392 protein-coding genes, 13 tRNA genes, 3 rRNA genes, 1 other RNA gene, 12 pseudogenes and 1 riboswitch (1 of these 422 cut by a window edge) are annotated in these 453,022 nt (G+C 72.8%); of the genes and pseudogenes, 199 read left to right on the top strand and 222 right to left on the bottom strand.

The genetic code is table 11. From position 1 onward, the window contains the following. Nucleotides 1–33: 33 nt before the first annotated feature. The 12 genes and pseudogenes from rrf to OVA32_RS00060 form a co-directional block, all read right to left on the bottom strand. Nucleotides 34–150 (bottom strand): 5S ribosomal RNA (gene rrf, locus OVA32_RS00005). Nucleotides 151–343: 193 nt separating this feature from the next. Beyond that, nucleotides 344–3,435: ribosomal RNA gene (locus OVA32_RS00010) — 23S ribosomal RNA — on the bottom strand. 437 nt (nt 3,436–3,872) lie between these two features. Further along, nucleotides 3,873–5,395, bottom strand: a 16S ribosomal RNA gene (locus OVA32_RS00015). Together the 16S, 23S and 5S rRNA genes form the textbook arrangement of a ribosomal RNA operon. Before the next feature lie 742 nt (nt 5,396–6,137). Further along, nucleotides 6,138–8,468 carry a 1,4-alpha-glucan branching protein GlgB gene (glgB, locus tag OVA32_RS00020; protein ID WP_101967268.1) on the bottom strand — a complete coding sequence of 777 codons (2,331 nt, stop codon included), beginning with the start codon at nt 8,466–8,468 and terminating at the stop codon, nt 6,138–6,140. A gap of 40 nt (nt 8,469–8,508) precedes the next feature. After that, the gene (locus tag OVA32_RS00025) at nt 8,509–10,608 is read right to left on the bottom strand and encodes an alpha-1,4-glucan--maltose-1-phosphate maltosyltransferase (protein WP_101967267.1); all 2,100 of its coding nucleotides are present in this window, start codon (nt 10,606–10,608) and stop codon (nt 8,509–8,511) included. A gap of 101 nt (nt 10,609–10,709) precedes the next feature. Further along, nucleotides 10,710–11,501, bottom strand: a complete 792-nt coding sequence (locus OVA32_RS00030) for an ABC transporter ATP-binding protein (protein ID WP_036382449.1) — start codon at nt 11,499–11,501, stop codon at nt 10,710–10,712. Beyond that, nucleotides 11,502–12,482 (bottom strand): annotated as a pseudogene (locus OVA32_RS00035) (ABC transporter permease); the annotation flags it as partial. Nucleotides 12,483–12,612: 130 nt separating this feature from the next. Then, nucleotides 12,613–13,623 carry an ABC transporter substrate-binding protein gene (locus tag OVA32_RS00040; protein ID WP_101967266.1) on the bottom strand — a complete coding sequence of 337 codons (1,011 nt, stop codon included), beginning with the start codon at nt 13,621–13,623 and terminating at the stop codon, nt 12,613–12,615. 233 nt (nt 13,624–13,856) lie between these two features. Beyond that, entirely contained in the window at nt 13,857–14,846 is a 990-nt protein-coding gene (gene rlmB / locus OVA32_RS00045) for a 23S rRNA (guanosine(2251)-2'-O)-methyltransferase RlmB (RefSeq protein WP_115165402.1), read from the bottom strand. Between the two features lie 74 nt (nt 14,847–14,920). After that, a complete protein-coding gene (gene cysS, locus OVA32_RS00050) occupies nt 14,921–16,378 on the bottom strand; it encodes a cysteine--tRNA ligase (RefSeq protein WP_101967264.1) in 1,458 nt (485 codons plus the stop codon). Nucleotides 16,379–16,451: 73 nt separating this feature from the next. Next, the gene (gene ispF / locus OVA32_RS00055; protein ID WP_185194651.1) at nt 16,452–17,753 is read right to left on the bottom strand and encodes a 2-C-methyl-D-erythritol 2,4-cyclodiphosphate synthase; all 1,302 of its coding nucleotides are present in this window, start codon (nt 17,751–17,753) and stop codon (nt 16,452–16,454) included. A gap of 130 nt (nt 17,754–17,883) precedes the next feature. Then, nucleotides 17,884–18,366 carry a CarD family transcriptional regulator gene (locus OVA32_RS00060; RefSeq protein ID WP_002858073.1) on the bottom strand — a complete coding sequence of 161 codons (483 nt, stop codon included), beginning with the start codon at nt 18,364–18,366 and terminating at the stop codon, nt 17,884–17,886. A 201-nt stretch (nt 18,367–18,567) separates the two neighbouring features. Here OVA32_RS00060 and OVA32_RS00065 point away from each other — a divergent pair, with 201 nt between their 5' ends. Next, nucleotides 18,568–19,119, top strand: coding sequence for a hypothetical protein (locus OVA32_RS00065; RefSeq protein ID WP_036384688.1), 552 nt, complete (start codon nt 18,568–18,570; stop codon nt 19,117–19,119). A gap of 91 nt (nt 19,120–19,210) precedes the next feature. On the opposite strand, the gene OVA32_RS00070 is transcribed toward OVA32_RS00065, so the two are convergent. Further along, nucleotides 19,211–19,891 carry a response regulator transcription factor gene (locus OVA32_RS00070; protein WP_002858071.1) on the bottom strand — a complete coding sequence of 227 codons (681 nt, stop codon included), beginning with the start codon at nt 19,889–19,891 and terminating at the stop codon, nt 19,211–19,213. Further along, complete coding sequence (locus OVA32_RS00075) at nt 19,888–21,117, bottom strand: sensor histidine kinase (protein WP_073117225.1); 1,230 nt, start codon at nt 21,115–21,117, stop codon at nt 19,888–19,890. The genes OVA32_RS00070 and OVA32_RS00075 overlap by 4 nt, the downstream gene beginning before the upstream one ends. 163 nt (nt 21,118–21,280) lie before the next feature. On the opposite strand from OVA32_RS00075, the gene phoU reads away from it, so the two are divergent. Further along, on the top strand, nt 21,281–21,949 hold the full coding sequence (gene phoU / locus OVA32_RS00080) for a phosphate signaling complex protein PhoU (protein ID WP_036316039.1): 669 nt from the start codon (nt 21,281–21,283) through the stop codon (nt 21,947–21,949). A 62-nt stretch (nt 21,950–22,011) separates the two neighbouring features. Here the strand turns inward: phoU and OVA32_RS00085 are convergent, their stop codons facing one another. After that, nucleotides 22,012–22,770: a phosphoglyceromutase gene (locus OVA32_RS00085; protein WP_073117224.1), complete on the bottom strand. Its 759-nt coding sequence runs from the start codon at nt 22,768–22,770 to the stop codon at nt 22,012–22,014. A 49-nt stretch (nt 22,771–22,819) separates the two neighbouring features. Between OVA32_RS00085 and OVA32_RS00090 the strand changes: the two genes are divergently transcribed. Continuing rightward, on the top strand, nt 22,820–23,662 hold the full coding sequence (locus OVA32_RS00090) for a hypothetical protein (RefSeq protein WP_060974309.1): 843 nt from the start codon (nt 22,820–22,822) through the stop codon (nt 23,660–23,662). Nucleotides 23,663–23,687: 25 nt separating this feature from the next. On the opposite strand, the gene OVA32_RS00095 is transcribed toward OVA32_RS00090, so the two are convergent. Next, the gene (locus OVA32_RS00095; RefSeq protein WP_063189348.1) at nt 23,688–23,984 is read right to left on the bottom strand and encodes a DUF2516 family protein; all 297 of its coding nucleotides are present in this window, start codon (nt 23,982–23,984) and stop codon (nt 23,688–23,690) included. Between the two features lie 81 nt (nt 23,985–24,065). Between OVA32_RS00095 and tmk the strand changes: the two genes are divergently transcribed. After that, on the top strand, nt 24,066–24,725 hold the full coding sequence (gene tmk, locus OVA32_RS00100; protein WP_073117222.1) for a dTMP kinase: 660 nt from the start codon (nt 24,066–24,068) through the stop codon (nt 24,723–24,725). Next, a complete protein-coding gene (locus OVA32_RS00105; protein ID WP_063189346.1) occupies nt 24,722–25,912 on the top strand; it encodes a DNA polymerase III subunit delta' in 1,191 nt (396 codons plus the stop codon). Before tmk ends, OVA32_RS00105 begins: the two co-directional genes overlap by 4 nt. Nucleotides 25,913–25,941: 29 nt before the next feature. Here the strand turns inward: OVA32_RS00105 and OVA32_RS00110 are convergent, their stop codons facing one another. Next, a complete protein-coding gene (locus OVA32_RS00110; RefSeq protein WP_073117221.1) occupies nt 25,942–26,676 on the bottom strand; it encodes an HAD family hydrolase in 735 nt (244 codons plus the stop codon). Nucleotides 26,677–26,858: 182 nt separating this feature from the next. On the opposite strand from OVA32_RS00110, the gene OVA32_RS00115 reads away from it, so the two are divergent. Continuing rightward, nucleotides 26,859–26,932 (top strand) — tRNA-Thr (locus OVA32_RS00115). A 74-nt stretch (nt 26,933–27,006) separates the two neighbouring features. Here OVA32_RS00115 and OVA32_RS00120 read toward each other — a convergent pair. Continuing rightward, nucleotides 27,007–27,456: a hypothetical protein gene (locus tag OVA32_RS00120; protein WP_073117220.1), complete on the bottom strand. Its 450-nt coding sequence runs from the start codon at nt 27,454–27,456 to the stop codon at nt 27,007–27,009. Beyond that, complete coding sequence (locus OVA32_RS00125; RefSeq protein WP_081097720.1) at nt 27,453–28,514, bottom strand: NAD(P)H-quinone oxidoreductase; 1,062 nt, start codon at nt 28,512–28,514, stop codon at nt 27,453–27,455. Before OVA32_RS00125 ends, OVA32_RS00120 begins: the two co-directional genes overlap by 4 nt. Before the next feature lie 136 nt (nt 28,515–28,650). On the opposite strand from OVA32_RS00125, the gene OVA32_RS00130 reads away from it, so the two are divergent. The 3 genes from OVA32_RS00130 (at nt 28,651) to OVA32_RS00140 (ending at nt 33,917) form a co-directional block, all read left to right on the top strand. Further along, nucleotides 28,651–28,738 (top strand) — tRNA-Ser (locus tag OVA32_RS00130). 142 nt (nt 28,739–28,880) lie between these two features. Further along, entirely contained in the window at nt 28,881–31,145 is a 2,265-nt protein-coding gene (locus tag OVA32_RS00135; RefSeq protein ID WP_134376976.1) for a bifunctional metallophosphatase/5'-nucleotidase, read from the top strand. Nucleotides 31,146–31,172: 27 nt separating this feature from the next. After that, nucleotides 31,173–33,917 carry an ExeM/NucH family extracellular endonuclease gene (locus OVA32_RS00140; RefSeq protein ID WP_182496703.1) on the top strand — a complete coding sequence of 915 codons (2,745 nt, stop codon included), beginning with the start codon at nt 31,173–31,175 and terminating at the stop codon, nt 33,915–33,917. 84 nt (nt 33,918–34,001) lie between these two features. Here OVA32_RS00140 and OVA32_RS00145 read toward each other — a convergent pair whose 3' ends face one another. Continuing rightward, nucleotides 34,002–35,957 (bottom strand): FAD/NAD(P)-binding protein, encoded by a 1,956-nt coding sequence (locus tag OVA32_RS00145; RefSeq protein WP_060973962.1) that lies wholly within the window; start codon nt 35,955–35,957, stop codon nt 34,002–34,004. A gap of 291 nt (nt 35,958–36,248) precedes the next feature. Here OVA32_RS00145 and OVA32_RS00150 point away from each other — a divergent pair, with 291 nt between their 5' ends. Both OVA32_RS00150 and OVA32_RS00155 read left to right on the top strand, forming a co-directional pair. Continuing rightward, nucleotides 36,249–37,127: a PRC and DUF2382 domain-containing protein gene (locus OVA32_RS00150; protein ID WP_036383728.1), complete on the top strand. Its 879-nt coding sequence runs from the start codon at nt 36,249–36,251 to the stop codon at nt 37,125–37,127. 196 nt (nt 37,128–37,323) lie between these two features. Continuing rightward, nucleotides 37,324–37,412: transfer RNA gene (locus OVA32_RS00155), tRNA-Ser, on the top strand. 80 nt (nt 37,413–37,492) lie between these two features. Here OVA32_RS00155 and OVA32_RS00160 read toward each other — a convergent pair. Continuing rightward, nucleotides 37,493–38,344, bottom strand: a complete 852-nt coding sequence (locus tag OVA32_RS00160; RefSeq protein ID WP_060973961.1) for a hypothetical protein — start codon at nt 38,342–38,344, stop codon at nt 37,493–37,495. Between the two features lie 195 nt (nt 38,345–38,539). Here OVA32_RS00160 and OVA32_RS00165 point away from each other — a divergent pair, with 195 nt between their 5' ends. Beyond that, the gene (locus tag OVA32_RS00165) at nt 38,540–39,904 is read left to right on the top strand and encodes a hypothetical protein (protein ID WP_134376977.1); all 1,365 of its coding nucleotides are present in this window, start codon (nt 38,540–38,542) and stop codon (nt 39,902–39,904) included. A gap of 45 nt (nt 39,905–39,949) precedes the next feature. Here OVA32_RS00165 and OVA32_RS00170 read toward each other — a convergent pair whose 3' ends face one another. Beyond that, a complete protein-coding gene (locus OVA32_RS00170; RefSeq protein WP_260843503.1) occupies nt 39,950–41,101 on the bottom strand; it encodes an MFS transporter in 1,152 nt (383 codons plus the stop codon). A 141-nt stretch (nt 41,102–41,242) separates the two neighbouring features. Between OVA32_RS00170 and OVA32_RS00175 the strand changes: the two genes are divergently transcribed. Continuing rightward, nucleotides 41,243–42,718: a phosphomannomutase/phosphoglucomutase gene (locus OVA32_RS00175; RefSeq protein WP_060973572.1), complete on the top strand. Its 1,476-nt coding sequence runs from the start codon at nt 41,243–41,245 to the stop codon at nt 42,716–42,718. Nucleotides 42,719–42,728: 10 nt separating this feature from the next. On the opposite strand, the gene OVA32_RS00180 is transcribed toward OVA32_RS00175, so the two are convergent. Continuing rightward, a complete protein-coding gene (locus OVA32_RS00180) occupies nt 42,729–44,924 on the bottom strand; it encodes a RecQ family ATP-dependent DNA helicase (protein ID WP_060973571.1) in 2,196 nt (731 codons plus the stop codon). A gap of 71 nt (nt 44,925–44,995) precedes the next feature. Between OVA32_RS00180 and OVA32_RS00185 the strand changes: the two genes are divergently transcribed. Both OVA32_RS00185 and OVA32_RS00190 read left to right on the top strand, forming a co-directional pair. Then, a complete protein-coding gene (locus OVA32_RS00185; RefSeq protein WP_060973570.1) occupies nt 44,996–45,454 on the top strand; it encodes an RrF2 family transcriptional regulator in 459 nt (152 codons plus the stop codon). Between the two features lie 94 nt (nt 45,455–45,548). After that, nucleotides 45,549–46,739 carry a globin domain-containing protein gene (locus OVA32_RS00190; protein WP_060973569.1) on the top strand — a complete coding sequence of 397 codons (1,191 nt, stop codon included), beginning with the start codon at nt 45,549–45,551 and terminating at the stop codon, nt 46,737–46,739. Between the two features lie 68 nt (nt 46,740–46,807). On the opposite strand, the gene OVA32_RS00195 is transcribed toward OVA32_RS00190, so the two are convergent. Then, on the bottom strand, nt 46,808–48,652 hold the full coding sequence (locus OVA32_RS00195) for a phosphoenolpyruvate carboxykinase (GTP) (protein ID WP_134376978.1): 1,845 nt from the start codon (nt 48,650–48,652) through the stop codon (nt 46,808–46,810). 244 nt (nt 48,653–48,896) lie between these two features. Here OVA32_RS00195 and OVA32_RS00200 point away from each other — a divergent pair. Then, nucleotides 48,897–48,970 (top strand) — tRNA-Arg (locus OVA32_RS00200). A gap of 79 nt (nt 48,971–49,049) precedes the next feature. Here the strand turns inward: OVA32_RS00200 and OVA32_RS00205 are convergent. The 4 genes from OVA32_RS00205 to OVA32_RS00220 form a co-directional block, all read right to left on the bottom strand. Continuing rightward, nucleotides 49,050–49,574 carry a SixA phosphatase family protein gene (locus tag OVA32_RS00205; protein ID WP_002854135.1) on the bottom strand — a complete coding sequence of 175 codons (525 nt, stop codon included), beginning with the start codon at nt 49,572–49,574 and terminating at the stop codon, nt 49,050–49,052. Nucleotides 49,575–49,644: 70 nt separating this feature from the next. Further along, complete coding sequence (locus OVA32_RS00210) at nt 49,645–50,433, bottom strand: winged helix-turn-helix domain-containing protein (RefSeq protein WP_036316068.1); 789 nt, start codon at nt 50,431–50,433, stop codon at nt 49,645–49,647. Nucleotides 50,434–50,907: 474 nt separating this feature from the next. Next, the gene (upp, locus tag OVA32_RS00215) at nt 50,908–51,543 is read right to left on the bottom strand and encodes a uracil phosphoribosyltransferase (RefSeq protein WP_010079486.1); all 636 of its coding nucleotides are present in this window, start codon (nt 51,541–51,543) and stop codon (nt 50,908–50,910) included. A 70-nt stretch (nt 51,544–51,613) separates the two neighbouring features. Beyond that, entirely contained in the window at nt 51,614–52,621 is a 1,008-nt protein-coding gene (locus OVA32_RS00220; protein ID WP_135019828.1) for an IS481 family transposase, read from the bottom strand. A 126-nt stretch (nt 52,622–52,747) separates the two neighbouring features. Here OVA32_RS00220 and tadA point away from each other — a divergent pair, with 126 nt between their 5' ends. Both tadA and OVA32_RS00230 read left to right on the top strand, forming a co-directional pair. Beyond that, nucleotides 52,748–53,254, top strand: coding sequence for a tRNA adenosine(34) deaminase TadA (gene tadA, locus OVA32_RS00225; protein ID WP_063189914.1), 507 nt, complete (start codon nt 52,748–52,750; stop codon nt 53,252–53,254). Nucleotides 53,255–53,328: 74 nt separating this feature from the next. After that, nucleotides 53,329–53,419, top strand: a tRNA-Ser gene (locus tag OVA32_RS00230). Between the two features lie 66 nt (nt 53,420–53,485). Here OVA32_RS00230 and OVA32_RS00235 read toward each other — a convergent pair. Continuing rightward, nucleotides 53,486–54,574, bottom strand: a complete 1,089-nt coding sequence (locus OVA32_RS00235) for an alpha/beta hydrolase (protein ID WP_060973721.1) — start codon at nt 54,572–54,574, stop codon at nt 53,486–53,488. A gap of 105 nt (nt 54,575–54,679) precedes the next feature. On the opposite strand from OVA32_RS00235, the gene OVA32_RS00240 reads away from it, so the two are divergent. The 8 genes from OVA32_RS00240 (at nt 54,680) to OVA32_RS00275 (ending at nt 66,997) form a co-directional block, all read left to right on the top strand. Continuing rightward, the gene (locus tag OVA32_RS00240) at nt 54,680–55,138 is read left to right on the top strand and encodes a 23S rRNA (pseudouridine(1915)-N(3))-methyltransferase RlmH (RefSeq protein WP_174232859.1); all 459 of its coding nucleotides are present in this window, start codon (nt 54,680–54,682) and stop codon (nt 55,136–55,138) included. Continuing rightward, nucleotides 55,135–60,189, top strand: coding sequence for an ATP-dependent helicase (locus OVA32_RS00245; RefSeq protein WP_134376979.1), 5,055 nt, complete (start codon nt 55,135–55,137; stop codon nt 60,187–60,189). Before OVA32_RS00240 ends, OVA32_RS00245 begins: the two co-directional genes overlap by 4 nt. 137 nt (nt 60,190–60,326) lie before the next feature. After that, entirely contained in the window at nt 60,327–60,839 is a 513-nt protein-coding gene (locus OVA32_RS00250; protein ID WP_101967254.1) for a VOC family protein, read from the top strand. A 14-nt stretch (nt 60,840–60,853) separates the two neighbouring features. Further along, nucleotides 60,854–61,783 (top strand): DNA-formamidopyrimidine glycosylase family protein, encoded by a 930-nt coding sequence (locus tag OVA32_RS00255; protein ID WP_134376980.1) that lies wholly within the window; start codon nt 60,854–60,856, stop codon nt 61,781–61,783. A 76-nt stretch (nt 61,784–61,859) separates the two neighbouring features. Beyond that, nucleotides 61,860–63,110, top strand: coding sequence for a glucose-1-phosphate adenylyltransferase family protein (locus tag OVA32_RS00260; RefSeq protein WP_134376981.1), 1,251 nt, complete (start codon nt 61,860–61,862; stop codon nt 63,108–63,110). 46 nt (nt 63,111–63,156) lie between these two features. Then, complete coding sequence (locus tag OVA32_RS00265; protein WP_134376982.1) at nt 63,157–64,203, top strand: pseudouridine synthase; 1,047 nt, start codon at nt 63,157–63,159, stop codon at nt 64,201–64,203. Further along, nucleotides 64,200–64,805, top strand: coding sequence for a DedA family protein (locus tag OVA32_RS00270; RefSeq protein ID WP_134376983.1), 606 nt, complete (start codon nt 64,200–64,202; stop codon nt 64,803–64,805). The genes OVA32_RS00265 and OVA32_RS00270 overlap by 4 nt, the downstream gene beginning before the upstream one ends. Nucleotides 64,806–64,807: 2 nt before the next feature. After that, a complete protein-coding gene (locus OVA32_RS00275; RefSeq protein WP_267714627.1) occupies nt 64,808–66,997 on the top strand; it encodes a hypothetical protein in 2,190 nt (729 codons plus the stop codon). Between the two features lie 12 nt (nt 66,998–67,009). Here the strand turns inward: OVA32_RS00275 and OVA32_RS00280 are convergent, their stop codons facing one another. Next, nucleotides 67,010–67,333 carry a hypothetical protein gene (locus OVA32_RS00280; protein ID WP_036339857.1) on the bottom strand — a complete coding sequence of 108 codons (324 nt, stop codon included), beginning with the start codon at nt 67,331–67,333 and terminating at the stop codon, nt 67,010–67,012. A 125-nt stretch (nt 67,334–67,458) separates the two neighbouring features. Between OVA32_RS00280 and OVA32_RS00285 the strand changes: the two genes are divergently transcribed. The 8 genes from OVA32_RS00285 (at nt 67,459) to OVA32_RS00320 (ending at nt 75,140) form a co-directional block, all read left to right on the top strand. Beyond that, nucleotides 67,459–68,586 carry an NADH:flavin oxidoreductase/NADH oxidase gene (locus OVA32_RS00285; RefSeq protein ID WP_073117197.1) on the top strand — a complete coding sequence of 376 codons (1,128 nt, stop codon included), beginning with the start codon at nt 67,459–67,461 and terminating at the stop codon, nt 68,584–68,586. A 56-nt stretch (nt 68,587–68,642) separates the two neighbouring features. Then, nucleotides 68,643–69,182: an NUDIX hydrolase family protein gene (locus tag OVA32_RS00290; protein WP_036316089.1), complete on the top strand. Its 540-nt coding sequence runs from the start codon at nt 68,643–68,645 to the stop codon at nt 69,180–69,182. A gap of 2 nt (nt 69,183–69,184) precedes the next feature. After that, on the top strand, nt 69,185–70,084 hold the full coding sequence (locus tag OVA32_RS00295) for a DUF6707 family protein (protein WP_230297492.1): 900 nt from the start codon (nt 69,185–69,187) through the stop codon (nt 70,082–70,084). 70 nt (nt 70,085–70,154) lie between these two features. Then, nucleotides 70,155–70,727: a GNAT family N-acetyltransferase gene (locus OVA32_RS00300; RefSeq protein ID WP_063189932.1), complete on the top strand. Its 573-nt coding sequence runs from the start codon at nt 70,155–70,157 to the stop codon at nt 70,725–70,727. A gap of 74 nt (nt 70,728–70,801) precedes the next feature. Continuing rightward, nucleotides 70,802–71,596, top strand: a complete 795-nt coding sequence (locus OVA32_RS00305; protein WP_267714632.1) for a glutamine amidotransferase — start codon at nt 70,802–70,804, stop codon at nt 71,594–71,596. 31 nt (nt 71,597–71,627) lie between these two features. Next, complete coding sequence (locus OVA32_RS00310; protein ID WP_267714634.1) at nt 71,628–72,587, top strand: ornithine cyclodeaminase family protein; 960 nt, start codon at nt 71,628–71,630, stop codon at nt 72,585–72,587. Between the two features lie 41 nt (nt 72,588–72,628). Then, complete coding sequence (gene tgt, locus OVA32_RS00315; protein WP_061867531.1) at nt 72,629–73,972, top strand: tRNA guanosine(34) transglycosylase Tgt; 1,344 nt, start codon at nt 72,629–72,631, stop codon at nt 73,970–73,972. A gap of 226 nt (nt 73,973–74,198) precedes the next feature. Continuing rightward, nucleotides 74,199–75,140 carry an endonuclease domain-containing protein gene (locus tag OVA32_RS00320; protein WP_267714636.1) on the top strand — a complete coding sequence of 314 codons (942 nt, stop codon included), beginning with the start codon at nt 74,199–74,201 and terminating at the stop codon, nt 75,138–75,140. Nucleotides 75,141–75,240: 100 nt separating this feature from the next. Here the strand turns inward: OVA32_RS00320 and OVA32_RS00325 are convergent, their stop codons facing one another. Beyond that, nucleotides 75,241–76,455 carry an acyl-CoA dehydrogenase family protein gene (locus OVA32_RS00325; RefSeq protein ID WP_036341128.1) on the bottom strand — a complete coding sequence of 405 codons (1,215 nt, stop codon included), beginning with the start codon at nt 76,453–76,455 and terminating at the stop codon, nt 75,241–75,243. A 126-nt stretch (nt 76,456–76,581) separates the two neighbouring features. Here OVA32_RS00325 and OVA32_RS00330 point away from each other — a divergent pair, with 126 nt between their 5' ends. Further along, nucleotides 76,582–77,187, top strand: coding sequence for a TetR/AcrR family transcriptional regulator (locus OVA32_RS00330; RefSeq protein WP_036341145.1), 606 nt, complete (start codon nt 76,582–76,584; stop codon nt 77,185–77,187). A 10-nt stretch (nt 77,188–77,197) separates the two neighbouring features. Here OVA32_RS00330 and OVA32_RS00335 read toward each other — a convergent pair whose 3' ends face one another. The 3 genes from OVA32_RS00335 to OVA32_RS00345 form a co-directional block, all read right to left on the bottom strand. Further along, nucleotides 77,198–77,833, bottom strand: a complete 636-nt coding sequence (locus OVA32_RS00335) for a GNAT family N-acetyltransferase (protein WP_002856702.1) — start codon at nt 77,831–77,833, stop codon at nt 77,198–77,200. Nucleotides 77,834–77,932: 99 nt separating this feature from the next. After that, on the bottom strand, nt 77,933–78,256 hold the full coding sequence (locus OVA32_RS00340) for a putative quinol monooxygenase (protein ID WP_010079505.1): 324 nt from the start codon (nt 78,254–78,256) through the stop codon (nt 77,933–77,935). After that, complete coding sequence (locus tag OVA32_RS00345) at nt 78,253–78,717, bottom strand: DUF4126 domain-containing protein (protein ID WP_134376989.1); 465 nt, start codon at nt 78,715–78,717, stop codon at nt 78,253–78,255. Before OVA32_RS00345 ends, OVA32_RS00340 begins: the two co-directional genes overlap by 4 nt. Nucleotides 78,718–78,848: 131 nt before the next feature. Here OVA32_RS00345 and OVA32_RS00350 point away from each other — a divergent pair, with 131 nt between their 5' ends. The 3 genes from OVA32_RS00350 (at nt 78,849) to OVA32_RS00360 (ending at nt 81,382) form a co-directional block, all read left to right on the top strand. After that, entirely contained in the window at nt 78,849–79,694 is an 846-nt protein-coding gene (locus OVA32_RS00350) for a hydroxymethylpyrimidine/phosphomethylpyrimidine kinase (protein ID WP_119217559.1), read from the top strand. Nucleotides 79,695–79,750: 56 nt separating this feature from the next. Next, the gene (locus OVA32_RS00355; protein WP_134376990.1) at nt 79,751–80,806 is read left to right on the top strand and encodes a hypothetical protein; all 1,056 of its coding nucleotides are present in this window, start codon (nt 79,751–79,753) and stop codon (nt 80,804–80,806) included. Nucleotides 80,807–80,896: 90 nt separating this feature from the next. Then, on the top strand, nt 80,897–81,382 hold the full coding sequence (locus OVA32_RS00360) for a hypothetical protein (RefSeq protein WP_002856696.1): 486 nt from the start codon (nt 80,897–80,899) through the stop codon (nt 81,380–81,382). A gap of 250 nt (nt 81,383–81,632) precedes the next feature. Here the strand turns inward: OVA32_RS00360 and OVA32_RS00365 are convergent, their stop codons facing one another. Together OVA32_RS00365 and OVA32_RS00370 are read right to left on the bottom strand one after the other, a co-directional pair. Next, nucleotides 81,633–82,892, bottom strand: a complete 1,260-nt coding sequence (locus tag OVA32_RS00365) for a sensor histidine kinase (RefSeq protein ID WP_144825619.1) — start codon at nt 82,890–82,892, stop codon at nt 81,633–81,635. A 21-nt stretch (nt 82,893–82,913) separates the two neighbouring features. Then, on the bottom strand, nt 82,914–83,087 hold the full coding sequence (locus OVA32_RS00370) for a hypothetical protein (RefSeq protein ID WP_002856694.1): 174 nt from the start codon (nt 83,085–83,087) through the stop codon (nt 82,914–82,916). Between the two features lie 151 nt (nt 83,088–83,238). Here OVA32_RS00370 and OVA32_RS00375 point away from each other — a divergent pair, with 151 nt between their 5' ends. Next, a complete protein-coding gene (locus OVA32_RS00375) occupies nt 83,239–83,922 on the top strand; it encodes a response regulator (RefSeq protein WP_144825618.1) in 684 nt (227 codons plus the stop codon). An 11-nt stretch (nt 83,923–83,933) separates the two neighbouring features. Here the strand turns inward: OVA32_RS00375 and OVA32_RS00380 are convergent, their stop codons facing one another. The 3 genes from OVA32_RS00380 to gcvP form a co-directional block, all read right to left on the bottom strand. Next, complete coding sequence (locus OVA32_RS00380; RefSeq protein ID WP_144825617.1) at nt 83,934–84,767, bottom strand: thermonuclease family protein; 834 nt, start codon at nt 84,765–84,767, stop codon at nt 83,934–83,936. Nucleotides 84,768–84,884: 117 nt separating this feature from the next. Then, nucleotides 84,885–86,051: a glycine cleavage system aminomethyltransferase GcvT gene (gene gcvT, locus OVA32_RS00385; protein ID WP_044659070.1), complete on the bottom strand. Its 1,167-nt coding sequence runs from the start codon at nt 86,049–86,051 to the stop codon at nt 84,885–84,887. Nucleotides 86,052–86,064: 13 nt separating this feature from the next. Further along, nucleotides 86,065–89,001 carry an aminomethyl-transferring glycine dehydrogenase gene (gene gcvP, locus OVA32_RS00390; protein WP_144825616.1) on the bottom strand — a complete coding sequence of 979 codons (2,937 nt, stop codon included), beginning with the start codon at nt 88,999–89,001 and terminating at the stop codon, nt 86,065–86,067. A 161-nt stretch (nt 89,002–89,162) separates the two neighbouring features. Continuing rightward, a riboswitch (glycine riboswitch) is annotated at nt 89,163–89,279 on the bottom strand. Nucleotides 89,280–89,480: 201 nt separating this feature from the next. Between gcvP and OVA32_RS00395 the strand changes: the two genes are divergently transcribed. Together OVA32_RS00395 and OVA32_RS00400 are read left to right on the top strand one after the other, a co-directional pair. Continuing rightward, nucleotides 89,481–89,852, top strand: coding sequence for an ectoine synthase (locus OVA32_RS00395; RefSeq protein ID WP_020624813.1), 372 nt, complete (start codon nt 89,481–89,483; stop codon nt 89,850–89,852). Nucleotides 89,853–89,935: 83 nt separating this feature from the next. After that, nucleotides 89,936–90,676, top strand: coding sequence for a YoaK family protein (locus OVA32_RS00400; protein ID WP_036338795.1), 741 nt, complete (start codon nt 89,936–89,938; stop codon nt 90,674–90,676). Here the strand turns inward: OVA32_RS00400 and OVA32_RS00405 are convergent. Beyond that, nucleotides 90,651–91,859: an acyl-CoA dehydrogenase family protein gene (locus OVA32_RS00405; protein ID WP_144825615.1), complete on the bottom strand. Its 1,209-nt coding sequence runs from the start codon at nt 91,857–91,859 to the stop codon at nt 90,651–90,653. The two genes, OVA32_RS00400 and OVA32_RS00405, sit on opposite strands and share 26 nt — an antisense overlap. A 150-nt stretch (nt 91,860–92,009) precedes the next feature. Here OVA32_RS00405 and OVA32_RS00410 point away from each other — a divergent pair, with 150 nt between their 5' ends. Both OVA32_RS00410 and OVA32_RS00415 read left to right on the top strand, forming a co-directional pair. Continuing rightward, the gene (locus OVA32_RS00410; RefSeq protein WP_144825614.1) at nt 92,010–93,791 is read left to right on the top strand and encodes an AMP-binding protein; all 1,782 of its coding nucleotides are present in this window, start codon (nt 92,010–92,012) and stop codon (nt 93,789–93,791) included. A 77-nt stretch (nt 93,792–93,868) separates the two neighbouring features. Further along, nucleotides 93,869–94,393: a MarR family winged helix-turn-helix transcriptional regulator gene (locus OVA32_RS00415; RefSeq protein ID WP_020624809.1), complete on the top strand. Its 525-nt coding sequence runs from the start codon at nt 93,869–93,871 to the stop codon at nt 94,391–94,393. Nucleotides 94,394–94,453: 60 nt separating this feature from the next. On the opposite strand, the gene OVA32_RS00420 is transcribed toward OVA32_RS00415, so the two are convergent. Next, the gene (locus OVA32_RS00420) at nt 94,454–95,227 is read right to left on the bottom strand and encodes an SDR family NAD(P)-dependent oxidoreductase (RefSeq protein ID WP_095353575.1); all 774 of its coding nucleotides are present in this window, start codon (nt 95,225–95,227) and stop codon (nt 94,454–94,456) included. A 179-nt stretch (nt 95,228–95,406) separates the two neighbouring features. Here OVA32_RS00420 and OVA32_RS00425 point away from each other — a divergent pair, with 179 nt between their 5' ends. Genes OVA32_RS00425 through OVA32_RS00440 form a run of 4 tightly spaced genes read left to right on the top strand, consistent with a single transcriptional unit; the run spans nt 95,407 to nt 99,863 of the window. Then, nucleotides 95,407–96,933 carry a CoA-acylating methylmalonate-semialdehyde dehydrogenase gene (locus OVA32_RS00425; RefSeq protein ID WP_095353576.1) on the top strand — a complete coding sequence of 509 codons (1,527 nt, stop codon included), beginning with the start codon at nt 95,407–95,409 and terminating at the stop codon, nt 96,931–96,933. A 34-nt stretch (nt 96,934–96,967) separates the two neighbouring features. Next, on the top strand, nt 96,968–97,885 hold the full coding sequence (mmsB, locus tag OVA32_RS00430) for a 3-hydroxyisobutyrate dehydrogenase (RefSeq protein WP_041102792.1): 918 nt from the start codon (nt 96,968–96,970) through the stop codon (nt 97,883–97,885). Then, nucleotides 97,882–98,679: an enoyl-CoA hydratase gene (locus tag OVA32_RS00435; RefSeq protein ID WP_041102790.1), complete on the top strand. Its 798-nt coding sequence runs from the start codon at nt 97,882–97,884 to the stop codon at nt 98,677–98,679. The genes mmsB and OVA32_RS00435 overlap by 4 nt, the downstream gene beginning before the upstream one ends. Continuing rightward, on the top strand, nt 98,676–99,863 hold the full coding sequence (locus OVA32_RS00440; protein WP_041102788.1) for an enoyl-CoA hydratase/isomerase family protein: 1,188 nt from the start codon (nt 98,676–98,678) through the stop codon (nt 99,861–99,863). The genes OVA32_RS00435 and OVA32_RS00440 overlap by 4 nt, the downstream gene beginning before the upstream one ends. An 86-nt stretch (nt 99,864–99,949) precedes the next feature. On the opposite strand, the pseudogene OVA32_RS00445 reads toward OVA32_RS00440, so the two are convergent. Continuing rightward, nucleotides 99,950–101,083 (bottom strand): annotated as a pseudogene (locus OVA32_RS00445) (acyl-CoA dehydrogenase family protein). Nucleotides 101,084–101,248: 165 nt separating this feature from the next. Between OVA32_RS00445 and OVA32_RS00450 the strand changes: the two are divergent. Further along, a complete protein-coding gene (locus OVA32_RS00450; RefSeq protein WP_041102878.1) occupies nt 101,249–102,196 on the top strand; it encodes a PaaI family thioesterase in 948 nt (315 codons plus the stop codon). Between the two features lie 133 nt (nt 102,197–102,329). Here OVA32_RS00450 and OVA32_RS00455 read toward each other — a convergent pair whose 3' ends face one another. From OVA32_RS00455 to OVA32_RS00465, 3 genes are read right to left on the bottom strand one after another with little or no spacing between them, the layout of a single operon-like run. Then, nucleotides 102,330–104,063 (bottom strand): cytochrome b/b6 domain-containing protein, encoded by a 1,734-nt coding sequence (locus tag OVA32_RS00455; protein ID WP_041102786.1) that lies wholly within the window; start codon nt 104,061–104,063, stop codon nt 102,330–102,332. Between the two features lie 52 nt (nt 104,064–104,115). Beyond that, entirely contained in the window at nt 104,116–105,153 is a 1,038-nt protein-coding gene (locus OVA32_RS00460) for an electron transfer flavoprotein subunit alpha/FixB family protein (protein WP_041102785.1), read from the bottom strand. Then, nucleotides 105,150–105,932 (bottom strand): electron transfer flavoprotein subunit beta/FixA family protein, encoded by a 783-nt coding sequence (locus tag OVA32_RS00465; protein WP_041102784.1) that lies wholly within the window; start codon nt 105,930–105,932, stop codon nt 105,150–105,152. Before OVA32_RS00465 ends, OVA32_RS00460 begins: the two co-directional genes overlap by 4 nt. Before the next feature lie 180 nt (nt 105,933–106,112). Between OVA32_RS00465 and OVA32_RS00470 the strand changes: the two genes are divergently transcribed. From OVA32_RS00470 to OVA32_RS00480, 3 genes are all read left to right on the top strand, one after another. Beyond that, nucleotides 106,113–107,027, top strand: a complete 915-nt coding sequence (locus OVA32_RS00470; protein WP_041102782.1) for an NUDIX hydrolase — start codon at nt 106,113–106,115, stop codon at nt 107,025–107,027. Between the two features lie 184 nt (nt 107,028–107,211). Continuing rightward, the gene (locus tag OVA32_RS00475) at nt 107,212–108,630 is read left to right on the top strand and encodes an L-serine ammonia-lyase (RefSeq protein WP_041102779.1); all 1,419 of its coding nucleotides are present in this window, start codon (nt 107,212–107,214) and stop codon (nt 108,628–108,630) included. Nucleotides 108,631–108,737: 107 nt separating this feature from the next. Beyond that, on the top strand, nt 108,738–109,835 hold the full coding sequence (locus OVA32_RS00480; protein WP_225348892.1) for a YihY/virulence factor BrkB family protein: 1,098 nt from the start codon (nt 108,738–108,740) through the stop codon (nt 109,833–109,835). 93 nt (nt 109,836–109,928) lie between these two features. Here the strand turns inward: OVA32_RS00480 and OVA32_RS00485 are convergent, their stop codons facing one another. Both OVA32_RS00485 and OVA32_RS00490 read right to left on the bottom strand, forming a co-directional pair. Beyond that, nucleotides 109,929–110,927, bottom strand: a complete 999-nt coding sequence (locus OVA32_RS00485) for a thermonuclease family protein (RefSeq protein WP_041102775.1) — start codon at nt 110,925–110,927, stop codon at nt 109,929–109,931. A gap of 150 nt (nt 110,928–111,077) precedes the next feature. Then, nucleotides 111,078–112,010: a TspO/MBR family protein gene (locus OVA32_RS00490; RefSeq protein WP_041102773.1), complete on the bottom strand. Its 933-nt coding sequence runs from the start codon at nt 112,008–112,010 to the stop codon at nt 111,078–111,080. A 114-nt stretch (nt 112,011–112,124) separates the two neighbouring features. Between OVA32_RS00490 and OVA32_RS00495 the strand changes: the two genes are divergently transcribed. Together OVA32_RS00495 and poxB are read left to right on the top strand one after the other, a co-directional pair. Then, nucleotides 112,125–113,021 (top strand): haloacid dehalogenase, encoded by an 897-nt coding sequence (locus OVA32_RS00495; RefSeq protein ID WP_041102771.1) that lies wholly within the window; start codon nt 112,125–112,127, stop codon nt 113,019–113,021. 129 nt (nt 113,022–113,150) lie between these two features. Beyond that, a complete protein-coding gene (gene poxB / locus OVA32_RS00500) occupies nt 113,151–114,866 on the top strand; it encodes a ubiquinone-dependent pyruvate dehydrogenase (RefSeq protein WP_041102769.1) in 1,716 nt (571 codons plus the stop codon). 87 nt (nt 114,867–114,953) lie between these two features. Here poxB and OVA32_RS00505 read toward each other — a convergent pair whose 3' ends face one another. Next, nucleotides 114,954–116,516 (bottom strand): alanine/glycine:cation symporter family protein, encoded by a 1,563-nt coding sequence (locus tag OVA32_RS00505; protein WP_041102767.1) that lies wholly within the window; start codon nt 116,514–116,516, stop codon nt 114,954–114,956. A 217-nt stretch (nt 116,517–116,733) separates the two neighbouring features. Then, nucleotides 116,734–116,819: transfer RNA gene (locus OVA32_RS00510), tRNA-Ser, on the bottom strand. A gap of 155 nt (nt 116,820–116,974) precedes the next feature. Here OVA32_RS00510 and ffs point away from each other — a divergent pair. Together ffs and gluQRS are read left to right on the top strand one after the other, a co-directional pair. Further along, nucleotides 116,975–117,071, top strand: an RNA gene (ffs, locus tag OVA32_RS00515) — signal recognition particle sRNA small type. A gap of 17 nt (nt 117,072–117,088) precedes the next feature. Next, the gene (gene gluQRS / locus OVA32_RS00520; RefSeq protein WP_041102765.1) at nt 117,089–118,075 is read left to right on the top strand and encodes a tRNA glutamyl-Q(34) synthetase GluQRS; all 987 of its coding nucleotides are present in this window, start codon (nt 117,089–117,091) and stop codon (nt 118,073–118,075) included. Between the two features lie 39 nt (nt 118,076–118,114). Here the strand turns inward: gluQRS and OVA32_RS00525 are convergent, their stop codons facing one another. Then, nucleotides 118,115–118,780 (bottom strand): malonic semialdehyde reductase, encoded by a 666-nt coding sequence (locus tag OVA32_RS00525; RefSeq protein WP_041102763.1) that lies wholly within the window; start codon nt 118,778–118,780, stop codon nt 118,115–118,117. Between the two features lie 78 nt (nt 118,781–118,858). On the opposite strand from OVA32_RS00525, the gene OVA32_RS00530 reads away from it, so the two are divergent. Further along, nucleotides 118,859–122,344, top strand: a complete 3,486-nt coding sequence (locus OVA32_RS00530) for a DNA polymerase III subunit gamma and tau (RefSeq protein WP_101967239.1) — start codon at nt 118,859–118,861, stop codon at nt 122,342–122,344. Nucleotides 122,345–122,459: 115 nt separating this feature from the next. Next, nucleotides 122,460–123,059, top strand: a complete 600-nt coding sequence (gene recR, locus OVA32_RS00535) for a recombination mediator RecR (RefSeq protein ID WP_002856659.1) — start codon at nt 122,460–122,462, stop codon at nt 123,057–123,059. A 43-nt stretch (nt 123,060–123,102) separates the two neighbouring features. Here recR and OVA32_RS00540 read toward each other — a convergent pair whose 3' ends face one another. Both OVA32_RS00540 and OVA32_RS00545 read right to left on the bottom strand, forming a co-directional pair. After that, nucleotides 123,103–124,359 (bottom strand): ABC transporter permease, encoded by a 1,257-nt coding sequence (locus OVA32_RS00540; RefSeq protein WP_101967238.1) that lies wholly within the window; start codon nt 124,357–124,359, stop codon nt 123,103–123,105. Continuing rightward, a complete protein-coding gene (locus tag OVA32_RS00545) occupies nt 124,356–125,369 on the bottom strand; it encodes an ABC transporter ATP-binding protein (RefSeq protein ID WP_049147236.1) in 1,014 nt (337 codons plus the stop codon). The genes OVA32_RS00540 and OVA32_RS00545 overlap by 4 nt, the downstream gene beginning before the upstream one ends. A 228-nt stretch (nt 125,370–125,597) precedes the next feature. Between OVA32_RS00545 and OVA32_RS00550 the strand changes: the two genes are divergently transcribed. Beyond that, nucleotides 125,598–126,884, top strand: coding sequence for an aspartate kinase (locus tag OVA32_RS00550; protein WP_036384130.1), 1,287 nt, complete (start codon nt 125,598–125,600; stop codon nt 126,882–126,884). Nucleotides 126,885–127,010: 126 nt separating this feature from the next. Here the strand turns inward: OVA32_RS00550 and OVA32_RS00555 are convergent, their stop codons facing one another. Then, nucleotides 127,011–129,995 carry a S8 family serine peptidase gene (locus OVA32_RS00555; protein ID WP_101967237.1) on the bottom strand — a complete coding sequence of 995 codons (2,985 nt, stop codon included), beginning with the start codon at nt 129,993–129,995 and terminating at the stop codon, nt 127,011–127,013. Between the two features lie 268 nt (nt 129,996–130,263). Between OVA32_RS00555 and OVA32_RS00560 the strand changes: the two genes are divergently transcribed. The 6 genes from OVA32_RS00560 to OVA32_RS00585 all read left to right on the top strand — a co-directional run bounded on the left by OVA32_RS00560 (nt 130,264) and on the right by OVA32_RS00585 (nt 135,606). Next, nucleotides 130,264–131,334: a 3-methyladenine DNA glycosylase gene (locus OVA32_RS00560; protein ID WP_101967236.1), complete on the top strand. Its 1,071-nt coding sequence runs from the start codon at nt 130,264–130,266 to the stop codon at nt 131,332–131,334. 95 nt (nt 131,335–131,429) lie between these two features. After that, on the top strand, nt 131,430–133,301 hold the full coding sequence (locus tag OVA32_RS00565) for an alpha/beta fold hydrolase (RefSeq protein ID WP_101967235.1): 1,872 nt from the start codon (nt 131,430–131,432) through the stop codon (nt 133,299–133,301). A 203-nt stretch (nt 133,302–133,504) separates the two neighbouring features. Further along, nucleotides 133,505–134,497 (top strand): GNAT family N-acetyltransferase, encoded by a 993-nt coding sequence (locus OVA32_RS00570; protein ID WP_095353580.1) that lies wholly within the window; start codon nt 133,505–133,507, stop codon nt 134,495–134,497. 99 nt (nt 134,498–134,596) lie between these two features. Next, a complete protein-coding gene (locus OVA32_RS00575) occupies nt 134,597–135,157 on the top strand; it encodes a hypothetical protein (protein WP_267714687.1) in 561 nt (186 codons plus the stop codon). A 3-nt stretch (nt 135,158–135,160) separates the two neighbouring features. Further along, nucleotides 135,161–135,364, top strand: coding sequence for a helix-turn-helix transcriptional regulator (locus OVA32_RS00580; RefSeq protein ID WP_002856639.1), 204 nt, complete (start codon nt 135,161–135,163; stop codon nt 135,362–135,364). Between the two features lie 86 nt (nt 135,365–135,450). After that, nucleotides 135,451–135,606, top strand: a complete 156-nt coding sequence (locus OVA32_RS00585; RefSeq protein WP_179288533.1) for a hypothetical protein — start codon at nt 135,451–135,453, stop codon at nt 135,604–135,606. A 33-nt stretch (nt 135,607–135,639) separates the two neighbouring features. Here OVA32_RS00585 and OVA32_RS00590 read toward each other — a convergent pair whose 3' ends face one another. Both OVA32_RS00590 and OVA32_RS00595 read right to left on the bottom strand, forming a co-directional pair. Beyond that, nucleotides 135,640–136,086 carry a YchJ family protein gene (locus OVA32_RS00590; protein ID WP_041103641.1) on the bottom strand — a complete coding sequence of 149 codons (447 nt, stop codon included), beginning with the start codon at nt 136,084–136,086 and terminating at the stop codon, nt 135,640–135,642. Continuing rightward, nucleotides 136,083–136,247, bottom strand: coding sequence for a hypothetical protein (locus OVA32_RS00595; protein ID WP_155395521.1), 165 nt, complete (start codon nt 136,245–136,247; stop codon nt 136,083–136,085). The genes OVA32_RS00590 and OVA32_RS00595 overlap by 4 nt, the downstream gene beginning before the upstream one ends. A gap of 175 nt (nt 136,248–136,422) precedes the next feature. Here OVA32_RS00595 and purS point away from each other — a divergent pair, with 175 nt between their 5' ends. From purS to OVA32_RS00615, 4 genes are all read left to right on the top strand, one after another. Next, nucleotides 136,423–136,689 (top strand): phosphoribosylformylglycinamidine synthase subunit PurS, encoded by a 267-nt coding sequence (gene purS / locus OVA32_RS00600; protein WP_002856633.1) that lies wholly within the window; start codon nt 136,423–136,425, stop codon nt 136,687–136,689. Beyond that, nucleotides 136,686–137,480: a phosphoribosylformylglycinamidine synthase subunit PurQ gene (purQ, locus tag OVA32_RS00605; protein ID WP_020621441.1), complete on the top strand. Its 795-nt coding sequence runs from the start codon at nt 136,686–136,688 to the stop codon at nt 137,478–137,480. Before purS ends, purQ begins: the two co-directional genes overlap by 4 nt. Continuing rightward, complete coding sequence (gene purL / locus OVA32_RS00610) at nt 137,477–139,783, top strand: phosphoribosylformylglycinamidine synthase subunit PurL (protein ID WP_020621440.1); 2,307 nt, start codon at nt 137,477–137,479, stop codon at nt 139,781–139,783. The genes purQ and purL overlap by 4 nt, the downstream gene beginning before the upstream one ends. 237 nt (nt 139,784–140,020) lie before the next feature. Further along, on the top strand, nt 140,021–140,401 hold the full coding sequence (locus tag OVA32_RS00615) for a YtxH domain-containing protein (RefSeq protein WP_041105404.1): 381 nt from the start codon (nt 140,021–140,023) through the stop codon (nt 140,399–140,401). Nucleotides 140,402–140,464: 63 nt separating this feature from the next. Here OVA32_RS00615 and OVA32_RS00620 read toward each other — a convergent pair whose 3' ends face one another. The 3 genes from OVA32_RS00620 to OVA32_RS00630 are packed head-to-tail and all read right to left on the bottom strand — an operon-like array spanning nt 140,465 to nt 143,398. Further along, nucleotides 140,465–141,211, bottom strand: a complete 747-nt coding sequence (locus OVA32_RS00620; protein ID WP_020621438.1) for a hypothetical protein — start codon at nt 141,209–141,211, stop codon at nt 140,465–140,467. Continuing rightward, nucleotides 141,208–141,918, bottom strand: coding sequence for a Tat (twin-arginine translocation) pathway signal sequence (locus OVA32_RS00625; RefSeq protein WP_205805017.1), 711 nt, complete (start codon nt 141,916–141,918; stop codon nt 141,208–141,210). The genes OVA32_RS00620 and OVA32_RS00625 overlap by 4 nt, the downstream gene beginning before the upstream one ends. Before the next feature lie 58 nt (nt 141,919–141,976). Beyond that, the gene (locus OVA32_RS00630; protein ID WP_041104460.1) at nt 141,977–143,398 is read right to left on the bottom strand and encodes an LLM class flavin-dependent oxidoreductase; all 1,422 of its coding nucleotides are present in this window, start codon (nt 143,396–143,398) and stop codon (nt 141,977–141,979) included. A gap of 271 nt (nt 143,399–143,669) precedes the next feature. Here OVA32_RS00630 and OVA32_RS00635 point away from each other — a divergent pair, with 271 nt between their 5' ends. Beyond that, nucleotides 143,670–144,491 carry an ABC transporter permease gene (locus OVA32_RS00635; protein WP_230594499.1) on the top strand — a complete coding sequence of 274 codons (822 nt, stop codon included), beginning with the start codon at nt 143,670–143,672 and terminating at the stop codon, nt 144,489–144,491. A gap of 31 nt (nt 144,492–144,522) precedes the next feature. On the opposite strand, the gene OVA32_RS00640 is transcribed toward OVA32_RS00635, so the two are convergent. Then, nucleotides 144,523–145,761, bottom strand: coding sequence for an acyl-CoA dehydrogenase family protein (locus tag OVA32_RS00640; protein WP_041104458.1), 1,239 nt, complete (start codon nt 145,759–145,761; stop codon nt 144,523–144,525). Between the two features lie 210 nt (nt 145,762–145,971). Between OVA32_RS00640 and acs the strand changes: the two genes are divergently transcribed. Further along, a complete protein-coding gene (acs, locus tag OVA32_RS00645; protein WP_041104457.1) occupies nt 145,972–148,176 on the top strand; it encodes an acetate--CoA ligase in 2,205 nt (734 codons plus the stop codon). On the opposite strand, the gene OVA32_RS00650 is transcribed toward acs, so the two are convergent. Beyond that, on the bottom strand, nt 148,125–149,414 hold the full coding sequence (locus OVA32_RS00650) for a M20 metallopeptidase family protein (protein ID WP_041104455.1): 1,290 nt from the start codon (nt 149,412–149,414) through the stop codon (nt 148,125–148,127). The two genes, acs and OVA32_RS00650, sit on opposite strands and share 52 nt — an antisense overlap. Nucleotides 149,415–149,611: 197 nt before the next feature. Further along, nucleotides 149,612–150,490, bottom strand: a complete 879-nt coding sequence (locus OVA32_RS00655; protein WP_041104453.1) for a siderophore-interacting protein — start codon at nt 150,488–150,490, stop codon at nt 149,612–149,614. Between the two features lie 201 nt (nt 150,491–150,691). Between OVA32_RS00655 and OVA32_RS00660 the strand changes: the two genes are divergently transcribed. From OVA32_RS00660 to hutG, 7 genes are all read left to right on the top strand, one after another. After that, nucleotides 150,692–151,570 carry an EamA family transporter gene (locus OVA32_RS00660; RefSeq protein ID WP_041104451.1) on the top strand — a complete coding sequence of 293 codons (879 nt, stop codon included), beginning with the start codon at nt 150,692–150,694 and terminating at the stop codon, nt 151,568–151,570. Between the two features lie 15 nt (nt 151,571–151,585). Continuing rightward, nucleotides 151,586–152,392, top strand: a complete 807-nt coding sequence (locus OVA32_RS00665; RefSeq protein ID WP_267714700.1) for a DUF1648 domain-containing protein — start codon at nt 151,586–151,588, stop codon at nt 152,390–152,392. Between the two features lie 8 nt (nt 152,393–152,400). Continuing rightward, complete coding sequence (locus tag OVA32_RS00670; RefSeq protein ID WP_041104447.1) at nt 152,401–152,937, top strand: metallophosphoesterase family protein; 537 nt, start codon at nt 152,401–152,403, stop codon at nt 152,935–152,937. A gap of 209 nt (nt 152,938–153,146) precedes the next feature. Next, nucleotides 153,147–154,079, top strand: a complete 933-nt coding sequence (locus OVA32_RS00675; RefSeq protein ID WP_049147891.1) for a hypothetical protein — start codon at nt 153,147–153,149, stop codon at nt 154,077–154,079. A gap of 222 nt (nt 154,080–154,301) precedes the next feature. After that, nucleotides 154,302–155,672 (top strand): O-acetylhomoserine aminocarboxypropyltransferase/cysteine synthase family protein, encoded by a 1,371-nt coding sequence (locus OVA32_RS00680; protein ID WP_267714703.1) that lies wholly within the window; start codon nt 154,302–154,304, stop codon nt 155,670–155,672. 3 nt (nt 155,673–155,675) lie between these two features. Further along, entirely contained in the window at nt 155,676–156,191 is a 516-nt protein-coding gene (locus OVA32_RS00685; RefSeq protein ID WP_002857647.1) for a CoA-binding protein, read from the top strand. A 73-nt stretch (nt 156,192–156,264) separates the two neighbouring features. Continuing rightward, nucleotides 156,265–157,311, top strand: coding sequence for a formimidoylglutamase (hutG, locus tag OVA32_RS00690; protein WP_267714706.1), 1,047 nt, complete (start codon nt 156,265–156,267; stop codon nt 157,309–157,311). Between the two features lie 39 nt (nt 157,312–157,350). Here hutG and OVA32_RS00695 read toward each other — a convergent pair whose 3' ends face one another. Then, nucleotides 157,351–158,028, bottom strand: a complete 678-nt coding sequence (locus OVA32_RS00695; RefSeq protein WP_041104439.1) for a GntR family transcriptional regulator — start codon at nt 158,026–158,028, stop codon at nt 157,351–157,353. A 102-nt stretch (nt 158,029–158,130) separates the two neighbouring features. Between OVA32_RS00695 and OVA32_RS00700 the strand changes: the two genes are divergently transcribed. Together OVA32_RS00700 and OVA32_RS00705 are read left to right on the top strand one after the other, a co-directional pair. Beyond that, nucleotides 158,131–158,793, top strand: a complete 663-nt coding sequence (locus OVA32_RS00700) for a flavin reductase family protein (RefSeq protein WP_041104436.1) — start codon at nt 158,131–158,133, stop codon at nt 158,791–158,793. Next, complete coding sequence (locus OVA32_RS00705) at nt 158,790–160,100, top strand: MFS transporter (RefSeq protein WP_041104434.1); 1,311 nt, start codon at nt 158,790–158,792, stop codon at nt 160,098–160,100. Before OVA32_RS00700 ends, OVA32_RS00705 begins: the two co-directional genes overlap by 4 nt. A 126-nt stretch (nt 160,101–160,226) precedes the next feature. Here OVA32_RS00705 and hutH read toward each other — a convergent pair whose 3' ends face one another. The 4 genes from hutH to hutU form a co-directional block, all read right to left on the bottom strand. After that, nucleotides 160,227–161,840 (bottom strand): histidine ammonia-lyase, encoded by a 1,614-nt coding sequence (hutH, locus tag OVA32_RS00710; protein WP_041104432.1) that lies wholly within the window; start codon nt 161,838–161,840, stop codon nt 160,227–160,229. Between the two features lie 29 nt (nt 161,841–161,869). Next, nucleotides 161,870–163,075 carry an imidazolonepropionase gene (hutI, locus tag OVA32_RS00715; RefSeq protein WP_036384398.1) on the bottom strand — a complete coding sequence of 402 codons (1,206 nt, stop codon included), beginning with the start codon at nt 163,073–163,075 and terminating at the stop codon, nt 161,870–161,872. A gap of 47 nt (nt 163,076–163,122) precedes the next feature. Next, nucleotides 163,123–164,499 (bottom strand): YjiH family protein, encoded by a 1,377-nt coding sequence (locus tag OVA32_RS00720; RefSeq protein WP_095353585.1) that lies wholly within the window; start codon nt 164,497–164,499, stop codon nt 163,123–163,125. Nucleotides 164,500–164,616: 117 nt separating this feature from the next. Next, nucleotides 164,617–166,314, bottom strand: a complete 1,698-nt coding sequence (hutU, locus tag OVA32_RS00725; protein ID WP_049147830.1) for a urocanate hydratase — start codon at nt 166,312–166,314, stop codon at nt 164,617–164,619. A gap of 150 nt (nt 166,315–166,464) precedes the next feature. Here hutU and OVA32_RS00730 point away from each other — a divergent pair, with 150 nt between their 5' ends. Beyond that, on the top strand, nt 166,465–167,178 hold the full coding sequence (locus OVA32_RS00730) for an IclR family transcriptional regulator (RefSeq protein ID WP_041104426.1): 714 nt from the start codon (nt 166,465–166,467) through the stop codon (nt 167,176–167,178). Between the two features lie 114 nt (nt 167,179–167,292). On the opposite strand, the gene OVA32_RS00735 is transcribed toward OVA32_RS00730, so the two are convergent. Beyond that, nucleotides 167,293–167,832 (bottom strand): hypothetical protein, encoded by a 540-nt coding sequence (locus OVA32_RS00735; protein ID WP_036315779.1) that lies wholly within the window; start codon nt 167,830–167,832, stop codon nt 167,293–167,295. 137 nt (nt 167,833–167,969) lie between these two features. Further along, on the bottom strand, nt 167,970–168,755 hold the full coding sequence (locus tag OVA32_RS00740; RefSeq protein ID WP_036315777.1) for a carbon-nitrogen hydrolase family protein: 786 nt from the start codon (nt 168,753–168,755) through the stop codon (nt 167,970–167,972). A 170-nt stretch (nt 168,756–168,925) separates the two neighbouring features. On the opposite strand from OVA32_RS00740, the gene OVA32_RS00745 reads away from it, so the two are divergent. Further along, entirely contained in the window at nt 168,926–171,145 is a 2,220-nt protein-coding gene (locus tag OVA32_RS00745; protein WP_020624966.1) for a catalase, read from the top strand. Nucleotides 171,146–171,272: 127 nt separating this feature from the next. Here OVA32_RS00745 and OVA32_RS00750 read toward each other — a convergent pair whose 3' ends face one another. Further along, the gene (locus tag OVA32_RS00750; RefSeq protein WP_036315830.1) at nt 171,273–172,562 is read right to left on the bottom strand and encodes an adenylosuccinate synthase; all 1,290 of its coding nucleotides are present in this window, start codon (nt 172,560–172,562) and stop codon (nt 171,273–171,275) included. A gap of 136 nt (nt 172,563–172,698) precedes the next feature. On the opposite strand from OVA32_RS00750, the gene OVA32_RS00755 reads away from it, so the two are divergent. Then, nucleotides 172,699–173,250, top strand: a complete 552-nt coding sequence (locus OVA32_RS00755) for a hypothetical protein (RefSeq protein ID WP_036315775.1) — start codon at nt 172,699–172,701, stop codon at nt 173,248–173,250. Nucleotides 173,251–173,271: 21 nt separating this feature from the next. Here the strand turns inward: OVA32_RS00755 and bioD are convergent, their stop codons facing one another. From bioD to OVA32_RS00800, 10 genes and pseudogenes are all read right to left on the bottom strand, one after another. Continuing rightward, a complete protein-coding gene (gene bioD / locus OVA32_RS00760; protein ID WP_051995272.1) occupies nt 173,272–173,979 on the bottom strand; it encodes an ATP-dependent dethiobiotin synthetase BioD in 708 nt (235 codons plus the stop codon). Next, a complete protein-coding gene (locus OVA32_RS00765) occupies nt 173,961–176,432 on the bottom strand; it encodes an aminotransferase class I/II-fold pyridoxal phosphate-dependent enzyme (RefSeq protein WP_223247495.1) in 2,472 nt (823 codons plus the stop codon). The genes bioD and OVA32_RS00765 overlap by 19 nt, the downstream gene beginning before the upstream one ends. Continuing rightward, nucleotides 176,429–177,817, bottom strand: coding sequence for an adenosylmethionine--8-amino-7-oxononanoate transaminase (gene bioA / locus OVA32_RS00770; RefSeq protein ID WP_036315772.1), 1,389 nt, complete (start codon nt 177,815–177,817; stop codon nt 176,429–176,431). The genes OVA32_RS00765 and bioA overlap by 4 nt, the downstream gene beginning before the upstream one ends. 7 nt (nt 177,818–177,824) lie before the next feature. After that, nucleotides 177,825–179,060 (bottom strand): biotin synthase BioB, encoded by a 1,236-nt coding sequence (gene bioB, locus OVA32_RS00775; RefSeq protein ID WP_267714716.1) that lies wholly within the window; start codon nt 179,058–179,060, stop codon nt 177,825–177,827. A gap of 107 nt (nt 179,061–179,167) precedes the next feature. Further along, nucleotides 179,168–179,545, bottom strand: coding sequence for a hypothetical protein (locus tag OVA32_RS00780; protein ID WP_230260466.1), 378 nt, complete (start codon nt 179,543–179,545; stop codon nt 179,168–179,170). A gap of 125 nt (nt 179,546–179,670) precedes the next feature. Next, nucleotides 179,671–180,264, bottom strand: coding sequence for a GNAT family N-acetyltransferase (locus tag OVA32_RS00785; RefSeq protein WP_205810640.1), 594 nt, complete (start codon nt 180,262–180,264; stop codon nt 179,671–179,673). Between the two features lie 78 nt (nt 180,265–180,342). Continuing rightward, nucleotides 180,343–180,533, bottom strand: a pseudogene (locus OVA32_RS00790) (transposase); the annotation flags it as partial. Between the two features lie 115 nt (nt 180,534–180,648). Next, nucleotides 180,649–181,335, bottom strand: a complete 687-nt coding sequence (locus tag OVA32_RS00795; RefSeq protein ID WP_036317302.1) for a helix-turn-helix domain-containing protein — start codon at nt 181,333–181,335, stop codon at nt 180,649–180,651. Between the two features lie 166 nt (nt 181,336–181,501). After that, nucleotides 181,502–181,603 (bottom strand): annotated as a pseudogene (locus OVA32_RS11615) (recombinase family protein); the annotation flags it as partial. 25 nt (nt 181,604–181,628) lie between these two features. Further along, nucleotides 181,629–181,796: a hypothetical protein gene (locus OVA32_RS00800; protein ID WP_186315055.1), complete on the bottom strand. Its 168-nt coding sequence runs from the start codon at nt 181,794–181,796 to the stop codon at nt 181,629–181,631. 159 nt (nt 181,797–181,955) lie between these two features. Here OVA32_RS00800 and OVA32_RS00805 point away from each other — a divergent pair, with 159 nt between their 5' ends. Further along, on the top strand, nt 181,956–183,278 hold the full coding sequence (locus tag OVA32_RS00805) for a short-chain fatty acid transporter (protein ID WP_044658673.1): 1,323 nt from the start codon (nt 181,956–181,958) through the stop codon (nt 183,276–183,278). 178 nt (nt 183,279–183,456) lie between these two features. On the opposite strand, the gene OVA32_RS00810 is transcribed toward OVA32_RS00805, so the two are convergent. Together OVA32_RS00810 and OVA32_RS00815 are read right to left on the bottom strand one after the other, a co-directional pair. Next, a complete protein-coding gene (locus OVA32_RS00810) occupies nt 183,457–184,098 on the bottom strand; it encodes a thymidine kinase (protein WP_010079593.1) in 642 nt (213 codons plus the stop codon). A gap of 8 nt (nt 184,099–184,106) precedes the next feature. Further along, the gene (locus OVA32_RS00815) at nt 184,107–184,550 is read right to left on the bottom strand and encodes a DUF3151 domain-containing protein (RefSeq protein WP_049147824.1); all 444 of its coding nucleotides are present in this window, start codon (nt 184,548–184,550) and stop codon (nt 184,107–184,109) included. A 174-nt stretch (nt 184,551–184,724) separates the two neighbouring features. Between OVA32_RS00815 and OVA32_RS00820 the strand changes: the two genes are divergently transcribed. Further along, complete coding sequence (locus OVA32_RS00820) at nt 184,725–185,939, top strand: hypothetical protein (RefSeq protein ID WP_036341081.1); 1,215 nt, start codon at nt 184,725–184,727, stop codon at nt 185,937–185,939. 65 nt (nt 185,940–186,004) lie between these two features. On the opposite strand, the gene aceB is transcribed toward OVA32_RS00820, so the two are convergent. Next, nucleotides 186,005–187,768 carry a malate synthase A gene (gene aceB / locus OVA32_RS00825; RefSeq protein WP_082067554.1) on the bottom strand — a complete coding sequence of 588 codons (1,764 nt, stop codon included), beginning with the start codon at nt 187,766–187,768 and terminating at the stop codon, nt 186,005–186,007. 33 nt (nt 187,769–187,801) lie between these two features. Then, nucleotides 187,802–189,109, bottom strand: a complete 1,308-nt coding sequence (gene aceA, locus OVA32_RS00830; RefSeq protein WP_073116231.1) for an isocitrate lyase — start codon at nt 189,107–189,109, stop codon at nt 187,802–187,804. A gap of 268 nt (nt 189,110–189,377) precedes the next feature. On the opposite strand from aceA, the gene OVA32_RS00835 reads away from it, so the two are divergent. Beyond that, nucleotides 189,378–190,844 carry a helix-turn-helix domain-containing protein gene (locus OVA32_RS00835; protein ID WP_144818610.1) on the top strand — a complete coding sequence of 489 codons (1,467 nt, stop codon included), beginning with the start codon at nt 189,378–189,380 and terminating at the stop codon, nt 190,842–190,844. A gap of 59 nt (nt 190,845–190,903) precedes the next feature. Here the strand turns inward: OVA32_RS00835 and fbaA are convergent, their stop codons facing one another. Then, complete coding sequence (gene fbaA, locus OVA32_RS00840) at nt 190,904–191,926, bottom strand: class II fructose-bisphosphate aldolase (RefSeq protein WP_267714727.1); 1,023 nt, start codon at nt 191,924–191,926, stop codon at nt 190,904–190,906. Between the two features lie 196 nt (nt 191,927–192,122). On the opposite strand from fbaA, the gene OVA32_RS00845 reads away from it, so the two are divergent. Further along, nucleotides 192,123–193,478 (top strand): lipase family protein, encoded by a 1,356-nt coding sequence (locus OVA32_RS00845; protein WP_267714729.1) that lies wholly within the window; start codon nt 192,123–192,125, stop codon nt 193,476–193,478. A gap of 51 nt (nt 193,479–193,529) precedes the next feature. Next, nucleotides 193,530–194,426, top strand: a complete 897-nt coding sequence (locus OVA32_RS00850; RefSeq protein WP_020626752.1) for an SMP-30/gluconolactonase/LRE family protein — start codon at nt 193,530–193,532, stop codon at nt 194,424–194,426. A 93-nt stretch (nt 194,427–194,519) separates the two neighbouring features. Here OVA32_RS00850 and OVA32_RS00855 read toward each other — a convergent pair whose 3' ends face one another. Next, entirely contained in the window at nt 194,520–195,224 is a 705-nt protein-coding gene (locus tag OVA32_RS00855; protein ID WP_420709548.1) for a TrmH family RNA methyltransferase, read from the bottom strand. Beyond that, nucleotides 195,188–195,556, bottom strand: a complete 369-nt coding sequence (locus tag OVA32_RS00860) for a hypothetical protein (RefSeq protein ID WP_036316791.1) — start codon at nt 195,554–195,556, stop codon at nt 195,188–195,190. Before OVA32_RS00860 ends, OVA32_RS00855 begins: the two co-directional genes overlap by 37 nt. A 69-nt stretch (nt 195,557–195,625) precedes the next feature. Here OVA32_RS00860 and OVA32_RS00865 point away from each other — a divergent pair, with 69 nt between their 5' ends. Further along, nucleotides 195,626–196,711, top strand: coding sequence for a magnesium and cobalt transport protein CorA (locus OVA32_RS00865; RefSeq protein ID WP_036316798.1), 1,086 nt, complete (start codon nt 195,626–195,628; stop codon nt 196,709–196,711). Nucleotides 196,712–196,737: 26 nt separating this feature from the next. On the opposite strand, the gene pyrE is transcribed toward OVA32_RS00865, so the two are convergent. Then, nucleotides 196,738–197,334, bottom strand: coding sequence for an orotate phosphoribosyltransferase (pyrE, locus tag OVA32_RS00870; RefSeq protein WP_267714732.1), 597 nt, complete (start codon nt 197,332–197,334; stop codon nt 196,738–196,740). 58 nt (nt 197,335–197,392) lie between these two features. On the opposite strand from pyrE, the gene OVA32_RS00875 reads away from it, so the two are divergent. From OVA32_RS00875 to OVA32_RS00900, 6 genes are all read left to right on the top strand, one after another. Continuing rightward, entirely contained in the window at nt 197,393–197,839 is a 447-nt protein-coding gene (locus OVA32_RS00875) for a MarR family winged helix-turn-helix transcriptional regulator (protein WP_267714733.1), read from the top strand. Between the two features lie 58 nt (nt 197,840–197,897). Continuing rightward, complete coding sequence (gene nadE / locus OVA32_RS00880; protein ID WP_041103611.1) at nt 197,898–198,806, top strand: ammonia-dependent NAD(+) synthetase; 909 nt, start codon at nt 197,898–197,900, stop codon at nt 198,804–198,806. 44 nt (nt 198,807–198,850) lie between these two features. Next, entirely contained in the window at nt 198,851–199,678 is an 828-nt protein-coding gene (locus tag OVA32_RS00885) for an exodeoxyribonuclease III (protein WP_041103610.1), read from the top strand. Between the two features lie 18 nt (nt 199,679–199,696). After that, the gene (locus OVA32_RS00890; protein ID WP_041103609.1) at nt 199,697–200,599 is read left to right on the top strand and encodes a hypothetical protein; all 903 of its coding nucleotides are present in this window, start codon (nt 199,697–199,699) and stop codon (nt 200,597–200,599) included. Nucleotides 200,600–200,712: 113 nt separating this feature from the next. Continuing rightward, nucleotides 200,713–202,536, top strand: coding sequence for an alpha-amylase family glycosyl hydrolase (locus OVA32_RS00895; protein WP_036383521.1), 1,824 nt, complete (start codon nt 200,713–200,715; stop codon nt 202,534–202,536). Nucleotides 202,537–202,744: 208 nt separating this feature from the next. Continuing rightward, complete coding sequence (locus OVA32_RS00900; protein WP_041103608.1) at nt 202,745–204,211, top strand: amino acid permease; 1,467 nt, start codon at nt 202,745–202,747, stop codon at nt 204,209–204,211. 84 nt (nt 204,212–204,295) lie between these two features. Here OVA32_RS00900 and OVA32_RS00905 read toward each other — a convergent pair whose 3' ends face one another. After that, nucleotides 204,296–206,155, bottom strand: a complete 1,860-nt coding sequence (locus OVA32_RS00905) for a BCCT family transporter (RefSeq protein ID WP_267714740.1) — start codon at nt 206,153–206,155, stop codon at nt 204,296–204,298. Between the two features lie 201 nt (nt 206,156–206,356). Here OVA32_RS00905 and OVA32_RS00910 point away from each other — a divergent pair, with 201 nt between their 5' ends. Continuing rightward, nucleotides 206,357–206,623, top strand: coding sequence for a hypothetical protein (locus tag OVA32_RS00910; RefSeq protein ID WP_041103606.1), 267 nt, complete (start codon nt 206,357–206,359; stop codon nt 206,621–206,623). A gap of 7 nt (nt 206,624–206,630) precedes the next feature. On the opposite strand, the gene OVA32_RS00915 is transcribed toward OVA32_RS00910, so the two are convergent. The 4 genes from OVA32_RS00915 to OVA32_RS00930 all read right to left on the bottom strand — a co-directional run bounded on the left by OVA32_RS00915 (nt 206,631) and on the right by OVA32_RS00930 (nt 207,748). Then, nucleotides 206,631–207,245 carry a cysteine hydrolase family protein gene (locus OVA32_RS00915; RefSeq protein ID WP_095353589.1) on the bottom strand — a complete coding sequence of 205 codons (615 nt, stop codon included), beginning with the start codon at nt 207,243–207,245 and terminating at the stop codon, nt 206,631–206,633. A 92-nt stretch (nt 207,246–207,337) separates the two neighbouring features. Then, nucleotides 207,338–207,413: transfer RNA gene (locus OVA32_RS00920), tRNA-Phe, on the bottom strand. Nucleotides 207,414–207,485: 72 nt separating this feature from the next. After that, nucleotides 207,486–207,559: transfer RNA gene (locus OVA32_RS00925), tRNA-Asp, on the bottom strand. Between the two features lie 116 nt (nt 207,560–207,675). Further along, nucleotides 207,676–207,748, bottom strand: a tRNA-Glu gene (locus OVA32_RS00930). A gap of 125 nt (nt 207,749–207,873) precedes the next feature. Here OVA32_RS00930 and OVA32_RS00935 point away from each other — a divergent pair. After that, complete coding sequence (locus tag OVA32_RS00935; protein ID WP_095353590.1) at nt 207,874–208,269, top strand: metallopeptidase family protein; 396 nt, start codon at nt 207,874–207,876, stop codon at nt 208,267–208,269. 7 nt (nt 208,270–208,276) lie between these two features. Here OVA32_RS00935 and OVA32_RS00940 read toward each other — a convergent pair whose 3' ends face one another. The 10 genes from OVA32_RS00940 to OVA32_RS00985 form a co-directional block, all read right to left on the bottom strand. After that, the gene (locus tag OVA32_RS00940; protein WP_095353591.1) at nt 208,277–209,251 is read right to left on the bottom strand and encodes a universal stress protein; all 975 of its coding nucleotides are present in this window, start codon (nt 209,249–209,251) and stop codon (nt 208,277–208,279) included. 60 nt (nt 209,252–209,311) lie between these two features. Further along, the gene (locus tag OVA32_RS00945) at nt 209,312–210,241 is read right to left on the bottom strand and encodes a spermidine synthase (protein WP_095353592.1); all 930 of its coding nucleotides are present in this window, start codon (nt 210,239–210,241) and stop codon (nt 209,312–209,314) included. Then, nucleotides 210,238–210,801, bottom strand: a complete 564-nt coding sequence (locus OVA32_RS00950; RefSeq protein WP_095353593.1) for a GNAT family N-acetyltransferase — start codon at nt 210,799–210,801, stop codon at nt 210,238–210,240. Before OVA32_RS00950 ends, OVA32_RS00945 begins: the two co-directional genes overlap by 4 nt. Nucleotides 210,802–210,910: 109 nt before the next feature. Continuing rightward, nucleotides 210,911–211,288, bottom strand: a complete 378-nt coding sequence (locus tag OVA32_RS00955; RefSeq protein WP_036383533.1) for a thiamine-binding protein — start codon at nt 211,286–211,288, stop codon at nt 210,911–210,913. A 31-nt stretch (nt 211,289–211,319) separates the two neighbouring features. After that, a complete protein-coding gene (locus OVA32_RS00960) occupies nt 211,320–212,660 on the bottom strand; it encodes an Nramp family divalent metal transporter (RefSeq protein WP_095353594.1) in 1,341 nt (446 codons plus the stop codon). 83 nt (nt 212,661–212,743) lie between these two features. Further along, on the bottom strand, nt 212,744–214,498 hold the full coding sequence (locus OVA32_RS00965) for a dipeptide ABC transporter ATP-binding protein (protein ID WP_044658639.1): 1,755 nt from the start codon (nt 214,496–214,498) through the stop codon (nt 212,744–212,746). A gap of 2 nt (nt 214,499–214,500) precedes the next feature. Further along, nucleotides 214,501–215,493 carry an ABC transporter permease gene (locus tag OVA32_RS00970; protein ID WP_036341535.1) on the bottom strand — a complete coding sequence of 331 codons (993 nt, stop codon included), beginning with the start codon at nt 215,491–215,493 and terminating at the stop codon, nt 214,501–214,503. After that, a complete protein-coding gene (locus tag OVA32_RS00975) occupies nt 215,490–216,494 on the bottom strand; it encodes an ABC transporter permease (RefSeq protein WP_036341532.1) in 1,005 nt (334 codons plus the stop codon). Before OVA32_RS00975 ends, OVA32_RS00970 begins: the two co-directional genes overlap by 4 nt. Before the next feature lie 136 nt (nt 216,495–216,630). Then, the gene (locus tag OVA32_RS00980; protein WP_134377017.1) at nt 216,631–218,313 is read right to left on the bottom strand and encodes an ABC transporter substrate-binding protein; all 1,683 of its coding nucleotides are present in this window, start codon (nt 218,311–218,313) and stop codon (nt 216,631–216,633) included. 154 nt (nt 218,314–218,467) lie between these two features. Next, nucleotides 218,468–219,391 carry a glycerophosphodiester phosphodiesterase family protein gene (locus OVA32_RS00985; protein ID WP_036383537.1) on the bottom strand — a complete coding sequence of 308 codons (924 nt, stop codon included), beginning with the start codon at nt 219,389–219,391 and terminating at the stop codon, nt 218,468–218,470. 100 nt (nt 219,392–219,491) lie between these two features. On the opposite strand from OVA32_RS00985, the gene OVA32_RS00990 reads away from it, so the two are divergent. Beyond that, nucleotides 219,492–220,769, top strand: a complete 1,278-nt coding sequence (locus tag OVA32_RS00990) for a DUF445 domain-containing protein (protein WP_163721165.1) — start codon at nt 219,492–219,494, stop codon at nt 220,767–220,769. A 128-nt stretch (nt 220,770–220,897) separates the two neighbouring features. Here the strand turns inward: OVA32_RS00990 and OVA32_RS00995 are convergent, their stop codons facing one another. From OVA32_RS00995 to OVA32_RS01005, 3 genes are all read right to left on the bottom strand, one after another. Next, on the bottom strand, nt 220,898–221,785 hold the full coding sequence (locus OVA32_RS00995; protein WP_095695214.1) for a hypothetical protein: 888 nt from the start codon (nt 221,783–221,785) through the stop codon (nt 220,898–220,900). Nucleotides 221,786–221,818: 33 nt separating this feature from the next. Further along, a complete protein-coding gene (locus OVA32_RS01000; protein ID WP_267714747.1) occupies nt 221,819–222,544 on the bottom strand; it encodes an alpha/beta hydrolase in 726 nt (241 codons plus the stop codon). A gap of 366 nt (nt 222,545–222,910) precedes the next feature. Continuing rightward, nucleotides 222,911–223,246 (bottom strand): hypothetical protein, encoded by a 336-nt coding sequence (locus OVA32_RS01005; protein ID WP_203552842.1) that lies wholly within the window; start codon nt 223,244–223,246, stop codon nt 222,911–222,913. 171 nt (nt 223,247–223,417) lie between these two features. Here OVA32_RS01005 and OVA32_RS01010 point away from each other — a divergent pair, with 171 nt between their 5' ends. The 4 genes and pseudogenes from OVA32_RS01010 to OVA32_RS01020 all read left to right on the top strand — a co-directional run bounded on the left by OVA32_RS01010 (nt 223,418) and on the right by OVA32_RS01020 (nt 227,663). After that, nucleotides 223,418–224,425 (top strand): HNH endonuclease, encoded by a 1,008-nt coding sequence (locus tag OVA32_RS01010; protein WP_239074783.1) that lies wholly within the window; start codon nt 223,418–223,420, stop codon nt 224,423–224,425. A 106-nt stretch (nt 224,426–224,531) separates the two neighbouring features. Next, nucleotides 224,532–225,013, top strand: a pseudogene (locus OVA32_RS11675) (IS5/IS1182 family transposase); the annotation flags it as partial. Between the two features lie 911 nt (nt 225,014–225,924). Beyond that, entirely contained in the window at nt 225,925–227,070 is a 1,146-nt protein-coding gene (locus OVA32_RS01015) for a GAF domain-containing protein (protein WP_267714752.1), read from the top strand. 59 nt (nt 227,071–227,129) lie between these two features. Beyond that, nucleotides 227,130–227,663: a Panacea domain-containing protein gene (locus OVA32_RS01020; protein ID WP_203552862.1), complete on the top strand. Its 534-nt coding sequence runs from the start codon at nt 227,130–227,132 to the stop codon at nt 227,661–227,663. Nucleotides 227,664–227,719: 56 nt separating this feature from the next. Here the strand turns inward: OVA32_RS01020 and OVA32_RS01025 are convergent. Together OVA32_RS01025 and OVA32_RS01030 are read right to left on the bottom strand one after the other, a co-directional pair. Next, a pseudogene (locus tag OVA32_RS01025) lies at nt 227,720–228,615 on the bottom strand (IS5 family transposase). Nucleotides 228,616–228,752: 137 nt separating this feature from the next. After that, nucleotides 228,753–229,145: an SHOCT domain-containing protein gene (locus tag OVA32_RS01030; protein WP_250203034.1), complete on the bottom strand. Its 393-nt coding sequence runs from the start codon at nt 229,143–229,145 to the stop codon at nt 228,753–228,755. Nucleotides 229,146–229,901: 756 nt separating this feature from the next. Between OVA32_RS01030 and OVA32_RS01035 the strand changes: the two genes are divergently transcribed. Beyond that, a complete protein-coding gene (locus OVA32_RS01035) occupies nt 229,902–230,414 on the top strand; it encodes a hypothetical protein (protein ID WP_052833462.1) in 513 nt (170 codons plus the stop codon). Here the strand turns inward: OVA32_RS01035 and OVA32_RS11680 are convergent. Beyond that, nucleotides 230,400–230,992 (bottom strand): annotated as a pseudogene (locus OVA32_RS11680) (IS5 family transposase). The gene OVA32_RS01035 and the pseudogene OVA32_RS11680 sit on opposite strands and share 15 nt — an antisense overlap. A 181-nt stretch (nt 230,993–231,173) precedes the next feature. Further along, nucleotides 231,174–231,246 (bottom strand) — tRNA-Lys (locus OVA32_RS01055). A 158-nt stretch (nt 231,247–231,404) separates the two neighbouring features. Here OVA32_RS01055 and OVA32_RS01060 point away from each other — a divergent pair. The 3 genes from OVA32_RS01060 (at nt 231,405) to OVA32_RS01070 (ending at nt 233,886) form a co-directional block, all read left to right on the top strand. Further along, complete coding sequence (locus tag OVA32_RS01060; RefSeq protein ID WP_267714756.1) at nt 231,405–232,079, top strand: hypothetical protein; 675 nt, start codon at nt 231,405–231,407, stop codon at nt 232,077–232,079. Between the two features lie 139 nt (nt 232,080–232,218). Beyond that, nucleotides 232,219–232,845: a hypothetical protein gene (locus OVA32_RS01065; protein ID WP_036314859.1), complete on the top strand. Its 627-nt coding sequence runs from the start codon at nt 232,219–232,221 to the stop codon at nt 232,843–232,845. 15 nt (nt 232,846–232,860) lie between these two features. Next, nucleotides 232,861–233,886: an inorganic phosphate transporter gene (locus OVA32_RS01070; protein WP_044658635.1), complete on the top strand. Its 1,026-nt coding sequence runs from the start codon at nt 232,861–232,863 to the stop codon at nt 233,884–233,886. Nucleotides 233,887–233,978: 92 nt separating this feature from the next. Here the strand turns inward: OVA32_RS01070 and pstB are convergent, their stop codons facing one another. The 4 genes from pstB to pstS form a co-directional block, all read right to left on the bottom strand. Further along, nucleotides 233,979–234,758 (bottom strand): phosphate ABC transporter ATP-binding protein PstB, encoded by a 780-nt coding sequence (gene pstB, locus OVA32_RS01075; RefSeq protein WP_044658634.1) that lies wholly within the window; start codon nt 234,756–234,758, stop codon nt 233,979–233,981. An 87-nt stretch (nt 234,759–234,845) separates the two neighbouring features. Further along, the gene (gene pstA, locus OVA32_RS01080; RefSeq protein WP_036384203.1) at nt 234,846–236,027 is read right to left on the bottom strand and encodes a phosphate ABC transporter permease PstA; all 1,182 of its coding nucleotides are present in this window, start codon (nt 236,025–236,027) and stop codon (nt 234,846–234,848) included. 1 nt (nt 236,028) lies between these two features. Continuing rightward, on the bottom strand, nt 236,029–236,985 hold the full coding sequence (pstC, locus tag OVA32_RS01085) for a phosphate ABC transporter permease subunit PstC (RefSeq protein WP_044658633.1): 957 nt from the start codon (nt 236,983–236,985) through the stop codon (nt 236,029–236,031). A 134-nt stretch (nt 236,986–237,119) separates the two neighbouring features. Next, nucleotides 237,120–238,259, bottom strand: a complete 1,140-nt coding sequence (gene pstS / locus OVA32_RS01090; protein ID WP_020624566.1) for a phosphate ABC transporter substrate-binding protein PstS — start codon at nt 238,257–238,259, stop codon at nt 237,120–237,122. Between the two features lie 226 nt (nt 238,260–238,485). On the opposite strand from pstS, the gene OVA32_RS01095 reads away from it, so the two are divergent. Further along, nucleotides 238,486–239,655 carry an FUSC family protein gene (locus tag OVA32_RS01095; RefSeq protein WP_250203033.1) on the top strand — a complete coding sequence of 390 codons (1,170 nt, stop codon included), beginning with the start codon at nt 238,486–238,488 and terminating at the stop codon, nt 239,653–239,655. Nucleotides 239,656–239,744: 89 nt separating this feature from the next. Then, nucleotides 239,745–241,181 carry a DNA repair protein RadA gene (gene radA / locus OVA32_RS01100; protein ID WP_206452209.1) on the top strand — a complete coding sequence of 479 codons (1,437 nt, stop codon included), beginning with the start codon at nt 239,745–239,747 and terminating at the stop codon, nt 241,179–241,181. Nucleotides 241,182–241,194: 13 nt separating this feature from the next. Here the strand turns inward: radA and OVA32_RS01105 are convergent, their stop codons facing one another. Continuing rightward, nucleotides 241,195–242,058, bottom strand: coding sequence for a hypothetical protein (locus tag OVA32_RS01105; RefSeq protein WP_250203032.1), 864 nt, complete (start codon nt 242,056–242,058; stop codon nt 241,195–241,197). Between the two features lie 41 nt (nt 242,059–242,099). On the opposite strand from OVA32_RS01105, the gene OVA32_RS01110 reads away from it, so the two are divergent. Continuing rightward, a complete protein-coding gene (locus tag OVA32_RS01110; protein WP_169577770.1) occupies nt 242,100–243,032 on the top strand; it encodes an A/G-specific adenine glycosylase in 933 nt (310 codons plus the stop codon). Between the two features lie 37 nt (nt 243,033–243,069). Here the strand turns inward: OVA32_RS01110 and OVA32_RS01115 are convergent, their stop codons facing one another. The 7 genes from OVA32_RS01115 to OVA32_RS01145 all read right to left on the bottom strand — a co-directional run bounded on the left by OVA32_RS01115 (nt 243,070) and on the right by OVA32_RS01145 (nt 250,148). Next, nucleotides 243,070–243,585, bottom strand: a complete 516-nt coding sequence (locus tag OVA32_RS01115) for an amino-acid N-acetyltransferase (RefSeq protein ID WP_036314832.1) — start codon at nt 243,583–243,585, stop codon at nt 243,070–243,072. A 96-nt stretch (nt 243,586–243,681) separates the two neighbouring features. After that, on the bottom strand, nt 243,682–243,864 hold the full coding sequence (locus OVA32_RS01120; protein ID WP_036339128.1) for an Rv0909 family putative TA system antitoxin: 183 nt from the start codon (nt 243,862–243,864) through the stop codon (nt 243,682–243,684). 327 nt (nt 243,865–244,191) lie between these two features. Next, nucleotides 244,192–246,747 carry an ATP-dependent Clp protease ATP-binding subunit gene (locus OVA32_RS01125; protein WP_267714766.1) on the bottom strand — a complete coding sequence of 852 codons (2,556 nt, stop codon included), beginning with the start codon at nt 246,745–246,747 and terminating at the stop codon, nt 244,192–244,194. Nucleotides 246,748–246,903: 156 nt separating this feature from the next. Then, nucleotides 246,904–247,287, bottom strand: coding sequence for a histone-like nucleoid-structuring protein Lsr2 (locus OVA32_RS01130; protein ID WP_370446019.1), 384 nt, complete (start codon nt 247,285–247,287; stop codon nt 246,904–246,906). An 83-nt stretch (nt 247,288–247,370) separates the two neighbouring features. Next, complete coding sequence (locus tag OVA32_RS01135) at nt 247,371–247,610, bottom strand: hypothetical protein (RefSeq protein ID WP_041104642.1); 240 nt, start codon at nt 247,608–247,610, stop codon at nt 247,371–247,373. Nucleotide 247,611: 1 nt separating this feature from the next. Next, complete coding sequence (gene lysS, locus OVA32_RS01140; protein ID WP_036384191.1) at nt 247,612–249,126, bottom strand: lysine--tRNA ligase; 1,515 nt, start codon at nt 249,124–249,126, stop codon at nt 247,612–247,614. A 32-nt stretch (nt 249,127–249,158) separates the two neighbouring features. Further along, nucleotides 249,159–250,148, bottom strand: coding sequence for a 2-hydroxyacid dehydrogenase (locus OVA32_RS01145; protein WP_069941093.1), 990 nt, complete (start codon nt 250,146–250,148; stop codon nt 249,159–249,161). A 167-nt stretch (nt 250,149–250,315) separates the two neighbouring features. Between OVA32_RS01145 and OVA32_RS01150 the strand changes: the two genes are divergently transcribed. Together OVA32_RS01150 and OVA32_RS01155 are read left to right on the top strand one after the other, a co-directional pair. Beyond that, nucleotides 250,316–252,184: an MDR family MFS transporter gene (locus OVA32_RS01150; protein WP_069941094.1), complete on the top strand. Its 1,869-nt coding sequence runs from the start codon at nt 250,316–250,318 to the stop codon at nt 252,182–252,184. Beyond that, nucleotides 252,177–252,686 (top strand): MarR family winged helix-turn-helix transcriptional regulator, encoded by a 510-nt coding sequence (locus OVA32_RS01155; RefSeq protein ID WP_036380863.1) that lies wholly within the window; start codon nt 252,177–252,179, stop codon nt 252,684–252,686. Before OVA32_RS01150 ends, OVA32_RS01155 begins: the two co-directional genes overlap by 8 nt. 40 nt (nt 252,687–252,726) lie before the next feature. Here OVA32_RS01155 and OVA32_RS01160 read toward each other — a convergent pair whose 3' ends face one another. The 10 genes from OVA32_RS01160 to OVA32_RS01205 all read right to left on the bottom strand — a co-directional run bounded on the left by OVA32_RS01160 (nt 252,727) and on the right by OVA32_RS01205 (nt 263,577). Further along, a complete protein-coding gene (locus tag OVA32_RS01160; protein WP_144879682.1) occupies nt 252,727–254,778 on the bottom strand; it encodes a M13 family metallopeptidase in 2,052 nt (683 codons plus the stop codon). Between the two features lie 149 nt (nt 254,779–254,927). Then, entirely contained in the window at nt 254,928–255,410 is a 483-nt protein-coding gene (locus OVA32_RS01165) for an SRPBCC family protein (RefSeq protein WP_036380856.1), read from the bottom strand. Between the two features lie 47 nt (nt 255,411–255,457). Beyond that, nucleotides 255,458–256,156: a DNA-3-methyladenine glycosylase gene (locus tag OVA32_RS01170; protein ID WP_036380853.1), complete on the bottom strand. Its 699-nt coding sequence runs from the start codon at nt 256,154–256,156 to the stop codon at nt 255,458–255,460. Then, a complete protein-coding gene (panC, locus tag OVA32_RS01175) occupies nt 256,153–257,184 on the bottom strand; it encodes a pantoate--beta-alanine ligase (RefSeq protein WP_036380850.1) in 1,032 nt (343 codons plus the stop codon). The genes OVA32_RS01170 and panC overlap by 4 nt, the downstream gene beginning before the upstream one ends. A 154-nt stretch (nt 257,185–257,338) precedes the next feature. Next, entirely contained in the window at nt 257,339–258,037 is a 699-nt protein-coding gene (locus tag OVA32_RS01180) for a DUF3618 domain-containing protein (RefSeq protein WP_036380847.1), read from the bottom strand. After that, nucleotides 258,034–258,501, bottom strand: coding sequence for a phage holin family protein (locus tag OVA32_RS01185; RefSeq protein ID WP_036314802.1), 468 nt, complete (start codon nt 258,499–258,501; stop codon nt 258,034–258,036). The genes OVA32_RS01180 and OVA32_RS01185 overlap by 4 nt, the downstream gene beginning before the upstream one ends. Next, nucleotides 258,498–259,313 carry a hypothetical protein gene (locus tag OVA32_RS01190; RefSeq protein ID WP_060973555.1) on the bottom strand — a complete coding sequence of 272 codons (816 nt, stop codon included), beginning with the start codon at nt 259,311–259,313 and terminating at the stop codon, nt 258,498–258,500. The genes OVA32_RS01185 and OVA32_RS01190 overlap by 4 nt, the downstream gene beginning before the upstream one ends. Nucleotides 259,314–259,471: 158 nt before the next feature. Beyond that, complete coding sequence (locus OVA32_RS01195; RefSeq protein ID WP_061866857.1) at nt 259,472–260,698, bottom strand: glycerophosphodiester phosphodiesterase; 1,227 nt, start codon at nt 260,696–260,698, stop codon at nt 259,472–259,474. Nucleotides 260,699–260,869: 171 nt separating this feature from the next. Then, on the bottom strand, nt 260,870–263,032 hold the full coding sequence (locus OVA32_RS01200; RefSeq protein WP_267714779.1) for an alpha/beta fold hydrolase: 2,163 nt from the start codon (nt 263,030–263,032) through the stop codon (nt 260,870–260,872). A gap of 95 nt (nt 263,033–263,127) precedes the next feature. Continuing rightward, nucleotides 263,128–263,577: a DUF3806 domain-containing protein gene (locus OVA32_RS01205; protein WP_267714781.1), complete on the bottom strand. Its 450-nt coding sequence runs from the start codon at nt 263,575–263,577 to the stop codon at nt 263,128–263,130. 262 nt (nt 263,578–263,839) lie between these two features. Here OVA32_RS01205 and OVA32_RS01210 point away from each other — a divergent pair, with 262 nt between their 5' ends. Next, nucleotides 263,840–264,316, top strand: coding sequence for a low molecular weight protein-tyrosine-phosphatase (locus OVA32_RS01210; RefSeq protein WP_119217628.1), 477 nt, complete (start codon nt 263,840–263,842; stop codon nt 264,314–264,316). Between the two features lie 133 nt (nt 264,317–264,449). Here OVA32_RS01210 and OVA32_RS01215 read toward each other — a convergent pair whose 3' ends face one another. The 9 genes from OVA32_RS01215 to ftsH are packed head-to-tail and all read right to left on the bottom strand — an operon-like array spanning nt 264,450 to nt 272,777. Then, nucleotides 264,450–265,400, bottom strand: coding sequence for a Rossmann-like and DUF2520 domain-containing protein (locus tag OVA32_RS01215; protein ID WP_061866861.1), 951 nt, complete (start codon nt 265,398–265,400; stop codon nt 264,450–264,452). Further along, nucleotides 265,397–267,076: a PH domain-containing protein gene (locus OVA32_RS01220; protein WP_101967669.1), complete on the bottom strand. Its 1,680-nt coding sequence runs from the start codon at nt 267,074–267,076 to the stop codon at nt 265,397–265,399. Before OVA32_RS01220 ends, OVA32_RS01215 begins: the two co-directional genes overlap by 4 nt. Continuing rightward, the gene (locus tag OVA32_RS01225; protein WP_020625296.1) at nt 267,073–267,585 is read right to left on the bottom strand and encodes a PH domain-containing protein; all 513 of its coding nucleotides are present in this window, start codon (nt 267,583–267,585) and stop codon (nt 267,073–267,075) included. The genes OVA32_RS01220 and OVA32_RS01225 overlap by 4 nt, the downstream gene beginning before the upstream one ends. After that, nucleotides 267,566–268,093, bottom strand: coding sequence for a DUF3180 domain-containing protein (locus OVA32_RS01230; protein ID WP_020625295.1), 528 nt, complete (start codon nt 268,091–268,093; stop codon nt 267,566–267,568). The genes OVA32_RS01225 and OVA32_RS01230 overlap by 20 nt, the downstream gene beginning before the upstream one ends. Beyond that, entirely contained in the window at nt 268,090–268,734 is a 645-nt protein-coding gene (folK, locus tag OVA32_RS01235; protein WP_206496779.1) for a 2-amino-4-hydroxy-6-hydroxymethyldihydropteridine diphosphokinase, read from the bottom strand. Before folK ends, OVA32_RS01230 begins: the two co-directional genes overlap by 4 nt. Further along, nucleotides 268,731–269,111: a dihydroneopterin aldolase gene (folB, locus tag OVA32_RS01240; protein WP_044659875.1), complete on the bottom strand. Its 381-nt coding sequence runs from the start codon at nt 269,109–269,111 to the stop codon at nt 268,731–268,733. Before folB ends, folK begins: the two co-directional genes overlap by 4 nt. Further along, entirely contained in the window at nt 269,108–270,022 is a 915-nt protein-coding gene (gene folP, locus OVA32_RS01245) for a dihydropteroate synthase (RefSeq protein WP_267714788.1), read from the bottom strand. The genes folB and folP overlap by 4 nt, the downstream gene beginning before the upstream one ends. A gap of 26 nt (nt 270,023–270,048) precedes the next feature. Then, entirely contained in the window at nt 270,049–270,669 is a 621-nt protein-coding gene (gene folE, locus OVA32_RS01250; protein ID WP_010079671.1) for a GTP cyclohydrolase I FolE, read from the bottom strand. Nucleotides 270,670–270,686: 17 nt separating this feature from the next. Beyond that, nucleotides 270,687–272,777: an ATP-dependent zinc metalloprotease FtsH gene (gene ftsH / locus OVA32_RS01255; RefSeq protein WP_101965658.1), complete on the bottom strand. Its 2,091-nt coding sequence runs from the start codon at nt 272,775–272,777 to the stop codon at nt 270,687–270,689. Nucleotides 272,778–273,172: 395 nt separating this feature from the next. Here ftsH and OVA32_RS01260 point away from each other — a divergent pair, with 395 nt between their 5' ends. Next, nucleotides 273,173–274,237 carry a type IV toxin-antitoxin system AbiEi family antitoxin domain-containing protein gene (locus OVA32_RS01260; protein ID WP_267714792.1) on the top strand — a complete coding sequence of 355 codons (1,065 nt, stop codon included), beginning with the start codon at nt 273,173–273,175 and terminating at the stop codon, nt 274,235–274,237. Between the two features lie 41 nt (nt 274,238–274,278). Here the strand turns inward: OVA32_RS01260 and hpt are convergent, their stop codons facing one another. The 4 genes from hpt to OVA32_RS01280 are packed head-to-tail and all read right to left on the bottom strand — an operon-like array spanning nt 274,279 to nt 278,622. Further along, nucleotides 274,279–274,830, bottom strand: coding sequence for a hypoxanthine phosphoribosyltransferase (gene hpt, locus OVA32_RS01265; RefSeq protein WP_044659872.1), 552 nt, complete (start codon nt 274,828–274,830; stop codon nt 274,279–274,281). A gap of 49 nt (nt 274,831–274,879) precedes the next feature. Then, a complete protein-coding gene (tilS, locus tag OVA32_RS01270; protein ID WP_267714795.1) occupies nt 274,880–276,058 on the bottom strand; it encodes a tRNA lysidine(34) synthetase TilS in 1,179 nt (392 codons plus the stop codon). Beyond that, nucleotides 276,045–277,277, bottom strand: coding sequence for a zinc-dependent metalloprotease (locus OVA32_RS01275; RefSeq protein ID WP_267714797.1), 1,233 nt, complete (start codon nt 277,275–277,277; stop codon nt 276,045–276,047). Before OVA32_RS01275 ends, tilS begins: the two co-directional genes overlap by 14 nt. 34 nt (nt 277,278–277,311) lie before the next feature. Continuing rightward, entirely contained in the window at nt 277,312–278,622 is a 1,311-nt protein-coding gene (locus tag OVA32_RS01280; protein WP_267714799.1) for a D-alanyl-D-alanine carboxypeptidase/D-alanyl-D-alanine-endopeptidase, read from the bottom strand. A 220-nt stretch (nt 278,623–278,842) separates the two neighbouring features. Here OVA32_RS01280 and OVA32_RS01285 point away from each other — a divergent pair, with 220 nt between their 5' ends. Together OVA32_RS01285 and OVA32_RS01290 are read left to right on the top strand one after the other, a co-directional pair. Then, a complete protein-coding gene (locus tag OVA32_RS01285) occupies nt 278,843–279,430 on the top strand; it encodes an inorganic diphosphatase (RefSeq protein WP_044659868.1) in 588 nt (195 codons plus the stop codon). Nucleotides 279,431–279,518: 88 nt separating this feature from the next. Then, entirely contained in the window at nt 279,519–280,148 is a 630-nt protein-coding gene (locus tag OVA32_RS01290; RefSeq protein ID WP_036380803.1) for a hypothetical protein, read from the top strand. Nucleotides 280,149–280,175: 27 nt separating this feature from the next. On the opposite strand, the gene OVA32_RS01295 is transcribed toward OVA32_RS01290, so the two are convergent. From OVA32_RS01295 to OVA32_RS01305, 3 genes are all read right to left on the bottom strand, one after another. Then, a complete protein-coding gene (locus OVA32_RS01295; RefSeq protein WP_044659867.1) occupies nt 280,176–280,985 on the bottom strand; it encodes an HAD family hydrolase in 810 nt (269 codons plus the stop codon). Nucleotides 280,986–281,111: 126 nt separating this feature from the next. Next, nucleotides 281,112–282,395 carry a serine--tRNA ligase gene (gene serS, locus OVA32_RS01300; RefSeq protein ID WP_044659866.1) on the bottom strand — a complete coding sequence of 428 codons (1,284 nt, stop codon included), beginning with the start codon at nt 282,393–282,395 and terminating at the stop codon, nt 281,112–281,114. 10 nt (nt 282,396–282,405) lie between these two features. Continuing rightward, a complete protein-coding gene (locus OVA32_RS01305) occupies nt 282,406–283,413 on the bottom strand; it encodes an IS481 family transposase (RefSeq protein ID WP_267714803.1) in 1,008 nt (335 codons plus the stop codon). A gap of 147 nt (nt 283,414–283,560) precedes the next feature. Here OVA32_RS01305 and OVA32_RS01310 point away from each other — a divergent pair, with 147 nt between their 5' ends. Then, entirely contained in the window at nt 283,561–284,739 is a 1,179-nt protein-coding gene (locus OVA32_RS01310) for a diacylglycerol/lipid kinase family protein (protein WP_065572777.1), read from the top strand. A gap of 377 nt (nt 284,740–285,116) precedes the next feature. Here OVA32_RS01310 and pheA read toward each other — a convergent pair whose 3' ends face one another. Beyond that, nucleotides 285,117–286,067 carry a prephenate dehydratase gene (pheA, locus tag OVA32_RS01315; RefSeq protein ID WP_020625278.1) on the bottom strand — a complete coding sequence of 317 codons (951 nt, stop codon included), beginning with the start codon at nt 286,065–286,067 and terminating at the stop codon, nt 285,117–285,119. Continuing rightward, nucleotides 286,064–286,390 (bottom strand): rhodanese-like domain-containing protein, encoded by a 327-nt coding sequence (locus tag OVA32_RS01320; protein WP_010079684.1) that lies wholly within the window; start codon nt 286,388–286,390, stop codon nt 286,064–286,066. The genes pheA and OVA32_RS01320 overlap by 4 nt, the downstream gene beginning before the upstream one ends. Nucleotides 286,391–286,473: 83 nt before the next feature. Between OVA32_RS01320 and OVA32_RS01325 the strand changes: the two genes are divergently transcribed. Beyond that, complete coding sequence (locus OVA32_RS01325; RefSeq protein ID WP_267714809.1) at nt 286,474–287,982, top strand: amidase; 1,509 nt, start codon at nt 286,474–286,476, stop codon at nt 287,980–287,982. A 9-nt stretch (nt 287,983–287,991) separates the two neighbouring features. On the opposite strand, the gene OVA32_RS01330 is transcribed toward OVA32_RS01325, so the two are convergent. From OVA32_RS01330 to OVA32_RS01340, 3 genes are all read right to left on the bottom strand, one after another. After that, nucleotides 287,992–288,561, bottom strand: coding sequence for a DUF4190 domain-containing protein (locus OVA32_RS01330; protein ID WP_267714811.1), 570 nt, complete (start codon nt 288,559–288,561; stop codon nt 287,992–287,994). A gap of 97 nt (nt 288,562–288,658) precedes the next feature. Further along, nucleotides 288,659–290,782 carry a PIG-L family deacetylase gene (locus OVA32_RS01335; protein ID WP_159228266.1) on the bottom strand — a complete coding sequence of 708 codons (2,124 nt, stop codon included), beginning with the start codon at nt 290,780–290,782 and terminating at the stop codon, nt 288,659–288,661. Next, nucleotides 290,779–291,888 carry an acyl-CoA dehydrogenase family protein gene (locus OVA32_RS01340; protein WP_159228265.1) on the bottom strand — a complete coding sequence of 370 codons (1,110 nt, stop codon included), beginning with the start codon at nt 291,886–291,888 and terminating at the stop codon, nt 290,779–290,781. The genes OVA32_RS01335 and OVA32_RS01340 overlap by 4 nt, the downstream gene beginning before the upstream one ends. A 161-nt stretch (nt 291,889–292,049) precedes the next feature. Here OVA32_RS01340 and OVA32_RS01345 point away from each other — a divergent pair, with 161 nt between their 5' ends. The 3 genes from OVA32_RS01345 to OVA32_RS01355 all read left to right on the top strand — a co-directional run bounded on the left by OVA32_RS01345 (nt 292,050) and on the right by OVA32_RS01355 (nt 295,963). Continuing rightward, the gene (locus tag OVA32_RS01345) at nt 292,050–292,478 is read left to right on the top strand and encodes a Fur family transcriptional regulator (protein WP_002858246.1); all 429 of its coding nucleotides are present in this window, start codon (nt 292,050–292,052) and stop codon (nt 292,476–292,478) included. 67 nt (nt 292,479–292,545) lie between these two features. Continuing rightward, on the top strand, nt 292,546–294,264 hold the full coding sequence (gene pgm / locus OVA32_RS01350) for a phosphoglucomutase (alpha-D-glucose-1,6-bisphosphate-dependent) (protein WP_248086597.1): 1,719 nt from the start codon (nt 292,546–292,548) through the stop codon (nt 294,262–294,264). Between the two features lie 193 nt (nt 294,265–294,457). Further along, nucleotides 294,458–295,963: an aldehyde dehydrogenase family protein gene (locus OVA32_RS01355; protein WP_206450711.1), complete on the top strand. Its 1,506-nt coding sequence runs from the start codon at nt 294,458–294,460 to the stop codon at nt 295,961–295,963. A 10-nt stretch (nt 295,964–295,973) separates the two neighbouring features. Here OVA32_RS01355 and OVA32_RS01360 read toward each other — a convergent pair whose 3' ends face one another. Further along, entirely contained in the window at nt 295,974–296,813 is an 840-nt protein-coding gene (locus OVA32_RS01360) for a glycerophosphodiester phosphodiesterase (protein ID WP_267714822.1), read from the bottom strand. A gap of 131 nt (nt 296,814–296,944) precedes the next feature. Next, nucleotides 296,945–297,403 carry an Lrp/AsnC family transcriptional regulator gene (locus tag OVA32_RS01365; protein ID WP_036316550.1) on the bottom strand — a complete coding sequence of 153 codons (459 nt, stop codon included), beginning with the start codon at nt 297,401–297,403 and terminating at the stop codon, nt 296,945–296,947. Nucleotides 297,404–297,526: 123 nt separating this feature from the next. Here OVA32_RS01365 and OVA32_RS01370 point away from each other — a divergent pair, with 123 nt between their 5' ends. From OVA32_RS01370 to OVA32_RS01395, 6 genes are all read left to right on the top strand, one after another. Continuing rightward, on the top strand, nt 297,527–298,957 hold the full coding sequence (locus tag OVA32_RS01370; protein WP_267714824.1) for a DUF6421 family protein: 1,431 nt from the start codon (nt 297,527–297,529) through the stop codon (nt 298,955–298,957). 3 nt (nt 298,958–298,960) lie between these two features. Next, on the top strand, nt 298,961–299,638 hold the full coding sequence (locus tag OVA32_RS01375) for an SDR family NAD(P)-dependent oxidoreductase (protein ID WP_267714826.1): 678 nt from the start codon (nt 298,961–298,963) through the stop codon (nt 299,636–299,638). A 1-nt stretch (nt 299,639) separates the two neighbouring features. Beyond that, on the top strand, nt 299,640–300,713 hold the full coding sequence (locus OVA32_RS01380; RefSeq protein ID WP_248086600.1) for a threonine aldolase family protein: 1,074 nt from the start codon (nt 299,640–299,642) through the stop codon (nt 300,711–300,713). Nucleotides 300,714–300,813: 100 nt separating this feature from the next. Next, nucleotides 300,814–302,316: an amino acid permease gene (locus OVA32_RS01385; protein ID WP_119217642.1), complete on the top strand. Its 1,503-nt coding sequence runs from the start codon at nt 300,814–300,816 to the stop codon at nt 302,314–302,316. Nucleotides 302,317–302,338: 22 nt separating this feature from the next. Then, nucleotides 302,339–303,430, top strand: coding sequence for a hypothetical protein (locus OVA32_RS01390; protein WP_248086601.1), 1,092 nt, complete (start codon nt 302,339–302,341; stop codon nt 303,428–303,430). A 33-nt stretch (nt 303,431–303,463) separates the two neighbouring features. Continuing rightward, nucleotides 303,464–304,012, top strand: coding sequence for an NYN domain-containing protein (locus tag OVA32_RS01395; RefSeq protein ID WP_002858225.1), 549 nt, complete (start codon nt 303,464–303,466; stop codon nt 304,010–304,012). Between the two features lie 22 nt (nt 304,013–304,034). Here OVA32_RS01395 and OVA32_RS01400 read toward each other — a convergent pair whose 3' ends face one another. Continuing rightward, nucleotides 304,035–304,883 carry an HAD family hydrolase gene (locus OVA32_RS01400; RefSeq protein WP_036316534.1) on the bottom strand — a complete coding sequence of 283 codons (849 nt, stop codon included), beginning with the start codon at nt 304,881–304,883 and terminating at the stop codon, nt 304,035–304,037. Between the two features lie 73 nt (nt 304,884–304,956). On the opposite strand from OVA32_RS01400, the gene OVA32_RS01405 reads away from it, so the two are divergent. Further along, nucleotides 304,957–306,033, top strand: coding sequence for a malate dehydrogenase (locus OVA32_RS01405; RefSeq protein ID WP_036384991.1), 1,077 nt, complete (start codon nt 304,957–304,959; stop codon nt 306,031–306,033). Between the two features lie 103 nt (nt 306,034–306,136). Here OVA32_RS01405 and OVA32_RS01410 read toward each other — a convergent pair whose 3' ends face one another. Beyond that, entirely contained in the window at nt 306,137–307,057 is a 921-nt protein-coding gene (locus OVA32_RS01410) for a carbohydrate kinase family protein (RefSeq protein ID WP_036337149.1), read from the bottom strand. Between the two features lie 126 nt (nt 307,058–307,183). Between OVA32_RS01410 and OVA32_RS01415 the strand changes: the two genes are divergently transcribed. Further along, nucleotides 307,184–308,521 (top strand): uracil-xanthine permease family protein, encoded by a 1,338-nt coding sequence (locus tag OVA32_RS01415; protein WP_095353476.1) that lies wholly within the window; start codon nt 307,184–307,186, stop codon nt 308,519–308,521. A 139-nt stretch (nt 308,522–308,660) separates the two neighbouring features. On the opposite strand, the gene OVA32_RS01420 is transcribed toward OVA32_RS01415, so the two are convergent. The 5 genes from OVA32_RS01420 to OVA32_RS01440 all read right to left on the bottom strand — a co-directional run bounded on the left by OVA32_RS01420 (nt 308,661) and on the right by OVA32_RS01440 (nt 314,020). Then, on the bottom strand, nt 308,661–310,052 hold the full coding sequence (locus OVA32_RS01420) for an aspartate aminotransferase family protein (protein WP_257746730.1): 1,392 nt from the start codon (nt 310,050–310,052) through the stop codon (nt 308,661–308,663). 52 nt (nt 310,053–310,104) lie between these two features. Continuing rightward, a complete protein-coding gene (locus OVA32_RS01425; RefSeq protein ID WP_144859600.1) occupies nt 310,105–311,010 on the bottom strand; it encodes a hypothetical protein in 906 nt (301 codons plus the stop codon). 83 nt (nt 311,011–311,093) lie between these two features. Continuing rightward, complete coding sequence (locus tag OVA32_RS01430) at nt 311,094–311,819, bottom strand: dienelactone hydrolase family protein (RefSeq protein WP_063189180.1); 726 nt, start codon at nt 311,817–311,819, stop codon at nt 311,094–311,096. Between the two features lie 72 nt (nt 311,820–311,891). Further along, entirely contained in the window at nt 311,892–312,443 is a 552-nt protein-coding gene (locus tag OVA32_RS01435; protein ID WP_063189182.1) for a YceI family protein, read from the bottom strand. Between the two features lie 296 nt (nt 312,444–312,739). Then, nucleotides 312,740–314,020, bottom strand: coding sequence for a Glu/Leu/Phe/Val family dehydrogenase (locus tag OVA32_RS01440; RefSeq protein ID WP_063189184.1), 1,281 nt, complete (start codon nt 314,018–314,020; stop codon nt 312,740–312,742). 344 nt (nt 314,021–314,364) lie between these two features. Between OVA32_RS01440 and OVA32_RS01445 the strand changes: the two genes are divergently transcribed. Continuing rightward, a complete protein-coding gene (locus OVA32_RS01445; protein WP_044659844.1) occupies nt 314,365–315,330 on the top strand; it encodes an HpcH/HpaI aldolase/citrate lyase family protein in 966 nt (321 codons plus the stop codon). Nucleotides 315,331–315,441: 111 nt separating this feature from the next. On the opposite strand, the gene tctA is transcribed toward OVA32_RS01445, so the two are convergent. The 3 genes from tctA to OVA32_RS01460 are packed head-to-tail and all read right to left on the bottom strand — an operon-like array spanning nt 315,442 to nt 318,513. Beyond that, nucleotides 315,442–316,947, bottom strand: a complete 1,506-nt coding sequence (tctA, locus tag OVA32_RS01450) for a tripartite tricarboxylate transporter permease TctA (protein WP_002858211.1) — start codon at nt 316,945–316,947, stop codon at nt 315,442–315,444. 1 nt (nt 316,948) lies between these two features. Continuing rightward, on the bottom strand, nt 316,949–317,509 hold the full coding sequence (locus OVA32_RS01455; RefSeq protein ID WP_115165582.1) for a tripartite tricarboxylate transporter TctB family protein: 561 nt from the start codon (nt 317,507–317,509) through the stop codon (nt 316,949–316,951). Next, nucleotides 317,506–318,513: a tripartite tricarboxylate transporter substrate binding protein gene (locus OVA32_RS01460; protein WP_115165583.1), complete on the bottom strand. Its 1,008-nt coding sequence runs from the start codon at nt 318,511–318,513 to the stop codon at nt 317,506–317,508. Before OVA32_RS01460 ends, OVA32_RS01455 begins: the two co-directional genes overlap by 4 nt. Nucleotides 318,514–318,689: 176 nt before the next feature. Between OVA32_RS01460 and OVA32_RS01465 the strand changes: the two genes are divergently transcribed. Beyond that, nucleotides 318,690–319,040 (top strand): universal stress protein, encoded by a 351-nt coding sequence (locus OVA32_RS01465; protein ID WP_041103511.1) that lies wholly within the window; start codon nt 318,690–318,692, stop codon nt 319,038–319,040. A 175-nt stretch (nt 319,041–319,215) separates the two neighbouring features. On the opposite strand, the gene OVA32_RS01470 is transcribed toward OVA32_RS01465, so the two are convergent. After that, nucleotides 319,216–319,299, bottom strand: a tRNA-Leu gene (locus tag OVA32_RS01470). 249 nt (nt 319,300–319,548) lie between these two features. On the opposite strand from OVA32_RS01470, the gene OVA32_RS01475 reads away from it, so the two are divergent. The 7 genes from OVA32_RS01475 to pknB are packed head-to-tail and all read left to right on the top strand — an operon-like array spanning nt 319,549 to nt 330,001. Further along, nucleotides 319,549–320,466 carry an FhaA domain-containing protein gene (locus OVA32_RS01475; RefSeq protein WP_185194606.1) on the top strand — a complete coding sequence of 306 codons (918 nt, stop codon included), beginning with the start codon at nt 319,549–319,551 and terminating at the stop codon, nt 320,464–320,466. Then, the gene (locus OVA32_RS01480; RefSeq protein WP_041103487.1) at nt 320,463–321,023 is read left to right on the top strand and encodes an FHA domain-containing protein FhaB/FipA; all 561 of its coding nucleotides are present in this window, start codon (nt 320,463–320,465) and stop codon (nt 321,021–321,023) included. The genes OVA32_RS01475 and OVA32_RS01480 overlap by 4 nt, the downstream gene beginning before the upstream one ends. Nucleotides 321,024–321,026: 3 nt before the next feature. Further along, a complete protein-coding gene (locus OVA32_RS01485; protein ID WP_185194605.1) occupies nt 321,027–322,748 on the top strand; it encodes a PP2C family protein-serine/threonine phosphatase in 1,722 nt (573 codons plus the stop codon). Beyond that, nucleotides 322,745–324,169, top strand: coding sequence for an FtsW/RodA/SpoVE family cell cycle protein (locus OVA32_RS01490; protein ID WP_185194604.1), 1,425 nt, complete (start codon nt 322,745–322,747; stop codon nt 324,167–324,169). Before OVA32_RS01485 ends, OVA32_RS01490 begins: the two co-directional genes overlap by 4 nt. Further along, nucleotides 324,166–325,611, top strand: coding sequence for a peptidoglycan D,D-transpeptidase FtsI family protein (locus OVA32_RS01495; RefSeq protein ID WP_144918966.1), 1,446 nt, complete (start codon nt 324,166–324,168; stop codon nt 325,609–325,611). The genes OVA32_RS01490 and OVA32_RS01495 overlap by 4 nt, the downstream gene beginning before the upstream one ends. After that, the gene (locus OVA32_RS01500; protein ID WP_144918967.1) at nt 325,608–327,692 is read left to right on the top strand and encodes a protein kinase domain-containing protein; all 2,085 of its coding nucleotides are present in this window, start codon (nt 325,608–325,610) and stop codon (nt 327,690–327,692) included. Before OVA32_RS01495 ends, OVA32_RS01500 begins: the two co-directional genes overlap by 4 nt. 32 nt (nt 327,693–327,724) lie before the next feature. Further along, on the top strand, nt 327,725–330,001 hold the full coding sequence (gene pknB / locus OVA32_RS01505; RefSeq protein WP_267714849.1) for a Stk1 family PASTA domain-containing Ser/Thr kinase: 2,277 nt from the start codon (nt 327,725–327,727) through the stop codon (nt 329,999–330,001). A 45-nt stretch (nt 330,002–330,046) separates the two neighbouring features. Here the strand turns inward: pknB and OVA32_RS01510 are convergent, their stop codons facing one another. Further along, the gene (locus tag OVA32_RS01510; protein ID WP_036337278.1) at nt 330,047–330,700 is read right to left on the bottom strand and encodes an anthranilate synthase component II; all 654 of its coding nucleotides are present in this window, start codon (nt 330,698–330,700) and stop codon (nt 330,047–330,049) included. A 156-nt stretch (nt 330,701–330,856) separates the two neighbouring features. Here OVA32_RS01510 and OVA32_RS01515 point away from each other — a divergent pair, with 156 nt between their 5' ends. Then, nucleotides 330,857–331,162, top strand: coding sequence for a cell division protein CrgA (locus OVA32_RS01515; RefSeq protein ID WP_044659935.1), 306 nt, complete (start codon nt 330,857–330,859; stop codon nt 331,160–331,162). 167 nt (nt 331,163–331,329) lie between these two features. Here the strand turns inward: OVA32_RS01515 and OVA32_RS01520 are convergent, their stop codons facing one another. Further along, nucleotides 331,330–332,271, bottom strand: coding sequence for a rhomboid family intramembrane serine protease (locus tag OVA32_RS01520; RefSeq protein WP_260840325.1), 942 nt, complete (start codon nt 332,269–332,271; stop codon nt 331,330–331,332). An 11-nt stretch (nt 332,272–332,282) separates the two neighbouring features. Further along, a complete protein-coding gene (locus OVA32_RS01525) occupies nt 332,283–332,813 on the bottom strand; it encodes a peptidylprolyl isomerase (RefSeq protein ID WP_010079725.1) in 531 nt (176 codons plus the stop codon). 185 nt (nt 332,814–332,998) lie between these two features. Here OVA32_RS01525 and OVA32_RS01530 point away from each other — a divergent pair, with 185 nt between their 5' ends. Then, nucleotides 332,999–334,234 carry a hypothetical protein gene (locus tag OVA32_RS01530; RefSeq protein WP_267714855.1) on the top strand — a complete coding sequence of 412 codons (1,236 nt, stop codon included), beginning with the start codon at nt 332,999–333,001 and terminating at the stop codon, nt 334,232–334,234. 216 nt (nt 334,235–334,450) lie between these two features. After that, nucleotides 334,451–335,098: an MBL fold metallo-hydrolase gene (locus OVA32_RS01535; RefSeq protein WP_267714859.1), complete on the top strand. Its 648-nt coding sequence runs from the start codon at nt 334,451–334,453 to the stop codon at nt 335,096–335,098. Between the two features lie 36 nt (nt 335,099–335,134). Here OVA32_RS01535 and OVA32_RS01540 read toward each other — a convergent pair whose 3' ends face one another. From OVA32_RS01540 to dnaA, 12 genes are all read right to left on the bottom strand, one after another. Continuing rightward, a complete protein-coding gene (locus OVA32_RS01540) occupies nt 335,135–335,362 on the bottom strand; it encodes an amphi-Trp domain-containing protein (protein WP_049161426.1) in 228 nt (75 codons plus the stop codon). A gap of 77 nt (nt 335,363–335,439) precedes the next feature. Continuing rightward, nucleotides 335,440–336,228 carry a queuosine precursor transporter gene (locus OVA32_RS01545; RefSeq protein ID WP_144819914.1) on the bottom strand — a complete coding sequence of 263 codons (789 nt, stop codon included), beginning with the start codon at nt 336,226–336,228 and terminating at the stop codon, nt 335,440–335,442. A 252-nt stretch (nt 336,229–336,480) separates the two neighbouring features. Continuing rightward, nucleotides 336,481–336,553 (bottom strand) — tRNA-Ala (locus OVA32_RS01550). An 11-nt stretch (nt 336,554–336,564) separates the two neighbouring features. Continuing rightward, nucleotides 336,565–336,726 (bottom strand): hypothetical protein, encoded by a 162-nt coding sequence (locus OVA32_RS01555; RefSeq protein ID WP_020624432.1) that lies wholly within the window; start codon nt 336,724–336,726, stop codon nt 336,565–336,567. Nucleotides 336,727–336,784: 58 nt separating this feature from the next. Then, nucleotides 336,785–336,858, bottom strand: a tRNA-Ile gene (locus tag OVA32_RS01560). 100 nt (nt 336,859–336,958) lie between these two features. Then, nucleotides 336,959–337,459 (bottom strand): DUF3566 domain-containing protein, encoded by a 501-nt coding sequence (locus OVA32_RS01565; RefSeq protein ID WP_010079768.1) that lies wholly within the window; start codon nt 337,457–337,459, stop codon nt 336,959–336,961. After that, nucleotides 337,456–340,152, bottom strand: a complete 2,697-nt coding sequence (gene gyrA / locus OVA32_RS01570; protein ID WP_095353489.1) for a DNA gyrase subunit A — start codon at nt 340,150–340,152, stop codon at nt 337,456–337,458. The genes OVA32_RS01565 and gyrA overlap by 4 nt, the downstream gene beginning before the upstream one ends. A 68-nt stretch (nt 340,153–340,220) precedes the next feature. Next, nucleotides 340,221–342,371 (bottom strand): DNA topoisomerase (ATP-hydrolyzing) subunit B, encoded by a 2,151-nt coding sequence (gene gyrB / locus OVA32_RS01575; protein ID WP_179288527.1) that lies wholly within the window; start codon nt 342,369–342,371, stop codon nt 340,221–340,223. Between the two features lie 370 nt (nt 342,372–342,741). Beyond that, a complete protein-coding gene (locus tag OVA32_RS01580; RefSeq protein WP_010079771.1) occupies nt 342,742–343,305 on the bottom strand; it encodes a DUF721 domain-containing protein in 564 nt (187 codons plus the stop codon). Continuing rightward, complete coding sequence (recF, locus tag OVA32_RS01585; RefSeq protein WP_095353491.1) at nt 343,298–344,512, bottom strand: DNA replication/repair protein RecF; 1,215 nt, start codon at nt 344,510–344,512, stop codon at nt 343,298–343,300. Before recF ends, OVA32_RS01580 begins: the two co-directional genes overlap by 8 nt. Before the next feature lie 21 nt (nt 344,513–344,533). Then, a complete protein-coding gene (dnaN, locus tag OVA32_RS01590; RefSeq protein WP_002856446.1) occupies nt 344,534–345,649 on the bottom strand; it encodes a DNA polymerase III subunit beta in 1,116 nt (371 codons plus the stop codon). A gap of 750 nt (nt 345,650–346,399) precedes the next feature. Beyond that, nucleotides 346,400–347,947, bottom strand: a complete 1,548-nt coding sequence (gene dnaA, locus OVA32_RS01595; RefSeq protein WP_095353492.1) for a chromosomal replication initiator protein DnaA — start codon at nt 347,945–347,947, stop codon at nt 346,400–346,402. 342 nt (nt 347,948–348,289) lie between these two features. On the opposite strand from dnaA, the gene rpmH reads away from it, so the two are divergent. From rpmH to OVA32_RS01635, 8 genes are all read left to right on the top strand, one after another. After that, entirely contained in the window at nt 348,290–348,427 is a 138-nt protein-coding gene (gene rpmH, locus OVA32_RS01600; RefSeq protein WP_002856443.1) for a 50S ribosomal protein L34, read from the top strand. Between the two features lie 28 nt (nt 348,428–348,455). Further along, a complete protein-coding gene (rnpA, locus tag OVA32_RS01605; RefSeq protein WP_002856442.1) occupies nt 348,456–348,854 on the top strand; it encodes a ribonuclease P protein component in 399 nt (132 codons plus the stop codon). Then, nucleotides 348,855–349,223, top strand: a complete 369-nt coding sequence (gene yidD, locus OVA32_RS01610; protein WP_002856440.1) for a membrane protein insertion efficiency factor YidD — start codon at nt 348,855–348,857, stop codon at nt 349,221–349,223. Between the two features lie 5 nt (nt 349,224–349,228). Continuing rightward, nucleotides 349,229–350,227, top strand: a complete 999-nt coding sequence (yidC, locus tag OVA32_RS01615; protein WP_010079777.1) for a membrane protein insertase YidC — start codon at nt 349,229–349,231, stop codon at nt 350,225–350,227. A gap of 2 nt (nt 350,228–350,229) precedes the next feature. After that, nucleotides 350,230–350,814, top strand: coding sequence for a protein jag (locus OVA32_RS01620; protein ID WP_049145024.1), 585 nt, complete (start codon nt 350,230–350,232; stop codon nt 350,812–350,814). Next, nucleotides 350,807–351,532: a 16S rRNA (guanine(527)-N(7))-methyltransferase RsmG gene (gene rsmG / locus OVA32_RS01625; protein ID WP_095353493.1), complete on the top strand. Its 726-nt coding sequence runs from the start codon at nt 350,807–350,809 to the stop codon at nt 351,530–351,532. The genes OVA32_RS01620 and rsmG overlap by 8 nt, the downstream gene beginning before the upstream one ends. Before the next feature lie 74 nt (nt 351,533–351,606). Then, the gene (locus tag OVA32_RS01630; protein WP_036384450.1) at nt 351,607–352,551 is read left to right on the top strand and encodes a ParA family protein; all 945 of its coding nucleotides are present in this window, start codon (nt 351,607–351,609) and stop codon (nt 352,549–352,551) included. Between the two features lie 2,511 nt (nt 352,552–355,062). Next, complete coding sequence (locus OVA32_RS01635) at nt 355,063–356,436, top strand: ParB/RepB/Spo0J family partition protein (RefSeq protein WP_081097781.1); 1,374 nt, start codon at nt 355,063–355,065, stop codon at nt 356,434–356,436. A 117-nt stretch (nt 356,437–356,553) separates the two neighbouring features. Here the strand turns inward: OVA32_RS01635 and trxA are convergent, their stop codons facing one another. The 5 genes from trxA to OVA32_RS01660 all read right to left on the bottom strand — a co-directional run bounded on the left by trxA (nt 356,554) and on the right by OVA32_RS01660 (nt 362,891). Next, on the bottom strand, nt 356,554–356,943 hold the full coding sequence (trxA, locus tag OVA32_RS01640; protein ID WP_324287923.1) for a thioredoxin: 390 nt from the start codon (nt 356,941–356,943) through the stop codon (nt 356,554–356,556). Between the two features lie 31 nt (nt 356,944–356,974). Further along, nucleotides 356,975–357,976, bottom strand: coding sequence for a thioredoxin-disulfide reductase (trxB, locus tag OVA32_RS01645; protein WP_078025342.1), 1,002 nt, complete (start codon nt 357,974–357,976; stop codon nt 356,975–356,977). A 148-nt stretch (nt 357,977–358,124) separates the two neighbouring features. Continuing rightward, nucleotides 358,125–360,323: a hypothetical protein gene (locus OVA32_RS01650; RefSeq protein WP_206481300.1), complete on the bottom strand. Its 2,199-nt coding sequence runs from the start codon at nt 360,321–360,323 to the stop codon at nt 358,125–358,127. A 65-nt stretch (nt 360,324–360,388) separates the two neighbouring features. Next, a complete protein-coding gene (gene murJ / locus OVA32_RS01655) occupies nt 360,389–362,233 on the bottom strand; it encodes a murein biosynthesis integral membrane protein MurJ (RefSeq protein ID WP_020621895.1) in 1,845 nt (614 codons plus the stop codon). A gap of 46 nt (nt 362,234–362,279) precedes the next feature. Next, nucleotides 362,280–362,891 (bottom strand): NUDIX hydrolase, encoded by a 612-nt coding sequence (locus OVA32_RS01660; RefSeq protein ID WP_041102508.1) that lies wholly within the window; start codon nt 362,889–362,891, stop codon nt 362,280–362,282. Between the two features lie 65 nt (nt 362,892–362,956). Here OVA32_RS01660 and OVA32_RS01665 point away from each other — a divergent pair, with 65 nt between their 5' ends. From OVA32_RS01665 to OVA32_RS01675, 3 genes are all read left to right on the top strand, one after another. Continuing rightward, nucleotides 362,957–364,408 (top strand): CCA tRNA nucleotidyltransferase, encoded by a 1,452-nt coding sequence (locus OVA32_RS01665; protein WP_078025344.1) that lies wholly within the window; start codon nt 362,957–362,959, stop codon nt 364,406–364,408. A 52-nt stretch (nt 364,409–364,460) separates the two neighbouring features. After that, the gene (locus OVA32_RS01670; RefSeq protein WP_002857801.1) at nt 364,461–364,760 is read left to right on the top strand and encodes a DUF7218 family protein; all 300 of its coding nucleotides are present in this window, start codon (nt 364,461–364,463) and stop codon (nt 364,758–364,760) included. 143 nt (nt 364,761–364,903) lie between these two features. After that, nucleotides 364,904–367,042, top strand: a complete 2,139-nt coding sequence (locus OVA32_RS01675; protein WP_267714877.1) for an acyltransferase family protein — start codon at nt 364,904–364,906, stop codon at nt 367,040–367,042. A 106-nt stretch (nt 367,043–367,148) separates the two neighbouring features. On the opposite strand, the gene OVA32_RS01680 is transcribed toward OVA32_RS01675, so the two are convergent. Beyond that, nucleotides 367,149–368,234, bottom strand: coding sequence for an inositol-3-phosphate synthase (locus OVA32_RS01680; protein ID WP_044659951.1), 1,086 nt, complete (start codon nt 368,232–368,234; stop codon nt 367,149–367,151). Between the two features lie 169 nt (nt 368,235–368,403). Here OVA32_RS01680 and OVA32_RS01685 point away from each other — a divergent pair, with 169 nt between their 5' ends. Continuing rightward, on the top strand, nt 368,404–369,927 hold the full coding sequence (locus OVA32_RS01685; RefSeq protein WP_267714880.1) for a glycosyltransferase family 87 protein: 1,524 nt from the start codon (nt 368,404–368,406) through the stop codon (nt 369,925–369,927). Here OVA32_RS01685 and OVA32_RS01690 read toward each other — a convergent pair. Further along, nucleotides 369,918–370,250: a hypothetical protein gene (locus tag OVA32_RS01690; protein ID WP_230282499.1), complete on the bottom strand. Its 333-nt coding sequence runs from the start codon at nt 370,248–370,250 to the stop codon at nt 369,918–369,920. The two genes, OVA32_RS01685 and OVA32_RS01690, sit on opposite strands and share 10 nt — an antisense overlap. Nucleotides 370,251–370,356: 106 nt before the next feature. Between OVA32_RS01690 and OVA32_RS01695 the strand changes: the two genes are divergently transcribed. From OVA32_RS01695 to OVA32_RS01720, 6 genes are all read left to right on the top strand, one after another. Further along, entirely contained in the window at nt 370,357–371,844 is a 1,488-nt protein-coding gene (locus OVA32_RS01695) for a M18 family aminopeptidase (RefSeq protein ID WP_267714882.1), read from the top strand. A 305-nt stretch (nt 371,845–372,149) separates the two neighbouring features. Then, nucleotides 372,150–372,455, top strand: coding sequence for a 30S ribosomal protein S6 (gene rpsF / locus OVA32_RS01700; RefSeq protein WP_002857790.1), 306 nt, complete (start codon nt 372,150–372,152; stop codon nt 372,453–372,455). 132 nt (nt 372,456–372,587) lie between these two features. After that, complete coding sequence (locus OVA32_RS01705) at nt 372,588–373,187, top strand: single-stranded DNA-binding protein (protein ID WP_036338481.1); 600 nt, start codon at nt 372,588–372,590, stop codon at nt 373,185–373,187. 230 nt (nt 373,188–373,417) lie between these two features. Next, on the top strand, nt 373,418–373,657 hold the full coding sequence (rpsR, locus tag OVA32_RS01710; protein ID WP_002857788.1) for a 30S ribosomal protein S18: 240 nt from the start codon (nt 373,418–373,420) through the stop codon (nt 373,655–373,657). Nucleotides 373,658–373,685: 28 nt separating this feature from the next. After that, nucleotides 373,686–374,147, top strand: coding sequence for a 50S ribosomal protein L9 (gene rplI, locus OVA32_RS01715; protein ID WP_002857787.1), 462 nt, complete (start codon nt 373,686–373,688; stop codon nt 374,145–374,147). Nucleotides 374,148–374,250: 103 nt separating this feature from the next. Beyond that, a complete protein-coding gene (locus OVA32_RS01720) occupies nt 374,251–375,474 on the top strand; it encodes an MFS transporter (protein ID WP_257966174.1) in 1,224 nt (407 codons plus the stop codon). A 40-nt stretch (nt 375,475–375,514) separates the two neighbouring features. Here the strand turns inward: OVA32_RS01720 and OVA32_RS01725 are convergent, their stop codons facing one another. Both OVA32_RS01725 and OVA32_RS01730 read right to left on the bottom strand, forming a co-directional pair. Then, nucleotides 375,515–376,630, bottom strand: coding sequence for a succinylglutamate desuccinylase/aspartoacylase family protein (locus tag OVA32_RS01725; RefSeq protein ID WP_060974273.1), 1,116 nt, complete (start codon nt 376,628–376,630; stop codon nt 375,515–375,517). After that, entirely contained in the window at nt 376,627–377,157 is a 531-nt protein-coding gene (locus OVA32_RS01730; protein ID WP_060974274.1) for an ATP-dependent zinc protease, read from the bottom strand. The genes OVA32_RS01725 and OVA32_RS01730 overlap by 4 nt, the downstream gene beginning before the upstream one ends. 27 nt (nt 377,158–377,184) lie before the next feature. Between OVA32_RS01730 and rimK the strand changes: the two genes are divergently transcribed. After that, complete coding sequence (gene rimK / locus OVA32_RS01735; protein WP_036314384.1) at nt 377,185–378,420, top strand: 30S ribosomal protein S6--L-glutamate ligase; 1,236 nt, start codon at nt 377,185–377,187, stop codon at nt 378,418–378,420. 15 nt (nt 378,421–378,435) lie between these two features. Here the strand turns inward: rimK and OVA32_RS01740 are convergent, their stop codons facing one another. Together OVA32_RS01740 and OVA32_RS01745 are read right to left on the bottom strand one after the other, a co-directional pair. Continuing rightward, a complete protein-coding gene (locus tag OVA32_RS01740) occupies nt 378,436–379,662 on the bottom strand; it encodes an acyl-CoA dehydrogenase family protein (RefSeq protein ID WP_060974275.1) in 1,227 nt (408 codons plus the stop codon). Nucleotides 379,663–379,687: 25 nt separating this feature from the next. Then, on the bottom strand, nt 379,688–380,863 hold the full coding sequence (locus tag OVA32_RS01745; protein WP_267714892.1) for a CaiB/BaiF CoA transferase family protein: 1,176 nt from the start codon (nt 380,861–380,863) through the stop codon (nt 379,688–379,690). A gap of 731 nt (nt 380,864–381,594) precedes the next feature. Between OVA32_RS01745 and dnaB the strand changes: the two genes are divergently transcribed. Further along, complete coding sequence (dnaB, locus tag OVA32_RS01750) at nt 381,595–382,983, top strand: replicative DNA helicase (protein ID WP_069941712.1); 1,389 nt, start codon at nt 381,595–381,597, stop codon at nt 382,981–382,983. A gap of 41 nt (nt 382,984–383,024) precedes the next feature. Beyond that, nucleotides 383,025–384,566, top strand: a complete 1,542-nt coding sequence (locus OVA32_RS01755; RefSeq protein ID WP_170747967.1) for an ATP-binding protein — start codon at nt 383,025–383,027, stop codon at nt 384,564–384,566. Between the two features lies 1 nt (nt 384,567). Here OVA32_RS01755 and OVA32_RS01760 read toward each other — a convergent pair whose 3' ends face one another. The 5 genes from OVA32_RS01760 to OVA32_RS01780 all read right to left on the bottom strand — a co-directional run bounded on the left by OVA32_RS01760 (nt 384,568) and on the right by OVA32_RS01780 (nt 393,419). Then, nucleotides 384,568–385,125: a hypothetical protein gene (locus OVA32_RS01760; RefSeq protein WP_170747966.1), complete on the bottom strand. Its 558-nt coding sequence runs from the start codon at nt 385,123–385,125 to the stop codon at nt 384,568–384,570. A gap of 248 nt (nt 385,126–385,373) precedes the next feature. Next, nucleotides 385,374–388,568, bottom strand: a complete 3,195-nt coding sequence (locus OVA32_RS01765) for a type I restriction endonuclease subunit R (RefSeq protein ID WP_267714896.1) — start codon at nt 388,566–388,568, stop codon at nt 385,374–385,376. 2 nt (nt 388,569–388,570) lie between these two features. Continuing rightward, entirely contained in the window at nt 388,571–389,737 is a 1,167-nt protein-coding gene (locus OVA32_RS01770; RefSeq protein WP_100055427.1) for a restriction endonuclease subunit S, read from the bottom strand. After that, on the bottom strand, nt 389,734–391,356 hold the full coding sequence (locus OVA32_RS01775; RefSeq protein WP_267714901.1) for a type I restriction-modification system subunit M: 1,623 nt from the start codon (nt 391,354–391,356) through the stop codon (nt 389,734–389,736). Before OVA32_RS01775 ends, OVA32_RS01770 begins: the two co-directional genes overlap by 4 nt. A gap of 71 nt (nt 391,357–391,427) precedes the next feature. Then, nucleotides 391,428–393,419, bottom strand: a complete 1,992-nt coding sequence (locus OVA32_RS01780) for a hypothetical protein (RefSeq protein WP_267714903.1) — start codon at nt 393,417–393,419, stop codon at nt 391,428–391,430. A gap of 193 nt (nt 393,420–393,612) precedes the next feature. Here OVA32_RS01780 and OVA32_RS01785 point away from each other — a divergent pair, with 193 nt between their 5' ends. The 5 genes from OVA32_RS01785 (at nt 393,613) to OVA32_RS01805 (ending at nt 396,997) form a co-directional block, all read left to right on the top strand. Next, on the top strand, nt 393,613–394,047 hold the full coding sequence (locus OVA32_RS01785) for a hypothetical protein (protein ID WP_267714905.1): 435 nt from the start codon (nt 393,613–393,615) through the stop codon (nt 394,045–394,047). A gap of 25 nt (nt 394,048–394,072) precedes the next feature. Further along, nucleotides 394,073–394,636 carry a hypothetical protein gene (locus tag OVA32_RS01790; protein ID WP_267714907.1) on the top strand — a complete coding sequence of 188 codons (564 nt, stop codon included), beginning with the start codon at nt 394,073–394,075 and terminating at the stop codon, nt 394,634–394,636. A gap of 48 nt (nt 394,637–394,684) precedes the next feature. Continuing rightward, on the top strand, nt 394,685–395,113 hold the full coding sequence (locus tag OVA32_RS01795) for a hypothetical protein (protein ID WP_267714909.1): 429 nt from the start codon (nt 394,685–394,687) through the stop codon (nt 395,111–395,113). Nucleotides 395,114–395,192: 79 nt separating this feature from the next. Further along, nucleotides 395,193–396,536 carry an IS256-like element ISMlu11 family transposase gene (locus OVA32_RS01800; RefSeq protein WP_044658726.1) on the top strand — a complete coding sequence of 448 codons (1,344 nt, stop codon included), beginning with the start codon at nt 395,193–395,195 and terminating at the stop codon, nt 396,534–396,536. A gap of 92 nt (nt 396,537–396,628) precedes the next feature. Next, nucleotides 396,629–396,997, top strand: a complete 369-nt coding sequence (locus tag OVA32_RS01805) for a PH domain-containing protein (RefSeq protein ID WP_020624937.1) — start codon at nt 396,629–396,631, stop codon at nt 396,995–396,997. Between the two features lie 17 nt (nt 396,998–397,014). Here OVA32_RS01805 and OVA32_RS01810 read toward each other — a convergent pair whose 3' ends face one another. Continuing rightward, nucleotides 397,015–398,037: a GIY-YIG nuclease family protein gene (locus OVA32_RS01810; RefSeq protein ID WP_267714913.1), complete on the bottom strand. Its 1,023-nt coding sequence runs from the start codon at nt 398,035–398,037 to the stop codon at nt 397,015–397,017. A gap of 56 nt (nt 398,038–398,093) precedes the next feature. On the opposite strand from OVA32_RS01810, the pseudogene OVA32_RS01815 reads away from it, so the two are divergent. After that, a pseudogene (locus OVA32_RS01815) lies at nt 398,094–399,041 on the top strand (restriction endonuclease); the annotation flags it as partial. Between the two features lie 271 nt (nt 399,042–399,312). On the opposite strand, the pseudogene OVA32_RS01820 reads toward OVA32_RS01815, so the two are convergent. Next, nucleotides 399,313–399,420 (bottom strand): annotated as a pseudogene (locus OVA32_RS01820) (IS5/IS1182 family transposase); the annotation flags it as partial. Nucleotides 399,421–399,474: 54 nt separating this feature from the next. After that, nucleotides 399,475–399,963, bottom strand: a complete 489-nt coding sequence (locus OVA32_RS01825; RefSeq protein WP_267714915.1) for a DUF6308 family protein — start codon at nt 399,961–399,963, stop codon at nt 399,475–399,477. A 253-nt stretch (nt 399,964–400,216) separates the two neighbouring features. Here OVA32_RS01825 and OVA32_RS01830 point away from each other — a divergent pair, with 253 nt between their 5' ends. Continuing rightward, on the top strand, nt 400,217–401,740 hold the full coding sequence (locus OVA32_RS01830; RefSeq protein WP_031943827.1) for an IS21-like element ISMlu14 family transposase: 1,524 nt from the start codon (nt 400,217–400,219) through the stop codon (nt 401,738–401,740). Next, on the top strand, nt 401,737–402,522 hold the full coding sequence (gene istB / locus OVA32_RS01835) for an IS21-like element helper ATPase IstB (RefSeq protein WP_010078636.1): 786 nt from the start codon (nt 401,737–401,739) through the stop codon (nt 402,520–402,522). Before OVA32_RS01830 ends, istB begins: the two co-directional genes overlap by 4 nt. A gap of 111 nt (nt 402,523–402,633) precedes the next feature. Here the strand turns inward: istB and OVA32_RS01840 are convergent, their stop codons facing one another. After that, the gene (locus OVA32_RS01840) at nt 402,634–402,771 is read right to left on the bottom strand and encodes a hypothetical protein (RefSeq protein ID WP_267714917.1); all 138 of its coding nucleotides are present in this window, start codon (nt 402,769–402,771) and stop codon (nt 402,634–402,636) included. A 95-nt stretch (nt 402,772–402,866) separates the two neighbouring features. On the opposite strand from OVA32_RS01840, the gene OVA32_RS01845 reads away from it, so the two are divergent. After that, nucleotides 402,867–403,718: a GIY-YIG nuclease family protein gene (locus tag OVA32_RS01845; RefSeq protein WP_152744152.1), complete on the top strand. Its 852-nt coding sequence runs from the start codon at nt 402,867–402,869 to the stop codon at nt 403,716–403,718. Between the two features lie 50 nt (nt 403,719–403,768). Continuing rightward, nucleotides 403,769–404,410 (top strand): hypothetical protein, encoded by a 642-nt coding sequence (locus OVA32_RS01850; protein ID WP_267714920.1) that lies wholly within the window; start codon nt 403,769–403,771, stop codon nt 404,408–404,410. A gap of 90 nt (nt 404,411–404,500) precedes the next feature. Here the strand turns inward: OVA32_RS01850 and glpK are convergent, their stop codons facing one another. Genes glpK through OVA32_RS01865 form a run of 3 tightly spaced genes read right to left on the bottom strand, consistent with a single transcriptional unit; the run spans nt 404,501 to nt 408,562 of the window. Beyond that, nucleotides 404,501–406,033: a glycerol kinase GlpK gene (gene glpK, locus OVA32_RS01855; RefSeq protein WP_267714922.1), complete on the bottom strand. Its 1,533-nt coding sequence runs from the start codon at nt 406,031–406,033 to the stop codon at nt 404,501–404,503. Nucleotides 406,034–406,086: 53 nt separating this feature from the next. Continuing rightward, entirely contained in the window at nt 406,087–406,809 is a 723-nt protein-coding gene (locus tag OVA32_RS01860) for an MIP/aquaporin family protein (protein WP_267714924.1), read from the bottom strand. Between the two features lie 13 nt (nt 406,810–406,822). Further along, nucleotides 406,823–408,562, bottom strand: coding sequence for a glycerol-3-phosphate dehydrogenase/oxidase (locus OVA32_RS01865; protein WP_267714926.1), 1,740 nt, complete (start codon nt 408,560–408,562; stop codon nt 406,823–406,825). 200 nt (nt 408,563–408,762) lie between these two features. On the opposite strand from OVA32_RS01865, the gene OVA32_RS01870 reads away from it, so the two are divergent. From OVA32_RS01870 to OVA32_RS01895, 6 genes and pseudogenes are all read left to right on the top strand, one after another. Next, nucleotides 408,763–408,945: a hypothetical protein gene (locus OVA32_RS01870; RefSeq protein WP_217565359.1), complete on the top strand. Its 183-nt coding sequence runs from the start codon at nt 408,763–408,765 to the stop codon at nt 408,943–408,945. A 646-nt stretch (nt 408,946–409,591) separates the two neighbouring features. Next, entirely contained in the window at nt 409,592–410,194 is a 603-nt protein-coding gene (locus OVA32_RS01875) for a helix-turn-helix domain-containing protein (RefSeq protein ID WP_230282508.1), read from the top strand. A 360-nt stretch (nt 410,195–410,554) separates the two neighbouring features. After that, nucleotides 410,555–411,064, top strand: coding sequence for a hypothetical protein (locus OVA32_RS01880; protein WP_230282509.1), 510 nt, complete (start codon nt 410,555–410,557; stop codon nt 411,062–411,064). Between the two features lie 65 nt (nt 411,065–411,129). After that, on the top strand, nt 411,130–412,893 hold the full coding sequence (locus tag OVA32_RS01885) for an ATP-binding protein (RefSeq protein ID WP_180952469.1): 1,764 nt from the start codon (nt 411,130–411,132) through the stop codon (nt 412,891–412,893). 97 nt (nt 412,894–412,990) lie between these two features. Then, nucleotides 412,991–413,334 (top strand): annotated as a pseudogene (locus tag OVA32_RS01890) (DUF6176 family protein). 56 nt (nt 413,335–413,390) lie between these two features. Further along, complete coding sequence (locus tag OVA32_RS01895) at nt 413,391–413,915, top strand: RES family NAD+ phosphorylase (protein ID WP_230282510.1); 525 nt, start codon at nt 413,391–413,393, stop codon at nt 413,913–413,915. Here OVA32_RS01895 and OVA32_RS01900 read toward each other — a convergent pair. Continuing rightward, complete coding sequence (locus OVA32_RS01900; RefSeq protein ID WP_230282511.1) at nt 413,875–414,150, bottom strand: hypothetical protein; 276 nt, start codon at nt 414,148–414,150, stop codon at nt 413,875–413,877. The two genes, OVA32_RS01895 and OVA32_RS01900, sit on opposite strands and share 41 nt — an antisense overlap. A 135-nt stretch (nt 414,151–414,285) precedes the next feature. Between OVA32_RS01900 and OVA32_RS01905 the strand changes: the two genes are divergently transcribed. After that, nucleotides 414,286–414,735, top strand: coding sequence for a hypothetical protein (locus OVA32_RS01905; RefSeq protein WP_267714933.1), 450 nt, complete (start codon nt 414,286–414,288; stop codon nt 414,733–414,735). 65 nt (nt 414,736–414,800) lie between these two features. Here the strand turns inward: OVA32_RS01905 and OVA32_RS11620 are convergent, their stop codons facing one another. After that, nucleotides 414,801–415,943 (bottom strand): GNAT family N-acetyltransferase, encoded by a 1,143-nt coding sequence (locus OVA32_RS11620; protein ID WP_242934187.1) that lies wholly within the window; start codon nt 415,941–415,943, stop codon nt 414,801–414,803. Between the two features lie 110 nt (nt 415,944–416,053). Between OVA32_RS11620 and OVA32_RS01920 the strand changes: the two are divergent. The 6 genes and pseudogenes from OVA32_RS01920 to OVA32_RS01945 all read left to right on the top strand — a co-directional run. Continuing rightward, nucleotides 416,054–416,401: pseudogene (locus OVA32_RS01920) on the top strand (GNAT family N-acetyltransferase); the annotation flags it as partial. Next, complete coding sequence (locus OVA32_RS01925) at nt 416,398–417,618, top strand: Fic family protein (protein WP_242934188.1); 1,221 nt, start codon at nt 416,398–416,400, stop codon at nt 417,616–417,618. The pseudogene OVA32_RS01920 and the gene OVA32_RS01925, both read left to right, overlap by 4 nt. Nucleotides 417,619–418,025: 407 nt before the next feature. Further along, the gene (locus OVA32_RS01930) at nt 418,026–418,733 is read left to right on the top strand and encodes a GntR family transcriptional regulator (RefSeq protein ID WP_267714936.1); all 708 of its coding nucleotides are present in this window, start codon (nt 418,026–418,028) and stop codon (nt 418,731–418,733) included. After that, on the top strand, nt 418,730–419,092 hold the full coding sequence (locus tag OVA32_RS01935) for a CidA/LrgA family protein (protein WP_036315546.1): 363 nt from the start codon (nt 418,730–418,732) through the stop codon (nt 419,090–419,092). Before OVA32_RS01930 ends, OVA32_RS01935 begins: the two co-directional genes overlap by 4 nt. Continuing rightward, nucleotides 419,089–419,823: an LrgB family protein gene (locus OVA32_RS01940; protein ID WP_036315548.1), complete on the top strand. Its 735-nt coding sequence runs from the start codon at nt 419,089–419,091 to the stop codon at nt 419,821–419,823. Before OVA32_RS01935 ends, OVA32_RS01940 begins: the two co-directional genes overlap by 4 nt. Nucleotides 419,824–420,000: 177 nt before the next feature. Further along, nucleotides 420,001–420,753: a metal-dependent hydrolase gene (locus OVA32_RS01945; RefSeq protein WP_036315551.1), complete on the top strand. Its 753-nt coding sequence runs from the start codon at nt 420,001–420,003 to the stop codon at nt 420,751–420,753. A 182-nt stretch (nt 420,754–420,935) separates the two neighbouring features. Here the strand turns inward: OVA32_RS01945 and OVA32_RS01950 are convergent, their stop codons facing one another. Further along, entirely contained in the window at nt 420,936–422,438 is a 1,503-nt protein-coding gene (locus OVA32_RS01950) for a long-chain-fatty-acid--CoA ligase (protein WP_267714940.1), read from the bottom strand. Between the two features lie 265 nt (nt 422,439–422,703). Here OVA32_RS01950 and OVA32_RS01955 point away from each other — a divergent pair, with 265 nt between their 5' ends. Beyond that, nucleotides 422,704–423,765, top strand: coding sequence for a zinc-binding dehydrogenase (locus tag OVA32_RS01955; RefSeq protein ID WP_020625207.1), 1,062 nt, complete (start codon nt 422,704–422,706; stop codon nt 423,763–423,765). A gap of 90 nt (nt 423,766–423,855) precedes the next feature. Here OVA32_RS01955 and OVA32_RS01960 read toward each other — a convergent pair whose 3' ends face one another. From OVA32_RS01960 to otnK, 8 genes are all read right to left on the bottom strand, one after another. Further along, entirely contained in the window at nt 423,856–424,479 is a 624-nt protein-coding gene (locus OVA32_RS01960; protein WP_049147437.1) for an aldolase, read from the bottom strand. 10 nt (nt 424,480–424,489) lie between these two features. Continuing rightward, complete coding sequence (locus tag OVA32_RS01965; protein WP_049147435.1) at nt 424,490–425,887, bottom strand: GntP family permease; 1,398 nt, start codon at nt 425,885–425,887, stop codon at nt 424,490–424,492. A gap of 42 nt (nt 425,888–425,929) precedes the next feature. After that, the gene (gene denD / locus OVA32_RS01970; protein ID WP_020625806.1) at nt 425,930–426,889 is read right to left on the bottom strand and encodes a D-erythronate dehydrogenase; all 960 of its coding nucleotides are present in this window, start codon (nt 426,887–426,889) and stop codon (nt 425,930–425,932) included. After that, nucleotides 426,886–427,689, bottom strand: a complete 804-nt coding sequence (locus OVA32_RS01975) for a DeoR/GlpR family DNA-binding transcription regulator (protein WP_070708972.1) — start codon at nt 427,687–427,689, stop codon at nt 426,886–426,888. The genes denD and OVA32_RS01975 overlap by 4 nt, the downstream gene beginning before the upstream one ends. Further along, nucleotides 427,686–428,483, bottom strand: coding sequence for a 2-oxo-tetronate isomerase (gene otnI / locus OVA32_RS01980; protein WP_070708973.1), 798 nt, complete (start codon nt 428,481–428,483; stop codon nt 427,686–427,688). Before otnI ends, OVA32_RS01975 begins: the two co-directional genes overlap by 4 nt. A gap of 42 nt (nt 428,484–428,525) precedes the next feature. Continuing rightward, the gene (locus OVA32_RS01985) at nt 428,526–428,669 is read right to left on the bottom strand and encodes a nucleotide-binding domain containing protein (protein ID WP_324287924.1); all 144 of its coding nucleotides are present in this window, start codon (nt 428,667–428,669) and stop codon (nt 428,526–428,528) included. Nucleotides 428,670–428,712: 43 nt separating this feature from the next. Next, nucleotides 428,713–429,966, bottom strand: coding sequence for an IS256 family transposase (locus OVA32_RS01990; RefSeq protein ID WP_041103000.1), 1,254 nt, complete (start codon nt 429,964–429,966; stop codon nt 428,713–428,715). A 97-nt stretch (nt 429,967–430,063) separates the two neighbouring features. After that, nucleotides 430,064–431,236 carry a 3-oxo-tetronate kinase gene (gene otnK / locus OVA32_RS01995; RefSeq protein WP_267714946.1) on the bottom strand — a complete coding sequence of 391 codons (1,173 nt, stop codon included), beginning with the start codon at nt 431,234–431,236 and terminating at the stop codon, nt 430,064–430,066. Between the two features lie 124 nt (nt 431,237–431,360). Between otnK and OVA32_RS02000 the strand changes: the two genes are divergently transcribed. Both OVA32_RS02000 and OVA32_RS02005 read left to right on the top strand, forming a co-directional pair. Further along, nucleotides 431,361–432,236, top strand: coding sequence for an NAD(P)-dependent oxidoreductase (locus OVA32_RS02000; RefSeq protein WP_049147433.1), 876 nt, complete (start codon nt 431,361–431,363; stop codon nt 432,234–432,236). Between the two features lie 42 nt (nt 432,237–432,278). Then, a pseudogene (locus OVA32_RS02005) lies at nt 432,279–432,542 on the top strand (IMP dehydrogenase); the annotation flags it as partial. 44 nt (nt 432,543–432,586) lie between these two features. Here OVA32_RS02005 and OVA32_RS02010 read toward each other — a convergent pair. After that, nucleotides 432,587–432,814, bottom strand: a complete 228-nt coding sequence (locus OVA32_RS02010; protein WP_002855519.1) for a sulfurtransferase TusA family protein — start codon at nt 432,812–432,814, stop codon at nt 432,587–432,589. A 52-nt stretch (nt 432,815–432,866) separates the two neighbouring features. Continuing rightward, on the bottom strand, nt 432,867–433,994 hold the full coding sequence (locus OVA32_RS02015) for a YeeE/YedE family protein (protein WP_020627049.1): 1,128 nt from the start codon (nt 433,992–433,994) through the stop codon (nt 432,867–432,869). A gap of 167 nt (nt 433,995–434,161) precedes the next feature. On the opposite strand from OVA32_RS02015, the gene OVA32_RS02020 reads away from it, so the two are divergent. The 5 genes from OVA32_RS02020 to OVA32_RS02040 all read left to right on the top strand — a co-directional run bounded on the left by OVA32_RS02020 (nt 434,162) and on the right by OVA32_RS02040 (nt 438,797). After that, the gene (locus OVA32_RS02020) at nt 434,162–434,866 is read left to right on the top strand and encodes a hypothetical protein (RefSeq protein WP_043281415.1); all 705 of its coding nucleotides are present in this window, start codon (nt 434,162–434,164) and stop codon (nt 434,864–434,866) included. A gap of 139 nt (nt 434,867–435,005) precedes the next feature. Beyond that, complete coding sequence (locus OVA32_RS02025; protein ID WP_043281416.1) at nt 435,006–436,550, top strand: alanine/glycine:cation symporter family protein; 1,545 nt, start codon at nt 435,006–435,008, stop codon at nt 436,548–436,550. A 98-nt stretch (nt 436,551–436,648) separates the two neighbouring features. Further along, nucleotides 436,649–437,239, top strand: coding sequence for a DinB family protein (locus tag OVA32_RS02030; RefSeq protein WP_010079843.1), 591 nt, complete (start codon nt 436,649–436,651; stop codon nt 437,237–437,239). A gap of 11 nt (nt 437,240–437,250) precedes the next feature. Beyond that, the gene (locus OVA32_RS02035) at nt 437,251–437,778 is read left to right on the top strand and encodes a hypothetical protein (protein ID WP_020627046.1); all 528 of its coding nucleotides are present in this window, start codon (nt 437,251–437,253) and stop codon (nt 437,776–437,778) included. 188 nt (nt 437,779–437,966) lie between these two features. Further along, the gene (locus OVA32_RS02040; protein WP_020627045.1) at nt 437,967–438,797 is read left to right on the top strand and encodes an alpha/beta fold hydrolase; all 831 of its coding nucleotides are present in this window, start codon (nt 437,967–437,969) and stop codon (nt 438,795–438,797) included. Between the two features lie 7 nt (nt 438,798–438,804). Here OVA32_RS02040 and OVA32_RS02045 read toward each other — a convergent pair whose 3' ends face one another. Beyond that, a complete protein-coding gene (locus tag OVA32_RS02045; RefSeq protein WP_020627044.1) occupies nt 438,805–439,542 on the bottom strand; it encodes a Pr6Pr family membrane protein in 738 nt (245 codons plus the stop codon). A 104-nt stretch (nt 439,543–439,646) separates the two neighbouring features. Between OVA32_RS02045 and OVA32_RS02050 the strand changes: the two genes are divergently transcribed. Next, the gene (locus tag OVA32_RS02050; protein WP_020627043.1) at nt 439,647–440,096 is read left to right on the top strand and encodes an SRPBCC family protein; all 450 of its coding nucleotides are present in this window, start codon (nt 439,647–439,649) and stop codon (nt 440,094–440,096) included. A gap of 45 nt (nt 440,097–440,141) precedes the next feature. On the opposite strand, the gene OVA32_RS02055 is transcribed toward OVA32_RS02050, so the two are convergent. After that, nucleotides 440,142–441,890: an ABC-F family ATP-binding cassette domain-containing protein gene (locus tag OVA32_RS02055; protein ID WP_020627042.1), complete on the bottom strand. Its 1,749-nt coding sequence runs from the start codon at nt 441,888–441,890 to the stop codon at nt 440,142–440,144. A gap of 61 nt (nt 441,891–441,951) precedes the next feature. Between OVA32_RS02055 and OVA32_RS02060 the strand changes: the two genes are divergently transcribed. From OVA32_RS02060 to OVA32_RS02070, 3 genes are all read left to right on the top strand, one after another. After that, nucleotides 441,952–443,130, top strand: a complete 1,179-nt coding sequence (locus OVA32_RS02060) for a cystathionine gamma-lyase (protein ID WP_020627041.1) — start codon at nt 441,952–441,954, stop codon at nt 443,128–443,130. 189 nt (nt 443,131–443,319) lie between these two features. After that, entirely contained in the window at nt 443,320–444,951 is a 1,632-nt protein-coding gene (locus tag OVA32_RS02065; protein WP_267714956.1) for an amidohydrolase, read from the top strand. A gap of 222 nt (nt 444,952–445,173) precedes the next feature. Continuing rightward, a complete protein-coding gene (locus tag OVA32_RS02070) occupies nt 445,174–446,094 on the top strand; it encodes an SDR family oxidoreductase (protein ID WP_200969611.1) in 921 nt (306 codons plus the stop codon). Nucleotides 446,095–446,124: 30 nt separating this feature from the next. Here the strand turns inward: OVA32_RS02070 and OVA32_RS02075 are convergent, their stop codons facing one another. Together OVA32_RS02075 and trpB are read right to left on the bottom strand one after the other, a co-directional pair. After that, nucleotides 446,125–446,796 (bottom strand): ZIP family metal transporter, encoded by a 672-nt coding sequence (locus tag OVA32_RS02075; RefSeq protein WP_136939895.1) that lies wholly within the window; start codon nt 446,794–446,796, stop codon nt 446,125–446,127. Nucleotides 446,797–446,850: 54 nt separating this feature from the next. Continuing rightward, nucleotides 446,851–448,152 carry a tryptophan synthase subunit beta gene (trpB, locus tag OVA32_RS02080; protein WP_267714960.1) on the bottom strand — a complete coding sequence of 434 codons (1,302 nt, stop codon included), beginning with the start codon at nt 448,150–448,152 and terminating at the stop codon, nt 446,851–446,853. A gap of 246 nt (nt 448,153–448,398) precedes the next feature. Here trpB and OVA32_RS02085 point away from each other — a divergent pair, with 246 nt between their 5' ends. Both OVA32_RS02085 and OVA32_RS02090 read left to right on the top strand, forming a co-directional pair. After that, nucleotides 448,399–448,974 carry a hypothetical protein gene (locus OVA32_RS02085; protein ID WP_267714962.1) on the top strand — a complete coding sequence of 192 codons (576 nt, stop codon included), beginning with the start codon at nt 448,399–448,401 and terminating at the stop codon, nt 448,972–448,974. 245 nt (nt 448,975–449,219) lie between these two features. Beyond that, nucleotides 449,220–449,600 (top strand): hypothetical protein, encoded by a 381-nt coding sequence (locus OVA32_RS02090; protein WP_267714963.1) that lies wholly within the window; start codon nt 449,220–449,222, stop codon nt 449,598–449,600. 628 nt (nt 449,601–450,228) lie between these two features. Here the strand turns inward: OVA32_RS02090 and OVA32_RS02095 are convergent. Beyond that, nucleotides 450,229–450,426: a hypothetical protein gene (locus OVA32_RS02095; protein WP_420709549.1), complete on the bottom strand. Its 198-nt coding sequence runs from the start codon at nt 450,424–450,426 to the stop codon at nt 450,229–450,231. 20 nt (nt 450,427–450,446) lie between these two features. Between OVA32_RS02095 and OVA32_RS02100 the strand changes: the two genes are divergently transcribed. Further along, complete coding sequence (locus OVA32_RS02100) at nt 450,447–451,010, top strand: GNAT family N-acetyltransferase (RefSeq protein ID WP_049144899.1); 564 nt, start codon at nt 450,447–450,449, stop codon at nt 451,008–451,010. Between the two features lie 17 nt (nt 451,011–451,027). Then, nucleotides 451,028–452,059 carry a DMT family transporter gene (locus OVA32_RS02105; protein ID WP_078025643.1) on the top strand — a complete coding sequence of 344 codons (1,032 nt, stop codon included), beginning with the start codon at nt 451,028–451,030 and terminating at the stop codon, nt 452,057–452,059. Between the two features lie 39 nt (nt 452,060–452,098). Here the strand turns inward: OVA32_RS02105 and OVA32_RS02110 are convergent, their stop codons facing one another. Then, nucleotides 452,099–453,022, bottom strand: partial view of an MFS transporter gene (locus OVA32_RS02110; RefSeq protein WP_122054753.1) — the 3' portion only. 312 nt of this gene lie beyond the right edge of the window; the window shows 924 of its 1,236 coding nt (coding positions 313–1,236); its start codon lies beyond the right edge, outside the window; the stop codon is at nt 452,099–452,101.

Here is a 453,022-nt window from a genome sequence, read left to right on the forward strand (position 1 = left end):
CACCCAACGGTGCGAGGCCCTCCCTCAAAGAATGTCCGGCGGCGACCTACTCTCCCACAACCTCCCGGCTGCAGTACCATCGGCGCTGTGGGCCTTAGCTTCCGGGTTCGGAATGGAACCGGGCGTTTCCCCCACGCTATGACCGCCGTAACCCTAACCCCACACCACCACCCTCAACACGGGCAACAGCAGGGAAACCAAACGGGTCACACAACAGTGACACTATTCAACTGAAAACACATCAACCACCCACCAACAAGCAGACAGCCGGTTGCAATCAGACAACCGCACAGTGGACGCGAACACCAACCCATCACCTTGAAGCAAGCAATAGGATAAGAGTGTGTGTAAGTCATCGGCCTATTAGTACTGGTCAGCTTCACGAGTCTTCAGTCCTCGCTTCCACATCCAGCCTATCAACCCAGTGTTCTAGCTGGGGGCCTCACACCCTCAAAGGGGCAAGGAAATCTCATCTCGAAGCCGGCTTCCCGCTTAGATGCTTTCAGCGGTTATCCATCCCGAACGTAGCTAATCAGCCATGCACCTGGCGGTACAACTGACATACCAGAGGTTCGTCCGTCCCGGTCCTCTCGTACTAAGGACAGACCTTCTCAAATTTCCAACGCGCGCAGAGGATAGGGACCGAACTGTCTCACGACGTTCTGAACCCAGCTCGCGTACCGCTTTAATGGGCGAACAGCCCAACCCTTGGGACCTACTCCAGCCCCAGGATGCGACGAGCCGACATCGAGGTGCCAAACCATGCCGTCGATATGGACTCTTGGGCAAGATCAGCCTGTTATCCCCGAGGTACCTTTTATCCGTTGAGCGACGGCCGTTCCACAACGAGCCGCCGGATCACTAGTCCCGACTTTCGTCCCTGCTCGAGCTGCCACTCTCACAGTCAAGCTCCCTTGTGCACTTGCACTCGACACCTGATTGCCAACCAGGCTGAGGGAACCTTTGGGCGCCTCCGTTACATTTTGGGAGGCAACCGCCCCAGTTAAACTACCCATCAGGCACTGTCCCTGACCCGGATCACGGGCCGAAGTTAGATATCCAGAGTGACCAGAGTGGTATTTCAACGATGACTCCACGAACACTGGCGTGCCCGCTTCACAGTCTCCCACCTATCCTACACAAGCCACACCGAACACCAATACCAAACTATAGTAAAGGTCACGGGGTCTTTCCGTCCTTCTGCGCGTAACGAGCATCTTTACTCGTAATGCAATTTCGCCGAGTTCACGGTTGAGACAGCGGGGAAGTCGTTACTCCATTCGTGCAGGTCGGAACTTACCCGACAAGGAATTTCGCTACCTTAGGATGGTTATAGTTACCACCGCCGTTTACTGGGGCTTAAGTTCTCCGCTTCGCCGAAGCTAACAGGTCCCCTTAACCTTCCAGCACCGGGCAGGAGTCAGTCCATATACATCGTCTTACGACTTCGCATGGACCTGTGTTTTTGATAAACAGTCGCTTCCCCCTGGTCTCTGCGGCCCCGATCCCCTCACACCAGCACGTGGTGCTCAAGGTTGGGGCCCCCCTTCTCCCGAAGTTACGGGGGCATTTTGCCGAGTTCCTTAACCATGATTCTCTCGATCGCCTTAGTATTCTCTACCTGACCACCTGTGTCGGTTTAGGGTACGGGCAGTTTGAACCTCGCGCCGATGCTTTTCTAGGCAGCATAGGATCACCGGATCACCCACCAAGTGGGCGCCCATCAGGTCTCAGGCATACAGCCGGCGGATTTACCTACCGGCAGCCCTACACCCTTAGACCAGGTCATTTCCATTGCCCGGCCCGGCTACCTTCCTGCGTCACACCTGTTAATGCGCTTGCCTCCCCGGTTCAGGTCCCGCGCTCCCCACCACCGTCCCCGTCAAAGACGAGGATCGGGATGGTTCGGGCGGTTAGTATCACCGGCTCAGCATGGGCGGTTCTTCACTGGTACGGGAATATCAACCCGTTGTCCATCGACTACGCCTGTCGGCCTCGCCTTAGGTCCCGACTTACCCAGGGCAGATTAGCTTGACCCTGGAACCCTTAGTCATCCGGCGGACGGGTTTCTCACCCGTCTTTCGCTACTCATGCCTGCATTCTCACTCGTCCACAATCCACCAGAAGTTACCCGCTGGCTTCACCTCGTGAACGACGCTCCCCTACCCATCCAGCAAAACTGAATGCCACGGTTTCGGCGGTGTACTTGAGCCCCGCTACATTGTCGGCGCGGAATCACTTGACCAGTGAGCTATTACGCACTCTTTCAAGGGTGGCTGCTTCTAAGCCAACCTCCTGGTTGTCTCAGCAACTCCACATCCTTTCCCACTTAGCACACGCTTAGGGGCCTTAACCGGTGGTCTGGGCTGTTTCCCTCTCGACTATGAAGCTTATCCCCCACAGTCTCACTGCCACGCTCTCACTTCCCGGCATTCGGAGTTTGGCTGAAGTCAGTAACCTTGTAGGGCCCATCGTCCATCCAGTAGCTCTACCTCCGGGAAGAAACACGTGACGCTGCACCTAAATGCATTTCGGGGAGAACCAGCTATCACGGAGTTTGATTGGCCTTTCACCCCTACCCACAGCTCATCCCCTCCATTTTCAACTGAAGTGGGTTCGGTCCTCCACGCGCTCTTACACGCGCTTCAACCTGGCCATGGGTAGATCACTCCGCTTCGGGTCTAGGACACGCGACTCAATCGCCCTATTCAGACTCGCTTTCGCTACGGCTTCCCCACACGGGTTAACCTCGCCACGTATCACTAACTCGCAGGCTCATTCTTCAAAAGGCACGCTGTCACCCCACAAGGAGGCTCCAACGGTTTGTAGGCACATGGTTTCAGGTACTATTTCACTCCCCTCCCGGGGTACTTTTCACCATTCCCTCACGGTACTGATCCGCTATCGGTCAACAGGTAGTATTCAGGCTTACCAGGTGGTCCTGGCAGATTCACACGGGATTCCTCGGGCCCCGTGCTACTCGGGCAACCCCCCAACAGCGGCGGAACACATTTCGACTACGGGACTCTCACCCTCTACGGTCCAGCATCCACACTGGTTCGTCTATATGCCCGCACCTCACTGCGCCATGCCGGCAGACATGACAAGGAGGGGCCCACAACACCGCACATGCAACCCCTGCCGGGTATCACACACATACGGTTTAGCCCCATCCGCGTTCGCTCGCCACTACTAACGGAATCACTTTTGTTTTCTCTTCCTGTGGGTACTGAGATGTTTCACTTCCCCACGTTCCCTCCACCCGGTCTATGTGTTCAACCGGGGGTCACACGACACGTCGTGCGGGGTTTCCCCATTCGGAAATCCTGGTCTCAACGTCCGGTTATCGACTCCACCAGGCTTATCGCAGATTCCCACGTCCTTCTTCGGCTCCTGTTGCCAAGGCATCCACCATGCGCCCTTGGAAACTTTCACACACAATGAAAGTCCTCAAATGAGCAATATCTAACTAAGATGTCATTCTCGGCATCACCACACCTCACACACCACCCCAGGGGGAACAGTGCGATCAACGATGCAGCAACAAAAAATAAGATGCTCGCGTCCACTATGCAGTTCTCAAACAACAACCCACACCCCATCCACCAACCCTCAAGGCCAGCTTCACAAGGCACGGAGACCAGAAACAACAACCCCAACCCTCACAGGTCAGGGCACCTGCTGTTCCAGGACCCAACAGTGTGCCAACACCAGCCCGCAGCCACCAACACCACCCATTCCAACCACACCCTCACAGGCATGACGTACTCGAGCACTGCCGGCACCACCACTGGCACCATTCGTTGATGTTCCACCCATGAGCAACCCGCCATCACACACGCGGTGATGCAACGGGCACTGATGCTCCTTAGAAAGGAGGTGATCCAGCCGCACCTTCCGGTACGGCTACCTTGTTACGACTTAGTCCCAATCGCTGGTCCCACCTTCGACGGCTCCCCCCACAAGGGTTAGGCCACCGGCTTCGGGTGTTACCGACTTTCGTGACTTGACGGGCGGTGTGTACAAGGCCCGGGAACGTATTCACCGCAGCGTTGCTGATCTGCGATTACTAGCGACTCCGACTTCATGGGGTCGAGTTGCAGACCCCAATCCGAACTGAGACCGGCTTTTTGGGATTAGCTCCACCTCACAGTATCGCAACCCATTGTACCGGCCATTGTAGCATGCGTGAAGCCCAAGACATAAGGGGCATGATGATTTGACGTCGTCCTCACCTTCCTCCGAGTTGACCCCGGCAGTCTCCCATGAGTCCCCACCACGACGTGCTGGCAACATGGAACGAGGGTTGCGCTCGTTGCGGGACTTAACCCAACATCTCACGACACGAGCTGACGACAACCATGCACCACCTGTGAACCCGCCCCAAAGGGGAAACCGTATCTCTACGGCGATCGAGAACATGTCAAGCCTTGGTAAGGTTCTTCGCGTTGCATCGAATTAATCCGCATGCTCCGCCGCTTGTGCGGGCCCCCGTCAATTCCTTTGAGTTTTAGCCTTGCGGCCGTACTCCCCAGGCGGGGCACTTAATGCGTTAGCTGCGGCGCGGAAACCGTGGAATGGTCCCCACACCTAGTGCCCAACGTTTACGGCATGGACTACCAGGGTATCTAATCCTGTTCGCTCCCCATGCTTTCGCTCCTCAGCGTCAGTTACAGCCCAGAGACCTGCCTTCGCCATCGGTGTTCCTCCTGATATCTGCGCATTCCACCGCTACACCAGGAATTCCAGTCTCCCCTACTGCACTCTAGTCTGCCCGTACCCACCGCAGATCCGGGGTTAAGCCCCGGACTTTCACGACAGACGCGACAAACCGCCTACGAGCTCTTTACGCCCAATAATTCCGGATAACGCTCGCACCCTACGTATTACCGCGGCTGCTGGCACGTAGTTAGCCGGTGCTTCTTCTGCAGGTACCGTCACTTTCGCTTCTTCCCTACTGAAAGAGGTTTACAACCCGAAGGCCGTCATCCCTCACGCGGCGTCGCTGCATCAGGCTTGCGCCCATTGTGCAATATTCCCCACTGCTGCCTCCCGTAGGAGTCTGGGCCGTGTCTCAGTCCCAGTGTGGCCGGTCACCCTCTCAGGCCGGCTACCCGTCGTCGCCTTGGTGAGCCATTACCTCACCAACAAGCTGATAGGCCGCGAGTCCATCCAAAACCGATAAATCTTTCCAACACCCACCATGCGGTGGACGCTCCTATCCGGTATTAGACCCAGTTTCCCAGGCTTATCCCAGAGTTAAGGGCAGGTTACTCACGTGTTACTCACCCGTTCGCCACTAATCCACCCAGCAAGCTGGGCTTCATCGTTCGACTTGCATGTGTTAAGCACGCCGCCAGCGTTCATCCTGAGCCAGGATCAAACTCTCCGTAAAAAAATTACAGAACAACACCGTGGCAGCCGGAAATAACCACCACGACATCCATTCAATACCTGGCAGACCATCACCACACCACGGGGGTGGCAGGCGACGATCAACCAATATGTGTTAAAACAATTGGCATCAACAAACTTGGCACACTATTGAGTTCTCAAACAACAGGCGCTTCCAGCTTCAGCGACCCGCTCCGCGGGCCGTTTCGCTCTGGAGCAACTTCTCCATCCTAGACCATCCGTTTCGACCGTGTCAACTCCGTGTCCGAAGCATTCACCGTCCGTTCACATGGCCGGGCTAGAAAACCTTACCACGCGATCCGACAATGTCAACTCCGCTTCCGCGGGGCCAGACACTCACCGGACCATCCACGTGGAAGGCCTCGAAAACCTTACCACATGATCCCCGGCTGTCAAACCAGATCATCTTCTTCAGGAATCCCGACCCGCATCACTGCCGGCCGCGCACCCGGTGAGCACCACCCGCCCTGGACCTGCCATTCTCGGCATGAATCCGCGGATTCTGTGTTCTTCACCCCGCCTCCCGGTCACCCGGTCGGCGTCTTGAGCACGAGATGGAACTCTACACACGAACCCCACCGAACACAAAATCAAGGGTGACACCCGGCGTGCAGTCACGGGTGGGCGGCCGGTTTCCGCCTGTTCTCGCGGATTTCTTCGGCCTGGCCCGCCCCGTTCGACGCCCCCGCGCCGAGACCGTCGATCGTGACGTGCACCACGCCTCAGGGCGTGCTGGCCGTGTCCAGGGTCGGCTGGAGCCACAGGGTGGTCAGCGCCGGCACGTTCACCGTGACGTGGGCCGGCTGGCCCTGCCACTGGCCCTCGTGTGCCGCGATCACCTCGGACTGGCCGGTCTGCTCCCGCCAGCCGTCACCGTGGAAGTCGGTCGCGTCGGTGTCCAGCACCACCGTCCACTCCCCCGCGGACGGCACCCCCACGCGCAGCCCCTGACGCGGCGACCCCGAGAGGTTGGTGATGCACAGCAGCGGGGCGCCGCCCGGTTCAGCGGCCGGGACCGCGGCGCCGTCGTCGTCGATCCGCGGCTCCGGCACCACCTGTGCCGCGGGCATGCGTAGGAACACGAGCGTGTTGCCGTCGGCGTCGCCGCCGTCCACCCACGAGAATCCCTCCGGGCTGTGGTCCAGCGACCACAGCGCCGGCTTGCTGCGGTAGAGCGCGTTGAGCTCCCGGATCGTCAGCTGGACCCCGCGGTGCGCCTCATCCCACGAGACGGGCCAGTCCAGACCCTCGCCCTCGGACCACTCGCTCGGCTGCGCGTACTCCCCGCCCATGAACAGCAGCTGCTTGCCGGGGTGCGCCCACATGTACCCGTAGTAGGCGCGCAGGGTCGCCAGCTGCTGCCGACGGTCGCCCGGGATACGGCCCAGCAGGGAGCCCTTGCCGTGGACGACCTCGTCGTGGGACAGCGGCAGCACGTAGTTCTCCGAGTAGGCGTACGCCATGGAGAACGTCCACTGCCCGTGGTGCCACCGGCGGTTGACCGGGTCCTGGGACAGGTAGGCCAGGGTGTCGTGCATCCAGCCCATGTTCCACTTCTTCCCGAAGCCGAGACCGCCCGCGTCCACGGGAGCGCTCACCCCGGAGAAGGCCGTGGACTCCTCCGCGATCATGTGGACGCCGGGGTGCAGGCGGTACACGGTCGCGTTGACCTCGCGCAGGAAGTCGATGGCCTCGAGGTTGTGGTTGCCGCCGTGCACGTTGGGCTCCCACTGCCCGTCCTCGCGCGAGTAGTCCAGGTAGAGCATCGAGGCGACGGCGTCCACGCGCAGCCCGTCGATGTGGAACTCGCCGAGCCAGTAGAGCGCGTTGGCCACGAGGAAGTTGCGGACCTCGGTGCGGCCGAAGTCGAACACGAGGGTGCCCCAGTCCGGATGTTCGCCCCGCCGCGGGTCCGGGTGCTCGTACAGGGCGGTCCCGTCGAAGCGCGCGAGCGCCCACTCGTCCTTCGGGAAGTGCGCGGGCACCCAGTCCACGATGACGCCGATCCCCGCCCGGTGGAGCGCGTCCACCAGGTGCTTGAACTCGTCCGGGGAGCCGAACCGGGAGGTGGGGGCGTAGTAGCCGGTCACCTGGTAGCCCCAGGACCCGCCGAACGGATGCTCCGCGACCGGCAGGAACTCCACGTGCGTGAACCCCAGCCACTGCACGTACTCCACGAGCTGCTCCGCCAGCTCGCGGTAGTCCAACCCGGGCCGCCACGAGCCCAGGTGCACCTCGTAGATGCTCAGCGGGCGCTCGTGCGGGTCCGTGACGCGGCGGCGCTCCATCCAGGTGCGGTCCCCGAAGGCGTAGTCGGACTCCAGCACACGCGAGGCCGTGGCCGGCGGGACCTCCGTCCAACGGGCCATCGGGTCCGCCTTCTGCCGCCAGAGCCCGTCCCGACCGAGGATCTCGAACTTGTAGCGGTCGCCGTGGCCGACGCCGGGCGCCAGCAGCTCCCACACGCCGGAGGAGCCGAGGGACCGCATGGCGTGGGTCCGGCCGTCCCAGCCGTTGTGGTCGCCCACCACGCGCACGGCCCGCGCATTCGGCGCCCAGACCGCGAAGGCCGTGCCGACGGCCTCGTCGGCGGAGGTGCGGACCACGCGGGCGCCGAGCACCTCCCACAGCCGTTCGTGCCGGCCCTCCCCGATCAGGTGCAGGTCCAGCTCACCGAGCGTGGGCAGGTGCCGGTACGCGTCGTCCTGCTCCTGGACGGGACCGGTCGTGCCGTCCTCGGTCTCGTACGCCACCTCGACGCGGTAGTCGCCCGCGGCGGCCCCGGCCACGCGGGGCGTCGGGGCCACGCCCGCGAACACGCCGTCGTGCTCGTGCATCAGCTCCACCCGCTGCCCGTCGCCGGCGCGGACCACCGTGACCGTGCGCGCCAGCGGGCGCAGCACGCGGTAGGTGACCGCGGCGCCGTCGGGATGCGGGTGGGCGCCCAGCACGGTGTGCGGATCGTGGTGCCGGCCCTGCGCGACGGCGGCCAGCACCTCCGGGTCCACGGCGAGCGGGGCGACGGCGGGGCGGGGGGCGGCGGACGGGGTCATGGCGGTTCCTGTTCTGGGGACGGCGGGCGTCGGGAGCGGCTCAGCCGTTCCGGACGATCCGCAGGACGTGGGCGGGCTCGACGTGGGGGTCCAGGCGGACGTACGGGGTGCGGCCCCACTGCCAGCGCTGGCCGGTGAGCAGGTCCTCCACCTCGACGGCCCCGGACGCGTCGCGGTCCTCGGGGCGCAGACGCAGCGCCTCGAGGTCCAGGTCCAGGGTCGCCTCGACGACGTCGTGCGGGTTCGTGGTGACGACGACGATCAGGGTGTCCTCCGCGGGACCGGCGTCGGTGACCGCCTCGGCGTCCCGGTGCGCACCCTCGGGCCGGGCCGAGCGCGTCTTCGAGAACACGAGCAGGTCAGGGTGCGTCGAGGCGTGCAGGGTCAGGTTCTGCAGGTCGCCCAGCGCCGGGTGCGCCGCGCGGATCTCATTGAGCCGGGTGAGGTACGGGGCGAGCGAGGCGCCCGCGGCCTCCGCGCCCTCCCAGTCCCGGGGGCGGTACTCGTACTTCTCGTTGTCGATGTACTCCTCCGCGCCGGGCCGGGCCACGTGCTCGAACAGCTCGAACCCGGCGTAGACGCCCCACAGCGGGCTGGCCGTGGCGGCGACGACGGCGCGGATCCGGAACGCGCCCGGGCCGCCGTGCTGCAGGTACTCCGTGAGGATGTCCGGCGTGTTGACGAAGAGGTTGGGGCGATAGAACGCCGGCGTCTCGTGCGAGATCTCCTGGAGGTACTCCGCGAGCTCCTCGGCCGTGTTCCGCCAGGTGTAGTACCCGTAGGACTGCTGGAACCCGACCTTGCCCAGGGCGTGCATCATCGCGGGACGGGTGAAGGCCTCGGCGAGGAACACGACGCGCGGCTCCTCGGCGCGGACCTTCGCGATCAGCCACTCCCAGAACCACAGGGGCTTGGTGTGCGGGTTGTCCACGCGGAAGATGTGCACGCCGCGGGCCACCCAGCCCCGCACCACGTCCAGCACCGCCTGGGCGAGGCCGCCCGGGTCGTTGTCGAAGTTCAGCGGGTAGATGTCCTGGTACTTCTTCGGCGGGTTCTCCGCGTACGCGATGGTGCCGTCCACGCGGGTGGTGAACCACTCCGGGTGCGCGGTGACCCACGGGTGGTCCGGGGAGCACTGCAGGGCCAGGTCCAGGGCCACTTCGAGGCCCTCGTCCGCGGCCGCGGCCACGAACGCCTCGAAGTCCTCGACGGTGCCCAGGTCGGGGTGCACGGCGTCGTGCCCGCCCTCGGGCCCGCCGATCGCCCACGGCGAGCCCGGGTCCTGCGGCCCGGCCGTCAGCGTGTTGTTCGGACCCTTGCGGTGCGTGGTGCCGATCGGGTGGATCGGCGGCAGGTAGGCCACCTGGAAGCCCATCCGGGCGACCGCCGGGAGCCGGCCGGCCGCCGTCGCGAAGGTGCCGGAGGACCACGTGCCGGAGGCCTCGTCGAAGCGGGCGCCCTCGGAGCGGGGGAAGAACTCGTACCAGGCGCCGCGGCCGGCGAGCTCGCGCTGCACGTCCAGCGGGTAGAGCTCGGAGCTCGTGAGGTGCTCCCGCACGGGGCGGGCGTGGAGGACGGCGGACACCTCCGCCGACTCGGCGGAGGCCAGGCGCTGGGCAGGGATGAGCGACTCGTCCTCGAGGCCGCGAACGACCTCCTCGAACACGGCGCGGTCCTCGGCCGAGCGCTCCGCGTCCTCGGCGGCCCGGCGGAACAGGGCCGCGCCCTCGGCGAGCATCAGCTCCACGTCGACGCCGGCGGCGATCTTGACGGTGGCCGCGTGCTTCCACGTGCCCACCGGGTCGTCCCAGCCCTCGACCACGAACTGGTGCAGGCCCGGCTCGGCGGGCCGCAGCGTGGCCACGACCTCGTCCAGGCCGGGCCGGCCCGGACGCATCTGCACGCGCTGCACCTCGGCGCCGGCCGGGTCGAACAGGCGGACGGTGGCGCGCACGGAGTCGTGGCCCTCGCGGAACACGGTCGCGCGGACGGGGATGTCCTCGCCGACCACGGCCTTCGCCGGGAACCGGCCGTCCAGCACCACGGGCTGCACGTCCGTCACCGGGATACGCCCCGTGACGGTCTGGAGGCGGACATCGGCTGCGGTGGCGCTCTGGGTGTCGGGCTTCACGGTGCTCACGCCACGACGCTACCCCGCGGCCGCCCCGGTGAGAACGGCCGGCCCGCCCGCCCGCCGTGGGGCGGAGGGGCGGGCCGGGGACGGGGCGCCGGACGGGACGCTCAGGACAGCATGGTCTTGTCGTCCACGACGGCGCCCTTGATCTTGCCGAACTCGGCCAGCAGGTCCGCCGGGGTGCGCCCGGCCTTCTCCTGCTCGTCCAGCTCGAGGATGATCCGGCCGTCGTGCATCATGATCAGCCGGTTGCCGACCTCGAGGGCCTGGGACATGTTGTGCGTGACCATCAGCGTGGTGAGCCGGTGCTCGGCCACCACCTGCCGGGTCAGGCGGGTCACCAGCTCCGCCCGGGACGGGTCCAGGGCGGCGGTGTGCTCGTCCAGCAGCAGGATCTTCGGTCCGGAGAACGTGGCCATGAGCAGGCTGAGCGCCTGACGCTGGCCACCGGAGAGCAGCCCGACCTTGGCGGTGAGGCGGTTCTCCAGGCCGAGTTCGAGCTTCGTGAGCTCGTCGCGGAACATCGCGCGCCGGGCGCGGGAGACGCCCCGCGAGAGCCCGCGGGCGTGCCCGCGTCGCCAGGCCAGGGCCATGTTCTCCTCGATCGTGAGGTTCGGGGCCGTGCCCGCCGTCGGGTCCTGGAACACCCGGCCGATCGAGGCCGCGCGGCGGTGGTCCGGCATGCGGGTGACGTCCTTGCCGCCCACGGCCACGGTGCCGGTGTCCGGGAGCAGCTTGCCGGCGATCGTGTTCAGGATCGTGGACTTGCCGGCGCCGTTGGAGCCGATCACGGTGACGAAGTCGCCCTCGGCCAGGTGCAGGTCGATGCCCTGTAGGGCGCGCCGCTCGTTGACGGTGTTCGGGAAGAAGGTCTTGGAGACCTGCGAGATCTCAAGCACGGGGGCCTCCTCGGAGACGGATGCGGCGGGGGTGGCGCCGCCCGGCTCGCCGGTCAAAGGCATGCCGGCGGTGGCCGGAGCGGCGGCGGCCGGCGCCGGGGTCGCGGCCGTGCCCCGCGTGCGCAGGCTCAGGCGCCTGGCGAAGCCGAAGCGCGGCAGCAGCAGGGCCACGACGACGAGGGCCGCGGAGATCAGCTTCATGTCGTTCGGGCTCAGGCCCGCGTTGAGGGCGAACTGGATGATCAGGCGGTAGAGCACGGCACCGACGATCACGGCGAGCGTCGCCCAGAAGACCGTGCGCTGGCCGAACACGGCCTGGCCCACGATCACGGACGCCAGGCCCACGAGGATGAGGCCGATGCCCATGGAGATGTCCGCGAAGCCCTGGTACATGGCCAGCAGGGAACCGCCGAGGGCCACGAGGCCGTTGGAGATCATCAGGCCGAGGATCTTCATCCGGTCCGTGGAGACGCCGTACGAGCGGATCATCTCCTCGTTGTCACCGGTCGCCTGCAGGGCGAGGCCCAGGTCCGTGTGCAGGAACCAGTCGAGGATCAGCTTCACCACGAACACACCGAGGAAGAGGACGAGGATCGAGCCCCAGTTCCGGGCCAGGCCCAGGTCACCGAGCCACGTGAACAGGGTGTCCTGGCCGAGCAGGGGGATGTTGGCCTTGCCCATGATGCGCAGGTTGATCGAGTAGAGCGCGATCATCGTGAGGATGCCGGCGAGCAGGCCGTCGATCCGGCCCTTGGTGTGCAGCAGGCCGGTGACGAGGCCCGCGAGCGCGCCCGCCACGAACGCGGCGAGCATGGCCAGGGGCACCGGCGTGCCGCCCGTGATGAGCACGGCGGCCGTGGCGGCGCCGGTGGTGAACGAGCCGTCCACCGTGAGGTCGGGGAAGTCGAGGATGCGGAAGGTCAGGTACACGCCGAGCGCGACGACGGCGTAGATCAGACCCAGTTCCACTGCGGTCAGCATGGGGTGGGTGCCTTTCGGGCGGTGCGAGGGGGACGGACGACGGCGGGACGGGGTGGGTCGGCCGTCGACGTGCTCCGCGGCGGCCCGGACCCCGTGGTCCGGGCCGCCGCGGAGGCGGGCAGGCGCGGGATCAGCCCTCGACGAGCTGGTCGGCCCTGTCCGTGAGCTCGGCGGGGATCTCGACGCCGTAGGCCTCGGCGGCCTTCGGGTTCAGCACGAGCTGCAGGTTGGCCGGGTCGGCGTAGCCCACGGGCAGCTCGGCCGGCTTCGCGCCGTCCTTGAGGATCTTCACGGCCATCTCGCCGGCCTGCTTGCCGTGCGCCGTGTAGTCGATGCCGTACGTGCCCAGGGCGCCGCGCTCGACGGAGTCGATGTCCGCCGAGATGACGGGGACGCGCTGCTCCTTGCCGTAGCCCACCACGGTCTCCAGCGCCGAGACGACGGCGTTGTCCGTGGGCACGTAGATGCCGTCCACGCCGGACAGGGACTGCACGCCCTGCTGGACCTCGGACGAGTTGGTGATGGTGGCCTCCTTGACCTCGAGGCCCAGCTCCTTGCCGGCCTCCTTGGCCTGGTCCACCTGAACCTTGGAGTTGGCCTCGCCGGAGTTGTAGACGATGCCGACGGTCGTGGCGTCCGGCTTCACGTCCTTGAGCAGCTGCAGCTGCTCCTTGACCGGGTTGCGGTCCGAGACGCCGGTGACGTTGCCGCCCGGGGCCTCGTCCGAGGCCACGAGCTCGGCGCCCTTGGGGTCGGTGACCGCCATGAACACGACCGGCTTGTCCTTCACGGCCGAGGCGGTGCCCTGCGCGGCGGGGGTCGCGATCGCGGCCACGAGGTCCACGTCCGCGTCGTTGGCGAAGGTGGAGGCGATGGAGGTGACGGTGGCCTGCTCGCCCTGGGCGTTCTGCTCCTCGAACGTCACGTCCAGGCCGGCGTCCTCGAACGCCTCCTTGAAGCCCTCGGCCGCACCGTCGAGCGCCGGGTGGGAGACGAGCTGGTTGATGCCCACGGTGTAGGAGCCGTCGCCGCCGGCGGCGGAGGACGAGCCGGAACCGCCGGAGCCGGAGTCGCCGCACGCCGTGAGCCCGAGGGCGGCGACGGCGAGGGCGGCGGTGAGGGGGAGGGAGCGGTGCTTCATGAGACGGACCTCGTTCTGATGGTGCGGTGCGGGATGCGCTCGCCGACGGGGGCCCGTCGGACACAGTGCAGACACTGTGCGCGGTGACACGCATCACAGGCAAGACGTGCGCGTATCCACGCGACATCCTGCCATGTGATCGGCGTCACTGTAGACACTCTGCCCGCGTCGGCGCCGTGTGCGACACCCGCGTCCCCGCCTGGCCGTCATCCCGGGCGGGGGCGCCGTGGAGGTCAGCGCCCGCCGGCGCGCTGCACCGAGATCTCGTACAGGGAGATGCCCACCGCCATCGAGGCGTTGAGGGACTCCATCGTCGAGTCGATCGGGATGGACACGATCTGCTGGCAGTGCTCCCGCACCAGGCGGGACAGACCCTTGCCCTCGGCCCCCACCACGAGCACGAGCGGCTCCGTGGCCAGGGCGAGCCCGGGCAGGGAGACGTCCCCGCCGCCGTCGAGGCCCAGCACGAAGTAGCCGGCCTTGTGCAGGTCGACGAGGGTGGTGTTCAGGTTGCCGGCCTGGGCCACGGGCACCCGCGCGGCCGCGCCGGCCGAGGTGCGCCAGGCGGTGGCGGTCACGCCGACGGAGCGGCGCTCGGGCACGATCACGCCGTCCGCGTCGAACGCGGAGCCGGCCCGGATGATGGCGCCGAGGTTGCGGGGGTCGGTGATGCCGTCGAGCGCGATCAGCAGCGGCGGGGTCCGCAGGTGCCCCTTCTCGTGCTTCGCGAGCGCGTCGAGGGCCAGGGCCGTGGCGTCCGCGTACTCATAGGGCGGGATCTGCAGCACGATGCCCTGGTGCACGGCCTCACCGGAGAGGCGGTCCAGCTCCGGCTTGGTGTTCTCCAGGACCGGCACGCCCTGCTCGAGGCAGAGGCGCAGGGCCTCCTTGACGCGGTCGTCCATCTCGATGCGCACGGCCACGTGCAGCGCCTTGGCCGGGATGCCCGCGCGCAGCGCCTCGAGCACGGGGTTGCGACCGGAGACCGTCTCGTCCGTGAGCTTCACGCGGCCGCGGACCTGGTCCTTCACGGGGCCGCGCTTGGCGGCCGAGCGCTCGGCCAGCTGCTTGGCGCGGTGTGCCTTGTGGTAGACCCGGTCCTCGGCCTTGGGCGTGGGTCCGCGGCCCTCGAGCGCCTTGCGGCCGTGGCCGCCGGTGCCCTTCACGGGACCCTTCTTGCCCTTGGGCTTGCGGGATCCGCCGGAGCGGGGGGCGGTGGACATGGCGGGACTCCTGCGTGCCGGGGACGGGGGCGGCGGCACGCGGGGCGCCGCCGGATCGCTCTCCAGTCTAGGTGTCAGTCCGCCAGGCGCCATGTGGCGCCGTCGGCGCCGTCCTCCACCACGACGCCGGCCGCGGCCAGCGCGTCGCGGATGCGGTCCGCGGTGGCCCAGTCCTTGTCCGCGCGGGCCTGTGCCCGCGCCTCGATCTGCGACCGGACGAGCAAGTCGAGGGCGTCCGACACCGGGCCGGCCGCGGCGTCGTCGCCCTCGGGCACGTCGTCCAGGCCCAGCACGGCGGTCATGGCCTCCACCTCGGCCAGGCGGGCGGCCGCGGCGTCGAGGTCCTGCCCGGCCAGCGCCGAGTTGCCGGCGCGCACGGCCTCGTGCAGGGCCGCGAGCGCCTGGGGCACGTTGAGGTCGTCCTCCATGGCGGTGCGGAAGGCGGCGGGCACACGGTCCGCGAGCGCCCCGTCGGGGGCGGGCGGGACGGCGCCGGCGGCGCGGGCGCGGGCCGTGAAGCCCTCGATGCGCTCGACGGCGGCCTCGGCCTCGTCGAGGGCGCCGGGCCGGTAGTCGAGCTGGGAGCGGTAGTGGGCCTGCCCCAGGAAGTAGCGCACCGCCGTCGGGCGGGCCATGCCGAGCATCTCCTCGGGGGAGATCGTGTTGCCCACGGACTTGGACATCTTCTCGCCGCCGTAGGTGACGAGCCCGTTGTGCAGCCAGAAGCGGGCGAAGCCGTCCCCGGCGGCCGCCGACTGGGCCAGCTCGTTCTCGTGGTGCGGGAACCGCAGGTCCAGGCCGCCGCCGTGGATGTCGAACTCGGCGCCGAGGTACTTCGTGGACATGGCCGAGCACTCCAGGTGCCATCCGGGGCGGCCGGCTCCCCAGGGCGACTCCCACACGGCGGTGGCGGGCTCACCGGGCTTGGCGCCCTTCCACAGGGCGAAGTCGCGGGGGTCGCGCTTGCCGCGCGGGTCGGCGTCGGGCGCGTCCTGCATGTCCTCCACGCGCTGGCGGGTGAGCTCGCCGTAGCGCTCCCAGGACCGGACGTCGAAGTAGACGTCTCCCGAGCCGTCCTGCGCGGGGTAGGCGTGGCCGCGCTCGATCAGGCGCTCGATGAGCGCGAACATCTCGGGCACGTGGCCGGTGGCGCGCGGCTCGTAGGTGGGACGGCGGACGCCGAGGGCGAGGTAGGCGGCGTCGAACGCCCTCTCGAACCGGTAGGCCAGGGCCCACCACGGCTCGCGGGCCGGGTAGAGGTCCGAGGCCTCGAAGCCGGCCTCGTGGGAGGCGGCCGAGCGGTCGAGGATCTTGTCGTCGATGTCCGTCACGTTCCGCACCGAGGTGACGCGCAGCCCGGTGGCCTCGAGCCAGCGGATGAGGATGTCGAACACGATCGCGCTGCGCACGTGGCCCACGTGCGGCATGCCCTGCACCGTGGCCCCGCAGTAGTACACCGACGCCTCACCGGGCACGAGGGGCTCGAAGTCCCGGATCTGCGCGGTGCGGGTGTCGTAGAAGCGCTGGGCCATGGGGGGGCGGTCCTTCCGGAGGGGCGGGGTCCTGACGGGGCTCTGCCAGCCTAGTCGGTGCGTCGGCGCGGGCTCAGGCCGCGGGGACGACGAGCGCGGTCGCGATCCCGACCAGCCCCTCCCTGCGCCCGATGAACCCCAGCCGGTCCGTGGTGGCGGCGGAGACGGACACGGGGGCCCCGCCGAGGGCGGCGGAGAGGGCGGCCTCCATCTCCGCGCGGCGCGTGCCCACCTTGGGCCGGGGTGCGACCACCTGGACCGCCACGTTCCCGACGGCGACGCCCGCCTCCGTCAGCAGGCGCAGCACCTCGCGGAGCATGTCCGCGCCGGAGGCGTCCGCCATCTCGGGCCGGTCGACGCCGAACACGGCGCCGAGGTCGCCGAGGCCGGCGGCGGAGAGCAGGGCGTTGCACGCCGCGTGGGCGGCCACGTCCCCGTCCGAGGTCGCGGCCACCCCCCGCTCGCCGGGCCAGTGGATGCCACCGAGCCACAGGGGCCGGGGGGCGTCCTCGGGTGCCCACGCGTGCACGTCGGTGCCGATCCCCACGCGCGGCAGGGGGGCGGGCGCGGCGGCGGGGCGGGCGGGCTGGTCCATGGGTGCCTCCTCCCGGGGGGCGCGGCGGGCGAGCTCGAGGCGGGCGAGGTCGAGGTCGGCGGGGGCGGTGACCTTGAACGCGGCCGGGTCGCCGGTCACCACCACGACCTCGTGCCCCGCGGCCTCCATGACCATCGCGTCGTCGGTGAGCGCCGCGGCGTCGAGCGTGGGGTCCGTGCGCACGGCCTCGTGGGCCGCCAGCAGGGTGTCCAGGTCGAAGCCCTGCGGCGTCTGGATCGCGCGCAGGCCGGCGCGGGCCGGCGTGGCCGCGACGACGTCGACGCCGCCCCGGCCGGGAGTGACCTGCTTGACGGTGTCCGTCAGCGGCAGGCCCGGGACCGCGGCGACCACGCCGGTCTCGAGCGCCGCCGTCACGGCCCCGAACACGCTCGGCGGGGTCAGCGCGCGGGCCGCGTCGTGGACGAGGACGCGGCGGGGCGCCCCCGCCGGGGCGAGGTCGGCCAGAGCGTAGGAGGCCGCGGCGAGCCCGGCGCGGACCGAGTCCGCGCGCTCGGCGCCGCCGGACACGCAGTGCACGGGCACGTCCAGTCGCGGACCGGCGTCGACCTCGGCGGCCACGCGGCCGGCGTCGGCCTCCGCCGGCGGGGTGAGCACCACGACGGCGTCCAGGGCGAGCCCGGCCGCGCGCGCGGTGGCGACGGAGGCCAGGCAGTGGTGCAGGAGGGTGCGGCCGTCCGCGAGGGGGGCGAGGGCCTTGGGCAGCCCGGCACCGAGGCGGGTGCCGGCGCCGGCGGCGGCGATCACGAGGGCGGTGGGCATGGCCTCATCCTAGGGAGCGCGCCGGTGTCCGTGGCCCGGGACCCCCGGCGGCGACGGCCGTGGCCGGGGACGAGACAGGGGAGGGGCCCGCGTCGTGGACGCGGGCCCCTCCCCTGCCGTGTGCTGCTCGTCAGCCCTCGAGCACCTTGTCCAGGCGGCCCTCGGCCTCCTCCTCGGTGACCTTCTTGGCCAGTGCCAGCTCGGACACGAGCACCTGGCGGGCCTTCGAGAGCATGCGCTTCTCGCCGGCGGACAGGCCGCGGTCCTGGTCGCGGCGCCACAGGTCGCGGACGACCTCGGCCACCTTGTTGACGTCGCCGCTGGCGAGCTTCTCCAGGTTGGCCTTGTAGCGGCGGGACCAGTTGGTCGGCTCCTCCACGTGCTCGGCGCGCAGGACCTCCATGACGTGCTCGAGCCCCTCCGCATCCACGACGTCACGCACGCCGACGAGGTCGACGTTCTCCGCAGGGACCTCGATGGTCAGGTCTCCCTGCGCCACCTTGAGCTTGAGGTACATCTTCTCCTCCCCCTTGATGGTGCGCATCTTGATCTCCTCGATCCGCGCAGCACCGTGGTGGGGGTAGACGACGGTCTCTCCGACCTCAAAAACCATGTTGTTGTGCCCCTTTCAGTCGTCTCATTCTATCATGCGGCCCCGTCATGCCGCGCGTGCCGTCACATCTTCGGCCTCCGGATGTGATAGTGGACGACCCCGTACCACAGGCCTGCCGGCGTCCCTGGATGCGGTAGCCTGACCTGGCAGGGCCCCTGCCTCGGGGCTCCTGAGCACGTCATCGCACCTGAGGAGACCTCTGTGAAGAACGCATCCCGGCCCGCCCGGCGCCACCTCGCCGCAGGTGCGCTGGCCGCGGTCGCCCTGCTGGGCGCCACCGGCTGCTCCGCCGTGAGCCCGATCGCCACCGCCATCCAGTACTCCCCCTCGGACGGCATCAACGGCCAGGAGCAGGACTTCCTGAGCTACCGCAACCTCGCCCTCGTCGGCGACGGCGAGTCGGGCCCCGCCCGCCTGATCGGCACCGTGGAGAACACCTCCGGCCAGGATCAGACCTACACCTTCCAGGCCGAGGGCGGCGGCTCCGCGACCCTGAAGGTCCCCGCCGGCGAGAGCCGCAAGCTCGAGGACGAGGCGAACACGACCGTCCTGGAGCGCGAGGGCGTGTGGGTCGGCGAGAACCTGCCCGTGACCGTCTCCGGCAACGGCGGCACCGCCGACCTGGCCGTCCCGCTGCTGAGCGCCACCCAGGAGCAGTACCGTGACCTGCTCCCCGAGGGAGTCGAGCCCTCGGAGGAGGATCTCGTCGGGCACCTCCACGAGGAGACCCACCACTACGGCGAGGAGCACTGACCTCCGCCGGGCCTGCGCCCGGCACGCCACGGCCCCGGCCCCACCGTGAGGTGGAGCCGGGGCCGTCGTCGTCCCGGGCGGAGCGCCCCGGTCAGGCCTCGAACTTGTAGCCCAGGCCGCGCACCGTGACGAGGTAGCGGGGGCTCGAGGGATCGGGCTCGATCTTGGAGCGCAGGCGCTTCACGTGCACGTCGAGGGTCTTGGTGTCCCCCACGTAGTCGGAGCCCCACACGCGGTCGATCAGCTGGCCGCGGGTGAGCACGCGCCCGGCGTTGCGCAGCAGCATCTCCAGCAGCTCGAACTCCTTGAGCGGCAGGGACACCTGCTCGCCGTCCACGGAGACGACGTGCCGCTCGACGTCCATGCGCACGGGGCCGGCGCTGATGGTCGCCGACATCGGCTCCTCCTGCTCCCCCTGACGGCGCAGCACGGCGCGGACGCGGGCCACCAGCTCACGCGAGGAGTACGGCTTGGTCACGTAGTCGTCCGCCCCGAGCTCGAGGCCGACGACCTTGTCGATCTCCGAGTCCTTCGCGGTCAGCATGATCACGGGGACGTTGGAGCGCTGGCGCACCTGACGGCACACCTCGGTGCCGGACATCCCCGGGAGCATCAGGTCCAGGAGGATCAGGTCCGCGCTGTCGCGCTCGAAGACGCTCAGCGCCTCGTTGCCGTCGGCGGCGACGGTGACCTCGAACCCCTCCTTCTCCAGGAGGTAGGACAGGGGGTCGCTGAACGACTCCTCGTCCTCCACGATCAGAATGCGGCTCATGCGCTCGTCTCCTTCCGGGTCGGGGGTGCGGCCGAGGCGGTCACCCGGTGACCGCGCCGCTCGGTGACGTGGGCGGCGCCCGGCGCGCCGTCGACGGCGACACTGTCCCCCCACTCGGGCAGTCGGATGGTGAAGGTCGACCCGCGGCCCGGCTGGGACCAGAGGGTGACCTCCCCTCCGTGGTTGATGACGACGTGCTTGACGATGCTCAGCCCCAGGCCCGTGCCGCCCGTCTGACGCGACCGCGCCGCGTCCACGCGGTAGAAGCGTTCGAAGACCCGCTCCTGCTCCTCCGGGCTGATGCCGATGCCCTGGTCCGTGACGGTGACCTGGGCGAGCCCGTCCACGGAGCTCAGGCCGATGCCCACCGTGGTGCCCTCCGGGGAGTAGCGCACCGCGTTGTCCACCAGGTTGCGCACCGCGGTCATCAGCTGGTCCTGGTCCCCGTGCACCACCGCGTCCACGCGGCCGCCCACGCGCAGCGCGATGCCGCGGTCCTCGGCGGTCAGGCGCAGGCGGTCCACGGCGTCGGCGACGACGGCGTTGAGGTCCACGGGCCCCCCGTCCTGGACCACGTCCTTGGCCTGCAGCCGGGAAAACTCGATGATGTCCTGCACGAGGGCCGAGAGCCGGCGGGACTCGACGCCCAGGCGTGCGGCGAAGCGACGCACCGCCTCCTCGTCCTCCGCGGCGTCGCCGATGGCCTCGGAGAGCAGGGAGATGGCGCCCACCGGCGTCTTGAGCTCGTGCGAGACGTTGACGACGAAGTCGTGGCGCATGGCCTCGGTGCGGGTCACGTCCGTGCGGTCGTCGGCGAGGATCAGGATGTACTCCTCGTCCAGCGGGGCCACGCGCAGCTCGACGACGAGGCTCGACTGCCCGAGGGGTCCTCGGGGCAGCTCCATGCGGCGCTCGACGATGACGCCGTCGGCCCGCACGGTCCGCGTGAGCTCCCGCAGCTGGTCCTGGACGAGCGAGTGCCCCCGCACGAGGCCCAGGGCGTAGGCCGCGGGGTTCGCGCGCACCACGCCGTCGACGTCGTCCACCACCGCGTACGCGCGGCCGACCACGGAGAGGACCTCGGCGGCGCCCGGGGCGAGGGTGGGCTCGCCGACCGTCAGGTCCACCGTCCGCGAGCGCTCGGACGCCCGGAAGGCCAGCATGGAGGCCACTCCGGTGAACAGTCCGACCGCTCCGCACAGCAGGCCGATGATGACGGGATCCACGGCACCAGACTAGCCTCTGGCGGCCCGGAGACGGGCTGCCCCGGCCCCGCCAGACGCCGGACGATCGGCGTTCATGGGCCGTTCATCTTGCTCTGCCAGGGTGGACCGTTGCCCCGGGGAGTCGGGGTCGGCGGCGCACGGGCGTCGCCGGGGAGAGGAGACCATGCGCGAGCTCTACCGAGCCGACCTCGAACGGCTGGGCCGCGACCTGACCGAGATCGCCCGCCTCGTGCACCGCGCCATGATGGACGCGCAGGCCGCCCTCGAGGCGGCCGACGTGCACGGCGCCGAACGGGTCATCTCGGAGGACGCGCGGATCGACCAGCTGCAGGAGTCCCTCGACGAGCAGGCCGTGCGCATCCTGGCGCTGCAGGCGCCCGTGGCCACGGACCTGCGCACCGTCGTCGCCACGCTGCGGATGAGCTCCTCGCTCGAGCGCATGGGCGACCTCGCCCGCCACGTGGCCCAGCTGACCCGGCTGCGCTACCCCGAGCACGTCATCCCGGAACAGGTCCGGACCGTGATCACCGCGATGTGCGACGCCGCCGTGGAGGTGGCCGAGGAGGTCGTCCTGCTGCTCGAGACCCAGGACCTGGCGCACGGGGACCGGATCGACGCCCTCAACGAGGACGTCAACGCGTTGCACCTGTCCGTCTTCCGCGCGATCGCCGCCCCGGACTGGAGCGCGACGCCGGCCACCACCACGGACGTCACGCTGGCCTCGCGCTACCTCGAGCGGTTCACGGACCACGGCCTGTCCGTGGCCGCCAAGGTGCGCTACCTCGTCACGGGCGAGTGGGCGACCCACCGCCCGGACGCCACCGGCTCCTGACCGTCCCCGACGCCACGGGCCGGGCCCCCAGGCGGGGTCCCGGCCCGTCGTCGTCGGCCGCGTCAGTGCGCGGAGCCCTGCGCGGCCACGGCGGCGGCGCCGGCCGCGGCGGCCTCCGGGTCGAGGTAGCGGCCGTTCGCGGTGATCGGCTTGAAGTTCTGGTCCAGCTCGTAGACCAGCGGGATGCCCGTCGGGATGTTCAGGCCCGCGATGTCCTCGTCCGAGATGCCGTCCAGGTGCTTGACCAGGGCGCGCAGTGAGTTGCCGTGCGCGGCGATCAGCACGGTCTTGCCGGCCTTGAGGTCGGGCAGGACCTGCTCCTCCCAGTAGGGCAGCAGGCGGTCGATGACCTGCTTGAGGGCCTCGGTGCGGGGGGCGTCCTTGCCCAGATCCGCGTAGCGCTCGTCGCCGACCTGGGAGAACTCGGAGTCGTCGTCCAGGGCGGGCGGCGGGGTGTCGAAGGACCGGCGCCAGACCATGAACTGCTCCTCGCCGAACTCCTCCTTCACCTGGGCCTTGTCCTTGCCCTGGAGGGCGCCGTAGTGGCGCTCGTTCAGGCGCCAGCTGCGCTTGACCGGGATCCACTGGCGGTCCGCGGCCTCGAGGGCCAGGTTGGCCGTGGTGATGGCGCGCTTGAGCAGGGACGTGTGGACCACGTCCGGGCGGATGCCCTCCGCCGCCAGCAGCTCACCGCCGCGGGCGGCCTCGGCGCGCCCCTTCTCGGTCAGCGGGACGTCCACCCAGCCGGTGAACAGGTTCTTCTCGTTCCATTCGCTCTGACCGTGCCGCAGCAGGACCAGCGTGTACGTGGTGTTCGCCATGTCACCATCCTAGGCGGACCCGTCCCGCCGCTCCCCTACGCTGGAGCCCATGGTGGAGAAGGCCCGGCGGCTGCGCGCGCGCACGACGCCCGGCCCAGTCCCGGCACGGGGCCCGCAGGGCCACATCACCCGCGGCACGACGGCGGCGCAGCGGATGCGCCGGGTGGACCGCTGGCTCACGGACGTGCACGGCCCCCTGCTGCGGCGCACTCCCCGCCCGCTGGCCGTGGACCTGGGCTTCGGCGCGGAGCCGGTGACCGCCGTCGAGATGGCCCAGCGGCTGCGCGTGCAGAACCCGGCCCTCGAGCTGGTGGGCCTCGAGATCGACCCCGCTCGGGTGGCCCGGGCGCGGGAGCGGGCCGGCGGCCTGCCGGGGGTCACCTGGGCGGTCGGCGGCTTCGAGCTGCCCGTGCCGCGGCCGCCCACCGTGGTGCGCGCGTTCAACGTGCTGCGCCAGTACCGGGAGGAGGACGTGCCCGCGATCTGGTCCCTGCTGTGCGCGGGGCTCGCCGACGACGGCGTCCTCGTGGAGGGCACCTGCTCCGAGGACGGCCGGCGGGCGGCCTGGGTGGACCTGCGTCGGGACGGGCCCGCGAGCCTGACCGTGGCCCTCCGGCTGGGGTCCTTCGCCCGCCCCTCGGACGTGGCGGCGCGCCTGCCGAAGGTCCTCATCCACCGGCACGTACCCGGCGAGCCCGTCCATCGGCTCCTGGCGGAGGCCGACGCCGCGTGGGCCGCGCACGCCCCGCTCGCGGCCTACGGGACGCGGCAGCGGTGGCTGGCGACGGTCGGCACGCTCCGCGCGGCGGGCTGGCCCGTGCTGGGCGGCCCGCACCAGTGGCGGCGCGGGGAGCTGAGCGTGCGCTGGGCGGCGGTGGCGCCGTCGTCATGAGGGCGGCGCCGACGGCGCGGGACCCTCAGCGGCGCAGGGCCGGGCCCATGTCCTGGCGGGGGCCGGCGAGGTAGACGCACGCCACGCACGCGGCCACGAGGCCGAACATGCCCATCCCGCCGCCCGCGAGCACGCCGAGGAGCCCGACGACGGCGGCGACGCCGGTGAGGATCAGCCAGAAGCTCCTGTCCCGGCCCCCGATGCGGGCGAAGTCGTCGGGGCGGCGCCGGACGACGTCCACCAGCGCCCAGACCTCGAGCACGAGCGCGGCGATCGCCAGGACGCGGAACAGCCAGTGGTCGACGAGCAGGGCGAAGTGCATGGGGGCGCTCATGCCGGTCAGTCTAGGCGGTCGGCCCGGCCGGGTTCCCTCCCCGTCCGGGGCGGCGTCTAGGCTCGAGGCGTGAGCACCCAGACCGAACATCGCGGCCTGTTCGTCGCCGTCGAGGGACCAGACGGATCCGGCAAGTCCACCCAGGCCCGCGCCCTGACCGAGGCCCTGCGCGCCGCGGGCCACGAGGTGGTGCTCACGCGCGAGCCCGGCGGCTCGGACCTGGGCGAGACGCTGCGGGAGCTGCTGCTGGACCCCGGGCACGCCCCCGTGGACCCCCGCACCGAGGCGCTGCTGTTCGCCGCGGCCCGGTCCGCCCACGCCGTCCGCACGCTGCGCCCCGCGCTGGCCCGGGGCGCCGTCGTCGTCACGGACCGGTATGTGGACTCGTCCGTCGCCTACCAGGGCGCGGCGCGCGGGCTGGGCGAGGCGCGGATCGCCGCCCTGAACGAGTGGGCCACGGACGGCCTCGTCCCCGATCTGACGGTGCTGATCGACGTGGACGCGGCCACCGCCGCGGACCGGCGTGACCGCCGCGCGGCGGGGGGCGAGGGCAGCCCCGACCGCATGGAGCGGGAGACGGCGGACCGGCACGAGGCCCTGCGCGCCGCCTTCCTCGCGCGCGCGGCGGCCGCGCCCGAGCGGTACCTCGTGCTCGACGGCGCGCTGCCGCCGCAGGAGCTCACCGCCCGCGCGCTGGCCCGCGTCACCGCCCAGGCGGCCGACCGATGACGGCCCCCGCCCCCGCCGTGTTCGCGGACCTCGCGGGCCAGGAGGCCGCGGTGGCCCAGCTGCGCCGCGCCGCGGCCGAGGACCGTCCCACCCACGCCTGGATGTTCACGGGCCCGCCCGGCTCCGGCCGGTCGACGGCGGCGCGTGCGTTCGCCGCGGCCCTGCAGTGCGAGGTCGCAGACCCGGCGGCGCGCGGCTGCGGCGAGTGCCACGCGTGCCGCACCGTCCTCGGCGGCACCCACCCGGACGTGACCGTGTTGGCCACCGAGGCGGTGAGCTATCGGATCGAGGACGTCCGCGCCCTCGTGGAGGCCGGCCAGTCCACCCCCGCCACCGGGCGCTGGCGGATCTTCCTCATGGAGGACGCGGACCGCATGACGGAGCGCGCCACGAACGTGCTGCTCAAGGCCATCGAGGAGCCGCCGGCCCGCACGATCTGGATGCTGTGCGCCCCGTCCCCCGCGGACGTGCTCCCCACCGTCCGCTCCCGCTGCCGGCTGATCACGCTGAGCATCCCCGCCGTGGAGCAGGTGGCGGAGCTGCTGCACCGCCGCGACGGGCTGGACCGCGAGACGGCGCTCACCACCGCCCGGATCTCCCAGTCGCACGTGGGCATGGCCCGCCGCCTCGCGCGGGACCCGGAGGCCCTCGAACGCCGCGAGCGCATCCTCTCCCTGCCGCTCCAGGCCACCGCCGTCTCCGACGCGATGGCCCTGGCCGCCACGTTGGCCGAGGTGTCCAAGGCCGAGGCCGAGTCCGCCGCCGAAGCCCGGGACGCCGAGGAGCTCGAGGCACTGCGCCGCTCCCTGGGCCTCGAGCCCGGCGAGCCCGTCCCGCCCAAGCTCCGCCACCACGTCAAACGGCTCGAGGAGGACCAGACCCGCCGGCGGCGCCGCGCCGTCCGGGACTCGCTGGACCGGGCCATGATCGACGTCATGGGCCTGTTCCGGGACGTGCTGCGCGTGCAGCTGGGGGCCGACGGCGAGCTCATCAACGAGCACCGTCGGGACGAGATCGAGGCGTACGCCCGCGGCGCCGCCGGCGACTCGGCCGAGGTGCTCGCCCGGATCGACGCCGTCACCACGGCCCGCGAGCGCATCGCCGCCAACGTGCCGGAGCAGCTGGCCCTCGAAGCCATGATGCTGGCCCTGCTGCCCCGCCGGGTGCGCACCCCGCGACGTCGCTGAGCGGCCGCGCGGGGCGGGCCGGCGCCGGCTCAGCGGGTGCGGACCACCAGGTCCGGCACGTCGGCCAGGCCCGGCACCACCCGGTCCGCGCCCGCCGCCAGCAGGACGTCGTCCGCGTCGCGACCCGTGCGCACGCCGACCACGAGTCCGGCCCCCGCGCGGCGCCCGGCCGTCATGTCCTCCGCGGTGTCCCCGACCACGAGGACGCTGCGGACGTCGTCGAGGTCGAGACCGAGCAGGGCGGTGAGGATCATGTCCGGGTAGGGGACGCCGCGGCCGGCGTCGTCCGGGGAGAGGCTCAGATCCGCCAGGCCCATCCACCCCAGCGACTCGAGGATCATGTTCTGGGTGTGGCGGGCGTAGCCGGTGCAGAGGCACACGTGGAGGCCGAGGGCGCGCAGGCGGACGAGCGCCTCCTCCGCGCCCGGGACGGCCTGGACGCCGTGCTGGCCCAACAGCGCGTCGAAGGTCGCCTCGAACGTGCGGGTCGCCGCCGCGGCCACCGCCCGGTCGGCGAACACGCGGGGGAACACGGCCGTGCGCGAGGTGGGCCGGAGCGCGCGGAACCGCCGCGCGGCGTCGTCGTGCTCCGGCGTGCCCGCCGGGACGCCGTGCTGGTCCAACGTGCGGGCGAACGCCGTGTCCTGGAGCCCGTGCTCCACGATGGACGTGCCGGACATGTCCACCACGGCCAGGCGGAGGGGCACGGCTGACGAGGCCGCGGCAGGGGGTGCCGGGGTGCGAGGGGCGTGGGGCAGGCTCATGCGTCTCCCGTCGACGGTGTGTGCCCACCAGGGAACCGTCCCCGTCTGGCCGCGGCATGGCCTGGGGGTGAACGCCCGCAGAAGGGGCGGGCCACACTCGGTGGCCCGCGCGCCCAGCCGTGCGGTGGAATCGGGGCCGCGAAACCGGTATGCTCGTCAGCCGTGGCCGTTCACGGTCACGTGCCTCCTTAGCTCAGCTGGCCAGAGCAGCTCCCTCGTAAAGAGCAGGTCGCCGGTTCGAATCCGGCAGGGGGCTCCCCCGGGCCCCGCCGCGTGATCACGCGGCGGGGTCCTCTCGTCTCCGGGCCGGCCCTCCGGGGCGCGCCGCCGTCAGAGCCTGGCTCCCAGCTCCTCCGCCCGGTCCAGGTGGCCGAGGGTGCGTTCGGCGTGCCGGCCGACCGACTCCGCCGAACCCTGACCGAGCCGGTACAGGGCGAGGGCCTGGGCGGTCGCGGCCAGCTCGTGCGCGGCGCGGGAGAGCTCACGGTGGACGTCGGCGGCCTCGGCCGGGATGTGCTCGCCGTCGCCCTCGTGGTCCCGGTGCAGGCGGACGCACAGGGCGCGGACCGCGGGGAGCCGTTCCGTGAGGACGTTGCCGGCGTGGACCACGCCGTTGCGCTCCTCGGGGCTCAGCACGTCCGTGCCCCGCTGGCCCTCCAGCACCTGCCAGTAGCGGTCCAGGGCCCGGCCGAGTCGGTCGTGGGCACGGCGCCACAGCCCCGTGCCGAGCTCGCGGTCGTCGGCACGCTCCTGACGGAAGCGTGCGAAGGGCCCCCTCATGCGCGGTCGCCGGACGGCCGGCGCGCGTCGGCGGGGTCGGTGACGAGCACGACCTTGCCCGTGCGGGTGGCGGAGTCGAACCAGTCGAACGCCTCGGCGGCCTCGGCGAGCGGGAAGCACGCCCCGACGCTCGCGTCGATGCGGCCCGCCGCCACCAGGGGCCACACGGCACGTTCGGCCGCGGCCACGATCCCGGCCTTGTCCACGACCGAGCGGGAGCGGAGCGTCGCCCCCGTGAGCCAGCCGCGCTTGACCACCAGCTTCATGATGTTGAAGTCCTCCGGGACGGCGCCGCCCTGGACCGCGAGCGTCACGATGCGTCCCTCGGGGGCGAGCGCGGACACGTTGGGCGCCAGGTACGGGGCGCCGACGACGTCGAGGATGACGTCCGCGCCGTGGCCGTCCGTGACCTCCTTGACCCACGGGGCGAAGGCACCGGACTCGGCGGCGCGGTGGTCGAACATGTGCTCGGCGCCCAGCCGCCGACCGAGCGCCACCTTCTCCGGGCCGCCGGCGGTGCCCAGCACCCGTGCACCGAGCGCGGCGAGGAACTGGACGGCGAAGGAGCCGATGCCGCCGGTGGCGCCGTGCACGAGCACCCGGTCCCCGGCCTGCACGCCCGCACGGCCCACGAGCGCCGAGTGCACCGTGCAGGCGACCTCCGGCAGGGCCGCCGCCTCGACGAGGCCGACGCCGTCGGGGACGGCCATGAGCTGGCCCGCCGGCACGGCGACGTACTCGGCGAAGCCCCCGCCGGCCAGGAGAGCGCACACCCGGTCACCGACGGCGAAGCGCCCCTCCCCCGGCATCCCGGCCTCGGGTCCCAGCGCCGCCACGGTGCCGGAGACCTCGAGCCCGGGGATCTCGGAGGCGCCGCGCGGCGGCGGATAGCGGCCCTCGCGCTGCGCGATGTCCGCGCGGTTGAGACCCGCGGCGGCCACGTGCACCAGCACCTCGCCCGGGCCGGGGTCCGGCACGGGCTCGTGGCCCACGCGGACGACGCCGTTGTCGCCGGCACCGGTGAATCGCACGGCGCGCATCTGTGCGGGGACGTCCATGGGGGTCTCCTCCTCTGGTCGGGGGTCGAGGGTCCATCCTCGCGCGCGGGGGCCGGACTCGCCACCGGTCGCCCGCCGGGCCACGGGCTAGAGTGGGTCCTCGACGCGGCGGCCCACGCCGTCGCGGTCAGGCCCGGGATGGTTGTCCGAGCGGCCGAAGGAGCCGGTCTTGAAAACCGGTGCGCGGTGACCCCGTGCCGAGGGTTCGAATCCCTCACCATCCGCGTGCACACGACGAGAGGCGGCGGGCCGGACGGCCCGCCGCCTCTCGTTCACCTGGAGGCCACCTGGATGTGATGGACTCCGCGCGTCACCCCGCCGTCCACCGGCGGCGCACCTCTGTCATCACGCATCCCGGGGAGAGCCATGCCCAGCCTGTTCCGCCGCCGTGCCGTCACCACGGCCGCCTGCACCGTCCTCGTCCTCGCGCCCGCGAGTGCGGCGCCCGCCCTCGCCGTCGAGACGGCCGCCGCGGACGAGACCACCATCTCGATCCTGTCCTTCAACGACTTCCACGGCGCGCTGTCCGGGGACTACATCGGCACGCAGTTCGCGGACACCGTGGAGGACTACCGCACCGCGTTCGAGGCCGAGCACGGCGCCGGCTCCACGCTGCTGACCAGCGCCGGCGACCTGATCGGCGGCTCGAAGTCCGTGTCCAACGTGCAGCAGGACAACCCGACGATCGACGTGATGAACGCGCTCGGCCTGGCCTCGCTGACCGCCGGCAACCACGAGTTCGACAAGGGCCTGGACGACCTGCAGGGCCGCGTGGAGTCCCGGGCCCAGTTCCCGGTGCTCTCCGCCAACCTGGTGGACCCGACGAGCAAGGAGCCCGTCCTCACCTCGCACGCCGTCTTCGACGTCGACGGCGTGCGCGTCGCCGTCATCGGCGCCTCCCCCAACGAGCTGTACGCGACCACCACCGGCGCGGGTCTGAAGGGCAACGAGGTCCTCGACGAGGTCGCCGCCGTGAACGCGGTCGCCGACGAGCTGGCGGCCCAGGACGCCGCCGACGTGATCGTGGCCTCGTACCACGACGGTGCCGCCGGTGCGGGCGAGCTGGCCGCCGAGCGGGCGGCCCGGGCCGAGTTCGACCGGATCGTCGGCGAGACCTCCTCCGCCGTGGACGTCATCTTCAACGCCCACACCCACCAGCTCTACCAGTACGACACCACGGCCGGCGGCGCCCACCGCCCCGTGATCCAGGCGGGCGCCTCCGGCAGCCACCTGGCCGCCGTCGAGCTGACCGTGGGCGCCGACGGCGAGGTCACCGGGCTCACCCCGCGCCTGCTGACCCGGTCCACGCAGGCCCCCGCCGAGGCCGCCGCGGAATCCCCCGTCACCGCCCAGGTGTACGCGATCGAGCAGGAGGCCGTCGCGGTCTTCGAGGACCTGCAGGGCGAGGTCGTGGCCGACCTGTCCGCCTCCATCACCACCGACTACCAGAAGCTCATCGACGCCGGCGGCTCCTGGAAGGCCGGCGGCACGCGCGCCGCCGAGACCACCCTGGGCACCTGGGTGGGCGACGCCGTCAAGCACGCCGCCGAGCAGGCGAACCCCGAGGTGGACCTCGGCGTGACCAACCCCGGCGGCCTGCGCTCCGAGCTGCTGACGGACCGCTTCACCGACGGCGGCGCGTTCCCGGCCAAGCCGGCCGACCTCGTCGGTCGCCTCACCCTGGGCGAGCTGCTCGACATGGCGCCGTTCGGCAACACCATCACCTACTTCGACATCCCGGGCTCCTCCATCAAGCTGGCCCTCGAGGAGAACTGGCGGAACGACGTGCGCAAGTTCACCCTCGGCTGGTCCGAGGAGCTGACCTGGACCTACGACGAGTCCCGCCCGCAGGGGGACAAGGTGACCGGCGTGTGGATCGACGGCGAGCCGCTCCAGGCGGACCGCATGTACACGGTGGCCAGCCAGTCGTTCCTGGCCGACGACACCTGGACGACGCTCGGGGACCCGACCAAGGCCCCCGACGGCTACACCGCCTTCGCGACCGGCCGCCAGAACTTCGTGAACATGGGCCTGTTGGACTCCCAGGCGATCACGGACTACGCCCGCGCCCAGGACGCGGCCCACGGCGCCGTCGCCCCGGACTTCGGCAAGAACGGCGTGCCGGTCACCGACGCCCCCGCCTCGGTCGAGGCCGGGCAGGCCGTCGGCCTGACCCTCGGGGACCTCGTGGTGGACTCCGACGGCGCCCCCGCGGCGACCGCGGTCGACGTCGCCTTCCGCACGGCCGACGGCACCGAGACCGCCCTGGGCACCGTGGCCGTCCCCGCGGGCTCCGAGACCGTCACGCTCTCCGGGATCACCGCCCCCGCCGCGGCGGGCACGGGCGAGCTCGTGATGACCGTGCGCTACGCCGACGGCAGCACGACCGTGGTGCGCCATGCCCTCGAGGTCACCGCGGCCCCGTCCCCCACCGAGCCGGAGCAGCCCGCCCCGACCCACCCGGGCAAGGGTCATGGCAAGGGCCATGACAAGGGCGCCGACCACCCGGGCAAGGGCCGCGTGAAGGGCGAGGACCACCCGGGCAAGGGCCGCGGCGTGCAGCGCGGCGCCGCCACGCACCCCGTCTTCTCCGCCCATGCCTGGCTGACCGCCGCGGGCCTGCCGCGCTGACCCATCGAGAACGAGACCGAGGACGACATGACCCCCCTGCCCCGCTTCGCCGCGCGCACCGCGGTGACCACCGCCGCCCTGGCCCTGCTCGCCCCCGCCGTGGCCCTGCCCTCCCAGGCCAGCCCGGCCGGCGACTCCCTCGTCATCAACGAGGCATACACCAACGGCGGCTCCGCGAACGCCGTGTACACCCACAAGTTCGTGGAGCTCTACAACCCCACCGACCAGCCGATCAACCTCGACGGCTGGTCCCTGCAGTACCGCTCCGCCGCCGGCACGGCCGCGACCCAGGGCACGGTCGCGCTGTCCGGCACGGTGCCCGCGAAGGGCCACTTCCTGGTCTCTGGCGGCTCCAACGGCACCGCGGGCGCGGCCCTGCCGCAGGCAGACCTCGTGGCCGGCGGGGCGTTCAACCCCGCGGGCACCAAGGGCACGATCGTGCTCGCGCGCCAGGCGGGCACCGTGACGGACCTGCCGGTCGGCTCCGTGGTGACCGGCCAGGTGCCGGGCGTCGCGGACGTGCTCGGCTACGGAGCCACGAACACCTTCGAAACAGCGGCTGCCGGCGCCCCCTCGGCCAACTCGGACCCGAAGTCCCTCACCCGCACGAACGGCGTGGACACGGACGACAACAGCGCCGACTTCACCGTCACCGACCAGGTCACCCCGACCAACGCCGCCGCCACCGGCGGCGAGCCGACCCCGGAGCCCGAGCCGCAGCCGACCCCGGCCGAGCGGATCACCATCGCCCAGCTCCAGGGCACCGGCACGGCCACCCCGTACGCCGGGCGCCAGGTGACCACCACCGGCGTCGTCACCGCCGTGTACTCCACGGGCGGCTACGACGGCTACTACATCCAGACCGCCGGCACCGGCGGCGACACCCCCGACGCCACCCCGGGCGCCTCCGACGGCGTGTTCGTGTACTCGCCGGACACGGTCGGCTCCGTGACGCTCGGCGACCACGTCCAGGTCACGGGCGAAGCGGCCGAGCACTACGGCCTCACGCAGATCAAGGTCGCCGCCGGCGGCGTGCTGCCGGTCGCCGAGCCCGGCGCCGTGGCCCCCACGCCGGTGGAGTTCCCGCTGGAGGAGGCCGACCGTGAGGCGCTCGAGGGCATGGTCCTCGCCCCGCAGGGCGACTGGACGGTCACGGACAACTACTCCCTCAACCAGTACGGCTCCCTCGGCATCGTCCCCGGCACCACGCCGCTGGACAACCCGACGTCCGTGGCTCGGCCCGGCGCCGAGGCCCAGGCCGTCGCGGCCGCCAACGCGCAGCAGCTGATCGTGCTCGACGACGGGGCCACCACGAACTTCATGCGCTCGCCGGGCAACCAGAATCCGCTGCCGTACCTGGACGCGGACCAGCCGGTGCGCGTGGGCGCGGGCCTGGAGTTCACCACCGGAGTCATCCTCGACTGGCGCTTCGACGCGTGGTCCTTCCAGCCGCTGGGCCACCTCACCGATGCCACGGCGGCCGCCGTCCAGCCCGTGACGATCGAGGACACCCGCCCGGCCGAGGCCGCCCCCGAGGCGGTCGGCGGCAACGTCACCGTCGGCAGCTTCAACGTGCTCAACTACTTCACGACCCTGGGTCAGGACGTGGCCGGCTGCAGCGCCTACCGCGACCGCGCCGGCAACCCCGTCACCACGAACGGCTGCCTGCCGCGCGGCGCCTACACCTCCGAGGCGTTCGCCCGCCAGCAGGAGAAGATCGCGGCCGCGATCAACGGCCTCGGCACCTCGGTGGTCGCGCTCGAGGAGATCGAGAACTCCGAGAAGTTCGGCCTCGACCGGGACCACGCGCTGGCCCACCTCGTGGAGGCCCTCAACGCGCAGGCCGGCGAGCAGCGCTGGGCCTACGTGGCCTCCCCGGCCACCCGTCCCGCGCTCGCGGACGAGGACGTCATCCGCTCCGCGTTCATCTACCAGCCGGCCGAGGTCACCCCGGTGGGCGAGTCGGTGATCCTGGACGACCAGACGAACTTCGACAACGCCCGCGAGCCGATGGCCCAGCTGTTCCGCGCCGCCGACGGCACGTCCGAGGGGGCGGCCGGCACCGACTTCGTGGCGATCACCAACCACTTCAAGTCCAAGGGCGGCTCGGGTGCGACCGGGGACAACGTGGACGCGGGCGACGGCCAGGGCGCGTACAACGCGGACCGCGTGGGCCAGGCCGAGGCCCTCGTGGCCTTCGCCGAGCGCATGAAGGCCGAGACCGGCACCGACCGCGTCCTGCTGATGGGCGACTTCAACGCCTACGAGAAGGAGGACCCGATCCGCGTGCTCGAGGCGGCCGGGTACCTCTCGCAGGGCGCGCTCACGGGCGAGTACTCGTACGCGTTCGGCGGCGCCGTCGGCAGCCTGGACGGGATCTACGCCTCGCCGTCGGCGGCGACGGCGATCACCGGCCAGGACATCTGGATGATCAACGCGAACGAATCCGTGGCACTGGAGTACTCGCGCCACAACTACGTGGCCGAGGACCTGTACTCCGCGGACCAGTGGCGGTCCTCGGACCACAACCCGATCCTGGTGGGCCTCCAGCTCGACGCGCCCGTGACCGAGCCGACCCCGGAGCCGGAGCCCTCCCCGGGCGAGACCTGCGACGGCGTGACCGATCCGCGCGGCGTGCCGGGCAAGCCCGCGAACTCCGTGCGCGAGTGGCTGCGCTGCGTCGGCGCGACCCCGGGTCACGGCGGCGACCACCCGGGCAAGGGCCACGGCCCGGAGCACCCCGGCAAGGGCCGCGGGCCGGTCCGTCCCTGACGGGACGCGGGGCGCCGCACCCGGCATGACGACGGCGGGGCCGTCCGGGAGCAACCCGGACGGCCCCGCCGTCGTCGTGGGGGCTCAGCCGGCGAGCACGGCCGTCGCGGCGGCGTCGGCGTCGGCGAGGAAGAGGGCACGTCCGGCCGGATCGGCCCCGGCCTCGGCCGCGATCGCGGTGCCCCACTGCACGCCCGAGAGCTGCAGGCCCAGCACGAACACGTCCGCGTGGACCGTGCCGTCCGCGGCCCGCAGCCGGTACGGGCGGGCCGTGACGTCGAAGCCGGTGGCGGGCACGCGCACACCCTCCTCGTCCTCCCACGTCCCGGCCGCGGCGACGCCGTCCGCCAGCATCTGACGGACCAGCGGGGAGGCGGCGGCCTGCACGCGGTTGGGCGGCATCATCGCCTCCACCAGCCAGGCCCCCTCGACGACGGCGGGCCCCAGCGAGTCCTGCGCTCCCACCTGGGGGCTGTGGGCGGTGAATGCGTGTTCCTCGGCCTCGACCACGGGCGCGGGGCCGGCCCAGGTGAGCAGGCCGGCCCGGTGCACCGCGAGCATCTGCTCGACGCGCCACAGGGGCGGCCCGGAGGCGAGGCCCTCGACCAGCGGCTCGAACCAGCCCTGGACGTCCCGGATGCGGGAGGCCTCGGCGATCCGGCCCTCGGCGATCCACGCCTTGATCCGCAGTCGGCCGGCATGGAGCGCGCCGACGGCCATCATGAACGGGGACTCCTCCCCGAGGGCGGCCTCCACGCAGGCCTGCTCCATGAGGTCCGCGACGGCCCGCTGATAGTCCTCGTGGGAGGCGAACACGGCGTCCTCGAACGGGGACCCATAGGCCAGGATGTCGAGGAAGCGGCGGCCGGGGGCGTACCGCTGGAGGAGCTCCTCGGCGTGCGCGGAGGTCACGGGGGCGCCGCGGCCGGCCTCCTCGAGCTGGCCGACGAGCTCCCCGAGGAACCGGCGCGCCTCGACGGGCCCGCCGAGGATCTCGGGCTGGGCCCGGACGAGCGTGGCGTAGTAGTGCCGGACCACGTCGCGGTGCAGCAGCGGCCAGAGGTGCTCGGCGAGGTCCAGGGCCCCGTGCCGGGCGGCGAGGGCGTCCACGGCGGCGTCGGAGAGGTAGCTGAGGGTGACGCCGCGGGGCACGAAGGCGTCCACCTCCGCCTTGGGCAGGTACGGGATGCCGCGGCGGGACATCAGGTGCAGGCGCGGCTCGTCCCCCGACGGCTCGTACCGCAGGGCCCGGCCGGGTCCGTCGCCGGTGCGGCGGTACACCCCGCCCCGGCCCTGGGTGAGCTGGGCCAGCAGGTCGAACGCGTTCAGGCCCATGCCCCGCACGAGGACGTCCGCCCCGGCCTCCACGGTCTCCCAGTCCACGTCCGAGGGGATCTGCGGGCCCTGGTAGTGCAGCTCGTCCCGGCCCCGCGCGGCGGCGGCCATCCGGTTCTGGCCGGGGCTGAGCTCCGCCGGCTGATGGCCCAGGCAGAGCACGACGGCGTCCGCGTCGAGCGCGGAGACCGCACCGTCGGCGTCCCGCAGCTCCAGGCGGGCGCCGCCGTCGGGCCGGGGGTGCAGGGCGGTGGCCTCCGCGCGGTGCTCGACGACCTCGACGACCTCGGGGCGGGCGCGCAGCCCCGCGACGACGTCCTTGTACAGGTGCCGGAGGTAGCGCCCGTAGACCGCTCGGGCCGGGTACTGGTGGCGGCGCACGCCGAGGCTGGCCTCCGGGTGCACGCGACGCCACTGGTCGAAGGTCTGGGCGGCGGTGGAGGGGCGCAGACCGGGGTTGTCGGCGGCGCACGCGGTCGGGAAGAACGCGGGGGTGTTCATGAGGTACAGCTCGGACTGGTCCGTGCGCCACACCCGCCCTGGCCCGGGCGGATAGGGGTCCACGACGTCGATGCGCAGCCGCCGGGGGTGTGCGTCCGGGGCCGCGCCCTCGAGTCGGGCGAGGATCCGCTCCAGCAGCATGACGCCGCGGGGGCCGGCTCCCACCACTGCGAGGCGGCGCTCGGCCACCAGGGGCTCGGACATGGGGCCTCCACTCTCCTCGGGATCGTTTTCACGCCTGCGGCGCGCGTATTCCACACAATATCGGTGGCCGTCAAGGGTCGCGGACCGCATGCGCCACACTCCCACCGATCCCCCAGGATCCACAGCAGGCCCGGACGAAGAATCCGCGGAATCATGCGGATCACACCGAGATTCTGGGAGAAGTCTGGGAATTGGGAATCTGGGGGGCCGATGGTTGACGCCACTCGGGCCCATGGGGAATTGTGAATGAGCGTAAGGCAACAAAACACCAATTCAGAAGGAGAATTCCTCATGGACCGCAACGCTCTCGACCAGCTGCAGAACTCCACCGTCTTCGCCACCGACGGCGACAAGATCGGCTCCGTCGGTCAGGTCTACCTCGACGACGTCACCAACGAGCCCACCTTCGTCACGGTGAAGACCGGCCTGTTCGGCGCCCGCGAGACCTTCGTGCCGCTGCAGCAGGCCCAGACCACCGCCGACGGCATCACGGTGCCCTTCGAGAAGTCCTTCGTGAAGGACGCCCCGAACGTGGACGCGGACGGCTCGCTGACCCCCGAGGAGGAGCAGCGCATCTACGAGTACTACTCCATGGAGTACTCCGCCGCGGATCACGACGGCGACGTGCGTCGTGACGACGTGCGCACCGACGCCGGCGCCGCCGGCGTGGCCGGCACCGCGGGTGTGGCCGGCGTGGCCGACCGCCGCGACGAGGCCGTCGTGGACGGCGACCGCCGCGACGTGGCCGATCGTGACCGCCGCGAGGTGACCGACGCCGACTCCGTCGTCGTCAAGGACGAGCACCTGAACGTCGGCACCGAGCGCCGCGCCTCCGGCCGCGTCCGTCTGCGCAAGCAGGCCTACACCACCACCGAGACCGTCGAGGTGCCCGTCACCCGCGAGGAGGTCGTGGTGGAGCGCGAGTCCGTCGACCCGAACTCCGCCGAGGCCCGCACCGCCGGCCGCGACGGCGACGTCGAGGTCACCACCTACGAGGAGACCCCGGTCGTCAACAAGACCGTGGACGCCGAGAAGGTCTCCCTGGGCAAGCGCCAGGTGCAGGACACCGAGACGGTGACCGAGGAGGTCCGCCACGAGGACGTCAAGGTCGACGGCGACGCCACCGATCGCGACCTCGACGGCCGCAACGACCGCAAGGATCGCATCTGATCTGAACGGACGCGTCGGCCTCAGGCCGGACGGCTGACAGATCACGCGGGGCCCCGGATCCATGGATCCGGGGCCCCGCTCGTGCGCGATGGTGATCCGTCCGTGAGCACGCCGCTCCTTTGCCCTGCCCTGGCCTGGCGCGCTAAACTGAACCGGTCTGACCGCGCGTCGCCCCGTGCGAGGCGCGCCGGATGGAGGAGACGTGCCAGAGCGGCCGAATGGACTTCACTGCTAATGAAGGGCTCGACGAAAGTTGGGCCGGGGGTTCAAATCCCCCCGTCTCCGCGAGAGAGGGCCGGAATCCACGCGATTCCGGCCCTCTTCGCGTCTGCGCGCGGCGACCTGACATGCCGACCGGCCGGTGACTAGCCCTCCCCGCGGCGCTCCCGCATGCGGCGCAGCAGCTCGTACGCCTCCGGGACGGAGAGCTCCGAGTGGCTGGACAGCTGGACGGCGGCGGACTCGAGGTTGCCGTCCCGCACCATGGCGGAGAGCTGGTCGCGCAGCCACGGCGGCAGGTCCTGCGAGGAGAGGCGGACGGAGTCCGTCCCCCGCATCACCTCGACCTCGAAGGGGAGCTCCTCCTCGGCGGGGGCGGCGGTCCACTCGGCCGGGACGGTCAGGGTGGTCAGCTCATCGGCGGGCGTCGCCGTCGGACGCGGCGCAGCTGAGGCGTGGTCGGTGTCCTGCTGGGCGTCGTCCTCGGCCACGGCGTCAGAGGGCTCGCGATCGGGCGTCTGGGCGTCCGGCTCCCCCCGCCCGCTCGAATCCTGTCCGGGCCGCTTCGGCCCGGGGGTCTCGGCCGGGGCCGCATCGTCCCGGTGGGGCTCCCCATGGTCGTCGGGAACGGGCCCCGCGACTCCGGCGGACGTGGCGTCCGGTTCCTGCACCGGCTCGGAGTAGACCTGCGGATGCACGGCGAGGGACTGCACGTCCATGACGGCGTCCTTCAGGCCGCGTCCCGTGTGGGCGCGGTAGTCGCGCACGGCCTCCATCACACGGCTCTGGGCGATGTGCCCGTACACGCGCCGATGGGCGTCCTCGTCCAGCAGCCCCGCCGCCAGACGCGCCCGCTCCGGTCCGATGTCCAGCCCGCGACCGGACGGCGTGCGCTGATCCGCCGCCTGACGCGCTCGACCAGCCGACATCCACCGGGCGGCGGCGAACGCGAGGGCGCCGATGACGACCACCGCGAGGACAGGGACGAGATATTCCATGCCTCCAGTCTAGGTGTGGCCCGCGAGGGCCATGCCGGCGGCCGCGGCGCCACATCACAACCTGGTCACAGTTCTGCCAGGGCTCCAGAGCCACCGAGGGCCTCGCCTACGGTAGAAAATGGAGTTCTCCGTGTCTGGTCACGGCGGCCATGGAGGAGACACTCCGCCCGCCACTCGACCGAGCCAGGAGACCGCATGTCCTTCCCCCGCCCGTCCGCCCGCACCGTCGACACCCCCTCGCCCCGGCGACGCCGCTGGTGGGGGACGTCGGTGGCGCTCGCCCTCGTGCTGGCCGGCTGTGCCGCCCCGCAGGGGGACGAGGGGACGGCGGCCGGGTCCTCCGGCGCCACGGACGCGGCCGTCTCGTCGCCCGCATCTGCGGACGGATCCGAGGCCTCGTCGTCACAGGGACGGTCCTCGGATGCGGCCTCCTCGCAGGCTGCGTCGTCGTTCGGTGAGGGCTCGCCGTCGGCCGCCGCAGACCCCGCGGACCCCGCGCTCCCCCTGGCCGCCCGCTCCCACGAGGGCGTGCCGATGCGGGCCTTCACGGCGGAGGAGCGCCCGCCGCAGTTCGTCCTCTTCTCCTTCGACGGCGGCCGTCAGGACGCGCGCTGGAAGACCTTCCTGGACGCGGCCGCGGACTCCGACGCGAAGTTCACGGTGTTCCAGTCCGCGATCAACCTCATCGAGACCGCCAACCGGGAGAACTACACGGCACCCGGCAACGAGCCCGGCTACGTGGGCACGGAGTTCGGCGGCGACGAGGCCGAGGTGGCGCAGCGCATCGAGAACATCAACACGGCCCACGCCGCCGGCCACGAGATCGGCACCCACTACGCGGGTCACCTGTGCGCGCCCACGAGGTACGGCGCAGACCAGTGGTCCACGGCCGAATGGAAGCAGGAGTACGGCTCGTTCACGGACATCCTCTCCGACCCCGGCGCCTACAACCCGGGCAGCTCCCTGCCGGCGCTGGAGGTCACCCCCGACGACGTCAAGGGCGGACGTCTGCCCTGCCTCGACGGGGAGTGGGACCAGCTCGTCCCGATGTGGAAGGACAACGGACTCGAGTACGACACGTCGCGTGCCGCGGCCGCCTCCGGCGTCGCCTGGCCCTACCAGGAGGACGGGATCTGGGAGTTCGAGATGCCGATGACCTGGTCCCCCGTGCTCGCCGAGAAGGACGCGGCCAGCCCGTTCGTGATGGCGATGGACTACAACTTCTGGATCTCCGGCAACGGCGGCAAGGACATCCCGGAGGACGTCTCCCGACTCACCGACTTCCAGTACCGCACCTACCGCTACATGTACGACTCGGCGTTCGTGGGCAACCGCGCCCCGCTGGTCTTCGGCAACCACTTCAACGACTGGGGTCTCAACGCGTTCAACCCGGCTGTGGAGAAGGTCATGCGGGAGGTCTGCGTCGAGGAGGACACCTACTGCGTGACCTACCAGCAGATGATCGCGTGGCTCGAGCTGCAGGACCCGGAGGTCCTCGCCGCCTGGCGCGACCAGGCCCGGTCCGCCACCGGCACGGATGCCGAGGCCCTCAGCTGGTGACCCGCGGGTCGACCCGCTCACACCCGCCCCCACGACGGCCCCGGCTCAGCGCGCCGGGGCCGTCCCGCGTCCGCGCAGCACGACGACGGCGCTCGCCAGGGCGGTCAGCACCAGGGCCAGGACCATCAGCACCGTCCCCGGCCACCCATGGGACTCGTGGAACACGCCGCCCAGCCAGCCGAAGAGGCTCGAGCCGGCGTAGTACGCGAAGTTGTACAGGGAGGTCGACTGGGCGCGGCCCGTGGGGGCGGCCGTCCCGGACCACGCGGAGGCCACGGCGTGGGCGGCGAAGAACGCGCCCGTCACGAGCACGAGGGCGGGCACCAGCACCGCCGGATGCGGGACCGACGTGAGGGCGACGCCCGCCGCCATGGCCGCCGTCGCGCCGGCCAGGACGGGCAGCCGGCCCACCCGCGCGGCCAGCCGACCCGCGCGCGGCGACGACCACGTGCCCGCGAGATAGGCGAGGAAGACGAGGCCGGCCGCCGTCGGCGTCCAGGAGAACGGCGGGTCGAGCAGGCGGTATCCCACGAAGTTGTACAGCGCCACGAACCCACCCATCAGCAGCGCCCCCTGCAGGTAGACGACGACGAGCTCCGGCGAGCTCAGGTGACCGCGCACGATGCGCACGAGCGCCGCCGCGGAGGTGGGCGACGGCGTGAAACGTCGGGCACGCGGGGTGATCGCCAGGAAGCCGACCGTGCACAGCACACCGACCACGGTGACGGCCAGCATGCCGCCGCGCCACGAGGACGCCTCCGCGACGGGCAGGGCGAGGAGCCGGCCGGAGAGACCGCCGAGGGTGGTGCCGGCGATGTAGGTGCCGGCGGCCGCCGCGACCGCGTGCGGGGCCACCTCCTCCGCCAGCAGCGCCACGGCGAGTCCCGCGACGCCCCCGTGCGCCATGCCCTCGAGCAGGCGCAGGCCGAGCATGGCCTCGAACGTGGGCGCGAGGACGCCCGTGAGCGCGCACGCACTGGCGGAGACCATCGAGACCACCATGGCGCGTCGGCGGCCCCACCGGTCCCCGGCCACGGACCACGGCACCACCGACACGGCGAGGCCGAGTGTGCTGGCGGAGACGAGCAGGGCGGCACGGTCCGCGGGGACGCCCAGGTCGTCGCTGACGAGCGGCAGCAGGCCCTGCGGGGAGTAGAGCTGGGCGAACGTGGCCACCCCCGCCAGGAACAGCCCGATCAGCAGCCTGCGGTACGCGGGCTCCCCGGGAGCGGCCGGCGCGGGTCCCGACGGCGGGACGGCCGGGGGCCCCGCGCTCGGGGGCGGAGTGGTCGGGGGCACGCCCTCACTGTATCCAGGCTGTCCACTACGATCGGTCGGGTGACTACCTCGACCCCCTCCCTCGACCTGCACGACTCCTTCAAGGCGTACGACGTCCGCGGCATCGTGGGCGAATCCATCACGGCGGAGAGCGTCCGCGCGGTGGGCGCGGCCTTCGTGGACGTGCTGGGCCTGGCCGGTCAGACCGTGCTGGTCGGCGGGGACATGCGCCCCTCCTCGCCCGCGTTCATGACGGCCTTCGCCGAGGGTGCCACGCGCCGCGGCGCCGACGTCGTCACCCTGGGGCTGATCTCCACGGACATGCTCTACTACGCGGCGGGCGTGAAGCAGGCCTCGGGCGTGGTGTTCACCGCCTCGCACAACCCGGCCGAGTACAACGGCATGAAGATGGCCCAGGCCGGCGCCGTGCCGGTCTCCTCGGACACCGGGCTGTTCGAGATCCGCGACGCGGCCCAGGCCTACCTCGACGCCGGTGAGATCCCCGCGGCCGAGACCACCGGCACCGTGACGGAGGAGGACATCCTCCCCGGCTACGCCGCATACCTGCGCTCGCTCGTGGACCTGACGGGGGTGCGCCGCCTGAAGGTCGTGGTGGACGCGGGCAACGGCATGGCGGGCAAGACCACCCCGGCCGTCCTCGGCGACGCCGAGCTGGCCGCCCTGCCGCTGGAGATCGAGCCGCTCTACTTCGAGCTGGACGGCACCTTCCCGAACCACCCGGCCAATCCTCTGGAGCCGGAGAACCTGCGGGACCTGCAGGCCGCCGTCGTGGAGCACGGTGCGGACATCGGCCTGGCCTTCGACGGCGACGCCGACCGCTGCTTCGTGATCGACGAGCAGGGCGCTCCGGTCTCCCCCTCCGCGGTCACCGCCCTGGTGGCCCGCCGCGAGATCGCCCGCGCGAAGGCCGACGGCGAGCAGACCCCCGTGGTCATCCACAACCTGATCACCTCCCGCGCCGTCCCCGAGCTCGTGGCGGCCGACGGGGGCCGGGCCGTGGAGACCCGCGTGGGCCACTCCTTCATCAAGGCGGTCATGGCCGCCGAGTCCGCCGTGTTCGGGGGCGAGCACTCCGCGCACTACTACTTCCGCGACTTCTTCAACGCGGACACCGGCATGCTCGCGGCCATGCACGTGCTGGCGGCCCTGGGCGGCCAGGAGCAGCCGCTGTCCGAGCTGGCCGAGGAGTACGAGCCGTACGTGGCCTCCGGCGAGATCAACTCGCAGGTCGAGGACAAGGACGCCGCCGTGGCCGCGGTGGTGGCGCAGTTCGCCCCCGCCGTGGGCGAGGGCGTCGGCGAGGGCCAGGCCGTGCACGAGGACTTCGCCGGGGTGGCCACCACGGTGACCCGCATGGACGGCACCACGGTCGCCGCCCAGGACGGCACGTGGTGGTTCAACCTCCGCCCGTCCAACACGGAGCCGTTCCTGCGCTACAACGGCGAGGCCCGCACGGCCGCCACCATGGAGGCACTCCGCGACGCCGTGCTGGCGATCGTCCGCGCGGAGCGCTGACCGCGGCGGCTCATCCGGCCTGGGCGAGGACGAGCGGCAGCACCCCCTGCGCGCCGGCCTCGCGCAGCACCCGCGCAGCCTCGGCGAGCGACCACCGCGAGTCGACGAGGTCGTCGACCAGCAGCACGGGGCCGTGGCGGCCGGCGTCCGGGGCGGTGCGCAGCATCTGCGCCATCGCCTCGGGGACGGCGAACCGGCCGTACACGGACCCGAGCCGGTAGGCGCTGTTGCCGCCCGGCCCGGCCGTGGGACCGCCGCGCGCGTGCTCGAGCGAGCCGAGGAACGGCAGCCGGCCGATCCGGGCGATCCCCTCGGCGAACGACCCCACCAGCTGCGGGCGGGTGCGCGAGGGCATCGCGACGACGGCGATCGGCCGCGTCCGCCACCCCCAGCCGGCCAGGACGTCGACGGCGCCCCGCAGGACCTCCTCCGGCACCGGGGCGTCCTCCCGGTCCAGCAGGTCCCGCAGGACGGTGCCCCACCCGAGGTCCGTCAGGCGGGCGAGCGCGCGACCCTCCTCGGCCTGCGACTCGGGCGCGATGCGCCCCTTGACGGGCACGCCCAGCCGGTCCATGCCCGAGGGCCACATGCGACGGGGCTCGATCGGCACACCGGTGCGGCGCAGGGCGGCCTCCGCGCGCTCACGCGCCGCCCCGTCCGATCCCGTGGGGTACCAGGGGCCGGCGCAGACGTCGCAGCGGCCGCACGGCGCGGCGGTGGGGTCGTCCAGGGTGCGGGCCAGGAACTCCATGCGGCACCGGTCCGTGGTCTGGTAGTCGAGCATGAGCCGCTCCTCGGCCCGGCGGGCCTCGGCCACGCGGGCGTACCGCTCGGCGTCGTACGTCCACTCCCGCCCGGTGGCGCGCCAGCCGCCGCCCACCCGCTCGACCGCCCCGTCCACGGCGAGGACCTTGAGCAGCAGCTCCAGGGAGGTGCGCTTGATCCGCACGTCCGGCTCGAGCGCCGCCACGGAGAGGGCCCCGCCGTGGTCCGCGAGCGCCCCCAGCACGGCGCGCGCCTGCTCCTCGTCCGGCATGGAGGCGGTGGCGAAGTACTCCCAGATGCGACGGTCCTCGGGCCCGGGCAGCAGGAGCACGTCCGCGTGGTCCGTCCCACGGCCGGCGCGGCCGACCTGCTGGTAGTACGCCACGGGCGAGCCCGGCGCACCGAGGTGCACCACGAACGTCAGATCCGGCTTGTCGAAGCCCATGCCGAGCGCCGAGGTGGCCACGACGGCCTTCACCCGGTTGGCCTTGAGGTCCTCCTCGATCTCGGCGCGACGCTCCGGGTCTGTGCGGCCCGTGTAGGCGACCACCTCGTGCCCCGCCTCGCGCAGGGCGCGCGCCGTGTCCTCGGCGGCGGAGACGGTGAGGGCGTAGACGATCCCGGAGCCCGGCAGGTCCCCGAGGTGGTCGAGGAGCCAGGCCAGGCGCGCGGCCGGGCTGGGCAGGTGCAGCACGCCCAGGCGCAGCGAGGCGCGGGCCAGGGGGCCGCGGAGCACGAACACATCCTGCTCGGAGGCAACGCCGAGCTGCTCCACCACATCCGCCACCACACGGGCGTTGGCCGTGGCGGTGGTGGCCAGCACGGGCACCGCGCGCGGCCCCTCGGCGGGAAGCAGCCCGATCAGGTCCCGGATGCGGCGGTAGTCCGGCCGGAAGTCGTGGCCCCAGTCGGAGATGCAGTGGGCCTCGTCCACCACGAGCAGGCCCATGCGCGCCACGAGGTCCGGCAGCTGCTCGTCCCGGAACCGGGGGTTCGTGAGGCGCTCGGGCGAGATCAGCAGCACGTCCACCTCGTCCGCCGCGAGCCGGGCCCGGACCTCGTCCCACTCCGTGGCGTTCGCCGAGCTCACGGACACCGCGCGCACGCCCGCCCGGGCCGCGGCCGCGACCTGGTCCCGCATGAGCGCGAGCAGCGGGGAGACGATCAGCGTGGGCCCCGCGCCGCGGGCGCGCAGCAGCAGGGAGGCCACGAAGTACACGGCGGACTTGCCCCAGCCGGTGCGCTGCACCACCAGGGCGCGGCGGCGGTGGGCCACGAGCGCCTCGATCGCCTCGAACTGCCCGTCCTTGAATCGCGCGTCCGGCCGGTCCACGAGCCGACGCAGGACGGCCAGGGCCTCCTCGTGCAGCGCGGCGTCGCCCCCCGGCGCGGAGGTCTCGGGGAGGCGGGGGCCGGCGTCGGGGTGCGAGGTGGCGTCCATGGCGTCAGTATGCCAACCGGCCCGGACACCGCAGGCGCGGCGGCGCCGTGCACCGGTGGGATGATGGCGGGATGAAGCTGAGCGCCTACACCGACGTCTGCCTGCGCGTGCTGATGACGCTCGCGGCGGCCGAGGGGGAACGGCTCACCAGCCAGCAGATCGCGGACCGGATCCAGGTGCCCTACAACCACGTGATCAAGGCGGTCGCCGAGCTGCGTCGCCGCGGGACCATCGAGGTGCTGCGCGGTCGGCACGGCGGGGCCATGATTGCCGCGGCCGGTCTGGACCAGCGTGTGGGCGAGCTCGTGCGCTCGCTGAGCAGCCGCGACGAGGTGATCGACTGCACCGGGCGCGACTCCGGGGTGGCGTGCCCCTACGCCGGCGACTGCCGCCTGCGCGGCGCCCTGCACCGCGCACGCGAGGCCTTCCTCGCCGAGCTCGACACCGTGCAGATCCGGGATCTGGTGAGCGCCGGGCCTGTCGGCGGGCCCGTGCTGCTGGGCCTGCCGGAGATCCCCGTGGCGCACTGAGGGAACGGGCCGGGGGCGAGTTCCCGACGGCGACGGCCGGGTGTAATCTGGCAAAACCAGCGCAAGATTCGCCACCGAGGAGACGGAGACCCCCGTGCTGTCCGAGAAGTCCCGCCCCGTCATCGAGGCCACCGCCGCCGTCGTCGCCGAGCACATGCCGGAGATCACGCCCCTGTTCTACGCCCACATGTTCGAGGCCCACCCCGAGCTCCTCGACGGCGTCTTCTCCCGCGCCAACCAGCGCAACGGCGAGCAGGCCCAGGCCCTCGCCGGCTCGATCGTGAAGTTCGCGGTGCACCTGCTCGAGAACCCGGGCACCCTGCCCGAGGCCGTCCTGTCCCGCATCGCCCACAAGCACACCGCCCTCGGCATCGTCGAGGAGCAGTACCCGATCGTCTACGAGAACCTCTTCTGGGCCATCGGCGAGGTGCTCGGCGACGCCGTCACCCCCGCGGTGGCCGACGCCTGGACCGAGGTCTACTGGCTCATGGCCGACGCCCTCATCAAGATCGAGAAGGGCCTCTACTCCCAGCGGGCCAACGACAGGATGTGGACGGACTGGAGGGTCGTCGCGAAGGAGCCCACCGGCAACGCGGCCGTCACCTTCCGCTTCGAGCCGGCCGACGACACCCCGCAGTCCCGCGGCAGGGCCGGCGGCTACGTGTCCGTGCGCCTGAAGGTAGAGGACGGCCTGCGCCAGTGCCGCCAGTACTCCCTCTCCGAGAAGGCCGAGTCCACCACCGAGCGCGTCATCACCGTGAAGCTGGACGAGGGCGGCGAGGTCTCGCCCATGCTCATCCAGAACGTGGAGGTCGGCGACGTCATCGAGCTGTCCAACCCCTACGGCGACATCACCCTCGAGGACGAGGACTCCACCGCTCCCCTGGTCCTGGCGACCGCCGGCATCGGCATCACCCCGGCCGCCGCGATCCTGGACACCCTCGCCCAGCAGGGCTCGGACCGCCAGGTCCTCCTCCTCCACGGCGACGCGTCCTGGGAGGCGGTGGCCCTGCGCGAACAGGTGACGGAGTCCCTGGCGGCGTTGCCGCACGGCGACGCCCGCCTCTTCCTCGGGGTGCGGCCGGAGCAGGACCCCGAGGGCGTCACGACCGTCGAGGGTGTGATGCACTTCGACGACGTCGAACTGCCCCGCGACGGGCACTACATCCTGTGCGGCCCGCTCGCGTTCATGCAGTCCACCCGCTCGAAGCTGATCGACGCCGGCGTGCCCGCGACGTCCATCCGCTACGAGATCTTCGGCCCGGACCTCTGGCTCGCCGCCTGATCCGGCCCCGGAACGCGGAACGGCCCGCACCCCTCACGGGGTGCGGGCCGTTCCGCGTGCGGCGGGGCTCAGGCCTGCGCGAAGCGCTGCTTCTGCGCCTCGAAGCGGTCGCGGATGGCCTGCGGCAGGGACTCGCCGAACCGGCCGAGCCACTCCTCGATGAGCTCGTTCTCCTCGGCCCATTCCGCGGCGTCGACCCTGAGGGCGTCCTCGAGGTCCTCGGCCGACACCTCGAGGCCGGACAGGTCGAGCGAGCCCGCGGCCGGCACGAGGCCGATCGGGGTCTCCACGGCCTCGGCCTTGCCCTCCAGGCGCTCCACGACCCACTTCAGGACGCGGGAGTTCTCACCGAAGCCGGGCCAGGCGAAGCCGCCGTCGCGGTTGCGGCGGAACCAGTTGACCAGGTAGATGCGCGGCAGCTTCTCCGGGTCGGCCTTGCCGGACTCCCTGACCCAGTGGGCCAGGTAGTCGCCGGCGTCGTAGCCGAGGAACGGCAGCATGGCCATCGGGTCGCGACGCACGACGCCCACGGCGCCGGCGGCGGCCGCGGTGGTCTCGGAGGAGAGGGTGGCGCCCTTGAGGATGCCGTCCTCCCAGTCGAAGGCCTCGGTCACCAGCGGCACGGTGGTCTTGCGGCGGCCGCCGAACAGGATGGCGTCCAGCTTCACGCCCCGCGGGTCGCGGTACTCGTCGGCCAGCATGTCCGTCTGCTCGATGGGCGTGCAGAACCGGGAGTTCGGGTGGGCGGCCGGGGTGCCGGACTCGGGCGTCCAGTCGTTGCCGCGCCAGTCGGTGAGGTGCTCGGGGGCCTCGTCCGTCATGCCCTCCCACCACACGCCGCCGTCGTCGGTGAGGGCGACGTTGGTGAAGATGGAGTTGCCCTTGGAGATCGCGCGCATGGCGTTCGGGTTGGTGGACCAGCCGGTGCCGGGGGCGACGCCGAAGTAGCCGGTCTCCGGGTTGATCACGCGGAACTCGCCGTCCTTGCCGGCGCGGATCCAGGTGATGTCGTCGCCCAGGGTCTCGGCCTTCCAGCCCTCGATCGTGGGGTCGATGAGGGCGAGGTTGGTCTTGCCGCAGGCCGACGGGAAGGCGCCGGTGATGTGGTAGGACCGGCCCTCGGGGTTGGTCAGCTTGAGGATCAGCATGTGCTCGGCGAGCCAGGCCTCGTCCCGGGCCATCACGGAGGCGATGCGCAGCGCGTAGCACTTCTTGCCGAGCAGGGCATTGCCGCCGTAGCCGGAGCCGAAGGACCAGATGGAGCGCTCCTCGGGGAAGTGCACGATCCACTTGGTCTCGTTGCACGGCCACGGCACGTCCTGCTCGCCCGGCTCCAGCGGGGCGCCCACGGAGTGCACGGCCGGCACGTAGAAGGCCTGCTCGCGGGACATCTTGTCCAGCACGTCCTGGCCGATGCGGGCCATGATGCGCATCGACAGGACCACGTAGGCGGAGTCGGTGATCTCCACGCCGTACTTCGGGTCCTCGGCGTCGAGGTGGCCCATCACGAACGGGATCACGTACATGGTGCGGCCGCGCATGGCGCCGGTGAACGCGTCGTCGAGGATGCCGTGCATCTTCGCCGGGTCCATCCAGTTGTTGGTGAAGCCGGCGTCCTCTTCCTTCTCGGAGCAGATGAAGGTGCGGTCCTCCACGCGGGCGACGTCGGCGGGGTCGGAGAACGCGGCGAAGGAGTTGGGGAACTTGTCCTCGGCCAGGCGGGTCAGGGTACCCGCCGCCACGAGCTCGTCCGCGAGGCGGTCGCGCTCCTCCTCGGAGCCGTCGACCCACTGGACGGAGTCCGGCTGCGTCAGCTCAGCGATCTGAGCGACCCACTCGCGCAGCTGGGCGTAGTCCGTGGGCGCGTCCGCCAGGGCGCGATCCGCGAACGAGGTGGTGGCGTTGTCAGCCATGGTGGAGAGTCCTCCCATTGGGGTCCGGGGCCGTTCCGTCCCGTCCACTCCGATGCGTGCACCGCCGAAGCGCGCACCACATCGTTGTGGCCGCACGGTCCTGCCATGGTACCTGAGCCCGGCTATCATGGCCGCGCCTGCGCCACACCCCCGACACAGACCGCCGCAGACCGTCGATTTGCACTTCGCCGGAGAGGTCCTGTAGTGTTCTACGAGTTCGAGCCGCTCCGGCGGATCGGGTGATGCGCCCATAGCTCAGCTGGATAGAGCGTCTGTCTACGGAACAGAAGGTCAGGGGTTCGAATCCCTTTGGGCGCACGATCGGAAGGCCCCGCTCCTGCTGGAGCGGGGCCTTCGTCATGTCGGCGCGCCTCTGCCACGCGCGCCGCCGCGGAGGTCAGCGCCCCGGAACCACGAAGTGCGTCAGGGCGGCGTCGCGGCCGTCGAGCTCGGCCCACGGCTTCTCCACCCGGAACACCTGCATCCCGAGCGTCGGGTAGTGCTCGCTCATGCGCAGCGCCGCGTCCTGGTCCGAGTCCAGGCTCATCAGCCGCATGCCCAGCTCCTGCACCCACGGCATGTGGCCCACCACCAGCAGCCGTCGCGTGGTCTCCTCCGTCTCGTTGACGACGGCCAGGGCCCGCGCCGCGTCGGCGCCGTAGAGCCGCGGGTCCAGGTAGGGCGTGGGTGCCAGCTCGCCCAGGCGCTCGCACACCCACACGCACGTCTGACGGGTGCGCAGCGCATCGGAGCACACGACGGCGTCCGGGACGAGGTCGTGCTCGCGGAGCCAGTCGCCGGCGGCGGGCGCCTGGGCGTGGCCTCGCTCGGCGAGCGGGCGGGCATGGTCGTCGGCCGCGTCGGGCCAGCCGGCCTTGGCGTGCCGGAGGACGATCAGGGTCTTCGCGTCGGCGGTGCTCATGCGGCCAGGCTACGGCGACGGCCCCCGCTCGGGTGAGCGGGGGCCGTCGTCGGACACGGGCGGGCGCGGGTCAGATGCTGTACTCCGGCGCCGCCCACACGACCACCTCGGGGTGGCGGTAGAAGCGGTAGCCCTGGCCGCGCACGGTGCGCACGGTGTTCGCGAGGCGGCCGAGCTTGGCGCGCAGGCGGCGGATGTGCACGTCGATGGTGCGCTCGTTGGGCACCTCGTCGGCGTTGCGCCACAGGGCGTCGAGCAACTCCTCGCGGCCGACGGTGCGCTCGCCGTTCTCCACGAGGTAGTTCAGGAGCTCGAACTCCTTGAAGGTGAGGTTCAGCGACTCACCGTCCAGCTGCACCTCGCGCCGGGACAGATCGATCAGCACACCGGGCTGGCGCGTGGACACGGGGGCCGGCGCCTGCGCCAGGTCGGGACGGGTGCCGCCCTGCACGGTCGGGTCGCCGAGCACCTGGCGCACGACCTCGATGTCGCGGCCCTCCGCGCCGGCGGGGGCCAGGGCGACGGCGGCGTGCGACTCCGCCCCGGGGACGAGGGACTCCACGTAGTGGCGCAGCTCATTGGCCAGCCGCGTGAGGGAGGTGCCGGCGGCCGAGGCGGCCAGCTCGTCCATGCCCACGTAGATGACGAACCCACGGGCCTCGTTCTCCCGGGCCACCGCCTGGGGACCCGGGATGCCGTTCGGCGCCAGGACCGGCGTCGGCGCCGTCTGGGAGTCGGGGGCGTCGGTGCCACCGGCCAGGCGCAGGCCTGCGCGGGCCTGGCCTCGGCGGGACATGCCGTCGGCCCGGCGCTGCGCGTTGCGGACGGAGATGTGCACGTATCCGGCGGACTGACCCATGGCCACCACTCCTCTTTCGGCTCATGGCCCCTCCACCGCTCGGTCGGTGCGGCGGACGAGGCGTCACATGACAAGAATGTGACTTCACCGAGGGGACTGGCAAGTAACGTTCGCACTTTTGTCTCATTATTTGAGAAGAAGAGTCCTGAATGTGCTCAACATCACTATTCGCGGATCGGAATAGCGTCGCGCCGTCGCTCGGCTCGCCCGCGTGACTCTCTCATTGTTCAACAGGTGGGAGCGCGCCGCAGGACCAATGAGTATGCGGAATATTTATGCAGGAGACTGCCAGGTTTTCCATGTGACGCCATGATGACGGGTCACAGCGGGTCGTGACGTCCACTAGATGGACGACACATTGGCGGCCCCGCTTGACGTCCCCGCCGGAGACGCTCCCGTGAGACGACCACGGCCCCCGCCGGGTGGGGGCGGGGGCCGTGGTCGTCTCGTGGCGGACGCGGAGGTCCGATCAGGTCATTCCGCCAGACCGTAGAGCCGGTCGCCGGCGTCGCCGAGGCCGGGGACGATGTAGGACCGCTCGTCCAGGCGCTCGTCGACGGCGGCCAGGTACAGGTCCACCTCGACGTCGCCCAGCGAGGCCTCCAGCCGCTCGATGCCCTCGGGCGCTCCGAGCAGGCAGAGGCACGTGACCCGCGCCGCGCCGCGCTGGTAGAGGAAGCGGATGGCCTCGATCAGCGTGCCTCCCGTGGCCAGCATGGGGTCCAGGACGAACACGTGACGCCCGGACAGGTCGGCCGGCAGCCGCTCCGCGTAGGTGACGATGTCCAGCGTCTCCTCATTGCGGGCCATGCCGAGGAACCCGACCTCGGCGGACGGCGCCATCTTGGTCATCCCCTCCAGCATCCCGAGCCCCGCGCGCAGGATCGGCACGACCAGCGGACGCGGCCGGGCCAGCCGGAAGCCGGTGGTCTCGGTCACCGGGGTCTCGATCCGCACCTCCTCCATGGCCACGTCGCGCGTCGCCTCGTAGGCGAGCAGCATCACGAGCTCCTCCGTGAGCTGCCGGAAGATCATGGACGGGGTCTTCTTGTCCCGCAGGACGCTGAGCTTGTGGGCCACGAGCGGGTGGTCGACGATGTGGACGCGCATGGCGCCCACGGTACCGCCCACGCGCGCCCCTGCGCCCGTCCCCGCGCCCGCGGGGGCGCCGACACCGCCGCTAGGTGTAGGAGGGCATGACGTTGTTGACTCGGGTCGGTGCCAGTGAGGCCGGAGGAGCGTCTCCGCAGGAGGTATGAGGCCGATGGTAGTTGTAGTGGTTCACCCACACCGTCAGGGCCTCACGCCGAGCTTGCTCTGAGGAGTACGGGCGGGCGTAGAGGACCTCATCGACCATCAGCCGGTTGTACCTCTCCACCTTCCCGTTATGGCGCGGGGTGTAGGGGCGGATCCGGTGGTGCCGGCCTCCGAGCGAGACCACCTTCGCGGTGAAGTCCACGGCCCGGTAGTTGTTTCCGTTGTCCGTGATCACCCGGTCCACGGTGATGCCGTGGGCGGCGAAGAACGCCCTCGCCCGGCAGTAGAAGCTCACGGTCGTGGCCGCCCGCTCGTCCTCCAACGCCTCGGTGTACGCCAGGCGGGTGAACCCGTCGATCGCCGAGTGCAGGTAGGTGTAGCCGACCCGCCGGCCAGGCCCGCGCTTGGAAGCACGGCCTGCTTCACTTTCACGTCCGTGGGTGCGCCAGCCGCCCCCGTCTGGGATCTTCCCGATCTTCTTCACATCCAGGTGCACCATGTGCCCCGGCCCTCTCGCGGTGATCTTCTGGGGTCGTTGGCGCAGGTCTTCTCCGGCCGGGGTCAGGTCCCGTAGGCGGGAGATCCCGGCCCGGTGCAGCCACCGTCCCACGGTACGAAGACACACCCGGTGGCCCTCGGAGACGAGGTGGTGATGGATGCGCCGTGCGGACCACTTGCGCTCCCGCCGCAGGGCGTGGATCTGGGCGACCAAGACCGGATCGAGCTGGGCAGGTGAACGGTGCGGCCGGCTGGGCAGGTCCTGAAGGCCGGCTTCTCCCTGGGCGCGGTAGCGGGCCACCCAGGTGGCCACCGTGGGCCGGCTCACCCGGAACTCGGCTGCCACGTGTGCCTGCGGGATCCCGTCGTGCAGGTGGCGTTGGACCATCCTGAGACGGCCAGTGGGGGTCAGGGGTGCGTTAGCGTGAGTCATGAGCGGGTCTCTTCTGGCAGGTGGGTTGTTGAGGAACTTCCATCCTGCGGGAGAGGTCCGCTCGTCTCATCTCAGCCCGGCACCCATGTCAAGAACCTCATGCCCCACAACAGCTAGGCTGGCCGCGTGTCCGCCCCCGTCCCCTCCCCCGCGCCCACGGCCGAGCAGGAGCACGCGTGGATGGGCCTGGCACTCCGGGCCGCCCGCGTGGCCGGAGCGGCCGGCGACGTGCCGATCGGAGCCGCCCTCGTGGCCGGCGACGGGGCCGTCCTGGCCGTCGTCGGGAACGAGCGCGAGCAGCACCACGACCCCACCGCCCACGCCGAGGTCCTCGCGCTGCGCCGCGGGGCGGAGCTGCGGGCCGCCGCCGGGGCGGGCGACGGCTGGCGCCTGACGGACTGCACCCTCGTGGTGACCCTGGAGCCCTGCCCCATGTGCGCCGGTGCGCTGCTGCTGGCCCGCATCCCGCGCGTCGTGTTCGGGGCATGGGACCCGAAGGCGGGCGCGTGCGGCTCGGTGCTGGACGTGGTCCGCGACCCCCGCTTCAACCACCAGGTGCAGGTCCGCGCCGGCGTCCGCGCCGAGGAGAGCGCGGCGCTGCTGCGGGAGTTCTTCGCGGCACAGCGCGGCTGAACGCGCCCGCGCCCGACGACGGCGGGCGGCCGGTTTGGGCGCGCCGCCGCGGCTCGGGTAGGGTGTCCTGGTCTGGTGACGTGTCCGAGCGGCCGAAGGTGCAGCACTCGAAATGCTGTGTACGGTAACCCCGTACCGTGGGTTCAAATCCCACCGTCACCGCCAGATGTGTAGCCCGGGAGCCTCGTGCTCCCGGGCTTTCGCCATGCCGGGGCGGGTCCGGCCGCCGGCTCAGCGCGGCAGGACGGCGTCCAGGAACGAGGCCACCGCGGACCACGAGATGGTGGCGTGCACGGCGCTGGCCGGCACACCGTTGCGAAGCACCTCCGCGCTGCGGGTCTTCGCGGTCATCATGCCCAGGTCGTGGCCGCCCTCGGCCACCGAGTAGAACGCGGTGCGCAGTCCGGCGGCCTCCGCGGCCCGGTACAGCTCGAGGCTCTGCCCCCACGGCACCGTGACGTCCTTGCGCCCGTGGACGACCAGCAGGGGCGGCGAGTCCGAGCGCACGTGCGCGATCGGGGAGGCCAGCCGGGTCAGGCCGCCCGAGGCCAGGACCGGCACCCCCAGCATGTCCGACTTGGTGCTGCGGTCGTCGAGGTGACAGTGCTCCAGCCGGTTCGCGCGGTTGTAGTCCGCGCACGCGCCCGGGAGCATCTGGCGGTTCATCGTCAGGAAGTCCGTGGGCCCGAAGAAGTCCACGATCGCGTGGACGCGGTCCTCCTCCGGGACCGCGTGGCCGCCGTCGGGCACCTCCCGGCCGGGCGGCGGCACCTGCTCCCGGTCCAGGTCCTGTCCGCCCGTGAGGCCGGCCATGAGGGCGTTCCAACCGCCCGACGACGAGCCGGCCACGGCCACCCGCCCCGCGTCCAGCTGCAGGCCCGGGGCGTTGCGCCGCACCCAGCGGACCGCCGCCGTCGCGTCCTCCACCTGGGCGGGGAACGTGCCCTGCTTGGAGCTGCGCACCGAGAACGCGGCGACGGCGTAGCCGTGCGGGACCAGGCCGCGGGCGACGTCGACACCGTCGCTGTAGCCGCGATCGCTGCGCCAGCCGGAGCCCGCGTTCCACACGAGGACCGGGAACGGGCCCTGGCCCGGCGGCCGGTACACGTCGATGCGTCCGGCGCGCCCGGGCAGGGCCGCGTACGTGTGCCCGGTGGAGCTGCGCATGCCGTACAGGGCCGTCGCGTTGGCGCCCAGCGGCCCGGCGGGCGCGCCGGCCAGGTCGGTGACGACGGCCACCCCGCCCACCGCGAGGGCGCCGACCCCGAGGCCGAGCGCGGCGCGGCGGGACACCCGCGGGGACCGTGCGGTCGACGTCATGGGCCCCCTTCCGGTGCGGAGCCAGGCACCCCGCCCCGGCGAGCGTAACCGAGCGGCGGGGGCCGACCCCCGTACCGTGTCCGCGGCCGGTGCGATCATGGGGCCATGTCTGTTCGGGTGCTGGCCATCGGCAAGAAGCATGAGGCGTGGGTCGTCGACGGGATCGACCGCTACGAGCGGCGCCTCAAGAAGCCCTACGACCTCTCGTGGCGTCTGCTGCCGCACTCCGCGCGGCAGGAGGAGGCGGCGCGCACGGAGGAGTCGGACCGGATCCTGGGCGCGGTCGGCGCGGACGAGCACCTGATCCTGCTGGACGAGCGGGGGACGGCGTTCGACTCGCCGGGTCTGGCGCGGCACCTGCAGAGCCGGTTCGACGTCGGCGCCCCGGTGACGATGGTGATCGGAGGCGCGTACGGGGTGGACGCCCGGGTCCACGCCCGCGCGGACCGCGTCTGGTCCCTGTCCCCGCTCGTCTTTCCGCACCAGCTCGTGCGGCTGATCCTGGCGGAGCAGGTCTACCGAGCCCAGGAGATCTCCGCCGGCCGACCGTACCACCACGCATGAGCGGGCCCGCGGAGACCGCAGCGGGCACGGCCACGCCCGCGGCCGACGTCGTCCTGGGCCGGTTCACCGAGCCCACGCGCGCCTGGTTCACGGGCGCGTTCGAGGCCCCGACGCCGGCCCAGCTCGGCGCGTGGGACGCGATCTCCTCCGGGCGGCACGCACTGGTGATCGCGCCGACCGGCTCAGGCAAGACCCTCTCCTCCTTCCTCTGGGCGCTCGACTCGTTCGTGCGCGAGCCCGCCGCCGAGGGGACGGCGGCCACCCGCGTCCTCTACGTCTCGCCGCTGAAGGCGCTCGGCGTGGACGTGGAGCGGAACCTGCGGGCCCCGCTGGTGGGCATCACACAGACCGCCGCACACCAGGGCAGGCCCGTGCCGCGCGTCCGGGTGGGTGTGCGCTCCGGAGACACCCCGGCGGCCGAGCGACGGCGCCTGCAGCAGGATCCGCCGGACATCCTCATCACCACGCCCGAGTCGCTGTACCTCATGCTCACCTCGCAGGCCCGCGCGGCGCTGGCCGGGGTCCGCACGGTGATCGTGGACGAGGTGCACGCCGTGGCCGGGACCAAACGCGGCGCCCACCTGGCCGTCTCCCTCGAACGCCTGGACACCCTGCTGGACACGCCGGTGCAGCGGATCGGCCTGTCCGCCACGGTCGAGCCGGCCGCCGAGGTGGCCCGGTTCCTCGGCGGCACGCAGCCGGTGACGGTGGTGCGGCCCGCCTCGGCCAAGCGCTGGGACCTGACGGTCACGGTGCCGGTGCCGGACCTGACGGACCTCTCCTCCCCCGCCGCCGCCCACGACCTGGGCCCCGGCTCCTCGACGGGCGGGCTCGGCGACGAGGGCGCGGTGACGGGCGGGTCCATCTGGCCGCACGTCGAGGAGCGGATCGTGGACCTGGTGGCCGAGCGGCGCTCCACACTCGTGTTCGCCAACTCCCGGCGCCTGGCCGAGCGCCTCACCGGCCGCCTCAACGAGATCTGGGAGGCCCGCGCCGAGGCGGCCGCCGCAGCCGAGCACCCGGACGCCGTCCCCGGCTTCCGCACACCGGACCCGACCGGCTTCCACGGACCCGCCCAGGTGGCCGGGCAGACCGGCACCGGATCGGGCACCGTCTCCGACTTCGCCCGCGCCCACCACGGCTCCGTGTCCAAGGAGCAGCGCGCCATCGTGGAGGACGCCCTGAAGACCGGCCAGATCCGCTGCGTCGTGGCCACGAGCTCGCTCGAGCTGGGCATCGACATGGGCGCGGTGGACCAGGTGATCCAGGTCGAGTCGCCGCCCTCGGTGGCCTCCGGTCTGCAGCGCGTGGGCCGCGCCGGCCACCAGGTGGGTGAGGTCTCCCGCGGCGTGTTCTTCCCCAAGCACCGGGGCGACCTCGTGGACACCGCCGTCGTGGCCGAGCGCATGACGGCCGGGCGCATCGAGTCGCTGCGGATCCCCGCCAACCCGCTGGACATCCTCGCCCAGCACACCGTGGCCGCCGTCGCCGTCGCGGACCTGGACGCGCAGGAGTGGTTCGACCTCGTGCGCCGGTCCGCGCCGTTCGCCACGCTGCCGTTCTCCGCCTACGAGTCCGTGCTCGACCTGCTGGCCGGCCGCTACCCCTCGGACGAGTTCGCCGAGCTGCGCCCGCGCATCCTGTGGGACCGGGAGAACGGCACGCTCGCCGCCCGCCCCGGCGCCCAGCGCCTCGCGGTCACCTCGGGCGGCACCATCCCGGACCGCGGCCTGTTCGGGGTGTTCCTGGCCTCCGACGGCGGCGCGGACGGCACCCCCGGCGGCGCGGCGGCCGGGGACACGGCCGAGTCGGCGGGCTCCGCGTCCGCGGGCTCGGCCCGCTCCGGCGGGCGCCGGGTCGGCGAGCTCGACGAGGAGATGGTCTACGAGTCCCGCGTGGGGGACGTCATCCTGCTGGGCGCCACGAGCTGGCGCATCGTGGACATCACCGCGGACCGCGTCCTGGTGCTGCCCGCCTACGGGCAGCCCGGCAAGCTCCCGTTCTGGCGGGGCGACGCCGCGGGCCGGCCGGCGGAGCTGGGCGACGCCGTCGGGCGCTTCCGCCGCGAGCTGGACGCGGACCCCGAGGCCGGCCGCACCCGCCTGGCCGCCGCGGGCCTGGACCCGTGGGCGCAGGACAACCTGCTGGCCTACCTGAAGGACCAGCGCGAGGCCACCGGGGTGCTGCCCACCGAGCAGACGCTCGTGGTGGAGCGGTTCACGGACGAGCTCGGCGACTGGCGCGTGGTGCTGCACTCCCCCTACGGCATGGCGGTGCACGCCCCGTGGGCGCTCGCGGTGGGGGCGCGGCTGGCGCAGCGGTACGGGCTGGAGACCGGCTCGGGCGCGGCGATGGCGGCCGACGACGGGATCGTGCTGCGCATCCCCCTGATGGACGCGGAGCCGCCGGGCGCGGAGCTGTTCGAGTTCACGGCCGAGGAGCTGGACGAGATCGTCACGGCGGAGGTCGGCGGGTCCGCGCTGTTCGCCGCCCGGTTCCGGGAGAACGCGGCCCGGTCCCTGCTGCTGCCGCGCCGTGACCCCGGGCGGCGGACCCCCCTGTGGCAGCAGCGGCAGCGGTCCGCGCAGCTGCTGGACGTGGCGCGGAAGCACCCGCGGTTCCCCGTGATCCTGGAGACCGTGCGCGAGGTGCTCCAGGACGTCTACGACCTCCCGGCGCTCAAGGAGCTCGCGGGGCGGGTGGCCTCGCGGGCCGTCCGGCTCGTGGAGGTCACGACGACGGCGCCCTCCCCGTTCAGCCAGTCCATCCTGTTCGGCTACATCGCGCAGTTCATCTACGAGGGCGACTCCCCGCTGGCCGAGCGCCGCGCCGCCGCGCTCTCCCTCGACCCGGCACTGCTGTCCGAGCTGCTGGGCACGGAGGAGCTGCGCGAGCTGCTGGACGCCGGGGTCATCGCGGAGGTCGAGGCCCAGCTGCAGCGGCTCGCGCCCGACCGGCGCGCCCGCGGGGTCGAGGGCGTGGCGGACCTGCTGCGCCTGCTGGGGCCGCTGTCCGTGGCGGAGGCCGCGCGGCGCACCCGGGCCGAGGGGGAGGCGGAGGAGGCCGCGGACGAGGACGCCGTCGCCGGGATGCTGGCGGAGCTCGAGCGCGCCGGCCGCGCGTTCCGCCTGCGCCAGGACGGGGTCGAGCGGTTCGCCGCCGTCGAGGACGCCGCCCGCCTGCGGGACGCGCTCGGCACGCCGATCCCGCACGGAGTGCCCACCGCATTCCTCGATCCGGTCGACGACCCGCTCGGGGACCTCGTGGGCCGCTATGCCCGCACCCACGGCCCCTTCACCGCCGCCGAGGCGGGGGCCGCGCTGGGACTGGGCGGCGCCGTCGTGCTCTCGGTGCTGCAGCGTCTGGCCACCGAGCGCCGCGTGAGCACGGGCGCGTTCCGGCCGGAGGGCACCCCCGGGGCCGCCGGCCTGGACGCCGAGTGGTGCGACGCCGAGGTGCTGCGGCGGATCCGCATGCGCTCCCTCGCCGCGCTGCGCGCCGAGGTCGAGCCGGTGGACCAGGCCGCCTACGCCCGGTTCCTCGCCGACTGGCAGCACCTGCGGCCGCGGACGGGGCGCGACGGGGCCTGGCGGCCGCCGGCCACGCTCGAGGGCGTGGACGGGGTGGCCACCGTCCTGGACCAGCTGGCCGGCACGCCCCTGCCCGCGAGCGCGTGGGAGTCCCTGGTGCTGCCCGCCCGCGTGCGGGACTACGCCCCCGCCCTGCTCGACGAGCTGCTGGCCACGGGCGAGTACGTGTGGTCGGGCGTCGGGGAGGCCGCCGGCAACGACGGTTGGGTGGCCCTGCACCCCGCCGACGCCGTGGACCTCACGCTGCGCCTGCCCGAGCCCGCCGAGGCGACGCCGGCCGACGCCGCCCTGCGCGCGGCCGTGCTGGAGGTGCTCGCCGGCGGTGGGGCCTGGTTCTTCCCGCAGCTCGTGGAGCGGGTGCGGGCGGCGCAGGCGGCGGGCGACGACGGCGACGCGGGTGGCGCAGGCGGGGCGGGCGGGCCCGACCCGCACCGCGACCCGGCCGACCTGGCCCGCGGCCCCGCGGTGCTGGGCGCGCTGTGGGGCCTGGTGTGGGACGGCCGGGTCGGCAACGACACGTTCGCCCCCGTCCGCGGCCTGCTCTCGCTCGGCAAGACCGCGCACCGCACCGGGCGGCAGACGCCGCGGGCCCGCACCGCGCGGACGGGCGGGGCCGCGGGGGCGGCGGCCGGGCGCGGGCTCGGCGGACGGCTGGCCGGGGTGCGCGGGCGTGGCCGGTACGCGGGGCTCGCCTCGCCCGAGGGCGGCGCCCGGGGCTCGGCCGGTCTCACGGCGGGGACCGTCGGGCTCTCGGCCGCCGAGCAGGCCCGCTCGGCCGGCCGCTGGTCCCTGCTGCCCGCCGCCGAGCAGGACCCCACGATCCGCGCCCACGCCACCGCCGAGCTGCTGCTGGACCGGTACGGCGTGATCACGCGCGGCTCCGTGGTGGCCGAGGAGGTCCCCGGCGGGTTCGCGGGGCAGTACCGGCTGCTCACCCGAATGGAGGACGCGGGCCAGGTGCGCCGCGGCCACTTCGTCGACGGGCTGGGCGGCGCGCAGTTCTCCACCGGCGCCGTCGTGGATCGGCTGCGCGGGTTCCAGCGGGACGAGGAGGACGCCGCCGTCGACGCCGCCCCGCTCGCCCTCGCCCTGGCCGCGACGGATCCGGCGAACCCCTACGGCGCCGCGCTGGACTGGCCGTCCGTGCCGGCCGGGCCGGACGGCGTCGTGCCCACGGGCCATCGCCCGGGCCGGAAGGCGGGCGCCGTCGTCGTGCTGATCGCGGGGCGGCTGGCCCTCTACATGGAGCGCGGCGGGCGCACGCTGCTCGCGTTCACGGAGGATCCGGGCGAGCTGCGGGCCGCGGCGGAGGCGCTTGTGTGGGCGCTGCGGACCGGCCGGACCGAGCGGCTGAGCCTGGAGAAGGTCAACGGCGGGCCCGTGCTCGGCACGCCGCTGGCCGAGGCGCTGCTGGCCGCGGGGTTCTACTCAAGCCCGTCGGGCATCCGGTTCCGGAACTGAGAACTCGTGTCCGTCTGTCCGTCCGCAACGCGGGTTGAGTTGTCACGGGTCCCGCCGTCGAACACCCGCGACAACTCAACCCGCGTTGCCCGGGGTGGCCCTGTCGCGGAGGCGGGTCCCGGGGGTAGGTTCGGCCCATGAGCATCGACGCCGCCCCGCCCGAGGACGGGGGCACCGCCCCCACGGGCACCTCCCCGGCCCCCGAGGCCCTCGAGGACGCCCTGCCGCACCCCTCGGACCCCTCCGTCACCCCGTTCCTCCTGTTCGAGGGTGACGCCGGCGCGGCCATGGACGCCTACCTCACCGCGTTCGTGGAATACCTGCCGGTCACCGAGGTCCGCCGCGACCTCTTCGACGACTCCTCCCCGCGCGGCGCCGAATGGGCGGGCAAGGTCCTGCACGGCGAGCTCGAGATCGCCGGCCAGCGGCTGCGGTTCTTCGACTCCTTCACCCCGCACGGGTTCACGTTCACCCCGGCCATCAGCCTGTTCGTCGAGCTGCCGGACGCCACCGCGGTGGACGCGGTCCACGACGCGCTCCTCGCCGGCGGCGGCCGTGACTGCATGCCGCCCGACGACTACGGCTTCTCCCGCCGCTTCGCGTGGGTCGGGGACCGCTTCGGCGTGACCTGGCAGCTCAATGCGGCCTGAGCCGGTGACGGCCCGTGCCTGAAGGCGACTCCCTCGTCCGCGTCGCGCACCGGCTCCGCCCCGTGCTCGAGGGCCGGGTCCTGACGCACGCGGACCTGCGCGTGCCCCGCCACGCCACCGCGGACCTGACCGGCTGGACGGTGGCCGAGGTCCTGCCGCGCGCCAAGTACCTGCTGATGCGGCTGACCCCGCCCGCGGCCCGCCCCGGGGCCCGGCCGCTCACCCTGATCTCGCACCTGAAGATGGAGGGGCGCTGGCTCGTCTCGACCCTCGACGGGCGGTGGGGCGCCCCCGCCTGGCAGGTGCGGGCGGTGCTGGAGACGGCGGAGCACCGCGTGCTCGGCGCCCAGCTGGGCCTGCTCACCCTCGTGCCCACCGCCGACGAGGCCACCGTCCTCGGCCACCTCGGCCCCGACCTGCTGGACCCGGCCTGGGACACGCCCGACGACGGCGCCGCGCTGCTCGCCGAGGGCGTGCGGCGGCTCACGGCCCGGCCCGAGCGGCCGGTCGGTCTGGCCCTGCTCGACCAGCGGCTCGTCTCCGGGATCGGCAACATCTACCGCTGCGAGACCCTCCTGCTGGCCGGCATCGACCCGCACCGGCCGATCGGCGAGGTCGACGACGTCGCCGGACTCGTGCTGCTCGCCCGGGACCTGCTGCGCGCCAACGTCCCGCCCGCCGCCCCCGCCGCGGGCGCCCGGCGCCGGACCACGGGCGTGCGTCCCAACCCGGGGCGGCCCTTCGGGGTCGAGGTGCTGGTCCCGGCCGGTCCGGCACCCGGCCGGACGCCCGGCGCGCGCGGCGGCGGGGCGCCGTCGTACTGGGTCTACGGGCACGACCGCGCCCCGTGCCTGCGCTGCCGCGGCCCGGTCCGCCAGGAGGACTACGGCTCCCCCGAGGACGACGCGCGGCGGCTGTGGTGGTGTCCGCACTGCCAGCGCTGAGCCGGACGCACCCGAACGGTGGCCGCGTGTCCTCCCCGCTCCCTACGCTGAACCCGCCCCGACCCGAGGAGAAGTCATGGCCGACCCGTTCCCCAAGGACCCAGAGGGCGCCGTCGTCGCGCTCGTGCTGGCCGGCGGCACCGGCGGCCGCCTCATGCCGCTCACCGCGGCCCGCGCCAAGCCGATGGTGCCGCTGGCGGGCCAGTACCGGCTGATCGACGTCGTCCTGTCCAACCTGGCCCACTCGCGCCTGCGGGACGTGTGGGTCGTGGAGCAGTACCGCCCCTTCACGCTCAACCAGCACCTGGCCGGCGGCCGGCCGTGGGATCTCGACGGCACCCGCCACGGCCTGCGGCTCCTGCCTCCCGCGCAGGGCCGCGCCGAGGAGGGCTTCGCCCGCGGCAACGGCCACGCGATCGCCCAGCAGCTGCCGCTGCTGGAGCAGTTCGGCGCCGAGACCGTCGTCGTGCTCTCCGCCGATCACCTGTACCAGCTGGACCTGCGCCCCGTGCTGGCCGAGCACACCCGCTCCGGCGCCGAGCTCACCGTGGTCACCACCGAGACGGACGAGGACCCCTCACGCTTCGGCGTCGTGCGGGTGGACGACGACGGCGCCGTGACCGACTACGCCTACAAGCCGGAGGACCCGGCGGGCACGCTCGTGGCCACCGAGGTGTTCGTGTTCGACGTCGCCGCGCTCTCCGAGGTGGTCGGCGACCTCGTGGCGGGCGAGGACGAGGCGGCCACCAAGGACGAGGGCGAGACCGATGAGGACGGCGACCCCGTGGGCTCCTCCCTCGGCGACTACGGGGAGAGCATCATCCCGGCGTTCGTGGCGCGGGGACGCGTGCGGGAGCACCGCCTCGTCGGGTACTGGCGGGACATCGGCACCCTGGACGCGTACGTCCGCGCCCACCGGGAGATCCTCGACGGCACCGGCCTGGACGTCGCCGCCGAGGGCTGGCCGCTGATCACCAACCCCCACCAGGCGCCGCCGGCGTGGGTGGCCCCGGGCGCCCGCGTCTCCGGCTCGCTGCTCAGCCCGGGCTGCCGGATCGAGGGCGAGGTGTCGGACAGCGTGGTCGGCCCCGGGGTGGTCGTGGCGGCCGGCGCCACGGTGCGCGGCAGCCTCCTGCTCGGCGACTGCGAGGTCCCCGCGGGCGCGGTGCTGGACACCGTGGTGGTCGACGTCGGCGGGGCAGTCCCGGCGCGCGAGGTGACGGGGCGCGCCGCGCCGGCCGAGGAGGTCGTGGTGCTCACCCCGCAGCACCGGGGCCCGGCCGAGGACGAGACCACCGGCTCCGGCCGGCCCGGCCGGTCGGACTGAGCGGCGCCGGTCGGACGCAGCCGCGCCGGGCTGGGAGGATGGACCCGTGGCCGTCCCCTCTCCCCTCCCCCCGCGCAACGGCGTCAACGCCACGCGCCTGCGCCTGCCCGCCTCCGGCTGGCCCACCGCGCAGGACTACGTGCTCCACCGGTTCGGTCACGTGGACCCGGACGGCATCCGCGCGCGCTTCGCCCGCGGCGAGGTCGTGGCGGCGGACGGCACCGCACTGACGCCGACGACGCCGCTGGGCGTCCACGAGGACCTCTGGTACTACCGGGACATCCCCGACGAGGCCCCGCTGCCCGTGACGCACACGCTCCTGCACCGCGACGAGCACCTCGTGGTCATCCACAAGCCGCACTTCCTGCCCACCACCCCGGGCGGCCGCTTCGTCCAGGAGACCGCGCTGGTGCGGCTGCGCAACGAGCTCGGCCTCGACGACCTCGTGCCCCTGCACCGGCTCGACCGGGCGACGGCCGGCGTCGTGATGTTCTCCGCGAACCCGGCCACCCGCGGCGCCTACCACCTGCTCTTCGAGCGGCGTGCCGTGGCCAAGACCTACGAGGCCGTGGCGCTCCTGCCGGACGCGCCCGACGACGGCGCCCGCCGCCCCGGCGCCCCGGCCGACCCCGTCCTGGGGCGATTCCCGCTGACCGTGCGCAGCCGGATCCGCAAGGACAAGGGGATCCTGCGCTCCGTGGTGGAGGAGATCCCGCCGGCCGCCTCGGGACGCCGGGCGGGCGCGCCGGTGCGGACCCGGCGGGCGAACCGGCCCCACGCCGGGGCGAACGCGGAGTCCCGGGTGGAGCTGCTGGGCGTCGGCATCTCCGCCGGGACGCTGGCGGGGCGGCGCGTGGGGCACCTGCGGCTCACCCCGCGCACGGGCCGCACCCACCAGCTGCGCATCCACCTGGCCGCCCTGGGCCTGGGCATCGCGTTCGACCCGTTCTACCCGGACCTGCTCGACCTCGCCCCGGACGACGTCACACGGCCCCTGCAGCTGCTCTCCCGGTCGCTGCGCTTCACGGACCCGGTGACGGGCGAGGAGCGGGAGTTCACCTCCTCCGCACAGCTGCAGGAGCGACCGCGGTGACGGGCGGGGACCCGGCCGGCCTGCTGGACGCGCTCGGGGCGTGGTTCCACCCGCTCACCGCGCTGCTCGTGGCCCTGGACGCCCCGATCCCGCCCGTCCCGTCGGAGGTGGTGGTCATCGGCTCGGGGGCGCTCGCGGCCGAGGGCCGGGTCTCCCCCGTGGCCGCGGTGCTGGCGGCGTGGCTGGGCTGCTGGGCCGGGGACGTCGGCCTCTACGCGCTGTTCCGCCACGGCCTCGCCGACCGCCTGGACCGCTGGGCGTGGTGGCGTCGGATCCACCGGGGGATCCGGACCCTGCTGGTGCGGGTGGGCCCGGCGGGCAGCCTGGCGGGGCTGTCCGTGCTGCGGTTCGTCTCGGGCGGACGGACGGCGTCGATGGCGGCGGCGGGGATCGGCGGGATCCGCTGGCCCGTGTTCCTGTGGCTGTCCGGGGCGGGCTCGCTCGCGTGGTCCTCGTCCATGGTGGGGCTCGGCTGGATCACCGGCCGGGCCACCGGCCTGCCGTGGTGGGCGTCCGCGGTGGTCGGCATGGTGTTCGGTACCCTTGCAGGGTTGATGATCGCGGGGATCGTGGCCCACCGTCGCCGGGGCCGGAAGGGGTGAGCATGCAGGACGCGTCCTCCGAGTCCCGCGCCGCCCTCGAGCGCCTCCGGGGCGCCTCGGCGCCCCGTCCCGACGACGACGCGACGCGTGCTCCCGCCGCGCGCCCTCGCCGCGCCCTGGCCGCGCCCGGGGAGATCTCCCGCCGCGATCTGCGCCGTCACGAGCGCGCCCTGCGCTCGGGCCGACCCGAGACCGCCGCCGAGCGCCGCGTGCGCGAGGACCGCCGCGCGGACGTGCACCGCGCCATGGACCGTCTGCGCACCCCGGGCGCTCCCGCCCAGCAGCGTCCACGCCGCGACCTCAGCGAGATCCTGGACCGCCTCGGCAGCCCGGACCTCGCCCGTTTCACCGACCCGCTCGTCGGCACGGTCGAGCGCATCCTCCCCGCCCCGGGCCGGGACCCGGAGAAGGCCGCGGAGGCCGCACGCCGCCGCACTGCGGCCGAGGAGCGCCGGCGGGCCCGCCTGCGAGCCGGCCGGGAGCGCGCCGCCGAGGCCGCCCGTCGCCGCCGCGAGGAGGAGAAGCAGCGCCGTCGGCGTGAAGCCGAGCGGCGCCGTCGGGTGGCGGCCGAGGAGAAGGCCCGTGCCGCCGCCGAGGCGGAGGCCCGCCGCCGGGAGCGGGAGGAACGGCGCCGCCGGGAGGCGGAGGTCGCCGCCGAGCGCGCCCGCGTGCAGGCGGAGCGGCGGGCCCGCGAGGAGGCCGCGCTCGCCGAGCGGGAGCGGCTGCGGCTCGAGGCGGAGGCGGAGGCGGAGCGCCGTCGGCAGGCGGCCGAGGCCGAACGCCGTCGCCTCGAGGCCGAACGCGTCGAGGCCGAGCGGCGCCGTCGGGCCGAGGAGGCCGAGCGGCGCCGTCGCGAGGCGGAGGAGGCCGCCCGCCTCGAGGCCGAGCGACGTCGTCGCCAGGCCGCACGCGTCCGCGCCCACACCGTGCTGCACGCCGAACGCGCCCTCGCCCAGGCCCGGCTCCTCGAGGACCGAGCCCGGGAGGCCGAGCGCCGCGCGGCGGAGGACGCCGCCCGCCGCCGCCGCGAGCACGAGGAGCGGGAGTCCCGCGCGCTGGCCCGGGCCGCGCGCGAGCTCGAGGGCCCCGAGGTCTTCCCGGCCGCCGCCGACCGGCCGCTGCTGTCCGACCCGGAGGAGCGGCTCACCGATGAGGAGCTCTTCGCCCGGGCCCGAGTGGCCCTGCCCGAGTGGCGGCGCCGGCAGCGGCTGTCCACGAAGGCGCAGGCCGTCCGGACCGAGGCCATCGCCCACTCCTCGGCGGGGCCGGTCACGGGCGCCCTGCCCCTGATCCCCGGCTACACCCCCGCCCCGCCCGAGGAGCCGGCCGGCTCACCGACCGCTGCGGACCGACGCGGCCAGGCGCTGCTGACCGTCGTGTGGGCGCTGTTCGTGCTCTCCGGTGCGTGGGGCCTCGGTCTGGCCGGGCGCGTCCCGGGGCTCGGCGCCCTCGATGCCGGCGCGTACCCGCTCACCGCCGACGGCCGACACGGCCCCGGCGCGAGCGTGTTCGGGCTGTCCCCGCTGCACCCGGCGATCTGGCCGGTGCTGTGGCTGCTGACCGGGATGTACGTGCTCCGGCAGTGGGGGCGGGGCCAGGGCGCGTCGCCGCGGCACCGCCGCATCCGGGGCGCGGTCGCGGGGACCCTGCTGGCGCTGGCGCTGTGGTTCCCCCTGGCCGTCCTGGCCCCCGGGGGCCTCGACGTCGTCCCGTGGCTGCTCGCCCTGGTCCTCATGCTCGGCGTGGTCCGGCGGCTCGGCGCACGCCCGGCGGCCCGCCGCGTCGCACGGGTGGCCGAGGACGGCGCGCTCGGCGTGCTGCTGGGCACCCTCCTCGCCGGCGCACCCACCGCGGTGGGCGCCGCCCTCCACGCCTGGGGTGTGCACGTCGACTGGTTCCCGACCGAGCTGCTCGCCCTGCTGGTGCTGGTGGCCCTGCTGCTGGCGGCCCTGCGCCTGGTGCTCGGTGGGCGCGGCCGCCTGGGTGTGGCCCTGGGCATGGCCTGGACCCTGCTCTGCCTCGCCCTGCCCCGCCTGCTGCCCAGCCCGCTCGGGGCGCAGCAGAGCGTGTGGGTGGGTCTCGCGGCCGCCTTCGGGGCGCTGCTGCTGGTCACCGCCGCGGCCGTGCGCCGCTCCTGGGCCCGCCAGATCGAGCGCGACGCCGCCCGCCGGCCGCACCCGGCCGGCGCCTGAGCCCGGCCCCGTTCAGCGCCCGAGCCCAGCGGGCACCGGGACCCACCGGCCGCCGTCGCGCCGGAGCACGTCCAGCCGGCCCGTCACGGCGACGCCGGACACCGCCTCCGCCATCCGCCGCGCCACCTCGGCGGCCTCGGCGTCCTCGCCGGCCCGGTGCGAGCCGGGCACCGTGAAGCGCAGCACGATCCGCGGGACGCGCGCGACGACCTCGATGTCCTTGGCCGCGAGCACGTGCGTGGCCTGGACGGCGGCCTCGGCCAGGTCCATGACCTCTTCGGGCCGGTGGCCGGGCAGGAGGTCGCCGATCTGCAGGCGGGCGCGGTAGGAGGGCATGGGCCCAGGGTAGGGGTGGACGCAGCAGCGGTGACGACTTCTCTCGTCGCACGGGCCGGCCCGCCCTTCCGCCCGCGGCGGACGCGAGCCCTCCCGTGTCCGGACCCGCTCGTAGGGTGGGGTGCATGACTCAGACCGCCACCCCGCAGACCGACGCCCCCGCCGTGCCCGCGATCTTCGAACCGATTGAGATCAACGGCGTGCGCGTGCGCAACCGCCTGATCCTGCCGCCGATGTGCCAGTACTCGTGCGAGGCGCGCGACGGCGTCCCCCACGGCTGGCACTTCCAGCACCTGGGCGCCCGCGCGGCCGGCGGCTTCGGGATCGTGGTGGCCGAGGCCACCGCCGTCACCCCCGAGGGACGCATCTCCGCGTGGGACACCGGCCTGTGGAACGACGAGCAGCGGGACGCGTGGGCGCCGATCGCCGAGTTCATCGCCTCCCAGGGCGCCCTGCCCGCCATCCAGCTCGGTCACGCCGGCGCCAAGGCCTCGACCGTCCCCATGCACCCGGGCGCGCTCGCCGGGCAGCCGATCCTCGAGGGCCCCGACTCCTGGGAGACCCTCTCCCCCTCCGGCGTGGCCACCAACTCCATGGAGATCCGCACCCACGCGATGCGGGTGGACGAGATCCGGGAGACCGTCCAGGCCTTCGCCGACGCCGCCGAGCGCGCCGACCGTGCCGGCTTCGGCGCCGTGCAGCTGCACGCCGCCCACGGCTACCTCATCCACCAGTTCCTCTCGCCGCTGACCAACACCCGGACCGACGAGTACGGCGGGGACTTCGAGGGCCGCACCCGCTTCCTCAAGGAGGTCGTGGCGGCCGTGCGCGAGGTGTGGCCCGCGGACAAGGTCCTCGGCATCCGCATCTCCGGCTCGGACTGGGTCGAGGGCGGCTGGAGCATCGAGGAGACCGTCCGCCTGGCGCAGGAGCTGCAGGGGCAGGTGCACTGGTTCGACCTGTCCTCCGCGGGCATCGGGGACACCTACGAGGGCCCTCAGGGCCCGGGCTATCAGGTGCCGCTGGCCACCGCCGTGAAGGAGGGCACCGAGGGGATCGTGGTGTCCGCCGTCGGCTCGCTGACCGGCGCCGAGGAGGTCGCGGCCGTGGTGGACGAGGACCGCGCCGACGCCGTCTGCGTGGGCCGCGCCGCCCTGGCGAACCCGAACTGGCCGACCGCGGCCGCCCTCGCGCTCGACGTCCCCTCGGAGCAGGTGCCGATGGCCCGGCAGTACTTCCGAGCCAAGTGGTGAGCGGAACACGCGGGACCCGGTGTGCCCCCGGCGCGGAACTCCGGTAGAACAGAACCATGAGCGTGCGCACCCCCGACCCGAATCCGGGCTGGCTGTCCGACGAGGACCTCTACGAGGCCCGGCGCCGGCTGCCCATGGTGTATGTGGAGGCCATCCCGGTGCGGCTGGACTCCCTCGGCTACGTCACCGAGATCGGCCTGCTCTACGTGGCGGACGAGACCGGCACGTTCCAGCGGACGTTCGTCTCCGGACGCGTCCAGTACCGGGAGACCATCCGCGCCGCGCTGATGCGCCACCTGGAGAAGGACCTCGGCCCGCTCGCGTTCCCGCAGCTGCCGCCATCGGTGGTCCCCTGCACCGTCGCCGAGTACTTCCCGGCGCCGTCCGAGACCGGGCTGACGGACGACCGCCAGCACGCCGTGGCCCTGGTGTACGTGGTGCCGGTGACGGGTGAGTGCCAGCCGCGCCAGAACGCGCTCGAGCTGACCTGGCTCACCCCCGAGGAGGCCCTCGGCGAGGACATCCAGGCCGAGTTCATCGGTGGCCGCGGGGACCTGGTGCGCCAGGCCCTCGCCCACGTGGGATGGGGGCGCTGAGCATGGCACCGGTCGTCGGCGGCTACCTCCGCCATCTGAAGTCCCAGGACGTGCAGCCCGGGGACAGCTTCCTGACCCGCCGCGGCGAGCCCGCCCCGCCCGTGGCCTCGACCCGGGTGATGCGGGACGACTTCGGCACCCCCGCGCTCGTGATCGCCACCCTCGAGGGCGGCCGGGAGGTCAAGATCGCCCACGGCTCCGTGATCCGGGTCCGCACGGACCGCCCGGAGGAGCGCAGGGCCGTCCCGGACACCACCTTCTCCCCCGTGGACGCGGGGTCCCCCGAGGAGCGGATCGTCGCCGTCGGCAAGCGCCACCTCGACGACACCGAGCTGACCGCCACCGCGGCCCGGCTCTCCCACGGGTTGAACCTGCGCTCCGGCTCCCAGCTGGAGGACGTGTTCGGCATGGCCGAGCGGCTCTACCTGCTGCACGAGGACACCGAGGGCACGCTCGCCACCCTGGGCCTGCTGACGAACCTGCCGTGGGACGGGGCCGTGGGGCGGTGGAAGTCCATCCAGGCCGCGCTGTCCCTGGCGTCGCTGATCCTGCGCGAGGAGGGCGAGCACATCGCCGCCGCCAACCTCGGTCGGCGCCTGCTCGAGGCGGACGAGGTCCCCTCCGAGCCGGGCCGGGCGTCCCGCGTGCTCGAAGTGCGCCAGCGTCAGCTCAACGAGCCGCCGCTCTACGACCGGGAGATCTCCCGCGCCCTGCAGGCCCGCGACGCCGAGGCCGAGTATCAGTGGCGCCGGGCCCGGTTCGGCCAGCTGCTCTACCTGCGTGCCCGCGGCGGCTCGGAGACGCTCACGGACGCCGACCTGGATTCCCGGATCGCCCGGGAGCTCGGCGCGCTGCGCACCCTCGCCGACGAGCTCGAGGCGAAGGCAGCCACGCGCCGGTGACACGCCTGCCGGGGTCCGGCTCGTGTGGCGCACCTCACTCTCCAGCCCCTGCCGGGGTTATGCTCCCGGCATGACCGGCTCCGCACCCGCCCAGCTCCGCCCCCTCCGCGCCACGGACGCGCCCGCCGTCCTGGCGGCCTTCCACGCGGGCACCGTCGGCATGGCCGATCCCGCAGAGGTCACCGACGACGCCTCCGCCCGCGCCTACGTCGACGGACTGGTCCAGGCGGAGGGGACGGACGCCGTCGCCGTGGTGGAGCGCGGGACGGACACGCTGATCGGCCTGGTCGCCGTCGTGCGCGACGAGGCGCACGGCACCGGCGCGCTCACCGCCTGGCTGCATCAGGGCTGGCGCGGGGACGCGATCATGTCGCGGGCGGCGACCACCGTGGCGGACGCCGAACTGGCCGAGGGCGGGCTCGAACGGATCGAACTGGCCCACCGGGCGGACAGCCCGACGGCGGGGGCCGTCGCCCGGGCCGCTGGGCTCCGTCACGAAGGCACGCAGCGCGGCCGCCTCCGCACGGGCGGGCGGCGGCTCGACGTGCACCTCTACGGCCGGCTGGCCGCGGACCCGCTGCCCGAGGAACGCGTCCGTCCCCTGCCGTGGGCCTCCGACGCCCGCCCCTGGGCCGACCGCTGACCGCGACCCGCCCCCGACGACGCCCCGCGACGCCGTCACGCCCTCCCGGCCCGATGCCCCGCTAGTCTGCCGAGATGACCACCCCGACCGGCGCCATCCCGAGCCCGCATCCGCGGCCGTTCCTCCTCGTCCAGACGCGCCCCGAAGACGACGCCGCGGCCGCCGAGGTCGAGGCCGTCCAGCGACTGGGCGGCTATCCGGAGGGCCGGCTGCGGGTGCTGCGCCTGGACCGCGTCGTGCAGCGCCCGGACGTGGCCACGCACGGCCTGGACTGGGAGGCGGAGCTCGCGGACGTCGCCGCCGTGATCCTGCCCGGCAGTCCGTTCACGGGCACCGATCCCGAGGAGACCAAGTCCCCCGTGCAGCGCGCCGTGGAGGCGGAGCTGGGCCGGATGCTCGACGTCGTCCGGCGCCGCGACCTGCCGTTCCTCGGCTGCTGCTACGGCGTCGGCACGCTGGGCCGACATGCCGGCGGCGTCGTGGACAACGCGTACGGTGAATCGGCCGCGCCCGTCGAGGTCACGCTCACCGACGAGGGTGCCGCGGATCCGTTGCTGGCCGGGGTGCCGCGCACGTTCGCGGCGTACGTCGGCCACAAGGAGGCGATGAGCGCACTGCCGCCCGGCGCGGTGCTGCTCGCCGCGGGCGCCGACTGTCCCGTGCAGATGTTCCGGCTCGGCACCCGCCAGTACGCCACCCAGTTCCACCCGGAGCTGGACCAGGCCGGTATCCTCGAGCGCCTTGAGATCTACCGCGAGCACGGGTACTTCGCCCCGGGCGAGTACGAGCCCACGGTGGCGGGGCTGGCCGCCGTCGACCCCGAGCACCCGCGCCGCATCCTGGCGAACTTCCGCACGCTGTTCGGGTGAGCCCGCCCGGCCCACCCCGTAGCGTGGCTGCATGGACACGCACCGCGCCACCGCTTCCCTGCCCTGGATCGACGGCCCCGCCGTGCGCGCCGCCCTGAGCCCGCGCGCCGCCGTCGACGCGCTGGAGGCGGCCCTCGCCGCCGGCCTGGACCCGGAGGCCGACGCCCCCCGCACCCGCGTGTCCACCGCCGCCGGGCAGCTGCTGCAGATGCCCTCGACGCGCGGGACCGAGGTCGACACCAAGCTGCTCACCCTCACGCCGGACAACCCCGAGCGCGGACTGCCCGTCATCCAGGGCGTCTACGTGCTGTTCGGCGCCCCGGGCACCCCCGGCCAGGCACCGCGGGCCGTGCTGGACGGCGTCGAGCTGACGGGCCTGCGCACCTCCGCGGTGTCCGCGCTCGGGGTGCGGCTGCTCGCGGACGCCTCGCCCCGGCACCTGGTCGTGGTCGGCACGGGCGTGCAGGCGTGGGAGCACGCGCTCACCTTCCAGGACGTGTTCGGGCTGGAACGGGTGTCCGTGGTGGGCCGCGACGCCGACCGGGCCGCCGCCCTGGCCGCGCGCATCGAAGCGGAGCTGGGCGTGACCGCGAGCGCCGCGGGCCCGGAGGCCGTGGCGGAGGCGGACGTCGTGGTGACGTGCACGGCCGCGACGGCCCCGCTGTTCGACGGGACGCTCGTGCCGGAGCACGCGACGGTCGTGGCGATGGGCTCGCACACCACGGACGCCCGCGAGACCGACGACGCCCTGGCCCGCCGCGCGACCGTGGCGGTGGAGTCGCGGGACTCGGCCGCCCGCGAGGCCGGGGACGTGACCCTCGCGGTGGCCTCCGGGGCCCTGGCCGGGATCGAGGACACGGTGACGCTGGCCGAGCTCGTGGCCGGGACCGCGCGTCGGCGGGAGGGTGAGCCCGCCCTGTTCGTCACCACCGGCATGCCCTGGCAGGACCTGGTGGTGGCGAGCGCGGTGGCGCGGGTGGTGCTGGGCTGAGCCGGGGCGGCCTGCGGCGCCCGCGCACTACCCTGGGTCCCATGCCTGAGACCCCCGCCGCCCCGACGCCGCAGCCCGCCTCCGGTGCCCCCGCGCATCCCTCGCAGTTCGGCTTCGAGGTGACGCACCGGCTGGAGACCGGCGGTGCGGACGGCGCCCCGCTCGGGCGCACCGGCGTGATCACCACGCCGCACGGGCGGATCCAGACGCCGGCGTTCATCCCCGTCGCGACGCAGGCCTCGGTGAAGGCCGTGCTGCCCGAGTCCATGGCGGAGCTCGGCGCGCAGGCGCTGCTGGCCAACGCGTACCACCTGTACCTGCAGCCCGGTGACGACCTCCTGGACGAGGCCGGCGGCCTCGGCGCGTTCATGAACTGGCCCGGGCCGACCTTCACGGACTCGGGCGGCTTCCAGGTGATGAGCCTCGGCTCGGGCTTCAAGAAGGTCATCGACATGAAGGGCCCCGGCGCGCCTGAGGGGCAGGGCGCCGACGACGCCGTCGCCCCCGGCAAGGAGCGCCTGGCCAACGTCGACGACGACGGCGTCTGGTTCAAGTCCCACCTCACCGGGGAACGACACCGGTTCACCCCCGAGGTGTCCGTGGGCATCCAGCACAACCTCGGCGCGGACATCATGTTCGCCTTCGACGAGCTGACCACCCTGCACAACTCCCGCGGCTACCAGGAGGAGGCTCTCGAGCGCACCCGCCGCTGGGCCCAGCGCTGCCTCGACGAGCACGCCCGCCTCACCGGGGTCCGCGCGGCGCGGCCGTACCAGGCGCTGTTCGGCGTGATCCAGGGGGCCCAGTACGAGGACCTGCGCCGCAAGGCCTGCCGCGACCTCGCGGGGATGCGGGCCGAGTTCCCGGCCGCGGGGGAGCTCGACGGCGTGACCTCCGGCTTCGACGGCTATGGCGTCGGCGGGGCCCTGGAGAAGGAGAACCTCGGGACCATCGTGGGCTGGTGCGCGCAGGAGCTGCCCGAGGACAAGCCGCGCCACCTGCTGGGCATCTCCGAGCCCGACGACCTGTTCACCGCCGTCGAGAACGGCGCCGACACCTTCGACTGCGTCTCCCCCACCCGTGTGGCCCGCACCGGCGCGTTCTACACCCGCGACGGGCGCTACAACCTGCCCGGGGCGAAGTACCGCCGAGACTTCGGCCCGCTGGACCCCGAGTGCGACTGCTACACGTGCGCCCACTACTCCCGCGCGTACCTGCGGCACCTGTTCAAGGCGAAGGAGATGGTGGCGCACACGCTCCTCTCCATCCACAACGAGCGGTTCACGGTCTCGCTCGTGGACCGGATCCGTGCAGCCATGCAGGACGGCACGCTCGCGGAGCTCAAGGCCGAGACCCTCGGCCGGTACTACGCCCCGAAGGGCTGAGCGGTGCTGGGTGCGCCGGCACGCTGCGGCGGGCGCGAGCCAGACGTTTCTGCTGTTCTGAGGGGGCTGTCACGACCGATTCGTCTGGCTCAGCGCCGCTCGGACGCGTGGAAGACGTGAGCCAGACGATTCAGCGGCTCCTGCACAGGGCCGCCGACCCGGCTCGCCCTCCACGGCCCTCGCTGTCGCGGCACCGGGTCCGCCCATGGAAGGAGAGGGTGGCAGCATGGTCGCCCCTCCTCCGCACGACGACGCCACCCTCAGCCCCGTCTTCCCGGTCGCCGCGGGGCTGCAGGCCGGTCTGACGACCTCGCAGCTGCGCGGCCCCCGATTCGACGCCCCGCACCACGGGCTGCGGCACACCGCCGGGGGTCAGCCCTCACTGGCCGACGTCGTCCGCGCCCTCCAGCGGACGAACCCCGGCACCGCGGCCACCCACGCCACCGCCGCTCGCCTCTGGGGGATGTGGCTGCCGCGGCAGTGGGAGCGCGGCCCCATCCATCTGGCGCGCACGCGGGCCGAGGGCGGGGCGCCGCGCCGCAGCGGCGTCGTCGGGCATGAACTGCACCCGCAGGACCCCGTGCTGGTGCGTGCCCGGGTGCGACTCACGACGCCGGCCGCCACCTGGGCGGCGCTGGCGCAGCTGGATCTGCCGTTGGACGACGTCGTCGCCGCCGGGGACAGCCTGCTGCAACGGGCTGACGGCCCGGCGGGCCGGCGTCGCCCCGGCGAGCATCCACGGTGCACCGTGCGTGATCTGGAGGCGGAGGTGCTGCGGGTGCGCGGGAGGCGAGGGACGCGGACCCTGCGAGCGGCCCTGCCGCTGCTCAGGAACGGCGCGGATTCGAGGGCCGAGACGCTCCTCCGACTGGCGCTGACCGACGCGGGCGTGCCGGGGCCGGAGGTGAATCCGCTGCTTCTGCTGAGTGACGGGTCCACCGTCCGGCCGGACTTGGTGTGGCGGGAGGCGCGCGTCTGCGTGCAGTACGAGGGCGATCATCACCGGACTGACCCGCAGCAGTGGCGCCGTGACATCGAGCGCGACCGCCGGATGCAGGCCGAGGGGTGGATCGTGCTGCGCGTGACCGCCAGCGTCTTCACCCAGCGGGGCCTCAACGCCCTGCTGCGCGACCTCGCCGCCCACCTGCGGCTCCCTCTGCCTGCGTGAGCCAGACGAATCGGCCGCCGAGCCAGACGAATCGGCGGCAGGGGGGCGTGCGTACCAGCAGAAATCTCTGGCTCACGCCGCCGCCCCCGCTCGCGTCATCTCACACGAACGCGCCGACCCCCGTGATCTCGCGGCCGATGATCAGCCCCTGCACGGTCTCGGTGCCCTCGTAGGTGTGGATCGCCTCGATATCCGCGAAGTGGCGGGCCACCTCGTTCTGGATGAGGATGCCGTTGCCACCGAGCAGGTCGCGCGCGTTCGCGGCGATGGACCGCGCGGCGCGCGTCGCCGAGTACTTGGCCATGGACGCCATCGGCCCGGTGAGCCGGCCCTCGTCCTCGAGCCGGGTCGCACGCAGCACGAGCAGCTGCACCTGGGTGAGCTGGGAGAGCATCTCGGCCAGGCGGGTCTGCACGCTCTGGGCGGCGGCCAGCGGCCGGCCGAACTGGATGCGCTGCCCCGCGTACTGCACCGCCGCCTCGTAGCAGCCCACGGCCTTCCCGAGGGCGGACCACGCGACGCCCACGCGCGTGGCGAAGAGGACGCGGGAGGTGTCCTTGAAGGAGCGGGCCTCGGGCAGGACGTCGGCGTCGGGCACGAAGACGCCGTCGAGGGTGATGTGGGCCTGGTCGATGGCCCGCAGCGCGACCTTGCCCTTGATGACCTCGGCCGTGTAGCCCTCGGACTCCTGGCGCACGATGAACCCGCGGACCTTCTCGTCCTCGGCGCTGCGCGCCCACACCACGGTCACCCCGCCGGCGGCCCCGTTGCCGATCCACTTCTTGTGCCCGTGCAGCCGCCAGCCGCCGTCGACGCGCTCGGCGCGGGTCTCCAGCGAGACCGAGTCGGAGCCGTGGGTCGGCTCCGTGAGCGCGAAGGCGCCGTAGAGCTCGCCGCGCGCCATGGCCGGCAGGTGCTCGGCACGCTGCTCCTCGCTGCCGCACAGCTGGATCGAGCGCATGGCCAGACCGCCCTGCACGCCCGTCATCGTGGCGATCGAGCCGTCCAGGCGCGAGAGCTCCATCATGGCCAGGCCCGCTGCAACGCGGGAGACGTCGGGCAGCCCGTCCACGGGCACGCCGTCGCGCAGCAGGTCGGCCTGCCCCAGGCGGGCCACGAGGTCCAGCGGGTACTCGTGGCGGTCCCACGCCTCCCGGATCCGGGGCAGCACGTCCGGCTCGAGCGCGAAGGCGCGGGCCCGACGCCACACGTCCTTCTCGGCGTCGGAGACGTCCGCGAGCGCCAGGTAGAAGTCGGTGTCCAGCGGCGTGGCGACGTCGTATTCGGGCTCGACGGTGGGCAGGGTCTCGGTCATGGTGGCCTCCCGGGCGGGGTCGGAGAGATGGGTGTGTCCGTCATCACCCTACACCGACTGACACGCCATCTCACAGAAACAGACGCAGTCTCACCCCCTCTCCTCGCCCGTGGCACCATGGCCCGCATGACGACGCCCGCCGAGGACACCCTCACCGCCCTGATCCACCTGCTGGACCGCGAGGGCTACGACGCCGTCACGGCCGACCAGCTCGCCCGCCAGGCCGGCATGAGCCGGGCCAGCTTCTTCCGCCACCTCGGCGGGAAGGAGGAGGTGGTCTTCGCCGACCATGCGGCGCTGCTCGCCCGCCTGGACGACTTCCTGCGCGGCACCTCCCTCGGCGTGCGGGAGGCCCTCGAGGAGGCGGTCCTCCAGGTCTTCCGGCATCACACCGCCGATCCGGACCGGGCCCGGGCGCGCTCCCGCCTGCTGCGCGGCTCCCAGGCGCTGCGCACGCGCGAGCTGCTCACCTCGCACCGCTACACGGAGCTGTTCTCCGGCTGGCTCGCCACGGCCCTGCCGGACACGCCCGCGCGCGGCGGGGTCGCCGTCGGGCTGGCGGCGGCCGTGGTGGCCGTCCACAACCGCGCCCTGCGGGCGTGGCTCCACGCCCCGGCCGACGACGCCGAGGCCGGCCTGCGCGCGGACCTCGCGGAGGTCATCGCGCGGCTCACGGCCGAGCCGGCCGAGGCCGAACGAACGCTCGCCGCCGTGCGCCGACTCGTGGGCTGACGCCCCGCCCTCAGCGGCCGGCGACCTGCGCGTTCTCCGCCCCGAACGCGGGCGGGTAGCGGAACTCGCCGGCCGGCACCTCCGCGCCGTCCTGGAGCGTGAGGATCTGCAGCGCCTCGGGTTGACGCGCGAAGGCCGCGTGCACGCCGTGCTCGGAGGCCCGGTGGAAGCCGAACTTCGCGTAGTACTCGGGCCAGCCGTAGACCACCACGACCTCCTCGCCGTCGGCCTGGGCCTTCTGGAGCAGGGCGTTGACGAGCGCGGTGCCGGCGCCCTCGCCCTGGTGCTCGGGCAGGACGCCGTGCGGGGCGAGGGCGATCACCTCGGCGTGGTCGATGTGGGCCCGGACCAGGGTGCCGTAGCCCATCGGGTCCGACTGCAGGTCCGTGCCGGGGATCGCGGCGGTCATGGCCACGAGGGAGTACTGGGGCAGCCAGCCCTCCGCGCCGCCGGCGAGCGCCTCGACGAGGTCGGCCTCGGCCGTGGACGCGAAGGCGAGCTCGGCGATCTGGCGGACGGCGCGGCGGTCGGCCGGATCGTCGTGATCGGCCTCGCGGGTGGACCAGCGGTGGCCGAGATCCTGGCCGGCAGGGACGTGGGCGGTGCGGTGGCCGGGGGTCTGGGTGCTGTTCTGCTCGGCGCTCATGCGCTCACCGTAGCCAGGGTGTGACCCCGGATACAGAGACGGCGCCCTGCGTCACGCTCGTGACGCGGGCGCCGTCGCCTCCTCTGGCCGGGGGCGGGCTCAGTCGATCTGCAGCTCGCCCATCGGGCCGAAACCCTCCGCACCGACCTGCTCGGAGATGATCTGGGGCGTGCTCGCCAGCAGCGGGCGCATCGCGTCCAGGCCCTCCTGGAAGTGCGGGGACGCGACGTGGGCCTGCGCACCCTCGTCCGTGAACCCCTCGAGCAGGAAGTACTCGTTCGGGCCGCCCTCCACCGGGCGGTACCACTCGAAGAACAGGTTGCCGGGCTCGGAGCGCACGTCCGCGGTGTACTTCGCGACGGCGTCCATCCACTCGTCGGCACGCTCGGGCTGGACGGTGAACTTCAGGTTGATGAGGATCATGCCGTCCATTCTGGCCCACCCGGGACGGCCGCGGCACGGCCTCGCGTCCGCCGGTCGCGGAACCGCCGGGCCAGCAGCCACAGGCCCACGACGACGGCGACCACCAGCACGGCGACCAGCACCGGCAGGAACAGCGCGGCCGCGACGAGGCCGGCCGCCGAGACGTCCTCGGCCGCCGAGAGCACGGGCGCGGCGGCCCCCACCGTGACCGTGTCGGCTCCCACGACCGTCTGGACGGCGTCGTTGACCGCGTCCACCCCGGGGATCTTGTCCGCGACGAGCTCGAGCGCGAGCAGAACGCCGAGGATCCAGAGGGAGGCGTCGGCGGCGAGCCACGTCCAGCCCGCGGGCAGGTCGACGAGCCCCGTGAACCGGTCCAGCAGACCCAGGGCGAGCAGGGGGATGTAGGCGTTGAGCCCGGCCGAGGTGGCCAGGCCCGTGCCGGTGAGGAACTCGAGCACGTCCGTCCCCGTCCTTCGCGGGTCGCTCGGGGCGCCCGGGCGGACGCTCCGGGTCCGAGGACCCTCGTTCCCCGGTGAACACCGCCGGCCGTCGGGCGCTTCCCGTCCGGGGTCGGTCCTACCATGGGCGCATGCCCCAGACCGCTCACTCCCCCCAGCACTCCGCCTCCGCCCCCGCGCTCGCCCTGACCATCGCCGGGTCCGAGGCCACCGGCGGCGCCGGCGCCCAGGCCGACCTCAAGACGTTCCAGGAACTCGGCGTCTTCGGCATCGTGGCGCTGACCTGCATCGTCTCCTTCGACCCGGAGGACGACTGGAACCACCGCTTCTTCCCCGTGCCCACCGAGATCCTCCAGCAGCAGCTCGACGCCATCCAGGGCGACTACCCGGAGCGGCTGCGCACCGTGAAGCTGGGCATGCAGGGCTCCCCGGAGGTCATCCGCACCTCGGCCGCGGCCCTGCGCCGCGCCGCGTGGGACCACGTGGTCCTGGACCCCGTGCTCATCTGCAAGGGCCAGGAGCCGGGCCACGCCCTGGACACGGACCAGGCGCTCAAGGCCGAGCTGCTGCCGCTGGCCACCTTCACCACCCCGAACCACTTCGAGACGGAGCAGCTCTCCGGCATGACCGTGCGCTCGGTCGAGGACCTGACGGCGGCCGCTCGGCGCATCCACGAGATCTCCGGCGCGGCCGTGCTGGCCAAGGGCGGGATGCACCTGCCCGGCCCGGACGCCGTGGACGTGTTCGTGGACGGGGACACCGTGGAGGTGCTCTCCGCCCCGAAGATCGGCCAGTCCGGCGTCTCTGGTGCGGGCTGCTCGCTCGCCGCCGCCGTCACCGCCGAGTTGGCCAAGGGTGCCACCACGCTCGAGGCCGCGCGCCGCGCCAAGGAGTTCGTGCGAGCCGGCATCGCGCAGGCGGTGGAGGGCCGCACGCCGTTCGCCGCCCTGTGGCAGGGCGGCCTGCGCTCCGCCTGAGCGCGCACGTGGGCCGCTGACTCGTCCTGAGCCGGGCGGTGCGCCACACTGGGGGCATGAAGCTCTCCTCCCCCGCCCCGTCCGTCCCCGGCGAGGTCCACCACTCGGCGTCGTCCGTTCCCGTCGACAACGCGGAGGCCGTCGTCCCCGCGCTGCGCCAGCGCGCCCTCGCCCCGGGCGGCCGGCTCTACGGGCTGGCGGCGGCGGCCGCGGTCGGCGGGCTCACCCTGCTGGATCCGCACGCCCGCCGAGGGCGCGAGCGTCGGGCCCTCGCAGAGCTCGAGGCCGCCGTCAGCGGCACGTTCCTCGCGGCCGAGACCGCCAACGCCCTCCACACCGCCGCGATCGCCGACGGCGAGGTGGCCCCCTCCCCCGCCGCGCGTGCCCTGCGCGGGCTCGGCGGACTGGCCGTCGGCGGCGCGGTCGCGGCGGTCGCGCTGCGCACCACCGGCCTGAACGACCGGATCGACGGCGCCGTGGTGCGCGGGCTCCAGCGGGCCGGCGTCCCCGCCCCGCGCGTCGCGCTGGCCGCAGCGGCCTCCCTGGCGATGCTGCTGGCCAACGAGGACGCCCGCCGGACCCGCCGCGACGCCGTCGAACTCGCCGTCACCGGCCCCGCCGGCCTGGACGAGGACACGGTCGACGAGGTCGAGCCCGAGGCCACCGCCGAGCTGCCGGTCGAGGTGCGCGTCCTGCTCGAGACCCTGCTCGACCCGGCGCTGGCCGAGGGCCGGGACCTGCCCGGGGCTGAGGCGCTGCGCTCCCAGCTGCCGCACGCCCGCACCGTCACCTCGGTGGCCGAGGCCATCCGTGAAGCCGGCGAGGTCCCGGACTGGGTGCCGCTCGTCGTCCAGACCGACGACGACATCCGTCGCGCGGTGCCGAACGACTGCGTCTGGCCCGTCCGCGGCCGCTTCGCCTCCGGCTCCGCCGGAGGACACGAGCTCGAGCTGCGCCTGCAGGTGATCGACGGGGAGATCGGCGCCCTGACGGTGACCCTGCCCGCGGACGCCGAGGCGGACAGCGACGCCTGGGACGCGTTCCAGGAGATCGAGTCCTTCCCCGGCGTCGAGGACCTGGCCTTCCACGTGGACGGCGACCGGCGCGCCTGACCGGGAACTCTCCCGGGGCCCGTCCAGCCCGGCCCACTACAGTGGGGACCCGCCCGACGTCGTCGATCCCCCTCCCGGAGAGTTCCCGCCATGACCACCCCCGCCCCGGTCGCGTCCGCCGCCCGTGCCCGTCGCCGCGCGGCCCGTTCCGGCCCCCGCCCGCAGCTGCGCATGGGACTGAACGGGTTCCTCGTGGCCTGGCTGCTGCCCAACCTCGTGATGGCCGCCGTGGTGGCGGTCCTGGCCGTGGTCCCGGGCCTGCAGGCCTTCGGCAGCCTGACACCGCTGCTGACGGTGGTCGGGGTCGCCGGGCTGGTGGTGGGGCTGCCGCTGTGCCTGCTCGTGAACTGGGCGTTCCGGCACGTGCTCAACCAGTGGGTCCACGTGCTGGCGTACGCGCTGATCGGCATGCTCTACGGCCTGGTGGTGCTCACGCAGGGCGCGGCGGGCATCCTGCCGATGCTCATCCCGGTGATCGGATTCCCGGCCGCCGTGCTCATGGCCCTGGGCCGGACGGCGGCCCGTCCCCTCGTCCGCACGGTCACCCCGGAGCCCTCGCCCGCCGAGCCGGCCTGAGCACGCCCGCAACGAGAAAGGACGATGGCCGGATGGCCATCGTCCTTCTCGGAACCGCGTCCGGGGCCCGCATCCCCTCAGGCATGTATCCCGGCTCGTGATTCGCACTGTGCACCGTCTCAATGGGGCATGACCCACTCTAGGAGGGACGACGGCGCCCCCGACAGTGGCGGATGGTGCAGACTTTCGGGCGATGATGTGAGGCAGCTCACATGGACGTGGTCCATGACGGTGCCGGCGCCGGCCTCAGTCAGACGGACCGGGGGAGCACCGCGCGCACCCGCCACCCCCAGCCCCCCGGCCCGGCCTCGATCGCGCCGCCGAAGGTGGCCACGCGATCCCGCATGGAGTTCAGGCCCACACCGGAGGAGTTCCACTGCGGCGGGCCGGACCGCTCGGCGACGGTGTTCTCCACCGCGAGCACCACGTCCGACCCCGCGTCGCGGAGTTCGATGCGCACGCGCGCGCCCTCGCCGGCGTGCTTGGCGACGTTCGTGGTGGCCTCCTGGAGCACCCGGTGCAGGGTGGACCGCACGGAGATCGGCATCGCGTTCTGGTCGCAGCGGACGTCCGTCTCCACCGTCATGCCGAGACTGCGCAGCTCCTCGGCCAGGCGGGCCACGGACAGGACCGGATCCGCGGACGTCGCGCCGTCCGCGCCCCCCGCGGCGCCCGGCTCACCGCTCAGGTCCACGATCCCGTCCTCCTGGAGGATGGAGAGCATGCGCCGCAGGTCCCGGAGCGCGTCCTTCGCGGAGTCGCCCACCACGTCCAGCACGCCCTGAGCCGCCTCCGGGGTGCCGAGGTAGCGTGCCGTCCGGGCCTGCATCGAGATGATCGTGAGGTTGTGCGCAACCACGTCGTGCAGGTCGCGGGCCAGGGAGCGACGCTCGGCCTCGGCGGCCAGCCGGGCCCGCTCCTCCGCTTCGAACACCCGGCGGCGGTCCCGTTCCCGCCGGGCCAGGCTCTCGCGGATGAAGAGGCCGCCGCCGAGGCCCATGGACATGAGCAGCAGGATGAACCACGTGGCGTTCGACTGACCCACCGCGAACGGCTGGGCGACGCCCCAGGTCAGCGCCAGGACGGCGGCCGTGACGACGAACCCCCAGGAACGGGCGGTCGCCGCGACGGCCCCGAGGACCACGGGCGCGACGACGGCGAAGAGCACCTCGGAACCGCCGACGACGGTCGCGACGGCCCCGGGCAGGAGCAGGGCGAAGCCCACCGTGCTGCGCCACCACTGGGCGAGGAAGGCGCTGGTCGCCGACGCGATGGCGATCCCGTCCAGGACCGGGATGACGCCGTGGCCCGGGCCGAACAGACCGATGTCGGACGCGGTCGAGGCGAGCAGGAAGGCCGACCCGAAGGCGAGATAGACGCGGCTCAGCGGCGCCGCGGCCCAGAACGCGCCCCACCGCAGGCTGGGCGGCTGACGCCACGATGAGGAGCGGCGCGCCCGGAAGGGCGCGCCGCTTCGGACGGAGGGGGTCGATGGACTCGGATCAGGCATCAGGGGCGGACCGACCCGGGGTCAGTCGCACCAGATGCCGAAGTGGCGGCACGTCCACTCCGCAGTGCCCTTGCCGAGGCCCAGGGTCGTGACGACGTCGTCCTCGGCCGAGGCCGCCGAGGCGGCGGCGGCCGGAGCGCCGACGAGGGTGGAGGCGAGAAGGAGAGCGGAAGCGAGGAGAGCACGAGTCTTCATGGCCCCAGTATGTATGACACCCGTCACAAATGGTGCACGCCGCGCACAGGCCGCGCTGCGGCACGTCGCAGATGACGGCCAGCGGACACCCCGGCCTCACCCCGACGCCGACAAGGTGGCATGCGCCACAGCACCGGTTACGCTGACGTGCGTGTCCGAAGAGCTGCGCATCCTGATCGCCGACGACCAGCCGCTCATGAGCGGCGCGCTCCGCGTGCTCGTCGACTCTGCCCCCGGCATGACCTGCGTGGGCGTGGTCGCCAACGGCGTCGAGGCCGTGGAGGCGTGCGCCGCCGTCGAGCCGGACGTGGTCCTGATGGACATGCAGATGCCCCTGATGGACGGGGTGGAGGCCACGCGCCGGATCAAGGAGGCCCACCCCGAGGTCCGGGTCCTGGCGATCACCACGTTCACGTCCGAGGACTATCTCGTGCCGGCCCTGCGCGCCGGAGCGGGCGGCTACCTCCTCAAGGACGCGGAGCCGCCGGCCATCCTGGGCGCCATTCAGGCCATCCATCGCGGCGAGTCCGTGCTCTCCCCCGCCGTGGCGACCAAGCTGCTCGCCTCGATCGAGCGGGACCGGCCGCCGGTGGGCCCCACCTCGGTGCAGCCCGGCAGCCCCGACGGCTCCGACCTCACCGAGCGGGAGCTGGGCGTGCTGCGGCTGCTGGCCCGGGGTCAGTCGAACCCGGAGATCGCCGCCAACCTCTTCGTCTCCGAGTCCACGGTCAAGGCCAACCTCACGCGGATCATGGCCAAGCTGGAGGTCCGCGACCGCGTCCAGCTGATCATCCGGGCGGCCCAGCTCGGGCTCGTCACCCTCGCCCTGGACTGAGCGCGGCGAGGTCAGCCGCGGGCCGCGATCTCGTTGCGCCGCGTGTTGAGGTCCTTCAGGACCTGCATCCCGTGCTCCACCACCGGGTCCGCCTCGGCCAGGAGCGAGTCCTTGGCCGGGCCGTAGGCGAGGTCGGCGAACGTGCCGTTCTCCGGGTCGAGGGCCCGGACCTCCTGCTGCACCAGGCGCACCTGGTCCAGGCCGGCCGCGTACTCCACCGCTCGCTCGTCGATCTTCGTCAGGGACGCCTCCGCGTCCTCCGGGATCTGCTCCAGGGCGAACTGGGCCTCGTAGAGCCGGTTCTGGTACGTGCAGGGCTCCTCGATGTCGTAGAGCCCCACGCCGCGACCCACGGCCTCCTGATTGGCCTGGGCGATCTCCTCCGCCAGGCGCTTGCCGACGGCGACCTCCGTGGGGGCGGCCATGCCGGCCTCCGCCATGGCCACGTTGACGGTGCCGCCGCCGATCGAGATGACCGCGCTCTCCATCCCTTCGGGCGCGCCCTCGTCCGAGGTGGTCATGCTCGCGGTCGCCCCCTGCGGGAGCCGATCACGCAGCCAGGAGTAGGACTCCTCCCCCATGCAGAGGTTGGGGCCGACCTTGAGGCCCTCCGGGTTGCGGCCCGCGCTCGTGACGCCGGCGAGGACCACGGTCCGCTCGGTGCCGCCTTGGTTCACCACCACGGTGTTGCCGTCCAGCACGGTGACGATGTCCACGCGGGCGGCGTCGGCGGCCACGCCGCGGAGGACGGTGACGATGCCCAGCAGGAGCAGGACGGCGGCGACGGCGAGGAAGACCAGCAGCCCCTTCAGGGGGACCCGGGCACGGGCGGCGACGTGAGTCATGCGGACTTCCTGCAGGTGGACGGCGGGACGGGGGGCCGCGACGACGGCCCGGAGCCCGAGTCTAGCGAAGGGCCCCGGGACCGCCGAGCGGCGGGCCGAGGGACGGCTGCGTCGGGCTCAGCGCTCCCGGCGGTAGAACGGCGTGGCCACCACGGTGAACGGCTCGCCGCGGCCGCGCAGGTCCACCTGCAGGGACGTGCCCTCGGCGGCCACGTCGCGGCGGACACGGGCCAGGGCGATGGGGTGTCCGAGGGTCGGGCTGGGGGCGCCCGAGGTCACCTCGCCCACCCGCTCGCCGGACTCGTCCAGCACGGCGTAACCGTGCCGGGCGGCACGCCGACCCGCGCCCTGCAGCCCCACGAGGACCTCCTCGACGTCGTCCCTGCCGACCAGCGCGGATCGTCCGACGAAGTCGGCCTCCTTGCTCGCGGGCACCGCGAAGCCGACGCCAGAGGCGTGCGGCTGGTGCCCGGTGTCCAGCTCGTTGCCGTAGAGCGGCATGCCCGCCTCGAGGCGCAGCGAGTCCCGCGAGGCGAGCCCGCACAGCGTCAGCTCCACGCCCGCCTCGTCCGCGGCCGAGAGCATCGTGTTCCACACGGCGGAGCCGCGGTCGCCGGCCTCGGCGGTGGAGGCGGCGGGCAGGAACAGCTCGAAGCCGTCCTCACCGGTGTAGCCGGTGCGGGCGACGACGGCGATGACGTCACCGGCGTCCGTGGGCACGGTCAGGGTCAGGTGGCCGTAGTACTTCAGCTCGGCCAGCTGCGCCGCGGCCTCCGGCATGGCCCGGGCGAGGATCCTCTCGGCCTGCGGGCCCTGCACGGCCACGAGGGCGGTGGTCGAGGACTCGTCCTCGACGACGGCGTCCCAGCCCGACGCCCGCTGGTTCAGGGCGGTGTGGACCGCGGCGATGTTGCCAGCGTTGGGCACCACCAGGTAGTCGGGCTCGGAGCCGGCCTCGCCGTCGTCCATCCGGTAGACGATCGTGTCGTCCAGGATGGTGCCGGCGTCCGTCAGGCACAGGGCGTACTTGGCGCGGCCGGGCTTCAACGTGGAGAGCACGCTCGAGAGGGCGTGGTCCAGCATGGCCCCGGCCTCCGGGCCGGTGACCCGGATCTCGCCCATGTGGGAGAGGTCGAAGAGGCCGGCGGAGGTGCGGACGGCCTTGTGCTCGGCCAGCTCGGAGCCGTACTTCAGGGGCATGTTCCAGCCGCCGAAGTCCGTGAACGTGGCGCCCGCGGCCTCGTGGACCGGGTGCAGCGGGGAGTTGCGCGTCGAATCGCTCATGGGGGTGATCCTCTCAGTCCTCGTCGGCGGTGTCGGCCACGGCGCCCTCGAACGCCTCGGGCGGCGGGCACGAGCACACGAGGTTGCGATCGCCGTAAGCGCCGTCGATGCGGCCCACCGGCGGCAGGTACTTGTCCAGACGCAGGCTCGGCACCGGCGTGCCCGCCTGGGCGCGCGAGTAGGGGCGATCCCACTCGTCGGCCATCAGGACGTTGAGGGTGTGCGGGGCGCGACGCAGGACGGAGTCCGCCACGGTCTCCGGGGTGACGGCGGTGATCTCGGCGTGGATGGCCTCCATCGCCTCGATGAACCGCTCGATCTCCTCGAGGTCCTCGGACTCGGTGGGCTCCACCATGAGCGTGCCGGCCACGGGGAACGCCAGGGTCGGGGCGTGGAACCCGTAGTCGATGAGGCGCTTGCAGACGTCCTCGGCGGTCACGCCCGTGCGGGCCGTGAGCTCGCGCAGGTCGAGGATGCACTCGTGGGCCACGAGGCCCTCGTTGCCCGTGTAGAGCGTCGGGTAGAGGGGCGCGAGGCGGCGGGAGATGTAGTTGGCGCCCAGCAGCGCGTGCGCGGTGGCGGAGCGCAGACCCTCGGCGCCCATCAGGTGGATGTAGGCCCAGGAGATGGGCAGCACGCCGGCCGAGCCGTGCGGGGCCGCGGTCATCAGGGCCTCGCGGGAGGGCAGGTACGGCACGAGGTGCTCGCCCACCGCCACGGGGCCCACGCCCGGGCCCCCGCCGCCGTGCGGGATGCAGAACGTCTTGTGCAGGTTCAGGTGGGAGACGTCTCCGCCGAACTCGCCCGGCTGGGCCAGGCCCACGAGCGCGTTGAGGTTGGCGCCGTCGATGTACACCTGGCCTCCCGCGGCGTGCACCGTGGCGCAGACCTCCTTGACGTCGGCGTCGTAGACGCCGTGCGTGGAGGGGTAGGTGATCATGATGGCCGCGATGCGGCCCTCGTTCGCCGCGATCTTGGCGTCCAGGTCGGCGGCGTCGATCGTGCCGTCGTCGGCGGTGGCGACGACGACGACCTTCAGCCCCGCCAGCACGGCTGAGGCCGCGTTGGTGCCGTGGGCGGAGGCCGGGATCAGGCAGATGTCCCGCTCACCCTCACCGCGGGCCAGGTGGTACTGGCGGATGGCCCACAGGCCCGCGAACTCGCCCTGCGAGCCGGCGTTCGGGGCCACCGAGACGCCCGCGTAGCCGGTGATCTCGGCGAGCTTGGCCTCGAGGTCCTCGATCAGGAACCGCCAGCCCTCGGTCTGGTGGTCGGGCGCGAACGGGTGGATGGAGCAGAACTCGGGCCAGGAGATGGCCTCCATCTCCGCGGTGGCGTTGAGCTTCATGGTGCACGAGCCCAGCGGGATCATGGTCCGGTCCAGCGCCAGGTCGTAGCCGGAGAGGCGGCGCAGGTAGCGCAGCATCTTCGTCTCCGAGTGGTGGGTGTTGAACACCGGGTGCGTCATGAACGCGGAGGAGCGGCGTAGCGCCTCCGGCACGGCCGGGGTGGCCACGGCGCCCTCGTGCGCGGAGGCCGGCAGGGAGCCCGCGTCCAGGCCGAACGCCGTCAGGACGGCCACGAGGTCGGCGTCGACGGTGGTCTCATCGGCCGCGATCCGCAGGGTGTCCGCGTCCACCAGGCGCAGGTTCACGCCGTTCTCCTCGGCGGCCTTCAGGACCTGCTCAGCCCGGCCGGGCACGCGGACGGTGATCGTGTCGAAGAAGTGCTCCTCGGCGACCTCGACGCCGCCGGCCCGCAGCGCCTCCGCCAGGCGGACGGCCTGGGCGTGGGCGTGGCGCGCGATGCGGGCGATGCCCTGGGGGCCGTGGTAGACGGCGTACATCGAGGCGACGATCGCGAGCAGCGCCTGGGCGGTGCAGATGTTGGAGGTGGCCTTCTCGCGCCGGATGTGCTGTTCGCGCGTCTGGAGGGCGAGGCGGTAGGCGGGCTTGCCGGCGTCGTCGTGGGAGACGCCCACGAGGCGGCCCGGCATGCTGCGCTGCAGGCCCTCCTTCACGGCCATGTAGGCGGCGTGGGGGCCGCCGAAGAACAGGGGCACGCCGAAGCGCTGCGTGGAGCCGACGGCGATGTCCGCGCCCTGCTCCCCGGGCGGGGTGATCAGGGCGAGGGAGAGGATGTCCGCCGCGACGGTCACGAGGGCGCCGGCCTCCTTGGCCTGCGCGATGACGGCGGCGTGGTCGTGGATGCGGCCGGAGTCGCCGGGCTGCTGCAGCACGACGCCGCACAGGCCCTTCTCCTCGACCTCGGCGCGGACGTCCTCCGGGATGCCTGCGGAGAGGTCGGCCACGCGCACGTCGATGCCCACGGCCTCGGCACGCAGGCGCACCACGGAGAGGGTCTGCGGGAAGAGGTCCGCGTCGAGGAGGGTGACGCCGTCGGTCCTGCGACGGTTGGCGCGGTGCATGAGGAGCACGGCCTCGGCGGCGGCGGAGGCCTCGTCCAGCAGAGAGGCGTTGGCGATGTCCAGGCCGGTGAGGTCCTGGACCATCGTCTGGTAGTTCAGGAGGGCTTCGAGGCGGCCCTGGGAGATCTCCGGCTGGTACGGCGTGTAGGCCGTGTACCAGGCCGGGTTCTCCAGCACCTTGCGGAGGATGACGCCCGGGGTGACGGTGTCCGAGAAGCCCTGCCCGATCATCTGGGTCTTCATGACGTTGCGGCCGGCGATCTCGCGCAGCTGCTCCAGGACCGCGGACTCGGTCAGCGGGGCGGGCAGCTCGAGGGGCTTCGGCTGGCGGATGCCGGCGGGGACGGCGGTGTCCACGAGGGCCTCGAGCGAGTCGTAGCCCAGGGTCTGCAGCATGTGCTCGACGTCCGCGGGGCGCGGGCCGATGTGGCGGGCCACGAAGGGGGCCGAGGCGGTGTCCTTGGGCTCGACGCGCTCGTGGGGCAGCGCGGTCGTGCTCTCGGTGGTCTGGGGGCTGGTCACGGGGTACCTCCGGGGGATCCTGCCGTGGTCACGGCGTGGGTCTGCTCCTCCCCGCTCTGTCATGGACCTGAGAGTTTCCGACGCCCGGGTGGGCGGCTTGCACCGTCGGTGGTCTCGGTCCGGACGCGGGCGCGGCGGAGTGAGACGCTTTCCAGAGCGCCTGACCCCACGCGGTACGGATGCCTGAGAGATTCCCGGGGAGGGTTTGCTCCTTCGGCGGCCTGCTCACGCGGCCGGCCGGGGCAGGACGCGCGCCGACGCTCTCCCGCGCGGGGCATGCGGCGTGCCGTCAGTATCCCACACGTGTAGGCCGCGTCACAGGGCGCCCGGGAGGGGCCGGACGGGGCGTGTCGAAGGCTTTCGTTGATGAAACGGGCGCCCGGGAGGGGTTGAGTCGCCCCACGCGCCCGTGCCTACCGTGGCGAGGACGGGCGGACGTGTTCCTCCGCCCCGGAGCCGACCGAGGGAGCGATCCACCCATGTACACCCGCAGCCGGAACGACGTCGAGAAGGTCGAGTGGGGCGGAGGCACCTCCGAACGCCTCATCACCGCGAAGGACGAGATGGGTTTCGCCGTCGCCCACACGATCGTGCGCGCCGGATCGTCCTCGAAGCTCCAGTACCGCAACCACCAGGAGGCCTGTTACTGCATCGCGGGCAACGGCTCCGTGGTGGAGCCGGACGGCACCGTCCACGAGATCACGCCGGGTGTCATCTACGTCCTGCCGGACCACGAGCCGCACGACCTGCGCGGCGGCACCGAGGACATGCACCTGATCTCGGTGTTCAACCCCGCCATCACCGGCGACGAGAAGCACACCCTGTCGGAGGACGGCTACTCCAGCTACTGAGCCCGGGCACGGTGACGGGAGGCGTCGACGACGGCGCCTCCCGCGTCGGCGCCGACGGCGGCGTCCGGTCGTAGGGTGGCGGGGTGCTCAACCTGTGCGCCCCCGAGCGCACCGTGCGCCGCAACACCCACCTGGCGCTGGTGCTGACCGCGATCGCGGGGATCCTCAACTCCGTGGGCTTCGTCGCCGTGGCCACGTACACGTCCCACATGACGGGGATCGTGGCGTCCATGGCGGACGCGGCGGTCCTCCACGCCCCGGGTCTGGTCGGCACGGGCCTGCTCGCGCTGGCCATGTTCATCCTGGGCGCGGTCGTCTGCGCGCTGGTGTTCAACTGGGGCCGGGTCAACGGCCTCCGGTCGCGGTACGCCAACATCCTCCTGCTCGAGGGCGTCGGCATGCTGGTGTTCGGCCTGCTCGCCGAGCACGTCCGCGATGCGCACCGGCCGCTGGTCGTGGTGGCCGTGCTGTGCTTCACCATGGGCCTGCAGAACGCCTTGATCACCCGCATCGGGGCGTGGCCGATCCGCACCACGCACGTGACGGGCATGGTCACGGACATCGGCGTCGAGCTCGGCAAGATCCTGTACCGCAACGGCCCCGGGGCCGCGGCCCCCGTCGTCGGGGAACCGCGGCGCGTGGGACTGCTGGCGCTGCTCGTGGCCCTGTTCTTCCTGGGCGGGGTGGCGGGCGCGGCCGGCTACCTCTGGCTGGGCTTCGAGGTGGTCATCCCGGTGGCCGGCGTGCTGCTGCTCATCGCCCACCGCCCGCTGATCCAGGACCTGCAGGACGCGTGGCTCACACGAAAGCCGAGACGCCGGTGAGGGCCCGCCCCACGATCAGGGTGTTCATGCCGTAGGAGCCCTCGTAGGAGTAGATGGCCTCCACGTCCCCCATGATCTTGGCGATCTCGTGCTCCGTGAGCAGGCCGTTGCCGCCGAGGGCGTCGCGGGCGAGCGCCGCCGAGGACCGGGCCAGCCGGGTCGAGGTGGCCTTGGCCATCGCCGCGTGCATCATCTCCATCCGCCCCTCCTGCCGCAGGGCGTCCACCTGGAGCATCATCCCGGCGGAGGCGGCCAGGTTGCCGGCGACCTCGGCGATCTGGGCCTGGATCAGCTGGAACGCGGCCAGTGGGCGGCCGAACTGCTCCCGCCGCAGCGCGTAGGAGCGCAGCACGTCCAGCACGCCCATCTGCGCGCCGACGCCCTGCCAGCCGACCCACATGCGCGAGTCGCGCAGCAGGGCGCGGGTGGCGGCGAAGGTGGTGGCGCCGGGCAGGATCGCGTCCGCGGGCAGACGCACGTCCAGGGTGATGTCCGCGTTCTGCATGATCCGCAGGCCCATCTTCCCGCTGATCTTGGTGGCCTCGTAGCCGGGGGTGTCGGTGGGCACCACGAAGCCCTTGATCTCGCCGTCGGCGGTGTCGCGCGCCCAGACGAGCGCGACGTCGGCGATCGTGCCGGCCCCGATCCAGCGCTTGGCACCGCGGATGACCCACTCGTCGCCGTCGCGGGTGGCGGTGGTGGCGAGGCCGCCGGCGATGTCCGAGCCGTGGTCCGGCTCCGTGAGGCAGAACGCGCCCAGGGCGTCGAAGGATTCGAGGCGCCCCTGCCACGTGGTCTTCTGCCGCTCCGAGCCCAGGCCGGCGATCATGCCGAGGTTGAGCTCGTTGTGGATGCCCACGAGGGCGGACAGGGACAGGTCCACGCGGGCGATCTCCGCGTGCACGAGCTGCTGGAACAGCGAGGACGAGCCGTCCAGGACGAGGCGCCCCAGACCCAGCTCGGCCAGGCCCGGCAGCAGGTCGAACGCGAACTCCTCGGCGTCCCAGTACCGGGTCAGGTGCGGCCGCACGCGGGTCTGCAGGTGGTCCTCGATCGCGTCGAGCCGGGCACGCTCGGCCGGCTCGAGGCGGTCCCGCAGGCGCAGCAGGTCCACGTGGGGCAGGCCGGGGGGGACGGCGGGCGCGCCGGTGGCGGGGAGGGGGCGGTCGGCGAGGGCGGTCATGGCTCTCCTTCGGGGGCGGTCCGACGACGGCGGGCGGTTTCGCCGCGAATCCGACTGTAGGACTTCCAACTATCCAGGTCTGCCAGTAGTGTTCCAGATCACAGGCCCCCGGCCAAGGATCCGTTCAGCAGCCATCCCGAGGAGGGACCCATGACCGTCCAGGACCCCACCGCCGTCGCCGCCCCGTCACCGACGGAGGTGTTCCGCGCGGCCCGCGACCTGCTGGTCGAGTGCCAGACCGACTATGAGCGCGCCCGCGCCGAGTTCGAGTGGCCCCGCTTCGAGCACTTCAACTTCGGCTTCGACTGGTTCGACCGCCTGGCCCAGGACCCGGCCCGCGCGGACGTGCCGGCGCTGATCATCGCCGAGGACGACGGGCGCAGCACCGAACGCACCTTCGCCGAGCTCTCCGCGGCCTCCAGCCGGGTGGCGAACTGGCTCTCCGCGCAGGGCCTGCGCCGCGGCGACCGCCTCATCCTGATGCTGAACAACCAGGTGGAGCTGTGGGAGTTCATGCTCGCCTGCATCAAGCTGCGGGTGGTCATGGTGCCCACCACCACGCAGATGACCTCCGGGGACCTCGAGGACCGCGTGACGCGCGCCGGCGCCGCGTGGGCCGTGGCCGGCGCCGAGGACCTGGCCAAGTTCGCCGGCGTCGGCGAGGACCTGCACCTGGTGCACGCGCCGGGCGTCTTCGCGGAGGGCCCGGCGCGCCGCGCCCCCGAGGTCGCCGGCCACACCGTGCTCTCCTACGACGACGCCGACGACGCCGCCACCGAGCTGACCCCGGCCGAGCCGACCCCCGCCGACGAGACGCTGCTCTTCTACTTCACCTCGGGCACCACCTCGAAGCCGAAGCTCGTGGAGCACACCCACACCTCGTACCCGGTCGGCCACCTCACGACGCTCTACTGGATCGGTCTGGAGCCGGGCGACGTGCACCTCAACGTGGCCTCCCCGGGCTGGGCCAAGCACGCGTGGTCCAACTTCTTCGCCCCGTGGATCGCGGAGGCCACGATCTTCGTGCACAACGCCCGCAAGTTCGACCCCGCGGCCCTGATGGCCAACATGGAGCGCTACGGCGTCACGAGCTTCTGCGCCCCGCCCACCGTGTGGCGCATGCTCATCAAGGCGGACCTGGCGCAGCTGACGACCCCGCCGACCAAGACCATCTCCGCGGGCGAGCCGCTCAACGCCGAGGTGATCGACCAGGTGCACAAGGCGTGGGGAACCACGATCCGCGACGGCTTCGGGATGACCGAGACCACCCTGCAGATCGCCAACACCCCGGGCCAGAAGGTCGTCATCGGCTCCATGGGCCGCCCGCTGCCCGGCATGGACGTCACCCTGCTCGACCCGCTCACGGGCCAGGAGGCCGAGGAGGGCGAGATCTGCCTGCGCCTGGACCCGCGTCCGGTGGGCCTGCTGAAGTCCTACTACGGCAATCAGGAGAAGACGGACGAGGTGTTCCGCGACGGCGTGTTCCACACCGGTGACATCGCCCGCCGCGACGAGAACGGCGTGCTGACCTATGTGGGCCGCGCGGACGACGTCTTCAAGTCCTCGGACTACAAGGTGTCCCCGTTCGAGCTGGAGTCGGTGCTGGTCAAGCACCCGGCCGTGATGGAGGGCGCGATCGTCCCCACCCCGGACGAGCTGCGACTGGCCGTGCCGAAGGCCTTCGTCACCCTCGCCCCGGGCCATGAGCCCACCGCGGAGACCGCCCGGGCGATCCTGCAGTTCACGCTCACCCAGCTGCCCCCGTACAAGCGCATCCGCCGCATCGAGTTCCTCGAGCTGCCGAAGACCATCTCGGGCAAGATCCGCCGCGTGGAGCTGCGCAAGGCCGAGGTCGAGCGCGCCCAGACGGGCGTCGCCCCGGACGGCTACGGCACCGAGTTCCGGGAGGAGGACCTGGACCTGCAGCGCTGACCGGCCGTTCCCCGCCACCGCCCCGTCCGTGTCCGGCGGTGGCGGGGGACCCCGGTGCGCCGCTAGTCTGGAGCGCCATGAAGAAGCCACCCCTCGCCCAGGACCCCATCCGGGAGGCCGCCCGGAACTGGGAGCGTCACGGATGGGGTGACGTCGCCCGCCCGATGGCCGCCATCACCTCGATCATGCGGGCCCAGCAGATCCTGCTGGGTCGGGCGCAGGCCGCGCTCAAGCCCTACGGGCTCACCTTCGCGCGGTACGAGCTGCTGGCGCTGCTGAACTTCTCGCGCGAGAAGCGGATGCGGATGTCCAAGGCGTCCGCGCTCCTGCAGGTCCACCCCACCTCGGTGACCAATGCGGTGGACCGGCTCGAGGCCGCCGGGCTGGTGGAGCGCACCCCCCACGAGTCGGACCGCCGCGCGCTCGTGCTCGCCCTCACGGACGAGGGCCGGCGCGTCGCCGTCGCCGCCACGGAGACGCTCAACGCCGAGGTCTTCGGCCGTTCCGGCTTCGATCCGGCGGACGTGGACACCCTCATCGACGTCCTCGGCCGGTTCCGCGCCGAGGCCGGCGACTTCCAGGTCGACGGCCTCGACGCCTGAGCGCCCCGACGGCGGAGCACACCTCCTCCTGACGCTCTCCGCGGCCTCCGGCCGCGCGGCTCAGCGGGGCTCGAGGCGCACGGCGCCGTCGAGCCGGATGACCTCGCCGTTGAGGAACGGGTTGGACACGATCTGCTCGACGAGCAGCGCGTAGTCCTCGGGCCGGCCGAGGCGGGCCGGATGCGGGGTCTTGGTGGACAGCGCCTTGCGGGCGGCCTCGGGCAGGCCGGCCATCATGGGCGTCTCCATGAGGCCGGGGGCGATCGTGACCACGCGGATCTGCGAGGAGGCGAGCTCGCGGGCCGCGGGCAGGGTCAGCGCGACCACGGCGCCCTTGGAGGCGGAGTACGCGATCTGGCCGATCTGCCCGTCGTAGGCCGCCACGGACGCGGTGTTCACGATGACGCCGCGGTCCTCGCCGAGCGGCTCCTGCGTCCTCATCGCGGCGGCGGCCTGGGCCATCATCGACACGGTGCCGACCGTGTTGATCGCCAGGACCCGGCTCAGCACCTCGGCGGACAGCGGCCCGTCGCGGCCCACGAGCTTGCCCGGCGTCGCCACGCCGGCGCAGTTGACCAGCACCCGCAGCGGCCCGGCCTCCAGCGCGGCGGCCACGGCCTCCCGGGCGGTGTCCTCGGCGGTGACGTCGCCGGTCACGAAGCGCGCGCGGGGGCCGAGGGCGGCCACGGCGTCCGCGCGGACGGTCTCACCCTCGCGGTCCGGCAGGTCCACCACCACGACGGCGGCACCCGCGTCCGCCAGGCGGCGGGCGGTGGCGTGGCCGAGGCCCGAGGCCCCGCCGGTGACGATCGCGCTCTGGTTCGACAGGTCCATGGACGGACCCTCCCTTCCTCCTCGGGATACCCCCCGAGTTCGATAGTTGCATGTCCTACGTTCTCATCCTAGATTAGCGGAAGAGTAACCCAGATCACACACACAGCCGGGCCCGTCACGCCCGCCGTGGGCGGCGCCGCCCGGCGTCCGCCTTCCGCCTGGACCCGCGAGGAGCCCCCATGTCCCAGAAGACCGCGCCCACCGAGACCGCCCCCGTGATCCCCCACTTCGTGCACGGCGAGCGGCGCGAGGGCGCCTCCGGCCGGCACGGCGACGTCTACCACCCGGCCACGGGCGGCGTGGCGGGGCGCGTGCCGCTGGCCTCCGCCGAGGAGATCGACGCCGCCCTGGCCTCCGCCGAGGAGGGCTTCGCCGCGTGGTCGAGGCTGAACCCGCAGCGCCGCGGCCGCATCCTGCTGCGCTGGGTCGACCTGATCAACGAGAACATGGACGAGCTGGCCACCGTGCTCGCCCAGGAGCACGGCAAGACCTTCCCGGACGCCAAGGGCGACATCCAGCGCGGCATCGAGGTCGTGGAGTTCGCCGCGGGCGCCCCGCACCTGCTCAAGGGTGAGTTCACCGCCGACGCGGGCACCGGCATCGACGTGCACTCCATCCGCCAGCCGCTCGGCGTGGCCGTGGGCATCACGCCCTTCAACTTCCCGGCGATGATCCCGCTGTGGAAGGCCGGCATCGCCCTGGCGGCGGGCAACGCCTTCGTCCTCAAGCCCTCCGAGCGCGACCCCTCCGTCCCGGTGCGCCTGGCCGAGCTGGCCCTCGAGGCCGGCATGCCCGCCGGCGCCCTCAACGTGGTGCACGGCGACAAGGCCGCCGTGGACGCGCTCATCGAGGACCCGCGCGTCAAGGCCGTCGGCTTCGTCGGCTCCACCCCGATCGCGCAGTCCATCTACGCGCACGCCGCCCGCATGGGCAAGCGCGCCCAGTGCTTCGGCGGGGCCAAGAACCACGCCGTGATCATGCCGGACGCGGACCTCGAGATGGCCGCCGACGCCCTGGTCGGCGCCGCCTTCGGCTCCGCCGGCGAGCGCTGCATGGCGATCTCCGTGGCCGTCCCGGTCGGCGAGGAGACCGCCGACCGCCTGATCGCGCTGCTCCGCGAGCGCATCAAGGGCCTCACGGTCGGCCCGTCGCTCGAGGCGTCCTCGGACTTCGGCCCCGTCGTCTCGAAGGACGCGAAGGAGCGCATCGAGGGCTACATCGCGGCCGGCGTCGAGGCGGGCGCCGAACTGGTCGAGGACGGCCGGGGCGTCGTCGTCGAGGGCCACGAGGACGGCTTCTACGTGGGCGCCACCCTGTTCGACCGCGTCACCCCGGAGATGAGCATCTACCGCGAGGAGATCTTCGGCCCGGTGCTCTCCGTGGTCCGTGCGAAGGACTACGAGGAGGCGCTCACGCTCGTGAACGAGCACGAGTTCGGCAACGGCGTGGCCATCTTCACCCGCGACGGCGACGCCGCCCGCGACTTCTCCACCCGCGTGGACACCGGCATGGTCGGCGTGAACGTGCCGATCCCCGTGCCGATCGCCTACTACACCTTCGGCGGCTGGAAGGCCTCCGGCTTCGGCGACCTGAACCAGCACGGCACGGACGGGCTGAAGTTCTACACCAAGACGAAGACCGTCACCACGCGCTGGCCCTCCGGCGTGCGCGAGGGCGCCAGCTTCGTGATGCCGGCCGGCTCCTGACCGCCCCGCAGCCCGTCCCGACCAGGAGGACCCCATGACCACCGTTCTGTTCCTCGGCCTCGGCCACATGGGCGGCCCCATGGCCGCCAACCTCGCCGCCGCGGGCCACCGCGTGCTCGGCTTCGACCTCGTCCCCGAGGCCCTCGAGAAGGCCCGTGCGGCCGGCGTCGAGACCGTCACGGACACGGCCGCGGCGGCCGCGGAGGCCGACGTCGTGCTGACCATGCTCCCCCACGGACGCCTGGTGCTGGACGTCTACCGGGGTGAGGACGGCGACGGCGGCCTGCTCGCCGCCGCCCGGCCCGGCACCGTGTTCCTGGACTGCTCGACCATCGACGTCGCCGAGGCCCGCGAGGCGGCCGCGGCGGCGGAGGCGGCGGGCATGCGGGCGGCCGACGCGCCGGTCTCGGGCGGCCAGGTGGGCGCCGAGGCCGGCACCCTCGCCTTCATGGTGGGCGCCTCGGACGAGGTGTACGCCGAGGTGCTGCCGCTGCTCGAGGTCATGGGCGCGCGGATCGTGCACTGCGGGGCCGCCGGCCTGGGCCAGGCCGCGAAGATCTGCAACAACATGGTGCTGGGGGTCACGCAGATCGCCGTCGCCGAGGCCTTCGTCCTGGGCGAGCGCCTGGGCCTGCAGCACCAGGCCCTGTACGACGTGATGAGCAAGGCCTCCGGGCAGTGCTGGTCCCTGACCACCAACTGCCCGGTGCCCGGCCCCGTCCCCGGCTCCCCCGCGAACCGGGACTTCCAGCCCGGCTTCGCCGGCGCCCTGATGGCCAAGGACCTCGGGCTCGCGCTCGCGGCCCTGGACGAGCAGGGCGTGGCGGCCGACCTGGGCCGCCTCGCGCAGGCCAAATACGCCGAGTACGCCGCCGGAGAAGGCGCCGCCCGCGACTTTTCCGGCATCATCGAGGACATCCGAGCATCACACACGGACAGGAGCGAGGCATGAGCGAGCAGACCACCCCGGACGGCGCCGAGTCGCCGATCATCGTGGAGCGGCAGGGCCGGGTCGGCCACATCCGCCTGAACCGGCCGAAGGCCCTGAACGCGCTGAACGAGGCGACGATGCGTGCTGTCGTCGCGGCGGTGCAGGAGCTGGACACCGACCCGGAGATCGGGGCGATCCTGCTCTCCGGCTCCCCCAAGGCGTTCGCCGCCGGCGCGGACATCAAGGAGATGGCCACCAAGGAGTTCTCCGAGATGTACGCGGCCGACTGGTTCGCCGGCTGGGACGGGCTCACCCGTGCCCGCACCCCCATCGTGGCGTGCGTGACCGGCTACGCCCTCGGCGGCGGCTGCGAGCTGGCCATGATGGCCGATGTGCTCGTGGCCGGCGAGGGCGCGAAGTTCGGCCAGCCCGAGATCAACCTCGGCGTCATCCCCGGCATGGGCGGATCCCAGCGCCTGACCCGCGCCGTGGGCAAGGCGAAGGCCATGGACATGATCCTCACCGGCCGCATGATCGGGGCGGAGGAGGCCGAGCGCATCGGACTCGTCTCCCGCGTGGTGGCCGACGAGAATGCCCTCGAGGAGGCGCTGGAGGTGGCCGCGACCATCGCGTCCAAGTCCAAGCCGGCCTCCTGGATGGCCAAGGAGGCCGTCAACGCCGCGTTCGAGACCACGCTCGCCCAGGGCATCGCCTTCGAGCGCCGCGTGTTCCACGCCGCGTTCGCCACGGCGGACCAGAAGGAGGGCATGGACGCCTTCGCGGCCAAGCGCGAGGCGGGGTGGCAGCACCGATGAGCGACGCGCAGACCACGGCGACGACGGCCCCCGCGGCTGGGCAGGACGGCGCGGCGGACGAGGTGCTCCTCGAGGTCCGCGACGGCCTCGGCCGCATCACGCTGAACCGTCCGCGCGCCCTGAACGCGCTGACGCAGGACATGGTCCGGGCGATCGACGCGGCCCTGACCGACTGGGCCGCGGACCCCGCCGTGCGCGGCGTGCTGATCCGCGGCGCCGGGGAGAAGGGGCTGTGCGCGGGCGGCGACGTCGTCTCCCTGCGCGCCTCCCTCCTGGCGGGGCGGTTCGCGGAGGCCGAGGAGTTCTTCCGCGACGAGTACGCGATGAACGAGCGCATCGCCGCCTACCCCAAGCCGTACGTGGCCTTCATGGACGGCGTCGTCCTGGGCGGCGGCATGGGCGTGTCCGCGCACGGCTCGCACCGTGTGGCCACCGAGCGGACGCGCGCCGGCATGCCCGAGACGGCGATCGGGTTCACCCCCGACGTCGGCGGCTCCTTCCACCTCGCCCGCGCACCCTTCCAGGCGGGCCGGCACCTGGCCGCGACCTCGGCGCACGCCTCCGGGTCCGACGCGGTGGCCCTGGGCCTGGCGGACGTCTTCGTGGAGTCCGCCCGGCTGGACGAGCTCGAGCAGGCCCTCGCCGCGGCGTTCGGCGCCCTCGGCCCGGCCGCGGACGCGGGCGCGCGCGACGAGGCCGCCTTCGCCGCCGCCGACGAGGTGCTGGCCCGGTTCGCGGTGGCCGAGGACGCACGGCCCGCCACCGCGCTGGTGGCCGGCCGGGAGTGGATCGAGGACGTCTACGACCGGGAGACGGCCGCCGAGGTCCTCGCCGCCCTGGACGAGCGCGCCGCCGCTGGCGGGGAGCACGCCGAGGCCGCGGGGCAGGCCGCCGAGGCCATCCGCACCAAGTCCCCGACCGCCGTCGCCGTGGCCCACGAGGCCCAGCGCCGGCTGGCCGCGCGCGGAGCGGACCTGACCGTGGCCGACGCACTGCGCCAGGAGTTCACGATCGCCACCCACCTGATGCGCGAGCCGGACATGGCCGAGGGCATCCGCGCGCTGCTCGTGGACAAGGACAAGGATCCGACGTGGAGCCCGGCCCGGCTCGAGGACGTCTCGGCCGAGGACGTGGCCGGGCACTTCGAGCCCGTGTCCGGGGTGGACCCGCTGCAGCTCGGCTGAGCCCGCCCCGACGGACCGCGCCCCGTGGTCACGTGCGCTGACCGCGGGGCGCCGTGCTGTGCGGGCGACCGGGCAGGCCCCCGGCGTCAGCCGATCAGGCCGCGACCCACGATCATGCGCATGATCTCGTTGGAGCCCTCGAGGATCCGGTGCACGCGCAGGTCCCGGACGAGCTTCTCCACGCCGTACTCGTGCAGGTAGCCGTAGCCGCCGTGCAGCTGCAGGGCGGTGTCGGCGGCCTCGTAGCCGGACTCGGTGGCCACGAGCTTGGCCATGGCGCACAGGCGCACGGTGTCCGGGTCGTTGCGGTCCAGGGCGTCCGCGGCGCGCATGAGCATCGTGTGGGCGGTCTCCAGCTTCACGGACATGTCCGCGAGCTCGAAGACGAGGGCCTGCTTGGTGGTGAGCGGCTCGCCGAACGCGCTGCGCTCCTTGAGGTAGCGGGTGGCCTTGTCCAGGGCGGCCAGGCCGCCGCCGATCGAGCAGGCGCCGATGTTCAGGCGGCCGCCGTTGAGGCCCTTCATGGCGATGCGGAAGCCGTCGCCCTCCTCGCCGAGGCGGTCGGCCACGGGCACGCGGACGTCCTCGAAGATCACCTGGCGCGTGGGCTGGGTGTGCCAGCCCATCTTCTTCTCGTTGGGGCCGAAGGACAGGCCGGGGGTGTCCTTGTGGACCACGACGGCGGAGATCCCCCGGGCGCCCGTGTCCGCGGTGCGGCACATGACCACGTAGTAGCCGGAGGAGCCGGCGCCGGAGATGAACTGCTTGACGCCGTTGAGGACGTAGTGGTCGCCGTCGCGGACGGCGCGGGTCTTCAGCGCGGCCGCGTCCGAGCCGGCGCCGGGTTCGGTGAGGCAGTAGCTGGCCAGGTGCTCCATGCCCACGAGGTCGGGGATCCAGCGGGCGCGCTGCTCGTCGCTGCCGAAGGAGTCGATCATCCAGGCGACCATGTTGTGGATGGAGATGTAGGCGGCGAAGGCCGGGTCCGCCTTGGCGAGCTCCTCGAAGATCAGGATCGCGTCCGTGCGCGCCAGGCCGGTGCCGCCGTGCTCCTCCCCCACGTAGATGCCGCCCAGGCCGAGCTCGCCGGCCTCGGCGAGGACGTCCACCGGGAAATGCTACTCGGCGTCCCAGTCGAGGGCGTGCGGGGCGACGCGCTGCTCGGCGAAGTCGCGGACGGCGTCGACCAGGGCCTTCTGGTCATCGGTGATGGGGAACATGGGTTCGTCCTCCTGGGGCTCGGTCCGGCCGCGCGGGCGGTCCACGACGGGGTGGGGCGGGGGTGACACCGCGGGCGGCGACAGGGTGTGACTGTCATCACCATGATAATAGGACATCCAATGATTTGCCGTGTCGCCACCGGGCCGTGGGCTAGCGTGCTCCCCGTGCAGACCACCACCAGCCCCACCTCGGACTCGCCCACCGGCCCCCGCTCCCACGCCTCCGGCCGCACGGAACAGCTGTTCGGCATCCGCCGCCACGCGCTGATGAGAGAGCGGGACGGTGCCCTCAACCCTGCCGCGTTCGAGGTCGGCCCATGGTGCCTCGACCTGGACGGCCGGCCCACCGGCGCGGCGGCCACCGTGATCATGGACAACGCCACGGCGGTGGCCGTGCACCACGCGGCCCGGGACATCGAGACCGTGGTCACCACCGAGCTGCAGGTCAACGTGCTCGGCCCGCTGCCCGCCTTCGACGCGGCGGCGGTCACAGCCGGGGACGAGGACGGCCCGCTGCTGGAGTGCTGGACCCGCCCGCTGGCCTGGGATGCCGGCGGCGGCGTGGCCCGCGCGTGGCTCGAGGACGCGGACGGGCGTCGCGTCGTCGAGGCGACCGGCTGGTTCCAGTCGGTGCCGGCCGGAGCGCCGGAGCGGATGGCCGAGTTCGTCGCGGCCGGACGGCTGCCCCGCGGGGCCGAGACCCGTGTGCCCATGCCGGAGCTGCTCGCCGCCCGCCCCGAGTCGCTGCCGACGGCCGATCCGGACACGCGCCCCGCCGTCGCCGCGGCGCCGACCGCGGGCGCCCGCTTCGCCCCGAAGCCGGAGCTGGCCAACCCGTCGGGCGCGGTCCACGGCGGGGCCATGACGCTGCGGGCGGTCACCGCCGCGCAGGCGGCCATGCCGGACCGCGAGCGCTACGACGTCCAGGCCGTGCGCGTGGTGTTCGTGCGCCCGGGGCATGGCGAGATGGTCGCCCTCACGCGGGTGCGGCACGCGGGCCGGTCCCTGCGCCTCGTGGACGTGGACCTCGTGCCGGTCGGCGCCGACGGCGTCCCCGTGGCCGACAAGCCGATGGTCCAGGTGCAGGTCACCTTCCGCGCTGCTCGGAGCTGACGCCCCGCCCGCCCGAGCGCCCGAGCGCTTTCGAACGTGAGAGAGGCCCTATCCCACGTTCGAGAGCGCTCATTCCCCCGACATCACGTTCGAAAGTCCCGGGAGGAGGAGGGGCCGTCGTCGTGCGGCCGGCTCAGCGGCCCACGGTGCCGAACCGGGAGGCCACGGGGGCCGTGAAGGCGGGCTTCAGGAAGAACCACGCGGCGGCGGTGACCGCCACGCTCACGAGGAACACCACGAGGCCCCACGCGTCGGTGGCACCGCCCCGCGAGGTGTACATGTGGTTCAAGTTCGTCAGCAGGCCCGTGAAGGCCACGAGGAACACGTGCACCACGATGAACGCCACGAAGAAGACCATCACCGGGAAGTGCACCTTGCGGGCCACCTCCATGGGGAACGCCTTGTTCAGTCCCTTGGCCTCCGTGGGGAACCACGAGGACATGCGCCAGCCCGTGAGGGCGGCGAGCGGGGCGGCCACGAACACCACCAGCGCGTAGGAGAGCATCTGCAGCGCGTTGTAATGCACCCAGCCGTTCTCCGTGGGCCAGTCCAGGGACAGGTACTGGATGCCGGCGGACAGGGCGTGCTGGAACACGTGCGGGTCCGTGGGCACGATCCGCGCCCAGTGGCCGGTGACGATCAGCAGCACCACGAAGATCACGCCGTTGAGCAGCCACAGCGCGTCGAGGGCCTGGTGCGTCCAGATGGTGAGCGAGAACTTCTTCGGGGTGTTGCCCCGCGCGGAGAACAGGCCGTCCTTCGTCGGAGTGAAGTTGGCCGGCGGCCGCGTCTCGTGACGGATCTGCAGGCCCGTCCGGATGATCAGCACCATCAGGAACATGTTCAGGAAGTGCTGCCAGCCCATCCACCAGGGCATCCCCTCGGGGGTGCCCTCGGGCAGGACCGGGTGCCCGTCGTAGGTCGCGATGAAGTCCGCCACCGGGTCCAGGCTCCGCAGCCAGCGTGCGGCCAGCACCGCGAGCAGCGCCAGCACCACGACGCCGGCCACCGCCGGCAGCGCCTTGCGCAGACGGGACGGGACGGCGGACTCGGCGGCGTCCGTCTCCGCGGTCCGAGCGGGCGTACCGGTGGCAGCCCGGGGCGGCTGCACGGCGGAGGCCGGCGGGGCCGAACGGGTGTCCGGCGCGGTGGGGGCCGGCTCCGGGGCCGACGCCGCGGCCACGGGGGCGGCGACGGCCGGTTCCGCATCGGCCGGCTCGACATCGGCCAGCTCGGCGACGACCGGCCGGGCCGGCGCCGCGGCGGCGGGCTCGGCCGTGGGCTCGGCGGTGGCCTGCTCCGGTGCGTCGACCTCCTGCGCCACCATCTCCGGCGCGGTGGGGCCGCCCACGGCGGCGAGCTCGGTGAACCACTCCCCCTCCCGGGCGAACGGCACGTACCCGGCCATGCGTCGCCGCTTCGCGAGCGGCACGAGGTCGGACTCCACGGGAGCGCCCACCCCGGCCGCGGCCGGCGCACCGGTCGCGGAGGCGACGACGGCCGCCACGTCCGGCACGACGGGCTCGGTCTCCGCGGGTGCGGGGGCCCGCGTCGGGGACGCCGAGGCGGCGATCGGCTCGGGCGCGACGGACCGCGCCGGGGCGGCGGCCGGGATCGATCCCGCGGCCGGGGCGGGGGCGCCGCCGAGCCACTCGGCCTCGCGGGCGAACGGGACGTACCCGGCCATGCGGCGTCGCGCGGACAGGGGCGTGAGGCCCGACGTCGGCGCGGTCGGCGCCACCGGGACGGCGGCCGCGGCCGAGGCGGGGGCCGCCGTCGTGGTGTCCTGCGCCGGGGCGGGGGCGGGCTCGGTCTCGGCCGGGGCGCCCTTCAGGGGGACGTAGCCGGCCATTCGCTGCTTGGGCATGCTTCTCCTCGTCCGAGGGGCGCGGTCCGCTGCGGACCGCGCCCGCACCGGTTCAGCCGCGGCGGGTGCGCAGCTGCTCGATGACCTGCGGGACCACCTGGAAGATGTCCCCGACCACGCCGAAGTCGGCGTGCTCGAAGATCTCGGCGTCCTCGTTCTTGTCGATCGCCACGATGGTCTTGGCGGTCTTCATGCCGGCCAAGTGCTGGATGGCGCCGGAGATGCCGAGGGCGATGTACAGGTTCGGGGACACGATCACGCCGGTCTGGCCCACCTGGCGCTCGGCCGCGGTGTAGCCGGAGTCGACGGCGGCGCGCGAGGCGCCCACGGCGGCGCCGAGCTCGTCGGCGAGCTGCTCGACGATCGCGAAGCCCTCCTCGGAGCCCACGCCGCGTCCGCCGGCGACGACGGTCTTCGCGCCGCGCAGGGGCGGACGGGCGGAGTTCTGCGTGCGGGCGTTCACCTCGAGCACCCGGGCGCCGGCGGTCACCGGGCCGAGCTCGGCGGCGGCCAGCTCCACGACCTCGGGCGCCTCGACGGCCGGGGCCCGGTCCGCGACGGCGCCGGGGCGCATGGTGATGATCCGGGGGCCGCCCTCGCCGGTGGACTCGCTGAGGTAGTCGCCTCCGAACACGGAGTGGCGGGCGATGACCTCGTCGTCGGCCCAGCGCAGCCCCACGGCATCCGCACACACGGGGCCGCGGGCGCGGACGGACAGGCGGCCGGCCACCGCGCGGGACTCAGGACTGCCGGAGAGCAGCACGGCCACGGGCGCGGTGCGGGCGGCCGCGGCGGCGAGGGCCTGCACGGCGGCGTCGCCGAGGGTGGTGGCGGCGTCGTCGGCCACGAGGACGTGGACGCGCGTGGCGCCGTACTCCCCCAGACGGGCGACGGCGGCGTCCCTGCCCTCCGCGCCGGTCACGAGGACGGCCTCGGGCACGCCCACGGTGGCCGCGGCGCCGAGCAGCTCGGCCACGACCGGGCGGAGCGCGCCGTCCGCGCCGATCTCGGCGTGCACCAGCACGGTCTGACCGCTGTTCGCGGCGTCGGTCTGCGTCGTCATCTCCGTCTCCTCCACGTTCGCGCTCACACGAGCCCCCGACCCGCGAGGAACTCCACCAGCCGCTCGGCGGCGGTGCCGTCGTCGGTGATCTTCTCGCCCGCGGCGCGCTCGGGACGCGTGTCCGCCGAGACCATCACGGAGCGGTAGGCGGCCTCGGCCGGGCCCGCGGCGATGCCGAGGTCGGCCAGGGACAGCACGGTGAGCGGCTTCTTCTTGGCCGCCATGATGTTCTTGAAGTTCGGGAACCGCGGCTCCGCGGTCTTCTCCGTCAGGCTCGCCACGGCGGGCAGGGCGACGGCGGCGCGCACGTCCGCGTCCGAGGTCGCCACGGTGCCGGTCAGCTCGCCGTCGGTCAGCTCGGGGGCCTCGGCGTGCGGCAGGTAGGGCCGGTCCAGGAGCTCGGCGACCATGGCCGGCACCACGCCGGTGCCGCCGTCCGTGGACACCGTGCCGGCGAGCACGAGGTCGGCGCCCTCCTTCTCGACGGCCGCGGCGATCACGCGAGCCGTCTGCACGGCGTCCGAGCCGACGAGCGCGTCGTCGGTGATCTGCACGGCGGAGTCCGCGCCCATGGCCAGCATCTTGCGCAGGGTCTTCGAGGAGTCCTCGGGGCCCACCGTCAGGGCCACGACCTCGACGTCCGCGCCGGCGTCCCGCCAGCCCAGGGCGACCTCCATGACGCGCTCGCTGATCTCGTCCGGCACGGGCTCGGCCGCGCCGTCGCGCACCACCCAGCCGGTCTCCAGGCTCAGCTCACGCTCCTGCCACGTGTCCGGCACCTGCTTGGCCAGCACCAGGATCTTCACGGCCTCCTCCTCCTTGGGTCGCGGTCTCGCCCCGGGGCCTCCGCCCCGAGCGCGGTGACTTACGCTACAGACTACGGGTCCGCGCACATCCGGGCCGCATGACCCCCGCGCGGGAGCGGCCGGGGCCGCCGTCGTCGGCCCGTGCGTCCGGACCATGATCGCTCGAACCGAGGAGGCACCGTGAGCCCCGCCGCCCCGCCCGCCGAGCCGCCGGCCGCCGAGGACCGGCCCCGGGTCCCGGCGGTGCCCGCCTCCTCCCTCGTGCTGGTCCGACCCGGGGCCGGCGGCGAGACCTCGGTGTTCACCGTCCGCCGCGCCGGGACCATGGCCTTCAGCGCCCACGCCACGGCCTTCCCCGGCGGCCGCGTGGACCCCGCGGACGACCTGCCGGACCGACTGTGGGAGGGCACGGATCTGGCCGACTGGGGCCGGCGCCTCGGGCTGCCGCACGAGCCCGTGGACGCCCACGGCACCCTCACGGAGCTCGACCCCGCCGAGGGCGCCGGCCGCGTGCTGGCCGCCGCCGTCCGCGAGACGTTCGAGGAGACCGGAGTGCTCCTGGCCCGGGACGCGGACACCGGCACCCCCGTGGACCCGGCCCGGGTGGCCGCGTTCCCCGACGAGCTGCGCGACGCCGTCGAGCGCCACGAGGTGGACTTCGGGGAGCTGCTCGACCGCGAGGGGCTGCGCCCCGACGCCGGCGCGCTCGTGCCGTGGTCCCGGTGGATCACCCCGCACGGGGGCCCGCGCCGCTACGACACGTTCTTCTTCGCCGTCCACCTGCCGCAGGGCCAGTCCCCCGAGCGGATGTCCTGCGAGGCGGCCAGTCACGGCTGGGCGTCGCCCGCCGAGCTGCTGCGCCGCTTCCGGGCCGGCGAGGTCAACCTGATGGCCCCCACGTGGTGGCAGCTGCGCACCCTGGTCGACGCCGGCGAGGACATCCACGCGGGCCGCTCCCGGTTCGAGCCCCTCGAGGGGGTCATGCTCGTGGCCGGGCAGGGGCCCGTGTTCCCCCACGCGGACGAGTATCTGCGTGACCTGACGGCGTTCCGCGCGGCCGCGCAGGTGGAGGAGTCCAAGGACAACATCCTCTGAGCGCTCCCGGCTCCGGTCCGTGCGGCGGGCGACGGGCCGGAGAGCACCGCGGACCTCGACCCGCGACCCCATGGCCTGCCGGGCCCCGTGCCCCTAGTCTGGTCTGCACCGGATCACCCGGCTCCGCGCGTCCGGCCCCCACCCCCAGCCGCCGCGCGTCCCGCTCGCACCCTAGGAGCACTGCATGGCGCTCAGCGTCCTCGACCTGTTCTCGATCGGCATCGGCCCGTCCTCGTCCCACACCGTGGGTCCCATGCGCGCCGCCCGCCGCTTCACGGACAGCATGGGCCAGCGCGGCGTCCTCGGGCGCGCCGCCCGCGTGCACGCCGAGCTGTTCGGCTCGCTGGCGGCCACCGGCGTGGGCCACGGCTCGGACACCGCGGTGCTGCTCGGCCTGGCCGGCCAGGACCCCGAGACCATCGACCCGGACGCCTGCACCGGGCTCGTGGAGGAGATCGTCACGGGCGGTCGGCTGCCCCTGGACGGGCGCCACGAGATCGCCTTCGACCGGCAGGGCGACCTGACGCTGCACATGCGCGAGTCCCTGCCCGGGCATCCGAACGGCATGCGTCTGACCGCCTACGACGACGCCGGCGAACAGCTTCACACCCGCGACTACTACTCGGTGGGCGGCGGCTTCGTGGTCACCTCGGACGAGCTCGAGGCCGAGCTGGACGCCACCAAGGACGTCAACCGCACCGACGACGGCGACACCGGCGAACCGTACCCCTTCTCCACGGGCGCCGAGCTCGCCGCCCGCTGCCACGAGGCGGGCCTGAGCATCGCGGAGCTCATGCTCGCCAACGAGGCCACCCGGCACGACCTCGACGAGCTGCGCACCCGGCTGCTGGCCATCTGGGCCGTCATGGAGGAATGCGTCCACAACGGCGTGACCCGCACCGAGCCGATCCTGCCCGGCGGACTGCAGGTCCGCCGTCGGGCCCCCGCGCTGCGGGAGCACCTGCTGCAGACCACCGACCGCACCGACCCCATGTGGGCCATGGAGTGGGTCAACCTCTTCGCGCTCGCGGTGAACGAGGAGAACGCCTCGGGCGGGCGCATCGTCACCGCGCCCACGAACGGCGCCGCGGGCATCATCCCGGCCGTCATGCTCTACTACATGCGCTTCGTGCTCCCCGAGGGCGCCACGCAGCAGGAGCGGGACGACAAGGTGGTCGAGTTCCTGCTCACCGCGGCGGCGATCGGCATCCTGTACAAGCGCAACGCCTCCATCTCCGGCGCCGAGGTCGGCTGCCAGGGCGAGGTCGGCTCGGCCTGCTCCATGGCGGCGGGCGCGCTGTGCGCCGTGCTCGGTGGCACCGTGGACCAGGTGGAGAACGCGGCCGAGATCGGGATCGAGCACAACCTCGGGCTGACGTGCGACCCCGTGGGCGGCCTGGTCCAGGTGCCGTGCATCGAACGCAACGCGATCGCGTCGGTGAAGGCCATCAACGCGGCCCGGCTGGCGCTGCTCGGGGACGGCTCGCACCGGGTGACCCTGGACCAGGCCATCAAGACCATGCGCGACACCGGCGCGGACATGAAGTCCAAGTACAAGGAGACCTCGCGCGGCGGCCTGGCCGTGAACGTCATCGAGTGCTGATCGCCTGGGTCCGCGGCCCAGCGCCGCTCCGGTCGGGACGGACGGGGCACCCGTCCGCTACCGTGGGGCCCGATCCGCCCCCTGCCCCCGAGCGCGAGAGGACCGACGTGGCCATTCATCCTGTGGACGCGACCCTGGAGGCCGCGAAGATCGATCCCGACCAGCGTGCCGAGCGGCTCAAGGGGGTGAAGCTCGACGGCGCCGGCTGGAAGTACGCGCTCACGCGCGCGCTCAAGGAGTTCGGCAACGACGGCGGCACCGACCTGGCCGCGAAGCTCACCTACTACCTGGTGCTCTCGCTGGCCCCCTCGCTGCTGGCCGTGTTCTCCATCCTGTCCCTCGTGCTCGCCTCCAACCGCGGAGCCATCGACGATCTGCTGGGGCAGCTGACCGGTCTGGTCCCGAGCGACTACCAGGCGCTCGTCACGAACCTGGTGACCACCATGAGCGACTCGGCCGCCTCAGGCGGCGGGATCATCGCCCTCGTCATCGGCATCGCGACCGCCCTGTGGTCCGCCTCCGCGTACGTGAAGGCGTTCAATCGCTCGGCCAACACGGTGTACGGCTACGAGGAGGGCCGCGGCCTGGTGAAGCTGACGCTGACCAACCTGCTCACCACGCTCATCCTGATCGTGGGCATCGTGGTCGTGCTGATCTCGCTGGCGCTGAACCGCTCACTCGTGGACGGCTTCCTCCAGCCGATCGCCGGCCCGCTCGGCATGACCGGCGTGGTGAACTTCCTCTCGGACACGTTCCTGCCGGTGTGGGCGTGGGTGAAGTGGCCCGTCGTCGTCCTGATCCTGCTGGTGCTGATCGCGACCCTGTACTACACCACCCCGAACGTCCAGAAGCCGCGCTTCCACCTCTTCGGCCCCGGCAACATCGTGGCGCTGGTGGGCATGGTGCTGGCCGCGGTGGCCCTGTCCGTGTACTTCACGCAGTTCGCCGGCTACTCGGCGTACGGCGCGATCGGCACGATCATGGCGCTGCTGTTCGCCCTGTGGATCTTCAACATCGTGCTGCTGCTCGGCCTGGAGGTCGACGCCGAGGTGGAGCGTGCCCGCCAGCTCGAGGCCGGCCTGCCCGCCGAGGCTCGGGTGCAGCTGCCCCCGAAGGACGTGGCCGGGGTGGAGAAGCGCGCCGAGAAGCAGACGGCCGTGGAGGAGCGCGGCTACGAGCTGCGGGCGGTCCACGAGGGCCGCTGACCGCACCCGGCGCGGCGCCGAGCACACGTTCGGCACGGACGACGACGGCCGCTCACCTGGCGAGGTGGGCGGCCGTCGTCGTGCGCGAGGCCCTCAGCGCTCAGCCGCGCGGTAGCCGTCCGCCTGGGCCGCGGCGGCGGAGGCGTAGCAGTTGCGCGCGTTGGTCTTGCCGTAGTGCTGCTGACCGGGCATGTGGTAGATGCCCGAGTTGTCGTTGGCCTTGACCGGGTGGGAGTCCGGGCACACGGAGTCGGCTCCGCGCACCGGCCCCGCGTCGCCGGCCGCGGGGGCGGCTTCGGGTGCGGGGGCCGCCTCCGGGGCGGGGGCCGGGGCCGCCTCCGGGATGGGCTCGGCCGCGGTGCCGCACTCCCCGGAGAACCTGCCGACGCCGTTCGCCCGGGCCTCCTCCCACGCCGCCTCGACCTCGGGCAGGAAACGGTCGTTGCCGTCGAAGACCGCCGGCTCGCCGTAGCCCAGGCGGGCCATCTCGGCGTTGAGCAGGACGCCGTCGGCGTACACGCCGGCGAGGAGGCGGTCGTAGCGGTCGTAGAGCCGGCGATCGTACCGCAGCACCACCGTGTCGCCGGGGCTGATCATCGACTTCAGCGCCGCCGTCGCCTCCGGTCCCATGCACTCGACCGGCTTCGAGGGGTGGTGGGTCTCGGGGGTGTCGATGTTGAGCAGGCGCACCCGCGTGGACACCTCGCCGAGGGTCACGCGGAGCGTGTCGCCGTCCGAGATCGACTCGACCGTGACCACGTCTCCCTCGACGTCGGCCGGGGCGGCGGGCGCCGCCGGCTCGGCACTGCGGGAGCCCTCAGCGGCACGCGACTCGGCGGCCCCGCTCGAGGACGACGCTGCGGCGCGCGAGCTCTGCGCGGCGGAGGAGGCGGCCAGCGACGACGCAGCGGCACGGCTCGTCGCAGCCCCGTCGACGGAGGGGGTGGGCGTCGTCGGCATCGTGCTGACCGACGCGGAGGTGTCGGCATCGCTCGCCGGGGTGACGCCGTCGTCGGTGGCGGTGCAGCCGGTGAGCAGGAGCAGGGACAGTGCGGCCGCGGGGAGCGCCGCGCGCAGACGGGCAAGGGGCACGAGGATCCTGGAGGGGAAGGGACGGGGACATGACGAAGGCCCCGCCGTGAGGCGGGGCCTTCGGATCACCACATCATCGCATGTGGGAGGCACAGGTGTTGCCGCACGTCACGACAGCATCGGTCCCCGTTCCGTCAATGACGACGGGGGTCAGCGACGGCCGTCGATGGGGTCGCCGCCGCCGTCGAGTGCGTCGAGGACGAGGTCGCGGGCCTCGCCCGTCGCGGACCGGCGGGAGAGCAGCAGCGCGGCCAGCCAGCACAGCAGGACGATCGCCGCGCCGCCCCACGCCAGGAGGGCGAGGCTGCCCGAGAGCAGCCCCGTGCCGTCCGCGCGGCCGACGCCGATCCACACCAGACCCCACGCGAGCGCGAACGCCGGAGCCGGGCGGCCGCCGTTGTACACGGCCGTGAACGCGCCGATCAGCACGGCCACCACGAGCATCACCTTCGCCCAGAGGGACGACTGCCCCGGATCGCCGACGACGCCGGTCGAGGCCAGCCACGCGGCCAGGTTCGCCACGGCGGCGATCGAGACCCAGCCCAGATGCAGGCCCTGCACCCCGTCCAGGAGGATCCGCTCCCCCCAGCTGTGCGCGCGGACGGATTCGAGGAGCACCAGGATCCACGCCAGGCACGTCAGCAGCAGCGCGATCACCACGACGCTCAGCCCCAGCAGCCCGGCCTGCACCGTCCAGATCCACGCGGCGTTGAGCAGCACCGAGACCAGGATCCACGGTCGCAGGCGGTCGTGACGGGCGGACTGGGCCGAGGCGAGGAACTGCCACACGGCGTACGCCAGCAGCCCCGCGTAGATCACGGACCAGATGCCGAACGCGGGGGTCGCCGGGGAGACCCAGGTGGCGTCCGGGCCGAGCCAGCCGCCCGCGGCCTCGGCCACGGGGGTCAGGCCGCCGACGACGCCGGAGCCCAGGAACGCGGCCACGACCGCGAGGATCACGACCACGAGCATGGCCACCCGGCCGCCCGTCGAGGACAGCCCCGTCCCCGAGCTGGGGACGCGCGCCGCGGCGTCGGGGCCGAAGGGGCTGCGGGACGGGCCGAGGTCGGTGGCGGTGCTCATGGGTGCTCCCGTGGGGTGATCGTCGGGGGTGTGCCCCGGGCGGGGCGGGTCTCAGGGTCAGCGTAGCCGCCGGGCCCATCGCGGGCACGGGCCACCGCGGCCTAGGGTGGGGGCATGCGCACTTCCTCCCCGATAGGACTCCTGCTGGACGTGGACGCCCCCGTGGCCTCCACCGAGACCCGGACCGTGCCGGAGGGGATCATCGACGTGCTCGTCCGCCTCGCGAGGCGCGGGGTGCCGGTCGGCTTCAACACGGGCCGCTCCACGGACTTCCTCCTGCACAACCTGATCGCCCCGCTGCGCGACGCGGGCCTCCCGGACGACGCTCCCTTCCACGCGATCTGCGAGAAGGGCGCCGTGTGGTTCCCGTTCTCCGCGGTGCCCTCCGGGGACCTGCCCGACGTCACCGTGGACGGCACCGCCCCGGACTGGCTCCGCACCGACCCGGACATGGCCATCGACGCGGACACCCGTGACGCGATCTGGGCCCTCAACGATGAGCGCGCCGGGGACCTGCAGTTCACCGACCGCACCAAGCTGGCCATGGTCTCCCTCGAGAAGACGGTCGGCGCCGACCAGACGGAGTACGAGCGGGTGCGCGACGACGTCGCCGCGGGCGTCGAGGATCTGCTCGCCGAGCGCGGACTCGCCGAGGAGGTGCGCGTGGCCCCCTCGGTGATCTCGGTGGACGTCGAGCACCGCTCCTCCGGCAAGGACCTGGGCGTCGAGCGCTGCTTCGACCTGCTGGCGGAGGCGGGCACCCCGGTGCCCGAACGCTGGCTCACCGCGGGCGACTCGCGCAGCGACTACGCCATGGCCGACCGGCTGCACGAGCGCGGACTGGCCGTGGAGCACATGGACGTGCGCCCCGCCGACGGCGTCCCCGAGAAGCCCTACGGCGTGGTGACGGCGGCGATCCTCGCCGAACGCGGCATCGGCGACGCCGAGGACGTCCACGAGCGGGCAGGCGAGTCCCTGCTGCGCTGGGTGGAGCGCGACCTGCTGCGCTGACCCGGCCGGACGCCCCCTCCGGGCGGCCGCCCCTCCCCGGGCCTGGACCTCGACCCCTAGCGTGGAAGGCAATGCCGCGCCCCTGCCGAAACCGGCCCGGGCGCCTCCCGACCAGAGAGAGGTTCCACCGTGGCCACCGTCGCCCAGAACATCGTCGAGACCCTCCACGCCTCGGGCGTGCGCCGCATGTACGGCGTGCCCGGGGACTCCCTCAACGGGCTGACCGAGGCCCTGCGCTCCCACGGCGGCATCCAGTGGGTGCACACCCGGCACGAGGAGACCGCGGCCTTCGCGGCCTCCGCCGAGTCCCAGCTCACGGATGAGCTCGCGGTCTGCGTGGGCTCGTGCGGTCCGGGCAACCTCCACCTGATCAACGGCCTGTTCGACGCCCAGCGCTCCCGCACTCCGGTGCTCGCGATCGCCGCGCACATCCCGTCGGAGGAGATCGGCTCGGGCTACTTCCAGGAGACCCATCCGCAGGACCTGTTCCGCGAGTGCTCCGTCTACGTGGAGCACGTCTCCTCGGCGGACCAGATGCCCCGCATGCTGCGCACCGCGATGCGGGCCGCCGTCGAGCAGCGGGGCGTGGCCGTGCTCGTGATCCCGGGCGACGTGGCCCTCACCGAGCTCTCCGCGAAGCCCGAGGTGATCCGTCACACGCCGTCCCGCGTCATCCCGGCGGACTCCGTGCTGCGCGAGGCCGCCGAGGCCCTGGACTCGTCCAAGCGGATCACCATCCTGGCCGGCGCGGGTGCGGCCGGCGCCCACGACGAGGTCGTGGCCCTGGCGGAGCGCCTGCAGGCCCCGATCGTCCACGCGCTGCGCGGCAAGGACCGGATCGAGTACGACAACCCGTATGACGTCGGCTTGACCGGCCTGCTCGGCTTCGCCTCCGGCTACCACGCGCTCAAGGAGGCCGAGACTCTGCTGATCCTCGGCTCCTCCCTGCCGTACCGGCAGTTCTACCCCGAGGACGCCACGGTCATCCAGGTGGACGTGCGCGGCGAGCAGATCGGCCGACGGGTGGCCGTGGACGTGCCGCTCGTGGGCGGCGTGAAGGAGACGGCCCAGGCCCTGCTGCCGCTGCTGCGCGGGAACTCGTCGTCGGCGTTCCTGGACAAGGCGCTCAAGCACTACGCCAAGACCCGCAAGGACCTCGACCAGCTGGCCTCCCCGGGACGCGGACGCGTGCATCCGCAGTACGTGGCCCGCCTCCTCGACGAGCTGGCCGACGACGACGTGGTGTTCCTGCCCGACGTCGGCTCCCCGGTGGTCTGGGCCTCCCGGTACCTGACGATGAACGGGCGCCGCCGGATCATCGGCTCCCTGTCCCACGGCTCCATGGCCAACGCGGTCACGCAGGCGGTCGGCGCCCAGGCGGTCGACCCCACCCGCCAGGTGGTGGCGATGGCCGGCGACGGCGGGTTGGCCATGATGCTCGGCGAGCTGCTGTCGTTCGTGCAGAACGACCTGCCCGTGAAGACGCTCGTGTTCGACAACGACTCGCTGAACTTCGTGGAGCTCGAGATGATGGCCGCCGGGTTCGTCCCCTTCGGGACGGACCTGCAGAACCCGGACTTCGCGGCGATCGCGGAGGCAGCCGGCATCAAGGGCTTCCGCGCGGACCACACGACGGACCTGCCTGCGGTGATGCGCGAGTTCCTCGCCCACGACGGGCCTGCGCTGCTGGTGGTCAAGACCGAGCGTCAGGAGCTGACGATCCCGCCGAGCATCGAGTTCGAGCAGGCCAAGGGCTTCGCGCTCTACGCCATGCGCACCGTCCTCGACGGCAAGGGCACCAAGCTGCTCGACCTCGCGAAGGCGAACCTGCGCCAGCTGTTCTGACCTGCCGCGCACGACGACGGCCCGGACGCTGGCGGCGTCCGGGCCGTCGTCGTGGTGGGGCGGGGAGGGCCCAGCCCCGCCGGCCCGTCAGGCGCGGTGGGCGCCGCCCTCGGTGACGATCGGGTGCTCGGCCGTGCCGGCGACGCCCTGGGTGATCAGGCCGTCGGCGCGGTGCTCCCAGAAGTCCGCGTTGCGGATGCCGAGCGGGCGCGGGTCGAACTGCGGGTCGAGACCCTGGCGCTTCTGTGCACGGTAGTCCTTGAGGGCCTTGAGGGCCGGGCCCTGCAGCACGAGGATGCCGAGGATGTTCAGCCAGGCCATGGAGCCCACGCCGATGTCGCCGAGGCCCCAGGCCGCACCCGTGGTGGCGACGGCGCCGTAGGCCACGGACACGAGGATCAGGGCCTGCAGGAAGCGCAGCACGACGCGGCGGACCATGCCGTTGCGCAGGTTGCGCGTGAGGAACACGAGGTTGACCTCGGCCATGTAGTAGTACGCCACGATCGTGGTGAAGGCGAAGAACGCGAGCGCCACGGCCACGAACGTGGGGCCGAAGCCGGTGAACATGGCGTCGAAGCCAGTCTGGACGAAGGCCGGGCCCTCGGAGGCCGTCGGCGAGACGATGCCCTCGAACAGCAGGCCGGAGCCGGACCCGTCCGAGTACACCCGGTAGGCGCCCGTGGAGATGATGATGAACGCGGTGGCCGAGCAGACGAAGAGCGTGTCGATGTACACGGCGAACGCCTGCACGAAGCCCTGCTTGGCCGGGTGCGAGACCTCGGCGGCCGCGGCGGCGTGCGGACCCGTGCCCTGGCCGGCCTCGTTGGAGTAGACGCCGCGCTTCACGCCCCACTGGATGGCGAGGCCGAGGATCGCGCCGAACACGGCGTGCACACCGAACGCGCTGGCGAAGATGGAGCCGAAGACCTCGGGGATCTGGTCGAAGTTCAGGAACAGCACGATCAGCGCGAGGATGATGTACAGCACGGCCATCACGGGCACCACGTAGACGGCGAACGTCGCGATGCGCTTCACGCCGCCCAGGACGATGAAGGCCAGCAGGATGACCATGGCCAGGGCCACGACCCAGGCGGGCACGGCCCACGCCTCGCCCACGGCCGCGGCCACGCCGTTGGCCTGCACGCCCGGCAGGAAGTAGCTGGTGGCGAAGACGGTGACGACGGCGAACAGGATCGCGTACGCCTTGAAGGCGGGGGCGGCGGCCGTGTGCTTGTAGGCCTTCTCCAGGTAGTACGCCGGGCCGCCGCGGTACTCGCCGGTGTCCGGGTCGCGCTCCTTGTAGATCTGGCCGAGCGTGGACTCGATGAAGGATGTGGCGGCGCCGAGCAGGGCCATGACCCACATCCAGAACACGGCGCCGGGGCCGCCGAACGCGATGGCCGTGGCGACGCCGCCGATGTTGCCCATGCCGACGCGGCCGGCGAGCGACATCATGAGGGACTGGAGGGACGAGGTGCCGTCCGCGGAGTCCTGGCCCTCGCGGAGCTGCTTCACCATGTCCGGGATGTTCACGAACTGCAGGAACATGGTCCGGATGGTGAAGTAGAGGCCGACGATCAGGCAGAGCCAGATCAGGGCCGGGGACCAGATGACGTCGTTCACGGCGGTGATGAGATCTGCGAAGGACATGGGGTCTCCAGATCGGGGTGGGGATGGCCGGTGCGGTGCGAGCTCCGAGCGGCGGCCGCCGGCGGTCCCGGACGACTGGGGAGAAGGATACGCGCAAATGTGACCCGCGTCTCGCATCCAGCGTGGCGGATCGGGAGTCCGGGCGCGCGGCCCGCGACGACAGCGGCCCCGGACATGCGAAAAGCCCCGGAACCACTGGGGTCCCGGGGCTTGCCCGCGGAGGATGGGGGATTTGAACCCCCGAGGGCTGTTAACCCAACACGCGTTCCAGGCGTGCGCCATAGGCCGCTAGGCGAATCCTCCTTGGTGCGCCCTCATGCGGCGGACCGCGCGAGGGCAGGCTCCATCATAACCAGATCGTCCTGGGCCGCGCCAATCCCCCGCGGGAGGCGAGGGCCCGGTCCGGGTCTCGCCGCGGCCCGAATCGCCCCGCCCACCGCCGCCCTGGTAGAGTCGTGGGCGGCCCCTCACGTGGTGTCATCTCGCTGAACTCCCCCAGGACCGGAAGGTAGCAAGGGTAGGTGGGCTCTGGCAGGTGCGTGAGGGGTCTTCACTTTCCCCCAGGAGATCCCATGCCCGCCGGACGCTACGCCCCCTCCCCCACGGGAAGCCTGCACCTGGGCAACCTGCGCACCGCGCTCGTCGCGTGGCTCGCGGCGCGCGCCACGGACCGCGCCTTCCTGCTGCGGGTCGAGGACCTGGACCGCGTCCGCTCCGGGGCCGAGGCTGACCAGCGGGCGGACCTGGCCGCCGTCGGGCTGGACTGGGACGCCGAGCCGGTGCGCCAGTCCGAGCGCACCGCCCTGTACGACGCCGCCGTGGCCGCCCTGCGCGCCGCGCACGGCACGGACGCGGTCTACGAGTGCTTCTGCTCCCGCAAGGACATCGCCGAGGCGACGTCGGCCCCGCACCCGAGGCCCGACGACGGTGCCCCCGCCTCCGGCGGCACCGTGCCGCTGCGTCCGCCCGGCTTCTATCCGGGCACCTGCCGCGGCCTGACCGAGGCCGAGCGGGCCGAGCGACGGCGGGTGCGCCCCGCCGCCCTGCGGATCGATGCGGCGAAGGTCGCGGGTCTGCCGGCGGGCGAGATCCCGCGCGCCACCGCCGTGGACGTGCTGCACGGCGAGGTCACGGGCCTGGTCGACGACCTGGTGCTGCGCCGGAACGACGGGGCGTACGCGTACAACCTGGCCGTCGTCGTGGACGACCTGGCGCAGGGCGTGGACCAGGTGGTCCGCGGCGACGACCTGCTCGACTCGGCCCCGCGCCAGCGCTGGCTGGCCGAGGCGCTGTGCGCCGCGCGCGGGGAGCCGACGCCTGCGGTGGAGTACCTGCACGTGCCGCTCGTGCTGAACACGGAGGGGCGGCGGCTGGCCAAGCGGGACGGCGCCGTGACCCTCAAGGACCTCGCCGCGCAGGACCCGGCGTGGACCCCCGAGCGGGTGCGGGACCGGCTGCTGGAGTCCCTCGGCCTGCCCGCGGGACCGCTGGCGGCCGCCGTGCCCGCGTTCGACCCGGCCGCCCTGCCGCGTGTTCCGTGGGTGTTCACCGGGCTCTGAGCGGGCCGGCGCCCTGGTCCGCCGCAGGCCCGGCCCCGGTCAGAGGACCTGGGCGGCCTGGTCGAAGTCGAGGCGGCCCTGGCGGGGCTGCTGCGCCTTCTCGTCGTCTGCGGCGGCGTGGCCCACGTTGATCACCAGGAGGGACTTCCAGGCACGGTCCGCATGGAACTCGGCGTCCACGGCGGCGGCGTCGAACCCGGCCATGGGGCCGACCTCGAGCCCGTGCGCGCGCAGGGCCACGAGCAGGTAGCCCACCTGGATGAGCGCGTTCGTGCGGCCCATCCCCTCGCGCATGCCCGGCTTGCCCTCGGCATCCTCCTCGAAGCCCTCCCGGAACGGGGCGAGGTGGCCCATGTGGCGGTGCCAGTCGAGGTCGTAGGAGGCGATCAGCGTGAGCGGGGCGCGCTCCGTCTTCTCCCGGTTGAACTCGATCATCAGCGGAGCCAGGCGGGCGCGGGCCTCGGGGCTGTCCACGACGTCGAGCCGCAGCGGCTGGTTGTTCATGGCGGTCGGCGCCCAGCGGAGGTCCGCGTAGGCCCGCTCGATCAGTTCGAGGTCGACGGGCTCGTCCGAGAAGAGCTGCGTCGTGTGGCGGTCCGCGAAGAGGCGGTCGATCTCGGCCTGACTCAGCGGTCCCGCGTCCGGGGCCGGCTGCGTGGGGTGGATCGTGTCCTCGGCGTCGGTGTGCATGTGCGTGGTGGTCATGGGCCAGGGAACGGGCCGGTGGGTGGGCGCATTCCCCGGCTCCCTTAGCCCGTCCGCCCGCCGGATAGGCTTTCGAGGGTGAGCACCGCCCTGTACCGCCGCTACCGCCCGGACCGTTTCGAGGACGTGATCGGGCAGGACCATGTCACGGTCCCGCTGCGCACCGCACTGGCGAAGGACCGCGTGAACCACGCCTACCTCTTCTCCGGCCCGCGCGGCTGCGGCAAGACCACGTCCGCCCGCATCCTCGCGCGCTGCCTGAACTGCGCCCAAGGCCCCACGCCCACGCCGTGCGGCGAGTGCGACTCGTGCCGGGACCTGGCCACCGGCGGGCCGGGCTCGCTGGACGTGCTGGAGATCGACGCGGCCTCGCACGGCGGTGTGGAGGACGCCCGCGGCCTGCGCGAGCGGGCCACGTTCGCCCCGGTCCGGGACCGCTACAAGATCCTCATCATCGACGAGGCGCACATGGTCACCGCGGCGGGCTTCAACGCGCTGCTCAAGATCGTGGAGGAGCCGCCGGAGCACCTGAAGTTCATCTTCGCCACCACGGAGCCGGAGAAGGTCATCGGGACCATCCGCTCCCGCACCCACCACTACCCGTTCCGGCTCGTGCCGCCGGAGCCGCTCATCGCCTACCTCGAGCAGCTGTGCGCGGAGGAGGGCGTGTCCGTGGAGAAGGGCGTGCTGCCGCTCGTGGTGCGCGCCGGCACGGGCTCGGTGCGTGACACGCTCTCCGTGCTGGACCAGCTGATCGCGGGTGCCCAGGAGGGCCAGGTCTCCTACGAGCTCGCGGTGAGCCTGCTCGGCTTCACCCCGGAAGCCCTGCTGGACGACGTGATCGACGCCGTCGCCGCGGACGACACCCCCACCGTATTCCGCGTGGTGGACCGCGTGGTGCAGTCCGGCCAGGACCCGCGCCGCTTCGTCGAGGACCTGCTGGACCGCTTCCGCGACCTCGTGATCGCCCGTGCCCTGCCGGAGGAGGCCGGGGCGATCCTGCACGGCATGCCGGAGGACCAGGTGCGGCGTCTGTCGGCGCAGGCCGCGCAGCTCTCCCGCGCGGAGCTCTCCCGCCTCGCGGACGTCACCAACCTCGCGCTGACGGACATGGTGGGGGCCACCAGTCCCCGCCTGCACCTCGAGCTGCTCATGGCGCGCCTGCTGCTGCCTGCCTCGGACGAGACGCACCGCGGCCTGGCCGCCCGCCTCGAGGCCCTCGAACGGCGCCTGGAGCTCGGTGGCGCCGCGCCCGTCGAGGAGGGCGCCCCGGAGGGCACGACGACGCCGGCCCGGTCCGGCACGCCCGCCGCGGACGGCGGCGGATCGGCCGAGAACGCGGAGGGCTCCGGCACTCTGACCGGTGCCGCGCTCGCCCGGGCCGCCATGCGGCGGCCGGAGGAGCCCGCGCCGACCGCGTCCACCGCCCCGCCGGAGCGCTGGACGCCGCCTGCCCCGCAGTCCGCGGCAGAGGCGCCGGAGGGGGACGCCGCCGCCGGGGCCACGGGGTCCGAGCGTCCGCAGCAGGCGCCGCAGCCCGGGCGGCCCGAACCGGCTGAGGTCGGGGCCCGTTCCGGGGACACGCGCCGCCCGGAGGCCGGGAGCCGCGCCGAGCCTGAGGGCCGGCCCGAGCCCGAGGGCCGGTCCCAGGCCCAGGAGCGCACCGGTGCCGCGCCGGCCCCCGCCCACGGGCCGGAGGAGACGGCCGCGCCGTCGAGCCCCACGCCCGCCCCGGCGGCGAGCCAGGTGGAGATGATCCGCCGGGCCTGGCCGGACATCCTCACGGCCCTCGAGGACGCCTCACGCCTGGTGTGGATGCTGGTGAAGGACAACGCGAGCGTCGCGGGCTACGACGGCTCGTTGCTGACGATCGGCTTCCAGCAGGACGGGCCCCGCCAGTCGCTGCTCGGCCGGGGCGGTGACCGCGTGCTCGGCGAGGCCGTCCACCAGGTGCTCGGCATCCGCCCGCGGCTCGATCTGATCCTCGGTGGGGACGCGCCGACCGGGGACGCCCGCGCACAGTCCGGCGCTCGCCCGGCCGGCCCGGCGCGGACGGACCGGCCTGAGCGTCCGGCCCCGCAGCAGGGCCGGCCCGACCGACCGACGGCGCAGCCGAACCGGCCCGCTCCGGCACCGGGGCAGGCCCCACGCGAGCCGGAGTCCTCCCGCCCCACCCCGCCGCGCTCCGCCGCACCCTCCACCGCGGAGGACGATCCGGCGCCGCCGGCCGCTCCGCCCCGGGCCACGCAGCAGCGTCAGACGCCGGAGCCGTCCCCCGCCTGGACGCCCGCGGCTCCCGCCACCTCCTGGGGGCCGGCGCCGACGTCGTCGACGACGCCCGCCCCCGCCCCGCCGGCGGACGGCTGGGGCGGCCCGGACGAGGAGCCGCCCGCCTGGGACGACGCTCCCCCGCCCGAGGAGGACCCGTGGGACTCGCTGCCCGCGTTCGACCCGGACGCGGAGCAGGACGACTCGGACGGCCCCGAGGGCTGGACCCCGCCGGCCCGCGACGCCGAGGAGCGGCCGGTCGGCGCCGCCGGCTGGGACGGCCCCGTGCCGTCGGTCGAGGACTGGGGGGCGCCGCCGCAGCCCGCGCCGGCCCCCGGCGGCGCCGCGCCGGAGGCCGGCCAGGGCCCCCCGGCCCGGCCTGACGCCCCGACCCCCGGCGAGAGCGAGCCGAGCGCCGAGGAGGTCCGTCGGGCCTACGACCCGGGGCCGCTGGTCCGCGAGGAGGAGCACTCGATCCCCGTGTTCGCCCGTCCGGAGGCGGAGCTGCGCGCGGAGTTCGCGAAGCGCTTCGGCGCGACCCGTCCCGCCGGCTTCGACGACGGCGCGGGCGCGGCCGCGGACGGTGACTCCGCCCGGCCTGCCACGCCGTCGCCCGCCCCGGACGACGACGCAGCGGCCACGGAGCGACGCGATCTCCACCCGGCCGCCTCGGGCGCCGGCCCGTCCTCGGACGAGGAGCGGCGCCCCACGGGCTCGCCCACGGCCGACGCGACCCCTGACCCGGGCGTGCCCGCCGACGACGCGGACGCCGCGCCGCGCGCGGCTGCCGGCCCGACCGGTTCGGACTTCCCGGGTTCGGGCCATCCGGCGAGCATGTACCCGCGGCTCATGGAGCGGCTGCGGGCCGGTGGGCCCCTCGAGCCTCCGGTGAACGCGGGCTCGAGCGGCGGCGGCGGGACGGGCGGCGGCCCCGGCGCTCCCGGTGGCCCCGACCCGGACGCCTCGCCGGGCTCCCCCGCCGGGGGCCGGCCGAGCGCGGCCTCGCTCGGGGCGCGCCCCGCCGACGTCGAGCCCGCCGGGGGAGCCTCGGCGCTGCCGTCGTTGGACGCGCGGGCCGCGGCCATCCGCGCCGCCCGCGAGGCCGCCCAGGGCCGCGGCCCGACCCGGCCCGCCGACACCGGCCCCGCCGCCCCGGCGACGTCCGGGGTGGGGTGGGAGGACGAGGTCGCCAGCGACGACGACGTCCCGCTCGAGGACTCGGGCCTCGTGGGCCGGGCCGTCGTCGAACGGGTGCTCGGCGGCCGCCTGCTCGAGGAACGCCCCAACGACGCCTGAGGCGAACGCGCCCGTACGCCGTCCGGGGCCGCGGGCATGATGGACGCGGCGCCGGACCACGGCGCCGCGTCGGGGCGCACGCCCCACGAGACGCACCATCGGACGAGGGAGACGGATGTACCAGGGCGCGGTGCAGGACCTGATCGACGAGCTCGGCCGCCTGCCGGGCATCGGGCCGAAGTCCGCCCAGCGCATCGCCTTCCACATGCTGGAGGCGGACCGGGAGGACATGCTGCGGCTCGCGGACGCCATCCGCACGGTCAAGGACAGGGTGCGGCTGTGCTCGGTCTGCTTCAACGTCTCCGAGGACGAGGTGTGCTCGCTCTGCCGGGATGAACGCCGGGACCGCTCCCAGATCTGCGTCGTCGAGGAGTCGCAGGACGTCATGGCCATGGAGCGCACCCGCGCCTTCCAGGGCCGCTACCACGTGCTCGGCGGGGCCATCAACCCGATCGCCGGCATCGGCCCCGAGCAGCTGCACGTCCGCGAGCTGCTCACCCGGCTGCAGGACGAGGCCGTGCAGGAGGTCATCCTCGCCACGGATCCCAACCTCGAGGGCGAGGCCACGGCCACCTACCTCGGCCGGCTCCTCGGCGCCACGGGCATCCGCGTCACGCGTCTGGCCTCCGGTCTGCCCGTCGGCGGGGATCTCGAGTACGCGGACGAGGTCACCCTCGGCCGCGCCTTCGAGGGCCGCCGCCTGATCAGCGGCTGACACGGGCCGGCGTCGAGCAGGCCCCGCCCGACGCCGGCCCGGCTCAGGCCACGCGCGTGCCGGCGGGCAGCCGCCCGGCCGGGGTGTCCAGGCGACGGTGGCCCCACCAGCCCAGCCCGGCCACCAGCACACCCTGCATCGCCAGGCCGAGCGGCCACACCGGCCAGGTGCCCTGCCGGTCCGGCACGCCGCTCTGGTCGAGACCGCGCAGCTCGCCGTCGAGGCACTCGACGTCCCGGACGGGGTCACGCTGGGTCCAGCGCAGGCCCACGGACAGCAGGTTGAGCGGCCCGGGCTCCGCCCAGGTCCCGTCCTCGACGAGCCCGCCCTCCCAGGGGGACGCATCCGCGAGGACGGCGTAGGGGTTCGCCGCGAGCAGCCATCCGCTGCGCCGCGGGTCGGGGATCGTCCGGGTGGTCACCGGGCCGACGCACCGGTCGGCGATCCCGTCGTACAGCTCCGGGTGCGCCGCCTCCCACTCGGCCCAGGCCCGCTCCGCCTCCTCCGGGGTCATCTTCTCGAGCTCCGCCTCGGTGAACGGCTCCGCCGTCATGGAGCCGTACTCGGCGTCGTTGGCCCGCACCTCGGTCTGCAGGAACTGCAGGGACAGCCCGAAGGCCACCAGGGTGCCGATCGTCAGCGCCGCCACGATCAGGTACGTCACCACGACGGCGAACAGCGTGCGCCCGGCGATGGCCGAGACGGCCACGCCGATCCCCGCGATCATGCCGAACTCCACGAGGATCATCACGAGCCCCACCAGCACGGCCCACGGGGACACGCGTCCCACCACGGCCGCGACCGCGAGCCACGGCAGCGCGGCCGCGAGGAACGCGGCGGAGGCGATCCACGCGGCCAGCCACTTGCCCGCCATCAGGTGCCCGGTCCGCAGCAGGGTGACCTGGGTGATGGCCAGGGTGCCGCCGGCACGGTCGCCCGAGATCGCGTTGGCCGCCAGGGCGGGCGAGACCAGCAGCGAGAGGGTGAGGACGAAGAGCAGGACGCCGTCGAAGAGCGTCCGCCCCAGGGCGCGCATCTGCTGCTCCGCCAGCTCCGGCTCCAGGCCGGACGCCTCCATCTCCGTCATGCCCAGGCTCCGCAGCCCGAGGGCGCCGAGGGTCACCGCCCCCACCACCACGAAGAAGACGCCCAACAGCACGTACCAGCCGCGCGAGCGCAGCCGCTGACGCAGTTCCATGCCCACCACGGTGGCCACGGCCTGGGCCGCGCCGAGGCGTCCCCCCGGCTGCGGCTGCGGCGGGCGGCGGTCGTGGATCGAGGTCGCGACAGCGGTGCTCACGGCCGGTCTCCTTCGGTGCGGGGGCCCTCCAGATGGAGGCCCAGGTAGGCGTTCTCGAGGCGGGAGCCCTCCGGGGCGAAGTGGCTGACGAGCACACCCTCGCGCACGAGGTCCGCGAGCAGCGCGGCCGCGGCGGCCTCGCCCCGCAACTGCACCACGACGCCGTCCCGGCGCTGGCCCGCGCCGGCGCCGGTGGCCGCGGTGACGGTCAGGCCGCGGGTCTCGAGGGCGCGGACGAGGGTGTCCCGGGCCGTCGGGTCGGGCCCGGCGATCCGGTAGGGGCGGGCGAGGCCGTCGGCGGCGCGGAACTCCTGGGTGGCCACCGTGGCGCCCTCACGGAGGAACACGGCGCGATCGGACATCTCCTCGAGCTCGGCGAGCACGTGGGAGGAGACGAGCACGGCGGTGCCGGCTGCGGCCATGGCGCGCAGGTCGTCCCGCAGCCGGATGCGGGCGGCCGGGTCGAGGCCGTTGGCGGGTTCGTCCAGGAGCAGGACGGAGGGCCGATGCACGGTGGCCCGAGCCAGGGACAGGCGCTGCTGCTGGCCGCGGGAGAGCACGCGGGCGGGCCGGTGGGCGAACTCCGTGAGCTCGACCCACGCGAGCTGCTCGTCCGCGCGCGCCGACGCCTCCGCCTTCCCCATGCCGTAGAGCCGGCCCAGGCTGGCGAGGATGTCGTGGCAGGTCAGCTCCTCCCACACGCCCAGGGTGTCGGGCATCCAGCCGAGCCGCCGCCGGGCCTCGACGGGCTCGCGCACCGCGTCCACCCCGGCCACGGACACGGCGCCGGCGTCCGGGCGCAGCAGGGTGGCCAAGATGAGCAGGAGCGTGGTCTTGCCCGAGCCGTTCGGGCCGACGAGGGCCGTCACGGAGCCGGCGGGCACGGTGAGGGAGACGTCCCGCACCGCATGGACGGCGCCGAACGAGCGGGCGAGGCCGTGGGCCACGATCCCGTCGTGGGCGGCCGCCCCCAGGACGGGTGAGGCGGGCGGGGGTGCTGGAGCGGTCATGGCCCCATCCTTGCCGGGCCGTGCTCGGACGCGGATCCACCCGGGGGATGATCCCGGCGCCGATCCGAGCCCGACCGGGGCCGCAGGCGGGGCCGCGGGCGCCGTCGTCCTGACCGGCCGCGGGCGCCGGGTCCAGCATCCGGAACAGGGGTTCACCTGGCGGACCCGCGCGGGTGCGCGCCCCTAGACTTGGCCCGAACCGACCCTCGATCCCGTCCGGAGCGACCCATGAGTCTCATCGTCCAGAAGTTCGGCGGCTCCTCCGTGGCCGATGCCGCCGGCATCCAGCGCGTGGCCCGCCGCGTCGCGGACACGGTCCGGGCCGGGAACCGCGTGTGCGTCGTGGTCTCGGCCATGGGCGACACCACGGACGAGCTGCTCGACCTCGCCGCCGAGCTCACGCAGGACGCGCCCGCACGCGAGATGGACATCCTGCTCTCGGCCGGCGAGCGCATCTCCATGTCCCTGCTGGCGATGGCCATCCACGCCGAGGGCGTCGAGGCCCGCTCCTACACCGGCTCCCAGGCCGGCATGCTGACGGACACCTCGTACGGCCGGGCCCGGATCGTCAAGGTCAACCCCCACCGCGTGCAGGAGGCCCTCGACGCCGGCCGCGTGGCCATCGTGGCCGGGTTCCAGGGCATGAGCCCCGAGTCCAAGGACATCACCACCATGGGCCGCGGCGGCTCGGACACCACGGCCGTCGCCCTCGCCGCCGCGCTCGGCGCGGACGTGTGCGAGATCTACACGGACGTGGACGGCGTCTACTCGGCGGACCCGCGCGTCGTACCGACCGCCCGCAAGCTCACCGAGCTCTCCTCCGAGGAGACCCTCGAGATGGCGGCCTCCGGATCCAAGGTGCTGCACCTGCGCTCCGTGGAGTACGCGCGCCGCTTCGGCGTGCCGCTGCACGTGCGCTCCTCCTTCTCCGACCATGAGGGCACCTGGATCATGCCCGACCCGAACGACACCATCACCCTTCAGGAAGGCGCTCCCATGGAACAGCCCATCGTCTCCGGCGTCGCCCACGACCGCTCCGAGGGCAAGGTCACGATCGTCGGCGTCCCCGACGTGCCCGGCAAGGCCGCCGAGATCTTCCGCGTGATCGCCGTGTCCAACGTGAACATCGACATGATCGTGCAGAACATCTCCCGCGAGGGCTCGGGTCGCACGGACATCTCCTTCACCCTGCCGATCGTGGAGGGCAAGGACGCCATGGCCGCCCTGCGCGCCGCCCAGGACCGGATCGGCTTCCAGGACATCGTCTCGGACCCGGAGATCGGCAAGCTCTCGCTGATCGGCGCGGGCATGCGCTCCAACCCGGGCGTCTCCGCCACCTTCTTCAAGGCCCTCGCCGACGCCGGCGTGAACGTGGACCTCATCTCCACCTCGGAGATCCGCATCTCCGTGGTCACCGCCGAGAGCAAGCTCGACGACGCCGTCCGCGCCGTGCACGCCGCCTTCGGCCTCGACGCCGAGGAGGAGGCCACGGTCTACGGCGGCACCGGCCGCTGACGCCGCACCCGCCGCTGCCCTACTCACCACGACGCCGGCCCCGCACCTTCAGCGTGAAGGTGCGGGGCCGGCGTCGTGGTGGGCGGTTCCTCCCGTTCCGTCAGCGAGGACGGAGGGGGTGGGCGGTCACGGGACCTGGACGGTCACGTCGGTCGTGATGCCCGCGTCCCAGGTGACGAGGCCCTTCCAGGTGCCCGAGGTCAGGCCGGACCAGGAGAGGGTCGCCTCGGTGGCCTTGCCCGAGGTCACGGGGACCGGGTTCGGGGAGACGGTGAGGTTGCCCGCGTCCTCGCGCAGCTTGAGCGTCTCGAGGGTGCCGGTGTCCTTGCCGCCGTTGGCCGCGTACAGGTGGCCCACCACGGTGTAGGCACCCGGGGTGGGGTTGGCGATCGTCAGCGTCTCGGACTCGTCCGCGGTCGCCCGGGAGAGCTGCTTGCCCTCGGGGGTGATCACGTACAGGTCCCAGTCGGCGCCGGCGGCGCCCGCGCTGATCGAGGCCACCAGGGACTGGGTGCCCTCCTCCACGGTCACCGTGGACACGGCCAGTGCGCTGGACACGAGCGAGTTGCTCGCGGTGGCGGCGGCCACGGTGGAGTCCACCCTGCCCAGGCCCAGGACCTGCGGGGTCAGCTCACCGGTCACGCCGGGGGTGATCTCCACATTGGCGGAGCCGGTGGCGCCCGAGCCCTCGACGGCGGAGGTGACGGCCGCGGACTTCGCCTTGACGGTGACCGGGGAGGTCACCGCCGGGACGGCCTTGCCCTTGGCGGTGGTCCAAGACATGGAGCCGTGGGTCCAGGTGTTCACCGCGGCGTCGGTGCGGGTGACGGTCAGCTCGACGTCGGCGGACTGGCCGGCCTTCAGGTCCAGCACGGCCGGGGAGGCGGTCACCTCGAAGCCGGGCACGTTCGCGGAGAACCGCCAGCGGCCGTTCTCCAGGGCGGTCACGGTGCGGGTCACGGTGGCCGAGCCGACGACGTCGGGGATCGCCAGGGACGGGACGTTCACGTCACGACCGGCGATGTCGCCGCGCAGCAGCGCGTCCCACTGCTCCTTACCGGAGTCGTAGACCAGGCCCGGGCGGGCGGCGGCGGCCGGATCGGCGGAGCCGGCGCCCGTGGCGAAGTTGTCCGTGTTCACGGTGCCGTCGGCGTTGTACACGTCGCCGGCGGTGGTCATGAGGGCGGACTTCACGGCCATCGGGGACCAGGCCGGGTACTTGCCGATCAGCAGCGTGGCCATGCCGGCCAGGTTCGGCGAGGCCATGGACGTGCCGGACATGAGGCCGAACGTGTTGCCGTGGTAGTCGGGGTCCAGCGGGGAGACACCGGCGATCACGTTCACGCCGGGGGCGGCGAGGTCGGGCTTCAGGAGCTCCTGGTTCACGGCGTTGGCCGGGCCGCGGGAGGAGAAGCCGGCGATCTGGGGCAGCGGGTCCTCCGGCAGGCCGGTGGTGTCGCCCGGGACGATCGTGGCGGTGAGGTCGGAGGACTTCACCTTCTCGATCACGCCGTTGTCGTTCATGTGCACGGTCGGCACCGCGTGGATGTCCGCGTCCAGCGAGCCGGACGGGGTGTTCACGAGGATCATGCCGACGCCGCCGGCCTCCTCCACCACCTGCGACTTCTCGGTGCGGGCGTTCCCGCCGCGCTCGCAGAGCACGATCTTGCCGGCGGCCTCCTCGGTGAGCCCGCCGGGCAGGCAGAGACGCGCGGCCTCGGCGTCGCCGGCGGCGGCCTCGGACGCGTGGATGACCTCGGCCGGGCCCACGCCGGTGCGGGCCGAGGAGGCGCCGCGGAGCTGCGTGCCGTCGGAGAACTGCACGGTGGCGGTGAGCTCGTTGGAGAACGTCTCCGCGGCCACGGTGGTCAGCCACGGGGAGCCGTGGTTCACGGTGTTCGGGCCGGGGCCGGAGTTGCCGCCGGAGGCGGCCACGAAGATGCCGGCCTCGGCGGCGGACTTGAAGGCCATGGCCACCGGGTCCACGATCGAGGTGTTGGAGCCGGAGATCGAGTAGTTCAGCACGTCCACGTTGTTCTCGATGGCCTGCTCGATGGCGGCCACGGAGGCGGAGGTGTAGCAGCCGCCGGTGTTCGGGTCGGTGTCCTCCCAGCAGATCTTGTAGGAGATCAGGTGAGCGGCCGGGGCCACGCCCGCGCCCTCGCCGAAGGAGTCGCCGTCGATGGTCTGCTCCACCCCGGTGTTGCCGAGGATGGTGGTGGCCACGTGGGTGCCGTGGGAGAACACGCCCAGCGGGGAGATGCGCTCCTCCGGGGCCCGCTCGTCCACCGGGACGAAGCGCTCGAAGTCGTCGGAGAAGGCGTAGGCGCCGATCAGCTTGGAGTCGCACGACGACGCCGGGAAGTCCGGGCCGGTCTCGCACTCGGCCGTGGCGGTGGTGCCGTCCGCCTTGAGCACGGCGATCTGGCCGTCCGCGGTGCGGTACGGCACGCCGACCTTGGCCTTGCCCTTGAGCGGCTGGACGGGCTGACCGTCGATGAACGGGTTGTCCGGGTGGATGCCGGAGTCGATGACGCCGACCACCACGCCCTTGCCCGCGTTCTCGGCCTTGCCGTACACGGACTTCCAGGTGCCCTTCTTGCCGGGCAGGCCGAGGAATTCGGTGGAGCTGTAGTCCGGGGCCACCTGCTCGTCCGGTGCGACGCCGAGCACGGCCGGGTCCTTCGCGATCGCCTGGGCCTCCTCGGCGGTCAGCTCGGCGACGAACGCGTTCACGGCGCGCTGGAAGGAGATCTCGGCCTTGGCGCCGTGGGTCTTCGCGACCTTCGCCTGCTGGCGCTGGAGCTTGGCCTCGTAGTTCTTCACGCGCGGGTGCGAGGGGTCGAACTTCGCCTTCGGGGCGGCGCCCGGAACGGCGCCGGCCTCGGGGGCGGTCACCGACGGCTGGTCCTTCAGGACCACGAAGTAGCGGCCGTCCTCGAACTGCTGCTGCACCTGCACCTCGCCCTGCGGGCTGGAGACGGTGCTGCCGTCGGGCAGTTCGACGGCGGTGGCCGACACCGCGAGCGCGGGAGCGGCCACGAGGCTCGCGCCGGCGACGGCCGCGGCCAGGGCCCGACGGCGCCGGGCAGGGGTGGGGTTCTGAGGCATTGCCTCCGCCTTTCTCATCAAGGTCCGCCCAGCTCTCACCCGTGGCACGCCGGCGGGGATGACGCCGGGGGACGGGGAGATCGGCGCCCATGTGATGGGCACCACAGCGAGACATGTGCAATCTACCGTCCGGTAGGGCGTTTGACCAGATCTTTGCCAGGCAACGTCCAGGACCGTCGAATTGGGGCCGCCGGAGTGCGCTCCCCGCGTCGGCATCACGTGGGCCCGCTCGCTCATGAGGGGCGCCACGGGGGAGGATGGTGGGGTCATGCCCGAGCCACGCACCGCCCCCGCGCCCCCGCCGACCGCCGTCGTCACCCTGCCCGCCGACGTGTGGCGGGCCCACGCGCGGGCACACCGCGAGCGCATCGCCCGACGCACGGACCCGCTGGTGGCCCTGCGGATGCGCGGCCAGAAGCACCCGGTGCAGGACTTCCTCTTCGGCTACTACACGCACTCCCCCGCCGCGCTGCAGCGCTGGCACCCCGGGCCGGGGGTCCTCCTCGCGGACGACGACGGCGCCGCGGCCCGCGCTGAGGCGGCCGAGCTGGGCGCGACCCCACGGGGCGAGTGGAAGCACTACCGGCGCGTCGAGGCCGGCGAGGTGGCGGGCGCCGTCGTCGACGGCCGCGCGGTGGGCGGCTGGCTGGTGGACGTGGCGGCGGTGCTGGCCGACCGCGCGTCGGGGGTGGCGTTCACGCGGGACCTGCTCGCGCGCACGGCGGAGAGGGCGCCGCGCCTGGGCTGCTTCGGGCTGCACGAGTGGGCGATGGCGTACCGCTCGGACGTGCACGGGGTGCGGCACTCCCAGCTGCCGCTGCGGCTCGGGGCCGAGGGGACGGACGCGGTGGTGGAGGGCTCGCGGATCCGGTGCACGCACTTCGACGCGTTCCGGTTCTTTGCGCCCGAGGCCCGCGACCGCAACGAGGGCGACGACGGCGTCCTGCCCACGCGCGCCGGGATGCGGGAGATGGAGCAGCCCGGCTGCCTGCACGCGGGGATGGACCTGTACAAGTGGGCGTACAAGCTGGTGCCGGTGGTCGACTCGGACCTGCTCGCGGACTGCTTCGACCTCGCGTGGGACATCCGCCGGCTGGACATGGAGGCCTCGCCGTACGACCTGACCGGGGTGGACGACCTCTCCGACGGGCGCGGCGGCTACGCGGCCGTGCGGATCGAGGAGCCGGCCGGGCGTGCCGAGTACGCGCGGCGACAGCGCGAGTTCGCCGAGCGGGGGCAGTCGCTGCGGGCGCGGCTGTTGGCAGTGTTGGACGCGGCCGTGGGGGCGGCCCCCGGGACCCGGCCGGAGGCCGAGTGGACTTCCAGCGCGCGTCCATGATTACGATGGCTTCCACACAGGCTATGAGGCGCATCACTCGCGTCATCCGGTGACCGCCCCGGCCCGCTCCGCACCGAACGACTCGAGGACCTGACGTGACCAGAACCGTTCCAGCTCGCCGCCGCACCACGCTCGCCGCCGCCGTCGCGGCCGTCTCACTCGCCATCACGGCCGCCGCCCCCGCGCTCTCCGCACCCGGCAACAGCAACGGCAACGGCAAGGGGTCCGCATCGCAGGGCCAGGCCCGCTCCAACGACCTCTCCGCCACGCGCGGCAACAAGGTCAACGACGCCGCCGCGCTCGCGCCGCACCTCGTGGGCCAGACGCTGGACTGGGAGGCCTGCGACTTCGGCAGCGAGAGCCTCAACGCCCGGTTCAACGCGATCCCCGGCACCGCGTGCGCCGACGTCACGGTGCCCCGCGACTGGAAGAACCCCGAGGACGGCCACACCATCACCCTGCGCGTGGCCAAGACCGAGACCTCGAAGGGCAACCCGGAGCGCCAGGGCATCGCACTGGTGAACCCCGGCGGCCCGGGCGGCTCCGGCCTGCCCTGGGGGCCCGCCATGGCCGAGCGCGCCCCGGAGCTCGCCGAGCAGTACGACTTCATCGGCTTCGACCCCCGCGGCGTGGGCCAGTCCACCGCCCTGGAGTGCACCTACACGCCGAACCCCGAGCACGACGTGTGGCAGGACACGAAGGCCCAGGTCGACGCGTGCCTCGAGAACGAGCTCACCCCCTACATCACCACCGAGCAGACCGTGTACGACATGGACTTCATCCGCGCCGTCCTGGGCGAGGAGAAGACCTCCTACATCGGCTACTCGTACGGCACCTGGCTGGGCAGCTGGTACCAGCGCGTCTTCCCCCAGCACGCGCACCGGTTCCTGCTGGACTCCGCCGTCGACATCTCCCGCGACGGGCTCCAGACCACCTGGGACCTGCAGCCGCGCTCCCGCGACCGCCAGTTCCAGGACGCGATGCTCCCCTACGTGGCCCGGCACGACGAGATCTTCGGCCTCGGCGACGACCCGATGCAGATCCGGCAGCGCTGGGAGGACGCCGGCGGCACCCGCACGCAGCTCGGCATGATCGTCGCCGGCTCGTTCCTGCTGCCGGCCATGTACGACACGTCCCAGTACCTCGACGCCGGGTCCGTCATCGCCGCCTACATCCGCATCATGGAGTCCGAGGCCGCGGCCACGGACCCCGCGGGGCAGCGCACCCAGATCGAGCGCATCCTGGCCGAGGCCCGTGCGTCGCTGCCGGCCGAGGAGCGCGACTCCTTCGACCGCTTCGCCGCCCGCGGCCTGGAGACCGTGGGCGAGCGCGAGCAGCTCGTCGCCGCCACCCAGGCCGGAGACGCCGTCACCTTCGAGGGCGCGTTCTCGGCGATCCGCTGCCAGGACGGCCAGTGGAACACCTCGCAGGGATACTGGACCTCGTGGGTGGACGACCTCGGCCGCAAGGCCCCGTGGATCGGTGTGCTGATGGGCCCGTCAGAGTGCATGTACTGGCCCGCCCAGACCTCCATGCCCGCCCAGCCCGGTGGCAAGGGCGCCCCGAACACCGTGATCGTGCAGTCCGAGCTGGACGCGGCGACCCCGTACGAGGGCGGCCACCGCGCCGCCGGCGTGCTGCGCAACACGTCCCTCATCTCCGTGGACAACGAGGGCACCCACGGCCTGTTCCCGTACGGCACCGAGTGCGTGGACACGCCCATCCGTGACTACTTCCTGACCGGCGCCCAGCCGGCCGAGAAGTCGCTGTGCGACGCCGTCCCGCTCCCGCTCGAGACCCAGCCGGTCCAGGTGGCCGGGACCCCGACCCACAAGGGCGACATCAAGATCTCGATGCGCACCGACGCCGTGCGCGAGGCCAATCGCATCACCCACGACGCGATCGAGCGTCAGCTGATCGACTCCCGCGCGGTGACCCCGGACATCGAGGCCTTCCTGGAGGACTGACGGCCCGGGCACCCCGGCACCCGGCTCGCCCCCGACGGCCCGGCGACTCCCCCGCGGAGACGCCGGGCCGTCGTCGCGCCCGGGGCGGCCCTGCAACGCTGGCTGGGTTGTCGCGGGTGCCGCCGCCCCACACCCCCGATAACTCAACCCGCGATGGGCAGCCGGAGGGGTGGCGTCGACGCCGAGGCCGATAGCCTCGCGCCATGATCCTGCACATCACCCTCCCGGAGGACTGGGCCGCCGCGCGGCGCACCGGCCGCTACACGGCGTCGACGCGCGGCGCCTCGATCGACGACGTCGGCTTCCTCCACGCCTCCGACGACGCCGCCCAGGTGGGAGTCGTCGGCGCGGCGATCTACCCGGACCGGCCGGACGCGTTCGTCGTCGGCCTGGACGAGGACGAACTGGCGGGGGCCGGCCTGTGGGTGCGGCGCGAGCCGGGAGACCCCTCCGATCCCCACTCGGCCGAGTTCCCGCACGTCTATCCGGGCGAGGCCGCCTCCGGGCACATCCCGTGGTCGATGCTCACCCCCGTGACCGACCCACGGGCGGAAGCCCGCGTGCACCGCGAAGACTCGGCCGAGGCCGCTGCGCTGCTCGACGCCGGGTGGAGCGTGCGCTCCCGCTCCTGGGGCGCGCGCCTCCACCTCGACGACGACGCCGACCTGGCGCCCTACCGTGGCCACGTCGCGGCGACCGAAGCGCGGGGAATCGAGGTCCGGAGACTGACCGCCGTCGACCTGCCTGCCCTGCGCGCCCTCGACGAGGAAGCGGCTCCCCGATTCTCGCACACCGACGGCTCCCGTCACGAGCCGCTGCCGGACGACCTCGAGGCCCGACTGTCCACCCCAGAGGGGCTCGCCGTGGGGGCCTTCGAGGGAGGCGTGCTCATCGGATTCACCCTGACGTTCCGCTCCCCTGACCGGTGGGAGGTCGACCGCACCGCGGTCGCGTCTGAGCACGAGAACCGGGGCGTGGCGAAGGCCGTCAAGGCGGCGACTGTCCTGGCGACCCATGCCCGCGGTGGGCGCGAGTGGGGCACCGGCGGTGCCGAAGTCAACGCGGCGTCCCTGCGGATGAACGCAGCCCTCGGGTTCCGTCTCGAACCTGCCTGGCTCGGGCTGACCCCGCCCATGACGTGGGAGGTGTTCGCACGGGCCCCGGCGTCAAGCTACCTTGACGACAAGGTCACTTGACTGTCAAGCTTGCTTCACAACGTCCGGTCGGACGGCCCCCACAGAGCCTCCGAGGCGGGCCGGGCCACCGGCCCAGGGCATCGACCACAGGAGGGCCTCATGACCGCGAACCACTCCCGCCACACCGCCGCCGCGGACGGCCAGGGCGCCGCGGCGGAGCACGCCGGCACCGCCACCACCGATCCGCGCCGGGACACCCGCTCCCGCTGTGGCCGCTCCGCCCGTCTGGGCGGCGGGTCCGGGCGACTGATCCTCGTCAGCCTCGTGGCCGGCGTCGTCATCGCCCTGCTGATCGGGGCCGCGTCCTACGGTCTGGCCTCGAGCCAGGGCGACGCCGGTCCCCGCTTCCCGGCGGTCACGGGCGCGGTCATGGCGGCGTCGGCGCTCCCGGTCGGCGCAGCCCTCGCCTGGCTGTTCCTCGTGGACCGCACCACCCTGCGCGGCGCCGTCCGGGACACCGAGGAGACCATCGAAGGCCGGTGGCTCGAGAAGGCGCAGTCCGGCGCGTTCGGCGACCTGCTCGTGGTGCTGGGCCTGGGCACGTTCGTCGTCGCCCTGGCGGGGTGGCAGCCCAGCCTCCCCCTCGTGGGCGCCGGGCTGCTCCTCTTCGCGGGCGCCTCGGTGGCCGTCCGCTACGCGCTCCAGAAGCGCCGGGGCTGAGCCGTGGAGAACACCATCCCCGACGAGCGTGCCCGCCTCGGCTGGTCGCAGCAGCGGCTCGCCGACGAGCTCGGCGTCTCCCGGCAGACCGTCATCTCCCTCGAGAAGGGCCGCTACGACCCCTCGCTCCCGCTCGCCTTCCGCCTCGCGGCCGTGTTCGGGCGGCGGATCGAGGACCTGTTCACCCCGGACGGCAACGCGGGTTGAGTTGTCGCGGGTCCAGGTGCCCAGCACCCGTGACAAGTCAACCCGCGTTGAGCCCGGGGCGGCGTGGGGCATGAGAGGCTGGGGCCATGGATCGAGAGCTGCGCACCCCTCCGGAGCTGGAGGGCGTGGACTGGCACGACGACGCCCCGCGTCGCCCCCGCCCGATCGTCACCCTGGTGGCGTGGATCGCCATCCTGGGCCTGGTCCTCGGCGTGGGCGCCGGGATCTTCTCCGCCTTCTGACGCGTCACCGCCGGCCGACGCGCCGCTCCGGCCTCAGCGCACGTCGCCGTCCACGTAGCGCCAGACCCCGTCCTCACGGCGGAACCGGCTGACCTCATGGAGTCGGAACCGCCCCTCGGCCCCCGCGCCGACGGCCACGAACTCCACGGTCCCGGCGTCCTGGAACGGCCCGCCGTCCCGCACGTCCAGCACCGCCAGGCGGGTGAACCGCGGCGCCTGTTCCCCCGCAGCCGGCAGCAGCTCGGCTGCGGTGGGCCGGTGCTCGGGAGCCCAGGTCGCGGCGAGGTAGTCGGCCATCGCCCGCGCCTCTGCCGGCCCGGCCTCGCCCAGCCGCGCGAACGCCGTGTACCGGGAGCGCATGAGCGCCTCGGCGGTGGGCGCGGTCAGGGCGCCGTCCCGGGCGAAACGCGCGTGCAGGCGACCGCAGCACGCCGCGAGCCCGGCTCCGGACCCGCAGGGGCAGGGCTCGGGGCGGGTCACCGGCGCGGGCGTCCGGTCGCGCGACGCCGGGCGGACCGGGCCTTGATGCGGCGCACTCCCGTCAGCACGACGCCGGCCGCCGCGGCGAGCAGCGCGGGGCCGAGCGGGCTGATCGGCCGGCGTCGGCCGAGCGGGGACACACGGGTCTGCTGAGGTCTCATGCCGCCAGGCTACGCCGGGCCGGCTGCCGCGTGCCGCCCCCATCACACCCACGATTCCGCGTCCGGGCGGCCGAGTAGACTGGACGGGCAAGCACGCGGAGCGCCCCGGGCCGGGCGTGAGACGGCATCACACCCTCCTGCTCCGCGGCATCGTCCCGCACCCAGGAGCGTGTTCATGCCCATCATCGTCGTCGACGTCATGCCCAAGCCCGAGATCCTCGATCCGCAGGGCAAGGCGATCAACGGGGCCCTGCCCCGCCTCGGCTTCACCGAGTTCAGCCAGGTCCGCCAGGGCAAGCGCTTCGAGCTCACCGTGGAGGGCGAGGTCACCGACGAGATCCTCGCCCAGGCGCGCACGGCCGCCGAGGAGATGCTGTCCAACCCCGTCATCGAGGACGTCGTGAACGTGGCCGTCCTGGACGAGGCCGAGGGCGCCCGATGACCGAGCTCCCCCTCATCGGCGACTACTCGACGCCGACGACGCCGCTCAGCGGCGCGCGCATCGGCGTCATCACCTTCCCCGGCACCCTGGACGACGTGGACGCGCTGCGCGCCGTCCGCCTCGCCGGCGCCGAGCCCGTCTCCCTGTGGCACGCCGACGCGGACCCGCAGCGGACGCTCGCCGGCGTGGACGCCGTCGTGATCCCGGGCGGCTTCTCCTACGGCGACTACCTGCGCGCCGGCGCGATCGCGCGCTTCGCCCCCATGATGGACGCGGTGGCGACGGCGGCCGGCGGCCCCGAGGGCGACGCGGACGGCCTGCCGGTGCTCGGCATCTGCAACGGCTTCCAGATCCTCACCGAGTCGCATCTGCTGCCGGGTTCGATGGTCAAGAACGACCACCTGCACTTCATCTGCCGCGACCAGGAGCTGGTCGTGGAGAGCACGGACACCGTGTGGACCCGCGACTTCGAGCAGGGCCAGACCATCACCGTGCCCCTGAAGAACCAGGACGGCCAGTACGTGGCGGACGAGACGACCCTCGACGCCCTCGAGGCCGAGGGCCGCGTGGTGTTCCGCTATCAGGGCTGGAACCCGAACGGCTCGCGCCGGGACATCGCGGGCATCGCGAACCCGGCCGGCAACGTCGTCGGTCTGATGCCGCACCCGGAGCACGCCGTGGAGCCGGGCTTCGGCCCGGACACCGCCGCCGGCCCCCGCTCCGGCGTGGACGGCCTCGGCTTCTTCACCTCCGTCCTGACCACCCTCGCCAGCCGTGGAGGCCATGCATGAGCCAGCAGTTCAACATCGAGACGGTCGCGGACGCCCAGGCGACGCCGGACGTCGAGCAGCCCTGGGCCGAGCTGGGCCTGAAGGAGAACGAGTACGCCGAGATCAAGAAGATCCTCGGCCGCCGACCCACCGCCGCCGAGCTGGCCATGTACTCGGTCATGTGGTCCGAGCACTGCTCGTACAAGTCCTCGAAGGTGCACCTGCGCCAGTTCGGCGAGAAGCTCACCGACGAGATGAAGCAGCACATGATGGTGGGCATCGGCGAGAACGCCGGCGTGACCGACCTCGGTGACGGCTGGGCCGTGACGTTCAAGGTCGAGTCCCACAACTCGCCCTCCTACGTGGAGCCCTATCAGGGCGCGGCCACGGGCATCGGCGGCATCGTGCGCGACATCATCTCCATGGGCGCCCGCCCGGTGGCCGTGATGGACCCGCTGCGCTTCGGCGCGATCGACCACCCGGACACCGCCCGCGTGTTCCACGGCGTGGTGGCCGGCATCGGCGGCTACGGCAACTCCCTGGGCCTGCCGAACATCGGCGGCGAGACCCGCTTCGACCCGATCTACCAGGGCAACCCGCTCGTCAACGCCCTCGCCGTGGGCGTGCTCAAGCACGAGGACCTGCGTCTGGCCAACGCCTCCGGCGTGGGCAACAAGGTGGTTCTGTTCGGCGCCCGCACCGGCGGTGACGGAATCGGCGGCGCCTCCGTGCTGGCCTCCGAGTCCTTCGACGGCGACGGCAAGCCCGCCAAGCGCCCCTCGGTGCAGGTCGGGGACCCCTTCTCCGAGAAGGTGCTCATCGAGTGCTGCCTCGAGCTGTTCCGCGACTCCCTCGTCGAAGGCATCCAGGACCTCGGCGCCGCCGGCATCTCCTGCGCCACCTCCGAGCTCGCCTCCAACGGCGAGGGCGGCATGCGCGTGGAGCTGACCGACGTGCTGCTGCGCGACTCCACGCTGACCCCGGGCGAGATCCTCATGTCCGAGTCGCAGGAGCGCATGATGGCCGTGGTGACGCCGGAGAACGTCGCCGCGTTCGAGGCCGTCATGGCCAAGTGGGACGTCGAGTACTCCTGGCTGGGCGAGGTCACCGGCGACGGCCGCCTGATCATCACCTGGGACGGCGAGGTCATCGTCGACGTGGACCCGCGCACCGTGGCCCACGACGGCCCGGTCTACGAGCGCCCGTACGCGCGTCCGGCCTGGCAGGACGAGCTCCAGGCGGACACGTTCCGCTCCTCCGAGGCCGGTCAGGACCTGCCCGCCACGGGCGAGGAGCTGCGCGCCGCCGTCGTGGAGCTGATGAGCTCCCCGAACCTGGCGGACACCTCTTGGATCACCCGCCAGTACGACCGCTACGTCCGCGGCAACACCGCCCTGGCGGCCCCGGACGACGCGGGTGTGGTGCGCGTGGACGAGGAGACCGGCATGGGCGTGGCCCTGGCCACGGACTGCAACGACCGGTTCACCTACCTGGACCCGTACACGGGCGCGCAGGCCTCCCTGGCCGAGGCGTACCGCAACGTCACCACCGCCGGGGCCGTGCCCCTGGCCGTCTCCGACTGCCTGAACTTCGGCTCCCCCGAGGACCCGGACGTGATGTGGCAGTTCGCGGAGGCCGTGCGCGGCCTGGCGGACGGCTGCCAGACCCTCGGCATCCCGGTGACTGGCGGCAACGTGTCCCTGTACAACCAGACGGGCAGCACCCCGATCCACCCCACCCCCACGGTGGCGGTGCTCGGCCAGCTCGACGACGTCCTGCGCCGCACCGCGTCCGGCTTCGCCCCGGACGCGGACGGTCAGGCGATCTACCTGCTGGGCGAGACCGGGGACGAGCTGGACGGCTCCGAGTTCGCGCGCCTGCGCGGCCACCTCGGCGGCCTGCCCCCGAAGGTCGACCTGAAGAAGGAGCGCCTGCTCGGCGAGCTGCTGGTCAACATGTCCCGGGACGGCATGATCGACGCCGCCCACGACGTCTCCGGCGGCGGCCTCGCGGCCACCCTGTCCGAGATGGTGCTGCGCTTCGGCGTGGGCGCCCGCGTGGTGCTGGACGAGGTGCTGCGCCGCGACGGCGTGGACCTGTTCACCGCACTGTTCTCCGAGACGCAGGCGCGCGCCGTCGTGGCCGTGCCCCGCACCGAGGAGGTCCGGTTCACCGACATGACCACGGCCCGCGGCTACGCGGCCGTGCGCATCGGCGTGGTGGACGCCGACTCCGCGGCCCTCGAGGTCCAGGACGCCTTCACCCTGCCGATCACGGAGCTGCGCGAGGCCTGGGAGGCCACCCTGCCGAAGCACTTCGGCTGACCCCGTGGCCCCACGGGCCCCGGCACGACGACGGCCGCTCACCCCCGGGGGTGAGCGGCCGTCGTCGTGGGACGGGACGGCGGGGACGAACGCCCCCCGACCCTCGCACGGCCGTGCGCCTCAACCGTTGACGCGGCGGGCTCCGGTGACCAGAGTGATCTCAGGACAGCGCGCCAGCGCGCCGCCCGGCCCGTCCAAGAGGGTCGACGCGGTCCCGACACACGAAGGAGACCACCCATGCGCCTCATCACCCTGGGCCTCGGCGCCGCACTCGGCTACCTGCTCGGCTCCGCCGAGGGCCGCAAGAACCTCGAGAAGATGACCCAGAACGCCCAGAAGCTCTGGAACGACCCCAATACCCAGGAGAAGGTCGGCCAGGTCCAGGAGACCGCCCAGCAGAAGTTCGCTGAGGTGAAGAAGTCCGATCCGGTGCAGAAGGCCACGACGAAGGTGGAGGATGCCATGCAGGGCAACGACAAGAAGAACGACGTCCGCGAAGATCGCGTGACCGAGTCCAACAACGACAACGTCACCTCGGCGGCCCGCCACGGTGCCGAGCCGGACACCGTCTCGGACCCGTCCACCCCGCTGGGTGACGAGGGTCCGCTGACGCGCTGACCCGCGCAGACACGGCGGCCCGCCTCCCCTCGGGGAGGCGGGCCGCCGTCGTCGTGGGCCGGGTCAGCCGTCCTGCTTCAGGACCTCGTCGGCCGGCGGGGCCTGCACCGGATCCACCTCGCCCATCTCGGAGAGGGTCACCACGGCCTTCGTGCCGGCGGACTCGGTCTCCACGGTGAGCAGGCGGCCGTCCTCCTTGGACACCGTGAACGCGGTCAGCGCCACGCCCTCCTGCGGGCCCGAGACGGGCTCGTCCAGCACGTAGCGGATCGCGTCCTGACCGCTGCGGCGGATGCCGTCCGCGTCCGCCTCGACGTCGTCCAGGCCGCCCGACTCCGGCAGGGAGCCCAGCAGCGAGCTCACCATCGCGCCCATGCCGGTGGCGCGGGGATCGCTCTCGTACGGGGTGGCGGTCCAGCGCTCCACATAGGCGGGGCGGTCCTCGCCGCTCGCGCCGGCGCGCTCCACCGTGAATCGGGAGTACGCGGTGCCGTCCACGATCCGGGACTCGTCCCGGGTGATCAGGCCGTCGTCCTGGTACACGGACACGTACCGCATGGACGAGCCGTCCACGGGACCGGAGATGTCCACCGAGTCCGGGACCGCGCGGCCGTTGGTCGGGGCCTCGGACCGCAGCTCGGTGACCATGCGGACGGAGTCGGCCTCCTCGAGCTGGGTGCGGGCGCGGTCCCAGGCGCCGGGGGCGTCGTCGCCCGAGGCGCAGCCGGTCAGCAGCAGGGCGGCCGCCCCGACGGCGGCGAGGGACAGGCCGCGGCGGGTGCGGCGGGTCTGGGTCTGGCGCTGCCTCACTCGGCCACCTCCTCCGGCGCCTCGGCCGGCTCGATCTGGTTCCAGTCGCTCAGGGCGTACTGCTGGGTGGCCCGGCCGTCGTCGACGGTGAGCGCGACCAGCTCGCCGTCGTCGTCCACCGTGAAGGAGTGCACCCGGGTGGCGTCGCCCTCGGCCATTGCGGCGTCGGCGACCTCCTCGGGCACGGCATAGCGGTAGGCCGTGCCGCCGTCCCAGTCGACCTCCTCGGCGCGCACCTGGGCGCCGTCGAGGGCGTCCGCCGCGGGGAGGCCCACCTGGTCGAGGAGGGACTTCAGGGGCGGCTCCTGCCCCTCGCCGGCCGAGACACGGCGCCACTGTGGGTCGGAGTACATCATCTGGACGTCGTCCGGGACGTCGGACCCGTCCACGTCGACCCGCACGAACACGTCCTCGCCGACCTGGCGCGACTCCATGGTGATGTGCGAGTCGCGGCCGACCTGCATGACGCCCTTCGACTCGGCGTCGCCGCCGTCGAGCCGGCCGGCGATGTCCCAGCGGACCGACTGCGGGCCCTGACGGCCGGTGGTGTAGGCGGTCTCGAGTCGGACGGTCTCGGCCTCGTCCAACTGGGTGCGGGCCTGATGCCAGGCCTCCCCCGCCGACTGCGGCTCGGATGCGCACCCGGCCAAGGCCAGGGCGCCCACGACGCCGAGCCCGGCCGCGCGGACGGCACGTCTGCGCTGCATGTTCTCCTCCTGGGGCTGCTGCCGGCCGAGGCAGGGCGCCGCGGCCACTGGCGTCACCCTACCGGCGGCGCAGGGCGAAGGATGCGCCGTGGTGGTTCTGCGGCAGGTGGTCGCCGCGGCCGAAGAGCTTGTGGCGCAGCGTGCCGTCCGTGTACGCGGTCTTGTAGCGGCCGAGCTTCTGCAGCTCCGGCACCACGAACTCCACGACGTCCTCGAAGGTGCCCGGGGTGATGTGGTAGGCGAGGTTGAAGCCGTCCACGTCGGTCTCGTCGGCCCACTCGACGAGCTGGCGGGCCGCGGACTCGCCGCCGCCCACGATCACGGGGCCGAAGCCGCCGATGCCCACCCACTCGGCGAGCTTGCGCACGGTCCACTCCTCGTCCGTTCCGGAGGCCTTCTGGAAGGTCTCCACGGTGGACTGGATGGCGTTCGACTTCACGTCCCCGATCGGCTCGTCCAGGTCGTACTGGGACAGGTCGATGCCCATCCAGCCGGACATGAGCACGAGGCCGCCCAGCGGGTCCACATACTGCGCCAGGTCGTTGTACTTGGCCCGCGCGTCCTCGTCGGTGGCCCCGGTGACGATCGTCTGCATCGCGAAGATCTTCACGTCGTACGGGTCACGGCCGGCGTCCACCAGGGACTGGCGGATCTTCTTCACGGTGGCGGCCGCCAGCTCCTTCGTGGGGGAGTTGATGAACACGGCCTCGGCGTGCTTGCCGGCGAAGGCGCGGCCGCGCGTCGAGGCGCCGGCCTGGTAGATCACGGGGGTGCGCTGCACGGACGGCTCGGTGACGGCGTGGCCGGGCACGGTGAAGTACCGGCCCTGGTGGGCGATGTCGTGGACCTTGGCCGGGTCCGCGAACACGCCGGACTCCTTGTCGTAGACGACGGCGTCGTCCTCCCACGAGCCCTCGAGGAGCTTGTAGACGACGTCGAGGTACTCGTCGGCGTGCTCGTAGCGCTCGTCGTGCTCCATCTGGTCGTCCTGGCCCATGTTCTGGGCGGCGGAGGGCAGGTAGCCGGTGACCACGTTCCAGCCCACGCGGCCGCCCGTGAGGTGGTCGAGCGTGGCGAGGCGGCGGGCGAACGGGTAGGGGTGCTCGTAGGCGGTGCCGGCGGTGACGCCGAAGCCGAGGTGCTCGGTGACCGCGGCCATCGCGGAGACGAGCAGGAACGGGTCGTTCACGGGGGTCTGCGCGCCGGTCTTGATGGCGGCCTCGGAGGTGCCGCCGTACACGGAGTACGGGCCGAGGACGTCGGCGATGAACAGGCCGTCGAACAGACCCTTCTCCAGCGTCTGCGCCAGGTGCGTCCAGTAGCCCAGGGTGTTGTAGTCGCGGGCGTGGTCGTCGGGGTGACGCCAGAGACCCGGGGACTGGTGGGCGACGCAGTTCATGTCGAATGCGTTGAAGAGGATCTCGCGGTGCTCGTCCGGGCGGGTGGGTGCTCCGGCCCCGGCGTTCTCGGCGGTGCTCATGGGTCTCCTTTCCAGGGCCGCCCGGTCGCAGGGGCGCGGCCGGGCGGGCGACGGTTCCGCACCATGCAACGCCGACGCGGCCGGCGGTGGAAGTCGGTCCGGCCCAGGGGTTCATGACGGCTCCGCCGGGCCCGGCCACGCGTCCGGCGCCCGGTTCGTGACATGCCCTGACCATGACGGAGGACACGTCCGTGGGTGGCGGCCCTGCGGCGACTCAGCGGCACCCCAGCGCTGAGCCAGAGGCGCACCAGCGCTGAGCCAGAGAAATCTGCTGCATCCACCCCGCGGAGACGACCGAAACGTCTGGCTCAGCGCTGGCCCAGCCCGGTCCCGGGTGCTGGACCGGCCCGGCGCCCGGGCGGTGGTGGGGCTGGCCGCGCCCGCTGTCCTCCTGATGCTGTGGTGGGCGGTGACGGCCGCCGGGCTGCTCTCCGCGGTGCAGCTGCCCTCCCCCGGCGCGGTGCTGAGCGCCGGCGTCAACCTGCTGGAGCGGGGCGACCTGTGGCTGCACGTGGGGATCTCCACCCAGCGCGTGCTGCTGGGCTTCCTGCTCGGCGCCGCACTCGGGCTGGCCGTGGGGTCCGCGCTCGGGCTGTCCCGGTGGGCGGACGCGCTGTTCGCCCCGCTGATCGGGGCGCTGCGCGCGGTGCCCTCGCTGGCCTGGGTGCCGCTGCTGATCCTGTGGATGCAGATCGGCGAGGAGTCCAAGGTCACCCTCATCGCGATCGGCGCGTTCTTCCCGGTGTTCACCACCGTCTACGCCGCCCTGCGCCATGTGGACCCGCACCTGGTGGAGGCCGGTCGGGCCTTCGGCTACCACGGGCTGTCCCTGCTGCGGACGGTGCAGCTGCCCGCCGTGGTGCCGGCCGTGTTCTCCGGCCTGCGGCTGGCCCTGGCCCAGGCCTGGCTGTTCCTGGTGGCCGCGGAGCTGATCGCCTCCTCGATGGGCCTGGGCTTCCTGCTCACCGACTCGCAGAACAACGGACGCACGGACCGCCTGATCCTGGCGATCATCCTGCTCGCCGTGCTCGGCAAGCTCACCGACTGGCTGCTCGGCCTGCTGGAGCGCCGGGCCCTGCGCCGCTGGGCCTGAGCCCGGCACGTCCGGCCGCCCGGTCGTCGGGTCAGTCCCCCTCGGGGACCTCGCCGGCCGACGTGTAGGCGGTCGGCGGGGTGCCGTTCACGAGCCAGTCGCCGGCCATGCGCACCTTGAACGCCGCCGGGTCGTGGGTGGCGAGGGTGCGGGCGTTGCGCCAGTGCCGGTCGAGGCGCAGCGTGGCCGACGTCGCCGACGCGCCGAGCGTGTCGAAGATGCGGGTGCACACCTCGAGGACGGCCTCCGGCACCACGGCCTGGGCCCGGTACGCGGCCGCCATCGCCTCGGCGGACGCCGCCGGGCCGGCCCCGTGGGCGCCGTCCTCCCCCTCGTCGAGCAGCCGCCCGATCTCGCGCACCATCAGCTCGGCCGCGGCCTGCCGCCCGGCCAGCTGCCCCATGATCTCGAGGAGCTGCGGGTCGTCCTTGGGCAGCGCGGCCGTGCCGGTGTTGAAGGTGCGGCGCCGCTGCCGCAGCAGCTGCGTGCCCTCCGTGAGCGCCGCCCGACCGATCCCGGCCTGCAGCGCCAGCAGGGTCGCCTCCATGAGCACGGGCACCGGTCCGTCCTGCCGCGGCACCTCGAGCAGCTCCTCGGCCGCGGCGTCGTCGAGCACCACGGACCCGGTGGCGGTCAGGCGCTGGCCGAACCCGTCCCAGTCGTCCTTGATGCCCACGCGCGGCTGACGCACGCGCACGACGGCGACGGCTCGGTCCGGCTCGCGGACCGCGCCCCCGGCCCGCTTCGAGTTCCGGCGCGAGACGAGGTCCGCCCCCTCGATGCCCACGGTCGCGGCGGTCCACGTGGCGAACGCCGAGCCGGTCGCGTAGTACTTCTGCCCCCGCACGACCCAGGTGCCGCCCTCGTCCCGGCTGGCCAGGGTGGCGGCACGGCCCGGCGCGGCCCCGCCGGCGCGTTCGGCCAGGGCGGAGCCGGCCCAGTCCCCGTCGACGATGTGCCGCAGCCACCGCTCCCGGCGGGCGGGCGCCTGGTCCATGGCCGTGGCGATGAACACGAGGTGGGAGCGCCAGACGTGCGCGGTGTTCACGTCCCGGGCGGCCAGGTCCATGAGCAGGCGCAGCACGGTCTCGCTGCCGCCGCCCTCGCCGCCCGCGTCCTCGGGGACACCGACCTTGCCGAACCCGGCGGCCTGCAGCTCCCCGAGGGCGGCGAACGGCAGGTGCCGGCCCGCCTCGCGGGCCCGCTCGCCGTGGGCGACGGAGTCGAAGGCGTCGGCGTACCGGGCGGCGAGGGTGGCGTAGGTGGTCATGGACCTACTCTGACACGCGCGGGCGGCCCGGGGGCCGGGACGCCCCGGCCGTGGGACGGGGTCCACACCGGCCGCCGTCGCCCTGGCCCGCGCCGGACGCCCGCGGGGCCCCGGCGGGCCGAGCATGACCGCCGGTGACGACGGCGGGCGCGGCGCCGTCGTCGGCGTCCCTACCCTGGTCGGACCCGCCGACCAGGAGGACCGCCGCCCATGACGCCCACCGAGGACCCCGCCCGCCCCGACCCGGCCGAGGAGGGCGCCTCCGGGACCGTCCGCGGACCGAACGACGGCGTGCCCGCCGCGGCCCTCGCGACGCTGCCCGGCCCCCTGCCGCAGGCGCTCGTCGACGCCGCCGACCCGGACGTCCACCCCGGCCGCCCGGCGGACCGGCTGCACGGCGGGCGCGGCGACGGCCGTCCGGTGGCCGAGGCGGACCGGCTCGCGTTCTGGGAGGCGGCCGGCCGACGTCTGAGCTGGGAGCGACCCTTCACCCGGACGCACTCCCTCACCGCCCCGGACCCGGCCGCCGAGCGCGGCCCGGAGATCCGCTGGTACGAGGACGGCACCCTGAACGTGGCCGTGAACTGCGTGGACCGGCACGTGGCGGCGGGGCGCGAGGAGAAGGTCGCCCTGTACTTCGAGGGCGAGCCCGGCGACCGCCGCGCCGTCACCTACGCGCAGCTGCAGCGCGAGGTCGCCCAGGCCGCGAACGCCCTCGAGGAGCTGGGCATCGGGGCGGGCGACCGCGTCGTCGTGTACCTGCCCGTGCTCGTCGAGACGATCGTCATCACGCTGGCGTGCGCGCGGATCGGCGCCGTGCACTCGCTCGTGTTCGGCGGGTTCTCGGCGGAGGCGCTGCGGTTCCGCGTGGAGGACACGGGCGCCAAGCTGCTCGTCACCACCGACGGCCAGTTCCGCCGCGGCACCGCCGTCCCCGTGAAGGCCAACGCGGACGAGGCCGTGTCCGGGGACAACGCGATCGAGCACGTCCTCGTCCTGGACCGCACGGGCCACCGGGACATCCCGTGGACCGAGGGCCGGGACCTGTGGTGGCACGACGTCGTGGACCGCCAGCCGGACACCCACACCCCGCGCGCCTTCGACGCGGAGCACCCGCTGTTCATCATGTACACCTCCGGCACCACGGGACAGCCCAAGGGGCTCGTGCACACCTCCGGCGGGTACCTCGCCGCGGCCTCGTGGACACACGACTTCCTGTTCTCCCACCCGGACCCGGCACGGCGCGACGACGACGTCCACTGGTGCACCGCGGACCTGGCCTGGGTCACCGCGCACACCTACGAGATCTACGGTCCGCTCTCGAACGGGGTCACGCAGGTGATCTACGAGGGCGTGCCGAACGCCCCGCACCCGGGCCGGCACTTCGAGGTGATCGAGCGCTACCGGGTGACGAGCTACTACACGGCGCCCACCCTGATCCGCTCGCTCAAGGGCTGGCATCCGGACGGGATCCCGGCGCACGCGGACGGCGGTCCGGACCTGTCCTCGATCCGTCTGATCGGGACCGTGGGCGAGTCCGTGAACCCGGAGGCCTGGACGTGGGCCCGCACCCAGATCGGCCGGGACACCCCGGACCTGCCGATGGTGGACACGTGGTGGCAGTCCGAGACGGGCGCCACCGTGCTCTCCCCCCGCCCCACGGACACGGCCTTCAAGCCGGGCTGCGGCTCCCGGCCCCTACCGGGGGTGGACGTGGCCGTGGTCGACGACGACGGCGCCCCCACGCCCGAGGGCCTGCAGGGCCGGATCGTGGTCACCCGCACTTCGCCGGCGATGGCGCGGACCGTGTGGCGGAACCCGGCCCGCTACTTCCACTCGTACTGGGAGGACTACGCGGACCAGGGCGAGGCGGGCTGGTTCCTCGCCGGCGACGGCGCCAAGCGGGACGAGGACGGCGACGTCTGGATCCTCGGGCGCGTGGACGACGTCATCAACATCTCCGGGCACCGGCTGAGCACCATCGAGATCGAGTCCGCCCTCGTGGCGCACCCGGAGGTGATCGAGGCGGGGGTGTGCCCCGTGCCGCACGAGACCACCGGGCACGCCGCCGTCGCCTTCGTGGTGGCGCACGAGAGCTGGCTGGCCGGCGATGACGGCCCCGGCGCCTCCGCCGCCGACCGCGCCGAGGAGCTGCGGCGGCACGTGGGGCGGGTGATCGGGCCGGTGGCCAAGCCCGCCGAGGTGGTCTTCGTCCCCGACGTGCCCAAGACCCGTTCGGGCAAGATCATGCGGCGGCTGCTGACGCAGCTGCACCAGGGCACCGCGCTCGGGGACACCACGAGCCTGCAGAACGAGCCGTGCGTCGGGCAGATCGCCGAGGTGCTCCGGGCCGGCCGCCGCGCTCAGGACGCCGGCACCGGCGCCGTCCGCAGCGCCAGCTCGGCCAGCACCTGAGCGGCCCGCGGCACCACGGCGTCGTCGAACACGGCCTGCGGGGAGTGGTTGACCGGGGCCTCGTCCGGGTCCACGCCCTCCGGGACCGCCCCGAGCAGGACGTAGGCGCCGGGCACCCGCTGGAGGACCTCGGAGAAGTCCTCGCTGCCGGGCTCGGGCTCGGGCAGCTCCCGGTAGGCGTCGGCCCCGTAGAGGTCCTCCACGACCCCGCGGACGAAGGCCACCGCGTCCGCGTCGTTGGCCGTCACCGGGAACGCGCAGTCCGTCCGGACCTGCGCGCTCATGCCGTGCGCCGCGGCGATCCCATGCACCAGGCGCTCCACGGCCGAGAGCAGCCGGGCGCGGGCGTCCGCGGAGAAGGTCCGCAGGGTGAGGGCGAGGGTGGCGCTGTCCGGGATGATGTTGGCCGCCGTGCCCGCGCTCAGGTGCCCGACGGTCGCGACCACCGGGTCGAAGGCGTCGAACTGCCGGGTGACCACGGACTGCAGCGCCAGCACCATCTCGGCGGCCACGGGCACCGGATCCTGGGCCAGGTGCGGCACCGAGCCGTGCCCGCCTCGACCGTGCACCGTCACCACCAGGTCGTCGCAGCCGGCCTGGATCGCCCCCGGGCGGCTGAGCAGGACGCCGCGCGGGTACGTGCCCGAGGAGACATGGATCGCGTAGGCGGCGTCCACCGGTCGCCCGGCCGCCTCCAGCAGCCCCTCCTGGATCATGTGCAGGGCGCCGCCGCCGGTCTCCTCCCCGGGCTGGAACATGGCCACCACGTCGGCGGTGAGCTCCCCGCGACGGCGCACCAGCCACGCCAGCGCGCCGTGGAGGCCGGCGGTGTGCAGGTCGTGGCCGCAGGCGTGCATGGTGCCCGGCACGGAGGGGGCGTACTCCAGCCCGGTCTCCTCCGTGACGGGCAGGGCGTCCATGTCCCCCCGCAGCAGCACGACCGGCCGCCGGGCCCCCTCCGGCAGCGGGGCCCCGCCGCGCAGCACCACGACGACGGAGCTCAGCGCCCGGCCCACGCTCGTCTCCAGCGCGGGGCGGCCGGTGGCGGCATCCTCCCCCGCCTCGGCGCGCAGGGCCTCGAGCCGCTCGAGGACGGCGGCCTGGGTGCGGGGCAGGTGCAGGTCCAGCTCCGGATGCCCGTGGAGGCGCCGGCGGAAGGCGATCGCCTCCCGTGCGATGTCCTCCGGCAGGTCCGGGGCGAGGGCGTTCGCGGGCGGGGTGGGGGCGGTGCGGTCCATCAGGACATCATGCCGTGGCGCCCCGCCGGCCCACCCGGATCGCCCAGCGGGTCAGCCGGCCAGCCCCTGCAGCTCGGGCAGGTCGAAGACGTCCTCCGAGGCGGGGGCCTCGTGCGCCTCGACCGCGTTCCACTCGGTGAAGGTGGCGTTCGCGGCGGGCCGGAGGCGCAGCCGCGGCTGTGCCGAACCTGTGCGGGTCAGCCGCCGGTGGCGCCGTCCTCGAAGATCTGCCCCACCGGGGTCTGCTTCTCCGCCTGGAACACATCCTCGGCACGGCCGTAGGCCCAGTACGCGCTCACCGACAGCTGCCGCCGGTCCACGCCGCGCACGTCCGTGAGGTACGCCCGGACGCGCTTGACCTGCTCCCGCTCGCCGTGCACGAACGCGTGCACCCGTCCGTCCCGCCACCCCGCGTCCTCGACGGCGGCGGCGAACCGCGTCGTCTCCGGGGTGAAGGGGCCGCCGCGGTGCAGCCAGCGCACCTCGACGCCGGCCGGCGCGGTCAGGGGCACCTCGTCGCTTGCGTCGGTCACCTCGATCAACGCGACACCGGCCGCCGCGGCGTCCGTGGCGGCCAGGTCCTCGAGGGCGGCGGCGATCGCCGGCAGCGCGGCCTCATCGCCCGCGAGCAGGTGCCAGTCGGCGGTGGGGTCGGGTCGGTAGGCGCCGCCGGGGCCCAGGAACGCGACCTGCTGCCCCACGGGCTCGGAGGCCGCCCACGCCCCGGCCAGGCCGCCGTCGTGCCCGGGGGCGGCGCCGTCGTCGGACGCGCCGTGGACCACGAAGTCGACGTCCATGGTGCGGGCGGCCGCGTCCATGCGGCGCACCGTGTAGGTGCGGCGGACCGGCAGCTGCTCCGGGGCGAGGCGCTCGCGGAGGGCGTCCAGGTCGTACGGGGGCTCGAGGCCGAGCGCGGGGTCGGCGAAGAGCAGCTTCACGTACTGGTCCGTGGCGCCCTTCTCCGCCCAGCGGGCGTGGACGGCGTCGAACTGCTCGCCGCCGAGGGTCAGGCGCACGAGGTGCGGGGTGAGCCGGCGGGCGGCCACCACGGTGAGGACGGTCTGGGGCCGGGCCATGCGGGCCTCCTGGGATCGGGGCGGGGTCTGCGCCGGCGCGCGTCCCCCACTTTCCCACGACGAGGCGGATTAGCGCACGTCAGCGTGATGTTTTCCGCGGCCTCGGGGTCGGCGGAACCGGGCCCCCCGGTGGTCCTCGGGCAGCAGCGCTCCCGCGCCGGCCGGGGCCGGGGTGGCGCGGCGCGCCCCTAGGCTGTGGGCGTGCGTCTCGTCCTGCTCGTCCTGCTCTCGCTGCTGAGCCAGCAGCTCGGCGCGTCCGTGGCGGGCCTGCTGTTCGACGACGTCGGCGCGTCCGCCATGGTCGCCCTGCGCGTGGTGTTCTCCGCGGCCGTGCTGCTGCTCGTCACCCGGCCGAGCCGCGCCGCCCTCGCCGGCCTGGGCCCCCGGGGGTGGGCCGCCGTCGTCGGGCTGGGCGCGGCCATGACCGGCATGAACCTGGCCATCTACGAGGCGTTCGCGCGGATCCCGCAGGGCGTGGCCGTGACGTTCGAGGTGCTCGGGCCGCTGGCGCTGTCCGTGGCGGCGCGGCCGTCGTGGCGATCGGCGGCGTGGGCGGCCCTCGCGCTCGCCGGGATCGGGGTGCTCGGCCGGGAGGGGTTCAGCGCGGACGGCGGGATCGGCGGGGCGGGGCTGGACCCGGTGGGGGTGGCGCTCGCGCTGGCCGCGGCGGCGTGCTGGGCGGGGTACATCCTGCTCTCGCGGCGCGCGGGGACCCACCTGCCGGGGGTGCAGGGGCTGGCCCTGGCGACGGCGGCCGGGTCCCTCGTGGCGCTGCCGGTCGGCGTCGCGACGGCGGGGGCGGCCCTGCTCTCCCCCGTGGTGCTGGGCGTGGGGCTGGCCGTGGCGCTGCTGTCCACGGCGGTGCCGTACGGGATCGACCTGCAGGTGCTGCGCCGCATGCCGACCGCACTGTTCTCCCTGCTGACGTGCCTCTCGCCGATCGCGGCGGCGCTGACCGCGTGGGCCGTGCGCGGGCAGGAGCTCACCCCGCTGGACCTGGCGGGGATGCTGCTGGTGATCGCGGCGTGCGCGGCCGCCGTCTGGACGGGCCGATCACCGGGTGTGGCGGGCAGGGGCTGAGGCTAGCCTGTGTCGATGCCCCACCCGTCCCGTCCCGCCCCCGACGACGTCCCCGCCGCCGAGCGCGCCGCCCTGCGCCGTGGCCGGCTGCGTCCGTGGCTGCCGTTCCTGCTCGCGGCCGTGCTGTGCCTGGCGCTGCTGGGGTGGGCCCTCGTCGCCCTGCCGGGCCTGCCGGAGCGCGTGCCCACGCACTGGGGCGTCGACGGGCGACCGGATGCGTGGGAGGACACCTCGTTCGGCACGGTGGCGGTGGGGCCGCTGATCGGCCTCGGCGTGACGGGGTTCCTGGCCCTGGTCTCCGCGATGGTCACCGCCCTCGTCCCCACGGATCCGGCGCTGTGCCCGTGGCGGCGCGTGCGCCAGGCGGGGGTGCACCGCGGGGTCCAGGAAAGCCTCGGGTGGTCGTGCGTGCTCATCGTGCTGGTGCTGGCCCCGATGACGGCCGAGGTGCTCGCCGCCGGGGCGTGGACGATGCCGTGGTGGATCCTGCCCCTCACGCTGACCGTGCTCATGGTGGGCATCTTCCCGGCGATGCGGGCCAGCACGCGGCGGTGGACGCGCTGGTCGGACCGCGTCGCGGCGGAGCTCGGGCACCGGCCCACGGCCGCGGAACGCGCCGAGGACGAGGTGTGGACGCCCCTGGGGCTCAAGCGCGACCCCGAGGACCCGGCCGTCTTCCCCGCCAAACGCCCCGGCTACGGCGTGGGCGTGACGATCAACCTCGCCACGCCGGTGGGCCGGTGGCTGGTGCGCGGATTCGTGGCGGTGTTCATCATCGGCCTGCCGCTGGCGCTCTGGCTCGGCGCGTTCGCCGCGCGGTGAGGCGGACCGTGTCCGACGACGTCGCCGTCCGCCTGCTCCTGATCGCCGACACCCACATCCCGCGGCGTGCCCGCGCCCTGCCCGCGCAGGTGTGGGCCGGGGTGGCGCGGGCCGACGTCGTGCTCCACGCCGGCGACTGGGTGACCGAGGACGTGCTCGACGACCTCGACGCACGGGCCGCCCGGCTGGTGGGCGTGTGGGGCAACAACGACGGGCCGGGGCTGCGGGCGCGGCTGCCCGAGGTGGCGCGCGTGGAGATCGGCGGGGTGCGGATCGCGATGGTCCACGAGACGGGCCCGGCGGCCGGCCGCGAGCGCCGCATGGCCGCGGCGTTCCCGGACGCGGACGTGCTGGTGTTCGGGCACAGCCACATCCCGTGGGACACCGTGGCCGGCCCGGAGACCGCGAACCCGGGCCTGCGGCTGCTCAACCCCGGCTCCTGCACGGACCGGCGACGGCAGCCGGTGTGCACGCTGATGCGCGCGGTGGCGCGGGACGGACGGCTCGAGGACGTGGAGCTGGTGTCCGTGGACCGCACGCCGTGACCGACGGGCCGGCCGCTCCCCCCTGCAACGCTGGTTGAGTTATCACGGGTCCAGGCGGCTTGCACCCGTGATAACTCAACCCGCGTCGCGCCGGTGCCACCATGACCGGCGGGTCGGCCGCTCCTGCACAGCCACCACGACGACGGCGGCCCTCCCCAGGGCGCGTCGGTCCGGTCCGTCGCAGGGCCCGGGGGCGGCAGGCTCACCCCATGACCGCGCGCACGCCCCTGCCGTCCACCCTCGCCGCGGGCGCCTTCACGACGGCCGAGCTGCACGCCGCCGGCCTGCCGTGGCGCCGCACCCTCGCGGCAGACCTCGCCCGGATCTGCCGCGGCGTGCACACCGCGGGCATCCCCGACCCGTGCGCCCCGGACGGCGCGGCCGCGCTGGTCCGCCTCACGGGCGGGGTGGTCTCCCACGTCTCTGCCGCCCTCTGGCACGGACTGCCGCTGCCGCCCCGCCTCGCGCGGCCCGCCGGACTGCACCTGACCTTCGACCGCTCCGCGCGCACGCACCGGACCGACCTGGACGGCGTCGTCAGCCACCGGGTGCGGCTGCCCTCCGACCACGTGCTCGAGCTTCCCGACGGCCAGCGCGTCACGACGGCGGCGCGCACCTGGTTCGACCTCGCCGGGATGCTCCGCCCCCACGAGGTGGACTGGCTCATCGCGGACGGCGACCACCTGGTGCGTCCGCCGTGGACGCCGACGGGCCGGGCGGACCCCGTGGCCACCGTGTCCGAGCTGTCGGAGGTGCTCGCCCGCTGCCGTGGCCGGCCGGGTGTCCGTCTCGCACGTGCCGCGCTGGCGGAGGTGCGCGTCGGGGCCGACTCCCCGCCCGAGACCTTCCTCCGGCTCGCGCTGATCCGGGCCGGGCTGCCGGAGCCGGAGCTGCAGGTCGCCGTCGACCCGGCCGACCCGGCCTCGCCCGTCGTGGACCTCGGGTACCGGGGGGCGCGCCTGGCCCTCCAGTACGACGGCGCCGGCCACCGCACGGCTCAGCAGCAGGCGAGGGACGCCCGTCGGGACGCGTACTGCCTCGAACGGGAATGGACGACCCTGCGCTGCACCTGGGAGGACCAGCGCGCTGGGTTCGGGCGGATCGTAGGGCTGGTCCGGCGTCGGCTCGCCCGCACGCGCTGATCCGCCCCCGCGGCCAACACGGGTTGAGTTGTCACGGGTCCCGTCCAACGCGGGTTGAGTTGTCACGGGTCCAGGCCCGCGTAACCGGTGATAACTCAACCCGCGTTGCACGGCACCGGCCGGCGCCGCGTGACGCTCTGCGACGTGCCCACCCTGCCCCCGGCGCGCCTCGCCCGGGACAATGGGGCGGACTGTCCCGAAGCCTCCATCGAAAGGACCCCCGTGGCTGACCACGAGTTCGGCTTCCGCACCCAGGCGCTGCACGCGGGCGCCGTCCCGGACGCCGTCCACGGCTCCCGCGCGGTGCCGATCCACCAGACCAGCTCCTTCGTGTTCGAGTCCGCCGAAGACGCCGCCAACCTCTTCGCGCTGCAGAAGTACGGCAACATCTACTCGCGGATCGGCAACCCCACGGTCGCCGCGTTCGAGGAGCGGGTCGCCACGCTCGAGGGCGGGATCGGGGCCGTCGCGACGGCGTCCGGCATGGCCGCCGAGTTCGTCACCTTCGCGGCCCTCGCCGGGGCCGGCGACCACATCGTGGCGTCCTCCAAGCTGTACGGCGGCACGATCACCCAGCTGGACGTCTCCCTGCGCCGGTTCGGCGTCGAGACCACGTTCGTGGACTCCGCCGAGGCCGCGGACTTCGAGGCCGCCCTCCAGCCCAACACCAAGACCGTCTACACGGAGATCGTCGCCAACCCCTCCGGTGACGTCGTGGACCTGCCGGGCCTGGCCGACGTCGCCCACCGGCACGGCGTGCCGCTCGTCGTGGACGCGACCCTCACCCCGCCCTACCTGATCCGGCCGATCGAGCACGGCGCGGACATCGTCATCCATTCGGCCACGAAGTTCCTCGGCGGCCACGGCACCACGCTCGGCGGCGTCGTGGTGGAGTCCGGCCGCTTCCCGTGGGACAACGGCAAGTTCCCGTCCATGACCGAGCCCGTGCCCTCGTACGGCGGCGTCTCCTGGTGGGGCAACTTCGGCGAGTACGGCTTCCTCACCAAGCTCCGCTCGGAGCAGCTGCGCGACTTCGGCCCGTCGCTGGCCCCGCAATCGGCGTTCCAGCTGCTGCTCGGCGTCGAGACGCTGGCCCCGCGCATGGACGCCCACCTGGCGAATGCGCAGGCCGTCGCCACCTGGCTGGACGAGGACCCGCGCGTCTCCTGGGTCCGCTACGCCGGCCTGCCCGACCACCCGCACCACGCCCGCGCGCAGCAGCTGCTGCCCCGGGGCGTCGGCTCGGTGTTCAGCTTCGGCGTGGCCCCGGCAGCCACGGACACCGACGACGGCGCCTCCGGTCCGGAGGCCGGGCGCGCGACGGCCTCGCGCTTCATCTCCGCGCTGCAGCTGGCCTCCCACCTGGCCAACATCGGCGACGCGAAGACGCTGGTGCTGCACCCCGCCACGACGACCCATCAGCAGCTCACCGCCGAGCAGCTCGTGGCCGCGGGCATCCCGGCGGACCTGATCCGCATCTCGGTGGGCATCGAGGACGTCGAGGACATCCTCTGGGACCTGGACCAGGCCCTGACCGCGGCCACCGGCCGCACCCGCGACGGCGCCGTCGTCCCCGCAGAGCAGGAGGCCTGAGCCATGAGCACCACCCACCCCGAGCGCACCTGGACCGGCCCCGGCGCCCCCGAGCGCCTGGCGATCCTGCGGCGCACCCGCTCGATCGCGATCGTCGGCGCCTCGGACAAGCCGGCCCGCGCGTCGTACTTCGTGGCCACGTACCTGCTGAGCTCGACCACGTACGACGTCTACTTCGTGAATCCCGTGCTCGCCGCGGCCGGCAAGGAGATCCTCGGCCACCGCGTCTACGCCTCGCTGGACGACCTGCCCGTCACCCCGGACCTCGTGGAGGTGTTCCGCAAGTCCTCCGACGCCCCCGAGGTGGTGGCGGACGCCGCCCGCGTGGGCGCCCGGACCGTGTGGCTGCAGCTGGGCATCTGGAACGAGGACGCCGCGCGTCAGGCCGAGGCCGCGGGCCTGGAGATCGTGATGGACCGCTGCGTGAAGATCGAGCACGCCCGCTTCCACGGCGGGCTCAACCTCGCCGGCTTCGTCACCGGCGTGATCAGCTCGCGGCGCCAGGAACTGGACCGCTAGGCGGGCGACGCCCCGTGTCGGGCGTCGTCCGGCCCTCGTTGCGCGCCCGCCGTCGATGGCGTGGGATGGGCCCATGACCTCCGAGCTCCCCACCACCTCCCTCTCCCCCGCCTGGACCGGCCGCACCGACGGCGACGCCCCCGAGCACCTGCGCTGGCACCAGGTCGTCCGCCCCGCCGACGGCCGCGGCGATCCCACGACGACGCAGCGCCACCCCGGTGCCGGCGCCCCGACGTCGGGCACGCGGTCCACGGCACTCGTCGGCTTCGCCTCGGACGAGGGCGTGCGCCGCAACCACGGCCGCGTGGGCGCCGAGGACGGCCCGGAGGCGCTGCGCGGCGCGCTCGCCTCGCTCGCATACCTCGAGGGCACGGGCGCGCTCGTGGACGCGGGCGACGTGTCCGTGGACCGCGGCGACGACGACGCCCCGGGCGAGCTCGAGGCGGGCCAGGCCGAGCTGGGCACGGTGGTCAGCGGGCTGCTGAACGCCCACGACCTGGCCGTCGTGCTCGGCGGCGGACACGAGACCGCCTACGCCTCGATCACGGGCCTGACCGGCTCCACGCGCGTGGGCGCGGGCACCCGCGTGGGCATCCTCAACCTGGACGCGCACTTCGACCTGCGCGAGGCGCCGCGGCCCAGCTCCGGCACCCCGTTCCTGCAGGCGCTGCGGGACGCCGAGGGGGCGGAGCATCAGCTCTCCTACGCGGTGGTGGGCATCAGCGAGGCCAACAACACCCGCGTCCTGTTCGACACCGCGCGCGAACGCGGGGTCACGTGGGTGACCGACGAGCAGGCCCAGACCGCCGACGTCACCGGCGTGCGCCGCTGGGTGCGCTCGTTCATCAACGCCGTGGACGTGCTCTACCTGACGATCGACCTGGATGTGCTGCCGGCCGCCGTCGCCCCGGGGGTGAGCGCACCGGCCGGCTTCGGCGTGCCGTACGAGGTGATCCACGCGTGCGCCCTGGAGGCCACCCAGTCCGGGAAGCTGGCCCTGGCCGACGTCGTGGAGCTCAACCCCGCCCTGGACGTGGACGGCCGCACGGCGAAGGCCGCGGCCCGCCTGATCCACACGATCGTCAGCCGTCACCGGACGGACGCGTCGCTGCTGGCCTGAGCGGGCCGGGGGTCCCTTCAGGCGCGGGGGCCGCGGGCGTCAGCGTCCCTCCGCCCACGGGGCCGGGGGCTCGGCGCTGCCGTGGGCCGCGCGTCGGGCGGCGTAGTCCAGCGCCGAGCGTGCCAGGAAGTCGTGCAGGGCCAGCACCCCGGCCCGGGCTCCCGCCGAGTCCCTCCGGGTCACCGCCTCCAGCGCCGGGACGTAGAACGCCCGGCCGCGTTCGACCTCGTCGGGCAGGCCCTTCGTGGTGGCGAGCCAGAACCGGCGGCACAGCCCCTGGAGCGGGACCAGAGAATCGGCGAGATAGCGGTTGTTCGCGATCGTGCGCAGGAGTTCGTGCGAGCGCCCGACGGCGGCGACGTACGCCGGCAGGTCCTCCACCGTGCGCAGGTGCCGCACGTGGGCTGCGACGGCGGCCAGCTGCTCCTCGTCCGCCCGTGCGCAGGCCAGTCCCACGGCCAGCGCCTCGAGCGACCGCCGCACCTCCAGCCTCTCCAGCTGGTCGTCCACGGAGATCGGGGGCACCTGCAGGCCACGTCCCCCACCGGCCAGGAGCCAGTGGTCTCGGATGAGGCGTTGCACGGCCTCGCGCAGGGGCGTGCGCCCCGTCTCGGCGGCGTCGATGAGGGCCGCTTCGCTGAGGATGGCGCCCGGTGGCAGCTCCCCGGTCTCGATCTTCTGCGTCAGGCGGGCGTAGGCCTCCTCCGACTTGTTCATGGGCCCAGCCTAGGCAGTCATCTTCCCGCACCCCCTTGATATATCCGGAATATGCGGCGTAGCGTGGCCCACATCCTGTTACCGGCATCACATGGAGGACCCGTGAAGTACCGCCCGCAGCACGAGGCCAACCCCCTGCCCTTCTCCCCCTTCAAGAGCTCCACCGTGCCGCGGCCCATCGGCTGGCTGTCCTCCGTGAGCACGGACGGCCGGGAGAACATCGCCCCCTACAGCCAGTGGCAGAACCTCACCTTCGACCCGCCCATGGTGATGTTCTCCGCGAACCAGTACCCGGACGGACGCCGCAAGGACACCGTCCTCAACGCGGAGCAGACCGGCTGGTTCGTGTGGAACATGGCCACCTACGACCTGCGCGAGGCCGTCAACGTCTCCGCCATGGCCCTGGAGCCGGGCGAGAGCGAGTGGGACCGCATCGCGGAGCACGGCGTCACCAAGGTCTACGCGGACAACCACCCCATCCCGATGGTCGCCGAGTCCCCCGTGCGCTTCGAGTGCCGCTACCACTCGACGCACCGCATCAAGGGCGACTCGAACGTCGGCACCATCGACGTGGTCTTCGCCCACGTGGACACCATCCACATCGACGACGACGTCATCACCTCCGACGGCCGCCTCGACATCCCGCGCATCCAGCCGATCGCCCGCCTGGGCTACTTCGACTACACCGTGGTGCGGGAGACCTTCGAGATGCGGGTGCCCGGCGCCGACGGCGATGCCCAGGCCGGCCTCGAGGGGCGGTCATGAGCACCGCGGCCACCGGTGCGGCCCGGCCCGCTCCCGTGCCCGGGGCCCGCCCCCGGAGCCTGAAGGACATGCTGGCCGTGAACTTCGGCAACGCGCTGGAGTGGTACGACTGGAACGTCTACACGATCTTCGCCCCGGTCTTCGCGGCGCAGATCTTCCACGCGGACAACCCCACCTCCGAGCTGCTCGCCACCCTGGCCGTCTTCGCGGTGGGCTTCGTCGCCCGCCCCATCGGCGGCTACGTGTTCGGCGCCTACGCGGACCGGGTGGGCCGCAAGCGCAGCCTCTTCGCGGCGATGATGATCACCGCGCTCGGCAGCCTGATCATCGCCTTCACCCCCACCTACGGCACGGTGGGCGTCCTCGCCTCGGTGATCCTCGTCATCGCCCGTCTGCTGCAGGGCCTGGCGCACGGCGGCGAGATGGGCACCTCCGTGACCTACCTCGTGGAGCGGGCGCCGCAGGGCCGGCGCGGGCTGTTCGGGGCGACGTCGTGGGTGTCCGTGGTGGTGGGCACGATCCTGGCGACACTCGTGGGCCTGGCCGTCAACACGCTGCTCTCCCACGAGCAGGTGGCGTCCTGGGGCTGGCGCGTGGCGTTCGGCATCGGCGGCGTCCTCGGCCTCTACGCGCTGTACCTGCGACGGAGCCTGACGGAGTCGGAGCACTTCACGGCGGCGCAGCAGGTGGTGCCCACCGCCGACGACGCTCCCCGCCGGGAGCCGGGTGCGGTGTGGCGCGGCCTGCTGACGATCTTCCTGGTCTCCGCGGGCGGCTCCCTGATGTTCTACACGTGGCTGATCTACCTGCCCACGCACGCGCAGGTGGCCCATCAGATGGACAAGTCCACCACCCTCTCGGCCTCGCTCGTGGCCCAGGTGATCTTCCTGGTCGCCATCCTCGGGGCGGGCCTGCTGGGCGACCGGGTCGGCCGCCGTCCGCTGGTCATCGCCTTCGGCCTGCTCTTCGTGGTGCTGCCGTTCCCGCTGTTCGGCATGCTGGACGGCACCTTCGCCTCGTTCCTGCTCGTGCAGACCATCGCCCTGCTGGCGGTGGCGCTGCTGTTCGGCGTCAACGGCGCCGTCTGGTCCGAGGCGCTGCCCACGGCGGTGCGCGCCAAGGGCGTGGCCACCATGCTCTCACTGGCCACCGCGATCTTCGGCGGCACGGCGCCGTACCTGATCACGTGGCTGACGGCGCAGGGGTGGACCAGCGCGTTCCCGATCTACCTCATGGTGGTCGGCGGCCTCACCGGCCTGACCGGCCTGTTCATGAAGGAGACGAAGGACGTGGACCTGGCGGCCTGAGCCGGGGCCAACCGACCCGACCCGCAGGCCGCCCCCTCCACACACAGAGTGGTCACGACACGCCGTCTCGTGCAGACGCACGCGGCGTGTCGTGACCACTCTGCGGCGTCGGACCACGCTGTGGCGTCAGTGCCCCTCGGCCTCGGCGCCCTCGGACTCCTCGGCCAGGTCCTGCGGCTCGGCATCGGCGGATACGCCCGCGAGCGCCTCCGCCACGGCGGCCAGCACGGACCCGTCGCGCAGGGCCTGCTCGGCGGCGGCCAGCTGCGGGGCCATGTACTGGTCCGGGCCGGGGCCGGGCACGCCGGCCTCGCGGATCACGCGGACGGCGGCACCGGTCGCGGCGGAGGGCTGCAGCGGCGCGCGCAGCTCGATCGCGCGGGCGGCGGCCACGAGCTCGACGGCGAGCACACGGCGGAAGTTCTCCACGGCCGAGCGCAGCTTGCGGGCAGCATGCCAGCCCATGGAGACGTGGTCCTCCTGCATCGCGGAGGACGGGATGGAGTCCACGGACGCGGGCACGGCCAGGCGCTTCATGTCCGAGACGAGCCCGGCCTGCGTGTACTGGGCGATCATCATGCCGGAGTCCACGCCCGGGTCGTCCACGAGGAACGCGGGCAGCCCGTGCGAGCGGGCCGGGTCCAGCATGCGGTCGGTGCGGCGCTCGGACATGCTCGCGACGTCGGCCACCGGGATGGCCAGGAAGTCCAGCACGTACGCCACGGGCGCCCCGTGGAAGTTGCCGTTCGAGCTCACCCGGCCGTCGTCGAGCACCACCGGGTTGTCCACGGTGGCGGCGAGCTCGCGCTCGGCCACGGTGCGCACGTACGCGAGGGTGTCGCGCAGGCCGCCGGCCACCTGCGGGGCGCAGCGCAGCGAGTAGGCGTCCTGCACGCGGGAGTCGCCCTCCTTGTGGCTGGCCACGATCGGCGAGCCCGCCAGGATCTTCAGCATCCGGTCGGCGGAGGTCGCCTGGCCCGGGTGGGGGCGCAGCGGCAGGTGCAGCTCCGGCACGAACACGCGGTCGGTGCCGAGCAGCGCCTCCACGGACATCGCGGCGGTGAGGTCCACGGTGTCGGCGAGCTCCTCGAGGTCGGCCAGCGCCATGATGAGCATGCCGAGCATGCCCTCGGTGCCGTTGACGAGGGCCAGGCCCTCCTTCTCCCGCAGCTCGACCGGCTCGATCCCGGCCTCGGCGAGCGCCTCGCCGGCCGGACGCAGCGCGCCGTCCGTCCCGACGACGTCGCCCTCGCCCATCAGCGCCAGGGCCACGTGGGAGAGCGGTGCGAGGTCACCGGAGCAGCCCAGGGAGCCGAACTCGCGCACGGCGGGGGTGATGCCCGCGTTGAGCATGGCCACGAAGGTCTCGACCACCACGGGGCGCACGCCCGTGCGGCCGGAGGCCAGCGTGGTGGCCCGCAGGAACATCAGCGCGCGGACGACCTCGCGCTCCACCACGGGGCCCATGCCGGCGGCGTGGGAGCGGATCAGGGACTTCTGCAGCTGCGCGCGGGACTCGAGCGGGATGTGCTTGTCCGCGAGCGCGCCGAAGCCGGTGGACACGCCGTAGGTGGGGGTCTCGGCCTCGGCCAGCGCCTCGACGTGGCGGCGCACCGCGCCGACGGTCTCGAGCACGTCGTCGGCGAGCACCACGCGGGCGTCGTGGCGGGCCACGGCGACGACGTCGTCCAGGGTGGCCCCGGACGTGCCGAGCGTGACGGTGACGGGAGGGGTGGTCATGGTGATGCGTTCTCCTTGCTGTCGGTCGATCAGACGGCCCGGCGGCCCGCGCGCCAGACCGCGTGGGTCAGCGGCATGCCGGGGCGGTAGGCCAGGTGGATGGCGGCGGGGGCGTCGAGCACGTGCAGATCGGCGCGCTTGCCGACCTCGAGGCTGCCGACGCGGTCCTGCGCGCGCAGGCCGAGGGCCCCGCCGAGGGTGGCGGCGCGCACGGCCTCGGCGAGGGTCAGGTGCATCTGCAGCACGGCGGTGCCCACGTTGAAGTTCATGGACGTGGTGTAGCTGGTGCCCGGGTTGCAGTTCGAGGCCAGGGAGACCTCGATGCCGGCGTCGAGCAGACGACGCGCGGGCGCCAGCGGGGCGCGGGTGGACAGGTCGCACGCGGGCAGGCAGCCGGCCACGGTGCCGGGCGTCCCGGTGGCGGAGGCGCGGTCCCAGTCGGCCCAGGTGCCGGCCAGGGCCTCGACGTCCGCGTCGGAGAGGTGGTTGACGTGGTCCACGGAGGCGGCGCCGAACTCCACGGCCACGCCCACCCCCGGGCCCTGCTCGATCTGGTTGCCGTGCAGGCGCACGCCCAGGCCCGCCGCCACACCCGCGGCGAGCACGCGGCGGGTCTGCTCGGCGTCGAAGGCGCCGGTGTCGCAGAACACGTCCACCCAGCCCACGTGCTCCCGCACGGCCGCGAGCATCGGCCCGACGACGTCGTCCAGGTAGTCCTCCGCATCCCGGCCCGGGGGCACGAGGTGGGCGCCGAGGAAGGTCACCTCGTCCACGAGGCCCTCCTCGCGCAGCCCGGCCAGCAGGCGCGCGTGGCGCGCCTCCTCCTCCACGGTGAGCCCGTAGCCGGTCTTGGTCTCGAGGTAGGTGGTGCCGCCGGCCACCGCGTCGGCCACCCGGCCGCGGACCAGCTCGGCCAGGCGAGCGTCCGAGGCGGCGCGGGTGGCGGAGGTGGTCACGCCGATGCCGCCGGCCGCGTAGGACTCGCCGGCCATGCGGGCCTCGAACTCGGCGGAGCGGTCCCCGTCGAACACGAGATGCGTGTGGGAGTCCACCCAGCCCGGCAGCACGGCGCGGCCCTCGACGGACACCCGGTCGTCCGCCTCCGGGGCGTCCGCGGCGGGGCCGATCCAGGCGATGCGCTCGTCCTCGACGACGACGGCCGCGTCCGTGAGCACCCGCCCTTCGGGGTCGACGGTGGTCAGCTCGGCGATGTCGGTGATGAGCGTGGAGCGCATGGGGGCCTCTCTGCGGGACGGACGGGGGTGGGCCGGTGGGGCGGGCCTCAGGTGAGCGCGGCCACCAGGTGGGCCAGCGGCGTGGCCAGCACGATGGTGAGCGCCACGCGCTCGACCCAGATCACCAGGAGGTGCCACATCTTCACGGGGATGTCCGTGGCCAGGATGGCAGGAACCACCGCGGAGAAGAAGATGATCGCGGAGACGCAGACGACGCCGATCACGAACCGGGCGACGAGGTCCTCGTGACCGGCCGCCATCGTGGCCGGGATGAACATCTCGGCGATCGAGGTGGCGGAGGCCGAGGCCAGCAGGCCGGGGTCGGAGTAGCCGAGCGCCCAGAACAGCGGGTAGAAGATCACGCCGATCCACTCGAACACGGGCGTGTACGTGGCCAGGACCAGGGCGATCAGGCCCACGGACATGATGGACGGCAGGATCTGGAGCACCATCACGAGGCCGTCCCGGAAGTTGACCCAGATGTTCTTCGGCAGGGACGGGGCCTCGGCGAGGGTCTGCTCGGCGGCGCGACGGGCCACCCGGAAGCGGTCCCGGGTGACGGCCAGCTCGGGCGAGTGCACCGCGCCGGGGTACACCTCGTCCGGGATGCGGCTCAGCGGCGGGATGCGCACGGTGATGGCCGTGACCGCGAACGTCACCACGAGGGTGCCGAAGAAGTACCAGAGCCAGATGTCCATCAGGCCCAGCGTCTTGGCGACGATCACCATGAAGGTCGCGGACACCGTGGAGAAGCCGGCGGCGATGATCGCCGCCTCGCGGGCCGTATAACGGCCGCCGGTGTACATGCGGTTGGTGAGCAGCAGGCCCAGGGCGTAGGAGCCCACGAAGGAGGCCACGGCGTCGACGGCGGCGCGGCCGGGCACGCGCCAGATCGGCCGCATGGCCGGGCGCAGGTAGACGCCCACGAACTCCATGAGGCCGTAGCCGATCACGAGGGCCAGGAAGACGCCGCCGATGGGCACGATCAGGCCCACGGGCACCACGAGCTTGTCCATCAGGAACGGGCCGATGCTCTTGTCCAGGATCCAGCTCGGGCCCACGCCGAACACGACCATCGCCGAGGCGACCAGGCCGAGCACGGCGAGGAGGGCGAAGACCGTCCGGGTGGTGCTGGTCCGCCAGCGGCCCGAGGCGAACGGGTACACGGCGCCGGCGGCGATGATGGCCAGGCCCACCCAGCGGTCGGCCGGGCCGAGCAGCCCGCGCACCCAGGTCACCAGGTGGTCCAGCGGGATGGAGCTCGCCCCGTTGATCGTGACGGGCACGAAGAACATGACGATGCCGATCGCCGAGTAGACGATCATGCGCCAGCGCGCCGGCGGGCGGGGCGCGTCGGCCTCGATCGCGGCCATCGCGGTGGTGTCGGTGTGCAGCTCGTGGTCTGCGGGGCGGGACGAGTCCATCGTGGTGTCCTTTCGATCGCGAGCCGGACGGGCGGCCGCCCGTCCGGCTCGCGGCGGTGAAGTCGTCGGACGGCGACGGCGCGGCGGCACCGTCGCCGTCCGACGACGTGACCGGGGTCAGTCCCGGATCGTGGCCTCCATGGGCACACGGACGCCGCGCTCCTTCGCCACCTCGGCGGCGCGGGAGTAGCCGGCGTCGACGTGGCGGATGACGCCCATGCCCGGGTCGTTGGTGAGCAGCGCCTCGAGCTTGGCCGCGGCCAGCTCGGTGCCGTCGGCCACGCCCACCTGGCCGGCGTGGATGGACCGGCCGATGCCGACGCCGCCGCCGTGGTGGATCGACACCCAGGTGGCACCCGAGGAGGTGGCGGTCAGCGCGTTCAGCAGCGGCCAGTCGGCGATCGCGTCGGAGCCGTCCAGCATGGACTCGGTCTCGCGGTACGGGGAGGCCACGGAGCCCGAGTCGAGGTGGTCGCGGCCGATCACGATCGGCGCCTTGACCTTGCCCTCGGCCACGAGCTGGTTGAAGAGCAGGCCGGCCTTGTGGCGCTCGCCGTAGCCCAGCCAGCAGATGCGGGCCGGCAGGCCCTCGAACTCCACGAACTCGGCGGCGCCGTCGAGCCAGCGGTGCAGGTGCTCGTTCTCGGGGAACAGCTCCTTCAGGGCCTCGTCGGTCACGCGGATGTCCTCCGGGTCGCCGGAGAGCGCGGCCCAGCGGAACGGGCCGAGGCCCTCGCAGAACAGCGGGCGGATGTAGGCCGGGACGAAGCCCGGGAACTCGAACGCGCGGGAGTAGCCGGCCTTGCGGGCCTCGTCGCGGATGGAGTTGCCGTAGTCGAACACCTCGGCGCCGATGTCCTGGAAGCCGACCATGGCCTCGACCTGGCGGGCCATGGACTCCTGGGCCTTCTTGGTGAAGGTGTCCGGGTCGGCCTCGGCCTCGGCGTGCCAGTCCTTCTCGTCGATCTCGATCGGCAGGTAGGACAGCGGGTCGTGCGCGGAGGTCTGGTCGGTGACGATGTCGATCTCGACGGTGCCGGCCTTCTGGCGCTCGAGCAGCTCGGGGAACACCTCGGCGGCGTTGCCCACGAGGCCCACGGAGACGGCCTCGCCGTCGCGCTTGGCCTGCATGACGCGCTCGACGGCCTTGTCGATGTCCGTCTCCACCTCGTCCAGGTAGCGCTTGCCCATGCGACGGCGCAGGCGGTCCTCCGAGACGTCCACGATCAGGCAGACGCCGCCGTTGAGGGTGACGGCCAGGGGCTGGGCGCCGCCCATGCCGCCGCAGCCGCCGGTGAGGGTCAGGGTGCCCTTGAGGGAGCCGTCGTAGCGCTTGCGGCCGATCGCGGCGAAGGTCTCGTAGGTGCCCTGCAGGATGCCCTGGGTGGCGATGTAGATCCACGAGCCGGCGGTCATCTGGCCGTACATCATCAGGCCCTCGGCCTCGAGCTCGCGGAACTCCGGCCACGTGGCCCAGTCGCCCACCAGGTTGGAGTTGGCGATCAGCACGCGCGGGGCCCACTTGTTGGTACGGAACACGCCCACCGGCTTGCCGGACTGCACCAGGAGGGTCTCGTCCTCCTCGAGGTCCTTGAGGGTGGCGACGATGGCGTCGTAGGCCTCCCAGGAGCGGGCCGCGCGGCCGGTGCCGCCGTAGACGACGAGGTCCTCGGGACGCTCGGCGACCTCGGGGTCCAGGTTGTTCATGAGCATCCGCAGCGGGGCCTCGGTCTGCCAGGACTTGGCGGAGAGCTCGGTGCCGCGCGGGGCGCGGATGGTGCGGGACGGGTCGTGCTGGGTGAAGCCCACGGCCATGGCAGTTCCTCTCGACGGGGTGCGTGCGCCGCCGGGACGGGTGGCCCCGGTGATTTCACGGCTCGGCATGCACTTTCCGAACATTGAAACAGTGACTCGGCTCACGCGCAAGCCCGATCCGCGTGTCCCGCACCCGTTACGCTCCCTCTCATGACCACCACCCCCACCGCCTCGACGCGCACCGTGGACCGGGCCCTGGACCTGCTCGCCGCCGTCACCGAGCAGCCCCGGCTGAGCCTGACCGAGGCCGCCCGCGCCACGGAGCTGCCGGCGTCCACGGCGCTGCGCCTGCTGCGCAGCCTCGAGGGATCCGGCTTCGTGGCCCGCGACGACGACGGCGCCTACCGCCCCGGCGTGCGCCTCATCCAGCTCGGGGCGCGGGCCTTCTCCCGAGACTCGCTCGTGCAGCTGGCCCGCGGGCCGATGGACCACGTCGTGGCCGCCACGGGCGAATCCGTCTACCTCTCGGTGACGACCCCTCCGGACTCCGCCGTCTACCTGGCGATCGTGGAGGGCACGCACTCCGTCCGCCACACGAACTGGGTCGGACGCACCGTCCCCCTGGCGGGCACGGCCGTGGGCGACGCCCTGCGCGGCAGCGTGGCCGCGGGGGACTACACGCTGCGCACCCGTTCCGTGGAGAAGGACGTCACCTCGCTGTCCGCCCCCATCAGCGTGGCGGGCACGGTGGTCGGTGCGCTCAGCACGCTCGTGCCGGCCTACCGCTGCACGGACGAGCTGGCGGACCGGTGCGGGGCGGCCCTCGTCGCCGCCACCGGCGAGCTCGCGCACCTGCTCGGGGCGGCCGACACTCCCAGGGAACGCCCAGCCGACTCCCCTGGAAAGCCCAAGGCGAGTTCGTAGGCTGAAGCCACCTCATCGAAGGTGCGAGTGATGACGGAGAAGGCCCCGGGCCCGGCGAGAGCCGGAACCGGGGCCTTTCTCTGCGGCCGGCGCCCGAGGCGCCGGTTGCGGGGATCAGCGGCGGGAGGAGACGACGCCCGCCCAGAGGCCGCCGAGCAGGCCCGCCACCGGCAGCATCCAGAACAGGTGCAGGCCCGCCCCGTAGAGGACGGTGTTGGAGAACACCGCGAACAGGCCCACGGCACCGAGGAAGCCGCCGACCACGCCACCGACCACGTAGCGCACGACGGAGCGGGCAGCCCCGCCCATCAGCAGCACGACCAGGTAGCCGGCCGCGCCCGCCAGGGCGCCGCCCACCAGGCCGAACATGAACGACTGCACCAGCACGACCCAGCCGTGGCCGGTCTCGCCCAGCGCCACGGAGCCGTTCGGATCACCCAGGTCGCCGGTGAGCACGCGCACGACGTTGCCGATGATCACGACGAGCACCGAGACGAGGATGACGCGGTTGGTGAAGCCCCAGCCCTCCACCGGGCCCAGCGGCTCGAGCACCTCCTCCTCCACCACGGCGTGGCGCACGGGGCGGGCCGGGGCGGTGTGGGCGTTCGCGGCGTGGGGCTGGACGGCGTGGCTGCCGTCGGCGTTGATGGTCATCTCTGATCTCCCGTCCCGCCCCGGGCGGGGCGCGTTCCGAGCGCCGGGGCGCCCGTCTGGTTGCACGTCTGACGTGATTTTAGGCTTTTCCCAGCCCGAGGGGGTAATGGTGACCCGTCCGCCGGGCGGGGGGCGGCTCAGAGGACGTCGGTGCGGCGGTTGGCGAGCGAGGGGAGGAACTCCCGGACCTCGTCGATCCGCTCGCGGGTGACCTCCGCGGTCACCACGGCCTCCCGCTCGTCGGCGAGCTCGGCGACGGGCAGCGCCAGCGGGTCCACGATCATCGAGTGGCCCACGGTGCCGTCCGAGCACGTGTCGGCCGCGGCCACCCACACCGTGTTCTCCACCGCGCGGGCCTTGAGCAGGGTGCGCCAGTGGTCCACCTTGTGCTCGCCGGAGAACCACGCCGCGGGGATCACGAGCACGTCCGCGCCCTCCACCGCCAGACGCCGGGACAGCTCGGGGAAGCGCAGGTCGTAGCAGGTGAGCAGGCCCAGGCGGAGCCCGCCGAGCTCGATCGCCGCGACGCCGCCGTCGCCGGGGGTGATCCGGTCCGACTCGCGGTGCGCGAACGCGTCGTAGAGGTGGAGCTTGCGGTACGCGCCCAGCCGGGCGCCGTCCGCGCCCACCGCCAGCAGCGTGTTGTAGGGACGCCGGTCCGGTCCCGGCTCGTAGCCGCCCGCGACGACGGCGATCCCGTGCTCACGCGCCAGCGCCGCCAGGCCCGCGGCGAACGGCTCCCAGGCCGCGGCGACGGCGTCGGGGAACTCCTCCCCCACCTCGCGGGCCCCGAGCATGGCCTCCTCGGGCAGCACCAGGAGGTCCGCCCCCTCGCCCGCGGCGCGGGCGGCGAGGCGGGCCATCACGGCCAGGTTCTCCTCGACGTCGCCCACGGGCCCGAACTGTCCGACGCTGATCCTCATGCCCCCAGGGTAGCCAGGCCCCTGCCGGTGGCCGTCAGCCCTGGTCAGCGCTGGGGCCAGCCGCCACGCTGGGGACCGGGCACGACGTCGGCCCGCATCGGCCGCCGTCGTCCTCCGCCCCCGATCCGCGCGGCACCGCGCGGCACGTCGACACCACAGGAGCAGACGCGATGACCACCCAGCAGCCCGACATCCCCGGCACGCCGGGGCCGATCACCCCCGACCTCGAGGAGCACACCGCCCTCACCCACCCGGACCAGCCCGTGGCCGTCCCGGCCCCGGACCAGCGCGGTCCGGCACAGGTCTCCCCCACCGGCCAGGACACCGGCGCCGACCCCGCGACCGCCGCGCAGGGCTGCCCGTACCTGACCACCGCGCACGGTGTGCGCCTGCAGGACTCGGACCACTCGCTCAAGGCCGGCCGCCGCGGCCCCACCCTGCTGCAGGACCACCACCTGCGGGAGAAGCTCAGCCACTTCGACCACGAGCGCATCCCCGAGCGCGTGGTCCACGCCCGCGGCGCCGGCGCCCACGGCGTGTTCCGCGGCTACGGCACCGCCGCGAAGATCAGCCGGGCCGGACTCTTCGCCAAGGACAAGGAGACGGAGGTGTTCGTCCGCTTCTCCACCGTGGCCGGCTCCCGCGGCTCCATGGACCTGGCCCGCGACACCCGCGGCTTCGCCACCAAGTTCTACACGGACGAGGGCACGTGGGACCTGGTGGGCAACAACATCCCCGTGTTCTTCGTGCAGGACGCCATCAAGTTCCCGGACGTGGTGCACTCGGTGAAGCCGCACCCGGACCGCGAGATCCCGCAGGCGCAGTCCGCGCACGACACGTTCTGGGACTTCGTGTCCCTGCACACCGAGGCCCAGCACCACACCCTGTGGAACATGTCCGACCGCGGCATCCCGCGCTCCTACCGCATGATGGAGGGCTTCGGCGTCCACACCTACCGTCTGATCGCGGCGGACGGCTCCACCGTGCTGGTCAAGTTCCACTGGAAGCCGATGCTCGGCGTGCACTCCGTGACCTGGGAGGAGGCGCTGCTCACCAACGGCATGGACCCGGACTTCCACCGGCGTGACCTCGCCGACGCGATCGAGGCCGGCGCCTTCCCCGAGTGGGAGCTCGGCGTGCAGGTGTTCGAGGACAACGAGGAGCAGATGTTCGAGGGCATCGACCTGCTCGACCCCACGAAGCTGGTCCCGGAGGAGCTCGCCCCCGTGCAGCCCCTCGGCCGCATGACGCTGAACGCCAACCCGTCCAACTACTTCGCGGAGACGGAGCAGGTGGCCTTCAACCCGGCCAACCTCGTGCCCGGCATCGACGTCACCAACGACCCGCTCCTGCAGGGCCGCCTCTTCTCCTACCTGGACACGCAGCTCACCCGCCTCGGCGGGCCGAACTGGAACCAGCTGCCCATCAACCGCCCGCACGCCCCGGTCAACGACATGCTGCGTGACGGCTTCCACCAGAGCGCCGTGCATCGCGGCGTGGCGCCGTACCGGCCCAACTCGCTCGACGGCGGCCTGCCGTACGAGACCCCCGCGGACGACCACGCGTTCATCGAGCACCCGGAGCCGCTGCCGGCCTCGGTGAAGGAGCGCGCGCACGCCGCGTCCTTCGACGACCACTTCTCGCAGGCGCGCCTGTTCTTCCTCTCCCTCTCCGAGGTGGAGCGCGAGCACGTGGCGCAGGCGTACACGTTCGAGCTCGGCAAGTGCTACGAGCAGACCATCCGCGAGCGCCAGCTGGCCCACCTCGCCGCGATCGACACGCGACTGGCCCAGCAGGTCGCGGACGGCCTGGGCATCCCCGTCCCCGCGCCGACCGAGACCCCGGCCGACGTGCAGCCCTCCCCCGTGCTGTCCCAGATCGGCGGGGCGTGGCCGCTCGACGGCCGTCAGGTCGGCGTCGTGGTGGGCGAGTCCGTGGACGAGAAGGAGCTGGACGCCCTCGTGCAGGGCATCCACGGTGCGGGCATGGTCCCGCTGGTCATCGCACCGAAGGGCGGCCCCGTGGCCGGGGAGATCGTGGCCCAGCGGACCTACCTGACCGCCGCGTCCATCGAGCTGGATGCCGTGGTCGTGGCCTCGCCGGCGGCCCCCGCCGCAGACGCCGCCCCCAGCCTGGACCAGAAGGCCGGCGCCGCCGACTCCGAGGCGGTGGACCCGCGCGTCGTCAAAGTGCTGCAGGAGATGTGGCGCCACTCGAAGGCGATCCTCGCCCTCGAGCCGGCGGAGGCCGTCCTCGCTGCCGCCCAGGTGTCCGGCAAGGGCGTCGAGTCCGCGGCGGACGGCGCGGCCGCCGTGGCGGCGCTGAAGCAGCTCCTGCCCGCGCACCGCGTGTGGGACCGCTTCCCGACGACGGGCCGCCTGGCCGACTGACCGGCGGACCCCCGGGCGCTTTCGAACGTGAGATAGGGCCTATCTCACGTTCGAAAGCGCCCATTCGCCCTCTTTCACGTTCGAAAGTGCAGGCCAGGGTGGGCCGGGGGCGGGGCGGCGGGCCGGGTCAGTCCTCGATGAGGTCGCGGACCTGGACCACCTGATCGCGGCCCGGGCCCACGCCGATCGCGGAGATCCGGCAGCCCGAGAGCTTCTCGAGGGCCTCCACGTAGCGCTGGGCGTTCAGCGGCAGATCCGTGAACGCGCGGGCGCCCGAGATGTCCTCGGTCCACCCGTCGAAGAGCTCGTACACCGGCTTCGCGTGATGGAACTCGGTCTGGGTCATGGGCATGCGGTCGTGGCGCACGCCGTCCACCTCGTAGGCCACGCACACCGGGATCTTCTCGATGCCGGTGAGCACGTCCAGCTTGGTGAGGAAGTAGTCCGTGAAGCCGTTGATCCGCGCGGCGTAGTGGGCCATGACGGCGTCGTACCAGCCGGTGCGCCGCGGGCGGCCGGTGTTCACGCCGAACTCGCCGCCGGTGGTGCGCAGCTGCTCGCCCATCTCGTCGAAGAGCTCCGTGGGGAACGGACCGGCGCCGACGCGCGTGGTGTAGGCCTTCACGATGCCGATGGTGCGGGAGAAGCGGGTGGGGCCGATGCCCGCGCCCACGGCCGCGCCGCCGGCGGTCGGGTTGGACGAGGTCACGAACGGGTAGGTGCCGTGGTCCACGTCCAGGTAGGTGGCCTGGCCGCCCTCCATGAGCACCACCTTGCCCTCGTCCAGGGCGTCGTTGAGCAGGTTCACGGAGTCCACGACCATGGGGCGCAGGCGGTCCGCGTAGCCCAGGAAGTACTCGGCGATCTCGTCCACGGTCACGGCGCGGCGGTTGTAGAGCTTCACCAGCAGCTCGTTCTTCTGCCGCAGGGCGCCCTCGATCTTCTGGCGCAGGATCGACTCGTCGAAGATGTCCTGCACGCGGATGCCCAGGCGGGCCACCTTGTCCATGTAGGTGGGGCCGATGCCGCGGCCGGTGGTGCCGATCGCGCGCTTGCCCAGGAACCGCTCGGTCACCTTGTCCATGGTCTGGTGGTACGGCGCCACGAGGTGGGCGTTGGCGGAGATCTTCAGGTGCTCGCACGGGTGGCCGCGGGACTCGAGCCCGTCGATCTCCTCGAACAGCGCCTCCAGGTTCACCACCACGCCGTTGCCGATCACCGGCACCGCGTTGGGCGAGAGGATGCCGGCGGGCAGCAGCTTGAGCTCGAACTTCTCCCCGTTGACGACGACGGTGTGCCCGGCGTTGTTGCCGCCGTTCGGCTTGACGACGTAGTCCACTCGCCCGCCCAGCAGGTCGGTGGCCTTGCCCTTGCCCTCGTCGCCCCACTGGGCTCCGACGATCGCGATCGCTGGCATCTGCATCTCTCCTCAGGGCCGCGGGTCGCCCCGGACCGGCCCGTACATGGAAAACGCCCCCTTGCGGTGCACGCGGAGGCCGTACCCCCGAATCCTACCAGCGTGACGGATGCCACCCTCTGGCTACGCTGGCGCCATGAGCACCGCAGCGCCCGGCACCCAGCACTCGGAGTTCGCCTCCCCGACCCCCACCCGCAAGGGCCCGAGCGTGGGCACGTGGCGCCCCTGGGCCGTGCTGCCGTGGGCGCTGGCCCTCCTCGCCCTGCCCCTGATCGCGCTCGCCCTGCGCTCCAACTTCGGCGCGAACGGCTGGATGACGGTCATCTACATGGTCTTCGGCGCCCTGCCCCACGAACTCGTCCTCGTGCTCATGGTGGGGAGCCTGTTCCTCCTGCCCCGCGTGGACCCGCAGGATGAGCAGCGGGGCGGCATCCGGCTGGGGCGCCTGCTGCACACGCTGCTGGGCATCTCCTGGGGGTCCTTCGCGCTGGCCGCGATCATCTTCCCCGACGGCGGCGACCACCCGGACTCCGGCGCCACGACCCCGGTGCTCATGGACCTGCTCGGCAAGAGCACCGCGATGGACGTCGGCCTCGTGGGCGGCCTCGCCCTCGCGGCCGTCAGCGCCCTCACCGGTCTCGCGGTGATCGTGGTGTGCGTGGTGCGGCGGATCCGCGCCGTTCGCTGAGCACGCTCCCGACGACGGCGGTCAGCGCGCCGACATGACGCGCGGCGGGGTGCCCCGCGGCACCGTCTCCAGCACCGCCCCGTGGGCGCCGGCCAGGCGGGCCAGGAACACGAGGTTGGCCCGCTCGACGGGGTCTGGGTCCGCGGCCACGCCTCTGACGAGGATCCGCTCCGGCGCCACGCCACGGGCGGCGGCGTGCTCCACCGTGAGGCGCGCGTGGTTCTGCGTGCCCAGCCCGGGGCGCGCCACGACCGTCAACCCCGCGTCGAGCCCGGCCGCCCGCAGCGCGCGCACGGCGTCCACAGGCCCCTCGTCGGCCTCGGTCCACGCCACGGTGATCCCGCCGGCGCCCTCGATGAGCAGGTGGTCGACGCCCGCGGCGAGGCCACGCCACCGGCCCAGCTGCTCACCCAGAGGCGGCAGAGGGGGCGTCCCCTCCCCCGCGTGGGCGACCGCGTCCACGGGGGCCATCGCGGGGCCGACCCGCGCCCCCTCGGACACGGTCAGGCGGGCCGGAGCGGCGGCGTCGAGCGCGCCGGATGCGGCGGCCGCGGCCACCAGGTCCCGGACGGTCTCGACGTCGCCGGCCTCCCCCGGTGCGACGCCCGTCTGCACCGGCTTGTCCACGTGCACGCGGAGCCCGGCCACCAGGGCACGGGCCGCGAGCGCGGCGGTGCCCCACGTCTTGCCGACGTCCGTGTCCGTGCCGGTCACGACCTCGATGCGCATGTGTCCACTCCACTCTGCTCGATTCGGATGTCCTCGCCGCCGTGCCACGGTCCGGGCGTCACGAGCACGTGCTGCGGCGCCTGGAAGGAGAGCAGGCGCAGCCACGTCGCCGGCGGCCCGGTGAGCCGGGCGTCCGGCAGCAGGCGGGCGACCTCGCGGACCACGAGGGCGGTCTCGAGCTCCGCGAGCCCGGCCCCGAGGCAGCGATGCAGGCCGAAGCCGAAGGCGAGCCGGGCGTCGTCGTGCTGTTCGCCGCTGAGGTGCAGCAGGAGCTCGTCGCCGGCGCGGACCTCGTGCTCGCCGACGCGGACGTCCGCCGTGGCGAGGCGCCGCCAGGTGGGCACCGAGGAGCTCGTCCGGAGGCACTCGGCCACGAGCTCGGCCGCGGCCGCCTCCGCCGCATCGGCTCCGGCGCCCCCGTCCGCCCCGGCGCCGAGCGCGGCCCAGCGGGCGGGGTCGGCCAGGGCGCGGGTGAGCGCGGTGGAGATGAGCAGCCGGGTGGTCTCCTGCCCGGCGATCACCAGGAAGTAGCCGAGGGAGACGATCCGCTCGTCGTCGACGCCGGCCTCGTGCAGCGCCGCGAACAGGTTGCCGGGCTGTGCGTCGTCCCCGCGCGCCTCGACGACGGCCCCGCGCAGCCACCGGTGGAAGTCGGCGGCGGAGCGGGCGAGCCGCAGCTGGCGGTCCTCGTCCGGCCAGCCCCAGAACAGTTCGAGGGAGTCGGCGCTCCAGCGGTGCAGCTGCGCCTCGGGCGGGTTGGGCACGCCGGTCAGGGCGGACATCACGCGCGCCGGGACCGCTGCCGCCACGGTGGTCGCCAGGTCCACGGCCCCGCCTGCGCGGCCGGTGTCTGCGAGGGCGGCCGTGAGGGCCGTCCGGGTGGTCGCGAGGATCCGGCCGCGGGCTTCGCGCACCTTCGCCGGGGAGAAGAACGGCGCCACGACGCGACGCACCGCCCGGTGCTCCTCCCCGCCGGCGGAGGCGAGCACGGGCGGCAGCCGGAAGCGGGCGGCGGCGAGGATGCGGCGGGCCGGGCCGCTCAGCGGGACGACCGCCGTGAGGGCGTTGTCCGAGGCGAACGTCCCGGGGTCGGTGAGCACGCGCCGCAGGTCGGCGGGATCGGAGATCCGCAGGTGGTCGCCGCGCACGGCCTCCGGCCGCGGGTCGCCGTGGGCGAACGGGCAGCCCGTGGACGCGCCCCACGCCCGGGCGGCCACGCTCGCCACCGCCTCCAGCGCCGCCCGCAGCCGGGGCTCGGGGACGGCGGTGGTCACGCTCACGCGGAGGCGGGCGATGCCGTCGGGCACGCTGGGCGGGCGGAAGCATCCCACGAGGACGCCGTGCGCGCGCAGCTCCGCGGCCGCGGCGACGGCCTGCTCCGGTCCGGGCATGCGGATCGAGTGGACGGCGCCCGCCCCGACCTCCACGTGCCCGGCCAGCTCGGTCCGGCGGGTGAAGACGTCCACGGCCGTCTCCCGGGCCCGCGCGAGCCGTGCCGCGGGCTCCCCCGTGGCGGCGATCCGGCAGGCGGCCGCCGCGGAGGCGGCGAGCACGGGGGCCAGGGCCGTGTCGAAGACGAAGGTGCGGGCGGTGTTGAGCACGTGGTCGCGCCAGGACCGCGCGGCGGGCCCGCCGAACAGGGCCAGACCGCCCTGGCCGCCGAGGGCCTTCGAGCAGGTGGCGGTGACCACGACGGGCGCCTGCCCCGCCCACAGTCCCAGGGCGCCCGTGCGGCTGCCGCCGGGGACCACGCCGAGCGAGTGGGCCTCGTCCACCACGAGCAGGGCGCCGTGTTCGGCGGCCAGGGCGGCCAGGGCAGGCAGGTCGGCCTCGTCCCCCAGCACGGAGTACAGGGACTCGACCACCAGCACGATCCGTCGCGCCCGCCCTTCGGCGCGCAGCCGGCCGAGGGCGGCCCGGAAGGCGGGCACGCTGTTGTGCTCCACCGTGGTGACCGACGCGCCCGGCAGGGGGGCGAACGCCCCTGAGCGGGCGGTGGCGGCGAGGGCGGTGCCGTCGCGCAGGCTCGCGTGGGCGTGCTCGTCCAGGAGGAAGGCAGTGCCCGGCCCGGCCAGGGCGCCGAGGACGCCGAGGTTCGCGGTGTAGCCGGAGGAGAAGGCGAGGGCGGCATCCGCGCCGGCCAGCGCGGCGGCGGCGGACTCGAGGTCGGCGTGCGCGGGATGCGTCCCCGTGACGACGCGGGAGGCCCGCGCCCCGACCGGTCCCTCGGTGGCGACGCGCGCGGCGGCGGCCCGCACGTCCGGGTGGGCGGCCAGGCCCAGGTAGTCGTTGGCGGCCAGGTCCACGACGTCCGACGACGGCGCGCCCGGCTCCGGCGGTTCGGCGCGGCGCTCCAGGCCGCGGCGCGCGCGGACGGCGGCCCGGGAGCCCAGCCACGAGGACCAGGGGTCGGCGGGCGTGCTCGTGGCCGCGCCGGCCTCGGCGGTGCTCATGCGCAGACCTCCTCGACGGCCCCGGTGACGGCCGCGCAGATCGTGGCGACGTCGTCGTCGGTGCTCACGTAGGGCGGCATCACGTACACCAGCCGCCGGAAGGGGCGCACCCACGCACCGCGGGCGACGGCGGCCCGAGTGACGGGCTCGACGTCCACGGTCCGGTCCAGCTCCACGACGCCGACCGCACCCAGGACCCGTACGTCGGTGACCGCGGGCAGGTCGGCGGCCGCCGCCAGCCCGGCGCGCAGCCCGGCCTCGACGCGGGACACCTGGGCGGCCCAGCCGTCGCGCGGGTCGGTGAGCAGGTCGAGGGACGCGGAGGCGACCGCGCACATCAGCGGGTTGCCCATGAACGTGGGCCCGTGCAGGAGAGCCCCGGGCATGCCCCGTTCCCGCCGGGAGACCGTCTCGGCGACCTCGGCGGTGCACAGCATGGCCGCGCCCGTCATGGTGCCGCCGGTGAGCGCCTTGCCGAGGCACAGCACGTCCGGGGCGACGCCGGCCCCTTCGCACGCGAGCCAGCGGCCGGTGCGGCCGAAGCCAGTGGCGATCTCGTCGGCGATGAGCAGGAGCCCGTGCTCGTCGCACAGCTCGCGCAGCACGGTGAGGCAGCGCGGGTCGTAGACGCGCATGCCCCCCGCCCCCTGGAGCACGGGTTCAAGGATCACGCCGGCGATCTCGTCCGCATGCGCGGCGGTGAAGGCGCGGGCCTCGTCCTCCCACGCGGCGAGGGCGGCGTCGTCGGCCTCCCAGTGGCCGGCCGGAGCGGCGTCGGGTGCCGTGGGTGCCGCGGCGAAGCCCTCGGGCACCCAGCGTGCCGCCGGCGGGCGGGGCAGGAACAGATGCCGAGCCACGAGCGAGGTGAAGGCCGCGTGCATGCCGTCCACGGGATCGCACACGCCCATGGGCGCGGCGGTGTCCCCGTGGTAGCCGCCGCGGACCGTGAGGAATCGGCGGCGGCTGGGCCGGCCGCGCGTCGCCTGGTACTGGAGGGCGAGCTTGAGCGCGACCTCCACCGAGACCGAGCCGGAGTCGGCGAGGAACACGTGCTCGAGCGCGGCGGGGGTGTGCGCGACGAGCCGTTCCGCCAGGTCGACGGCGGGCGCGTGCGTGAGCCCGCCGAACATGACGTGCGGGAAGGCCGCGGCCTGCCGGGTCAGGGCCTCGACGAGCGCGGGGTGCCCGTGCCCGTGCACCACGGACCACCAGGACGCCATCGCGTCGATGGCGCGGTGACGCTCCCCGCCCGGCCCCTCGAGGTCGAGGTGGACGCCCCGGGCACCGCGCACGGCGTAGAGCTGGCGGGCGCCGGCGGCCCCGTAGGGGTGCCAGAGGTGGGCGGCGTCGCGGTCGAGGAGGCCGGCTTCAGCGGGGGCGGTCACGGTGCGTTCAGGCGTTGGCGGGCTCGGCCGTGCCCGCACCCCGACGGCGCAGCTCGGGCTTCACGGTGCCCTCGGCGCCCGTGTCGGGTCGGGCGTCCTCCGCGGCCCCGGCCTCCGAGGCGACGGCCGCACCGGAGCCGCACGGGCCGGCGTCGTCCGTGCCGCCGCAGCAGCCGCCGGCCGAGGCGCCGTCGTCGGCCGCGGCCTGCTGCGCACGCTCCTCGGCGCCGAGCACGGTGAAGCCGGCGTCGGCGATCATCTGCAGGTCCGCCTCGGCGTCCTGGCCCTCGGAGGTGAGGTAGTCGCCGAGGAAGATCGAGTTGGCCACCTGCAGGCCGACCGACTGCAGGGAGCGCAGGTGCATCTCGCGGCCGCCGGCGATGCGCAGCTCCTTGTCCGGGCACGCCAGGCGGACCATGGCGAGGATGCGGAGGCACTCGAGCGGGGTGAGCTGCTGGTGGCCCTGCAGCGGGGTGCCGTCGAAGGGCATGAGGAAGTTGACGGGGATGGAGTCGGAGTCCAGGTCGCGGAGCGCGAGGACGGCCTCGACGAGCTGCTCGTGCGTCTCCCCCATGCCCGCGATCAGGCCGCTGCAGGAGGACAGGCCGGCGGCGCCGGCGCGCTGCACGGTGTCCACGCGCTGCTCGTAGGTGTGGGAGGTGCAGATGGACTCGTAGTGGGACTCGGCCGTGTTGAGGTTGTGGTTGTAGGCGTCGACGCCGGCGTCCTTGAGCTTCTCGGCCTGGCCGTCCTTGAGGAAGCCGAGGCACGCGCACACCTCGACGTCCGGGTGCTGGGCCTTGAGGTCGCCGACCATGCCGGCCACGCGGTCGACGTCGCGATCCGTGGGGCCGGTGCCGGAGGCGACCATGCACACGCGCGAGGCGCCGCCGGCGATGCCCAGGCCCGCCTGGCGGACGGCCTCCTCCGGCTTGAGCCACGTGTAGCGCAGGATCTCGGCCTCGGTGCCGAGACGCTGGGAGCAGTAGGTGCAGTTCTCCGGGCAGAGGCCGGTCTTGAGGCTGACCAGGTAGTTGACCTTGACGGTGCGGCCGAAGTGCTTCTCGCGCAGGCGCGAGGCCGCCGCGACGATGCGGAACGTGTCCGCGTCCGGGGCGTCCAGCACAGCGACGGCCTCCTCAGCGGTAAGCACGTGGCCCGCCTCGATGCGGTCCACGAGGGCCTCGGGGTCGAGGGCGGCGGGGCGGGGGTCGACGGCGGGGGCGTCCTGGGTGGCGGTCATGATGGCCTCTCCGGTGGGCGGGGCTCGGCCCCGGGCGGGTCTGACCCGAGGGACTCTAACAGTGTTCATTGAACAGTGTTCAGGAGCGCGGGACCATGACCCCGACGTCAGCGCCTGCGCCGGTCCAGAGGGACCGGCTCGGGCCGAGGCTGCTCCTCGAGCGTCGTCGTCGCCGCGAGGATGCCGTGGGCGGCGGCAGCGAGCACCGCGCCGAGCAGACCGGCCACGACCGCCCGGACGCCGGCGTCGCCGATCACGTTCAGCGCCAGCCCCGGAATGACCGCGGCCCCCATCAGCAGCATCACCCACGCGGTGGAGCCGGCTCCGGCGTCGAACACGTTGCGGCGAGCCTGCTCCGCCTCGACCCGGTGATGCACCCCTCGCAAGGCGAGCATCGCTCCGAGGGCCGTGACGGCCACCAGCGTCAGACCCCAGCCCAGCCCCAGGTCCTGCCGCAGCCCCGCGAACACACCGGTCGAACCCACCAGGGCAGACGCCACACCGATGCGCCACCGCCACTCACGCTCATTCCCCACCCGGCTCACAGCCCCATGCTGGCACACGGCCCTCGGAGGCGGAGCGGCAGATCATGCGGTCGTGGCCGGCGGGATCACTCCTGCGTAAGGGGCGGATGGAACTCCGAGGCGAGCATCGCGTAGGTGGCGCCATCCACCCAGCCGCGCGTGAGATGCAGAGACTCCTCCTTGAACGTGCCCTCGTGACGCATCCCCACCTTCTCCATGATGCGCAGGCTCGGAGCGTTGTCCGCGAAGGCATGAGCCTCCACGCGCCGCACACCCAGATCGTCGAACGCGAAGCCCAGCAGGGCTCGCGCAAGCTCGGTGCCATAGCCCTGCCCGGCCTGGCGCGGATCGATCGTCCAGCCGAGCTCGGCCTGGGCGTCCCGGGCTTCCTCCCGCGGGCCGCCCTGACTCCACGCGTCCTGCACCGCGACCTTCCCGACACCGACGATGACGTCTCCGGCCCGCACGGTGAGACGGTCCCCCGCCCCGAGGTAGGACTCGCGCAGCGCGTTCTCACTCTCCGGGCGGCCGGAGGTCCACGACCACACCTGCTCACGACGGCAGAAGCTCCACACGGCGGGTGCATCGAGACCCCGGAACGGGGTGAGGGTCAGCCGGCGGGCTCGCAGCGGGAAGCAGACGCCTCGACTCGCGGCGAGCTCCAGGAGAGGGGTGGCCATGACAGACAGGGTACGAACAAAAGTTCTCGAGTCAGCCCCCGGACAGACCAGTGCCCGCACCCTGCGTCGATGTCAGATCCACGCGGCCAGCCAGGGCCCGTTGACCTCGGGCAGATCCCGCCACGGAGTCCCGCACCTGCACTGGCAGATGATCGCTTCGACCATCGTGCGGGCATCCGAGAAGGGTCGGCCCTGCTGGCCCGTGCGGTCTGGAGCAGCGGGGCGATCAGCTCCGATTTGGCGTCGGAGACGACCTGGAACCGGGACATAGCTCCCCGGATCTCAGCGGGTCCCTGGAGCCATTCTCAGACACGCCCTAGGCCATCTCCAGCGCCGAGGCCCGCCTCACATCCGAGGAGGTCCTCCACGCTCAGGTGACGCGGCTCAGACACGATGCAACAGTCGATCGAGGGCCTCTCGCCCGGCGGCCCGCTCACGGACGTCGTCGGAGTCCATGAGGTCCAGCGCCACGACTGTTTCAGTGCGAAGCAGGGCGGAGGGATCCACGGGTGCAGGTATGTGGCGGATCACCACTTCCCCCGCCGCCGAGGCGTCGAGGCGGAGCCGCGACTGGAGAGCCTCCAGGTCGCCGAGCAGATAGCCCTCCTCCCGCTGGTTCCCTTCGACAGCGGCGAGCCCGAAGCGGCGGGCGAGATCCGACTGATCCAGGGCGGACACCCCCGAGGGCACGAGAACGTCGGCGAGCTTGGCTCGGGCTCGAGGCGAGGCGTGGAACCGGTGGGGCCGGGCCCTGTTCTCAGCCAGTCGGTGCATCTCGGCAGCGGTGAGCGTTCGCAGCCGGGAGCGCAGACGGGAGATCCGCGGCTGGTCAAGGAAGGCCCGTCCGTTTCCTCCGGCAAGGAGGTCGACGGCGGCCCAGGCGGTCCGCGGAGCCCAGGTGCGGCCGATACCCGGCGCCCTGCGGGCACGACGGGCCAGGGCGCGCTCATCGATGAACCAGGATTCTCCGAGGCGGCGGGCCGGCACATCACCGCGCTCGACGAGACGCCGCACATAGCGGTCGGAGACCTTGAGGCGCTCGGCGGCCTCCCCCACCGTCAGAAGAGTCATGCAAGAAGAGTACCGGAGTCGGGCCTGTTCATGCATGCCCGGGGAGCCCTGGCTTTGAGACCCTGTCATGCCATGCGCCGAGAGCGCGTGGCCCTCTCTCTAGAGCCGTACTCCACCAGAGCGGAGACGCGAGGGCCATCGACAGCAGCGCTTGGAAGGAAACAACACGCCCCAGGGCGATCCCTTCGGCCTGGCGCTCCTTGATCCTTCGACGCGCGAACTCAGCGAATGCGGCCTGGATGCCGAGCATGAGTCCGGCTACGGGGGAAGTGCCGGGCCTGGGCACCGTGATCTCACTCGGTCGAGACCCGCACGGTGCATCCCTTGTCGGTGAGCTCGTCCACGATCGCGTACAGATTCCGGGTGACCCGGCCGAGCCGGGCCACGACGTCGTCGACCGCTGGGGGATCGACCGCGCCGGCACTCTCGTCAGCGAGCTCCCGGCCAGGGACGCGGCCCACGTCCCGCCCACGACGATCGAGCGCCTAGAGTGATCCACATCACTCTCGCCGTGGCCTCTCACCCTGAACAGGAGCCTCATGTCCGCCACGTCCACACGTCCGCCCACACCCGGACCCTCGGGCCGTACCGCCCGCGAGGGCACGTTCTTCAGCCGCGCCATGCGCCCGCTGAACACGACGATGGAGCGGTTCATCCCGTCCTCGCTCGTGTTCACCATCGTGCTCACGTTCGCGGTGGCAGCCCTGTGCCTGCTGCTCACTCCGGCCGGGCCGGCCGACGTCGTCGTGGGCTGGGGTGACGGTCTGTCCGGACTGCTGGCGTTCATCACGCAGATGGCGCTCGTGCTCATGCTCGGACACATCCTGGCGAACACCGGCCCGGTGCGCCGTCTGCTCGCCAGGCTCGCCAGCATTCCCCGCACGCCCCTGGCCGCCTACATCTTCGTGTTCGTGGTGGCGGCGGCGGCCTCCCTCATCACGTGGGGCCTGGGCCTGGTGGTCGGTGCGCTGCTGGCCAAGGAGGTCGCGGCGCAGGCCCGTGAGCGCGGGCTGGTCCTGCACTTCCCGATGCTGGTGGCCGCCGGGTTCTCCGGGTTCGTGGTGTGGCACATGGGGTACTCGGGCTCCGGCCCGCTGACGGCCGCCACCCCCGGTTCGTTCCTCACGGAGAGCCTGGACGGCCGGACGGTCCCGGTCTCGGAGACCACCTTCTCCTGGTGGAACATCACCGCCGCCGTGGTGACCGTGCTCGTCGTGGCCCTGGCCCTGTTCCTCGTCGCCCCGCGCGCCGGGGACCGGATCGTGGAGCTGGAGATCGACGCGCGGGACCAGGACGCCGTGCCCGCACCGGAGATCGAGACGCCGGCGGACCGCCTCGACGCCTCCCGTGTCCCCACGCTCCTCGTGGGCGCCATGCTCGTGGTCTATCTGGTGATGCACTTCGTCGGCGGCGGCACCCTCACCCTGGACATCGTCAACTGGTCCTTCCTCGCGCTGATCCTGCTGCTGGTGCGCAGCCCGCACGAGCTGATCGGCCTCACCCAGTCGGCCGCGTCCAACGTGGGCGAGATCCTGCTGCAGTTCCCCCTCTACGCGGGCATCCTCGGCATGATGACGACCACCGGCCTGGTGGCGGTGCTCTCGGACGCCTTCGTGGCGATCTCGAACCCGGTGACGTTCGGCCTGCTGGCATTTCTGGCCGCGGGCCTCGTGAACTTCTTCGTCCCCTCCGGCGGCGGACAGTTCGCCGTGCAGGGCCCGATCATGCTCCAGGCCGGCGACGCGCTCGGCGTGGACCCGGCCATCACCATCATGGCCGTCTCCTACGGCGACCAGTGGACCAACATGATCCAGCCGTTCTGGGCAATCCCCCTTCTGGCGATCGCCGGGCTGAAGATGCGCGACATCCTGGGGTACACCACGGTCGTGCTGCTCGCGTCGGGGCTCGTCTTCGGCGGCACGCTCCTGCTCGTCTCGCTCTGACCCGATCGGCCGATGCCGGACGTGGCAGGACAGACGAAGGGCCCCGGGATCACCGGGGCCCTTCGCCTGTCATCACTCGCACCTTCATCACTCGCACCTCGATGAAGTGGTTCCACCGTACGAACCGAGCATGGGCGCAGCCGTCACGCAGCCTGGCAGTTGCCTGGCAATGGCCGCCTCAGCCCAGGGCACCGCCGGACTCCGCCAGGTAGCACGTGCCGCACAGGGACTCGTAGGTCACCTGGACACCGTCGATCGCCACCTGGTCCCCCTCGAACACGAAGTGCTCGGCGCCCGTGGCCGGGTCAACGACCTTGCGCGTGTTGAACACCGCCTTCCGGCCGCACCGGCAGATGGTCTTCAGCTCCTCGAGGGAGTGCGCCAGCTCCAGCAGCCGCGCGGAGCCCGGGAAGGAGCGGGTGCGGAAGTCGGTGCGCAGTCCGTAGGCGATCACGGGGACGCCGTCGAGCACGGCGATGCGCAGCAGGTCGTCCACCTGCGCCGGCTCGAGGAACTGTGCCTCGTCCACGAGCAGACACGCCACGGGCGGGGCCTCCACGTGCCCCACGAGGGCGTCCGGGTCGTCACCGGTGGCGTGCCGGCGGAACAGCTCCCGCACGTCCGCGCCCGCCGGGACGAGGAAGTCCACGGCGCGGGTCACACCGAGGCGGGAGACGACGTCGCCCTCCCCCTTCACGTCCACCTCCGGCTTGGCCAGCAGCACCCGCTGGCCGCGCTCCTCGTAGTTGAAGGCGGCCTGCAGCAGGCCCGTGGACTTGCCGGAGTTCATGGCCCCGTAGCGGAAGTAGAGCTTGGCCACGGCTCCGCTCAGCCCTGGGCGCGGCCCTGGCCGGCCTCGATCTGCTCTGCGGCCGTGGGGTCCGAGTCCCGCAGGAAGGTGCGGATGCGCTCGACCTCCTCGGACTCCCCGATCCCGGCGGCCGCGCGGCCCAGCGCGTACAGGGCGCGCAGGAAGCCGTGGTTGGGCTCGTGGGCGTACGGCACCGGGCCGGCGCCGCGCCACCCCGCCCGGCGCAGCGCGTCCAGACCCCGGTGGTAGCCGACGCGGGCGTACGCATAGGAGTCCACGGTCCGGCCCTCGGCCCACGCGTCCTCCGCCATGAGCGCCCACACCAGGGAGGACTCGGGCGCCACCGGCACGATGTCCTCGGGCAGGTCACCTGCCTCGAGCCGGGCCAGCACCTCCGGCTCCTCCGGCAGGCGCGTGGCCGGCGGCTCCATCAGGTTCTTGCCGATCAGGGACTCGGACATGGGATGCCTCTTCTCCTCGCGGACGATGCGGTCGCGGCCGAGTCTATCGACGGCGCCGGACGCCGGACGGATCGCCGTCCCCGCGTCCAGGACGGTCCGGTACCGTAGGCGCAGCGTCCGTCCGCAGCCCCACGCTCCCGGGGCCGGGCCGCCGATGCCGTCGAAGGAGCCTCCATGACCCACCCCGCGCCCGCCCGCCGCCGTGCCCCGCTGGCCGTCGGCGTCGCCGCCCTCGCCCTCGCCCTGGCCGGCTGCGGCTCGGCCGGCCAGTCCGGTGAGCCCGCCTCGTCGACCGCCGCGGCGCCCAGCGGATCGGCGGCCTCGGCCGCGGCCGGCTCGGCCACGGAGAGCCCCACCGACCCCGCGTCCGCCGCGGCGTCCCGCGTCCGTGAGGCCCTCGCGTCGGAGTCCGCCGAGGGCACCCCGCGCGCCGAGCCGCGTCAGGCGTTCGAGACCGTCGGCCCGGGCATCAAGGACGGCGCCGCCACCGAGGCCTGGAAGAACACGGCCGCGGTCCGCAACGACACCGTCTCCGTGATGGACTGCACGCGCGACGTCCTGGACCAGCGCACCCTGGACGCCGTCGCCACGCACATCCCGGACAGCTCGAACATCGAGATCGTGCAGCTGTTCGCCTCGCAGGACGAGACCCACGAGTTCCTCACCTGCGTCTACAACGGCTACTTCGAGTACAGCCCCGGCATGCCCCTGGCGCAGGTCCACTACCAGCACAACCTCGACGGCTCCCGCCTGGAGTGGTGCCAGGAGGAGCCCGCCGCCGTGGCGGACGAGTACACGTTCGACCCGAAGACCGGCAAGGGGCTGCTCGCCCTGCTGCGCCCCGGCATGGTCGGCGGCCAGGACGGCGCCCCCCTGCTGCCCCAGCGCACCGCGTGGGCCTGCTCCGAGGACGGCAGCGAGATGGTCTCCGTGACCATGGGCTCCATGGAGGGCTTCGGCGACGCCAACGGCGGCCTCACCCAGGTGAAGAACTCGCCGGTCGCGCAGAGCACCACCCTCGTCACCGAGACCCGCGACCACCTCGCGGACACCGTGCTGAAGGACGCCGGGGACTTCCAGGAGGTCATCAAGCTCAGCTCGCCGTTCTTCCTGAACGCGCAGATGGACGAGGAGACCCTGGCCCAGGCCCGGGAGATCCCCACCGGCCGCGTGCCCGACGAGCTGCTGAACAACCAGTCCACGATCGACCGCCCCGAGGGCGCCCCCGGCCCCGTGGCCCCCGGCCAGCCGCCGCGGCCGTTCCAGGGCGCCGCGCGGGAGGCCGCCGAATCCCAGCGGGCCGCGGAGGCGTCCGCCTCGGCGTCGGCCAGCCCGTCACCGACGAAGTCGGCTTCGGCCTCCCCGTCCCCCTCCACGTCCGGGGACTGACACCCGGCACGACGACGGCCGGTCACCTCGTGAGGTGACCGGCCGTCGTCGTGGGGCCCGGCGGATCAGGCCTTCGCCGCGGCGTCGTCCTGACCGGCGAAGTGCCGGCGGTACGCGCCCAGGGTGAGGAACGCCGGGTACTCCGGCGGCAGGGCCGACTCGCAGAACACGCGCACCGCGTCCTCGAACCGGTGGCCCTCGGGCAGCGGGCCGGCGAGGATCCGAGCGTGCTCCTCGCGGATCAGCTGCTCCATCCAGCCGCGGTTGGCGGTCCGCACGCCGCCCTCGGTCAGCTGCACACCGGTGCCGTTGTGTGCCCACTGCCAGATCTGGGACCGGGAGATCTCCGCCGTGGCGGCGTCCTCCATGAGTCCGTGGATCGCGGCGGCGCCGTTCCCCCGCAGCCAGGACTCGATGTAGCGGATCCCGACCTCGATGTTCATCCGCACGCCGGCCTCGGTCACCGAGCCCGTGGTCGCGGCGACGTCGAGCAGGGCGGCCTCGTCCGGCACCACGTCCTCGCGGCGGCGGGTGCGGATCTGGTTCGGGGCCTCGCCGAGCACGGCGTCGAACTCCTCCCGGGCGACCGGCACGAGGTCCGGGTGCGCCACCCACGAGCCGTCGAAGCCGTCGCCGGCCTCGCGGGCCTTGTCCGCGCGCACCTTCTCCAGCGCGGCGGCGTTGGCCTCCTCGTTCCGGCGGTCCGGGATCACGGCAGACATGCCGCCGATCGCCGAGGCGCCGCGCCGGTGGCAGGCCCGGACCAGCTGCTCCGTGTAGGCCCGCATCATCGGCTGGGTCATGGTCACCTCCGAGCGGTCCGGGAGGACGAACTCGGCCCCGCGGTCCCGGAAGTTCTTGATGATGGAGAAGATGTAGTCCCAGCGGCCGGCGTTGAGGCCCGCGGCGTGGTTGCGCAGCTGGTACAGGATCTCCTCCATCTGGAACGCCGCGGTGATCGTCTCGATCAGCACGGTGGCCCGGATGGTGCCCTGGGGGATGCCCAGCTCGTCCTGCGCCGCCACGAACACGCAGTTCCACAGCCGCGCCTCGAGATGGGACTCGAGCTTGGGCAGGTAGAAGTACGGGCCGTGGCCGCGGCGGATCAGCTCGTCGGCGTTGTGGAAGAAGTACAGGCCGAAGTCCACGAGGGCGCCGGCCATCGGCTCGCCGTCCACACGGATGTGGTCCTCGAGGAGGTGCCAGCCGCGCGGGCGGACGATGATGGTCGGCCGGTCCGTGAGCTCGCGCTCGCGCAGCCGGTACTCCTTGCCCTCGGGGGAGGTGAAGTCGATCCGGTCGCGGATCGCGTCGAACAGGTTGACCTGCCCGTCCAGCATCCGGTCCCAGGACGGCGTCGAGGAGTCCTCGAAGTCGGCGAGCCAGCCCGAGGCGCCCGAGTTGAGGGCGTTGATCGTCATCTTCCGATCCACGGGGCCGGTGATCTCCACGCGGCGGTCCTGCAGGCCGGGGGCCAGCGGCGCCACACGCCAGGAGTCGTCCTCGCGGACCCGGCGGGTGGACCGCAGGTAGTGCGGGTTCCAGCCGTCGGTGATGCGGCGCCGGGTGTACTCCCGCTCCTCGAGCAGCCGCCGGCGGCGGTCCTCGGCCAGCCGGTGCAGGCGGCCGAGGAACGCCAGCGCCTCGTCCGTGAGGATCTCGGCCTGCCGCCCGTCGACCGGCCCGTGGACGGTCACCACGGGGGCGGCGCCCTCGGGGATGACGACGGGGATGGCCTGGGTGCTCACGTCATGCGGCAGGGGCGTGTGCTCCCGAACGTCGTCGGCATGGATCTCGTGCAGGGTGGGGGTCGTGGTCTGCGGGCTCATGGGACTGCCTCCTCGCGGTCTCGGCTGAGCGGATCAGTGGAACTGGCCGGACTCCGTGGAGCCCGCCAGGGCCACCGTGGAGCTGTCCGGGTTGATGGCGGTGGACACGGCGTCGAAGTAGCCGGTGCCGACCTCGCGCTGGTGCTTGGTCGCGGTGTAGCCGCGGGCCTCGTCGGCGAACTCGCGCTCCTGCAGCTCGACGTACGCGGACATCTGGCGCTCGTTGTATCCCTTGGCCAGGTCGAACATCGAGTGGTTCAGGGCGTGGAAGCCGGCCAGCGTGATGAACTGGAAGGTGTAGCCCATGGCGCCCAGCTCGCGCTGGAACTTGGCGATGGTGTCGTCGTCGAGGTTCTTCTTCCAGTTGAAGGACGGCGAGCAGTTGTAGGCCAGCATCTGGTCCGGGAACTCGGCCTTGACGGCCTCGGCGAACTTCCGGGCCAGCTCGAGGTCCGGCGTGCCGGTCTCCATCCAGATCAGGTCCGCGTGGGGGGCGTAGGCCTTGGCACGGGCGATGCAGGGCTCGACGCCGTTGCGGACCTTGTAGAAGCCCTCCGCGGTGCGCTCACCGGTGATGAACTCGGCGTCGCGCTCGTCCACGTCCGAGGTGATCAGGGTGGCCGCCTCGGCGTCGGTGCGGGCGATGATCACGCTGGGCACGTCGGCGACGTCGGCGGCCAGGCGGGCGGCGTTGAGCGTGCGGATGTGCTGGCCGGTGGGGATGAGCACCTTGCCGCCGAGGTGGCCGCACTTCTTCTCGGAGGCCAGCTGGTCCTCCCAGTGCACACCGGAGGCGCCGGCGGTGATCATCGACTTCATGAGCTCGTAGGCGTTGAGCGGGCCGCCGAAGCCGGCCTCGGCGTCGGCCACGATCGGCACGAGCCAGTCCTCGACGGTGCTGACGCCCTCGGCGTGCTCGATCTGGTCCGCGCGCAGCAGGGCGTTGTTGATGCGGCGCACCACCTGCGGCACGGAGTTGGCCGGGTACAGGGACTGGTCCGGGTACGTGTGGCCGGAGAGGTTGGCGTCCGCGGCGACCTGCCAGCCGGAGAGGTAGATGGCGCGCAGCCCGGCCTTGACCTGCTGGACGGCCTGGTTGCCGGTGAGGGCGCCGAGGGCGTTGGTGAACTCACCGCGGGCGTTCTCGTCCTTCAGCTGGGTCCACAGCTTCTCGGCGCCGCGGCGGGCCAGCGTGTGCTCCTCCTGGATGCGGCCGCGGAGACGGACGACGTCCTCGGCGGTGAAGCTGCGCTCGACGCCGGCCCAGCGGGGGTTGTTGTCCCAGTCGTGCTGGAGCTGTTCGGCGGAGGCGGGAGTGGAGTGGTGGGGCTGGGTGGTCATGACGTCCTCCTGAGGATCGGTCCGGTTCGTGAAGGGTTCGGTGCGACGTGTCCGTCGCTGCCGTTGACATCCACCTTGGCCCCGGGCAAGGCCCTCTGGAGCACAAAATCGGTGGAAACTCCGGCTGTTCCTGCCACTGGGTCAGAACGTGACGGTCCTTGCGCCCCCATGTGGCCTGGATCACGGCAACGGCCCCCCGCTTGTCAAGAATGTGACTTTCTTTCCGAAACACGTGATCTCCTCCCCGGTTCCGTCTACAGTTCCGCGCATGATGACCCGCCCGCTTCCCGAGGACAGCGCGACCGTGGACGCCGTCGCGCTGGGCCGCCGCGTTCGGCACCTGCGCAAGCAGGCCGGCCTCACCCTGGACCAGCTCGCGGAGCGCACGGGAGTGAGCGGCTCGCACCTGTCCCTCGTGGAGAACGCCCGCCGCGAGCCGCGGCTCTCGCTGGTCCAGCGGATCGCCGAGGTCCTGGGCGTGCCGGTCGAGGACCTGCTCACCGGCCGGGCCCCCACCCGGCGGGCCGAACTGGAGATCGAGGTCGAACGGTTCGCGCGCTCGGAGCACTACGCCTCCCTCGGCCTGCCGCCGCTGCGCATCGGGCCCCGCACCCCCACCGAGGTCCTCGAGGTGATCGCGGGGCTGGAGGCCGAGCTGCGCCGTCGCCTGGAGGAGCAGGCCGCCACCCCCGAGGAGGCGCGCCGCGCCAACGCCCAGCTGCGCGCCCGGATGCGCGCGGTGGACAACCACTACCCCGACCTCGAGGCCGAGGCGCATCGGCTGCTCGACGCGATCGGCCACACGGGCGGGCCGCTGGGCCTGCACGCGGTCTCGGAGCTGGCCGAGCACCTCGGCTTCACCCTGCGCTTCGTCCCGGACCTGCCGCACTCCACGCGCTCCGTCACGGACCTCAAGCACGGGCGCATCCACATCAGCGGCTCCCGCTCCTCAGACCATGACCGCCGCACCGTGGTGCTCCAGGCCCTCGCCGCCGCCGTCCTGGGCCACGGCGAGCCGCGGGACTACGAGGACTTCCTCGCCCAGCGTGTGGCGGTGAACTACCTGGCGGGCGCGCTGCTCATGCCGCAGCGGGCGGCGTCGTCGCTGCTGCGGGCCGCCCAGAAGCGCCGGGACCTGTCCGTGGACGACCTGAAGGACGCGTTCGGCGTCTCCTACGAGGCCGCCGCGCACCGGTTCACCAACCTGGCCACCGTGGACCTGGGCATCCGCTGCCACTTCCAGAAGGTCCACGAGACCGGGGTGATCCACAAGGCCTACGAGAATGACGGGATCGTGTTCCCCGCCGACCACACCGGTGCGATCGAGGGCCAGCAGGCGTGCCGGAAGTGGGGCGCACGGCAGGCGTTCTCCCGCAACGACCGGTTCCGCGCCCACGCCCAGTACACGGACTCGCCCAACGGGACGTTCTGGTGCACCTCGATGATCGAGAACGGCCCCGACGGACTGTTCGCCCTCTCCGTGGGCACCCCGTTCGAGCATGCCCGGCACTTCCGCGGCGCGGACACCCGCCACCGGGTCACCTCCACGTGCCCGGATCCGCGCTGCTGCCGCCGCCCCGACCCCGAGCTCGAGGCCGCGTGGGGCGGGCACGTGTGGCCCGCGGCCCGCATGCACGCGCATCTGCTGGCGGCCATGCCCACGCAGACCTTCCCCGGTGTGGACGAGCGCGAGGTCTTCGAGTTCCTCCAGGCCCAGGAGGAGCGGGAGGGCTGAGGACGACGCCGGCCCGCACCCTCACGCGAGGGTGCGGGCCGGCGCGGCGGACGGCGGGGTCAGCCGATGCTCTTGCCGGCCGAGTTCAGCTCGGTGCAGGCCTGGACCACGCGGGCGGCCATGGCCTCCTCGGCCTTGGCGCCCCACACGCGGGGGTCGTACTGCTTCTTGTCGCCGACCTCGCCGTCGACCTTCAGGACGCCGTCGTAGTTCTCGAACATGTGCCCGGCCACCGGGCGGGTGAACGCGTACTGGGTGTCCGTGTCCACGTTCATCTTCACGACGCCGTACTCCACCGAGTCGGCGATCTCCTGGGCGGCGGAGCCGGAGCCGCCGTGGAACACGAGGTCGAACGGGCGCTCCCTGCCGAACTTCTCGCCCACGGCCTGCTGGATCTCCTGCAGGATCTCCGGGCGCAGCTTCACGTTGCCCGGCTTGTAGACGCCGTGCACGTTGCCGAAGGTCAGCGCGGTGAGGTAGCGACCGTGCTCGCCGAGGCCGAGGGCCTCCACCGTGGCGATGCCGTCCGCCACGGTGGTGTAGAGCTTCTCGTTGATCTCGTGGGCCACGCCGTCCTCCTCGCCGCCCACGACGCCGATCTCCACCTCGAGGATCTGCTTGTTGGCGTGGGTGCGGGCGAGCAGCTCGCGGCCGATCCGCAGGTTCTCCTCGAGGGTCTCGGCGGAGCCGTCCCACATGTGGGAGTTGAAGATCGGGTCGCGCCCGGCCTTCACCTCGGCCTCGGAGGCGTCCAGCAGGGGCAGGACGAAGCCCTCGAGCTTGTCCTGGGGGCAGTGGTCCGTGTGCAGGGCGATGTTCACGGAGTACTTCTTGGCGACCTCGCGCGCGAACGCCGCGAAGGCCAGCGAGCCGGCGACCATGTCCTTCACGGAGGAGCCGGAGAAGTAGGCGGCGCCGCCGGTGGAGACCTGGACGATGCCGTCCGAGCCGGCCTCGGCGAAGCCGCGGATGGCGGCGTTCAGGGTCTGGGAGCTGGTGACGTTGATCGCCGGGTAGGCGAAGGCGCCGTTCTTGGCGGCGTCGATCATCTCGGCGTACTTCTCCGGGGATGCGATGGGCATGCTGCAGCTCCTAGGCGTCGTCGACTCGGGCAGGCGGGGGAGCGCGGCGGGCGCGCCGCCCTCGGGCTCATCCTATCCGCGCGGCCGGACCCGCCCCAGGGCCCCGGGCCCGACGGCGACGCCGGCCTGGGCACGACCCCGCCGTTGGCCTAGGGTGAGCGGCGTCACATTCGCATCCGAGAGACCGGAGACCGCCATGGCCCCCGCCCACCGCCCCTCCCGCCCCCTCGCCCTGGCCGCCGCCCTGGCTGTCGTCGCCGGGTTCGGCGCGCCACACGCGGCCCTGGCCCAGGAGTCCGCCCCGGCCCCCGACGCGCCGGAGGTGAGCTCCGCCGTCGAGGACCTCTCGCAGCCGGCCACGGCGGCCGAGGACGCCCGCTGGAACGCGGCCCGGGACGCCCTGGCGGCCGCCTCGGCCGACAACCCCTTCTACCTGCCGCCCACCGTCGTGCCCGCGACCCCCGGCGCCCTGATCCGCACCGAGCCCACCGCCTTCTACCTGGACCCGGTGCGGCTGGTGCAGGTGCCGGCGCACGCCACGCGCATCATGTACGCCTCGCAGGACGCCCAGGGCCGACCCATCGCCGTGACCGGCACCGTGCTGACCCCCACCGCCCCGTGGACGGGCGGCGGCGAGCGCCCCGTGATCAGCTACGCAGTGGGGACCCAGGGGGCGGCGGACCGCTGCGCCCCCTCCCGCACCCTCTCCACCGGCGTGCAGTACGAAGGCGTGGGGATCACCTCCCTGCTGAGTCGCGGCCACGCCGTGGTCGTCACCGACTACGAGGGCCTGGGCACCCCGGGCACGCACACCTACATGGTCCGGGAGGCCCAGGCGCACGCCGTCCTCGACGCGGTGCGCGCGGCCGCCCAGGTGTCGGGGTCGGGCGTCACCGCGACCGCGCCGGTCGCGCTCGCGGGCTACTCGCAGGGCGGCGGGGCGGCCGCGGCCGCCGCCGAGCTCGCGTCCGACTACGCCCCGGAGCTGGACCTCAAGGGCGCCTACGTGGGCGCCCCGCCGGCCGACCTCGTGCAGGTCGCGGACCGGATCGACGGCGGCCTGTACGCGGCCTTCCTGCTCTACGCGATGGCCGGGCAGCTCGCCGCGTACGACGTGGACCCGGCCACGCACCTCAACGAGACCGGCCTGACGGCCCTCGCCGGCGCGGCCGAGACCTGCCTGGCAGGCAGCCTCGCCTACGCGCACCTCGACTCCGCCACACTGACCCACACGGGGCAGGACTTCCCTGAGCTCGTCCGCTCCGATGCCGAGCTGGCCGGGATCCTCGCCGAGCAGCGGATCGGCGCACCGGGCCGCCGTCCGGACGTGCCGGTGATGATCGCGCACTCCGTCACGGACGACGTCATCCCGTACCGCACCGGCCGCGACCTGGGCCGTCGCTGGTGCGCGGAGGGCGCGCGGGTGCGTTTCGACCCGCTCCTCACCCCGACCCACGTGGGCGGCCACGTGGCCTCGCTGCCGCGGATGGGGGCGTTCCTGGACGCGACCCTCGCCGACCGCTGGACCGCCGACTCGTGCGGGTGGTTCTGAGCCTCGGCTAGCGTCGGGGCCAGGACCGTCCCGCCCACCGAAGGAGCAGTCATGCGCGCCGAGCAGGTCACCGATCCCATCGCCTACCACGGCGAGGGCCCCGTCTGGGCCGCCTCGTGGGGCAGCGCCGCCGAGGGCGTGACCGCCGGCGGCGGCCTGCGCTGGGTGGACATGCTCGCCGGGGACGTCCTGTCCCTGCGCACCGACGGGACGGTGGACCGCACGCACGTCGGCGACGTGGCCGCCGCGCTGCGCCCGCGTGCGGGGGGTGGCGCCGTCGTCGCGGTGGAGCGGGGCTTCGCCCTGATCTCGCCCGAGGGCGAGCTGACGACGCTGCCCGAGCTGTGGGGCGCGGACGCCGGGATCCGGATGAACGAGGGCGGCTGCGACCCGGACGGCCGGTTCCACTGCGGCACCATGGCGTACGCCAAGACCCCCGGCGCGGCGAACCTCTACCGGCTCGCCCCCGGGCCCGACGGCGGCGCCGGCGAGGTGGACGTCGTGCTGACCGGCGCGACGACGTCCAACGGCCTCGAGTGGAGCCCGGACGGCACGCGGGCCTACTACAACGACACCCCCACGCGGCAGGTGGCCGTGTTCGACTACTCCCGCGAGGAGGGCCTGACGAACCGGCGCGTGCTCGTGGACGTGCTCGACGGCGAGGGCAAGCCGGACGGGCTCACCGTGGACGCCGAGGGCGGGATCTGGGTGGCCGTGATCAGCCACGGGCAGATCCACCGGTACACGCCCGAGGGGACGCTCGACGAGGTGGTCGAGGTGCCCGTGCAGAAGACGACGGCGTGCACCTTCGGCGGCGACGACCTCGGCACCCTCTACATCACCACCTCCTGGGAGAACCTGGAGCGCGGCGAGGACCCGCTGGCCGGGGCCCTGTTCGCCGTCCGCCCGGGGGTGACGGGCCTGCCGGCCCGGCCCTTCGCGGGCTGAGGCCGTCACACCGCACGTCGTCGGCGCGGTCCTGCGCGGTCCTGCGCCGTTCTGCGCGGCGAGCCAGACGAATCTGCGGCCCAGAGTCTCCTTTCAGCACGGAATCGTCTGGCTCGCGCCGGACTCGGGGGACGCCGCGTGCTGCCGGATCCACGCGTGCATCGCGATGCCGGCGGCCACGCCCGCGTTGATCGAGCGGGTGGAGCCGTACTGCGCGATGGACAACACCGCGCTCGACGCCGCCCGCACCTCCGCCGAGAGTCCCGGCCCCTCCTGCCCGAAGACGAGCACGCAGGCACGCGGGAAGTCGAAGGTCTCCACCGGCACCGACTCGGGGAACAGGTCCACGCCGAGCACGGGCAGCCCCTCCCCCGCCGCCCACTCCGTGAACGCCGCCACCGTCTCGTGGTGGCGCACGTGCAGGTAGCGGTCGGTGACCATGGCGCCGCGCCGGTTCCAGCGGCGCCGCCCGATGATGTGCACCCCGGCGGCGTTGAACGCGTTGGCGGTGCGCACGACGGTGCCGATGTTCAGGTCGTGCTGCCAGTTCTCGATGGCGACGTGGAACGGGTGCCGCCGCGCGTCGAGGTCCGCGACGATCGCCTCGAGGCGCCAATAGCGGTAGCGGTCGAGGACGTTGCGGCGGTCGCCGTGCGCGAGCAGCTCCGGGTCGTAGCGGGGGTCCTCCGGCCACGGGCCGAGCCACGGCCCGACGCCGACCTCGCGGGGCACGGTGCCGTCCTCGGCCGGCGCGGGCTCGCTCAGCGGCCGGCCTCGGACCGGTCGACGGCGGCCCAGGCGGCCCCGGCGGACACCGCGGCCACGGAGAGCACCGCCGGCCACGCACCGATCTTCTTGGCCAGCGGGTGGGAGGCGCCGAAGCCGCCGAGGTACAGGGCGGCCAGGCCCCCGGTGACGGCCGGCCCACGCGTGGCCAACCACGTCCGGCCGGCATACAGGCCGGCGGCGGCCAGCACGACACCGCCGAGCGGCCGGATGCCGGTCTCACGGGCGGTCAGGTAGCCGCCGATCAGACCGAATGCGGTGACCGGGGCCGTGGAGACGGCGTGGGCGGGGAGCAGGGTCTTGCCGTCGCGGACGACGGGCGGGGCATGACGCGGAGTCTTCATGGCGCCACCGTAGCGCGCGCATCCTGGAATCCGCCGGGGGCCGCCGTCGGGGAGAATGTCCGGGTGAGCATGATCGACAACGCCGTGTACGTGGACGGGCGGCGCGTCCACGCCCCCTCCACCCTCGAGGACACCTGGGAGGAGTGCGAGCGCACCGGCGGCATGGCCTGGCTGGGCCTGTACCGCCCGGACGTGGCCGAGCTCCAAGCGGTCGCGGAGGAGCTGCGCCTGCACCCGCTCGCCGTCGAGGACGCCCTCGCCGGAGGCGAGCGCGCCAAGCTGGACCGCTACGGCGAGGACTCGTTCATGGTCCTGCACCCGGCCCGCTACGTCGACCGCACCGAGACCGTGGAGTTCGGCGAGCTGAGCGTCTTCACCGGTGAGCACTACGTGGTGACGGTGCGTCACGCGGAGGAGCCGGACCTGGCCGCCGTGCGACGGTCCCTGGAGACGGAGGGCCGCGAGCGCCTCGCGATGGGGCCGTGGCAGGTCACCCTGGAGATCCTGGACCGTGTCGTGGACGACTACTTCCCGGTGGCCGACGGCCTCGAACAGGACATCGCGGAGATCGAGGACCAGGTCTTCGCCGGCGACGGGCACGTCTCCCGGCGCATCTACGAGCTCTCCCGCGAGGTGCTGAACTTCCAGCACGCCATCCGCGCGCTGCCGTCCATCGTGGAGCAGCTCCAGGAGGAGGTGCGCACCCGCCTGCATGAGGACACCCGCCGCCTCGACGCCGACGGCCTGCCCCGGCGCGACGACGCCCACGCCTGGGAGGACGAGGAGCTCAGCGATCAGGCGCGCCTCGAGGTGGAGAACCTGCGCCGCCTGCGCGACGTCCACGACCACGCCGTCCAGATCAACGAGCGCGTGATGACCATGCGCCAGATGCTCAACAACGCCCTCGAGCTGGACTCGACGCTGGCGTCGAAGCGGCTGGCCGAGCAGTCGATCGCCCAGAACGAACAGGTCAAGCAGATCTCGTCCTGGGCGGCGATCATCTTCGCGCCGCAGCTGGTGGGCTCGGTCTACGGCATGAACTTCGACGGCATGCCCGAGCTGCACTGGGCGTTCGGCTACCCGTTCGCCCTGGGACTCATGCTGGCGGTGGCCCTCACGCTGTTCGTGCTGTTCAAGCGCGCGGACTGGCTCTAGGCGGGCGGCGCGGGGCCGGCCGAGGCTCAGTCGAGGTCGAGCTCGTCCTTGCCGAACGCGTACAGGTACGGCACGTCCGCCTCCTCGGCCACGTGCTCGGCGGCGCCGGTCGCACGGTCCACGATCACGGCCACGGCCTGGACGTCGCCGCCCGCGTTGCGCACACCCTCGACGGCGGTCAGCGCGGAGCCGCCCGTCGTCGAGGTGTCCTCCAGCACGACGACGCGGCGACCGTCCACGCCCGGGCCCTCCACCTGCCGACCCATGCCGTACGACTTCTGCGCCTTGCGCACCACGAACGCGTCGAGCGCACGGCCCGCGGCGCCGGCCTGATGCATCATCGCGGTGGCCACGGGGTCCGCACCCATGGTCAGCCCGCCCACCGCGTCGCACCCGATCCCGTTCTCCTCGAGCAGGCGCAGCATCACGCGGCCGATCAGCGGGGCGGCCTCGTGGTGCAGGGTGACCCGACGCAGGTCCACGTAGTAGTCCGCCTCCTTGCCGGAGGACAGGGTCACCCGGCCGTGCACCACAGCCAGATCCTGGATGAGCTGCTTGAGCCGCTCGCGGTCCTGCTCGGGCGTGGGGACGGTGGGGGTCTGCGCGTCGGTCATGCCGCCCATGCTAGTGCGGGCCCGACCGCCCCTGCCGCTTCCGTCCCGGCCTGGCTAGGCTCGGGTTATGAGCGAGATCCCGCACGACGACGCCCCCGTCCAGCATCCCTCCGGCCTGCCCCTGGCGCACTGGCTCACCCTCACCGAGGGCCTGATCGCGGCGCGCGTGGCCGAGAGCCTCGAGGAGCACGGCCTCACCCGCGCCCAGTGGCAGTTTCTGAACACCCTCACGGTGGCCCCGCAGTCCCGCGCCGAGCTCGAGGCCGGCTTCGAGGAGGAGCAGCGCGGCGCGGTGTCCGGTCAGATCGAGGAGCTGGTCGAGTCCCGCTGGGTGACGGTCGAGGGCGACCTCTACACCCTCACCGCCACGGGCCGCACCGCGGGCGCCCGCGTCGGTGAGGCGGTCGAGGCCCTGCGTGCCGAGGCGACGGCGGACGTCCCGCGGGACCAGATCGACGACGCCGTCCGCGTCCTGCGCCGCATCGCCCGCAACCTGGGGCACCCGGACGCGTGAGCCGTCGTCGCCGACCGACCCTGTCCCCGTGCGCGGCGCCGGTCCTACGCTGACCGGCATGCGTGAACTCCAGCAGCGGATCATCGCCGAGCAGTGCGTCCTCCCTGAGATCGACCCCGCGGCCGAAGTCGAACGGCGCGTGGCCTTCCTCGCCGACTACCTCGCGGCCACGGGCGCGTCCGGCTTCGTCCTGGGCATCTCCGGCGGCGTGGACTCCACCGTGGGCGGCCGGCTGGCCCAGCTCGCCGTCGAGCGTCGCCGCGCCCAGCTCGGCGTCACGGACGCCGTCGCCCTGGGCGGCCCCGGCACCACCCCGCCGGGTGAGGCGGGGGTGGGCGCCGACGTCGTGCCCTCCCGCGAGAACCCCCGGTTCACCGCCGTGCGCCTGCCCTACAAGGTGCAGCACGACGAGGCGGATGCGCGGGCGGCCCTGGACTTCGTGGGTGCGGATCAGGACGTCACCCTGAACATCGCGGAGGCCGTGCAGGGTCTGGCCGCCGCCTTCGCCGAGGCCGTGGGGGAGCCGATCTCGGACTACAACCAGGGCAACGTGAAGGCCCGCATCCGCATGACGGCCCAGTACGCGGTGGCCGGCGCCCACGGACAGCTGGTGATCGGCACGGACCACGCAGCCGAGGCCGTCACCGGGTTCTACACGAAGTTCGGCGACGGCGGCGCGGACGTCCTGCCGCTGGCCGGCCTGAACAAGCGGCAGGTGCGGGCGCTGGGCCGCGAACTCGGAGCCCCCGAGCCCCTGTGGAACAAGGTGCCCACCGCGGACCTGCTGGACGGCACGCCGGGCCAGACGGACGAGGCCGAACTCGGGATGACGTACGAGGACATCGACGACTACCTCGAGGGCAAGGACGTCCCGACCGAGGTCGCGGAGAAGCTCGAGGGCATCTGGCTCCGCAGCCGCCACAAGCGCACCACGCCGGTGACGATCCACGACGACTGGTGGCGCTGAGGCGCCGATCCCACGGTGTCCGCGCCCTTCGATAGCCTGGCCGGGTGAAGATCGCCACCTGGAACGTCAACTCCCTCCGTGCCCGCGCCGACCGCGTCGAGGCCTTCCTCGAGCGCCATGACATCGACGTCCTGGCCATCCAGGAGACCAAGTGCCGGGACGAGAACTTCCCGTGGGAGCTCTTCGAGCGCGCCGGCTACGAGGTGGTCCACAACGGCACCTCGCAGTGGAACGGCGTGGCCATCGCCTCCCGCGTCGGCCTGAGCGACGTGCAGCGCGGCTTCCCCGGCCAGCCGCACTTCGGCAAGGGCGGCGTGGACCCGCAGGAGGAGTCCCGCGCCATCGGGGCGACCGTGGGCGCCGAGGCGGCCGACGGCGTCGCCCCGGTCCGCCTGTGGAGCCTCTACGTGCCCAACGGGCGCGGCCTGGAGAACGAGCACATGGGCTACAAGCTCGAGTGGCTGCGCGTGCTCCAGGAGCACGCGGCCGAGCGCCTCGCCGAGGACCCGGACACCCGGCTCGCCCTGGCCGGCGACTGGAACATCGCTCCGCAGGACGAGGACGTGTGGGACATCGAGCTGTTCCAGCGCGAGGGCTACACGCACGTCTCCCCGGCCGAGCGCGCGGCGTTCCACGCGTTCGAGGACGCCGGGCTGGTGGACGTGGTGCGCCCGCGCCACCCCGGCCCCGGCGTGTACACGTACTGGGACTACACGGGCCTGGCCTTCCCCAAGAAGAAGGGCATGCGCATCGACTTCCAGCTGTGCTCCCCCGCCCTCGCACGGACGGTCACGGACGCCTGGATCGACCGCGAGGAGCGCAAGGGCAAGGGCGCCTCGGACCACGCGCCCGTGGTCGTCGAGCTGGGCTGAACCACGGACGAGCCCGCGATGACCCACGACGACGGCGGCCCGCCCCCGGGTGTCGCGCGCGGCACCGCGCACCTGCGCGTCTTCCAGCCGCTGGCCGCGTTCCCGGACGCGGTCCAGGCGCGGCTGATCGCCGGCGGCCACCGCACCCGTGCCGAGGTCGAGGCCGAGGCGGCCGAACGGGCCCGGCGTCGCCTGGCCCGGCCCGTGGCCGACCCGTTCCCGGAACCCGGTGAGGACGACCTGGTGCGGGTCCTCCAGGACGAGCACCGCTCCGCCTTCTACTGCCCGGACGAGCGGGGCCTGCGCGCCGAGATGGCCGCGGCCATGCTCGAGGAGACGATGCTGCCGCGGCTGCACGAGGCCGCCATCCCGCCGGCGGCGCGCGCCATGAACCGCGGCCGCGCGCTCGTGGCGCTCGAGGACGAGTGGGGCCTCTCCCCCGACCCGGACGCGGCGGGCCAGGACCCGCAGGACGAGGGCGGCGCGCCGGAGCACCACCGCGTGCAGACGCGCACGGCCACGTGGGGTGTGCCGCACGGCTGGCTCACGGTGTTCGACCCCGAGGAGCCGGTGAAGCGCCTCGTGGACGGCGAGCGCACGGCGTACCGGCGCGCCCCGATCGTGGCCGCCCGGGAGCGGGCCGGGCACGCGGCGGCGGTGCTCGCGCGGCACGCCCCGGATGCGGAGCTGATCGGCGAGCTCACGGTGATGGTGGAGTGGCTCGGCGCGTTCCACCCCGACTCGTGGATCGAGCTGGACTACGGCGGCCTCACGCGGCACGTGTGGCCGGACGACTCCGTCTTCGACCTGTGGACGCTCATCGACGCGCTCGAGGAGGGCGACGAGGCGACCGCCGGCGTCGCGCAGGAACGGCTGAACCGTCGCTGGGCCACCGTCGGGATGCTGGCCCGGCTGACCTGAGCCGGCCCGGCGCACCGGGGTGGGGCTGCCCCGGGCGCCCGAGACGCACACCACGCCGCCGACGCCGCCCACGCGGGGCGCGCGGCCCCGGCGTCGGGCCTAGGGTGGATCCCATGACCACGCAGCGCCTGAGCACCCCGCCCTCGGAAGCCCGGAACCGACCCGTCACCCCGTGGTGGGTGGACGCCGTGATCTACCAGGTGTACCCGCGCTCCTTCGCGGACGCGGACGGGGATGGCATGGGCGACCTGCGCGGCGTCACCTCGCGCCTCGACTACCTGGCCCAGCTCGGCGTGGACGCGATCTGGCTCTCGCCCTTCTACCTCTCCCCGCAGCACGACGCCGGCTACGACGTCGCGGACTACCGCGCCGTGGACCCGCGGTTCGGCACGCTCGCGGACGCGGACGAGATGATCGCCGCCGCGCACGAGGCCGGCATCCGCGTGGTCGTGGACCTCGTGCCGAACCACACCTCGTCCGAGCACGCGTGGTTCCAGGCCGCCCTGGCCGCCGGCCCCGGCTCCCCCGAGCGCGCCCGCTACCACTTCGCCGAGGGCCGCGGCGAGCACGGCGAGCTGCCCCCCAACAACTGGGAGTCCACGTTCGGCGGCGGGGCCTGGACCCGCGTGACCGAGGCGGACGGCACCCCGGGCCAGTGGTACCTGCACCTGTTCGACACCACGCAGCCGGACCTGAACTGGGAGAACGAGGAGGTGCGTGAGGAGTTCCGCTCCATCCTGCGGTTCTGGCTGGACCGCGGCGTGGACGGCTTCCGGGTGGACGTGGCCCACGGGCTCATCAAGCAGCCCGGCTACCCGGACGCCGAGCACTCCCGCATGGGCATGGTCACGGACGCGGGCGAGGACGCCGACCCCACGTTCGACCCGGACACCTTCGAGCCGCTCACCCCGTTCATGGACCAGGACCGCGTCCACGAGGTCTACCGGGACTGGCGGCGGGTCCTGGACTCCTACGACCACGAGCCGATGATGGTGGCCGAGGCGTGGGTGGCCCCGCTCTCGCGGATGTTCCGGTACGTCCGCCCCGGCGAGATGCACCAGACCTTCAACTTCACCTACCTCATGGCCGGCTGGGACGCCGCCTCGCTGACCCACGCGATCGACCGGTCCTTCGAGCAGGCCGGCCGGGTCGGCGCCCCGAACACCTGGGTGCTCTCGAACCACGACACGGTGCGCCACGCCTCCCGCTACGGCCTCGCCGACCCGAGCTCCTACCCCGCCGGCATCACGGCCGAGGACGAGCAGCCAGACGAGGCGGTCGGTCGCCGTCGGGCCCGCGCCGCCGCGATGGTGGAGCTGGGCCTGCCCGGCTCCGCGTACATCTACCAGGGCGACGAGCTGGGCCTGCCCGAGCACACCACCCTCGCCGCCGAGCACCGCCAGGACCCGTACTTCTTCCGCACGGACGGCAAGGAGCCCGGCCGCGACGGCTGCCGCATCCCTCTGCCGTGGGCCGCCGACGAGCCGTCCTACGGCTTCTCGACCCCCGCGGACGACGACGGCCCCGCGTCCGCCGCCGAGGGCGTCGCCGCGCCGTGGCTGCCCCAGCCCGCGTCCTTCCGAGCGCTGGCGGCGGACCGGCAGGTCGGCGTCGAGGGCTCCGTGTTCGAGCTGTACCGGCGTCTGCTGCAGATCCGCGGCGAGCTCGACCTGGGCACGGGCACGTTCGCGTGGTCCGAGCACCACGACCCCACACGCGGCGTGCTGGCGTTCACGGTCACCTCGGGCGGTGGCCGGCACCTGGGCTCGGGCGAGCCGATCCCGGCGCGCACCGTGCTCGTGATGGCGAACCTGTCGACCGAGCCCGTCGACCTGCCCGCGAACCATTCCCGGGCCCTGTTCTCCCTCGAGGAGGCGGAGGCCGTGCAGGACGGGCGGCTCGCGCACGACGCCGCCGCGTGGCTGCTCATGGACTGAGCCCGGCGCGCCCCGGGACCCGCCGGGGCGCCACGGACCTTCCGCGGGGAATCCGCGGTGGGCGAGGTCACATCATCCGGCCTGGCCGGACGAACGCGACGTAACGTCCACGATGACTTGCATCACACCGGACAAAGTGGCATGAACGCTGTATCACGAGTCACCATGGCGTGTCCTGATCCACCCCCCCTTCGAGCGGAGACTTCACGTGAGCACCTCCCCCTCCGGCTCCCGCGTCGCCGAGACCGGCGCGGCCACCGCGGACCGCGGGCAGCTGCACCGCGGCCTGAGCCAGCGGCACATCATGTTCATCGCCCTGGGCACGGCGGTGGGCACCGGCCTCTTCTACGGCTCGGCCGGCGGCATCCAGGCCGCCGGGCCGGGCGTGATCCTGTCCTTCCTCGTCGCGGGCGCCGCCGTGTTCCTCGTGATGCGCGCCCTCGGCGAGATGACGCTCCGGGAGCCCGTCTCCGGGTCCTTCGCCGCCTACGCCTCCCGTTATCTCGGCCCCTTCGCCGGCTACGTGACCGGCTGGACCTTCGTCTTCGAGCTGGCCGTCGTGATCGTCGCGGACACCGCCGCCATCACCACGTACATGGCGTTCTGGTTCCCGGGGGTCCCGGTCTGGGCCTGGGTCGCGGCCACGATCCTCGTGGTCGGCCTGATCAACTTCACGCACGTCGGCAACTTCGGTGAGGCCGAGTTCTGGCTGACGCTCGTGAAGGTCGGGGCCATCGTGGCGATGATCTTCGGCGGTGTGATCCTGCTCTTCACCGGCGCCTCCACCGCGGACGGCACCCAGGCCAGCCTGGCGAACCTCGTGGACCACGGCGGATTCCTGCCGCACGGCATCCTGGGCGTGCTGACCGCGCTCACCATCGTGACGTTCTCCTTCGGCGGCATCGAGACCCTCGGTGTGGCCGCGGGCGAGGCCAAGAACCCGGAGAAGGTGCTGCCCAAGGCCATCAACACGGTGCCGATCCGCATCCTGTTGTTCTACGTGCTGACGATGGCGGTCATCATGGCCCTCGTCCCCTGGAACCAGGTGGACGGCAAGGCCAGCCCGTTCGTGCAGATCTTCGAGGGCCTCGGCGTCCCCTTCGCCCCGCACCTGCTGAACTTCGTGGTGCTCACCGCCGCCGTCTCCGCGATCAACGCCTGCATCTACGCGTCCGGTCGCCTGCTCTACGCGATGGCCCACGACGGCCAGGCGCCCCGGGCCTTCACCCACACCAACCGCGGCGGCGTGCCGTGGCTGTCCGTGGCCGTGATGCTGGGCGTGATGGTGCTCGGCGCGGTGCTGATCACCGTGGACCCGAACGCCTTCAGCCTGGTGGCCGGCGTCGCCTCGTTCGCCGTGGTGCTGACCTGGGCCATGATCTTCCTGTCCCACCGCGCCATGCGCAGGCGCGTCGCGGAGCAGGGCGCGGAGCCGTCCCCCTTCCCCATGCCGCTGGGCGGCGTCGGCACCTACCTGGGCCTGGCGTTCGTGGCCACCGTGGTGATCACCATGGCCACCATCCCGGATTCGCGCCAGGCGCTCATCATCGGTCTCGTGTGGGTCGCGGTCCTGACCCTCGCCTGGTTCGTCACGGGCACCCGCACGTCGGCCGCGGCCCACAACCGCACCGGCACCCTGCCGGTGGTCCGCACCCGCCAGTCCCACGAGGACTGACCCCCACGACGACGACGGCCCCTGTCCCGCGCGGGACAGGGGCCGTTCTCGTCGGGGCCGGGAGGTCGCCCGGGAGGCCGGACGTCAGTGCTCGTGACGGCGCAGCCGGGGGCGGCGGGGCCCCTCTGAGGCCGGGACGCCGGCGGCCGCATCGGCGATCCGCTGCTGGTGGTCCCGGCTGAGCGAGGCCCACCACTGCGAGGCCGCCACGGGGCCGGCGTCGACCACCTCGTCGTCGTCGGACTCGAGGCCCAGGCGGTCCTTGATGGAGGCCAGCATGGCCTGGCGGCGCACCGCCTCCACCCGCGCCACGGAGTAGCCGAGCGAGCGGAACGTGGCCAGGCAGATCAGCAGCATCAGCACGGAGAACGGCAGGCCGATCGTGATGGCCAGGACCTGGATCGCGGACAGGCCGCCCGCGGCCAGCAGGGCCGCGGCCATGAGCGAGGTGGCGATGGCGAAGAAGATCTTCACCGTGGCCTTCGGGTTCACGTCGCCGCCGGTGGCGAGCATGCCCATCACGAGCGAGCCCGAGTCGGCGGAGGTGATGAAGAAGATGCCCGAGAGGATGATGGCGCCGACCACGAGCATCATGCCCGCGGGCAGCTGCTCGAGCACCTGGAAGAGCGCGGTGTTCGAGTCGATGGCGCCGTCCGCGCCCACCACGGAGGTGTACCCGGCCGGGCGGGTGGTCTCGAGGAAGATCGCGGTGCCGCCCAGGATGCCGAACCAGACCACGCAGACCAGGGTGGGCACCAGCAGCACGCCGGCGATGAACTCGCGCACGGTGCGACCGCGCGAGATGCGGGCGATGAAGATGCCGACGAACGGCGTCCAGGACATCCACCAGCCCCAGTAGTACGCGCTCCAGCCGGCCTGCCACGCGTCGCCCTCGGCGCCGTAGAACGCGGAGACGTTGAGCGAGTTCGCGAAGAAGTACTGCATGTAGGAGCCGAGGGACTGCACCATCTCCTTGAGCAGGAACGCGGTGGGCCCCACGATCGCGATGAACAGCAGCAGTCCGGCGGCCAGGATCAGGTTGGTGTTGGACAGCCACTTCATGCCGCGCTCGACACCGGAGACCACGGTGTAGAGCACCACGCAGGTGACCGCGCCGATCATGGCGTACTCGAGCCAGGGGCTGTCCTCGGGCACGATGCCCAGCGCGCGCAGGCCCGCGGACATCTGGGTGACGCCGAGGCCCAGCGAGGTGGCCACGCCGAAGACGGTGCCGATGAGGGCGATGTTGTCGATCAGGTGGCCCCAGCCGCCGCGCACGCGGCGCTCGCCGATCAGCGGCTCGAAGGCCCAGCGCAGCGCGAGGGGACGGCCACGCCGGTGGATGGCCAGCGCGACCGCCACGCCCACCACCGCGTAGATCGCCCAGGGCTGCAGGCCCCAGTGCAGGAACGTGGTGGCCAGCGCCGACTGGGCGGCCTCCGCCTGGGTGGGGTTGGCGGCCGCCACGTCGGGCCGCGGCGAGGTGAAGTGCATGAGCGGCTCGGTCATGCCGAAGAACACGAGGCCGATGCCCATGCCCGCCGCGAAGAGCAGGGAGAACCAGGACAGCGTGGAGAACTCGGGCTTCTCATCGGGCTTGCCCAGGGTGATGTCGCCCTTGCGGGAGAACGCGAGGTAGCCGCAGAACAGCACGAAGAACAGGGCGACGAGGGCGTACCACCACGAGAAGTTCGTGATGATGGCCTGCTGGACCAGGCCGATGCCCACGGTCATCTGCTCGGGGGCGAGCAGCGTGGCCCCCACGAAGGAGAGCACGATGACCGCGGAGGGCCAGAACACCCACGGCAGCAGGACGCGGTCGCGGGCGGCCGCGGCGGAGGTGGCAGGGGCGACGCCGGCGTCGGGGGCGGTCGCCGAGGACGGATGGTTCCCGGGTTGCTCGGGGATCATGGGCTCGGTCGAGGGCGGTGTCGGATCGCTCATCCTCCCGACCCTACGTGGTCCCGCACGCCGGCTCCCCGCCTGAGGCGCGGCCGAGTGGACGGTCTCACCCGGCGGGGTGACCGCGCCCACGGCCCCGGCGCGGGCGCCCCCTGGTGAGGCGTGGGCGGCCTCACTAGGGTGTGGGGCACCACGACGACGGCGGCGCCGGACGGGCCCGCCCGCGAGAGGAAGGACCGCACCATGACCGACGTCCCCTTCGAGGACCGCGAGGACGAACGAGAGCTCGAGACGGACCTGCTCGCCGATCCCAACGCCGCCGGCGACCCCGAGCCGGAGGACGGCCGCGACGGCCAGCCCGTGCGCGGCGGCTCGGACGACCCGCAGCACCGGGCCGGGGAGGGACGTGCCCCGGACTCCCTGCGCAATGCGGAGTCCGCCGCCATGCACATCGAGGAGGACGCCCAGGACCGCACGCGTGCGGACGAGGGCGACGTCGAGATCCTGTGACCGCCCCTCAGCCCCGGTCGGGGACGAGGCCGGTGCGCAGGAGGGTGAGTGCCTCGTCCTGCCCGAGGAGCGGCTGACGCATCTCGGCGCGGAGGAAGTCGAGCATCGCGGCGGCCAGCGCCGGCTCTTCGGAGGCGATCGCGTCCGTCGCGATCGCGGCGTGGAAGTCGAGGGCGAACGCGGCCGTGGCGGTCTCGGCGATGCAGCTGTGGGTGGAGACGCCGCACAGCAGGAGCCGATCCACCCCGCGGCCCCGCAGCTCGGCCGCCAGTCCCGTGCCGTGGAAGGCGGAGTCCCGGGTCTTCACGACCTCGACGGCGTCCGGGGCGGCCGCCGCGACCCCGTCGAGCAGAGCCGCCTGCCGGGTGCCCGGGAAGGCGAAGCCCTCGCCGTCGGCCAGCATGTTCAACGTCCACGTGGAGCGGTCCCGCGCGTGCTCGGTCCGCACCAGGAAGACGGGACGGCCGGCCTCGCGCGCGGTCCGGAGCAGTTCCACGACCGCCGCCGTCAGCTCGGCCTGCTGGGCGGCCAGCGCGGGATGCTCGAAGTAGCTGTGCTGGACGTCGATCACCACAAGCGCGGTCTCGCCGCCGGTCGCGCGGGCGGAGGGGGAATCGGGCATCGAACCAGTGTGCCCACCGCGTCGCCGCCTGTCAGTGGCTCGTCGCCCCGGACGACGAAGGCCCCCCGCGTCTGCGGGGGGCCTTCTCGAAGTGGTGGCTCCGACCGGCGTCGATCCGGTGACCTTACGATTTTCAGTCGTACGCTCTACCAACTGAGCTACAGAGCCCGGCGACCTTCGTCACCAGGACCATGCGTCACCGGACTCCGTTTCCGAATGCCGGTGATCGGACGATCCGAGCGACCCTGACGGGACTTGAACCCGCGACCTCCGCCGTGACAGGGCGGCGCGCTAACCAACTGCGCTACAGGGCCATGTTCTGTTGTTCTCGCCGCTTTCGCAACGAGTGGAAACTCTAGCAGAGCCTCCGAGCGTCGTGCAAGTCCACGCTCCACGTGCCGTTCCGGCCGCCGAGGGCGGCCGTTCTGCGTACCCCCAACGGGATTCGAACCCGTGTCGCCGCCGTGAAAGGGCGGTGTCCTAGGCCTCTAGACGATAGGGGCAGGTCCGGTGTCGAGATTCCCGAGGTGGACCCTGGGAGTCTATGGTGGCCGCACACCCTCCGGCAAGTCCGGCCGCCGGCCGGCCGCCCTCCGCACCGCGGAGCCCCGCACCCCCAGGAGCCGCCGTGGACCACCGCCCGTCGCCCGAGCAGCCCGCCGCCACGTGGATGAGCGAGCAGGAGTTCGACGACGCCGTCTCCGCGGCCCTCACCCGCATCCCGGACGAGCTGGCGCGGCTGCTGACGAACGTCGTCGTGGTGGTGGAGGACGAGTACGAGCCGCAGCGCTGGGAGGACCCGGCCACCGAGCTGTTCGGCCTCTACGAGGGCGTGCCGCTGACCGAGCGCGCCGAGCTCGCGTGGCAGATGCCGGACCGGATCGTGGTGTTCCGCGGCCCGCTCACCCGCCACTGCACCTCCCGCGCCGAGCTCGAGGACGAGATCACCGTCACCGTCATGCACGAGGTGGGGCATTTCTTCGGCATCTCCGAGGAGCGCCTCCACGAGCTCGGCTGGGGCTGAGCGCCGGTCAGGACTCCGGCTGGTCCTGGACCGGGCCGAACGAGGCGCGACGGCCGAGGCGGACGTCCTCGCGGAACGGGACGACGAGCACCGGGCCCTTCGCGTGGTCCGCGACGCCGCGGCTCGTGGAGCCGACGATCGCACCGGCGAAGCCGCCCAGACCGCGCGTGCCCACCACGGTGAGGCAGGCGGTGGCGCTCTGGTCCACCAACACGTCCACGGGGGTGCCGTCCACGAGCTCGGTGAGGACCTCGAGGCCGGGGAACTCGGAGCTGATCCACGCGGCGCCGGCGTCGAGGCGCTCGCGCAGCTCCCGCTCGCGGGCCTCCTCGTCCAGGCTGACGGCCAGCCATGCGGCGTTCGCGCCCAGGGGCGGGACGGCGCACACGAGCTTCAGCGGGGCCTGGCGGAGGCGGGCCTCCTCAGCGGCCTCGAGAGCGGCGGCACGGCCCTGCTCGGAACCGTCGACGCCCACCACGACGGCGGTCCTGTCCCCCGCGCGGCTGGCCTCGACCCCGGCGGGGATGATGGCGACCGGACAGTGCGCGTGGCCGGGCAGCGCGGCGGCCACCGAGCCGAGCAGGCGGCCCATGAAGCCGCCGCGGCCGCGCGCGCCCGAGACGAGCAGGGAGGCCTCGGCGGAGAGCTCCACGAGGACGCCGGCCGCGTCCCCGATCTCCACACGCAGCTCCGGACGCACCCCGTCGGCGTCGAGCTTGCCGGCGACCTCCTCCAGGAGGGCCTGCACGCCCTCGCGGAGACGGGAGTCGTCCAGGACGGCGCCGCCGGCGTCCGCGCCGTAACCCCAGTACGCGGGGATCGAGTAGGCGGTGACGAGGGTCAGCGGCTCGCCGCGCAGGCCGGCCTCGCGCTGGGCCCAGCGGGCGGCGGAGACGGACTGGTCGGAGCCGTCCACACCCACCAGGACGCCGAGCGGTGCGTCCTCACGGCGGGTGGCGGCGGGCTGGGTCTGGGCGGACATGGCGACCTCCTCGAGTCGGACTCGACGGGCCCCGGGCGGACCCGGCCGAGTGCCTCCAGTCTACGCCTCGGGGCCCGGGACGAGTCCCGTGATCCCGGGCGCGACGCCCGCGGGGAAGCCGCGTGGATCCTCCGCGAGCCGGGCCGGGAAGGCGTCCATGCGCAGGGCACGGGCCAGGCGGTCGCGGGGGTCGGAGCCGGGCGGGGCGTCCGCGGCGGGGCGGGCCACGGGGGCGTCCGAGGCCGCCACGATGACGTTGCCGCGGCGCCGCCCCTTGAGCATGGGCGGATCCGCGATCACCTCGACGTGCTCGAACGCGGCGACGACGGCGGCCACGTCCGCCCGCACCGACGTCAGGTCCGGCCCGCCGCCCACGTTGAGCACGTACAGCCCGCCGGGGGCGAGGACCCGCGCGGCGGCGCGGGCCGCGTCCAGGCCGGTGAGGCCCGGCGGGGTGATGTGGCGGGCGCCCGTCAGGTCCGTGGGGTCCGGGGCGAAGACGTCGCGGATGATCAGGTCGCGGCTGGCCGGGTGGGCCGTGGCCAGGACCTCGGCGGCGTCGGCCACGCGGATGCGCAGGGCCGGGGCGCGGGGCAGGCCGAAGCGCTCACGCGCGAGGGCGGCCAGGCCGGCGTCGATCTCCACCGCGGTCTGGTGGGAGCCCGGGTACGCGTGGTCCACCCAGCGGGCGAGCGCGCAGCCCGCGCCGCCCAGGTGCAGGGCCCGCAGGGGCGTGGGCTCCGGCCAGTGCGCCCGGACGGCCGCGGCGGCCCAGCGCATGTACTCGAAGGCCATGCGCTCGGGGCGCTCGGGGTCCAGCGGCGAGGACTCGACGCCGTTGACGTAGAGGATGAACGCGCCCGGCTCGAAGGCGTTCTCGCGGATCTCGGCGGTGCCGTGGGTGATCGCGTGGACGCCCGGCTCGATCCCGGCGGGGCCGGCGGCTCCGCCCGCGGCCCGGCCCCGGCGCGCCGACGACCGGCGGCTCACGCCGCACCGCCGTCGTGCGGGAGACGGCGCACCATCAGCTGCTCGTGCAGGCCGGCCCACGGGCCGGTCATCGGCTCCGGCGCCCCCACGGACGCGAAGCCGTGCTTGGCGTAGAACGCGACGGCCCGCGGATTCTCGGCGAGGACGCGCAGCACGGCGGGACGGTCGCCGACGACGGCGTCCAGCAGGCGCGCTCCCAGACCGGTGCCGTACGCCTCGGCCAGGACGTAGAGCACCATGAGCTCCACATCGGGCAGGTCGGCGGGCGATGCGGCCGCGTCGTCCGCGCCCGTCCGGCCCGTCTCCGCCGCCGAGCGACGCGGGCCCGCGAGCGCCACGCCGAGCAGCCGGCCGCCGTCGTCGGCGACCCAGAGGTCTCGGTCCGATCCGATCAGCGCGGTCCACACGGGCACGTCCTCTGGGATCCGGTCCTCGATCGCGTCCAGGTACGCGGACGGCAGGAGCGCGCCGTAGGCCTCCCGCCACGACCGCGCCTTGACGCGCAGCAGCGCCTCGACGTCCCCGGGGGCGGCGGGGCGCACGGTCACAGACTCAGGCACGGGCTGCTCCTCTGGGCCGCCGGCGCGGCGGCCATTTCTCGAACGAAAGCGCCTCGACACGCCGCCGTTTCTCGAACGAAAGCGTCCGGGGGGGCAGCGGGGAGGGGGGTCACCCGGCGTCGCCGTCGCGCGGGGCTGGGGCGGCGCGCCGCCCCTCGTCCTCGGCGAGGGCCGACTCGAGGCGCTCGAGCTTGCCGTCCAGCTCGCCGGTGCGGCCGGGGCGGATGTCCGCCTTCAGCACGAGCGAGACGCGTGTGCCGTACGGGGACACGGCGTCCACGGCGGCGCGCACGACCTCCATCACCTCGTCCCACTCCCCCTCGATCTCGGTGAACATCGAGGAGGTGCGGTGCGGCAGGCCGGAGGCGCGCACCACGGCGACGGCGGCCGCCACCGCCCGGTGCACGGACGCGGTGTCCGCGTCGCCGGGCAGGTGCTCGGCGTCGGCGGGTTGGCCGGAGGGGGCGACGGAGAAGGCGACGATCATGGCACCAGTGTGCCCCGCCCCCGCCGCCGGCTCACCCCCCGAGCACCGGCTGCAGGGCCTTGATCAGCTCGTTCACGCCGATCGCCACGAACACGGCCGCGGTCAGGCCCAACAGGGTGTTGCGGACCCAGCCGTTGCGGAACTGCCGCGGCACGTCCTTCGTGTTGTTGAGGAACAGCAGGGTCACGGCCAGGAACGGCATGAACAGGGCGCCGAGCGTGCCGTAGAGCAGGATCAGGAAGATCGGCCGGTCCAGGAACAGCAGCGCCATGGGCGGCAGGGTCAGCCACAGCAGGAAGAAGCGGCCGGGCTTCGAGGACAGCGACGGCGCGTCGTCCTGGTCCAGCTCCTCGGCGGGCCGGCGGAAGTTCGTCCAGAAGTCCGCGAACATCAGCGAGACGCCGTGCCACACGCCCAGCAGGGAGGAGAAGGACGCGGCGAAGAATCCGATGAGGAACACCGTGGACCACGCCGAGCCGTAGCGCTCGGCCAGCACGTCGCCGACGTCGAGCAGGCCCTTGTCGCCCGAGGAGATCGCCAGCCCCGCCGAGTGCAGCAGCTCCACGCCCATGACCATGGTGGCGATCACGAAGATGCCCGTGAGGATGTACGAGGTCGCATTGTCGAACCGCATGACCTTCAGGTACTTCGGGACGTTCCAGCCCTTCTCGCGCAGCCAGTAGCCGTAGGCCGCGAGCGTGATGGTGCCGCCGACGCCGCCGGCGAGGCCGAGCACGTAGAACATGGCCTGGGGATCGCCGGAGGGCAGGCGCGGCACGAGACCGGCCAGGATCGCGCCCAGGTTCGGAACGGTCAGTGCCGCCGAGAGCAGCACGGTCACGAACATGACGCCGATCAGCACCGTCATGAGCCACTCGATGAGCCGGTACCTGTCCAGCCAGACCAGCCCCAGGCCGATCAGGCCCGAGGCGATCGCGAACACCTTGCTGTCCACCCCGGGGAACAGCGCCGCGAGCGGCAGGGCGGTGGAGGACATCGCCGTCGCCCCGTACACGATGCCCCAGATGAGGATGTACGGGCCGAAGTACCAGGACGTCCAGGCCCCGAGGGTGCGCCAACCCTGGAAGATCGTCTTGCCGGTGGAGAGGTAGTAGCGGCCCACGCCCTCCACGAGCACGATCTTGAAGATCACGCCCAGCACCACGGCCCACAGCAGCATGTAGCCGTAGCGGGAGCCGGCGGTCAGGGTGGCCACCAGGTCCGCCGCGCCCACGCCCGTGGCCGCGGCGACGATGCCCGGGCCGAGGGAGTTCCAGCGCGGGCGGATCGGCGTCTCGTTCAGTTCGGCGTCGGTGAACCCGACGATGTCCGGGTTGTGCACGGGGCGCCCGGGGTCGACGGCGTGGGCCATGGGATGCTCCTGCGATCGGGGATGCGAGTGATGCAGCAAGTATCACGCACGGGGCGACGCCGCTCACATCACTCCGCGGTGCTTCACACGTGCGTCCCGTCCGCCTCCACCGCGATGCCCAGCTCGTTGCCCGGGATCGAGGCGAGCAGGCGGCGGGTGTACGGGTGCCGGGGGTTGGTGAAGACCTCCTCCGAGCTGGCCGCCTCCACCACCTCGCCGTCCTTCATGACGCACACGTAGTCGGAGATGAGCCGCACCACCGCCAGGTCGTGCGAGATGAACAGGTAGCTCAGCCCCAGCTCGTCCTGCAGGCGGCGCAGCAGCGTGAGGATCTGGTCCTGCACGAGCACGTCCAGCGCGGAGACCGGCTCGTCGCACACGATCAGCTCGGGGTTCAGCGCGAGCGCCCGGGCGATCGCCACGCGCTGGCGCTGTCCACCCGAGAGCTCGGCCGGGTACCGGCGGTGGAAGTGGGAGGGCAGGGCCACCTGGTCCATGAGCTCGAGCACGCGCGCCCGCCGCTGCGTGGCGTTGCCCCGCCGGTACGTCTGCAGCGGCTCCTCGATGATCCGGCCCACCGTGAACGAGGGGTTGAGCGAGGAGAAGGGGTCCTGGAACACGGCCTGCACGCGCTGCCGGAAGTCCTTGAGCCCCTCCCCCTTCAGCGCCAGCACATCCCTGCCCTCGAAGGTGATCTCGCCCGAGGTCGGCTCGATCAGCTTGAGCAGCATGCGCGCCGTCGTCGTCTTGCCGGAGCCGGACTCGCCGACGATCGAGACGGTCTTGCCGCGCGGGATCTTCAGGGAGACGTCCTTCACGGCGATGAAGTCCTCGTGCCCGCGCACGGGATAGACCTTCGTGAGGTCGCGAATCTCCACCAGCGGGGTGAGGTCCTGCTTCGCCAGGGCCACCGTGGTCAGGGCCGCGGTGTCGTCCTCGGCCAGGGCGACGGGCGCGGGATCGAAGGCCTCGGGCAGCAGGCGGGCCGCCGCCACCGACGGCGCGGCCGCCACGAGCGAGCGGGTGTAGGCGTGCTGCGGGTCCTCGAGGATGGCCCGCGCGTCGCCGGACTCCACCACGCGTCCGCGGTGCATCACCACGAGCTGCTGCGCCCGCTCGGCCGCGAGGCCGAGGTCATGGGTGATCAGCAGCACGGAGCTGCCGAGCTCGCGGGTCATCTCGCCGATCTGGTCCAGGATCACCTGCTGCACCGTCACGTCCAGGGCGGAGGTCGGCTCGTCCGCGATCAGCAGCTGCGGCCGGCACGCCAGGCCGATGGCGATCAGCACGCGCTGGCGCAGACCGCCCGAGAGCTCGTGCGGATACTGCTTGGCCCGTCGCGCGGGCTCGGGGATGCCGGCGCGCTCCATCACCTCGACGACGGCGGCCCCCACGTCCTTCTTCGTCGCCATGCCGTGGGTCAGCAGGGTCTCCCCGATCTGCTGACCCACCCGGGTCACGGGGTTGAGGTTGGACATCGGGTCCTGCGGCACCAGCCCGATCCGGCGGCCGCGGATGCGGCGCATCCGCGACTCGGGCAGGCCCACGAGCTCCTCGCCCGCGAAGCGGACGGAGCCTGCCGTGACCCGGCCGTTGCCGGGCAGCAGGCCGATCGCGGCCATCGCGGTGGTGGACTTGCCCGAGCCGGACTCGCCCACGATCGCCAGCGTGCCGCCGGCCGGGAGCGTGAGGGACGCGCCCTCCACGGCCTGCACGGTGCCCTGCTGGGTGGTGAACTCCACGTCCAGGTCGCGGATCTCCAGCAGGGGGGCGCCCGCCGCAGGGACCGCGGGCGCCGCGCCGGGGCCGGGTGCGCCGTCGTCGTGCTTGGGGTCCATGGTCAGCGCCTCCGGGAGGTCGGGTCGAGGGCCTCGCGCAGGGACTCGCCCAGCAGGGTGAAGCCGAGCGCGGTGATGGCGATGCACAGGCCGGGCAGGAACGCGAGCCACGGGTTGATGCCCAGCTCGGCCTGCGCGTAGGTGAGCATGCGGCCCCACTCGGCGGTCTCGGGGCGGCCGCCGCCGAGGCCGAGGAAGGACAGGGCGGCCGCGTCGATCACGGCCGTGGCCAGGGTGAGCGTGGCCTGCACGATCACGGGGCCCAGCGAGTTCGGCAGCACGTGGGACATCGTGATCCGTCCGCGCGAGAGGCCGAGGGTCTGCGCCGCGAGCACGTAGTCCGACCCCTTCTGCGTGAGCATCGAGGACCGCAGCAGTCGCGCGAACACGGGCACCTGCGCCACCCCGATCGCGATCATCACCGCGAACGGGGTCTGCCCGAGGATCGCCGCGATGGACACCGCCAGCAGCAGGTTCGGCACCGAGAGCAGGATGTCCACGACGCGCATCACCACGGAGTCCACCCAGCCGCCGAACGTGCCGGCCAGCAGGCCGAGCAGCATGCCGCCGGCCAGGCCGAACGCCGTCGAGACGACGCCGATGAGCAGCGAGGCCTGCGCGCCCCAGATCAGCTTGGAGAGCACGTCCCCGCCGAAGCGGTCCAGGCCCAGCGGGTAGCCGGCCACCTCGCCGGGGCCGGGCACGTGGGTGGGGCGGATCTCGCGCATGCCGGGTGTGGCCGTGCCCGCGTACGGGGCCAGCACCGGGGCGAGGACGGCCACGAGCACGAAGAGCAGCACGATCACGGCGCCGGCGATCGCCGCCGGGTTGCGGCGCAGCCGCTGGAACGCGGCGCCCCACACGGAGGTGCCGCGGGTGTCCGCGGCGGCCTCGGTGGTCGCCTGGGTCGCCCCGGCCTCGACGGGCGCCAGCGCGTGCTCGACGGCGTGCTCGGTGGGTCCGCCGCCGGGGCTGGGGGGCAGGTTCACGCTCATGAGACACGCACCCTCGGGTCGATGAGGCCGTAGGAGACGTCCACGACCAGGTTGATCAGCGAGTAGAGCAGGGCGATGAAGATGATGAAGCCCTGCAGCACCGGGAAGTCGAGCTGGAAGATCGCCTGCGCGAGGAACCGGCCGATCCCGTTGAACGCGAACACCGTCTCGGTGAGCACCGCCCCGGAGATCAGCAGGCCCAGCTGCAGGCCGAGCGTGGTGCTCACCGGCAGCAGGGCGTTGCGCATGATGAACCGGTCCCGGATCAGGCGCGGGGCCAGGCCCTTGGCGCGGGCTGTGCGCACGAAGTCCGCGTCCTGCACGTCCAGCACGGAGGCGCGGGTGATGCGCGCGATGATCGCCAGCGGGATGGTGCCCAGCGCGATGCCGGGCAGCACCAGGTGGGTCAGCGCGTTCAGGGCCGCGTCCCACTCGGCGGTGATGATGCCGTCCCACACGTAGAAGTTCGTGTAGTGGGTGGCGTCGATCCGCGGGTCCTGTCGGCCGTCGGTGGGCAGCCAGCCCAGCTTCACCGCGAACACCCACTTGAGGATGAACGCCAGGAAGAACACGGGCACCACCACGCCGATCAGGGACAGCACGACGGCGACGTCGTCCTGCCACCGGCCCACATGGCGGGCGGCCCAGTAGCCGAGCGGGATGCCGATGACCACCGCGAACACGATCGCGAAGATCGAGAGCTCCAGCGTGGCCGGGAAACGGTCCGCGAACTCCTCGACCACGGGCCGATTCGTCATGATCGAGGTGCCGAAGTCGCCGCGCAGCAGCCGCCCCATGTAGGTGACGTACTGCTCGAGCAGCGGCTTGTCGAAGCCGTACGCCGCGTTCACCCGGGCCACGGCCTCGGGGGTGGCGCGGTCGCCGAGCAGGGCGGTGGCGGGGCCGCCGGGCAGGCTGCGGACCCACACGAACAGCAGGACGGACAGTCCGAACAGGGTGGGGATCAGCAGCAGCAGGCGCTTGCCGATGAGTCTGAGCACGAGGGGCCTCCATGCCGGCGCGGGGGCCGGGCCGGTCGGTGCGAGGGACGGGCGGTGGCGGGCGGGCCGGCGACGACGGCGCCGGGGCGCGGCGCCGTCGTCGCCGGTGGGGCGGGTCGTCCCCGGCCCGCCGGGCTCACTCGGTCAGGTCGATCTCGTTGAAGACCTCGTCGTTGACCGGGCTCGCCGGGTAGGAGGCCACGCGCTTGTCGAAGGCCAGCGACGGGGCCGGGTGGGCGAGCGGGACCGCCGGGACGATCTCGGAGATCTGCTCGTTGATCTCCTGGTACTTCGGCGTCTGCTCCTCGAGCGTCGGGATCTGGCGGGCCTCCTCGAGGGCGGAGAACAGCTCCTCGTCGGTGAAGCCGAACTCGGGCTTCTCCTGGCCGAAGAACACGCCCACGAAGTTGTCCGTGTCGTTGTAGTCACCGGTCCAGCCCAGCAGGTGGATGCCGTGGTCCGAGGTGCCCTGCACCTGGTCGAGGTAGTCCGGGCTCCACTTGGCCGGCTTCGCGTTCACCGTGATGCCCACCTCGGCCAGCTGGCTCGAGAGGTTGGAGAACGCCTGCTCGGGGGTCGGCATGTACGGGCGCGAGACGCCGGTGGGGTAGTTGAAGTCGATCGTGAAGCCGTCCGGGTAGCCGGCCTCGGCGAGCAGCGCCTTGGCCTTGGCGGGGTCGTGCTCGTACGTGGTGACGTCCTCGCTGTACCCGTTCACGGACTTCGGGATGAACTGGGTGGCGGGCTCCGTGCCCTCGGGGAGGGTCTGCGCGATGAGGGCGTCCTTGTCGATCGCGTGGGCGATCGCCTGGCGCACCCTGACGTCCTGGAGCTCCTCCTTCTCCTGGTTCAGGCCCAGGTAGAGGATGGTGAACGGGTCGCGGGCCACCACGTTGAAGCCGGCCTCGGACAGCGCCGCGGTGTCCGCGGGGGCCACGAGGTCGTAGCCGTCGATGTCCCCGGCCTCGAGCGCCTGACGGCGGGCCACCGGGTCGTCGATCACGCGGAAGGTGATGTCCGTGACCTCGCCGCCCTCGCCCCAGTAGTCCTCGTTGGCGGTGAGCTTGACGTCCTCGCCCACGCTCCAGGACTCGAACTTGTAGGGGCCGGTGCCGGTGGGGTGTGCCCGGGCGTACTCGGACATCTGGGGCGACTCGGCGGTGCCGCCGACCTCGTCCGCCTTGTACTCCTCGAGCGCCTTCGGCGACTGCATGGCGAAGGCCGGCAGGGACAGGGAGGAGATGAAGCCCGCGAACGGCTGCGCCAGCGTGATCTTCACCTCGTGCTCGCCGGTGGCCTCGCACTCCTTGTAGACGGCGTCCTCGGGCTTGTCCGCGAAGCCGCGGAACAGCTTGCCGTAGTAGTACGAGAGGGTCTCCGACTGCTGGATGCCCGTGAAGTTGTACCAGCGGTCGAAGTTGGCGCACACGGCCTCCCCGTTGAACGGCTCGCCGTCGTGGAAGGTCACGCCCTCCTTCAGCTGGAACGTGTGGGTCAGGCCGTCCTCCGAGGACTCCCAGGACTCGGCCAGCAGCGGCGCGGGGTCCGCGGTGCCCGGCTTCGTGCCCACGAGGCCCTCGAAGATCTGACGGGAGACCCGGAACGTCTCGCCATCGCTCGCGAACGCCGGATCGAGGCTCTTGGGGTCGGAGGAGGCGGCGAAGATGAACGAGCCGTCCACTTGGGCGGCGTCGCCCCCGCCCGAGCCGCCGGAGCCGCCGCCGTCGCGCTGGCTCTGGGCGCAGCCGGTGACGAGCAGGGCGCCGGCCGCGGTGAGCGCGGCGGCGGACAGGAGTCGGTGACGCAGACGGGTGGCCATGGGGGCTCCTCCGGGAGAGGTCTCAGCCGAGACGCGGGTGCGAGGGGACCGCGCCGTCGGGTGTGACCTCGGGCACGCTCCTGGACGTGACTATAGCCACAAGCGCGGGCAGGAACGCAACGCAGGCCGCGTCTGCGCGTGCGGCACGGCGCCCTCAGGCCCCGGTGGGCACCCGCTCCCGACGCGCGGCGGCCCGCTCGCGGACCCAGCGCAGCACGTCCTCCGGACGGTTGGTGGTGAGCTCCTGCACCCCCTGGGCGAGGAGGAAATCGGCGTCCTCGCGCTCGTCGACGGTCCACACCCGCAGCCGCCGCCCCGCCGCCAGCCACGCCTTCACGTCCGCCAGGTGCTCCCGCACGTAGGCCACGGAGGGCCCCGCCATCCCGGCCCGGCCGCGCCAGACGAGCGCCTCGGACCCCGCCAGCGACTGACGCGCCGCCGCACGCACCGCCGCCCGGCTCAGCGGCCCCCGCGCGAGCCGGGTCGGCAGCTCCGTCGGCATGAGGTCCATCAGGGGGCAGAGGGGGTCCGTGCCGGCCAGCGGCGCCACGTGGCGCAGCGCGTCCGGATGGAAGCTCATGAGGGACACCTGCACCTGACCCAGTCGGCCGGTCTCCGGGTCCCAACCGGCCCGCAGCAGCTCCCGCAGCACCCGCTCCTCGAGCTCATGCCCGAACGGGGAGGGGTGCTTGAGCTCCACGGCCAGGCGCAGCGGCCGGTCCGCGGCCGCCGCGATCGCCAGGAGGTCGGCCAGGGTGAGCACCTGCTCCCCCGCGCCGCCGTACACGGCGGGCGGCGCCGTCGTCGTGGCGGGCTCGGCCCCCGGACGCCGGGCGTGCCACGAGACGACGTCGAGACCGCGCAGACGATCCAGCGTGTGGTCCGCGACGGCGCCGCGCCCGTCCGAGGTGCGGTCCACGGTGGGGTCGTGCCAGCAGACGACCTCGCGGTCCCGCGTGAGCTGGACATCGCATTCGAGACCGTCCGCGCCCACGGCGAGGGCGTGGAGCATGGCGGCGCGGGTGTGCTCGGGGAAGGCGGCGGAGGCACCGCGGTGGGCGATCACGAGAGCGGGCACGCCGCCAGGCTAGGGAGCGCGAGTGCCGGCCACGTCACCGCAAGGTGCCCGGCTGGTTAACTGGTGGGGACCATTCGGTGCGCGCGATCAGGAGCCTCCCGTGTCCCTCTCCCCCGACCCCGCCCAGCAGCTGCTCAGCGCCGGCGCCCTCGAACGCGCGGCGGGCCTGCGGCGCATGAAGGCCGTCGCCCTGGGGCTGCTCATCCTGCTGGCCGTGGTGTTCGTGGTCGCGTTCCCGTTGCAGGACACCCACCCGGTGTGGGGCTACGTGCGCGCCGCCGCGGAGGGGGGCATGGTCGGCGCGCTGGCGGACTGGTTCGCGGTCACGGCGCTGTTCCGCCACCCGATGGGGGTGCCCGTGCCGCACACCGCCCTGATCCCGCGGAAGAAGGACCAGCTCGGCGCCGCGCTGACCGAGTTCGTGCAGGAGAACTTCCTGGACTCGGAGGTCGCCCACGAGAAGGTCGACGGGCTGAAGGTGGCCGAGGCCGCCGGCGGCTGGCTGCGCCGTGAGGAGAACGCGGCCCGCACCGCCCGGGAGATCGCGACGGCGGCCCGGGGCGCCATGGCCGCAGCCGACGACGACGCCGTCCAGGAGCTGCTGCGCCAGCTGATGGAACGCCACATGGTGGCCCCGGACTGGTCCCCCACGCTCGCGGGCGTGCTGGAGGACGTGGTGGCCGGACGGCACCACGAGCGCGTGGTGGACCTCGTGGTCGCCCACACCGGGGACTGGGTGGCCGCCCACCCCGAGCTGTTCGTCGAGACCGTGCGCCGTCGCTCCCCCGAGTGGAGCCCGGACCTCGTGGACCGCCTCCTCGCCGAGCGACTGCACGCCGAGACCCTCAAGTATCTCGCCGGCATCCGCCGCGACCGGCAGCACGAGGCCCGCCGCGCTGTCGACGACTGGCTCGACCGCCTTGCCGACGAGATGCGGAACGAGCCGACCACCCGCGCCTCGGTGGAGCGGTTCAAGCGGAACCTGTTCGCGGACGAACGGCTGCGTGCGTGGGCCGGGCGGGCCTGGGTCTCCCTGCGGGACTCGCTCCTGGACGCGCTCGAGGACCCGTCCTCCGACCTGCATCGCGCGCTCGTGGCCGCCCTGCGCGACCTCGGCGCCCGCCTGCAGGAGGACCCCGAGCTGCGCGACCGTGTGGACGGCCACGCCCGCCGCGCCGCGGCCTATGCGCTGAGCTCCTACGGCCCGGCGCTGACCGGGGTGATCGAGGAGACGGTCGCCCGCTGGGACGGCGAGCAGACCGCGCGCACCCTCGAGCTGTTCGTGGGCAAGGACCTGCAGTTCATCCGCATCAACGGCTCGGTCGTCGGCGCGCTCGCGGGCCTGGCGATCCACGGGGTGGCCACGCTGTTCCTCTGAGAGGCGGTTCCTCCCCCGCACTTTCGAACGTGACATGTGGCGAAGGGGCGCTTTCGAACGTGAGATAGGGACTTTCTCACGCTCGAAAGCGCGGGGGCGGGGGCGACGGACGCGCGGGGGCGGGGCCGTCAGGCGGCGGGCTTGCCCTTCTTCTGCCTGTCGTCCTTCTCGTCCTTGCCGCCGGGCAGGGCGCGACGGATCGCACCGAAGACGCCGCCGTCGTCCTTGGTGCCATCGGCGCGCCCCTGTGCGGCGCCCTCGCGGATCTCGCCGGGGATCACCATCGGCAGGGGGCTGAAGAGCTCCGCGGCGTTCTCCATCACGGCCTTGCCCATGGCGCGGTTGCCCACGCCGCCGATCACGGCGCCCACGCCGAACGGCACGGCGCGGCCCACGAAGCCGGCACCCTGCCGCAGGCGCATCTTGCGCATGAACGTCCTCTTGAGGCGATCCACCACGAACGCGCTGATGCCGGTGCCCGATGCGGTGCCCGCGAGCGCGTTGAGGCTGGACTGCGGGTCGTAGGGACGGCCGGCCTTGGCGGCGGCCTCGCGGAGCAGCTCCTTGGCGTCGTCGCCGAGCATGAGGCCCATGACGAGGGCCTGGGCGCGCTGCGGGTCCTGCGTGGTGATGCCGTGCAGCTCGGCGAGGGACTGCGCGTAGAGGGCGGTGGCCTCCATGAAGCCGGCGACCGCGACACCGGACAGGCCGAGCGCGGCCACGGTGCCGATGCCCGGGACGATCGCGGTGCCGCCCACGGCGGCACCGGCCCCCGTGACGGTGGTCAGGTACTGCTGCCCGAGCCGCTCGGCGAGACGCTCCGGGCTCTCCCCCGGGTGCTTCGCCGCCATGCGCTGGATGTTCTTCAGGACCAGGGGGCGCTGGACCGCCAACACCGTGGAGAGGGCCTTCTCGAAGCCCTCCGTGGGCTCGCCGTTCTCATCGAGTGCCGACTTCAGCCCGAAGTCCTTCACCTTCCCGGACGCGTACCGGCCGATCGTCGAGTTCTTTGCCATGCGCGCCACAGTATCGGCGCGCGACCCCCGCGGTCAGGACCCGGGCGTCGCCGCGCGCAGGGAGTGCTCGAGGAAGATGCGCACGTCACGGACCTCGTCGGGGCCGGTCCCGTGCAAGATCCCGGGGTAGGTGCGCACGGTCAGGCGGGTGTGCTCCTCGGCCCACGCGCGGGTGTGGGCGACGGCGTCCGGATGGATCACGGGATCCTCGGCGTCCCGGCCCCAGAAGAACGGGCGCGGGCCCGGTCCCTCGGCCGGGGAGTCGAGCATGGCCAGCAGCTCGTTGTCGACGGCGAAGCCGCTCAGGCCCACACCGCAGGTGAACGCCTCGGGGCGCAGACGCAGGACCGTCGTCGCCATGGCCATGCCCTGGGAGAAGCCGAGCACCGAGACCGTGCGGAAGCCGGCCGCCACGACCTCCTCGGCGGAGAGCACGTCGAACACGCGGTGGGCGGCGGCGAGCACCTGGGCGAAGTCGGACTGCAGCAGCAGGTCGAGCAGGAACCAGCCGTGCGCGCCGGGGTCGCCCGGGCTTTCGGACGCCGTCTCGTCGATCTCGAAGCCGCCGCGCACCGCCAGGCCGGTGCACCGCTCCGGGAGCATCGGACAGTGGCGGCGCGCCGCGCGGACCTCGTTGGAGCCGTAGCCGTGGAACACGAGCACCAGGTCCGTGCCCGCGCGCTCCGCCGGCGGGCGCGACCACACCACGCTGTGGCCGGAACTGATCGTCTCGGTGACTGGTGTGGGCGTGGGGCTCATGGCTCCATCCTAGGGAGAGGCCCCTGACCGGGCGTCATGCCTGGTCAGGGGCCGCTCTCGGGTGGGCCCTGCGGGGATCGAACCCGCGACCGGCGGAGTCTGAGGTATCAATTCTGGCTTTTTCTGCCTGCTGCTCTCCATCTGAATACCTCCGCTGATTTTGGCCGACCCTACCCATGTTTCCGTCCGAGCCCGTCCCTCGCTTCTGAACGTCTCCGCTGCATAATCACTGGGCCGTTCGCAGGTCTGCGGCAACCTGGGGCTCTACGCGGGGTTGTCCGACCCGATGAACGCCCGGAGAGCCGAGATGTACCGCTCCCGGGCCGCGCGGACGTCGTTCCCGGTGGCCTCCCACGTCCATCCCGCCTACCACTTGTCCATGAGATCGACGTACTCGCGGGCGGCCGTTGTGACCGGAGCCGGGGCGTAGAGCTCCAGGAGTGCGAGCGTCTTCCGCGCGGGGTCCTCCTCACCGTCCGGAGCGCCATCGTGTGGGAACTCTCCCACGACCTCCAGGTAGCCGTGAACGTACCTCTCCCGCGCGTCGACTATCTGGAGAAGCTCCCCGGCAACCTCCGTTACGCACTTTTCCTGGTCCCGGCGGGCCTCTAACTTCCGACCTCTTGTGCCATTGAGGTAGGCCACGCCGCCGCCGACAACGGCGCCGAGGAGCGTTCCGACAACGCCGATCCATGCATCCATGCGGGCAGTCTGTCTTAGGCATGCTGTCCACCTACTGGCAGTCGCGCCCGTGGTCGCCTGACTTGCGCGGCCACCCACAGCGCCGAACCACGCCACGCCCCCGCCATTGCCACCGCCTCCTCGACGCCCCATCCCGTAGGATCACAGCGATCAATAAGGGAGGACTCGATGATGAGTGCTGAAGGCCCCAAGCGGCGTGAACTGTTCCGGTGGTGGGAGTGGGCACTTATCGCCCTTGCGGTCATCTCGATCCCAGCAGGGCCCGGGGCACTCATCTTCCTCATGCCAGTACTCCCGCGGATCGTCTTGCTCATCAGGAAGCACCGATACTTCAATAGTGAAGAGTTCCAAGAAAAGAAAGCGGAGATTCGGGCCTTCGTAGCAGAACACAACGAACTCAAGGAGTACATCGACGAGATTCGCGCTCGAGGCTCCTTTAGCCTCGGCGAATCGTCGACCGGCCAGCACGCGCACCTTGCCTATAGCGAGAACACGAGCCGCCACAACTACATCCGGGATCGGAACGTGGCGACCCTCGGGGCGCCGAACGTCCACAATTGTTCGCTTCAGGTGGTACGGAAGGCGCAGATGGACCCCATCCGCTATCTAATGAAGTACTTCCACATCAACGCAGAAGAAGATCGACTAGCGGAAGTGGAAGAGATGGGGTCAAGCTTGGCCCAGCTCGAGGAAGCCCTCTCCAACCTCCAGAACAGAGAGGCCTCGATCACCGAAGCCATCCAGCCCCCTTCATTCATTCAGAAGCACTTCTTGGACGAGTTCATGGAACAGGTCGGGGTGGAGATTTCCCCCATTACGATCCCGTATGAGATATACACCTTTGAGTACGTCAGCGCGGGTGGAAATAGCAGCGAACGAACCAATGTGGTCTTGAACTCCCAAGCCCTCGACGCCCTCATCGATACCATGTCGGCTCGTATCAAGTTTCGGAAGTCGGCCGCCGGTCAGCGGGCCCTCATGACGTCCAAACTCCGCCATCACATCAAGGATCGAGATAACTTCACTTGCCAGAACTGCGGGGTTAGTACTTATGCCGAGCCCCACCTTCTACTTGAGGTGGACCACATCATCCCGGTCTCTCGAGGTGGCCTGACGACAGAAGAAAACTTGCAGGCACTGTGCTGGAAGTGTAATCGGTCGAAGTCCAATAAAATCTAAGGGCTCGATAGGCCGCCGACGGGAACCCGCCACTAAAGGACGTCTGGCCCTCGAAGTCATCTAATACCGCCAGGCCTGCGCGTCAGAACCATCACCCGCCACACAGGGGGGTGGATCGAACTACAAGAATCTGCGGGGTGACCCTGCCGATCACGGGATCGGGCCCTCGCATGGCGGGTTGGGCACGAAGAACCATCAGCTCGTCGACGGTGCAGGGATGTCGTTCGCCAGCCCGATCACACCCCAGCCAGGCAAGGAATTGGCCCATCACGGCTCCCCTGCTGGGCAGCCGCGCGCACACCGGCCGGTGGGTCGGCCCCGGACCCGCCCGGCGTGGCGCTGGGGGACAAGACCTGCTCCTGCTGGGCAATCCGTTCCCATCTGCGGGCGCCGCGATCCAGGCAGCGAGCGGTCTATTGGCCTCGACGCGGACGCGTACAGGGGCCATAGCGGCATTGAGCGTCAGGGCGCGCACCTGAATCAGTAACGGGCCTAACGACCAGGTATGACAAGTACGTGATCGTCTACCGGACCGCGGTAGTCATGAGCACTGCGCTCGCATGGTCCAAACTATTGTGGGACAAGCCCTGGGGTATGCCAGTCGGAACCGCCTGCGAACGGACGGCGGCGGCGCCCGGACGACCTCCTGGACGTCGTGGTGTCTACGGGGTGCCGTACCTCCGAGGCGTTGGCCCTGCACTGGCAGGACGTGCACGTGGGCGCGCGGAAGGTGGCCATTACGGCGCAGTCGTGGTGGCGGGCCGTGGTGGAAGGCGGTGCGTCAGGGCCACCCTAAGTCGGCCGGGTCCGTCCAGACATACACGGTGGACGCTCACACGGCAGACATACTCCGGCGCCGGTGGGGCCAGTCCATGGACCTGGGGTTGGTGTCTTCGATGGTGTTCCCGTCGTGCACGGGGACCGTCCGGGGCCCGTCGAACTACCGGAAGCAGTAGCAGATGGCGCGGGAGGCCATGGGATTCAGGAAGATCACCCCGCACACGTTCCGTAAGACTGTGGCCACGAAGCTAGCGAACATGGAAGGCCTGGCCGAGTCCTCGGCGTAGCTGGGGCACTGGGGAGGCCGTCACGCAGGCGCACTACCGGGCAGAGGTGCAGGAGGCCGTGGACATGACCCCCGTGCTGAGAGAATTCTGGGAAGACTAATCGCTGACAGGTAGTTTGTGGGCGTGAGCGAAAGTAAGAATGAGGCGCCGCCCAGGTCAGACCCTTCCGTCAGTCCGGCTTCAGATGCACGTGCCGCCGATGCGGAAGAGACCGTGAGACGAGACCCGCCTCGGGTGGACCCCACACACTCACGCGAGACGAGTTTGACCGATGCCAAACGGGAGAAGCGGCGCCGCGCGGTCAGAGCCTTCTACGCCAAGGCGTGGAAGGGTGCTCGAGGCTTCGGGACGGTGGTCCGCGATTTTCTGTGGGCAGTGGCTGGTCCTGCAATTGGAGCACTCTGCGCACCAATCGCAGTTCACTACTTCCGCATGGTGGCCAGCCCGCCAGCGACACCCGCGAACCCAAATCCTGCGCCCAAGACGAGCGACATCACTCTGTTCGCGGTATTCGGAATTTGTGTGTTGATAGGCGTCCTCATCACCGCAGGACGCCAGATGTGGACCACTAGACGAGTTGAAAAGGTGAATAAGAGTCGCTCTCAGAGCCTCACGCGCTTCACTGACGAACTCGGTTCCATTCTGGATGTGCTCGTGGAGTATTCAAAGACGACGGGGAATGCCGAACACCGCCAGCGCCTCCTCAAGGACACCCTTAGGGAGGGACGCCGACTGTACGCATTCGAGGGAGTCCGACTCTGCCTCTACTTGTTGCAGCCCAACCTTGATTATGAGGCGCGCAAAGATGCGCAGAATGCCACGCGGAAGGAGGGCCCGCCCCCGTCACTCACCACGAAACCCCAAGAAGATCCCGGGAAGCGAGACGCGATTGGACAGGACGCAGAGGCACCGCCCACACCGCACCCGACTGGCGAGGCCGCAGAAGCCACACAGGAGTGCCCGGAGGTCCTTAACGTGACCTCGGATGAAGCCGAAACGCTAAGGGAGGTCTTGGTGCTCGAGGAGCACACAGGGCGTCGTGACATCCCGAGATACCAGTTTACTAGTGGTGAGAACGCAAGGACTCTTGTTGAGATTGCGACCGGCAACTACTCGGTGGTTGTTGTCAACCCACTGAACCCCCCACTCCATCGCCGGATGGACGGACATTGGGAGGTTATGAACGTAGAGTATGCAGAGAACTCGGGATGGCGTTCGTTCATGGCTATTCCAGTCAAAGGGGAGAAAAAATCTCAGGGCGTACTCCTAATCGACACCCGCGAGGAGCATGAATTTACCGATGAAGACAAGAGTATCGGTTGGACTATTGCCCGGCTCATCGCCCATGGCCTTGAGGCGAGCAACGAAAAGGCTCTTGACACGAGGCCTGAAACACGCCGGGTGATTGCCGCACTGGAGGCTGTCCGGGGCGGTAGACGGGCTGAGTCCCGCGGGGTCGAGTCGGGGAGACCGAGGTCTACGGGCGTGGAACCGCAGAGAGCCTCCGGCGGCTCACGGCCGGCCCCTCACAGGTCGCACCCCGACCCATCCTCTGGAGACCGTGATGTGTCAAACTAGGGGGAACTTGGGCATCAGCCACGCCGAGCCCAGGTGTAGCGCACCAAGGGAGGTGACACATGACCTCGAAGCCATCCATCGATGATGTGGCCGCGGCCATCTTCGAGCACTTCGACCGACCAATCACAACCATGAAGTTGCAGAAGCTGGCATACCTAGCCCAGGGCTGGAACCTGGCGTTCAGGGGTGATCCGATGTTTGACGGCAAGTTCGAGGCCTGGGTCAATGGCCCTGTGAGCCGGGAACTGTATCGAAAGCATCGTGGAGAGTTTGCTCGCTCCCGCTGGCCGGAGGGCAACCCGAAGGCCCTGTCCGACGAGGATCGAATCATCCTCGATGCCGTGATCGATAACTATGGGGGTTTGAGTGGCGCCGAACTGAGCGATCTGACGCACGTCGCGGGCACACCTTGGCACCGCGCACGTGCGGTTTCTAACGCCGGTCCCTCTGAGCCGTCACGACAGCCGCTAGACGAAGCCCTAATTCGAACGCACTTCCGCCAATTGCTGGGTCTCGATGATCCCGAGTACGAGAGCAACACGAACGGCGAACCGCCCCCGAACACCGGTCATTACCACGCCTTCTCGTATTGAGGGATCACATCACTCAGGGCCACCTTGCAATTCCTCCAAGATGGCCCTGAACCGGCCTAGGGCATGTCTGACAAACGTTTTGACCATGCGAGCACAGCATTCAGGACCACAGCGGCCCTGTAGATGATCGCGTACTTGTCATACCGGGTCGCCAGACCCCGCCACGGCTTCAGGTGAGCGTACTGACGCTCGATGACATTGCGGCCCTTGTAGGCGTCCGCGTCGAGGCCAATGGGGCGCCCGCCGCGGGCACCGCGCCGTCTGCGGTGGCCCTGCTGGTCGGCCGGTTCGGGGATGACCGCTTTGATCCCACGGGCACGTAGGTGGGTGCGGATCGCGCGGGAGGAGTACGCCTTGTCGCCCAGCACGGCCTCGGGGCGGGTCCGGGGCCGCCCTACTGGCCGGGTCACGCGCAGCTGCTCCAGAAGAGGAAGCAGCATCGGGGAGTCCCCTGCCTGGCCGGGGGTGATCAGGCTGACCAGCGGCAGCCCTGTCCCATCGACGAGCTGATGGATCTTCGTGCTCAGCCCGCCACGGGAGCGCCCGATGCCGTGATCGGCCGGTTCCTCACGCGGATTCTTGTAGTTCGATCCATCCCCCTGTGTGGCGGGTGATGTTCGTCGCGTGCTGGTGGGCGCGGGCGATCGTGGAGTCCACCGAGACCGACCAATCGATCAGGCCTTCGGCGTCAGCGGCGGCGGTCAGCGTGGCCAGCACCGTGTCCCATGTGCCTTTTTCGGCCAAGCGCCGATGCCAGGTCCACACTTCTCTGCCAGGGCCCGTAGACCTCGGGCAGATCCCTCCAAGCGATTCCGCACCTGTATCGGTAGATGATCGCCTCCACCATGGTGCGGGCGTCGGCGAACGGCCTGCCGGCGCGGCCGGTCCGGGTCGGGAGCATCGGGGCGATCAACTCCCATTGGGCGTCGGAGAGCATCTGGAACCGGGACATGTCCCCAGGGTCTCAGCTGACTCGTGCATCTATTCTCAGACACGCCCTTGATACCACCGTCGACTTCTTCCCGGCTGCCGAAGAGACGTTTGCAGTCGTAGCCGCGGCGAGGACGCTCGTGCACTTGCCCGACAACGCTAACGGGAACCATCCAGCGCGCTTTGCTTCAGACTCTGGAACTCCGCCTCGGAGATAGTTCCGCTGTCGAGTAGCTGCTTGGCTTGCGCGATCTCAGACGCAGGTCCCCCAGCAACAGTCCGGATGTAGTCGTCCGCCGTTGCTTTGGCCTCTCGTGTCTGTCGCTCGGCTCGATCGCCCATCCCACGACCGCGGAAGATCAGGTAAACGAGCGCCGTGAGGAACGGAAGAAAGATGAGGAAAAGCAGCCAGATCGCCTTGTAGACGCCGCTGAGTTCGCGGTCCCGGAAGAGATCACTGATGATTGAGAACAGTGCGATGAGGTAGGCGACGAACACAAAGATGGTGAAGAACCACCAGATCGCATCCCAGATCGTGCTCCAGAAGTCCATGTTCCTGACCTCATCTTCCGGCCCGGTTGGGGGCCAAGCCTAGAGTTTCGTGTGAACCCAGGGTAGCAAGCGGCAAGCGGCCCCTGCCTACCTCAGCCAGAGCTGGGCGCGCCGCAAAAGTGCTAACGAAAGTGCTAAGCAACCTGCAGGTCGAGGTATCGCGGTGGAGTCATCCACAGGGCACATGCCGTAGATCGTTGATTTCATGCGGCAGAACGCCCTTCCAAGATTCGCGGCGCGAGGGGGTCGAGGTCAGTTCAAGTCCCCCCTCGCGCACCGCGGGCCGTTTGCAAGACGGCCAGGGAACGGTTTGTACGTTCCACAGGGGAAGCCCCCGGGAGACTCGGACGAGTCTCCCGGGGGCTTCTTTACGCACAGGATTGGCCTCCCGGGCGACGCCGCGGGCGTCCCGAGGGCCTGGCGGACTCGTCTGGGCATGGAAAGACCCCCGCGGGCCTGCGCCTGGGAAGGCTCCCGCGGGGGTCTGGATGTGTCCACGTGGTCCCGTGGGAGCGGCTCTAGGTTAGGCGGCCTCCCGCCTCTCAGGTGGCAAGCCCCCTGGTGATGTGTACGCGGGCCCGTACTCGTCGGCGCGGGTGAACCCGGCCGTGCGCTCATGGCGGCGGGCGCGCTTGACCGGGGCCGTGGCGAAAGACCAAAGCGTGTCGCCCCAGTCGTTAGAACGACGCCCGGCCTACTCTCGGACGGTCGCCACCATCGACACCTACTGGCACACACGCGAAGGCATCCACCCTTATGTCCAGCCTCTCTGACCTCCTCGGCCAGGTCCGCGCCACGAACCCAGACCTCGCGGCCAACCTCGAACGCGAGATCAAGAACCGCACCCGGCGTCAGCGCCAGTTCGGACTCGTGTTCGAGGGGCACCGCCCCGAGGCCGTGGAACTGCCCTCTCGGCCCGTCCGCAAGGGGGACAAGGTCCGCATACTCCCGCCCCGCGGGGAGACCAAGAAAGGTGACCAGACCCTCTGGCACGTCGACCACATCGACCGCACTACCGGCACCGCCCGCCTGACCGCCGTCGACGGCGAGCAGGAGGCCCAGGCGGCCATTTCCGATCTCGTCGTCGTCGCTGAGTTCCGCGATCACATGTACCCCGGCCTCGTCGAGACCGGCCGAGTCGAGAACGGCGGTGGCAAGCCCTTCCATACGGTCATCAACGCCGAGAACTTCCACGCTCTCGAGATGCTCACTTACACCCACCATCGCAAGGTGGACTCCTGTCGCGCGTCAGACTTAGGGCATGTCTGACAATCGTTTTGACCATGCGAGCACAGCATTCAGGACCACAGCGGCCCTGTAGATAATCGCGTACTTGTCATACCGGGTCGCCAGACCCCGCCACTGCTTCAGGTGAGCGTACTGACGCTCGATGACGTTGCGGCCCTTGTAGGCGTCCGCGTCGAGGCTGACGGGGCGCCCGATGCCGTGATCGGCCGGCTCCTCACGCGGATTCTTGTAGTTCGACCCATCCCCCTGTGAGGCGGGTGATGTTCGTCGCGTGCTGGTGGGCGCGGGCGATCGTGGAGTCCACCGAGACCGACCAATCGATCAGGCCTTCGGCGTCAGCGGCGGCGGTCAGCGTGGCCAGCACCGTGTCCCATGTGCCTTTTTCGGCCAAGCGCCGATGCCAGGTCCACACTTCTCTGCCAGGGCCCGTAGACCTCGGGCAGATCCCTCCAAGCGATTCCGCACCGGTACCGGTAGATGATCGCCTCCACCATGGCGCGGGCGTCGGCGAACGGCCTGCCGGCGCGGCCGGTCCGGGTCGGGAGCATCGGGGCGATCAACTCCCATTGGGCGTCGGAGAGCATCTGGAACCGGGACATGTCCCCAGGGTCTCAGCTGACTCGTGCATCTATTCTCAGACACGCCCTAAGGCCAGTACGGGAGCCAAGGTGCCTCTGCCAGATCACGAACATTGGGTGAGTTTCGGGTGGATGACGATCCCTGGTCCGACCAAAACGGCCCCTGACTCGGCATCGCGCCTGGTCAGGGGCCGTTCTCCGGTGGGCCCTGCGGGGATCGAACCCGCGACCGGCGGATTAAAAGTCCGATGCTCTGCCAGCTGAGCTAAAGGCCCTCACCCGCGGCCGACGACGACGGCGTGCGGCCGACGACGGCGACCCTCGCGGGTGCCCTCCGATGGTAGCCCAGGCGCCCGGGGCACTACCGTGGACGGGGCCGCCGCCTCCGGCGACCACATCCCCACCCCGATGCGCCCTCGAAGGGAGCCCGCCCATGGCACGTCACCGCCTGCCCGCCGGCCGCGGCGCCAGCTCGAGCGCCTCGGGCGTGCTGCGCCCGCACCGGCCCCGCCTCTCGGAGCCGCAGGAGCTCACGCACTTCGCCGGCGGCGAAGACCCGCAGGAAGTGGCCGCGGCGGCCTCGCGCCTGGCCCACGCCCTCGTGGCCGGCGGCCGCGCGGAGGAGGACCCGGCCGTCGTCGAGCGGCTGGTCGGGCTGGTCCGCGAGCTCGGCGTCGAGACGCTCGCCGAGCTGTGGGCGGACGCCCCGCCCGTCTCGCTCGCCGGCGCCATGTGGCGCCTGTACGCACTCCAGGAGGCGACGACCCGCGACGGCGAGCGCTGGGCCGCCTGGTACCGCGCCGGGCACGCCGCCTACGCCTCGCGCGTCGTGGCGGGGGCCGTCGAGCCGCCGGGGCCGGCCGAGCTGCGCCGCCTCACGGACACGATCCTCACGGGCGCCTACCGCTCCGAGATCGACGTCGCGTTCGAGCGCGCCGCCGCCTACGCCCGCGTCGTGGCCCTGGGCCAGGTCGAGCACGCCGAGGGCTCCGAGGCCGCCGCCCCGGACCGCGCCGCCGCCCTCACCCGCCGGGCCGCGCGCCTGGTCAGCACCGCCGACGCCCTGGAGGCGGCGGGTCGAGCGTTTCGGGACGGATCGCTAGACTGAAGGGGACGGCGCCGGGCCGCTGGTAACCCCGGGCTCCAACACATAGCCGCTGCGAGCGGCCTTCCGCCGAGAGGCGTTCCCGGCCCGGCGTCGTCGTCGACCCCTTCGCCACCCGTCGACGAGAGAGCGACCGCTGCCCATGTCCCCCCGCATGCCCTGGCTCGTCACGCGCGACACCCCGGCGCTGCGCCACATGGCGGACCTCGCCGAGGCCCTGCACCGGTCCGTGCATCTGGTGGCCCAGGTCGCGGGGACCCGCGGACCCGAGGCGGACCGTGCCGCCCGTGAGCTCGAGGAGCTCGACTCGTCCTCGAGCGCCACCCTCATGGCCTTCCTCACCGCGCTGCGCAGCGCCTACGTGACTCCGCTGCCCCGTCAGGACCTCTACCGGCTGGCCAGCGGCGTGCACGCGACCACCCGGCGCGTCGTGTCGGCGGGCGTGCTGATCCAACGGGCCGACCTCGAGGAGCTGCCGACGCATGCCCTCGACGTCCTGGAGACCGTGGGCCGGCAGGCCGAGCTGCTCGCCCGCGGCGCCGCCGAGATGCGCGACCTCGACGCCCTGGAGGCCACGTGGATGCAGCTGCTGCGCGCCTCCCGCCGCACGGAGCGGATCATGGTCGAGTGGCTCGCCGATCTCGGCATGGACCTGCTGCAGCGCGACTACAACCGCCAGCGCGAGGTCGCCTGGGCGCTGCACGCGGCGCTCGAGGCCCTCTCCCGCGTGAACATGGACCTGGGCATGGTGCTCGTCCGTGAGTCCTGAGCCGGTGGAGGCGCCGTGACCGCGGGGCTCGCCGTCGTCCTCGTGCTGCTGTGCGCCGTCGGCGCGCTGATGGGGTTCCGTGACGCCCCCAACGCCGCGGCGCTGCCTGTCCGGTACCGGGCGCTGACCCCGCGCGGAGCCCTCCTCCTGACCGGGGCGGTCAACACCGTGGGCGCCCTGCTGGGCATCGGGCTCATCACGCTGAGCGTGCACTACTTCACCTCGCCCGCGGTGCGCAGCGAGGTCGGCCCCCTGGCCGTGGGCGTGTCCTGCGCGGTGACCCTCGTGTGGGGTCTGCTGCTGTGGTGGCGGCGCCTGCCCGGCTCCAGCACGCACGCGCTGATCTCCGCGCTGGCGGGCAGCCACCTCGCCGTGCGCCTGAGCCTGCACATCGACGTCGCCCACACCATCTTCGACCTCGTCCGCGCCGAGGTGCTGCTCAGCCTGCTGCTCTCGCCCCTGATCGCGTGGGCGCTCGCCCGCCTGCTCACCGCGCCCGCCATGCGGCTCGCCACCCGCGGCACCACGGTCAACGTCCAGCACCGGGCCCGCGTCGCGTTGGGCATCTCCGCCAGCGCCATGGCCATGGGCCACGGCCTGCAGGCCGGTCAGCGCATGGGGGTGCTGTGGGCCGCCGTGCTGGTGGGGTCCGGGTCCGTCCTGGCGCCGGACGCCCTGACGGCCGAGTTCGTGGGGGGCGCGTTCCTGTTCGCCCTCGCGGTCGGGCTCGGCACGCTGGGCGGCGCCTGGCGGATCGCCTGGACCCTCACCGAGCGTCTCGTGCGCCTCGACCCCCTGCGGGCGTCCGTGGCCGCCGTCATCCCCGCGGGCCTGCTGTTCGTCGGATCCCTGGTGTTCCACCTGCCCCTGTCCTCCACCCACACGGCGACGGCGGCCATCGTGGGCGCCGGCCAGACGCAGACCTACGCGTCCGTGCGCTGGCCCACCGTGCTGCGCGTGGTCGGCTGGTGGCTGCTCACGCCGGTGGCCTGCGCCCTCCTCGGCCTCCTCGGCACGCTGGCCCTCCTCCCGCTGGCCTGAGGCCGCGCCCGACGACGACGCCCGGCCCCGCAGACGCCGCGACCCCGCCCGGCGTGCGGCCGGACGGGGTCGGGGACGGAGCGCGGGGCGGCTCAGCCGAAACGGCCGGAGACGTAGTCCTCGGTCTGCTGGCTCGAGGGGTTGTTGAAGATGACGTCGGTGTCGTCGTACTCGATCAGCTTGCCGGGCTTGCCGACGCCCTGGATGTTGAAGAACGCGGTCTTGTCCGCCACGCGCGCGGCCTGCTGCATGTTGTGCGTGACGATGATGACCGTGTACTCCTCCTTGAGCTCGTTGATCAGGTCCTCGACGGCGAGGGTGGAGATCGGGTCGAGCGCGGAGCAGGGCTCGTCCATGAGGATCACGTCGGGCTGCACCGCGATGGAGCGGGCGATGCACAGACGCTGCTGCTGACCGCCGGAGAGGCCGGAGCCGGGCTTGTCGAGGCGGTCCTTGACCTCGTTCCACAGGTTGGCGCCGCGCAGGGACTTCTCCACGAGCTCGTCCGCACGGGACTTGTTCAGGCGGGTGCCGTTGAGCTTGTAGCCGGCCAGCACGTTGTCGCGGATGGACATCGTGGGGAACGGGTTCGGGCGCTGGAAGACCATGCCGATCTGGGAACGGACGCGGACCGGGTCCACACCGGGCCCGTAGATGTCCTCGCCGTCGAGCAGGAGCTGGCCGTCCACGGTGGCGCCGGGGAGCACCTCGTGCATGCGGTTGATGCTGCGCAGGAAGGTGGTCTTGCCGCAGCCGGAGGGGCCGATGAAGGCAGTGACGGAGCGGGGGGCGATGTCGATGTTGACGCCCTCGACGGCCTTGAACTTGCCGTAGAAGACATCGACGTCGACGGCCTGGATGCGCTTGGACATGAGTGGTTCTGTTCCTTCGTGGAAGTCTCTGGGGGGGGTGCGACGGGGTCGGGGCCGGCCGCCCGGGGGATTCCGGGCGGCCGGGCCTCACCGGCCCTTCTTGGGGGCGAACGCCTTGGCGATGAACCGTGCCGCCAGGTTGAGCAGCATGACGATGGTGACGAGCAGCAGGGCGGCTGCCCAGGCGCGGGCGGTCGAGGGGTCCGCCGCCGTAGGCGAGGTCGGGGCGACCAGCTGGCGGTAGATGTACACCGGCAGCGCGGTCATCCAGTTGTCGAACGGGTTCCAGTTGATGCTGGTGGCGAAGCCGGCCGTCACGAGGATCGGCGCGGTCTCGCCCGCCACGCGGGCGATGGCCAGGGTGACGCCGGAGGCGATGCCGGAGATCGCGGTGGGCAGGACCACCTTGGCGATGGTCTGCCACTTGCGCACGCCGAGGGCGTAGGCGCCCTCGCGCAGCTCGTTGGGCACCACACGGAGCATCTCCTCCGTGGATCGCACGACCACGGGGATCATGAGCACCGAGAGCGCGATCGCGGCCGTGAGACCCATCTGCACGGACTGCAGTGCGGTGGACTTGCTGCCGGTGACCAGGGTCAGGACCCACGTGATCGCGGCGTAGGCGAAGAGGCCGGCCACGATCGAGGGGATGCCGGTCATGACGTCCACGAAGAACACGATGGCGCGGGAGAACCAGCCGCCGCGGCTGTACTCCACCAGGTAGATGGAGGTGAGCATGCCGATCGGCACGGAGATCAGGGTCGCGATGATCGTGATCACGACGGTGCCGATCAGGGCGTGGCCGAAACCGCCCGCGAGCCCGCCGGCGGGCTTGCCGTCCTCCACCCACGCCGAGTCGTCGATGCCGGTGATGCCCTTCATGTCGTACGCCATGATCTGCGGGTTGGCGATCAGGGTCGGCAGACCGGCGGAGAGGACCGACCACAGCACGGAGACCAGCGGCACCAGGGCCACGAGGAACGCCAGCCACACGAGGTTGCGGCACAGGCCGTCTGCGGCGCGGCGCCGGTTCTCCATCACGCGGGTGGCCACGTAGAGCCCCGCGATGTAGAGGATGGCGGCGATGATCACGAAACCGACGACGTTGAAGGCGCCGCTGAGCAGCACGGTCAGGCCGGCGGCGACGACGGCCGCGGCAGCTGCGACGGCCATCCAGGTCCAGCCGGGCTTCTGACCCTCGGTCAGGGAGTGACGCCGCGGCGTCACGCTGTCCTCGGTGGCCCGGGGAGAAGTCGAGACAGTGCTCATGTCAGTTGGCTCCCGAGAATTCCTTGTGCTTGTTCACGATCGCGCGGGCGATCATGTTCACCGCCAGGGTGATGATGAAGAGCATGAGACCGGCAGCGATCAGCTCGTGCAGGCGCATGTTGAACGCCTCGGGGAAGTTGAGCGCGATCTCCGACGGGATCGTCTGGTTCCTGCCGGACTCCACGAGCGACCAGGAGAAGACGCCGCCGGAGAGCACCATGGTGACCGCCATGGTCTCGCCGAGCGCGCGGCCGAGGCCGAGCATGATCGAGGAGACGATGCCGGCCCGGGCGAACGGGAACACGGTCATCTTGATCATCTCCCAGCGCGTGGCGCCGAGGCCGAGCGCGGCCTCCTCGTGGAGCTTCGGGGTCTGGGTGAAGATCTCACGGCAGAGCGCGGTGATGATCGGCAGGACCATCACGGCCAGCACGACGCCCGAGGTCAGCAGGGTGCGGCCCGTGGTGGTGGCCGAGCCGCCGAAGAACGGGATGAAGCCCAGGTTCTCGTTGAGCCAGCCGTAGATCGGCACCATCAGCGGAGCGAGCGTCAGCCAGCCCCACACGCCGTAGACCACGGAGGGGATCGCGGCCAGCAGATCGATCACGAAGCCCACCGACTGCGCGATGCGCGGGGGCGCATAGTGCGAGATGAACAGGGCGACACCGATCGCGACCGGGGTGGCGATGAGCAGAGCGATGATCGACACCATCACGGTGCCGGCCATGAGCGGCCACACGTACTGGAAGAAGGAGTCCGCAGACACGAGCTCCGCGCCCGGCTGCAGGGCAGGCCATGCCTCCGTCAGGAGGAAGACCGCCACGAAGGCGAGCACGAGCAGGATCAGGACGGCGGCCGCAAGGGCCCCGCCGGAGAGGAGCTTGTCTCCGGCGGCTCCGCGGCGGGGGCCGCGCAGGCTGGACGGCTTCGGTGCCGCCTCGTTGGTGGTTGAGGACACAGTGCCTTCCCTCAGATCGACGTGCGTGGTGATGGACGGGCCGCGACGAACGAGAGCCCTGACGCGGCTTCAGCCGCCGGGCCCGTGGGGCCCGGCGGCCGAAGCGGCGGTGGGTCAGCCGACAAGAAGCGACATCAGCCCTTGACCGAGATGGCCTCGATGCGCTCCATGGCCTTCTTGCGGGTGTCCTCGGAGATCGGGGCGTTGCCCGCGGACTCCTCGGCGGTCTTCTGACCGTCCTCGGACACGACGTACTCGGCGAAGGCCTTGACCTGGTCCACGGTCTCCTGCGACTCGTACTGGTTGCAGTAGATGTGGTAGGAGACCAACACGACGGGGTACACGCCGGACTCGTCGGTGGCGCGGTCGAGCTCGATCGAGCCGTCCTCCTTGGCCTCGGACTTCTCGACGGTCGCGGCCGCGGCCTCGGCGGAGTACTTCACATACTCCTCGCCGACCTTCACGGACACGGTGCCCAGCTCGCCCACGGCGGAGGCGTCGGCGTAGGTGATGGCGCCCTCGGTCTGGGAGGCCAGGCCCACGACACCCTTGGTGCCCTGGGCGGACTCGGCGGTGATGTCGGACGGCCAGGTCTCGACCTCGTCATAGGACCAGGCATCGCCGGCGGCCTCGGTGAGGTAGGCGGTGAAGTTCTCGGTGGTGCCCGAGTCGTCGGAACGGTGCACGACGGTGATCGGGGTGTCGGGCAGCTCGACGCCCTCGTTCTGCGCGGCGATGGCCTCGTCGTTCCAGTTCTTGATCTCGCCGGAGAACACCTTGGCGATGGTCTCGGCGTCCATCTTGACCTCATCGACGCCCGGCAGGTTGTAGGCCACGGCGATCGGGGAGATGTAGGCCGGCACGTGGAACGCGCCCTCGTCGCCGCAGTTCTCCTTGGCGGACTCAGCCTCCTCCTCCTTGAGGGCCGCGTCGGAGCCGGCGAAGGAGGTGGCGCCGGCGAGGAACTTCTCACGACCGGCACCGGAGCCGTCCGGGGAGTACTGCACGGTCAGGTTCGGAGCGATCTCGGTGACACCCTGGGTCCAGGCGGTCATGGCCGCCTCCTGCGAGGAGGCGCCGGCGCCGACCAGGTTGCCCTGGACCTCGGAGGTGGTGCCCTGCTCGCCGCCGGCGGAGCCGGAGGCATGCTCGCCGCCGGCGGAGCCGGAGGCATCGGAGCCGCCGTTGCCGCTGTCCGCGGAGGAGCAGGCGGTCAGGGCGATGGCGGCCACGGACAGGAGGGCGGCGGAGCGGCCGAAGCGGTGAGCCTTCACGAAGAGCCTCTTTCAATCGGATGACGACGGTGAGGGCAGAGCGTCCGGCTGGCCCGGTTCTGCACCGCACCCGACCGTACGGTCCAGAGGTGAATCGAGTGCTCGGCCGGGGTGAACAGATGGTGAACGGGAGCGGCATTCGCAGGAATGATCTGTGCCGTGGGCCACAATGCTTGGTTGAGCCTCGCACGGCGGGGGCACCGCGGCGTCGGACTAGGCTGGCCGCATGACGGACCGCTTCGCCACCGCCACGGGAACGGTGCCGATGGTCGACCCCCAGACCCGCGGGGAGCGCCTCGGCCGCTTCCTGCGTCGGCGCGCCCGTGCGGGTTGGTCCCGCGTCCGCTCCTCCGTGGGCCAGGCCGCCCTCGTCGCGGTCTGCGCGGTGGGCGCCTACTGGTTCGCGGAGGCCGTCCTGGGCCACCAGCAGCCCCTGTTCGCCTCCACCGCCCTGCTGATCGCCCTCGGCTTCCAACGGGAGCCGAAGCTGCGCAAGGTGGCCGAGGTCGCCGTCGGCTGCACCGTCGGCATCCTGATCGGGGACCTGCTCATGGTCGGGCTCGGCCGCGGCCTGTGGCAGGCCTCGGTGGTCCTGTTCGTGTCCGTGATGGTGGCCCGGTTCCTGGACTCCGGCGCCACATTCACGATGCAGATGTCCCTCCAGTCCGTCCTCGTGGTCCTCCTGCCCACCGGCACGGGAGGGCCGTTCGTCCGCAGCCAGGACGCGATCGTGGGCGGCGTCCTGGCCCTGCTCGTCACGTTCCTCTCGCCCCAGGACGTGCGCCGTCCCGCGGTGCGTCAGCTGGGTGGGCTCTACGACTCGATCGCCACGGTGCTGCGCGACCTCTCCCGGGCCCTGCGGGAGAACGACTCCCGCACCGCCTGGATGGCGCTCGTGGCCAGCCGCGGCACGCACACCACGCTGGAGGCGCTGCGCAAGGAGCTGCGCGTCACGCATGAGCAGACCGTGTTCAACCCGCTGCACCGCTCCTCGCGCTCCTTCGTGGAGGACGCGGTGAACGCCGCGGACCGCTCGGACCTGGCGGTGCGCTCCCTTCGGATCGTGGCCCGGCGGGTGGTCTCGGCCCTGGACGAGGGCGTGCTCGACGACGACGTCCGCGAGCGCCTGGCCGCCTGGTTCGACGACGCCGCGGACGCCGTCGAGATCCTGCACCGCTCCCTCGTGGAGCCGCAGGCCGAGGGCCGCCATCGCTCGCTGTCCGTGGCGCGGGACGCCCTGGGGGCGTCCGCGTCCGCGCTGGACCCGCACCAGCTGGGCGGCGGGTCCGTGCACGGCGAGGCGCTCGTGATGCTGCTGCGGCCCATGATGGTGGACCTCATCGAGGCCACGGGCGCCGAGCACGACGAGGCGCGCGGCTACCTGCCCCGCGTCTGAGCCCGACGGCGGCGCACGGCCCCGGCGGCCGACGTCGGACCGCGCGCGGTGCCGGCTAACGCGTCCGCCTCGGCTCCTAGAGTGGGCGCATGGCCACCAAGACCGCCCCGAAGCGTGCCCCCGGATACCGCTGCACCGAGTGCGGCTGGACCACCGTGAAGTGGGTCGGCCGCTGCGGGGAGTGCCAGTCGTGGGGCACGGTCGAGGAGATCGGGCTGACGTCGACCACCGGTCGCACGCGCGCGGCCACGGTCGCGGAGGTCGCGCCGCGCATCGCGGACGTGGACGCCACGCTGGCCTCGTTCCGCTCCACGGGGGTGCGTGAGCTGGACCGCGTGCTCGGCGGCGGCCTCGTGCCGGGCGCGGTGATCCTGCTGGCCGGCGAGCCGGGCATCGGCAAGTCCACGCTGCTGTTGGACGTGGCCGCCCAGACGGCGCGCGGCGCGGGCGGCGGCGGTCCGCGCTCGGTGCTGTACCTGACGGGCGAGGAGTCGGCGGCGCAGGTGCGCTCCCGCGCAGACCGGATCGGGGCGATCGCGGACACCCTGCGTCTGACGGCGGAGACGGACCTGGGCCGGGCACTGGGGCAGATCGAGCGGACGGACCCGGAGCTGGTGATCGTGGACTCCGTGCAGACCCTGCAGTCCACCGAGGTGGACGGGATCGCCGGGGGCGTCAGCCAGGTGCGCGAGGTGGCGGCCAGCCTCATCCGCACGGCCAAGGAGAAGGGGATCACCACGGTCCTGGTGGGCCACGTGACGAAGGACGGGACCATCGCCGGCCCGCGGCTGCTCGAGCACCTCGTGGACGTGGTCTGCCAGTTCGAGGGGGACCGCCACTCACGGCTGCGCCTGGTGCGTGCGGTGAAGAACCGCTTCGGGCCCACGGACGAGGTCGGCTGCTTCGACCTGCGGGAGGACGGCATCGAGTCCCTGGACGACCCCTCCGGTCTGTTCCTCTCGGGCGTCTCGGAGCCGGTCGAGGGCACGTGCGTGACGGTGACGCTCGAGGGCCGGCGCCCGCTCGTGGCCGAGGTGCAGTCCCTGCTCACCCCGTCCGCCGGCGGCAGCCCGCGCCGCACCGTCTCCGGCGTGGACGCGGCGCGCGTGAACATGCTCCTGGCCGTGCTCCAGCGCCGGGCCCGTTTCGCCCTCGCCCAGGACGACTGCTACGTGGCCACCGTGGGCGGCGTGCGACTCTCGGAGCCCGCCTCGGACCTGGCCGTGGCCGTCGCCGTGGCCTCGGCGAAGCTCTCGGCCCCCGTCCCGCAGGGGATGATCGCGGTCGGCGAGCTCGGGCTTGCCGGGGAGGTGCGCCCCGTGCCCGGCATCGGGCGACGGGTGCGTGAGGCTGCGCGGCTGGGCTTCACCCGCGCGCTGGTCCCCCGCTCCCCCGAGCCGCTCGGGGAGGTCCCGGCGGGCTTCACGGTGGCGGAGGTCGGCTCGATCGGCGAGGCCCTCGCCACGATCCCCACGTGGACCGGCGGCGGCCCGGCCGCGCGTCCGGAGGTCGGCCCCGGCCGCTGACGACGCGCCCGGCTCAGCGGGACGGCGACGGCGACGGGTCGGTGGTCGTGGCCGGTGCCGCGGACGGCGAAGCCGACGCCGATGCTGAGGCGGACGCCGAGGCTGAGGCCGACGCCGGAGCTGAGGCGGACGCCGACGGGGAGGCGCTGCCGCTCGAGGAGGGGGTGGCCGAGGAGGGGGTGGCCGAGGAGCCGCCGTCCTGGGCCCCCGGGGCGAGCTCCTCGAGGATCTTCAGCGCGACGGGGCGGGAGGTGACGTCGCCGAGGCTGACCGTCAGCAGATGGGGTCCGGGCTCCGCGAGAGCGCCGAGTCGGCCGCAGTCCTGGCTCGAGGCGCGGCCGGACCAGCGGTACACGGCGGTGAGCTCCTCGTGCGGGTACAGCACCCGCGGGGCCTCCGCGGGGTCCGCCTGGCAGATGCGGGTGGAGAAGACGTCGTCGCCCTCGGCCGTGCGGATCGTGAACTCCTGCCGGGCCGTGCCCACATCCGTACGGCACGGGGTCGAGGAGAGGTTCGTGATGCCCAGGCGCAGCTCGGCCTCCTCGCCCCGCTGGTACTCGGACCGGTCCGCGGAGGCGGCGATCCGCAGGTCCGAGGGCTGGCACTCGGCCGCGTCCTCGAGGGCCACGGTGGGCGAGGCGGAGCCGGACTCGGCGTCCGTCGCCGGGGCGGGCGACGGGGAGTGCACCGGCGTCGGGGCGGCGGAGGGGTCGGCGTCCTCGGAGGAGAAGGCGTCGATCCCGGCGCGGACGAGCGACACGACGGCCCACCCCACCAGGAGCAGGAGCACGAGGGCGAGCAGGGCGGCCACGAGCCGCCGGCGGCGGTAGACGGCGGGGGACGGCTTCGACCCGGGGGAAGTCGGACGAGACGGCATGCGATCCAGGGTAGGCGGCGGCGCACCCTACAGTGGACGCCATGCCCGCGCCCGCCCCCCTCGTCCCGCCCACGGTGGACGTGCCGCGCCTGCACGACGCGGTGCTGGGCTGGTTCGCCGTCCACGCCCGGGACCTTCCCTGGCGCAGCCCGGACTGCTCCCCGTGGGGCGTGCTCGTCTCGGAGATCATGCTCCAGCAGACACCGGTCGTGAGGGTGCTGCCCCGCTGGCGGGAGTGGCTGGAGCGCTGGCCCACCCCCGCGGACCTGGCCGTCGCCCCCACCGCAGACGTGCTCACGGCCTGGGACCGGCTCGGCTACCCGCGCCGGGCCCTGCGCCTCCAGGAGGCCGCCCGGGCCGTCGTCGAGCGCCACGACGGCCGGGTGCCGGCCGACCCCGCCGCCCTGCGCGCCCTGCCCGGCATCGGCGAGTACACGGCCGCGGCGGTCGCGAGCTTCGCGTTCGGCATCCCCGAGACCGTCGTGGACACCAACGTGCGCCGGGTGATCGCGCGCGCGGTCGCGGGTGAGGCCCTGCCCGGCAGGTCGCTGACCCGCGCCGAGATGCGCCGCGCCCAGGACCTGATGCCCGAGGACCCTGCCCGCGCCAACGCGTGGAACGCGGCCGTCATGGAGCTCGGGGCCCTCGTCTGCACGGCCCGCTCCCCCGCCTGCGACCGCTGCCCCCTGGCGGAGACGTGCGCGTGGGTCGCGGCGGGCTCCCCGCCGCCGGCGGAGGTGTCGCGCGGCCAGGCCTGGGCCGGCACGGACCGTCAGGTGCGCGGGGCCGTGATGGCCGCCGTCCGCGAGCACGGGCGCGTGGCCGAGGCGGAGGTGCCCGCCGTCGTCGTGACCGGGGGGCGGCTCGGGTCGCACCGCCCCGACGACGCGCAGTGGGCGCGCTGCGTGGCTGGGCTCGTGTCGGACGGGCTGCTGGCCCGGGACGACGACGGCGGCCTCACCTTCCCGGCCTGACCTCGCCGGGGTACGGGGCGGCCCGCGGTGCGGCGGCTCAGAGGCGGCGGATCATCCGCGTGTTGCCGAGCGTGTTCGGCTTGACCCGGGCGAGGTCCAGGAACTCGGCGACGCCCTCGTCCGTGGAGCGCAGCAGTTCCGCATAGACCTCCGGGTCCACGGCGGACTGGTCCGCCATCACCTCGAAACCGTGCCGGCGGAAGAACTCGACCTCGAAGGTCAGGCAGAAGACCCGCTCGACGCCCACGGCCCGCGCACGGTCCAGCAGCTCCTCGATGAGCAGGTGCCCGACGCCGGCCCCCCGGTGGGCCTCCGAGACGGCGAGGGTGCGGACCTCGGCGATGTCCTGCCACATCACGTGGAGGGCGCCGAAGCCGGCCAGGGTCCCGTCCGCCTCCTCGGCGACCACGAACTCCTGGATGGCCTCGTAGTAGGCCACAGCCTCCTTCTGGAGCAGCACGCGCTCCCGCGCCAGTGGCTCCACGAGCGCCTGGATGACCGGGACGTCCTGGGTCCGCGCCGAGCGGAGGGTGAGGGGGCGGTCGGCAGGCATGGGGTCCAGTCTAGGCACGGACATCCCGACCCCGGAGAGACGGGAGCCCCCGTCCCGGCGGACCGGGCGGGGGCTCCCGCGGCGTCGACGGCAGGCTCAGGCCTGCTGCTCGCCCTCGTCCCCGGACAGGAACTTCTCCTGCGCGCCGTCGACACCCTTGTTCACGGTGTCGGCGTGCTCGCCGAGCTTGTCACCGTGCTGCTCCTGAGCGTTGTCCACGGCCTCGTCGATCTTGTCCGAGTGCTGGTTTGCGAGGTTGTTCAGGTCACCGATACCCATGGGCGGCCTCCTTCTTCTCGGGGCTGCTCCGCGGCCGTCCCGGCGAGCGCCGGGTCGAAGCGGAGACAGGACCACCGTCGAGCGGTCACAGACCACAGTGGCACCGATCCCGCCGCGAGGGAACCCCTCTCGTGCCTCCGGAGAGGCGGGCCGGTTCAGCGGTCCTTCGCGAGGCCGTCCTTGATGCCGGCGGCGGTGTCGCGGACCTCGGCCCCGGCGTCCCCGCGGGGGCACGACGACGGCCCGCCGCCTCCTCCCCGAGGGGGAGGGGCGACGGGCCGTGGCCACCGGACGCGCGGTCCGGCGTCGTGGGTCAGACCCCGCAGGTCACGCGGAGCGGTCGGCGTCCACCGGATCGCCGGCACCGGACTCGAGCTCGGCCAGGTCCGCACCCTCCAGGGCCTCCCGGCCGCCGGAGAACGCGAACGTCAGCTCGGCGCCCTCCCCCTCGCCCGTGGCGTCCACGGTGATGAGGGAGCCGGCCGGGATCTCGCCGAAGAGGATCTTCTCCGAGAGCTGGTCCTCCACCATCTGCTGGATGGTGCGGCGCAGCGGGCGGGCGCCCATGGCCGGATCGTAGCCGCGGTCCGCGAGCAGATCCTTGGCGGACTGGGTGAGCTCGATGGACAGGTCCTGCTCCGCCAGGCGCTTGCCGAGGCGGGAGACGAACAGGTCCACGATCTCCACGATCTCGTGCTTCTGCAGCTGCGGGAACACGATCACGTCGTCCACACGGTTGAGGAACTCGGGGCGGAAGTGCTGGCGCAGCTCCTCCTTGACCTTGCCCTTCATCCGCTCGTACCCGGTGGTGGTGTCCGTGGCCGACTGGAAGCCGGTCATGACGCCCTTGGAGATGTCCCGGGTGCCGAGGTTCGTGGTCATGATGATCACGGTGTTCTTGAAGTCCACCACACGGCCCTGCGAGTCGGTCAGGCGACCGTCCTCGAGGATCTGCAGCAGGGAGTTGAACAGGTCCTGATGGGCCTTCTCCACCTCGTCGAACAGCACCACGGAGAACGGACGGCGGCGGACCTTCTCGGTGAGCTGGCCGCCCTCCTCGTAGCCCACGTAGCCGGGAGGGGCGCCGAACAGACGCGAGACGGTGTGCTTCTCCTGGAACTCGGACATGTCCAGCGTGATGAGCGCGTCCTCGTCCCCGAAGAGGAACTCCGCGAGGGACTTGGCCAGCTCCGTCTTGCCGACGCCGGTGGGGCCGGCGAAGATGAACGACCCCGAGGGGCGGTTCGGGTCCTTCAGGCCCGCGCGGGTGCGGCGGATGGCGCGGGACAGGGACTTGATGGCCTCGTCCTGGCCGATCACGCGGCGGTGGAGCTCGTCCTCCATGTTGCGCAGGCGGTCCGTCTCCTCCTCGGTGAGCTTGAACACCGGGATGCCGGTGGACTTGGAGAGCACCTCGGCGATGAGGTCCTCGTCCACCGTGGCGACGTCGGCGTCCGCGCCGGTGCGCCACGCCTGCTCCTTCTCGCGGCGCTCGTCCCCGAGCTGCTGCTCCTGGTCCCGCAGGCGGGCGGCGCCCTCGAAGTCCTGGCCGTCGATGGCGGCCTCCTTCTGGGTGCGCACCTCCGCGATCCGGGACTCGTAGGCCTTGATCTCCGGCGGCACGGTCATGCGACGGATGCGCAGACGCGCGCCGGCCTCGTCGATCAGGTCGATGGCCTTGTCCGGCAGGTGCCGGTCGGAGACGTAGCGGTCCGCCAGGCCGGCGGCGGCCTTGAGCGCGCCGTCGGTGATGGAGACCTTGTGGTGCGCCTCGTAGCGGTCCCGCAGGCCGCGCAGGATCTCCGTGGCGTCCTCGACGGACGGCTCGGCGACCTGGATCGGCTGGAAGCGGCGCTCGAGCGCGGCGTCCTTCTCGATGTGCTTGCGGTACTCGTCCAGCGTGGTGGCGCCGATGGTCTGCAGCTCACCGCGGGCCAGCATCGGCTTGAGGATGCTGGCGGCGTCGATCGCGCCCTCGGCCGCACCCGCCCCGACGAGGGTGTGGATCTCGTCGATGAACAGGATGATGTCCCCGCGCGTGCGGATCTCCTTGAGCACCTTCTTCAGGCGCTCCTCGAAGTCGCCGCGGTAGCGGGAGCCGGCCACGAGGGAGCCGAGGTCCAGCGAGTAGAGCTGCTTGTCCCTGAGCGTCTCCGGGACGTCGCCGCGGTCGATCGCCTGGGCCAGGCCCTCGACGACGGCGGTCTTGCCGACGCCGGGCTCGCCGATGAGCACGGGGTTGTTCTTGGTGCGGCGGGAGAGCACCTGCATGACGCGCTCCATCTCACCCGCACGCCCGATGACGGGATCCAGCTTGCCGTCGTGCGCGGCCGCGGTGAGGTTGCGTCCGAACTGGTCCAGCACCACGGAGCCGGCGTTCTGGCCGGCCTCGCCGCCCTGGCCCACCCCGGCACCCGCGGTCTCCTTGCCACCCTGGGCGCCGCCCTGGTAGCCGGAGAGCAGCTGGATGACCGTCTGACGGACGCGGTTCAGGTCCGCGCCGAGCTGCACGAGGACCTGGGCGGCCACGCCCTCGCCCTCGCGGATCAGGCCGAGCAGGATGTGCTCGGTGCCGATGTAGTTGTGGCCGAGCTGCAGCGCCTCGCGCAGGGACAGCTCGAGCACCTTCTTGGCGCGCGGCGTGAAGGGGATGTGGCCGGGCGGGTTCTGCTGACCCTGGCCGATGTCCTCCTGCACCTTCTCTCGCACGGCGCCCAGGGAGATGTCCATGGACTCCAGTGCCTTGGCTGCGACGCCCTCACCCTCGTGGATCAGACCGAGCAGGATGTGCTCGGTGCCGATGTAGCTGTGGTTGAGCATGCGCGCCTCTTCCTGGGCGAGCACGACCACCCGCCGGGCGCGGTCGGTGAATCTCTCGAACATGGGCACACTCCTTGCGTACGGTCGTGGTCGACACTACGCACCCGGACCGCGTGCCGCGCGGCTGTTCGCCAGCGGGAGAAGCGGCCCGGCCGTCCTCGGGAGGGGCCGGAACGAGGCCCGGGGACGCCGATTCCTCGACGCACCCGGGCGGGACGCTCACTTGCGCTTCGCGTTGCGGTAGGCCTCCACCACGTCGCGGTGCAGGCGACCGCGGCTCGAGACCTCGTAGCCGTTCTCGGCCGCCCACTTGCGGATCTGGGCGGCCTCGACCTTGGGCGACGGCGGCGCCACGGCGCGGCCCTTCTTCATGTAGGGCTTCAGGAACTCACGGAGTTCCGCAGCGTGCTCCTTCGACAGGTCGATCTCGTAATTGCGACCGTCCAATGCGAAGTTCACGGTCTCATCTGCAGGCGAACTGTCAAGATCATCCACGAGGACCACTTCTACCTTCTGTGCCAACGGTGATTCCCACTTTCTTCTCTCGTGCGCGTGTCCCTGGGTTCCGGTCTTCGCTCTCGGGGTTCTTTCCCGCGTGCTCACGATTCCGGCCGTGCACTTGTGGTGATTCAAGAATACCGCAACGAAGCCGGGCAGAAGGATTCTTCAACGCCGGGGAAGGAATCTCACCGGGCGCGGTCCTCCGGATCAGCCCCCGGCCCTCCCTCGGCTCGGCGTCGGGCCGCCCACTCACGGGCCTCGGCCTCCTCGCGGGCCGCCCGCGCGTCCGCGCCCGAGAGCCGGCGGGCCTGACTCTCGCGCTCACCCGTGTCCGAACGCAGCAGGGAGCGCATCACCAGCCAGAAGATGAGCCCGAGGCCGATCGAGGGGGCGAGGACGGAGAAGTAGTCCCAGAAGGCGGCCATGTCAGGCCTCCGGCTTGAGCAGCGGGAAGAGGATGGTCTCGCGGATGCCGGCGTCCGTGAACAGCATCACCAGGCGGTCGATGCCCAGGCCGATGCCGCCCATGGGCGGGGCGCCGTACTCGAGGGCGCGCAGGAAGTCCTCGTCCAGCTGCATCGCCTCGTCGTCGCCGGCGGCCGCCATCGCCGACTGGGCGGTCAGGCGCTCGCGCTGGATGACGGGGTCGATCAGCTCGGAGAACGCGGTGCCGCGCTCCATGCCGCCGATGATCAGGTCCCAGGCCTCGATGACCCGGTCGTCCGAGCGGTGCGGGCGCGCGAGCGGCTGGGCGGCCGGCGGGTAGTCGTACACGAACGTGGGGTTCATCAGGGTGGGCTCCACGATCTCGCCGAACAGCTCGATCACGAGCTTCTCCGCGTCCCACGCGGGGTCCACCTTGACCTCGTGCTCCGCGGCGATCGCCCGCAGCGTCTCGGCGTCCGTCTCCGGGGTGATCTCGCGGCCCACGGCCTCGGACAGCCCCGGGTACACGGCGACCCAGGCCCACTCGCCGTCGAGGTCGATGACGCCCTTCGCGGTCTCGAGCCGACGCCCGGCGCCCACCGCGTCCGCGGCGTTGAGGATGATCTCCTGCATGCGCTCGGCCATGACGTGCATGTCCGCCCACGCCTCATAGGACTCGAGGGTGGTGAACTCGGGCGAGTGGGTCGAGTCCACGCCCTCGTTGCGGAACACGCGGCCGATCTCGAACACGCGGTCGATGCCGCCGACGACGGCGCGCTTGAGGTACAGCTCGGTGGCGATGCGCAGGGTCATCGGCTGGTCGAACGCGTTGAGGTGCGTCTCGAAGGGACGTGCGAGGGCGCCGCCGTGGACCAGCTGGAGCATCGGGGTCTCCACCTCCACGTAGCCGTGGCCCTCGAGGGTGCGCCGCACCGCCGAGGTGACCTTGGCCCGGGTGTAGACCATGCGGCGGGCCTCCTCGCGCACGATCAGGTCCGCGTAGCGCTGGCGGACGCGGGTCTCCTCGTTCAGGTCCGCGTGCAGCACGGGCAGGGGGCGCAGCGCCTTGGAGGCCATCTCCCACGCCGAGGCCATGATGGACAGCTCGCCGCGGCGCGAGACGATCACCTCGCCGGTGACGGAGAGGAAGTCGCCCAGGTCCACGACCTTCTTCCACTCGGCCAGGGACTCCTCACCGACGGCGGCCAGGGACACCATGACCTGGAGGCGGACGGCCTCCCCGTCCGCGCCGGACTCCTGCAGGGTGGCGAAGCAGAGCTTGCCGGTGTTGCGGAGGAAGACGACGCGCCCGGTCACCGACACGGTCTCGCCCGAGGTCCAGTCGGGCTCGTGGCCGTCGAACCGCTCACGCACCTCGGCCAGCGCGTGGGTGCGCGGCACCTGCACGGGGTAGGCCTCGCGGCCCGAGGCGAGCAGCTGCTCACGCTTGGCGGCGCGGACGGCCTGCTGATCGTGGTGGTCGACGGCGGCGGAGGCGGAGTTCTGGGTGGTCACGGTCCCCGAGTCTACCGACGGCGCCCCGCCGGTCAGCCGCGCACCTCGGGGTTGACGAGGGCCGGGGCCTCCGCGCCCGTGGCCATGGCGATCGCGTTGCGCGCGGCCAGCTCGGCCATCGCGGCGCGGGTGTCCCGGGTGGCGGAGCCCAGATGCGGCAGGAGCATCACGTTCTCCAGCTCGGCCAGGCCCGGGGCGAGGGCGGGCTCGTCCTCGTAGACGTCCAGACCGGCGCCGAAGAGCCGCCCCTCGCGCAGGGCGGTGACGAGGGCCGCCTCGTCCACCACGGGCCCCCGGGCCGTGTTGACGAGGACGGCGTCGTCCTTCATCTTCGCGATCACGTCCGCATCCACGAGGTGATGGGTGTCGTCCGTCAGGGGCACGTGGAGGGACAGGACGTCCGCGACCTCGACGAGCTCCTCCCAGCGGACCTGACGGACGCGGCCGGCGAGGTCGCCGAGCTCCGCGGCCGCGACCTCCCGGTGCGCGGGCGGCCGCGGCGCGAACACGACCTCCATGCCGAAGGCGAGCGCACGCTCGGCCACCGCCTTGCCGATCCGCCCGAAACCGGCCAGGCCCAGGGTCGCGCCACGCACGTCCCGGCCCACGAGCAGGTCCGGCGCCCAGCCGTGGAAGCGTCCCTCGCGCACCATCCGCTCACCCTCGGGGGCACGGCGGGTCACCCCGAGGATCAGGAGCATCGCGATGTCCGCGGTGGCGTCCGTGAGCACGTCCGGGGTGTTGCCGACGGCGATCCCCCGCCGCGTCGCGGCGGCCACGTCCACGTTGTTGTAGCCGACCGCGTAGTTGGCGATGCCCCTGATCCGCGCGTCGGCGAGCACGTCGGCGGTGAACTTCTGGTCCAGGGCCGCGACGACGACGTCGTAGTCCCCCGAGGCCACCAGCCGCGCGAGCGCGGCGTCCCCTCCGACGTCGGCGCCGTCCACCACCTCTCCGGCCTCGCGCAGCATTCCGAGCCCGGGCTCAGGGAGGCGGGTCATGAGCAGGAAACGGGGGGTCACGGCGGGCCTCACTCTCGGATCGGGGCGGGGAGGACGCGGCGTCGTCCGGCGTGACCAGGCTAACCGCGGACGGCGGGTGCGGCCCGGGCCGACGCCCCTTATGATTGACTCTCGTCAATCATTGACTTATGTCAATCACCGCGCCGCCCCTCCCGCCGAAGGACCCCATGACCCCAACCTCCCCCGCCCCCGAGGCCGTCGCGCCGGCCGGCGCCCCCTCGCTCGAGCGCGCCGCCGCCGACGCCGCGCGCCACCGCTCCGTGCTCCAGGCCCTGACCGGCCTCCTGCTGGGCATGTTCGTCTCGATGATCGCCAACACGGTGGTCTCGACCTCGATGCCGGTGATCATCCACGACATCGGCGGCGACCAGACCGCCTACACCTGGGTCATCACCTCGGCCCTGCTCGCCACGGCCATCGCCACCCCGATCTGGGGCAAGCTGGCCGACCTCGTCAACCGCAAGGTCCTCTTCCAGGTCGCCCTGGCGATCTTCGTCGCCGCCTCCGCGGCGGCCGGGTTCACCCACGATCCGACCTTCCTGATCGTCTGCCGCACCGTGCAGGGCCTGGGCGGCGGCGGCCTCGTCGCGCTCAGCCAGGTGATCATGGCGGACATCATCAGCCCGCGTGAGCGCGGCCGCTACATGGGCCTGTTCGGCGCCGTGATGGCCGTGGCCACGGTGGGCGGCCCGCTCGCCGGCGGCGTGATCACCGACCTGTGGGGCTGGCGCTGGAACTTCTTCGTGGCGGTGCCCTTCGCCGTCGTCGCCCTGGTGATGGTGCAGCGCACCCTCCACCTCCCGCACCGCGAGCGCCAGAAGGTGTCCATCGACTACCTCGGCATCGTGTTCCTGACCGCGGCCACCGCGCTGCTGCTGATCTGGGTCACCAGCGCCGGTCGCGACTTCGACTGGGCCAGCACCACCACCGCGTGGATGCTCGGCGGCGCCGCCGTCGCCACCGTCCTGTTCGTCGTGACCGAGCTGCGCGTCGCCGAGCCGCTCATCCCGCTCACCCTCTTCCGCGACCGCACCTTCACCCTCGCGACGATCGCCTCGATCGCCACGGGCCTGGCCATGTTCGGCTCCTCCGTCTACCTGGCCCAGTACATGCAGCTGGCCCGCGGCGCGACGCCGACCCAGGCCGGCCTCATGACCATCCCGATGATCCTCGGCCTGCTCGTGTCCTCCACGGTGATCGGCGGCCTCATCACCCGCACCGGCGTGTGGAAGCGCTGGCTCGTGATCGGCGCCGTCCTGCTGATCGCCGGCACCGCCCTGCTCGGCACCCTGCACTACGACACCTCCTTCTGGCTGGTGTCCCTCTACATGTTCCTGCTCGGCGCCGGCGTCGGCATGACCATGCAGAACCTCGTGCTCGTGGTGCAGAACACCACCGACCCGCGGCAGATGGGCGTCGCCAGCTCCGGCGTCACCTTCTTCCGCACCCTGGGCGGCAGCATCGGTGTCGCCGTGATGGGCGCCGTGGTCTCCAACGTGGTCCCGGACCGCATCGAGGAGCGCCGCGCGGACCTCGCCGCGGCCCTGCGCAGCCTGGGCCCGGACGCCGCCGAGTGGTCCGAGAGCCTGCAGTCCAGCACCCTGCCACGCGTGGCAGAGATGCCCGACTCGCTGCGGGTGATCTTCGAGGACGTCTACGCGCAGGGCATCGCCCTCGCCTTCCTCGTGGCCGTGCCGCTCGCGATCGTCGCGTTGATCGCGATCCTGTTCCTGCCGAACCTCCCACTGGGCCGCATGACCACCTCCGAGCGCCTCCACGCCACCCGCGCCGACCTGGCCACCCATGCCACGGCCGAGGCCATGCAGACGCTGCCCGCGACCGGCCCGATCCCCGTGGTGACCGCGGCGCAGGGGCAGCATCCGGCCGAGGACCCGGAGGAGTCCCGGTCGGTGTCGGCCGAGCGCCCGGCGACGGCGGTGGCCGACCGGCCCGTCGTCCCCGCGGCGCTGGCCGTGGCAGGGACGGCCCTGCTGGCGGCCGTCGTCACCGCGCTGGTCCGGGCCCGCCGTGGCTGACGGCGCCCCGGACCCGGGCGGAGGCGGCGACGACGCGGGCTTCGAGGCCGCCGTCCAGGGGCTCGAGCAGGCGTTCTCGCGTCTGGTCCTGCAGCACCGCCAGGTGATGGTCCGCTACGCGGCGGCCCTCAGCCCGGCCCTGTCCGTCGGGGCGATGAAGGCGTTCATGATGCTGGCCAACGAGGGGACCATGACGCCCTCGGCCGTGGCCGAGGGCCTGCTGGTGGACCGCGCGCAGGTCTCCCGCATGGTCCGCGACCTCGAGGCCGCCGGGCTGATCACCCGAGAGCCGGACCCGCGGGACCGCCGCTCCGCCCTCCTGAGCGCCAGCCCCGAGGGGCTCGCCCGCCTCGACGCGGTGCGCGGCGGCCCGGCGGGTCGCGGGCTGCGCGACGACCTGGCGCGCTGGGACCGCGAGGACATCCGGACGCTGACGCGCCTGCTGGACCGGCTGGCCGCCGAGCGTCAGACCCGGATGCAGGACCCCGCCGAATCCGAGTGAGCCGCCGGCCGGACCCGCGGGGCCCGGCCGGCGGGCGGGATCACCAGATGGTGACGCGCTCCTCCGGGGCCAGCCACATGGGATCCCCCTCGCGCGTGCCGAACGCCTCGTGGAAGGCGTCGAGGTTCTTGACCACCTGGTTGCAGCGGAACTCGTTGGGCGAGTGCGGGTCCGAGGCGATGCGGGTGACCATGGCCTCCGGTCGCGTGAGCTGACGCCACACGGTGGCCCAGGCGGTGAAGAACTCGCGGTCCCCCGCCGCGGCGTCGAGGGAGGCGCCGTCGCCCTCGTCCCGCCAGATCTCCAAGGCGCGGTGGGCGATGCCCAGGCCGCCGAGGTCGCCGATGTTCTCCCCCAGGGTGAACTCGCCGTTGACGCGGTGGTCCGGGGCCTCGGCCGGGGAGAGCGCGTTGTACTGGGCCACCAGCCGGGAGGTGCGCTCGGTGAACGCCGCGCGGTCCTCCTCGGTCCACCAGTCCTCGAGCCGACCGGCGCCGTCGTACCGCGAGCCCTGGTCGTCGAAGCCGTGGCCGATCACGGCGCCGATCGCCCCCAGGTTCGCGGCCATCGAGGCCTCGGGGTCGAAGAACGGGGGCTGCAAAATGGCGGCCGGGAAGACGATCGCGTTCTCGAGCGGGGAGTAGTACGCGTTCACCGTCTGCGGCGTGATGTGCCACTCCTCCGGGTCCGGCCCGTCCGCGATCTTGCGCAGGTCCCGCTCCCACTCGAGCTCCGAGGAGGAGCGGGCGTTGCCCAGCAGGTCGCCGGCGTGGACCTCGAGGGCGGAGTAGTCCAGCCACTTCGAGGGGTAGCCCACCATGGGGCGGAACATCGCCAGCTTCTCGAGCGCCCGCTGACGGGTCTCCTCGCCCATCCACTCGAGCTCCTCGATGGACCGGCGATAGGCCTCCTGGAGCAGGCCCACGAGCTCGTCCATCGCGGCCACGTGGCCCTGCGGGAAATGGCGGGCCACGTAGAGCTGCGCCACGTCCTCGCCGGCCGCCCCGTTGACGAACGCGACCGCGCGCTTCCAGCGGGGGCGGACCTCCTCGGTGCCGGCCAGGCGGCGGCCGTAGAAGGAGAAGTTCTCCTGCACGAACGCGTCCGGCAGGAAGCCGGCGAAGGAGCGCAGCACCTGCAGGATCAGCCAGTGACGCCAGTCCTCGAGGTCGGCGGCCTCGGGTCCCTCGAGCAGCCCCTGCACACCGGAGAGGAAGTCCGGCTGCCACACCACGACCTCCGCGGCGCGCTCGCCGGCGGCGTCCACGCCCTCGAGCCACGCGTCGGCCAGGGGGAAGAGCTCCGTCAGCCGGTCGTGGGTCATGGGGTTGTAGCGGGCCACGGCGTCCCGGCTGCGGACCAGGTCCCAGTGCAGGGCGGCGATGCGCTTCTCCAGCTCCACCACCCGGACGCCCAGCGCGGCGGCCTCGTCCCGGTCCGCGCCGATCCCGGCCAGCGCCAGCAGACGGCCGGTGTGCTCGGTGTACTGCTCGAGGATCTCGGCGTAGGCCTCGTCCCGGTAGTAGGACTCGTCCGGCAGGCCCAGGCCGCCCTGGAGCAGGTGCAGGAGCATGCGGTCCGGGTTCCCGGCGTCGTTGAGGGCGCCGGTGTTGATGAGGCCGGAGACGCCCTGGCGCTGCAGTCGCCCGGACAGGGCGAGCAGCTCCGCGGGGGTGGACACGGTGGCCACCGCCGCCAGGTCCGAGGCGATCGGCTCGAGGCCGCGGGCCTCCACGGTCTCGTCGTCCATGAACGAGGCGTACAGCGCGGCGATCCGGCGCTTGAGCTCCGGATGCTCCGTGCCCTCCGCGTCCTCCTCGTCCAGCGGGGCGAGCGGGACGTCCCGGTGCGCGCCGGCCGCGGCCGTGGCCTGCACGCGCGCCTGGGCGGGGTCGAAGCCCGTGCCGACCTCGCGCACGGCGTCCTCGCACAGGTGCCGGACGGCGAGCTCGGCCGCGTCCCGCAGCTCGAGGAACGCGCCGTAGGCGCCCTGGTCCGCGGGGATCTCATGGGTGTCCAGCCACCCGGCGTTGACGTGGCGGTACAGGTCCTCGCGCGGCGACGGGACTTCGGGCTCGGCGGTGGCGGTCACGGCGGATCCTCCTGGACGTGGGGGTGGACGGTCTCGCACGGCACTCTAGCCGTGACACCGGACACGACGACGGGCACCGCACCCTGGCCGGGTGCGTGCCCGTCGTCGAGGGGACGGCCAGCCCGGAGGCCGCCGTCGGGAGGCGGGGGTCAGCCGACCTCGGCGGCCAGCTTCGCGAGCGACTCCTCCATCTGCTCCTCGGACACCATCGGGAAGAGGTTCTTCGCCAGCAGCTCCGGGTCGGTCACGGCGGTCCAGTCGTAGGTGAGGGACACGACCGTGCTGCCGGAGCCGTTGTCCTCGAGCCGGTAGACCCACTGCCAACCCTTGGGCTCGGTGCCGGCGGGGGCGGTCTTCCAGCCGACCAGCTTGTTCGGGTCGTAGGCGACCACGTGATTGTCGGTCTGGTAGTCGCCACCCATGTGCTCCGCGTGCATGTTCATGGTGAACACGTCGCCGACCTTCTGGATGCGCTGGGTCTTGTCGTCGGACTGCACCATGCCCGAGCCGTCGAACTTCGCGTGGTTCGCGGGCAGGGTCAGGAAGTCGAACACGTCCTTGGCGGACGCGTCGATGGTCCGGGTGACGGTCTGCTGGGTCTCGCCGTGGGCGGTCTTGTTCATCTCGGTCATGGGATCAACCTAGGCACGGGGCCGGGGCGGTCGACAAGGTCTGGGGGTCAGTCCGGCACGTTGCGGCCACGCCGGAACGCGGACACGCTGCGGTGGCCGGCCACGCTGAACCGCCACGGGAAGCGCACGGAGCCGCCCTCCCCCGAGACGCCGACGCGCGGGCCCGTCACGACCTCGATCGGCGGCTCGGCCGGATCGCGGGGCGCGGGCGGGGCCAGGAGGAAGCGGGCGGGCGCGGCCGGCGCGGCGAGGCGGGCCGAGGTGCCACCGTCGTCGGCCACCTCCGGCGGCGCGGCGACGATCTCCACGGGCGCGTGGCCCATCTCCAGGGTGATGCCGAGGCCCTGGCCGAGGTTGCCCGGGCCGGAGAGCAGCTTGGGGCCGGTGTCCCGGCCACGGCGGGCCACCGCGAGGTCCCCTCCTGCAAGCACCTCGGCCGCACGCAGCAGCACACCGCCGGCCTCCCCCTCGGGGTGGCCCACCAGGTTCAGGCAGCGGTGGATGCCGTAGTTCAGGTACACGTACGTGCGCCGCGGCGGCCCGAACAGCGCGGCATTGCGCTCGGTGCGGCCGCGGAACGAGTGGGCGCCGGGGTCCGCTCCCGCGTTCCCGTACGCCTCGGTCTCGGTCAGCCGCACGGTGACGGCGCCGTCCGGGGCGACGACGGTCAGCCGGCACCCCAGCAGCGTCGCGGCGAGCGCGGGCGAGGGGCCGTCGAAGGCGGCGGCGAGACGCTCCGGGGTCACGGCAGCGGCCCCGCGACGGGCAGCACCATGGTGTCGATCAGCCGGACGGGCGGCACGTGCGCGGCCACGAGGGCGAGGGCCTCGCGGCGCAGCGGCTGGCACAGCAGCTCCGGACCGAGCTCGGCGAAGGTGTCCCGGTCCACCACCACGAGGTGGTCCAGCTCGACGCCCGGCTCGTCCTCGACCATCCGGCGAGCGGCCTGGACGTCGACGGGCTCACCGGCCGCCGCGGCGTCGGCCAGGGAGCGCAGGGCGCGGCTGAGGACGAGCGCGTGCTCCAGGCCCGCGGCGTCCAGGCGGGTGTTGCGGCTGGAGAGCGCGAGGCCCTCGGGCGAGCGGACGATGGGTACGGCGCGGACGTCGACGTCGATGTCCAGGTCCGTGGCCAGGCGGCGCAGGACGGTGAGCTGCTGCGCGTCCTTCTGGCCGAAGTAGCTGCGCAGGGCCGGCACCGCCGGGCGCACGATGTTCCACAGCTTCGCCACGACGGTGGCCACGCCGTCGAAGTGGCCCGGGCGGGAGGCGCCCTCGAGGACCTCCCCCATGCGGCCGGCGGAGACGGTGACGATCGGCGCGTCCGGGTAGCCCGGGTACATCTCCTGCACGTCCGGGGCGAACACGACGTCGGCGCCCGCCGCCGCCAGCAGGTCCAGGTCCGCGTCCAGGGTGCGCGGATAGTGCTCCAGGTCGGCCGGATCGCCGAACTGGAGCGGGTTCACGAAGATGCTGACCGCGACGACGTCGTTCTCGGCGCGGGCCCGCCGCACCAGGGCCGCGTGGCCGCCGTGGAGGGCGCCCATCGTGGGGATCAGGCCGACGGTGACGGGCTCGGCGTCGCCGTCGTCCGTGGCGTGGGCGACGAGCTCACGGAGAGCGGAGCGCATCTCGGCGACGGTCCGGGCCAGACGCGGGCGCGCGGAGACGCCGTCGGCCTCGGCCGTCACGGGAGCGGGGAGGGCGTCCTCGAGGGTCAGGCCGGTGCCGGCGGGGACGGGGCGCTGGTCGGGGACGCGGTCGAGAGGGGTCACCCTCCGAGTCTAGGCACGGGGCCTCGGGGAGGACTTCCGCCTCACCACGCGCATCTGGTCCAAGGCCTGAGCCGCGGGCCGGATTCGGCCCCGCCACGCGCGACGCCGGCCGGTCCCGTCAACGGGACCGGCCGGCGTCGTGCTCGAGTCGGGCTCAGGCGTCCTTCGCGGTGTCCTTCACCTGGCGGGCGGCGTCCTGGGACTCCGCCTTGAGGCCCTGCGCCGTGTCCGTGCCCTGCTCCTTGAGGTGGGAAGCGGCCTCGGCGGCCGACTCCTTCACGCTCCCGGCGGCCTCGCGGGCGGCGGGCTCGAGGTCCTCGCGCAGCTGCTGGGCGGCCTGCTTGGCCTCGTCCACCAGCGGGGCGGCCTGGTCCTTGAGGCCCTCCGCGGCGCGCTGCTCCGCGCGTGAGGCGGGGATCAGCGAGCTGAGCAGCAGGCCGGCACCGAAGGCGATCAGCCCGGCGGCCAACGGGTTGCCCGCGGTGCGGCCGCGCAGCTGAGCCGGGGCCTGGTGCAGGGCGTGCTGGGCGTCGTCGGCCCACTCGGACACCCGGTCGCCGGCGTCGCCCAGGCGGTCCTGGGCCTGGCCGGCCGCGTCATACGCGGAGGCCCGGGCGTCGTCGACCACCGCGTGGGCGCGATCGCCCAGCGAGGGCTCGTGGCGGTGCTGCTCCGGGGAGCCCATGATGTTCTCCTTCGCGTGGATGAAGCCGTCCTTGATGCGGTTGGTCTGCCGGGACACGGCCTTCGTGGGGCTCACCTTCTCGGCGAGGGCGTCCACGTCCTGGCCGAGCTCGCGGCGCGTGCGCTCGATGTCGGCGCGGATCTCATCGGGGTTGTTGCTCGTGGTCATCGCGTCTCCTTCGCGGGGTTCAGGGTCTCGGGGATCTCCTGAAGCGTCTCCTGGGTCTGCGGCAGACCCTTGATCTTCTCGATGTCCTTCTTGCCCTGCACGGCCAGCACGGCCGCCACGACGCCCCACAGCACGGCCACGATCAGCGCGGCCCAGCCGATCGGCAGGAACACGTCGAGCAGGTGCATCAGGGCGAGGGACAGGAACATCAGCAGGAAGAAGCCGCCGACGGCGGCGCCGGCCAGCAGCCCCGCCCCCTTGCCGGCCTTCTTCGCGGACTCGGTGGCCTCAGCCTTGGCCAGGGCGATCTCCTGGCTGACCAGCGTCGACAGCTTGGCCGACAGGCTCTGGAACATCTCGCCGAGGCTCTCGTGCTCGGCGCGGAACTCCGCCTGCGTGGGCGGCGGGGTGTGCGCGCCGGAGTGCGGCGTCGCGTCGCGGAACGGTTCGTGGGCGGTGCTCATGCGTCACCCCCGGGCCGGGTCTGGTCGAACGGCCGCTCGGCGGTCAGGCCCTGCTGGACCGGCGCCTGCGTGCCATACGGGGTGTCCCCGACGCCGGCCGCGCGGCGGGGCCCGGCGCCGTCCGCGACGCGGCCGTCGGCCTGGGAGAGCGAATCGCTCGAGTAGGCCGGGGCCTGCGAGTCCAGGTGGTGCGGGGTCACGTCCGCGTGCACCGCGTCCGGACGGGTCGTGTGACGGCGCGGCGAGGTGGAGGCGGCGGAGTCGGGCTGGACGGCGTCGCGGATGCCGCGCGTCAGTCGACCGGCCACCAGCCCGGCGCCCAGGGCGAGGGCCAGGAACGTGCCCGGACGGCGAGCGGCGAAGCCGCGCACGTCCTGCAGCAGGTCCTGCGGGGAAGCGGTCTCCAGGCGCTGCGTCAGGGCCTCGGCACGGTCCGCCACCGAGGCGACGCCCTGGCGCACCAGGTCGGTCTGCGGCTGCTCACCGGAGACCACGCGGTGCAGGTCGTCGGTGTAGCTGCGCACCTGGCCCGCGAACCGCTCCTGCTGGGTCTGCACCTGCGCGCCGACCTGCTCCTGGGCGGAGCCGACCAGCGACTGCACCTGGTCAGCGGCCTCGTCCTTCACCTGGCCGGCCTCGTGCTTGGCGGTGGCCGCGAGGTCCTGGGCCTTGTCCTTGGCGTCCTGGGCCACGGCCTTCGCCTGGCCCTGGGCCTCGCCCGCGGCCTGCTGGGCCTTGTCCTTCGCCTGGTCCTTGGCGTCACGGCCCTCGGCTGAGGAGCCGTGGGCGTTCTTCGGCGTGTTCGTCGTCATGCTGTGCCTTCCTTCGTCCGGGTCGGCGGCCCCTCATGGCCAGCCCTTCTGGCCGTCCACGTCACCGGGTCCACCGGTCCTGAGGGCCAAGGTAAGCACCGCGACGGACGTGCCGGAAGACCTCGGGTCCGCCGGGATCGTCTCCGGTCGGGACGGGGTCAGCGCACCTTCAGGCCCCGCTGGGCGGTCTTGCCGACGCCCCGGCCCGGGTGCTCCTTCTTGCCCTGCATCCAGGTGTCCACGGCCTGCACGCCGAGGTCGGGGTGGTCGGTGAAGAAGCCGTCGATGCCGGCGTCGAGGAACGGCTGGATCATGCCGACCATGTCGCCCCGCGCGTTCGGGTCCGTGGAGGAGCGGAACTCCGTGTAGAGGAACTGGTTCTCGGCGCGGAAGGTGTACGGCACCACCTCGAGGCCCGCGCGGTGGGCGAGGGAGACGAACGCGGTCTCCTCGCCCATCGAGCCGTCCTTCTCCTTGGTGATGATCTGCGCGAAGGCCGGGCCGAGCGTGTCGACGCCGTCCGCGCGGACCTCGCGCATGCCCGCGGCGGTCTCGTAGAAGTCGTAGTCGCGGAGCCCGTCGCCGGCGGCCACGGAGTCATAGGGCGCGCCGGTGACGCTGGAGAGGAACACCGTCTCGGCCTTGAGGCCGAGGTTCTCGTTGAGATCGCGCAGGTTGGCGAGCTCGAAGGACTGCACGGTGGCGGGGGCGTTGCGCTTGTTCAGGCCGTGCTCGTCGAGCAGCTCGACGACGCGCTCCTCCATGGACAGGCCGATGGAGTCGAAGTAGGTGGGGTGCTTGATCTCGGGGATGACGCCGATCTCGCGGCCGTGCCGGGCCGAGAGGCGCTCCCGCAGCTCGAGCACCTCCTCGAAGGTGGGCACCTGGTACCGGCCGTCGTAGGACGCGGACTCGGGGCGGACCTGCGGCAGGCGCTCCTTGGCGCGCAGGGTCTTGAGCTCGGCGAGGGTGAAGTCCTCGGTGAACCAGCCGGTGAGGGCCACGCCGTCGACGACCTTGGTGGTCCTGCGGTCCGCGAACTCGGGTCGCTGGGCGACGTCCGTGGTGCCGTCGATCAGGTTCTCGTGGCGGACCACGAGCACGCCGTCCTTGGTGGAGACCAGGTCCGGCTCGATCACATCCGCGCCCTGGGCGGCGGCCAGCTCGTAGGCGGCCAGGGTGTGCTCGGGGCGGTAGCCGGAGGCACCACGATGACCCACGACGTCGGGACGCACCACGGGCTTGCCCGTGACGGACTGCGCGGCGGCCGGGGTCTCCGTTGCGGCGGGGGCGGCGACGGCCGGGGCGGCCAGCGGGGCGCTGACGGCGACGGCGGCGGCGAGGGCCACGAGGCCGCGGGCGGCGTGACGACGGACGGAGGTCATGGAACGGTCCTTTCCGGGAGGGGGATGACCGCTCCAGTGGGCCAGATCCGGGTGTCGGCCGGGTGGCCCCCCTCCGGCCACAGCCGGCCCGTCCGGTGAACAGCCGGTGACGGGCGGCTGATCGGAGAGGTTCAGCCGCCCGTCACGATGCGCGGCACCGGGCCCGGCGACTCAGCCCGCCGTCGACGACGGCCGCGTCAGTCCCAGCGTCTCCGGGGCCGTCGGGGCGCTGTCGCCGAGGACGTGCTCGCCCAGGAAGCCGAGGACGACCTCGTACCAGACCTTCGCGTGCTGCGGGGCGAGGATCCAGTGGTTCTCGTGGGGGAAGTAGAGGAACCGGTGGTCGGTGGTGCCGTCCGCGGCGGCCGGCCGCCCGGACTTCGCCAGCAGGTCCGACCACAGGCGCAGCCCCTCGCCGATCGGCACGCGGTAGTCCTTATCGCCGTGGATGACGAGCATCGGGGAGACGATCTCGCCCACGAACCGGTGCGGAGAGTTCTCCTGCTGCATCTGCTCGTCCATCTCGCGGGCCCAGTAGAACGCGGCGTCCGTCGTCGGGCCGAAGCCGTCCAGCGCCCACAGCGAGGCGTGCGTGACCACGCACCGGAACCGGTCGGTGTGCCCGGCCACCCAGTTCGCCATGTAGCCGCCGAACGAGCCGCCCATGGCGGCGGTGCGGTCGCCGTCGACGTCCTCACGCGCCACGACGGCGTCCGTGAGCGCCATCAGGTCCGTGTAGGGCGCCTGGCCCCAGCGGCCCCAGCCGCGTTCGATGAAGTCCTGGCCGTAGCCCGTGGACAGCGCCGGGTCCGGCAGCAGCACCGCGTAGCCGCGCGCCGCCATGATCCACGGGGTCCAGCGCCAGCTCCACGCGTTCCACGAGCCCAGGGGCCCGCCGTGGATCCACAGCAGCAGCGGGTGACCGCCGGCCGGCGCCTCCCCCTCGGGGAGCACGAGCCAGCCGCGCACGTGCGTGCCGTCCTCGGCGACGGTCTCCACGTCCTCGAGGGTGCCCGGGATCGCGGGGCGCTCCACGGGGTTCGGCAGGCGCGTGGTCTCGCCCGTGGCCAGGTCGATCCGCGCCACCTCCGGCGGGAACAGGTAGGAGGAGCGGACGCCGTAGGCCGTGGCCCCGTCCGGGGAGAGCACGATGTCGGTCCACGCCTCGTCCTCCCGGGTCACCTGCGCGACGGCGCCGGTGACCACCTCGATGCGGAACACCGGGCGGCGACCCTCCGAGTCCGCGAGCGCGATCACCGCGGAGTCGTCCGGCAGCCACGCGACGACGTCGGCCCAGCGGTCCCAGCCGTGGGCCAGGGGCGTGGTCTGGCCCGTGGCCGTGTCCATCACGTACAGGCGCGGGTGCACGGCGGAATGCGGGGTGGAGTCGGGGGTGCGGACGACGACGGCGCGCGTGCCGTCATGGCTGACGGGGCCGACGGCCACGTCCTCACCGGGGACGTCGTGCAGGACGCGGTGCTCGCCCGTGGCCAGGTCCACGCGCACCACCGTGCCCTCGCGCACGTTGCCGCGGGCCTCGGCGGTGGCGGCCGTGGTGAGCAGGAACGAGCCGTCCGGGGCCACCTGTGCGCCGATCCCGAACGCGTGGGAACGCGGGAATCCGGAGACGTGGCGCAGGTGGTGCGCGACGTCGTCGGCCTCGGGAGCCAGGCCGGAGGCGGCGGGGCCGGGCTCGGCGACGTCGGCGTCGGTGGCGGGCTCGCCCTGCGGGTCCGGGCCGGGCTCGAGGACGAAGAGCTCGGGGCGGGCGGGGCCGAGGTCGTGGTCCCAGAAGCGGATGGGGTAGCCGGTGTGCAGGATGGCGTCCACGCCGGCGTCCCTGCGGGTCTGCGCGAGGGCCGCGTGCTCGGCCTCGGTGGTCGCGCCGAGCAGCCGGTCCGCCGTGACGACCACGCGGTCCGCTGCGGACGCGCACGTGACCGCGGCGACGCCGCCCGGGCGGGAGAGCACCACGCGCGCCTCGCCGCCCCGGGCCGGCAGGGCCCACAGGGCGCTGCGCTTCTCGGCCTCGGCGTCGGCGGGGTCGGGACGGGCGGAGGTGAAGAAGAGGGTGCCGTCCGCGGCGAACTGCGCGCCGGCCTCGCCCTCGCGGGAGCGGGTCAGGCGGTGGGCGGGGCGCTCGCCCGCGGGGTCGACCTCCCAGAGGGCGGTGGCGTAGCCGGTGCCCTTCGCGTCACGGGTGGCGACGGTGGTCACCAGGCGGGCGCCGTCCGGGCTGAGGGTGAGACCGGCGACGCGCGGCAGGGCGGTGAAGGCGTCGAGGTCGTGGAAGGGGGTGGCGGGGGTGTCCGCGGTGTCCGGGGTGGAGGTCATGCGTTCGTTTCTATCGGCCCGCACGTGATCCGGGCAACACGGAGGGCGGCGGGGTGGTGGCATCGACGGCGGGCCGCCCCGGTGCCCGCCGCGCCTCAGGCGCCGGGCAGCGTGCCGGCGTCGGCCCGCATCTGCTGGAGCTGCTCGCCGAGCCAGTCGACGTACCCGCCCATCCACTCCCCCGTGGCCTGGTCGTTCCAGCTCTGGCCGACCACCGGCTGCGGGAAGACGACGGCGTCCGAGAGGGTGTCCCGCAGCGCGAGGGCGGGCCCCTCCTCATCCGCGACCGTCACCCACTGCATGCCGTGGCGCGCGCACAGGTGCTCGCCGAGCAGCACCGCGACGACGTCCAGCAGCACCGCCAGCTCCTCGGGGTCCAGCTCCTCGGCCTCGGCCTGCGAGCGGGCCAGCACGGCGTCGTAGTAGGCGGCGACCGCGTCCAGGTCCAGGTGGTCCACGCCCTCCTGCGCGGCGAAGTCGCGACGGACGCGCACCCACTCCCGCTCGGGCTCGGTCAGGGGGCTCATCTCGGGCTGGTCGGTCATGGCCTCCATCCTGCCAGGCGCGTCGGGCGCCGTCGTCGCCGGAACAGACGGTGCCAGCCGCGCTTTCGTTCGGGAAACGGCGGCGTGTCGCAGCGCTTTCGTTCGGGAAACGGCGAGGAACCGGGGGGACACACCGCCGGAGGCCTCCGACCCTCCAGCGGGACCACTCGTGGACGCACCCGATGCCGCCCCGCCAGCGACGAGGCGAGCGTGCGGGCCGTCGTCGTCCGCCGCCCCCGCCCGGACTTGAGACACTGGCCCCATGCGCATCATGACCGTCTGCCTGGGGAACATCTGCCGCTCGCCCGCCGCCGAGGCCGTGCTGAACCGCAAGCTCGCGGAGGCCGGTCTCCACGACGTCGAGGTCACCTCCGCCGGCACGTCCGGCGAGCACGTGGGCGCCCGGCCGCATCACCTCACCCGCGAGGTCGGCGGGGAACTGGGGTACGAGTTCTCGACGGTGGGGGTGCAGCTGTCCGCCGACCTCGTGGACGAGGCCGACCTGATCCTGGTGATGGACGAGGCCAACCTCGTCGACGCGCGGCGCCTCGCGACCACGGACGAGCAGCGGGACCGGATCCACCTGATGGGCGAGTTCGCGTCGGATGCGGACAGCGCCGGGGTGCGCGAGGTCCCCGATCCATACGGGTATCCGCGGCCGCAGTTCGAGGAGATGTACCGGCAGATCGAGGACGCGGCAGACGGCGTCGTCGCCGCGATCCGCGACGGGCGCCTCTGACGGACGGGGCGCGGTCCCGGGTCCCGTCCCCGCCACGCGAACGCCGCCGGAAGCGGCCGTTTCTCGAACGAAAACGGTCTGGGACCCGCCGTTTCCCGAACGAAAGCGGGGGGCGGGGGCGGCGGGGGGTCGGTCAGTCGTCGTGGGGGTCGTCGGAGTCGTCGAGGACCTCTCGCAGCCGCGCCGCCGTGTCCGCGCGCAGGGTGCCGCGGGTCTCGGCGCGGTCGGTCGTCGCGCGGGCGAGGGTCTCCCACACGGCCCGCACGTCCGGGGGCAGTCCCCCGGCCTCGAGCTCCCCGAGGGTCTCACGGTGGGTCCGCAGCGTGTCGACGTCACCGCGGGCCACGGGGCCGGTGAGGGCGCCGTCGCCGTCCGTGAGCGCGTTCTCCAGCGCGGCGGTCATCAGTGAGCGCAGCACCCGCTCCGGGTCGGCCACCCCGATCGTCTCCAGGATCTGGCGGGCCTGCGCCGTCAGCGTCACCAGGTGGTTCGACCCGTGGGACAGCGCCAGGTGGTAGGCCGCCCGGTCGGCCTCCTTCACGACCACGGGCTCGCCGCCCATCTCCACCACGAGCGCCTGGGCCACGGGCAGCACCACGGGGTCCGCGGTCACGCCGAACACGCAGTCCTGCAGCCGGGCGACGTCGAGGCTCAGCCCCGTGAACGTCATGGCCGGGTGGATCGCCAGGGGGATCGCCCCGTGCGCGCGCACCGGCTCCATCACCCCCACCCCGTAGCGGCCGGAGGTGTGCACGAGCAGGTGGCCGGTCTGCACGTGGCCCGCGGCGGCCAGGCCGGCCACGAGCTCGCCCAGCGCGTCGTCCGGGACGGCGAAGACGACCATCTCGGAGCGGCGCAGGATCTCGGGGATCTCCAGGACGGGCACGCCCGGCAGGAGCATCTCCGCGCGGTCCCGCGAGGCCTCGGAGACGGCGTGCACGCCCGTGATCGTGTGGCCCGCAGCCCGCAGCGCCGAGCCCAGCACGGCCCCCACTCGACCCGCGCTCACCACGCCGACGCCCAGCCGCCCGGGCCGCTGCGCCGGGTCATGCGGGTCCAGGCTCAGGTCGAGTCCGCCGGTCATCGCTCCTCCTCGCCGCGCACGGCGGGGACGTCTGCCCCGCTCTCCTCCCCGACGACGGCGCCGCCGACGACGCCGGCCCGGGCCAGTTCGCGGCGGCCCACCTCGGTGGCCGCGACCTCGCGCGTGCGCTGCTCGAAGCGGGCCAGCTCCTCGGGGCGCATCCACTGGTCGCGGTCGGCGAGGCGACGCGAGACGGCCGCGTGCCGGGCCTCCCGGGCGTACAGGTCCACGGCCACGTCCTCGTCGAGGTCGCGGACCACGGCGTTCGCCCCCGCGACCCACACGCGCACCGTGGCCAGGCCCAGGCGTCGCTGCACCGGGCCCTGCGCCAGCTCGGCCGCCTGCATGCGCTCGTGCTGGAGGGTCTGCAGCCGGCGGTTCAACCAGCCGCTGCGCACCACCAGCAGGGACCGCGTCGTCGTGAAGCCGGTCCGCCGCCAGGCGAACCAGTTGAACCACCACCTGCCGCGCCGCGGCACGTGCTGGAAGCCGCCCTCCGTGCCGGTGCCGTGCACGCCGAGGTGCATGAGCCCGGCGGGGGTCAGCCCCTGCGCGGCGCGCGGATCGCCGTCCAGGCCCGGGTCCGGGGCCACGACCGTGAGGACGCGGAGCACGTCCTCCCACGGGCCGACGGGCAGCGCGACGTCCCGGGCGCCGTCGGACTCCTGCAGGTACCCGGCCACCGCCATGTTCACCCGATACCAGCCGAAGGGCCGCCAGAACAGGGGCTGGGAGACGGTCACCCCCTGCACCCGCCCCGGCGGGACGGTCTGGTGGGTGGTCTCGGTGAGCCCGTGCCGCAGTCGCAGCCCGTCGGTGGAGCGGCGCACCTGGAAACCCCAGCCGGCGTTCAGCCGGGACCACGCGACGCCGGCCACGGAGAACAGGGCGGGCAGGGCCGCGGCCGCGCCGATCCCGGTCAGGGTCTCCCCCTCGTCCAGCACCGCCTCGGGCAGCAGCGCGACCACGAGGGCGAGGCCGCCCAGCCAGATCAGGGACCCGGCCAGCACCCCCAGCACGCCTCCGGAGAGCAGGACGGAGCCGAGGAGCCGCCCCGCGGGCACCTGCAGCATGAGTTCGCCGGCGTCCGCGGCGTCGGCGTCGGGGAGGCCGGGCTCGGCCGCCCGCTCCGGCGCGGACGCGTCCGCCCCGGCTCCCCCGAGCATCCCCGACGCGCGGTCCAGGATCTCCCGGCGCACCGCTTCGGCCTCGGCGCGGCGCAGGAAGGACAGCTCGAGCGCGGACTCGCCGCCGTCGGCCGCCTCGACCTTCACCGTGGCCAGCCCGAGCAGCCGAGCCACGAGGGGGTGCTGCAGGTCCACCGCCTGGATGCGGTCGTAGCGCATCTGCCGGCGGCTGCGGAAGAGCCAGCCCTGGCGCAGCTCGATCCGGTCCTCCCCGCAGCGGAACCGGGTGAACCACCAGGAGAAGAAGAACACGAGGCTGATCAGCAGGGTGACCCCCAGCAGGATGCCGCCGGCCACGAGCAGGCTGCCGTCGCCGCCGCCCGGGGCGTCCTCCCCGCTGAGCCGGCCCGCCGCGAAGTCCTCCACCGCGTTGCGGCCCGCGAAGAACAGGATCAGCAGCAGGAAGGTCCAGCCCCGCACCCAGGGCGAGGCGGGGTGGACGCGGACCCAGCCGGCGTCGTCGGCGGGGGGCGGGGCGGCCGCGCTCACAGGCCCGCCAGCCGCGCCTGGCCGCGCGCCATGAGGACCTCGCGCAGCTCCTCGGCCCTCTCGCGGGGCACGCCCTCCAGGGTGACGTCCCCGCCCGCGGCGGCGGTCTTCAGGGTGAGGGTCTGCAGCCCGACCCGGCGCAGCAGCGGACCGTCCGACACGTCCACGTACTGCAGGCGGCCGTACGGCACCGCGTGCACGCTGCGGAACAGGATGCCCTCGCGCCACAGGACGTCGTCCTCGCGCTCGGCCCAGCCCATCGCGCGCACGCGCCGCGGGATCAGGATCAGGTCCACGATCCAGGACACGACGACGACGGCCGGCAGCCCCCACGCGACCCACGCGGCCATCCCCGCCCACGGGCCGGTGAGCTTGAGGATCAGCGGCACGGAGAACGCGGCGAGCCAGATCAGGTGGCCGATGGTCGTGGCGATGAGCTTCACCGTCGCCAGCCGCGGCGAGGCCGGCGTGAAGGCCACGCCGCTCAGGTCAATGCCGGGCACGGGCATACCCTCCTTCCGTCTCGGGACGGGCCGGTCGGCCCGGGGACCCATCCTGCCCACGGCCGCCCTCGGGCGCATCCTCCTCAGGCGGGATCCGGCACCACCGTTCGACGATCAGCCCCACCACCAGCAGGACGAGACCGCCGACGGCCTGCAGGGCGGCCTCCCGCACGGTCGGTGCCTCCACGCCGGCCCGCAGCAGCACCTGCACCGCCACCCCGGCGTGCCACCCGCCGAGGGCCGCTCCCGCGAAGCCGGAGGCCTGGCCGAGCACGAGGGTGCGGGCCGCGGCGAGCGGGTCCATCCGCGCGGCGGCGGGCTTCTCCCGGTCGCGGCGCACCCGCCAGCCCAGCGCGAGGCACAGCACGGAGACCGCGGCCACGGTGATCAGGCCGCCGCGGCCCACCACGGGCGCCGGCCAGCCCAGGGACGGCGCGGCGAGCCCGGCCAGCCAGCCGAGCACGGCGGCCACCAGCACCACGAGCAGGGTCCACCCGGAGCGCAGCGCGATCACGTGGCCTCCCTCCCGAGGGCGTCCGGGCGTGCCGGGCGGAGCGGGGCGACGTCGTCGGTGCCGGCCAGCAGCCGGTGCCGCTCGGGCTCCTGACGGCGCACCCCGGGGGCGTCCGCGGCGACGGCGGCGAGGTCGGCGACGGGCGTGCCGGCGAGCGTGGCGTCCGCGTCGAGCCACAGCCACGGCAGCAGCACGAAGGCCCGCTCGGCCGCGCGGGGGTGCGGCAGGGTGAGGTCCGGGTGGTCGCTGCGCACGTCTCCGTAGGCGATCACGTCCACGTCCAGGGTGCGCGCGCCCCAGCGGACCTCACGCCGCCGATGGTGGTCCTGCTCGAGCCGGTGCGCCACCGCGAGCAGCTCCCACGGCGCGAGGTCCGTGCGCAGGGTGACCACCTGGTTGAGGTAGTCGGGCTGGCCCGGCGGCCCGCCCACGGGCGCGGTGACGGCCCGGGGCGAAGCCCGGACGTCCGTGATGTGCGGCAGCGCGGACAGGGCGGCGACGGCGGCGTCGAGCGTCTGCGCGGGCTCGCGCAGGTTGGCGCCGAGGGCCAGCACGGCCGCGACGGGCGCGTCCGGGCGGGCGCCCAGCTCGGGGACGGGCGCGGGGCCCTCGGCCGGGTGCGTCCAGTCGACGGTGCTCACGCGAGATCCTCCCGGGTGCGGTGCACGGTGACGGCGGCGTCCGCGAAGTCGTGCGGGATGGGCGCCTGCGGCTTGTGCACGGTGACCTCGACGGCGGTCACCACGGGCTGCTCGGCGAGGACGGCGCGGGCGATCCGGTCGGCGAGGGTCTCGATCAGGTCCACCGGCTCCCCGGTGACCAGGCGGACCACCGTGTCCGCGACCTCGGCGTAGTTGGCGGTGCGGGCGAGGTCGTCGCCGGCCGCGGCGGGGCCGGCGTCGAGGTGGAGGACGACGTCCGTGACGAACGGCTGCCCGTCCCGGCGCTCGTGGTCGAAGACCCCGTGGTGCCCGACGGCGGACAGCCCGGCCAGGCGGATGCGGTCCCGGGCGCTCACGGCAGCACGTCCTCGGAGACGGGCTCACCCGGGGCATGCGCCCCGACCCAGGCGGCGGCGGTGCGGACGGCGTCGGCGCTGGCGCGCACGTCGTGCACGCGCACGCCCCACGCGCCCTGGGCGGCGGCGAGGGCGGAGATGGCCGCGGTGGCGGCGTCGCGCGCGGCGGGCGGGGCCGGGGTGCCGTCGTCGTCCGCCAGCAGCGTGCCCAGGAACCGCTTGCGCGAGGCGGCGACGAGCACCGGGTGGCCCATGGCGCGGAGCCACTCGAGGCCGCGCAGCAGCTCCCAGTTCTGCTCGCCGGCCTTCGCGAAGCCCAGGCCCGGGTCGACGATCAGCTGCGCGGGCTCGACGCCCGCGGCGAGGAAGCGGCCGGCCACGTCCCGCAGCTCGCACACGACGTCCGGGACGGTGTCCTCGTAGACGGCCAGCCCGTCCATGGTCTGCGGGTTCCCGCGGTTGTGCATGAGGATGTACGGCGCGCCCGACGCGGCGATCAGCGCCGGCATCTCCGGCTCGTGGGTGAGGCCGGAGACATCGTTGACGATCACCGGGCCCAGCGCCAAGGCGGCCCGGGCGGTGGCGGTGTGGCGCGTGTCCACGGAGACGACGACGTCCTCGGCCAGCAGCGCCTCGATCACGGGCAGGATGCGCTCCTGCTCCTCGGCCGGCGGCACGGCGCGGGCCCCGGGGCGGGTGGACTCGCCACCCACGTCCACGATGTCCGCGCCGTCCGCGACCATGCGCCGGGCGTGCTCGACGGCCGCGCGGACGGTGGCGTGCTCCCCGCCGTCCGAGAACGAGTCAGGGGTGACATTGAGGATGCCCATGACCAGGGTCCGATCCGCGGGCAGCCGCCCCAGCAGGGCGCGGTTCGCCTCCCGCGCCGCCGCGTCGATGCTCTCGTCCACGTGTCCTCCTCCGCCGTCGGTGGTCCTCAGCCGTGCATGATGAGGCTCATCGCCTCCGAGCGCGTGGACGGATCCCGCAGCTGGCCGCGCACCGCCGAGGTGACGGTCTTCGCGCCCGGCTTGCGCACGCCGCGCATGGACATGCACATGTGCTCGGCCTCCACCACCACGATCGCCCCGCGCGGGGCCAGGTGCTCCATGAGCGCCTCCACCACCTGTGTGGTCAGCCGCTCCTGCACCTGCGGACGCCGCGCGTACAGCTCCACGAGGCGGGCCAGCTTGGACAGCCCCGTCACGCGGCCCTCGGCGGAAGGGATGTAGCCGATGTGCGCGGCGCCGTGGAACGGCACCAGGTGGTGCTCGCACGTCGAGTAGAACGGGATGTCCTTCACGAGCACGAGCTCCTCGTGCGCGATGTCGAACGTGGTGCCGAGCACCTGGTCCGGGCTCTGGTGCAGGCCCGCGAAGAACTCCGCGTACGCCTTGGCCACCCGCGCCGGGGTGTCCGCCAGGCCCTCGCGGTCCGGGTCCTCACCGATCGCCAGCAGGATCTCCCGCACCGCCGCCTCGATGCGCGGCCGGTCCACCGCGGTCGAGTCCGGGTCGAACGTGCCGGGGACGGCGTCGTCGGGGGTGTGGGCTGTCATGCGGGTCTCCTGCGCGGTCAAAAGGTCGGTCCCTCGCCGGGGCCCGGCGTGTTGCTCGGACCGCCGTGCGGCGGCAGGCCGGGGCCGGCCGCGTCCCCGCCCAGCGACGACGGCGGCGCACCCTCCGGACGCACCGGCACCGTGGTGCCCTCGACGCCGACGGGGGTCTGCTCCCCGCCGTCGTGGCGCGAGCGGCGCTCGGAGGGGGAGAGGACGGGCGGGATGTCCTGCGGGAGCCGGTCGTCCGAGGCCAGCCACACGCCGCGCTCGGGCCGCTTGCGCACGTCCGCGAAGATGGCGGCGATGGCCTCCTGGGTCAGCGTCTCCTTCTCGAGCAGCTCGTAGGCCAGCCGGTCCAGGACGTCCCGGTTCTCCGTGAGCACCCAGTGGGCCTCGGCGTGGGCCTGGTCCAGCAGGGTGCGGACCTCGGCGTCCACCAGGTACGCGAGCTCCTCGGAGTACTCACGGGAGGAGCCGCCGGCGGCGCCGCCCACGAAGGGCTCGGAGCTGCCGCCGCCGAGCTTGACCGCGCCCACCTTGGCGGACATGCCGTACTCGGTGACCATCTTGCGGGCCGTGTCCGTGGCCTTCTGGATGTCGTTCGCGGCGCCCGTGGACGGGTCCTTGAACACGATCTCCTCCGCCACGCGCCCGCCCATCGCGTACGCGAGCTGGTCCAGGAGCTCGTTGCGGGTGACGGAGTACTTGTCGTCCTCCGGGACCACCATCGTGTAGCCCAGGGCGCGGCCGCGGGGCAGGATCGTGATCTTGGTGACCGGGGCGGAGTTGCGCAGCCCGGCCGCGACGAGCGCGTGGCCGCCCTCGTGGTAGGCGGTGACCTTGCGCTCGTGCTCGTTCATCAGGCGGGTGCGCTTCTGCGGGCCGGCCATCACGCGGTCCACGGCCTCGTCCAGGGCGTGGTTGTCGATCACGTTGTTGTTCGAGCGCGCCGTGAGCAGCGCGGCCTCGTTGATCACGTTGGCCAGGTCCGCGCCCGTGTAGCCGGGGGTGCGCTTGGCCAGGGAGCGCAGGTCCACGTCCAGGGCGATCGGCTTGCCCTGCGCGTGCACCTCGAGGATCCTGGCGCGGCCCTCGAGGTCCGGGGCGTCCACGGGGATCTGGCGGTCGAAGCGGCCCGGGCGCAGCAGCGCCGGGTCCAGGACGTCCGGGCGGTTGGTCGCGGCGATCATGATGACGTTCGTGGAGGCGTCGAAGCCGTCCATCTCCACGAGCATCTGGTTCAGGGTCTGCTCGCGCTCGTCGTTGCCGCCGCCGATGCCTGCGCCGCGGTGCCGGCCGACGGCGTCGATCTCGTCCACGAAGATGATGGCGGGGGCGTTGGACTTGGCCTGCTCGAAGAGGTCGCGCACGCGCGAGGCGCCGACGCCCACGAACATCTCCACGAAGTCCGAGCCGGAGATCGAGTAGAACGGCACGCCGGCCTCACCGGCCACGGCCTTGGCGAGGAGGGTCTTGCCCGTGCCGGGCGGGCCGTAGAGCAGCACGCCCTTGGGGATCTTGGCACCCACGGCGCGGAAGCGGTCCGGCACGGTGAGGAACTCCTTGATCTCCTGGAGCTCCTCCACGGCCTCGTCCGCGCCCGCGACGTCCTTGAACAGCACGTCCGGGTTGTCCTTGTTGATCAGCTTGGCGCGGGACTTGCCGAACTGCATCACCTTGCCGCCGCCGCCCTGCATGCGGGACATCAGGAACCAGAACAGCAGTGCGATGAGCAGGAACGGGACCATGAAGCCGAGCAGCGAGAGGAACCAGTTGCTCCGCACCGGCTCGTCCGTGTAGCCGTCGAGGGCCGAGTCGTCCACCGCGGTGACCACGTCCGTGGCGCGCGCGCTGGCGAAGTAGAAGTAGACCTCCTTGCCGAGGTCCCGGTCGTCCTGCTTGTAGGGCTCACGCAGGGTGAGGTCCACGCGCTGGTCCCCGTCCACCACGCGGGCCTGCGCGGCCTTGTCGTCCTTCAGCAGGGCCATGCCCACGTTGGTGTCCACCATGGTGCGGCCGCTCTGCGACGTGGTCAGCGGGATCGCGACGGCGAGGACCAGCAGGCCCAGCAGGATCCAGACGTAGGGCTTGTTGAACAGCTTCTTCACGGTCCGAGTGTCTCCTGGTCTGCCGCGGGGGCCGGGCTGCCCGGGGCGGCCGCCGTGCGGCCGGGGCCGGCGAAGGGCCGGCGTCGCGCCCGGGTCAAGCCCCCACGGTACCGGCCCGGCCCGGGTGTCCGCTGACTGTTCGCGTCAGGTGGACAGGGCGCGGGCGGTCGGCCGGAGTCGACGTCGGCCAGCGCCGTCCCGGCGCCCGCCGGGAATGCGGGAGGTCGGAATGGCGCGTGGATCGCACCTCAGAGCGACCGCTCGCGTGACAGGAACGCTGGCGCTGCGACCGCGCCCCTGCGTCCCCGCCTGCACAGACCCCCGTGCACCCGCATCCCTCCCCAGGCCGGCGGCGGCTCAGGACGCCGCCCGCTTTACCGCGCCAGGCTGGCACCATGCGTCACCTCGCCCCGCTTCCCGCGGCCTTGCTTCACGGCCCCTTCACCGCCGCGCAGGCGAGGGCCGCCGGCATCGACCGCAACCGGCTGCGTCGCTCCGACGTCGAACGCCTCGCCCAGGGCCTCTACCGCCAGCGTGAGGCCACCCCGGCCGCCGTCGAACGCCCCGTGGCCGGCTCCTCCCCCTACCGGTGGAGCACCCCGCTCTCGGCCACCCAACGCGAGCTCCTGCTGCGACTCGCCCGGCACCGCGCCACCACGGTGGTGTCGCACCAGACCGCGGCCCGCGCCCGTGAGATCTGGCTGCCGGAGCGACTGGACGCGGGGGACGACGTCCACGTGAGCCGCCCGCGAGACCGTGGCCGCCTCTCCCTCCCCGGCGTCACCTCCCACCGGACGGCGCTCCCGCCCGCGGACGTGGAGGGCGTGCGGATCGGCGGTCTGGCCTGGTGCGTCACCGCCCCGCCCCGTCTCTGGGTCGACCTCGCGGCCCTGCTCGACGACGACGAGCTCGTCATCCTCGGCGACCATCTCGTCCGCCGGGCGGAGCTGTCCGGCGGTCCCGACGCTGCCGAGCGGACCCGGGCGGCCCTGACCCAGGCGGCCGAAGCGAGCCCGTCCGCGCACAACCGACGACGACGGCTCCGCACCGCCGCCACACTGGTCCGGGTGGGGGCGCACTCGCCGAAGGAGACGCGGCTCCGGCTCGCGCTGAGGGCCGCCGGGCTCCCCGAGCCCGCACTGCAGCTCGAGGTCTGGGACCCGGAGTTCTCCCTGCACCACCCCGCGACGGCGGACCTGGGCTATCGGCAGGCGAGAGTGGCCCTGCACTACGACGGCGGCCACCACGGCGCGGATCGCCAGATCGACCGTGACGTGCAGCGCAACGCGGCCTTCGAGCGACGGGGCTACCGGAACATCACCGTGTCCTCCTCCGACGCTCGCCGCGGATTCACGCGCGTGATCGTGGAGGTGCGCCGTCACCTCGGGGACGCCGGCGACCTGTCAGGCAAGGAGTCGGAATGGGGCGTGAATGGCACCTCAGAGCGACCTCTCACGTGACAGGTCGCTGCTGCGGCGGCCACGCCGGGCCGGGCCCCCGGTCAGCTGTACACGTGCGGGGCGAGCGTGCCCACGAAGTCCAGGTTGCGGTACTTCTCCGCGTAGTCCAGGCCGTAGCCCACCACGAACTCGTTGGGGATGTCCCGCCCGACGTACTTCACGTCGATGTCCACCTTCATGGCCTCCGGCTTGCGCAGCAGGGTGCAGATCTCGACCGAGGCCGGGCCACGGGACTCCAGGTTGGCCTTGAGCCAGGACAGGGTCAGACCGGAGTCGATGATGTCCTCGACGATCAGGACGTGTCGGCCGGTGAGGTCCGCGTCGAGGTCCTTGAGGATGCGCACCACGCCGGAGGACTTGGTGCCGGAGCCGTAGGAGGAGACCGCCATGAAGTCCAGCTCCACGTGGGAGTGCAGGGCGCGGGTGAGGTCGGCGACCACCATCACCGCGCCCTTGAGCACGGCGACGATGAGCAGGTCCTTGTCCGCGTAGTCGCGGTCGATCTGGCGGGCCAGGTCCGTGATCGTGCCCTGCACGTCCTCGCGGGACATGAGGACGTGGCTGAGGTCGTTCTGGACATCCTGTGCGTCCATGCGCCGCTCCTGGTGAGTGCTCGTGCGGGAATGCCGGGCCGGGCCGCAGTCAGGGACCGGGAAGGCAGGGGATGAGGTCCAGTCTGGCACACGCCCGATGCGCGGCCACCCCGCCGGGCAGCTCCACCGGACCGGCCGACGTGCCCCCCGCACGGGCGCCCGTCACGAGGGCGTCCACCGCGAGGATCCGTTCGCGGGGCGGGGCCTGCCCTCCCGCGGCGCGGGCGGCGCGCGCGATCACGCGGTGGCGCACGGCGGCGGGCAGCGCGGCCAGGGACTCCAGGTCCAGGGAGACGACGCGCGGGTCCCCGGCGGGCGGGTCGACGCGCAGCCGGGTGACCTCGTCGCCGGCCCATGCGTCGAGGGCCGCGGCGTCCTCGGCCGCGATGGCCGCGGTGCGCACCAGCCCGGCCCGCACGCCGGGGCCGAGGCCGGCGTCGGGGTCCTCGAGCGCGGGCAGCACGCGGGTGCGGACCCGCGAGCGCAGCAGCGCGGGATCGCGGTTGTGCGGGTCCTCGAACCAGGTCAGCCCGGCCCAGCGGCAGATTGTCTCGGTGTCCGCGCGGGTCAGGCCCAGCAGGGGGCGGACGACGGCGGCCCCGCCCGGCAGCGTCCCGCGCGCCGGGATCCCCGCGAGGGACCGCGTGCCGGAGCCGCGTGCGAGCCCGAGGAGGACCTGTTCGGCCTGGTCGTCGGCGGTGTGGGCGGTGAGGACGACGGCGTCCCCCTGCCCCGCGTCTCGGGCGGCGGCGGCGAGGGCCTCCCGGCGGGCACGCCGGGCGTCGGCCTCGGGGCCGTCGCCGGTGCGGGCCACCTCGACCCGCGTGACGGTGACCGGGGTCAGACCGAGGATGCGGGCAACGTCGGCGGCGGCCGCCGCCACCGCGTCGCTGCCCGACTGCAGCCCGTGGTCCACCACGGCCGCGCCGATCGGGCCGAGTCGCCGGCCCTCCCGGGTGCCCACGAGGACGGCGCAGGCCACGGCGAGCGCGAGGGAGTCGGCACCGCCGGAGAGGGCGACGAGGCCGCGGGGGCGACTCCCCGCCCGGCCCGGCCCGACATCCGCGCGACGGGGCCCGTCGCCCGCCAGGGCCTCCCGCACCGCCGCGACGGCCCGGTGCAGGGGCTCGGGCCAGCGGGTGCGCGGCGGCCATGCGCCGACCGCGGGCAGGCCGCCGGCCCCGCCCGCCGGCGTCGGCCCCGGGTCCCGCGCCTCAGGCCTGGGCACGGATGCGCGCCACCCACGTCTCGGGGGCGTGGAGCTCGGCCTCGCTCGGCAGCAGCTCGGGGGCGTCCCAGACCACGTTGAACCCGGCCATGCCGAGCTCGGCCACGGCGGCGGCCACGAACCTCTGACCGTCGCGATACTGGGCCATCTTGGCGTCCATGCCCAGCAGGCGGCGGAGCATGCGGTCCAGGGGCGAGCGGCGGTCGCCGCGCTCGTCGAAGCGGCGGCGGATGGTCTTGACGGAGGACACGACGGAGGAGTCGACGCCGTCCATCACCACGTTCGCGTGCCCCTCGAGCAGGGACATCACGGCCGTCAGCCGGGACAGGCGCTCCCGGTCCTCCTCGTCCTGGATCGCGCCGAGCAGGCCCGGCGCGGATCGGGCCGGGGCCGCGTCCTGCGCGTCGTGTCCGTCCCGCGTCCCGGCCCGGCCGCCGTCGGCCTCCCGACCCAGCGGGTTCGCCGCCGCGAGCGCGGTGCGCAGGCGCTCGGGCAGGGACTCGGCCTTGTCGAACAGGCCGACGGTGAGCGCCGTGATCTCGGCCCGCAGGTGCTCGCGCAGCCAGGGCGCGGCCGCGAACTGCACGCGGTGGGTCTGCTCGTGCAGGCACACCCAGAGGCGGAAGTCCGCCGGGTCCACGTTGATCTCCGCGCGCACCTGCGCGACGTTCGGGGCCACGAGCAGCAGGCGTCCGCCGGCGGGGCCGGCCGCCGTCCCCCCGGGGCCGGGCAGCGCGATGAACGGGTCGTACTGGCCGAGGATCCTCCCGGACATCCAGGCGAGGATCCCGCCCATCTCCAGGGCGGTGGCGTGCCGGGTGACGCGGGTGGTGGCGGCGGCGTGCTCGCGGGGCCGGGTGTCCCGCAGGTGCGCGAACGTGGGGTCCAGCAGCATGGCGAAGGACTGGGTGGCGGCGCGCGACCAGGTGGGGCGGTCCACCACGAGCACCTGCGAGTCGCGCAGGTCCCGTGCCGCCTCGAGCCCGGTCAGACGGTGGACGTGCGGCACGGCGGCCTCCGCGGCGGCGCGCAGGCCCTCCGCCTCGCGCGTCGCCTCGCGCGGCGCGAACCGGGGGCCGGCGGCGGCGAGGGACCGTGCGGTCCGTGCCGCGAAGGCCCAGTCCACCGGGTGGGCGACGGCGGGGCCCGGCTCGGCGGGGGCGCCCGGCTCGGCGTCCGCGGCGGTGCGGGGGCGGTCGGTCGCATGGTCGTCGCTCATGGGCTCCATCAGACCACAGGGCCCGGGCCTCGGATCAGAGCCCGGCGACGGCGCTGACGGCCTCGTCGACCGCCGCGCGCGCGGGCTCCAGCTTCCACTGCAGATCCGAGCAGATGATGCTGAACGCGAGGACCCGCCCGGACGTCGTGGTGACGGTGCCGGTGAGGGAGACCGTCTGGTCGAGCGTGCCGGTCTTCGCGGCCACGGCCTGCCGCGCGGGGGCATCCGGGAACCGATCGCCGAGGGTGGAGTCCTCGCCGGGCCGCGGCAGGCCCTCCAGCACGGTGCCCAGGGCGGGTGTGCGGGCCACCCCGGCGACGACGCCGGCCAGCTGGCCCGCGCTGACCCGGTTGTCCGGGGACAGGCCCGAGGAGTCCACGAGCGCCATCCCGGCGGTGTCCACGCCGAGGTCCTCGGCGGTGGCCGTCAGCAGCCGCGTGGCGCCCTCGTGGGTGGCCGGCAGGTCCGTGGCGGGCGCGGCCGTGTGGGCCAGGGCCTCGACCACCTGGTTCTCCGAGTGGGCCAGCAGGTACGCGACCTGCTCCCCCACGGAAGCGGACTCCACCGCCGCGACGGGGGCGGCGGCGAGGACCGTGGCGCGCGGCACCTCGGTGGCCGGGAGCGTGTCCCGCAGGCCCACCTCGAGGTCGGCGCCGGAGGCGGCCACCGCGTCGTCGAGCGCGGCCTGGAAGGTGAGCGCGGCGAACTGCGCCGGGTCCTCGATGCGGTCCTCCCCGGTGCCAGGGGCCTCACGGCCGCCGTAGGTGGCCAACGGCTGCACCGGCGCGATGTTGCCGCTCTCCGGGATGTCCGACGTCCAGCGCGGGTTCAGGGCCGTGCGGTCCGCGAAGAGCCGCAGGTCCGTGCTGACCACCACCTGCCCGGTGACGCCGTCCTCGACCAGCCCGGCCACGGTCCGCTCCGCGAGGGTGCGCAGGCCCGCGCGTCCGGAGACGTGCGTCGAGTCCGAGGCACCCGTGCCCAGCAGCACGTCGCCGCCGCCCACGAGCACCAGCTCGGTGGCCGCGCCGTCCGCGGTGGGCTGGGCCACCACGGTGGTCTGCAGGGTCGTCTCAGGACCCAGGGCGGAGACGATGGCCGCGGCGGCGAGCACCTTGAGCGAGGACGCGGGGGCCACGGGCTCGTCCGCGTCCCGCGCGTACAGCACCTCGCCGGTGGCCAGGTCGCGGAACTCGGCAGAGACCGTGCCCGGGGACGTCTCCAGTCCCGGCTCGACGGCGGCCGCAACCTGGGCCGCGGTGGGGCCGGCGGACGGGGACGACGACGTCGGCGCGGCGGTCGAAGTCGAGGCGGGCGCGCCCGACGGGGCCGGCGGCGCGGTCACGGGCCCGCAGGCGACCAGGACGGCCGCGAGCGCGGCCAGGAGGACGGCGGGGAGCGAGCGGCTCCGGGGGCGTTCCGTGCGTCGATCCCGACGCCCAGCGCGCCCCGTGTCCACCTGTCCCATGCGTCCATCATGACGGACGCCCCCGGTAGGCTGACGGCAGCACCGCCGGTCGGCGCCGCGCCGCCCGGACACCCCACCCTCTGTGCGAAGGAGAGTCATGGCGCACGACGTCACCATCGAGATCCCCGCGGGCTCCCGCGTGAAGTACGAGTTCGACCACGAGACCGGCCGCCTGCGCCTGGACCGTGTGCTCTTCACCTCCATGCAGTACCCCACGCACTACGGCTACTTCGAGAACACCCTCGGCGAGGACGGCGACCCCCTGGACGCCCTCGTGTACCTGCCGGGCTTCGACCTGGTGCCGGGCTGCGTCGTCGAGGCCCGCCCGGTCGGCGTGTTCAACATGACCGACGACGGCGGCGGCGACGCCAAGCTGCTGTGCGTCCCGGCGGACAAGCGCTACGACCACATCACCGAGCTCGAGCACGTGGAGGAGTCCCTCAAGCAGGAGATCGAGCACTTCTTCACCCGCTACAAGGACCTGGAGCCGGGCAAGTGGGTCAAGGCCGAGGGCTGGGAGGGCCGCGCGGCGGCCGAGGCCGAGCTCGAGGCCTCCATCCAGCGCTTCAACGCCGAGGGCGAGGACTCCCCGACCGATGAGCCCCAGGGCCGCGAGGTGGACACCGAGGAGGCGCAGCCGGCCACCGAGGAGGGCGAGGAGACCGACGAGCCCCAGGGCCGCTGACCCCCGCACCGCTCCCTCCTCGACGCCGGCCGCTCACCCCTCGGGGTGGGCGGCCGGCGTCGTCTGCGGGCTGGCAGAATCGACGACCATGTTCGTGCTCACCATCAACCAGCGGGACACCCTCGACGCCGGCGACCGTGTGGACACGTTCCTGCGCGCCCTCCAGGACGTGCCGGGGCTGGGCGACGCCGTCGTGCTCCCGTTCCAGCGCGCCGTGGGCGACGAGCTGATCGGCGCCGTCGAGGATCCGCGCGTCGCCGTGGACGTGTCCCTGCGCGCCCTGCGGCAGCGCCGCTGGAACGTGGGGGTCGGCGTCGGGACGGTGACGCACGCGGACGGTGCGGCGGGCGTGCCCGCCTCCGGGGACCTGCACGACGCCGGCGGGCCCGGTCTCGCGGCGGCGCGGCGGGCCGTGGAGGCGGCGGCCGTGTCCACCGCGCGGATCCCGTTGGCCGTGCGCGGCCGGGACGAGGAGGCGGCCGCCGAGGCCGAGGCCGTGCTGCGACTCGTCGGGCAGCTCGTGTGGTCCCGGACCGACGCCGAGTGGGCGGTGCTGGACCTGCTGGTGCCCGGGGTGCGCGGCCAGCAGAAGCCGGCGGCCGCCGCGCTCGGGATCACGGCGCAGGCCGTCTCGCAGGCGGTGCAGCGCTCCTACTGGAACGAGGAGCACGCCTGCCGCCCCGCCGCCGCGCGGCTGCTCACGCTGGCGGGGGGCTGACCCGGCGGCCCGGGCCGGTCGCGCCGCTCAGGCCGCGGCCGGCTCCTCGAGGAGCGAGCGCAGCACGGTGGCGAGCCCGTGCTCGTCCACGTGGCCGGTGACCTCGTCCGCGGCGGCCACGACCTCCTCCACGGCCTGGCCCATGGCCACGCCGCGGCCGGCCCAGCGGAGCATCTCGATGTCGTTGCGGCCGTCGCCCACGGCCACGGTGTCCTCGGGGGCCACCTTCAGCACGGTGCGCAGCGCCTCGAGCCCGGAGGCCTTGGTCACGCCCGCCGCGGCGACGTCGAGCCACGCCGTCCAGCCCACGGAGTAGGTCACGCCGGACAGGCCGATGCCCTCCACCGCGCGACCGAACTCCTCGGCGGAGGAGTCCGTGGAGAACACCACGAGGCGCACGGCCGTGGTGTCCATGAGCTCCTCGAACGTGACGCCCTCCGCGGCCACGCCGAAGGACATGTCCTGGAACCGCTCGGTGGAGCGGAAGGTGCCGTCCGGCAGCTCGAGCGCGTACTTGGCGCTGGGCAGGCGGTGGCGCAGCTGGGTCAGGACCGAGCGCGGGTCGAAGGTGCGCAGGTCCGTGACCTCGTAGCCCTCCTCCAGCTCGGGGTCCAGGCGCAGCGTGACACCGCCGTTGGAGCACACCATGAAGCCGGCGCCGATCCCCAGGGAGCGGGCCACGGGCAGGGTGGCCGCGCGGGAGCGGCCCGTCGCGATGACCACGTGGTGCCCGGCGTCCAGCACGGCCCGCACGGCCGCGCGCACGGGCTCATGCAGATGGCCGTCATGGTCCACGATCGTTCCGTCCACGTCCAGGCACACGAGCTTCTTCGTCATGACCCCCACCCAACCACACGGCCCGGACACGACGGCGACGCGCGGGTGAACGGCGGGGGCGCCGCAGGGGCGCCGCGGGGCAGGCGGGCGAGGCGGCCGACGCCGCCGGGGGACGACGTCGTCCGCTCAGACCAGCTCGAAGCGCTCCATCCCGCCGAGGTAGGGGCGCAGCGCGGCGGGCACGGTGACCGAGCCGTCCGCGTTCTGGTGGTTCTCCAGGATCGCCACGATCCAGCGGGTGGTGGCCAGGGTGCCGTTGAGCGTGGCGACCATGCGGGTGCCGCCCTTGGAGCCGTCCTCCGTGCGGACCCGCTCGCGGATGTTGAGGCGGCGGGCCTGGAACGTGGTGCAGTTCGAGGTGGACGTCAGCTCGCGATAGGTGCCCTGCGTGGGGACCCAGGCCTCGCAGTCGAACTTGCGGGCGGCGGAGAGGCCGAGGTCGCCGGCGGCGATGTCGATCACGCGGTACGGCACCTCGATGGCGCCCAGCATCCGCTCCTCCCACGCCAGCAGGCGTTCGTGCTCCGCCTCCGCGTCCTCCTGTGCGGCGTAGATGAACATCTCCAGCTTGTTGAACTGGTGCACGCGGATGATGCCGCGGGTGTCCTTGCCCGCCGAGCCCGCCTCACGCCGGTAGCACGTGGACCAGCCCGCGTACCGGACGGGGGCGCTCACGTCCATGATCTCGTCCGCGTGGTAGCCGGCCAGGGCCACCTCGGAGGTGCCCACGAGATACAGGTCGTCGCGCTCCAGACGGTAGATCTCGTCGTCGTGCTCGACGTCGAAGCCGGTGCCCTGCATGGTCTCCGGGCGCACCAGGGTGGGCGGGATGACCGGCACGAAGCCGTTCTCCAGGGCCAAGTCCAGGCCCAGCTGCATCAGGGCGAGCTCGAGACGCGCGCCCACGCCCTTGAGGAAGCTGAACCGGGCGCCGGACACCTTCGCGCCGCGCTCCATGTCGATCGCCCCGAGCAGCTCGCCGAGCTCGAGGTGGTCGCGCGGCTCGAAGCCCTCGGCGGCGAAGTCGCGCGGGGTGCCGACCTCCTTGAGGACCACGAAGTCGTCCTCGCCGCCGGCCGGGACGCCGTCGACGATCAGGTTCGGGAAGGCGCGCTGCAGCTCCGCGAGGCGGGCCTCGGCCGCGCCGGCGGCCGACTCGGCCTCCTTCACGCGCGCGGCCAGGTCCTTCACCTCGGCCAGCAGGGCCTGCTTCTCCTCGCCCTTCGCCTGGGCGACGCGCTTGCCGAAGGCCTTCTGCTCCGCGCGCAGCTGCTCGAAGCCCGCGATGGACGAGCGGCGGGACGCGTCCGCCTCGACCACGCGGTCCACGAGGGACGCGTCCTCCCCGCGGGCCTCCTGGGAGGCGCGGTACTTCTCGGGCTGCTCGATGAGGTCCTTGACGTCGATCACGTGCGCCAGCCTAGCTGTAGGAGGGCATGACGTTGTTGACTCGGGTCGGTGCCAGTGAGGCCGGAGGAGCGTCTCCGCAGGAGGTATGAGGCCGATGGTAGTTGTAGTGGTTCACCCACACCGCCAGGGCCTCACGCCGAGCTTGCTCTGAGGAGTACGGGCGGGCGTAGAGGACCTCGTCCACCATCAGCCGGTTGTACCGCTCGACCTTCCCGTTGTGACGCGGGGTGTAGGGGCGGATCCGGTGATGCCGGCCCCCGAGCGAGACCACCTTCCGGGTGAAGTCCACGGCCCGGTAGTTGTTGCCGTTGTCCGTGATCACCCGGTCCACGGTGATGCCGTGGGCGGCGAAGAACGCCCTCGCCCGGCAGAAGAACCCGATCGTGGTCACCGTCCGCTCATCCTCCAACGCTTCGGTGTACGCCAGGCGGGTGTACCCGTCGATCGCCGAGTGCAGGTAGGTGTACCCGACCCGCCGGCCAGGCCCGCGCTTGGCCGCTCGCGCGTTCTCGGAGTCCCGTCCGTGAGCACGCCAGCCTCCCCCCTCGGGGATGCGCCCGATTTTCTTCACGTCCAGGTGCACCATGTGCCCCGGGCCGCGGGCGGTGATCTTCTGGGGTCGTTGGCGCAGGTCTTCTCCGGCCGGGGTCAGGTCCCGTAGGCGGGAGATCCCGAGTCGGTGCAGCCACCTCCCCACGGTGCGCAGGCACAGCTGGTGGCCTTCGGAGGCGAGGTGGTGATGGATGCGCCGTGCGGACCACTTGCGCTCCCGCCGCAGGGCGTGGATCTGGGCGACCAGGACCGGATCGAGCTGGGCAGGTGAACGGTGCGGCCGGCTGGGCAGGTCCTGAAGGCCGGCTTCTCCCTGGGCGCGGTAGCGGGCGACCCAGGTGGCCACCGTGGGCCGGCTCACGCGGAACTCGGCTGCCACGTGCGCCTGCGGGATCCCGTCGTGCAGGTGGCGTTGGACCATGCGCAGCCGGCCGGTCGGGGTCAGGGGTGCGTTAGCGTGAGTCATGAGTGGGTCTCTTCTGGCAGGTGGGTGGTGTAGGAACTTCCATCCTGCGGGGCGGGGCCCACTCGTCTCATCTCAGCCGGCGCCTCGTGGCAAGAACCTCATGACCCACAACACCTAGCGGGCGGGGCCGACGCCTAGACTCGGGGCATGACTCCCGAGTGGTGGATGGCGCTGGCCGCCCTGGTGCTCCTGGCCGTGCTGGCCGTCGTCGTGGTGGCGCTGGCGGTGCGCCAGGTCCGCCTCGGCGTGCAGCACGAGCGGACGCGTCTCCTGGTGGACGCCCTCGACGCGCGGGTGGGCGGCGTGCAGCGCCGGCTGGAGGAGGTGCCCGGGATCGGCACGGGCCGCCACGAGGTCGCGCTGGTGCTGAACCCCATCAAGACGCACGCGGACCGGGTGCGGCGCGAGCTCGAGCGGCTCGCGGAGGCGGAGGGCCTCGGCGAGGTGCTCGTGCTCGAGACGCAGGAGGACGACCCCGGCACCGCCATGGCGCGGCAGGCCCTCGACGCCGGCGCCCGGCTCGTGATCGCCGCGGGCGGCGACGGCACGGTCCGCACCGTGGCCGAGCAGCTGGCCGGCACCGACGTCGCCCTCGGCGTGGTGCCGCTGGGCACCGGGAACCTGCTGGCCCGCAACCTGGACCTGCCGATCAACGACGTCGAGCAGTGCCTGAGGATCGCCGTGGGGGGCCGGCAGCGGCGCATCGACACCGTGGACGTCCGCTTCACGCACGAGGACGGGCGCGTCACCCGGCAGACCTTCACCGTGATCGGCGGCGCCGGCTACGACGCGGACATCATGGGCGACACCAAGGACGAGCTGAAGAGCCTGGCCGGCTGGCTGGCCTACAGCGAGGCCGGCATGCGGCACCTGCGCGGCAAGCGGCACGAGGTGACCGTGGCCCTCGACGGCGGTCAGCCCCGCCGGTTCAAGGTGCGCACCGTGATGGTGGCCAACTGCGGGATGCTCACGGGCGGCGTCGAGCTGCTGCCCCAGGCCAAGCTCGACGACGGCCTCCTCGACGTCATGGTCCTCTCGCCCCGGCACGCGCTCGACTGGGCGCGGATCGCCGTGAAGACCGTGACCCGGCACCGCAGCTCCGTCCCCGCGATGCACACGGAGCAGGCCCAGCGCGTGAAGGTCGAGTTCGCCGAGCCGATGCCCTCCCAGCTCGACGGCGACGCCACCGGGGTCATCACCGCCCTCGACGCCCGCGTGCAGCCGGACTCGCTCGTCGTGATGCTCGTGGCCGAGGACGACGCCTCCGTCCGCGACGACGGCGTCTCCGCCGCCGCCCCCGTCCCGGAACCGGCCCCGCACATCTGACCCCCCGTCCCCGCTTTCGTTCGGGAAACGGCGGCTTCCCCACCGTTTTCGTTCGGGAAACGGCGGCTTCCCCAGCACTTTCGTTCGGGAAGCGGCGGCTTCCCCACCGTTTTCGTTCGGGAAACGGCGGCTTCCCCAGCACTTTCGTTCGGGAAACGGCGGCTTCCCCAGCGCTTTCGTTCGGGAAACGGGCGCCGGGGCGACGCGCGGACGGGAAGCGCGACGACGGCCCGTCGTCGTGGTGATCGTCCCGTTTCGGCCACGAAAGGGGCCTAGGAACCTCCCGTTTCGTCAACGAAAGTCCCTCGGGGGCCGCCGTTTCCCGAACGAAAGTGGCCCGGGGGCCGCCGTTTCCCGAACGAAAGTGCTGTACCGCCTCAGCGGGAGCGGAGGGACTCCACCCAGGCGCGGCCGGAGCGATACGCGGCGTCGGTGAACTCGGCCGGCACCCTCGTGGGCACGGGCTCGGCCTGCGCGTACGAGCCCAGGAACCGCAGGTCGGGGTACTCCCGGTACAGGGCCGCGAGCGCATCACCCACGCGGGCCTCCGCCAGGTGCCCCTCGAGGTCGAGGGAGAAGAAGTACCGCCCGATGCCCTCGCCGGTCGGCCGGGACTCGATGCGGGAGAGGTTCACCCCGCGCGTGGTGAACTCGGCAAGGATCTGCCCGAGGGCGCCGGGCCGGTCCTCCGGCAGCGGCACCACGAGCGTGGTCTTGTCCGCCCCCGTGGGCGCGGGCAGGGCCGTCGGCCGGGAGAGCAGCACGAAGCGCGTCACGGCGCCCGGCACGTCCTCGATCCGCTCGGCGAGCACCGGCAGCCCGGTCTGCTCGGCCACGAGCGGGGCGCACACGGCGGCGTCGAAGTCGCCCTGGGCCACGAGGCCGGCCCCGGCCGCCGTCGACGGGGCGGGCGTGAACTCCACGCCCGGCAGCGCCGTCTCGGCCCAGCCGCGCACCTGCGCCCAGGCGTGGGGGTGCGTGGTCACGCGCCGCACGTCCTCGATCGCGACGCCGGGCCGGCCCACGAGCACGAAGCTGATGGGCACGTGCACCTCCGCGAGGATCTGCAGCGTCTCCCCGAGGGCGATCTCGTCCACGGTGGCGGAGACGCCGCCCTCCACCGAGTTCTCGATGGGCACGACGGCGCGGTCCACCTCCCCCCTGCGCAGCGCCGCCACGGCGCTCAGCACGGAACCCGCCGACACGAACTCGGCCTCGGCCGGGTCCGCCACCTTCCGCAGGGCGGCCTCGGTGAAGGTGCCGGCCGGGCCGAGGAAGGCGTAGCGCAGGCGCGACGGCGTCGCGTCAGCGGAGTCCGTCCCCGTCACTTGACGGTGGGCTCGGCGTCGCCGTCGGCCTCCATCGGCTTGCCGGCCTCGAGCCACGCGCCGGAGCCGCCGGCCACGTTGATGGCCGAGTAGCCGCGGCCGGTCATGAACTCGGCGGCGCGGGCGGAGCGGCCGCCGGTGCGGCAGATCAGGTAGTAGTCCGTGTCCGGGTCCAGCTCCTCGAGCCGGTCCGGCAGCTGGCCCAGCGGGATGTGCTGGGCGCCGGCGGCGCGGCCCAGGGCCCACTCGTCGTCCTCGCGGACGTCCAGGATGGCCGCATCGGCGGGGATCTCGTTCACATCGACGGTCTCGAAGGCGCTCATGGCTTCAGCGTAGCCACCCGCCCGGACGTCCCAGGAAGGCCCCGCCGTCCATGACCCTGCCCACGCCCGTTAGGCTCGGCCGCATGCAGACCTCCGACGCCGCACCCGCCGCCGACGACGACCGCACCCCCTCCGCCCCCGGCCCGGCCCGGCTCCTGGACCGCTCGGCCGTGCGCCTGCGGGAGGACCTCGCCGCCGGGGCGCTGAGCGCCCGGGAGGTCACGGAGGCGGCCCTCGCCGCGGCCCAGGCCCACGCGGACCTCGGCGCGTTCGCCCTCCTCGACGCCGAGGGCGCCCGGACCCGTGCGGCCGAGCTGGACGCGGCCCACCCGCGCGTCGGGCCCCGGGCCGTGCCCGGTCCGCGCACCTCCCCCGCCCCGGACGACGACGGAGCCCCCGCCTCCCTGCACGGCCTTCCGCTGGCGTACAAGGACCTGATCGACGTGCGCGGGATGCCCACGCGGTTCGGCTCCGCCCTGCTGGCCGACGCGCCGCCGGCCGCGCAGGACGACCCACTCGCGCTCCGCCTGCGCGGGGCCGGCACCGTCACCCTCGGCAAGACGACCGTGCCCGAGTTCGGCCTGGACTCCTACTCGGAGAACCTCGTCACGGCGCCGGCCCGCAACCCCCTGGACCCCACCCGCACCGCGGGAGGCTCCTCGGGCGGGGCCGCGGCGGCCGTCGCCGCGGGGATCCTGCCGTTCGCCCCGGGCTCGGACGGGGGCGGGTCCATCCGGATCCCCGCCGCCGCGTGCGGGCTCGTGGGCCTCAAGCCCGGCCGCGGGGAGCTGCCGATGGACGAGCACGCGGACACGGTCCGCAACCTCACGGTGTCGGGCCCGCTGGCCCACACGGTCGAGGACGCCGCCCTGCTCTACGACGTGCTGCTCTCCCCCGAGGGCCTGCCCGGCCGGGTGCTGCCGGACCTGCGCCGCACCGTGGAGACCGCCCGGGCCGGGGGCGCCGTCGACGTCCGCCGGATCGGCGTCACCACGGCCTCGCCCTTCGCCTCCGACCTCGAGATCTCCCTGGCCCGGCCCGCCGTCACCGCCCTGACGAAGGCCGCCGCCGCCCTGGACGCGGGCGGCCACGCGGTCGAGGACCTCTCCCCCTACTACGGCGAGGACTATCACCGGGACTTCCGCACGGTGTGGACCGCCGGGCTGCTCCGGGCGCCGCTGCCGGAGGACGCCGAGGCCCACGTGGGCGCGGTGGCCGCGCACTTCCTGCGCACGGCCCGGGCCGCAGGGCGCGAAGAGATCGACGACGCCGCCCACCGGCTGGAGGAGTGGGCGCGCGGGGTGCGGGCGCAGTTCGCCGCCGTCGACGTGGTGATGACCCCGGTGCTGGCCACCGCGCCCCCGCCGGTCGGCCACTTCCTGGCGATGGAGCCCGAGGCCAACTACGAGGCGCAGTGCGCGTTCACGCCCTACACCTCGATGGTCAACGTGCTCGGCCTGCCCGCGGTCGCGGTGCCCGTGCTCCGGGACGAGCGGGGCCTGAACTGGTCCGTCCAGCTCATCGGCCGGCCTGGCACGTCCGCGCCCCTGCTCGCCCTGGCCGCGCACCTCGAGCTGCTGCTGGCCGGCTGAGCCGGCCGGTCAGGTCGAGGTGTAGTCGCCCAGGGAGATCCCGGCGATCACCAGGATCACGAGGAACACGACGGCGAGCAGCAGCAGGGCGAGGGACACGTAGTTCATCACGAGGCCGGCGATCGCCATGCCGCGGCCGTGGGGCTCGCGCTTGAGACCCAGGTGACCGAGGACCACGCCCACGATCGGCGGGAGGAGGAACGTGAATCCGCCCACCACGGAGATGATGCCGAGGATCATGGAGGCCACCGAGCGGCCGACGCCCTCGGTCTGGCCGGGCTGCAGCGGGGCTCCGAAGCCGTGGCCGGGCGTGCCCTGCCCGTAGCCGTAGGCGGGGACGGTGTTCGCGTCCTGGCCGTAGCCGTACGGCTGCCCGTAGGCGGGGCGGGTCTGCTCCTCCTGCTCGGCGTACGAGGGGGCCCGGTCCCAGGCGGCGCGGTCGGCGTCGCCGGCCGGGGCGTCGGGCCAGCCGGCGGCGGAGGAGCCGGTGCCGGAGGAGCCCGCACCGGCCTCGGACCCGTACCAGCTCGGCCGGGCGGCCTCACGGCGCGGGTCGTGGGAGGCGTGGGGGTCGGTCATGACGGTCCTTCCGGTTCGGGGCGTCGCGGCCGGTGCCGAGTCTAGGCGGTGCCCCCCGGACCCGGCCCGGCCCCGCGCCCCTGCTCCCCGGCCGGCCTCACCCGGGCCGGCCCACCGCCTTGAGGTACCCGGAGAACCCGCCGGGGGTCCGCCCCTCCAGGCGGGACGAGGTGAGCACGCGGGTGGTGTCGGTGGCGATCACGCGCACCCGGCGGCCGTCACCGCCGTCGCGCTCCCCCGCCAGGGCCCGCACGGCCTCGGCCAGGCCGACGTCCTCGTGCTCGGCCACCGGCGGGAACCCGCCCACGGCCTCGTACAGCGACCACGGCAGTCCCAGGTTGGCCCCGTGCACGTGCGGGTGCCCCTCCTCGTGCCGGTAGCCGCGGAGCCAGGCCTGCCGCAGCGGCCCCTGGCGCACGTCCACCGTGCCCAGCACGAGCGCCTCGTCGCGGCCGGCGGCCACGGTCTGCGCCAGCAGCCAGTCGGCGGGGACGCGGCTGTCCGCGTCGGTGGAGGCGAGCCAGAGGCGCTCGGCGGGCACGTCGGGGAACAGCGCGCGGGCCCGGCGGGCGCCCTCGAGGCGGGCCCGCCCGACGCCGGCCTGCCCGGCGGTCGGCTCCCCCAGTTCGAGGACGTGGATGCGCGGGTCGGCGGCGCGGGCCTCGAGGGCGGCGGCCACCGTGGCGTCGTCGCAGCGGTCCGCGGCGACCACGACCGCGGCCGTGCCCTGCGCGTGGTGCTCCTCCCAGCGGTCCAGGGCGGCGGTGAGGGCCGCGAGCGCGGCCGGCAGCCGCTCCTGCTCGTCCTTGGCGGGCACCACGACGACGGCGTGGGTCGCGGCGGCGGCCCGCACGTGGAGGCTGAGCCGGAAGTCGTCCTCCACGAGCTCGGTGCGCAGCCGCCAGCGCGGGTCGGCTGCGACGCGCGCGTGCACGGCGTCCCCGTCCAGCGGCCAGCCCTCGATGGGGTGGCGCCAGTGGCACAGCAGCAGCTCGCCGCCGGGGGCGAGCGCGGCGTCGGCGTCGTCGATCAGCGCGTCGAGCTCCTCGGGCTGCAGGAAGTAGCCGATCTCGGAGGCGATCACGAGGTCCGCGCCGGCGACGTCGGCCGGCCAGTCCGCGGGCAGCACGGCTCGGCGCACCTCGGCGTGCGGCGCGCCGGCCAGCCGGGCGGCGGCGCGCTCGACGGCGGTGGCGGACGCCTCGAGGCCGACCACGCGGTCCGCGCGCGCGGCCACGTCCGCGGTGAGCACGCCGATGGACGCGCCCGCCTCCACCACGGTCCCGTAGCGGGGCCGGGGCAGGGCGGCGAGGGTGAGCGCCCGCTTGCGGGCCTCGTACGACGAGCTGAGGTAGCGCCACGGGTCCTCCTGGGCCCGGTAGAGCCGGTCGAAGACGGCGGCGGCCCGGTGGGCGTCGGCGTCGTCGGGGCCGGAGACGCGGTGGGCCTCGAACGGGCGCCCGTGGTGGGCGAGCACGGCGGGGCCCAGGATCGCCTCGTCGCCGGGCGCGGCGGAGAGGGGCCGGACCTGGGAGGCGTGCGCGTCGAGGGCGGCACGGCGGGCGGCACGGTCGTCGTCGGTGAGCGGGAGCCGTCGGTAGCGGCGGGCGGGCAGGTCGGCCGGGTCGGCCCAGTGCCAGAACCAGATGGGGAAGGCGTAGAGCGGCAGGTCGCACTCGCCCGCGACCGCGCCGACGGCCCGGCCCACGGCCTCGTGGTCCGCGTGGCCGTCGCCCGGGTCGTGGGAGGCGAGCACGGCGGGGCCGTGGTGGGCGTCGAGGGCCGCGGCGACGGCGTCGCGCACGGCGTCCTCGTGCTCGGCCACGCCGGAGTCGGGCAGGGCCAGGGACGCCCAGGTCAGCCGGTCCCGCGCCGGGGAGCCGGGGCCTGCGGAGGCGGGCAGGCCGGCGGCGAGGGCGTCGAGGGCGTGCTCCATCTCGTCCCGGCGCAGCCGGACCAGGTCCGCGGGCGTGTGCGTGGGCGAGTGCGGGTGGGAGGCCTCGCCGGCGGTGGCGACCAGCACGTGCACGCGTGCCCCGCCGCGCAGGGCAGAGCGGATCAGGCCGGTGGCGGCGAGGGTCTCGTCGTCCGGGTGCGCCACGGCCACGAGCAGCAGCGTCTGCGCGTCCCAGACGGGCAGACGCAGCTCCGGCAGCTCGCCGACGCCGCCCTCGGCCCAGGCCGCCTCGGACGTGCCGTCGTCGGTGTGGGAGAAGCTCACCACGTCCAGCCGCCGTCGGTCTCGCCGGTCAGGAGCGCGGCGCCCAGCCGGGCGTCGTCGCGGTGTCCGTGGTGCTGGCGCAGGTAGACCTGCAGGTCGGCGACGGCGCGGGCGTGCGCGGCGCTGCCGGTGAGCGGGCCGGGGCCGGTGGCCTGCCCGACGACGTCCATCACCTCGGTGCACAGCTGCGCCACGGTGCCGCGGATCCGGTCGGCCTCGACCATGCCGCGGCCGTGGTCCAGGCGGCCGGCGTCCACGTCGTCGGCGGCACGGGCGAGCAGGGCGGCCATCGCGTGGAGCAGCCGGTCGACGCGGCCGAGCGCCGCCTGGCCGATCTGGTCCGGGCCCGGTCCGCGACCCTCGGCCGCGCGGGCGGCGGTGGCGTTCCGCAGAGTGCGGGCGATACCGACGGCGCCGCCGAACCACACCGCCGCCACGCCGATGCCGCCCCACGCGAAGCCGGGCCGGCGCAGGTACCACTCGGCGTCGCCCACGGCGCTGCCGGGGACGGCGTCGAAGGCCAGGCCCACCGTGCGGATCGGGGCGAGGCCGAGCGCGGGCCAGGCCGAGTCGGTCTCGGCCACGCCGGGGTGGGACAGGTCCACGAGCACGGCACGGCGGGTGCCGTCCGCCTCCCGGCCGGTCACGACGGCGGCCGCGCACCGGTCCGCGAGCGAGCACCACGGCTTCTCGCCGTCGAGCAGCCAGGCGGTGTCGGGGCCGTCCGGGGCGGGGCAGAGGGCCGGGGTGCGACCGCCGGACTCGGAGGCGTAGACGCCGAGCAGCCCGGCCGGGGCGGGGACGCCGGCCTGGGACAGGATCGAGAGCGCGTCCAGATGGGGCTCGAGCACGCGGGCGGCCGAGAGGTCCTGCGCGGCGACGGAGGCGAGCAGCTCCCACTGCTCCCGGGTGCGCCCCGCGCCGGTCAGCGGCAGGTCGAGCGGGGCGGCGTCCTCGCCGGACGGGGCGCCGGACGCCGCACGGAGCAGCTCGACCATCGCATCGACGTCGCCGTCGCAGGCCGCGGCGGCCGCGAGGAGGGCCTGCTCGGCCGGGCGGTCCACGGCTCCACCCGGGACGAGACGGACGGGCTCGGGCTGGGCCATGGGTGGGGACCTCCTCGTCGACGGCGCCCGGGCCGGTGCGCCCCGGGGTCGAGGATTCACCGTAGTCAGCACGGGGACGGCGGGGAATGGCCGGTGCGCCGGGGGCGAAGCGGCCCGCTCTTTCTTGACATGTTCCAGAGAACCGGATGGGATCGACTGGCATGGAGACCACGACGCGGGACGAGGACGAGCGCACGCTGCTGCGCGGCGTCGGCCTGCGCGTGACCCGGCCCCGCCTGGCGGTGCTGACCGCCCTCGCCGACCACCCCCACGCGGACGCGTCCACCGTGCTGGCCGCCGTGCGTCGGGCCCTGCCCGGCACCTCGCACCAGGCCGTCTACGACTGCCTCCATGCGCTCACCGAGGCCGGGCTGGTGCGCTCCCTGCAGCCCGCCGGCTCCCCGGCCCGCTACGAGATCTGCACGGGCGACAACCACCACCACCTCGTGTGCCGCGGCTGCGGCACGGTCGTGGACGTGCCGTGCCGCACCGGCTCCGCCCCGTGCCTCGACGCCCCCGAGGACCACGGCTTCGCGGTCGACGAGGCCGAGGTCTACTACTGGGGGCTGTGCGCCGGCTGCCGGGAGTGACCGCCGGCGTCGTCCCGCTGGGCCGCGCGTCTTCCCCCGTCCGCCCGCCCGTGCCAAGGTGTGGCACATGACCGAGAACACCGCCGCCCTGCCCGCCGCCGAGCGTCCCGGCACCCCCGCCCTGCCGCAGGACCTCATCGACGTCGACGCCCTCCTGGAGGCGTACCGCACCGGTCACCCGGACGTGACGGACCCGGCGCAGAAGGTCGTGTTCGGCACCTCCGGCCACCGCGGCTCCGCGTTCACGACCTCGTTCAACGACGACCACATCGCCGCCATCACGCAGGCCGTGGTCGAGTACCGCGCGCACCACGGGATCACGGGGCCGGTCCTCGTCGGCAGGGACACGCACGCCCTGTCCGGGCCCGCGCAGGACACCGCCGTCGAGGTGCTGCTGGGCAACGACGTCGAGGTGCTCGTCGACTCCCGCGGCGGCTACACGCCCACCCCCGCCGTCTCCCACGCGATCCTGCACCTGAACGCCGGGCGCGAGCTGTCGCCGTCGGGCTTCGCGGTGGACGGGGACAACGCCGGCCTCGTGGACGGCCTCGTGATCACCCCCTCGCACAACCCGCCCGCGGACGGCGGCTTCAAGTACAACCCACCCCACGGCGGCCCCGCGGACACCGAGGCGACCACGTGGATCGCCGACCGCGCCAACGAGCTGCTCGCCGCCGGGCTGGCGGGCGTGCACCGGGTGGCGAGCGCCGACGTCGCCGGCCACGCGAAGCTGGGCGGCTTCGACTTCCTGGACCGGTACGTGTCCGATCTGCCGCAGGTGATCGACGTGGAGGCGATCCGCGAGGCGGGCGTGCGCATCGGCGCCGACCCCATGGGCGGGGCGTCCGTGGCGTACTGGGGCGAGATCGCCGACCGCCACGGGCTGGATCTGACCGTGGTGAACCCGGAGGTGGACCCGCGGTTCGGGTTCATGACCCTGGACTGGGACGGCAAGATCCGCATGGACTGCTCGTCGCCGAACGCGATGGCCTCGCTGATCGAGCGGATGACCCCGGACGCGGACGGGCAGGCGCCCTTCGACGTCGCCACCGGCAACGACGCCGACGCGGACCGGCACGGGATCGTCACCCCCGACGGCGGGCTGATGAACCCGAACCACTACCTCGCCGTGGCCATCGACTACCTGTACCGCCACCGCGAGCAGTGGCCCCAGAGCGCGGGCGTGGGCAAGACCCTGGTGAGCTCCTCGATGATCGACCGCGTGGCCGGGGACCTGGGCCGCGAGCTCGTGGAGGTGCCGGTGGGCTTCAAGTGGTTCGTGCCGGGCCTGCTGACGGGCACCGGCGTGTTCGGCGGCGAGGAGTCCGCGGGCGCGTCCTTCGTGCAGTTCGACGGCAGCCCGTGGTCCACCGACAAGGACGGGCTGCTGCTGTGCCTGCTGGCCGCGGAGATCATCGCCGCGACGGGCCAGTCCCCGTCCGAGCGGTACCGCGACCTCGTGGCCCTGCACGGCGACCCGGCGTACGCGCGCATCGACGCCCCCGCGACCGCCGAGCAGAAGGCGAAGCTGAAGACCCTCTCCCCCGACGACGTCCCCGTGACCGAGCTGGCCGGCGAGACCATCCTCGCGACGCTGACCAACGCTCCGGGCAACGACGCCCCGATCGGCGGGCTCAAGGTGGTCACGCAGCACGCGTGGTTCGCGGCGCGGCCCTCCGGCACCGAGGACGTCTACAAGATCTACGCGGAGTCCTTCCGCGGCCCCGAGCACCTGACGCAGGTGCAGGCGGAGGCGCAGCGGCTGGTGGACGCGGTCATCGGCTGACCCTCACCCCCGCCCGCTTTCGTTCGGGAAACGGCGGCGTGTCGCACCGCTTTCGTTCGGGAAACGGCCGGGCGCGCGCGCCGTTTCCCGAACGAAAACGCCGTGGCGCCCGTCGGGGCGGCACCAGCGGCCGGAGGACGACGACGGCGCCCCGCCCTGCCGCCGCACAGGGCCGCTCGGTAGCGTGGCCGGCATGAGCACGCAGCCCCCCGGTCTGACCACCGACTCCCCCGACTCCCCCGCCGACGATCCGGTCCGCGAGCCGTTGCCCACCGAGGCCCTGCCGATCGCGCCGGCCGGGCCCCGACCCGAGGAGCCGCGGGCCGCCGTCGAGCGGCTGCGCGCCGCCGCCCGCTCCCGCGCCGCCCACCCGCGCGCGGTGCGGGTGCGCCAGCTCAAGGGCCTGAAGCGGATGCTGACCGAGCACGCGGACCGGTTCGTCGCGGCGCTCGGCACGGACCTGGGCAAGCCGGCCACCGAGGCGCTGATCACGGAGATCGTCTCGGTGCGCTCCGAGGTGGACCACGCGCTGCTGCACCTGACCGACTGGATGGAGCCGCGGCCCGTGAAGCTGCCGCTGGCCCTGCGGCCCGCGAGCGCGGAGGTCAGGCCGCGGCCCAAGGGTCTCGTGCTGGTCATCGGCGCGTGGAACTACCCGGTGCAGCTCGCGCTCGCCCCGGTCGTGGGTGCGCTGGCGGCCGGCAACACGGTGGTGCTCAGCCCGTCGGAGAAGGCCCCGGCCACGGCGGCGGCGCTGCGGGAGCTGGTGCCGCAGTACCTGGACTCCGCGCTGGTCTCCGTGGTGGCGGGCGGCAAGGAGTGCAACACCGCGCTGCTGGCGGAGCCGTGGGACCACATCCTCTACACCGGCGGGGAGCGCGTGGGCCGGATCGTCTACGAGGCGGCGGCGAAGACCCTCTCCCCCGTGACGCTCGAGCTGGGCGGCAAGTCGCCGGCGGTGGTGACGCCGTCGCGGAACACGGGAGCGATGGCCCGCCGCATCGCGTGGGCGAAGTTCACCAACGCGGGCCAGACGTGCGTGGCCCCGGACTACGTGCTGGCCGTCGGCGAGGCCGCGCTGCGCCAGGTGACCGCCGAGCTCCCCGCAGCCCTGCGCGAGTTCTACGGCGACGACCCCCGCGCGTCGAAGGACTACGGCCGCCTCATCTCCGCCGAGCACGCGGAGCGGCTGCGGGAGATGCTCCAGGCGGACCTCGACGCCGGCGCCGAGCTGCTCGTCGGCGGCGACGTGGACGTGGCGGGGCGCTACATGGCGCCGACCGTGGTGACGGGCGTCAAGCCGGACGGCGCGCTCATGCAGGAGGAGCTGTTCGGCCCGATCCTGCCCGTGCTGACCGTGGACACCTTCCAGGACGCCCTGGACTTCATCGCGGAGCGCCCGCACCCACTGGCCGCGTACCTGTTCACGGACCGGCCCAGCTACCACCGCGCGTTCGACGACCAGGTGCAGGCCGGTGGCCTCGGCTACGACGTCGGCCTGCTGCACGCCGGCATCGCGACGCTGCCGTTCGGCGGGATCGGCGCGTCCGGGATGGGCGCGTACCACGGCATCCACGGGTTCGAGACGTTCTCCCACCTGCGCCCGTCCATCACGAAGTCGGACCAGGTGGACACGCTCAAGACCGCCTACCCGCCGTACGGGCGGATGAAGCGGGCGCTGCTGCCGAAGATGCTCTGAGGGGCGGGGGTCAGCGCTGCGGCCAGAGTCCGCGGCGGGCGTAGACCTCGGCGAGGACGTCGGCGCGGTCGGTCATGATCCCGTCGACACCGAGGTCGAGCAGGCGCTCGATCTCCGCGGGCTCGTCCACGACCCACACGTGCACCGGCAGGCCCGCCGCGTGGCACCGCCGCACGAAGTCGGCGGTGGCCACGGGCACGCGGCCGTGCCGGACGGGCACCTGCACGCAGTCGACGTCGAGGGCGTACCGGCGCAGCCAGCGGGTCAGTCCCAGCGGGCCCAGCGTCACGAGCGCCGCGATGGCGGCCGCCCCGCCCGACGTCGCCACCCGCTCCGGCCCGTACGCCCGCTCGGGGTGGCCGAGGCGGGCGAGGGCGCGCCGGAAGAGGCGGCGCCGCGAGTCGTGGAACGAGGCGACGAGCACGCGGTCCCACGCGCCGTGCTCGGCGAGGATGCGGGCCAGGGCCGGGGCCGACGCGCGGTCCTTGAGGTCCACGTTGAGGCGCGCCTCGGGGAGCGCCGTGAGCAGTTCGGTGAAGCGCAGCAGCGGCTCCCCGCCGACCGTGACGTCCGCCAGCCGCTCCCACGTGTGGTCGTGCAGCCGGCCGCGGCCGGTGCTGACGCGGTCCAGGGTGTCGTCGTGGAAGACGACGAGCTCGCCGTCCGCCGTGGTGCGCACGTCCAGCTCGAGGTAGGTGAACCCGGCGGCGTGGGCGTCCACGAACGCGGCCAGGGAGTTCTCCCGGTCGACGGCGGCGCCCCGGTGCGCGAACCCCAGCGGGTGGCCGCGACGGGCGGGGACGGAGTCGGTGAGGTAGGCGGGGGCGGGACGGGGCGAGGTCGGACGCACGGGATCACCGTAGCGGGGACGGACGGCCGAGTGCCCGCTGCCGCAGCCGGGAACGCGAGAGGTCGGAATGAGCGTCAGACCCGCCCTCATTCCGACCACTCACGTGACAGGTGGGGCCGACGCGCCCGCCCTCAGTCCTCCGCCGGCAACTCCAGCATGGGGCGGTGCTCGTAGAAGGTCTGCAGCACCACGGTGGTCCGGGTGGACACCGACGCCGTCTGGCGGATCTCCGTCACGAGGGCCTCGAGCTCGCGTGGCGAGCCCACGCGCACGAAGAGCATGTACGCGGCGTCGCCGGCCACGGAGTGGCACGCCTCGATCGCCGCGATGGACTCGAGGAGCTCGGGGGCGTCGTCGGGCTGGCGCGGGTCCAGCGGGCTGATCTCGATGAACGCGGAGAGCGGCCTGCCCACGGCCTCGGGGTCGAGCAGCGCGCGGTAGCCCGTGATCACGCCCGTGCTCTCGAGCCGGCGCAGGCGCGCCTGCACAGCGGAGGTCGACAGGCCGACCCGCTCGGAGAGCTGGGCGAGCGTGGCGCGCGGGTCATGGGAGACGGCGGCCGCGAGCCGCGCGTCGACAGGGTCGTCCATGCGCCGCACGCTATCAGCCGGCCCCGGCCGCCGGGTTGACAGCCCCGTGCGCTCATGGAAACCTTCCGGCAAGTGATCCGCGTCACCGTATATTTTCCGGCGCTTCGACCTCAGGAGGGTTCCATGTCCACCACTCTGCAGCCCGCCCGGACCGACGTCGTCGTCCCGGAGACCCCGTCCGACGCGCGCACCGTCGAGACCCACCCGGCCTGGCTCCGCCTCAAGGCCGCCGCCACCGCCCTGCAGCCCCTGCAGGTCAAGGACGGCTCCATCCCGGACCCGGCGGACCACGCCGCCGCGCGCAAGCACGTGGAGACCATCGTCGCCGCCGTCGAGGAGCTCGCCCCGCTCTTCCCGCACGACGCCGCCTACCTCGCCGCCCTGCCCCGCGACTTCGCCCGCTGGGCCGACGGCGGCTTCGCCGAGCCCGACTTCCTGGACTCCCTCGTCGCCTTCCAGCCGCAGGAGCACCGCGTCGACGGCGTCCGGCACCTCGTGGTCTTCCCGATGTACACGCAGAACGGCTCCCCCGACCGGCACGTGGAGGCCCTCGTCGTCGAGACCATCTGGCCCGAGTTCATCGCCGCACTGGAGGCCGGCGACTACGGCAACCGCCTCTTCCTCTCCCTGCGCCTGATCGACTTCACCCCCGGCTACGACACGAACTCGGCCGTCCTCTTCCCCGAGACCGTGGCCATGCGCGAGATCCCCACCTTCACGTGGGGCGCCATCTTCCAGGACCGCGAGGCCGCCCGCTTCCGCCGGGTCGTCACCGCCGCCGCCGAGATCACCCAGCTCGAGCTCCCGGCCGAGCTCGCCGAACTGCTCTCCTGCCAGGAGCTCGCCGAGGGCACCTTCGTGATGTGGGACCTCATCCACGACCGCACGCACATGCGCGGCGATCTGCCCTTCGACCCGTTCATGATCAAGCAGCGCATGCCCTTCTTCCTCTACACGCTCGAGGAGATGCGCTGCGACATGACCGCCTTCCGCGAGTGCGTGGCGATCGAGCGCCGCCTCACGGCGCGCGCCGCCGCCGGCGAGCAGCTCACCGCCCTCGAGGAGCAGACCCGCCGCCACGCCGGGCTCGTGCAGCACGCCGTCCTCTTCGACCGCGTCTTCCGCTTCGCCCTCACCGGCTCCCGCGTCCGCAACTACGACGGCCTCGGCGGCCAGCTGCTCTTCGCCTGGCTGCACCGCAAGGACGTGATCCAGTGGCGCGACGTCGAGCTCAGCGTGGACTGGGACCGGCTCGCCGACGCCGTCGTCGAGCTGGGCGACGCCATCGACACGCTCTACTGGGAGTCCATCGACCGCCCCAAGACCGTGCACTGGCTCCAGGCCTACGAGCTCGTCGCCTCCGTGGTCACCCCGCACCCGGCGTCCGTGTGGGCGCAGGGCCTGCCGCGCGAGGTGCTCGCCGGCCCGCCCAAGGGCTACACCGACCTCGTGCTCGACGACGAGTTCCCGCTGTCCATGTTCTTCGAGGCCCTCGAGAAGAAGATGCGCGGCGTCATCGAGTCCACCGCCGGGATCCGCGGCACAGGCGCCTGACCCGTGGCCGCCCTGACCGACCGCGCCGTCCTGATCGCGGGCGCCACGAGCGCCTCGGGCCGGGCCGTCGCCCGCACGCTCCTCGACGCCGGCGCACACGTCGTCGCGACCGGGCGCGACGCCGCGAAGCTCGCCCCCCTCGCCGCGCTCGGCGCCCAGGCCGCGGCCCTGGACCTCACGGACGAGACCGCCGTCCGCGGCCTCGTCGAGGACCTGCACGCCCGCGGCACCCGGATCGACGGCCTGCTCCACCTGGTGGGAGGCTGGCGCGGCGGCGGAGGCCTCGCCGGCCAGACCGAGGAGGACTACCGCGCCCTCGAGGCCTCGTTCACGGCGCTGCGGCACGTGAGCCGGGCCCTCGACGACGACCTGCGGGCCTCGTCCGCCGGTCGCCTCGCGATCGTCTCGTCCACGGCGGTGACCCGGCCGCTCGCCGGCGGCGCGAACTACGCCGCGGTGAAGGCGGCGAGCGAGGCATGGACCCGCGCGGTGGCGCAGGGCTGGGCCAAGGCCGCCCGGGACGCGGAGGCGCCGCTGCGCTCGGCGGCCGTCGTGTTCCGCGTGAAGTCCCTCGCCGGGCTCGAGGAACGGCTGGCCGAGGAGTACGCGCGACTGTGGAAGGCTGAGGCGGGCGCGCTGAACGACGCCGTCCGCACGCTCCAGGAGAAGGGAACGGACTGACATGCAGAGGATCCACGATCCGCAGGAGCGGGGCTTCGCCTCGGACAACTACTCCGGCGTCCACCCGGAGGTGCTCGCGGCGATCGCCGAGGCCAACGGGGGCCACCAGGTCGCCTACGGCGAGGACGTGTACACGGCGCGTCTGCAGGAGGTCGTCGCCCAGCACTTCGGCAAGGACGCCACCGTGTGGCCGATGTTCAACGGGACCGGGGCGAACGTCGTCGGGCTCCAGGCCATGCTGCCCCGCTGGGGCGCGGTGATCTGCGCGGACACCGCGCACATCCACGTGGACGAGGGCGGCGCGCCCGAGAAGTCCGCCGGCATCAAGCTGCTGCCCGTGTCCACCGACGACGGCAAGCTCACCCCCGAGCTGATCGCCGCCGAGGCGTGGGGCTGGGGTGACGAGCACCGTGCCCAGCCCCTGGTCGTCTACCTCACCCAGTCCACCGAGCTCGGCACGGTCTACACCCCGGAGGAGGTCAAGGCCATCACGGACTACGCCCACGAGCACGGGATGCGCGTCTACATGGACGGCGCCCGCATCGCCAACGCCGCGGCCTCCCTGGGCCTGCCGCTGCGCGCCTTCACCACCGACGTCGGCGTGGACGTGCTCTCCCTCGGCGGCACCAAGAACGGGGCGCTGCTGGCCGAGGCCGTCGTCGTGCTCGACCCGGACGCCGCGGACGGCCTCGTGTACCTGCGCAAGAACCAGATGCAGCTGGCCTCGAAGATGCGCTTCGTCTCGGCGCAGCTGCTCGCGCTGTTCGACGGCGACCTGTACCTGCGCTCCGCCCGCCACGCCAACGCCATGGCCGCCCGGCTGCGCGCCGGCATCGAGGCGGGGGTCGCCGACGGCTCGCTGGCCGGCGTCGAGTTCACGCAGGCCACGGACGCCAACGCCGTGTTCGCCGTCCTGCCCGAGGGCGTGGCCGACCGGCTGCGCACCCGCTTCCGGTTCTACGACTGGGACGCGGCGCGCCGCGAGGTGCGGTGGGTGTGCGGCTTCGACACGACCGAGGAGGACGTGGACGCGTTCACGGCCGCACTGCGCGCCGAACTCGTCCCCGCCGCCTGACGACCGCACCCGGCCGGGATACCCTTCTACCACCGTGCAGCAGGGTGGGACGCCGCGGCCTTCGACGCGCGTCCGACCGCTCCTCCACCGAAAGGCCACCGTGGACACCAGCGCACCGCGGACGTCCCCGTCGACGCCGCCCGCCTCCGCCGCCCACGCCGCCCCCGAGGGCGGCTCCCTGCGGCGCACCCTCAAATCCCGCCACCTGACGATGATCGCGATGGGCGGCGCCATCGGCACGGGCCTGTTCGTGGCCTCGGGCAACACCATCGCGACCGCCGGCCCCGGTGGCGCCCTCGCGGCCTACGTGGCCATCGGCTTCATGGTGTTCCTGCTGATGCAGTCGCTCGGCGAGATGTCCACGTACCTGCCGGTCTCCGGCGCGTTCGAGGAGTACTCCACCCGCTTCGTGAGCCCCTCGTTCGGCTTCGCCATCGGCTGGAACTACTGGTACAACTGGGCGATCACGGTGGCCGCCGAGCTCGTTGCGGCGGCCCTGATCATGCGGTACTGGCTCCCGGACGTGCCCTCGTGGATCTGGTCCGCGACCTTCCTCGTGCTGCTCTTCGGCCTCAACGCCCTCTCCACGCGCGCCTACGGCGAGAGCGAGTTCTGGTTCTCGCTCATCAAAGTCGCCACCGTGGTGATCTTCCTGGTGCTCGGCGTCCTGATGATCGTCGGCATCCTCGGCGGCTCCTCCCCCGGCTTCCACAACTGGACGGACGGCGAGGCCCCCTTCGTGGGCGGCGGCGCCGGCATCCTGGCGATCTTCATGGTGGCCGGCTTCTCCTTCCAGGGCACCGAGCTGGTCGGCGTGGCCGCGGGCGAGGCCGAGGACCCGGAGAAGAACGTGCCCAAGGCGATCCGCACCGTGTTCGTGCGCATCCTGCTCTTCTACGTCGGCGCAATCACCGTCGTCGGCTTCCTCATCCCCTACACCAGCCCCCACCTGCTGGGCAGCGACGTCGAGGACATCTCGATCTCCCCGTTCACGCTCGTCTTCGAGAACGCGGGCGTGCTCGCCGCCGCCTCCGTGATGAACGCCGTGATCCTCACGGCCATCCTCTCCGCGGGCAACTCGGGCCTGTACGCCTCCACCCGCATGCTCTGGGCCCTGGCCGACTCCGGCAAGGCCCCGCGCTTCCTGGCGAAGGTGAACCGGCGCGGCGTGCCCATGAACGCCCTCTACGCCACCACCGCGGTGGGCGCGGCGTGCTTCCTGACCACGTTCATCGGGGACGGCGCCGCCTACGTGTGGCTCGTCTCCGCCTCGGGCCTGGCCGGGTTCATCGTGTGGATGGGCATCGCCTGGAGCCACTACCGGTTCCGGCGGGCCTACGTCGCGCAGGGCCACGACCCGAAGGACCTGCCCTACCGCGCCTTCCTGTTCCCCCTGGGCCCGATCGTCGCGCTGGTCATGTGCGCCGTCGTGATCCTCGGCCAGAACTACCAGGCGTTCATGGGCGACGTGGACCTCGTGGCCGTGGCCAGCGCGTACATCGGCCTGCCCCTGTTCCTCGCGCTGTGGCTCGGCCACAAGCTCGTCACCGGCTCGAAGCCGGTCCGCTACGAGGACGCCGACCTCACCCGCGTCCTGGACTGAGTCCCCCACCTCGGAGGTCGCCGTGCCCGCCCCCTCCTCCCACGCTCCCGCCGCCACCCACACCGCCCGGGGCCGCCTGGTCTGGGTGGACGTCGCGCGCGGCCTGGCCCTGGTCGCGATGATGGTCGCCCACACGGCGCCCGCCGGCGGCCCGGACGGGGTGCTCCACCTCTCCGAGCACCTCACCGCGCCCCTGTTCGCGGCGCTCGTGGGCGTGGGCGCGCGCCTCGAGGCGGAGTGGCTGGGCCGTGGCCGGGCCGTGCCCCGCGCGCTTGTGCGGGCGGCCGCCCTGTGCGGGGCGGCGTGGCTGACCGGGCTCTTCGGGGCGGCCGTCGTGAACGTGCTGGCGCACCTGGCTGTGCTCACGGTGCTCATGGCACTGCTGGCCGCCCTCCCCCTCGCCGCGCACCTCGTGCTCGCCGTCCTGGCCGGCGGAGGCGGCCTCCTGCTCGCCGCCACACCGACGGCCGACGTCGTCGACCGGCTCCTCCCCGCCGCGCAGGCGCTCGGGCTGAGCCGCGCGACGCTGACCCCGTGGGTCTCCGCGTTCCTCACGGACGGCCCGTACCGTCTCCCCCTGTTCCTCGCGTGGGCGCTGCTGGGGGCGGTGCTGGTCGCCACCGTCCACGGCACGACGACGGCGGCCCCGGCCCGGCGCGCACGGCTCACGGGGCTCGCCTGGGCGGCCGGGGGGATCGCGCTGGCCGGCGTCGTGCTCGCCCTGTCCCGGACGCAGACCGGCGCCGCCCCCGTGCCCTACACGGCGACCCCCGCGGAGGCCCTGCTGGACACGGGCCTCGTGCTGACCGTGCTCGGCGGGTGCGCGGCCCTGGCGCCGCGGTGGGCCGGGCTGCTGGCCGTGCCCGGCGCGATGACGCTGTCCGTGTACGTGGCGCACCTGTGGTACCTCGGCTGGGTGCGGGGGCTCGGACCCGGGCCGTGGCGCAGCGCCACGGGCACGGACGACACGTGGTTCAACCTGGCCGTGCTGGTGGCCGGCGCGCTGCTGCTGCCGCTGCTGTGGCGGGCCGTCGTGCGTATCGGCCCGTTCCGCGCGGGGCCGCTGGAGGGCGTCGTCCGCCTGCTGACGGCCCCGTTCGACCGCGCGCGCTGACCGACGTCCACCCCAGCGGGTAGCCTCGAGAGCGTGAGCGAGCGAACCACCTACCTGCTGATCGACGGCGAGAACATCGACGCCACCCTCGGCACGTCCATCCTGCAGCGGCGCCCCCAGCCCGACGAGCGGCCACGCTGGAAGCGCCTGCTCGGCTACCTCGAGGACCGCTGGGACCAGCCGGTCAAGGGCCTGTTCTTCCTCGCCATCGACGGTGAGATCCCCATCCCGTTCGTCCAGGCGCTCACCGCCCTCGGCTTCCAGCCGATCATGCTGCGGGGCGAGGGCAAGGTCGTGGACATCGGCATCCAGCGCACCGCGGAGGCGCTGCTGGGCCGGGAGGACGACGTCGTCCTCGTCAGCCACGACGCCGACTTCGCCCCCCAGCTCACCGACCTCGCGGCCACGCCGGGCCGACGCACCGGGATCATGGGCTTCGAGGAGTTCCTCTCCCACGAGCTGCGCCGCATCCCCGGGGTCGAGTTCTTCGACCTGGAGCACGCGGTGGGCGCGTTCGACTCGTCCCTGCCGCGCCTGCGCGTGATCGACGTCGAGGCGTTCGACCCGTACGAGTTCCTCTGACCCGCCGGGGGTGGCCCGCGGCTCAGTCCGTGGGCAGCTCCAGCAGGCGTTCGACGGTGGCGGCCACCCCGTCGTCGTCGCACGCCCCGACCACGCCGTCCGCCGCGGCCAGCAGCGACGGATGGCCCGAGGCCACGGCCAGGCCGAGACCAGCCCACTGGAGCATCTCCAGGTCGTTGGGCATGTCCCCGAACGCGACGACGTCGACCGGCGCGACCCCCCGGCTCGCGGCGAACTCGGCGAGGGTCGCGGCCTTGTGCACGCCCGGGGCGGACATCTCCACGAGCGCGATGCCGGGCGCGGAGTGCGTGGCACTCACGAGCTCGTCCAGCTCGGCGCGGGCCGCGGCGAGGAAGGCGTCCGGGGCCAGGGTGTCCGAGCGGGCCAGCAGCTTCACCACGCCCAGCCGACCCGGCAGCGCGGCCTCGAGCGTGGCCGCCGCGTGGACCTCGGCCCGGAACTCGGCGCGCTCGGAGAACGCGTGCTCCCAGAAGAAGCCCTCGAGGGTCTCGGCGCCGAAGGACACGGTGCGGTCCAGGGCGCGCAGCCGGTCCGTGGCTGTCCACACGGCCTCGACGGGCATGGGGTGGGCGATCAGGACGTCGTCCGTGGCGGTGTCCACGAGGACGGCGCCGTTGGAGCAGATCACCGGGCCGACGGGGCCGAGCTGCGCGCTCAGCGGGCCGAGCCAGCGGAGGGGACGGCCGGTCACGAACACCACCTCGACGCCGGCGTCGTGGGCGTCCCGCAGCGCCGCGATGGTGCGCGGGCTCAGGCGCCCCGACCGCGTGTGCCGGTACCCGATGATGGTGCCGTCCAGGTCCGTCGCGATCATCCGCGGACGGCGCGAGGGCAGGGGCAGGGCGGGCATGCGCTCAGTCTAGGCCGGGGCCGTGCGGCGGGCCGGGGTGTCCTCCGCGGGCGAGCGGGGGCACGATGGGGGCGTGGACACCGCACAGCAGACCACCGCACAGGACACCGCCCCGGACCCCGCGTCGACGACGCCCCGCACGGTCACCGTCACCGGCGCCGCCGGCAACATCGGCTACGCGCTGCTCTTCCGCATCGCCGCCGGCGGGATGCTCGGCCCGGACACCCCGGTCCGGCTGCGCCTGCTCGAGATCCCGGCCGCCCTGGGCGCCGCGGAGGGCACCGCCATGGAGCTCGCCGACGCGGCCTTCCCGCTGCTGGCCGACGTGGAGGTCACGGACGACCCGGCCCGCGCCTTCGACGGGGTCCAGCACGCGCTGCTCGTCGGCGCACGGCCGCGCACGAAGGGCATGGAGCGCGGCGACCTGCTCGAGGCGAACGGCGGGATCTTCGGGCCGCAGGGCCGGGCGATCAACGACCACGCGGCGCAGGACGTGCGGGTCGTCGTCGTCGGGAACCCGGCCAACACCAACGCGCTGATCGCCGCCGCCCACGCCCCGGACGTGCCGGCCGAGCGCTTCACGGCGCTGACCCGGCTGGACCACAACCGGGCCGTGGCGCAGCTGGCGGCGCGGGCCGGCGTCGCGGTGACGGACGTGGCCGGCGTGACGATCTGGGGCAACCACTCCGCCACCCAGTTCCCGGACCTCACCCACGCCCGCGTGCGGGTGGACGGGACGTGGCGGCCGGCGCTCGAGGTGGTGGACCCGGTGTGGGCGGGCGAGGAGTTCGTGCCGCGCGTGGCGAGGCGGGGCGCGGAGATCATCGAGGTGCGCGGGGCGAGCTCGGCGGCGTCGGCGGCGTCCGCGGCGATCGATCACCTGCGCGACTGGACCCTCGGCACCGGTGTGGACGCGGACGGTGCGCCGCGCCGGACGTCGGCCGCGGTGGTCTCGGACGGCTCCTACGGGGTGCCGGAGGGGCTGATCAGCTCGTTCCCCGTGACGTCCGACGGCGGCACCGCGTGGCGGATCGTGCCGGGGCTGGAGCCGGACGAGTCCGTGCTGCCGGGTGAGGGCGGGCGGCTGGCCGCGACCGTCGCCGAGCTGGAGGCCGAGCGCGACGCCGTGCGAGGGCTGGGCCTGCTCTGAGGCGGCCGGGATCGTCTGCGTCTCTGACCCTTCTGGGGGCGTCCCCGCCCGCCGGAAGGGTCGGATGCGCAACAGATTCGTGCGGGGACGGGCGGGCGTGGGGTCAGTCCGCCAGCTCGGCCCGCGTGGGCGGGTCCGCCCCCGGGCGGGAGGCCGTGATCGCCGACGCGCGGGAGGCGTAGATCAGCACCGACTCGACGTCGGCCGGGTCCATCGCGTGCAGGCGGCCGCGGTTCGCGGCGCCGAGCAGGGAGCGGTCGTCGAGGGCGGCGAGCAGGGCGGCGGTGAACGAGTCGCCGGCGCCCACGGTGTCCGCGACGTCCACGGGCACGATCGGGCGCTCCACCACGCCGTGCGCGGTGACGGCCACGATGTCCTCGGCGCCGCGGGTCATCACCACGAACGCCGGGCCCATCCGCTGCCACGCCTGCAGCGACTCGAGCAGCGGGCGGTCCGGGTACAGCCACGCGATGTCCTCGTCCGAGGCGTGCACCACGTCCGCCAGCCGCACGGACTCCTCCGCGCGGGCGCGGGCGAACGCCCGGTCCGGCACGATCGTGGGCCGCACGTTGGGGTCGTAGCTGATGGTCGTGACCGCGGAGATCCGCTCAAGCAGGGCCATCACCTCGGCGTCGCCGGGGGCGAGCATGGTGGCGATGGAGCCGGCATGCATGTGGTGCAGGGGGCCGCCGGCGGCGTCGTCGAAGTCCCGGGCGAGCGCGGCGGCGGGCGGCAGCGTCCAGTCCAGCTCGAACTCGTAGCTGGCGGCGCCCGTGGGGTCCAGGCGGGCGGTGGCCACGGAGGTGGCGGCGGCATCCGGCTCGAGCAGGCAGCGCACGCCGTTCTCCCGCAGATGCGAGGCGATCATGTCCCCGTGCGCATCGCGGCCGAGGCGGCCGGCGAACAGGACGGGCCGCTCCAGCCGGCTCAGGCCCACGGCCACGTTCAGGGGGCTGCCCCCGACGTGCACCCGGGGGGTCGCGGTGTCCGAGACCACGACGTCGACGAGCGCCTCTCCGATCACACCACAGTACTGAGCCACGCGCCCCACGGTACCCTAATCACCGGCGCAGAACCGGGGCTGTGCGCAGGCTTCCAGGCCCCCGAGAAACGCCCGACACCCCCATCCCCGACCCCTCGGCAGGCGGCCATGTCCCCCACCCCCACCCGGCCCTCACGCGGCCCCGGCTGGCGCCTCCACGGCGACGGCCGGACCATCACCCCGGGCACCGTCGTCGCCCCGGACGAGCGGCTGAGCTGGCCGCGGACCGTGGGCATCGGCGTGCAGCACGTGATGGCCATGTTCGGTGCCACCGTGCTCGTGCCCGCCCTGACCGGCATGCCCGCGACGACGGCGCTGCTCTTCTCCGGCCTCGGCACCCTGCTCTTCCTGGTCATCACGGGCAACCGCCTGCCCTCGTACCTGGGCAGCTCGTTCGCGTTCATCGCACCGCTGACGGCCGCCGCCACGATCGGCGGCACGGGGGCCGCGCTCGGCGGCATCCTCGTGACGGGCCTGCTGCTCACGGTGATCGGCGTGATCGTGCACCGCGCCGGCACCGGGTGGATCCACGCGCTCATGCCGCCGGCGGTGATGGGCACGATCGTGGCCCTGATCGGCCTCAACCTCGCCGGCGCCACGACGACGGCCATGCAGGAGGTGCCGGTCACCACGTTCGGCACGGCCCTGGCGGTGGTGCTCACGGCCGTGACGTTCCGGGGGCTCCTGGGCCGCCTGTCCATCCTCGTGGGCATCGTGGTGGGCTACGTGCTGGCCCTCGCGCAGGGCCAGGTGGACTTCGCCGCCGTCGGGGAGGCCGCCTGGATCGGGCTGCCGCCCTTCCACGGCCCGGAGCTGCGCTGGGACCTGCTGCCCCTGTTCCTGCCCGTCGTGCTCGTGCTGGTCGCGGAGAACATCGGCCATGTCAGGACCGTCGGGCTGATGACCAAGCGCGACCTGGACCCGCTCACCGGCCGTGCCCTGATCGCGGACGGCCTGTCCACCATGCTCTCCGGCGCGGGCGGCGGCGTCGGCACCACCACGTATGCGGAGAACATCGGCGTGATGGCCAGCTCGCGCGTCTACTCGACGGCGGCGTACTGGGTGGCCGGCCTGACCGCGATCGCCCTCGCGTTCCTGCCGAAGTTCGGGGCCGCCGTCGCCACCATCCCGGCCGGGGTGGCCGGCGGCGCGGGCATCATCCTCTACGGGATGATCGGCATGATGGGCGTGCGCATCTGGGTGCAGAACCGCGTGGACTTCTCCAACACCGTGAACCTCATGACGGCGGGTGCGGGCCTGATCATCGCGATCGCCGACCCCCAGCTCGTGGTCGGCGGGCTCGTGTTCGGCGGCATCACGCTCGGCACGGTCGCCGCCCTGGTGGTGTACCACCTCATGACGGCGATCGCCCGCGCCCGCGGCACCGAGCCGGTGCCCGAGGACGAGGAGGAGTTCGAGGCCTCGGAGGCCGGCCGGCTCGGCTGACCCCGATCCCGCGCCACGCGCACTTTCGGTCGTGAGATAGGGCCAATCTCACGACCGAAAGCGCTGAGAACCCCCCTTTCACGTTCGAAAACGCTGGGCGGGGGCGGGCAGGGCGAGGCGGGGCGGGGGGCGGGCCCCGTCAGCCGGCCGCGACCTCCTCGTCGGCGAGGGCGAGGACCTGGTCGAGCACGTCGAGGCCGAAGCGCAGGTCCTCGTCCGAGATGTTCAGCGGCGGGCACAGGTGGAACCGGTTCTCGGCCATGAACAGCAGCAGCCCGCGGTCCTTCGCCTCGGCCATCATCCGCCCCATCACGGGCGCCACCTGACCGAGCGGGGCCAGCCGCTCCCGGGTCTGCCGGTCCTTCACCAGCTCGACGGCCCAGAACGCGCCGGCGCCGCGCACCTCGCCCACGCTCGGGTGGGCCGCGGCGATCTCGGCCAGGCGCGGCCCGATGATCTGATCGCCGATGCGCTTCGCATGGGCGACCATGCCCTCCTCCTCCATCGCGGTGATCGCGGCGACGGCGGCCGCGCACGCGAGGGGGTGGCCCGAGTAGGTCAGGCCGCCGGGGTAGGGCGTGGTCGCGAAGCTCTCGTAGACGTCGTCGCTCATGGCGACGCCGCCCAACGGCACATACCCGGAGTTGACCCCCTTGGCGAACGTGACGATGTCCGGGGTGACGCCCGTCAGCTGGTGGCCGAACCACTCGCCCACGCGGCCGAAGCCGACCATGACCTCGTCGATGATCAGCAGGATCCCGTGCTCACGGCACAGCTCCTTGACGCCGGCCATGTAGCCGGGCGGCGGCAGGAAGATGCCCGCGGTGCCGGGGACGGCCTCGAGGATCACGGCGGCCACGGTGGAGGGGCCCTCGAGTTCGATCACGTCGCGCAGGTGGGCCAGCGCGCGCTCGGCCTCCTGCTCGTCGCTCTCCGAGCCGAACGCGGAGCGGTACGTGTACGCCGGCTGGAAGTGCACGACGCCGTCGGAGGCCGAGTCCGAGCCCACGCGCCGCAGGGAGCCGGTCAGGTTCGCCGTCAGGCGCGTGGCGCCGTGGTACGAGAGGTACGCGGAGAGCACCTTGTGCCGGCCCGTGTGCAGGCGTGCCATCCGCACCGCGTGCTCGTTGGCCTCCGCGCCCGCGTTCGTGAAGAACACGTGGTTGATGGACTCCGGCAGCCGCTCCGTGATCAGCCGGGCCGCCTCGGACCGGGCGTCGTTGACGTGCTGGGGGGCCACGGTGGCCAGCGTCTCGGCCTGCTCGCGGATCGCGGCCACGATCTTCGGGTGGCGGTGGCCGACGTTCGTGAAGACGAGCTGCCCGCTGAAGTCGACCATGGGCCGACCCTCGCCGTCCCACACCCACGACCCCTCGGCGTCGAGGATGGTCATGGGTGTGAGGTTGCGCTGCGCGCTCCACGAGTGGAACACGTGCGCGCGGTCGAGCTCGTGGGCGCGGCGGCCCCGCTCGATGGCCTCGTCGCTGATCCGGGGGTCCCGGCGGCCGACGTGCTGCTGATGCTCGGACATGCGCCCTCCTTGAGTGTGATGCGGCTCATTCCGAGCATAGGCGCGCCCGCCCTCAGCGCGAGCTGGCGCCCCGCCGCCCGCGCGCCACCCCCACGAACGCCTGCACGAGCTCCGAGTCGGCCGCCTTGAGCCAGGCCAGGGCGACGTCCCAGCCGGGGTGGCGGGCGTCGTCGTCGCCGTGGCGCTCGGGATCCGGCCCGTCGACGACGGCGGCGCCCGCCTCCGCCTCCGCCCGCGCCTGCTCGTCCGCGAGCGCGGCCCGCGTGGCGGCGGCCTCGCGGTCGGCGCGGGACAGGCCCACGGTGTCGTCGAGGGTGGAGGCCAGCGGCAGCACGATCACGTCCTTGCGGCCGAACATGCGGGCCACGGACATCGGCAGCACGACGTGGCCGGCGCCGGACGCGGCGATCTCCAGCGCCATACGCTCGCCCGCCCCGGGCAGCTCGGCGGCGTCCATCGGCTCCGCGCTGGGGGCCGGGGCGAAGCGGGCGGGATCCAGCTCCTCGTCCGGGTCGAGCTCGGCGGGCGGCACCGGGCCGTCCGCGCCCACGTCCCACGCGGCGAGCAGGTGATCCCTGCCCACGCACACCACCGGCAGCTCGGAGTACACGCCCACGAGGTGCACGTGCCGCGGGTCGACGCCGCCGGCGCGCAGGAACTCCTCGGCGGGCACGTCGCGTCGGCGCCGCACGTAGCCCAGCTGCGGCAGGAAGTGGCGGGGCTGACCGGCGTCGTCGTGGGCGAGGTGGGCCAGCTGGGCCGCGTCGTCGTGGTTGACGAGCTGCACCGTGCGCTGGCGCGTGGTGAACCGCTCCACCCACGTGGACGGCGTGGCCCCGGGGATGGTGGCCAGGAAGAGGGTCTCGGGCGGGACGGGCAGGTCGGCCGGCGGCGCGGGCGCGGGACGACGCCGGCCCTCGCCCCCGGCACGGCCCGCGGGCTTCACGCCCTTGGCCACGCCGCGCCCGCCGGAGCGGGTGGACCGGGCGGGGCCGCCCCTGCTCGCGCGGGACTTCCCGCCCCGGCCGCCACGGGAGCCGCTCAGCGGACCTTCTCCTTCAGGAAGGAGACGGCGCGGTCCCAGGCGAGGGCCGCGGCCTCGGGCCGGTGGTTGCCCTGGGGGTTCTCGTCGTTGTGGAAGGCGTGCGGGGCGTCGTAGTAGAAGTACTCGACGTCGGCCCCGGACTCCTCACGGATCTGCTGCTCCTGCTTCCGCGCATCCTCGACGGGGAAGGAGTCGTCCTGCTCGGCGTAGTGGCCCTGGACGGCGGCGGTGACGCCGGAGAAGTCGCCGGGCACGCCCTGGCCCACGCCGTAGAACGGCACGGCGGCGGAGACCTTGTCCCCCTGCTGGGCCGCGAGGGCGAGCACGAAGCCGCCGCCCATGCAGAAGCCGATCGCGCCCACGGTCTGCGAGGTCACCTCGTCCCGGGCGAGCAGCCAGTCGACGGCGCCGGCCAGCTGACGGGCGCCCTCCTCGGCGGGCAGGTTCTGCATCATCTCGCCGGCCTCGTCGCCGTCGTGCGCGATCCAGCCGCCGTAGAGGTCCGGGGCGAGCGCGACGAAGCCGAGGTCGGCGAGGCGGTCGCACACGTCCTTGATGTGGTCCACCAGACCCCACCACTCCTGGATCACGATCACGCCGGGGCCCTTCCCGGCGGCGGGCAGCGCGAGGTAGCCGTGGCCCGTCCGGTCGCCGTCCTGGCCGGCGTCCTTGGTGGGCAGGTCGAACGTGACGTTCTGGTGCGGGGTCTTCGAAGCCATCATGGGCCCCACCCTACGAGGAGACCGGGCCCCTCATCGAGGGACCCGGTCTCGCCGCGCGAGGTCGGCTCAGGCTCAGGCCTGGGCGTCGGCCTCGGGCAGCACGAAGGCGGCGCCGATCTCGAGCTTCACCTTGTCCGAGACCAGGAGGCCGCCGGCCTCGGTGGCCGCGTTCCAGGTCAGGCCGAAGTCCTTGCGGGAGATCTCGCCCGTGGCCTCGAAGCCCACGCGGGTCGCGCCGAAGGGGTCCTTGTCCTGGCCGCCGAACTCGGCCTCGAGCTCCACGGTCTGGGTGACGCCGTGCAGCGTCAGCTCGCCGACCAGGGTGAACTCCTCGGGCTCGCCGCGGACCTCGGTGGAGCGGAAGGTCATGGTGGGGAACTGCTCCACGTCGAAGAACTCGTCGGAGCGCAGGTGGCCGTCGCGGCCCTCGTTCTTGGTGCTGATGGAGGCGACGTCGACGGTCACGTCGACGGAGGACTGGGCGAACTGCTCGGCGATGGCGAGCTGGCCCTCCACGGCGTGGAAGGTGCCGCGGACCTTGGAGATGCCCGCGTGGCGGACGACGAAGTCGACGTCCGAGTGGGCGGCGTCGAGATTCCAGGTGCCGGTGGTGATGGCGTGCATGGGGTGCTCCTTCTGAAGCGGGTCTGTCTGGTGTGTCCGGGGTGGGCCGCGGCGGGGGCGGCGGCTCCTCGGCCTCCGAACTTGTTTCAAATTCAAACATCATCCGGGCAGGCCGTCCACGCTTGATCGTCAAAATTCGAAATAGAGACGGAGGTCACGGTCCGGGGGCACATCAGGCCGCGTCCGCCCACGACGACGGCCCGGAACCTCCGGGGTTCCGGGCCGTCGGCCCGCGGTCGGGCAGCGGGGCCGCGCTCGGGCGGCCGGACGGGGTCAGGCGGCGGGGCCGCCCCCCGTCACGGGTAGAGGCCGCGGGTGCGGTGGGCCTCGGCCACGCGCTGGACAGCGGTCAGGGTGGCGGCCTCGCGCAGGCTCACGCGGCGGCTCTCGGAGGTGGCCAGCACCGCCTTCCATGCGGCGACCATGCGCCGCTTCAGGCGCTCGTCCACCTCCTCGCGGCTCCACCAGTAGGCCTGGTTCGCCTGGACCCACTCGAAGTAGGAGACGATCACGCCGCCGGCGTTGGCCAGGATGTCCGGGACGACCAGGACGCCCTTCTCCTCGAGGATGCGGTCGGCCTCGCCCGTGGTGGGGCCGTTGGCGCCCTCCACGACCAGCCGGGCGCGCACGCGCGGGGCGTTCTCCTCGGTCAGCACGGACTGCACGGCGGCCGGGACCACGAGGTCCACGTCCATCTCGAGCAGCTCGTCCGCGTCCATGGGCTCGGTGCCGGGGGTGTCCTTCACGGAGCCGGTGTCCCAGAGCTGCTTCTGCAGGGCGTCGTAGTGCAGGCCCTCGTCGTCGCGCACGGCGCCGTACTGGTCGGACACGGCCACGACCTTCACGCCGGCCGCCTCGAGCAGCTCGACCGTGCCGGCGCCGACCTTGCCGAAGCCCTGGACCGCCGCCGTCGCCTGCGACGGCTCGATGCCGAGGTGCTCGAGCGCGGCGAGCGCCACGTGGACCACGCCCGCCGAGGTGGCGGAGGCGCGGCCCAGCGAGCCGCCGAGCGAGACGGGCTTGCCGGTGACCACGCCGAGCGTGGTGTGGCCGACGTTCACCGAGTAGGTGTCCATCATCCAGGCCATGGTCTGCTCGTCCGTGCCCACGTCCGGGGCGGGGATGTCCACCTCGGGGCCGATGATCGGCTGGATCTCGGAGGTGTAGCGGCGGGTGACGCGCTCGAGCTCGGCCTTCGAGTACTGGCGGGGGTCGATGGTCACCCCGCCCTTGGCGCCGCCGTAGGGCACGTCCAGCAGGGCGCACTTCCAGGTCATCCACATGGCCAGCGCGCGGACCTCGTCCAGGTCCACGTCCTGACTGAAGCGCACGCCGCCCTTGGCCGGGCCGCGGGAGAAGTTGTGCTGCACGCGGTAGCCGCGGAGCACCTCGGTGGAGCCGTCGTCGCGGCGCAGGGGGATGGAGACGGCCATCTCGCGGCGGGGGGCGGCGAGCATCTGGTGCAGGCCCTCGTCGTAGCCGAGCGTCTTCACGGCGGCGGAGAGCTGGGCCAGGGCGTTGTCGAGCGGGGAGGACGGCGCCGTCACGGCCTCGTCCTCGGCGGGGATCCTCGTCATTGAGCGTCCTCGTGGTCCGGTGGGAAGGAATGTGTCGCGGCCCGACCGACGCGCGGAGGGCCGCGCCCCATTGCGCGGCCGACGCCGTCCGGACCGCGATGAACGCTACGCGCTCCCCCCGCACCCGTCACCCCTTCTCAGCCGAGATCCACGCCCACCCGGGTGACGTCGGACACGGTGGCGTGTACTGTGCTGTGGACGCGCCGCACACCCGCGGCGCCCTTCGGCGTCGAACCGACGCCGCTCGCTCAGGGCCCACCTGGTCCGTCCCCCGGCCGTCCGCCGCGCGAGGCACCCCGCCCGCGACCTCGGCCCGACGCCCCAGCCCCGTGAAGGAGCCCCTCATGACCGTGACCCTGCCCGCCGCGATCACCCCCTCCCCCGCGTTCCAGCCCGTGCCCGGCCAGCGCATCGATCCGGAGCTCGCCCGCTCCTGGCTGCTGGTCAACGCCGCCCAGCCCGAACGGTTCCAGCCCGCCGAGGACTCGGCCGCGGACATCGTCATCCTCGACATCGAGGACGCCGTGGCCCCCAAGGACAAGGACCAGGCCCGCGCGGACGCCGTCGCCTGGCTGACCTCCGGGCACACCGGCTGGGTGCGGCTCAACGGCTACGGCTCGCGGTGGTGGGAGCAGGACGTCGAGGCGCTCGCCGCGGCCCTGCCCGCGCACCTGGGCGGGCCGGTCGCCGAGGGCGGCCTGGCCGGCGTCGTGCTGGCGATGGTGGAGTCCACGGACCACGTGAACGAGACCGCCCGACGGCTGCCCGGCGTGCCCGTCGTGGCGCTCGTGGAGACGGCGCGCGGGCTGCAGCGGATCGACTCGATCGCCGCCGCGAAGGGCACGTTCCGGCTGGCCTTCGGGATCGGCGACTTCCGCCGCGACACCGGCCTGGGCGAGTCGCCGATGGCGCTGGCGTACACGCGGTCCCAGTTCACGATCGCGGCGCGGGCCACGGGGCTGCCGGGCGCGATCGACGGGCCGACCGTGGGCTCCACCGGCGTGAAGCTCGCCGAGGCGACGGCGGTGACCGCGGAGTTCGGCATGACCGGCAAGCTGTGCCTCGCGCCGGAGCAGTGCGCGGCCGTGAACGAGGGGCTCAGCCCGTCCCAGGAGGAGCTGGCGTGGGCCCACGAGTTCCTCGCGGACTTCGAGGCCGACGGCGGCGAGATCCGCAACGGCTCCGACCTGCCCCGCAAGGCGCGCGCGGAGAAGATCCTCGGGCTGGCCACCGCGTTCGGGGTGCACTCCACGCGGTACCCGGACCAGGACAACGCGATCACAGCGCCGTCGGACACGTACCACTACTGAGCGGGGCCGCCGCCCACCAGAAACGCGGGTTGAGTTGTCATGGGTGCGGAGGCCGCACACCGGTGACAACTCAACCCGCGTTGCCTTCGGGGGTGCGGATCCCGCCTCCGCTCACACGTCCTGGCGCGTCCGGCGCACGACGGCGGCCCGCACGGAGAACGCCAGCACGATCGCCAGGATCCCGTAGATCACCCACGTGATGGGGGTGGAGACGAGCACGGCCGGGTCGCCGACCGAGCTGAGCAGGGCGTCGCGCAGGCTGGTCTCCGCGAGCGGGCCGAGCACCATGCCGATCATCAGCGGCGCCAGCGGGTAGCCGTACCGCCGCATCAGGAAGCCCAGCACGCCGATCCCCAGGAGCATCAGCAGGTCGAACACCGCGCCCGTGGTGGCGTAGATGCCCAGCCCGCAGAACAGCGTGATCCCCGCGTAGAGGTAGTGCTTCGGGATGAGCAGGAGCTTGGCCCACAGCTGCGCGAACGGCAGGTTGATCGCCAGCAACACGATCATCGCGATGAAGAAGCTCGCCAGCAGCGCCCACACGAGGTCCGGGCTGCGGTCGAACAGCAGGGGGCCGGGCTGCAGCCCGTACTGGCGGAACGCCGCCAGCATGATGGCCGCCGTCGCGGAGACGGGCAGGCCGAGCGTGAGCAGGGCACCCATCGCCATGCCGGTGGTCGAGTTGCCCGCGGCCTCGGGGGCCGCCAGCCCGCGGATCGCGCCGCGGCCGAACTGCGGATGCGCCCGGCGCCGGTCCAGGCGCCGCTCGGCCGAGTACGCCAGGAACGTCGGCACCTCGGAGCCGCCCACCGGCACGATGCCGAACGGCAGGCCGATCGCCGTGCCGCGCAGCCACGCCGGGGCGGCCTCGCGGAACTCGGCGCCCGACAGCCACGGCCGGCCGGTGCGACGGATGCGCAGGTCCTCGTGCTCGCGGCGCACCCGGGAGGCTACGTGGAACACCTCGCCGAGCGCGAGGATCGCCACCGTGACGGTCACGAGCGGAATGCCGTCGAACAGCTGCGGGGAGCCCATCGTGAAGCGCTCGGTGCCGGTCACCGCATCGATCCCGACGACGGCGATGCCCAGTCCCAGCACCAGGGAGGCCAGGCCGCGCAGCACCGAGTCGGCGACCACCGAGGAGGTGGCCACGAACGCGAAGAGCGCGAGCGCGAAGTACTCCGCGGGCCCGAAGCTCGTGGAGAACTCCGCCAGGACGGGGGCGAGGAACACGACGCACACCGAGGCCACCATGCCGCCGATGAAGGCGCCGAGCGCCGCCGTCGCCAGGGCCTGGGCCGCCCGGCCGTCCTGGGCCATGCGGTGGCCCTCGAACGTGGAGGCGATGGCCGAGGCCTGGCCGGGGGTGTTCATGAGGATGGCCATCGTGGAGTCGCCGAAGAGGCCGCCGAAGTACACGCCGGAGAACATGATGAACGCGGCGGTGGGCTCGAGGGCGAAGGTCATGGGCAGCAGCAGGGCCACGGCCATCGAGGAGCCCAGTCCGGGCATCACGCCGACCGCGGTGCCGAGCAGACAGCCCAGCACCACCCAGAGCAGGTTCATGGGGGTGAGGGCTCCGGCGAAGCCCTCCATGAGGAGTCCGAGGGTCTCCATGTCAGAAGCCACCTCCCAGGATGCCCGAGGGCAGGGTCAGGCCCAGGGCCACCGCGAAGCCGAGGTAGGCCAGCGAGGAGACGAACAGGGCGACGAGGATGTCGAACACGGGGTGCGGGGCGCCGAACGCGCGGGTGACGCACCAGAACAGCAGCGCCCCGGCGAGGATCCACCCCAGCCAGGGCAGCAGGACGGCGAACGCGAGGAAGCCGAGGAAGCACCAGGCCAGCGCGCCGAAGTCCGAGTGGAACAGGGTCAGCGGGCCGGCCGCCTGGCCGACCTCGCCGTCCGCGTCGGCCTGACCCTCAGGGGCCTGGCGCACGCGCACGACCTCCACTGCGAGCGCGGCGGCGATCACGAGGCCCGCGACCGCGAGGATCAGCGGGAAGAAGTCCGGGCCGGGGAAGTCGGCGCCCTCGGTGTCCATGGCCAGGGATCCCAGCAGCAGGTAGAGGCTGAACGCGGCCAGCACGGCCGGCATGACGAGCGCGGAGAGCCCGGCGGCGCGTCCCCAGCGGGAGGGGGCGTCGGCGGCGGGGGGGACGGTGGATGCGTGGCTCACTTGATCTCCTCCGTCAGCGTGCCGATGCGCTCCTTCTCGGCGGCGATGAACTCCTCGAGTTCGGCGCCGGAGAGGGGCACGGGGTTCCAGTAGTTGCGCTGCACCGCTTCCTTCCACTCGGGGGTGTCGACCGCCTCGGCGATGAGGGCCTCGAGCTCGGTGCGCTCCTCCGCGGAGACGCCCGGGGGCACGAACAGGGCGCGCCAGTTGGTGAGCGTGACGTCGTAGCCCTGGGAGCGCAGGGTCGGGATCTCCTCGACGCCGGCCAGCGGCTCGGCCGCCACCACGCCGAGGGCGCGCAGTCGGCCGGCCTCGACCTGCGGGTAGATGTCCGCGAAGCCGCCGGCGGAGGCCTGGGCGGTGCCGTTGAGCAGGGCCTGGATGGCCTCACCGCCGCCGTCGGACGGGATGTAGGTGGTGTCCGCGACCGGCACGTCGGCCGTGCGGGCGATGTCCGCCATGACGAGCTGGTCGAAGGAGCCGCCGCCGGTCCACGCCACGTGGGCGGGATCGGCGCGCCAGGCGGTCACCAGGTCGTCCATGCTCTGGTACGGCGAGTCCGCCGGGACCACCACGAGGCTGTACTCCTCGACGACGCGGCTGACCGCGGTGACCTGGGAGAGCTCGGGGCCGGTGCCACGGGCCGCGTGGGCGGCGATCTGGCCGGTGCCGCCCACCATGAGGTTGTTCGCGTCCTCGAGCGTGGTCAGCTGACCGAGGGCGATGTTGCCGCCGGCGCCGGGGATGTTGACCACCTGGACGTTGTTCACGAGCCCGTTGACGCGCATGGTCTGCTGCAGCTCGCGCTGGAACGAGTCCCAGCCGCCGCCGGCGGCCGCGGGGGCGATGAGGGTCAGGTTGGTGCGGATGTCGTTCCCTCCCGAAGCCGAGCGGATGGAGAAGGCGGAGGCCGCGAGCACGGTGAGCACCGCGATCACGCTGAAGACGATCCGGCCGATCCCCGTGCGTCGGCGCGGGGGGCCGTCGGGGGAGGTGGAGGGCATGGCGGTTCCTAACAGAGACACCCCGCCGCCAGGGAGTGGCGCCGGGGACAGGTGCGAGTGGTGGAGGTCACGGTAACAGTGTGCCGGGGCCGCGCGCGCTCTGCGTCCGCAGAGTGACCGACGACAACCGGTCCGGGTGGTGACGGGGGCCGCGTCCATGACGCACAGTGGTCCCCATGACGATCATCAGCACCGGAACCAGCACCCCCGAGAGCGCCGCGGCCTGGCGGGCCGCTCTGGCCGAGGCAGCCCTGCGCGGAGAGGACGTGGTCTGGTTCTCCCTCGACGGGACCGAGCCGGACGAGGCGGAGGCGCGCGAGGCCGGCGTCGTCGCGTCCGTGGCGCACGCCCAGGAGCGCGGCCGGGACGCCGTCGGCGACCTGCTCGAGCACGCCGAGCGCGTGGGCGCGAGCCGGATCGTGGTGGGCGTGAAGCACCGCTCCCCCGTGGGCAAGCTGCTGCTGGGATCGGCCGCGCAGCAGATCATCCTCGAGGCGCGCGTCCCGGTGGTGTGCGTCAAGCCGTGAGGGCCGGCGTCGGGCGGGCGGCCCTGCGCCCGGCCCACCCCGCGGCGTTTGGGGGCGGTTTCGGGCGGTATTCGGCGTGGATACCGCCCGAAACCGCCCTCAAACGGTGAGTGGGGACCAGCCCGGGAACGCCGAAGGCCCCGGAACCACACGGTTCCGGGGCCTTCGTCCTCGGTGCGCGAGGGGGGACTTGAACCCCCACGTCCTTGCGAACACTGGCACCTGAAGCCAGCGCGTCTACCAATTCCGCCACTCGCGCGAGCGGCTTCCTGATCTCGGCTCCGGACATCCGGCGACCGTCACAGGCAGCGAGGAATACTCTAACCCCCGCCCGCCCGGGCGTGCAAATCGGCCCCGACGCCCACCCCCGCGTCCCCGCCACGCCGGCAGCTCGCCCCTCCAGCACCTCTCCCACCCGCGCTCCACCCCGCAGAATCCCGCTGTTCTCGGCGGTCTCCCAGCCCGGCCCGTAGTATCGGGACGGACAACTGTGGAAAGGGGCCCCGTCGTGGGACTTCTGGACAACCTCGAACGCGGCCTCGAGCGGGTCGTGCGCTCGGCCTTCTCGGCCGGCGGTCCGCGGGCGGTCAAGCCGGTGGAGATCGCCTCGGCCCTGCGGCAGGCGATGGACGACGAGTCGTTCGCGCTGTCCGAGGGCCACACGGTCGCGCCCAACAGCTACGTGGTCCACTTCTCCCCCGCCGACTTCGAGCGCGCCCGCTCGTGGGGGTCCACCCTCGCCAGCGAGCTGTGCGATGAGGTTATCCGCCACGCCGACTCCCAGGGTTATGCGCTGCCCGGCACGGTCCGGGTCGCCTTCCACCCGGACGCGGACGTGCGCGCCGGGGACCTGCGCGTGGTCACCCGCCTGGACGACGGCTCGCTCACCGCCCCGGCCCCCCACGACGACGGCGCCTCGCCCGCCACCGCCCACGGCCCGGGAGCCTCGGCCGCGGCCCCGGACCGGCTGGTCGAGGACCTGCCGGCGGCCGCGCCCCGCAAGCCCTCCCCCGCCCCGCGCGTCGGGCCCCGTCCGGCGCCCCGCCGGGCCGCCGCCCCGACCGCGCCCGCCGCCCCCGCCCACGCCGACCAGCCGACCGTCGTGATGGGCCGCCCCGTGGCCGAGCCCGCCGGCCCGGCCCTCGAGCTGGACGGCCGCATGCTCCCCCTGGACGGGGACGACCTCATCCTCGGCCGCTCGGCCGAGCGTGCCGACCTCGTAATCCCGGACTCCTCGGTGTCCCGCGAACACCTGCGCCTGCTCACCGTCGGCTCCACGGTCACGCTCCTGGACCTGGGCAGCCGCAACGGCGTGCTCGTCAACGGCCGCCGCGTGGACGGCTCCGTCACCCTGCGCGACGGGGACGTGGTGACCGTCGGCCAGACCGAGCTGCTGTTCTTCGGCGGGACGGGGGGCCGCGCATGAGCGAGCTCGCCGTCGCCGTGCTCCGCATGGGCCTGCTGCTGGCCCTGTGGGTGCTGATCATCTCCATCGTCATGGCGCAGGGCCGCGACCTCGTGGTCGGCCGACGCAACAAGACGCGCCTCCAGCAGGCCCAGCGCGACGCCGGCCTGGTCACCGCGGTGCCCGCGGCCGGGGTCGCCGGGGCGGGCTCGTCCGCGGCCGACCGACCCGCGCCCGCGTCGACGCCGTCCCCCGCCGCGTCCGCGCCGACGACGCCGGCCCCGCGGCTGTCCCGCACGCTGCGGGTGGTCGAGGGTCCGAAGGCCGGGCAGACCATCGCCCTGGAGGGCCGCCCCCTGCTGATGGGCCGCGCCCAGGACGCCGACCTGGTGCTCGTGGACGACTACGCCTCCGGCCGCCACGCCCGGCTGTTCCCGCAGGGCACCCGCTGGTTCCTCGAGGACCTCGGCTCCACGAACGGCACCTACGTGAACGGCGCCCCCGTGACCCGCGCGCTGCCCGTGGGCCCCGGCACGGCCATCCGCATCGGCAAGACCGTCATGGAGCTCGAGGCCTGACCCATGACCCTCGTCCTCCGCTACGCCGCCCGCTCCGACGTCGGCCGCGTCCGTGCCAAGAACGACGACTCCGCCTACGTGGGCCGTCACCTGGCCGTGCTCGCGGACGGCATGGGCGGGCACGTGGGCGGCGACGTGGCGAGTGCGTCCACGGTGCTGGACCTGGCCCCGCTGGATGCGGTGGGCTACGAGGACCCGGCCACGGTGCTGCCGGACGAGATCCAGAACGCCAACCTGATCCTCAACGAGCTGGTGCACGCCAACCCCAAGCTCGCCGGCATGGGCACCACGTGCACCGCCGGCCTGCTCGCGGGGACCACGCTGTACATGGCGCACATCGGCGACTCCCGGGCCTACCGGCTCGTGGACGGCGAGTTCTGCCAGGTCACCACGGACCACACGTTCGTGCAGAAGCTCGTGGACGAGGGGCGCCTCGAGGCCGGGGAGGCCCCGTTCCATCCGAACAAGAACGTGCTCATGCGCGTGCTGGGCGACGTGGACGCCTCTCCCGAGCTGGACGTGTTCGAGGTGCCCGTCGCCCCCGGAGAGCGCTGGCTGTTCTGCTCGGACGGCCTCACGGACGTGGTCTCCCCCGAGAAGATCCACGAGGTGCTGCGGGACTCGGAGGCTCTCAACCAGGCCGTCGACACCCTCGTGGACCTGACCCTCAAGGGCGGCGCCCCGGACAACGTGACCGTGGTGGCGTTCGAGATCGCGGAGGGCTCGGCGGAGGAGCTGGCCCCCGTCCCGGACGTCCACCTGTCCGAGCAGGCCCTGGCCGCGGCCCACCCGCCCGAGGTCGGCCCGGTCTCCGGTCTGCTGCTGCGCGAGGACCTCGACGCACGGCCCCACCTGCTCGTCGGCGCGGCCTCCAACGCCGTGAAGACCGATCGCATCCCCGTGGTCACGCGCAGCTCCACGCGCCGCCGCGCCGCCGCCCTGCTCGGCGAGACGCCCGTGCCGGAGAACCGTCCCCGGCGCACCGCGGCCGTCCTCACCGACGGGCCGGGCCCCGCCGCCGACGCCGCCCCGCGCCCGGACGCGTCCGCCCCGCCCGCCGCGCCGAGCGGCACCGCGGCCGCGGCCGGTTCCTCCGCCGCCGCCACACCGGCCGCCACCGCCGCCGACCGCCCGTCCGACGAGGCCGCCGAGGCGTCGACCACGGCCGCCACCCCGTCCCCGGTGACCTCCGGGCCCGCCGGCGGCTCCGAGGACGGGGCCGCGCGTCGGCGGCGTGGGAAGGACGACCGCCCGGTGCAGTACCGCCGCGGCTGGTTCATCCCCGTGTTCACCACGCTGCTCGCCCTCACCCTCGCGGCCGTGGCCGTATGGGGCTATCTGTGGACCCAGACGCAGTACTACGTGGGGGCCAACGACGGCCGGATCGCCGTGTTCAAGGGCGTCTCCCAGCGGCTGGGCCCGCTCGAGCTGTCCCACGTGGACCGGCAGACCGACCTCCCGGTGGACGCGCTGCCCGCGTACGCACGCGACCGCGTGAACGCCGGCATGGCCGCCCGGGACGTGGACCATGCGGAGCAGATCGTCGGCGAGCTGCGCGACTCGCTGCACCCGGACGCCCCCGCCCCCGCCGGTGAGCCCTCCGAGCGGGCCCGGCCGAGCACGACGCCGTCGTCGTCCTCCGCCCGCCCCTCGGACGCGTCCGGCTCCGCCGCGCCGACGAGCCCGGCGTCGTCCCCGAGCGCGACGGGAGGTGAGGCCCCGTGACCGAGGTGATCTCCCCCGCACGCCCGCGCCGGAACATCGAACTGGTCCTGCTGCTGGCCGCCCTGGCCATCGCCCTGGGGGCGGACCTGCTGGGCATGATCGGCACGGACGCCCCGCTGGACTCCACCGCCTGGGTGCCGCTGGGCATCTTCGGGGCCGCCACCCTGGTGCTGCACGTGGTCCTGCGGCTGCGCGCCCCCTACGCGGACCCGTTCATGCTCCCGATCACCGCCCTGCTCAACGGGCTGGGCCTGGCCATGATCCACCGGCTGAGCCAGGACGCCGCGATGGCCAATCCCACCTCGCAGCTCGCGTGGTCCGTCCTGGCCATCGTGGTGGCCTCCGCCCTGGTGTTCCTGGTGCGCGACCACCGGGTGCTGCGGCGCTGGCCCTACCTGTTCCTCGCCGCGTCCGGCGTGCTGCTGCTCCTGCCGCTCGTGCCCGGGCTGGGCCTGAGCATGTACGGGGCGCGGATCTGGATCGACGTCGGCTTCGGCACCTTCCAGCCCGGTGAGATCGCCAAGATCACGCTGGCCATCTTCTTCGCCGGCTACCTCTCCGCGAACCGCGACCTGATCCTGCTGGCCGGCCGCCGCGTCGGCCCGGTGACCTTCCCCCGCGCCCGGGACCTCGGCCCGTTGCTGGCCGGCTGGCTCCTGGCGCTCGGCGTGCTCGTGTTCCAGCGCGACCTGGGCTCGGCCCTGCTGTTCTTCGGCATGTTCATGGCGATGCTCTACATCGCCACGTCCCGCGCCTCCTGGATCCTCCTCGGCCTGGGCCTGATCGCCTTCGGCGCGGCGCTGGCGTTCCTGTTCATGCCGCACGTGACCGCCCGGTTCGAGATCTGGCTGAGGGCCTTCGACCCCGAGATCTACCATCGCGACTTCGGCGGCTCCTACCAGGTGGTCCAGGGCCTGTTCGCGATGGCCTCGGGCGGGCTGATGGGCACCGGCCTGGGCGCGGGCAACCCCACCCAGGTGCCGCTGTCCTTCTCGGACATGATCCTCACGGCCATCGGCGAGGAGCTCGGCTTCGTGGGCCTGGCCGCCGTGCTCGTCCTGTACCTCCTGCTCGTCACCCGCATGATGCGCGCCGCCCTCGGCGTGCGCGACGCATTCGGCAAGGTGCTCGCCTCCGGCCTGGCCTTCACCATGGCGTGGCAGGTGTTCGTGGTGATGGGCGGCGTGACCCTCGTGCTGCCGCTCACCGGCCTCACGACGCCGTTCCTCGCCGCCGGCGGCTCCTCGCTGCTGGCCAACTGGATCATCGTGGGGCTCGTGCTGCGCATCTCGAACGCCGCCCGCCGGCCCGTGGTCGTGGACGGGATGGTCAACGCGTCCGGGCCCGGCGCCGGCCACCTCGACCCCGGCACGGCGCTCCCGGCGGCCGCCGTGCCCCCGGGAGGAGGTGAGGAGCGGTGAACGAGGCGATCCGACGCACGTGGACCGTCATGGCGGCCATGCTCCTCGTGCTCGCGCTGGCTGCGTCCGTCATCCAGGTGCTGGCCGCTGACCAGCTCAAGACGCACGCCCTGAACTCTCGGCAGATGTTCCTGGAGTTCGGCGCCCCGCGCGGGCCGATCCTCGTGGACGGCGAGCCGATCGCCGAGTCTGTCCCCTCCGGCGACGCGTACCACTACCAGCGCGTCTACCACGAGACCGAGCTGTACGCCCCGCTCACGGGCTTCTATTCGCTCACCTACGGCACCGACGGGCTGGAGGCGGCCATGAACGAGCAGCTCTCCGGCACCCCCACGTCCCAGTTCGTGGACCGCGCCATGGAGATCATCACGGGTGCCACACCCGAGGGCGACCAGGTGGAGCTGACGATCGACCCCGAGCTGCAGCGTCTGGCGTACGACGCGCTCCCGGACGGCGTGCGCGCCTCCGCCGTGGTCACGGACCCGACGACGGGCGAGATCCTGGCCATGGTGTCGAAGCCGGGCTTCGACTCCAACGCGCTCTCCTCACACAGCCCGGCCGAGGCGCAGTCGGCCATGGCCGCGATCGACCAGATCCCCGGCGCCAGCGCATACCGCAACCGCGCCGCGGAGCAGCTCGTGTCCCCCGGCTCCACGTTCAAGCTGATCGACGCGGTGGCCATGCTCGAGTCCGGTGACTACACCCCGGACGGGACGGTGGACATCCCCGCCGCGTGGACGCTGCCCGGCACGACCACGGAGCTGCCCAACTACGACGGCTCACCGTGCAACACCGTGGGGCGTCAGACCCTCACGTGGGCGCTGGCGCAGTCCTGCAACACGCCGTTCGCCATGGCCGCCGTCGAGCTGGGCCAGGACCGGATCCGGGAGGTCGCCGAGCGGTTCGGCTTCAACGACTCCTTCGACTACCCGCTGCCCGTGACCGGCTCCGTGTTCCCCTCCGACCTGGACGACGCCGCGCTGGCGCAGTCCTCGATCGGCCAGCGGGACGTGCAGGCCACCGCGCTGCAGATGGCCATGGTGGCCGCCGGCATCGCGAACGACGGCGTGGTCATGGAGCCGCAGCTGATCAAGGCGGTCCGCCGTTCGGACCTCACCACGGTGCAGGAGTTCAGCCCCCGTGAGCGCGGCCGGGCGACGACCCCCGAGGTGGCCGGGCAGGTCTCGGACATGATGGTCTCGGCGGTGGAGGACGGCATCCTGGGATCCGTGCAGTCGGACACGGTGCGGATCGCGGCGAAGTCGGGCACGGCCGAGGTCGGGGACACGGGCAACGTGCACTCCTGGATCACCGGCTTCGACGCGAGCGAGAACCCCCGGGCGGCCGTGACGATCGTGGTGGAGGACGAGCCGCCGGGGGTTGGACATCAGACAATCGTCAGTGGCATGAAGGCAATCATGGAAGCGGTGGTCACGGAATGAGGCCGACATCGGGCATCACCCTCGGGGGCAGGTACCAGCTGACCGATCGCATCGCGATCGGCGGCATGGGCGAGGTGTGGAAGGCCCGGGACAAGGTCCTGGGCCGGATCACCGCCGTGAAGATCCTCAAGGAGGAGTACACGGGTGACCCCAACTTCCTGCGCCGCTTCCGGGCGGAGGCTCAGCACACCGCGCTGCTGAACCACCCCGGCGTCGCCAACGTCTACGACTACGGCGAGGAGAAGGGCTCCGCCTACCTCGTCATGGAGCTCGTGCCGGGCCAGCCGCTGTCCTCCATCCTCGAGAAGGAGAAGGTGCTCTCCCCCGAGCGGACCCTGCGGATCATCGCGCAGACGGCGGCCGCGCTCTCGGCGGCCCACGCCCAGGGGCTCGTGCACCGCGACGTCAAGCCCGGCAACCTCATGATCACGCCCACCGGCCGGGTGAAGGTGACGGACTTCGGCATCGCGCGCCTGGCGGACCAGGTCCCGCTCACGGCCACCGGCCAGGTGATGGGCACCGCCCAGTACCTCGCGCCCGAGCAGGCCACGGGGCAGCAGGCCACCGGCTCCTCCGACCTCTACTCGCTGGGCATCATCGGCTACGAGGCCCTCGCCGGGCATCGCCCGTTCACGGGCGAGTCCCAGATCGCGATCGCCCTCGCCCAGGTCAACGACACCCCGCCGCCCCTGCCGGACACCGTCCCGGCCCCGGTGCGCGCCCTGATCATGTGCATGCTCTCGAAGGACCCCAAGGAGCGGCCCTCGGACGCGACCGCGCTCTCGGAGGCCGCCGACGCGCTGCGTCGCAAGGACACCCGCGGCGCCGTGGAGGCCGTGCCCGGCCTGGCCATCTTCCTCGAGGAGCAGGGCGTGGCCGACCCCTCGGGCGCCGAGACCGCTCCCCTGGACTACGACGGCATGCGCACCACCCATCCCCGCGCCGAGGGCACCCGGACAGACGGCTCCCCCGCCACCGCGGCGCTGCCGGTGACCGCGGCCCAGCCCCGCACCGACGACGACGCCCGCGGCCCCGGCGCCGCCGGCGCGGCGGCCGTGGGCGCGGCCGGTGCGGCCGGCGCCGCCGCGAGCGCGAGCACGCGCGACCACGAGATCGCCGCCGTGCGCGACCAGCAGACCCGCCCGGGCGACGTCGTGGACCCGGGCCCGCCCGCCGGGGGCGGCTCCGCGCCCGCCCGCCGGCGACGCGCCAACCCCTGGCCGCTGTGGGCGCTGCTCGGTCTCGTGGTGTTCGCCCTGTTGGGGGCGCTGCTGTGGCCGCTGCTCACGGGTGGCCGCGGCGACGGCGGCTCGGCGCCGGCGACCTCGCAGGAGGAGTCGTCCGTGAACGTGGACCCGGAGGCGTACAAGGGTCGCCCCGTGAGCGAGGTGCGCGCCGAGCTCGAGGGCCTCGGCCTGGCGGTGCGCGAGGAGGACCGCGACGCGCAGAGCCCGGAGGGCACCGTCGAGGAGATCAACCCCGTGGGGGCGCTGCAGCGCGGTGAGACCGTCACGCTGGCCGTCTCCACCGGGGAGGGCGTCATCCCGGAGGGTCTCGTGGGCCAGCCCGTGGACAGCGCGATCCAGACGCTGCGCGACCGCGGCTTCACCGTGGACCGGGTGGACGACCCGTCCGCCGACGGCGCCGACGGCGAGGTGGTGCGCGTGGTGCCCGGCGAGGGCGAGCGTCACCGCTATGACACGCACGTGCAGCTGATCGTGGCCACCGGCGGGTCCGACGCCGCGCCGACCCGCGAGGCCTCCCAGCCCGCCTCGGAGCCGGAGCCCAGCGCGTCGGAGGAGCCGAGCAGCGAGCCGAGCCCGTCGGCCTCGGACGAGCCCAGCCCGTCCCCCACCGCCGAATCCCCGACGGCCACCGCCGACCCGGAGCCCATGCCGGAGCCGACCGAGGAGCCGACGACACCCACGGGGGATCCGACGACGGAGTCCTCCGGCGAGTCCACGGCGCCGACGGGCCAGCCCACCACCGACCCGTCCGCTGACGCGCGCGGCGCGGAGGCCTCCTCCGCCGACGCGCGTGGCGCGCAGGCCTCGTCCGCCGACGCCACGCCCTCCGCTTGAGCGGCGGGCGGGACGGGCACGCGGACGTGTCTGTGGATGAGCAGAGGATCCTGAACGGGCGGTACCGGATCGGTGAGCTGATCGGGCGCGGCGGCATGGCGGACGTCTTCCGCGGCGAGGACCTGCGGCTGCACCGCCCGGTGGCGGTCAAGCTGATGCGCCGGGACCTGGCGCGCGATCCGCACTTCCAGGCGCGCTTCCGCAAGGAGGCACGCTCGGCGGCCTCCCTGAACCACCCCTCGATCGTCTCCGTGTACGACACGGGCGAGGTCTCCCTCGAGGACGGCCTCCATCCGGTGGACTGCCCGTTCCTGGTGATGGAGCTCGTCTCCGGCCGGACGCTGCGGGAGATCCTGCACGCCGAGGGCGCCGTGGGCACGGACCGTGCCGTGGCCTGGACCCGGGGCGTGCTGGAAGCGCTCGAGCACGCGCACGAGGAGGGCATCGTCCACCGCGATGTGAAGCCCGCGAACGTCATGGTCACGGAGACGGGCGCCGTGAAGGTGATGGACTTCGGGATCGCCCATGCGCTGGCCGACACCTCCGCCACCACGTCGCAGACCCAGGCCGTGGTGGGCACGGCCCTCTACCTGGCCCCGGAGCAGGCGACGGGCCGCACCGTGGACGGCCGCGCCGACCTCTACGCGGCCGGCTGCCTGCTGTTCGAGCTGCTCACGGGCCGACCCCCCTTCACGGGTGACACGCCGCTGGCCGTGGCCTACCAGCACGTGCGCGAGGAGCCGCCGGCACCCTCCGACGTCGACCCCGACCTGCCGCCCGCGTTCGACCCCGTGGTGCTGCGCGCCCTGCGCAAGGATCCGGAGGACCGGTTCCCCACGGGCGCCGCGTTCCTCGCGGCCCTCGAGGAGGCCGCCGCGGATCCGCACGCCGGCCCCGGCCGTCACACCCCGCCGCTCGATGCCGTCCCTCCCGCCCTCGTCGGCGCGGTGCTGGGCGCCGCGGCCGCGGAGCACGGGGCCGATGTGCCGACGGCCGCGGTCCCGCTGACCCGGCCGACGCCCTCCGTCCCGGCCGAGCCGGACGCCGCACAGCCCCAGGCGGCGAACCATGCCGTGGCGGGTGCGGGACTGCTCGGCGCCGCCTCCGCCGCGCAGCTTGCCGCCGCCGCCGCCATGGACGGCCCCCGCCCGGTGACGGTCGGCCAGCCGGTGATGCCCGGTGCGGTCGCGACGCCCCGGCCCGAACCGCAAGGGGACACGCCGGCGCCAGCGACGGCCACGCACCGTCGCGTCCGCCGGCGCCTCCGCCGGCGCACGCTCCTGGCGGCCGGCGCGGTCCTGATCGCGCTGGCCCTGGTCCTGGCGCCGTGGCTCGCGGCGGCTCTGTCCACCACCGCGGAGGTGCCCGCGGTGGTGGGGCTGCAGCAGGACGAGGCGGTCGCGGCGCTCGAGGACGCAGGTCTGGTGGCCGTCGTCTCGTCCGCGTACATGGCCGACGCCCCGGACGGGACCGTCACCCAGAGCGACCCGCCGACGGGCACGGAGGTGCCCCGCGGGGCCGAGGTGCGGATCCGGGTGTCCCGCGGCGAGGAGGGCATCGCGCTGTCCGACTCCCTGCACGGGCTGTCCGAGGACGCGGCCCGCCGCGAGCTGGAACGGCTGGGCCTGCGTGTCTCCTCCGTGCAGTACCAGGACGACGGCCGACTCGAACGCGGGCTGCTCGCCCGCACCGACCCCGCGATGGGCACGCACGTGCCGCCCGGCTCCTCCGTGGTGCTGCACCTGTCCAGCGGCATGGTCGACGTGCCGGATGTGGTGGGGATGAGCGCTCCGGACGCGCGGCGTCAGCTGGCGCTGAGCGCCCCCGAGCTGCGCGTGCGGATCCAGGACGAGGACGGCGCGACCACGGACACCGGAACGGTCGTGGCCCAGGATCCGCCCGCCGGCGTCCGCGTGGACAACCGTTCCTCCCTGACCCTGACGGCGTCCTCATGGATCGCGCCCACGGCCGAGCCCTCCGAGCCGGCGCCGCCGTCCAGCGAGGCGCCCGAGCCCACGCCGTCGGCGTCCGCGTCACCGAGCCCCCCGCCGTCGGAGAGCCCCGAGCCCTCCGCGAGCGCGGAACCCTCGCCCTCGCCGTCCGCCTCGGCCACGCCCAGCCCCGAGCCGACGACGACCGCGACGCCGTCACCGACGCAGAGCCCGGCGCCGACGTCGGCGGCCCCGTCGACCTCGTCGGAGCCGACCGGGCAGTCGCCGAGCACCTCGTCCACCGCGACGCCGGTGGACCCGCTGCCGACGCTGACGCCGGAGCCCGAGCCCTCGATCGATCCGCCGCCGTCCACCTGAGCGGACGGGGCGCCGTCGGACCCGCGAACCGGGCCCCGGGGCCGGTCAGTCCTGGCGGACGAGGGGCGAGAGCCGGCCGCCGCGCTCGGCGGCCCCGGAGAGCCCCACGGACTCGAGCCAGTTGCCGAGCATCCGGTAGCCGCCCTCGGTGAGCACGGACTCGGGGTGGAACTGCACGCCCCACAGGGGCGCGGTGCGGTGGGCCAGTCCCATCACGACGCCGTCCTCGGTCTCGGCGGTGATCTCCAGGACCGCCTCGTCCACGGTGGGCCGCACGGCGGCCAGCGAGTGGTAGCGGGTGGCGGTGAACGGCGAGGGGACGCCCTCGAACATGGGGTGCTCGCCGCGGCGGACCAGAGACGTCTTGCCGTGCATGAGGGATTCCGCGTGCGTCACGGTGGCGCCGAACGCCTCCGCGATGGCCTGGTGCCCCAGGCACACCCCGAAGAGCGGACGGCCGCCGTCGGCGGCGGAGCGGATGAGGTCGAGGGAGACACCGGCGTCGGCGGGCGCGCCCGGCCCGGGCGAGATGAGCACCGCCGTGTGCTCGGCCGCGAGCTCGAGGGCGCGGGCGGGGGTGACCTCGTCGTTGCGGATCACGGTGGTGCGGGCCCCGAGCTGCTCGAGGTAGCCCACCAGGGTGTAGACGAAGCTGTCGTAGTTGTCGACGACGAGGACGGAGACCTCGGGGCTCTGCACGGGGGCGCTCTTTCCTCCCCGCCGCGTGGGAGCGGGGTGCATAGACTGGCCGGGCACGTCGCTGACCCCGGTCCTGGGCAGGTCAGCAGGATACCGTCCCCGCCCCGGTCCCCGCCGGTGGGGGCGCCCACCACCCCCCACCCGAGGAGAAGACCCGTGGCAGCACCCGCCGGCAAGCGCAAGGACTCGGCCCGTCGGAAGCGCGAGGAGCTCGAGGCCGCGCGCCGCAGCCGCTCCGCCGTGCGGACGGACCTCGGGGACGTGGACCCGGGTCCGAAGCCCCTCTCCCCCGGGTACAAGGCCGTGATGTTCGGCCTGCTGATCCTCGGCCTGCTCTGGATCATCGTCTACTACCTGACCCAGGGCCTCTTCCCGATCGTGCAGATCGGCGGCTGGAACATCCTCGTGGGCTTCGGCATCGCGCTCGTCGGGTTCCTCATGATGTCCCGCTGGAGCGAATGACACGCGTGTAGTTCTCCACAGCGGTGGACAACCCTGTGGATGGCCGATCCGCACGATCCCGCCCGGAGACGAGTTGTCCCCGGAGTTGTCCACAGGTGTGGACACCCCTGTGGGAAGAAGTGCACACCCGCCTGTGGAGAACTCCGGGGACGGTCGGGGACGACGGCCTAGCCGAGCAGGCCTGCCACCGTGACCCGGGCGGCGCCGAGCACCGTGAGCGCCGCCAGCGCCGCCGCCACGACCACGAGGCCGGCCGCCTGGGCGCCCACGGACGGCACGCGCGCGCGGCCGGGCCGCAGCCCGCCGGCCAGGGAGAACACGACGGCGACGACGGCGCCCGTCAGCAGCCCGCCCACGTGCACCTGCCAGGCCACCCCGGGCAGCAGGAACGAGAACACGAGGTTCAGGCCGATCAGCACGGCGATCGAGCGCACCTGCCCGCCCCGCACCCGGGTGAGCAGGAACAGGGCCGCGAACATGCCGTACACGGCGCCGGACGCCCCGACGACGGGCTGCAGCGGGTCCGAGACCCACAGTGCGAACACCGCGCCGCCCACGGCGGAGAGCACGTAGAGGGCGAGGAACCGCCACCAGCCCAGCGCGGGCTCGAGCACGCGCCCGATCACCCACAGCGCGAGCATGTTCAGCAGCAGGTGCGTGGGACCGGAGACGTCGTGCACGAGCGCGTAGGAGGCCATCCGCCACGGCTCCATGCCGTACGGGGACGTGTAGAGCCCGGCGTACCAGAGCGCCTCGGTCACGCCGGACGCCTGATCCCGGGTCAGCCACTGCGCCGCGTAGACCACCACCGTGACCGCCAGCAGGATCCAGGTGACGGGCGAGGCGGCGAAGCCCGTCCGCCGTCGGGCCGGGACCGTCGCGGCGGCGCCGGGCGGGGCCGCCGTCGGACCGGGACCGGCCACGACGCCGGACGCACAGTCCACGCAGACCGGTCCGGCCGCGGAGCCGGGACGCTGGCAGTCGAGGCACGCGGGGCGCCGGCAGACGGCGCAGCGCACATACGCGGCACGGCCCGGATGCCGCGGGCACACCGGGGGTGTGCCGTCCGCGGAGTCCGGGCCGTGCGGGTCAGAGGGGGTGGTGCTCACCGAGGGGCTGCTCAGGCCTCGTCGATGTCGATGGACTCGATGACGACGTCCTCGAGCGGGCGGTCACGGGGATCGGTGGCGACGGCGTTGAGCTCGTCCACGACCTTCTGGGAGGCCTCGTCCTTCACCTCGCCGAAGATGGTGTGCTTGCCGTTGAGCCAGCCGGTGGGCACGGAGGTGATGAAGAACTGCGAGCCGTTGGTGCCGGGGCCGGCGTTGGCCATGGCCAGCAGGTAGGGACGGTCGAACTGCAGCTCGGGGTGGATCTCGTCGCCGAACTGGTAGCCGGGGCCGCCGATGCCCATGCCGAGCGGGTCGCCGCCCTGGATCATGAAGTCCTTGATGATGCGGTGGAACACGGTGCCGGAGTACAGCGGGGCGCCGTTGTTCTTCTCACCGGTCTGCGGGTGGGTCCACTCCTGCTCGCCGGTGGCGAGACCCACGAAGTTCTTCACGGTCTTCGGGGCGTGGTTGCCGAACAGCTCGACGACGATGTCGCCGTGGTTCGTGTGGATGGTCGCGGTGTGCGTCTTGTTCGCCATGCGCCCCATTGTTCCATCCGCGGCGGCGGGCCGTCCGGATCCCGCCGTCCGGGGGCGGGTCTTCCGCGATCGGCGTACGCACTCCCGGCGTGCCGGGACCCGTGCCACGGCGGGGGTCGGCCACTAGGCTGGGCCTCGAGGACCACCGCGTTCAACGACCATCCAGAACTCACGGGAGGCATCACATGGCTCGCACGACCCTGCACGACGAGATCCAGCACGACGGCGGCGCGAACGCGTTCGTCGCACGCCAGGCGGAGAACCTGCGCCACTGGGCCGCCCCGAAGGTGGAGTCCACCCGCGCCTGGAGCGAGGTGGCGGCGGCCTACGGGCTGATCGGCGGCTCCGCCGCGGCCGAGGAGGGCCGTCGCAAGGCCCAGGACGCCAAGGAGGAGTACGGCCCCGTCGTCGAGCGCGGGGCGCGGAAGGCCGGTGAGGCCGTCGCGCACCAGTACGGGCTGCTGGCCCCCGCCGTCGCCAAGGGCGTGGACACCGTCCAGGACTTCCTCGAGCACCTGCAGGCCCAGGCGCAGGACGCCGGCCACGAGGTGCAGCAGCAGTTCGCCGCGGCGCGCAAGGACGCCGAGAAGGCCGCGAAGAAGGGCCGCCGTCGTGGGGGCCGCAAGGCCACGCAGCTGCGCCGGGACGGCCGCCAGACCGCCAAGGGCCTGCGCAAGGACGCGAAGAAGGCCGCCAAGGGCGCCCGCAAGGACGCGCAGCGGTCCGCCGCCCTGTTCAGCGACCGTGCCGGCCAGGCCAAGGACGCCGCCGCGGCGGGCGGCCTGACCCTCGCCGGCCTCCTCGCCACGGGTCTGTCCGCACTGCAGGAGCAGGGCGGGAAGGTGGCCCCGCAGGTGCAGGCCCGCCTGGCCGACGCCGGCGACTACGCCCAGCGCCGCAAGGAGGAGGTCCTCCCCGTGGCCGCCGCCCGCCTGGCCGACGGCGCCGCGCACGCCCGCAAGACCGCCCACGACGTCGAGGTCCCGGACGCCCTGGAGCAGGCCCTGATCAAGCTCACCGGGGACAAGGCGATCGTGAAGCGCCTGCGCAAGGGTGCCGAGCAGTACGCCGGCGCGGCCGAGAAGGACCTGAACCGTGCCGCCGGTCGCCGGGCCTCCCGCTCGGGCGGCCGCGCCTGGATCGTCGCGGGCATGGCGGCCGCCGCCGCCGGCGCCGGCTACGCCCTGTGGCGTCTGACCAAGCCGGTGCAGGATCCGTGGACCGCCCCGGTCCCGGGCCCGATCACCGCGAACATCCCGGTGGTGGAGGCCAACAACCCCTATGCCCAGCAGCAGAAGGTCGTGGCCGAGGCCGGCTCGGCCGCGGCGGGCCAGGGCGTGCGGGTGGACACCGCCACCCCGGACCCGGTGGCCGCCGCCAACGCGAAGGTGCTGGGCGTCCAGCCCGGGCAGCAGCGCTGACCCGCTCCCCCGCGCTCTGAGCGCGCAGCGGACGGCGACCGGCCCGCGCATCCTCGGCAGGACCGAGGGGGCGCGGGCCGGCGCGCGTCCGGGCGCAGGTCGGGGCGGGAGCCGGTGGGCCGCCGTCGAACGGGGCGCGGGCCTTGTCCACCGCCGGGAGCGCGCGGGAGGCTGGGAGCGCCCGGGATCCCGACGCCGGGCGGAGGAGTGATCTGCATGAGCACGACCCTGACCCTCTTCGGCCACTCGGCCGTCCGCCTCGAGAAGGCCGGCCGGCGCCTCGCGTTCGACCCCGGCGCGTTCAGCGACGCGGCGGTCCTGGACGGCGCGGACGCCGTCCTCGTGACGCACGGCCACCCGGACCACGTGGTCCCCGAGCAACTGGTCAGGGCTGTGGCCGGCACAGACGCGCACGTGTGGGCGCCACGGGACCTCACGGGGCCGCTGGCGGAGGCGGGGCTCGATGCCGGGCACGTGCACACGGCCGTCCCCGGGGAGACGTTCGAGGCCGCCGGCTTCCGGGTGGAGGTGCTCGGCGGGGAGCACGCGGTGATCCACGCCGAGGTGCCGCGCCCGGTCAACGTGTCCTACCTCGTGGACGGGGCCGTGCTGCACCCCGGCGACTCGTTCACGGTGCCGGACGCCGACGTCGAGGTGCTCCTGCTGCCCGCCGCGGCGCCGTGGCTGCGCATCGCGGACGTGGTGGACCAGATGCGGGCCATCGCGGCGACGCACACCCGCCCCATCCACGACGGCATCCTCAGCGAGGACGGCAAGGGCGTGGTGGACAGGGTGCTCTCGGGTCTCGCCGAGGGTGTGACCGACTACCGGCGTCTGGCCCCCGGGGAGCCCTGGACGTTCTGAGGCACGGGGAGGCGCCGGCGGCCGGCCCGGGGCCGGTCACCAGCTGAGGGTGATCTCCAGCTCGGCGTCGCCGCCGTCCTCGACCTCGAGTTCCACCTCGAGGCCCACGCGGTCCGGGACAGTGACGACGACGTCGCGGCCGCCGTGCTCGATCCGCACCTCGTTCTGCCGGGAGAGCTGGTCGGCGAGGTCGCGCAGGCGTGCGGCGGCCTGCTCGCGGCTGAGGGTCTGCTGCTGCTCGTGCTCGAAGAGGTCCTTGCCCATGGCACCGACGGTAGTCGGTGGTCGGGGTGCGCGCGACGGACGGGCCCCGGCGCGGCCGACGCCGGGGCCCGTGCGGGTCAGCGGGACGCGGCCGGGGCGAGGGCGGGATCGTCGTCGCGGTGGATCTCGAAGCCGGGTGCCCGGTAGGTGGGCTCCCGGCGCTTGAGGGCCCGGATGACGAGCAGGGTCACCGGCACGATGAGGATCTCCACGAGCGTCTTGTACCCGAAGCCGGTCACCGTGTAGTTCGCCAGTTCCAGCAGCGAGATGGTGCCGGCGTAGGCGATGGTGCAGAAGATCAGGGTGTCGAAGAACTGGCCGACCACGGTGGAGAGGATGAGCCGGAACGCCACGTGCCGTTCCTTCATGCGCTCCTTGAGGCGGACCACGATGGACGCGTTGAGCAGGGAGCCCACGAGGAACGCGACGACGCCGGCCACGGTGATCCGGAGCATCGGGGCGAGGGCCTGGTCCCAGACCTCGAAGCCATCGACGGGCGTGGTCCAGGAGACCACCGTGTAGGTGAGGGCGGCGAGCACGAGCATCGCGAAGCCGAGGACGATGGCGCGGCGGGCCCGGCGCCAGCCGTACACCTCGGCGAGGATGTCGCCGACGATGTACGCGAACGGGAACAGGAAGGCGCCGCCGTCGAAGATGAGGGGACCGCCGTCGTAGAAGAGGTCCGAGATGACCGGGACGGTGGGGCCGTAGAAGAGCTTGGCCGCGGTGACGCCGGAGAGGATCAGGAGGGCGATGAAGACGCCCACGAAGATGTCGTAGTAGCTCGCGGGCACCCGGGCGTAGGCCGGGGTGCCCTGCCCAGGGGCGGGTCGGTCGGGGGACGGGGTGTCGATGATGGTGTTCACCGGACCATCCAACACCACACGCGACGGCCACGGGCGCGGTGGGCGGGTCCGGCGGCGGGGGTTCGGGGCAGGCCATCCCCGTCCCTCCGTGGGCAGAAACGCCCTCTCTTCTGCCCACGGGGCCCGAAGTCCTGCAGTTTGTGCCCCAGGAGCCCCCGGGTCGCCGGTTTCTGCCCACGGTGCCGGCGCCGGCGGCCACCCTGGGCATACGAAAGGGCCCGGGAATCTCACGACTCCCGGGCCCTTCTTCGGTGGAGGCAAGGGGACTCGAACCCCTAACCCCCTGCTTGCAAAGCAGGTGCGCTACCAATTGCGCCATGCCCCCGTGAGGACCGGTCAGTCCTCCGGTGCCGGCTCGACGCCGTCGGCGTCCTCCGGCAGGTCGTCCGTGGCCGTGGCCCAGACGTCCTTCCCCGCACTGTTCTCCCGCCAGAGACGCGCCCCATAGGCGGCTGCCGCGGCGCTGACCACGAGGGCCACGCGTGCCAGTCGACCCATGGGAAGACCTCCGGAGACGAACGGAGCCCCAGCGGACCGGGGCTCTGTGTGGTGGGAGTGGGCGTACCAAGACTTGAACTTGGGACCTCTTCGTTATCAGCGAAGCGCTCTAACCGCCTGAGCTATACGCCCTCACCGTCGCTCACGGCTGACGCCGTTCACAACAGGAGATGACTGTACAGGAACGCCGACGCCCCGCGCAAATCCGCGCGGGGCGTCGTCGAGGGTCGGCTCAGTCGTCCGTCAGCGTGACGCCGAGGCCGCCCACGAGGCTCGCGCAGAGGTTGTAGAGCAGCGCGGCCACGGTGGCCAGGGCGGTCAGCAGGATGACGTTGACCACGGCCAGCACGGTGGCCAGCGAGGTCACGGTGCTCAGCGGGGCCAGGGACGCCACGGTGTAGCGCCCGGCCTCGGAGCCGAGCACGGTGCCGATCACGTCGTTGACCCTGTCGAAGATCCCGAGGACGTCGGACAGCGAGTACAGCGCCACCGCCGCCACCACCGTGAGGATGCCCAGCGCCACCGAGAGCAGGAACGCCAGCTTCAGCACGGACCACGGGTCCACCCGGGTCAGGACCAGGCGGGCGCGGCGCACCTTGGCCTTCGGGACGGCGCGGACCAGGTCCTCCTGCGAGGACCCGCTGGCCTTGCGCACCGGGCGGCCGGATCGCGGCTCGGCGGCCTTCCCGGTGCTCCGCCCCTGGCCGGGACGCGACGACGCGGACGTGCTCACTGCTCTCCTCCGTCTGCACCCTCACCGGCGTCCTGCGTCAGGGCGTCCTCCGGTGCGGCTACGGGGTCGGTCGGGTCGATGTCTGCGTCCAAGGGTACATCCGGCCCCGCCTCGGCCTCGGCGTCCGCCTTCGCCTCCATCTCCTGCTCGTTGTTCAGGGTGACGGCGACGATCCGGTCCCGCTTGTCCGGCTTGGCGAAGATCACGCCCATCGTGTCGCGGCCCTTGGCCGGCACACCGGCGACGGCGGAGCGCACCACCTTGCCCGAGGCCATCACCACGAGGACCTCCTGGTCCTCGCGCACCACGAGACCGCCGGCGAGCTCGCCGCGGTCGTCCACGAGCTTGGCGACCTTGATGCCGAGGCCGCCGCGGTTCTGCAGGCGGTACTCGTCCACGTGGGTGCGCTTGGCGAAGCCGCCGTCCGTGACGGTGAAGACGTAGCCGTCCTCCTCCACCACGTCCATCGTCAGCAGGGAGTCGTCGTCGCGGAACTTCATGCCGGTCACGCCCGAGGTCGCACGGCCCATGGGACGCAGCGCCTCGTCCGTGGCGGTGAACCGCAGGGACTGGCCCTTGTGCGAGATCAGGATGAGGTCGTCGTCGGGTGAGACCACGCGGGCCGAGACCAGCTCGTCCCCCTCGCGCAGCTTGATCGCGATCAGGCCGGCGGTGCGGTTCGTGTCGTAGTCCAGCAGCGGCGTCTTCTTCACGAGGCCGCCGCGCGTGGCGAGCACGAGGTACGGGGCCCGGCCGTAGTCCACGAGCGGCTGGATCTGGGCGATCCGCTCGTCCGGCTGGAACGCGAGCAGGTTGGCCACGTGCTGGCCCTTCGCGTCGCGGCCGGCCTCGAGCAGCTCGTACGTCTTGATGCGGTACACGCGGCCGAAGTTCGTGAAGAACAGCAGCCAGTGGTGCGTGGACACGGTGAGGAAGTGCTCGACGACGTCGTCGCCGCGCAGCGTCGCCCCGCGCACGCCCTTGCCGCCGCGCGCCTGGGACCGGTACTGGTCGATCCGGGTGCGCTTGACGTAGCCGCCGCGGGTGATGGAGACGACCATCTCCTCCTCGGGGATCAGGTCCTCGATGGACATGTCGCCGTCGAAGCCGGCCATGATCTCGGTGCGGCGGTCGTCGCCGTGCTTGGCCACGATCTCGGCGAGCTCCTCGGAGATGACCTCGCGCTGACGCTGCGGGGACTCCAGGATCCGGTTGTACTCGGCGATCTTCGCCATGAGGTCGTCGTACTCGTCCTGGATCTTCCGGGACTCCAGGGCAGCGAGCTGGCGCAGCTGCATCTGCAGGATGGCCTGGGCCTGGACGTCGTCGATGTCCAGGAGCTCCTTGAGGGCCTCGCGGGCCACGTCCGCCGAGGCCGAGCGGCGGATGGTCGCGATGACCTCGTCCAGCATGTCCAGGGCCTTGAGCAGACCGCGCAGGATGTGCGCGCGCTCCTCGGCCTTGCGCTTGCGGAACGCGGTGCGGCGCACGATCACGTCGATCTGGTGCTTCACCCAGTGGTGCACGAAGCCGTCCAGGGACAGGGTGCGCGGCACGCCGTCCACGAGCGCGAGCATGTTGGCCGAGAAGTTCGACTGCAGCTCGGTGTGCTTGTAGAGGTTGTTCAGCACCACCTTGGCGACGGCGTCGCGCTTGAGCACGATCACCAGGCGCTGGCCGGTGCGGCCGGAGGTCTCGTCGCGCATGTCCGCGATGCCGCTGATCTTGCCGTCCCGCACCATCTCCGCGATCTTCGCGGCCAGGTTGTCCGGGTTGGTCATGTAGGGCAGCTCGGTGACCACGAGGCACGTGCGGCCCTGGATCTCCTCCACGTTGACCACGGCGCGCATGGTGATGGGGCCGCGGCCGGTCCGGTAGACCTCCTCGATGCCCTTGCGGCCCAGGATCTGGGCGCCCGTGGGGAAGTCGGGGCCGTGCACGCGGGCCAGGAGCGCCTCGAGCAGCTCCTCGCGGGTGGCCTCGGGGTGCTCGAGGTACCACTGCACGCCCGCGGCCACCTCGCGCATGTTGTGCGGCGGGATGTTCGTGGCCATGCCGACGGCGATGCCCGAGGAGCCGTTGACCAGCAGGTTCGGGTACCGGGCGGGCAGGACGACGGGCTCCTGCTGCTTGCCGTCGTAGTTGTCCTGCATGTCGACGGTGTCCTCGTCGATGTCCCGGACCATCTCCATGGCCAGCGGGGCCATCTTGGTCTCGGTGTAGCGCTGGGCGGCCGCGCCGTCGTTGCCCGGGGAGCCGAAGTTGCCCTGGCCGAGCGCCAGCGGGTAGCGCTGGACCCAGTCCTGGATGAGGCGCACGAGGGCGTCGTAGATCGCGGTGTCGCCGTGCGGGTGGTAGTTGCCCATCACGTCGCCCACCACGCGGGCGGACTTGTTGAACGCACGGTCCGGGCGGTAGCCGCCGTCGTACATCGCGTAGAGCACGCGACGGTGCACGGGCTTGAGGCCGTCGCGCACGTCCGGCAGCGCGCGGCCGACGATCACGGCCATCGCGTAGTCCAGGTACGAGCGCTTCATCTCCGACTCGAGGTCGACGGGCTCGACCTTGTCGGCGGCGCCCTCGGGGAGCACGTAGTGCTCCACCTCGATGTCCAGGCCGGTCTGCGGGGGCTGCGGGGTCGGGGCGCCCTCGACGGGCTCGTCCGGGGTCTGGGGGGTGGTCTCGTCGCTCACGCGGGTCCTCTCGTGCTCCCCGCGACGGCGGGGAGGATGGTCGGCTCAGGCAGGTCTGCGGGTCCGGCTCAGACGTCCAGGAAGCGGATATCCTTGGCGTTCTGCTGGATGAAGGTGCGGCGGGACTCCACGTCCTCGCCCATGAGCATGGAGAAGACGGCGTCCGCGGCGGCGGCGTCCTCCATGGTCACCTGCAGCAGGGTGCGGTGCTCCGGGTCCATGGTGGTGTCCCACAGCTCCTGGTAGTTCATCTCGCCCAGGCCCTTGTAGCGCTGCACCCCGTTGTCCTTGGGGTAGCGCCAGCCCTTGGCAAGGCCGGCCTCGACGGCGGCGTCGCGCTCCTCGTCCGAGAACACGTAGTCGTGCGGGGCGTTGGACCACTTGATGCGGTACAGCGGCGGCTGCGCGAGGAACACGTGGCCGGCCTCGATGAGCGGGCGCATGTACCGGAACAGGACGGTCAGCAGCAGCGTGGTGATGTGCTGGCCGTCCACGTCCGCGTCCGCCATGAGCACGATCTTGTGGTACCGCAGCTTGGAGATGTCGAACTCCTCGCCGATGTTGGTGCCGAACGCCGTGATCATCGACTGGATCTCGGCGTTGCCGAGGGCCTTGTCCAGGCGGGCGCGCTCCACGTTCAGGATCTTGCCGCGCAGCGGCAGGATGGCCTGCGTCTCCGGGTTGCGGCCCTGCTTGGCCGAGCCGCCGGCGGAGTCGCCCTCCACGATGTACACCTCGCAGCGCTCGGGGTCCTTCGAGGAGCAGTCGGCCAGCTTGCCGGGCATGCCGAAGGACTCCAGCGGGGACTTGCGGCGCGCGTTGTCCCGGGCCTTGCGGGCGGCCAGGCGGGCGTGCGAGGCCATGATGGCCTTGCGGATGATCTCCTTGGCCGGGCCCGGATTGCGCTCGAACCAGTCGCCGAGGTGGTCCGTGACCGCCTTGGACACGAACCCGCGGGCCTCGGAGTTGCCGAGCTTGGTCTTGGTCTGGCCCTCGAACTGCGGCTCGGAGAGCTTCACGGAGATCACGGCGGTCAGGCCCTCGCGGATGTCCTCGCCCGTGAGGTTGTCCTCCTTGGGCTTGAGGATCTCCTTCTCCCGCGCGTAGCGGTTGACCAGGGAGGTCAGCGCGGCGCGGAAGCCCTCCTCGTGGGTGCCGCCCTCGTGGGTGTTGATCGTGTTCGCGTAGGTGTGCACGGACTCCGAGTAGGCGGAGGTCCACTGCATGGCCACCTCGACGGCCATGGAGCGGCCGTCCGAGACGTCCTCGGCCTCGAAGGCGATGACGTCGTCGTGGACGTACTCGACCTTCTTGGCGGAGTTGAGGTGCTGGACGTAGTCGAGCAGGCCGTTCTCGTACAGGTAGGTGACGGAGCGGCGCTGGGGCTCCTGCTCCGCCTCCTCCGCCAGGCCGTTCTCCGCGACGTCCTCACCGGCGGCGCCCTCGCCCGCGATCTCGTCGTCGACGACCTCGTTGGACTCCTGGACGCGCTCGTCCGTGAGGGTGATGCGCAGGCCCCTGTTGAGGAAGGCCATCTGCTGAAAGCGGGCACGCAGGGTCTCGTAGTCGAACTCGATCGAGTCGAAGATCTCCGCGTCCGGGTAGAACGTCTGCACGGTGCCGGTGGCGTCCGTGGCCTCCCCCTTGACCAGCTCACCCTGGGGCACGCCGCCGTCCGCGAAGGACATGCGCCACACGTGCCCCTGACGGCGGACCTCGGTGTCCACGCGGCGCGAGAGCGCGTTGACCACGGAGATGCCCACGCCGTGCAGGCCGCCCGAGACGGCGTAGCCGCCGCCGCCGAACTTGCCGCCGGCGTGCAGGATCGTCATGACGACCTCGACGGTCGGCCTCCCCTCGGTGGGGTGCAGGTCCACGGGGATGCCGCGGCCGTCGTCCGCCACGCGCACGCCGCCGTCGGCCTGCAGCGTGACGTCGATGCCGGTGGCGTAGCCGGCCAGCGCCTCGTCCACGGAGTTGTCCACGACCTCGTACACGAGGTGATGCAGGCCCCGCGGGCCGGTGGAGCCGATGTACATGCCGGGGCGCTTGCGGACGGCCTCGAGGCCCTCGAGCACGGTGATGGCGCTGGCGCCGTACTCACCGGGCACCTTCCGGTCCTTCACCGGGGCCTCGGGCTGCCCGACGGCGTCCGGCACGGCCTCCGGGTTCGGCGCGGCCGACGCGGCGGTCGGCTCCTCCGCGGGGTTCTCGGGCATGGCGTCAACCACGGGTGGCTCACTTCCTCGGACGTCGGCGACAGGGTCGACCCGCGCGCAGGCGCGCGACGCCGCCCGGACAGGACCGGCACGCGACACGCTCCCGCAGATCCACGGGGGCGGGGGCCGGACGACGGCCGGCCCCCTTTCACTGGTTCCAGTGTACCGCCTGACACCCCGAGGGCCCGCATCGACGGGGGTCCGCCGCGGGAGAACACCCGCTCAGCGGCCAGGGACACGGCTCAGGACGTGCGCAGGAGACCGCCCATGCCTCCCGGGCCGTCACCGACCCTGTGAGCGCGCCAGAGCGGCACCCATGGCCTCGCCGCGTCCGGGACGCCGTCGTGCGCCGCGGGGGGCGGCCCCGGACTCAGCCGTAGGTGTCGCGTGGCCCGCGGCCGCCGCGCACGGTGCGCGGCCCCTTGCGCCAGCTCGGGGCCTGCGGCCCCGCCACCTCGATGCGGGTCACGACGCCGGGCCCGAGCGCCTCGTCGAAGCGCTGCAGGAGCACGGGGCTCATCAGGCGCAGCTGCGTGGCCCACGCGGTGGAGCTCGTCCGGACCCGCACCACGGAGTCCTCGAAGCTCTCCGGGCGGCAGTGCAGCGCGATCTCCGGCCCCACCAGCTCGGCCCAGCGAGTGAGCACGGAGCCGACCGCCACGGGGGTGGACCAGCCGCGGTCGCGGATGAGCCGGCCGAACACGGTGGACACCGTGGCCGGGTCCCGGTCCGCACCCCCGAACGGGCGTCGACGGTCCTGCCGCTCCCGGCCGGCCGACGTCGTGCCCGCCATGGCCCCGGCCAGGCCCGCGCCCGTCCCCCGCGCCCGCAGCGGCGCCTCGCCCCGCTCCCGGGCGGCCTCGCGGACCCGGCGCAGCTGCACGAGCGCCAGGTCCGGCCGGTCCGGCTCGAACGGGGCGGGGGTCTCAGCCATCGGCGCCGCCCTCGCGCCGGGGCTCACGGATGTCCCCCTCCACGGGGGCCGCGGCGGCCACGGCCTCGGAGCCCTCTGCGTCCTGGCGGATGAGCACGCGGTGGGCCGTGAGCTCCTCGGGGACGTCCTCGAGCGCGGCGGCCGTGACGATCACCTGCTCGGCCCGGTGGACGAGCGCGGCGAGGCGGCGGCGACGGGCGGCGTCGAGCTCCGCGAACACGTCGTCCAGGATCAGGACGGGGCGGGCGTCGGGGTCCGGGTCGTCGGCCACGAGCACGTCGTAGGCCGCCATGCGCAGGGCGAGCGCCAGCGACCACGTCTCCCCGTGGGAGGCGTAGCCGCGCGCGGGCGCCGGGCCCAGGAAGAGGGCGAGCTCGTCCCGGTGCGGGCCCACCAGGGTGAGCGCCCGCGCCCGCTCCTCCTCCCGTTGGGCCTCGAGCGTCCGGTGCATGTCCGCGGCCAGGTCCGCCACGGCCGGGACCTCCGCGTGGGTGCCGCGGGCCAGCGGGACGGTGGACTCGTAGGCGTAGGCCGCGGCCTTGGAGCCGTTGGTCAGCGCCGCGTACATCTCCTGGAGGGGGCGGGCCAGCAGGCGCAGCACGTGCAGGCGGCCGTGGAGCAGGCGGGCGCCGGCGGCGCAGAGGTGCTCGTCCCAGACGGCGAGGGTCGCGTCCTCCTCGGGGCCCCAGCGGCGAGAGCCGCGGCTCGACTTGAGCAGGGCGTTGCGCTGGCGCAGCACGCGTTCGTAGTCGGCGGCGGCCTCGCCGAGGGCCGGACGCAGCTGCACCATGAGCTGGTCGAGGAGACGACGGCGGCCACCGGGCTCCCCCGTCACGAGGCTCAGGTCCTCCGGGGCGAAGACCACGGTGCGCAGGATCCCGAGGCCCTCCTTCGCCCGCACGGGGGCGCCGCGGTTGATGGCCACCCGGTTGGACCGGCCCGGCAGGATCTCCAGCTCGAGGGCGACGGCGCGCGACCCGCGGTGCACGCGTCCGGCGATCCGGGCCCGGTCCCGGCCGAAGCGCACGAGCTGAGCGTCCGAGCTGACCCGGTGGGACTGCTGGGCGCCGAGGTAGCCGATCGCCTCCACGAGGTTGGTCTTGCCCACCCCGTTGGCCCCGAGCAGCACCGTGGACCCCGGCGTCAGCTCCAGGTCGGCCCAGCGGTAGGACCGGAAGTCCGCGACGGTGAGGTGGGACAGGTACACGGGAGCGTCCAGCCCCCTGCGTCAGGCGATGCGCACCGGCATCACGAGGTAGCGGTAGTCGGAGACGACGCCGTCCTCCTGGTTCACGCCGGTGAGCAGGGCGGGCTTGGGCGCGGACGTGAACGCGAAGCGCACCTGCGGCTGGTCCACCACGGCCAGGCCCTCGGAGAGGTAGGACGGGTTGAACGCCACGGTGATGTCCTCGCCCTCGAGCGTGCACGGCACGGACTCGTTGGCGCTCGCGTCGTCGCCGGTGCCGGCGTCCAGGGTGACCTGGCCGTCCGTGAACACCATGCGCAGGGCGGTGTTGCGCTCGGCGACGAGGGCCACGCGGCGGGACGCCTCGACCAGGGCGGCGGTGTCCACCACGGCCTGGATGGGGCTGGACTCGGGGAAGAGCGAGCGGATCTTGGGGTACTCGCCGTCCACGAGCACGGAGGTGGTGCGGCGGCCGCCGGAGGCGAAGCCCACGAGGTCGGCGGTCTGGCCGAGCAGGATCTCCAGGTCGCCGCCGGAGCCGAGGGACTTGGCGACCTCGGTGAGCGTGCGCGCCTTGATGAGCAGCGACGTCGAGAGGGACGGGTCCGCCGGGGTCCAGCGGATCTCCTTCATGGCCAGCCGGTAGCGGTCCGTGGCCAGGAAGGTCATGGTGTCGCCCTCGATCTCCACCTTCACGGCGGTGAGGATCGGCAGGGTGTCGTCCTTGGAGGCGGCGACGGTGACCTGGGCGACGGCGTGGGCGAACGCGGCGCCGTCCACGGTGCCCGCGGGGGCCGGCAGCTCGGGCAGGGCCGGGTAGTCGCCCACGGGCATCGTGGCCAGGGCGAAGCGGGAGGAGCGGCAGGTGACGAGCACCTTGCCGCCGTCGAGCTCCACCGTGACCTGGGCCTGCGGCAGGGAGCGGACGATGTCGTTCAGCAGGCGGCCGGAGACGAGGACCTGGCCCGCGGTCTCGACGTCCGCCTCGATCTCCAGGCGCGCGGAGGTCTCGTAGTCGAAGCTCGCGATGGACACGACGCCGGCCTCGGCCGTGATCAGCAGGCCCGAGAGCACCGGCACCGGTGGGCGCGGGGACAGGGAGCGGGCGGCCCAGGAGACGGCGTCGGTGAGGATGTCGCGTTCGACGGTGAACTTCACGAGCTGCACTGCCTCTCTGGGGTGATGACGGGGGTTGCGGGCCCGGGGGGAACGGCGACACGCGGGCCTCAGCATAGGCGGTCCGCGCGGCGGGTGTCAGGTCGCCGACGAATGACAGCGGTGTGATTCCACGGATCTCGGGCGCCCGGGCGGAGCCCGGGCCGTCGAGGCGCTCAGCTCGGTGCGGGGCGGTGGAGATGATGTTGCTTGGCGGGATCTCTCCAGAGGGATCAGAAGGAGTGGTAGCGGGTGTGGATCCTGTGGAGAACGCCGTTCTGCCGCGTCACCATGCGGATCCGGTTGGGGGAACCGTGTGGACGCCCGCTCGTTCGGGGTGTGCGTCCGGTGTGGACGAGCCCTGGAGGCCCTCCCCCCGCTCTGCACAGGTTCGACCGGAGTTGTCCAGACTCGTCCCCGGATCCACCCCCCAGTTGTCCACATTCCTGTCCACAGGGCATATCCACACCCGTCGAAACCCGCGAGATCATGCGGTTTTCGGCTGTGGAGACCTGTGGATACGTGTGGGCCACCGAATGACATCCGTGTGATTCATCAGCCTGTGCGCCGTCGCCGTCCCCAGGGGTGTGGACGCGGCGTGAGCGGCCTGATTCCGCCATCCACAGGGGCGGAGGTTGTCCACAGCGGCGGGGGTTCTCCACAGAGTTGTCCACACCGGTGGACAATGTGGAAGAAGACTCGAGTCCCGGTCGAAGGTTCGAACCGGGACTCGAGGGTGGGACGGCGGGTGGCTCAGGCGCCGCGCTGTTTCCGCTTGATCTCGTTGGTGAGCTCGGTGACCTGGTTGTAGATCGTCCGCCGCTCGGCCATCAGCTCGCGGATCTTGCGGTCCGCGTGGATGACGGTGGTGTGGTCGCGACCGCCCAGGACCTGGCCGATCTTGGGCAGGGACATCTCGGTCAGCTCGCGCAGCAGGTACATGGCGATCTGCCGCGCCGTCACCAGCGTGCGGGTGCGGGACTTGCTGGTCAGCTCCTCGAGGGTGAGATTGAAGTACTCCCCCGTGGCGTGCAGGATCAGCTCCGGCGTGATCTCGTGCGCCGTCTCGTCCGTGATCAGGTCCTTGAGCACATGCTCGGCCAGCTCGATGTCCACGGTCTGCCGGTTGAGCGAGGCGAACGCGGTCACGCGGATCAGCGCGCCCTCGAGCTCGCGGATGTTCGTGGAGATGCGCGAGGCGATGTACTCCAGCGCCTCCGGCGGGGCCACGAGCCCCTCGGCCTCCGCCTTCTTCCGGAGGATCGCGATGCGCGTCTCGAGGTCCGGCGGCTGGATGTCCGTGATCAGCCCCCACTCGAAGCGGGAGCGCAGCCGGTCCTCGAACCCGGAGAGCTGCTTGGGCGGCAGGTCCGAGGTGATGACCACCTGCTTGTTGTTGTTGTAGAGCGTGTTGAAGGTGTGGAAGAACTCCTCGACCGTCGCCTCCTTGTCCGCCAGGAACTGGATGTCGTCGATCAGCAGGATGTCCACGTTGCGGTAGACCTGCTTGAACGAGGCGCCCTCGTCGTGGCGGATGGAGTTGATGAAGTCGTTGGTGAACTCCTCCGAGTTCACGTACCGCACCCGCAGGCCCGGGTAGAGGCGGCGGGCGTAGTGCCCGATCGCGTGCAGCAGGTGCGTCTTGCCCAGGCCGGACTCGCCGTAGATGAACAGCGGGTTGTACGCCTTCGCCGGCGCCTCGGCCACCGCGTTCGCGGCGGCGTGCGCGAACCGGTTGGACGAGCCGATCACGAACGTCTCGAAGTGGTAGCGGTCGTTGAGGCGGCTGGTCTCCGCGGACGTCGACGGCGGCGCGGGGGTCGGCTTGCCGTTCCCGTTCGAGGCCGCGTTCGCGGCGGGCACGACGTCGGCCGGCGGCTCGATGCGGAAGCCCGGCAGCTCCTCGGCGACGGCGCGGCGGGAGGTGGCGGCGGTCGCGGCCGGGGGCAGCTCGACGTCCGGCGCCGCGGCGTCGGACGGCCCGCCGGCGAGGGAGGAGCGGCGGGCCTCGGAGGAGGGGGTCCGCGGCGGCTGCAGGTTCGCATCGATCGAGATGGCCAGCAGGATCTCCTCGCGGAACTCCTTGGTCAGGGCGTCCGTGAGGGCGTCGGCCACCTGGGTGCCCTGGAGGGTCTCGCGGGTGGTCTCGTTCGGCACGGCCAGCAGGAGCGTGTTGCCGATGAGGCCCTGCGGCTGGGCCAGGTAGACGAAGCCCATGAGGCGGGCGCTGACCCGCGCGTCGTCCTCGAGGGAGCCCACGACGGAGCGCCACGAGCTGAGCACGGCCTGGTCTGCCACCACGGAGGCTTCCTTTCCTGGGACAGACGTCCCCGAGGACGGGGGCGGCTGCGCGAGACGGACGACGGTGCTCGGAGTCTAACGGTTGTCCACAGGGTTGTGCACAGACGGTGGACAACCCCTATCATCCTGTGGACGACCGTCCCGGGCGCCCACGGGCGTCCGGGATCCGCGCGCACCCGTTTGACCCCTGCGTACCCCGGCCACTAGAGTTGTCTGGTCCCCCGGGTGTCGGTTGATCGTGCCCGCCGGGGATTTCATGTCAGAGCCTCACCGGTCCTTCCCCCTGGTCCACCTGCTCAGGTCGACGGTCGAAGGCACACAACACGTCGTGGAGAGATCACAGTGACCAAGCGCACGTTCCAGCCCAACAACCGCCGTCGTGCCCGCAAGCACGGCTTCCGTGCCCGCATGCGCACCCGCGCCGGCCGCGCCATCCTGTCCGCTCGCCGCGGCAAGAACCGCGCCGAGCTGTCCGCCTGAGGACCTCGGTCCAGGGACGGCGCGCCCCGTGCTGCCCCGTGACCGTCGCGTCCGCACGCCCGCGGAGTTCCGTCACCTCGGTCGCACCGGCACCCGCGCGGGTCGGCGCACCGTCGTGGTGAGCGTCGCCACGGACCCCGATCAGACCCGGTCCACGTCGCCGAGCGCCCCTCGGCCGCGGGCCGGGTTCGTCGTGTCCAAGGCCGTGGGGAACGCGGTGACCCGCAACCGGGTGAAGCGGCGGCTGCGCGCCGTCGTCGCGGATCAGATGCGCCTGCCCCCGCTGCGCGACCTGCCGGTTCTGGTGCAGGTCCGCGCGCTGCCGGCCGCCGCCGAGGCGGACTACGCGCTGCTGCGCCGCGAGACCGTCGGCGCGCTCGGCAAGGCCCTGAAGCCGCACCTGCCCGCCGCCTCGGAGCACGCGTAGATGACCGTCACGCCCTCGCCCTTCGTCGTGCTCGAGCCCTCCCGTGAGTGGGGGCCGCTGCGCGCGCTGCCGTCCGCCCTGCTGGCGGGCCTGCTCACGGTCTATCGGGCCGTGGTCTCCCCGCTGTACGGACCCGTGTGCCGGTTCTTCCCCAGCTGCTCCGCCTACGGGCTGGAGGCCGTGCACGTGCACGGCGCGGTGAAGGGGTCGTGGCTCGCCGCGCGGCGCATCGGCCGGTGCCATCCCTGGAACGACGGCGGCGTGGACCCGGTCCCGCCCGGGCACCGACGCTGGCCGCCGGGCCGGCAGCCGCGCATCCTCGCCCTGAACCACCCTCCCATCCCACCTGATCTCCCGCAGGAGGATTGACCCCCATGTTCGAAGCCATCCTCTCCCCGTTCCGCTGGCTGATGTCCTGGCTGCTCGGGGCGTTCCACAGCATCCTGGAGTTCGCGGGCCTGCCCGCGGACTCCGGCTGGACGTGGGCCCTGTCCATCCTCCTGCTGGTGGTGCTCATCCGCACCCTGCTGATCCCGCTGTTCGTCAAGCAGATCAAGGCGCAGCGCGCCATGCAGGCCATCCAGCCCGAGCTGCAGAAGCTGCAGGCCAAGTACAAGGGCAAGAAGGACCAGCTCTCCCGCCAGGCCATGGCCATGGAGCAGCAGGCGCTCATGAAGGAGCACAAGGCGAACCCGTTCGCCGCCTGCCTGCCGCTGCTGATCCAGATGCCGTTCTTCTTCGCGCTGTACCAGGTGCTGATCGGCGCCCGCGGCGCGGCCGAGCGCGGCGAGGCCATGGACGCCCTGTCCGCGGACCAGATCCGCTCCTTCGAGGGCTCCACGATCTTCGGCGCCCGCATGTCGGACACCTTCATGAACTCGCTCGGCGCGCCGGGCAGCGGGCCCGTGATCGTCACGGCGATCGTGCTGATCCTGCTCATGTCGGGCTCGATGTTCTTCATGCAGAAGATGCTCATGACGAAGAACATGACGCAGCAGGCCCTCTCCGGCCCGATGATGCAGACGCAGCAGATCATGCTCTACGCCATGCCCCTGATCTTCGGCATCGGCGGCATCAACTTCCCCATCGGCGTGCTCCTGTACTGGACCTACTCCAACTTCTGGGCCGTCGGCCAGCAGTGGTGGATCATCCGCAACAACCCGACCCCGGGCTCCCTCGCCGAGAAGGAGCTCAACGAGCGCCGCGCCGCCAAGGGCCTGCCCCCCGTGGGCCAGAAGGTGTCGAACGCCGAGGCCACGCCCTCGTCCGCGCACACCCAGGCGGGCCGCGGCGGTGCCGTGCTGAACGGTGAGGTCGTCCGCCAGTCGGGTCAGCGCGTCCAGCCCCAGCGCAAGAACCGCAGGAGGAAGTGAGCATGTCCGCCGAGAACGTGACCCCGGCCCCCGAGGCCGAGGACGCCGTCGTCGAGACCCCCGCGGGCCAGGGCTCCCGCGTCGCGGAGCAGGACGATGCCGCCGTCTCGGAGGCGGTGCGCCGCCTCGAGGAGGAGGGCGACGTCGCCGCGGACTACGTCGAGGAGCTGCTCGACATCGCGGACCTGGACGGGGACATCGACATCGAGGTCCGCGACGGGCGCACGTACGTGTCCGTCGTCTCCGAGGACCACGACGAGCGCCTGGACGGCCTCGTCGGTCCCGACGGCCGCACCCTGGAGGCCCTGCAGGAGCTCGTCCGGCTGGCCGTGCTCGCCGCCACGGGGCACCGCTCCCGGCTGATCCTGGACGTCTGCGGGCACCGGGAGCGCCGCAACGTCGCCCTGCGCACCGCCGCCCAGGCGGCCGTCGAGCGCGTCCGCGCCGGCGAGGGTCCCGTGCACCTCGAGCCCATGGGCGCGTACGAGCGCAAGATCGTCCACGACGTCGTCGCGGACGCCGGCCTGACCTCCGAGTCGGAGGGCGAGGGCGCCCGCCGGCACGTGGTCATCTCCGCCGATGACTGAGCGGGGCTCGGCCTACGAGCGGCGCCCCGGGCTGGATCCGCGGGACCGGGGCGACCGTCCCGCACCCGTGGGACAGCCGGCACCGCCGCTGACCGATGCGCTGCGGCCGGCCGCCGTCGAGCTGTTCGGCGAGGCCCTCCCCCGGGCCGAGGCGTACGTGGCCCACCTGGCGGACACCGGCATCGAGTGGGGCCTGATCGGTCCGCGCGAGGCGCCCCGTCTCTGGGAGCGCCACGTCCTGAACTGCGCCGTGGTCGAGGAGCTCCTCCCGCAGGGTGCGCTCGTGGCCGACGTCGGCTCCGGTGCGGGCCTGCCCGGCCTGTGCCTCGCGCTCGCGCGCCCCGACTGCCAGTTCCTGCTCATCGAGCCGCTCGAGCGGCGCGTGGAGTGGCTGGACATGGTGGTCGCCGACCTCGGCCTGGAGAACGTGGACGTGATCCGCGGCCGCGCCGAGCAGGTCTCCGGGAACCTCGACGTCGACGTCGTGACCGCCCGCGCCGTGTCCGCGCTGAAGACCCTCGTGCCGCTGACCATGCCGATGCTGCAGGGCGCCGGGGAGCTGCTGGCCATCAAGGGCCGCTCCGCGGCCGACGAGATCGCCGCCGCCCGCAAGGTCCTGCGCAAGTATGGTGGTGCCGAGCCCGAGATCCTCACGGTGGGCGAGGGCCTGCTGCCCGAGACCACCACCGTCGTGCGCGTCAGCGCGCGTCCCCGCTGACCCCTCCCCCACCGGGACGGGACGGGCCGGGCGGCAGCAGATCCGCACACCCGCGACCCAGGAGGTAGAGCCGCATGGCGCAGGAGCAGGAGAGCCGGGGTGGGGCCTGGAGGGCCCTGCGCCAGAAGTGGACCGGCCGGACCGCCGAGAAGGGCGGCGCCGACGCCGAGGAGCCCGCGCGGCTCCAGCGGCGCCGTCTGACGCGCCCCGACCGCACCCGCGTGTTCACGACGTCCAACCAGAAGGGCGGCGTCGGCAAGACGACGACGACGGTCAACCTCGCCGCGGCCCTCGCCCGCGCGGGCATGCGGGTGATGGTGGTCGACATCGACCCGCAGGGCAATGCGTCCACCGCGCTGAACATCCCCCACACCGGAGACGTGGCCTCCGTGTACGACGTGCTCCTGGGCGAGATGGAGATCCAGGACGTCGTGCAGGACGCCCCGGACGTGGACGGCCTGCAGGTGGTGCCCGCGACGATCGACCTGGCCGGTGCCGAGATCGAGCTGGTCTCGCTGGTGGCCCGCGAACAGCGACTGTCTCGAGCGCTCGAGGCGTACACCGCCTGGCGCGAGGAGGACGGCCAGGAGCGGCTGGACTACGTGTTCATCGACTGCCCGCCGTCCCTGGGCCTGCTGACGGTCAACGCGTTCGTGGCGGCCGAGGAGGTGCTCATCCCGATCCAGGCCGAGTACTACGCCCTCGAGGGCCTCTCCCAGCTGCTCAAGAACGTGCAGATGATCCAGAAGCACCTGAATCCGCGCCTCCAGGTGAGCACCATCCTGCTGACGATGTTCGACGCGCGGACCAACCTCGCCGTGCAGGTGGCGGAGGAGGTCCGGACGCACTTCCCGGAGCAGCTGCTGAACACCGCGATCCCCCGCAACGTCCGCATCTCCGAGGCCCCCAGCTATCAGCAGACGGTGCTGACCTACGACCCGGCCTCGGCCGGCGCCGTGGCGTACCGGGAGGCGGCTGCAGAGATCGCCAGCCGCGGTGCCCCGGCCGTGAAGGGCTGACGCGCAGGCGACCCGCTGCTGCGGTCGCCGGATGGCGCTGCCGACGACGACGGAGCCCGCCGGAGGGAGCGATCCCCCGGCGGGCTTCGTCGTGAGTGAGTGCGGCCCGGGGGATGAGGGGTGAAAAGACAAGCGGAATCGCTGGGCATGGCGGACGGCCGTGTTTCACGTGAAACGGCCCTCTCTGAGGGTGCGCGCGTGGTGCCGCCGCGGCGGGACGATGGGGAGGGGTGCCCGTGGTCGACCGCTTCCGACAGACATGCCGCCCTCTCCTCCCCTGGGCCGAGCCCTCTGCCGCTCCGTCGTGGGCGGGGCGCATCTGTCGCCGGGCGTGGGGGTAGCAGGGGCGGCGACGCACGAAGTCACGGGGAGGACGGTTTTGCCCTGGAGCGGGACCGCGGCTGTGATGGCCGGCCGGCGGTGCACCGTGCGTTGAGGTGCGCCTCGGGAGCTGCGCGGTTCGTAGGGAACGTCCTGGCCGGCTGGTGCGGACGTGCAGGGCATGGCCCGTCCCTGCCCCTCAGGCGGGCTCGTGGCAGCCCCGAGAATGCAGCCGTCGAGCAGGCCGGGTGCCGTGGCTGGGTGCCCCCTCCCCCCACGTCAGACCTCCTCGCCGTCGGTGACGTGCAGGGAATCGGGGGCCAGAGCGGAGCTCGAGTCAGAGTGCCGTCGCGGGGGTGCGCGGCCGGTCTGTCAGTCAGCGTGTCCGAGAGGGCACGTGAGCGGCGAGGTGGTCTCCTGTGATTCGTCTGAGTTGGAGGGGCCGATTGGGGGCGCCTGAAGCTCAGTTCGGCTGTGCATTCCTGTGTGCGGAGAAAGAGAGCCTCCAGTGAGGAAGCGCGGTCGTGTGCCCCCAGTGTATACAGAGACAAGTGGTTGAGCTGGCCAACAAGCGTCTTGACGTGGTCACCAGCGAACGTCGATGTTGATATGTGGACAACATCTGTGGACAGTGTACGTCTAGGGTGTGCGGCCGTAGATGCCTCTGCGGTGCTGATGAGCCCTGCTCAGTCTCCTGTCGCGTCTGACGACTGGGCACGGGGACGGCGTGTGAATGGTGACTGCGGTGGAGGCCCCCCGGGAAGCCCGCGGCGGCTCCGTGCGGGATGGGGCGGGCCGTGTGGTTCTGTCTTGCAGCGACGTGGGAACCAGGGCGTCGAGTAATCGGCCGGTCGCCGGGGGTTTCACGTGAAACACGGTGGTTCCGCGCTCACCTAGCGTCGATCCCTGACCGCAGCTGTACGCGGATGGAGGCATTGAAGACCCAGTTTCCCCACGAGGCGGTCCTGAAACTTTGATGGGCGGCCTCAGCTGACAGGACGGATGGAGTCAGTGGGTGGGGTGGAGCGCCGGCCGCGTCACTGTACTGCCGCCCGTGACATCGGCGACCACATCGAGCAGTACTGTCAACGGCGGAAGTGGATGCTCGCTGCCCCGACATGCGACCCGCGACCCGGCGTTCCCTCCCAGCCGTTTCACGTGAAACTGAACGACCGGTGATCGGGGCTCACTAGATCGAGCCAGTACCATCAGCGACGCGGCAAGTCTGAACCTCTCAAGATATAGAGGACCCTGCGCACGCCGGCCTCGGGGTGCGACCCGCTGGTGGGCGAGCTTCCATGGATGAGCGCACGGTCGATTCTTCGAACGATACGTTTCACGTGAAACGAGCTTCGGGTGAAAGCGCCGTGCCGCGAGGTCACAATCCCAGGCGATCCAGGGAGCACACGATCCGTGCCGGGAGCGAGCTGACTGAGAATGGCGCAGGAATGTGGCACTGACTTGCGGGTGAGCGAGCACGTGGCCCACCCGAACTCATGTCGTACTTGGATGACAGACTCGTCCGTGTTTCACGTGAAACGCGGATGGTGAAGCAGCGTTCAATTCGTGAGCTGCGCGGGTGTGAGGAAGCACTGACGGCGAAGCGACGAGCAGGCCGAGCTCATCCGTTCGGCGATTCGAGTGTTCACATCACACCGAGGGGAAGTCGGACGAGTGCTTCGCTGCTGGTCCGCCATTGCGCGTCCGATGAAGCACATCATCATGCGGGTAGCCAGCGATCTGAGTACCGTCCGCACGGAGGGCTGATCGGCCCGGGAATACATGAAAAACAAACTGAACAACCGTGATTCTGATACCGCCCGCTCGTCGTCGCGGGCTCGCGTTTCATGTGAAACGAGTGAACCTCGAGAGGGAACATGAGGAGGTCTTGAGGATTGCAGCGGCACCCTTCCGAAGCGCCCCCACTCGGAGTGTTCCACGTGAAACACTCACGCTCGCGGCAGGTGCTGTCCGCGCGCCCGCATCCTGCCATCCGAGCCCAATGCGGACGTCTCACCCCAGAACCGAGGCCCGAACCTCGCCGCGCCCCTTGCACGTGTCAGGCCCTCGCGCGCCCCCCGGCGGTCAGGGCCAGAGCTCCTTGAGAAGTGTCTTCCCGCCGCCCGGGACCATCGAGACCAGGCCGCTCACCTACACTGATCGCAGACCCACTCACTGCAGGAGGACCCGTTGAAGACGAGCCGTCGAGGAGGCCTGGGGCGAGGCCTCGGCGCCCTGATCCAGAGCACTGTAGAAGCCCCGGAAGAGAACGCCGAGGCCTCCTCCCCGAGGGACTCTGCGGTGCCGGTGAAGAGCGGCCCGAAGGCTGCCGCGGCAGCGGAGGCAACCACGACATCGACGCGGAGCACCGCGACGACCGAGACGCCAGGGGAGTCCAACGAGCCCGCCCCGTCGGCCTCGCAGCGGAAGACCGCGGGCCGAACGACACAGGCCGGGAAATCAACGGCTGCGACTGGCCGGAACGCCACGTCCGCCACGAAGGCAGGGCCCACCTCGTCGAAGCGTGCCTCGCGACCCGCGCAGCGTCCCGTCGACGTGTTCTTCTCCGCAGACTCCGAGGATGCACCCGCGGCGCGGCCGACCAAGGGGCGTCCGGCCATGCCGACGGTGAAGGCGCCCAGCAAGCGTGCCACCTCCGCGACGTCGTCGAGGAAGGAACCGGCGGACTCGACCGCGGACCCCGTCGCGACCGAGGGGACCGTGTCCGCGGACATCGCGGTCCTGCGGGAGATCCCGGTGGGGGACATCCACCCCAACCCGCGGCAGCCGCGTGAGGTGTTCGACGAGGACCACATGGCGGAACTGGTCACCTCGATCCGCGAGGTCGGCATCCTGCAGCCGATCGTCGTGCGCGAGGTGGACGGCCCCACCCCCTACGAGCTGATCATGGGCGAGCGCCGGTGGCGCGCCACCCAGAAGGCGGGTCTGGACACCATCCCGGCGATCGTCCGCCAGACCCCGGACCAGGACCTCCTGCGGGACGCCCTGCTGGAGAACCTGCACCGCTCCCAGCTGAACCCGCTCGAAGAGGCCGCCGCCTACCAGCAGCTCATGGAGGACTTCGCCTGCACGCAGGAGGAGCTCTCCCAGCGCATCGGCCGCTCCCGTCCGCAGATCTCCAACACGCTGCGGCTGCTCAAGCTGCCGCCCCTCGTGCAGCGTCGCGTGGCCGCCGGCACGCTCTCGGCCGGCCATGCGCGTGCGCTGCTCGGTCTCACGGACCCGTCGGACATGGAGCGTCTGGCGCAGCGGATCCAGTCGGAGGGCTTGTCCGTCCGGGCCACGGAGGAGGCTGTCGCGCAACTGCAGGGCGGGCTCCGGCCGGGCCGCACGCCGCGGCGCAGCACGGACGACGCCCGCCACGAGCGCCTGGACCACTACGCCACCGCGCTCACCAGCCGCCTGGACACCGCCGTAAAGATCACCCTCGGCGCGCGCAAGGGCCGCATCGCCATCGACTTCACCACCGTGGAGGACCTGAACCGCATCATGGACCTCATTCAGGACGGCGAGGACGGCAAGGGGAAGGGCAAGAAGTCCTGATCCGGACCTCCCGCGGACGGCGTCCACGGGCACCCGCCGCTTGTCCTGAAGATCGACGCGCGACGGCCCCGCCACCCTCTCGGGTGGCGGGGCCGTCGTGGTGAGTGGGGGAGGGGCTCAGCCGAGCAGGGCCGAGAACTCCTTCTCCAGCGCGGCCTTGGGCTTGGCGCCCACGGACTCGACGACCTTCTCGCCGTTCTGGAAGCCCACGACGAGCGGGATGGAGGTGACGCCGTAGCGCGCGGCGATGGCCGGGTTCTCGTCCACGTTGAGCTTGGCGATCACGGCCTTGCCCTCGTGCTCCACGGCCATGTCCTCCAGGACGGGCCCGAGCATGCGGCACGGGCCGCACCACTCGGCCCAGAAGTCCACGAGGACGGGCAGCTCGGACTGGAGGACCTTCTGGTCGAAGTCGGCGTCGGTGACGGTGATGGTGCTCATGGCAGCCTCCTGGGGTTTGTTCTGTGTCTGACGAGGGTGGACAGGGGTGTTATCGACATGATTCATGACGCTCCGTCAGGGGTCATGAGTCAGTGGCTCATGCCGGGTTCGCGTCCGACTCCGGGCCGGCCGGCGCGGCCTCCTCCACATCGGCCACGGTCGCGAGGTAGTGCTCCACGTCCTGGGCGGCCACGCAGCCCGAGCCGGCGGCGGTGACGGCCTGGCGGTAGGTGTGGTCCGTGACGTCGCCGGCGGCGAAGACGCCCGGCTGGGAGGTCCGCGAGGACGGATGGTCGATGCGGATCGTGCCGTGCTCCGTGAGCTCCACCTGGCCCTGCACCAGGTCCGTGCGCGGGTCCTGGCCGATGGCGACGAACAGGCCGGTCACGTCCAGCGTGGACGCCTCGCCGGTGCGGGTGTCCCGCAGGCGGAGGGTGTTGACCTTGTCGTCACCCGTCACCTCCGTGACCTCGGTGTTCCAGCGGAACTCGATCTTCTCGTTCTCCATGGCCCGGTGGGCCATCACCTTGGAGGCGCGCAGCTCGTCCTTGCGGACCAGCACGGTCACCTTGGACGCGAACTTCGTGAGGAACAGGGCCTCCTCCATGGCGGAGTCGCCGCCGCCCACGACCGCGATCTCCTGCTCGCGGAAGAAGAAGCCGTCGCACGTGGCGCACCAGCTGACGCCGTGGCCGGAGAGGCGCTCCTCGCCGGGAACGCCGAGCTTCCGGTAGGCGGAGCCGGTCGTGAGGATGACCGCGTGGGTGCGCAGCTGGGTGCCGTCGCCGAGCGTGAGCACCTTGGGGTTCGACGTCAGGTCGGCCTGCACGACGTCGTCGTAGACCACCTCCGTGTTGAACCGGCGGGCCTGGGCCTCGAGGTTCGCCATCAGCTCGGGCCCCTGCACACCCTCCGGGAAGCCCGGGAAGTTCTCCACCTCGGTGGTGTTCATCAGCTCGCCGCCCGCGGTCACCGCCCCGGCCACCAGGACCGGGGAGAGCTCGGCGCGGGCGGTGTAGATCGCCGCGGTGTATCCGGCGGGGCCGGATCCGACGATCACGACGTTGTGGACGCTCTGGTCCTGGGCGGTGGGGGCCACGGGTTCCTCCAGTGGATCGGGGTGGTGGACGCTCCTCCAGGACAACGGCGGAGCCACGGGCGGGTATTCCGCGGTGCCGGGGCCGCGGTGCGACGACGTCCGGCGACGGCGGCCGGAAGGTCCGGCGCGCCGTCGCCCGGGCGCGGGGTCAGCGGACGGCGATCTCGCCGAGGCGCAGGCCGAACGGGAGGTCCGACGTCGTGCCCTCCAGCTGGGGCAGCGAGGTGAGGCTGACGATCACGTACTCGGCCTCGGCCTCGGTGCCCTCGAACGGCACGGGGATGGAGACGGTGTCCTGGTCGAAGGTGCCGTTGCCGATCTCCTTGGCGTTCGCGCCCTCGGGGGAGTCGGCGATGTAGGCGAACCAGGCGCCACCGGTGGCCCCCGTGCTCTGCAGGGTCACCTCGTTCACCTCGGTGCGCTCCTCGAGCTGGACCACGAGGTTCATGCTCTCCACATAGCCGCCGAAGTTCGGCCGTGCGTAGGCGAAGGTGCGCCACACGGTGGTGGGGTCGCCGTCGATGAGGTTGCTCAGGTCCGCGTCGTGCTCGGCCTCGTGCTCCGGCAGGTCCGGCACCGAGCGCAGGGCCTGGACGGGCTGCGGGGCGGCCGCGGCGCTCTCGCTGGACGGGGTGGGGGAGGGGCTGGTGCTCTCCGACGGCGACGGGGTGTCCGATGCGGACTCGGACGACGCAGACTCAGACTCGGACGACGCGGCCTGCGGCGCCGGCCCGCCGCGCAGGTTCTGGGCCAGCAGCACCCCGCCCACGACGAGTGCGGCCAGCAGGCCGAGCACGAGGAGCAGGGCCAGCGGACCGCCGCCGCGCGTGCGGCCGTGGCCGTCGCCCGGGTCGGCCACCGTGGCGCCGTCGCCGCCCCCGGTGGTGGCCGGGGCGGCCTGGGCATCCGGAGCCGCGGCGGCGGCCGTCGAACCGGCAGCCGCCGCGCCTGCTGCCGTTGCGACCCCGGCCCCGGCAGCCACCGGCGCCGCCGTGCCGCGGGACTCCTCGTGGGCGGTCGGCGCGGACTCGGCCACGATCGCTCGGCGGGGGACGGGGCGCTGGCGCCGCACGGGGATCGCCTCGGTGTCCGGGGCGACCGGCTCCGGCGCGTCGGTCTTCTCGGCCGCCACGGGCTCGACGGGCTCGACGGGCTCGACGGGCGGCGTGGCCCCGTCGGCATCGGCGTCGGTGGTCTGCGCGGCGGCGGCCCCCGCCGCGACAGCCGGGAGTGCGGCGGTGCCCGCCTGGGCCTCGCGCTTCTCAGCTTCGCGCTCCGCGGCCTCGCGTTCCTGGGCCGCGCGCTTCTCAGCCTCGCGCTCCGCGGCCTCCCGGGCCCGCTCCTCCTCGGCACGACGGCGGGCCTCGGCCCGGCGCTCGAGCTCGCGGCGCTCGGCCTCCTCCCGCTCCGCGGCCAGCCGGGCCTGCTCGGCCTCCCGCTCGCGCGCGGCCCGCTCCTCAGCCTCCTGCTCCGCCTGGCGACGGGCGCGCTCGGCCTCGGCGCGGCGCTCCTCCTCGGCACGCTCCTCCGCCTCCCGACGTTCGCGTTCTGCGCGTTCGGCGGCTTCCTTGCGCTCCCGCTCGGCCCGCTCCGCGGCCTCCCGTTCGGCGCGGGCCTTCTCCTCGGCCTCCTTGCGCTCGCGTTCTGCGCGCTCGGCGGCCTCCTTGCGCTCCCGCTCGGCGCGCTCGGCGGCCTCCTTGCGCTCCCGCTCGGCGCGCTCGGCGGCCTCCCGCTCCGCCCGCTCGCGCTCCTCCTGCTGCTTCCGGGTGGCGGCGTCCGCCGCGGCCAGGGCCGACGCCCCGGCGGCCGCCTTCGCCGCGGTGCCGTCGGAGGGACGGACCCGCTCGGCGAGGCGCTCGGAGAGGCGGTTCAGGAACCCGGGACGACGCTGGGCCTCGTCCTCGTCCGCGCGGAGCCGGCGGTCGAGGTCGGTGTAGTACGCCTCGTCGTCGTCGTAGGCGTGGGGGTCTCCGGTCCGCGACTCGCCGAACAGCTCGGAGCCGAGGCTGTCCGTCTGGAACGGCTCCACGTACAGCTCCTGCGGGTACGCCAGACCCAGCAGGACGTCCGGGTCGGGGTCCCCGCCGGCGATCAGGTACGTGCGGCCCTCCGACAGGCCCAGGTCGAGCACCTGCACGTCGTCGGTGCGCTCGCCCGTGGCCAGCTCCCGCGCGGACGAGGCCACCTGCGTGGCGTTCTCACGTGAGGCCACGAGCACGGTGACGCGGCGGTTGAGCACCTGGTCCGTGCCCAGGAACACCATGTCCTGGTCCGCGGACGTCACCACGTGCTGGGTGATGCGATAGCGGCCGCCCAGGACGGCGCCGACGGCGATGGGCTGGGGCACGGGCTCTTCTCCTGACGACGGGGTCGGAATCCGATGATACGTGGCGTGGCCGTCGCGGCCAGAGATCAGCCGACGCGCAGCAGACGACCCAGCGCCGGCACGCGGGCGACGAGCGGCCGGAGGGCGTCGTCCAGCTCGGGGAACCGCATGGCCCGCAGCACCATCAGGTACACCGGACCCATCGCCACGGCCGCCACCGCGCACGTGAGCAGCGCCGTCCCGATGGAGTTCCACGCGAACCCGCCGGTGTACCCGCCCAGCAGCCACACGACGACCGCGCCCGCGGCCGCCGCGGCCAGCGCGGCCAGGCCGGTCTGGACGTGGGCACGCAGCACGGATGCGAGGCCGTAGTCCCCGAACCGGCGCACGGTGAGCACATGGGTCAGGACGAACTGGTACACGTACGAGACGGACGAGGCGACCGCGACCCACAGGGCCATGGACCACAGCGGCAGCAGCATCGCGCCCGCCCACGAGAGCAGCAGCATCAGGAGCGAGCCGCTGACCTGGACCACCATCGGCACCTTGGCGTCCTCGGCGGCGTAGAACACGCGCAGCAGGTAGAAGGAGCCCGAGCGGAACGGGATGGACAGCGCCAGCGCGAGCAGGACCGAGCCCACCGCGACGCCGGCCACCATCGCCGTCTCGGCCGTCGAGCCGAAGACGCGGCCCAGGGGGCCCGCCAGGACCACCACGCCGGCGAGGCAGAACATCAGCGGCACGGTGAACGCGCGCAGACCCTGCGCCGTCGTGCGCCGCACCGCGGACATGTCCTGGCGGCCCATGGCGCGGGCCAACCGGTTGAAGAGCACGGTGGCCAGGGAGAGCACGAACACCGAATGGGGCAGCACGGCCATCAGCATCGCCATGTTGTACGCGGCCACACCGGGGATGGCCGCCTGCGCCATCTCGGCGCTCCAGGTCTCCGTGCCGGGGATGCGCAGCTCGCCGCGGTCGCGGGCCTCCGTGGCGGAGGTGACGTACCGCTGGCACAGCAGGAGCACCACGTTCGTGGCGACCATCGTGATCAGGGTGTACCCGGCGATCCGGCCGGTGTCCCGCAGGCCGATGCCCTTCCAGCCGAACCGCGGGCGCAGACCCAGGCCGAGCCCGCGCAGCGGCAGGAAGAGGATCACGGCCTGCAGCACGACGCCCAGGGTGTGGCCGCCGGCCAGCACGACCGTCTGTGCGCTCGTCCACCCGGCGAGGTCGTCCCCGGCCCGGTACGCCCCGAACATGCCCAGGTACAGCACGATCGCGCCGATCGCGACGACGTTGTTCAGCACCGGCGCCCACATGTAGGCGCCGAAGCGCCCGTTGGCGTTGAGCACCTGCCCCACCAGCGCGTACATGCCGTAGAAGAACACCTGGGGCAGACACCACAGGGCGAACACGGTGGCCATCTCGAGCTTCTCCGGCGACCAGCCGCGGGTCAGGGCCGTCATGAGCGGGGCTGCCGCCAGCATGACCACCACCGTGCCGGCGAGCATCACGAGCGTGCCGAGCGTCATCAGGCGGGAGGTGTAGTCCGCGCCCCGGTCGGCGTCGCGGGCGTGCTTGATCAGCTGCGGCACGAGCACGACGTTGAACACGCCGCCCACCAGGAGCAGGTAGATCACGTTCGGCAGGGAGTTGGCGATCTCGAAGATGTCGGCCATGTCCGCGGACAGGCCGATCGCCACCGTCACCAGCGTCGCACGGACGAGGCCCAGCACGCGGGAGAGGAGCGTGCCGGAGGCCATGATCGCGGTGGACCGGCCGGCGCGGCGCTCGCCCTCGGGGGTCTCGTCCGCGGGGTCCACGGCGGCCGGATCCGTGGCGGGGGCGGGGTCCGTCGTCGTCGGCTCCTCGTCGGCGACGCCGGCGTGGGCGGGGTCCTGCGCTCGGCGCGGGGCGGGTCTGCTGCTCAAGGGTCACCCAATCGTGGTCGGAAGGCCCCGTGCCGGGGGCGGTGGATCAGGGGCGGGGGCCCCGGGCACCGCCCGGGGGGAAGTGCTGGTCGACCACCTGGCGGGCCAGGTCGACGATCCGGCGCTCGTTGGCGAAGGAGAGGCGGCGCGCGACGTCCTCGAGGCGCACCCATGCGACGTCCACGGCCTCGTGGTCCGGGTCGTTCTCCGTGGTCAGCTCGCCGCCCGTGGCGCGCAGCAGGAAGTGGTGCACGGTCTTGTGGACGCGGTGCCGGGCGACCGTGAACCAATAGTCGATCGCGCCGAGCGGCTCGAGGATGTGGCCGGCGATCCCGGTCTCCTCCTCCACCTCGCGCACGGCCGCTTGCCGGTGGTCCTCCTCGCCCTCGGGATGGCCCTTGGGCAGGCACCACTCGAGCCGGCCACCGCGGTTGTAGCGGGCGATCACGGCCACCTCGAGGCCGCCGTCATGCTCGCGGACGATGACGCCGCCGGCGGAGACCTCCTCCACCGTGGGCAGGGAGGCGGCTGCGGCGGAACGGGGTCCCGCGGGGGCCGGGGTGACGGGGCGCAGAGGCGGCTGCGGCCGGCGACGCCACGCCCCCAGCGCGGAGGGCAGGGGGGCGCCCCGGTGCGCGGAGGGATCGGGGCGGGTCATGCCGTCAACTCTAGCCCGGCCCGCGCGGGCCCGTGCCGGGACCGTCTGGCACCCTTGTAGGCATCATGGATCTGACCACCGCCACCCACGCGCTGCCCCCCGGCTTCCCCGCGGACGCCACCCTGCCCGCCGTCGTCGTGGAGCTGGGGCGGAGGTTCGAGGCCGCCGGCCACGAGCTCTCCCTGGTGGGCGGCCCGGTCCGCGACCTCTTCCTGGGACGGCCGTCGCCGGACCTGGACTTCACCACGGACGCCGACCCGGACGCGTCCGAGGCCGTCGGCGCCGGCTGGGCGGACGCCACGTGGGACGTGGGACGGCGGTTCGGGACCATCGGCTTCCGCAAGGCCGGCTGGCAGCTCGAGGTCACCACCTACCGGGCCGAGCAGTACGACCCGGCCAGCCGCAAGCCGCAGGTGGCCTTCGGCGACAGCCTCGAGGACGACCTGCTGCGCCGCGACTTCACCGTCAACGCCATGGCCCTGCGCCTGCCCGCCCTCGAGCTCGTGGACCCCTTCGGCGGCATGCGGGACCTGCACGCCGGCGTGCTGCGCACCCCCGGCACCCCTGAGGACTCCTTCTCCGACGACCCGCTGCGCATGATGCGCGCCGCCCGCTTCGCCTCCCAGCTCGGCTTCGCCGTGGCCCCCGAGGTGGAGCAGGCCATGACCGCGATGGCCGAGCGGATCACGATCATCTCCGCCGAACGCGTCCGCGAGGAGCTCGTCAAGCTCGTGTGCGGTGCGCACCCGCGCGCCGGCCTCGACCTGCTCGTGCGCACCGGCCTGGCCGACCACGTCCTGCCCGAGCTGCCCGCCCTGCAGCTCGAGTCGGACGAGCACCACCGCCACAAGGACGTCTACGCCCACTCCCTGACCGTGCTGGAGCAGGCCATGGAGCTGGAGGGCGAGTACGCGCCGTCGACCCCCGACCCCGTGCTGCGCCTGGCGGCGCTGCTGCACGACGTCGGCAAGCCGGCCACGCGCCGCTTCGAGAAGGGCGGGGCCGTCACCTTCCGGCACCACGAGACCGTGGGCGCCAAGCTCGTCCGCAAGCGGCTGCGCGCCCTGAAGTTCGACAACGACACGATCAAGGCGGTGGCCCGCCTGGTGGAGCTGCACATGCGGTTCTACGGCTACGGCGACGCCGGCTGGACCGACTCCGCCGTCCGCCGGTACGCCCACGACGCCGGCGACCTGCTGCCCCGCCTGCACGCGCTGACCCGCTCGGACGTGACCACCCGCAACCGGCGCAAGGCCGAGCGGCTGGCCCACGCGTACGACGACCTCGAGCGGCGCATCGCCGAGATCACCGAGGCCGAGGAGCTCGCCGCCGTGCGGCCGGACCTGGACGGGCAGCAGATCATGGCGCTGCTGGGGATCCGCCCGGGCCCGGTGGTGGGCCGGGCGTACACCCACCTGCTCGAGTGGCGCCTGGACGAGGGGCCGCACGAGCCGGCCGAGGCCGAGGCGGAGCTGCGGCGCTGGTGGGCCGAGCAGCCGGAGGCCCAGCAGGACTGAGGCGGCGCGGCGGACCTTCCACCCGTCGTCGGGCCGGGACCACACTGGCCGCATGGCTGAGAAGAAGACCGAGAAGAACGGCGCCCCCATGGGCCCCGGCACCTCCAACATCAAGGACCCCGAGGTCTACGAGGCGCTGCGCCGCGAGGGCGCGAGCGAGGAGAAGGCCGCGCGGATCGCCAACGCGTCCGCCCGGGACGGCCGGGACGAGGTCGCCGAGCGCGGCGGCGAGGCCGGCTCCTACGAGGATTGGACCAAGGACGAGCTCGCGAAGCGGGCCCGCGAGCTCGACATCGAGGGCCGCTCCACCATGACCAAGGACGAGCTCATCGAGGCGCTGCGGAACCACTGACCGGCGCCCGCCCCCCGCTTCCGGGGCGGAAACCGGTGCTTTGGGAGCGGAATACCGCCGGAAACCGCCCCCAACGCGGTGGGGCGGGTGGGGATAGCCGGAGGCTTTGGCCCATCCAGGTCCGGATGGGATGATCGACCGCTATGAGTTCCGACCAGCGCACCGCGTCCGCGCCCCGCCATGCCCTGCCGCCCCAGGACGGCGTGCCCGCCGTCAAGGTCGGCACGCGGGTCAGTCGCGGCCCGGGCCGGGTGACCGCCCTCGACGGGCTGCGGGGGATCGCGGTGCTCGCCGTGCTCGTCTTCCACGCCTGGCCCACCTTCCTGCGCGGCGGGTTCGTGGGTGTGGACATGTTCTTCGTGCTCTCCGGCTTCCTCATCACCACCGGCCTGGTCCGTGGTGTGGACGCGGGCCGGGGCGTGGCGCTGGGCACCTTCTGGATGAAGCGCGTCCGACGCCTCATCCCGGCCATGCTGATGGCGCTCGTGGGCACCACCGCGCTCGCGTGGCTGGCGGTGGACGAGTTCCCCGCGGGCCTGGGTCGCCAATGGTTCGGCGCCCTGACCTACACCAGCAACTGGGTGATGATCCTCGAGGGCGGGGACTACTTCAACCGCGCCTCGCCGCCTCTGTTCGAGCACCTGTGGTCCCTGGCGATCGAGGAGCAGTTCTACATCCTCTGGCCCCTGCTCCTCTGGGGGCTGCTCCTGCTCACCTGGCCGCCGCGCAGCACGGTGAACTCGGGGCGGGTGGCGGACCGACGTCGTATCCTCGCGGTCGCGGTCGCGGCCGTGGCCTCCGCGGCGTGGATGGCCTGGGGCTCGTGGCACGGGTTCGAGCAGGCCCGCCTCTACTTCGGCACGGACACCCACGCCTTCGGCCTGCTGTTCGGCGCGTGCGTGGCGATCGGCCTGGCCCATGTGCCCCGGCCCGAGCACGGCGGCCCCGAGCCGCGGACCTCGGCCACGCGGGTGGCTGTCGCGTGGGGCGCCGTCGCGGTGCTCGCGGCGGGCTTCGCCCTGGTCGACGGCGGCCACGCGAGCACGTACCGCGGAGTGCTGGCGGGCCTGTCCGCCGTCGTCGCGTTCATCGTCTGGCACGTGGTGCAGGGCGACCGGCGCGACTCGCTCTCTCGCGCGCTGGGCAACGGGTTCCTGCGCTGGTGGGGGCGCCGCTCCTACGCCGCGTACCTGTGGCACTGGCCGCTGCTCGTGATCATGCGCGTGATGGTGCCCGTGGACGCCCCCGGGTGGGTCGAGCCCGTGGCCGCCGGCGCGATCCTGCTGCTGACCGCCCTGATCGCCGACCTGAGCACCCGGCTGATCGAGGAGCCCATCCTCCACGAGGGGTTCAGGGGTGCCTTCGGTCGCTGGGGCGCAGCCGCTCGGCGGGCGTTCACGGGCGGGGCCGGGCCGATCGGCCAGCTCGCGGCCGCCGCCACGGCGCTGGGGCTCGTGGCCGTCCCCGCGGCGGCCGTGGCCGCCGTGGTGCATTCGCCCGCGCAGACTCAGCTCGAGCAGGACATCGCCCAGGCGGAGGAGTCCCTCAAGGCCGCCGAGGCGGCGCAGCAGGCGGCCCGCGAGTCCCGCGCGGCGGAGCAGTCGAAGCGGGCCGAGGCGTCGGCCTCGGCCTCGCCCGGCTCGGCCGCCCCCGGGGACGCGGAGGGCTCCGCCGGCGCGACGTCCTCGCCCGGATCGTCCGCCGAGCCGTCCGGGCTCGGGCTCGGCGACCCGGCCGTCACACGCCCCACGTACTCCAAGGAGCAGCTCACCGCGGCCCTGCCGCCGTCCGAGCTCGGCCCGGACGTCACCCTGATCGGCGACTCCGTCTCGCTCTCGGCCGCGCCCACGCTCCTGGAGCAGCTGCCGGGGATGCTGCTCGAGGCGGAGGTGGGCTACCAGATCTGGGACGCCGCGGACGAGATCGAGAAGCTCAAGGCGGACGGCCAGCTGAGCGACGTCGTCGTGGTGGCCCTGGGCGCCAACGGCACCACCCACCGGGGCGACTGGGAGAAGATCCTGGCGGCCGTCGGCGAGGACCGGCTGCTCGTGCTCGTGGTGCCGCACGGCCCGATGGACTGGATCGCGGACGTGCAGGTGCAGATGGAGGCGCAGGCCAAGGCCCACCCGGACCGGATCGTCCTGGCGGACTGGGACGCCGCGGCGAAGCAGCACGTCACGGACTTCTCCGCCGACGGCGTGCACCCCCGCGCCGACGGCCAGGCCATGTACGCCCAGCTCGTCCGGCTCACCATCGAGGACCGGCTCGGCGCGCGGCGCTGAGCGCGGTGGCCGGGGCGGCACGCGCCCCCACGACGACGCCGGCCCGTCACCTCCACGGGGAAGGTGACGGGCCGGCGTCGTGCGCGGTCCGCGGGGACCGGGCTGGTCAGCGCTCGATGTCGCCGCGGATGAAGGCCTCCACGAGCTCGTGCGCCGCGTCGTCGTTGTGCTGCACGGGCGGGGACTTCATGAAGTAGGACGAGGCCGAGAGGATCGGCCCGCCGATGCCGCGGTCCAGGGCGATCTTCGCGGCGCGCACGGCGTCGATGATCACGCCGGCCGAGTTGGGGGAGTCCCACACCTCGAGCTTGTACTCGAGCGAGACGGGGGCGTCGCCGAAGTTGCGGCCCTCGAGGCGCACGAACGCCCACTTGCGGTCGTCGAGCCAGGCCACGTAGTCGGACGGGCCGATGTGCACGTCCTTCTCGCCCAGCTGCGCGGAGGTGTTGGAGGTGACGGCCTGCGTCTTGGAGATCTTCTTGGACTCCAGGCGCTCACGCTCGAGCATGTTCTTGAAGTCCATGTTGCCGCCCACGTTGAGCTGGTAGGTGCGGTCCAGGGTGACGCCGCGGTCCTCGAACAGCTTGGCCATCACGCGGTGGGTGATGGTGGCGCCGATCTGGGACTTGATGTCGTCGCCCACGATCGGCACACCCGCGGCGGTGAACTTCTCGGCCCACTCCGGGGTGCCGGCGATGAACACGGGCAGGGCGTTCACGAACGCGACGCCGGCGTCGATCGCGGCCTGGGCGTAGTGCTCGGTGGCCCGCTGCGAGCCGACGGGCAGGTAGCAGACCAGCACGTCCACCTTCGCGTCGCGGAGGGCCTGGGCCACGTCCACGGGCTCGGCCTCCGACTCCTCGATGGTCTCGGCGTAGTACTTGCCGAGGCCGTCCAGGGTGGGGCCGCGCTGGACGGTGACGTCCGCGTGGGGCACGTCCGCGATCTTGATGGTGTTGTTCTCGGAGGCGGTGATGGCCTCGGACAGGTCGAGGCCGACCTTCTTCGCGTCCACGTCGAACGCGGCCACGAACTCGAGGTCGGACACGTGGTAGTCGCCGAACTGCACGTGCATCAGGCCTGGGACCGTGTCCGTGGCCTTCGCCTCGCGGTAGTACTCCACACCCTGGATGAGGGATGTTGCGCAGTTGCCCACGCCGGCGATGGCGACGCGGATGGGGTTGGTGGCCACGGTCTGGTTCTCTCCTCGACTGTCCGGAACGGGTGCGGGCACGCGGGGCGCGCACAGGGGGCCCACACCGTTCGGCGGGGCGCTCACCCGGGGATCAACCCCGCCAGTCTACGACCGACGACGGCGGCCCCGCCCGTCCGGTGTCCGGGCGGCTTCCTAGGATGGGGGCATGAGACCGGCCCCCGCGCACGCCGCGACCCCCAGCGAGCCGCCCACTCACGCCGCGGACGGCGCCCCGAGCGACGCCGTGACCGCCCCGGGCGTCCCCGCCGGGCGTTCCGCTGACAGCGCACCGTCCGGGACCCTGCCCGCCCCCGGCGAGCGCGGCGGACGCTTCCAGCTCGCCGGCGGCCTCGCGGCGAACGGCCCCGGACGGGGGACCGGCTCCTGGGCCGGACCCGTGGCGCTGACGGGGCTGCTGGTGGCTCTGGCCGCCGTCGTGACCGTGCTGCAGAAGTCGCCGTGCCTGCTGCACGGCTGGGGCGCCCCGGACGTCTACTACGCGGGCTGCTATTCGGACTGGGCCGCGCTCTACGGCGGGCGCGGGTTCGCGGCGGACCCGTGGGCGCCGTTCCGGGCGGGCTCCACGTTCGAGTACCCCGTGCTGATGTCCGTCGTGGGCTCGGTGGCGGCCTGGATCACGCAGGCGCTGCCGTTCTCTCCGGAGCAGGGCACGGTGGTGTTCTGGCTCGTGAACCTCGGGTTCGTGGTGGTGCTGTGGGCCGTCGTCGCGGTGCTGACCGTCCGGATGGCGGGGCGTCGGTGGATGGACGGGCTCATGGTGGCCGTGGCCCCGGGGATCGTGCTGGCCGGCACCATCAACTGGGACCTGTGGGCCGTGGCCCTGCTGGCGTGCGGCATGTACGCGTGGTCGCGCGGCCGGTCCCTGACGGCGGGGGTGCTGTTCGGCCTCGGCGCGGCCATGAAGCTGTATCCGCTGCTGATCCTGGGGCCGCTGCTGATCCTGGCGGTGCGCTCGCGGCGGTGGCGGCCGTTCCTGCTCGCGGCCGGGGGCACGGTGGCGGCGTGGGCGGCGGTCAACGTGCCGCTCATGGCCGTGAACTTCCAGGCGTGGTCCGTGTTCTTCACCTTCTCCGGCGAGCGCGGGCCGGGCCTGTCCAGCGTGTGGCACGCGTGGGACGTGACCGCCGCGCAGGCCGGGTGGGCGTTCGTGCCGGAGGACTCCCTGACCCTGCTGGCCTACGGCACCTTCGCGGTGTGCTGCCTCGGGATCTTCGTGCTCGGCGTGCGGGTGCGGCACACCCCGCGGCTGGCCCAGCTGACGTTCCTGGTGGTGGCGGCGTTCGTGCTCACCAACAAGGTGTACTCACCGCAGTTCGTGGTCTGGCTGATCCCGCTCCTGGCGCTCGCCCTGCCGCGCTGGCGGGACTTCTGGGTGTGGCAGACGGTGGAGGCGCTGCACTTCTTCGCCGTGTGGATGTACCTGGCCAAGGGGGTGGCCGAGACCCCGCCGCAGCACTCCATGGACGACTCCGTCTACGTGGCCGCGATCCTCGCCCACATGCTCGCGGTGCTGTGGCTGTGCGGGCGCGTCGTGTGGGAGATGCTGCACCCGGCAGAAGACCTCGTGAAGCGCGACCACGGCGGCCACCCGGACACCGACCCGCTCGCCGGCGCGTACGCCGGCCCGGCCCGGGGGCGCTCAGACCGGCCGGCCGCGGTTCAGGCGTAGTCCCAGCGGTGGATCGGGCAGTCCGGGGACGACGGCGGCGCGCTCGTCCCCGCCTCGGCGGCGCCGTCCTCGCGGGGCGGCGGCGGACAGACGCACTGCGCCCCGGAGGCGGCCGTGGCCGCCTTCATCTGCTCGCGCCAGATCACGTGGGGGTCGGTGGCCGGGTCCGCGGCCGGGCCACGGTGCGCCGGACGCGCGGCGCCGTCGTCGTGGGCGGGGGTGCGGGCCGCGTCCCCGTCCCGGGTGAAGCCCATCCGCACGATGGCCCAGCCGCCCACGGTCCACGCCACCAGGAGGAAGACCCCCACGGCGACGGCGATCATGATGTCCACGGCGGGCTCCTCCTGCGCTGACGGGCGGGCGATGCGGCGGGCCCGCTTTCGGGCCAGGGTAGCCGGACGGGGTGGTGGGGCGCGGTACGGTCGGGGCATGACCCCCGTGACCCGTGACACCGCCGCCGAGCTGCCCGCCCACCTGCGGGACCTGGCCGATTTCGTGACCGCCTCGCCCTCCAGCTACCACGCCGCGGAGGAGGTCGCACGCCGCCTGGAGACCGTCGGCTTCACCCGCCTGGACGAGGCGGTCGACTTCCCGTCGGCCCCGGGCGGCTACGTGGTGGTGCGCGACGGCGCGGCGGTGGCCTGGATCGTGCCGACGGGCGCCGGGGCCCTGGGCCGGGACGAGGGCGCCGAGGCGCGCGCGGCCGGGCCGGACGAGGCGGGGCCGAGCGCCGGCGTCGTGCCGGTGTTCCGCGTGCTCGGCGCGCACACGGACTCGCCGGGGTTCAAGCTCAAGCCGAACCCGGCCACCGTGACGGCCGACGGCTGGGTGCAGGCCGGCGTCGAGGTGTACGGCGGCCCGCTGCTGAACTCGTGGCTGGACCGCGAGCTGCGGTTCGCCGGGCGTCTCGCCCTCGACGACGGCACGCAGGTGCTCGCCGCGACCGGGCCCGTGGGGCGCATCCCGCAGCTGGCCATCCACCTGGACCGCGAGGTCAACGAGGGGCTGACGCTGAAGCGGCAGCGGCACACGAACCCCGTCGTGGGGGCGCTCGCCCCGCGCGGCGAGGGCGCCGGCGAGGCGGAGGCCGACGGTCTGGCCGCCCGCGTGCCCGGTGACGTGCTGACCGCGCTCGCGGCCGCCGCCGGCGTGGACCCGGCCGCGGTGCGCGGGCACGACGTCGTGGTGGCCGACGCCCAGGCGCCCGGACTCTTCGGGCTGGCGGGCGAGTTCTTCGCGTCGGGTCGGCTGGACAACCTGAGCTCGGTGCACGCGGGCCTCGTGGCGCTCGAGGAGCTGGCGCGCGAGCACGGCGGCGCCGAGGGGGCGATCGCGTACGAGGGGACCGTCGCGGGCGGGGTGGCCGGTGAGGCGGCCGGCGCCCCGGTGATCCCGCTGCTCGCCGCGTTCGACCACGAGGAGCTGGGGTCGGCGTCGCGGTCCGGGGCGGCCGGGCCGCTGCTCGAGGAGGTCATGGGGCGCGTGCTCGAGGCGCTCGGCGTGGCCGGGCAGGGCCGGGCGCGGGCGATCGCGGGGTCCTGGCTGCTGTCCGCGGACGCCGGCCACCTGGTGCACCCGAACTACGCCGAGCGGCACGATCCCGTGAACCACCCGCGCGTGAACCACGGCCCGCTGCTGAAGATCAACGCCAACCAGCGCTACGCCACCGACGCCGGGGGTGAGGCCGCGTTCGCCCGCTGGTGCGGCGTGGCGGGGGTGCCGTTCCAGGAGTTCGTCTCCCACAACGACGTCCCCTGCGGCTCCACCATCGGCCCGATCTCGGCGACCCGCCTGGGCATCCGGACCGTGGACGTGGGCCTGGGCCTGCTGTCCATGCACTCGGCGCGCGAGATGTGCGGCGTGCGGGACGTGGAGCACCTGACGGCGGCCGTGCGGGAGTTCTTCCGCGGGGTGTGAGGCTGCGCGTGGGGGCGCGAGCCAGAGATTTCTGCTCCTGGATGGCCGCGAGCCAGAGATTTCGGTCGTAGAAGCGGCCGGAAAACGACTGAATCATCTGGCTCGCGGGCTCGACGCGCGGGAGGCGTCGGCGCGGGAGGCGCCCGCGTGCGTGGGCGCCGCGCCAGTGCCCCTCCCTCGAACTGCTAGGATGGATCAGGTTGTCTGTGTGCCGCCGAAGAGCGCGGAGCATCACACGGACGACGAGCACAGAACCTCCTGCCGCGGAGAGACCGCGGCCGCAAGCCCAGAGGAGGTGGGTTCGCATGCGTGCTTATGAGCTGATGGTGCTGATCGACCCTGAGGTCGACGAGCGCACCGTGGAGCCGACCCTGAAGAAGTACCTCGAGGTCGTCACGAACGCCGGCGGCACCGTCGACAACATCGACGTGTGGGGTCGCCGCAAGACCGCCTACGAGATCCAGAAGAAGTCCGAGGCCATCTACGTGGTCGTCAACTTCCAGTCGGAGCCGGCCGCCACCCAGGAGCTGGACCGTCTGCTGAACCTCAACGAGACGATCCTGCGCACCAAGATCATCCGTCCGGAGGAGCAGAAGATCACCGCTGAGTGATCCTCGTACCGTGTCCGGAGGGTCTGAGAGCATCGGATCAGTCCCCGACGCCCCCACCGGAACCCCGCTGAGCAGTCCCGGATCCCCGGATCCGGTCACTGACCGGCAGAACCCCCGAAGACAGGAGTGACCATGGCAGGCGAGACCGTCATCACCGTGGTCGGCAACCTCACCGCCGACCCGGAGCTGCGCTTCACCCCGAACGGCGCGGCCGTCGCGAACTTCACCGTCGCGTCCACGCCCCGCACGTTCGACCGCCAGACCAACGAGTGGAAGGACGGCGAAGCGCTGTTCCTGCGCTGCTCGGTCTGGCGCGAGGCCGCGGAGAACGTGGCGGAGTCGCTGACCAAGGGCATGCGCGTGATCGTGCAGGGCCGCCTCAGGGCGCGCTCCTACGACGACCGGGACGGCAACCGTCGCACCAGCTGGGAGCTGGACGTGGACGAGGTCGGCCCGGCGCTGCGGTTCGCCACGGCCAAGGTCACCCGCGCCCAGCGCGGCGGTGGTGGCGGCGGTGGCTTCGGCGGCGGCCAGCAGGGGGGCGGCGTCGGCGGCGCCCCGGCCGGCGGCGGCTTCGGGGGGAACAACGACGGCGGCTTCGGCGGCGCCCAGCAGGGCGGCGGCTGGGGCGGCCAGCAGCAGGGCGGCGGCCAGGCCGCACCGCAGGACCCCTGGTCCGGCGGCGGTGGCGGCGGATGGGACACCCCGTCCTCCAACGAGCCCCCGTTCTGATCCTGCATTGACCGGGCGCGGCCCCCACGGCCGCGACGGACACGGAACACCACGGACCTCTCCGTCCGGGCGCACGTCGCCCGGAGGGCCGCCCCGGCGGTCCATCCCACCCGCGACCCGGTACCGCCGGGCCGCACTGCACACGGCCCCGTGCCCCGCACGGGACGCCGCGTGATCCCATCCCGCAGAACCGTTCTGCGGGCTCCAGAGAACTCTGAAGGAGCACCACGATGGCGAAGGCTGAACTCCGCAAGCCCAAACCGAAGTCCAACCCGCTCAAGGCCGCCAAGATCACCGAGATCGACTACAAGGACGTGGCCCTGCTGCGCAAGTTCATCTCCGACCGCGGGAAGATCCGTGCCCGTCGCGTGACCGGCGTGACCGTCCAGGAGCAGCGCAAGATCGCCCAGGCCGTCAAGAACGCCCGCGAGGTGGCCCTGCTGCCCTACGCCGGCGCCGGCCGCGGCTGATCGAGCGAGCGAAGGAAGGAACACCCAGATGGCAAAGCTCATCCTGACCCAGGAAGTGGCCGGTCTCGGCACCTCCGGTGACGTGGTCGAGGTCAAGAACGGGTACGCCCGCAACTACCTGCTCCCGCGCGGTTTCGCCACCGTGTGGACCAAGGGCGGGGAGAAGCAGGTCGAGTCCCTGCAGAAGGCCCGCGCGGCCCGCGCCGTGGCGAACCTGGAGGACGCGCAGGCCCAGGCCGCGCAGCTCCAGTCCGCCACCGTGAAGCTCGAGCGCACCGCCGGCGCGGAGGGCCGCCTGTTCGGCGCCGTCCAGACCGCCGACGTCGCCGAGGCGATCGAGGCCGCCGGCCTCGGCTCCGTGGACAAGCGCTCGATCACCCTGCCGGCGCACATCAAGTCCGTGGGCAACCACGAGGCCCAGGTCCGCCTGCACGAGGACGTCATCGCGACCGTCCAGCTGCAGGTCGTGGCCGCCAAGGCCAAGAAGTGATCATCCGCTTCTGAGCCCGTCGCGCACGCGACGCGCACCCGAGGCCCCGGTCCGCTCTTCACGAGCGGGCCGGGGCCTCGTGCCGTGGGGGAACATGGAGATCATGCCCTCCGCCCCACCGCCCTCCGACCCCGCCGGCTCGACGGCGGCCCCGCGCCCGCCCCTGTGGACGCGCCCGTTCATCCTCGTCAGCGCCACCTACCTGTTCGTGGCGATGATCTTCTACACGCTCATGACCGCGATGGCGCTCTACGCCGTCACGTCCTTCGGCGCGTCGGACGCGGAGGCCGGCGTCGTGGTGGGGGCGTTCGTGCTGGGCGCGGTCCTCACCCGCATGACGACGACGCCCGCCACCTTCGCGTGGGGGCGGCGGCGGGTCCTGCTCGTCGCCTTGGCCTGCTACGTCCTCACGACGGCGGCGTACCTCTGGGCGGACTCCCTGGCCACGCTGACCGCGGTCCGGCTGCTCAACGGCATGTGCTTCGGCGCGGCCGGCACCGTGCTGGCCACGGCCGTGCAGCGGATCGTCCCGCCCGTGCGCCGCTCCGAGGGCACCGGCTGGTTCTCCACGTCCATGACGCTCGCGGGCGCCGTCGGGCCGATGGTGGCCCTGCAGCTGAGCACCACCCTCGGCTACGACGCCCTGTTCTGGGCGTGCATCGGCTTCACGGGCATGGCCCTGCTGATCGCCCTGTTCCTGCGCGTGCCCGAGCCGCCGCTGACGGGCCGGTTCCGGCTGCACCGGGCGGACGTGTTCTCCGCGGAGGTGGCGCCGGCGGCGGGCGTGGCCCTGGCCTCCGGGTTCATGTACGGCGGCATCCTCGCGTTCATGGCCACGTTCGCGCAGCAGCAGGGCTACCCGGCGATGGTGCCGAGCCTGTTCTTCCTGCTCTTCGCCGCGGGCACCATCGTGGGCCGCGCCGTCCTGGGCGTGCTGCACGACCGGCACGGGGACAACGCCGTCGTCTACCCGATCCTCGCGGGCATGGCCGTCTCCTACGCGGTGCTGGCGCTGTGGCGGGAGCCGGCGGGCATGCTCGCGGCCGGCGCCCTGCTGGGGCTGACCTACGGGCCCGTGGTGAGCGTGTTCCAGACCATCGCGATCAAGGTGGTCCGGCCCATCGAGATCGGCGTCGCCACGGGCACGTTCTTCCTGCTCCTGGACCTCGGCACCGGCCTCGGCCCCATGGTGCTCGGCGCGGTGGTGGCCGCCGTCGGGATCCCGGTGATGTACCTGCTCTCCGGCGGCGTCGGGGTGGCGCTGCTGCTCTACTACCGGCTCGTGCACGGCGGCCGGGCCATCGCCCGCCGCCCGTCCCCGGCCTGAGCCGGGCGGCTCCGACGCGCGGACGGCGCCCCGCCGCTGCTCATGCGTCCCATCCCCCGATGTGCACGAGGGCGTCGCCGCGGTGCACCAGGGGTGCCTCGGTGCGGCCGATGACCACGCCGGTCAGCTCGGCCTTCACGTGCGCGAGGCGGCGGCCGAACGAGTTGTAGAGCGCGCCGATCCGGTCCCCGGCGCTCACGCGTTCGCCGAGGGAGACGTCCAGGTGCACGAGGCCGTCCGCGCGGGCGCGCACCCACGTGGACTGCCACACCAGGTACGGGGCGTCCTGCTCGCCGTCGACGACGTCGGGGTGCACGGCGGCGGTGTCCTCGCCGGTGGCGTCGGTCGCCTCGGGCACGTCCGTGGTCCGCTCCTCGGGGACCTCACCGGGCAGCGGACCGGGGGCGTCGACGACTGCGTCCGGCCCGGGCTCGGTGAGCCCGACGTCCGCGGGATCCACCATGTCCAGCGCCGCGAGCACGCGCAGGACCCCGTCCACGCCGGGGGCGATCGCGTACTCGTCGAACCGCCAGGCCTCACCGGCCTCGTAGAGCAGCACGCGCGCGCCGGTCTCGCGGGCGGCGGCGCGCAGGGAGCCGTCCCGCAGGCGGGCGTGGAAGAGCACGGGCGCGCCGAACGCCTCCGCGAGCGCGCGGGTCTGGGGGTCCTCCAGGTCGCACCGGATCTGCGGCAGGTTGGAGCGGCGGTCCGCGCCGGTGTGCAGGTCGATGCCCACGGTGCAGCGGGCGATCACCTCGGTCATCATCAGGTGCGCGATGCGCGAGGCCAGCGAGCCCCGGGCAGAGCCGGGGAAGGAGCGGTTCAGGTCGCGGCGGTCCGGCAGGTAGCGGTCCCCGGCCATCACGCCGAGCACGTTGACGATGGGCACGGCCAGCAGGGTGCCGCGCAGCTGCGTGGGCTGCAGGCGCTCCAGGACGCGGCGGACGATCTCGACGCCGGCCACCTCGTCCCCGTGGATCGCGGCGGAGACCCACACGGTGGGCCCGTCCTCGCGGCCGTGCAGCACGTGCACGGGCAGGGTGACGTCCGCGCCGGTGATGAGCTGGGAGATCGGCAGGGACAGCTCGTGGCGGCGGCCGGCCGGGATCTCGACCCCGCCGAACGCGAAGGGGGCGCGGGCGGGGCGACGGCTCACGCGCGTCCCCGGTTCCGGCGGCGCACGCCGCGCGGCGGCTGCCCGCCCACGTACGAGGCGGCGGGGTCCACGAGGAGGCCGCCGGCGGCCAGCGCGGTGCGCCCCACGAGCATGCGGAAGCCCATCTCGTCCCGGTGGGTCAGGGTCACCTCCGCCTCGATCGTGCGGCCGGCCAGGGTCAGCGGCATCACGACGACGACGCGCTCCTGCGCCTTGCCGTTCGAGGAGCGGACCGTGCGCAGGTCGGCCACCGGCAGCTCGGCCGTCCGCGCGTCCGCGGCCGAGGTCTGCCACGGGTGCACCTCGAACCGGACCCACGCGGCGCCGTCGCGGGTGAACCGCTCGATGCCGAAGGCGTGGAGCGCCGAGGTGCGGGCGCCGGTGTCGATCTTGGCCTTGATCCAGGGGGTGTGGGCGGCGGGCAGGCCGACCCATTCGCGCCAGCCCACCAGCCCCGGGCGAGCGGCGCCGTCGTCGGTGGGGGGCGCGCCGTGGGGGGCCGGGGCCGTGTGCTTAGATTCAGACACGCCCCTCATCCTCCCAGGAAAGCGGTCATGAAGCTCGCCATCCTCTCCCGTTCCCTGCGCGCCTACTCGACGCAGCGACTCAAGACCGCGGCGCTCGAGCGCGGCCACCAGGTGAAGGTCCTGGACACCCTACGCTTCGGGATCGACCTCAGCTCGGACGAGCCCGATCTGATGTTCCGCGGCCGCCCCCTCTCCGGCTATGACGCCGTGCTGCCGCGCATCGGCAACTCGGTGACCTACTTCGGCACCGCCGTGGTGCGCCAGTTCGAGCAGATGGACGTCTACACGCCCAACACGGCCGCCGGGATCATGAACTCGCGGGACAAGCTGCGGGCCACGCAGATCCTCTCCCGCCACGAGATCGACATGCCCGCCACCGTGTTCGTGCGCAACCGCGGCGAGGTCTCCACGGCGATCGACATGGTGGGCGGGGCGCCCGTGGTGATCAAGCTGCTCGAGGGCACCCAGGGCATCGGCGTGATCCTGGCGCCGACCAAGAAGGTGGCCGAGGCGATCATCGAGACGCTGCACGGCACCAACCAGCAGGTGCTCATCCAGCGGTTCGTGGAGGAGTCCAAGGGCACGGACATCCGCGCGCTTGTGGTGGGGGACCGCGTGGTGGCCGCGATGCGCCGCCGGGCCCAGGGGGACGAGTTCCGCTCCAACGTGCACCGCGGCGGCACCGTGGAGCGCGTCGAGCTCTCGCCCGAGTACGCGGAGACCGCCGTGCGGGCGGCCCACATCATGGGCCTGCGCGTGGCCGGCGTGGACATGCTCGAGGGCGAGCACGGCCCGCTGGTCATGGAGGTGAACTCCTCGCCGGGGCTGCAGGGCATCGAGGCCGCCACGGACCTGGACGTGGCCGGCGCGATCATCGACTACGTGGCGGACCAGGCCGGCTTCCCGGACATCGACGTGCGCCAGCGCCTGGCCGTGTCCACCGGGTACGGGGTCGGTGAGATCACCGTGCACGCCGGCTCCGGCTGGGTGGGCCAGTCCATCGAGGACTCCGGGCTGCTCGCGAAGGACCTGCAGGTGCTCACCCTGCACCGCGGCACCTCCGTGTTCCCCAACCCCGCGGACACCAAGGTCCTCGAGGAGGGCGACCGGCTGCTCTGCTTCGGCAAGACCGAGAACATGCGCGCCCTCATCCCCGCCCGCGCCCGCCGCCCCAAGCGCGTGCGGAAGCTGCCGGCCACCCCGATCCTCGCCTCCGTCGCCGAGGAAGCCCCGGCGCCCGAGGCGCCCGCCGACGACGCCTGAGCCCGGGCGCGGGGCTCAGCGGGCCGGGGCGAACGCGCCGATGCCCGTGAGGTGCCGGCCGAGCGTGAGCTGGTGGACCTCGTCCGTGCCCTCGTAGGTGCGCACGGACTCGAGGTTGTTCGCGTGCCGCAGCGGCGAGTGCTCCAGGGTGATGCCGTTGCCGCCGAGCATCTCGCGGGCCTCCCGGGCGATGCCGATGGCCACGCGGCAGTTGTCCAGCTTGCCGGCGGAGATCATGGCGGGGGTGAGCGGGCCGGCGTCCTTGGCGCGGCCGATCTGGTGCGCCAGCAGGTAGCCCTTGCCGATGGCCACGGCCATGTCCGCGAGCTTGGCCTGCGTCAGCTGGTGGGAGGCCAGCGGCACCCCGAACTGCTGCCGCTGCATCGCGTAGTCGAGGACGGCGTCGAAGGAGTCGCGGGCGGCGCCCATCGCGCCCCAGATGATCCCGTAGCGGGCCTCGTTGAGGCACTGGAAGGGGCCCTTGAGCCCGACGGCGGAGTCGGCCGGCAGCATCGCGGAGGCGGGCAGGCGCACGCCGTCGAGGTGGATCTCGCACTGCACCGAGGCCCGCATGGACAGCTTCTGGGTGATCGCCTCGGCACGGAAGCCGGGGGTGTCCGTGGGGACCACGAAGCCGCGCACCCCGCGCCCGTCGCCGGGCTCGCCGGTCTGCGCCCAGATGATCGCGACGTCGGCCAGGGTGGCCAGCCCGATCCACCGCTTGACCCCGTCGAGCACCCAGTCGCCGCCGGGCTCCTGGCGGGCCGTCGTCGTCATGGAGGCCGGGTCCGAGCCGGCGCCCGGCTCGGTGAGGCCGAAGCAGCCGACCGCCTCGCCGGTGGTCATGCGCGGCAGCCACTGCGCCTTCTGCTCCTCGGAGCCGTGCTTGTGGATCGCGCCCATCGCGAGCGAGCCCTGCACGGAGACGAAGGTGCGCAGGCCGGAGTCGCCGGCCTCGAGCTCCTGGGCGGCGAGGCCGTACTCCACCGCCGAGCGGCCGGGCATGCCGTGGCCCTCGTAGGGCATGCCGAGCACGCCGAGACGGCCCAGCTCGGGGACGATCTCGCGGGGGAACACCGCGTCGTCGTACCAGCGGGCGATGTGCGGGCGGATGTGCTCGTCCACGAAGCCGCGCACCTGCAGTGCGACGGCCTTCTCCTCGGCGGAGAACAGGGAGTCCAGGCCGACGACGTCGGCGCGGCCGAGGAACGAGTCGGCTTCGGCGTGGAACGGGGTGGTCATGGCGGGGGTCCTCTCTGCGGGGTGGTCAGCGGGCGTCGAGCCAGGTGTTGACGGCCGCCGTGTCCGCGCCGAGCGCGGGGGGCGCGTGGCGCGGGTGCGCGACGGGCGGGTCCCACTGCACCGGGTGGCGGAACTGTCGGCCGGCGGGGGCGCCGGAGCGGTCCTGGACCTCGACGGTCGGCTCCAGGCCGAGGGACTCGGCCAGCTCGACGCCCTCGGCGACGGTGGACACGAGGCCGACCGGGAGCCGCTCGGCCTGCAGCACGTCCCGCCAGTGGGCGGCCGTCTCGGCCGAGAGCGCGTCCTCCAGGGCGGTGCGCAGCTCCTCGCGGTGCTCGACCCGGTCCGTGTTCGTGGTGAAGCGCGGGTCCTCGGCGAGCTCGGGGACGCCGAGGGCCGCGGCGAAGGTGCGGAACTGCGCGTCGTTGCCGATGGCGACGGCGAGCGGCGCGTCCCGGCACGCCAGCAGCTGATAGGGGGCGATCGAGGGGTGGTCGTTGCCCATCCGCCGCGGGACGACGCCGGCGCCGAGCCATGCCTGGCCCTGGTTGGCGAGCGCCCCCTGCAGCGAGGAGAGCAGGTTCAGTCGCAGGTGGGCGCCCTCCCCGGTGCGCTCGCGGCGCAGCAGGGCGGCGAGCACGCCGGCGGTGAGGTCCTTGGCCGTGAGCACGTCCACGAGGGCGACGCCCGCCTTCATCGGGGTGTCCGGTTCGCCGGTGATGCTCATGAGACCGCCCGCGGCCTGGACGATGAAGTCGTAGCCGGGCAGGTCCCGGCCCTCGCGGTCGCCGAAGCCGGAGACGGCGGCGTAGACCACGGACGGGTTCTCCCGCGCGACGTCGTCGTAGCCCAGACCGAGGCGCTCCATGGTGCCGGGCTTGAGGTTGTGGACCACGACGTCGGCCCGGGCGGCCAGGGCGGCGGCCCGCCGCTGGTCCTCGGGGTCCTTCAGGTCCCAGCCGACCGACTCCTTGTTGCGGTTCACGGACTCGAAGTAGGTGGCGCTCGTCGCCGAGCGGGGCGGGGCCCAGCCGCGGGTGTCGTCGCCGCGCTCGGGGTGCTCCACCTTGATGACGCGCGCCCCGAGGTCCGCCAGCGTCATGGTGGCGAGCGGGCCGGCGAGGACGCGGGAGAAGTCGGCGACGAGGACGCCGTCGAGGGGGAGCGAGGCCGGGGAGGGGGCGGTGGTGGCCGGGGGCACGGCGGACTCCTCACTGTGGCGGACGACACGACGACGGGTTCCACCCAAGCACCGTGCTCGCGTTCCGTCCAATGACTCTGGGGCGGGTCACTGACGTGCGTGAGTCATCGGTGTGGGGCGGCCCGGGGAGGTCGGGAGAGGAGGGCACGTGGAGGTCCCGGGGCCGCGCGCAGACGCTGTCAACTTCGCCGTCCCCAGATCCGGGCACCTTGTCCACAGGAGTTGTCCACAGATGTGGAGGGTGTGGACGACGGTGTGGATAGGCGTGTACCAGGCGGTGTGATGAGGGCGCAAACGAGGGTGCTGTCAAGTCCCGCGGCCGGGGCCAAAGGGGGGTGGAGAATCTTCCTCCACAGCGCTGGGGATCGCATCGTCCCAGGTCAGAGCTGGATTCTGGGACTGGCCGAGCGGTTGTCCCCAGCGTGGTCCCCAGGCGATCCACACGACACGCCGCCGAATCCACATGTTGTCCACAAGGCCTGTGGGAAACGCGGTTGCCCAGCCTCCACGGCGCGCGTAGTGTCGCGTGGTATCCCCAACGCGAGGGCGGGTATTGGCCGCAGGTGACCACTGACAGGCGCGCATCCGCTCGGACCGTCGCCCCGGGGACCGTCGCACCGTCCGCCTGCAGGAGGGTGCGGCGGCACGGGCGGTGACAACAGAGGAATCAGGGCCGGGAAGACCGGCGAGGGCCGCCGTCGTGCGGGCTGTGGGAAGGGAGTCTCCGGACGTTGACTGAGAACTACGGAGACTCGGGCTCCTACGACGGCGGCCGTTCCTCTGAACGCTTCCTGCCGCCCCAGGACCTGGAGGCGGAGCGCTCGGTGCTGGGCGGCATGATGCTCTCCAAGGACGCGATCGCGGACGTGGTGGAGCTGCTGCGCGGCCACGACTTCTACCGGCCGAGCCACGAGATGATCTACGAGGCGATCATCGACCTCTACGGCCGCGGTGAGCCCGCGGACGCCGTCACCGTGGCGGACCTGCTGAACAAGCGCCAGGAGCTCAGCCGCGTGGGCGGCCCCGCCGTGCTGCACGAGCTGATCCAGTCCGTGCCCACCGCCGCCAACGCGAGCTTCTACGCGGAGATCGTGGCGGAGAAGGCCGTCCTGCGCCGCCTCGTCACCGCCGGCACCAAGATCACCCAGCTGGGGTATCAGGGCGACGGCGAGGTCGAGGAGATCGTCAACGAGGCGCAGTCCGAGATCTACAAGGTGGCGGAGAACCGCCAGTCCGAGGACTACGTGCGCCTCGCGGAGATCATGGAGCACGCCGTCGACGAGATCGAGGCGGCCGGCAACCAGGGGGAGGGCCTGACGGGCGTCCCCACCGACTTCTACGACTTCGACGAGCTGACGCAGGGCCTGCACGGCGGGCAGATGATCGTGATCGCGGCGCGCCCCGCCGTCGGCAAGTCCACGCTCGCGCTCGACTTCGCGCGGGCCGCGGCCATCCACCACAACATGGCGACGGTGTTCTTCTCATTAGAGATGGGGAAGAACGAGATCGCGATGAGGCTTCTGAGTGCCGAGGCGACGATCGCCCTGCAGGACCTGCGCAAGGGCACCATCCGGGACGACCAGTGGTCCAAGATCGCCGCGACCGTGGGGCGGCTGAACGAGGCGCCGTTCTTCATCGACGACTCCCCGAACATGACCATGATGGAGATCCGCGCCAAGTGCCGGCGGCTCAAGCAGAAGAACAACCTCAAGATGGTGGTGCTGGACTACCTGCAGCTCATGAGCTCGGGCAAGAAGGTGGAGTCCCGTCAGCAGGAGGTGGCCGAGTTCTCCCGTGCCCTCAAGCTGCTGGCCAAGGAGCTCGACGTGCCGGTGATCGCGCTGAGCCAGTTGAACCGTGGCAGTGAGCAGAGAACGGACAAGCGGCCGCAGGTGTCCGACCTGCGCGAGTCCGGCTCGATCGAGCAGGACGCGGACATGGTGATCCTGCTGCACCGCGAGGACGTGTACGACAAGGAGTCCCCGCGCGCCGGTGAGGCGGACCTGATCGTGGCCAAGCACCGCAACGGGCCCACGAAGACCATTGTGGTGGGGTTCCAGGGGCACTATTCGCGGTTCTCGAACCTGGCGAGTGATGCGGGTGGGGCCGGGGGGTTCTGATAGATGCCCCATACTGACACTCTCACTTACACTTTGTCACTATGAAATGGTCCTCTGACGATCTGCTTGCCACTCTGGAGGCTCTACGTGTGCGGCGCGGCGACACCACGAACGTGGAGGTCAAGCGCGCTGCCGGGGGAGTGCCCCAGCTCGCCGAGACCCTCTGCGCCTTCGCCAACATGCCAGAGGGCGGCACCATCATTCTTGGAGTCGATGAGGCGAGAGGCGCTTTTAACGTCACAGGGGTGGCTGACGTGGCCCTCCTGGAGGCCGGTGTCGCAGCCCAGGCACGTGAAGGAGTGACGCCGAGCCCTCAGATCATCCCGCAGACCTTGCAGTTGGACGAGCGACAGGTGTTGCTCATCCACGTCGTGCCGCTGAGGACGGCGGACAAGCCGGCAACGGTGCAGGGCGTCGCCTATCTGCGCCAGTCCGACGGCGACTACCGGATGCATGAGCACGAGCTGCGGATGTTGGAGGTCGCCAAGCTCCATGCGGACGAGCGGGTTGACTACGAGTTGAAGGTGGCCACCGGCCTCGGCGAGCAGGACCTCGTTTCCTCGCTGGTGGACGAGTATGTCGCGGCTGTCCGCCGGAAGAACCGGCGGCTCCGAGACCGTACCAGCGAGGAGATCCTGCGGCAGACGAGCGTCCTGACGAGTTCTGGTGAACCCACGCTCGCGGGTCTCTATGCTCTCGGAGACTTTCCACAGGGACGTTTCCCGGGCCTGACGGTCACGGCTGCCGTCCAGCTCCCCGGCGGTGAGGGGCAGCCGCGCAACCGGAACCTTGAGGACTTTGTGGGGCCACTGCCGGACCTGCTGAGAGACCTGATGGCCTGGGTCAGTGACAACATCGACACTGTGCGGCGGTATCGCCGGGACGGCCACATGGAAGAGGTGGCGGAGCTGCCGCTCACTGCCGTGCGTGAGCTGCTGGCCAACGCCCTCGTCCACCGCGATCTCGGGCCCAGCACTCTGGGGATGGGGAAGGGCGTCCAGGTCCGTCTCACGCCGAGGAACCTCTTCATCCAGAATCCCGGCGGTCTGCAGGGGCTGTCATTGACACAGCTTCAGAGTGACGACCATGCTCAGGCTGCTGTCAATCAGCGTCTCTATCAGTTCGCCAAGAAACTCACGACGTCGGACGGGGCCTCGCTCATCGAAGGTGAAGGTGGAGGAATCCGAGAGGTGTTCCGTGCAGCAGAACGACAGGGCCTGCCACGGCCCCAGCTCATTGACACTGGAGTGCAGTTCAAGGCCATTCTGTGGCGTGCCGCGGACAGGAACGCTCGCGCCGGCGTCGAGGATGCGAAGGGTGCCTCCGCGGTGGAGACGGCAGTGCCGCGGGCCGTTCCAGCGAGCGCCAGCCCCACCCGTCACGAGCATGCCGTGCTGGCTGCTCTGGTGAGGATGCCCGACGGAGCAACGTTGCGTGCCCTGACGAGCGTGACAGGTTTGACCGATCGCCAGGTGCGGTACGCGCTTCGGCTCCCCCTGGATGAAGGGATCGTGGTGATGGACGGGGGCCAGGGAAATCGCCAGACTGCCTACCGCCTCATGAGTGACAGTCGGCGGCCTTGACTCACATTTCAGGTCGCGGGCCCGGAAGCCAGCGCGTGTGTGGGTACTCCGTGAACTCTTCATGGACCATCGCAGGCTCCCGCGCGAAGACCATCTTGAGGGGAAGTTCTTGGTCCCCGATCAGTGCCTTCTCGACTTTCAGTGTCCGGCTGACCCCGTTGACGGCCACCTCCACCTCGACGCTGTAGGTGTAGGCGCCCTCAGTCAGGAAGCTCAACAGGAGGTCGATATCCAGGTGCGTCGCGTCGGAGAGGCGGTAGGGGACCGGCGCTTCCTTCTGCGGGAGGTCGAAGTCGCTCACATGCTTGGCGGCGAATCTGTTCGTGGCCCGCCCTTCGTGGCCGAGGGCTGCCACAAACCGAGCAGGCACCCGCTCGCCTGCGCCCAGACCGTCGCTGACGTCGTAGAAGGCCGTGCCGTCGGGGAGATCTTGCCGCGTGTAGGTCACCCACACCCGTTGCAGCTCGAAGGCCACAGGTTTCTGGGTGGTGAGAGTGATGGTCCGCATTCGGCTGCCCGTCGTCGTCAGCGGGCCGCCGCCGTTCTCCAGCGCCCACATGAGCGTTCCACCTCGACCCGGAGGCGGGTCATCGACGCTTCCCACCGGACTCCAGTTGTCGAGTGAGATCCCGTAGCGGGACATTGCCTCCACGCGAGGGACGTTCAGAGCGCGGACTGCGCGGTTGCGGACCCGACGGATCCAGGCGAAGCGAAGGCCGAGCCCTCCGAGCACAACGAGAAGAGCCCCTGCCCCAGCCACCAGGATGGTGCTGACCGCCCCGCTGAGAGCATCCCTCAGGAAATCGCTCACTGCCCCTCCGCCATCCGCGGCGCCACGGCCTCCATCTGCCGCATCACCTCGACGATCGCCTCGGGCTGCTGGTCCGGCGGATACCCGTACTTGCGGAGCAGCCGTTTGATGCTGGCGCGGAGCTTGGCCTTCACATCCTCGCGCACGGTCCAGTCGGTCTTGATGTCGCGGCGCATGGTGGCCACGAGGTCGCGGGCGATCTGTGCGAGAACGTCGTCGCCCATCACGTCCAGGGCGGCTTCATTCTGGGCCACCACGTCGTAGAACATCAGCTCGTCGTCGTGGAGCGGGGGCGTGAACCGCCGGCCACGGTCAGCTTCGGCCACCACTTCCTTGGCCATCTCCACAAGTTCGGCGATCACCTCGGCTGCCGTGAGCTGCTGGTTGGTGTACTTGGCCATGACGGCGTTGATGCGCTCGGAGAACTGCGCTCGGCGGATCTCGTTGCCTCCGGTGACGCGCGTGGCCTCCTTGAGAAGGTCCGTGCGGAGGCCCTCGATGGCCAGTTCTGCCTTCGACGGCGCGGCCGCCTCCTCCATCCAGGCCGGGGTCAGGGCGTCGAGCCGGGGCCGTTCGAGGCCAGCCGCCGCGTAGATGTCCATGACGCCGGTCGCCTCGGTGGAGTCGACCACCATCTCGCCGAGCAGGCGGGCGATCTCTTCGGGGATGGGTTCCCCTCGGGCGATCCGGTCCTGCGCGTCGAGCTTGGCCAGCCAGGTGCGGACCTCCTCGTAAAACTTGACGTCCAAGCGGAACCGCTCGACGGCGGCCACGCGGCCGGCCAGGGCCCAGGCCCGGTGCAGCCGGGAAGCCTGGGAACGGAACGTGTCCGCCACGGCCCGGACGGTGGGGTCCTCGGGATCCGTGTTGCCGGGCGTACCGGGGGAGCGGAGCCGGGAGGTGACCTCGAGCAGGGCCTTGCGCCAGCCGTTCTTCGGGTCGGACTGGTAGGTCGCCTTCCAGTCCACGCCCACGGTGTCGGCCAGCATCCCCACCATCGTCTCGATGATGTCGGCGGCCTCCTCGGTGTTCTGGGCCAGGGTCTTCGTGCCGGCCGTTCGCGTGTCCCGGGTGAATTCGGCCAGCGCCTGCTGGAGGTTCTCCGCGAGCGGGGCGTAGGCCACGAGCAGCCCGTCCTCCTTGCCGCGGAAGGTGCGGTTCACGCGGGCGAGGGTCTGCATGAGCAGGGCGCCCTTGAGCGGCCGGTCCACGTAGAGGGTGTGCAGGGCCGGGGCGTCGAAGCCGGTGAGGAGCATGTCCTTGACGATCACGATCTCGAGTTCGTCGGCCGGGTTCTTCAGGCGCTTCTTCACGGCGGCCAGCGCGCTGGGGCGCCGCATGTGCTTCTTGATCTCGCCCGTGTCGGAGGGGTTGGCGTCGTAGACCACCTTGATGCGGCCCTTGTCGTCGGCGTCGTCGTGCCACTCGGGCCGCAGGGCCACGATCCGCTCGTAGAGGCGAGCCGCGATGCTGCGGGTAGCGCACACGATCATCGCCTTGCCAGGCACGCCCATAGTCGGCTGCATCGCGTCACGGCGGTCCTCCCAGTGGCGAACGAAGTCCTCGGCGAGGGTCTGCAGCCGGTGGGGCGCCCCGTAGACGGCTTCGAGGGTGGCCACGCCACGTTGGATGCGGTCCCGGTCGGCCTCGTCCAGGCCGGCCGTGAGCTCGTCGGCGGCTGCGTCGAGGCTCTCGTCGTCGACTCCGTCGACCCGAGACAGGGTGATGAGGCGCGGCTCGAAGGAGACGGGGACGGTGGCACCGTCCTCGACGGCGCGGTGCAGATCGTAGACGTCGATGTCGTCGCCGAACACCCGCCGGGTGTCCCGCTCTCCCTCGGCGATGGGGGTGCCGGTGAACGCGATGAGCGAGGCATTCGGCAGTGCGTTCTTCAGGTGGGCGGCGTAGCCGTCGAGGGTGTCGTAGTGGCTGCGATGGGCCTCGTCCGCCATCACGATGATGTTCCGGCGGTCGGAGAGCACCGGGTGGTCGGCGCCGGCGTCCCGCTCGGCCTGGGTGAGGCCGAACTTCTGCAGGGTGGTGAAGTAGATGCCGCCGGAGTTGGACTGCGTGAGCAGGTCCCGCAGGTGGCTGCGGTCCTTCACCTTGACGGGGCCCTCGGGCAGCAGGGTGCTGGCGCGGAAGCCGTCGAAGAGCTGGGTGTCCAGCTCGGTGCGGTCGGTGATGACCACCACGGTGGGGTTGGCGAGGCGCTCGTGACGCATCACCTTGGCGGTGTAGAGCTCCATCTCCATGGATTTGCCGGAGCCCTGGGTGTGCCAGACGACGCCGATGCGTCCGTCCGATTCCACGGCGTGCACCGTGTTGGCCACCGCCTTGGACACCGCGAAGTACTGGTGCGGCTTGGCGATGCGCTTGACCAGACCGGCGTCGGTGGAGTCGAACGCGATGTAGTCGCGCAGGAGCTGACCGAACCGGTCGATGTTGAACAGGCCCTGGAGGGTGAGACTGAGCTCCGTGGCGGGCTCGCCGTCGAGGTCCGGGGCACCGGTGGGCACGAGGGCACCGTCGTCGTCCACGTTCCACGGCGCGAAGTGGTGCCACGGGGTGAAGGGGGTGCCGTAGCGGGCGGTGAGGCCGTCGCTCGCGATCACGAGGGCGACGGTCTGGAAGGCGTGGGGAAACTCCTTCACGTAGGTCTGGAGCTGGTGGAAGGCGGCCTCGGCGGTGGTGTGCTTGGTGCCGGCGTTCTTCAGCTCGATGACGGCCAGGGGCAGGCCGTTGACGTAGAGCACGACGTCGAAGCGCCGCTCCGCCTGCCGGCTGCGGAGGGTGAGCTGGTTGACGGCGTGGTACGTATTGCGGGAGGCGTCCGAGGAGAGGAACCGGATGGTGGGGGTCTGCTGCTCGCCGTCCCGGTCCACGTAGGTGATGCCCGTGTAGCCGTGCACGAGGACCTGGTGGAGGCGGTGATTCTCCGCGATCGCGTCCTGCGACGCCGGGGTGAGCACCTCCGCTGCGGCCTGGTCCAGGTACTCCGGCGGGACGGTGGGGTTGAGGGTGCGCAGGGCGCTGGAGAGCGTGCCGTGGAGGACAGGGTCTTCCCAAAGGGCGCGCTGACCGGAGCCGGGCGCGACGGCGGGCCCGCGGAGGGTCTCCCAGCCGTACTCGGCCAGGACCTCCAGGGCGTGCTCCTCCCAGTCCTGCTCGCGCATTCCGATGTCGGCCATGGTCAAACCTCCTCCTCGACGCGCTTCTCCGCGTCCTTGACGGTGATGCGCCCGCTCATCAGCTGGGGGAGCAGCTCATCGCGGGTGCGGGCGAGGGTGGTGTTCTCTTCGGTCGCGCGATCCATCCGCGCGGTGATGGCGTCGACGGACTGAACAAAGCATCGGACCTGCGGATCGGTGGGGTCGGGAACCCTGCACGAGGCAATGTCCTGCCACTTCGCGCGTGGCATCCGGGTCCCGTTTGAGGACATGACGGCTGCCTCGACTACGGCATCGGATGAGGCCGCGGCGAGCACCAGGGCAGTGTCCGACTTTGAATTCGGGCGCACTACGAGGATGTCGGTCGAGCAGATTCCGCTCATCGAAGCACGGGCCACCTTGTGGAAGTAAGGGCGCAGCTTTCCAAACAGGGTGTCACCGGGGAGGAACCGAGTCTTCGTGGACGTGGCTACCGCCGCATCGGCGTGGCGGCGCAGCCACATCTGCCTCTTGTCGAAGTGTTCCAAGGCCACGTATGACTCACCGGGGGTTTCGGCCCCGGAGGACACGAAGTCTCGGGCCGAGTGCGCGATCTCTCCGAGAGTCCGCGGCGACAGAGGCAGCTGAGAGTAGAGGACTCGCACCACACTGTCAGAGACCTCCAGAGCCTGCGCGTTCGCGGCGATCTTGTCGTCCAGGGCGCCAAGGACCTCGCCGATGGCCTGCTGGGTAGCCATGTCAGGCAAGGTAATCGTCCAGTTCCCGAGTTCCTTGAGGGGGATGCGATCGACGGTTGCGCCATGAATAGACTTGACAGCGAGCTGTTCACGGAACGCCGGAGACCGCCATGTATAGAGCAGGAACCGCGGGTCAATACGTCGCTGGTCGGGCCGGATCAGCGCCATACGTCGACCCAGGCACGCCTGGATTCCGTCGGGCATCAGTGCCGCGTCTCCAAGCCGGGTCTCGTAGGAAAACAGGAAGTCGTCGGCCCGCGGCGTGACTCTTCTGGTCCACTGGGCAAAGTCTTCATCCGATACGAAGTCCGAGTGGGTGAGATCCAGCTGACCACCCTCGAGCGAGGAGATGTTCAGGAAGTACTTCTCCCCTCGCGGGAGCCGCTGGGGAGTCGCATGCGGACCGTCGAAGATCTCACCGATTTTCTTGATAGGTGTCATCGTCCAACTCACGCCAGCCTCCCCAGCTGCTCACGCACCACGGCGTCCAGTCGGGCGGACTCGTCCAGTGCCGCCGTGAGCTCCTTCGTCAGGCGGGCGATCTTCTCCTCCACAGGCTCGTCATCCTCCGGTGCCTCCGGCATGCCGACGAAACGGCCGGGCGTCACGGCCCAGCCCGCCTCCTCGATCTCCTGCAGGCTCGCGGACTTGCAGAACCCGGGCACGTCCTCGTACTCGCCCTCCGCGGACTCCCGGCCCCGCCAGGTGCGGAACGTGTTCGCGATCGTGTGGATGTCCTCGTCACTGAACGTGCGCTCGACGCGGTCCACCATGTGGCCCATCTCCCGCGCGTCGATGAACAGCACCTCACCAGAACGATCCACCGACCCCCGCGGGCCGGCCTTCTTGTCCTTTGTGAAGAACCACACGCACACCGGAATCGCCACGGAGCGGAACAGGTTCGGGGGCATCGCGATCACGCAGGAGACGACGTCGTCCTTCAGCATCCCCTCGCGGATCTTGCCCTCTCCGCCGGTGTTGGATGCCATGGTGCCGTTGGCCATCACCACGGCGCCCTCGCCGTGCGGGGCCAGCTTGCTCAGGATGTGCTGCATCCACGCGTAGTTCGCGTTCTTCACCGGCGGCACGCCGTACCGCCAGCGGGCGTCCTCCTCGGAACGCGCCCAGTCCTTGATGTTGAACGGCGGGTTGGCCAGCACGAAGTCCGCGGACAGGCTCGGGTGGATGTCCCGGGCCAGGGTGTCGCCCCAGCGGGGGCCCAGGCCGGACGAGTCGATGCCGTGGATGGCCAGGTTCATCTTCGCCATGCGCCACGTGCGCTCGTTCAGCTCCTGCCCGTACACCGCGATGGACTGCGTGTCCTCATGGTGGCGGGCCAGGAACTTCTCTGCCTGCACGAACATGCCGCCCGAGCCGCAGCACGGGTCGTACACGCGGCCCTCGTGCGGCTCCAGGATCTCCACGAGCGTTCGCACCAGCACCGGGGGCGTGTAGAACTCACCGCCGCGCTTGCCCTCGGCCCGCGCAAACTTGTCCAGGAAGTACTCGTACACCTCACCCAGCAGGTCCCGGGCCTTCGTAGCGCCCTGGCCGGTGAAGCGCGCCGAGTTCAGCAGGTCCAGCAGCTCGCCCAGCCGGCGCTGGTCCACGTTGTCCCGGCCGTAGATGGTGGGCAGCGTGCCCTTGAGGGACTCGTTGTGTTCGGAGAGCAGGCGCATGGCGGCGTCGATCAGCTCGCCGACCGTCTGGGACTCCCGCCCCTCCGCGGCGGAGAGGCCCTTGGCGTGGTCCGCGATGAACTGCCAGCGTGCCCGCGCCGGCACCCAGAACACGCCGGAGCCGGTGTACTCGTCCGCGTCCTCGAGTGACTCCTCGATGAAAGCCGCTGACTCGTCTTTGAGTTCCTCGCGGATCTGCTCGCGGCGCTCGTCGAACGCGTCCGAGACGTACTTCAGGAACACCAGGCCCAGCACCACGTCCTTGTACTGGCTGGCGTCCATGGACCCGCGCAGCTTGTCCGCGGCCTTCCAGAGCGTGTCCTTCAGCTCCTTGGAGGTCGACGCCGTCCGCGCCGCCTCCTTCTCCTGCGTCACTGTGGTGGTCTTCGCCATCACCGCTCCTTCCTCTGCCGTCGTGGCCGCCGCATGCGGCCTGGATGTTCTGTGGATGTCTGCCTTTGCCGTCATTGTGGGGCGCCGCCCGGGCCTAGGCGCACCGTCCCCGCCGCGAGTCCATGCAGGAGCGCGACCTCGGCCCGGTCCAGGCGCGCGATGCGGTCCAGCAGGGCCGTGCGACGGCCGGCCGCCTCACGGCGCAGCCGCTCGACGTCCTCGAGGCGGTCGCGGGGGGCGAGTCGGATGCGCCATGCGTCCCTGTCGGGGACCCGCTGGGCCGCGATATCCGCCGCCACCAGGCCCGGCGCAGCGCACCACGGGTCCTCCACGGCGGGTTGCGGCGGCTCCGCCCGGAAGACCCGGGCCGGTGCCAGAACCAGGTGACCGCCGACGTCGTCTACCATCGCGGCCGGCCCGCCCGCTGACACGTAGACGACGTCTCCAGCCTCCGTGAACCGCGCTCGCGGTGCGATCTCCTCGAGGCGGAGGCGGTCGATCCGACGAGCGCCCCAGGGCCGTGCCCCACGCAGTTCGTCCGCCCCGATCGCGGCCACGGTGCCAGATCCCGACGCGGCCAGCTCGTCTGACGGGAGCCGGACCCCCGGGCGGTCCGAGCCGTACCGGCCCGTCAGCGTCGCCCAGCCGACGCGCTCCTCCGGGCGAGCGGCGCGGGAGCCCGTTGCGGACACGGCTGCGAGCAGCTCCTCGTCGGCGTGGAGGGCTTCGGCCAGCAGGTCCGCCCCGAGTCGCTGCTCGCTCGCCGCGGTGCGCGGCGCCGTGATGTCCGCGGCGGCGTGGACCGCGCCCGCATCGAGGGGACCGCCTGACCGGAAGGCGTGGTCACGGATGGCGGCAGTGTCACCGGACATCACGACGGCCAGGTCCGCCGCGATCGCCTGCGTGACGCCCTCGCTGAGCGACGCGTCGCCGTGGTCTGCGGTCACTGTCATGGCCGACGTCGCCACGGAATCCCGGCCCGCCAGGACCCACAGGGCCAGCCGGCGCCGGGCCGACCGCGTCAGCATCCCCTTGGGCAGGGGTGCCGCGTAGCGGAGCGTGGTGCCAGACGCTGTGGCGTCCGTGAGCAGACGCCGCCGCGCGGCCTGGCCCGTCGAAGCGACCAGCAGTGACGCCGGTCCGAGCACCATCGCCCGGTCCGTCGGACCCAGCGCGAGCAGGACGTCGTCCAGCTCGTCGGCGGCAGTGGAGGGGCCTGCAGCGGGTGACAGGACGGCGATGGCGAGGCAGCTCGCGGGGAGCACGAGGGGGGCATCATCAGCGATGAAGTCCACGGTGTTCAGGACAGTGATGTGATGCCCACGTGCCGCCAGCAGGCGCCAGGCGGCGCGGGCGTGGGGCGTGCGGAGAAGGCGGGGCAGTGCGACGACGGAGCGCGGCCTGGCCGTTTCGGCGTGGGGCAGCGTATGGGTGAGCAGGGTGAGGGACGCCAGGTTCGTCGGGACGAGGGGCAAGTCCGTCTCAGCGTGGATCTCCGTGAGGACGGAAGCGAGGAGTGCGCGGGCCGGGGACGTCAGGGCCGCGGCGCTCCCCTCGGCAGGATCGGAGGGAAGGCTCTCGATGAGGCGCGCCAGCGCATTCTCCGCTGCGAAGGCGGCCTCCGCGACGTCGTCGATGCGGGGGATGAGGCCGGCAAGGGGCGGGTCGATGAGGTCGAGGTCTGGGGGGAGCAGTTCGGCGGGGAACTGCGAGAGGAGGAGGGCCTCGTCGATTTCTTCGGGTGTGAGGGTGGCCAGCGGGGCCTGGGCCGCGTGGTGGAGCAGGAGGAGGGCGGATGCGGCGTCCGCGTGGGCAGCCAAGGTGGTGAGGGTGTCCGTGTGGAGAGGCTGCTCTGCGTGCGAGTCGGGGTTGTTGCCCAAGCCGGTGGCTCCGAGCCACGCGGTGACTTCGCGCTCGTCGAAGAGGATGCCGCCGTGTGCGCCGGCCTGGGGGAGTGGGGCGGGGAAGGGGTGAGGACCTGAGGTGTGGCGGGCGCGCCACATGGAGACCACCGGGCGCCGCACGCCTGCGAGGCGGGCGATGTCGGTCATGTTCATCGGCATGCTGTGCGGCTCCTTCCGAGGTGAGGTGAAACGATGCGGCGAGTCTACAGCGAGAGCGCAGCTAGACATGCGCGCAACTCCGATAAGGGGACTTATCGGAATAAGTACTTCCCAAGAGATGCGGTGTGTGGCTACGGTCGAAGAGCGGTCGCACAGGTCGCCGCTGGTACTCACTCACGACGGAAGAGACACGATGAACACGACCTTGGAGCCCTGCTTCAACCTCTGGCTCTTCGTGGATCCCCTGACAGGGGTCGTGCAGACCGGGGCAGCTAAGGCCTACGCACTCCATGGGACGGAGCGGGAGCGCAAAGACCTTCTGCGGCGGCTGGCACCGACCGACTTCTACACCGTGCCGCGCGTGCCGGTGCCGCAGCACTACGTGCTGGCAGGGCCTGACGGACGTCAGGTGCCGGGTGCGTTCCAGGCCGGCGGTGTGGGGGAGGCGCAGTTCCTGAGCCACCTGCTCCAGTCGCTCGAGCCGCTGCCCCAGCAGCTCACGATGCCTGAGGGCATGCCGGTGGGTTACTCGCTGCCGATCCCCGTCGACACATTGGCCATCGTGACGCCCGTGGAGGAGCGTTACGACGGCACGCTCGTGCCCGTGGTGAAGCGGGCAGGGGTGTGAGGTGATGGAGGCGCTGAGCAGTGCTGTGAGCACCGCGCTGACAGGTGCGGGCGCGACACGCTTTTTTCATCGTTTGTGGTGGCACCTCGCGAGTGTCCTGGGCATCGCCTGGGTGGCGAGTCTGGAGATCAGGGGCACCGCTCTGAGCACGGTTGCCGGGTGGCTTACTTATCTGGGGGTGCCTGCAGTACTGCAGAACGTTCCCTCGAACGCTCGCGATTGGATGATCGCGCACGCGGAGCTCGAGCCTGTCATCGCCTTGATCGGGCTCGGTGCCCTCGTCCTTCACGTGGTGCGCCCGGTAGAAACGGGAAGCCCAGCCGCCGCTACCTTCCTTGTCGCATTCGTTCTGTGGCATGAAATTCCTGACAGGGACCCTGCGTCGTTCTGGCTTGGAGTGGCCGTCGTCATCGTTGCGGTTGCCACCAAGAGTGTGCGCGGCCATGTCGATGATGTCGTCTACGCCGGCGTCACCCTCGCCGTGGCGTTGCTCTATACGCCCCTGTCGTTCGTGGCGTTGCTTCTTGCTCCTGCCCAGGACGCTGCGCCGCTGCCCGTGCGAGTGGCCGGTGGCGTACGGACCGTATGAGAGTCATCCCCACACCTCACCAAGCTCCAGACTTCAGGAAGTCGCTCTATGAACGCCATCGAACTGAAGACGCGCCGAGAAGCACTCGGCCTCTCGAAAGACGCGCTCGCGGTCACCCTGGACGTCCGCGACAAGAGCGACGAACGGTGGGAGCGCGGGAAGAACCCGCCGCGGGACTGGGGGTGGATCGATGCAGCCCTCACCTGGCTGGAGGAGTACCGCGAGCGGCTCGTCGTCGGGATGATGGCCGACGCCGTTGAACTCCATGAGGAGGCTGGCGTCGCGCGTCTGCTGACCTACGCCGATCGGCGGTCTTTCCGTCGCTCGCTGGCCGAGGGCGGTGCCCGCGAACTCGGTGAGGGCGTGGTTGTCCTGCCCGTGGAGTTGCACCGCGCTGCAGCGGCGGAAGCGGCTCGACGGCTGAGAGCGGAGCACGGGATCTGCGTACGCCTCGAGGCTGTTGCGCGACCTGAATGATCAGGCCTCGCCTGGAGCCCCGGGGCGTGTCAGATGGTCTGTGTAAGCCGTACCGAGAGGAACGGTAAGAATCATGACCATGATCGACGAGAAGAACCCAGGCGAGCCCTCGGGCCAGGACCTGGTCGAGCAGCTGAAAGCCTCAGGGCAGCTTGATGCCCTGTTCGCGCAGATCGACGCGGGCGGCGTCGAGCTCACCGGTGACGGCGGGTTCGTGCCCGCGCTGGTCAAGGCCGCGCTCGAGCGGGGCCTGCAGGCCGAGCTGACCAGCCATCTGGGCTACGAGAAGGGCTCGAGCGAGGCGCTGAAGCACGCCAACTCCCGCAACGGGACCACCCCGAAGACCGTGGAGTCCGAGGTCGGGCCGATCGAGCTGGACGTCCCGCGAGACCGGGGCGGGTCGTTCACCCCGCGCCTGGTGCCCAAGGGCCAGCGGCGCCTCGGGGGCCTGGATGACATGATCATCAGCCTCTATGCCGGCGGAATGACGATCCGGGACATCCAGCACCACCTGGCCTCCACGATCGGCACGGACCTGTCGCACGAGACGATCTCCAACATCACCGACGCCGTGAGCGAAGAGGTCCTGGCGTGGCAGTCGCGGCCGCTGGAGGAGTTCTATCCGGTGATCTATCTCGACGCAATCCGGATCAAGATCCGAGAGAACAGCCAGGTCCTCAACCGTGCCGCCTACATCGCCGTCGGCGTGGACCTCGAGGGCATCAAGCACGTGCTGGGGATCTGGGTCCAGGACACCGAGGGCTCGGCGTTCTGGGCCCACGTCTGCGCCGATCTCGCCAACCGGGGCGTGCAGGACGTGCTGATCGTGTGCTGCGACGGGCTCAAGGGCCTGCCGGAGGCGGTCGAGGCGACGTGGCCGGACTCGATGGTCCAGACCTGCGTGGTTCACCTGATCCGGGCCGCGATGCGGTTCGTGGCCTACCAGGACCGCAAGAAGGTCGCCGCCGCGCTGAAGCCGATCTACACCGCCCCCAACGAAGAGACCGCGAGGAAGGCGCTGGCCGAGTTCGAGGCCTCCGAGCTCGGCACGAAGTACCCGTCTGCAGCCGCGACCTGGGCGAACTCCTGGGAGCGGTTCATCCCGTTCCTGCAGTTCCCACCCATGCTCCGCAAGGTCATCTACACGACCAACAGCATCGAGTCGCTGAACTTCCAGCTACGGAAGGTGACCAAGAACCGCGGCCACTTCCCCTCGACCGAGGCGGCGGTGAAGCTGCTCTGGCTGGCGATCTGCAACATCGAAGACAAACGCGCCGCCGAACGCGCTCGGGACCGGGGCAAACCCGCCGGCCAGCGCAAAGCCCAGGGCCGGCTCGTCGAAGGTCAGGCCGTCACGAACTGGAAGCAGGCCCTCGCCCAGCTCGCCGCGGCCTACCCCGACCGGATCAACCCCTACCTGTGACCACCCCGCTTACACAGACAAGTTGACACGCCCGAGCCCCGTGACCCCGAGTGGCGCGCCCCGTTCATATCCCAACACAGAGGAGAAAACCCATGGAGTTCAACCACATCGCCGCCTGGACGTTCGTCAGTGAGACGTCGATCCCGAAGGACGTAGCGCAGATGCTCGTCCCAGGGGAGGAGGCTATCGCCGCCTACAAGACGATCCGCGATCAGGCGATCTTCACCACCAAGCGGCTCATCGTCCGTGATGCGCAGGGTTTGACGGGTAAGAAGGTGGAGGTCTACTCCCTGCCGTACTCGGCCGTGAACATGTGGTCGTCTGAGAACGCTGGCACCTTCGACTTCAACGCGGAGATCCAGCTCTGGACGCGTGCCGGCATGGTCAAGATCAACCTGCAGCGCGGCGTTGATGTTCGGAGGCTCGATGCACTGATTGCCCACGCGGTCCTCGGCGGCTGAGGCGGCAGGGGCGCTCCTCAGAACTGGCGAGGCATCCGAAGGCCCGCGTGTGTAGGAGCGCCCCCGAACGCGGACGATGCGATCGACTCGTCGACGCAGGCGAACACCTCGTCCGCCAGGGCCTGGCTGTGGAAGCGAGAGAACATGGCTCGGCCCTTGCGGAGCTGGCCTAGGGCGAGCTCGCGAGCAGCAAGGAGGACGTCCGGGTCCGACAGGACGTCGTCGAGGTCATGCCACCCCGCCAGGTAGGCCGTCTTCACGGGGCCAGCCGTGCGGTAGGCGCCGTCGTCGAACAGGTTCCCGAGCTCGCTGGTGTCGGGCAGTGTCGGTGCCACGTTCAGCACCATCTCCTGTTCCCATGCGCCGGTCTTGCTCCGGTCCTCGAACAGGAAGAGCAGCTCCACGTTCTGAATGCTCAGCGTGCACAGGCGGCGGTGGTTCCGCGTCCGGTTCGTGGACGGCCACGCACTGAGCACCCAGCCGCGCCCTTCCGTCTCATGCGGGAACGGGATGACGCTGTACAGGTAGGTCGCGATCGACTTCAGCGCCTCCATGAGTTGCGGGTGCATGCGCATCGGCGTCGGCAGGCGGTCGGGATCCGCAAGGATCCGTGCCCGGGCCAGTTCGATCCGTTCCGGCGCAACGACGACGTCCGCGTCTCGGAAGTCTGCCGAAATCCAGGCCGCCTGCTCCTCCTGGCTCACGATCGCATCCAGGGCGGAGTTGCCCAGCGGCTGGGACATCAATGTGCGGTTCCGAAGCAGGACGCCCTCATTCCGCAGGCCCGTGATGATCTCCTGCTCCACTCGGTCCAGGTCGGCCCGGTCCACGGAGGTGAGGCGCACGGCCACGATGTCCTTGTAGCGACGTCGGTGGGTCGCCAGGCGACTGATCGGGTGGACGCTCTGGCCCACGTACTCCGAACCGTCCGCGAACTCGAGCACGTAGACGCCCGGCCCGGGGTCGGAGCCGAACATCACGGAGGGGGCCAGACCGGCCGGCATGTCCCACCGGCGGAAGGTTCGTGAGGAGGAGCGCATCGGTTCATCATGCCGTGGTCTGAGATGATCGGCCGGACGCAAGCGAGGGAGTGGCGATGAGCGCATGGGTGGTCCGCGCGGGACAGCGGGGGGAGAACGAGCACTGGAACATCGAGCACGGGCGCGTGAGCGTGGGCTGGCCCGAGGTCGGTGACCTCTCACCCGCCACATCCCGGGAGGACGTCCGCCGTCGCGTGGAGGAGGCCTACCCCGGCGACGGCGCTGCCCGCTGGGCCAATTACACCGACCAGCTCTGGGCGTTCCGGGACTCCATCCGCCCGGGTGACCTCGTCATCCTGCCGCTGAAGACCAAGCCCGGCTACGTGCAGTTCGGACGCGTCACCGGTGCGTACGCCCACGACGCGGCCGAGGCTGGCTGGCACCGCAGCCACTCCCTGCCGGTGGACTGGCTGGGGGAGCCGGTCTCCAAGACCGTGGTGGGCCAGGACCTCGTCCACACCCTCAATGGCAGCCTCACCGTGTTCCAGCCGAGCCGGAACGACGCCGAACGCCGACTCGAGGCCATCGCTCGAGGAAAGCCCGACCCCGGGTTCACAGAGGGGCTGCCCCGTCCGGTGGCGACCCCCGCCGACCACACCACTACCGAGGTGACGGACCCCGAGACAGCACCGACCGTCGTCGCCATCCGAGACCGTATCCGCGCCCATGTGGCCGGGGAGTTCCGCGAGCACGAGCTGACCCACCTGGTCGCGGAGATCCTCACGGTGCTCGGCTTTAGGTGTGAAGTCTCGCCACCCGGGCCCGACGGCGGCGTGGACATCATCGCGGGCACCGGACCCTTGGGGCTGGACGCGCCGACGCTGATCGTGGAGGTGAAGTCCGAGCCGACCCCGATCGGTTCCCGGGTGCTGCGGGGGCTGCACTCTGCGATGACACAGCACCGGGCGGATCAGGCGCTCCTCGTGGCCTGGGGTGGGGTGACTCGACCCGCAGAGCTGGAGTTCAAACGCGACCGTACGACTATGCGCATCTGGGACGCCGACGCGCTGCTCGATCAGCTCTTCCTCACCTACGACCGGCTGCCGGCCTCCACGCGGGCGCGGATCCCGCTGCAGCAGGTGTGGGTGCTGGAGGACGAGGGGGTGACGGCGCCCGAGGTGCTGGTGGCCGAGGCGCGGGAGGCGCTGCTGAACGGGCCGGTGTTCCGAGTGGAGCGGGCTGAGACCGCGCCTGGTGGCGTCAAGGCCGTCACAGCGGACGGTGTGGAGTTTCCGAAGGGGCGCGGTCTGTACGCGATCTCCGAGGTGACGCCGTCGTGCGGGCATCGACGAACGGCCGGCCCTCCCGGCCTGTTGGGGGGGCTGGAAGCATCGGAGCGATCAACTCCCACGGGGCGTCGGAGAGCATCTCGAACCGGGACACGTCTTCGAGGAGGCCAGCCGACCCCTGGATTCATTGTCAGACACGGCGCAGGCCTCAGTACGCCTTGGCCTCCATCCAGGCGAGCACATCGAAGACGCGGAGGGTGGTCACCTCGGCGGGGAGGGCCGCCGCGCACCGGTAGGACTCGAGGCGCTGCCAAATAGTCCGCTCCTGGGCGGAGAACTCCGCATGGAGCAGTGCCCGGCCCACGTAACCGTCCTTTCGGGTCTCATGGAAGACGGTCCGGCGCAGGTCGGAGTCGATGATCGGGAAGAGACGCGGCCGTTTGCGCGCAAGAAGCTTGGAAGCGATGGTCGGACCCACGTCAGCGAGGCCTTCCAGCGCTTCGTAGAGCGCATACACCGGTGCCATGTCCTTGCCGGACGGGTCCGGGTCGACGTCGATGAAGTCGCGGTCCGGACCGACGGCCTCCAGTAGCCCAGCGAAGCGCTCCCTCTGGGTGATGAGCAGATGCACGACCGCATGACCCGGCACTGGCGTGTTCAGCAGGGCGGCGGAGGCGACGTCGTCGGAGGTGAACACGTTCGCAGACGCTGCGCGCGTCCCGCTCGGGTCGAACCCGTGTAAGCGGCCATGAAAAGCTGCCCATAGGTGGCCAGGGAATGACCCGCTGACGGCCATGAGGACTGCCCAGTGATGGCCACGGGAACTGCCCGGTGCTGGCCATCTGGTTTGCCCGCGTTGCTCGTTGCCCGCCGCGTCGTGAGCCGGCGGGGGCCTCCTCCCCGGGTTGGATATCGGTGTCGAATCGAATCCAGCGAGGAAGAGGCCCTGAATGAAGGATGCCGCAGAAACCATGAAAATACTCAGTGCCTATGACCTGACCAAGTCATTGCGGGGCGCCGCCGAGCTGGCCGGTTGCTCCCATCACACCGTGGCCCGGCTGGTGCGGGCCCGCGACGCCGGCCAGACCCCTGGATCCGGAGCCAGCCGCCCGAAGGTCACCGATGTCTGGCTGCCCAAGATCGAGGAATGGGTCGAGGCCTCCACGGGCAGGATCCGCGCCGATGTCGTGCACGCCAAGCTCACCGCAATGGGCTACACCGGCTCTGAGCGCTCCACCCGGCGGGCGGTGGCCGAGGTGAAGGCCGCCTGGCGGGCCGGGAAGCGCCGGGTGCACCGGCCCTGGATCACCGAGCCGGGCGCATGGCTGCAGTACGACTTCGGCGATGGGCCGGCGATCGACGGGGCCAAGACGGTGCTGTTCGTGGCCTGGCTGGCCTGGTCCCGCTACCGGATCGTCATCGCCCTGCGTGATAGGACGGCTCCGAGTGTGTTCGCCGCCCTGGACCGGTGCTTCCGGCTGATCGGGGGCGCGCCGACCTATGTGCTGACGGATAACGAGAAGACAGTGACGGTCTCTCATGTGGCCGGGGTGCCGGTGCGTAACCAGGCCACCGTGGCGTTCGCTCGGCATTACGGCGTGGAGGTGCTGACCTGCCAGCCAGCGGATCCGGCCGCCAAGGGCGGGGTGGAGAACGCGGTGAAGCTGGCCAAGGCCGACCTGGTCCCGAAGGACACCAACCTGCGGGACCAGTACGCCTCGTTCGCTGAGCTCGAGGCCGCCTGCGCGGGGTTCATGGCCATGGTGAACTCCCGGGAGCACCGGGTGACCCGGCGCCGCCCGGACCACATGCTCGCCGAGGAGACCAGCGCGTTGCATCGGATCCCCGCCACGGCGCACACCGTGGCCTACGGGGTGGGACGGAAGGTGCCGGAGAACACGCCGATGGTCTCCTTCGAAAACGCCCAGTACTCGGTGCCCGCGCACCTGCTCGGGGCCGAGGTGTTCGTGCGCCATCACGGCACCGGACCGGACTCGATGGTGGTGATCATGCACGCCGGTGCGCAGGGGCCGGTGGAGGTCGCCCGGCACCGGGTGGCCCGGCCCGGGTCCCCGGCCATCGACGACGCGCACTTCCCCGGCCACGAGACGGACAAGGTGCCCGGGGACTACACCCCGGTGCCCCGTTCGGCGGCGGAGGCCGAGTTCCTGGCCATCGGGGCCGGAGCGAGGACCTGGCTGGTGGAGGCCGCCGCGGCCGGCACCAGCCGGATCGGTCAGAAGATGGCCGAGGCCGTCACCCTGGCCAAGCTCGCCGGCACCGACCAGGTCGACCGCGCCCTCGGGGTGGCCGCGGTGCACCAGCGCTTCGCCCACGGCGACCTGGCCTCCCTGCTCACCGCCGCCGGCCACCGCACCGGGATGCACACCGCCACCGAGGAACGGTCCCTGACCCAGGGCACCGCCGGCTGGGCCGGCCTCGGTACCTCCAACACCGAGGGGGCAGCCCGGTGAGCATCCACACCCCGAACACCGCCGCACCGGCGCTGCCGGCCGATTTGGAGGCGCTGTTGCGGCAGCTGAAGATGCCCCACGCCCGCGGTATCGCCGCCGAGGTACTGGCCACCGCCCGGGCCCAACGCTGGGAGCCGGCCGAGGTCCTCAAGGCCCTGCTGGTCGAGGAGACCACCGGTCGGGCCCGATCCATGCTCGCCGCCCGGCGCAAGGCCGCCGGGTTCCCCACCGGCAAGACCTTCACGACCTGGGATCCGGGCGCCTCCTCGATCCCGGCCCCGACCCAGCAGTCCCTGCGCACCCTGGAATGGCTCTCGCGCAGAGAGAACCTCGTGGTCTGCGGGCCCTCCGGCACCGGCAAGACCTTCTTCCTCGAGGCCCTGGGCCAGCAGGCCGTGGAGGAGGGCAAGCGGGTGGCCTGGTTCACCCTGGAGGACCTCGGGGCGATGATCCGGGCCCACCGGCCCGATGACACCATCACCAAAGCCGTCGCCCGAATCCTGCGCGCCGACCTGATCGTCATCGACGACATCGGCCTGCTGCCGGTCGCCGACGATGCCGCCGAGGGCCTCTACCGCATCGTGGACGCCGCCTACGAGAAACGCTCCGTAGCGATCAGCTCGAACCTGCACCCGGCCGGCTTCGACGAGCTGATGCCCAAGACCCTGGCCACCGCCACCGTGGACCGGCTCCTGCACCACGCCCACGTGTGCCAGACCACCGGAGACTCCGTACGGATGACCCAGGCAATGGCCGGGAAGGGAGTCATGCCACTGAACTGATCCCATCACGGTGGCCAGCACCACCACCCAAACGGGCAAACCAGCTGGCCACCAGTGGGCAGTTCTGATGGCCACCAGCGGGAAGAAACACTGGCCGCCTATGGGCAGAACTCAATGGCCCTTGACAAACCCGTCCCATTGGCTTCCGATGAACTTCCGGGACTTGAAATAGAGCTGGAGCAGGTCAACGGCGCGCTCCGTTTGATCCGAGGCAACCGTGCGGGGCAGGTGCAGCTGGGGTGCGGTCATGGCTTCCTCTTCCACTAGAAGGCGTCACGGTGATTGTGGCTGAGGGCTCATCGCAGCGGAAGGGTGATCAGGGGGCCTCGGCAGAATGGGGTCCCATGGAGTCCACCCAGCCCGTCCCCGAGCCCTTCGTCCTGACCCTCGGGGCCGTCCTAGCAGCTGCCGGCCTCGACCCGCAGGACGTCCTGGCCATCCGCCACACCTACAAGGAGTCGGGGCTTCCGTCGCGGGCCGCGGCCACGCCGGAGCGCGTGCTCGCCTACACGCGCGAGCAGCACCACGTGGGGAAGTTCCCGAAGGAGCCTGCCCGCCACTGGCTGATCTTCATGGGGGAGGGAGGGCGTCGTTCTCGCCTCACCGCCGTGTACGAGAACCGCGGGGAGGCCGTGGCTGAGCGCACGGAGCGGCACCGGTACTACGACGTTGCGCCGGTGCCGCTGCTGGCCTCCCTCGAGGAGCGCCTGGTGGTGGAGTGGTCCGCAGATCCCGTGAACTGGGCCAAGCGCGGCCCCCTGGCGGCGCGGTTCCCCGTCCTGGAGATCGCCGACCCCACCACCGAGGCGTTCCCCGGCTTCGACCACGTGCTGCTCAGCTACGGGGACCTGCAGTCAATGGTGGCCGAGACCCGCTACGCAGGCTGGCGCACTGCCCTGCAGGCCGTACGCGGGATCTACCTGATCGCCGACGAGACCGCGGGCCAGTGCTACGTCGGCAAGGCCGACGGTGAGCGTGGTGTGCTCGGCCGGTGGGAGGCCTACGCCCGTGACGGGCATGGCGGGAACGTCGCCCTCCGGGATGCCCTGGAGCTCGATCCCACCCAGCCGGAGCGGTACACGTTCAGCCTGTTGCGCGTGTTCGGCTCCGATACCCCGCAGGCCCAGGTCGACGCCGCGGAGAAGCACTACAAGGACGCGCTGATGACGCGCCGGTTCGGGCTGAACCGGAACTGAACGGACGTCGTAGTCCTGGGGGAGTGGGCGAAGGTCAGACGGGGGATGGAATGCCCGCGCCGAGCCTCGGGGAAGAGGACAAGCGCGCCATCCCGGCACTGCAGCCATCGCTGAATTCCTCGAATATGACTGCCCGCGAGCACACGGGGCATCTGCAAGCCGCCCGCATTGATGTCGTCGCGCGGGCCGACGTCGTCGAGGAGTGCGGGTCAGGTCTGATGGGCGTGAACGGCCCACCCGGGACCGGCAAGACGACGATGCTCAGGGACATCCTGGCGTCCAACGTCGTCGAACGAGCACACCGAATGTCGGCGTGTGAGAACCCATTCGACGCCCTCACCGAACGCACCCATGAGTGGACCGGCGAGGGCAGGATGCGACGACGGGCGCGCGAACTCCGGCCCGAGGTGGCCGGCCTCGAAAGGGTGGTGGCCTCGGCGAACAACGCGGACGAGGAGAACATCTCCGAGGAGATTCCACGGCGGAGCGCCATCAAGGACGGCCGACACGTGGATGCGGACTACTTCGCCGAACTGGCAGCCGCCTTGGGCGGGAGCCGCGGGGAAGAGGACGCCCTGGGTGAGGACAGCTTGACGTCGGAGCAGCCGGGCACCTCGGGCCTGGCCACTGCGCCGATGGCAACGGCACCGACTCCGCCCCGCTCCGCGCGCAGGCGGCCGACGAGGGGGTAGTGCTGCTCGGGGTCCTTCTGGAGGGCCCGGACCGGCCCGGGGCGCACGGGGCGCACGGGGCCGGCCGGACCAGCCTACGGATCGGACGACTCAGCCCTGGGCCGCCACGACGTCCTCGTCGACCCAGTCGCGGGAGCGTTCCACGGCCTTCTTCCACAGCCGCAGGGCGCGCTCAGCCTCCTCCTCGTCCATGGTGGGCTCCCAGCGCTTGTCCTCCTCCCAGTTGGCCACGAGCTCGTCCTGGGACGCCCAGAACCCCACCGCCAGGCCTGCGGCGTAGGCGGCGCCGAGGGCGGTGGTCTCGATGACCTTGGGGCGCACGACGGGCACGCGCAGCAGGTCCGCCTGGAACTGCATGAGCAGCTCGTTGGCGACCATGCCACCGTCGACCTTCAGTTCGGTGAGGTCGACGCCGGAGTCCGCGTTCATGGCGTCCAGGACCTCGCGGCTCTGGAAGGCCGTGGCCTCGAGTGCCGCGCGGGCGATGTGCCCCTTGTTGACGTAGCGGGTCATGCCCACCATGGCGCCGCGGGCCGTGGCGTCCCAGTGCGGGGCGAAGAGGCCGGAGAACGCGGGGACGAAGTACACGCCGCCGTTGTCCTCCACACCGGCGGCCAGGGTCTCGACCTCCGGGGCGCTGCCGATCATGCCGAGGTTGTCCCGCAGCCACTGGATCAGCGAGCCGGTGACGGCGATCGAGCCCTCCAGCGCGTACACCGGCTTCTGGTCGCCAATGCGGTATGCCACCGTGGTGAGCAGGCCGTTGTCCGAGTGCACCGGCTCCTCGCCGGTGTTGATCAGCATGAAGTTGCCGGTGCCGTACGTGTTCTTGGCCTGGCCGACCTCGAAGCACGCCTGGCCGAAGGTCGCCGCGTGCTGGTCGCCCAGGATGCCGGTGATCGGCGTCTCGCGCAGCAGCTGCTGGCCAGACACGGTGCCCACCTCGGCGGAGGAGCTGACGATCTCCGGGAGCATGGACATCGGGATGCCCATGTCCGCGCAGATCTCCTCGTTCCAGTCGAGGGTGTCCAGGTTCATCAGCATGGTGCGGGAGGCGTTGGTGACGTCGGTGACGTGCCGGCCGCCCTCGCCGCCGCCGGTGAGATTCCACACGAGCCACGAGTCCGTGGTGCCGAAGATGAGGTCGCCGTTCTCGGCGGCCTCCCGGGCACCGTCCACGTTCTCCAGAATCCAGGCCACCTTGGGGCCGGAGAAGTACGTGGCCAGGGGCAGCCCGACGCGCTCCTTGTAGCGGTCCGCGCCGACGTCGCCGGCGAGGCGCTCGCAGAGGCGGTCGGTGCGGGTGTCCTGCCACACGATGGCGTTGTACACCGGCCTGCCGGTGTTGCGGTCCCACACCACGGTGGTCTCACGCTGGTTCGTGATGCCCACGGCGGCGACGTCGTGTCGGGTCACCTCGGCGCGGGCCAGGGCCTCGCCGATGACCTCGCGGGTGTTCGTCCAGATCTCCACTGGGTCGTGCTCCACCCAGCCGGCGCGCGGGAAGATCTGCTCGTGTTCGCGCTGACCAGTGGACACGATTGCCCCACTGTGGTCGAAGAGGATCGCGCGCGTGGACGTGGTGCCCTGGTCGATGGCCATCACGTAGCGGGGGGTGGTCATGTCCTACTCCTTCGGAGGTGGTCACGGGGGTGTGGGGGTGGCGGGCAGACCGCTCAGACGAACAGAGGCGCGGCGAGGCCCGCCAGGACGGCGCCGACGAGCGGGCCGACGATCGGCACCCAGGCGTAGCCCCAGTCCGAGCCGCCCTTGTGCCGGATCGGCGCGACGGCGTGGAACAGGCGGGGGCCCAGGTCGCGCGCCGGGTTGATGGCGTACCCCGTGGGGCCGCCCAGGCTCGCGCCGATCGCGACGACGAGCAGGGCCACCGCGAGCGGGCCGAGCCCGGAGGGGGTGGAGCCGAAGAGCAGGACCACGAACACCAGGACGAACGTGGCGATCAGCTCGGTGACCATGTTCCACAGCGGGTTGCGGATCTCGGGACCTGTGGCGAACGTGCCCAGGATCGCGCCCTGGTCCGTCTCCGCCTGGTAGTGGTCGCGGTAGGCCAGCCAGGCCAGGGCCGCGCCGAGGAAGGCGCCGATCAGCTGCGCCGTGAAGTACGCGAGCGTGGTGCCGAGGGTCACGGCGATGCCGGGGGCGTACTCCTCGGCGCCGCTGACGAGCAGGCCGACGGTCACGGCGGGGTTCAGGTGCGCACCGGTCGCGGCAGCGACGTAGACGCCCGCGAAGACGCCCAGCCCCCAGCCGAAGTTGATGAGCAGCCAGCCTCCGCCGTTGCCCTTGGTCTTCGTCAGGACGACGTTGGCGACGACGCCGACGCCGAGCAGGAGGAGGATCGCCGTGCCGGCGATCTCATACAGGAAGATCGTGCCCATGGACGGGCTCCTTTCAGGGGGTGGGGGCGGCGTCGGCGGCCGCGAGCGCGGCGGCGGCGGTGACGTCGTCGTGGGCGGTCTCGCCGCGGAGGCGGGCGGCGACGAGGTTCTTGTACGCGCGGATCTCACCGGCGATGCGCTCAGCGTCCCAGCCCAGCTCGGGGGCCACGAGGGACGCGATCTCCTCGGCCGCCGCGACGCCGCGGTCGCGGACCTCGGTGGACAGGCGCGTGCGGCGCTCGATGACGTCGTCCAGGTGGACGACGCCCTCGGCTCGGGCCGCGTAGACGATCTCGGCGCGCAGGTAGCGCGGCGCCTCGGCGAGAGGGACGCTCAGGGACGGGTCGGCGTCGATCAGGTCGAGCACGTGGCGCAGCACGGTGCCGTAGCGGAACAGGAGCCGGTCCACGCGGGCCTCGTCCAGGCCGTAGTCGGCGGCGATGCGGTCCGCCTCCGCCTCGATCTCCGAGTAGCCGAGGCCGCCGAGCACGGGGATGCGCTCGGTGAGGCTGGGACGGGTCGGGTGGGTCTCGCGCACCACGAAGTCCACGACGTCCTCGGCCATGGCCCGGTACGTGGTCCACTTGCCGCCGGCCACGGCGGTGAGGCCGGGGGCCACCTCGGTGACGGTGTGCTCACGGGAGATCTTGGTGGAGCCGCCGTCGGACCCGGTGACCGGCTGCAGCAGCGGCCGCAGGCCGGCGTACGTGGCGATCACGTCGTCACGCGTGAGGTCCTCCTTCAGCACCGCGTTGGCGTGCTCGAGGATGTAGTCGATGTCGTCCGCGGTGGCGGCCGGATGGGCCACGTCCTCCGCCCACGGGGTGTCCGTGGTGCCGATCACCCAGTACTCGTCCCACGGGATGAGGAACAGCACGGACTTCTCCGTCTTGGTGATCACGCCGGTGGCGGCGTCGGCGCGGATGCGGTCGCGGGGCACGGTGATGTGGGCGCCCTTGGAGGCGAGCACCTCGAGGCCGCCGTCGGCCTCGGCCAGCTCCTGCTGCTCCTGGGTCCACACGCCCCCGGCCAGGATGACGGCGCGCGCGTGCACGTCGAACTCCTCGCCGGAGGTCTCCTCGCGGACACGCACGCCCTGCACACGGCCGTCGTCGCCGCGCAGGTAGTCGGTGACGGCGGTGTAGTTGGTGGCCACGGCGCCGTGGTCCACGGCGGAGCGCACGAGCATCATGGCCAGGCGGGCGTCGTCGAACTGGGCGTCGGCGTACTCGACCGCGCCGACGATCTTCTCGTCGTCGAGGGAGGGGAAGGTCGCGGCCATGGAGCGGCGGCTGAGATGGCGGTGCGCGCCCATCGCGCGGCGACGTCCGAGCGACTGCATGGCGTCGTACATGGTGACCCCGGCGCCGATGAAGCCGCGGTCGATCACCTTGTGGAAGAACGGGAAGACGAAGCGCAGGGGGCGCACCAGGTGGGGCGCGGTCTGGGTGAGCAGCAGGTCGCGCTCACGCAGCGCCTCGTACACCAGCTTGACGTCCAGCATCTCGAGGTAGCGCAGGCCACCGTGCATGAGGCGGGAGGAGCGGGACGACGTCCCGGAGGCCCAGTCGCGGGCCTCGACGATGCCCACGTCGAGGCCGCGGGTGGCCGCGTCGAACGCGGCGCCCACGCCGGTGGAGCCGCCGCCCACGATCAGGATGTCGAGGGGGGCCTCCGGGCTGGTGGCCCGGAGGCGGGCGAGGTGATCCTCCCGCGTGGCGGCGGAGAGGGAGACGGTTCGCAGGGTCGGCATGGAGGGGTTGCTCCTTTATCGGTGGAGGCACAGTGTAGTGGCGTGGCTCACGATAGCTGGTGTCATATCACGAGATCCGGTATCAGCGCGAGCCGAGGTCCATGATGTCACTCCCGGGCCGCGGGTATGCACGCGTCGGCCACCCGACGGGTCCGCTCTCGCGGAACCCGAGCCGCTCGTACAGCGGCACGCCGGCGCGCGTGGAGGTGAAAGTCCAGGGCGCGGGGGTGGTCTCCGGGGTGACCGCCCTGCAGCGGGCGGAACTCGCCTGCCGGTTCGGCCTCGCGACCCTCGACGTGGACAGCCGGATGGAGGGTTGCCTGATCGGTGACCTGGAGACCCTGCAGTCCCAGGCTCCGACACGGGCCCTCGGAAGAAGGTGAAGAGCTCGAGGTTTCGGTCCGAGGTCAGGATGCGATGGCCGCTGAATCTGGTCGTGAAGATGGGCCTCGTCGACCTCCGCTGGCGTGCGGTGGCCGGGTGCGTCGTGCCCTTGGATCGCGGGCTCGCCATCCTGTTCGGCGCTATCCCAGGACGGGCTCACTCGGCGAGGGCCAATCGGCTCGATGGGCCGGGTCGGTTCTGCCGGGGAGAGCGCGGTGGCGGAGTCCTTCTTCGCCCTGTTGCAGAAGAACCTCCTCGATTGTGGGTGCTCGGCCACCTGAGACGAGCTGCCGGCGGGGAGCATGACCGGGACCGTGAGGACGTATCGGCACGCTCGCTGTGGTGTGCGACGTCGTTGACGACACGACGGACCCGGAGCGGCTCGCCCGTCTCGACGTGGCCACCGCCCAGCGGCTCACGGTCAGGTCTGCGCGCGCCCGGAGGCGGCGGGGAGTGAAGAGGCGAGTGAGGTCCGTCCCGCGGTCCAGTCACCCCCACCCTCCATGAACGCCCATGTCAGAGCGGGGGCGACGCACCGTAGCCGGTGTGCTCCGGCAGGTAGCGCACCCTTCCGTCCCGCCGCATACCCCTGGGTGGACGACCCGGTGCAGACTGTGACCGTCTCCTCCAGGAAAGGACAGGGCCATGGCACTCGCCCAGCGCATCAAGGAGCTCCGCACCCGCAACGGGCTCTCCCAGGCCGCGCTCGCGGACCGGCTGCACGTCTCCCGGCAGGCGGTGACGAAATGGGAGGCGGGACGCGGCATCCCGGACGTGGACAACCTGCGGGCGATGGCGGCCCTGTTCGGCGTCAGCGTGGACCATCTGCTGGACGGCACCGGGGACGGCGCGACGCCCGCCGTGCTACGGCATCCCGTGGACGTCGCCTCCCTCGAGCCGTACAAGCCGGCCGGTCGGCCCCTGGGCGCGAAGCGTCACCGGGCCGTGCGCGAGGCCTTCCCTGACGCGGTCATCTACCCCCTCGCGCGGATGCGGTCCAATAACCGGGTGCAGGAGTTCCTCGAGTGGGGTCTGATGCTCGCCTTCGACACCCCCTACGGACTCTTCGGTCTCAGCGACAGCCTCAGCAACCGGGACGCCTACTACCTGGTAGAGGAGAAGAACCGCCATGTGCTCGCTCGCGTCACGCCCAAGGCCGTCGAGGGTAAGGAGCTGCCGGAACCCGTCGAGGGCCGCACGTTCACCTTCGGGGCGGACCGGTTCCGTCGAACGAGCCGCCCCCTCTGACCTGGCTGGGGCCGGCGAAGTGCTCCTCCGGCCGCTGCCCCGGTTCGGGATGTGGAGGCCGAACGGATCGTGGTCCTGCGTGACTCCGAGGCGCTCGCGACCCTCGGCATCGACCTCGCCGACGCCTGGAGGAGGCCGGTGCGCACGTGCTGATCGACACCCGTCTCGCACGGCCCCCGGGCTGTGGCACCTGACCCTGTTCCGGCGGAACGAGGACGGCGCGCCCCGGGTGACGCGTGCCCCGGGCGGTGTCACTGCTGGCTCTGGAGCATCTCCTCTCTCCGTTTGCGGGGGAATCCCGCACCTGACCCGCACAGAACCCGGCTTACAGCCGGTTTTCTGTCGAGGCAGGATGGCCCCATGACGCGCCTGCTCCCCGGGGACTCCCTCACGCTCGACCTCGCACCCGAGGATCCTGCCGACCTCCTCGCCCGCCTGCGCGCGGCGGGGGTCGCGATGAACGAGTCCGCTGAGCGCTTGATCACCGACGCGCGGGTGTGCGCCGCAGTCCCCGAGCGGGTGACCGTCGTCGAGCGCACGCTCACCGAGCTCGGTCTGCCCGACGGCGGCACACTCCCCGAGCTGCGGCGGGCGGTTGAGGCGGCGGGATTGCGGGAGTGCCCGCCCGCCGTCGCCCCGTTGCTGCGCCTGGTGACGCTGGACCAGGCCACCGCGCCGGACTCCGTGCTCCGGCACGGCCGCGCGCCCGACGGCTCCGCGCATGTGCTCAGCCCGTCCCTCAGCGACGAGCCCGGCGTGCACCGCGGCCTGTACCTTCGTGTCGTCGACGGTGTTCCGTGGCTACGCGGCTTTGTCTGCGACGACCTCCACAATTTCGGCCCCGAGGACCGCTGGATCCTGGCGCGGTGAGGGGCGCGGCGATCTGATCATAATTTTTTTCGACCGAAAGTTATGGATCGTGGCATCCTGGGGGCATGACCATAACTTTCGGCCCCGACCCCGTGCGGTCCCGAGTGGGAGAACTCCTCACGCTCCTCGAACGTGGCCAAGCCACCGGGGAAGCTGACGAGTCCGCACGGGTGGACTTCAAGGAGGATCCTTCGCGCCGAGGGCCCCGTGGTGAGCTGCTCGAAGGTACGCCCCAGGACGCAGCTGCAGCAAAGTACTTGGCGCAGGAGGCCGCCTGCATGGCCAATACCCCGGGCAGCGGGGCGCTGATCGTGGGAGTCTCCAAGACCGCGGAACTGATCGGCACCGCTCTGGACAGGGAGTGGCTGCGTTTCCGCCTCTACGAGCTGACCGGGCGCGCTCTGACCGTCGACGTCCAGGAAGTCCAGGTACAGGGCGCCCGTCTTCTGGTCCTGTATCCGCCTGCGGCGGTGGAGCCGATCCGTGTGGAGGGCCGCATCCGTTGGCGCGTGGACGACCACTGTGCCGAGGTCGACGCCAGCACCTGGTTCACCCGGCAGATGTACCGCCGCCAATACGACTGGTCCGCAGAGACCTCAAATGTGCCGGCCGGGGAGGCAAGGCCCGCCGCCGTCGACATCGCACGTGCTTTCCTCTATGACAGCGGGGATGAGCGAGGCGAGGAGCTCGCCGAGGCGGAGACACCCCAGCTCCTCCGGCGACTCAACGTGGTAGCCGAGGGAGGCATGCTGACCAACGCCGGAGTGCTGGCCTTCGTCGGTCGCCCGGAGCCGGCGCTGGACTACACCCATCATGAGGTGGCCGGTGCGGACAGCAGTATCCGGGTTCACCGTGGCGGCCGTTCCCTGCTGGAGGAGCTTGCCGACGTCCTCCAGGCATTCGAGGCGAGGAACACGGTGCGGCACGTGCAGAGCGGACTCACCATCGGGCAGTTGCGGGATATCCCACGGTTAGCTGCTCGTGAAGCACTGGTCAACGGCCTGGCTCACCGTGAGTGGGGCGACCCCGGGGCCACTCGCGTCGAGCACATCGGACGCACCCTCCGCGTCACCAGCCCGGGAGGATTCTTCGGCGGCGTCGATCCGAGCAACATCATCACGCACCCCTCCGTGTCGAGGAACCCCGCCTTGACCCAATTGCTGGCGGACCTGCGTGTGGCCGAACGCCAGGGCATCGGCGTCGACCGTATGGTTCGGGAAATGGTTCGGGTGGGTCACCCGCAACCGGGGATCGAAGAGGTTGCCGGCCCCTACGTGCGCACGACCCTTGTGGGGGAGACCCTCGACGAGCCTTGGATGGCCTGGTTGTCCCAGGTGCAGCCACGCCCCCTCACGCGAGACGTGTCCGCTGTGCTGATCCTGCGCCACTTGGTGGACCGCGTATGGATCGACGAGACGACGGCGGCCGCACTGACCCAGGTCTCCCGGGCAGAGTCCCGCTCCATGCTGGAGCGACTCCACACCGCCACGGTTGGCGGTGGGACCATCCTCGAGGCTGTGTCCGGGGTGCCGGACGCCGTACCTCAGGCGTGGAGGTTGGGCGAGGCCGCCGCCCAGTTGCTTGCGGCCTTGGACCAGGAGACCGGCATTCAGCGGACGGTGCCGGACCGGCGGGCCTTGGCTGCGGACTATGCGCGCGCTCGAGGGAGGATCAGCACCACGGAGCTGGCCTCACTCGTGGGCGGTCACGCCTCGAACATGGGGGCACCTCTGCGTGCCCTGGAGACGGAGGGATTCCTGGAGCCCTCCAACGCCTCTCGGCGTGGCCGAGGGTTCTTTTACCGCTGGGTCGGGGATGAGCCGGCCTGAACAAGGCAGGGCCCCTATTATCCTGTCGCCCGCTCGAACGCCTCGCGTCGCCGCCGTCGTCGGGAGGGTCCGTAGGCTGGCGGCCATGAGGATCGAGATGGAGAGGTTCCCCGTCCGCGCCGGCAAGGAGGAGCGCGCCCGCGAATGGATAGCGTTCCTGCGGGAGAACCCCGAGGCGTTCCGCGAGACCCTGGAGCCCGAGCGGGTGTACGTGGAGATGATCTTCTCCGAGACCGTCGGGACGCCCTGTATCTGTGGTGGTACACCCTCCAGGGCGAGGACGGCGCCGAGCTCAGCGACTCCACCCACTGGCTCGACGAGCGCCACGCCGCCTACTGGCGCGAGTGCATCGACCCCGACGAGCCCAGCCTGCTGCTCATTCCCGAGGTGCACATGAGCCCCGAGCGGCTCGAGGATGCCATGCGGCCGCTGGGGGAGTGAGGCGGGCGCGCAGAACCCGGCTTACAGCCGGTTTATCTCCCCGGCATCATGACCCCATGACCCTCTTGCCCTTCACCGTGGTCGCTGGCACGTTCTACCGCGCCGTGGACGCCCGGTTCGTCGATAGCGCCCTTCGCGGCTCCCGCTCCGCCGGTCGGTACTCGCCACCGGACGCACCCACGCTCTACCTCAGCTCCTCACCGGAAGGAGTGGACGCGGCCATGGTTGCTCACACGGACGCGACCACCCCGCCGCGCGAGCTGCTGACCTTCGACGTTCATGCCGAACGGATCGTGGATCTGCGCGACGCCGAGGCGCTCGCGGCCCTCGGCGTCGACCTCGCCGACGCCATGGCCCCGTGGAAGCCGGCCGTGGAAGTGGGGGAGGAGCCGTCGTCGTGGGCGGTCCGCCGCCGCCTGGAGGAGGCCGGCGCGCACGGGCTGATCGACCCGTCCCGCACGGCCCCCGGGCTGTGGCACCTCACCCTGTTCCGCTGGAACGAGGGCGGAGCGCCCCGGGTGACGCGCGCCCCGGGCGGTGTCACTGCTGGCTCTGGAGCATCTCCACGACGTACCCGATGAACAGGGCGAGGGGGAAGCTGACGACAGCCAGCGCGCCGGACAGCAGCACCAGCAGAACGCGTTTCGCCGCAGCGAAGCAGAGCGCGGACAGTGCGCAGCAGCCGATGATCAGGGCGAAGAAGGCCATCGTCTCCCGAGGCGTCTCCGAGTCCGTGATCAGCAGGAGAACCAGGATGCCGGTGGAGATAGCGAAGGCGGCCAGTCCCACGATGGTGAAGGCTCCCGTTCGCGTCATGGCGTCGATCCTATGTACGCGGTGAGGGTGAGTTGTCCGGGCCTTCACTCGCCTGGGCTCAAGTCCAATCCCCAGCATCACCGGTGAAGACGCCCCGCGCGCCCACGGGTGAGGCCCCGCCCCTACACTCCGACCATGGACATCACCGTTGGCGCCGTCGGCCGCGCCTCGCTCTCGGACCGGGAGCAGGAATGCTGCGGTGACCCGATCGCCGTGGGGGAAGTCCACGAGCTGATCCTGCTGCCCTCCCGGGGAGTGAGTCAGGCTGGGCCCCTGGCCTCTGCAGGCTGGGTCGTCACCCATCACGACGACGGCAGCCCCGCCGGGTCGATCCCGTTGCGTCGTGTGCGGGCCGTGGTGAGGGCGGTACACGAGGTGTGGCCCTCGGGGCGGCTCGCCGAGATCGACCGCGTCCCCGGCCACGCTGACCTGACGATCCTGGAGCCGGAGGAGGCCACCGGCCTCGGCTTGGGGGAGGTCGTCTACGTCGGCGCCTCCGAGCCGGTGCTCCCCGAGACTCCCCGCCCTGACGAGTGGCTTCTCGACCTGGAGATCCTCGAGGACCTCGGTCCGCACACCTGGTGAGCCTCGCGAGTCCACCCCCTCACGGTCTCGAGCTACATGGGGTGAGCGTAGAAGTCCGTTCGTCGTCATAGATGGCCCCTCACCCCCCGGTCGCTCGCGAGCATCGCGTAGACGAGGGTGTCCGTCCACTCGCCCTTGCTCCACAGGTCCTGCCGGTGGTGTGCCTCTCGACGCATCCCGAGCGTCTCGGCCAGTCGGGCGGACGCCGTGTTGCGGGCATCCATCTGTGCCACCACCCGGTGCAGGCCAGACGTCTCGAACCCCAGGTCCAGCAGCGCAGCCGCGGCCTCCCGGGCGAAGCCTTGACCGGCATGCCGCGGATCCAGTGCCCAGCCGATCTCCGCGACACCGCGCTCGCGGTCCGTCAGCCACAGGATCACGTCACCCACGGGGACGCCCGCGTGCTCCACCACCAGGGACACCGCCCCGGACGGGCCGCCGAGGTCGTCCCACGTGATCCGCTTGGCCAGCTTCGCCCGCGCGGTCGCCTCGTCCCAGGGCTCGTCCAGCAGGTGGCGCACCACCTCGGGCTGCGTGTACATCTCCTGCAACCAGCCGAAGTCGTCCTCCCGGTGCGGCCGCAGCGTCAGCCGTGCGGTGGGCAACGGCCAGTCAGGGGCGCGGCCGCCCGCAGCCGCGCCCTCCTTGCGCCCCGCCGGAGGCGGGGCGTCGACGTCGGCGGGGACCGGCGTCGTCGTGCCGGACGCCCAGTCCTGGCGCAACATTGCGTAGGCCACGGACGCGAGCGGCTCGCCGCCGTCCACGGGCCAGCCGCGCCGGTAGTGCGCCTCCTTGACCCAGCCGGCCCGGCGGAAGGTGCGCAGCATGGGGACGTTGTCCTCGCGGGTCTGGCCCTCGAAGCGGTCCACCGCGGGCATCGTCTCGAAGACGCGCCGGGTGAGCGCGGTGAGGATCTGCGCGCCGAGCCCGCGCCCGCGGAACCGCTCCGCCACGCGCAGGTCGAACAAGGGGGTGGGGTCCGTGAGGTCCTCCAGGCGCACCACGCCGACGCGGCCGTGCTCGGGATGCTCGATCCAGAAGGTGCGGTGGTCCTCATCCTCCCAGGCGCCGCCATCGACGGCCTTCTCCGCCTCCGGCCGGGTGACGCGCGGGCGCGTGTGGAACGGCCACGCGTTCTCGGTGAGCAGGGCGACGAGCGCGTCCCGGTCGGCGCCTGCCGGGTCGAGTGGAGTGAAGGTGACGTCCATGGGGCCGAGAGTAGGGGAGGGGACGTCACCGCCGCCCGTTGCCGTGACCCCATGGCCACGCCCCTCCTCGACCTCGCGGCGCACCGCGCGAGGAAGCCCGGGACGCGCAGGCCGAGATCGGCTGGACCATAGCCCAGGCCCACGCCGGCCGGGGCCGCGCCACCGAGCTGGCCTGTGCCCTGCTGGACCTCGCCTTCGCAGGCCTCGGCGTCCGACCCGTGGAGGCTCACGCCTTCGCGGACAACGCGCCCATCCTGCGCGTGATGGAGAAGGTCGGCCTGCGCCACGAGGGCACCTTCAAGGAGGAGTCACTGCACCGCACCCGCGGCTGGGTGGACGGCGTCACTTACGCGATGCTCGCCTCGGAGCTTCGGGCCCGGGGCAGACGGCTTTCCACCTCACGACGCCCAGAAGTACGCAACTCTCTAGACATAACGTTGCGTAAGGTGGCGGCATGAGCAACGATCCGCGCCCGACCCCGTGGGCCGCCGGCTGGGAAGAGCGCCCCTGGGCCGCGGGCCCGGATGACGCCGGGCTGCGCTCCCGCCGCGCTCGCGTGCGCGCGTCGGGCCCGTATCGAGCCGCGCTCCCAGCCCGTATCGCCCGACTCGGGTTCGACCTGCCCTCCGATCTGGCGACCGAGGTCGAGGAGGCGACGGCCGCCGTCGTGCGCTTCGATGCTGAGATCAGCCACGCCCTCCCGGGGCTCACTGGAGAGATCGCGCCGATCGATGCGGTGCTCCTGCGCACTGAGTCCGCGTCCTCCTCGCAGATCGAGCACATCACCGCGGGCGCGCAAGCCCTCGCCCTGGCGACTCTCGGCGACCGCACCCGCCCGAACGCAGCGCTCGTGGCGGCGAACGTGAGGGCCATGGGGGCTGCTTCCCGGCTGGCCGCCGACCTCGACGAGCCCGCCCTGCTGGCCGCCCATCGTGCCCTCATGGACGGCCAGGAGTATGCCCGGCCGGGCGCCTACCGCGATGCGCAGGGGTGGATCGGGGGCGGGGCGCCCACGCCGCACACGGCACAGTTCGTCCCGCCCCACCCGGAGCGCCTGCGTGCCGGGATGGACGATCTCTTCGCCTACCTGCGACGCACGGACGTGCCCGCCCTCGTGCAGGCCGCCATCGCACATGCCCAGTTCGAGACCATCCACCCGTTCGCGGACGGCAACGGCCGCACCGGGCGCGTCCTCGTGCACGCCGTGTTGCACCGGGTCGGCGCGATCACCCGTATGGGGGTGCCCCTCTCAGCGGGACTCCTCACGGACACGGCCGGATACTTCGACGCCCTCACCGCCTACCGCGACGGCGACCCCGCGCCCATCGTGCGCCGCTTCGCGCAGGCCGCCCTGGCCGCCGTCGGCAACGGCCGAGAGCTCGTCGCGGACCTGGACGAGGCCCTGACCGGCTGGCGCGAGCGGCTCACCGCCCGGCGGGACGCGGCGGTCTGGCGGGCGCTCGCGGTGATCATCGCGCAACCCGCCGTGACCGTGGACCATCTGGCCCAGGCGCTGGGTGTCTCGCGCCCGGCCGCCCAGCGGGCCGTGGACCAGCTTGTCGAGGCCGGCGCTCTGCAGGCCGTGTCCGCTCAGCGTCGGAACCGGGTGTGGCTGGCCACCGAGGTGCTCACCTGTCTGGACGAGTTCGCCGCGCGTGCGGGCCGGCGGGGTTGACCGGGGGTGGACGACCGGGGCGACCAGCCTCAGTGTCGTGTGTAGTGTCCCGGCCATCCGGGCGGGCATCGGGTTGCGGGCGTCCATCTGCGCCACCACCCGGTGCAGGCCGTACGTCTCGAACCCCAGGTCCAGTAGGGACACCGACCCGGCAAGGACCGGCGTCGTCGTGCCGGACGCCCAGTCCTGCCGCAGGACCGCGTACGCCACGGGCGCGAGCGGCTCGCCGTGCCTACGGCGAGCGCGCAGGAGCTGCTGGAGCGCCTCGGGACTCAGATCGCGGCTGACAGCCGCTCCGCGTGCCCGCTTCGACAGGCGCCGGCATCTTGGGCCCCTCCCCACCCGGACCCCTTCCGAGTCCGACACAATGCATACATCCATGCATGCATCCGATTACTCTGGCCCGCATGACTCCACTCTCCGACCCCTTATGGGGCAGTCGTGCCACGGCTGCCGGCCGCCTGGCCCACGACGTCGCCTGGCGCATCGTCCGCGGTGAGATCGCCGCGGGGGAGATGCTCACCGAGGTCCAGCTCTCCACGGAGGCCGGCATCTCCCGGACGCCGGCCCGGGAGGCCCTCCTCCAGCTCGAGCGCTGGGGCCTGGTGCGGCTCCTCCCCAAGAAGGGCGCGGCCGTGCAGGCCCTCACGCCGCAGACCGTGGCCGACCTCACGGCCCTGCGCGGCCTCCTCGAGTCCACCGCCCTCGCCACGGTCGTCGCGCGGCCCGACGCCGTCGGGCCCCTCGTCGCCACGCTCACCGCCAACCTGGAGCAGCAGCGCGCCGCCCTGGACGCCGGCGACCTCGCGGCGTTCTCCGCGCTGGACGTGCGGTTCCACCGGGACGTGATCGCCACGTGCGGCAACGCCGCCTTCGACGAGGTCGTGCGCACCTTCGCCCCCCGCCTGGCACGCCTGATCCACGCCGCCACCGGCGGATCCGTCGACGCCGCCCGCCGCCTCCTCGATGGGCACGCCGAGATCTGCGCCCAGCTGGCCGCCGGGCGCGCCGCAGACGCCCAGCGCGCCCTGCAGGCGCACCTCGACGCCGCGGGGAGCGGCGTCGTCCCCGGCCTGCCGCCCGTGGGCCCGTCCGAGGCAGGTGAACCCCGATGATCGAGGGCCTGCTGATCCTGCTGCTCTGCCAGCTGGCGGGCACGCTCGTGGCCGACACGCTGCACCTGCCGATCCCCGGGGCCGTGCTGGGCATGCTCCTGCTGCTCGGCCTGCTCGCGTGGCGCCGGCCGGCCGAGGACGCGCCGGTGATGACGGCGAGCCATCACCTGCTCCAGCACCTGCCGCTGCTGTTCGTCCCGGCGGGCGTCGGCGTCGTCGCGGTGCTGGGCCTCATCGAGGAACACCGGGCGCTGATGCTGGTCGGCTTCGTGGTGCCCTGGCTGCTGGGGCTGGTGGTCACCGCCGGCGTCGCCGCCCCGCTCGCCCGCCGCCTCACGGACAAGGAGGACGCACAGTGAACGCCGCCGAACTGACCGACTCCCTCGCCGAGGCCTGGGACGCGCTCCTGCACACACCGCTGTTCGGCATCGCGCTGACCCTCGCCGTTGCTGTGCTCTCCCGCCGCCTGTGGCTCGCCGCCCGGCAGACCGCCCTGCTCACGCCCGTGCTCGTGACGATCGTGCTGGTGGCCGCGTTCCTGGCCCTGACCGGCATCGACTACGAGACCTACATGATCGGCGGCAGCTACCTCACCTTCCTGCTGGGCCCCGCCACCGTGGCCCTCGCCGTCCCCCTGTACCGGGCCGGCCCTGACATCCGGAAGCTGCTGCTGCCGGTCGCCGTCGGGGTCACCGTCGGCTCGCTGACCGCCATGGTGAGCGCCGTGCTGATCGTGCGGGCAATGGGCGGGGACGCCGCGCTGGCCGCCACGTTCGCCCCCAAGTCCGCGACGACGCCGATCGCCATGGCGGTGGCCGACGCCGGCGGCGGGATCGTCTCCCTCGCCGCCGTGCTCCCCGTGCTCACCGGCGTGCTCGGCGCCGTGCTGGCCCCCTGGGTGCTCGACCGGCTGCGCGTGCGCGACCCCCGCGTGCGCGGCCTGGCCATCGGCGTGAGCTCCCACGGCATCGGCACCGCCCGCGCCCTCGCCGAAGGCCCGAAGACCGGTGCGTTCTCCGCCCTCGCCATGGCCTGCTCCGGTGTGCTCACCGCCCTGCTGGCCCCGCTGGTGCTGGCGATGACGGGGTGAGGGGCCGGGCGGCCGCCCCCGGCCGGGCAGCCGCCTCGACCCGCTCCAGCCGCGGCGGCGTCCTTACCGTGTCCGCCCCGCCTGCCACCCTGGTCCTCTTCCTTCCCCGCGGGCCGCCCGCCGGCCCTCGCTGGCGCGGTGACGCGGCCCGGTCCTGCGAACGAGAGGACCCCACCCATGATGGGCCCGTCCCACGCGGCCACCGGCGCCGCGGCCTGGCTGGCGCTCACGCACTGGCAGTCGCCGATCGCCGTGCTGCACCTGCCCGCCGAACTCCAGCTGCTCGGCGCCGTGACCACCGCCGGCGCGGCCATGATCAGCGACTGGGACCACCCCCGCGCCACCGTCGTCCACGCCCTGCCGCCCCTGACCGAGTGGATGAGCCGCGGCATCCGCCACGTGGCCGGCGGGCATCGGCGCGGCACACACTCGCTGGTGGGGGTCGCGGCGTTCACCGCCATCGCGACGGCGGCCGCCTCCATCCAGGTGCCGATCGCGGGGCACGTCTACACGCCGGGGCAGGGGGTCATCGCCGCGTTCCTGGCGGCCGTGGCTGCCAAGGCCCTCCGACTGCTCCCGAACCGGGGATGGAGGGCCGCGTGGGCGCTCGGCATCCTGGTCGCGGTGTCGGCGACCGTCCTCAGCGACGGGCTGTGGTGGATCCCCGCCTCCGTGGCCGTCGGCGTGAGCGTGCACATCCTCGGCGACGCCCTCACCAACAACGGGGTGGCCCTGCTCTGGCCGCTCAGCCCGGAGCCCCCCGCGCGCCTGTGGTGGTGGCAGTCCTCCGGACGGTTCCGGCTCCCCCTGCTCGGCCGGACCGGGTCCTGGCGGGAGTGGGCGCTCGTCTCGGTGGTCACTGCGTTCACCGTGGTGCGGGCCGTGCGGCTCATCCCGCTCGCCGCTCGGGGGGTGGCGGCACTGTTCTGAGCGGCGGCACCCGGCCACGGCCTCGAGCAGCTCGTCCGACCCGGGGTCGCAGGCGTCGCATCCGCAGTCCGGCAGCAGCGCGTGCACCTGCCCCGGGGCGCCGACCGCCACCCGGCGCGACGGCGGCGCCCGCCTCCGCAAGCACCTCGGCCCACACGCGGGCCCGGGCGGTCATCCCGAGCTCACTCCGTCGGCGTCAGTTCCCGCTTGAGGATCTTGCCGGTGGCGGTCTTGGGCAGCCCGTCCCGCACGGTCACGGTGCGCGGGTACTTGTAGGGCGCCACCTGGGACTTCACGTGCTGGATCAGCTCCTCCTCCGTGGCGTGCGCACCGGGGGCGAGCACCACGTGCGCGGCGACCTCCTGGCCGAGCTCCGGGTGGGGCACCCCCACCACGGCGGCCTCCGCGACGGCCGGGTGCTCGTAGAGCACCTCCTCGATCTCGCGCGGGTACACGTTGAGCCCGCCGCGCAGGATCATGTCCTTCGTGCGGTCCACGATGTAGTAGTTGCCCGCGGCATCGCGCCGGGCGAGGTCGCCGGAGCGGAACCAGCCGTCCTCGGTGATGGCCTGGGCGGTGGCCTCCGGCTTGCCCCAGTAGCCCTTCATCACGTTCTCCCCGCGGATCCACACCTCGCCCAGGGTCTCCTCATCGCCCTCGGGCACGACGGCCCCGTCCGGCGTCACCAGCTGCATCTCGCACCCTCGGACGGCGCGTCCGATCGAGCCCGGATGGTGCTCCTCGCCCGGGTGGTTGAAGCACGCCACCGGGGAGGTCTCGGACAGGCCGTAGCCCTCCAGGATCTCGCAGTCGAAGGTGGCCTCGAAGCGGCGCAGCAGCTCCACGGGCAGGGCGGATCCACCGGAGACGCCCAGGCGCAGGCTGGCCAGGTCCTCCGGATGGTCCTTGGCCGCGGCCAGCACGGCCCCGTACATGGTGGGCACGCCGATGAACACGTCCACCGCGCACTCCCGGACGGTCTGCGCGGCCACGGCGGGATCGAAGCGGGGGATCAACGCCAGGCTGGCGCCCATCGTCACGGGCGCCATGAGCGCGCACGTGAGGCCGAACACGTGGAACAGGGGCAGGCAGCCGAGCACGGTCTCCCCGTGCTGGAGCTGGATCAGCGTCTCCGCCGCGGTGTCCGCGTTGGTGCCCATGTTCCGGTGGGTCAGCTGGGCCCCCTTGGGGCGGCCGGTGGTGCCGGAGGTGTAGAGGATGACGGCGTCGTCCTCGAGGTCCCGCTCGACGGTCTCGGTGACCGGGCCGGGGCTCTCCGCGAGGTGCGGGGCGAGGCCGTCCTCGCCGAGGGTGCGCAGCGGCACACCGCGCTCGCGGGCGCCCTCCACGGCTTCCTCGGACGGCACGGACCACAGCATCGACGCGCCCGAGTCCTCCAGGTAGTACTCGATCTCGCGGCGCTTGAACAGCGGGTTCATCGGGACGACGACGGCGCCCAGCTGCAGGGCCGCGAAGAACACCACCGGGAACGCCGGGATGTTCGGCACCATGAGCGCCACGCGGTCCCCGGGGCCGATGCCCTCCTGCCGCATGAGCCCGGCCAGACGCTGGGACTGGTCCTGCAGCTCCGCGTATGTCATGCGGTTCTCGCCGAGGATCAGGGCGGTGGAGTGCGGATGCTCGGCGGCGGTGCGCTCGAGGCGGGCGGGCAGGGTGAGGGTCACGACGGGCCTCCGGGGGGAGTCGGATGTGATGGGAACCACAGCGTAACGCCCGGCGGTGCTCGTTCGCTGTGAGCCGAGTGGGGTGTGTCGGCCGACCTCACGCCAGCGACATCACCGCGGTTCTGCCCGGCGGTGATGTCGCTGGCGCGCGGTCATCCATCGGCCCCGCCCGCGTCGCCGATCTGTCGTCTTCACAGCACAGGGGCGCAAGACTGGTCCCCGCACACCGCCGCCCGGACCGCCGGGCCAGACCGGAGGACAGACCATGACCGCACAGACCCCCGCCACCCCTGCCATCCCCGCGACGATGAAGGCGGTCGTCATGCGTGCGCCGGGCGACGTCGTCGTGGAGGAGGTGGACACCCCGCGCGTCGCTCAGCCCACGGATGTGGTCCTGAAGCTGGCCGCCGCGTGCGTGTGCGGCTCGGACCTGTGGCCCTACCGCGGCCACAACAAGGTCGACCACCGGCGCATGGGCCACGAGTACGTCGGCACGATCGTGGAGAAGGGCGAGGACGTCGCCACCCTCGAGGTCGGCGACTTCGTGATCGGCTCGTTCATGCTCTCGGACAACACGTGCGAGATCTGCCAGGCCGGCTACCAGTCCCGCTGCGTCAACGCCGGCGAGTACACGGGCAGCCAGGCGCAGTACATGCGTGTCGAGCTCGCGGACGGCTCCCTCGTGAAGGTGCCCGGGGGTGAGCCCTCGGACCCGGACCGCCTGGCCGACTACCTCGCCGCCTCGGATGTGCTCGGCACCGGCTGGTACGCCGCCGTCGCCGCGCAGGCCGGCCCCGGCAAGACCATCGCCGTGGTCGGCGACGGCGCCGTCGGCCTGTGCGCCGTCCTGGCCGCCAAGACCCTCGGCGCGGAGAAGGTCATCGTGTTCTCCCGCCATGAGGATCGGGCCGCGCTCGCCCGGGAGTTCGGCGCGGACGTCGTGATCGCCGAGCGTGGCGAGGAGGGCGCCGCCCAGGTGCGCGAGCTCACCGGCGGCTACGGAGCGCACGGGGTGTGCGAGGCCGTCGGCACGCAGGGCTCCATGGACCAGGCCCTGGCCTCGGTGCGCCCCGGCGGGTACGTCGGGTTTGTGGGCGTCTCCCACGACCAGACCCTCGACGGCTCCGATCTCTTCGGCCGTGAGATCCACCTCGAGGGCGGGCCCGCGCCCGTCCGCCGCTTCCTGCCCGAGCTGATCGAGCGCATCCAGTCCGGGGAGATCCAGCCCGGCCGCGTGTTCACCGCGCGCATGCCGCTCGACGACGCCGCCGAGGCGTACCGGGCCATGGACGAGCGCCGCGAGATCAAGGTGCTGCTGGAGGTCTGAGGCACCCGCGCGCTGAGCGTGCCCGCCTCTGCTAGGAAGGTGGGCGGCCACGTCCGCACCACGCCCCGCGCGCCGGCCATCGGCCTCGGGTCACTGCGGCCCGAGGAGCTCCTGGACCTGCGCCTCGGTCAGCGGGCGGGTGGGGCGCCCCTCCAGCAGGAAGGCGAGCTGCGCCGACACCTCCAGCTCCTCCGCGGCGTTGACCGCGCTCTCCAACGTGGCACCGGCGACGATCGAGCCGTGGTTGGCCAGCACCACGCCGGGGGACCGGCGCCCGGCCCCGAGGATGTCGTCCAGCATCTCCGCCGAACCGGGTCGGTGGTAGGGGACGGTCGGCACGTCCCGGCCCAGCCGCATCACGAAGTACGGGGTGAGGGGCGGGATGCCCCCGTCCTCGGCCAGGCAGCTGTACGCCGTCACGTAGGTGGAGTGCAGGTGCACGATCGCCTGTGCCTCCGGGCGGGCCTCGTACATGGCCCGATGCATCACCACCTCCTTGGACGGCCGGGGACCAGCCTGGTGCCTCCAGTGTTCATCCAGCACGGAGAGCGCCTCGGGGTCCAGCCGGCCGAGGGAGGAGTTGGTGGGCGTCATGAGATACCCGCCCTCGATCCGGACGCTGATGTTGCCGGCGCTGCCCACGGAGAATCCACGGGAGAACAGGCTTGCACCGAACTCGGCGATCTGACGGCGCAGCAAGGACTCGTCGGTCACGGGGCTCCTCTCAGACGAGTGCGTTGGCGATGAGCAGGGCGACCAGGGTGGTCGCCCAGGCGATCGTGGTGGGGATGGACCACGCGAGGATCTGATGCTTGGCGTTCTTGATGCCCAGCATCCGGTTCACCACCCAGAAGAAGCTGTCGTTGAAGTAACCGAAGAACAGCGAGCCGAGGGCGGCGGCCTGCGCGGCCAACACCATGTTCACATCCGGCATGGCCGCGAGGATGGGTGCGGAGATCGAGGCGGAGGTGATGATGGCCACCGTACCGGACCCCTGGATGAGGCGGACGATGGTCGCGATGACGAACGGGATCAGGATGGTCGGCAGGGGGAGGCCGGCCACCGCCTGGCCGATGGACTCCGCCGTCCCGGACTCGCGCAGAACGCCGCCGAGGGCTCCGCCGGCGCCGGTGACCAACAGGATGATGCCCGCCGACTGTACGCCGAACTCCATGTCGTCCAGAGTCTCCTGGCGCGACTGGTTGCGGGCGAGGCCGTAGATCGCCACGAGGACGCCGAGCAGCAGGGCGATGACGGGGTTGCCGATGAAGGCGAGCGTGGAGACCAGCCCGGCAGGCAGGGCACCTTCGTTGTTCTCCACCATGGTGGCGGAGAAGGTGTTCAGGAAGATCAGGACGATCGGCAGCAGGATCGGCAGGATCGAGATGAACAGCCCGGGCAGCTCGCGTTCCCGGACGGCGGCACGCTCCTGGAACTCCTCGAAGGCCTCCGCGGGGGAGAGGCGTTCGCCCGTGTCCCGTTCGATCATGGCCTCGATCTTCGGACCCATGACCTTCGCGTACAGGGTCACCGCGATCATGGCGGGGAAGCTGAGGATGAGGCCCCAGAGGATCATCTCGCCGACGTTCACGTCGAAGATGCCGGCGGCGCCGAGCGGGCCCGGCGTCGGGGGGACGGCGTGGTGGGTGACGACCAGGCCGCCGGCGAGGGCGATGCCCAGGGTGAGGATGGACCGCCCGGAGGTCCGGGCCAGCGACCGCACGAGCGGCTGCAGGATCACGAAGGCGGAGTCCACGAAGATCGGGATGGAGATGACGAAGCCCGCGCCGGCGAGCGCCCACTCCTCCTTCCCCTTACCCAGCACGCGGATGAGGGAGTAGGCCAGCTTTTCCGCGGCCCCCGAGACCTCGAGGATGCGCCCCATCATCACGCCCATGCCGATGACGAGGCCGATGGTCCCGAGGGTCGAGCCGAAGCTGGTGGTGATGGCCTGGATAACGGCGTCCGGGGCCATCCCGGCCGCCAGACCCGCGATGGAGGCGGCGATGACCAAGGCCAGGACGGCGTGGATCTTGGTCCGGATGACGAAGAAGATGAGCAGGGCGACGGCTGCCGTGAGGCCGACCAGCGCACCGATCTCGGAGGCTTCGAGCCCGTTCATGGTGGTTCTCCTAGTGGTGTGGATCCGAGGGGTGAGGCCGACTCAGGCGACGAACTCGCGGTGGAACTGACGGACGGCGGCCTCGAAGCTGCTGTCTGGGCGGAAGCCGAGGGACAGGGTTCGCTCGACGTCGAACTCGCCGGGCCACGAGCACACGATGTCCATGACCCTCTGATCCGGGCGTGGGACGACCCGTGCCCGTGCCTCGGGCCCCCCGACGGCCTCGAGGGCGTCGAGCATCTCCGCCACGGTCACGGAGACGCCCGGGATGTTCAGCACCCGCCAGCCCCCTAGCCGCTCGGATTCCACGATGAAGGCGTGCACGAGGTTCTGCACCGCCGTGTCGGGGGAGGACAGCCACATCCGGGTGTCCTCCGGCACCGGCAGCTCAGCCTGCAGACCCTGGAGGGGCTCGCGGATGATGCCGCTGGCGAACGAGGACGCGGCCGAGTTCGGCTTCCCGGGTCGCACCGAGATGGTGGGCAGCCGGCAGACCCGGCCGTCCACGTACCCCTTGCGCGAGTACTCGTTGACCAGCAGTTCGCCGATGGCCTTCGTCGCCCCGTAGGTGGACTCGGGCTGGGTGGCCAGGTCTTCGGGGACCACCGTCGGCACGGCGCTGCCGAACACGGCCAGGGAGCTGGTGAAGACGAACCGGGGCCGGGCCCCGGTGGCACGGGCGGCCTCCAGCAGCCGCTCCGTGGCGTCCACGTTCACGCGCAGCGCGAGGTTGAAGTCCTGCTCGGCGCCGCCGGAGAGCACGGCGGCGAGGTGGAAGATCCCTGCCGTGTCTGCGGTGATGGCCTCGGCCAGGACCGCGGGGTCGGCCATGTCGCCGACTCGGGAGCTCACCCGGGGGTCCTCCACAGGGCAGGGCGCCAGGTCGAGCGAGACGACGGAGTCCACCGGCACGGGCAGGCGGCCGGCGTCCTGGGCCTGGAGGAGGGAGCGGATCACGCGGCTGCCGAGGAAGCCGGCGCCGCCGGTGACGACGATGTTCATGGGTGTTCTCCTACGTGGGAAGGGTCGGGAAGGGGGGTCAATAGGAGGTCCACACCGACCGCGGTCGCCCGATCGCGGACGGCGTCGGGCAACGCGGGGTCGGTGACGATCGCGTCGAAGGCCCGGAGGGGGAGGGCCTTGAAGGTGGACACGCGCCCGTACTTCGAGGAGTCCGCGACGAGCACGCAGCGGTCCGCGTGCTCGGCGATGCTTCGCTTCACGATCGCCTTGCCTTCGGTGGGCACCGAGAGTCCGCGGAGGTCGAACGAGGACGCCGAGATGAACGCCAGGTCGATGTTGAAACCCGCCAGCTCCGCGGCGGCAGTGGGTCCGTCCGTGGACAGGTTCCCGGCGTCCAGGCGGCCGCCGAGCACGTGGATCTGGGCTCCCGGGTGCTCGCCGACGGCCGCCGCCACGGCCAGGTCGTTGGTGACCACGTCGACCCGTTCCGCGGCGGGGCGGGCCGCAAGCAGTCGGGCCAGGGCGAGCATGGTGGTCCCGGCGTCCAGATAAAGGAGGTCCCCCGGGCGGATCAGCTCTGCCGCTCGGCGGGCGATGGCCGCCTTCTCCCGGGGCCGGATCCCAAGCTTCACCCGGTGCGTCGCGTCCAGGGACAGGCGCGCCGGCTTGGCGACGCCGCCAGCCACGGAGACGAGGCGGCCCTCCTCCTCGAGCCGCTTCACATCCCGGCGCACGGTCATGGAGGACACGCCCAGCTCATCCGCCAGCGCGGTCACGGAGGCAGAGCCGCGCTCCACCACGAGGTTGACCAGACGCCGCCGCCGCTCGTCCGCGATCATGCCCGTTCTCCGGGGCGCTGGGACCCGCGGTGTGCCGCGAACCAGCCGAGGCCGTCCTCGGTGCGCCCGGCGGGGCGGTACTCGCAGCCCACCCAGCCCGTGTAGCCGGCCTTGTCCAGGTGCGCGAACAGGTGCTCGTAGGCGACCTCTCCGGTGTCCGGCTCATGACGGTCCGGGACGCCGGCGATCTGCACGTGGCGGGTGAGGTCCACAGATGTGTCCACCAGTCGGGTGAGGTCCCCCTCGGTGATCTGGGCATGGTAGAGGTCCAGCTGCAATCCGACGTTGGGGCGGTCAACCTCGGCCAGCAGCTCCCGGGCCTGCGGGACACGGGACAGGAAGTACCCCGGCATGTCCACCGCATTGATGGGCTCCAGCAGGACCTCCACGCCGTGCTGCGCCGCGGCGTCGCAGGCGCGGCGGATCCGCTCCACGTAACGGCGTCGGGCGTCGGCGTCGTCGGGATCCGCGATGCCGGCCATCACGTGCACCCGCGGGCACGCGAGGGCGCGCGCGTACTCCAGGGCGGTGGCGATGCCGCGTTCGAACTCCGCGTCGCGGCCGGGCAGGGACGCGAGCCCCCGTTCCCCCGCGTCCCAGTCACCGGCTGGGGCGTTGAACAGCGCCTGGGTCAGTCCGGCCGAGCGCAGGGCCGCCGCGACCTCTGCGGCGGGGTACTCGTACGGGAAGAGGTACTCGACACCGGTGAAGCCCGCCTCCGCGGCGGCGGCGAAGCGCTCCAGGAAGGGACGCTCGGTGAACATCATGCTGAGATTCGCGGCGAACTGCGGCATCGGTGGATCCTCGGTGTCGGGCGGGTGATGGTCGGTGGAGGGTCAGGTCCGGGGGTCGGTGAGGCGCTGAGCGGCGGAGAAGAAGTCCTCGTCCCCGAAGTTCCCGGACTTCAGCGCGAGGTCCACCGCACCGTCCAGGCTCGCCGTCCACGGGACGCCGGGGGCGATCTGGGGACCAACGGTCAAGCCCCTTGTGGTGGTGTAGCGGTTGGATCCTTCGTTGGGGTTGTCAGGCGCTGAGCTCGAGGGCAGTGTCGGTGTCGGTGCCCACCTCGCTTCCGGTGTCCTCGACGGGGGTGAGGCGGCAGCGGGCGAGGACCTCGAGGCCGAGGTAGCGGCGCCCTTCGGCCCATTCGTCGGTCTGCTCGGCCAGCACCGCACCCACTAGCCTGACGATGGCCGCCCGGTTGGGGAAGATGCCCACCGCGTCGGTGCGACGGCGGATCTCCCGGTTGAGCCGCTCGGCCGGGTTGTTCGACCAGACCTGCGTCCAGACGTCCTTCGGGAACGTCGTGAAGGCCAGGATGTCCGCCCGGGCATCACCGAGGTGCTCGGCCACCGCCGGGAGCTTCTCGCTCACGTAGTCCAGCAGCCGATCGAACTGCGCGTTCACCGCCGTGGCGTCGGGCTGGTCGTAGACCGAGTGGAGCATGGCCTTCACCGCCGGCCACATGGACTTCGGGGTGATGCCCATCAGGTTCGCCGCGTAGTGGGTCCGGCACCGCTGCCAGGTGGCGCCGGGCAGGTTGGCGGCGATGGCGTCCTTGAGCCCGGCATGGGCGTCACTGGTGACCAGGCGAACCCCGGCCAGGCCCCGGGCCACGAGGTCAGCGAAGAACTCGTTCCACGCCGCACCGGTCTCACTGGTCGCCACGCGCATCCCCAGGACCTCGCGGTGGCCGTCACCGTTGACCCCGGTAGCCAGCAGCACCACCGCGTTGACCACCCGCCCGCCCTCGCGGACCTTCATCGTCAGCGCGTCCGCGGCCACGAACGTGAACGGACCGGCCTCATCCAGGGGCCGGTGGCGGAAGGACTCCACGTGTTCATCCAGGTCCGCGGCCATCCTGGAGACCTGGGACTTGGAGAGGGCATTGATCCCCAGGGTCTTGACCAGCTTGTCCATCCGCCGGGTACTCACCCCGGCCAAGTAGCAGTCCGCCACCACGGTGATCAGCGCCGACTCCGCTCTCTTTCGGCGTTCCAGCAGCCACTCCGGGAAGTACGTCCCAGAGCGCAGCTTCGGGATGGCTACATCGACCGTGCCGACCCGGGTGTCCAGGTCCCGGTGCCGGTACCCGTTGCGCTGGGCGGACCGTGTCGGGGTGGGCTTGCCCCATTCGGCGCCGACCACCGCGTCGGCATCGGCGGAGAGCAGGGTGTTGATCATGGTCTGCAGCAAGTGGCGCATCATGTCCGGGGACGCTTCGGACAGGGCTTCGCTCAGCAGGCCGGCAGGGTCGAGAATATGAGGAGCGGTCATCGTGATGACTCCATTCGAGGGTGCTGTGAGAGGTTCACTCGAAGGATCACACGGTGGCCGCGTCCACGTCTGAGACGACGTGCCCGACCACCGGGCGCTACACCACTATGCGGGACTCAACTGGACCAACGCGCAGCCCGGTGACGCCGAGCGCGTGCGTCACCGCACCGGAGGTCTCGCCCCCGGCAACGACGAACCGGCTCACCCCGCGTTCGCGCAGCGCGGCCGCCAGGGTGCCGAAGAGGCGCTCGATGGCCGTGGACACGCGCTGCCTTCCGTGGACCTCCTGCAGGCGACGGACCTCGTCGGGTCCGGCCGTCGCGTACACGAGGGGGGCGGGGCCGCCGTCCTGGGCGAGGACGAAGGCGAGGATCTCGTCTCGGAGGGCCGTGGCGTCCTCCAGCGTGCGGACGACGTCGACGGCCAGGGACGGGGCGATCTTGCGATAGCGATCGACCTGTCGATTCGTCATCTCGGACGCCGAGCCGGACAGCACCACGGTGCGCCCCGGGGTGAACCGCCAGGCGTCGGCCGCGGTCGTGGCGGCGCCGGTGATCGCGCGGCCGGTGAGCGAACGGGCCAGTCCGGAGCCGAGGCCGGAGCCGCCCGTGGTCAGGCGTAGGCCGGACACTGCCGCGCCGATGGTGTCGAGGTGGGTGTCGTCCAGGGTGTCCAGCACGGCATACCGGACCCCTTCGGAGCGGAGGCGGTCTAGCTCGCCGCGCAGCACCTCGGACCCACCGCCCACCACCGTCGAGGGGACGGACGCGGCCCGTCCGCTGCTCTGCCGTTCCATGAGCCGGACCAGGTCCGAGTCCCGCATGGGCGTCACGGGATGGTCCTTCATGCCCGACTCCTGGAGGAGTCGGTCGTGCACGAACAGGTGTCCCTGGTAGACGGTGCGGCCGTTGACCGGGAGGGCCGGGGCCACGACGGTGAAGTCCTCGCCGAGGTGCTCCAGCAGAGCGTCCGTCACGGGGCCGATGTTGCCCTCGGCGGTGGAGTCGAAGGTGGAGCAGTACTTGAAGACGATCCGCTCCGCACCGAGGCGTTCGAGGGCGCGGCAGGCCTCGAGGCTCTGGGCGGCGGCGTCCCCGGGCGGGATCGAGCGGGTCTTGAGGCTGATGACCACCGCGTCCGCGTCCACGTGATCGGGGACGTGTGCGGCACCCGAGAACTGCACGGTGCGGAGCCCACCGTCCACAAGGGCCCCGGCGATGTCCGTGGCTCCGGTGAAGTCGTCGGCGATCACTCCTGCTCGCAACGGCATGGTGCACCTTTCTGATCGGGCGGGGTCGCCCGATTTGTTCGACTCTGTGAACATGGGACGGAATTTCACATAAGCTAACATCGAAGGGCCAGATTGTGAACCGCACCACGGAAGGCGCCGCCGTATGACTCCTCAGGCACAGAACGTCACCTTCGTCGGCATCGGCGCCATCGGCTTGCCGATGGCCCTCTCGGTGGCGGCGGCGGGGTTCGACGTCACGGGGGTTGACTTCTCCGAACGCCAGCGAGTGGCGGCGCTGGAGCAGGGGCTGCCGGCCGCGGCCGACGCCGCCTCGGCGGCCGAGGCGGACGCCGTGATCGTGATGGTGGCAACCCCCGACCAGCTGTCCTCCGCAGCCCTGGGCCAGGACGGGCTCGTCGCCCGCATGCGGCCCGGGAGCACGTTGATCGTGATGAGCACCGTGGGCCCGGAGGCGGTGCGCTCGCTCGTCGCGCCAGCCGCCGAACGGGGCATCGGACTGGTGGACGCCCCCGTCACCGGCGGCATCGCGCGTGCGGCACGCGGAGAGCTGCGCATGTTCGTCTCCGGTGACCCGGCGGCCATCGACGCGGGACGCGCCGTCCTGGACGCCATGGGCGCCGTGGTGGACTGCGGGGCGGAGCCGGGGCGCGGCCAGTCATTCAAGGTGGTCAACCAACTGCTGTGCGCGGTGCACATCGTCGCCGGAGCCGAGGCCCTGGCCCTGGCCGAGCGTCTGGGGCTGGACCCCGCCGAGGTGCTCGACGCCGTGGCGGACGGCGCCGCCGGGTCGTTCATGCTCTCCGACCGGGGGCCCCGGATGCTCGAGGGCCTGGACGCACAGGTCGCCAGCGCGATCGGGATCTTCGTGAAGGACTCCGCCCTGGTGAGCGCCACCGCCGCCGAGGCCGGGATCGCGGTGCCCGTGCTGGAGGCCGCCAAGCAGAAGTACCTGGACGCCGCCGAGGCCGGTCTGACCCTGAAGGACGATTCGCAGGTCATCCAGACTTACCGGCCCTGACCTCGGTCTGAACCGGGCTCGTGTGGTGGCGGCGGCCGCACGCTCCGCCCCGGCGGGTACCTCGGGTTCGTGGGCGTCTCCCACGACCAGACCCTCGACGGCTCCGACCTCTTCGGCCGGCAGATCCACCTCGAGGGCGGCCCCGCCCCCGTCCGCCGCTTCCTGCCCGAGCTGATCGAGCGCATCCAGTCCGGGGAGATCCAGCCCGGCCGCGTGTTCACCGCGCGCATGCCGCTCGACGACGCCGCCGAGGCGTATCGGGCCATGGACGAGCGCCGCGAGATCAAGGTGCTGCTGGAGGTCTGAGGCCCTCCGCGGCGGGCGGAGGTGCCGAGAGGCTCCGCCGCCCCTCAGCCCTTCTTCACGGTGATCGTCCACTCTGCGGCGCCGCGCTTCACGAAGTCGGTGACCTCGTGGCCGTTCTCCGCGGCCCAGCGGGGCAGGGAGTCGGTGGCCTGGGTGCAGTCGAAGTCGATCACGAGCTCGTCCCCGGAGGGGATCTGCTGCATCGCCTGGTTGGCCTCCACGAGCGGGAAGGGGCAGACCTGGCCGTCGGTCTCGAGCAGGTGCTTCGCCATGGTGTTCTCTCCTTGGTGTCGGTGGTCAGAGGTCGTGCGCGGGCGGGCCGGCTCAGCCGATCGGCGTGAGCTTCACGGGGCGGGCCGTCCCGGCGTCCGCCGCCGCGCCCTCGGCCGAGGCGAGGCCGGAGCCGGGGGCGGGGACCGGCGTCGTGCCCTTGCCGCGGTGGTTGAGGATGAAGAGCTTGGCCGCCAGGCCGGTGCCGAGCACCATGAACACGAGCGCGGTCCAGCCCTGGAAGCTGAAGGTCGCGGTGTTCACCATCGCGTTGCCGATGGTGCAGCCGCCGGCCCACGCCGCGCCCCAGCCCATGCCGAGGCCGCCGATGATCGAGCGGACGGTGGTCTGCGCGTCGGGCACGCGGACGCGGAACTCGCCGGAGGCCTTCGCGGCGATGAACGAGCCGATCAGCAGGCCCGTCACCATCAGCACGCCCCAGTCCACGAGCTCGAGTTCGCCCGTGCCGAGGAACGCGCCGATGTTCGCGGACGGGCCGGTGATGCCCAGGCCGGACTCGCGGCCGGTCGCCCAGGAGAGCGGCCACGCGAGGATCGCCAGCACGCCGATGATCGCCGCGGTGACGAACGGGTGCCACGCCTTCTCGGTGAGCACGTGCGCGAGGCCGGTCTTGGCGGCGGGCAGGCGGAAGCGGGTCATGGCCGCCTCGCGACGCAGGTGATGACGCACGGCCAGGCCGACGCCGGCCACGAGCAGCGCCACGAACACCCACGGGGACAGCCCCGTGAGCTGCTGGAACGAGCCCGTCTGCGTCTCCACGGAGCGGACGGCCTCGGTGGTGCCGGCCAGCGGTCCCTTGCGGAACGCGGTGGCGCCCACGATGTAGAAGATCAGTGCGAACCACGAGCCCACGAGGCCCTCGCCCGCGCGGTAGTACGTGCCGGTGGCGCAGCCGCCCGCGAGCACGATCGAGAAGCCGAAGATCAGGCCGCCGATGATCGTGCCCAGCCACGGGAACGTCTCCGCCTCCAGGGTGATCACGCCCAGGGCGTCGAGGGCGAACACGCCCACCGACTGGACGGCCACGATCACCATGAACGCGGTGAGCCATCGGGTGGACCGGATAGTGAACAGGTCGCGGAAAGCGCCCGTGACGCAGAAGCGTCCGCGCTGGAACACGAAGCCCAGGACGAGGCCGAGGAGGAGTCCGGTGATGATCATGCCTGCCATGAGACAGGGTGCGGCCGGTCCCGCGCGCCGGGCAGGACGTGCGGGGTAACAGTCGCAGGGCTGTGCCGGAGACGACGCGCGGGGGCGCCGTGGGCGACGCTTGACCCTCCCCTTGGGGGAACGCCCACGCTGGGATCACCTGAGAGAAAGGTCGCCCCATGAGCCCCCCGATGACCGTCGGCGAGTTCGCCCTCGCCACCGGACTGAGCGCGAAGGCGCACGCGGCCGAGCTGCGACGCCGCCGCGACCTCGAGGACCGCGCGCTCGCGCTCGCGGTCGCCGGTGTCTACGCGGCCCCGGATCCTGACGACGACGGCGCCCCCGCCCGTCCCGGCCCCGTGGCGGAGCGCACGGTCGGGCCGACGCCGTGGGCCGGCGTCGTGCAGCGGGTGGCCCTGGACGAGGCTGGTGAGGAGGCGACCACCGAGCGCGCGAACGACGCCTTCGCGACGCTGTTCCAGGCGCTCGCGGAGGCGGGGTCGGCACCGGCCGGGCCGCCGTGGACGGCACTGCGTCCGGTGCCGGGCACCGCCGACGTCGTGGAGACCGTCCTGGCCGTCCCGCTGAGCGGCCCGGCTCCCACGGGCCTCAGGGTCGGCGGGCACGAGGTGGTGACCGGGGCGCTGCCGCGCCGCGTGGAGCGGTACGTGGACGTGCGGGCCGATGCGGGCGAGGTCGACCTGCTCGACGACGCCCCCGGCGGCGCGCTGCCCCATCCGGACCTGCTGGGACTGATGGACGCGTTCGACGTGGAGGATGCCGGCGCCGCGCCGGAGATCCGCCAGATCCTCGCGGACCCGGACGCCGGCCACGTCGAGCTGGCGATGACGGTGCGGGAGGAGGCGGGAGCGGGGCAGGGGTGAGCCGGCGCGGGGACGGCACGGCGTGTCTGGCCGGCCGACCCTGCCGGTCCCGCGCAGACCCCCCGGGGGCTCAGGGGTGCCCGAGGTGGCCCGAATGTGATGGAGTGCACGGATCCTGTCCACGACCTGGGAAGTGACCATGGAGCAGTTCGTCACCGCCGCCAACTCGATCATGTGGAGCCTGCCCATGGTCGTCGGGCTCCTCGCCCTGGGCCTGTACTTCACGATCCGCATGGCGGCTCCCCAGGTGCGGCTGCTCAAGGACATGGTGGGCCAGCTGGTCAGGGGAGGATCGTCGTCGGCGGGGATCAGCTCGTTCCAGGCGTTCGCCATGGCCCTGGGTGGGCGCATCGGCGTCGGCAACATCGCGGGCGTCGCGGCCGCGATCTACCTGGGCGGCCCGGGCGCGCTGTTCTGGATGTGGGTGACGGCGATCCTCGGCGCCCCCGTGGCGCTCGTGGAGAGCTCGCTCGCACAGCTCTACAAGCACAAGGTCCGCGGCGAGTACCGCGGCGGGCCCGCGTACTACATCCTCGAGGGGCTCGGCCGGAACTGGCGGTGGCTGGCGGTCGCCTACGCCGCGGCCACCGTGTTCGCCACGGTCTTCACCGGCCCGCAGATCCAGGCCAACGCCGTCACCGCCGCCACGACCGAGGCGTGGGGCTGGGACCCGCTGTGGGTGGGTCTCGGGATGGCCGTGCTGTTCTGCGTGATCGTGTTCGGCGGCATGCACCGCCTCGGCCGCACGGTGGGCCTCGTGGTCCCGTTCATGGCCGGCGCGTACATCCTGGTGGGGCTCGTCGTCGTCGCGGTGATGTGGCAGGAGGTCCCGGCCATGTTCTCCCTGATCTTCACCAGCGCCTTCGCCGCCGACTCCGTCTACGCCGGCATGCTCGGCGCCGCCATCGCGTGGGGCGTGCGCCGCGCCGTGTACTCCACCGAGATCGGCACCGGCTCGGGCGCCCAGGCCTCCGCCGCCGCCCACGTCTCCCACCCGGTGAAGCAGGGCCTGGCCCAGGCGTTCTCCGCCTATGTGGACACCCTGTTCGTGTGCACCATGACCGGCCTGGTGATCCTGTCCACCAACAGCTTCAACGTGCTCGGCACGGGTGAGGGCCCCCCGATCGTGGAGCATCTGCCCGGCGTCGAGGAGGGCCCGGCCTGGGTGCAGATCGGCATCGACGTCGTCCTGCCGTCCTTCGGTCCGTCCTTCGTGGCCGTGGCGGTGTTCCTGTTCGCCTTCACCACGCTGCTGTCCTTCGCGTTCTACGCCGAGACGAACCTCGCGTACCTGATCCCGAACAAGAAGGCGCAGCGCATCTGCATCGCGGCCGCCCGCCTGCTGCTGGCCGCCTCCATGGTCATCGGCTCCGTGCAGACCTCCGCGTTCGTGTGGTCCCTTGCGGACTTCGGTGTGGGCCTGTACACGTGGGTGAACATCCTCGCGCTCGTGCTCCTGAGCCCCGTGGCCATCCGCCTGCTCAAGGACTACGACCGCCAGCGCCGCGCCGGCCAGGACCCCGTCCTGGACCCGGCCGCCATCGGCGTCCGCAACGCCCACCTGTGGGAACAGATCCACGCCGCCTACGAGCGCACCGGGGACGTGGACGAGGCCATGGACCACGTCGCGGACACCGCCCCGGACACCCGGGCCATCACCGTGGTCCCGCGCCGGGAGGGCTGAGGACCGACGACGGCGGCCCGGGGCGCCGGACGTCCGCGACGACGTCGGGCCACGGGCCAGGGCCGTCCGCGCGGCCTGAATCCCGGCAGGCTCACCCCATGGACCACAAGGAGATCCTCCATCAGGGGCTGCGCCGGCAGCGCGACGCCCTCTTCGCGAAGCTGGACGGCCTGCCCGAGCGGGAGGTCCGCCTGCCCCGCACCCCCACCGGCACCAACCTGCTGGGCCTGCTCAAGCACGCGGCCACGTGCGAGCTCGAGTACTTCGGCGAGGTCTTCGGCCGCCCCGCCGGCATCCCCCTGCCCTGGGACGCGCCGGGGGTGGGCGAGGAGGACGGCGCGGACCTGTTCGCCGCCGAGGACGAGACCCTCGAGGACGTCCTCGACTACGCGCGGCGATGCTTCGCGCACGCGGACGCGACCATCGAGGCCCTCGTCCTCGACGCGCGGGGGCGGGTCCCCTGGTGGCCCGCGCACCTGGCCGAGGTGACTCTGGCGCAGATCCTCTCCCACGTGGCCCTCGACGCGGCCCGCCATGCCGGCCACGCCGACATCCTGCGCGAGGGGATCGACGGGCAGGCCGGCCTGCGCGGCCCCGGGGACAACCTGCCCGGCTGGGACGCCGAGCGGTGGGCCGCGCACGTGCGGCGGCTCGAGGGGATCGCCCGGGGTGCGGGCCCGGTGCGCTAGCGTCCGCGGTGATGACTCCCCGCTCGCTCGCCGGTCTGGCCCTCACCGTCGCCGCCCTGATGTCCGCCTTCGTGCTGATGGCGCCGACGGCGCCGGGGCTGTTCGTCGGCGTGCTCACGGTGGGGACCTTCGGGTTCGGCCCGTTCTACGGGGAGCCCTCGCGGCAGCTCGTGGACCGGCCGTGGAGGCGGGACACGCGCTGGCGCGATCTCGCCCGCCGGGTCCGCACCGACTGGCTCTCCCGGCAGCTGGGCGCCGTCGGCTGGAACGCGGCCATCAGCCGCCGCATCACCGGCCGGGCCGACCTGCGGCGCATCCGCACCGCCGCCGTGGGCTCCCTCGTCAGCCACGCCGCCTCCGCGGGTCTGCACGCGGTGGCGGGCGTGGCGCTGGCGGCCGTCGGGCATTTGGTCTGGGGCGTGGTCGCGGTGGCCCTGGGGCTCGTGGTGCACGCCTGGCCGGCCCTGCTGCAGGTCTCCGTGCTCGGGCGCATCGACGGACTCCAGACGCAGATCCGCGGGGACCAGCTGCTCTGGTGACCGGCCGGCACCGGGCGGCCCGGCCGAGCACTTTGTGGGCCGAATCCGACGGATGAGCCCCTGAATCGGGCACGGGAGCGTCGCATTCGGCCCGCAAAGCGGTGGGGAGGGGGCAGCGGGGAGAGGGTGGCGAGGAGAGGGCGGCGGGGAGAGGGCGGCACCGCGCGCTCAGCCCTACGCTCGGACCCATGACCGAGCACACATCCGAGCACACCCCCGAGAACCCCCACGTCGTCCGCCGCGGCTCCGGCGTCCCGCTGATCGCGGTGCACGGCAACAGCGTGGACCACCGGCTGCTGCTGCCGCTCGACGACGCCCTCGCCGAGGCCGGGGAGGTCGAGCGGATCTACGTGGACCTGCCGGGCTTCGGCCGGACCTCGGCCCTCCAGGACGACGGCGGCCTCCCCGAGCTCGCCGCCTGGCTCGTGGACTGGATCCGCGCGGAGGTCGGCGAGCGGCCGTTCGCGGTGCTCGGCAACTCCCTCGGCGGCCTGCTCGCCCGGCACGTGGCGGCCGAGTTCGGCGCGCAGGTGTTGGGGCTGGGGCTGCTCGCGCCCGTCGTCGACCCGGACGAGGACCGGCGCACCCGCACCGACCTGGTGGTGCGCGAGCGCGACGACGCCTTCATGTCTACCCTCGACCCCGACGACGCCGCCCCGTTCCTCGAGATGTCCCCGCGGCTGACGCGGGACACGTGGGAGCGGTTCCGCGAGCACGCGCTGCCGGGCGTCCGCGCCGTGGACGAGGAGGCGCTGAAGCGCCTGTCCGCGCGCTACGTCCTGGACGCCGTGCCGGAGGAGGCCGCGCCGCCGTTCGAGGGGCCCGCCCTGATCCTCACCGGCCGGGAGGACCACCTCGTCGGCTACCGGGACCAGGCCGCGCTCCTGGAGCATTACCCGCGCGCCACCTACGCGGCGCTCGACGCCGCCGGCCACAACGTGCACCTGGACCAGCCGGAGGTCGCCGAGGCGCTCGTCCGCGCGTGGGCGGTGCAGGTGGGCCGCGCGGCGTCGGACTGAGGCGGGGTCAGGGGGAGGGACGGGCCTCCACCCGGGCCTCCGCCTCGGCGCCCGCCCCCACCCCGACGCCGGCCCGCGCCAGCAGGCCGTCGGCCACCCGCAGCAGGGCGGCGACCGCCACGAAGAACACGAGGATCGCCACCACGTAGACGGCGACGCCGTCGTAGCCCAGCCGCGGGACGTCCAGGATCGTGTACGGGTACCAGTCCAGCCACGGCCCGCGCAGCAGCGTGAACGCCAGCCAGGCGAGCGGGATGAGCGTGGACAACCACACCACCCGCCACGTGATCTGCCGCCGCGGCCCGAAGACCGCCCACAGCACCGGGGTGAGGATCGGCGTGACGATGTGCTGCAGGGTGTCGTTGAACCGCTCGACGGCGGTCATCGGGTCGGCGTCCCGCAGCAGCACGTTGAACACCACGCCCGTGATCACGATGCACACCACCCCCGTCACCCGCAGCACCCGGAACAGCGTGCCCGGCCGGTGCAGGCGCAGCGCCAGCAGCAGGGACGTCAGCCCCACCAGGAAGTTCGAGAGGAACGTGAAGTACGTGGGCTGGTTGAGCATGTGCTCCCAGCCGCCCTCGAGCACGCCCGCGTAGCCCGCGTCGGCCGGCAGGTCCGAGGACTTCCACGAGCCGATCCACAGTGAGAGCAGGTTGCCGCCCAGGGACAGGGCCGCGGCGACGGCGAAGGCAGGCCGCGCCGTCGTCGTCCAGCGGCCGGAGGGGGTGGGGAGGGTCATGCGCCCATCCTGCCGGAGCGCGACGCCGCCCCCGGTGCACTGGCCGAGCCGCTCGGGCCGGCGGGCGTGTCCCGGCCGGCGGTCCGGACCCTACGCTCGGCACCATGATCCGGACCCCCTGGACCCGCACCCCCGCCGGCGCGAGGCGCGCGCGCCGCCCCCGACAGTTCCGCCGCGTGACGACGACCGGGCCCGCCGCCGTGGACGTGGCCTGGGCCCGCTACGCCGACCTGCGCCTGTGGCCGCGGTGGGCTCCGCAGATCCGCGCCGTGGAGGCGCCACGGCGCCGGCTGCGGGCCGGGCTTCGCGGCGTGGTCCACGCGCCCCTGGGGCTGCGCGTCCCGTTCGTGGTCGAGGAGGTCGACGATGACGCCCGCACCTGGCGGTGGACGGTGCGGGTGGCCGGGACGGCGGTCTCCATGACGCACGACCTCACCGCCACCCCCCGCGGCACCCGGGCGGGGCTGACGGTCCACGGGCCCGCCGTCGTCGCCCTGGCCTACCGACTGCCGGCCCGCGTGGCGCTGCGGCGGCTGTGCCGGGCGCACCTCTGAGGGCGGACCGCCGGGCCGGGCCTGTGGCCAGGGGCCCCGCCCGCCTCACACCGCCGCGGCGTCGGTCCGCAGCTCGACGCGCGGCCAGTCGGCGAGGTCGGCGAGCATCTGCCGGTCGTGGGTCACCACGACGACGGCCTGCTCCGTGACCTGCAGGGCCTCGGTCATCTCGTCCACGAGCGCGGGGGAGAGGTGGTTCGTCGGCTCGTCCAGCAGCAGCACGTGGGGGCGCTCGATGAGCACCATCGCCAGGTGCAGACGGGCCTGCTGCCCCTGGGACAGGCGTCCGACCGGGGTGTCCGCGGCCTCGGCGGTGAGCAGCCCGAGCGAGGGCAGCGTGGGGGCCGGCAGGGGACGGCCCAGGTCGTCGACGCCGGCCTCGTCCGCGCCGACGCGGCGCACGTGCTCCTCGAACACGGCGGCGGCGGTGCGCTCCTCGTCCCACGCGGGGGTCTCCTGCGCCACGAGGCGCACGCGCACGTCGGCGCCCACGGTCACCAAGCCGCTCGTGGGCTCCAGGTCCCCGGCGAGCACGCGCAGCAGCGTGGACTTCCCGGCCCCGTTCGGGCCCGTCACCAGCACGCGGCCGCCCGGCACGAGGGCCGCGCCCATCGGCTGCTCGAGCCGCCCGGCCACGCGCACGGCGTCCGCGGTGAGCAGGACGTCGTCGCCCGCCGTGCCCGGCCCGCCCGCCGTGCCCGCCGCCGCGTCCGCGCCGTCCCGCGGGTCGCCGTCGGGCATGTCCGCGAACGGCCAGTCCAGGCGCAGGGGCGGCTCGGGCACGGTGATCCGGTGCGCCTCCAGCTCGTCGAAGCGCCGGTTGAACATCTGCACGATCCCCGCCGACCGGCTCGAGCGCTGGTGCTTGCCGGTGCCCTTCGGGGGCCGCCACGAGCCCTGCATCTGCTCCCGCGCGTCCTCCACGGCCAGCTCCAGCCGCTCGCGCTCGGCGTTCTGCTCGGCGTACTCCTGCTCCCAGGCGGCCCGGGCGCGGCGGCGCCCCTTCGCCCAGCCGGCGTACCCGCCGGAGTACCGCCGCGGCCGCCCGTCCTGGCTGGGATCCAGGTCCACGATGTCGGTGCACACGGCGCGCAGCAGGGCGCGGTCGTGGCTGACGACGGCGACCCCGCCCGGGTGCTCCACCAGCCGGCGGGTGAGGAAGTCCAGGGCGACGTCGTCCAGGTGGTTGGTCGGCTCGTCCAGCAGCAGCAGGTCCGGCCGGGAGCCGAGGGTGACGGCCAGGCGCACCCGGTGGCGCTGGCCGACCGAGAGCGATGTGAGGGGGTGCTCGCGGTCCGTGCACGCGTGCAGCCCCTCGAGGTCCATGTCCACGCGCCGGCCGGCGTCCCAGGCGTCGTAGAGGTGGGCCCGCTCCAGCGCGGTGGAGTACCGGTGTCCGGCGCCGGCGTCGTCGGGGGCCTCGGCCAGGGCGGCCGCGGCGGCGTCCAGGGCCTCGAGTGCGGCGTGCGGGCCCGTGAGGGCGTCGCGGACCAGGTCGCCCACCGTGCGGGAGCGCCCGTCGGCCCGCGCCCGCAGCGCCTGCGGGACGAACGCGAGCGTGCCCGCCCGCGTCACGCGGCCGACGTCGGGCGTGATCCGGCCCGTGAGCACGTGGAGCAGCGTGGTCTTGCCGCGCCCGTTCTCACCCACGATCCCGAGCCGCGAGCCGGCGTTGATCCGCACCGTGGCGTCCGTGAGCACGCGGTGCCCGCCGAGCGAGACGGTCAGGTGCTCGCCGCGCAGGTGGGCGGCGGGCCCGGCGGGCAGGGCGGGGGAGGGAGGGCCGGAGGTCATGTCCGCCAGTCTAGGGAGGGGGCGCGCTGCCGCGTCCGGGGTCGGGACTACGCTCGGGGCCATGTCCGCCGCCCCGCCGCCGCCCGCCTTCGGCACCGTCCTGCACCACCGCGCCCACGGGATGGCCCCGGGGGAGTCCATCTCCCCGCCGCTGGTCCACGCGAGCGCGTTCCACCTGCCCGGCGCGGACCCGGACGGCGCCCCCACCGCCCCCGGCGCGGACGTGCCTTTCCAGTACGCGCGCTGGGCCACGCCCACCTGGTCCGCGCTCGAGGCCGCCCTGGGCGCGCTGGAGGACGCCGACGTCGCCGTGGTCCCCTCCGGCATGGCCGCGATCGCCGCCGTCCTGCTGCCCCTGCTGCACCCGGGGGACCGCGCCCTCCTGCCCGCGGACGGCTACGGGCCCACCCGCGCCCTCGCCGCCGAGCACCTCACGCCCCGAGGCGTGCACGTGGACCTGGTCGCCACCCAGGGGCTCGCCCATGCGGACCTGAGCGGCTACGACCTGGTGCTCGTGGAGACCCCCTCCAACCCGGGGCTGCGCGTCGCGGACCTGGCGGACGTCGCCGCCCGCGCCCACGCGAACGGCCGCCGGGACGGCGCGGGGGCCCTCGTGGTGGTGGACAACACGCTGCTGACCCCCCTGGGGCAGCGCCCGCTGGAGCTGGGGGCGGACGTGGTCGTGGCCTCGGACACGAAGGCCGTCAACGGGCACACGGACGCCCTCGGCGGGCACGTGGCCAGCCGGGACCCGCAGGTGATGGCGCGGGTGCGCGGCTGGCGGACCCTGGCCGGCGGGATCCTGGGCACCCACGAGGCCTGGCTCATCCACCGCGGTCTCGAGACCCTCGAGGTCCGCTTCGCCCGGATGTGCGCCTCGGCGCAGGCGGTCGCGGAGCTGGCCGCGGGCCACCCGGCGGTGCGCGCCGTGGTCTACCCGGGGCTGGCGGACCACCCGGACGCGGAGGTCGTGGCGCGTCAGATGACGGCGGCGGGCGGCCTCGTCGGGCTGCGGTTCGCGGACGCGGCGGCGGCCGAGCGGTTCATCGCCGCGGCGCAGTACGTGGTGCCGCAGACCAGCTTCGGCGGCACGCACACGGCGGCCGAGCGCCGCGCCCGCTGGGGCGACGACGTCCCGGACGGTTTCGTGCGTCTGTCCGTGGGCGTGGAGCCCACCGCCGAGCTGCTGGCCGACCTGGAACGCGCGATGACCGCCGCGGGCGGCGGGCCGACCGCCTGACCCGCGCCCTCCGCACTTTGTGGGCCGAATACGACTCTCCCGGGGGCTCTGGGGCCCGGGAGAGTCGTATTCGGCCCTGAAAGTGAGCGCCGCCGAGACCTCACCCTGACCCGCGTCCCGGCTACGCTCGCGGACGAGGCCGCCCACCCGCGCCTCGCCCGCCCGCCCCGCCCCAGGAGACCCGCCCCCATGCAGCTCGACCTGATCGTGGAGAACGCCTGCCTCATCACCGGCGACCCCGCCCGCCCGTCGGCCTCGCGGCTGGGGGTGTGGCGGGGCGTCGTCGTCGGGGTGGACGAGGAGCTGGACGGCCTCGCGACGCGCGAATGCCTCGACGCGCGGGGGCGCACCGTCCTCGCCGGGTTCAACGACGCCCACGCGCACAGCGTCTGGTTCGGCCAGTCCCGGCTGGACGTGGACCTCGAGGGCGCGCGCACCGCGGAGGAGGTCCACCGCCGGGTCCGCGCCCGCGCCGCCGAGCTCGACCCCGGCGCCTGGGTGACGTGCACCGGCTTCGACCCCGGCCACCTCACCGGACCCCAACCGGACCGGGACAGCCTCGATGCCGCCGCCTCCGGGCGCCCCGTGCTCATCCGCCACAACACGGGCCACGCCGTCACGGTGTCCGGGGCGGTGCTGGTCCTGGCCGGCGTGGGGGAGCAGGTGCTGCAGCAGCCCGAGGGCGGGCGGATCCTCACGGACGCCGCCGGCCGGCCCACCGGTCTGTTGGAGGAGACCGCCATGAGCCTGGTGACCCGGCTGCTGCACCCGGAGTCCCACGAGCACATCGGCGCGTGCCTGGCGCGGGCGTCGCAGGAGTACGCGGCCGAGGGCATCACCTCGGTGACCGATGCGGGGGTGGCCGGCGGGTGGATCGGGCACAGCCCGCTCGAGTTTGGCGCGTATCAGCGCGCCCGGGACGCGGGGCTGCTGCGCACCCGCTTCCAGACGATGGTCACCCTGGACGCGCTGCACTCGGTGGACGGCCACCCCGACGACGGCACGCACCTCACCCTCGACGCCGGCGTGCGCACGGGGGTGGGCGACGAGTGGCTGCAGATCGGGCCGGCGAAGGTGTTCACGGACGGGTCGATGCTCGGGCAGACCGCCGCGATGACCGAGGACTACTGCGGGCACGGCCACGGCCGCGGCTACCTGCAGCAGGACGCGGGGGAGATGCGCCGGGCGTGCCTCGGTGCGGCGGCCGCCGGCTGGGCCCTGGCCCTGCACGCGATCGGCGACGCCGCCCTCGACTTCGCCCTCGACGTGATCGCCGAGGCGCGGGGCCGGTTCGGGCGGCCCGTGATGCCGCACCGCGTGGAGCACGGCGGGGTGGTCCGCGACGACCAGGTGGCCCGCATGGCCGAGCTGGAGGTCGTGATGGCCACCCAGCCGAACTTCATCAGCGCGTTCGGCGGGTCGGTGCGGGAGCGGATCGGGCCGGAGCGGGCCGCGCTCTCGTACCCGGCCGGCCGGCTGCTGCGCGCGGGCCTGGTGCTGCCCGGCAGCTCGGACCGTCCCGTGGCCGGCGGCCGCCCGCTGGAGGTCATCCAGGACTTCGTGCTGCGCCGCACCGAGACCGGCGAGCAGCACGGCCCCGACGCGGAGCGGCTCACGGTGGCCGAGGCCCTGCACGCCTACACGGTCGGCTCCGCGGAGGCGACCGGCTGGGGCGGCCGCAAGGGGCGGCTCGTCGCAGGCCAGCTCGCGGACTTCACGGTGCTCAGCGAGGACCCGCGCGCGGTGCCGAGCGACCAGATCGCGGCGATCGACGTCGTCGCCACCGCCGTGGGCGGGGAGTTCGTGCACGGCGGGCTGTGACGCCCGGCCCCGGCACCGGCCCCGACTCCTCGCGACGAGCCCTGCGATATGGCCCTTACCCGCCTGGTTTAGGGGCCATATCGCAGGGCTCGTCATCCGGGGGAGCGGGTGGGGCACGTCCGGTGACCCGGGGATCAGCCGTGGCGCCGCCGGGGGCTGCTCCCTACGCTCGGAGGACGGCGCGCAGACCGCGCGTCGCCCCGAGACCATGAGGAGCACCCCGTGGCGCACGACGACGCGAACACCACCACCACCGACCAGCTCACCCTGCAGGACCCCACGAAGCGCTACCCCGTGATCAGCCCGCCGGAGCAGTCGCTGCCCGGCACCGGCCTGGACGCGGAGATGACGCCGAAGGCCGACCTGGGTGAGAAGTCCTACCGCGGCACCGGCCGTCTCGAGGGCCGCAAGGCGCTCATCACCGGCGGCGACTCCGGCATCGGCGCGGCCACGGCGATCGCGTTCGCTCGCGAGGGCGCCGACGTCGTCATCAGCTACCTGCCCGAGGAGGAGAAGGACGCCCAGCACGTCCTCGAGGTCCTGCAGGCGGAGGGGCGCACCGCCGCTGGGATCCCCGGCGACCTGCGCGACAAGACGTTCTGCGCCGACCTCGTGGCCCAGGCGGTCGAGAAGCTCGGCGGGCTGGACGTGCTGGTGAACAACGGCGGCAAGCAGGTGGCGCAGGACTCGATCGAGGACATCGACGACGAGCAGCTCGAGGCCACCTTCGACATCAACATCCTGGCCCAGTTCCGCCTGGTCAAGGCCGCCCTGCCGCACCTGAAGCCGGGCTCCACGATCATCAACACCACCTCCGTGGTCGCCTACATGGCCCCGGAGCAGCTGGTGGACTACTCCGCCACCAAGGCCGCCATCAACACCTTCACGAAGGCCCTGGGCCAGCAGCTGGCCCCGAAGGGCATCCGCGTGAACGCCGTGGCGCCCGGTCCGATCTGGACCCCGCTGCAGCCCTCCGGCGGCCAGAAGCCGGAGGCCCTGCCCGAGTTCGGCCAGTCCACTCCGCTGGGCCGCGCCGGGCAGCCCACCGAGCTGGCCCCGGCCTACGTGTTCCTGGCCTCGCCGGAGTCCTCCTATGTGGTGGGCGCGACCATTCCGGTGACCGGCGGCATGCCCACCCCGTGACCGGAGTCGGGCGTTCCTGTCCCTGGGCGGTCACACCACCAGGGACAGGAACGCGCCGAGCGCGAAGCCGACCACGGTGAGCAGCCCGGCCTTCTCCCCGCCCTTCTCTCGGGCCTCGGGGATCATCGTGTCGATCAGCATGACCAGCAGGGCGCCGGCCGCGAACCCCTGGATGCCGCCGGTCAGGGTGGGGGAGGCGACGTCGGCGATCAGCCCGCCGCCCCACGTCGCCAGGGCGCAGACCACCGTCACGAGCGACCACTGGATCAGCAGGTGGCGGCGCGTCTTGCCGCCGTCGAGGGAGTCGGCCGTGGCGGCGATGGACTCGGGCAGGTTGGACATGAAGATCGCCACGAGCAGCGCGAGGGACACGCCCTCGCCCGCGGCCAGTCCGATGCCCAGCACGAGCTGCTCCGGGATGCCGTCCAGCAGCGCGCCCACGGTCAGTGCGGCGCCCGAGGACGAGCCGCCGGACCTCGCGGCGGAGCGCTCCACCGCACGGTCGCCGAGGAAGTAGGCGGCCGCGCCGAGCGTCAGCCCGATGCCGACGGCGGCGGGCCCGGCCGCCTGCACGCCCGCCTCCGCGAGCTCGAAGGACACGGACGCGATCAGGGCGCCGGCGCCGAAGGCGAGCACGAGTCCGATCGTGCCCATGTGCCAGCGGTGCAGGGTCGCCAGGACGGCGCCCCACATCAGGGTCATCACGCGTGCCAGGCTACGCGCTGACCTGGGGCGACGCCGGGCCGCCGCCTCAGTTCACCGCACGACCTCGTCCGCCTCGCCCGTGAGACCGAGCTTCTCGGCCACGTAGTCCACGTCCTTGTCCCCGCGGCCGGAGAGGTTGACGAGGATCCGCTCGTCCCGGCCCATCTGCGGGGCGAGGCGGATCGCGTGCGCCACGGCGTGCGCGGACTCGAGCGCGGGGATGACGCCCTCGAGCCTCGTGAGCCGCTGGAACGCGTCGAGCACGGCCGCGTCGTCCTCGGCCACGTACCGGACACGGCCGACGCGCGCGAAATGGGCGTGCTGCGGGCCGACGCCCGGGTAGTCCAGGCCCGAGGCGATCGAGTGCACGGGGTCCGGGGTGCCGTCGTCGTCGGCGAGGACGAGGGTGGCCATGCCGTGGAGGACGCCGTCGCGGCCCTGGGTCATGGTCATCGCGTGTTCGCCTTTGGTCGCGGAGCGGCCGCCGGGCTCGACGCCCACGAGCGCGACGTCGGCGTCGTCGAGGAACGCGGTGAACGCGCCCATCGCGTTGGAGCCGCCGCCCACCGCGGCGACGACGGCGCTCGGCAGCGCCCCGAACCGCTCCTGGAATTGGGCGCGGGCCTCGCGGCCGACCACGGACTGGAAGTCGCGGATCATCGTGGGGAACGGGTGCGGTCCCACCACGGAGCCGATCGCGAAGAGGTACTTCTCCGGGTCCGCCGCGTACACCTCGAACGCCGAGTCCACGGCCTCCTTCAGGGAGCGGCCCTCGCGCTCCACCGAGACTACCTTCGTGCCGAGCAGGCGCATGCGCACCACGTTGGGGTGCTGCTTGGCCACGTCGATCGCGCCCATGTGGATCTCGCAGTCGAGGCCGACCATCGCGGCCGCCGTCGCCAGGGCCACGCCGTGCTGGCCGGCGCCGGTCTCCGCGATCAGGCTGCGCTTGCCCATGCGCTTGGCGAGCAGCGCCTCGCCGATCGTGTGGTTGATCTTGTGGGCGCCGGTGTGGTTCAGGTCCTCGCGCTTGAGCACGATCCGTGCGCCGCCGAGCTCGTCGGAGAGGCGGTCCAGCGGGGTCAGGGGGGAGGGGCGCCCGACGGCGTCGCGCAGCAGGCGTCGGTATTCGGCGTAGAACTCGGGGTCCTGGCGCGCCTCGGCGTACGCGCGGGCGACCTCGGCCATGGGGCCGGCCAGCTGCGGGGGCAGGTGGGCGCCGCCGTACTGGCCGAACATGCCGTCCGCGGAGACGTCCAGGTCCGGGGTGGTGACGAGGTCGCAGGCCTCGGCGAGGGTGCGGGGCTCGGGGGCGCCTCTCAGGGCGTTGTCCTCGGGGTTGCGGTGGGTCATCGGGGGTCCTCCTGGGATGGGGCCCGCCGGAGCCGCTCATGATCGAGCCGCCCGGCAGGCGAGCGGCTCGTCGTGTCAGATGCGCATGACCGGGGCCGCCCTCAGGCGGCCCACCACTGCTGCGCGTGCATCTGCATGGGGCCAGCGTACTGCACGCCGGGCGGCGTGGGTCTCACCATGTGATTGCAAATCTCAGAATATGGACATCGCTCCCCGTCTCAGTGAATCGCGATTCACCCTGGATCCATGACCATCACCGCCGTCGACACCCCGTCCCCGACCGCCGAGGCCGCCGCTGTGCTGACCGCGATGCCCGGTGTGACCTACGAGACGTTCCTCGCCGAGGCCCCGAGCCTTCCGGGTGTGGTCGCCGTCGTCGCCGACGGCGCGGCCCGTGCCGCCCTCGGCCTGCCCGCGCAGCACACCGGCCTGCTCGCCGTGACGGCGGCGCCGCACGGCCTGCGCGACCGCGACGTCCGCGCCGCCTTCCAGTCCGGCCGCACCGGCGCCTCCCCGCTGCGCCAGGGCATGGCCGCGCTGCTCAGGGACGTGGTCGCCCTGGACGTGGAGCGCACCAGCCCGGGCGCGGCAGGGGCGGGCTTTGCCCTCACTCCGGAGTCCGAGGAGACGCTCACGGCGTGGATGCGGGAGCACCTGACGCTGCGCGCCTGGGTCGCCCAGGACGCCTCCGCCCTCGAGGGAGTCGCCCGAGAGGTGGCCGCCGACCTCGCCCCGGCCCTGCAGCCGGGCGCCCTGGCGGCCCCCGTGGCGCAGCGGGTCGCGGCCATGAGGGCTTCCGCCCGCCGGTCCGCCACGCTCTGAGCCGGCTGGTCGCCTCGGCCTCAAGGGAGTGGGATCGGGGGCTGGAGTGCCCCTTTCTCGTTTAGAGTTCCTTACGCGTTCATCGCTTCCCGTTTCTTCTTCGAGAATGGACCACTATGACTCAGTCCGCGTCTGTCCCAGAGGGATCTTCCGACACCTCGGCGGAGCCTGCAACTGCCCCTCATCAGTGGGGGCACGGCTTCCAGCCCGGGGGAGCCCCCGGGTCTGCGTCGAAGAAGGGAAAGGTGAAGAAGCCCCGCGGGGGGAAGTTGCGGGTGAATTGGCCGGTCGCTCGTTTCTGGTGGGCCTTGGCTATGCTCATCGGATTCTTTCTATCCTTCATCGCGACTGTTCCAAGCGGGGCCGCGGGGGACTGGTCGAAGGACTTGAGCGCTACCGAGATCAAGTATTCCTTTCAGGCGAGTGATGCGAACAGCGCGCCTCAGCAGGCCGTATTGAACGGCTGGCACACGAATGACCTCTTGGGCATCCAAGCCAAGATCGCCGGGGACCAGCGCGATCAGTCCCATCGTCTTACGGCACTTGTCTTCTTCCTGGGGCTTGGTCTCCTGGGGGACCTGGTACTGCGTAATGCAGAGGCCTTTCGGGAAAGCAAGGGGAGCTGAAGCTCAGCTCTGCTCACCATGGCAGGGCGTCCTGATCCCTGGCGGTTCCAACAGGAGGCGGCGTGCGAGCACCCCTTGGCCACCCGAAGGGCACCTCCAGGACATAGAACGCAGAGGGGAGAGTCGGATGCATAGCGTCCTCCCTCACTGTCGCCCAATGAGCTCCCACGGGGCAAAGGTGACTGAGTTGTAGGCCCTTCCCTTGTTCCTTTGCGAAGTTCACAGATGCAATGGGGATGTTTTTCGGGACTGGTAAGGCCCGGGGCGTGCGGGCAAGGGCTCGTCAGTCCGCGGCGCTGAGCATCAGTGCGATGTTCCGCCGGGCTCGCAGGGTTTCGCGCGCATCGGCGGCGGGGGAGCGTCGGGGCGCTCGGTCTCGTCATACTGCAAGGGGCCGTCCTTGAGCCGGCCGATGGCCTTCTCGGGCTTTCTCGCAGTACTCGCCGGCTGGGCCCAGATGTTGAGGGAGGAGAAAGCCCTGCAGCATGAGGGTCTTGGTCGCCGCCCACCTTGTCGAAGTAGACGTCGATGCCGTCCGGGGCCGCCTCCGTGCGCGGATCCGCCACGCCGAGGCAGGCGGGGTCGGGCACGGAGGCGCCCACGGCGATGTCCGAGGCACGGGATTCGGTCACGGTGCGGACCCCGCCGCCGTCGAGGGGGCGTCCACCTCGAATGGGGCCACGTCGGACGCGACGTCGTTCATGTGGCCACCCATGCACGGGCCCACAGACATGACGGTGCTGGTGACGAGCACCTGACCCTCCTCCAGCTCCGCGAGGGTCATGGTCTCGAGTCGGAAGTCCTCCGGGGTGGGGGACGCCCCCAGTCCGCTGACAGGATGGGTGCATGAAGCACGAGATCGTCCTCACCCGCGGGGACCTCACCCTGCGCCCCCTCACCCCCGACGACGGCCCCGCCCTGCGCGAGCTCGTCGACGCGGCCATGTGGGCGGGGAACAGCGCGCCCCTGCCGGTGGACGGCGCGGCCATGTCGGCGCACCTCGCCGAGCTGAGCGAGCGGGAGGGCACCTTCGCGTTCGCCGTCGAGCAGGGCGGGGAGCTGGTGGGGCGCACGAGCCTCTATGACCTGGTGCCGGGGCTGCGGGTGGAGGTGGGGCACACGGTCTACGCCCGTCGGGTGTGGGGCACCTCCGTGAACCCCGGCTGCAAGCTGCTGCTGTTCGGGCACGCGTTCGAGGAATGGGCGCTGGAGCGGGTGGCCCTGCGCTGCGACCACCGCAACGCCCGTTCACACGCCGCCATCGCCCGCCTGGGGGCGACGTTCGAGGGCACTCTGCGCCGCTTCCGCCCGGCGGCGGACGGCACGATCGCCGACGTCGACTACTTCAGCGTGGTGCGCGAGGAGTGGCCCGCGGTGCGCGGCGGGCTCGAGGCGCGCCTGGCCGCCTAGAGGTGTACAACGGGGGGATGCCACCCGAACCCTCTGCCCCGTCTGGCGAGCGCGGACCCGCCCGCCCCCACCCGGCCGACGTCGCCGCCCGCCCGGACGCCCCTTCCCCGCGGGCGACCGCCCTGCTGTTCGCGCTCGCGGTGGCCGCCGGCTCGGTGATGCCGCTGCAGGGCCGCATCAACTCCCGCCTCGCCCACCTGACGGGCGACCCCGTCCTCGCCGCGCTGTGCTCCTTCGCGGCGGGCCTGGTCGTCATGGTGCTCGTGAGCGTGCTGACGCCGCGGGGCCGCCGGGGCCTGGCCCGCATCCGCCCGGCCCTGGCCGCGGGGTCCGTGCGCCCGTGGTACGCGGTGGCGGGCGTGATCGGCGGGCTCCTGGTGCTCACCCAGTCCGCGACGATCGGTCCCCTCGGCGTGGCCGTGTTCACGGTCGCCGTGGTCACCGGGCAGGTGGTCGGCGGGATGGTCGTGGACCGGCTCGGGCTCAGCCCCGCCGGGGTGCAGCGCCTGACGCCGCGGCGCCTCACGGGGGCGGCGCTCGCCCTGGCCGCGGTCGCCCTCGTGGTGTGGCCCTCACTCGGCGAGGCCGGCGGCGGGCCCGGCTGGGCGCTGCTGGCCCTGCTGCCCCTGCTGGCCGGTCTGGCCACCGCCGGACAGCAGGTGTTCAACGCCCGTCAGACCACGGCCTACGGCACCGCCATCCCGGCGACCCTGGTCAACTTCACCGCCGGCGTCCTCTTCCTCGGGATCGTGTGGGGCGGGATCGCCCTGGCCTCCGGCCACGGCCTGCCCGCGCTGCCGCACGACTGGCGGCTCTACCTCGGCGGCCCGCTGGGGTGCGTGTTCATCGGGGTGGGCGCCATGGTCGTCCCGCGCCTGGGCGTCTTCGCCGCCACCCTCGGTCTGGTCTCGGGCAACCTCCTGGGCTCCCTCGTGGTGGACCTGGTGGCCCCCACCGACGGATCCACGGTCACCACGACGACGGTGCTGGGCACCCTGGGCGCCCTCGCCGCCGTCGCGCTCGCGTCCTGGCCGGCGCGGCGCCGGTAGCGCCGCCCGCGGCGGCAGGCCGCCGTCACCGCGCGGGACTCAGGCGCGGGCCACGGTCTCCCGCCGCCCGTGCCGGCGTCCGTGCATCACGAAGTAGTACCCGGCGGCGACCACGAGCACGCCCGCCAGGGCCGCGTACATGGCGCCGTAGCCGGCTGAGGCCACAAGCCCGCCGAGGAGCACGGGACCCAGGCCCAGCCCCACGTCCGCGAACAGCATGAGGGTGGAGATGCCGGCGCCGAGCTGGTGGGAGGGCACCGCGTTCACGGCGATCGCCTGGGCCGCGGGCATGAGCGTGCCGTAGCCGAGGCCGCTCAGCGCCCCGGCCAGCACCACCTGCCAGTCGCGCGTGGCGAAGGCCAGCACCAGGAGCGCGGCTGTGAAGCAGAGGAGGGCGGGGTAGACGACGGCGTCGTCCCCCCGGCGGTCCTGCAGGGTGCCCAGGGTGAGGCGCATGACGAGCATCGCCGCGGCGTAGGCCAGGAAGAAGAGGCCGGCGCCGGCTGTGAGCCCGCGCTCCACCGAGTAGGCGTTCAGGTAGGTGAGGATCCCGGCGTAGCTCAGGCCCACCAGCAGCATGAAGCCACTGATCGGCAGCACCGCCGGGTGCAGCACGGAGCGCAGGCGGAAGCCCACCGCGGGGGCGGGGTGCTCCAGGGGGACCTCGCCGGCGGCGCGCTCGCCGTCGACGTCCGCCGCGGCGGGCGCCTCGCGCACCAGCAGGCCCAGCACGAGGCTGACCACCGTGATCCCCAGAGTCGCCCGGAACAGCCACACGTAGCCGATGGAGCCGGCGAGGAAGAGCCCCAGGGCGGGGCCGATCGCGGTGGCCAGGGTGGTGCCCAGCGCGAGGTGGCCGGTGGCCTCCGCGCGTCGCCCGTCGGGGATGGCCGCCTGGGCCAGGGCCATGACGGCGGTGCTGGCGAAGGCGTAGCTGGCGCCGTGGAGCATGCGCACCGCCAC

It is taken from the genome of Micrococcus sp. SL257 (genome assembly GCF_026625585.1).
Classification (GTDB): domain Bacteria; phylum Actinomycetota; class Actinomycetes; order Actinomycetales; family Micrococcaceae; genus Micrococcus; species Micrococcus luteus.

What these genes read in the sequence shown, in the direction of transcription:
- glgB (WP_101967268.1), bottom strand. Translation starts at nt 8,468, where the DNA reads ATGACCCCGTCCGCCGCCCCCCGCCCCGCCGTCGCCCCGCTCGCCGTG.
- OVA32_RS00040 (WP_101967266.1), bottom strand. Translation starts at nt 13,623, where the DNA reads ATGAAGCACCGCTCCCTCCCCCTCACCGCCGCCCTCGCCGTCGCCGCC.
- rlmB (WP_115165402.1), bottom strand. Translation starts at nt 14,846, where the DNA reads ATGTCCACCGCCCCCCGCTCCGGCGGATCCCGCAAGCCCAAGGGCAAG.
- cysS (WP_101967264.1), bottom strand. Translation starts at nt 16,378, where the DNA reads ATGGCCCAGCGCTTCTACGACACCCGCACCGCGCAGATCCGGGACTTC.
- ispF (WP_185194651.1), bottom strand. Translation starts at nt 17,753, where the DNA reads ATGCCCACCGCCCTCGTGATCGCCGCCGCCGGCGCCGGCACCCGCCTC.
- OVA32_RS00060 (WP_002858073.1), bottom strand. Translation starts at nt 18,366, where the DNA reads ATGGTTTTTGAGGTCGGAGAGACCGTCGTCTACCCCCACCACGGTGCT.
- OVA32_RS00070 (WP_002858071.1), bottom strand. Translation starts at nt 19,891, where the DNA reads ATGAGCCGCATTCTGATCGTGGAGGACGAGGAGTCGTTCAGCGACCCC.
- phoU (WP_036316039.1), top strand. Translation starts at nt 21,281, where the DNA reads ATGCGCGAGCTCTACCGAGCCGACCTCGAACGGCTGGGCCGCGACCTG.
- OVA32_RS00085 (WP_073117224.1), bottom strand. Translation starts at nt 22,770, where the DNA reads ATGGCGAACACCACGTACACGCTGGTCCTGCTGCGGCACGGTCAGAGC.
- OVA32_RS00090 (WP_060974309.1), top strand. Translation starts at nt 22,820, where the DNA reads ATGGTGGAGAAGGCCCGGCGGCTGCGCGCGCGCACGACGCCCGGCCCA.
- OVA32_RS00095 (WP_063189348.1), bottom strand. Translation starts at nt 23,984, where the DNA reads ATGCACTTCGCCCTGCTCGTCGACCACTGGCTGTTCCGCGTCCTGGCG.
- OVA32_RS00105 (WP_063189346.1), top strand. Translation starts at nt 24,722, where the DNA reads ATGACGGCCCCCGCCCCCGCCGTGTTCGCGGACCTCGCGGGCCAGGAG.
- OVA32_RS00110 (WP_073117221.1), bottom strand. Translation starts at nt 26,676, where the DNA reads ATGAGCCTGCCCCACGCCCCTCGCACCCCGGCACCCCCTGCCGCGGCC.
- OVA32_RS00120 (WP_073117220.1), bottom strand. Translation starts at nt 27,456, where the DNA reads ATGAGGGGGCCCTTCGCACGCTTCCGTCAGGAGCGTGCCGACGACCGC.
- OVA32_RS00125 (WP_081097720.1), bottom strand. Translation starts at nt 28,514, where the DNA reads ATGGACGTCCCCGCACAGATGCGCGCCGTGCGATTCACCGGTGCCGGC.
- OVA32_RS00135 (WP_134376976.1), top strand. Translation starts at nt 28,881, where the DNA reads ATGCCCAGCCTGTTCCGCCGCCGTGCCGTCACCACGGCCGCCTGCACC.
- OVA32_RS00140 (WP_182496703.1), top strand. Translation starts at nt 31,173, where the DNA reads ATGACCCCCCTGCCCCGCTTCGCCGCGCGCACCGCGGTGACCACCGCC.
- OVA32_RS00145 (WP_060973962.1), bottom strand. Translation starts at nt 35,957, where the DNA reads ATGTCCGAGCCCCTGGTGGCCGAGCGCCGCCTCGCAGTGGTGGGAGCC.
- OVA32_RS00150 (WP_036383728.1), top strand. Translation starts at nt 36,249, where the DNA reads ATGGACCGCAACGCTCTCGACCAGCTGCAGAACTCCACCGTCTTCGCC.
- OVA32_RS00160 (WP_060973961.1), bottom strand. Translation starts at nt 38,344, where the DNA reads ATGGAATATCTCGTCCCTGTCCTCGCGGTGGTCGTCATCGGCGCCCTC.
- OVA32_RS00165 (WP_134376977.1), top strand. Translation starts at nt 38,540, where the DNA reads ATGTCCTTCCCCCGCCCGTCCGCCCGCACCGTCGACACCCCCTCGCCC.
- OVA32_RS00180 (WP_060973571.1), bottom strand. Translation starts at nt 44,924, where the DNA reads ATGGACGCCACCTCGCACCCCGACGCCGGCCCCCGCCTCCCCGAGACC.
- OVA32_RS00185 (WP_060973570.1), top strand. Translation starts at nt 44,996, where the DNA reads ATGAAGCTGAGCGCCTACACCGACGTCTGCCTGCGCGTGCTGATGACG.
- OVA32_RS00195 (WP_134376978.1), bottom strand. Translation starts at nt 48,652, where the DNA reads ATGGCTGACAACGCCACCACCTCGTTCGCGGATCGCGCCCTGGCGGAC.
- OVA32_RS00205 (WP_002854135.1), bottom strand. Translation starts at nt 49,574, where the DNA reads ATGAGCACCGCCGACGCGAAGACCCTGATCGTCCTCCGGCACGCCAAG.
- OVA32_RS00210 (WP_036316068.1), bottom strand. Translation starts at nt 50,433, where the DNA reads ATGGGTCAGTCCGCCGGATACGTGCACATCTCCGTCCGCAACGCGCAG.
- upp (WP_010079486.1), bottom strand. Translation starts at nt 51,543, where the DNA reads ATGCGCGTCCACATCGTCGACCACCCGCTCGTGGCCCACAAGCTCAGC.
- OVA32_RS00220 (WP_135019828.1), bottom strand. Translation starts at nt 52,621, where the DNA reads ATGACTCACGCTAACGCACCCCTGACCCCCACTGGCCGTCTCAGGATG.
- OVA32_RS00235 (WP_060973721.1), bottom strand. Translation starts at nt 54,574, where the DNA reads ATGACGTCGACCGCACGGTCCCCGCGGGTGTCCCGCCGCGCCGCGCTC.
- OVA32_RS00240 (WP_174232859.1), top strand. Translation starts at nt 54,680, where the DNA reads ATGTCTGTTCGGGTGCTGGCCATCGGCAAGAAGCATGAGGCGTGGGTC.
- OVA32_RS00245 (WP_134376979.1), top strand. Translation starts at nt 55,135, where the DNA reads ATGAGCGGGCCCGCGGAGACCGCAGCGGGCACGGCCACGCCCGCGGCC.
- OVA32_RS00250 (WP_101967254.1), top strand. Translation starts at nt 60,327, where the DNA reads ATGAGCATCGACGCCGCCCCGCCCGAGGACGGGGGCACCGCCCCCACG.
- OVA32_RS00260 (WP_134376981.1), top strand. Translation starts at nt 61,860, where the DNA reads ATGGCCGACCCGTTCCCCAAGGACCCAGAGGGCGCCGTCGTCGCGCTC.
- OVA32_RS00275 (WP_267714627.1), top strand. Translation starts at nt 64,808, where the DNA reads ATGCAGGACGCGTCCTCCGAGTCCCGCGCCGCCCTCGAGCGCCTCCGG.
- OVA32_RS00280 (WP_036339857.1), bottom strand. Translation starts at nt 67,333, where the DNA reads ATGCCCTCCTACCGCGCCCGCCTGCAGATCGGCGACCTCCTGCCCGGC.
- OVA32_RS00285 (WP_073117197.1), top strand. Translation starts at nt 67,459, where the DNA reads ATGACTCAGACCGCCACCCCGCAGACCGACGCCCCCGCCGTGCCCGCG.
- OVA32_RS00290 (WP_036316089.1), top strand. Translation starts at nt 68,643, where the DNA reads ATGAGCGTGCGCACCCCCGACCCGAATCCGGGCTGGCTGTCCGACGAG.
- OVA32_RS00295 (WP_230297492.1), top strand. Translation starts at nt 69,185, where the DNA reads ATGGCACCGGTCGTCGGCGGCTACCTCCGCCATCTGAAGTCCCAGGAC.
- OVA32_RS00300 (WP_063189932.1), top strand. Translation starts at nt 70,155, where the DNA reads ATGACCGGCTCCGCACCCGCCCAGCTCCGCCCCCTCCGCGCCACGGAC.
- OVA32_RS00305 (WP_267714632.1), top strand. Translation starts at nt 70,802, where the DNA reads ATGACCACCCCGACCGGCGCCATCCCGAGCCCGCATCCGCGGCCGTTC.
- OVA32_RS00310 (WP_267714634.1), top strand. Translation starts at nt 71,628, where the DNA reads ATGGACACGCACCGCGCCACCGCTTCCCTGCCCTGGATCGACGGCCCC.
- tgt (WP_061867531.1), top strand. Translation starts at nt 72,629, where the DNA reads ATGCCTGAGACCCCCGCCGCCCCGACGCCGCAGCCCGCCTCCGGTGCC.
- OVA32_RS00320 (WP_267714636.1), top strand. Translation starts at nt 74,199, where the DNA reads ATGGTCGCCCCTCCTCCGCACGACGACGCCACCCTCAGCCCCGTCTTC.
- OVA32_RS00325 (WP_036341128.1), bottom strand. Translation starts at nt 76,455, where the DNA reads ATGACCGAGACCCTGCCCACCGTCGAGCCCGAATACGACGTCGCCACG.
- OVA32_RS00330 (WP_036341145.1), top strand. Translation starts at nt 76,582, where the DNA reads ATGACGACGCCCGCCGAGGACACCCTCACCGCCCTGATCCACCTGCTG.
- OVA32_RS00335 (WP_002856702.1), bottom strand. Translation starts at nt 77,833, where the DNA reads ATGAGCGCCGAGCAGAACAGCACCCAGACCCCCGGCCACCGCACCGCC.
- OVA32_RS00340 (WP_010079505.1), bottom strand. Translation starts at nt 78,256, where the DNA reads ATGATCCTCATCAACCTGAAGTTCACCGTCCAGCCCGAGCGTGCCGAC.
- OVA32_RS00350 (WP_119217559.1), top strand. Translation starts at nt 78,849, where the DNA reads ATGCCCCAGACCGCTCACTCCCCCCAGCACTCCGCCTCCGCCCCCGCG.
- OVA32_RS00355 (WP_134376990.1), top strand. Translation starts at nt 79,751, where the DNA reads ATGAAGCTCTCCTCCCCCGCCCCGTCCGTCCCCGGCGAGGTCCACCAC.
- OVA32_RS00360 (WP_002856696.1), top strand. Translation starts at nt 80,897, where the DNA reads ATGACCACCCCCGCCCCGGTCGCGTCCGCCGCCCGTGCCCGTCGCCGC.
- OVA32_RS00365 (WP_144825619.1), bottom strand. Translation starts at nt 82,892, where the DNA reads ATGCCTGATCCGAGTCCATCGACCCCCTCCGTCCGAAGCGGCGCGCCC.
- OVA32_RS00370 (WP_002856694.1), bottom strand. Translation starts at nt 83,087, where the DNA reads ATGAAGACTCGTGCTCTCCTCGCTTCCGCTCTCCTTCTCGCCTCCACC.
- OVA32_RS00380 (WP_144825617.1), bottom strand. Translation starts at nt 84,767, where the DNA reads ATGACTCACGTCGCCGCCCGTGCCCGGGTCCCCCTGAAGGGGCTGCTG.
- gcvT (WP_044659070.1), bottom strand. Translation starts at nt 86,051, where the DNA reads ATGAGCGATTCGACGCGCAACTCCCCGCTGCACCCGGTCCACGAGGCC.
- OVA32_RS00395 (WP_020624813.1), top strand. Translation starts at nt 89,481, where the DNA reads ATGTACACCCGCAGCCGGAACGACGTCGAGAAGGTCGAGTGGGGCGGA.
- OVA32_RS00405 (WP_144825615.1), bottom strand. Translation starts at nt 91,859, where the DNA reads ATGACCGCCCTCGCCGACCGCCCCCTCCCCGCCACCGGCGCGCCCGCC.
- OVA32_RS00410 (WP_144825614.1), top strand. Translation starts at nt 92,010, where the DNA reads ATGACCGTCCAGGACCCCACCGCCGTCGCCGCCCCGTCACCGACGGAG.
- OVA32_RS00415 (WP_020624809.1), top strand. Translation starts at nt 93,869, where the DNA reads ATGAAGAAGCCACCCCTCGCCCAGGACCCCATCCGGGAGGCCGCCCGG.
- OVA32_RS00420 (WP_095353575.1), bottom strand. Translation starts at nt 95,227, where the DNA reads ATGGACCTGTCGAACCAGAGCGCGATCGTCACCGGCGGGGCCTCGGGC.
- OVA32_RS00425 (WP_095353576.1), top strand. Translation starts at nt 95,407, where the DNA reads ATGTCCCAGAAGACCGCGCCCACCGAGACCGCCCCCGTGATCCCCCAC.
- mmsB (WP_041102792.1), top strand. Translation starts at nt 96,968, where the DNA reads ATGACCACCGTTCTGTTCCTCGGCCTCGGCCACATGGGCGGCCCCATG.
- OVA32_RS00435 (WP_041102790.1), top strand. Translation starts at nt 97,882, where the DNA reads ATGAGCGAGCAGACCACCCCGGACGGCGCCGAGTCGCCGATCATCGTG.
- OVA32_RS00440 (WP_041102788.1), top strand. Translation starts at nt 98,676, where the DNA reads ATGAGCGACGCGCAGACCACGGCGACGACGGCCCCCGCGGCTGGGCAG.
- OVA32_RS00455 (WP_041102786.1), bottom strand. Translation starts at nt 104,063, where the DNA reads ATGCCCAAGCAGCGAATGGCCGGCTACGTCCCCCTGAAGGGCGCCCCG.
- OVA32_RS00475 (WP_041102779.1), top strand. Translation starts at nt 107,212, where the DNA reads ATGGCGCTCAGCGTCCTCGACCTGTTCTCGATCGGCATCGGCCCGTCC.
- OVA32_RS00490 (WP_041102773.1), bottom strand. Translation starts at nt 112,010, where the DNA reads ATGAGCACCGCCACCGACCTCGGCCCGTCCCGCAGCCCCTTCGGCCCC.
- OVA32_RS00495 (WP_041102771.1), top strand. Translation starts at nt 112,125, where the DNA reads ATGCGCACTTCCTCCCCGATAGGACTCCTGCTGGACGTGGACGCCCCC.
- OVA32_RS00505 (WP_041102767.1), bottom strand. Translation starts at nt 116,516, where the DNA reads ATGTCCTTCGCAGATCTCATCACCGCCGTGAACGACGTCATCTGGTCC.
- gluQRS (WP_041102765.1), top strand. Translation starts at nt 117,089, where the DNA reads ATGCCCGCCGGACGCTACGCCCCCTCCCCCACGGGAAGCCTGCACCTG.
- OVA32_RS00525 (WP_041102763.1), bottom strand. Translation starts at nt 118,780, where the DNA reads ATGACCACCACGCACATGCACACCGACGCCGAGGACACGATCCACCCC.
- recR (WP_002856659.1), top strand. Translation starts at nt 122,460, where the DNA reads ATGTACCAGGGCGCGGTGCAGGACCTGATCGACGAGCTCGGCCGCCTG.
- OVA32_RS00545 (WP_049147236.1), bottom strand. Translation starts at nt 125,369, where the DNA reads ATGACCGCTCCAGCACCCCCGCCCGCCTCACCCGTCCTGGGGGCGGCC.
- OVA32_RS00550 (WP_036384130.1), top strand. Translation starts at nt 125,598, where the DNA reads ATGAGTCTCATCGTCCAGAAGTTCGGCGGCTCCTCCGTGGCCGATGCC.
- OVA32_RS00555 (WP_101967237.1), bottom strand. Translation starts at nt 129,995, where the DNA reads ATGCCTCAGAACCCCACCCCTGCCCGGCGCCGTCGGGCCCTGGCCGCG.
- OVA32_RS00560 (WP_101967236.1), top strand. Translation starts at nt 130,264, where the DNA reads ATGCCCGAGCCACGCACCGCCCCCGCGCCCCCGCCGACCGCCGTCGTC.
- OVA32_RS00570 (WP_095353580.1), top strand. Translation starts at nt 133,505, where the DNA reads ATGATCCTGCACATCACCCTCCCGGAGGACTGGGCCGCCGCGCGGCGC.
- OVA32_RS00575 (WP_267714687.1), top strand. Translation starts at nt 134,597, where the DNA reads ATGACCGCGAACCACTCCCGCCACACCGCCGCCGCGGACGGCCAGGGC.
- OVA32_RS00585 (WP_179288533.1), top strand. Translation starts at nt 135,451, where the DNA reads ATGGATCGAGAGCTGCGCACCCCTCCGGAGCTGGAGGGCGTGGACTGG.
- OVA32_RS00595 (WP_155395521.1), bottom strand. Translation starts at nt 136,247, where the DNA reads ATGAGACCTCAGCAGACCCGTGTGTCCCCGCTCGGCCGACGCCGGCCG.
- purS (WP_002856633.1), top strand. Translation starts at nt 136,423, where the DNA reads ATGCCCATCATCGTCGTCGACGTCATGCCCAAGCCCGAGATCCTCGAT.
- purQ (WP_020621441.1), top strand. Translation starts at nt 136,686, where the DNA reads ATGACCGAGCTCCCCCTCATCGGCGACTACTCGACGCCGACGACGCCG.
- purL (WP_020621440.1), top strand. Translation starts at nt 137,477, where the DNA reads ATGAGCCAGCAGTTCAACATCGAGACGGTCGCGGACGCCCAGGCGACG.
- OVA32_RS00615 (WP_041105404.1), top strand. Translation starts at nt 140,021, where the DNA reads ATGCGCCTCATCACCCTGGGCCTCGGCGCCGCACTCGGCTACCTGCTC.
- OVA32_RS00625 (WP_205805017.1), bottom strand. Translation starts at nt 141,918, where the DNA reads ATGCAGCGCAGACGTGCCGTCCGCGCGGCCGGGCTCGGCGTCGTGGGC.
- OVA32_RS00630 (WP_041104460.1), bottom strand. Translation starts at nt 143,398, where the DNA reads ATGAGCACCGCCGAGAACGCCGGGGCCGGAGCACCCACCCGCCCGGAC.
- OVA32_RS00640 (WP_041104458.1), bottom strand. Translation starts at nt 145,761, where the DNA reads ATGACCACCTACGCCACCCTCGCCGCCCGGTACGCCGACGCCTTCGAC.
- acs (WP_041104457.1), top strand. Translation starts at nt 145,972, where the DNA reads ATGACGCCCACCGAGGACCCCGCCCGCCCCGACCCGGCCGAGGAGGGC.
- OVA32_RS00650 (WP_041104455.1), bottom strand. Translation starts at nt 149,414, where the DNA reads ATGGACCGCACCGCCCCCACCCCGCCCGCGAACGCCCTCGCCCCGGAC.
- OVA32_RS00655 (WP_041104453.1), bottom strand. Translation starts at nt 150,490, where the DNA reads ATGGCCCGGCCCCAGACCGTCCTCACCGTGGTGGCCGCCCGCCGGCTC.
- OVA32_RS00665 (WP_267714700.1), top strand. Translation starts at nt 151,586, where the DNA reads ATGCCCCACCCGTCCCGTCCCGCCCCCGACGACGTCCCCGCCGCCGAG.
- OVA32_RS00675 (WP_049147891.1), top strand. Translation starts at nt 153,147, where the DNA reads ATGACCGCGCGCACGCCCCTGCCGTCCACCCTCGCCGCGGGCGCCTTC.
- OVA32_RS00685 (WP_002857647.1), top strand. Translation starts at nt 155,676, where the DNA reads ATGAGCACCACCCACCCCGAGCGCACCTGGACCGGCCCCGGCGCCCCC.
- hutG (WP_267714706.1), top strand. Translation starts at nt 156,265, where the DNA reads ATGACCTCCGAGCTCCCCACCACCTCCCTCTCCCCCGCCTGGACCGGC.
- OVA32_RS00695 (WP_041104439.1), bottom strand. Translation starts at nt 158,028, where the DNA reads ATGAACAAGTCGGAGGAGGCCTACGCCCGCCTGACGCAGAAGATCGAG.
- OVA32_RS00705 (WP_041104434.1), top strand. Translation starts at nt 158,790, where the DNA reads ATGAGCACCGCGGCCACCGGTGCGGCCCGGCCCGCTCCCGTGCCCGGG.
- hutH (WP_041104432.1), bottom strand. Translation starts at nt 161,840, where the DNA reads ATGACCACCCCTCCCGTCACCGTCACGCTCGGCACGTCCGGGGCCACC.
- hutI (WP_036384398.1), bottom strand. Translation starts at nt 163,075, where the DNA reads ATGCGCTCCACGCTCATCACCGACATCGCCGAGCTGACCACCGTCGAC.
- OVA32_RS00720 (WP_095353585.1), bottom strand. Translation starts at nt 164,499, where the DNA reads ATGGACTCGTCCCGCCCCGCAGACCACGAGCTGCACACCGACACCACC.
- hutU (WP_049147830.1), bottom strand. Translation starts at nt 166,314, where the DNA reads ATGGCCGTGGGCTTCACCCAGCACGACCCGTCCCGCACCATCCGCGCC.
- OVA32_RS00730 (WP_041104426.1), top strand. Translation starts at nt 166,465, where the DNA reads ATGACCACCACCCCCACCGCCTCGACGCGCACCGTGGACCGGGCCCTG.
- OVA32_RS00735 (WP_036315779.1), bottom strand. Translation starts at nt 167,832, where the DNA reads ATGACCATCAACGCCGACGGCAGCCACGCCGTCCAGCCCCACGCCGCG.
- OVA32_RS00740 (WP_036315777.1), bottom strand. Translation starts at nt 168,755, where the DNA reads ATGAGGATCAGCGTCGGACAGTTCGGGCCCGTGGGCGACGTCGAGGAG.
- OVA32_RS00745 (WP_020624966.1), top strand. Translation starts at nt 168,926, where the DNA reads ATGACCACCCAGCAGCCCGACATCCCCGGCACGCCGGGGCCGATCACC.
- OVA32_RS00750 (WP_036315830.1), bottom strand. Translation starts at nt 172,562, where the DNA reads ATGCCAGCGATCGCGATCGTCGGAGCCCAGTGGGGCGACGAGGGCAAG.
- OVA32_RS00755 (WP_036315775.1), top strand. Translation starts at nt 172,699, where the DNA reads ATGAGCACCGCAGCGCCCGGCACCCAGCACTCGGAGTTCGCCTCCCCG.
- bioD (WP_051995272.1), bottom strand. Translation starts at nt 173,979, where the DNA reads ATGCGCATCGAGGTCGTGACCGGCACGGACACGGACGTCGGCAAGACG.
- OVA32_RS00765 (WP_223247495.1), bottom strand. Translation starts at nt 176,432, where the DNA reads ATGAGCACCGCCGAGGCCGGCGCGGCCACGAGCACGCCCGCCGACCCC.
- bioB (WP_267714716.1), bottom strand. Translation starts at nt 179,060, where the DNA reads ATGACCGCCACCCAGGACGCCCCCGCCGTCGACCCCCGCCCCGCCGCC.
- OVA32_RS00785 (WP_205810640.1), bottom strand. Translation starts at nt 180,264, where the DNA reads ATGGCCACCCCTCTCCTGGAGCTCGCCGCGAGTCGAGGCGTCTGCTTC.
- OVA32_RS00795 (WP_036317302.1), bottom strand. Translation starts at nt 181,335, where the DNA reads ATGACTCTTCTGACGGTGGGGGAGGCCGCCGAGCGCCTCAAGGTCTCC.
- OVA32_RS00805 (WP_044658673.1), top strand. Translation starts at nt 181,956, where the DNA reads ATGCGCCCGCTGAACACGACGATGGAGCGGTTCATCCCGTCCTCGCTC.
- OVA32_RS00815 (WP_049147824.1), bottom strand. Translation starts at nt 184,550, where the DNA reads ATGTCCGAGTCCCTGATCGGCAAGAACCTGATGGAGCCGCCGGCCACG.
- OVA32_RS00820 (WP_036341081.1), top strand. Translation starts at nt 184,725, where the DNA reads ATGACCCACCCCGCGCCCGCCCGCCGCCGTGCCCCGCTGGCCGTCGGC.
- aceB (WP_082067554.1), bottom strand. Translation starts at nt 187,768, where the DNA reads ATGAGCCCGCAGACCACGACCCCCACCCTGCACGAGATCCATGCCGAC.
- aceA (WP_073116231.1), bottom strand. Translation starts at nt 189,109, where the DNA reads ATGACCACCCAGCCCCACCACTCCACTCCCGCCTCCGCCGAACAGCTC.
- OVA32_RS00835 (WP_144818610.1), top strand. Translation starts at nt 189,378, where the DNA reads ATGATGACCCGCCCGCTTCCCGAGGACAGCGCGACCGTGGACGCCGTC.
- fbaA (WP_267714727.1), bottom strand. Translation starts at nt 191,926, where the DNA reads ATGCCCATCGCATCCCCGGAGAAGTACGCCGAGATGATCGACGCCGCC.
- OVA32_RS00845 (WP_267714729.1), top strand. Translation starts at nt 192,123, where the DNA reads ATGGCCCCCGCCCACCGCCCCTCCCGCCCCCTCGCCCTGGCCGCCGCC.
- OVA32_RS00850 (WP_020626752.1), top strand. Translation starts at nt 193,530, where the DNA reads ATGCGCGCCGAGCAGGTCACCGATCCCATCGCCTACCACGGCGAGGGC.
- OVA32_RS00860 (WP_036316791.1), bottom strand. Translation starts at nt 195,556, where the DNA reads ATGAAGACTCCGCGTCATGCCCCGCCCGTCGTCCGCGACGGCAAGACC.
- OVA32_RS00865 (WP_036316798.1), top strand. Translation starts at nt 195,626, where the DNA reads ATGATCGACAACGCCGTGTACGTGGACGGGCGGCGCGTCCACGCCCCC.
- pyrE (WP_267714732.1), bottom strand. Translation starts at nt 197,334, where the DNA reads ATGGGCGGCATGACCGACGCGCAGACCCCCACCGTCCCCACGCCCGAG.
- OVA32_RS00875 (WP_267714733.1), top strand. Translation starts at nt 197,393, where the DNA reads ATGAGCGAGATCCCGCACGACGACGCCCCCGTCCAGCATCCCTCCGGC.
- nadE (WP_041103611.1), top strand. Translation starts at nt 197,898, where the DNA reads ATGCGTGAACTCCAGCAGCGGATCATCGCCGAGCAGTGCGTCCTCCCT.
- OVA32_RS00890 (WP_041103609.1), top strand. Translation starts at nt 199,697, where the DNA reads ATGACCCACGACGACGGCGGCCCGCCCCCGGGTGTCGCGCGCGGCACC.
- OVA32_RS00895 (WP_036383521.1), top strand. Translation starts at nt 200,713, where the DNA reads ATGACCACGCAGCGCCTGAGCACCCCGCCCTCGGAAGCCCGGAACCGA.
- OVA32_RS00905 (WP_267714740.1), bottom strand. Translation starts at nt 206,155, where the DNA reads ATGAGCGATCCGACACCGCCCTCGACCGAGCCCATGATCCCCGAGCAA.
- OVA32_RS00910 (WP_041103606.1), top strand. Translation starts at nt 206,357, where the DNA reads ATGACCGACGTCCCCTTCGAGGACCGCGAGGACGAACGAGAGCTCGAG.
- OVA32_RS00915 (WP_095353589.1), bottom strand. Translation starts at nt 207,245, where the DNA reads ATGCCCGATTCCCCCTCCGCCCGCGCGACCGGCGGCGAGACCGCGCTT.
- OVA32_RS00940 (WP_095353591.1), bottom strand. Translation starts at nt 209,251, where the DNA reads ATGTCCGCCCAGACCCAGCCCGCCGCCACCCGCCGTGAGGACGCACCG.
- OVA32_RS00955 (WP_036383533.1), bottom strand. Translation starts at nt 211,288, where the DNA reads ATGATCGTCGCCTTCTCCGTCGCCCCCTCCGGCCAACCCGCCGACGCC.
- OVA32_RS00960 (WP_095353594.1), bottom strand. Translation starts at nt 212,660, where the DNA reads ATGGCCCACGCCGTCGACCCCGGGCGCCCCGTGCACAACCCGGACATC.
- OVA32_RS00965 (WP_044658639.1), bottom strand. Translation starts at nt 214,498, where the DNA reads ATGGACCCCAAGCACGACGACGGCGCACCCGGCCCCGGCGCGGCGCCC.
- OVA32_RS00970 (WP_036341535.1), bottom strand. Translation starts at nt 215,493, where the DNA reads ATGAGCGTGAACCTGCCCCCCAGCCCCGGCGGCGGACCCACCGAGCAC.
- OVA32_RS00980 (WP_134377017.1), bottom strand. Translation starts at nt 218,313, where the DNA reads ATGGCCACCCGTCTGCGTCACCGACTCCTGTCCGCCGCCGCGCTCACC.
- OVA32_RS00995 (WP_095695214.1), bottom strand. Translation starts at nt 221,785, where the DNA reads ATGGCAAAGAACTCGACGATCGGCCGGTACGCGTCCGGGAAGGTGAAG.
- OVA32_RS01000 (WP_267714747.1), bottom strand. Translation starts at nt 222,544, where the DNA reads ATGAGCCCCACGCCCACACCAGTCACCGAGACGATCAGTTCCGGCCAC.
- OVA32_RS01005 (WP_203552842.1), bottom strand. Translation starts at nt 223,246, where the DNA reads ATGGATGCATGGATCGGCGTTGTCGGAACGCTCCTCGGCGCCGTTGTC.
- OVA32_RS01010 (WP_239074783.1), top strand. Translation starts at nt 223,418, where the DNA reads ATGAGTGCTGAAGGCCCCAAGCGGCGTGAACTGTTCCGGTGGTGGGAG.
- OVA32_RS01015 (WP_267714752.1), top strand. Translation starts at nt 225,925, where the DNA reads ATGGTGGCCAGCCCGCCAGCGACACCCGCGAACCCAAATCCTGCGCCC.
- OVA32_RS01020 (WP_203552862.1), top strand. Translation starts at nt 227,130, where the DNA reads ATGACCTCGAAGCCATCCATCGATGATGTGGCCGCGGCCATCTTCGAG.
- OVA32_RS01030 (WP_250203034.1), bottom strand. Translation starts at nt 229,145, where the DNA reads ATGGACTTCTGGAGCACGATCTGGGATGCGATCTGGTGGTTCTTCACC.
- OVA32_RS01035 (WP_052833462.1), top strand. Translation starts at nt 229,902, where the DNA reads ATGTCCAGCCTCTCTGACCTCCTCGGCCAGGTCCGCGCCACGAACCCA.
- OVA32_RS01060 (WP_267714756.1), top strand. Translation starts at nt 231,405, where the DNA reads ATGGCACGTCACCGCCTGCCCGCCGGCCGCGGCGCCAGCTCGAGCGCC.
- OVA32_RS01065 (WP_036314859.1), top strand. Translation starts at nt 232,219, where the DNA reads ATGTCCCCCCGCATGCCCTGGCTCGTCACGCGCGACACCCCGGCGCTG.
- pstB (WP_044658634.1), bottom strand. Translation starts at nt 234,758, where the DNA reads ATGTCCAAGCGCATCCAGGCCGTCGACGTCGATGTCTTCTACGGCAAG.
- pstA (WP_036384203.1), bottom strand. Translation starts at nt 236,027, where the DNA reads ATGAGCACTGTCTCGACTTCTCCCCGGGCCACCGAGGACAGCGTGACG.
- OVA32_RS01095 (WP_250203033.1), top strand. Translation starts at nt 238,486, where the DNA reads ATGACGGACCGCTTCGCCACCGCCACGGGAACGGTGCCGATGGTCGAC.
- radA (WP_206452209.1), top strand. Translation starts at nt 239,745, where the DNA reads ATGGCCACCAAGACCGCCCCGAAGCGTGCCCCCGGATACCGCTGCACC.
- OVA32_RS01105 (WP_250203032.1), bottom strand. Translation starts at nt 242,058, where the DNA reads ATGCCGTCTCGTCCGACTTCCCCCGGGTCGAAGCCGTCCCCCGCCGTC.
- OVA32_RS01110 (WP_169577770.1), top strand. Translation starts at nt 242,100, where the DNA reads ATGCCCGCGCCCGCCCCCCTCGTCCCGCCCACGGTGGACGTGCCGCGC.
- OVA32_RS01115 (WP_036314832.1), bottom strand. Translation starts at nt 243,585, where the DNA reads ATGCCTGCCGACCGCCCCCTCACCCTCCGCTCGGCGCGGACCCAGGAC.
- OVA32_RS01120 (WP_036339128.1), bottom strand. Translation starts at nt 243,864, where the DNA reads ATGGGTATCGGTGACCTGAACAACCTCGCAAACCAGCACTCGGACAAG.
- OVA32_RS01125 (WP_267714766.1), bottom strand. Translation starts at nt 246,747, where the DNA reads ATGTTCGAGAGATTCACCGACCGCGCCCGGCGGGTGGTCGTGCTCGCC.
- OVA32_RS01135 (WP_041104642.1), bottom strand. Translation starts at nt 247,610, where the DNA reads ATGGCCGCCTTCTGGGACTACTTCTCCGTCCTCGCCCCCTCGATCGGC.
- OVA32_RS01150 (WP_069941094.1), top strand. Translation starts at nt 250,316, where the DNA reads ATGACCCCAACCTCCCCCGCCCCCGAGGCCGTCGCGCCGGCCGGCGCC.
- OVA32_RS01165 (WP_036380856.1), bottom strand. Translation starts at nt 255,410, where the DNA reads ATGACCGAGATGAACAAGACCGCCCACGGCGAGACCCAGCAGACCGTC.
- OVA32_RS01180 (WP_036380847.1), bottom strand. Translation starts at nt 258,037, where the DNA reads ATGACCACGAGCAACAACCCCGATGAGATCCGCGCCGACATCGAGCGC.
- OVA32_RS01185 (WP_036314802.1), bottom strand. Translation starts at nt 258,501, where the DNA reads ATGAGCACCGCCCACGAACCGTTCCGCGACGCGACGCCGCACTCCGGC.
- OVA32_RS01190 (WP_060973555.1), bottom strand. Translation starts at nt 259,313, where the DNA reads ATGACGACGAACACGCCGAAGAACGCCCACGGCTCCTCAGCCGAGGGC.
- OVA32_RS01195 (WP_061866857.1), bottom strand. Translation starts at nt 260,698, where the DNA reads ATGACCTCCGTCCGTCGTCACGCCGCCCGCGGCCTCGTGGCCCTCGCC.
- OVA32_RS01200 (WP_267714779.1), bottom strand. Translation starts at nt 263,032, where the DNA reads ATGACCTCCACCCCGGACACCGCGGACACCCCCGCCACCCCCTTCCAC.
- OVA32_RS01205 (WP_267714781.1), bottom strand. Translation starts at nt 263,577, where the DNA reads ATGACCGACCAGCCCGAGATGAGCCCCCTGACCGAGCCCGAGCGGGAG.
- OVA32_RS01210 (WP_119217628.1), top strand. Translation starts at nt 263,840, where the DNA reads ATGCGCATCATGACCGTCTGCCTGGGGAACATCTGCCGCTCGCCCGCC.
- OVA32_RS01215 (WP_061866861.1), bottom strand. Translation starts at nt 265,400, where the DNA reads ATGACCGGCGGACTCGACCTGAGCCTGGACCCGCATGACCCGGCGCAG.
- OVA32_RS01225 (WP_020625296.1), bottom strand. Translation starts at nt 267,585, where the DNA reads ATGCCCGTGCCCGGCATTGACCTGAGCGGCGTGGCCTTCACGCCGGCC.
- folE (WP_010079671.1), bottom strand. Translation starts at nt 270,669, where the DNA reads ATGACAGCCCACACCCCCGACGACGCCGTCCCCGGCACGTTCGACCCG.
- OVA32_RS01260 (WP_267714792.1), top strand. Translation starts at nt 273,173, where the DNA reads ATGCGTCACCTCGCCCCGCTTCCCGCGGCCTTGCTTCACGGCCCCTTC.
- hpt (WP_044659872.1), bottom strand. Translation starts at nt 274,830, where the DNA reads ATGGACGCACAGGATGTCCAGAACGACCTCAGCCACGTCCTCATGTCC.
- OVA32_RS01275 (WP_267714797.1), bottom strand. Translation starts at nt 277,277, where the DNA reads ATGAGCGACGACCATGCGACCGACCGCCCCCGCACCGCCGCGGACGCC.
- OVA32_RS01285 (WP_044659868.1), top strand. Translation starts at nt 278,843, where the DNA reads ATGGCGCACGACGTCACCATCGAGATCCCCGCGGGCTCCCGCGTGAAG.
- OVA32_RS01290 (WP_036380803.1), top strand. Translation starts at nt 279,519, where the DNA reads ATGTTCGTGCTCACCATCAACCAGCGGGACACCCTCGACGCCGGCGAC.
- OVA32_RS01295 (WP_044659867.1), bottom strand. Translation starts at nt 280,985, where the DNA reads ATGACGAAGAAGCTCGTGTGCCTGGACGTGGACGGAACGATCGTGGAC.
- OVA32_RS01305 (WP_267714803.1), bottom strand. Translation starts at nt 283,413, where the DNA reads ATGACTCACGCTAACGCACCCCTGACCCCGACCGGCCGGCTGCGCATG.
- OVA32_RS01310 (WP_065572777.1), top strand. Translation starts at nt 283,561, where the DNA reads ATGACTCCCGAGTGGTGGATGGCGCTGGCCGCCCTGGTGCTCCTGGCC.
- OVA32_RS01320 (WP_010079684.1), bottom strand. Translation starts at nt 286,390, where the DNA reads ATGAGCGCCTTCGAGACCGTCGATGTGAACGAGATCCCCGCCGATGCG.
- OVA32_RS01325 (WP_267714809.1), top strand. Translation starts at nt 286,474, where the DNA reads ATGCAGACCTCCGACGCCGCACCCGCCGCCGACGACGACCGCACCCCC.
- OVA32_RS01330 (WP_267714811.1), bottom strand. Translation starts at nt 288,561, where the DNA reads ATGACCGACCCCCACGCCTCCCACGACCCGCGCCGTGAGGCCGCCCGG.
- OVA32_RS01340 (WP_159228265.1), bottom strand. Translation starts at nt 291,888, where the DNA reads ATGGCCCAGCCCGAGCCCGTCCGTCTCGTCCCGGGTGGAGCCGTGGAC.
- OVA32_RS01345 (WP_002858246.1), top strand. Translation starts at nt 292,050, where the DNA reads ATGGAGACCACGACGCGGGACGAGGACGAGCGCACGCTGCTGCGCGGC.
- pgm (WP_248086597.1), top strand. Translation starts at nt 292,546, where the DNA reads ATGACCGAGAACACCGCCGCCCTGCCCGCCGCCGAGCGTCCCGGCACC.
- OVA32_RS01355 (WP_206450711.1), top strand. Translation starts at nt 294,458, where the DNA reads ATGAGCACGCAGCCCCCCGGTCTGACCACCGACTCCCCCGACTCCCCC.
- OVA32_RS01365 (WP_036316550.1), bottom strand. Translation starts at nt 297,403, where the DNA reads ATGGACGACCCTGTCGACGCGCGGCTCGCGGCCGCCGTCTCCCATGAC.
- OVA32_RS01370 (WP_267714824.1), top strand. Translation starts at nt 297,527, where the DNA reads ATGTCCACCACTCTGCAGCCCGCCCGGACCGACGTCGTCGTCCCGGAG.
- OVA32_RS01380 (WP_248086600.1), top strand. Translation starts at nt 299,640, where the DNA reads ATGCAGAGGATCCACGATCCGCAGGAGCGGGGCTTCGCCTCGGACAAC.
- OVA32_RS01400 (WP_036316534.1), bottom strand. Translation starts at nt 304,883, where the DNA reads ATGCCCGCCCTGCCCCTGCCCTCGCGCCGTCCGCGGATGATCGCGACG.
- OVA32_RS01415 (WP_095353476.1), top strand. Translation starts at nt 307,184, where the DNA reads ATGTCCCCCACCCCCACCCGGCCCTCACGCGGCCCCGGCTGGCGCCTC.
- OVA32_RS01420 (WP_257746730.1), bottom strand. Translation starts at nt 310,052, where the DNA reads ATGTCCGAGCATCAGCAGCACGTCGGCCGCCGGGACCCCCGGATCAGC.
- OVA32_RS01430 (WP_063189180.1), bottom strand. Translation starts at nt 311,819, where the DNA reads ATGATGGCTTCGAAGACCCCGCACCAGAACGTCACGTTCGACCTGCCC.
- OVA32_RS01435 (WP_063189182.1), bottom strand. Translation starts at nt 312,443, where the DNA reads ATGCACGCCATCACCACCGGCACCTGGAATCTCGACGCCGCCCACTCG.
- OVA32_RS01440 (WP_063189184.1), bottom strand. Translation starts at nt 314,020, where the DNA reads ATGACGAGGATCCCCGCCGAGGACGAGGCCGTGACGGCGCCGTCCTCC.
- OVA32_RS01445 (WP_044659844.1), top strand. Translation starts at nt 314,365, where the DNA reads ATGACCGTGACCCTGCCCGCCGCGATCACCCCCTCCCCCGCGTTCCAG.
- tctA (WP_002858211.1), bottom strand. Translation starts at nt 316,947, where the DNA reads ATGGAGACCCTCGGACTCCTCATGGAGGGCTTCGCCGGAGCCCTCACC.
- OVA32_RS01460 (WP_115165583.1), bottom strand. Translation starts at nt 318,513, where the DNA reads ATGCCCTCCACCTCCCCCGACGGCCCCCCGCGCCGACGCACGGGGATC.
- OVA32_RS01465 (WP_041103511.1), top strand. Translation starts at nt 318,690, where the DNA reads ATGACGATCATCAGCACCGGAACCAGCACCCCCGAGAGCGCCGCGGCC.
- OVA32_RS01480 (WP_041103487.1), top strand. Translation starts at nt 320,463, where the DNA reads ATGAGCGAGCTCGCCGTCGCCGTGCTCCGCATGGGCCTGCTGCTGGCC.
- OVA32_RS01485 (WP_185194605.1), top strand. Translation starts at nt 321,027, where the DNA reads ATGACCCTCGTCCTCCGCTACGCCGCCCGCTCCGACGTCGGCCGCGTC.
- OVA32_RS01500 (WP_144918967.1), top strand. Translation starts at nt 325,608, where the DNA reads ATGAGGCCGACATCGGGCATCACCCTCGGGGGCAGGTACCAGCTGACC.
- OVA32_RS01525 (WP_010079725.1), bottom strand. Translation starts at nt 332,813, where the DNA reads ATGGCGAACAAGACGCACACCGCGACCATCCACACGAACCACGGCGAC.
- OVA32_RS01530 (WP_267714855.1), top strand. Translation starts at nt 332,999, where the DNA reads ATGGCTCGCACGACCCTGCACGACGAGATCCAGCACGACGGCGGCGCG.
- OVA32_RS01535 (WP_267714859.1), top strand. Translation starts at nt 334,451, where the DNA reads ATGAGCACGACCCTGACCCTCTTCGGCCACTCGGCCGTCCGCCTCGAG.
- OVA32_RS01540 (WP_049161426.1), bottom strand. Translation starts at nt 335,362, where the DNA reads ATGGGCAAGGACCTCTTCGAGCACGAGCAGCAGCAGACCCTCAGCCGC.
- OVA32_RS01555 (WP_020624432.1), bottom strand. Translation starts at nt 336,726, where the DNA reads ATGGGTCGACTGGCACGCGTGGCCCTCGTGGTCAGCGCCGCGGCAGCC.
- gyrB (WP_179288527.1), bottom strand. Translation starts at nt 342,371, where the DNA reads ATGCCCGAGAACCCCGCGGAGGAGCCGACCGCCGCGTCGGCCGCGCCG.
- OVA32_RS01580 (WP_010079771.1), bottom strand. Translation starts at nt 343,305, where the DNA reads ATGGCTGAGACCCCCGCCCCGTTCGAGCCGGACCGGCCGGACCTGGCG.
- yidD (WP_002856440.1), top strand. Translation starts at nt 348,855, where the DNA reads ATGACCGTCACGCCCTCGCCCTTCGTCGTGCTCGAGCCCTCCCGTGAG.
- yidC (WP_010079777.1), top strand. Translation starts at nt 349,229, where the DNA reads ATGTTCGAAGCCATCCTCTCCCCGTTCCGCTGGCTGATGTCCTGGCTG.
- OVA32_RS01620 (WP_049145024.1), top strand. Translation starts at nt 350,230, where the DNA reads ATGTCCGCCGAGAACGTGACCCCGGCCCCCGAGGCCGAGGACGCCGTC.
- rsmG (WP_095353493.1), top strand. Translation starts at nt 350,807, where the DNA reads ATGACTGAGCGGGGCTCGGCCTACGAGCGGCGCCCCGGGCTGGATCCG.
- OVA32_RS01630 (WP_036384450.1), top strand. Translation starts at nt 351,607, where the DNA reads ATGGCGCAGGAGCAGGAGAGCCGGGGTGGGGCCTGGAGGGCCCTGCGC.
- trxA (WP_324287923.1), bottom strand. Translation starts at nt 356,943, where the DNA reads ATGAATCATGTCGATAACACCCCTGTCCACCCTCGTCAGACACAGAAC.
- OVA32_RS01660 (WP_041102508.1), bottom strand. Translation starts at nt 362,891, where the DNA reads ATGACCCGCCCCGATCCCTCCGCGCACCGGGGCGCCCCCCTGCCCTCC.
- OVA32_RS01665 (WP_078025344.1), top strand. Translation starts at nt 362,957, where the DNA reads ATGGATCTGACCACCGCCACCCACGCGCTGCCCCCCGGCTTCCCCGCG.
- OVA32_RS01670 (WP_002857801.1), top strand. Translation starts at nt 364,461, where the DNA reads ATGGCTGAGAAGAAGACCGAGAAGAACGGCGCCCCCATGGGCCCCGGC.
- OVA32_RS01675 (WP_267714877.1), top strand. Translation starts at nt 364,904, where the DNA reads ATGAGTTCCGACCAGCGCACCGCGTCCGCGCCCCGCCATGCCCTGCCG.
- OVA32_RS01685 (WP_267714880.1), top strand. Translation starts at nt 368,404, where the DNA reads ATGAGACCGGCCCCCGCGCACGCCGCGACCCCCAGCGAGCCGCCCACT.
- OVA32_RS01690 (WP_230282499.1), bottom strand. Translation starts at nt 370,250, where the DNA reads ATGATCGCCGTCGCCGTGGGGGTCTTCCTCCTGGTGGCGTGGACCGTG.
- OVA32_RS01695 (WP_267714882.1), top strand. Translation starts at nt 370,357, where the DNA reads ATGACCCCCGTGACCCGTGACACCGCCGCCGAGCTGCCCGCCCACCTG.
- rpsF (WP_002857790.1), top strand. Translation starts at nt 372,150, where the DNA reads ATGCGTGCTTATGAGCTGATGGTGCTGATCGACCCTGAGGTCGACGAG.
- OVA32_RS01705 (WP_036338481.1), top strand. Translation starts at nt 372,588, where the DNA reads ATGGCAGGCGAGACCGTCATCACCGTGGTCGGCAACCTCACCGCCGAC.
- rpsR (WP_002857788.1), top strand. Translation starts at nt 373,418, where the DNA reads ATGGCGAAGGCTGAACTCCGCAAGCCCAAACCGAAGTCCAACCCGCTC.
- rplI (WP_002857787.1), top strand. Translation starts at nt 373,686, where the DNA reads ATGGCAAAGCTCATCCTGACCCAGGAAGTGGCCGGTCTCGGCACCTCC.
- OVA32_RS01720 (WP_257966174.1), top strand. Translation starts at nt 374,251, where the DNA reads ATGCCCTCCGCCCCACCGCCCTCCGACCCCGCCGGCTCGACGGCGGCC.
- rimK (WP_036314384.1), top strand. Translation starts at nt 377,185, where the DNA reads ATGAAGCTCGCCATCCTCTCCCGTTCCCTGCGCGCCTACTCGACGCAG.
- OVA32_RS01740 (WP_060974275.1), bottom strand. Translation starts at nt 379,662, where the DNA reads ATGACCACCCCGTTCCACGCCGAAGCCGACTCGTTCCTCGGCCGCGCC.
- OVA32_RS01755 (WP_170747967.1), top strand. Translation starts at nt 383,025, where the DNA reads ATGAAATGGTCCTCTGACGATCTGCTTGCCACTCTGGAGGCTCTACGT.
- OVA32_RS01760 (WP_170747966.1), bottom strand. Translation starts at nt 385,125, where the DNA reads ATGTGGGCGCTGGAGAACGGCGGCGGCCCGCTGACGACGACGGGCAGC.
- OVA32_RS01765 (WP_267714896.1), bottom strand. Translation starts at nt 388,568, where the DNA reads ATGGCCGACATCGGAATGCGCGAGCAGGACTGGGAGGAGCACGCCCTG.
- OVA32_RS01775 (WP_267714901.1), bottom strand. Translation starts at nt 391,356, where the DNA reads ATGGCGAAGACCACCACAGTGACGCAGGAGAAGGAGGCGGCGCGGACG.
- OVA32_RS01780 (WP_267714903.1), bottom strand. Translation starts at nt 393,419, where the DNA reads ATGCCGATGAACATGACCGACATCGCCCGCCTCGCAGGCGTGCGGCGC.
- OVA32_RS01785 (WP_267714905.1), top strand. Translation starts at nt 393,613, where the DNA reads ATGAACACGACCTTGGAGCCCTGCTTCAACCTCTGGCTCTTCGTGGAT.
- OVA32_RS01795 (WP_267714909.1), top strand. Translation starts at nt 394,685, where the DNA reads ATGAACGCCATCGAACTGAAGACGCGCCGAGAAGCACTCGGCCTCTCG.
- OVA32_RS01800 (WP_044658726.1), top strand. Translation starts at nt 395,193, where the DNA reads ATGATCGACGAGAAGAACCCAGGCGAGCCCTCGGGCCAGGACCTGGTC.
- OVA32_RS01805 (WP_020624937.1), top strand. Translation starts at nt 396,629, where the DNA reads ATGGAGTTCAACCACATCGCCGCCTGGACGTTCGTCAGTGAGACGTCG.
- OVA32_RS01810 (WP_267714913.1), bottom strand. Translation starts at nt 398,037, where the DNA reads ATGCGCTCCTCCTCACGAACCTTCCGCCGGTGGGACATGCCGGCCGGT.
- OVA32_RS01830 (WP_031943827.1), top strand. Translation starts at nt 400,217, where the DNA reads ATGAAGGATGCCGCAGAAACCATGAAAATACTCAGTGCCTATGACCTG.
- OVA32_RS01840 (WP_267714917.1), bottom strand. Translation starts at nt 402,771, where the DNA reads ATGACCGCACCCCAGCTGCACCTGCCCCGCACGGTTGCCTCGGATCAA.
- OVA32_RS01845 (WP_152744152.1), top strand. Translation starts at nt 402,867, where the DNA reads ATGGAGTCCACCCAGCCCGTCCCCGAGCCCTTCGTCCTGACCCTCGGG.
- OVA32_RS01850 (WP_267714920.1), top strand. Translation starts at nt 403,769, where the DNA reads ATGCCCGCGCCGAGCCTCGGGGAAGAGGACAAGCGCGCCATCCCGGCA.
- glpK (WP_267714922.1), bottom strand. Translation starts at nt 406,033, where the DNA reads ATGACCACCCCCCGCTACGTGATGGCCATCGACCAGGGCACCACGTCC.
- OVA32_RS01860 (WP_267714924.1), bottom strand. Translation starts at nt 406,809, where the DNA reads ATGGGCACGATCTTCCTGTATGAGATCGCCGGCACGGCGATCCTCCTC.
- OVA32_RS01865 (WP_267714926.1), bottom strand. Translation starts at nt 408,562, where the DNA reads ATGCCGACCCTGCGAACCGTCTCCCTCTCCGCCGCCACGCGGGAGGAT.
- OVA32_RS01875 (WP_230282508.1), top strand. Translation starts at nt 409,592, where the DNA reads ATGGCACTCGCCCAGCGCATCAAGGAGCTCCGCACCCGCAACGGGCTC.
- OVA32_RS01880 (WP_230282509.1), top strand. Translation starts at nt 410,555, where the DNA reads ATGACGCGCCTGCTCCCCGGGGACTCCCTCACGCTCGACCTCGCACCC.
- OVA32_RS01885 (WP_180952469.1), top strand. Translation starts at nt 411,130, where the DNA reads ATGACCATAACTTTCGGCCCCGACCCCGTGCGGTCCCGAGTGGGAGAA.
- OVA32_RS01895 (WP_230282510.1), top strand. Translation starts at nt 413,391, where the DNA reads ATGACCCTCTTGCCCTTCACCGTGGTCGCTGGCACGTTCTACCGCGCC.
- OVA32_RS01900 (WP_230282511.1), bottom strand. Translation starts at nt 414,150, where the DNA reads ATGACGCGAACGGGAGCCTTCACCATCGTGGGACTGGCCGCCTTCGCT.
- OVA32_RS01905 (WP_267714933.1), top strand. Translation starts at nt 414,286, where the DNA reads ATGGACATCACCGTTGGCGCCGTCGGCCGCGCCTCGCTCTCGGACCGG.
- OVA32_RS11620 (WP_242934187.1), bottom strand. Translation starts at nt 415,943, where the DNA reads ATGGACGTCACCTTCACTCCACTCGACCCGGCAGGCGCCGACCGGGAC.
- OVA32_RS01925 (WP_242934188.1), top strand. Translation starts at nt 416,398, where the DNA reads ATGAGCAACGATCCGCGCCCGACCCCGTGGGCCGCCGGCTGGGAAGAG.
- OVA32_RS01930 (WP_267714936.1), top strand. Translation starts at nt 418,026, where the DNA reads ATGACTCCACTCTCCGACCCCTTATGGGGCAGTCGTGCCACGGCTGCC.
- OVA32_RS01935 (WP_036315546.1), top strand. Translation starts at nt 418,730, where the DNA reads ATGATCGAGGGCCTGCTGATCCTGCTGCTCTGCCAGCTGGCGGGCACG.
- OVA32_RS01945 (WP_036315551.1), top strand. Translation starts at nt 420,001, where the DNA reads ATGATGGGCCCGTCCCACGCGGCCACCGGCGCCGCGGCCTGGCTGGCG.
- OVA32_RS01955 (WP_020625207.1), top strand. Translation starts at nt 422,704, where the DNA reads ATGACCGCACAGACCCCCGCCACCCCTGCCATCCCCGCGACGATGAAG.
- OVA32_RS01965 (WP_049147435.1), bottom strand. Translation starts at nt 425,887, where the DNA reads ATGAACGGGCTCGAAGCCTCCGAGATCGGTGCGCTGGTCGGCCTCACG.
- denD (WP_020625806.1), bottom strand. Translation starts at nt 426,889, where the DNA reads ATGAACATCGTCGTCACCGGCGGCGCCGGCTTCCTCGGCAGCCGCGTG.
- OVA32_RS01975 (WP_070708972.1), bottom strand. Translation starts at nt 427,689, where the DNA reads ATGATCGCGGACGAGCGGCGGCGGCGTCTGGTCAACCTCGTGGTGGAG.
- otnI (WP_070708973.1), bottom strand. Translation starts at nt 428,483, where the DNA reads ATGCCGCAGTTCGCCGCGAATCTCAGCATGATGTTCACCGAGCGTCCC.
- OVA32_RS01990 (WP_041103000.1), bottom strand. Translation starts at nt 429,966, where the DNA reads ATGACCGCTCCTCATATTCTCGACCCTGCCGGCCTGCTGAGCGAAGCC.
- otnK (WP_267714946.1), bottom strand. Translation starts at nt 431,236, where the DNA reads ATGCCGTTGCGAGCAGGAGTGATCGCCGACGACTTCACCGGAGCCACG.
- OVA32_RS02000 (WP_049147433.1), top strand. Translation starts at nt 431,361, where the DNA reads ATGACTCCTCAGGCACAGAACGTCACCTTCGTCGGCATCGGCGCCATC.
- OVA32_RS02010 (WP_002855519.1), bottom strand. Translation starts at nt 432,814, where the DNA reads ATGGCGAAGCACCTGCTCGAGACCGACGGCCAGGTCTGCCCCTTCCCG.
- OVA32_RS02015 (WP_020627049.1), bottom strand. Translation starts at nt 433,994, where the DNA reads ATGATCATCACCGGACTCCTCCTCGGCCTCGTCCTGGGCTTCGTGTTC.
- OVA32_RS02020 (WP_043281415.1), top strand. Translation starts at nt 434,162, where the DNA reads ATGAGCCCCCCGATGACCGTCGGCGAGTTCGCCCTCGCCACCGGACTG.
- OVA32_RS02025 (WP_043281416.1), top strand. Translation starts at nt 435,006, where the DNA reads ATGGAGCAGTTCGTCACCGCCGCCAACTCGATCATGTGGAGCCTGCCC.
- OVA32_RS02030 (WP_010079843.1), top strand. Translation starts at nt 436,649, where the DNA reads ATGGACCACAAGGAGATCCTCCATCAGGGGCTGCGCCGGCAGCGCGAC.
- OVA32_RS02035 (WP_020627046.1), top strand. Translation starts at nt 437,251, where the DNA reads ATGACTCCCCGCTCGCTCGCCGGTCTGGCCCTCACCGTCGCCGCCCTG.
- OVA32_RS02040 (WP_020627045.1), top strand. Translation starts at nt 437,967, where the DNA reads ATGACCGAGCACACATCCGAGCACACCCCCGAGAACCCCCACGTCGTC.
- OVA32_RS02045 (WP_020627044.1), bottom strand. Translation starts at nt 439,542, where the DNA reads ATGACCCTCCCCACCCCCTCCGGCCGCTGGACGACGACGGCGCGGCCT.
- OVA32_RS02050 (WP_020627043.1), top strand. Translation starts at nt 439,647, where the DNA reads ATGATCCGGACCCCCTGGACCCGCACCCCCGCCGGCGCGAGGCGCGCG.
- OVA32_RS02055 (WP_020627042.1), bottom strand. Translation starts at nt 441,890, where the DNA reads ATGACCTCCGGCCCTCCCTCCCCCGCCCTGCCCGCCGGGCCCGCCGCC.
- OVA32_RS02060 (WP_020627041.1), top strand. Translation starts at nt 441,952, where the DNA reads ATGTCCGCCGCCCCGCCGCCGCCCGCCTTCGGCACCGTCCTGCACCAC.
- OVA32_RS02065 (WP_267714956.1), top strand. Translation starts at nt 443,320, where the DNA reads ATGCAGCTCGACCTGATCGTGGAGAACGCCTGCCTCATCACCGGCGAC.
- OVA32_RS02075 (WP_136939895.1), bottom strand. Translation starts at nt 446,796, where the DNA reads ATGACCCTGATGTGGGGCGCCGTCCTGGCGACCCTGCACCGCTGGCAC.
- trpB (WP_267714960.1), bottom strand. Translation starts at nt 448,152, where the DNA reads ATGACCCACCGCAACCCCGAGGACAACGCCCTGAGAGGCGCCCCCGAG.
- OVA32_RS02085 (WP_267714962.1), top strand. Translation starts at nt 448,399, where the DNA reads ATGACCATCACCGCCGTCGACACCCCGTCCCCGACCGCCGAGGCCGCC.
- OVA32_RS02100 (WP_049144899.1), top strand. Translation starts at nt 450,447, where the DNA reads ATGAAGCACGAGATCGTCCTCACCCGCGGGGACCTCACCCTGCGCCCC.
- OVA32_RS02105 (WP_078025643.1), top strand. Translation starts at nt 451,028, where the DNA reads ATGCCACCCGAACCCTCTGCCCCGTCTGGCGAGCGCGGACCCGCCCGC.